This window comes from Dyadobacter koreensis, assembly GCF_900108855.1.
Classification (GTDB): Bacteria; Bacteroidota; Bacteroidia; order Cytophagales; family Spirosomataceae; genus Dyadobacter; species Dyadobacter koreensis.
In genome coordinates, this window is sequence record NZ_FNXY01000004.1 from 173015 (window position 1) to 634387 (window position 461373).

Annotated in this window: 399 protein-coding genes and 1 tRNA gene (2 of these 400 only partly in view); 209 read left to right on the forward strand and 191 right to left on the reverse strand. The window is 41.2% G+C overall.

Going from position 1 to position 461373, the window contains the following annotated elements:
• The 5 genes from BMY70_RS13025 to BMY70_RS13045 form a co-directional block, all read right to left on the reverse strand.
• A protein-coding gene (locus BMY70_RS13025) for a response regulator transcription factor (RefSeq protein WP_090335640.1) crosses the window boundary here: on the reverse strand, window positions 1–355 show its 5' portion. 326 nt of this gene lie to the left of the window's left edge; 355 of the gene's 681 nt are visible here — the first part of the coding sequence; its start codon is at window positions 353–355; its stop codon lies off the left edge, out of view.
• A gap of 18 nt (window positions 356–373) precedes the next feature.
• Window positions 374–1444 (reverse strand): dipeptidase, encoded by a 1071-nt coding sequence (locus tag BMY70_RS13030; protein WP_090335641.1) that lies wholly within the window; start codon window positions 1442–1444, stop codon window positions 374–376.
• Between the two features lie 74 nt (window positions 1445–1518).
• On the reverse strand, window positions 1519–2628 hold the full coding sequence (locus tag BMY70_RS13035) for a D-TA family PLP-dependent enzyme (RefSeq protein WP_090335642.1): 1110 nt from the start codon (window positions 2626–2628) through the stop codon (window positions 1519–1521).
• Between the two features lie 100 nt (window positions 2629–2728).
• Window positions 2729–3199, reverse strand: coding sequence for a RidA family protein (locus BMY70_RS13040; protein WP_090335643.1), 471 nt, complete (start codon window positions 3197–3199; stop codon window positions 2729–2731).
• 69 nt (window positions 3200–3268) lie between these two features.
• A complete protein-coding gene (locus BMY70_RS13045) occupies window positions 3269–4573 on the reverse strand; it encodes a GntT/GntP/DsdX family permease (protein WP_090335644.1) in 1305 nt (434 codons plus the stop codon).
• A gap of 362 nt (window positions 4574–4935) precedes the next feature.
• Between BMY70_RS13045 and gyrA the strand changes: the two genes are divergently transcribed.
• From gyrA to BMY70_RS13090, 9 genes are all read left to right on the forward strand, one after another.
• Complete coding sequence (gene gyrA, locus BMY70_RS13050; RefSeq protein WP_090335645.1) at window positions 4936–7566, forward strand: DNA gyrase subunit A; 2631 nt, start codon at window positions 4936–4938, stop codon at window positions 7564–7566.
• A 70-nt stretch (window positions 7567–7636) separates the two neighbouring features.
• Complete coding sequence (locus tag BMY70_RS13055; protein ID WP_090335646.1) at window positions 7637–9067, forward strand: tetratricopeptide repeat protein; 1431 nt, start codon at window positions 7637–7639, stop codon at window positions 9065–9067.
• Between the two features lie 376 nt (window positions 9068–9443).
• A complete protein-coding gene (locus tag BMY70_RS13060) occupies window positions 9444–10133 on the forward strand; it encodes a response regulator transcription factor (protein ID WP_090335647.1) in 690 nt (229 codons plus the stop codon).
• Between the two features lie 3 nt (window positions 10134–10136).
• A complete protein-coding gene (locus tag BMY70_RS13065; RefSeq protein ID WP_090335648.1) occupies window positions 10137–10877 on the forward strand; it encodes a carbon-nitrogen hydrolase family protein in 741 nt (246 codons plus the stop codon).
• A 3-nt stretch (window positions 10878–10880) separates the two neighbouring features.
• Window positions 10881–12248 (forward strand): HAMP domain-containing sensor histidine kinase, encoded by a 1368-nt coding sequence (locus BMY70_RS13070; protein WP_090335649.1) that lies wholly within the window; start codon window positions 10881–10883, stop codon window positions 12246–12248.
• A gap of 162 nt (window positions 12249–12410) precedes the next feature.
• Window positions 12411–13670, forward strand: a complete 1260-nt coding sequence (locus tag BMY70_RS13075; protein ID WP_090335650.1) for a TolC family protein — start codon at window positions 12411–12413, stop codon at window positions 13668–13670.
• A 4-nt stretch (window positions 13671–13674) separates the two neighbouring features.
• Complete coding sequence (locus BMY70_RS13080) at window positions 13675–14685, forward strand: efflux RND transporter periplasmic adaptor subunit (RefSeq protein ID WP_090336462.1); 1011 nt, start codon at window positions 13675–13677, stop codon at window positions 14683–14685.
• An 18-nt stretch (window positions 14686–14703) separates the two neighbouring features.
• Window positions 14704–15006: a DUF190 domain-containing protein gene (locus BMY70_RS13085; RefSeq protein ID WP_090335651.1), complete on the forward strand. Its 303-nt coding sequence runs from the start codon at window positions 14704–14706 to the stop codon at window positions 15004–15006.
• Window positions 15007–18153 (forward strand): efflux RND transporter permease subunit, encoded by a 3147-nt coding sequence (locus BMY70_RS13090; RefSeq protein ID WP_090335652.1) that lies wholly within the window; start codon window positions 15007–15009, stop codon window positions 18151–18153.
• A 77-nt stretch (window positions 18154–18230) separates the two neighbouring features.
• On the opposite strand, the gene BMY70_RS13095 is transcribed toward BMY70_RS13090, so the two are convergent.
• The 13 genes from BMY70_RS13095 to BMY70_RS13155 all read right to left on the reverse strand — a co-directional run bounded on the left by BMY70_RS13095 (window position 18231) and on the right by BMY70_RS13155 (window position 40328).
• On the reverse strand, window positions 18231–19121 hold the full coding sequence (locus tag BMY70_RS13095; protein WP_090335653.1) for a hydroxypyruvate isomerase family protein: 891 nt from the start codon (window positions 19119–19121) through the stop codon (window positions 18231–18233).
• 20 nt (window positions 19122–19141) lie between these two features.
• Complete coding sequence (locus BMY70_RS13100) at window positions 19142–20038, reverse strand: hydroxypyruvate isomerase family protein (RefSeq protein ID WP_090335654.1); 897 nt, start codon at window positions 20036–20038, stop codon at window positions 19142–19144.
• A gap of 35 nt (window positions 20039–20073) precedes the next feature.
• Window positions 20074–20982, reverse strand: a complete 909-nt coding sequence (locus tag BMY70_RS13105) for a ThuA domain-containing protein (RefSeq protein WP_090335655.1) — start codon at window positions 20980–20982, stop codon at window positions 20074–20076.
• Between the two features lie 134 nt (window positions 20983–21116).
• The gene (locus BMY70_RS13110) at window positions 21117–23810 is read right to left on the reverse strand and encodes a PQQ-dependent sugar dehydrogenase (protein WP_090335656.1); all 2694 of its coding nucleotides are present in this window, start codon (window positions 23808–23810) and stop codon (window positions 21117–21119) included.
• Between the two features lie 385 nt (window positions 23811–24195).
• Entirely contained in the window at window positions 24196–25704 is a 1509-nt protein-coding gene (locus BMY70_RS13115) for a RagB/SusD family nutrient uptake outer membrane protein (RefSeq protein WP_090335657.1), read from the reverse strand.
• A 42-nt stretch (window positions 25705–25746) separates the two neighbouring features.
• Window positions 25747–29193 (reverse strand): TonB-dependent receptor, encoded by a 3447-nt coding sequence (locus BMY70_RS13120; protein ID WP_229209598.1) that lies wholly within the window; start codon window positions 29191–29193, stop codon window positions 25747–25749.
• Window positions 29194–29389: 196 nt separating this feature from the next.
• A complete protein-coding gene (locus tag BMY70_RS13125) occupies window positions 29390–30424 on the reverse strand; it encodes a FecR family protein (protein ID WP_090335658.1) in 1035 nt (344 codons plus the stop codon).
• A gap of 123 nt (window positions 30425–30547) precedes the next feature.
• On the reverse strand, window positions 30548–31129 hold the full coding sequence (locus tag BMY70_RS13130; RefSeq protein ID WP_090335659.1) for an RNA polymerase sigma factor: 582 nt from the start codon (window positions 31127–31129) through the stop codon (window positions 30548–30550).
• 759 nt (window positions 31130–31888) lie between these two features.
• Entirely contained in the window at window positions 31889–32941 is a 1053-nt protein-coding gene (locus BMY70_RS13135) for an alpha/beta fold hydrolase (protein ID WP_090335660.1), read from the reverse strand.
• Between the two features lie 183 nt (window positions 32942–33124).
• On the reverse strand, window positions 33125–34633 hold the full coding sequence (locus BMY70_RS13140; protein WP_090336467.1) for a RagB/SusD family nutrient uptake outer membrane protein: 1509 nt from the start codon (window positions 34631–34633) through the stop codon (window positions 33125–33127).
• An 11-nt stretch (window positions 34634–34644) separates the two neighbouring features.
• Window positions 34645–37878, reverse strand: coding sequence for a SusC/RagA family TonB-linked outer membrane protein (locus BMY70_RS13145; protein ID WP_229209599.1), 3234 nt, complete (start codon window positions 37876–37878; stop codon window positions 34645–34647).
• 903 nt (window positions 37879–38781) lie between these two features.
• Window positions 38782–39216, reverse strand: coding sequence for a helix-turn-helix transcriptional regulator (locus BMY70_RS13150; protein ID WP_090335662.1), 435 nt, complete (start codon window positions 39214–39216; stop codon window positions 38782–38784).
• A gap of 296 nt (window positions 39217–39512) precedes the next feature.
• On the reverse strand, window positions 39513–40328 hold the full coding sequence (locus BMY70_RS13155) for a 2,3,4,5-tetrahydropyridine-2,6-dicarboxylate N-succinyltransferase (protein WP_090335663.1): 816 nt from the start codon (window positions 40326–40328) through the stop codon (window positions 39513–39515).
• 471 nt (window positions 40329–40799) lie between these two features.
• Between BMY70_RS13155 and gap the strand changes: the two genes are divergently transcribed.
• Window positions 40800–41813, forward strand: a complete 1014-nt coding sequence (gene gap, locus BMY70_RS13160) for a type I glyceraldehyde-3-phosphate dehydrogenase (RefSeq protein WP_090335664.1) — start codon at window positions 40800–40802, stop codon at window positions 41811–41813.
• A gap of 57 nt (window positions 41814–41870) precedes the next feature.
• On the opposite strand, the gene trmB is transcribed toward gap, so the two are convergent.
• The 7 genes from trmB to BMY70_RS13195 all read right to left on the reverse strand — a co-directional run bounded on the left by trmB (window position 41871) and on the right by BMY70_RS13195 (window position 51162).
• Window positions 41871–42533 (reverse strand): tRNA (guanosine(46)-N7)-methyltransferase TrmB, encoded by a 663-nt coding sequence (gene trmB / locus BMY70_RS13165; RefSeq protein WP_090335665.1) that lies wholly within the window; start codon window positions 42531–42533, stop codon window positions 41871–41873.
• 20 nt (window positions 42534–42553) lie between these two features.
• Window positions 42554–43855: a bifunctional folylpolyglutamate synthase/dihydrofolate synthase gene (locus BMY70_RS13170; RefSeq protein ID WP_090335666.1), complete on the reverse strand. Its 1302-nt coding sequence runs from the start codon at window positions 43853–43855 to the stop codon at window positions 42554–42556.
• 6 nt (window positions 43856–43861) lie between these two features.
• Window positions 43862–44788 carry a hypothetical protein gene (locus tag BMY70_RS13175; protein WP_090335667.1) on the reverse strand — a complete coding sequence of 309 codons (927 nt, stop codon included), beginning with the start codon at window positions 44786–44788 and terminating at the stop codon, window positions 43862–43864.
• A 112-nt stretch (window positions 44789–44900) separates the two neighbouring features.
• Window positions 44901–45986, reverse strand: coding sequence for an HU domain-containing protein (locus tag BMY70_RS13180; protein WP_090335668.1), 1086 nt, complete (start codon window positions 45984–45986; stop codon window positions 44901–44903).
• Window positions 45987–46016: 30 nt separating this feature from the next.
• Entirely contained in the window at window positions 46017–47687 is a 1671-nt protein-coding gene (locus tag BMY70_RS13185; RefSeq protein ID WP_090336471.1) for a TonB-dependent receptor, read from the reverse strand.
• 38 nt (window positions 47688–47725) lie between these two features.
• On the reverse strand, window positions 47726–50743 hold the full coding sequence (locus tag BMY70_RS13190; protein WP_090335669.1) for a tetratricopeptide repeat protein: 3018 nt from the start codon (window positions 50741–50743) through the stop codon (window positions 47726–47728).
• A gap of 167 nt (window positions 50744–50910) precedes the next feature.
• Window positions 50911–51162 (reverse strand): hypothetical protein, encoded by a 252-nt coding sequence (locus BMY70_RS13195; RefSeq protein ID WP_090335670.1) that lies wholly within the window; start codon window positions 51160–51162, stop codon window positions 50911–50913.
• Window positions 51163–51205: 43 nt separating this feature from the next.
• Between BMY70_RS13195 and BMY70_RS13200 the strand changes: the two genes are divergently transcribed.
• Window positions 51206–52237 (forward strand): tetratricopeptide repeat protein, encoded by a 1032-nt coding sequence (locus BMY70_RS13200; protein ID WP_090335671.1) that lies wholly within the window; start codon window positions 51206–51208, stop codon window positions 52235–52237.
• Between the two features lies 1 nt (window position 52238).
• Here the strand turns inward: BMY70_RS13200 and menD are convergent, their stop codons facing one another.
• From menD to BMY70_RS13230, 6 genes are all read right to left on the reverse strand, one after another.
• Window positions 52239–53969 (reverse strand): 2-succinyl-5-enolpyruvyl-6-hydroxy-3-cyclohexene-1-carboxylic-acid synthase, encoded by a 1731-nt coding sequence (gene menD, locus BMY70_RS13205; protein ID WP_090335672.1) that lies wholly within the window; start codon window positions 53967–53969, stop codon window positions 52239–52241.
• Between the two features lie 100 nt (window positions 53970–54069).
• On the reverse strand, window positions 54070–54933 hold the full coding sequence (locus BMY70_RS13210) for a sigma-70 family RNA polymerase sigma factor (protein ID WP_015810559.1): 864 nt from the start codon (window positions 54931–54933) through the stop codon (window positions 54070–54072).
• A 68-nt stretch (window positions 54934–55001) separates the two neighbouring features.
• Window positions 55002–57137, reverse strand: coding sequence for a polyribonucleotide nucleotidyltransferase (pnp, locus tag BMY70_RS13215; RefSeq protein WP_090335673.1), 2136 nt, complete (start codon window positions 57135–57137; stop codon window positions 55002–55004).
• Window positions 57138–57255: 118 nt separating this feature from the next.
• Window positions 57256–57531, reverse strand: coding sequence for a 30S ribosomal protein S15 (gene rpsO, locus BMY70_RS13220; protein WP_090335674.1), 276 nt, complete (start codon window positions 57529–57531; stop codon window positions 57256–57258).
• 103 nt (window positions 57532–57634) lie between these two features.
• The gene (locus BMY70_RS13225) at window positions 57635–59137 is read right to left on the reverse strand and encodes an LptF/LptG family permease (RefSeq protein WP_090335675.1); all 1503 of its coding nucleotides are present in this window, start codon (window positions 59135–59137) and stop codon (window positions 57635–57637) included.
• The gene (locus BMY70_RS13230) at window positions 59137–59529 is read right to left on the reverse strand and encodes an START-like domain-containing protein (RefSeq protein ID WP_090335676.1); all 393 of its coding nucleotides are present in this window, start codon (window positions 59527–59529) and stop codon (window positions 59137–59139) included. Before BMY70_RS13230 ends, BMY70_RS13225 begins: the two co-directional genes overlap by 1 nt.
• A 199-nt stretch (window positions 59530–59728) precedes the next feature.
• Here BMY70_RS13230 and BMY70_RS13235 point away from each other — a divergent pair.
• The 3 genes from BMY70_RS13235 to BMY70_RS13245 all read left to right on the forward strand — a co-directional run bounded on the left by BMY70_RS13235 (window position 59729) and on the right by BMY70_RS13245 (window position 62931).
• Window positions 59729–59802 (forward strand) — tRNA-Met (locus BMY70_RS13235).
• 520 nt (window positions 59803–60322) lie between these two features.
• Window positions 60323–62101, forward strand: coding sequence for an ABC transporter ATP-binding protein (locus tag BMY70_RS13240; RefSeq protein ID WP_090335677.1), 1779 nt, complete (start codon window positions 60323–60325; stop codon window positions 62099–62101).
• Between the two features lie 116 nt (window positions 62102–62217).
• Window positions 62218–62931 (forward strand): 2OG-Fe(II) oxygenase, encoded by a 714-nt coding sequence (locus BMY70_RS13245; RefSeq protein WP_090335678.1) that lies wholly within the window; start codon window positions 62218–62220, stop codon window positions 62929–62931.
• Window positions 62932–62974: 43 nt separating this feature from the next.
• Here the strand turns inward: BMY70_RS13245 and holA are convergent, their stop codons facing one another.
• Together holA and BMY70_RS13255 are read right to left on the reverse strand one after the other, a co-directional pair.
• A complete protein-coding gene (holA, locus tag BMY70_RS13250) occupies window positions 62975–63994 on the reverse strand; it encodes a DNA polymerase III subunit delta (protein ID WP_090335679.1) in 1020 nt (339 codons plus the stop codon).
• 44 nt (window positions 63995–64038) lie between these two features.
• Window positions 64039–64641 carry an acyl carrier protein phosphodiesterase gene (locus BMY70_RS13255; protein ID WP_090336474.1) on the reverse strand — a complete coding sequence of 201 codons (603 nt, stop codon included), beginning with the start codon at window positions 64639–64641 and terminating at the stop codon, window positions 64039–64041.
• A 99-nt stretch (window positions 64642–64740) separates the two neighbouring features.
• On the opposite strand from BMY70_RS13255, the gene BMY70_RS13260 reads away from it, so the two are divergent.
• Window positions 64741–65253, forward strand: a complete 513-nt coding sequence (locus BMY70_RS13260) for an FKBP-type peptidyl-prolyl cis-trans isomerase (protein ID WP_090335680.1) — start codon at window positions 64741–64743, stop codon at window positions 65251–65253.
• 63 nt (window positions 65254–65316) lie between these two features.
• On the opposite strand, the gene BMY70_RS13265 is transcribed toward BMY70_RS13260, so the two are convergent.
• The gene (locus tag BMY70_RS13265; RefSeq protein WP_090335681.1) at window positions 65317–65802 is read right to left on the reverse strand and encodes a deoxycytidylate deaminase; all 486 of its coding nucleotides are present in this window, start codon (window positions 65800–65802) and stop codon (window positions 65317–65319) included.
• A gap of 43 nt (window positions 65803–65845) precedes the next feature.
• On the opposite strand from BMY70_RS13265, the gene BMY70_RS13270 reads away from it, so the two are divergent.
• Window positions 65846–66961 (forward strand): DUF922 domain-containing protein, encoded by a 1116-nt coding sequence (locus BMY70_RS13270; protein ID WP_090335682.1) that lies wholly within the window; start codon window positions 65846–65848, stop codon window positions 66959–66961.
• On the opposite strand, the gene BMY70_RS13275 is transcribed toward BMY70_RS13270, so the two are convergent.
• The 3 genes from BMY70_RS13275 to BMY70_RS13285 are packed head-to-tail and all read right to left on the reverse strand — an operon-like array spanning window position 66950 to window position 71312.
• Window positions 66950–69040 (reverse strand): ComEC/Rec2 family competence protein, encoded by a 2091-nt coding sequence (locus BMY70_RS13275; protein WP_090335683.1) that lies wholly within the window; start codon window positions 69038–69040, stop codon window positions 66950–66952. The genes BMY70_RS13270 and BMY70_RS13275 overlap by 12 nt on opposite strands.
• Window positions 69041–69049: 9 nt before the next feature.
• Entirely contained in the window at window positions 69050–70384 is a 1335-nt protein-coding gene (locus BMY70_RS13280) for a M43 family zinc metalloprotease (protein WP_177197019.1), read from the reverse strand.
• The gene (locus BMY70_RS13285; RefSeq protein WP_090335685.1) at window positions 70365–71312 is read right to left on the reverse strand and encodes a PhoH family protein; all 948 of its coding nucleotides are present in this window, start codon (window positions 71310–71312) and stop codon (window positions 70365–70367) included. Before BMY70_RS13285 ends, BMY70_RS13280 begins: the two co-directional genes overlap by 20 nt.
• A gap of 235 nt (window positions 71313–71547) precedes the next feature.
• On the opposite strand from BMY70_RS13285, the gene dnaB reads away from it, so the two are divergent.
• Window positions 71548–73176 (forward strand): replicative DNA helicase, encoded by a 1629-nt coding sequence (gene dnaB / locus BMY70_RS13290; RefSeq protein WP_090335686.1) that lies wholly within the window; start codon window positions 71548–71550, stop codon window positions 73174–73176.
• Window positions 73177–73327: 151 nt separating this feature from the next.
• On the opposite strand, the gene rlmD is transcribed toward dnaB, so the two are convergent.
• The gene (gene rlmD / locus BMY70_RS13295; protein WP_090335687.1) at window positions 73328–74731 is read right to left on the reverse strand and encodes a 23S rRNA (uracil(1939)-C(5))-methyltransferase RlmD; all 1404 of its coding nucleotides are present in this window, start codon (window positions 74729–74731) and stop codon (window positions 73328–73330) included.
• Window positions 74732–74824: 93 nt separating this feature from the next.
• Here rlmD and BMY70_RS13300 point away from each other — a divergent pair, with 93 nt between their 5' ends.
• From BMY70_RS13300 to BMY70_RS13330, 7 genes are all read left to right on the forward strand, one after another.
• Window positions 74825–76999, forward strand: a complete 2175-nt coding sequence (locus tag BMY70_RS13300) for a T9SS type B sorting domain-containing protein (RefSeq protein ID WP_229209600.1) — start codon at window positions 74825–74827, stop codon at window positions 76997–76999.
• A 705-nt stretch (window positions 77000–77704) separates the two neighbouring features.
• Window positions 77705–78130 carry a DoxX family membrane protein gene (locus tag BMY70_RS13305; RefSeq protein ID WP_090335689.1) on the forward strand — a complete coding sequence of 142 codons (426 nt, stop codon included), beginning with the start codon at window positions 77705–77707 and terminating at the stop codon, window positions 78128–78130.
• Window positions 78131–78381: 251 nt separating this feature from the next.
• The gene (locus BMY70_RS13310) at window positions 78382–78792 is read left to right on the forward strand and encodes an Rrf2 family transcriptional regulator (RefSeq protein WP_090335690.1); all 411 of its coding nucleotides are present in this window, start codon (window positions 78382–78384) and stop codon (window positions 78790–78792) included.
• A gap of 69 nt (window positions 78793–78861) precedes the next feature.
• Window positions 78862–79515, forward strand: coding sequence for an NAD(P)-dependent oxidoreductase (locus tag BMY70_RS13315; RefSeq protein ID WP_090335691.1), 654 nt, complete (start codon window positions 78862–78864; stop codon window positions 79513–79515).
• 339 nt (window positions 79516–79854) lie between these two features.
• A complete protein-coding gene (locus BMY70_RS13320) occupies window positions 79855–80541 on the forward strand; it encodes a helix-turn-helix transcriptional regulator (RefSeq protein WP_090336478.1) in 687 nt (228 codons plus the stop codon).
• Window positions 80542–80614: 73 nt separating this feature from the next.
• Window positions 80615–81052, forward strand: coding sequence for an SRPBCC family protein (locus tag BMY70_RS13325; protein ID WP_090335692.1), 438 nt, complete (start codon window positions 80615–80617; stop codon window positions 81050–81052).
• 606 nt (window positions 81053–81658) lie between these two features.
• Window positions 81659–82981 (forward strand): putative porin, encoded by a 1323-nt coding sequence (locus BMY70_RS13330; protein ID WP_229209601.1) that lies wholly within the window; start codon window positions 81659–81661, stop codon window positions 82979–82981.
• A 57-nt stretch (window positions 82982–83038) separates the two neighbouring features.
• On the opposite strand, the gene BMY70_RS13335 is transcribed toward BMY70_RS13330, so the two are convergent.
• Both BMY70_RS13335 and BMY70_RS13340 read right to left on the reverse strand, forming a co-directional pair.
• A complete protein-coding gene (locus tag BMY70_RS13335; protein ID WP_090335694.1) occupies window positions 83039–83497 on the reverse strand; it encodes an SRPBCC family protein in 459 nt (152 codons plus the stop codon).
• A 79-nt stretch (window positions 83498–83576) separates the two neighbouring features.
• Complete coding sequence (locus BMY70_RS13340) at window positions 83577–85697, reverse strand: Tex family protein (protein ID WP_090336481.1); 2121 nt, start codon at window positions 85695–85697, stop codon at window positions 83577–83579.
• 139 nt (window positions 85698–85836) lie between these two features.
• Here BMY70_RS13340 and BMY70_RS13345 point away from each other — a divergent pair, with 139 nt between their 5' ends.
• A complete protein-coding gene (locus tag BMY70_RS13345; protein ID WP_090335695.1) occupies window positions 85837–86430 on the forward strand; it encodes a peptidylprolyl isomerase in 594 nt (197 codons plus the stop codon).
• 56 nt (window positions 86431–86486) lie between these two features.
• On the opposite strand, the gene BMY70_RS13350 is transcribed toward BMY70_RS13345, so the two are convergent.
• Entirely contained in the window at window positions 86487–86717 is a 231-nt protein-coding gene (locus BMY70_RS13350; protein ID WP_143072093.1) for a hypothetical protein, read from the reverse strand.
• A 103-nt stretch (window positions 86718–86820) separates the two neighbouring features.
• On the opposite strand from BMY70_RS13350, the gene BMY70_RS13355 reads away from it, so the two are divergent.
• The 4 genes from BMY70_RS13355 (at window position 86821) to BMY70_RS13370 (ending at window position 89020) form a co-directional block, all read left to right on the forward strand.
• Window positions 86821–87414, forward strand: coding sequence for a Crp/Fnr family transcriptional regulator (locus BMY70_RS13355; RefSeq protein WP_090335697.1), 594 nt, complete (start codon window positions 86821–86823; stop codon window positions 87412–87414).
• 61 nt (window positions 87415–87475) lie between these two features.
• Window positions 87476–87931, forward strand: coding sequence for a DoxX family protein (locus tag BMY70_RS13360; RefSeq protein WP_090335698.1), 456 nt, complete (start codon window positions 87476–87478; stop codon window positions 87929–87931).
• Between the two features lie 17 nt (window positions 87932–87948).
• Window positions 87949–88383 carry a DUF2141 domain-containing protein gene (locus BMY70_RS13365; protein WP_218148626.1) on the forward strand — a complete coding sequence of 145 codons (435 nt, stop codon included), beginning with the start codon at window positions 87949–87951 and terminating at the stop codon, window positions 88381–88383.
• Window positions 88384–88741: 358 nt separating this feature from the next.
• The gene (locus BMY70_RS13370; protein ID WP_090335700.1) at window positions 88742–89020 is read left to right on the forward strand and encodes a hypothetical protein; all 279 of its coding nucleotides are present in this window, start codon (window positions 88742–88744) and stop codon (window positions 89018–89020) included.
• 27 nt (window positions 89021–89047) lie between these two features.
• Here BMY70_RS13370 and BMY70_RS13375 read toward each other — a convergent pair whose 3' ends face one another.
• The 3 genes from BMY70_RS13375 to BMY70_RS13385 are packed head-to-tail and all read right to left on the reverse strand — an operon-like array spanning window position 89048 to window position 93416.
• Complete coding sequence (locus BMY70_RS13375; protein ID WP_090335701.1) at window positions 89048–90568, reverse strand: DUF1501 domain-containing protein; 1521 nt, start codon at window positions 90566–90568, stop codon at window positions 89048–89050.
• 10 nt (window positions 90569–90578) lie between these two features.
• Window positions 90579–92213, reverse strand: a complete 1635-nt coding sequence (locus BMY70_RS13380; protein ID WP_090335702.1) for a DUF1800 domain-containing protein — start codon at window positions 92211–92213, stop codon at window positions 90579–90581.
• Between the two features lie 15 nt (window positions 92214–92228).
• On the reverse strand, window positions 92229–93416 hold the full coding sequence (locus BMY70_RS13385; RefSeq protein WP_090335703.1) for a T9SS type A sorting domain-containing protein: 1188 nt from the start codon (window positions 93414–93416) through the stop codon (window positions 92229–92231).
• A gap of 497 nt (window positions 93417–93913) precedes the next feature.
• Here BMY70_RS13385 and BMY70_RS13390 point away from each other — a divergent pair, with 497 nt between their 5' ends.
• The 6 genes from BMY70_RS13390 to BMY70_RS13410 all read left to right on the forward strand — a co-directional run bounded on the left by BMY70_RS13390 (window position 93914) and on the right by BMY70_RS13410 (window position 98192).
• Window positions 93914–94927 (forward strand): LLM class flavin-dependent oxidoreductase, encoded by a 1014-nt coding sequence (locus BMY70_RS13390; protein ID WP_090335704.1) that lies wholly within the window; start codon window positions 93914–93916, stop codon window positions 94925–94927.
• A gap of 15 nt (window positions 94928–94942) precedes the next feature.
• Window positions 94943–95893 carry a helix-turn-helix transcriptional regulator gene (locus BMY70_RS13395; protein WP_090335705.1) on the forward strand — a complete coding sequence of 317 codons (951 nt, stop codon included), beginning with the start codon at window positions 94943–94945 and terminating at the stop codon, window positions 95891–95893.
• A 67-nt stretch (window positions 95894–95960) separates the two neighbouring features.
• Window positions 95961–96179 (forward strand): hypothetical protein, encoded by a 219-nt coding sequence (locus BMY70_RS30670; protein WP_143072095.1) that lies wholly within the window; start codon window positions 95961–95963, stop codon window positions 96177–96179.
• Between the two features lie 138 nt (window positions 96180–96317).
• Entirely contained in the window at window positions 96318–96611 is a 294-nt protein-coding gene (locus tag BMY70_RS13400; protein WP_090335706.1) for a DUF3861 domain-containing protein, read from the forward strand.
• Window positions 96612–96667: 56 nt separating this feature from the next.
• On the forward strand, window positions 96668–97633 hold the full coding sequence (locus BMY70_RS13405) for a hypothetical protein (RefSeq protein WP_143072096.1): 966 nt from the start codon (window positions 96668–96670) through the stop codon (window positions 97631–97633).
• 13 nt (window positions 97634–97646) lie between these two features.
• Window positions 97647–98192: an NADPH-dependent FMN reductase gene (locus tag BMY70_RS13410; RefSeq protein ID WP_090335708.1), complete on the forward strand. Its 546-nt coding sequence runs from the start codon at window positions 97647–97649 to the stop codon at window positions 98190–98192.
• A gap of 61 nt (window positions 98193–98253) precedes the next feature.
• Here BMY70_RS13410 and BMY70_RS13415 read toward each other — a convergent pair whose 3' ends face one another.
• The 3 genes from BMY70_RS13415 to BMY70_RS30895 all read right to left on the reverse strand — a co-directional run bounded on the left by BMY70_RS13415 (window position 98254) and on the right by BMY70_RS30895 (window position 102714).
• Window positions 98254–99639 carry a Dyp-type peroxidase gene (locus BMY70_RS13415; RefSeq protein WP_090335709.1) on the reverse strand — a complete coding sequence of 462 codons (1386 nt, stop codon included), beginning with the start codon at window positions 99637–99639 and terminating at the stop codon, window positions 98254–98256.
• A gap of 223 nt (window positions 99640–99862) precedes the next feature.
• Complete coding sequence (locus BMY70_RS13420; protein WP_090336485.1) at window positions 99863–101878, reverse strand: S9 family peptidase; 2016 nt, start codon at window positions 101876–101878, stop codon at window positions 99863–99865.
• Window positions 101879–102096: 218 nt separating this feature from the next.
• Entirely contained in the window at window positions 102097–102714 is a 618-nt protein-coding gene (locus BMY70_RS30895) for a collagen-like triple helix repeat-containing protein (protein WP_090335710.1), read from the reverse strand.
• 89 nt (window positions 102715–102803) lie between these two features.
• Here BMY70_RS30895 and polA point away from each other — a divergent pair, with 89 nt between their 5' ends.
• Window positions 102804–105680 (forward strand): DNA polymerase I, encoded by a 2877-nt coding sequence (gene polA, locus BMY70_RS13430; protein WP_090335711.1) that lies wholly within the window; start codon window positions 102804–102806, stop codon window positions 105678–105680.
• 96 nt (window positions 105681–105776) lie between these two features.
• Here polA and BMY70_RS13435 read toward each other — a convergent pair whose 3' ends face one another.
• Together BMY70_RS13435 and BMY70_RS13440 are read right to left on the reverse strand one after the other, a co-directional pair.
• Window positions 105777–106970 carry a threonine synthase gene (locus BMY70_RS13435; protein ID WP_090335712.1) on the reverse strand — a complete coding sequence of 398 codons (1194 nt, stop codon included), beginning with the start codon at window positions 106968–106970 and terminating at the stop codon, window positions 105777–105779.
• 71 nt (window positions 106971–107041) lie between these two features.
• Window positions 107042–107950, reverse strand: coding sequence for a LysR family transcriptional regulator (locus tag BMY70_RS13440; RefSeq protein ID WP_090336487.1), 909 nt, complete (start codon window positions 107948–107950; stop codon window positions 107042–107044).
• Window positions 107951–108074: 124 nt separating this feature from the next.
• Between BMY70_RS13440 and BMY70_RS13445 the strand changes: the two genes are divergently transcribed.
• The 13 genes from BMY70_RS13445 to BMY70_RS13505 all read left to right on the forward strand — a co-directional run bounded on the left by BMY70_RS13445 (window position 108075) and on the right by BMY70_RS13505 (window position 128177).
• Window positions 108075–108458 (forward strand): hypothetical protein, encoded by a 384-nt coding sequence (locus BMY70_RS13445; RefSeq protein ID WP_090335713.1) that lies wholly within the window; start codon window positions 108075–108077, stop codon window positions 108456–108458.
• 81 nt (window positions 108459–108539) lie between these two features.
• Window positions 108540–111245, forward strand: a complete 2706-nt coding sequence (locus BMY70_RS13450) for a hybrid sensor histidine kinase/response regulator transcription factor (protein ID WP_229209602.1) — start codon at window positions 108540–108542, stop codon at window positions 111243–111245.
• Window positions 111246–111511: 266 nt separating this feature from the next.
• Window positions 111512–112834, forward strand: a complete 1323-nt coding sequence (locus tag BMY70_RS13455; RefSeq protein WP_090335714.1) for a sugar porter family MFS transporter — start codon at window positions 111512–111514, stop codon at window positions 112832–112834.
• Between the two features lie 14 nt (window positions 112835–112848).
• Window positions 112849–113730 (forward strand): carbohydrate kinase family protein, encoded by an 882-nt coding sequence (locus tag BMY70_RS13460; RefSeq protein ID WP_090335715.1) that lies wholly within the window; start codon window positions 112849–112851, stop codon window positions 113728–113730.
• A gap of 254 nt (window positions 113731–113984) precedes the next feature.
• Window positions 113985–114386: a hypothetical protein gene (locus tag BMY70_RS13465; RefSeq protein ID WP_090335716.1), complete on the forward strand. Its 402-nt coding sequence runs from the start codon at window positions 113985–113987 to the stop codon at window positions 114384–114386.
• Window positions 114387–114561: 175 nt separating this feature from the next.
• Window positions 114562–116286 (forward strand): 3-keto-alpha-glucoside-1,2-lyase-like domain-containing protein, encoded by a 1725-nt coding sequence (locus tag BMY70_RS13470; protein ID WP_090335717.1) that lies wholly within the window; start codon window positions 114562–114564, stop codon window positions 116284–116286.
• 38 nt (window positions 116287–116324) lie between these two features.
• Entirely contained in the window at window positions 116325–118319 is a 1995-nt protein-coding gene (locus tag BMY70_RS13475; RefSeq protein WP_090335718.1) for a plastocyanin/azurin family copper-binding protein, read from the forward strand.
• Window positions 118320–118489: 170 nt separating this feature from the next.
• Window positions 118490–119104 carry an RNA polymerase sigma factor gene (locus BMY70_RS13480; protein ID WP_090335719.1) on the forward strand — a complete coding sequence of 205 codons (615 nt, stop codon included), beginning with the start codon at window positions 118490–118492 and terminating at the stop codon, window positions 119102–119104.
• Between the two features lie 181 nt (window positions 119105–119285).
• Window positions 119286–120368, forward strand: a complete 1083-nt coding sequence (locus tag BMY70_RS13485; protein ID WP_090335720.1) for a FecR family protein — start codon at window positions 119286–119288, stop codon at window positions 120366–120368.
• A 224-nt stretch (window positions 120369–120592) separates the two neighbouring features.
• Window positions 120593–124045: a SusC/RagA family TonB-linked outer membrane protein gene (locus BMY70_RS13490; protein WP_229209603.1), complete on the forward strand. Its 3453-nt coding sequence runs from the start codon at window positions 120593–120595 to the stop codon at window positions 124043–124045.
• A gap of 19 nt (window positions 124046–124064) precedes the next feature.
• Window positions 124065–125609: a SusD/RagB family nutrient-binding outer membrane lipoprotein gene (locus BMY70_RS13495; protein ID WP_090335721.1), complete on the forward strand. Its 1545-nt coding sequence runs from the start codon at window positions 124065–124067 to the stop codon at window positions 125607–125609.
• 86 nt (window positions 125610–125695) lie between these two features.
• Window positions 125696–126628, forward strand: coding sequence for an RraA family protein (locus tag BMY70_RS13500; RefSeq protein WP_090335722.1), 933 nt, complete (start codon window positions 125696–125698; stop codon window positions 126626–126628).
• 64 nt (window positions 126629–126692) lie between these two features.
• On the forward strand, window positions 126693–128177 hold the full coding sequence (locus tag BMY70_RS13505) for a mandelate racemase/muconate lactonizing enzyme family protein (RefSeq protein ID WP_090335723.1): 1485 nt from the start codon (window positions 126693–126695) through the stop codon (window positions 128175–128177).
• A gap of 92 nt (window positions 128178–128269) precedes the next feature.
• Here BMY70_RS13505 and BMY70_RS13510 read toward each other — a convergent pair whose 3' ends face one another.
• Window positions 128270–128638 carry a VOC family protein gene (locus BMY70_RS13510; RefSeq protein WP_090336497.1) on the reverse strand — a complete coding sequence of 123 codons (369 nt, stop codon included), beginning with the start codon at window positions 128636–128638 and terminating at the stop codon, window positions 128270–128272.
• 136 nt (window positions 128639–128774) lie between these two features.
• On the opposite strand from BMY70_RS13510, the gene BMY70_RS13515 reads away from it, so the two are divergent.
• Complete coding sequence (locus tag BMY70_RS13515; protein WP_177197020.1) at window positions 128775–131999, forward strand: cyclic nucleotide-binding domain-containing protein; 3225 nt, start codon at window positions 128775–128777, stop codon at window positions 131997–131999.
• Here the strand turns inward: BMY70_RS13515 and BMY70_RS13520 are convergent.
• Genes BMY70_RS13520 through BMY70_RS13535 form a run of 4 tightly spaced genes read right to left on the reverse strand, consistent with a single transcriptional unit; the run spans window position 131996 to window position 135409 of the window.
• Window positions 131996–132574: an HD domain-containing protein gene (locus tag BMY70_RS13520; protein ID WP_090335725.1), complete on the reverse strand. Its 579-nt coding sequence runs from the start codon at window positions 132572–132574 to the stop codon at window positions 131996–131998. The genes BMY70_RS13515 and BMY70_RS13520 overlap by 4 nt on opposite strands.
• A 25-nt stretch (window positions 132575–132599) precedes the next feature.
• Window positions 132600–133646: an adenylate/guanylate cyclase domain-containing protein gene (locus BMY70_RS13525; RefSeq protein ID WP_090335726.1), complete on the reverse strand. Its 1047-nt coding sequence runs from the start codon at window positions 133644–133646 to the stop codon at window positions 132600–132602.
• A complete protein-coding gene (locus BMY70_RS13530) occupies window positions 133636–134016 on the reverse strand; it encodes a response regulator (protein WP_090335727.1) in 381 nt (126 codons plus the stop codon). Before BMY70_RS13530 ends, BMY70_RS13525 begins: the two co-directional genes overlap by 11 nt.
• Window positions 134017–134035: 19 nt before the next feature.
• Entirely contained in the window at window positions 134036–135409 is a 1374-nt protein-coding gene (locus BMY70_RS13535; protein WP_090335728.1) for a sensor histidine kinase, read from the reverse strand.
• A 266-nt stretch (window positions 135410–135675) separates the two neighbouring features.
• Here BMY70_RS13535 and mgrA point away from each other — a divergent pair, with 266 nt between their 5' ends.
• The 8 genes from mgrA (at window position 135676) to BMY70_RS13575 (ending at window position 142127) form a co-directional block, all read left to right on the forward strand.
• Entirely contained in the window at window positions 135676–136662 is a 987-nt protein-coding gene (gene mgrA, locus BMY70_RS13540) for an L-glyceraldehyde 3-phosphate reductase (RefSeq protein WP_090335729.1), read from the forward strand.
• A gap of 67 nt (window positions 136663–136729) precedes the next feature.
• Complete coding sequence (locus BMY70_RS13545) at window positions 136730–137080, forward strand: hypothetical protein (RefSeq protein WP_090335730.1); 351 nt, start codon at window positions 136730–136732, stop codon at window positions 137078–137080.
• Window positions 137081–137128: 48 nt separating this feature from the next.
• A complete protein-coding gene (locus BMY70_RS13550) occupies window positions 137129–137710 on the forward strand; it encodes a TetR/AcrR family transcriptional regulator (protein WP_090335731.1) in 582 nt (193 codons plus the stop codon).
• A 50-nt stretch (window positions 137711–137760) separates the two neighbouring features.
• Window positions 137761–138657 (forward strand): NmrA family NAD(P)-binding protein, encoded by an 897-nt coding sequence (locus BMY70_RS13555; protein ID WP_090335732.1) that lies wholly within the window; start codon window positions 137761–137763, stop codon window positions 138655–138657.
• Window positions 138658–139041: 384 nt separating this feature from the next.
• Window positions 139042–139584: an RNA polymerase sigma factor gene (locus tag BMY70_RS13560; protein WP_090336500.1), complete on the forward strand. Its 543-nt coding sequence runs from the start codon at window positions 139042–139044 to the stop codon at window positions 139582–139584.
• On the forward strand, window positions 139553–140395 hold the full coding sequence (locus BMY70_RS13565; RefSeq protein WP_090335733.1) for a HEAT repeat domain-containing protein: 843 nt from the start codon (window positions 139553–139555) through the stop codon (window positions 140393–140395). The genes BMY70_RS13560 and BMY70_RS13565 overlap by 32 nt, the downstream gene beginning before the upstream one ends.
• Before the next feature lie 21 nt (window positions 140396–140416).
• On the forward strand, window positions 140417–141283 hold the full coding sequence (locus BMY70_RS13570) for a DUF4097 family beta strand repeat-containing protein (RefSeq protein WP_090335734.1): 867 nt from the start codon (window positions 140417–140419) through the stop codon (window positions 141281–141283).
• Between the two features lie 22 nt (window positions 141284–141305).
• Window positions 141306–142127, forward strand: a complete 822-nt coding sequence (locus tag BMY70_RS13575; RefSeq protein WP_229209604.1) for a DUF4097 family beta strand repeat-containing protein — start codon at window positions 141306–141308, stop codon at window positions 142125–142127.
• 66 nt (window positions 142128–142193) lie between these two features.
• Here the strand turns inward: BMY70_RS13575 and BMY70_RS13580 are convergent, their stop codons facing one another.
• Complete coding sequence (locus BMY70_RS13580; protein ID WP_090335736.1) at window positions 142194–144041, reverse strand: chloride channel protein; 1848 nt, start codon at window positions 144039–144041, stop codon at window positions 142194–142196.
• A gap of 171 nt (window positions 144042–144212) precedes the next feature.
• Between BMY70_RS13580 and BMY70_RS13585 the strand changes: the two genes are divergently transcribed.
• The 7 genes from BMY70_RS13585 to BMY70_RS13615 all read left to right on the forward strand — a co-directional run bounded on the left by BMY70_RS13585 (window position 144213) and on the right by BMY70_RS13615 (window position 150980).
• Window positions 144213–144548 (forward strand): DUF1475 family protein, encoded by a 336-nt coding sequence (locus BMY70_RS13585; RefSeq protein WP_090335737.1) that lies wholly within the window; start codon window positions 144213–144215, stop codon window positions 144546–144548.
• The gene (locus tag BMY70_RS13590; protein WP_090335738.1) at window positions 144541–145353 is read left to right on the forward strand and encodes a DUF1295 domain-containing protein; all 813 of its coding nucleotides are present in this window, start codon (window positions 144541–144543) and stop codon (window positions 145351–145353) included. The genes BMY70_RS13585 and BMY70_RS13590 overlap by 8 nt, the downstream gene beginning before the upstream one ends.
• 72 nt (window positions 145354–145425) lie before the next feature.
• Window positions 145426–146463, forward strand: coding sequence for an SAM-dependent methyltransferase (locus BMY70_RS13595; protein WP_090335739.1), 1038 nt, complete (start codon window positions 145426–145428; stop codon window positions 146461–146463).
• Complete coding sequence (locus tag BMY70_RS13600) at window positions 146460–147584, forward strand: alpha/beta hydrolase (protein WP_090335740.1); 1125 nt, start codon at window positions 146460–146462, stop codon at window positions 147582–147584. The genes BMY70_RS13595 and BMY70_RS13600 overlap by 4 nt, the downstream gene beginning before the upstream one ends.
• Window positions 147581–148858 (forward strand): NAD(P)/FAD-dependent oxidoreductase, encoded by a 1278-nt coding sequence (locus BMY70_RS13605; RefSeq protein WP_090335741.1) that lies wholly within the window; start codon window positions 147581–147583, stop codon window positions 148856–148858. The genes BMY70_RS13600 and BMY70_RS13605 overlap by 4 nt, the downstream gene beginning before the upstream one ends.
• Window positions 148859–148881: 23 nt before the next feature.
• The gene (locus BMY70_RS13610) at window positions 148882–149694 is read left to right on the forward strand and encodes a DUF1365 domain-containing protein (protein WP_090335742.1); all 813 of its coding nucleotides are present in this window, start codon (window positions 148882–148884) and stop codon (window positions 149692–149694) included.
• 23 nt (window positions 149695–149717) lie between these two features.
• Window positions 149718–150980, forward strand: a complete 1263-nt coding sequence (locus tag BMY70_RS13615) for an SAM-dependent methyltransferase (RefSeq protein WP_090335743.1) — start codon at window positions 149718–149720, stop codon at window positions 150978–150980.
• A 58-nt stretch (window positions 150981–151038) separates the two neighbouring features.
• Here BMY70_RS13615 and BMY70_RS13620 read toward each other — a convergent pair whose 3' ends face one another.
• The 5 genes from BMY70_RS13620 to BMY70_RS13640 form a co-directional block, all read right to left on the reverse strand.
• Window positions 151039–151809 carry a hypothetical protein gene (locus BMY70_RS13620; RefSeq protein ID WP_090335744.1) on the reverse strand — a complete coding sequence of 257 codons (771 nt, stop codon included), beginning with the start codon at window positions 151807–151809 and terminating at the stop codon, window positions 151039–151041.
• Window positions 151810–151964: 155 nt separating this feature from the next.
• Window positions 151965–153884: a response regulator gene (locus BMY70_RS13625; protein WP_090335745.1), complete on the reverse strand. Its 1920-nt coding sequence runs from the start codon at window positions 153882–153884 to the stop codon at window positions 151965–151967.
• Window positions 153885–153886: 2 nt separating this feature from the next.
• Window positions 153887–154477 carry a chemotaxis protein CheB gene (locus tag BMY70_RS13630; RefSeq protein WP_090335746.1) on the reverse strand — a complete coding sequence of 197 codons (591 nt, stop codon included), beginning with the start codon at window positions 154475–154477 and terminating at the stop codon, window positions 153887–153889.
• The gene (locus tag BMY70_RS13635) at window positions 154474–155295 is read right to left on the reverse strand and encodes a CheR family methyltransferase (RefSeq protein ID WP_229209605.1); all 822 of its coding nucleotides are present in this window, start codon (window positions 155293–155295) and stop codon (window positions 154474–154476) included. Before BMY70_RS13635 ends, BMY70_RS13630 begins: the two co-directional genes overlap by 4 nt.
• Complete coding sequence (locus BMY70_RS13640) at window positions 155292–158723, reverse strand: response regulator (RefSeq protein WP_090335747.1); 3432 nt, start codon at window positions 158721–158723, stop codon at window positions 155292–155294. Before BMY70_RS13640 ends, BMY70_RS13635 begins: the two co-directional genes overlap by 4 nt.
• A gap of 297 nt (window positions 158724–159020) precedes the next feature.
• On the opposite strand from BMY70_RS13640, the gene BMY70_RS13645 reads away from it, so the two are divergent.
• Window positions 159021–159422, forward strand: coding sequence for a DUF3224 domain-containing protein (locus BMY70_RS13645; RefSeq protein ID WP_090335748.1), 402 nt, complete (start codon window positions 159021–159023; stop codon window positions 159420–159422).
• Between the two features lie 4 nt (window positions 159423–159426).
• Here BMY70_RS13645 and BMY70_RS13650 read toward each other — a convergent pair whose 3' ends face one another.
• From BMY70_RS13650 to hisS, 9 genes are all read right to left on the reverse strand, one after another.
• Window positions 159427–159909, reverse strand: coding sequence for a GNAT family N-acetyltransferase (locus BMY70_RS13650; RefSeq protein ID WP_090335749.1), 483 nt, complete (start codon window positions 159907–159909; stop codon window positions 159427–159429).
• 14 nt (window positions 159910–159923) lie between these two features.
• On the reverse strand, window positions 159924–163253 hold the full coding sequence (locus BMY70_RS13655; protein ID WP_090335750.1) for a UvrD-helicase domain-containing protein: 3330 nt from the start codon (window positions 163251–163253) through the stop codon (window positions 159924–159926).
• Between the two features lie 117 nt (window positions 163254–163370).
• Window positions 163371–163901, reverse strand: coding sequence for a hypothetical protein (locus BMY70_RS13660; RefSeq protein ID WP_090335751.1), 531 nt, complete (start codon window positions 163899–163901; stop codon window positions 163371–163373).
• 54 nt (window positions 163902–163955) lie between these two features.
• On the reverse strand, window positions 163956–165029 hold the full coding sequence (hisC, locus tag BMY70_RS13665) for a histidinol-phosphate transaminase (protein WP_090335752.1): 1074 nt from the start codon (window positions 165027–165029) through the stop codon (window positions 163956–163958).
• 57 nt (window positions 165030–165086) lie between these two features.
• Window positions 165087–165530, reverse strand: coding sequence for an RES family NAD+ phosphorylase (locus BMY70_RS13670; RefSeq protein WP_090335753.1), 444 nt, complete (start codon window positions 165528–165530; stop codon window positions 165087–165089).
• On the reverse strand, window positions 165531–165959 hold the full coding sequence (locus tag BMY70_RS13675) for an Xre family toxin-antitoxin system antitoxin (protein ID WP_090335754.1): 429 nt from the start codon (window positions 165957–165959) through the stop codon (window positions 165531–165533).
• An 83-nt stretch (window positions 165960–166042) separates the two neighbouring features.
• A complete protein-coding gene (hisD, locus tag BMY70_RS13680) occupies window positions 166043–167311 on the reverse strand; it encodes a histidinol dehydrogenase (protein ID WP_090335755.1) in 1269 nt (422 codons plus the stop codon).
• 55 nt (window positions 167312–167366) lie between these two features.
• Window positions 167367–168227 (reverse strand): ATP phosphoribosyltransferase, encoded by an 861-nt coding sequence (gene hisG, locus BMY70_RS13685; protein ID WP_090335756.1) that lies wholly within the window; start codon window positions 168225–168227, stop codon window positions 167367–167369.
• Between the two features lie 63 nt (window positions 168228–168290).
• The gene (hisS, locus tag BMY70_RS13690) at window positions 168291–169649 is read right to left on the reverse strand and encodes a histidine--tRNA ligase (protein ID WP_090335757.1); all 1359 of its coding nucleotides are present in this window, start codon (window positions 169647–169649) and stop codon (window positions 168291–168293) included.
• A 165-nt stretch (window positions 169650–169814) separates the two neighbouring features.
• On the opposite strand from hisS, the gene BMY70_RS13695 reads away from it, so the two are divergent.
• Complete coding sequence (locus BMY70_RS13695) at window positions 169815–170039, forward strand: hypothetical protein (protein WP_090335758.1); 225 nt, start codon at window positions 169815–169817, stop codon at window positions 170037–170039.
• Between the two features lie 40 nt (window positions 170040–170079).
• On the opposite strand, the gene BMY70_RS13700 is transcribed toward BMY70_RS13695, so the two are convergent.
• Window positions 170080–170418 carry a hypothetical protein gene (locus tag BMY70_RS13700; protein ID WP_229209606.1) on the reverse strand — a complete coding sequence of 113 codons (339 nt, stop codon included), beginning with the start codon at window positions 170416–170418 and terminating at the stop codon, window positions 170080–170082.
• A 110-nt stretch (window positions 170419–170528) separates the two neighbouring features.
• On the opposite strand from BMY70_RS13700, the gene BMY70_RS13705 reads away from it, so the two are divergent.
• Complete coding sequence (locus BMY70_RS13705; RefSeq protein WP_090335760.1) at window positions 170529–171305, forward strand: class I SAM-dependent methyltransferase; 777 nt, start codon at window positions 170529–170531, stop codon at window positions 171303–171305.
• Between the two features lie 43 nt (window positions 171306–171348).
• Here the strand turns inward: BMY70_RS13705 and BMY70_RS13710 are convergent, their stop codons facing one another.
• From BMY70_RS13710 to pyrG, 5 genes are all read right to left on the reverse strand, one after another.
• Complete coding sequence (locus BMY70_RS13710; RefSeq protein ID WP_090335761.1) at window positions 171349–172359, reverse strand: glycosyltransferase family 2 protein; 1011 nt, start codon at window positions 172357–172359, stop codon at window positions 171349–171351.
• Window positions 172360–172362: 3 nt separating this feature from the next.
• A complete protein-coding gene (hemL, locus tag BMY70_RS13715) occupies window positions 172363–173655 on the reverse strand; it encodes a glutamate-1-semialdehyde 2,1-aminomutase (protein WP_090335762.1) in 1293 nt (430 codons plus the stop codon).
• Between the two features lie 7 nt (window positions 173656–173662).
• Window positions 173663–175372 (reverse strand): ABC transporter substrate-binding protein, encoded by a 1710-nt coding sequence (locus tag BMY70_RS13720; protein WP_090335763.1) that lies wholly within the window; start codon window positions 175370–175372, stop codon window positions 173663–173665.
• Window positions 175373–175493: 121 nt separating this feature from the next.
• Window positions 175494–177314, reverse strand: a complete 1821-nt coding sequence (yidC, locus tag BMY70_RS13725) for a membrane protein insertase YidC (RefSeq protein ID WP_090335764.1) — start codon at window positions 177312–177314, stop codon at window positions 175494–175496.
• 96 nt (window positions 177315–177410) lie between these two features.
• The gene (gene pyrG, locus BMY70_RS13730; RefSeq protein WP_090335765.1) at window positions 177411–179057 is read right to left on the reverse strand and encodes a CTP synthase; all 1647 of its coding nucleotides are present in this window, start codon (window positions 179055–179057) and stop codon (window positions 177411–177413) included.
• Window positions 179058–179349: 292 nt separating this feature from the next.
• Between pyrG and BMY70_RS13735 the strand changes: the two genes are divergently transcribed.
• Window positions 179350–180243, forward strand: a complete 894-nt coding sequence (locus BMY70_RS13735; RefSeq protein ID WP_090335766.1) for a PIG-L deacetylase family protein — start codon at window positions 179350–179352, stop codon at window positions 180241–180243.
• A 46-nt stretch (window positions 180244–180289) separates the two neighbouring features.
• On the opposite strand, the gene nspC is transcribed toward BMY70_RS13735, so the two are convergent.
• Window positions 180290–181447: a carboxynorspermidine decarboxylase gene (nspC, locus tag BMY70_RS13740; protein WP_090336505.1), complete on the reverse strand. Its 1158-nt coding sequence runs from the start codon at window positions 181445–181447 to the stop codon at window positions 180290–180292.
• Between the two features lie 132 nt (window positions 181448–181579).
• On the opposite strand from nspC, the gene BMY70_RS13745 reads away from it, so the two are divergent.
• The 6 genes from BMY70_RS13745 to BMY70_RS13770 all read left to right on the forward strand — a co-directional run bounded on the left by BMY70_RS13745 (window position 181580) and on the right by BMY70_RS13770 (window position 188284).
• On the forward strand, window positions 181580–182167 hold the full coding sequence (locus tag BMY70_RS13745) for a 3'-5' exonuclease (RefSeq protein ID WP_090335767.1): 588 nt from the start codon (window positions 181580–181582) through the stop codon (window positions 182165–182167).
• Window positions 182164–183045 (forward strand): bestrophin family protein, encoded by an 882-nt coding sequence (locus BMY70_RS13750; RefSeq protein WP_090335768.1) that lies wholly within the window; start codon window positions 182164–182166, stop codon window positions 183043–183045. Before BMY70_RS13745 ends, BMY70_RS13750 begins: the two co-directional genes overlap by 4 nt.
• 325 nt (window positions 183046–183370) lie before the next feature.
• Window positions 183371–183787 carry a hypothetical protein gene (locus tag BMY70_RS13755; RefSeq protein ID WP_090335769.1) on the forward strand — a complete coding sequence of 139 codons (417 nt, stop codon included), beginning with the start codon at window positions 183371–183373 and terminating at the stop codon, window positions 183785–183787.
• 331 nt (window positions 183788–184118) lie between these two features.
• The gene (locus tag BMY70_RS13760; protein WP_090335770.1) at window positions 184119–185282 is read left to right on the forward strand and encodes an MFS transporter; all 1164 of its coding nucleotides are present in this window, start codon (window positions 184119–184121) and stop codon (window positions 185280–185282) included.
• Between the two features lie 93 nt (window positions 185283–185375).
• Window positions 185376–186377: an alpha/beta fold hydrolase gene (locus tag BMY70_RS13765; protein ID WP_090335771.1), complete on the forward strand. Its 1002-nt coding sequence runs from the start codon at window positions 185376–185378 to the stop codon at window positions 186375–186377.
• Between the two features lie 458 nt (window positions 186378–186835).
• Window positions 186836–188284: a hypothetical protein gene (locus BMY70_RS13770; RefSeq protein WP_143072097.1), complete on the forward strand. Its 1449-nt coding sequence runs from the start codon at window positions 186836–186838 to the stop codon at window positions 188282–188284.
• A gap of 57 nt (window positions 188285–188341) precedes the next feature.
• Here the strand turns inward: BMY70_RS13770 and BMY70_RS13775 are convergent, their stop codons facing one another.
• Window positions 188342–189262, reverse strand: a complete 921-nt coding sequence (locus BMY70_RS13775; protein ID WP_090335773.1) for a sugar phosphate isomerase/epimerase family protein — start codon at window positions 189260–189262, stop codon at window positions 188342–188344.
• A 180-nt stretch (window positions 189263–189442) separates the two neighbouring features.
• Between BMY70_RS13775 and BMY70_RS13780 the strand changes: the two genes are divergently transcribed.
• From BMY70_RS13780 to BMY70_RS13845, 14 genes are all read left to right on the forward strand, one after another.
• The gene (locus BMY70_RS13780; protein ID WP_090335774.1) at window positions 189443–190480 is read left to right on the forward strand and encodes a sensor histidine kinase; all 1038 of its coding nucleotides are present in this window, start codon (window positions 189443–189445) and stop codon (window positions 190478–190480) included.
• On the forward strand, window positions 190477–191163 hold the full coding sequence (locus BMY70_RS13785; RefSeq protein WP_090335775.1) for a LytR/AlgR family response regulator transcription factor: 687 nt from the start codon (window positions 190477–190479) through the stop codon (window positions 191161–191163). Before BMY70_RS13780 ends, BMY70_RS13785 begins: the two co-directional genes overlap by 4 nt.
• 248 nt (window positions 191164–191411) lie before the next feature.
• Window positions 191412–192089, forward strand: coding sequence for a hypothetical protein (locus BMY70_RS13790; RefSeq protein WP_090335776.1), 678 nt, complete (start codon window positions 191412–191414; stop codon window positions 192087–192089).
• A 10-nt stretch (window positions 192090–192099) separates the two neighbouring features.
• Entirely contained in the window at window positions 192100–193113 is a 1014-nt protein-coding gene (locus tag BMY70_RS13795) for a hypothetical protein (RefSeq protein WP_090335777.1), read from the forward strand.
• A gap of 44 nt (window positions 193114–193157) precedes the next feature.
• Window positions 193158–194174, forward strand: a complete 1017-nt coding sequence (locus BMY70_RS13800; protein WP_090335778.1) for a hypothetical protein — start codon at window positions 193158–193160, stop codon at window positions 194172–194174.
• A 79-nt stretch (window positions 194175–194253) separates the two neighbouring features.
• Window positions 194254–194754 (forward strand): hypothetical protein, encoded by a 501-nt coding sequence (locus BMY70_RS13805; protein ID WP_090335779.1) that lies wholly within the window; start codon window positions 194254–194256, stop codon window positions 194752–194754.
• Window positions 194751–195401 (forward strand): hypothetical protein, encoded by a 651-nt coding sequence (locus BMY70_RS13810; protein WP_229209607.1) that lies wholly within the window; start codon window positions 194751–194753, stop codon window positions 195399–195401. Before BMY70_RS13805 ends, BMY70_RS13810 begins: the two co-directional genes overlap by 4 nt.
• A 490-nt stretch (window positions 195402–195891) precedes the next feature.
• Window positions 195892–197370: an Eco57I restriction-modification methylase domain-containing protein gene (locus BMY70_RS13815; protein ID WP_090335781.1), complete on the forward strand. Its 1479-nt coding sequence runs from the start codon at window positions 195892–195894 to the stop codon at window positions 197368–197370.
• Complete coding sequence (locus tag BMY70_RS13820) at window positions 197370–197819, forward strand: DinB family protein (RefSeq protein ID WP_090335782.1); 450 nt, start codon at window positions 197370–197372, stop codon at window positions 197817–197819. Before BMY70_RS13815 ends, BMY70_RS13820 begins: the two co-directional genes overlap by 1 nt.
• A 97-nt stretch (window positions 197820–197916) precedes the next feature.
• Window positions 197917–198504, forward strand: a complete 588-nt coding sequence (locus BMY70_RS13825; protein ID WP_177197021.1) for a TetR/AcrR family transcriptional regulator — start codon at window positions 197917–197919, stop codon at window positions 198502–198504.
• Window positions 198505–198583: 79 nt separating this feature from the next.
• On the forward strand, window positions 198584–198820 hold the full coding sequence (locus BMY70_RS13830; RefSeq protein WP_090335783.1) for a hypothetical protein: 237 nt from the start codon (window positions 198584–198586) through the stop codon (window positions 198818–198820).
• 12 nt (window positions 198821–198832) lie between these two features.
• Window positions 198833–200071 (forward strand): MFS transporter, encoded by a 1239-nt coding sequence (locus BMY70_RS13835; protein WP_090335784.1) that lies wholly within the window; start codon window positions 198833–198835, stop codon window positions 200069–200071.
• A 334-nt stretch (window positions 200072–200405) separates the two neighbouring features.
• On the forward strand, window positions 200406–201170 hold the full coding sequence (locus tag BMY70_RS13840) for a ParA family protein (RefSeq protein ID WP_090335785.1): 765 nt from the start codon (window positions 200406–200408) through the stop codon (window positions 201168–201170).
• A 3-nt stretch (window positions 201171–201173) separates the two neighbouring features.
• On the forward strand, window positions 201174–201476 hold the full coding sequence (locus tag BMY70_RS13845) for a hypothetical protein (protein ID WP_090335786.1): 303 nt from the start codon (window positions 201174–201176) through the stop codon (window positions 201474–201476).
• Window positions 201477–201500: 24 nt separating this feature from the next.
• Here the strand turns inward: BMY70_RS13845 and BMY70_RS13850 are convergent, their stop codons facing one another.
• The 5 genes from BMY70_RS13850 to BMY70_RS13870 form a co-directional block, all read right to left on the reverse strand.
• A complete protein-coding gene (locus BMY70_RS13850) occupies window positions 201501–203318 on the reverse strand; it encodes a M64 family metallopeptidase (protein ID WP_090335787.1) in 1818 nt (605 codons plus the stop codon).
• The gene (locus tag BMY70_RS13855) at window positions 203315–203809 is read right to left on the reverse strand and encodes a hypothetical protein (protein ID WP_090335788.1); all 495 of its coding nucleotides are present in this window, start codon (window positions 203807–203809) and stop codon (window positions 203315–203317) included. The genes BMY70_RS13850 and BMY70_RS13855 overlap by 4 nt, the downstream gene beginning before the upstream one ends.
• Before the next feature lie 95 nt (window positions 203810–203904).
• Window positions 203905–205296: a pyridoxal phosphate-dependent decarboxylase family protein gene (locus tag BMY70_RS13860; protein WP_090335789.1), complete on the reverse strand. Its 1392-nt coding sequence runs from the start codon at window positions 205294–205296 to the stop codon at window positions 203905–203907.
• A gap of 79 nt (window positions 205297–205375) precedes the next feature.
• Window positions 205376–205843 (reverse strand): DUF1572 family protein, encoded by a 468-nt coding sequence (locus tag BMY70_RS13865; protein WP_090335790.1) that lies wholly within the window; start codon window positions 205841–205843, stop codon window positions 205376–205378.
• 11 nt (window positions 205844–205854) lie between these two features.
• Entirely contained in the window at window positions 205855–206757 is a 903-nt protein-coding gene (locus BMY70_RS13870; protein ID WP_090335791.1) for a DMT family transporter, read from the reverse strand.
• 132 nt (window positions 206758–206889) lie between these two features.
• Between BMY70_RS13870 and BMY70_RS13875 the strand changes: the two genes are divergently transcribed.
• From BMY70_RS13875 to BMY70_RS13900, 6 genes are all read left to right on the forward strand, one after another.
• Window positions 206890–208326, forward strand: coding sequence for an aminotransferase-like domain-containing protein (locus tag BMY70_RS13875; RefSeq protein WP_090335792.1), 1437 nt, complete (start codon window positions 206890–206892; stop codon window positions 208324–208326).
• Window positions 208327–208585: 259 nt separating this feature from the next.
• On the forward strand, window positions 208586–210592 hold the full coding sequence (locus BMY70_RS13880) for a heavy metal translocating P-type ATPase (protein ID WP_090335793.1): 2007 nt from the start codon (window positions 208586–208588) through the stop codon (window positions 210590–210592).
• Window positions 210593–210851: 259 nt separating this feature from the next.
• Window positions 210852–211475, forward strand: a complete 624-nt coding sequence (locus BMY70_RS13885) for a DUF6134 family protein (protein ID WP_143072098.1) — start codon at window positions 210852–210854, stop codon at window positions 211473–211475.
• A gap of 184 nt (window positions 211476–211659) precedes the next feature.
• Window positions 211660–212067 (forward strand): hypothetical protein, encoded by a 408-nt coding sequence (locus tag BMY70_RS13890; RefSeq protein WP_143072099.1) that lies wholly within the window; start codon window positions 211660–211662, stop codon window positions 212065–212067.
• Window positions 212068–212148: 81 nt separating this feature from the next.
• The gene (locus tag BMY70_RS13895; RefSeq protein WP_090335796.1) at window positions 212149–213720 is read left to right on the forward strand and encodes a serine hydrolase domain-containing protein; all 1572 of its coding nucleotides are present in this window, start codon (window positions 212149–212151) and stop codon (window positions 213718–213720) included.
• Window positions 213721–214089 (forward strand): DUF1801 domain-containing protein, encoded by a 369-nt coding sequence (locus BMY70_RS13900; RefSeq protein WP_090335797.1) that lies wholly within the window; start codon window positions 213721–213723, stop codon window positions 214087–214089. It begins immediately after the preceding gene.
• Here the strand turns inward: BMY70_RS13900 and BMY70_RS13905 are convergent, their stop codons facing one another.
• From BMY70_RS13905 to BMY70_RS13915, 3 genes are all read right to left on the reverse strand, one after another.
• Complete coding sequence (locus BMY70_RS13905) at window positions 214090–215907, reverse strand: M61 family metallopeptidase (RefSeq protein ID WP_090335798.1); 1818 nt, start codon at window positions 215905–215907, stop codon at window positions 214090–214092.
• A 135-nt stretch (window positions 215908–216042) separates the two neighbouring features.
• Window positions 216043–216768, reverse strand: coding sequence for an esterase family protein (locus BMY70_RS13910; RefSeq protein ID WP_090335799.1), 726 nt, complete (start codon window positions 216766–216768; stop codon window positions 216043–216045).
• 32 nt (window positions 216769–216800) lie between these two features.
• Complete coding sequence (locus tag BMY70_RS13915; RefSeq protein ID WP_090335800.1) at window positions 216801–217391, reverse strand: GDSL-type esterase/lipase family protein; 591 nt, start codon at window positions 217389–217391, stop codon at window positions 216801–216803.
• Between the two features lie 126 nt (window positions 217392–217517).
• Here BMY70_RS13915 and BMY70_RS13920 point away from each other — a divergent pair, with 126 nt between their 5' ends.
• The 7 genes from BMY70_RS13920 to lspA are packed head-to-tail and all read left to right on the forward strand — an operon-like array spanning window position 217518 to window position 223894.
• Window positions 217518–218009, forward strand: a complete 492-nt coding sequence (locus tag BMY70_RS13920) for a GNAT family N-acetyltransferase (RefSeq protein WP_090335801.1) — start codon at window positions 217518–217520, stop codon at window positions 218007–218009.
• Between the two features lie 42 nt (window positions 218010–218051).
• Window positions 218052–219563: a glycosyltransferase family 39 protein gene (locus BMY70_RS13925; protein WP_218148627.1), complete on the forward strand. Its 1512-nt coding sequence runs from the start codon at window positions 218052–218054 to the stop codon at window positions 219561–219563.
• A 24-nt stretch (window positions 219564–219587) separates the two neighbouring features.
• Window positions 219588–220280 (forward strand): 3-keto-disaccharide hydrolase, encoded by a 693-nt coding sequence (locus tag BMY70_RS13930; protein WP_090335803.1) that lies wholly within the window; start codon window positions 219588–219590, stop codon window positions 220278–220280.
• A 28-nt stretch (window positions 220281–220308) separates the two neighbouring features.
• Window positions 220309–221391: a winged helix DNA-binding domain-containing protein gene (locus BMY70_RS13935; RefSeq protein ID WP_090335804.1), complete on the forward strand. Its 1083-nt coding sequence runs from the start codon at window positions 220309–220311 to the stop codon at window positions 221389–221391.
• A 36-nt stretch (window positions 221392–221427) separates the two neighbouring features.
• Window positions 221428–222438 (forward strand): phosphotransferase, encoded by a 1011-nt coding sequence (locus BMY70_RS13940; RefSeq protein WP_090335805.1) that lies wholly within the window; start codon window positions 221428–221430, stop codon window positions 222436–222438.
• A 31-nt stretch (window positions 222439–222469) separates the two neighbouring features.
• Window positions 222470–223372, forward strand: coding sequence for an alpha/beta hydrolase (locus BMY70_RS13945; protein ID WP_090335806.1), 903 nt, complete (start codon window positions 222470–222472; stop codon window positions 223370–223372).
• Window positions 223373–223393: 21 nt separating this feature from the next.
• Window positions 223394–223894, forward strand: a complete 501-nt coding sequence (lspA, locus tag BMY70_RS13950) for a signal peptidase II (RefSeq protein WP_090335807.1) — start codon at window positions 223394–223396, stop codon at window positions 223892–223894.
• A 10-nt stretch (window positions 223895–223904) separates the two neighbouring features.
• Here the strand turns inward: lspA and BMY70_RS13955 are convergent, their stop codons facing one another.
• Together BMY70_RS13955 and rluF are read right to left on the reverse strand one after the other, a co-directional pair.
• Window positions 223905–225170, reverse strand: coding sequence for a serine hydrolase (locus tag BMY70_RS13955; protein WP_090335808.1), 1266 nt, complete (start codon window positions 225168–225170; stop codon window positions 223905–223907).
• A 310-nt stretch (window positions 225171–225480) separates the two neighbouring features.
• A complete protein-coding gene (rluF, locus tag BMY70_RS13960; protein WP_090335809.1) occupies window positions 225481–226218 on the reverse strand; it encodes a 23S rRNA pseudouridine(2604) synthase RluF in 738 nt (245 codons plus the stop codon).
• 136 nt (window positions 226219–226354) lie between these two features.
• Between rluF and BMY70_RS13965 the strand changes: the two genes are divergently transcribed.
• Entirely contained in the window at window positions 226355–227683 is a 1329-nt protein-coding gene (locus BMY70_RS13965; RefSeq protein WP_090336513.1) for an acetylxylan esterase, read from the forward strand.
• Window positions 227684–227746: 63 nt separating this feature from the next.
• Complete coding sequence (locus BMY70_RS13970; protein WP_090335810.1) at window positions 227747–229051, forward strand: Gfo/Idh/MocA family protein; 1305 nt, start codon at window positions 227747–227749, stop codon at window positions 229049–229051.
• Between the two features lie 66 nt (window positions 229052–229117).
• Here BMY70_RS13970 and BMY70_RS13975 read toward each other — a convergent pair whose 3' ends face one another.
• Together BMY70_RS13975 and BMY70_RS13980 are read right to left on the reverse strand one after the other, a co-directional pair.
• Window positions 229118–229474, reverse strand: coding sequence for a hypothetical protein (locus tag BMY70_RS13975; protein WP_090335811.1), 357 nt, complete (start codon window positions 229472–229474; stop codon window positions 229118–229120).
• A gap of 184 nt (window positions 229475–229658) precedes the next feature.
• A complete protein-coding gene (locus BMY70_RS13980) occupies window positions 229659–229985 on the reverse strand; it encodes an enzyme of heme biosynthesis (RefSeq protein WP_090335812.1) in 327 nt (108 codons plus the stop codon).
• A gap of 169 nt (window positions 229986–230154) precedes the next feature.
• Here BMY70_RS13980 and BMY70_RS13985 point away from each other — a divergent pair, with 169 nt between their 5' ends.
• The 10 genes from BMY70_RS13985 (at window position 230155) to BMY70_RS14030 (ending at window position 238552) form a co-directional block, all read left to right on the forward strand.
• Window positions 230155–230892, forward strand: coding sequence for an electron transfer flavoprotein subunit beta/FixA family protein (locus BMY70_RS13985; protein ID WP_090335813.1), 738 nt, complete (start codon window positions 230155–230157; stop codon window positions 230890–230892).
• Window positions 230893–230949: 57 nt separating this feature from the next.
• Complete coding sequence (locus tag BMY70_RS13990; protein WP_090335814.1) at window positions 230950–231915, forward strand: electron transfer flavoprotein subunit alpha/FixB family protein; 966 nt, start codon at window positions 230950–230952, stop codon at window positions 231913–231915.
• A gap of 274 nt (window positions 231916–232189) precedes the next feature.
• Window positions 232190–232789: a bifunctional nuclease family protein gene (locus BMY70_RS13995; RefSeq protein WP_090335815.1), complete on the forward strand. Its 600-nt coding sequence runs from the start codon at window positions 232190–232192 to the stop codon at window positions 232787–232789.
• 136 nt (window positions 232790–232925) lie between these two features.
• Complete coding sequence (locus BMY70_RS14000) at window positions 232926–233807, forward strand: cell division protein FtsX (RefSeq protein WP_090335816.1); 882 nt, start codon at window positions 232926–232928, stop codon at window positions 233805–233807.
• 38 nt (window positions 233808–233845) lie between these two features.
• Entirely contained in the window at window positions 233846–234061 is a 216-nt protein-coding gene (locus BMY70_RS14005; RefSeq protein WP_090335817.1) for a DUF3098 domain-containing protein, read from the forward strand.
• Window positions 234058–234837 (forward strand): undecaprenyl-diphosphate phosphatase, encoded by a 780-nt coding sequence (locus tag BMY70_RS14010; protein WP_090335818.1) that lies wholly within the window; start codon window positions 234058–234060, stop codon window positions 234835–234837. The genes BMY70_RS14005 and BMY70_RS14010 overlap by 4 nt, the downstream gene beginning before the upstream one ends.
• 44 nt (window positions 234838–234881) lie before the next feature.
• The gene (gene truB, locus BMY70_RS14015; protein ID WP_229209608.1) at window positions 234882–235583 is read left to right on the forward strand and encodes a tRNA pseudouridine(55) synthase TruB; all 702 of its coding nucleotides are present in this window, start codon (window positions 234882–234884) and stop codon (window positions 235581–235583) included.
• The gene (locus tag BMY70_RS14020) at window positions 235580–236518 is read left to right on the forward strand and encodes a bifunctional riboflavin kinase/FAD synthetase (RefSeq protein WP_090335819.1); all 939 of its coding nucleotides are present in this window, start codon (window positions 235580–235582) and stop codon (window positions 236516–236518) included. Before truB ends, BMY70_RS14020 begins: the two co-directional genes overlap by 4 nt.
• Window positions 236519–236672: 154 nt before the next feature.
• Window positions 236673–238013 carry an amidohydrolase family protein gene (locus BMY70_RS14025; RefSeq protein WP_090335820.1) on the forward strand — a complete coding sequence of 447 codons (1341 nt, stop codon included), beginning with the start codon at window positions 236673–236675 and terminating at the stop codon, window positions 238011–238013.
• Between the two features lie 23 nt (window positions 238014–238036).
• A complete protein-coding gene (locus BMY70_RS14030; RefSeq protein ID WP_090335821.1) occupies window positions 238037–238552 on the forward strand; it encodes a cupin domain-containing protein in 516 nt (171 codons plus the stop codon).
• 100 nt (window positions 238553–238652) lie between these two features.
• On the opposite strand, the gene BMY70_RS14035 is transcribed toward BMY70_RS14030, so the two are convergent.
• From BMY70_RS14035 to BMY70_RS14045, 3 genes are all read right to left on the reverse strand, one after another.
• Window positions 238653–240347 (reverse strand): RagB/SusD family nutrient uptake outer membrane protein, encoded by a 1695-nt coding sequence (locus BMY70_RS14035; protein ID WP_090335822.1) that lies wholly within the window; start codon window positions 240345–240347, stop codon window positions 238653–238655.
• A 10-nt stretch (window positions 240348–240357) separates the two neighbouring features.
• Window positions 240358–243426 (reverse strand): SusC/RagA family TonB-linked outer membrane protein, encoded by a 3069-nt coding sequence (locus BMY70_RS14040; RefSeq protein WP_374754706.1) that lies wholly within the window; start codon window positions 243424–243426, stop codon window positions 240358–240360.
• A gap of 426 nt (window positions 243427–243852) precedes the next feature.
• Entirely contained in the window at window positions 243853–245556 is a 1704-nt protein-coding gene (locus BMY70_RS14045; protein ID WP_090335823.1) for a hypothetical protein, read from the reverse strand.
• Between the two features lie 83 nt (window positions 245557–245639).
• Between BMY70_RS14045 and BMY70_RS14050 the strand changes: the two genes are divergently transcribed.
• From BMY70_RS14050 to BMY70_RS14080, 7 genes are all read left to right on the forward strand, one after another.
• On the forward strand, window positions 245640–246683 hold the full coding sequence (locus tag BMY70_RS14050; RefSeq protein WP_090335824.1) for a hypothetical protein: 1044 nt from the start codon (window positions 245640–245642) through the stop codon (window positions 246681–246683).
• Window positions 246683–247840, forward strand: a complete 1158-nt coding sequence (locus BMY70_RS14055; RefSeq protein WP_090335825.1) for a glycosyltransferase family 4 protein — start codon at window positions 246683–246685, stop codon at window positions 247838–247840. The genes BMY70_RS14050 and BMY70_RS14055 overlap by 1 nt, the downstream gene beginning before the upstream one ends.
• A 37-nt stretch (window positions 247841–247877) precedes the next feature.
• Window positions 247878–249026, forward strand: coding sequence for a glycosyltransferase (locus tag BMY70_RS14060; protein WP_090335826.1), 1149 nt, complete (start codon window positions 247878–247880; stop codon window positions 249024–249026).
• A 61-nt stretch (window positions 249027–249087) separates the two neighbouring features.
• Window positions 249088–250014: a glycosyltransferase family 2 protein gene (locus BMY70_RS14065; RefSeq protein WP_090335827.1), complete on the forward strand. Its 927-nt coding sequence runs from the start codon at window positions 249088–249090 to the stop codon at window positions 250012–250014.
• Complete coding sequence (locus tag BMY70_RS14070) at window positions 249971–250537, forward strand: WcaF family extracellular polysaccharide biosynthesis acetyltransferase (protein WP_090335828.1); 567 nt, start codon at window positions 249971–249973, stop codon at window positions 250535–250537. Before BMY70_RS14065 ends, BMY70_RS14070 begins: the two co-directional genes overlap by 44 nt.
• On the forward strand, window positions 250534–251277 hold the full coding sequence (locus tag BMY70_RS14075; protein WP_090335829.1) for a glycosyltransferase family 2 protein: 744 nt from the start codon (window positions 250534–250536) through the stop codon (window positions 251275–251277). Before BMY70_RS14070 ends, BMY70_RS14075 begins: the two co-directional genes overlap by 4 nt.
• Window positions 251278–251453: 176 nt before the next feature.
• On the forward strand, window positions 251454–252662 hold the full coding sequence (locus tag BMY70_RS14080) for an MraY family glycosyltransferase (RefSeq protein WP_090336524.1): 1209 nt from the start codon (window positions 251454–251456) through the stop codon (window positions 252660–252662).
• A 78-nt stretch (window positions 252663–252740) separates the two neighbouring features.
• On the opposite strand, the gene BMY70_RS14085 is transcribed toward BMY70_RS14080, so the two are convergent.
• Together BMY70_RS14085 and BMY70_RS14090 are read right to left on the reverse strand one after the other, a co-directional pair.
• Entirely contained in the window at window positions 252741–253241 is a 501-nt protein-coding gene (locus BMY70_RS14085; RefSeq protein WP_090335830.1) for a hypothetical protein, read from the reverse strand.
• Between the two features lie 240 nt (window positions 253242–253481).
• A complete protein-coding gene (locus BMY70_RS14090; RefSeq protein ID WP_090335831.1) occupies window positions 253482–255335 on the reverse strand; it encodes a sugar-binding domain-containing protein in 1854 nt (617 codons plus the stop codon).
• A 263-nt stretch (window positions 255336–255598) separates the two neighbouring features.
• On the opposite strand from BMY70_RS14090, the gene BMY70_RS14095 reads away from it, so the two are divergent.
• The 3 genes from BMY70_RS14095 to BMY70_RS14105 all read left to right on the forward strand — a co-directional run bounded on the left by BMY70_RS14095 (window position 255599) and on the right by BMY70_RS14105 (window position 259970).
• Window positions 255599–256711 (forward strand): T9SS type A sorting domain-containing protein, encoded by a 1113-nt coding sequence (locus BMY70_RS14095; RefSeq protein WP_090335832.1) that lies wholly within the window; start codon window positions 255599–255601, stop codon window positions 256709–256711.
• A gap of 103 nt (window positions 256712–256814) precedes the next feature.
• Complete coding sequence (locus BMY70_RS14100) at window positions 256815–257336, forward strand: hypothetical protein (protein ID WP_143072100.1); 522 nt, start codon at window positions 256815–256817, stop codon at window positions 257334–257336.
• A 159-nt stretch (window positions 257337–257495) separates the two neighbouring features.
• Window positions 257496–259970, forward strand: coding sequence for a TonB-dependent receptor (locus BMY70_RS14105; RefSeq protein ID WP_090336527.1), 2475 nt, complete (start codon window positions 257496–257498; stop codon window positions 259968–259970).
• A 174-nt stretch (window positions 259971–260144) separates the two neighbouring features.
• Here BMY70_RS14105 and BMY70_RS14110 read toward each other — a convergent pair whose 3' ends face one another.
• The gene (locus BMY70_RS14110; protein WP_090335837.1) at window positions 260145–262760 is read right to left on the reverse strand and encodes a phosphatidylglycerol lysyltransferase domain-containing protein; all 2616 of its coding nucleotides are present in this window, start codon (window positions 262758–262760) and stop codon (window positions 260145–260147) included.
• An 82-nt stretch (window positions 262761–262842) separates the two neighbouring features.
• Entirely contained in the window at window positions 262843–263751 is a 909-nt protein-coding gene (locus tag BMY70_RS14115) for an alpha/beta fold hydrolase (RefSeq protein ID WP_090335840.1), read from the reverse strand.
• A gap of 205 nt (window positions 263752–263956) precedes the next feature.
• On the opposite strand from BMY70_RS14115, the gene epsC reads away from it, so the two are divergent.
• Window positions 263957–264790 (forward strand): serine O-acetyltransferase EpsC, encoded by an 834-nt coding sequence (gene epsC, locus BMY70_RS14120; protein ID WP_090335843.1) that lies wholly within the window; start codon window positions 263957–263959, stop codon window positions 264788–264790.
• Here the strand turns inward: epsC and BMY70_RS14125 are convergent.
• The 4 genes from BMY70_RS14125 to BMY70_RS14140 all read right to left on the reverse strand — a co-directional run bounded on the left by BMY70_RS14125 (window position 264783) and on the right by BMY70_RS14140 (window position 269796).
• Entirely contained in the window at window positions 264783–265376 is a 594-nt protein-coding gene (locus tag BMY70_RS14125; protein WP_090335846.1) for a TetR/AcrR family transcriptional regulator, read from the reverse strand. The two genes, epsC and BMY70_RS14125, sit on opposite strands and share 8 nt — an antisense overlap.
• Before the next feature lie 213 nt (window positions 265377–265589).
• Window positions 265590–267689 carry a polyphosphate kinase 1 gene (ppk1, locus tag BMY70_RS14130; protein WP_090335849.1) on the reverse strand — a complete coding sequence of 700 codons (2100 nt, stop codon included), beginning with the start codon at window positions 267687–267689 and terminating at the stop codon, window positions 265590–265592.
• A 117-nt stretch (window positions 267690–267806) separates the two neighbouring features.
• Window positions 267807–268448 (reverse strand): orotate phosphoribosyltransferase, encoded by a 642-nt coding sequence (gene pyrE / locus BMY70_RS14135; protein ID WP_090335850.1) that lies wholly within the window; start codon window positions 268446–268448, stop codon window positions 267807–267809.
• Between the two features lies 1 nt (window position 268449).
• A complete protein-coding gene (locus tag BMY70_RS14140) occupies window positions 268450–269796 on the reverse strand; it encodes a hemolysin family protein (protein WP_445438682.1) in 1347 nt (448 codons plus the stop codon).
• Between the two features lie 56 nt (window positions 269797–269852).
• Here BMY70_RS14140 and BMY70_RS14145 point away from each other — a divergent pair, with 56 nt between their 5' ends.
• Both BMY70_RS14145 and BMY70_RS14150 read left to right on the forward strand, forming a co-directional pair.
• Window positions 269853–270542: an NUDIX hydrolase gene (locus BMY70_RS14145; RefSeq protein WP_090335853.1), complete on the forward strand. Its 690-nt coding sequence runs from the start codon at window positions 269853–269855 to the stop codon at window positions 270540–270542.
• Window positions 270543–270608: 66 nt separating this feature from the next.
• Entirely contained in the window at window positions 270609–270995 is a 387-nt protein-coding gene (locus tag BMY70_RS14150; protein WP_090335855.1) for a DUF983 domain-containing protein, read from the forward strand.
• A 64-nt stretch (window positions 270996–271059) separates the two neighbouring features.
• On the opposite strand, the gene coaD is transcribed toward BMY70_RS14150, so the two are convergent.
• From coaD to BMY70_RS14170, 4 genes are all read right to left on the reverse strand, one after another.
• Complete coding sequence (gene coaD / locus BMY70_RS14155) at window positions 271060–271554, reverse strand: pantetheine-phosphate adenylyltransferase (RefSeq protein WP_090335858.1); 495 nt, start codon at window positions 271552–271554, stop codon at window positions 271060–271062.
• A 120-nt stretch (window positions 271555–271674) separates the two neighbouring features.
• Complete coding sequence (locus tag BMY70_RS14160) at window positions 271675–272580, reverse strand: DUF3822 family protein (protein WP_090335861.1); 906 nt, start codon at window positions 272578–272580, stop codon at window positions 271675–271677.
• A gap of 49 nt (window positions 272581–272629) precedes the next feature.
• Window positions 272630–273118 carry an NUDIX domain-containing protein gene (locus BMY70_RS14165; RefSeq protein WP_090336534.1) on the reverse strand — a complete coding sequence of 163 codons (489 nt, stop codon included), beginning with the start codon at window positions 273116–273118 and terminating at the stop codon, window positions 272630–272632.
• Window positions 273119–273243: 125 nt separating this feature from the next.
• Window positions 273244–273684 carry a CBS domain-containing protein gene (locus tag BMY70_RS14170; protein WP_090335863.1) on the reverse strand — a complete coding sequence of 147 codons (441 nt, stop codon included), beginning with the start codon at window positions 273682–273684 and terminating at the stop codon, window positions 273244–273246.
• Window positions 273685–273825: 141 nt separating this feature from the next.
• Between BMY70_RS14170 and BMY70_RS14175 the strand changes: the two genes are divergently transcribed.
• Window positions 273826–275256: an ATP-dependent DNA helicase gene (locus BMY70_RS14175; protein ID WP_090335865.1), complete on the forward strand. Its 1431-nt coding sequence runs from the start codon at window positions 273826–273828 to the stop codon at window positions 275254–275256.
• 7 nt (window positions 275257–275263) lie between these two features.
• Here BMY70_RS14175 and BMY70_RS14180 read toward each other — a convergent pair whose 3' ends face one another.
• Window positions 275264–276220, reverse strand: a complete 957-nt coding sequence (locus tag BMY70_RS14180; RefSeq protein WP_090335867.1) for an L-threonylcarbamoyladenylate synthase — start codon at window positions 276218–276220, stop codon at window positions 275264–275266.
• A gap of 290 nt (window positions 276221–276510) precedes the next feature.
• Here BMY70_RS14180 and BMY70_RS14185 point away from each other — a divergent pair, with 290 nt between their 5' ends.
• A complete protein-coding gene (locus BMY70_RS14185; protein ID WP_090335870.1) occupies window positions 276511–278250 on the forward strand; it encodes a GMC family oxidoreductase in 1740 nt (579 codons plus the stop codon).
• Window positions 278251–278282: 32 nt separating this feature from the next.
• Window positions 278283–278918, forward strand: a complete 636-nt coding sequence (locus BMY70_RS14190) for a gluconate 2-dehydrogenase subunit 3 family protein (RefSeq protein WP_090335872.1) — start codon at window positions 278283–278285, stop codon at window positions 278916–278918.
• 66 nt (window positions 278919–278984) lie between these two features.
• Here BMY70_RS14190 and BMY70_RS14195 read toward each other — a convergent pair whose 3' ends face one another.
• The 5 genes from BMY70_RS14195 to folP form a co-directional block, all read right to left on the reverse strand.
• A complete protein-coding gene (locus tag BMY70_RS14195; RefSeq protein ID WP_090335875.1) occupies window positions 278985–280598 on the reverse strand; it encodes an ABC-F family ATP-binding cassette domain-containing protein in 1614 nt (537 codons plus the stop codon).
• A 155-nt stretch (window positions 280599–280753) separates the two neighbouring features.
• Window positions 280754–282025, reverse strand: coding sequence for a lactonase family protein (locus BMY70_RS14200; protein ID WP_090335879.1), 1272 nt, complete (start codon window positions 282023–282025; stop codon window positions 280754–280756).
• Between the two features lie 309 nt (window positions 282026–282334).
• Window positions 282335–282598 (reverse strand): 30S ribosomal protein S20, encoded by a 264-nt coding sequence (rpsT, locus tag BMY70_RS14205; protein ID WP_090335882.1) that lies wholly within the window; start codon window positions 282596–282598, stop codon window positions 282335–282337.
• A gap of 107 nt (window positions 282599–282705) precedes the next feature.
• Window positions 282706–283509, reverse strand: a complete 804-nt coding sequence (gene cdaA / locus BMY70_RS14210; RefSeq protein ID WP_090335885.1) for a diadenylate cyclase CdaA — start codon at window positions 283507–283509, stop codon at window positions 282706–282708.
• A 24-nt stretch (window positions 283510–283533) separates the two neighbouring features.
• On the reverse strand, window positions 283534–284397 hold the full coding sequence (gene folP / locus BMY70_RS14215; protein ID WP_090335888.1) for a dihydropteroate synthase: 864 nt from the start codon (window positions 284395–284397) through the stop codon (window positions 283534–283536).
• A gap of 172 nt (window positions 284398–284569) precedes the next feature.
• On the opposite strand from folP, the gene BMY70_RS14220 reads away from it, so the two are divergent.
• From BMY70_RS14220 to ppsA, 5 genes are all read left to right on the forward strand, one after another.
• The gene (locus tag BMY70_RS14220; RefSeq protein WP_090335890.1) at window positions 284570–285115 is read left to right on the forward strand and encodes a DUF1599 domain-containing protein; all 546 of its coding nucleotides are present in this window, start codon (window positions 284570–284572) and stop codon (window positions 285113–285115) included.
• 30 nt (window positions 285116–285145) lie between these two features.
• Window positions 285146–286240, forward strand: coding sequence for a BT_3928 family protein (locus BMY70_RS14225; protein ID WP_090335893.1), 1095 nt, complete (start codon window positions 285146–285148; stop codon window positions 286238–286240).
• A gap of 29 nt (window positions 286241–286269) precedes the next feature.
• Window positions 286270–286773 (forward strand): shikimate kinase, encoded by a 504-nt coding sequence (locus BMY70_RS14230; protein ID WP_090335897.1) that lies wholly within the window; start codon window positions 286270–286272, stop codon window positions 286771–286773.
• A 263-nt stretch (window positions 286774–287036) separates the two neighbouring features.
• The gene (locus BMY70_RS14235; RefSeq protein ID WP_090335900.1) at window positions 287037–287495 is read left to right on the forward strand and encodes a MarR family winged helix-turn-helix transcriptional regulator; all 459 of its coding nucleotides are present in this window, start codon (window positions 287037–287039) and stop codon (window positions 287493–287495) included.
• A 25-nt stretch (window positions 287496–287520) separates the two neighbouring features.
• Entirely contained in the window at window positions 287521–290127 is a 2607-nt protein-coding gene (gene ppsA / locus BMY70_RS14240) for a phosphoenolpyruvate synthase (RefSeq protein WP_090335902.1), read from the forward strand.
• A 102-nt stretch (window positions 290128–290229) separates the two neighbouring features.
• On the opposite strand, the gene BMY70_RS14245 is transcribed toward ppsA, so the two are convergent.
• Both BMY70_RS14245 and BMY70_RS14250 read right to left on the reverse strand, forming a co-directional pair.
• On the reverse strand, window positions 290230–291789 hold the full coding sequence (locus BMY70_RS14245) for a hypothetical protein (RefSeq protein ID WP_090335905.1): 1560 nt from the start codon (window positions 291787–291789) through the stop codon (window positions 290230–290232).
• A 115-nt stretch (window positions 291790–291904) separates the two neighbouring features.
• The gene (locus BMY70_RS14250; RefSeq protein WP_177197022.1) at window positions 291905–293179 is read right to left on the reverse strand and encodes a hypothetical protein; all 1275 of its coding nucleotides are present in this window, start codon (window positions 293177–293179) and stop codon (window positions 291905–291907) included.
• Window positions 293180–293368: 189 nt separating this feature from the next.
• Between BMY70_RS14250 and proS the strand changes: the two genes are divergently transcribed.
• Together proS and BMY70_RS14260 are read left to right on the forward strand one after the other, a co-directional pair.
• The gene (proS, locus tag BMY70_RS14255) at window positions 293369–294844 is read left to right on the forward strand and encodes a proline--tRNA ligase (protein WP_090335911.1); all 1476 of its coding nucleotides are present in this window, start codon (window positions 293369–293371) and stop codon (window positions 294842–294844) included.
• A 56-nt stretch (window positions 294845–294900) separates the two neighbouring features.
• A complete protein-coding gene (locus BMY70_RS14260; RefSeq protein ID WP_090335914.1) occupies window positions 294901–295332 on the forward strand; it encodes an FKBP-type peptidyl-prolyl cis-trans isomerase in 432 nt (143 codons plus the stop codon).
• Between the two features lie 72 nt (window positions 295333–295404).
• On the opposite strand, the gene BMY70_RS14265 is transcribed toward BMY70_RS14260, so the two are convergent.
• Both BMY70_RS14265 and dprA read right to left on the reverse strand, forming a co-directional pair.
• Window positions 295405–296034, reverse strand: coding sequence for an AlbA family DNA-binding domain-containing protein (locus tag BMY70_RS14265; protein WP_090335915.1), 630 nt, complete (start codon window positions 296032–296034; stop codon window positions 295405–295407).
• Between the two features lie 4 nt (window positions 296035–296038).
• Window positions 296039–297178, reverse strand: a complete 1140-nt coding sequence (gene dprA / locus BMY70_RS14270) for a DNA-processing protein DprA (protein WP_090335917.1) — start codon at window positions 297176–297178, stop codon at window positions 296039–296041.
• A 137-nt stretch (window positions 297179–297315) separates the two neighbouring features.
• Here dprA and BMY70_RS14275 point away from each other — a divergent pair, with 137 nt between their 5' ends.
• Window positions 297316–299139, forward strand: a complete 1824-nt coding sequence (locus tag BMY70_RS14275; protein WP_090335919.1) for an alpha-amylase family glycosyl hydrolase — start codon at window positions 297316–297318, stop codon at window positions 299137–299139.
• Between the two features lie 63 nt (window positions 299140–299202).
• Here BMY70_RS14275 and lepB (BMY70_RS14280) read toward each other — a convergent pair whose 3' ends face one another.
• From lepB (BMY70_RS14280) to BMY70_RS14315, 8 genes are all read right to left on the reverse strand, one after another.
• Complete coding sequence (lepB, locus tag BMY70_RS14280) at window positions 299203–300390, reverse strand: signal peptidase I (protein ID WP_177197023.1); 1188 nt, start codon at window positions 300388–300390, stop codon at window positions 299203–299205.
• 160 nt (window positions 300391–300550) lie between these two features.
• The gene (lepB, locus tag BMY70_RS14285) at window positions 300551–301681 is read right to left on the reverse strand and encodes a signal peptidase I (protein WP_090335922.1); all 1131 of its coding nucleotides are present in this window, start codon (window positions 301679–301681) and stop codon (window positions 300551–300553) included.
• Window positions 301682–301711: 30 nt separating this feature from the next.
• The gene (dapB, locus tag BMY70_RS14290) at window positions 301712–302425 is read right to left on the reverse strand and encodes a 4-hydroxy-tetrahydrodipicolinate reductase (protein ID WP_090335924.1); all 714 of its coding nucleotides are present in this window, start codon (window positions 302423–302425) and stop codon (window positions 301712–301714) included.
• 42 nt (window positions 302426–302467) lie between these two features.
• Window positions 302468–303172 carry a DUF5683 domain-containing protein gene (locus BMY70_RS14295; RefSeq protein WP_090335927.1) on the reverse strand — a complete coding sequence of 235 codons (705 nt, stop codon included), beginning with the start codon at window positions 303170–303172 and terminating at the stop codon, window positions 302468–302470.
• Window positions 303169–304098: a ParB/RepB/Spo0J family partition protein gene (locus BMY70_RS14300; protein ID WP_090335929.1), complete on the reverse strand. Its 930-nt coding sequence runs from the start codon at window positions 304096–304098 to the stop codon at window positions 303169–303171. The genes BMY70_RS14295 and BMY70_RS14300 overlap by 4 nt, the downstream gene beginning before the upstream one ends.
• A 31-nt stretch (window positions 304099–304129) precedes the next feature.
• Window positions 304130–304927: a ParA family protein gene (locus BMY70_RS14305; protein WP_090335931.1), complete on the reverse strand. Its 798-nt coding sequence runs from the start codon at window positions 304925–304927 to the stop codon at window positions 304130–304132.
• Between the two features lie 163 nt (window positions 304928–305090).
• Window positions 305091–306113 (reverse strand): SPASM domain-containing protein, encoded by a 1023-nt coding sequence (locus BMY70_RS14310; RefSeq protein WP_090335934.1) that lies wholly within the window; start codon window positions 306111–306113, stop codon window positions 305091–305093.
• Window positions 306114–306213: 100 nt separating this feature from the next.
• Window positions 306214–306675 (reverse strand): Lrp/AsnC family transcriptional regulator, encoded by a 462-nt coding sequence (locus tag BMY70_RS14315; protein ID WP_090335936.1) that lies wholly within the window; start codon window positions 306673–306675, stop codon window positions 306214–306216.
• 183 nt (window positions 306676–306858) lie between these two features.
• On the opposite strand from BMY70_RS14315, the gene ald reads away from it, so the two are divergent.
• Window positions 306859–307971, forward strand: a complete 1113-nt coding sequence (gene ald, locus BMY70_RS14320; RefSeq protein WP_090335938.1) for an alanine dehydrogenase — start codon at window positions 306859–306861, stop codon at window positions 307969–307971.
• Between the two features lie 54 nt (window positions 307972–308025).
• On the opposite strand, the gene BMY70_RS14325 is transcribed toward ald, so the two are convergent.
• A complete protein-coding gene (locus BMY70_RS14325; RefSeq protein WP_090335941.1) occupies window positions 308026–308571 on the reverse strand; it encodes an outer membrane beta-barrel protein in 546 nt (181 codons plus the stop codon).
• Window positions 308572–309175: 604 nt separating this feature from the next.
• Between BMY70_RS14325 and BMY70_RS14330 the strand changes: the two genes are divergently transcribed.
• From BMY70_RS14330 to BMY70_RS14345, 4 genes are all read left to right on the forward strand, one after another.
• Entirely contained in the window at window positions 309176–310981 is a 1806-nt protein-coding gene (locus BMY70_RS14330) for a DEAD/DEAH box helicase (protein WP_090335943.1), read from the forward strand.
• 81 nt (window positions 310982–311062) lie between these two features.
• Window positions 311063–311593, forward strand: a complete 531-nt coding sequence (locus BMY70_RS14335) for a DinB family protein (protein WP_090335945.1) — start codon at window positions 311063–311065, stop codon at window positions 311591–311593.
• Between the two features lie 88 nt (window positions 311594–311681).
• Window positions 311682–312527, forward strand: coding sequence for a sugar phosphate isomerase/epimerase family protein (locus BMY70_RS14340; protein ID WP_090335947.1), 846 nt, complete (start codon window positions 311682–311684; stop codon window positions 312525–312527).
• A gap of 68 nt (window positions 312528–312595) precedes the next feature.
• Window positions 312596–313504 carry a sugar phosphate isomerase/epimerase family protein gene (locus BMY70_RS14345; RefSeq protein ID WP_090335948.1) on the forward strand — a complete coding sequence of 303 codons (909 nt, stop codon included), beginning with the start codon at window positions 312596–312598 and terminating at the stop codon, window positions 313502–313504.
• Between the two features lie 2 nt (window positions 313505–313506).
• Here the strand turns inward: BMY70_RS14345 and BMY70_RS14350 are convergent, their stop codons facing one another.
• A complete protein-coding gene (locus BMY70_RS14350) occupies window positions 313507–314541 on the reverse strand; it encodes a zinc dependent phospholipase C family protein (protein WP_177197024.1) in 1035 nt (344 codons plus the stop codon).
• Between the two features lie 398 nt (window positions 314542–314939).
• On the opposite strand from BMY70_RS14350, the gene BMY70_RS14355 reads away from it, so the two are divergent.
• Window positions 314940–315284: a Dabb family protein gene (locus BMY70_RS14355; protein ID WP_090336540.1), complete on the forward strand. Its 345-nt coding sequence runs from the start codon at window positions 314940–314942 to the stop codon at window positions 315282–315284.
• A 73-nt stretch (window positions 315285–315357) separates the two neighbouring features.
• On the opposite strand, the gene ung is transcribed toward BMY70_RS14355, so the two are convergent.
• Complete coding sequence (ung, locus tag BMY70_RS14360) at window positions 315358–316023, reverse strand: uracil-DNA glycosylase (RefSeq protein WP_090336543.1); 666 nt, start codon at window positions 316021–316023, stop codon at window positions 315358–315360.
• Between the two features lie 151 nt (window positions 316024–316174).
• Between ung and apaG the strand changes: the two genes are divergently transcribed.
• Together apaG and BMY70_RS14370 are read left to right on the forward strand one after the other, a co-directional pair.
• Complete coding sequence (gene apaG, locus BMY70_RS14365; protein ID WP_090335951.1) at window positions 316175–316561, forward strand: Co2+/Mg2+ efflux facilitator ApaG/CorD; 387 nt, start codon at window positions 316175–316177, stop codon at window positions 316559–316561.
• Between the two features lie 12 nt (window positions 316562–316573).
• Window positions 316574–317350, forward strand: a complete 777-nt coding sequence (locus BMY70_RS14370) for an O-methyltransferase (protein WP_090335954.1) — start codon at window positions 316574–316576, stop codon at window positions 317348–317350.
• Here the strand turns inward: BMY70_RS14370 and BMY70_RS14375 are convergent.
• A complete protein-coding gene (locus BMY70_RS14375; protein WP_090335956.1) occupies window positions 317339–318436 on the reverse strand; it encodes a zinc-binding metallopeptidase family protein in 1098 nt (365 codons plus the stop codon). The two genes, BMY70_RS14370 and BMY70_RS14375, sit on opposite strands and share 12 nt — an antisense overlap.
• Window positions 318437–318529: 93 nt before the next feature.
• On the opposite strand from BMY70_RS14375, the gene BMY70_RS14380 reads away from it, so the two are divergent.
• The 7 genes from BMY70_RS14380 to BMY70_RS14410 all read left to right on the forward strand — a co-directional run bounded on the left by BMY70_RS14380 (window position 318530) and on the right by BMY70_RS14410 (window position 325343).
• Window positions 318530–319498 (forward strand): DUF2157 domain-containing protein, encoded by a 969-nt coding sequence (locus tag BMY70_RS14380; protein ID WP_090335958.1) that lies wholly within the window; start codon window positions 318530–318532, stop codon window positions 319496–319498.
• Window positions 319495–320637 (forward strand): hypothetical protein, encoded by a 1143-nt coding sequence (locus BMY70_RS14385; protein WP_090335961.1) that lies wholly within the window; start codon window positions 319495–319497, stop codon window positions 320635–320637. Before BMY70_RS14380 ends, BMY70_RS14385 begins: the two co-directional genes overlap by 4 nt.
• 68 nt (window positions 320638–320705) lie before the next feature.
• Entirely contained in the window at window positions 320706–321698 is a 993-nt protein-coding gene (locus BMY70_RS14390; protein WP_090335963.1) for a glycoside hydrolase family 43 protein, read from the forward strand.
• A gap of 463 nt (window positions 321699–322161) precedes the next feature.
• A complete protein-coding gene (locus tag BMY70_RS14395; protein WP_090335965.1) occupies window positions 322162–322950 on the forward strand; it encodes an MlaE family ABC transporter permease in 789 nt (262 codons plus the stop codon).
• 6 nt (window positions 322951–322956) lie between these two features.
• Window positions 322957–323721, forward strand: coding sequence for an ABC transporter ATP-binding protein (locus tag BMY70_RS14400; RefSeq protein ID WP_090335968.1), 765 nt, complete (start codon window positions 322957–322959; stop codon window positions 323719–323721).
• A 2-nt stretch (window positions 323722–323723) separates the two neighbouring features.
• Window positions 323724–324749, forward strand: a complete 1026-nt coding sequence (locus BMY70_RS14405; RefSeq protein WP_090335971.1) for an MlaD family protein — start codon at window positions 323724–323726, stop codon at window positions 324747–324749.
• Between the two features lie 219 nt (window positions 324750–324968).
• Window positions 324969–325343, forward strand: coding sequence for an Hpt domain-containing protein (locus BMY70_RS14410; RefSeq protein ID WP_090335973.1), 375 nt, complete (start codon window positions 324969–324971; stop codon window positions 325341–325343).
• Between the two features lie 43 nt (window positions 325344–325386).
• Here BMY70_RS14410 and BMY70_RS14415 read toward each other — a convergent pair whose 3' ends face one another.
• Window positions 325387–326577 (reverse strand): glycosyltransferase family 2 protein, encoded by a 1191-nt coding sequence (locus tag BMY70_RS14415; protein WP_090335976.1) that lies wholly within the window; start codon window positions 326575–326577, stop codon window positions 325387–325389.
• Between the two features lie 3 nt (window positions 326578–326580).
• Entirely contained in the window at window positions 326581–327498 is a 918-nt protein-coding gene (locus BMY70_RS14420; RefSeq protein WP_090335978.1) for a glycosyltransferase family 2 protein, read from the reverse strand.
• Between the two features lie 189 nt (window positions 327499–327687).
• Here BMY70_RS14420 and BMY70_RS14425 point away from each other — a divergent pair, with 189 nt between their 5' ends.
• Genes BMY70_RS14425 through BMY70_RS14440 form a run of 4 tightly spaced genes read left to right on the forward strand, consistent with a single transcriptional unit; the run spans window position 327688 to window position 330302 of the window.
• The gene (locus BMY70_RS14425; RefSeq protein ID WP_177197025.1) at window positions 327688–328230 is read left to right on the forward strand and encodes a hypothetical protein; all 543 of its coding nucleotides are present in this window, start codon (window positions 327688–327690) and stop codon (window positions 328228–328230) included.
• Window positions 328227–329384: a response regulator gene (locus tag BMY70_RS14430; protein ID WP_090335980.1), complete on the forward strand. Its 1158-nt coding sequence runs from the start codon at window positions 328227–328229 to the stop codon at window positions 329382–329384. Before BMY70_RS14425 ends, BMY70_RS14430 begins: the two co-directional genes overlap by 4 nt.
• A gap of 6 nt (window positions 329385–329390) precedes the next feature.
• A complete protein-coding gene (locus tag BMY70_RS14435; protein WP_090335982.1) occupies window positions 329391–329726 on the forward strand; it encodes an STAS domain-containing protein in 336 nt (111 codons plus the stop codon).
• A 6-nt stretch (window positions 329727–329732) separates the two neighbouring features.
• Window positions 329733–330302 carry a hypothetical protein gene (locus BMY70_RS14440; RefSeq protein ID WP_090335984.1) on the forward strand — a complete coding sequence of 190 codons (570 nt, stop codon included), beginning with the start codon at window positions 329733–329735 and terminating at the stop codon, window positions 330300–330302.
• 29 nt (window positions 330303–330331) lie between these two features.
• On the opposite strand, the gene BMY70_RS14445 is transcribed toward BMY70_RS14440, so the two are convergent.
• Complete coding sequence (locus BMY70_RS14445) at window positions 330332–331537, reverse strand: glycosyltransferase (RefSeq protein WP_090335986.1); 1206 nt, start codon at window positions 331535–331537, stop codon at window positions 330332–330334.
• A 342-nt stretch (window positions 331538–331879) separates the two neighbouring features.
• Here BMY70_RS14445 and BMY70_RS14450 point away from each other — a divergent pair, with 342 nt between their 5' ends.
• The 3 genes from BMY70_RS14450 (at window position 331880) to BMY70_RS14460 (ending at window position 335348) form a co-directional block, all read left to right on the forward strand.
• Window positions 331880–333190, forward strand: a complete 1311-nt coding sequence (locus tag BMY70_RS14450) for an MBOAT family O-acyltransferase (RefSeq protein WP_310590639.1) — start codon at window positions 331880–331882, stop codon at window positions 333188–333190.
• 2 nt (window positions 333191–333192) lie between these two features.
• On the forward strand, window positions 333193–334161 hold the full coding sequence (locus BMY70_RS14455; protein ID WP_090335990.1) for a hypothetical protein: 969 nt from the start codon (window positions 333193–333195) through the stop codon (window positions 334159–334161).
• Window positions 334162–334253: 92 nt separating this feature from the next.
• Window positions 334254–335348: a glycosyltransferase family 4 protein gene (locus tag BMY70_RS14460; RefSeq protein WP_090335992.1), complete on the forward strand. Its 1095-nt coding sequence runs from the start codon at window positions 334254–334256 to the stop codon at window positions 335346–335348.
• A 6-nt stretch (window positions 335349–335354) separates the two neighbouring features.
• Here the strand turns inward: BMY70_RS14460 and BMY70_RS14465 are convergent, their stop codons facing one another.
• Genes BMY70_RS14465 through BMY70_RS14475 form a run of 3 tightly spaced genes read right to left on the reverse strand, consistent with a single transcriptional unit; the run spans window position 335355 to window position 338499 of the window.
• Window positions 335355–336170 (reverse strand): alpha-1,2-fucosyltransferase, encoded by an 816-nt coding sequence (locus tag BMY70_RS14465; protein ID WP_090335994.1) that lies wholly within the window; start codon window positions 336168–336170, stop codon window positions 335355–335357.
• A 5-nt stretch (window positions 336171–336175) separates the two neighbouring features.
• Complete coding sequence (locus BMY70_RS14470) at window positions 336176–337546, reverse strand: flippase (RefSeq protein ID WP_090335996.1); 1371 nt, start codon at window positions 337544–337546, stop codon at window positions 336176–336178.
• Window positions 337547–337560: 14 nt separating this feature from the next.
• Window positions 337561–338499 carry a hypothetical protein gene (locus BMY70_RS14475; RefSeq protein ID WP_090335999.1) on the reverse strand — a complete coding sequence of 313 codons (939 nt, stop codon included), beginning with the start codon at window positions 338497–338499 and terminating at the stop codon, window positions 337561–337563.
• A gap of 503 nt (window positions 338500–339002) precedes the next feature.
• Between BMY70_RS14475 and BMY70_RS14480 the strand changes: the two genes are divergently transcribed.
• From BMY70_RS14480 to BMY70_RS14490, 3 genes are read left to right on the forward strand one after another with little or no spacing between them, the layout of a single operon-like run.
• Window positions 339003–339887: a glycosyltransferase family 2 protein gene (locus BMY70_RS14480; protein ID WP_090336002.1), complete on the forward strand. Its 885-nt coding sequence runs from the start codon at window positions 339003–339005 to the stop codon at window positions 339885–339887.
• 31 nt (window positions 339888–339918) lie between these two features.
• Window positions 339919–340704, forward strand: coding sequence for a glycosyltransferase (locus BMY70_RS14485; protein ID WP_090336004.1), 786 nt, complete (start codon window positions 339919–339921; stop codon window positions 340702–340704).
• Between the two features lie 22 nt (window positions 340705–340726).
• Complete coding sequence (locus tag BMY70_RS14490) at window positions 340727–341497, forward strand: glycosyltransferase (protein WP_090336006.1); 771 nt, start codon at window positions 340727–340729, stop codon at window positions 341495–341497.
• On the opposite strand, the gene BMY70_RS14495 is transcribed toward BMY70_RS14490, so the two are convergent.
• From BMY70_RS14495 to BMY70_RS14530, 8 genes are all read right to left on the reverse strand, one after another.
• A complete protein-coding gene (locus BMY70_RS14495; protein ID WP_229209610.1) occupies window positions 341482–342996 on the reverse strand; it encodes an O-antigen ligase family protein in 1515 nt (504 codons plus the stop codon). The genes BMY70_RS14490 and BMY70_RS14495 overlap by 16 nt on opposite strands.
• Window positions 342997–343157: 161 nt before the next feature.
• Window positions 343158–344339 carry a glycosyltransferase gene (locus BMY70_RS14500; RefSeq protein WP_090336011.1) on the reverse strand — a complete coding sequence of 394 codons (1182 nt, stop codon included), beginning with the start codon at window positions 344337–344339 and terminating at the stop codon, window positions 343158–343160.
• Window positions 344336–346522, reverse strand: a complete 2187-nt coding sequence (locus tag BMY70_RS14505; protein ID WP_090336013.1) for an exopolysaccharide transport family protein — start codon at window positions 346520–346522, stop codon at window positions 344336–344338. The genes BMY70_RS14500 and BMY70_RS14505 overlap by 4 nt, the downstream gene beginning before the upstream one ends.
• On the reverse strand, window positions 346519–347187 hold the full coding sequence (locus tag BMY70_RS14510; RefSeq protein WP_090336016.1) for a TolC family protein: 669 nt from the start codon (window positions 347185–347187) through the stop codon (window positions 346519–346521). Before BMY70_RS14510 ends, BMY70_RS14505 begins: the two co-directional genes overlap by 4 nt.
• Window positions 347188–347287: 100 nt before the next feature.
• On the reverse strand, window positions 347288–348508 hold the full coding sequence (locus BMY70_RS14515; protein ID WP_090336018.1) for a sugar transferase: 1221 nt from the start codon (window positions 348506–348508) through the stop codon (window positions 347288–347290).
• A 20-nt stretch (window positions 348509–348528) separates the two neighbouring features.
• Window positions 348529–348918, reverse strand: a complete 390-nt coding sequence (locus tag BMY70_RS14520; protein ID WP_090336020.1) for a response regulator transcription factor — start codon at window positions 348916–348918, stop codon at window positions 348529–348531.
• Between the two features lie 509 nt (window positions 348919–349427).
• On the reverse strand, window positions 349428–350015 hold the full coding sequence (locus BMY70_RS14525) for a DUF4202 domain-containing protein (RefSeq protein WP_090336023.1): 588 nt from the start codon (window positions 350013–350015) through the stop codon (window positions 349428–349430).
• A gap of 156 nt (window positions 350016–350171) precedes the next feature.
• Entirely contained in the window at window positions 350172–350807 is a 636-nt protein-coding gene (locus BMY70_RS14530; RefSeq protein WP_090336025.1) for a pyridoxamine 5'-phosphate oxidase family protein, read from the reverse strand.
• 32 nt (window positions 350808–350839) lie between these two features.
• Here BMY70_RS14530 and BMY70_RS14535 point away from each other — a divergent pair, with 32 nt between their 5' ends.
• On the forward strand, window positions 350840–352363 hold the full coding sequence (locus BMY70_RS14535) for an aminotransferase-like domain-containing protein (RefSeq protein ID WP_310590640.1): 1524 nt from the start codon (window positions 350840–350842) through the stop codon (window positions 352361–352363).
• A 16-nt stretch (window positions 352364–352379) separates the two neighbouring features.
• Here the strand turns inward: BMY70_RS14535 and BMY70_RS14540 are convergent, their stop codons facing one another.
• From BMY70_RS14540 to BMY70_RS14570, 7 genes are all read right to left on the reverse strand, one after another.
• Window positions 352380–353519: a glycoside hydrolase family 5 protein gene (locus BMY70_RS14540; protein ID WP_090336546.1), complete on the reverse strand. Its 1140-nt coding sequence runs from the start codon at window positions 353517–353519 to the stop codon at window positions 352380–352382.
• A 118-nt stretch (window positions 353520–353637) separates the two neighbouring features.
• Window positions 353638–355647 carry a M56 family metallopeptidase gene (locus BMY70_RS14545; protein ID WP_090336029.1) on the reverse strand — a complete coding sequence of 670 codons (2010 nt, stop codon included), beginning with the start codon at window positions 355645–355647 and terminating at the stop codon, window positions 353638–353640.
• 25 nt (window positions 355648–355672) lie between these two features.
• The gene (locus BMY70_RS14550) at window positions 355673–356035 is read right to left on the reverse strand and encodes a BlaI/MecI/CopY family transcriptional regulator (protein ID WP_090336031.1); all 363 of its coding nucleotides are present in this window, start codon (window positions 356033–356035) and stop codon (window positions 355673–355675) included.
• A gap of 127 nt (window positions 356036–356162) precedes the next feature.
• Complete coding sequence (locus tag BMY70_RS14555; RefSeq protein ID WP_229209611.1) at window positions 356163–357218, reverse strand: redoxin domain-containing protein; 1056 nt, start codon at window positions 357216–357218, stop codon at window positions 356163–356165.
• Between the two features lie 167 nt (window positions 357219–357385).
• Window positions 357386–357622 carry a hypothetical protein gene (locus tag BMY70_RS14560; protein ID WP_229209612.1) on the reverse strand — a complete coding sequence of 79 codons (237 nt, stop codon included), beginning with the start codon at window positions 357620–357622 and terminating at the stop codon, window positions 357386–357388.
• A 595-nt stretch (window positions 357623–358217) separates the two neighbouring features.
• Window positions 358218–359480: a beta-ketoacyl-ACP synthase II gene (gene fabF, locus BMY70_RS14565; protein WP_090336035.1), complete on the reverse strand. Its 1263-nt coding sequence runs from the start codon at window positions 359478–359480 to the stop codon at window positions 358218–358220.
• A 162-nt stretch (window positions 359481–359642) separates the two neighbouring features.
• Entirely contained in the window at window positions 359643–360209 is a 567-nt protein-coding gene (locus BMY70_RS14570) for a TetR/AcrR family transcriptional regulator (protein WP_090336038.1), read from the reverse strand.
• 108 nt (window positions 360210–360317) lie between these two features.
• Between BMY70_RS14570 and BMY70_RS14575 the strand changes: the two genes are divergently transcribed.
• Together BMY70_RS14575 and BMY70_RS14580 are read left to right on the forward strand one after the other, a co-directional pair.
• A complete protein-coding gene (locus BMY70_RS14575) occupies window positions 360318–361175 on the forward strand; it encodes a helix-turn-helix domain-containing protein (protein ID WP_090336040.1) in 858 nt (285 codons plus the stop codon).
• Window positions 361176–361321: 146 nt separating this feature from the next.
• Window positions 361322–362365 (forward strand): alpha/beta hydrolase, encoded by a 1044-nt coding sequence (locus tag BMY70_RS14580; RefSeq protein WP_090336043.1) that lies wholly within the window; start codon window positions 361322–361324, stop codon window positions 362363–362365.
• Window positions 362366–362439: 74 nt separating this feature from the next.
• Here the strand turns inward: BMY70_RS14580 and BMY70_RS14585 are convergent, their stop codons facing one another.
• From BMY70_RS14585 to BMY70_RS30900, 3 genes are all read right to left on the reverse strand, one after another.
• Window positions 362440–363678, reverse strand: a complete 1239-nt coding sequence (locus BMY70_RS14585) for an alkaline phosphatase family protein (RefSeq protein ID WP_090336046.1) — start codon at window positions 363676–363678, stop codon at window positions 362440–362442.
• 173 nt (window positions 363679–363851) lie between these two features.
• Window positions 363852–364235, reverse strand: coding sequence for a hypothetical protein (locus BMY70_RS14590; protein WP_090336049.1), 384 nt, complete (start codon window positions 364233–364235; stop codon window positions 363852–363854).
• 421 nt (window positions 364236–364656) lie between these two features.
• Window positions 364657–364833, reverse strand: a complete 177-nt coding sequence (locus tag BMY70_RS30900) for a hypothetical protein (protein ID WP_177197026.1) — start codon at window positions 364831–364833, stop codon at window positions 364657–364659.
• Between the two features lie 258 nt (window positions 364834–365091).
• On the opposite strand from BMY70_RS30900, the gene BMY70_RS14600 reads away from it, so the two are divergent.
• The 3 genes from BMY70_RS14600 (at window position 365092) to BMY70_RS14610 (ending at window position 365981) form a co-directional block, all read left to right on the forward strand.
• Window positions 365092–365364, forward strand: a complete 273-nt coding sequence (locus tag BMY70_RS14600; RefSeq protein WP_090336053.1) for a hypothetical protein — start codon at window positions 365092–365094, stop codon at window positions 365362–365364.
• Window positions 365365–365438: 74 nt separating this feature from the next.
• The gene (locus BMY70_RS14605; protein ID WP_090336056.1) at window positions 365439–365732 is read left to right on the forward strand and encodes a hypothetical protein; all 294 of its coding nucleotides are present in this window, start codon (window positions 365439–365441) and stop codon (window positions 365730–365732) included.
• Between the two features lie 45 nt (window positions 365733–365777).
• Window positions 365778–365981: a hypothetical protein gene (locus BMY70_RS14610; RefSeq protein WP_090336058.1), complete on the forward strand. Its 204-nt coding sequence runs from the start codon at window positions 365778–365780 to the stop codon at window positions 365979–365981.
• A 46-nt stretch (window positions 365982–366027) separates the two neighbouring features.
• Here the strand turns inward: BMY70_RS14610 and BMY70_RS14615 are convergent, their stop codons facing one another.
• Window positions 366028–366330, reverse strand: coding sequence for a hypothetical protein (locus tag BMY70_RS14615; protein ID WP_143072101.1), 303 nt, complete (start codon window positions 366328–366330; stop codon window positions 366028–366030).
• A gap of 304 nt (window positions 366331–366634) precedes the next feature.
• Here BMY70_RS14615 and ku point away from each other — a divergent pair, with 304 nt between their 5' ends.
• On the forward strand, window positions 366635–367408 hold the full coding sequence (ku, locus tag BMY70_RS14620) for a non-homologous end joining protein Ku (protein WP_090336063.1): 774 nt from the start codon (window positions 366635–366637) through the stop codon (window positions 367406–367408).
• Entirely contained in the window at window positions 367408–368955 is a 1548-nt protein-coding gene (gene ligD, locus BMY70_RS14625) for a non-homologous end-joining DNA ligase (RefSeq protein ID WP_090336065.1), read from the forward strand. The genes ku and ligD overlap by 1 nt, the downstream gene beginning before the upstream one ends.
• Window positions 368956–368977: 22 nt before the next feature.
• Here ligD and BMY70_RS14630 read toward each other — a convergent pair whose 3' ends face one another.
• Entirely contained in the window at window positions 368978–369460 is a 483-nt protein-coding gene (locus BMY70_RS14630; RefSeq protein ID WP_090336553.1) for a DinB family protein, read from the reverse strand.
• A gap of 163 nt (window positions 369461–369623) precedes the next feature.
• Here BMY70_RS14630 and BMY70_RS14635 point away from each other — a divergent pair, with 163 nt between their 5' ends.
• From BMY70_RS14635 to BMY70_RS14645, 3 genes are all read left to right on the forward strand, one after another.
• Window positions 369624–371000, forward strand: coding sequence for a Gfo/Idh/MocA family protein (locus BMY70_RS14635; protein WP_090336067.1), 1377 nt, complete (start codon window positions 369624–369626; stop codon window positions 370998–371000).
• Between the two features lie 141 nt (window positions 371001–371141).
• Window positions 371142–371615, forward strand: coding sequence for a Dps family protein (locus BMY70_RS14640; RefSeq protein ID WP_090336069.1), 474 nt, complete (start codon window positions 371142–371144; stop codon window positions 371613–371615).
• A gap of 71 nt (window positions 371616–371686) precedes the next feature.
• A complete protein-coding gene (locus tag BMY70_RS14645; protein WP_090336071.1) occupies window positions 371687–371875 on the forward strand; it encodes a hypothetical protein in 189 nt (62 codons plus the stop codon).
• On the opposite strand, the gene BMY70_RS14650 is transcribed toward BMY70_RS14645, so the two are convergent.
• Complete coding sequence (locus tag BMY70_RS14650) at window positions 371863–372237, reverse strand: DUF488 domain-containing protein (RefSeq protein ID WP_090336073.1); 375 nt, start codon at window positions 372235–372237, stop codon at window positions 371863–371865. The genes BMY70_RS14645 and BMY70_RS14650 overlap by 13 nt on opposite strands.
• 476 nt (window positions 372238–372713) lie before the next feature.
• Between BMY70_RS14650 and BMY70_RS14655 the strand changes: the two genes are divergently transcribed.
• Window positions 372714–373148 (forward strand): DoxX family protein, encoded by a 435-nt coding sequence (locus tag BMY70_RS14655; protein ID WP_262485745.1) that lies wholly within the window; start codon window positions 372714–372716, stop codon window positions 373146–373148.
• Between the two features lie 4 nt (window positions 373149–373152).
• Here BMY70_RS14655 and BMY70_RS14660 read toward each other — a convergent pair whose 3' ends face one another.
• The 3 genes from BMY70_RS14660 to BMY70_RS14670 form a co-directional block, all read right to left on the reverse strand.
• Window positions 373153–373533 carry a hypothetical protein gene (locus tag BMY70_RS14660; protein ID WP_090336077.1) on the reverse strand — a complete coding sequence of 127 codons (381 nt, stop codon included), beginning with the start codon at window positions 373531–373533 and terminating at the stop codon, window positions 373153–373155.
• A 110-nt stretch (window positions 373534–373643) separates the two neighbouring features.
• Window positions 373644–374279: an outer membrane beta-barrel protein gene (locus BMY70_RS14665; protein ID WP_090336079.1), complete on the reverse strand. Its 636-nt coding sequence runs from the start codon at window positions 374277–374279 to the stop codon at window positions 373644–373646.
• Between the two features lie 179 nt (window positions 374280–374458).
• On the reverse strand, window positions 374459–379840 hold the full coding sequence (locus BMY70_RS14670) for a S8 family serine peptidase (RefSeq protein WP_090336081.1): 5382 nt from the start codon (window positions 379838–379840) through the stop codon (window positions 374459–374461).
• A 262-nt stretch (window positions 379841–380102) separates the two neighbouring features.
• Here BMY70_RS14670 and BMY70_RS14675 point away from each other — a divergent pair, with 262 nt between their 5' ends.
• Window positions 380103–380408, forward strand: a complete 306-nt coding sequence (locus tag BMY70_RS14675) for a hypothetical protein (RefSeq protein ID WP_090336084.1) — start codon at window positions 380103–380105, stop codon at window positions 380406–380408.
• Window positions 380409–380684: 276 nt separating this feature from the next.
• Complete coding sequence (locus tag BMY70_RS14680; protein ID WP_229209613.1) at window positions 380685–382373, forward strand: PQQ-dependent sugar dehydrogenase; 1689 nt, start codon at window positions 380685–380687, stop codon at window positions 382371–382373.
• 76 nt (window positions 382374–382449) lie between these two features.
• On the opposite strand, the gene BMY70_RS14685 is transcribed toward BMY70_RS14680, so the two are convergent.
• Both BMY70_RS14685 and BMY70_RS14690 read right to left on the reverse strand, forming a co-directional pair.
• Entirely contained in the window at window positions 382450–383712 is a 1263-nt protein-coding gene (locus tag BMY70_RS14685) for an Hsp70 family protein (RefSeq protein WP_090336086.1), read from the reverse strand.
• A gap of 107 nt (window positions 383713–383819) precedes the next feature.
• Window positions 383820–386606, reverse strand: a complete 2787-nt coding sequence (locus BMY70_RS14690) for a PAS domain-containing sensor histidine kinase (RefSeq protein ID WP_090336088.1) — start codon at window positions 386604–386606, stop codon at window positions 383820–383822.
• 326 nt (window positions 386607–386932) lie between these two features.
• Here BMY70_RS14690 and BMY70_RS14695 point away from each other — a divergent pair, with 326 nt between their 5' ends.
• Complete coding sequence (locus tag BMY70_RS14695; RefSeq protein WP_090336090.1) at window positions 386933–388108, forward strand: Gfo/Idh/MocA family protein; 1176 nt, start codon at window positions 386933–386935, stop codon at window positions 388106–388108.
• A 66-nt stretch (window positions 388109–388174) separates the two neighbouring features.
• Here BMY70_RS14695 and BMY70_RS14700 read toward each other — a convergent pair whose 3' ends face one another.
• Window positions 388175–388765 carry a TetR/AcrR family transcriptional regulator gene (locus BMY70_RS14700; RefSeq protein WP_090336092.1) on the reverse strand — a complete coding sequence of 197 codons (591 nt, stop codon included), beginning with the start codon at window positions 388763–388765 and terminating at the stop codon, window positions 388175–388177.
• Between the two features lie 238 nt (window positions 388766–389003).
• Between BMY70_RS14700 and BMY70_RS14705 the strand changes: the two genes are divergently transcribed.
• Together BMY70_RS14705 and BMY70_RS14710 are read left to right on the forward strand one after the other, a co-directional pair.
• Entirely contained in the window at window positions 389004–390431 is a 1428-nt protein-coding gene (locus tag BMY70_RS14705) for a sigma-54-dependent transcriptional regulator (protein ID WP_090336093.1), read from the forward strand.
• Between the two features lie 174 nt (window positions 390432–390605).
• The gene (locus BMY70_RS14710; protein WP_090336095.1) at window positions 390606–391454 is read left to right on the forward strand and encodes an aldo/keto reductase; all 849 of its coding nucleotides are present in this window, start codon (window positions 390606–390608) and stop codon (window positions 391452–391454) included.
• Between the two features lie 80 nt (window positions 391455–391534).
• Here BMY70_RS14710 and BMY70_RS14715 read toward each other — a convergent pair whose 3' ends face one another.
• A complete protein-coding gene (locus tag BMY70_RS14715; protein ID WP_090336097.1) occupies window positions 391535–391969 on the reverse strand; it encodes a response regulator in 435 nt (144 codons plus the stop codon).
• Between the two features lie 474 nt (window positions 391970–392443).
• Here BMY70_RS14715 and tkt point away from each other — a divergent pair, with 474 nt between their 5' ends.
• The 5 genes from tkt (at window position 392444) to zwf (ending at window position 399277) form a co-directional block, all read left to right on the forward strand.
• Window positions 392444–394456, forward strand: coding sequence for a transketolase (gene tkt / locus BMY70_RS14720; protein ID WP_090336099.1), 2013 nt, complete (start codon window positions 392444–392446; stop codon window positions 394454–394456).
• Window positions 394457–394564: 108 nt separating this feature from the next.
• Window positions 394565–395665 carry a transaldolase gene (tal, locus tag BMY70_RS14725; protein WP_090336101.1) on the forward strand — a complete coding sequence of 367 codons (1101 nt, stop codon included), beginning with the start codon at window positions 394565–394567 and terminating at the stop codon, window positions 395663–395665.
• A gap of 8 nt (window positions 395666–395673) precedes the next feature.
• The gene (locus tag BMY70_RS14730; protein WP_090336102.1) at window positions 395674–396303 is read left to right on the forward strand and encodes an HAD family hydrolase; all 630 of its coding nucleotides are present in this window, start codon (window positions 395674–395676) and stop codon (window positions 396301–396303) included.
• A complete protein-coding gene (gene gnd, locus BMY70_RS14735) occupies window positions 396300–397736 on the forward strand; it encodes an NADP-dependent phosphogluconate dehydrogenase (protein ID WP_090336105.1) in 1437 nt (478 codons plus the stop codon). Before BMY70_RS14730 ends, gnd begins: the two co-directional genes overlap by 4 nt.
• 26 nt (window positions 397737–397762) lie before the next feature.
• Window positions 397763–399277, forward strand: coding sequence for a glucose-6-phosphate dehydrogenase (gene zwf, locus BMY70_RS14740; protein ID WP_090336107.1), 1515 nt, complete (start codon window positions 397763–397765; stop codon window positions 399275–399277).
• A 77-nt stretch (window positions 399278–399354) separates the two neighbouring features.
• Here zwf and BMY70_RS14745 read toward each other — a convergent pair whose 3' ends face one another.
• From BMY70_RS14745 to BMY70_RS14765, 5 genes are all read right to left on the reverse strand, one after another.
• Window positions 399355–400002, reverse strand: coding sequence for an HD domain-containing protein (locus tag BMY70_RS14745; protein ID WP_090336110.1), 648 nt, complete (start codon window positions 400000–400002; stop codon window positions 399355–399357).
• Between the two features lie 265 nt (window positions 400003–400267).
• Window positions 400268–400708 (reverse strand): PepSY-like domain-containing protein, encoded by a 441-nt coding sequence (locus BMY70_RS14750; protein WP_090336112.1) that lies wholly within the window; start codon window positions 400706–400708, stop codon window positions 400268–400270.
• 60 nt (window positions 400709–400768) lie between these two features.
• Window positions 400769–401596, reverse strand: coding sequence for an HAEPLYID family protein (locus tag BMY70_RS14755; RefSeq protein WP_143072102.1), 828 nt, complete (start codon window positions 401594–401596; stop codon window positions 400769–400771).
• Window positions 401597–401670: 74 nt separating this feature from the next.
• The gene (gene porY, locus BMY70_RS14760) at window positions 401671–402936 is read right to left on the reverse strand and encodes a PorY family sensor histidine kinase (protein ID WP_090336116.1); all 1266 of its coding nucleotides are present in this window, start codon (window positions 402934–402936) and stop codon (window positions 401671–401673) included.
• Window positions 402933–403610 (reverse strand): response regulator transcription factor, encoded by a 678-nt coding sequence (locus tag BMY70_RS14765; protein WP_090336118.1) that lies wholly within the window; start codon window positions 403608–403610, stop codon window positions 402933–402935. Before BMY70_RS14765 ends, porY begins: the two co-directional genes overlap by 4 nt.
• Window positions 403611–404189: 579 nt before the next feature.
• Here BMY70_RS14765 and BMY70_RS30680 point away from each other — a divergent pair.
• A complete protein-coding gene (locus BMY70_RS30680; RefSeq protein ID WP_143072103.1) occupies window positions 404190–404588 on the forward strand; it encodes a hypothetical protein in 399 nt (132 codons plus the stop codon).
• A gap of 101 nt (window positions 404589–404689) precedes the next feature.
• On the opposite strand, the gene BMY70_RS14775 is transcribed toward BMY70_RS30680, so the two are convergent.
• The 8 genes from BMY70_RS14775 to BMY70_RS14810 all read right to left on the reverse strand — a co-directional run bounded on the left by BMY70_RS14775 (window position 404690) and on the right by BMY70_RS14810 (window position 413534).
• Window positions 404690–406114: a hypothetical protein gene (locus BMY70_RS14775; protein ID WP_090336123.1), complete on the reverse strand. Its 1425-nt coding sequence runs from the start codon at window positions 406112–406114 to the stop codon at window positions 404690–404692.
• Between the two features lie 191 nt (window positions 406115–406305).
• Window positions 406306–406866, reverse strand: a complete 561-nt coding sequence (locus BMY70_RS14780) for a DUF4136 domain-containing protein (RefSeq protein WP_177197027.1) — start codon at window positions 406864–406866, stop codon at window positions 406306–406308.
• An 84-nt stretch (window positions 406867–406950) separates the two neighbouring features.
• A complete protein-coding gene (locus tag BMY70_RS14785) occupies window positions 406951–408465 on the reverse strand; it encodes a Do family serine endopeptidase (protein ID WP_090336127.1) in 1515 nt (504 codons plus the stop codon).
• A 258-nt stretch (window positions 408466–408723) separates the two neighbouring features.
• The gene (locus BMY70_RS14790) at window positions 408724–409977 is read right to left on the reverse strand and encodes a sensor histidine kinase (RefSeq protein WP_090336129.1); all 1254 of its coding nucleotides are present in this window, start codon (window positions 409975–409977) and stop codon (window positions 408724–408726) included.
• Window positions 409974–410651 carry a response regulator transcription factor gene (locus BMY70_RS14795; protein WP_090336131.1) on the reverse strand — a complete coding sequence of 226 codons (678 nt, stop codon included), beginning with the start codon at window positions 410649–410651 and terminating at the stop codon, window positions 409974–409976. The genes BMY70_RS14790 and BMY70_RS14795 overlap by 4 nt, the downstream gene beginning before the upstream one ends.
• A gap of 63 nt (window positions 410652–410714) precedes the next feature.
• Window positions 410715–411560 carry a ThuA domain-containing protein gene (locus tag BMY70_RS14800; protein WP_090336133.1) on the reverse strand — a complete coding sequence of 282 codons (846 nt, stop codon included), beginning with the start codon at window positions 411558–411560 and terminating at the stop codon, window positions 410715–410717.
• 183 nt (window positions 411561–411743) lie between these two features.
• The gene (locus tag BMY70_RS14805; protein ID WP_090336135.1) at window positions 411744–412649 is read right to left on the reverse strand and encodes a magnesium transporter CorA family protein; all 906 of its coding nucleotides are present in this window, start codon (window positions 412647–412649) and stop codon (window positions 411744–411746) included.
• A gap of 96 nt (window positions 412650–412745) precedes the next feature.
• Entirely contained in the window at window positions 412746–413534 is a 789-nt protein-coding gene (locus tag BMY70_RS14810) for an Ig-like domain-containing protein (protein ID WP_090336138.1), read from the reverse strand.
• A gap of 386 nt (window positions 413535–413920) precedes the next feature.
• Here BMY70_RS14810 and adhP point away from each other — a divergent pair, with 386 nt between their 5' ends.
• The 5 genes from adhP to BMY70_RS14835 all read left to right on the forward strand — a co-directional run bounded on the left by adhP (window position 413921) and on the right by BMY70_RS14835 (window position 417787).
• The gene (gene adhP / locus BMY70_RS14815; RefSeq protein WP_229209614.1) at window positions 413921–414940 is read left to right on the forward strand and encodes an alcohol dehydrogenase AdhP; all 1020 of its coding nucleotides are present in this window, start codon (window positions 413921–413923) and stop codon (window positions 414938–414940) included.
• Between the two features lie 103 nt (window positions 414941–415043).
• Window positions 415044–415658, forward strand: a complete 615-nt coding sequence (locus BMY70_RS14820) for a 2,3-bisphosphoglycerate-dependent phosphoglycerate mutase (RefSeq protein WP_090336143.1) — start codon at window positions 415044–415046, stop codon at window positions 415656–415658.
• 48 nt (window positions 415659–415706) lie between these two features.
• Window positions 415707–416546, forward strand: coding sequence for a universal stress protein (locus BMY70_RS14825; protein WP_090336145.1), 840 nt, complete (start codon window positions 415707–415709; stop codon window positions 416544–416546).
• Window positions 416547–416662: 116 nt separating this feature from the next.
• Window positions 416663–416908: a hypothetical protein gene (locus BMY70_RS14830; RefSeq protein WP_090336147.1), complete on the forward strand. Its 246-nt coding sequence runs from the start codon at window positions 416663–416665 to the stop codon at window positions 416906–416908.
• 78 nt (window positions 416909–416986) lie between these two features.
• Window positions 416987–417787, forward strand: a complete 801-nt coding sequence (locus tag BMY70_RS14835; protein ID WP_090336149.1) for a TspO-related membrane protein — start codon at window positions 416987–416989, stop codon at window positions 417785–417787.
• 41 nt (window positions 417788–417828) lie between these two features.
• On the opposite strand, the gene BMY70_RS14840 is transcribed toward BMY70_RS14835, so the two are convergent.
• Window positions 417829–419757: an AAA domain-containing protein gene (locus tag BMY70_RS14840; RefSeq protein ID WP_090336151.1), complete on the reverse strand. Its 1929-nt coding sequence runs from the start codon at window positions 419755–419757 to the stop codon at window positions 417829–417831.
• Between the two features lie 193 nt (window positions 419758–419950).
• On the opposite strand from BMY70_RS14840, the gene BMY70_RS14845 reads away from it, so the two are divergent.
• The 4 genes from BMY70_RS14845 (at window position 419951) to BMY70_RS14860 (ending at window position 424272) form a co-directional block, all read left to right on the forward strand.
• Window positions 419951–421816, forward strand: a complete 1866-nt coding sequence (locus BMY70_RS14845) for a monovalent cation:proton antiporter-2 (CPA2) family protein (protein WP_090336153.1) — start codon at window positions 419951–419953, stop codon at window positions 421814–421816.
• A gap of 1 nt (window position 421817) precedes the next feature.
• A complete protein-coding gene (locus BMY70_RS14850) occupies window positions 421818–422729 on the forward strand; it encodes a helix-turn-helix domain-containing protein (RefSeq protein ID WP_090336156.1) in 912 nt (303 codons plus the stop codon).
• Window positions 422730–423131: 402 nt separating this feature from the next.
• Window positions 423132–423980, forward strand: a complete 849-nt coding sequence (locus BMY70_RS14855; protein ID WP_090336157.1) for an SDR family oxidoreductase — start codon at window positions 423132–423134, stop codon at window positions 423978–423980.
• A 52-nt stretch (window positions 423981–424032) separates the two neighbouring features.
• Window positions 424033–424272, forward strand: coding sequence for an Atu4866 domain-containing protein (locus BMY70_RS14860; protein WP_090336159.1), 240 nt, complete (start codon window positions 424033–424035; stop codon window positions 424270–424272).
• Between the two features lie 78 nt (window positions 424273–424350).
• On the opposite strand, the gene BMY70_RS14865 is transcribed toward BMY70_RS14860, so the two are convergent.
• Together BMY70_RS14865 and cysC are read right to left on the reverse strand one after the other, a co-directional pair.
• Window positions 424351–425205 (reverse strand): sulfotransferase family protein, encoded by an 855-nt coding sequence (locus BMY70_RS14865; RefSeq protein ID WP_090336162.1) that lies wholly within the window; start codon window positions 425203–425205, stop codon window positions 424351–424353.
• A gap of 26 nt (window positions 425206–425231) precedes the next feature.
• The gene (gene cysC, locus BMY70_RS14870; protein WP_090336164.1) at window positions 425232–425783 is read right to left on the reverse strand and encodes an adenylyl-sulfate kinase; all 552 of its coding nucleotides are present in this window, start codon (window positions 425781–425783) and stop codon (window positions 425232–425234) included.
• A 434-nt stretch (window positions 425784–426217) separates the two neighbouring features.
• Between cysC and BMY70_RS14875 the strand changes: the two genes are divergently transcribed.
• Entirely contained in the window at window positions 426218–427546 is a 1329-nt protein-coding gene (locus BMY70_RS14875; protein WP_090336166.1) for an acetyl-CoA hydrolase/transferase family protein, read from the forward strand.
• Between the two features lie 148 nt (window positions 427547–427694).
• Here the strand turns inward: BMY70_RS14875 and BMY70_RS14880 are convergent, their stop codons facing one another.
• Window positions 427695–428213: a DUF4199 domain-containing protein gene (locus BMY70_RS14880; protein WP_090336168.1), complete on the reverse strand. Its 519-nt coding sequence runs from the start codon at window positions 428211–428213 to the stop codon at window positions 427695–427697.
• A 123-nt stretch (window positions 428214–428336) separates the two neighbouring features.
• Window positions 428337–428804 (reverse strand): response regulator transcription factor, encoded by a 468-nt coding sequence (locus BMY70_RS14885; RefSeq protein ID WP_090336170.1) that lies wholly within the window; start codon window positions 428802–428804, stop codon window positions 428337–428339.
• A 194-nt stretch (window positions 428805–428998) separates the two neighbouring features.
• On the opposite strand from BMY70_RS14885, the gene BMY70_RS14890 reads away from it, so the two are divergent.
• Complete coding sequence (locus BMY70_RS14890; RefSeq protein ID WP_090336173.1) at window positions 428999–430189, forward strand: esterase; 1191 nt, start codon at window positions 428999–429001, stop codon at window positions 430187–430189.
• Window positions 430190–430198: 9 nt separating this feature from the next.
• A complete protein-coding gene (locus BMY70_RS14895; protein ID WP_090336175.1) occupies window positions 430199–430981 on the forward strand; it encodes a hypothetical protein in 783 nt (260 codons plus the stop codon).
• 202 nt (window positions 430982–431183) lie between these two features.
• Here BMY70_RS14895 and BMY70_RS14900 read toward each other — a convergent pair whose 3' ends face one another.
• From BMY70_RS14900 to BMY70_RS14915, 4 genes are all read right to left on the reverse strand, one after another.
• Window positions 431184–431648 (reverse strand): hypothetical protein, encoded by a 465-nt coding sequence (locus BMY70_RS14900; RefSeq protein WP_090336179.1) that lies wholly within the window; start codon window positions 431646–431648, stop codon window positions 431184–431186.
• A 70-nt stretch (window positions 431649–431718) separates the two neighbouring features.
• Entirely contained in the window at window positions 431719–432420 is a 702-nt protein-coding gene (locus tag BMY70_RS14905) for a helix-turn-helix domain-containing protein (protein WP_090336181.1), read from the reverse strand.
• Window positions 432417–432632 carry a hypothetical protein gene (locus BMY70_RS14910; protein ID WP_090336183.1) on the reverse strand — a complete coding sequence of 72 codons (216 nt, stop codon included), beginning with the start codon at window positions 432630–432632 and terminating at the stop codon, window positions 432417–432419. The genes BMY70_RS14905 and BMY70_RS14910 overlap by 4 nt, the downstream gene beginning before the upstream one ends.
• A gap of 29 nt (window positions 432633–432661) precedes the next feature.
• The gene (locus BMY70_RS14915) at window positions 432662–433327 is read right to left on the reverse strand and encodes a class I SAM-dependent methyltransferase (protein WP_218148628.1); all 666 of its coding nucleotides are present in this window, start codon (window positions 433325–433327) and stop codon (window positions 432662–432664) included.
• A 60-nt stretch (window positions 433328–433387) separates the two neighbouring features.
• On the opposite strand from BMY70_RS14915, the gene BMY70_RS14920 reads away from it, so the two are divergent.
• The 3 genes from BMY70_RS14920 (at window position 433388) to BMY70_RS14930 (ending at window position 436028) form a co-directional block, all read left to right on the forward strand.
• Window positions 433388–434713, forward strand: coding sequence for a cytochrome P450 (locus BMY70_RS14920; RefSeq protein ID WP_090336559.1), 1326 nt, complete (start codon window positions 433388–433390; stop codon window positions 434711–434713).
• A gap of 21 nt (window positions 434714–434734) precedes the next feature.
• Window positions 434735–435367: a YiiX/YebB-like N1pC/P60 family cysteine hydrolase gene (locus BMY70_RS14925; RefSeq protein ID WP_090336186.1), complete on the forward strand. Its 633-nt coding sequence runs from the start codon at window positions 434735–434737 to the stop codon at window positions 435365–435367.
• A gap of 223 nt (window positions 435368–435590) precedes the next feature.
• Window positions 435591–436028: an SRPBCC family protein gene (locus BMY70_RS14930; RefSeq protein ID WP_229209616.1), complete on the forward strand. Its 438-nt coding sequence runs from the start codon at window positions 435591–435593 to the stop codon at window positions 436026–436028.
• A 55-nt stretch (window positions 436029–436083) separates the two neighbouring features.
• Here BMY70_RS14930 and BMY70_RS14935 read toward each other — a convergent pair whose 3' ends face one another.
• Window positions 436084–439062 (reverse strand): glycosyltransferase family 117 protein, encoded by a 2979-nt coding sequence (locus BMY70_RS14935; RefSeq protein WP_090336191.1) that lies wholly within the window; start codon window positions 439060–439062, stop codon window positions 436084–436086.
• A gap of 290 nt (window positions 439063–439352) precedes the next feature.
• On the opposite strand from BMY70_RS14935, the gene BMY70_RS14940 reads away from it, so the two are divergent.
• The 3 genes from BMY70_RS14940 (at window position 439353) to BMY70_RS14950 (ending at window position 441845) form a co-directional block, all read left to right on the forward strand.
• The gene (locus BMY70_RS14940; protein ID WP_090336193.1) at window positions 439353–440222 is read left to right on the forward strand and encodes a tetratricopeptide repeat protein; all 870 of its coding nucleotides are present in this window, start codon (window positions 439353–439355) and stop codon (window positions 440220–440222) included.
• A 12-nt stretch (window positions 440223–440234) separates the two neighbouring features.
• Window positions 440235–441104 (forward strand): helix-turn-helix domain-containing protein, encoded by an 870-nt coding sequence (locus tag BMY70_RS14945; RefSeq protein WP_090336195.1) that lies wholly within the window; start codon window positions 440235–440237, stop codon window positions 441102–441104.
• Between the two features lie 90 nt (window positions 441105–441194).
• The gene (locus BMY70_RS14950) at window positions 441195–441845 is read left to right on the forward strand and encodes an HD domain-containing protein (RefSeq protein WP_090336197.1); all 651 of its coding nucleotides are present in this window, start codon (window positions 441195–441197) and stop codon (window positions 441843–441845) included.
• 143 nt (window positions 441846–441988) lie between these two features.
• On the opposite strand, the gene BMY70_RS14955 is transcribed toward BMY70_RS14950, so the two are convergent.
• A complete protein-coding gene (locus BMY70_RS14955; protein WP_090336200.1) occupies window positions 441989–442864 on the reverse strand; it encodes an AraC family transcriptional regulator in 876 nt (291 codons plus the stop codon).
• A gap of 154 nt (window positions 442865–443018) precedes the next feature.
• On the opposite strand from BMY70_RS14955, the gene fucP reads away from it, so the two are divergent.
• The 3 genes from fucP to BMY70_RS14970 are packed head-to-tail and all read left to right on the forward strand — an operon-like array spanning window position 443019 to window position 446163.
• Window positions 443019–444272 (forward strand): L-fucose:H+ symporter permease, encoded by a 1254-nt coding sequence (gene fucP / locus BMY70_RS14960; protein ID WP_090336203.1) that lies wholly within the window; start codon window positions 443019–443021, stop codon window positions 444270–444272.
• A gap of 42 nt (window positions 444273–444314) precedes the next feature.
• Window positions 444315–445103 carry an SDR family oxidoreductase gene (locus BMY70_RS14965; RefSeq protein ID WP_090336205.1) on the forward strand — a complete coding sequence of 263 codons (789 nt, stop codon included), beginning with the start codon at window positions 444315–444317 and terminating at the stop codon, window positions 445101–445103.
• 43 nt (window positions 445104–445146) lie between these two features.
• The gene (locus BMY70_RS14970; RefSeq protein WP_090336207.1) at window positions 445147–446163 is read left to right on the forward strand and encodes a zinc-binding alcohol dehydrogenase family protein; all 1017 of its coding nucleotides are present in this window, start codon (window positions 445147–445149) and stop codon (window positions 446161–446163) included.
• 37 nt (window positions 446164–446200) lie between these two features.
• Here the strand turns inward: BMY70_RS14970 and BMY70_RS14975 are convergent, their stop codons facing one another.
• Entirely contained in the window at window positions 446201–450433 is a 4233-nt protein-coding gene (locus BMY70_RS14975; RefSeq protein ID WP_090336209.1) for a hybrid sensor histidine kinase/response regulator transcription factor, read from the reverse strand.
• 524 nt (window positions 450434–450957) lie between these two features.
• Between BMY70_RS14975 and BMY70_RS14980 the strand changes: the two genes are divergently transcribed.
• Both BMY70_RS14980 and BMY70_RS14985 read left to right on the forward strand, forming a co-directional pair.
• Window positions 450958–454182, forward strand: a complete 3225-nt coding sequence (locus tag BMY70_RS14980) for a SusC/RagA family TonB-linked outer membrane protein (RefSeq protein ID WP_090336211.1) — start codon at window positions 450958–450960, stop codon at window positions 454180–454182.
• 11 nt (window positions 454183–454193) lie between these two features.
• Window positions 454194–456185 (forward strand): RagB/SusD family nutrient uptake outer membrane protein, encoded by a 1992-nt coding sequence (locus tag BMY70_RS14985; protein ID WP_090336213.1) that lies wholly within the window; start codon window positions 454194–454196, stop codon window positions 456183–456185.
• Between the two features lie 52 nt (window positions 456186–456237).
• On the opposite strand, the gene BMY70_RS14990 is transcribed toward BMY70_RS14985, so the two are convergent.
• The 6 genes from BMY70_RS14990 to BMY70_RS15015 all read right to left on the reverse strand — a co-directional run.
• The gene (locus BMY70_RS14990) at window positions 456238–457116 is read right to left on the reverse strand and encodes a helix-turn-helix domain-containing protein (RefSeq protein ID WP_090336215.1); all 879 of its coding nucleotides are present in this window, start codon (window positions 457114–457116) and stop codon (window positions 456238–456240) included.
• 97 nt (window positions 457117–457213) lie between these two features.
• Window positions 457214–457684, reverse strand: a complete 471-nt coding sequence (locus BMY70_RS31535) for a Fur family transcriptional regulator (protein WP_090336217.1) — start codon at window positions 457682–457684, stop codon at window positions 457214–457216.
• Window positions 457593–458879, reverse strand: a complete 1287-nt coding sequence (locus tag BMY70_RS15000) for a PepSY-associated TM helix domain-containing protein (RefSeq protein WP_090336219.1) — start codon at window positions 458877–458879, stop codon at window positions 457593–457595. The genes BMY70_RS31535 and BMY70_RS15000 overlap by 92 nt, the downstream gene beginning before the upstream one ends.
• A gap of 191 nt (window positions 458880–459070) precedes the next feature.
• Window positions 459071–459286, reverse strand: a complete 216-nt coding sequence (locus BMY70_RS15005; RefSeq protein ID WP_143072104.1) for a hypothetical protein — start codon at window positions 459284–459286, stop codon at window positions 459071–459073.
• A 153-nt stretch (window positions 459287–459439) separates the two neighbouring features.
• Window positions 459440–460675, reverse strand: coding sequence for a DUF4374 domain-containing protein (locus tag BMY70_RS15010; protein WP_090336222.1), 1236 nt, complete (start codon window positions 460673–460675; stop codon window positions 459440–459442).
• Between the two features lie 38 nt (window positions 460676–460713).
• A protein-coding gene (locus BMY70_RS15015) for a TonB-dependent receptor (RefSeq protein ID WP_090336224.1) crosses the window boundary here: on the reverse strand, window positions 460714–461373 show its final stretch. The gene runs 1716 nt beyond the window's last position; the window shows 660 of its 2376 coding nt (coding positions 1717–2376); its start codon lies beyond the right edge, outside the window; the stop codon is at window positions 460714–460716.

The following is a 461373-nucleotide window of genomic DNA, read 5'->3' on the forward strand; positions in this document are numbered from 1 at the left end:
ATCTTCTTCGGAGGGCTTTAATCCGGGAAATAAGCTCAGGGAAATGGATTGGTTTTACGAGGTAGTCGTCTGCCCCGATGTCCAGTGCTTTGATTTTGTCTTCTGCCTCTCCAAGCGCACTGAGCATCAGGACCGGCGTATCAATTTTTTTATAACGAATTAATTGCGCGAGTTGAAGCCCGTCGATATCCGGAAGCATAACGTCCAGAATGAATAGATCCCATGAATCAGCACTGATCATATCGCGGGCCTCATATCCATCACTGGCCAGATATACAGAATATCCGGCTTCCTCCAGACCTTTCTGAAGGAAGCTGCTGATACGGGAATCATCTTCAACAAGTAATATTTTCATGCAGAATTTTCGGTGAACTCAGGCCCAGGATCTGTCTAAAAAATCAACCCAGTTCTTCCACATAATTTGTTCGATATCCTGTTCCGAATAACCTCTGCGGCTAAGAATACCTGTGATGGATTGAAGGTCAGCAATAGAATCCATATCTCCAGGAGCTTGTTCTTTGCCGAACGCGCCATCAAGATCGGAGCCGATACCGACGTATGAAGCACTGCCAGCCAGCTGGCATATGTGGTCAATATGTTCTGCGATATGCTCAATCACCAGACCGGTATTTTGTGGTGTTGATTTGCCGCGAACCCAACCCGGAATCATCATCCAGGCATCGAAGGCCATGCCGATTACAGCTTTTCTGCCGATTAATTCCAAAATCATTTCGTCTGAATACTGCCGGTTATGCGGAGTGACCTTACGGGTAAGATTATGGCTTGCCCAAACTGGGCCCTGATATATTTTCATCGCGTCCCAAAATGCGCTGTCGCACAAATGAGTAGCATCAAGGATCATATTGTACCGATCCATTTCTGCCAGCAAATCTTTTCCTTTTTGTGATAATGGTTGGTCTGAATCTGTTCCGTATGCGTAAACACCCGGGCCGTAATGAGCGGGGCCGATTGCGCGGAGACCATAATTGTAAGCAATTTCCAGATTCTTTAAACTAATAAAAGAGTCAGCTCCTTCAAGGCTCAGGATATAACCAATCGGTAAATTCTCTGTTGATTCGGCATTTCTCCAAAGTGTTAAGTGTTGATGCAGGGCAGTCAAATTCGTGATTTGTACCATTTCTCCTGCTTCTTCCATTGCTTTATACCAGGCGATCTGCGCTTGCGTCTGCGCCCAGGCCTGTGCCTGAGAATGCCAGCCTGGAATTTTACTATCTGGTTTTACAAAACGTGCAATCTGTGTGGCCACACACATTCCTATATTTCCCTTCCGCATTTCAGGAAAACTCACAACGCCCAGACCGCGATCCGGTTTATCGGTCAGATTTTTTTCGCGGTCACGAATTGCATTAAGATCCTGGGTAAGGTCACGGTTCCATTCCACAGCATTCATGGAAAGGTCCAGATGGGCATCAAAAAGAAACATGCTACTTTTAATGATTGAATGAGTGAATTTTGAATGAGTCATGCTGGCTCATTCAAGGTTTAGGATTTTTACATTTAAATAGTAATCCGGCGATTTCTTGCAACAATTTTCCATTCGTCGATCACTTCGCCAGTTTCAATTACTGAGGCATAATCATGCAAGGCGACCGAAGGACAAATGTGATAAGGCAGGGCATAGTAGACGTCGCCGATTTGAATCGACTCCCAGGTGTCTTCCCCGATTTGCAGAACGCCATGTTCTTCACTTTGACCAGTCACTGTATATCCGTTAAGGTTTAACAGGCGGAAGCGTTTGTCAATCGGGTTTTCAGCCGATACTGCTTTGTGTCCCAGATCAATGGTTACGACACCTGCCGAAGGTTTTGAAACGACACGTGTTAAAATTAGTGCCGCATGTAAAAAAGGCTGCTCATCAAACTGATCTCCGTAACCCCAATCCCAAAGTACGTTTGTACCGGGACTTAGTAGCACATCAGGGCGAAGCGCGTGGACTGTAAAGGTTGGGGAGCCTCCTGCGATGACAACTGGTTCGGCTCCGATATCTTCTCGGATCAAGTCCAGCAGGGGAAATACCTTTTCAAAATCTGCATCACTATGCGCTTTTCTTTCTGAAAATTCAGGATTTCTGATATGACCGTCGTAAACATGAACTCCGGATACCGAAACATTTGAAAGTCCGGAAAGGAAGCGATAAAGGGAAAGCAGCAGACCATTGGTAGGGTGCCCCGAGCGGTTCATTCCATTGTTGACATCTATAAATATAGTCGATACAAAGTTTTCTGCTGCTGAAATTTCTTCCAGCGCCTGTGCAGATTGCTCGTTATCGATTAATGATGAAAATGTCGTTTCTGGATATTTTTTTCTAAGCGCAAACAAACGCTGGATATTAATTCCGGTCAATTGATAGGCGATCAAAACCCATTTTGCACCTGCTTCTGCCAGCATTTCTGCTTCTGCGATCGTGGCGCATTTAAATTTTGATACACCAGCGTTCAGTTGAATTTTTACTATCTCACCGGTCTTGTGCGTCTTTACATGTGGAACCAGACGGTCTGCATCACCGGCCATATGCACCATACTACGAATATTATTTTCGATTCTATCTTTATAAAAAAGAAGAGAAGGGGAAATTACTTCTTCTGGCTTGTTGAGCAGATACCACATTGTCTTTGGGGTTATGATTGGTAAAAATTGAAAAATTGCTGATCCGAATAGTTTTGATTAACAATCAGTTACTAATTCAAATCAGCAATCAGGAAAGATCTTAGTTTTCTTCCAGTTCGAACATTGCTTCAATTTCAACAGGAATATTATCTGGTAAGGTTCCCATACCGACGGCGCTTCTTACGCCAATACCATTTTCTTCCCCCCAAACCTTTGCAAATAATTCGCTGCATCCATTGATCACGTAGGGATGGCGTTCGAAATCACTTGTTGCATTGACCATGCCTAAAATCTTAATCACACGCTTGATGCGGTTGAGACTTCCCAGATTGGACTTTAAAGTAGATAAGATCGTCAGACCAACCTGGCGAGCTGCCAGTTTGCCTTCTTCAACGTCAAGATCAGCTCCGATGCGGCCAATGATCAGACTGCCATCATCCTGAACGGTCCCATGTCCTGAAACATAAACCCAACGATTGTCGACGATAAGATATGGTTTATAAACGCCAAGCGGTTTTGGAGCTGGCGGCAAATTAAGTCCTAGTGCTTCGAAATTGGATTCAGGAGTCATCTAATAATTTGATATTAATGATTTAAAGTATCGTTTTTGGAAAGATGCAAATGCAGGCCTGCTTTACTCTTATACGAACAAATTTAATACTAAAACCCCCAACAAACCCATTATTGAGACAATTGTTTCCATAACTGACCAGGTCAGAAGCGTATCTTTGATGCTCAGATTGAAGTATTCTTTGAACAACCAGAACCCCCCGTCGTTTAGGTGCGAGAACATCAAACTTCCTGATCCGATGGATAATACAATCAGTTCGGGCGGCACAGGAGAATGGATTAACAGGGGTGAGAGAATTCCGACAGTAGTTAATCCGGCAACGGTAGCTGAACCCACACAAACGCGGATAACAGCTGCAATTCCCCAGCTTAAAATAATTGGCGAAATATCAATTCCTACGAGACTTTCAGCGATGTAAGTACTCACGCCGCTGGCTGTCATTATTTCCTTAAAAACTCCGGCACCTGCGATGATCAGCAGGATTACTGAAACCCCTTTGAAAGCTTCTTCCATAGATTTTCCAACGGCTTTCATATTCAGTCCACGTTGTATCCCGAGCGCATATGCTGCAAAAAGCACTGAGATAAGCATCCCGAAATAGGGCTCTGCAAGTAGTGCTATTAATTGATTATCAGGATAAAGGCCCTTCACACCAGACATGCTCGTCAGAAGAAAAACCGGCAGCAAAGCTGTGACGACGCTAATTCCAAGACCCGGCAATTCGGCTGTCGGGCGTGGCTTGACGTTGAATAAATCTTCGTCAGGTTTTGGCGTGAATCTTTTTAGAGTACTCCCGAATATTGGGCCGGCGATGGCGATGGCAGGAATTGAAACAATCAGTCCGTAAAATAAAGTTTTCCCCAGATCCGCGCTCAACTGACTGGCGATAGCGGCCGGCGATGGATGCGGGGGTAAATAACCGTGTGCTACCGAAAGCGCCGAAAGCATCGGTATTCCAATGTATAGTAAAGGAAGACGAGCTGTGGCGCTTATCATGAATATCAAAGGAATAACGATGACGAAACCAGCGTTGTAAAAAAGCGGAATTCCGATAACGAAACCTGCAAGGGCCATTCCCCACTGAATATATTTTTGTCCGAAAACACCGATCAGTGCATCCGTTATTCGCTGCGCGGCTCCACTGTCGGCTACGAGTTTTCCGAGCATGGCTCCAAACCCAACGATAAGGACCAGATCACCCAGTGTACCACCAACTCCTTTTTGTATTGCTTTACTGACTGTCTCAACATCGAGTCCGCTGGCAAGTCCCAGGCCAATTGAAACAAGAAGAAAAGAAATGAACGTATCAATTTTGAGCCAGGCAATCAGTAAAATCAGGCACAGAATGGAAAGGAAAGTTAGTACTAATGGCATAGAAAGGAATTTAGGTAATGAGGTTTATCGATTATAAGGAGGCGGATAAGCAAATTTAACGATAGAACCGGATTTGTTTCAAAATTTATTCTTCTCACCTCCCGAAAATGATTTAAAATAGCCCTTTAATAAGTACCAAAATGATTAAATGAGAATGGTAATTCAGGTGCCCGTGTAATTCTAAATTCCGCAGTATCACGGTGATAGAAAGTCTTGCTGTAATAAGGCTCCAAGAAGTTTGTTAGAATGCCTAAAAATAGCGAAATTTGACTTTTTGGTAGTTACGGCATTGTAATAATCCAGTGAGTATTTGTATAAAATCAATCTCTCATTTTAAATTTTTGATTCTTTTCTAATTCTTTATGGCAGAATCTTCAGGTGAAAACATTATCCCCATTAATATTGAGGATGAAATGCGAGGAGCATACATCGATTACTCGATGTCAGTTATTATTTCCCGCGCTTTACCCGACGTTCGCGATGGTTTGAAACCGGTGCACAGACGCGTGTTGTATGGTATGTCTGATTTGGGTGTTAACTATAATAAATCCCATAAAAAATCAGCTCGTATAGTAGGGGAGGTTTTAGGTAAGTATCACCCGCACGGTGATGCTTCGGTATATAACACAATGGTTCGTATGGCTCAGCCATGGTCTTTGCGTTATATGCTGGTGGACGGACAAGGAAACTTTGGATCGGTTGATGGTGATTCACCAGCAGCGATGCGTTATACAGAAGCGAGACTTAAACGTCTGGCCGATGAGTTGTTAAATGATCTGGGTAAGGACACAGTTGACTTTCAGCCTAACTTTGATGATTCGCTCGAGGAACCGACAGTTCTTCCTGCTAAATTCCCAAACTTACTTGTAAACGGTTCCTCAGGTATTGCCGTTGGTATGGCCACCAATATGGCGCCGCACAACTTGTCCGAAGTTGTGGATGGCGTAATGGCGTATATCGATAATAATGATATTACGATTCCAGAATTGATGCAACACGTTAAAGCGCCGGATTTTCCGACAGGTGGTATCATCTACGGTTATCAGGGTGTTCGTGCGGCAATGGAAACTGGCCGCGGACGAATTATTGTTCGCGCGAAAGCATCTTTTGATGTTACAAAAACAGGACGTGAACAAATAATTGTGACCGAAATTCCTTACATGACTAATAAAGCGGCCATGATTGAAGGAATTGCAGGTTTGATCAATAATAAAAAACTGGATGGTATTTCGGATATCCGTGATGAGTCAGATAGAGACGGGATGCGTATCGTTTTTGATCTGAAAAAAGATGCGATTCCAAATATCGTTCTTAATCACTTATATAAATATACTCCGCTTCAATCTTCATTCAGTGTAAACAACGTGGCGCTCGTTAAAGGCCGTCCGGTGATGTTGAACCTGAAAGATCTGATCAAGCATTTTATCGATCACCGTATCATCGTTATCACACGACGTACGGAATACGAATTACGCGAAGCAGAAAAAAGAGCGCATATTTTACAAGGTTTGATTATCGCTCTTGATAACCTTGATGCAGTAATTGCGTTGATCCGCAGTGCACGTGATCCTGAGATTGCGAAAAATGGTTTGATGGAGAACTTTGCGCTGAGCGAGATTCAGGCAAAAGCGATTCTTGAACTTCGTCTGCAAAGGTTGACAGGTCTTGAAAGAGACAAAATTGTTAAGGAATATGATGAGATCATGCTTGTGATCGCTGACTTAAAAGATATTCTTGCAAACGAATACCGCAAGTATGATATAATTAAGACTGAGCTTGGAGATATCAAAGACCGTTACGGTGACGAGCGTCGTACGCAGATTGAATTTGCCGCAGAAGAATTCAGCGACGAGGATATGATTCCTGATGAAGAAATGCTTATTACCATTTCTCATGAAGGTTATATTAAACGTACCCCGTTGGCTGAGTATCGCACGCAGACAAGGGGTGGGGTAGGTTCGCGCGGAGTGAAAACCAAGGACACCGACTTTACTGAGCATTTGTTCTCAGCGACGATGCTTAATTATCTGCTCATCTTTACCGAATATGGTAAGTTGTTCTGGATGAAAGTATATGAAGTGCCGGAAGGAAGCAAAACTTCGAAGGGACGGCCGATCCAGAATTTAATCAGTCTCGAAAACGGTGATTCGATCCGTTCCGTAATAAACGTTCGCACTTTGACAAATGAGGATTATATCAACAATAATTACCTCATTATGTGTACCGAGCAAGGAACGATCAAGAAAACTTTGCTGGAAGCATACTCTCGTCCACGTACGAACGGTATCATTGCGATCTCGATTAATGAAGGTGACCGTCTGTTAGATGTTGCTTTGACAAATGGAGACAACGATATAGTCATAGCTTCAAGTGCAGGACGCGCGGTTCGCTTCAACGAGAAAGGAGTGAGGCCAATGGGAAGAACGGCTGCCGGTGTTCGCGGTATAAATCTTAACGATCCGGCAAACAAAGTGATCGGTATGGTTTGTATTAACCGTGAAGATGCTCAACTGCTGGTAGTTTCTGAAAATGGATTTGGTAAACGTTCATTAATTGATAGTTACCGTGTGACAAATCGTGGAGGAAAAGGGGTTTCTACGATGAATGCGACGGATAAAGTCGGAAAACTTGTTGCCATTCGTGAAGTGACGGAGCAGGATGATTTAATGATCATCACCAGAAACGGCATCGCTATTCGTATGAGCGTTCTGGATATTCGCCAGGCCGGTCGTAACACACAAGGTGTTAAACTGATCCGCTTGAACAATTCTGATGAAATTACTTCGGTAACCCGAATCCTGAAAGATCCGGATGAAAAAGCAGAAGAATTTGACGAAGACGGAAACGTGATCATCAACGAAGCAACTGACTCGCTGATCATTAAAGGCGATGACGCAGAAGTCATAGAAGATGAAATTGCTGATGCAATCGAAAGTGAGGATGATGAAGACGAAGATGTTGAAAACGACGATTCTGACGCGCCAGAGGCATGATTTTTGTAATAATCAGCGTAATTATTAATATTTGTATTTAGTAATGTTCATTCACAACCAATCGAGATCTATGAAAAAAATGTTTTTTGTTTCTGCACTTGGCCTTATTAGCTTTTCTGCTTTTTCGCAGGATGCTGTTAACAAGGCTATGGTAGATCAACTCCGTAAGGATAAAGAAAAAAGCGATAAAGGGGTATCGGATCCCAAAGCGAGTGCAAAAGCAAGTTTTTGGATGGATCGGGCAACCACATATTCTTCCATAGCGTCACAAAGTTCTGAATTGGATTCAAGTGCTGCCAAGACTGCTTTTGAATCATATAAAAAAGCTGCTGAACTTGATCCTAAGAAAGCAAAAGATGCTCAGAAGTTTTTAACCGGCGAAGATCCTTCTTTGTTTAACGCTTTTGTAAGACAGGGAGCAGAAAAATATCAAAACAAAAATCTTGCAGGTGCTTTGGAAATGTTCCAGATGGCGCAGCAGGTTAACGCGAAAGATACATTGGCAAGTTTGTATGGCGGTATTGCTGCTCAGCAGATTGACAAAAAAGAAGAAGCGAAAACACAGTTCGAAAAATATGCTGAAAACGGCGGAAAAGATCCTAGCGTATTCTACGGACTCGCTCAGCTATACCGTGCAGAAAACAATTTTGATAAAGCTGTAGCAACTTTGAATAAAGGTCTGGAGCGTTCTCCAAATAACAAAGACCTTAAATCTGAGGTTGTTAATATTTTATTAGCTTCTGGTAAAGAAGATCAGGCGATTGCTGAATTAACTAACCTTACGAAATCTGATCCTACAAACGTTCAGAATATCGTAAACCTTGGTATTCTTTATGATAACATGAACACCAAATTGGGTACAAAGATTAAAGAAATTCAGGGTAAAATCGGTGGTGGAGCTAGCAAGACAGCTGATTTGACTAAAAAGCTTGAAGCAGAAAAAGGAAAGATTGAAATTTACGACGGAGAAATCAAACGTATCAGCGGCTTGATCAAAAAAGCGCCGAAACCTGATTTGAAACGTCAGTTGGCTGATGTAACTGCTAAGAAAAAAGAATCAACTGATGCAATCGTTGCAATTCAGGGTGAGATCAAAGCAGCGGAAGAAGCTTCCAAAGGAAACGACAATGCGGCTCTTGAAAAAGAACTTGCTGATTTGAAAGCAAAAAAGACAACTGCTAACAACGAAGCGATTACCGCATATAAGAAAGTTTTGGAAATCGATGCAGCAAACTACGATGCGTTGTATAATCTTGGCGTTTTTTACTTCAACGAAGCTGTTGAGCTGAAACGTGAAGTGGACAACATGAGCATGACTGACTACCAGGCAAAAGGCAAAGAAGTTGAAGGCCGTGTTTGCGGACGTTTCAAAAAAGCGAAACCATATTTCGAAAAAGCAATCCAGGTAAAAGACGAAGCTGAAGCAAAGGAAAACCTTGCAACAGTTAATAACGTTCTTGAACAATTTGCTGGAAAACAGGTTGCTTGTACAGAAGAATAAAAAGTAATACCAATAAGGAAAAGAAGATACTATTTAAATAGTATCTTCTTTTTTGTCAGATAATCTATTTAACATAATATAAATTATACAACAATTATCTGTCTAAAATTATGCGGACATTGGCTTCGACATTTGTCTGAACCGATCAGTAGTTCAGCATACATTATTCATCAAAACCTAAGCGCTATTGAAAACGGTAATATAATGTGTAATATGTTGGAAATGAAATATTTGAAAGTGATTTCAGAGGTGATATTTTTTGAGGTTTGAAATCAAATATTGAACGAAAAGTTTCTCAACGCGTGAATTTGGAGGGTTAAGCTGCTTTTTAAGAAGAAATGATTGTAATTTAGCGGAAAGTTATCAAGTGCTTCGAATGAATATCCTGGTTATTGAAGATGAAGAAAGACTTGCAGTTCTGGTTAAACAAGGATTGGAAGAAAATGGCTACGCAACTACCCTTGCCTTCGATGGTTTAACTGGTAAGTACCTTGCTTTGCAAAATGATTATGATCTGATTATCATGGACATAATTCTTCCAAATATTAATGGTATTGATTTGTGCAAAGAAGTTCGCGCTGTTAAACCTGATATACCCATTCTTATGTTAACTGCACTTGGAACGACGAATGACAAAGTTGAAGCGTTTGACGCAGGTGCCGATGACTATCTCGTTAAGCCATTTGACTTTCGGGAACTCCATGTTAGACTACGCGCATTGACGAAACGTAGCGCTGTTAATTCCAAACGTCAGGATTATATTTTGAAATATGCAGACCTTGAACTGAATGATCAGACAAAAATTGTAAAACGTTCGGGCATTGAGATTGTTCTGACTCCTAAGGAATTCAAGTTGTTGGAATACATGATGCAGAATAGTGAGCGCGTATTGTCAAGAACGGAAATTGCCGATAAGGTTTGGGATACTCATTTTGATACGGGAACCAATTTTATCGATGTCTATATAAATTATCTCAGAAAAAAAGTTGACAAGAATTTTGAACAAAAATTGATCCACACCAAAGCCGGTATGGGCTTCATACTTAGACACGGAGAACTTAATTGAACCATGATTATTGCTGCTGCACAAACCATTCCGGCAAAACAAAACATTTCTCAAAATCTGGCCGATCATTATAGGTTAGTAAATCTTGCAGCGGATCATGGAGCTCAACTGGTTGTGTTCCCGGAGATGTCTTTGACTGGGTACGAGCGCGAGCTGGCCGCTGATCTTGCCTTTTTGGAGAACGATAAAAGATTAGATCAACTTCGAAAATTGGCGAATGAAAGGAACATCGTTATTTTGGCGGGAGCTCCTATCCTTCTCAAATCAGGTTTGCATATTGGAATGTTCATTCTTGAACCAAACAAGACAGAAACAATATATACCAAACAGTATCTTCATGATGGAGAAGAAATAGCGTTCGTTCCGGGAGAAGTAAATGATCTGGTTGTCGAGGTGGGGACCGAAATAGTTTCAACTGCAATCTGTGCCGACATAACAAATCCGGCTCATCCTGCGAGAGCTGCTTTGGCTCACAGCACACTTTACATTGCCAGTATTTTTTACACGCCAAATGGAATTGCTCAGGGATTAACTGATCTGGCGAAATATGCTAAAACATTCTCTATGAATGTGTTAATGTCTAATTTTGGAGGGGATTCGTATGGTTTTGCGTCGGGTGGAAAAAGTTCTTTCTGGCAAAGAAATGGTGATTTAATCTGCAGTTTGGATGGCACTGGCGAGGGATTGCTGATTGTAGAGCGGGAGGATTCTCAATGGAAATCCAAAGTATTACACACGAATTAGAAGATGAAAATAAGGAATAAATTAAGTATACTATTTACCATTTTAACTGCAACTATTCTTTTAGTTTTTGCAGGTTTGGTATACTATTCTGCCTATCAGAGCCGTGAAGATGAGTTCTTCAAGCGACTTCACCAGGAGACGGTTACGAAGGCTAATTTGTTTTTTGAGGCAAAGGTAGACGCCAGAACCTTACAGACGATTTATAAAAATAACAGCGAAACAATTAATGAAGTACAGGTCGCGATTTATGATACATCATTCAACTTACTGTATCACGATGCGGTTGACATTGACGAGGTAAAAGAAACAAAGCAGATGATCTCCCTTATAAATACGAAGAAATTTATTCGTTTTTATCAGGGAGACTGGCAGGTAGTTGGTCTTTTATTTCCTTACGAAGGCAGGCAGTATGTGCTTACTGCTTCGGCTTATGATCAATACGGATATAGTAAATTGCGACATCTGAGCCAGACCATCTGGAGTGTTTTTATCTGTTCAATCGTTTTAATTTATGCCGCCGGAAGATTTTTCTCGAAGCGGGCGTTGCTGCCGATGACAGAAATTGTGAACAAGGTGAAAAGTATCACGGCATCTAATCTTGATCTGCGATTGAAACAAGCCGAGGGCAAAGATGAAGTTTCCGAACTGGCCGACACCTTTAACCGGATGCTGGACCGTTTGGAAAACTCTTTTGACGCGCAAAAGCAGTTCGTTTCAAACATTTCTCATGAGGTAAGAACGCCTTTGGCTGTGCTGATTACTGAGTTGGAGCTATCGACGTATAAGGATCGGAGTGTAGAAGAATATAAAAAAGTCATCCGTAATACATTGATTGACGCTCGCCGTTTATCTAAACTTTCTGACAGTCTGCTGGATTTTGCAAAGGCAAGTTACGACCCGCAGGAAATAGGATTTAAGGAGGTTAGGATAGATGAGGTCTTACTTGATGCCAGGCAAAAAGTACAAAAGGAAAACCCTAACTATCTGATTGACATACACTACGAAAATGAGTTTGACATGGATAATGAAATTTCCGTAGTGGGGAATGAGTACTTATTAAATGTGGCATTTGCAAATTTGCTGGAGAACGGAGGGAAGTTCTCGGAAGAACCGAGGATGTTTGTTAGAATTAATTTTAAAAATGATAAAATTAATTTACTATTTTCTGATAACGGAATTGGTATATCAAAAAATGATTTAAAATTAATTTTTACTCCATTTTTTCGCGGAGATAATAAAAAATTTGCTGATGGCAATGGCGTTGGCCTCTCCCTCACGCAAAAGATTATCTCTCTTCACCAAGGCACTATTGATGTAAAATCAGATATTGGAAAAGGCACCACTTTTACCATTACTCTCCCCCACCTTTGATCTAAGTATAACGCTGATCAGCTTTCTCTCACTACTCTCCTACGCTGCTGGCGCCCTTTTCGGGTCTCTAATTTTTTTCTAATTTTTTTCTATGAGTTCTCTAACGATACTTCTTATATACTAAGTGCACCTTTGCTATCATCTTAGATTAATAAGAAGGCAATGCATTTTAAAATAATAATAATCACCGCCATCGTTACGACGTTTTGCATTTTTGGAAAGGCTTCCGCCCAGACAAAGTATAGTTTGCAGCAGGCGCTGCAAGCGGCAAAAACAAATAACCCGATTTTAAAAAGGGAACAGTTTAATGTAAATGTTGCTGAAACAGATATAGTTACGGCCTCTTTACGCCCTAATCCTGTTCTGAATAATCAGTCATTGCAGCTGATTAAAGCAACCAAATTCCCGGAGAATTCGAACTGGTCCAATCACTTGAACCGCCAGGTCTGGTGGCAGGTTACGAAGCCTTTTCAGATGCCTGAGTTGCGGAAAAACAAGATTGACTACGCAAATCAAAATGTAATTCTCAATCAAAAAGCTTACACAGAAACTGAACGGAATTTATTTCAGGATGTCGCAAGTAAATGGCTGGATGTCTGGTTTGCACGTAAACAGCTTGATATATTGAACATCGCCAAAAGTAACATTGATACCTTGGTGAATATCAATAAACTCCGTTTGAAAAATCAGGTGATCACGACTACGGATCTGGCAAGGACCGAGCTTCTGGCAAATCAGTACAGTGTTCAGATGAAATCGGCCGATCAAAACTATAAGAATGAAATCACTAATTTGAAATATTTGATCGGTGTTCAGGATGATGTTGCTGTCGATACGACTGATAATTTTCAGTTTGCATTTCCCGCAAATGCAGATGATTTGCTCCAACAAGCTTTACAATCAAGAAGTGATATCCAAACATTGAAGTCTACAATTGACGTGGCGAATGCTAATATCAAACTTCAAAAATCACTTGCGCTTCCTGTTCCCGAGCTTGGTGCCATTCTTAACCCGCAAAATGGCGTGCCTTATATGGGCGTTTACGGAACCATTGCGATTCCTGTTTTCTCAAGAAATCAGGGCGAAATTAAGAAATCACATGTCTTGAAACAGCAGGCTGAGCAGGATTTAGTTGCAACGCAATCATTGATTCAAAGTGAAATTTCAACGGCTTACAGCAGTTATGTCACGCAAAAACAGAACCTTCAAAATTTCAACGGCCTACTTGCTCAGTCACAAACGATTTTGAATAATGTCAAATATTCATATCTGCGTGGTGGGACTACGATTATTGATTTTTTAGAAGCTCAGAGAAGCTGGCTTGATACCCAACAACAGTACTACGAAACCTTGCAACTATACCGCCAGAGCTACATCAAACTCCTGTATGCGTCCGGAATCATTAATCAAATCGCCCAATAAGATCATGAAGAATTTAATTAAGTATGGCTGGCTTTTAGGAGTACTGCTTATCTCGTGTGAGAAAAAAGAAGAGAAAACGACCAAGGTTGAAAATAATGAACCAAAAATTTCAGAAAACGGTGCGAAAATTGATTTTCCGGAAGCAGGAAGTGCCAGGTTTTTTGAAACAGAAACTATTGGCAGCAGCGCTCTGACTGCCGATATATCCGCTCCCGCAACAGTTTCAGCGACAGTCGTAAAGTCAAATGAGGGCGCATCACAAAATATTGTTTTATTTCAAAATCCTGATCTGGCCGGTAGTTATACCCAGTTGATTCAACATCTGATTACAATTAATCAGATTCAGAATGTCAACATCAAACAACGGAAAATAGAACTTAGCCGGGTGCAGGATTTACAGCAGCACGGAGCCGCAACAGGTAAGGATCTTATGGACGCGCAGACAGCAATGTCAATGGAGCAAACCAATCTTTCGAATGAACGCGCAGCATTAATAGAACATGAAACCAAGCTTAAAGAAGGTGGATTTCAGGCAGAAATGCTTCGGAAGGCAAAGGCCGGAACGGCTTATATCACCTGTGACATTCCTGAAAACGATATCAGTAAAATAAAAAACGGCAGCCAGTGCACCGTACAGTTTACAGCCTTCCCCAACGAAAAGTTTATCGGGAAAATTGATGATGTCGCTGATATGGTAGACCCAACGACAAGAATGGTAAAACTTCGGGTCAGCATCAATAATACAGATGGAAAATTGAAAGCCGGAATGTTCGGGACTGTTGGCTTCGGTGTCAGCGAAGGACAAAACATAAGCGTTGACAAGGATGCCTTGATCACGATACAAGGTAAGAATTATGTATTTGTGAAAAATGGAGCGAAGGTTTTTCAACGTAAAGATGTGAACATCGGCAACCAGGTTGGAGATAGGATAATCGTTTTTTCAGGTCTGAATAACGGAGATTCTGTTGCAATTAAAGGCGTAATGCAGTTGAAAGGACTCTCGTTCGGCTATTAGTACCCTACCCCCGAAATTATGTTACAAGCACAAATATTTATCGGAAAAGATCAGTTTTTCCGCGAACAGCCGCTCTACGAATACATCATGCAACTGCTCATGAAACAAAAAATCAGAGGTGCGACTGTATTCATTGGAAGGCTGGGATATGATGAAAGCAAACATCTGAACCGGCCTTATGACTTATTCAGTTTCGATGAAACACCGATCCTTATTACGTTCATTGATGAAGAAGAACATGTCAAGTCAGCTTTAACGGTCCTGCGTAAGGAAGTCAAAAGCGGATTTATTATTACACATCAAGTAGACAAGTGGAATTAGATGATTAAGAACTTGCTTTTTTTTAGTTTGCGAAACAGATGGGTGGTTATTTCCATCAGTTTTGTATTGATGGGCATCGGATACTGGTGTTTTACCCAGCTCAAAATAGAAGCCTATCCGGATATTGCTGATACTAACGTCATCGTGATTGCCCAATATCCAGGCCGTGCAGCGGAGGAAGTTGAGCAACAAGTTACTGTACCCATTGAACGGGCACTGCAAAATACGCCAAACGTTTTGGACCGCAGAAGCCGTACGATTTTTGGACTTTCGGTAGTCCAGCTTACTTTCAAAGATGGAACGGACGATTATTTTGCAAGACAACAGGTTTTGGAAAGAGTGGCGGCTGCCGAATTGCCTGCGGGTGTCGCGCCGGAATTGGCCCCCCTATCCACTGCTGTCGGTGAAATCCTTCGTTATGTTGTTGAGGCACCACCAACTTTCAGCCCAACCCAATTACGTGATTTACAGGATTGGGTAATAAAACCCGCTCTTTTGCAAGTGCCTGGTATCGCTGATGTTACAACCTTTGGAGGTCCTTTGAAACAATTCCATATTCTCACCTCTCCTCAAAAGTTGGTGAAATATGGGTTGTCATTGCAGAATGTCATGGATGCTGTCAATGCCAATAACCAGAATACAGGGGGCAATATAATTTCCCGTGGCGGACAAGGTTTTGCAGTTCGTGGATTAGGAGCAATCAAAACAGAAACTGATATTCAGAATATTGTCTTGAAGTCCCAAAACGGCGTTCCTGTATTTCTTCGTGACGTTGCCACCGTTGAAATCACGCCGCCGCCTCCAAGCGGAGTAATGGGCTATACCATTACAAAAGATAGTGTCGATGTCTGCGGTGGTGTTGAAGGAATTATCTTGCTTCGTCGGTATGAAAACCCAAGCGAAGTACTGAAAGTTTTGAAACAACGCATGGCTGATTTACAAGGCAGCGAATTGCCGGAAGGAGTCAGATTACGCCCGCTCTACGATAGAAGTTTCCTTATTGATCATTCTCTTGAAACGGTTGCACATACGCTTTTTGAAGGAATTTCAATTGTAATCATTCTCTTGATTTTCTTTCTGGGAAGTGTGAGAAGTGCACTTGTGGTCGCACTTACCATACCATTTTCTTTATTGTTTGCTTTCATTTTAATGCGGCTGACAGGTATTCCGGCGAACCTTCTTTCTCTTGGAGCGATTGATTTCGGTATCATAGTCGATGGCGCCTGCGTGATGGCGGAACATCTGATACGGAAATACCGAACGGCAACAGTTGAGGAGAAACAGCAAGGCATTGTCAAGATCACACTGCTTGCTGCTCAGGAAGTTGGACGTGAGATTTTTTTCTCAGTTACCATCATCATTTTAGCTTACATGCCAATTTTGCTGATGACCCGCGTTGAAGGAAAATTATTCTCACCCATGGCTTTGACGCTTGCTTTTGCTGTAATTGGCTCCATGTTATCGGCGTTAACTTTTATACCGGTGTTAATTTCTTTCGCTTACAGGAAACAAATAGCCAATCCAGACAAGCCAATGAAGGAACACAAGAATTTTATTCTTGATGGCCTTACCAGATTGTACGCAAAAACAGTCACTAGATTTTTGATACATTACAAATCGACAGTTGTCGCCGGTTTTGCAGTAGTAATGGTTCTGGTTTTATGCGGAGCCAAACTAGGCTCAGAATTTTTGCCAACACTTGATGAGGGATCTATCTTTTTAAGGGGGAATTTTCCGGCCGGTATTACTATTCAGGAAAATGCGAGTTATGCGCCAAAGATCAGAAGTATCATTGCAAAATATCCCCAGATATCATTTGTAATTACACAGTCTGGCAGGAACGATGATGGGACGGATCCATTTCCTGCAAACAGAAATGAAATTCTGATTGGGTTGAAGGATTACGATCTATGGGCAAAGACGATCACTAAGAAAGAGCTGGTTGATAAGATCAAAAAAGATTTGCAGGCGCAATTGCCATCTGTGGCATTTTCATCCGGACAGCCGATTATTGACCAGGTTATGGAAATTGTCACGGGAAGCGCCGCCGACCTGGCTATATCCATTGTTGGCGATGACCTCACAATGATGCGCCAAAAAGCGGATAGCATCGCTGCGATCGTGAAACAGACATCTGGTGCAGAAAACGTAAATATCGAACAGGAAGGTCCGCAAGATCAGCTGGCAATTAATATTAATCGTCAAAATGCTGCACGGTTCGGGATCAACGTGGCCGATATTCAGAATATGATTGAGGCGGCAATTGGAGGGAAAACCATTTCAACGCTGTATGACGGAACGAAACGCTACGATATTGTTGTCCGTTTCCTCCCCGAATACCGAAACTCAATCGATGCGATAAAGAACCTGCAAATTCCTTCGTTAACGGGAGCTCTTATACCGATGAACCAATTGGCGGATATTCACTTTATAGAAGGTCAGACTAATATTTACCGTTACGGCAGCAAACGAATGGTTACGGTCAGAACAAATATCCGTGGCCGGGATCAGGGTGGATTTGTGGCTGAACTGCAGAAGAAACTGGATGCAAAGGTGCACGTGCCGAAAGGTTATAGTATAATTTACGGAGGTCAGTATGAAAATCTTGAACGTGCCGGAAAACAGTTGGCATTCACCATTCCACTGACCATTGTGATGGTATTTCTGTTCCTTTTCATGCTTTTCAAAAATTTATCACATACTATGGTAACTATGAGCTGTATACTTTTCGCACTCGGCGGGGGTATTGTTGCCTTGCTCATGCGTGGATACTACTTTAATGTTTCTGCCGGCGTTGGATTTGTGAGTATTTTTGGAATTTCTGTGATGGCCGGCGTTCTCCTGGTTTCAGCTTTAAACCGTGCCATTTTAAACACAGCAAATGACCTAAGAACTAACGTTTTGTCTGCGGCAACTGAGCAGCTGAGAGCATTGTTATCAATTCTTGTAGTAGCGATTATTGGTTTGGTGCCGGCCGCAATTTCATCGGGAATTGGATCAGATGTGCAACGGCCGTTATCGACCGTAATTATCGGAGGATTGACAAGTACTTTAATTTTTGCTCCAATATTATTGCCGCCACTATATCTATGGGCAGAAAAACGCAGAAAAATAAAACCTGTAACGGAGGAAGATAATCTGGATTAATGGATGTAAGTTGAAAAGAAGAGCCCCGTCTGTCGCGATTGCGCCATGACGGGGTTCAATATTTTATTGCCTGACTGTTATGCTATGTCGCAAATAGTTACACCTTGTCTTAAGGAAGCAATGTCATCTTTACGGCTCGGAATAAATTCCTGTGCAACGAAGCCTTTATAGCCCGTTTCAACAATTGCTTTCATAATCGCAGGATAATATAACTCCTGTGTTTCATCAATTTCATTCCGGCCGGGCACGCCGCCGGTATGGTAGTGTCCGATATACTTGTGATATTTTCTGATCGTCGCGATTACGTCACCTTCCATGATTTGCATATGGTAAATGTCGTAAAGTAATTTAAATTTTTCGGAACCGATCATTTCACAAAGTCCGGCACCCCACTCCGTCCGGTCACACATGTAATCCTTGTGATTAACTTTGCTGTTTAACAATTCCATGATCATCGTCACATTGTGTTTTTCGGCAGACGGCATAAGTCTTCTTAATCCTTCAGCGCAATTACGCATACCATCCACATCCGACATTCCGCGACGATTTCCTGAAAAACATATGACTGTTGTGTAACCGGCAGCTTGAAGTTTTGGAAAAATTTCTTCGTAGCTTTTTACTAATGCGTCATGATTTGCGGGATCGTTGAACCCTTTTTCAATACCCATTCCAGCGCCATTGGGTAAGGCACAAGTCAGACCATATTTTTTCAAGATCGGCCACTCCTCCGGTCCGAGCAGCTCAATTGATTTCAATCCAATTTTTTGACACTCCTGTGCAAACGTTTCAAGAGGGATTTTGGAATAACACCACTTACAAACGGAATGGTTTATTTTCCCCTTGAGTTCTGCTCCAAGTGCATTATCGGAAGCTGCAAAAACCTGGCTTACCGTAAGTGGCAACGTGGAAAGGCCTGCCCCTGCAACCAGTTTTTTCAGTGCTGAACGTCTGTTCGTAGTTGATTTCATAGATAATGTAAGGTAGTCGGTTATGCAATATCACAAATAGTCACACCTTGTTTAAGCGATGCGATATCATCTTTTCGGCTCGGCACAAATTCCTGTCCTACAAAACCTTTATAACCTGTCTCTGCAATAGCTTTCATAATAGCCGGATAATACAGCTCCTGTGTTTCGTCGATCTCATTCCTTCCCGGAACGCCCCCTGTATGGTAGTGGGCGATGTACTTGTGATATTTTTTTATAGTCGCAATAACATCTCCCTCCATGATCTGCATGTGGTAGATATCATAAAGCAATTTGAATTTTTCAGAACCCACCATCTCACATAATCCTGCTCCCCATGCTGTATGATCACACATATAGTCTTTGTGGTTCACCTTGCTGTTAAGCAATTCCATCACCAGCGTCACGTTGTGTTTTTCTGCAAGAGGCATCAGTTTACGTAACCCGATGGCGCAATTCATCATTCCATCCACGTCGCTCATTCCGCGTCTGTTTCCTGAAAAACAGATTATTTTATCATAACCGGCAGCCTGCACTCTCGGTATGATATCAGTAAACCCTTTGATCAGTTCCTCATGATTTTTTGGATCATTAAAACCTTTATCCAGACTCCGCGTCAGTCCTTCACCCCAGGGAAGTGCACAGGTAAGTCCGTGTTGCTTCAAAACAGGCCATTCTTCCGGACCGCAAAGCTCAATGGAAGTCAATCCGATTTTTTTAGCTTCCACAGCAAGCGTCTCCAATGGGATTTTGCTGTAACACCACCGACAAACCGAATGGTTGATTTTTCCATTCAATTTTGTCCCTAATGCTTTTTCGGAAGCGGCCATGACATTGGTTATGGACAATGGCAGGCTCAAAGCTCCTGCCCCGGCCACGATATTTTTAAGTGCGGTACGTCTGTTGGAGGTACGTTTCATTTAAATGGTATAATTGTGATTAATTATTCTCAAAATCAAGGCCTTGCGCTTCCTTTGGTTGCGGTTGGAAAATCTTTCGGTACTGGCTGCGTAACTTTCCCGGAAGCCACCCACTCAGTGCCGCGCTGCAATGTGGTAATGAAACCTACACATTTCTGCGAATAGTTTTCATGACCAAGTGTTGTGTGAAAAATTCTGCCCTTTCCATATTGTAAAGTCATCAGCATTGGTTCAATTCTTCCGGAACCTCGTTGTTCAACCGGACTGTAAGCCGTTGCCAAGACGGTGACGTTTTCTGCCGGTCCTCTCAATCGGTCATATAGTTCGTCTTTCTGGTGTAACCATTCAGCCGGTAAGCCTTTCATGATCGGATGGCTTGCGTCTCTTGTTGTGACGACAAATTCATGTTGGTGACCATGACTGCCACCAATACCTTTTGTCGTATCTTTTACCATTTTTCCTTTCGACTGGTCAAAATACAGATACGGACCAGATTTTTCATTTCTGCCTTCCCAGCCACCGATGCCGATCATTTTATTATATGCAAGCCATTTAGGAAAAGAATTATCAGCAGCATGTACAACGACAAGTCCGCCACCGTTTTTTACAAATTTTTCAAAAGCGATGTTAGTAGCTTCCGGCCATGAGTCGCCGTTATAATTTGACAGGACAACATCGTATTTAGTAAAGTCCGGTTTGAAACTTTCCATATTTTCACCTTTTTTAGGAGTTGTAGCGACATCGGCTATGAACATGCCGGTCTCTTCGAGAAATTTCTTCATCATCGAAGTTCCATCAGCCATATTTCTATGGTTGTTTTGTCCGTCGATAATCAGCACTTTATAAACCTTCCTTGGCACTACACCTGCCTGACCGGCAATCGATACTAAACACAGAGCAAGTGTGTAAGTTAAAAGAGAAAACAGATATTTTGTGATCTTCATGAAATAAAAAAAATAAGCCTGAATTGCATAAAACTCGGGCGGTGTACAATTCTACTATACAATCCCAAATTTTAATGCAATTCCGGCTATATGATTATTACTTTTTGTTTAAATAATACATTTGAAATGTATTATTATTTTCCACCTTTTTGTGTGGTTCCTTCTTTGTAAATTGGACTATTCTTGCTGCCGCCTGATTCCAGATATGCAATCAGATCTCTTAGTTCTTTTGGATTCAAACCATTTATCAATCCTGGCAGCATAATTGACACAGGTGAAATTTTCGTTGAAGCAACCTCCTTTTTGGCCACCTTACGAATTGTCTTCTGATCAAACGGATTTTGTGCAATGTAATAGAAATTCGCATCCTGATTCATTTCTCTTCCAAGCACAGATTCACCGCTTTTCAGCGTGTAAATTGTCGATGCATACTGATCAGAAATCGCTTTGTCCGGAGTAATGATAGCTTCAAGAACATCGCGGGTAGTAAACCTGTTTCCCAGCTGAGTCAGATCGGGTCCGATGTCGCTTCCCTCGCCCTGCATCGTGTGACATCTGCTGCAAAGTACTGCGGAGAATATTTTTTTTCCGGTTTCGAAATCAGCCCCGGCCAAACTATCCTGAACAAGGCTTACAGCATTATCAACTTTCCAGCTACGTCCGGGACCCTTGGGCGTGTAGTCGATTGCCAGATCGTTACCGTTTAACGTAAGTTTTTCAGCCCCGGATAACTTATTGTAATATGCCAGTTTATCTTTTGGAACATTTGCCAGCGCAAACTGTCTCGCTTTTTCAATAAACCCAATATAACTTCTTCCTCCCTGATAACTGAATGCTTTGTCATACCATTTGAAATAAGTGTCCCGCAGCTGCGGAGTCCATCCCGTTTTTGCAGTACTCAAAACGAATGCATAAAAGGTCTGCTGTTTTGGCGGCATTTTTTCAAGCATCCCTGCAATGTCAAGACCATATTGAGGATTACGAAGAATCAGATCCGAAGAAGCCGTGGCAGTTTCATTATCCTTGTCGTCGAAAAACTCGTTTTTTGTAAGTAATGTCAAGGTTCTTTCAACTGCTCCGGGAGCTTCAAGGAAAACAAGCAGCTTACTGTAAAGACGGTTGCTCAACGCAGAAGTTGACGGATAATGTGGGCTGAGATAGTTGGTCACCTGAGTTTTTATTGGCCCTTCAAGTACACCATAACGGAAAAACGTAACTTCAAACGTACGGAGCAAATCCCGCTGTCTGGATTCCGAAAGTTTTTTTAAGTCTATCGAAGTAAGTGCTTTCAGCAAAGGCTCTTTGATACTCTTGTCGCCCTGACGTGCCAATGCCAGAAGTGCATAAATTTTCGTATCAGGATTTTTTTCATTAAGCGCTTTGTCTTTCCATTCAGCAACGGGCTGATGCTCTACAGCCAAACGTGCTGCGTAGCTTACAGACCTGTCAGCATGGGCAAGATTAGGCCATGCTGCATTTACAGCCTTCGGGTTTACGCCAAGGTGGTATTGTTCCAAATCCGTCCGAAGTTTATGTTCTGGTGTTAAGGTTACCGAGGCTACATTGGATCCCGCTTTAAGACTTTTGTAGTCTTTGTAGTACACACGGTAAAGATCTGATTCAAGACGGCGGCCGCCTGTAAGGAAATAGAGCGCTCCGTCAGGTCCGATCACCCCGTCGGTCAAAGGTAGCGGTGAGCCGGAAAGAAACTCTTCATGATCCGCCGTGTAGGTAGCACCGGATGGTTTCAGGTGAAGTCCGTGCATAATACCAAAACTCCAGTCGAAAGCTAAAAGAGTATTTTTATATTTTTCTGGAAAAAGAGCATCCTTAAGATAGATAAGATTTGTTGGAGATCCCTGGCCGATATTCATTACCGGAGCAACGTTATCAGGAAATGAAGGTGCCCACTTCGCGTCCCCAGTTCTCCATCCAAACTCACTCGCGCTGGTGGCGTGGCATACGCGTGTAGGTCTGTACCATGGTGTTCCAAAATCCCACTCCATGTCAGAGTCGTATGTGAACATGTCGCCTGCTTCATTAAATGCGATGTCGAACGGATTCCTGAAACCGGCACTGACCAGCTCCCAGTTTTTTCCTTCCGGATCTGTATGCGCTATCCATCCGCCTGGTGCCATCCGGTCATTCGCGTGACCTCTGGGATCCTTGATAAAAGGAAAAAGATTATCATTTGTCCAGTTTTTTGGAAGGCGGTAAGAGTCCATCTCAGGCAGATCCGTATGATTTCCCGCTACAACATAAAGAGATTTTTTATCCGGCGAAAGCTGGACGCTGTGCGGCCCATGCTCTCCTTCTCCTTTCATTGCTTTCAGCAGCGTGATTTTGTCATACTGATCATTGTTGTTTGTATCCTGCAACCGGTAAAGTCCGCTCGCTTTTTGGAATTTAGCGTTTTCACGATTGTTTATCACCACATACAAACTATTGAACGCATACAACAATCCATGTGCAAAGCCCATTGCTATCTTTGAAGTATCACCTTCTATTTTGAGAGCTTCGATTTTCGGCTTTTCGGTAGAGCCGATCGGAGGCAAAGCAACGCGGAACAAGCTGCCGTATTGATCGGATGCAATGAGTCTGCCTTTATCGTCAAAGGCCATCGAGACCCAGGAGCCGTTCTGTTCTTCCGAAGGGCTAAACAAATGTTCCGCAACAAAGCCATCAGCCAGTTTTAATTTGTCGACTTTGGATCCCGGCGGTCTGGATTTAGCAGATCGATTACTTACCAGAACTCCGCAAAAAACAGCCACGGCGATGAGTACCGCAAGCGTCATTGGAAGTCTGGACCATTGTTTTTTTGTGTACATTTTACAGCTCAGAGTTTAAGTAATTGTAAATTTTAAAATATGATGAATAAGAATTGGCTCAGAATTAGGACTTAAATAAAGCAAATTAAAACTTAGAAAAATCTGATTTTGCAATTATAAAAGGAATCTCTGATCTCACCATCCTGTTCTGTCGGGTAATGTTAAAATTTAAGCAAATTCTAACTGCTTATTGACAGTACGGTATTTTTTATTTGAATGATAAGGTGTATAAATTTATATAGTTTTATAAATATAAAAAGTATAAAAAGTTAAAATAGTATAGAGTTTTTTATAGATATAACTAATATAAAAAGTGTAGTAAGAAAGTACTTACTACACTTTTTATATTAGTTAATATTTAAGATAATTTTTCGCGTCTAATGATCTAGAAATGAGGCGTAAGTGCAGCTTCGTCGGCTGGTAAACCATAATAGTCATCAAGAATCGTGAACGCATTACTCGGAGCCGCAGAACCTTTCGGAAAATAGTAAGCTGCCGGATTTGCCTTAATACGTGCTCCATAAGGTTCAATGATCTCCTTCACCCGACCTGTACGGGTCAAATCGAACCATCGTTTATTTTCAAACGCAAGTTCAACCCGCCTTTCTTTAAAAATGGCTTCTCGCATTGTTGCCTGAGACGAGGCTGTTGTTGCCGACAAACCAGCACGCGCCCGAACCTGATTCAGATAAGTCGCGGCTTCGGCTGGTTTATTTTGCTCATTGAGAGATTCTGCCAGAAAAAGCAAAACTTCTGCATAACGATAGACAGGCCAGTTTTGCCCGGTATTACCATGCTGCGTATGTATCCTGGCATATTTTTTAATGTAAGGATACGTTTTATTTTCCGCCAGACTTCCACTTAATGTCACGTAACCGATGTTCACATCTTTCCGTTTATCCCCTGTTTCGAAAGCAGCAATGATATCCGGAGTCGGAATGTTGTTACTTTCCTGAGACGTAGGCTGCGTGTTGGTGGTCCCTGTAATCGGTTTTAATTCTTCAATGGTAATGGGTGAAGGAATAAAGCTGTAAATCACACCTCCGTTATACCCGTCTGAACCTTCTCTGTATTGAACCTCGAAAACGGACTCTGCGTTATTTTTGTTCGTCGCCGTGAATGAAAACGCATTATCATAATCCGGCATCAAACTATATCCGTCGTTTTTCACTACATCCTCCATTAAGGCCTGAACCTGCGCCCATTTCTTTTGCGTTAAATAAAGGTTTGCCAGTAACGTTTTTGCCGCACCTGAAGTAGCGCGTCCCGGTTCTTGTTTTGCTTTATTTAAAAGCAGCTTACTTGCTTCCAGCGCGTCTTTTTCTATCTGAGCATATAGTTGCTCTGTTGTTGATAAAGGCAAGGCTGCATCCTCTCTGCCCTTTACGGGTTCTAAATGCAGGGGCACTTTTCCGAAAAGTCGTACCAGATCAAAATACGCAAGAGCTCTTAAAAACAAAGCCTGCCCTTTCAGGTTATTCTTTGAATCTGCGGAAAATTCGACTGCGTCGATTGAAGAAAGTACTTGATTGGCACGAGCAATGATCTGGTAATTCAAACGGTACTGATTCAAGACGTTACCGTTGGCTGTTACTCCATTCGCCGTTGGCACGGCAAAGTTGGCAACGTTTTCAGTAGCATCAACGGCGCCGTATAACGTATTACGTGCATAGTAAGAGTTGTCTGAATGCATCTCTTCCAAGACCCAGGCAGGACCATTATAGATGCTGCGAAGAGGCACGTAAGCTCCGTTCACAGCTTGTTGGAAATCGGACTCAGTTACAAAGAAGGTTGCCGAACTAAGTTGGGTTTCCGGAACCACAGTAAGGAAATTTTCCTGGCAGCCGGTAAGGCTCATTGCCAGAAGCCAGGCCGTTATATATTTTGCTTTCATGTCTTATTTTACTTTAAGATAGAATTTGAATGCTAATGCAGGTTAAAAGTTTAGGTTTACCCCCAATGTCCAGGTACGCGGTACCGGATAGTTGGAAAAGTCTACTCCCTGACTTAGGTTCCCGCCATCGCCATCACCAGCCCCGTTGCCGCTCGTTTCCGGATTAGGTCCGCCCCAGTATTTAGTGAAAATGTAGACGTTCTGAACAGAACCATAAATTCTGGCAGATTTGAATACTTTACCAACTTTTCCGATTTCATAGCCAAGGGTTACATTTTTGACAGAGAAGAAGGATGCATCTGCCAGGAAGTGTGAACTGTTCCAGTCACGTTCAATACCGGTATAGGTACCTCCGTTGTTTGTTGCTCCAAACATACCTTTGCCAGGCGTAATAACTGTTTCGGCATAGCTCTGGTTTGTTGCAGGATCAATAGGGCCATTTTTAACACGGAAACGATCTTTAACGCCAGCCACCATATTGAATACTCCATCAAGATTGGCAGTACTGTAAAGATGTCTCACCCAAAGCTGATTGCCATAAGAGCCTGAACCAGATATCGATAAATCCCAGTTTTTGTAACTGAATTCGTTAGTCAGACCGTAAGTGAATTTCGGGAATGGGTTACCAATAATGGTCCGGTCGTCCTGATCACCACCATAAGTGATTTTACCGTCTCCGTTTACGTCTTTATATTTGATTGTTCCAATTGCAGACTGCCCCGGAGCGACTGGCGAAGTCGCCAATTCTTCTTTGCTCATGTAGAAACCTTCTTTCACCAAACCATAAAACTGACCGAATGGCTGACCAACTTGTGTAATGTGGAAGGAGCCATATACCCGGTCAATGCCCGGTGCCAGTTCCATAACCTTATTGCGGTTAAAAGAAATATTTGCGTTGGTTTTCCACTTCAACTGTCCATCCAGATTACGCGTTGTAAGTGAGACTTCATGTCCCCATAATTTGATTTCTCCAATGTTATCGAAGAAACTTCCGAAGCCGGCTTCCTGCGGAATTTGTACGGCATACAGAAGGTTTGTAGTACGCTTGTTATAATAATCGTAAACAAACTGGATGCGGTCATTGAACAATCCAAGATCAAGTCCAATGTCAAACTGTTTGGTCGTTTCCCAGCTTAGATTTCTGTTTGCAAGTGAAGTCACAGCTGCGCCGGTTGCTACGTTAGAGCCAAACACCGCGTTAGTCGTATTGTTAACCAAGGCGTACTGCGTGTAATTACCAATGTTGTTATTACCGATGAGTCCGTAACTTGCACGGATTTTAGCAAAGGAAATTTGCCGTACAGGTTCAAGAAATGACTCGTCCGAAAGAACCCATCCTGCTGAAACAGCCGGGAAAGTACCCCAGAGATTATCAGAGCCAAAACGTGACGAACCATCAGCTCTGATGGAAGCGGTAAACAGGTATTTCCCTTTAAAGTTATACGACAGACGGGAAAGGTAAGAAGTAAGCGACCACTCATTTATGGCATTAAATGTCCCGCCACGGTCGATGTTAAGTGCGCCCTGGATGGTTGGCAGGCGGTCATCCGCATAAGTATTTGCCTGGATTCTTTCATATTCCTGGCGATAACGTTGTTGGGTAAAACCTGCTAACAATTCAAAATTATGTTCTCCAAAGCTCCTTGTATAGGTCGCAAGGTTTTCGTTCAGCCAGCCGCTGTTTATCAAACTCTGACGCGTTGTAGCTGCGGTCGTAGGAATCGGAACGTTAATCTGGCTGGTTGCCGTGGATGGATTGAAGTAGAAAAATTTATTGTTTTCGTACTCAATATTAAGTGTAGTTTTGAGCGTAAGTCCTTTGACCGGATTAACTACTAAATATGTGTTACCCAATAATTTCGTATTTCTGTTTTCATTGGTAAGTTCATTGGCAGCACGTACCCAGTTTGGATAGTCAAAGATGTTACCGGTGCTTCCAGGGAAGTTATTAAACTTCGTCAATTCACCATTGGCGTCGCGAATTGGCATTACGGGCCAGGTATGCAGCGCATTGAAAAGAATTCCGGTTCCTCTGTCTCCATCGGTTCTCGGTGTATTATCATAGACATATTGCGGAGCGATATTGAAACCAAGTTTTACATATTTGTTAACATCATACTCCGTATTCATCCGAAGGGAATAACGCTTATAATTGTTATTGATAACAACACCGTCCTGATTTAGAATACCGGCAACCAACGAAGTTTTAAGGTTCTCCTTGTTTGAGCTAAGAGTAAGGTTATAACTTTGGATCGGAGCAGTTCTTAACAGCGCATCGTACCAATCGTTATTCTTGCCGGCGTAATCAGATGGATTTCTGAATTCCGCTGGAACCGTTTGATTCATATCCTCATAATACTCTTTTTTAAATTGGGCGAATTCTTCTGCGTTAAGCATCTTTACACGTCCGCGTTGAGGAACCTTTTGGAAGCCGTAGTAGGCGTTAAGGCTTACACTCGTTTCGCCTGGTTTTCCTTTTTTAGTCGTGATCAAAACAACGCCATTTGCAGCGCGGGACCCGTAGAGAGAAGTTGAGGCTGCATCTTTAAGGATGGTAATCTCGTCGATTTCATCCGGGTTTAAAGCACCGATATTTCCGGTGATAGGAAATCCGTCAATCACATACAACGGATCGCTACCCGCCGAAACAGATACCTGTCCACGGATACGGACGGACATGCCCTGGCCAGGTTTACCAGTTGCCTGATTTATCTGCACACCTGCAAGACGTCCCTGTAATTTTTGAGTAACCTGAGTAACAGGTAAATCTTTAATATCAGCGGATCCCACTGTCTGTACAGATCCTGTTACCTCCTTTTTTAACTGGCTGCCGTAACCAACGACTACAACTTCCGAAAGAGATTTTGAATCAACTTCAAGTTTAACATCCACAGCAGTACGGGTACCCACTGCAACTTCCTGAGAAATATATCCCAAAAAGGAAAAGATAAGCGTCCCACCTCCGTCAGGCGTACTGATTGTATAATCGCCCGTCTCATTGGACACGGTACCTGTTGAAGTACCTTTCAAAACGACGCTTACACCAGGAAGGCCCTGGCCCGTTTCGTCTGTTATTTTTCCTTTTACAGTTTTGTCGAGTGTCGAACTGATCGTTTTTCCATTTTCATTTTGTAACAAAATTCTTCCGGATACAACCCGGTACGAGATATTAAGCGGCTTAAAAAGAGCATCGAGTGTACCCGATAAATGTTGATTGGTTGCAGATACCGAAACAGGTCTGTTTGCCTGAATAGATTCCTTGCTATAAACAAACTTGACCTTCGCTAACTCTTCAATTTTATTTAAAGCGTTTTTAAGGTCGACATTTTCTATTTGAATGGTAATATTTTTGTTGAGCAGCTCCTGTGCACTGATATCATGCGCAAATGATACCGTCGCAAAGACAATGGCCAGGAGTAATTGCGCCAGAGATATCTTCATAATACTGTACAGCGATGCGTACAATTGTAATTGTCGCGGTTGATTCATAAATTTGAATGGTTTTATTAGATGGAAAAAATAAAACATAGGGCTCCCACCGACATCTGGAGACAGATGAGCTATCGAGGCTGGTGAGGCGTTTTTAAGGTCCGGAAGTGGTGGCTCACTTCCGGACATTTTTAAAATTGGGTAGTTAACTTAGTTCATAGTGATTGGTTTAGAAAGATGAAAAAAGGTTTTGGGTTTAAAGATTGTCGTTACAGCCTGGGCCTGTCAGTATTACGCTGGTTCCCTGGATGTTATACTGACTGTTAACGGATTGGCATATCAGGTCAAATTTCTCCTGAAAGGTCATTAATGTCAGGTCGCCAGTGAAGGAGCAATTTTTTAATTTCTCGTTCATGACTAATATCTCGACATTATAGCCTTGACCTAATTCCTGCAAGACCTTCACCAACGGAGTATCTTCGTATATAAATTTTAGGCTGGCCACTTCCGCGGTTTCAAGTACAGCCGGTTCAGCTACAAGTGTTTTCTTTAATTTTCTATCGTTTTCGAAAAATACAACACGTTGATTTGGAGTGAGAAATAATTCTCCTTTAGGGGAATCTTTATCCATTTTTGAAATCTCACCTGGCCCGACCATCACAGATACCTTTCCGGTTTTGACACCTATTTCTACGGATTTTGACTTATCGTTTGAGCTAATCCAAAAGCTGGTTCCAAGAACTTTGGTAATCGTCCCGTTACAAAAAACGTAAAAGGGGCGATCCGGATTTTTGCTTACCTGAAAATATCCCGAACCTTTCAATGTAACTACCCTGCGTAGTTTTTCGAAATGCTTCCCATAGGTAATGCTGCTTCCAGACTGCAGGTGAACTTTTGTGCCATCTTCAAGAATAATCACTTCGCATGCGTTCCTGACGATGGGCTTCGTAATTTTATTGACAGTTTTATTCTCAAATCCTAAGTTTTCAAATTGTATCCAGTTATTTCTCAAAAGGAAAATTGTCAAAATCAGCGAGGCGGCTATGCTTCCGTAAACCGCCACCGTGTTTAACCTTATTTTAAACGTTTTAGCCTTTTTATTTTTATCAATTTTATCGTCAATTCCGGATAGTAAAATTTCTTCCAGTTGTGCTTTTTGTTCATCAGATAGTTCATATCCATAATCAGTTTCAATCTGGTCGAACCAAATCTTAATCTTCCATTTTTCTTCTTCTGTGCATTCGCCTTGTAAATAACGCCGGAGCAATTTTTCGAATTCTGACTTAGTCATAGAAGGAGAAATTTGAACTACACCAACAAGTCGTTTTAAAATCTTAAATCCCTAATCATATTATAAATAATCTTTAAATATTTACATTTTAATATTCTTTTTTGATTAAAGTTCTCTGAATATTTATAATAGGAAGAAAAAGCAGGCAATCGCGACAAATTCTCTGAGGTATGTTCTCAGCATCTTCAGCGACTTTGTGATATGGTACTCCACTCCTTTTTCTGACAATTGAAGGTGAGTAGCAATCCTGGTTACCGGCCAGTTCTCTATGCGACTTAGACGGAAAACTTCCTGAGATTTTTCTGGTAGGGTTTTGAGGCCAGCTTCCATAGAAGCGGCTAAATCATTTGCTGCAACAGTATCATCGGTTTGAGATGCCTCCTGCTCTACAAAATCTCTGTAATGATGAATGTAATTATTCTTTACTATCTCCTTTCGGACGTAGTCAATAACCGAATATCGAACGGCTCTGACAAGATAATTTTCAAGGGAGGTTATCTGAAGTGCCTCGCGCCTTTCCCAAAGTTGAACAAAGATCTCCTGTATAAGCTCCTCGGACGCAGCTTTATCGTTTAAGCGACGATTCGCGATAAGGTATAATTTATACCAATATTTCTTGTAAAGAATTGTAAAAGAACTTCTGTCTCCTTGAATAAAATTTTCAATGAGTTGCATTTCAGACACAGCCAGGACAGACGAGCTCATAAGATACTATTTTTGTGAATACCTGCACATTTTCATGCACTTTGTGGTCATTGTATTCTCTTATCGTTTAGGATAAATAGTTATACTAAATCGATAATTTATACAATAGTAGCATTCGCCAAAACCGCAACTATCCTGCTGTGTCTGGTAATATTAAAATTTTTACTTTGTCTTGTTATACTATCTTTTCTCCTTAATCTCTGGTACTTCTGTTTCATCATGTTTAATTTTCTTCTCTCAAACCCAGAATTGACCGGTTAGAAGACTTGAAAATCTATCGCTAGATAAATCAAAACACATATCAGAATCACGTTAAGCGAATAGGATTAAGATGAAGTATACACTACATTTTTCCCATAACGAAAGTATTGATAGTAGAATAAATTTATTACTATTAAATATATTTATTCTTTTAATACATATGTTACAATTAATATATTTAAATAGTATTTTTTTTATAATATGATAAAAAGTATAATATTATAATTAGTATCTTACATTTATTAATTATAATACAATTAATTAGTTCATAACATATAATTATTACGTTACAATTAAATTGGTTGGTAAATATAATTTGTAATAATGCAATTATTTGATAGTCTGAACTTTAACTTTCATTGCGGATTAGTTATCCTGACGTATTCCTCACGATTGTGATATAATTCCAGTCATTAATATTTCCTCGAAGTGCCCATCCAGCGACTTATCGCTTAACGCTGCGTTTAATGATTTATCGTCGTCCGAGAACTTATAACACTATTTTTGAATACGTTTCAAAGACTGAAGAAAAAGCAACACTGCCGAAGTAAATTGTTCGGGACGCTGAGCGTGAATATTGTGGGTTGTGTCAGAGAATATTATATGGGTTATCAGGCATGGATGTTTATTTTTTAGAGCGGCATTTTCTGATTCGAAAGGAAACAAATCTTCTTTATCAGTAGGATCTAAGATCAACATTGGTACGTGTAGATTACGATATATTATTTTTGGCTCCATCACAGCCATCGACTCTGCGAAAAGCGGACTGCGTGTGGGACGAAATATATTATCCATCGATTCTTCATAGGTGCTCATGTTAAACAATTTCCAAAGGCCCGGTGCTACTACCCAAGCTCCCTTTTCGTTTTGCCTTATCCAGGTCAGAAGCTCAAATTGATCATCATTCTGATTTGTGTCGTAAAATGCCTCGTAGGCTTCAAGTTCCGTCGCATAAGAAGTATCGGCAAATACCTGAGAAGAGAAACTTTTGACTCTTTCGATTAGCTCTGTAGAATCCATTTTGTGATAGTAAGTATTCGTGGCCACTGAGCCGCCGTCTTCCAGTATAAGACCTGAGACCTTTTCGGGATAAGCATCATAAAACGCACTTGCGATAAAACCACCTCGTGACCATCCGCCGATGACTGCTTTTTTAATTTTAAGGTGTCTCATCAAATCATTCACATCGTCAGCTACGTGATATAATGATAGGTCCAGCTTCGGAACGGGTGTCTGACCGTGGCCGTAATAATCCGGTGCAATGATAAAGTAACCTTCTTGAACAAGTCGATCGGCCAACGGGAGCATTTCATAACCGGTGCTCAGACTTCCATGAAGCCAGATCAAAGGAGTGTCTTTGGGATTGCCCCAGGTAAGATAATGCATTTTGATATTTCGCGTCTCGAAGAAATGTCCATGTGTTTTCTCAAACGAAAGGAACTTTGCTTTTGCGGCCCTGAAATTTTTTTCCGAGTCCGACTTTGCCGTCCCGGTCATAAACTGGGCAAGTGCCGGAAAGGATGCAAGGAGAAAAAAGATGGCAAGTTTCATTTACCAGCAAATCATAAGGTCGTTAATTAATAACTTGAATTTTCATTTCAAAGGTAGCCAAAAGAGCAATTACACAGGCAGTTGATTATAAGATGCACGTGAAAGTTGCACAAAACAAAAATGGACTTTCGGCAATATTTGCCAAAAGTCCATTTTTGTTTTTACTAAATCTTATTTGTTCAATTAATAACCAGGGTTCTGAGTCAATTTAGGATTGATCAGAATCTGCGGCGCAGGAATTGGCAAAACATATTCATTTGCAGTAAACACATAATCCGTTGAATTGAACGGAACATTTCCACGGTCAACCGTTGGTTTTGCTCTTTCCGCGGCGCCGTGAGCATTCATAAATGTCGCCCATTCAGCGGCGGTCTTTGTGCGTTTCAGATCAATCCATCTCTGATTTTCGAAAGCCAGCTCCAGACGTCTTTCTTTAAGTACAGCCGTTTGAAAACTGGTTTTATCAAGCCCGCTTAACTCAGCAAGACCTGCACGTTTCCTGATTTGGTTAAGATACCCCAAAGCTTCCGCAGTCGGTCCGCTTTGTTCGTTGATCGCTTCCGCAAGCATCAGTAATACATCTGCATATCGGATAATCGGCCAGTTGGTGTTTGTACGGTTTACGATCGTATGCGGGTAATTGTATTTGCTCACAAAAGGAACCGAATAGACTTTCCCTTCCAAAGTGAAGTTTGGTTTTAACGAAAGATCTTTTCTCAAATCTCCCGTTTCGTAAGAGGCCATGATATCATTTGTAGGAACGTTTCTACCTCCATTCGATCCATTGGCATAACCTGTAACGGCACCTTTCGATACTCTTGGAGCGAAAACATATTGGAAATTACTCCATTCTCCAAGGTCATTGTCTCCCTGATACTGGATTTCGAAAATGGACTCAGCCCCATTCTTTTTTGCAGGTGATGGATCAAAATTGTCTGCGTAATTGGCTGTAAGCGCATAACCTAACGATGTTACTTGTTTTAACGTTGTTATTGTTTCAGCATATTTCTTATTAATCAGCTGACTTTTCCCTAACAGACTAAGCGCTGCTCCTTTCGTCGCTCTGCCCTTGTCGGCCGCAGCCGCGTATGTTGCCGGTAATAACAAGATAGCTTCATTCAAATCTTTTTCGATCTGTGTCCAGACTTCTGCCTGAGGAGATCTCACCAGGTCGAATGCCGGATCCGGGGTTGCCAGAGTCGAAGTCACAATCACAACATCTCCAAAGTACTGGACTAAGTTGAAATACATGTATGCGCGTAAAAACTTCAATTGACCCTCTATTTCCTTCCGCGAAGCGTCGGGAAGTTCGGCGGTCACCATCTTTTCAAGCGTGAGGTTATTGTTGTATAGAGCAGCATAATAGCCATTCCACAAGTTAGCGATCTCTCCATTTCCTGAATTCACAGTAGAAAATTCAAAGGCTTCCCAACCACCTGCACCGCCCCGGTCAGAAGGGTTCAGGTCAACTGTTGTATTATCTGTCTGAAATTCTCCGAAAAGATAAGCTGTATTATTTAATGCCTGTACCTGGCTGTAAACCCCGTTAAGAGCTTGTTTTACCTGTGCTTCATTTTTATAGAAAACGTCCACTCCTACCTTTGTAGGGTCAGTCTGATCCAGAAAATCTTCACTGCATGAGGACTGAAAAAGACCCAGTAATATGATACCAATGATGGCTGTATTTTTCATTTTCATCAATTTTAGAAGTTTACTTTTAGACCGGCGGAAAATGTTCTGGGAACAGGATATGACTCATCGTCGTTGTTCAGTTCCGTGCCACCTCTGACACCAGCGTCCGGGTTGTTTCCGGGATATTTTGTCACAAGCCGTAAATTTGCAGCGTTTACAAAAATGCGCGCATCAGACAAAATGCCTTTAACTTTCGGGAGTGTGTAACCAATCGTCACGTTTTTGATCCACATGTGCGTACCGTCATATACATAACGCTCACTACTTTCACGCGACCATTTGAAGTAATCAGTACCACCCTGTGAATTTTTATTATTCGGATCAGGACCGGGATTTTCAGGAGACCTCCATCTGTCTTTGGCTTTTTCAAGTACGTTGAAAACTCCGTCCATATTCATTGTAGATGCTTCAATATTCCGGTAAACATCAAACTTATAAGCGCCCATAAGCAGCACGCTTACATCGAATCTTTTGTAGTCTGCGCCAACATTCCAGGCCCAATTGAATTTGGGATTTGGATTCCCGATTTCAGTCATATCCTTTGTGTCATAGGATACGATTCCGTCTGGCCCACCGTCAGGCGCTCCGTGTAAGTCAGCAAATTTCATCGCTCCCGGAACCGCGCCTTCTTGTTGTGGTGCAGCGGCGATTTCTTCTTTTGTATTGAAAATACCTAATTTACGATATCCGAAAATCATTCCGATCGGACGTCCTACTTGCTGGATATTGTATCCGCCGTATTGGCTTCCCTGCAAAATAAAGTCATTCTGCCCGCGAATCGCCAGCACCTTATTACGGTTGAACGTAATATTTCCGTTTGTTCTAAGATTGACTTGTCCTACTTTAAGGCGATAGTTTACAGCAATTTCAATCCCTTTATTCTGGACCTTACCAAGATTTTTAAGCGTTGATGTAAAGCCCGAAACAGCCGGAATATTATACCCCAGCAGCATGTCGTCCGTGATCTTTTTATAATATTCTACGGTGAAAACCAGTTTATTGTTGAAAGTTGCGAGATCAAAGCCAATGTCCAGCTGGTCTGATTTTTCCCAGGTGAGTTCAGAGTTGGCGAAGCGTGTAACTGTTTTTCCGGAAGCCAGGGTGTTGTTGAACACATAATTATTAAGTCCTAAGAAGGCCAGACTTGCATAATTTCCGTCGTCACCAACATTTTGACCAACACCAAAGTTGTTAAGCGCGCTTACGTTATAACTGTTGTTTCCTGTTTTACCCCAGCTAGCCCTTAATTTCAAATCAGTGAGCCAGGCTGCTTTGGGGATAAACGCTTCCTCTGAAATTCTCCAACCCACAGAAGCTGCCGGGAATGTGCCATATTTGTGCCCCTCGCTAAACCTCGAACTACCTTCGCGGCGCATCGTTGCAGACAATAAATATTTATCCTTGAAAGCATAATTCAAACGTGCAAAATAGGCGATCATCCTCCATTTTCTTTCGATTGAATTTGATGAGCGGATTGTTGCATTTCCTAAAAACGGCGAAAGGTCATCAGGAAATGTATTACCTGAACCATACAAGCCCTTGGTCGTTTCCTGCTGCGCGCTATACCCAAGCATTGCGTCAAGATGGTGGTTCTCACCAAAGTTTGTGACGTAACTAAGGAGCTGATCAGCAGCGTAGTTTCTTAATTCTTCTGAGTCATCACGTTCAGTTGCAAGTCTCGGCGGTGCGCCAGCGCTTCCCGTTGCGATCGCCAGACCAATCGTTGAAGGAACAAATTCCTTGTAAGTGTTATAGTTGATTTTAGCGTTGACTGAAGATCTGAATTTTAGCCCTTTTGCGATGTTAAGTTCAACGTGGCCGTTAGCAAGAACATCAGCTATATTACGGTTCCGTTTGATATTTTTCAGCATATAAAGCGGATTCGGAAATCCAAAAATATCACCGACTCCATTATAATATGGGATAAGCTCGCCCTTCTCATCATAAGCGGGATAACGGGGATCGCTGATTAGAGTCAGACCTACCAAGTTACTTCTGCCGTCTGTGTTTGCCAGGCTGGATTTCGAATAGCTGCCGGCAAGATTCACTCCCATACTTATGAACTTATTGACGTCGCCGCTCAAATTTGTGCGCACCGAAGCACGGTCATAACCCGTGTATTGAAGAGAACCATCTTCTTTGTAATAGCCTGCGGAAACTACTGATTTAATGGCACCTTTGCCGGAAGATAAAGTCACATTGATGTCTTTGTACGGCGCGTTATTATTTAGAATGAGATCGAACCAATTAGTGGAATATTTAGTGTTTTCAGGATTCCGGAAATCTATCGGGATGTCCTCGGTTCCGGGCTGTCTTCCATTGGCAAGGACGTAACGACCAATAAAAACTTCTTTTTTGAACTGTGCGAAATCCTGGCCGTTCAGAACGTGTGTTTTTCTGCTGTTTGGAATGTTCTGAATCCCATAGTCAATTGAGACATTCAGGTTGGTTTTGCCTTCCTTCGCTGACTTTGTAGTTATCAAAACAACACCATTTGAACCTCTTGCTCCATAAATTGCAGTAGAGGCAGCATCTTTCAAAATCGTTATTGTTTCAATATCGTTCGGGTTCAGGTTTTGTCCTACTGATATGCCCACCGGAAAACCATCAATTACATAAAGCGGATCACTACCTGCTCCTAATGAGCTTATACCCCGAACTTTAACTTCAAATTGCTGTCCGGGCGTGCCGCTTTTTTGCTTGATGATAACGCCGGGGGCCTGCCCCTGCAACATTTTTGTTACATTGGATTTTGGTACTTCTCCAATATCTTCCATACTGATTACCGACACCGCTGAGGTGATATCGCGTTTGCGTTGCGTACCATAACCTACTACAACCACTTCTTCAAGTGCTTTCGAGTCAACAATTAATTGTACATCGTAAGAAGTCTGGTTACCAACGGCGACTTCCTTAGAGATATATCCGACGAAGGAGAAAACAAGTACGGGATTTCCACCTTCCGGAACACTCAGCGAAAATGCGCCATCGCTGTTAGAAACTGTACCGGTGCTACTTCCCTTGACGACAACGCTGACACCAGGAAGTGGTTGTCCGCCATCGTCTGTCACTTTTCCTTTTATATCACGGTCGATAGTGATATGCGGTAAGTTGTCAAAAGACGTCGCCTGACTGGTAGTTAGCGTACCAAGAGAAATAACGACGCTTAGTAATGTCTGGCTTAGTGCTGATCTGAGTGGCTTGCTCAACCTGGCACTAGACATGTTTGGTCGAATTGTATTCATAAATGAAAAGTTTTGAGAGATGGAAGAATAAAACTGTACGCTTTGACTAAAAGGCGGTATCGTGAGTTGTGGCTCACACACGATAAGTTTTTTTCATTTTTTTTTATTTCATAGAAGGTGGTTAAGGTGAACAAATGATTTAGTATAAATGCGAGTTTAGGGCGAAGAGAATTTGAGTTTTTTGTAAGTGACGGGTGCTGATGCCAAGGAATTTAGTATTTCATATTAAGTGGAAACGAGAGCTGATCAGTAACTTGATCGCTGATTCAGTTTCATGTAGTGCGGACTTATTCGCCATCTGTCCAGGTTGTAACCGTATTTCCTCATTTTTTTACTTTGATTTTGATATATGTAATGATTGTAAAATTTTGATCTACAAGTCTTTTTGACACTGAAGTCCTGGGAGAAACCGATATTACCCGCTTTTACATAAGCCCATTGTCTCAATTAAGACAGATCCGGGAGGTCTGGGTAATTGAAATATTGCCGAAGAAGAATTTTTTTTTGTGTAGATTTCAATCATTGACTGCTGATTTGTACATGGCTTAAACCGGAGATTCTGTAACAGTTAGACGGAGTAACACACACTACGCAGGACAACAATCTCATGCTCATGATATATTTATAATACTGTTTAATAATTATATAGTACAACAAATGAAGGTTATTATACTATCATAAAACATATTTTTTTTGATAAAAAATATGCATTTTTTGATAAAGGAAGAATCCACAGGTTGTTGGCTGCTTGAACTTCGTTAGTATACGCAATATTTGATGGAAGCATTCTGCATAAAAAAAGAAAAATGAGCGCTCGTTGATGAGATCTCATTCGTCTTCTTTTGGAATTTTAGGTAGCAGGCAGGAAAGAATAACTGAATTTTCAAGCAGTCAATTATGAACTTACTTGAACTCCTGGAATGTGCCGTCGGAGTAAAAAATTAAAATACGTTCTACCTTTTTTTCTTCCACGGCAGGAGTAATTTTTTCAGATCTGAGATTTTCGTGTGCTGTAGTTTGATTCGGCAAATTATTTCTGCGAGATTCTGAGAGGCTGGCGATACCACTCTTTTGTCCATTAAACATGGTATAATTATCTGCCTTGAACGGTTTTATTTCACTGATGGATTCCGGTAAATCTTCATCTTCTAAAATCCAGTTTATTCCCAGATCAGGAAAGCGTTTAATGATTTTTTGAACGATATCTAAACTAGGCTTATTTCTGCCAGCAATGATGTGGGAAATACTTGAGCGTTGGATACCGATCTCGTCGGCGAAGTGAGACGGCGAGATATTTTTGTCGACCAATATCTGTTTAATTTTCTCATTCAAATCCATAAAATACAATGTTAAACCGGTGCCACAAATGTGAATCGAGATTACAAAGGTAAATAAATTTACTATTGTAAACAATACAAAAGTAAATTATAGAATTTAGAAATGTAAACATCGATAACAATTGTCAATTTTGCGAGAGTTTACATTTGTAACATATCCATTTAGAGGGAATAGGTCGATTTAATTTCGTATTTAATAGTTTAAACACAAAAAAAGTGCGGTTTCTGATATGAAACCGCACTTTAAGAAGTTAAACAGAGTTTGCTACAACTTTTTTTTGATATTGGTGTAAGATATTAAACTGTTACATTATTCTCGCGTAGTGCTTCGTTAAGCGATGTCTTTAAATCTGTGCTCGCTTTCCTTTTTCCAATGATTAATGCACACGGTACATGGTACGTTCCCGCAGCAAATTCCTTCGGCAGCGTACCAGGAATAACAACTGAATCTGCTGGTACGAATCCTTTATATTCGACAGGCTCAGGCCCGGTAACATCAATGATTTTTGAGCTTCCGGTAATGGTCACACCTGCTCCGAGAACCGCTCTTTTTCCTATATGTGCACCTTCTACGACGATACAGCGGGAACCAATGAAAGCACCGTCTTCAACGATTACCGGGGCCGCCTGTACAGGCTCTAAAACTCCTCCAATTCCTACTCCGCCACTTAGGTGGACATTCTTACCAATCTGTGCGCAACTCCCAACTGTTGCCCAGGTATCAACCATCGTTCCTTCGTCGATGTATGCTCCGATATTAACATAGGAAGGCATCAAAACAACACCTTTAGAAATGTATGCACCATATCGTGCAACAGCTGGCGGTACTACCCGAACGCCAAGCTTGTCATAACCGGTTTTGAGTTTCATTTTATCGTGATACTCAAAAATCCCAACTTCACTAACTTCCATTTGTTGAATTGGGAAGTATAGGATGATCGCTTTTTTTAATGCCTCATTTACTAACCAGCTTCCATCCTCTTGTGGTTCGGCCACTCTAAGTCTGCCTTTGTCAACTTCTTCAATAATGTTCTTAATGATTTGAATGTTCTCCGGATCTTTCAATAATTCACGATTTGACCAGAGTTCTTCAATTTGAGTGTTAAGGCTCATGTTAAAGTTTTTAATTAATGTAATGTATTTAACTTATTGTTTTACAGTGTTTTAAGATCTAATTAAAGTAATAAAATATGGCTTTAAAAATTATTTCATTAAAGACCTGCCCTATTATTTAACTAGCTTATTTCTGCCAGACAATACGTACAAATATAATTTATTTAATCGATACTTAGTGGTTCGTTTTCATCGTAAAATCCAAATACAGCAGAAGTGCTGTATAAACGATGAACTAAATGAGAACAAACATATGGTGATGAGATATACTATCATAATTAGTAAAAACAGAAAAACTAACTTGGGTAGTTTAGTAAATTACTAAAAATACTATTATTTTACTGCATTAATGCTAATTTATTTATCTAACTTTATAATGTCGATTAGATGATCATTTATTCTCGAAAATCCTTTAAAACGGCGCCCATTTTGCTTAATATTGCCCTGTAATAACATAATCCTTATAAGCACATGTCAAAAGTTAAAGTTGCAATCAATGGTTTTGGACGTATTGGCCGTCTTGTATATCGCCAAATCTATAATATGGAAGGCATTGATATCGTAGCCATCAATGATCTAACAAGTCCTAAGGTATTAGCTCACTTACTTAAATACGATACAGCACAAGGAAGATTTAACGCAGAAGTTACTTCTACAGAGAATTCAATCGTTGTAAACGGTGAAAACGTAGTTATATATGCTCAAAAAGACCCTACCCTAATTCCTTGGGGGTCTCATGACGTTGACGTAGTGTTGGAATGTACTGGATTCTTCACTAGCAAAGAGTCTGCAGAAGGACACATCAAAGCCGGCGCGAAAAAAGTTGTTATCTCAGCTCCTGCTACTGGTGATCTTAAAACAATCGTATTTAATGTTAATCACGACATTCTGGACGGTTCTGAAACAATAATCAGCGCAGCGTCTTGTACTACCAACTGTCTTGCTCCAATGGCTCAGGTATTGGAAGAGAAATTTGGCATCGTAAATGGATTGATGACTACAATTCATGCCTATACAAATGATCAGAACACACAAGATTCTCCACACCCAAAAGGTGATTTGAGAAGAGCTCGTGCTGCTGCTCAGAACATTGTACCAAACAGCACTGGTGCGGCAAAAGCAATCGGCCTGGTACTACCTGCATTGAAAGGTAAACTGGACGGTTCTGCCCAACGTGTACCAACACTTACCGGTTCTTTAACCGAGTTGACAGTAATTCTTGGAAAAGAAACAAGTGTTGAAGAAATCAATGCTGCAATGAAGGCTGCCGCTAACGAAAGCTACGGATATACTGAAGATGAAATCGTGAGCAGCGACATCATCGGTATAAGCTATGGTTCATTGTTTGATGCTACTCAGACAAAAGTTCAGAAAATTGGAGATACTCAATTGGTAAGAACTGTAAGCTGGTATGATAATGAAATGTCTTACGTTTCACAGCTTGTTCGTACAGTTAACTACTTTGCTACTCTTTTGAGTAAGTAATTAGGAATACTAAATACTAAAAAATCCCCGGTCAGGTAAATCCTGATCGGGGATTTTTTATGAAATCACTATTGACTTGATAAACTTTATTGTATATCCTTTCGAAACAAATATTTTTTCATAGTGAGTCCTGACACCATGATGTTCGGATAGTAAAGGTGAGCAATAGAGATCATCAGTGTGTTCCAGAATTTTGTATTGAGCCGAATTTCCTATTGTTTCAAGACTGTATTCATACAAAAAAGTGCTATCTGTTTTCAGACAAAACAACCCATCCTTTTTAAGGTATTTGGAGTAACTACTTAAAAACTCAGGATTAGTCAATCGTTTTGGCTCGTCCCTGTCCCTTACCTGAGGATCCGGATGTATCAGCCAAATTTCATCTAATTCATTTTCGTCAAAAAACTCAGCTGAGTATTGTATTCCGGCCCGAAGAAAGGCGACATTATTTAAACCTGACTCAGTCGCCGCCAGACTACCACGGGCGATTCGGTCACCTTTAATATCCATTCCAATAAAATTCTTCTCAGGAAATACTTTTCCCAGACCTACCGTGTATTCGCCTTTCCCACAAGCGAGTTCCAGAACGATCGGGTTATTATTTCGAAAATAAAGTTCATTCCATTTCCCCTTCACCGTATCATACAGCGGTTTACCCTTTTCAATTACATTGGGAGCTTCTGCGCTAAACTTGTAATGGTCTAATTTTCTTCTTGACATTGTAAAAATAATTCTGAACACTATAACTGATCCAGATCGGCCACCACGAAGGTACTTCCTCCTACATAAATGGTGTCACCTGGATTTGATTCGTAAATCGCCCGTTTTAAAGCTTTATTGACGTCCGGATAAACATTTCCCTTTAAACCAATTTCTGACGCTTTCTGCTGCAATTCTGTGGCATTTAACGCCCTGAGATTACCCGGTTGGCAGAAATAATATTCTCCTTCTGCCGGAAACAGATCCAGTACAGCGGAAATATCTTTATCCGCAACAAAACCGATAACAAATCTCTGTTGAGTGCTAGGCAGACTGTTAAACTGTTGCATTGTATAAGTTACACCAGCATAATTGTGAGCAGTATCACAAAAAACCAAAGGTCTTTCATTGAGTTTTTGCCAACGCCCGTTCAAACCGGTATTCGAGACTACTTTCGATAATCCGCTGTAAAGGGCTACACGGGATATACGCAAATTTAACGCTCTTAGTTGGGCAAGCGCAGTCAGCACACCACAAATATTTTTCAATTGATAAATACCCGCCAGATCCAGAATTAAATGATCGTAAGCAACCTCACCGGTCATTCGTGCCACGACATCTACAACCAGATTTCCTTCTGAGTGCCGCGCATTTGTTATTTCATAGACGTCAGAACCATAAGAAATTTCCGCGTGCCTTTCCGAGGCTGTGGAATCGAAAACATCCGTAACGTCAGGCTCCTGCCTTTCGCTTATGACTACCGGCACATCGTCTTTAATAATTCCAGCCTTTTCAAAAGCAATTTTGTCGAGCGTATCACCTAAAAACTGAACGTGATCATAACTCACATTTGTGATGACAGAGAGAAGCGGCGTAATAATATTTGTCGAATCCAGTCTTCCTCCCATACCCACCTCAATAACCGCGATGTCAACTTCGCACTTTTCAAAATATGAAAAAGCCATTGCAACTGTAACTTCAAAGAAGGAAGGGCTCAGGCTTTCGATGTAATCTTTGTTAACACTGGTAAATTCGCAGATAAAATCTTCATCCACACTGACTCCGTTAACCCTTATACGTTCTGTAAAAGATTTTAAATGCGGAGAGGTGTACAGCCCCACTTTATATCCAGCTTCCTGTAAAACAGAGGCCAACATATGAGAAGTGCTGCCTTTTCCGTTGGTACCGCCCACGTGAATCTTCCGGTATTTTTCCTGAGGATTCCCAAGGTGCGCACAGAGTTGGAGGATAGTATGAAGGCCCGGCTTGAAAGCACGGGCCCCGATATTCTGAAAGACTGGTAAACGACTGTACAGATAGTCGATTGTTTCCTGATAATTCATTATTTGTTACTGCGAACTGATTTTAAAAGTGATTGTCCCCGTTGATTCTTCCGGAACATTCGACGATTGTGATATGAAAGTAAGTTCACGAACAGCACTACGATATTGATTAACAACAGCGTAATCCGTAACTGTCGTGCTCTGCGTAATTATATTTTTTACCCTTCCGTTTTTGTCAACTGTAATTTTAAATGTGATTGTGCCAGTAGCGTCAGACTTGTCATTGACAACCGGCCTTCTTGACCACTTCCAACCCGATAAACTCAGGCCTACGGCCGTTCCGCCGCCGCCACCTTCACCTTTGTATGTCTTTGCAAATAAACTGCCCGTTTTCGCGCCCTTATCGCCCAGCCCTTCCGCATCATCTCCATTGTTATTCCCGCCGACACCGCTTTTTGTTCCATTCGTACCATTGCTTCCAGATTTGCTGCCAGAGGATTTACTGAATAATGCATCTTTATTCACAGCTTTTTCAGGAGCTGGTTTTGAAACGGGTGCAGATGAAGAAACACTTCCTGTCGACTTTTTAACTTCTGTTTTTTCAGGAGCCTCAACAGGGCTTTCAACCTTTGAGGTGATCGCAGGCTTTTCAGCAACGGTTTTCGTTGGCTTTACAGATTCAATTTTGGGAGGCGTCGGTGGCGTAGGTTTTGGTGTTGCCACAGACTTTCTTTCTTTTGTTTCCTCCGCTTCCGCACGCATGTTTTCCCTAACCTTGGAATTGCTTGGTTTGTTATAAGTCTGGATATCTCCCTTACCAACTTTGCTCGTTCCGTAATTTACTTCTACAAAAAGCTCCATTGGCTCCACTTTCGGAACGTTGCTGTTGAGATGTATAAAGAAAAAGACACCTAACATAGCAATCGTAATGCCAAAAGAGATGGCCCAGGATATCGCTATTCGCTGACGGTCTTCTGCTTGTAATTCAAACATTGATTTTTATTCGTTTGTGATTTTCTGTTGAACGTAAAAATATGTGATTTTCGTATAATAACAAAAGAAGGAGCCTTTTCGGGGCTCCTTCTTTTGTTATTCATTTCTTATTTCATCTCTTTTTATAAACCCATCCTTCTCCCCCGATTACTTTTTTCAGCTTGGCATTAGCACGGTATGCCTCGCTTTCATTTGCAAAACCTTCCACAGCAACCTTATATTTTTTACTGTATCTGTCAGCATCGATAACCAGGGCTTCTGTGTAACCTTTTCTTTTTAGATCCTCCAACAGGACATTTGCCTGCTTACTACCTTTGAAAGTCCCGGCAATCAGATAAAACTGTTTCGAAGCTTTCGCATCAACAGGGACTGGCTTCACCGCCGTCTCTACTTTAACAGCAACAGTTGGTTCAACTTCTTTTACCAAAGCCGGTTCTTCTTTAACAGGCTCTTCCAGCGTCACTGGTACAACAGATTCTTTTTTGGTAGTATAAACAACTTTACGTTCCGCAACCGGCATAGCTTTCGCTGCGGTCTTCTCCGGAACAGTATAGCTCATTTTTTCGAATAAGCTCGTAAAAGGATTCAAGGTACTTTTATTTTCCCCATTTCCTGAAACAAAGAACAAACTGAAATAACACATTATTCCTGCAATCATTGCCGCAGACGCCCATCCTATCCAGTTTACTTTAAACGTTTTAACGTCTGTTTCTTCCAGCACTTCAACGTGATCTTCATGCAGATCTACAACAGGCATCGCAATAACAGAAGCTTTTTTCTCTACCGTTTTCGCAGGAGTGCTTCTGAAACCATACCATTCATTTTTGAAGTACTTGTCAGTCTTAGGCTCAAAAACAAGTTTGCCCTCGCCGTTTGTACTGAATTCACCCACTCCATCAATAATTGCATGCTCACTCATTTTTAGAGAACTACGCAGTTTTTCTGTATAATTCCTAACATGAGCTACCGCATCCGTGTGAGGGACCTGCTCGTGTCGGGAGATATAATTAGCAAGTAACCCATCATCCAGTTTCAGGAACTCATTAAATGCCAACCTCTTATTTGGAGGAGAAAAGACACCTGTCTCAGCATTGAATGACGCCTGAGCCTGGTGTGACAGAAGCGCCCCAAAGCCTGGAATGATTACGAATTCGTAGTCACTTACCAATTTTCTAATAACAGTTTCAACAGCTATCATGAAGTGTTTTTTGTGATGAACGAAGCGAAGTTAAAAAGAAAAAGATAATCCTCCAACAAAGTTCAACCCCTGCTGTGGGTAATATTGATAACGCTGATACTCTTTACCCAGGAGGTTGTTGATCGCAACAAAAGCAGAGAAGTTCCTGGTTAACAGATAGTCAATCTTCAAATTCAGGTCTGCAATTGCAGGTAATTTTTTAACTTCTCCCGTTTGAAAATCTTTTGCTTTTATTCCCTTTAACAGATAAAAATCCGCAGTCACGAACAATTTCTTACTAATTGTCAGCGCGTTAAACCAATTTAACGTAAGATCAGGGCGGTGCCATGCTTCCTCAACAGAACCCATTGAATAGTCATAGAAGTTTGCCTTTAATGAACTTTTAAATACATCATTAAGCGTATAACCTGCTTGTCCTGATATATTTAAAACTTTCGTTTTCAACGGATCGTAAATAATCGAGAATCTCGAAACATCGACCAGCGAGTTGTTAAAGTTGTAGAAATTACGGTACTGAGTATAAGAAACTTTACCCTCATAATTAAATCCACCTGCAACTTCACCTTTAACGCCCGCAAAGATGTCGGATGTCTTTTCAGTATTCACAATCAACACATTAGACCCTAGCCATTGATTTTCCCCCAACATACTCTTTAACGTGTTACGAACGATATCACCATTCCATCCTGCGAATACGTGAACACCACTTATCGGGTTCACGTCAATGTTCAATACCGGATAGGCTTTGGTTTTGTTAATATTTAACTGATTATCGGTCTGGTTAACCGCGTTCACACCGGCAGTGATAGAGAAAATATCCGAAGTATACTTAAACGTAGGTTTAACACGATATAAATTCCGGTTATATGTCAACGCATCAACACGCTGCGATATAAAAGCTGCTGCTTCCAGCTGAGCAAAGAAAGATTCCGAAATGGGAACCGAAGCTTTCAGCGTTGTTCCCCAATCCAGTTCAGAGGCATCGTAGCGGTCTGATAATGTATTTAAACTCGTTTTGACCGAGTAATCAACCGCAACAGATGGATCCGTATTTTCAAACCCAAGGTTAAAACCAAATTGATTGACGGTTTGCCTGATACTATCTCTGTTCACGACGAACCCCTCTGGCTGTGGCCGGTATCCATAGAAATAATAATTCTTACGGTCATACTCCAATGAACCATCCACTTTATAGGTGCTCATAATATATTTTCCTCCGACCTGGATATTTGTTGCGGCATTGCCTGAATTTTTTCCATCCACCGGACCATTTCCTGCTGACAAATGTTTTACCTGTCCTGTAAAAACCAGATCATCTCCGCGACGTCCGCTTACAAATCCTTCGCCAAGAAACCGGCCATAGTTACCGGCTCCCAGTTTAATGTAATTGTTTAATACATCAGGCTGGTCCTGGCGCGCTTTCTCGTCAGAAGAAGCAGCTACGGTCGGCGTTAATTTGGGAGAAGCTATGTTAATATTTGGGTCGATAATCTGGTAATTGACCTTTTTTTCGTTCGTCGTACCCGGCACAGGCTGCACCTTATCAAAAAGTCTGTTTGCAGGTGCAAATTCGATACTCTTTTCCTTTACGATTTCATAAGTCTGACTCTCTATCTCTCCTCGCTGGGCAAAGGCCATGTTGGAAGAAAAACCTAGTGTCAATAAAAATATGGATGTTCGAATTGTTCTTGAATGCGTCATAAGAAATATTTTTTGCTGTTTGCTTCGACAGGAGATTATCATTTTTGTTTTTCAAACTGAGCCAGTTTCGCTTTTGCAAGTGTTACTGCTTCCTGATCATCTGAATTTTCGATAATGGAAGTGAGCGTAGCTTTCGCCTGTCCAACTTCTTTCAGGCCCATATACACATCGGCGAGCAGAATGAAGGAACGAACGCGCCAGTAGTCAAACCCTTCAAAGGTTTTGCTCATATCCAGAATCGCCGTTTCGGCCTCTTTGTATTTCTTATTTTTAAACAAAATCATAGCGACCATGTAATTCGCTTCCGCCCCGTATTCGTCTTTCGAAGTGCTCGCAAGTTTTTTAAATTCTTCCGATGCTTTTGTCAGATCACCTTTTTCATATGGCACTTTACCCAAATAAAGCTGCGCCTTGCCTAAACCTCCCGGAACAACATTTCCGGCATTTACAACTTCTTTTGCATAATAAAGCGTCGAGTCGTAGCTTTTCAAATTATAATAAGTATCCATCAAACCAATCCAGGCTTGCGTCTGCTCTTTTTTATTTTCAGAATTACGTAAAAGAACCCGGAAATTAGTGACAGCATTGTTGAAGTTGCCACGCCCGATTTCAAGTTCTGCAGAACGCTGGGCAGCGGCAGCTACATAAGTTGAACGATTTTCCTGGACAACTTTTCCATAATACTGCAAAGCTTCTGCAACGTTACCCGTCTTATCAAAAGAAGCTGCCACGAAATATCTTGCGTCATACTGATGCTTGCTTGAAGGATAGCTTTTCAGGAATTCAAGTAATGCCTGTTTCGCATTTTCGTATTTCTCGGCGTAATAAAGATTCCGGACGTTATCGAACTCCACTTCTTCCAGCTTGTCGTTTCCTGGGTTGTTTTTTCTCACAACACCTAGCACCTGAGTAAATTCTTCAGGACGGCCAACCGCCGTGTAACTTTCCTGGATACCTTCCAAGGCACTGCTCGCCGATGGAGAATCAGAATACTCAGAAAGGATTTTGCGGAAATCCACGATTGCCTGTTCGTAAACCTGCAAGTTATAGTAAGACTGTGCACGGCGTAACAGTGCTGCAGGAATCAGATAACTTTTGGGTTTCTCGTTAATCATGCGTGTAAATCCTTTTACTGCGGCGGAATAACTACCATTTTTGAAATCTATATCCGCCATCTGGAAGTAAGCATCATCCAGATAACGTGATCCCGGATATTGACTGATCAGCTGTTCAAACTGGCGGCGGGCGTCTTGCTCCTTATTAATGTACACATAAGCACGTGCCTTCTGGAATAAGGCATAATCCTTATCAATTTTTCCTTTGGCCGACACTTTGTCATAGACACTTATCGCTTCGTTATAATTTTTCGCAGCCAGGTAACAATCTGCGAGACGAACATGTGCGTCCTCAATGATGCTCGCTTCGATACCTTCCGTGTTGCTCACGAAATCTTTGAAGTAACCTAATGCCTGGCTATATTTCTTTTGATTATAATAAACGTAACCCAAGGCATACAAACTTTTTCGCGCATAAATACCTGCCTTAGGATTTTTTGATAACTGCGTGTAGATAGCGACCGCGTCGTCCATTTTTTTCAAGCCCGAGTTGGATTCTGCTTTGTAAAAAGTCGCAGCAATGAAAATATTTTCGTCAACCGGGAACTTGATAGACTTATTAAACAAAGCGAGTGCCTGTTCAAAGCGCTCCTGATTAAATTCCACGACACCCTGATTAAATGTTAATCGCTGGTAAGTCGTATTAATCTTAGAGTTTCGTTTTGGTAAACCTTCGATGTATGTAATCGCGCCTAAATTATTACTCGCACCGGAGTATCCTTCTGCAACCAATTCCGAAGCTTCTTCCTGATGTTTACTATTAGGATATTTAGCAACGAATGCATTCAGCTCTTTGACTGCGTCATTATTGTTGCCGAGATCCAATTGTACTTTTGCATGATTGTAGGCCGCTTCTTCTTTAACAACAGGATTAAAGTCCAACCGTGCTGCATTGTCAAGTGCTGTTAAAGCATAACTTAAATTATTTGTCTTTAAGTAACTGATTCCTAGCAGATATGAAGCGTACTGCGATACAGAATCTTTCCCCGGTGCAACTCCCTTAAGTGTGGAAATTGTTCCCTCAAAGTTGTTTGTACGAAATAAAGAGTGGCCATAATGTAGAGCAACCGACGGAGGTACCGCACCGGACTTCATTTTGTTATACCGCTCATAGGCCTTTACAGCCGCAGCATAGTCTCCTTTTTCATAGTGAACTTCTGCTACATATAATGCAACTTCGGCAATTTTCGTTCCACCTCTCTTCTGTGTAAGAATTTTCTCACCGTAAGCAAGCAGTTTGTCATACTGTTTCAACTGATACAGAGACGATATGATCCAGTTTGGCGCTTCTTCTTTATAGTAAGGATGATTCTCTACCTGCAGGAAATCCTGGTATGCTGCTTCGAAGTTATTCTTCTGATAATTAATTACTCCCGCATAAAATGCTGCATCTCCCGAATTTGCGAAAGACGGATCCTGTTTCACCTGATTGAATAGCGGTAAAGCGGCGTCCAGTTGCTTCGTGTTGTAATAGGCCATAGCGAGCTGGTAAGTACTTTCCATCTTCTTGGAGCCATTTCCAGGAAGCTTTACGGCCTTTTCCAAGTAAGTTATCGCTTTGTCGTATTGCCCTGCTTCATAATAGTAACGCCCAAGATCTCCATAAATCTGCTGTGCCTTCGGGTGTTCCGCATGATTACGAACAAAACGGTCCACCTGTACTTCTGCCTCCGGATAATTGAGATACAAACCTGTGACTGCTACATAATATTCTGCTGTAACCTTATTGTAATCACTTGTACTAAGAAGTTTGTCATTAGCATTTAAATATTCTCCAAATTCCTGTCTGGCGGCGACAAAGTTGGATTTTTCGTAATATTCAAGACCATTGCGAAAATGCGCTTCGGGCTCCGTGTAACTCAATGTACTCTGAGCGTTAACCGAAAACGATCCCACGCATAAGCCTAAACCGAGCGCATAAGTGCTATGTTTTAAAAGCATAGGGGTTAGTTTTGTGGATTTCTGAGGTGACTTAATCTGTTTAATCATAAATAATGTAAAGACAATACTTCGTGGCTGTTACCTGCTGATATATTTGGTAGTTAACGTTTATGGTTATAAAACCGTATAACTGGTGTTTAAATGATGATATACTTTCGATGTAATGTCTAGAAAATGACATCATTACGTTTTAAAGTCTTATCAAAATCTTCATGCATAGCTTCAAATCTCGCTGATACTTTTATGAGAAAAGGTTCATCTATACATTTTTCGATTTCTTCCAGGTTTGTAATCTCGTATTCATCGATTTTGTAAGTTTGCTCGAACATACCTGCTTCAATCTTTATAATGTACTTATTATTCCATTGGTAAATGCTAATCTTGAATTGTTGATGGGGAATATCTTTTATATATCTCATAGGTAAAAAAAATTTCTGCAAAAGTAATCAATTGAAAATTGGGATGAATTCATTACTAAAACTTAGTTTACTAATTTATATAGTGCTAATATTTTTATCCTGCAATAGTCAGGATAAAAAGGATGCTGCTGATTTTTTTCTAAAAGCGAATGTAGCATTAAAACAAAATAATTATACCGAGGCAATCCGACTTTATGACGAAGCGATTGATAAAAATCCTGAATTTCCTGATGCATTTTTAAACAAAGGTATTGCCTTAATGAAAACAGGTAAAATAAGCGATGCTCGTGAGGTTTTAACAGAAGCGATCAGGCTTGACCCAGCACTTGTACAGGCAAATCTCGTAAGAGCCGAATCAGCCCTTCGTTTGGGTGACTTCAACGCCGCGGCAGAAGACCTTAATAAAATAAGCAAAGAGTATGCTGATTCCTCTAAGTATTTTCTGGCTCATGGAAATCTTATGGAAGCTACCAGCAGAACTTCGGAGGCTTTGGCTGATTTTGATAAAGCTATCCTTCTCGATACAAAAAATGTTGAAGCTTATGTGAACCGGGGAGCGGTTTACTACAAGCTCCACTCCTTTCCTCTGGCAAAAAAAGATTTTGAGTCTGCCATAAAACTAAACCCGGCACAGCCGGAAGCACTGAACAATCTGGGATTGATCGCCACAAATAATAAAGCCTGGAACGAGGCAATTTTTTACTTCGACCGAATCTTAAATTCCAACCCTGCCGATCCGCTGGCGCTAAATAATAAAGGATATGTCCTTATTCAGACAAACGCACTGCAGGAGGCGAAAAAGCTCATAGAACGCGCCCTTGATGCCCAACCTGACAACGGTTATGCCTTGCGCAATCTCGGGTTATATTTTCAAAAAAACAATGAGCCGGATAAGGCCTTGAACGAGATGAATAAAGCCATAGAGCTTGCCGAACCTGTCGAATTGCTCTATGGCTATACCGGGCGCCTTTATCTGATTAAAAATAACAAGGCTAAGGCCTGCGAAACATGGAAAAAAGGCGTTGTACTGAAAGATTCAATAGCAATCGAAGAGTTGGCAAAAAATTGCAGGTAATTTACCGATTTTGCCATTGACCTGCTATGTCCTTTTTAAAGTCTTTCCAGGCCTTGGCATTCTCAACCGGATCGGTGAATATCTCTAAAATACCAATCGTACTGTTCGTCATAAATCCTTTCATAACTATTTTTAATGAGTTAAAATCACTGGCTTCGAAATATGTAATTTTCGAATCTGCGGCCGTCCTTTTAGCTGTGAAGGAATGTCGTGTTTCAAAATAATTTTCCAGCTCAGGAAGAGCAGCCGGCCCGTCAATCATTCTAAAAATATTACCACCGGCATTGTTCAATACGATAATCCGCAAATTGGCCGGGAGCGGCTCTATAAGCAAACCGTTTCGATCGTAAAGGAAAGCAACATCACCTACGAGAAGATAAACCGGTTTGGAGGTAATAAGGGCCGCACCAATAGCCGTACTCACACAACCATCAATACCACTTGTACCGCGATTTGCAAAAATTTCAAGGTGTTTTGAAGAATCCCCCAAGGCGTTCACATAACGGATCGGCATGCTGTTTGCTATGTGGAGCTGCGCTCCATCCGGAAGTTCATTAAGCAGGAAATTAACAGCCGTTAAATCATTTAACATCGATAGATTATTCAGTTCTTCGATGACTATCGCTTTCGCTTTTCTGTTTGCATCTATCCAATCTTGATTAAAGGCTGCAATATTATCAGAATCATCGCCCTGTACAAAGTGCTGATAATCAATTTTTTCAAAAACTTGTTCAAAGAAATACTCTGCGGACACCGGAATTTGGCGTGTTAATGAAAAAAAGGTATCAACCAAAAAGCCATCCTCACTAATGTGCCAATGCTCGATCGCAGCATTTTTTTGCAAAAATTGCTTTAAAGACTTTGAGATGAAGGACAATCCATAGGTAATCAGTAATTCCGGCCTTAACTTATCACTGTTAGAATTCGGTAAAAACACATCATGATAAGTTATAAAGTTGTCAGATCCGGCTTGATTCGAAATTGTATCACCCAAAACGGCCACACCAAGTTCGTCAGAGATTCTGACAAGCGAAACATTAAGTTTTTCACTCCGTTTATGCTGTCCACCTGCTATTAAAATCTTGTCGAAACCATCCCACTCATTCAGGAGCTCGTTCCAGGTTTCTGTTGATAGTATTGCATTTGATTCTATCTTTTTTACAATTCTTATGTTCTGAGAAATTGTAAAATTTTCTTCTGGTGACGGATAAAAAGGCTCCCGAATCGGGACGTTGATATGCACGGGCCCGCAAGGTTTGGACAGCGTGAAAATAACCGCTTCATTGACCGTTCTGTTGATCATCCAGAGAGAGTCCTTATGCGTGTAATCTGAGGGAATAGTGAAAGACTTCTTGACATGTTTCCCATAGATTTCCGACTGATAAATTGTTTGCCCATCCAGTTGATGAATCCATTCCGGTGGTCGGTCTGCGGTTAATATCAGTAAAGGAATTTGCTGAAAAAACGCTTCGGTAATCGCTGGTGCGTAATTATAGGCCGCACTGCCGGAAGTGCAAATAAGAACTACCGGAACTTGAAGTTGCTGAGCCATTCCAAGGGCAACAAATCCAGCTGACCTCTCATCCATAGCCACAAGCGTTTTAAAGCCGTCATGGCGTGAAAAAGCGAGTGTTAATGCCGCACTTCGCGATCCGGGAGAAATTACTACGTGCCGTATGCCATGGGCAAAGCATATTTCGGCTAAATCAATTAAGGGCTGTAATAATGCCATATTGTTTGTATACAAAAATAGCCTCAAAAGAGGCCATTTTAATTTTGATAGAACCAGGACTTTCCGTAATGATTATCCTTTTCAATATATTATTGAAAACTTAACCTAGGTATGTTTTCAAAGCTTTGCTTCTTGATACATGACGTAACCTGCGAATAGCCTTTTCTTTGATCTGACGCACGCGTTCACGTGTAAGGTTAAACTTCTCACCTATCTCTTCCAAAGTCATCGCATGCTCGCCGTTAAGGCCGAAATAAAGAGCGATTACATCTGCCTCTCTCTGCGTCAATGTGCAAAGTGCACGCTGCACCTCCTTACGCAATGATTCGTTTACCAAACCAGAATCCGGCTTGTCTTCCAAATCGTTTTCAAGTACATCAAGAAGACTGTTTTCTTCTCCCTGAACGAAAGGCGCATCCATGGATACGTGACGTCCTGAGATTTTCATGGTGTCCACAACTTCCGAAGAAGAAATTTCCAACACTTCTGCAAGTTCTTCCGGAGATGGCTCACGCTCAAAACGTTGTTCCAGCTCAGAAAAAGTCTTTGATATTTTATTTAAAGAACCAACGCGGTTTAATGGAAGACGTACAATACGTGACTGCTCAGCAAGCGCCTGCAGAATTGACTGGCGAATCCACCATACTGCATAGGATATAAATTTAAACCCACGTGTTTCATCGAAACGTTGCGCAGCTTTAATAAGACCCAGATTTCCTTCGTTGATCAAGTCACCCAAAGAAAGTCCCTGATTTTGATACTGTTTCGCAACCGAAACAACAAAACGCAAGTTCGCCTTTGTCAGCCTTTCCAACGCAAGTTGGTCACCGTCCCGTATTTTTTGAGCTAACGTCACTTCCTCATCCGGCGTTAACAAATCTACCTTCCCGATTTCCTGCAAGTATTTATCTAACGACTGACTTTCACGGTTGGTGATCTGCTTACTGATCTTTAGCTGTCTCATCTAAATTCAAATATTAATATGTATAAATAACGACATTTACAAATGCCCTTGTTGATGAAAACACAATTTTATGCGTTTTTGTTCTCTGGTTTTGGAAGCAACACTTTGCGAGACAGGCGATACTTACCTGTTTTCTTGTCAACCTCAACCAATTTCACCTGCACTTCTTCTCCAACCTCGAGAACACCATCCATATTTTCGATACGCTCCCATTTAATTTCCGAAATGTGAAGCAATCCGTCTTTTCCAGGTAAAAACTCAACGAACGCGCCAAACGGCATGATAGATTTCACTTTTCCTGAATATATCTCACCAATTTCCGGTACAAGAATGATTCCTTTGATACGAGAAACAGCTTTATCCATGGAAGTCTTATCTGCCGAGAATATACTTACATAACCTGCACCATCTTTTTCTTCAATAGAAACCGTAGCACCAGATTCTTTCTGAATATCCTGAACAACCTTACCACCAGGCCCGATTACTGCTCCAATCATCTCACGGTCAATTTTTATTATGACGGCACGAGGCGTGTGAGGTTTCAGATCAGGACGATGTTCTTTAATCGTTTTATTCATTTCACCCAAAATATGCAGACGGCCAGCCTTTGCTTGCAAAAGCGCTTCTGACAATACTTCGAAAGAAAGTCCATTTACCTTAATATCCATCTGGCAAGCCGTGATACCTTTTTCAGTACCTGTTACCTTGAAATCCATATCACCCAGGTGATCTTCGTCTCCAAGAATATCAGAAAGTACTGCGTACTGGCCTGTTTTTTCATCTGAGATCAACCCCATTGCAATTCCTGACACAGGAGCTTTGATTTTTAAACCAGAGTCCATAAGTGCCAACGAACCAGCGCAAACAGTTGCCATAGATGACGAACCATTAGATTCCAAAATATCAGAAACGATACGGATCGTGTATGGATTGTCTTCTGGTGCAGGAAGAACTTTTTTCAATGCACGCAAAGCAAGGTTACCATGCCCAACTTCACGACGTCCTGGCCCACGGTTAGGTTTCACTTCACCCGTTGAGAAACCCGGGAAGTTATAATGAAGCAAGAATTTACTGTAACCATATTTCAATGGCGTATCAATAATCTGTTCATCATTTTTTGTACCCAACGTTACTGTTGTAAGTGACTGAGTTTCACCACGTGTAAACAAAGCAGAACCGTGTGCATTCGGCAGAAAATCAATTTCAGAAGCGATAGGACGAACTTCATCCAATGCACGTCCGTCGAGACGTTTTCTTTCATCAAGAACAAGACGGCGGGAAGCATCATATTCAAGGTCGTGGAAGTAACGTTTCACAAGCGAAAGATTAACTTCCTCATCTTCACCGATTGTTTCCAAAAATTCAGCAAGAACAGCCTTTGCGCCTTCCTTACGTACATTTTTATTTTTAGAGCCTAACTGAGCAACTGCATATACCTTATCGTAGCAGAAAGAACGAACGCGAGCTTCAAGCTCTTCATCCTGAACATCTCCTACGTATTCACGTTTTACAATATTTCCGACAGCAGCTTCGAATTCTTTAACTGCAAGACACTGTTGTTTAATAACTTCGTGAGCAAATTTCAAAGCCTCGATAACTTCTTCTTCCGAAACTTCGTCCATCTCACCTTCTACCATCGTAATATCCTGGTAAGTAGCACCTACCAACAGATCCAAAGTAGCATTTTCTAAAACCGAAGCACCCGGATTGATAACCAGCTGTCCGTCAATTTTAGCAACGCGTACTTCCGAAACAGGTCCTCCGAAAGGAATATCAGATGCAGCGATTGCGGCCGAAGCAGCAAGAGCAGCCAATGCGTCCGGCAAAGCTTCTGCATCCGCCGAGATCAACATGATATTGACCTGAATTTCGGCATGGTAATCATCCGGAAAAAGAGGACGAAGAACGCGGTCAACCAAGCGGCTTACTAAAACTTCATGGTCCGAAAGTTTTCCTTCACGACGCATAAAGCTTCCCGGAATTCTACCTGCGGACGCAAATTTTTCCTGGTAATCAACAGAAAGAGGCAAGAAATCAATTCCCTCTCTAATATCTTTATTGGCAACAACAGTAGCTAATAGCATGGTATTACCCATACGTACCACGACCGATCCATCTGCCTGTTTTGCTAACTTTCCTGTTTCAATTGTAATTTCTCTACCATCAGGCAATGGTATCGTTTTGGTCACTATGTTAAATAGCATAGAATATGTAATGTTTGGTAGCTGTGAAAACGTCACCAGAACGTTTCCTGTAAAATTCTGTCAAATTCCGCAAAAAATCAGGGAACTTACGATGCTGCAAGTTCCCTGATCTAATAAATTACTTACGGATGTTCAATTCCGCGATGATCGCACGGTAACGAGTAATGTCGTTTTTGTAAAGATAATCCAATAATCTTCTACGCTTTCCTACCATTTTAAGTAGTCCAAGACGAGTATCGTTATCTTTTTTGTGCGTCTTTAAGTGCTCGTTCAAATAGTTGATACGGTACGTAAATAAAGCAATTTGTGATTCGGCCGATCCAGTGTCTCCGCCTTCTTTTTTAAAACCTTTGGTTTCGAAGATCTCTCTCTTCTTTTCCGTAGTTAAATACATGATTGTAACAACAGATTAAATATGTGAATGGATTTACAGCACTTTGCTGTAAACAAGGTCGCAAAAGTACAAATTCTTTTAATATAAAGAAAATATAATTTTACTATGAATTGATAAGCCTTGATTTCCCAAATCTACTTACGAAGAATGATTTAATTCTTTTAATACGCATTTGGTACACATCCTTATCAAAAAGCCGTGAGTCACTTCGTGCACGATCAATGAAGTAGGCTCCTGCTATAAACAATACCGTATTGGCAAGCCACGCTCCGACAGGAACACTCAGTAAACCTTCCTTAACCCATTTATCACCTTGGTTAATGAGCACGTAAAGCAGGATAAAAAACAAAACAGAGACCAGAACCGGCACTCCAAATCCTCCTTTTTTGATAATAGCTCCAAGTGGCGCACCGATCAGAAACATTACAAGACAGGATATTGCATTGGTATATTTATGGTGTTTTTCTAATTCATACTTGCTTGCGTCCTTCAACTTGGCCAGCAGATAATCTGCGTTAGACTTGACGTAACTCTGCATACTTGACGCAGAACTTTTTGCATTGGTCAGGATTTCTGTCTTCAAGCTATCCTTGACAGGTTTAGCTAATAGCGAATCAATCCATTTTCCTGACTTCAAGGTTTTATCGGTACCTTGTTTGTAATTGTATGAAAAATACTGCTGACTATTCGGGAGAAGATTCTTCTTAGTTTCATCATACGAAGTTTTAATGGAGTCTGCGGTATGGTTCAAATCATCAATATTCTTCATGAACTCGTGGTACTTGAATTGCCCTTCATCCGTGCGTTTCATACCGAAAGAAGACAAGCTTTCCACAAGTTTATAATGGTCAAAAACATTTCTTGTGAATTTGGAACTGGGTGGCGGCGCTCCGGCGCTTCCCGTAGCTATAGGCGAAATATAAGCTCTACCATTTCCTTCTGTTTCCTCATTATACATCGTGCCGTTATACAATTCGATAACTAAATTTGAGTTCTCGTTAATTGTATACATTTTGCCTGAATCGGCTAAAATTATCTGTGTGTTACCGCGCTCATATGACCGGTTATCATGTTTGTAGATGACCATTCCTTTCATGGACTGCGCATCGGCCATTTTCTTATCAACCTTGATACTGTAACCTGGAAGATCATTGTAAAAAATCCCTTCCTTAATCTTTAAAGTAGCCTTGGTTGTCTTAATATCGTAGAGAAGACTATACCCTTTTAAATTCGCCCACGGAGAAACCCTGTCGTTGAAATAGAAGGAAAATATACTGATCCCGACGGCTACAATAAATAAAGGAGCCATCGCTCTGACAACTGAAATACCAGCGCTTTTGATCGCAGTGAGCTCAAAGAACTCTCCCAGGTTGCCAAAAGCCATCAAAGACGACAAAAGCATAGCTAACGGAAGTGCTGTTGGAACAGTAATCAGACTGAAGAAAAAGAATAACCGTCCGTAATCCCAAAGCCCAAGATCTTTCGACACAAAATCGTCAATATAAAAAATCATGATTTTCATTAAAAATATGAAAACCACCACTGACATTGTAACTATAAATGGCCCCCAAAAGGACATAAGTATAAGCTTATCCAGCTTTTTCATCAACTCCCTACAATTTCTTTAAGATTATCCATAAACCCATTCCACAGCGATATTAGTTCAGCTTCATCCTTATTTGCCGAATAATCTGTCACCCTCAAAAAGGTCGTTTGCGTAAGTTCACTAACTTCCAGCTTCATTTCCAGATGGTTATTATCCAGGTCATCATCGCTGGTATTTTCAAATTCAAATTTAACTGCTTTATTTATTCTCAACCCTGTCTGTCTGGCAATATGACTATCTCCATCCCATTGAAAATCGAACCTTTGATTTGGCAATACAATTACCTTTTCTGCAAACCACTGCTCAAGGCCCGAAGGCGTAGAAATATATGGAAATAAAACTTTTGGGGAGGAGCGTAATTCAAATTCAGTCGTAAACTTAAATTTTTCCATCGGGACTGGGTTTATTGGTTCTTCCATTCTGATAAGGTTAACCTGCTGATCTTAAAAGTTGTAATATAATATAAAACGTTAATAAAAACAGATAACGTACATTTTTGTTTTTTTACAATTTAGTTTTTTTCAATCAATTTACCAAAAACAGTTGCATTGTAAAAATCTTTGACATACTTTTGCACCACAATAACGGTACGGCGGGGTAGCTCAGATGGTTAGAGCGTAGGATTCATAACCCTAAGGTCGGCAGTTCGATTCTGCTCCCCGCTACGAAAAAAGGCATCCTTCCGGATGCTTTTTTTGATTTACGAAAGTCTAGAAATTAAAATCTTCGATTAGATCTGCGTCGGATTTTTATGTTTTAAACAGCCCCCAATCGTCGAGCTTCCGGCAGATATTTCAATTTACATCAGAATTCTTAGTGATATGTTGCCTTCACTGACGGACCAGAGTGTACAGCAGCAAACTCCGGAAAACTGATCAAAAAATCACGGGAATATCTTTCTGTAAACAAATTACTTTTCGCCGGGACGGCATATCAGCTGGGTTATGAATATCATTAATCGTTCAACAGGCATTCTGAGGCGAGAATGAACATTTCCCCTCTGGAATTCCGGCAACGGTTTGATTAAACGCCATGATTGCCAGCAAATAACTAAAATCCATCCGTCGGGTCTTCACGGATGGATTTTAGTTTCTGACAATTTCCACGGCATCATCAGAATTAAATTTCCTATCTTTAAGTTAATAGTATGATCAGCTCAAAGTACTCCCGTCATTACACCATGATATGAAATTATTACTAAAATATCTTAGCCGATATAAAGGCCTTATTTTCCTCGCATTAATACTAGCCGCAATCAACCAGATTTTTTCACTGCTTAACCCGTACATTCTGGGAAATGTTTTGATAGATCCGTTTGCGAACAAAGCCAAATACTTCCGTGACAACGATTTAGGAAACGAATTCTTCAAAGGCATTACGATTGGCTTGCTGATGATTATAGGTGCAGCGATGGTTTCACGTATTGCCAAAGCATTCCAGGACTATGTCGTCAATGTGGTTATTCAAAAATTTGGAGCCGATCTTTACACTGATGGACTGAGACATGCCTTACGTTTACCCTATCAGGATTTTGAAGATCAGCGCAGTGGCGAGACACTCTCCGTTTTACAGAAAGTCCGCGCTGATTGTGAGAAATTCATTACCAATTTTGTCAATGTGCTCTTCGCAACTTTGGTCGGAATTGTTTTTGTAACAATCGTGGCTTTTAAACTAAGCCCAATGCTGCCGGTTATATATCTGATCGGTTCAATCGTGCTCGCTTTACTGACAAGTATTTTGAGCCGTAAGATTAAAGAAGTCCAAAAAAATATCGTCAAAGAAACAACGGCGCTTGCAGGTTCGACAACCGAATCTTTAAGAAATATTGAACTGGTCAAAAGCTTAGGGTTAACGCAACAGGAGATTCGCCGGCTTAATTTAACAACATTCAGGATACTGAAACTGGAATTAAAAAAGGTAAAAAGTATCCGCTCGATCAGTTTTATACAGGGAACCTTCGTGAATTTTTTGCAGCAATGCATTATGTTCTCACTACTGTTTTTTGTATTTCACGACCAGATAACGGTCGGACAGATGATGATGATGCAGTTTTATTCATTTTTCATTTTTACTCCTTTACAAGAGCTTGGAAACGTAATTTTGTCATACCGGGAAGCGGAAGCATCATTAATAAATCTGGAAAAACTTCTTAGCCGGCCTATTGAAAGAAAACCGGCTCATCCGGAAAGAATTGACGCAGTGGAGACGCTGCGCTTCGAGAAAGTACATTTCCAGCATCAAAGCGCAAAACGACCTGCGCTGGATGAAATTTCTTTTAATGTAAAACGTGGTGAAACCATTGCTTTTGTGGGCCCGTCGGGATCCGGAAAAACTACGCTGGTTAAATTGCTGGTCGGATTATATCATCCCAACACCGGAAGTATATACTATAACGATCACAGTGACAGCAGTATCGATTTTGATGAGCTTAGGCACCAGATCGGTTTTGTGACGCAGGATACGCAACTTTTTTCGGGCACCATTAAAGAAAATCTATTGTTCGTGAACCCTGCGGCGACGGACGAAATGATTACCGAAGTATTAAAAAAAGCGGCCTGTTATAATCTGCTCCTACGTGCCGAAAACGGAATTGATACAGTAATTGGAGAAGGCGGGCTGAAATTATCGGGAGGCGAACGCCAGCGGTTATCCATCGCGCGGGCACTTCTCCGCAATCCCCACTTAATGATATTTGATGAGGCAACTTCTGCACTGGATTCTTTAACGGAAGAAGAAATCAGCAATACAATCCGCAACATTACGAGCCAGCGGCAGCACATTACCGTAATGATTGCCCATAGACTTTCTACGATCATGTATGCCGACCGGATATATGTTCTGGAAAAGGGAAACATTATCGAAACCGGAAGCCACAGCGCCCTGCTTGAAGAAAAAGGCCTGTATTATGCCATGTGGAGGCAACAGATCGGCGAACGAAAAGACGTTCACGCATTGGAATCCTAAGAAGTAAAAATCCATTTTGAGACCTGAATTTTGCTGATAACAACTCAGCAAGATTCAGGTTTTTTCAGTTGCAGGGAAGAAATAATTTTACTGTTACAAACAGTAATTCAAAAGCAATGAATACAATCTCCGAAATTATCGAATCTGCTGACTGGGAAAAAATCTCTGAAAATATGAATGGCAGCGGTTATGCTATTTTGCCAAAAATCATCACCCCCGAACAATGCGATCAACTCGTTGCACAGTATGAAAGTCCTGATCTTTACCGAAAAAGAATCGTGATGGAGCGATACCGCTTCGGTCTGGGAGAATATAAATATTTTCAATATCCACTGCCCGAGCTGATCCAACAGATAAGAAAGTGTGTTTACCCCAAGCTTGTTCCGATAGCAAACAGTTGGATGAAGGCGCTGAACATCAATAGAATTTTCCCAAAAACGCTTGAAGAACTTCACAAGTTATGTAGGGAGCATGATCAGACTGAGCCTACTGTATTAATCCTGATGTATGGAAAAGGAGGATACAATACGTTACATCAGGATCTGTACGGAGAAATCTTCTTTCCAATGCAGCTTGTGATCTTTCTGAATGACCCGGAAAAAGATTATCAGGGAGGTGAATTCGTTCTGATCCAGCAAACACCGCGTGCACAGTCCAAAGCAATTATTTTAAGACCAAAAAAGGGCGATATATTATTGTTTACGACCAATTTCAGACCTGCAAAGGGGACAAAGGGATATTATCGCACGAATATGAAACACGGAGTAAGCGAAGTTCTTGCTGGACGGAGATGCACACTGGGTATCATTTTTCATGACGCTCAAAGTTAAATCACCGCAGAAGCATTGAGGGTTTCAATGCCTCCTGACAAAGTTAATGGACAATTTTAAAGACCAGCTCTTTCAGAAGTTCTCCTTCCGGCGTACTCACGCCATCCAAGCCCTTTAAGCGGCTGTCCGCTTCGCGCAAATAATGGATCACGTGCGCAACCTTGGGAAGCGGATAGTTCCTGGCTGCAAGAGAATAGTCTTTAACAAAAAAAGGATTGACCCCTAACGCCGACGCCAGGCCCTTTTCTGATTTATCCTGACTGGCATGAACAAGCAATACCTTTGAGAAAAACCCAAACAGAATGATCAGGATCGGAGCAAGCGGGTTGTCTTTTGAATTAGCAGAGAAATGCGTTGCGATCTTATTAGCTTTGATCACATCACGCATCAACAGCGCTTTCTGAAATTCAAAGACATTATACTCCTTGCTGATGCCAACGAAACGTTCAACAACCTCTGCGTCGATTCCCTGATCAACCCGCAGGTTGACCATGATTTTTCTTATCTCATTGGTCAATCTTTTCAAGTCGTTGCCAATATTGTCAACCATCATCTGTATCGCTTTCGGACTTATCTTTACACCTTCCGACTGACAATAAGACGCTACCCAATCCGGCAGTTTATTGTCATACATCTTTTTTGATTGTACAACATGACCATGGGTATTGAAAGCTTTGATAAATGTCTTGCGTTCGTCGGCATTTGCGTGAAAACAAAAAACCAGTACTGTGCTGTGCAACGGATTTGAGACATAATCCTCCAGACGTGCCTGCTGTTCTTTTTGATCAATACCACCTAATTTATTTGCATCTTTCACGATAACAAGCTGTCGCTCTGCCATAAACGGATAACGGCGCGCGTAACTCAGCACGCCCGCCACGTCTGTGTCTTTTCCGTAAAGGACAAACTGATTAAATCCTTTTTCCGATTCTGACACTACACGTTCTTCGAGGGCATCGGCAATAATATCGATATAAAAAGGTTCATCGCCGTGCAGAAAATATACCGGTTTAAACTTTTTACTTTTAATTTCTTTAAGAGCAGCGTCAGGCGTTTGAGCCATGTTTTAATCTAAATTTTAATATGCACAAAATAAAACAGATCCAGCTACTGCCGGTTTTCTGTAATAAAACGAGCCGCTTCTTTTTGCAGCAGTGGAAAAAACAGATTGAATTTTTCATGGTAAAAATCTTCATTTTTCTCCAAATCTTCCTCAGCCAGATTTAACACGTCCAAAAACTCGGCTCTTCTTGATAACCGGCCAAAAGTCAGTTTAATTCCTTCCAGCGTCCTATAGGTATTTAGCCAATCCTGTTTGATCATCGTCCGGACCATGGATTTCATGTGGACTGGGATAAGCGGATCATTTCTTCGAATCACTTCATAAATTCTGGCACTGTAACCGTCCAGCGTTTCGCTGCAAAATTGGTTAAAATATTTGGCTAAAAAATAGTCGAAGTAAATATCGATGGCGATTCCTGCCGTTTTACCCAGCACATCCGCGGCCTTATGCTTTGCGTCCCTGACAATTGGATGTTCGTCTGTGTACATGTCAATATGACGATGCAATTTCACACCCAGCAAAAACTCTTCACTCCACCCTATAATTTTATCTCCGGTCAATCGTCCTTTTATGAAATCCCCGACATAATTTCCTATTATAACCTCCTCATCGTCCCCGGAAAGCAATAAATGTGCTAAAAAATTCATAAAAAAAGACATTTTGGCAAAATTCCCGTACGTTTGTTTTTCCAAATTCACCGTGGAACAATTATTTTACAACAACCAATATTTTAACCAAACAAGCAAATGAAAGTCGAAAAGAATAATGTAGTAGCACTCATATATAGCCTGAGAATACCTGATAATGACGGTGAAATGGATATCGTAGAAGTAGTAACGGAAGAAGATCCGATGTATTTTATTCAAGGCATCAGCGGACTTCCGGAAGGATTCGAAGATAAGATCGAGGGCCTTGCTGCGGGAGACACTTTCGACTTCGTCGTTGCACCGGAAGAAGGTTACGGAGAATTTGATCCTGAGGCAATTGTTGAATTACCGAAGGCAGTTTTCCAAATGGAAGGCGTTGATCAGGAAGAGCTTTTAGAAATTGGAAATATTGTTCCGATGACAAACGAAGACGGCGAGCGCATGCACGGACAAGTTGTTGAAGTAAAGGATGACGTTGTTGTCATGAACTTCAATCACCCTTTGGCAGGAAAAGAAATGCATTTTGAAGGTTCGATTCTTTCAATTCGTCCTGCAACTGATGAAGAAATAAGTCACGGACACGTACATGGTGAGGGCGGCCATCATCATTGATATTTTTTAGTCAATAATTGAGAGTTGAAACGATTGCATTCAGGTCGAATCAACTCTCAACTATTATCCTTCACTATTTTCGATATACTGCTCAACCTCAACACCAAAAGTTCTTAAAAACTCAACACCTTCTTCCCTGCCGATTCCTTTGTAAGCTGCGTACGAATGCAGAAAAATTACTTTACTTATTTTCATCGTGTAAATTACACGGGCACATGCAATACAGGGAGCCAATGTCACAAAAAGTGTAGCTCCTTCAATATTTGAACCATTTTTGACAGCAAACAATATTGCATTTTGTTCTGCATGCAATGCGAGGGAACAACTTCCTTTTGCATCACGAGGACAGCCCACCTCCGGAAATTCCTCGTCACAGTTATGCGTTCCTGCCGGAGGCCCGTTATAGCCAATAGAGATGATCCGGGTATCTTTTGTCAATACCGCGCCGACCTGCGCCTTGATGCAATGGGAGCGTTTTGCAAGATTTATTGCAAGCTCCATAAAAATATCATCAAATTCCGGACGGTTTTTCGTTGTTAGTGAACTCATTCGATTCTTTAAAACTTAAATTACCTGCAAACTTAGATAAAGCATGAATTGGATTCAATATAGATTAACAAATAAGCACAGGACAACGGCCCTGTTTTGCTTATTTATTTTTCTGAACCTGGTTTCTTTTGCTCAAATTACTCCTGAGATCATTAGTCTCACGCGTGAACCAGCGTCTGTAATCCGCACCAACAAATTTTTCATCCAGGATGTGGAAGATAAACGAAAAGTTAAAGGTGCTGCTTTCGGGAAAATCATTTTTCTTGGAAAAGAAAAACCGGCATCACTTGCTGCCCCAGTTGAAAAGGAACTTACCTCCTACTGGTCTTATGCAGCACCAAAAAAAAATGCTGATCTTCTGCCACTTTATATTTCGGTTAAAGATTTTCAAATTAATGAGAGGCGCCTGGGTCCAAACCGCGTTGCCGGAGATATCAAATTGGATGTAACATTCCGGTGGTATCGAAATATGGTGCCTGTTGAATTGACCAATTATCAGACTTCTGCCACTTACACACGTCCGGAAAAAGAGTATGATCACCAAAAACTCATCAGGCAAATGCTGGATCAGGCCCTGATTCATTTTCAAAAATGGATGGCTGCCAATACCGGTAAAAACCCTGCGCTGGCCAGAAACCTGAAAATCGTTTTTAAAGAAGTAACCGGACAAGATAAGGCTGATACGGTTTTTTACAGTGTTAAGCGCCCGTTGGTATGGGCTGATTTTCAGGGACAAAAGAGCAGACCGGGAAGCCGGTATGCGGCCGCCGTGTTTACGAGCTTCGCCTATGAAGGCCATTCCTATCCAAAAGACGATGATCTGATTCTTCAAATTGATCTGAAAATTTTCATGGTAAAATCCATGTCATGGGGATTGCCGGAAGCTAAGAATGCCGGAACGCTCCGACACGAACAACTTCATTTTGATATCACAAGGATGGTTGTTGAGCGCTTCAAAAAAAAGCTGGAATCAGGCGATCTTACCATCGAAGATTATGATAGCGAAATCCAATACCAATTCATCGAATCTTTCCGGGAAATGAATCGGGAGCAGGAGGCTTACGACGGCGCAACCGGTCATGGGCTTAATGCCTCGGCACAGGCGGAATGGGACCGAAAAATCACCAGGGAAATCGCTGAAATTTATTCAAGGCAGTAACAGGGCACCGTCTGTTTGCAAATCGTAAAGCTGGGCGCCACTGGCTTTCAGCATAGCGCCCCATTGTTTGGTTGCGCGCTTCGTTACTTCACCACTGGTCAGAAATATGGTTCCCGGACTGGCTTTGAATTTTAACGATCCAGGGTATTTAGGTGACGTGATAAAAAAATAATTTATTGCGGCGGTAGTTTCAACAAAGCCGCCCTGATACAATGTTTTTCCTTTCCAGGTAAATAATTTATTATGCCCAATGCTTTTGATTCCAACATTTCCGGGAATTGATTTATTTGTTTCCTGCATAAATATTGTTTCCAAAACGCCTTCCCTGATCCCGTAGTTTTTGACATGAAATTCATAGGCATTCGTATCTTTTAAAAACGCTTCGTCAGAATAAATAAACAGCTTGTCCCCTTCTTTAAAGCTGATAACCGAATGTTTTGGAATGGAATGAATCATCCCCATTTTGCCAGTATACTTTTCAAAACTTTGCAAAGTCGAGTAAAAAACAAATAAAACAAGAACACCGGCAACATATTTCAGCCATTGAAATTCACGGGATTCGTAGCAATACCACACAAAAAACATAAGAAGATATAGCAATGTAATTTCTGCATTATCGAAATACAGGTTCTCAATCAGATGACCGGGAAGGAATCTGGGAATAGCTACCGAAATATTAGTTAAAAACGCCAGAAAATAAACAACCCAGCCCAGGGCAGATTTTAACCACATGATCGGCCCCAAACAAACAAAAAGCAGTATTAATGCGGCTGGCAATAATGCATTCGTGAAGGTAATAACGAAAGGGTTGATCAACCAAAAATAAAAAGGAAACTGGTGAAAGTAGTACAAGCTTAAAGGGAATGTTGCGATCTGGGCGGCGAAGGACAGTGCGCTTATCTGCCAAATGTATTTCCAGATCCATTTACCCGGCATCCACAGGGATTCAACAGGTTTATAAAACAGAAAAATTCCGGCCATCGCCAAATATGAAAGCTGAAACCCTACATCAAACAAAGCCTGCGGGTCAAATAACAAAATGATCAGGGCAGATAAGGCGAGGATATTCATTGTATTGTGTTTCCGCACAAAAACCTCCGCAACTACAAAGACAATGCACATCAACGTTGCCCTTTGAACTGATGGCGGCAAACCGGTTACCAATGCGTAAAAGCCCAGAAAAAGCATTATTGCCGTCAAATAAAGATATTTGCCACCTTTCAACCGCTTGATCCAGCCCAGTAAAAAACTCAGTACCAAAAAGATAATTGCGACATGCATACCAGAAACCGAAAGAATATGAACTGTCCCCGACATGGTATAATCGTCGACCTGTTCCGTCCTCAGATCATCCCTTCTTCCCAGAAGCATTGCTTTTACCAATCCATATGCCCTATCATCCTTCAAATTTTCCCTAAACTGCCGGTCTGACCACACCGAAACGTTTTGGCTCCAGGCGTGAACACTTCCAGTTTCAGCCGATTTTAGAATTTGGTAAGAATTTTCCTGAAGATAGTCAGTCCACGCAATCCCCTTATTCCATAAATAGCGCCGGTAGTCAAACTCTTCCGGATTCATTGGAGATTTTGGTCTTTCCAGATTGCCGTTGACAATTATCCGATCACCTGCGGATGGAATCACAGCTGCGTCCTGAGGTATGCTCAGATAGGCTTTAACATCCGCTCCGATCCATCTTCCCCGAACACGAATTCTTTTGATCTCAGCTTCCACACGGATTGACTTCGCCCTTTTCTCAGGAATATTACGCACTACGGCCTCATAACTATCATAAGGAGCAGCGTTAATTAATTCAACACAGGAGCGCAAATTTTCGACACGAATAGTTAACGACAAGACGCCGGACAGAAATAAAAATAAGCTTAACACAATTCCTGACGCGGTATACCGACCGGCTTTATAAAACAAAAGACAAACGGCCGCGATCATCAGGATCACAGCCGTTTGCGTGGTAGTGTTGAAATAATGACTAACGGACGGATATTGAAAAATCCAGTCGCCGAAAATAATGCCGGTTGAGAAAGTCAGAACTAATCCAACAAAAGGTACTCGTGAGAGCATACTTTTTTGTTATTTAATTACAAACCTCCTTGTGACGGTTTCTTTATCGGTGGTCACTTTGAAAAAGTATAATCCAGTATTAAATTTATTTATATCGAGCGTCACACGCCTGCTCCAGACATCGTTATACTCCTGAGTTTCCAGGCGATTTCCTCTTTGATCATAAATGGATAATGAGAAATTCTGAAAATCTGCAAATCGAATATTGGCATTGACCTCTTCGCTGGCAGGATTAGGAAAAACTTCAACGACTAAATTTTCGGAAGGGTCCAGTCTGCCCTCTTTTGCGGATTCAACCAGTTTTTTTCGTCGCGGACTCAATTCCAAAACCGCCCGGATACGTCCAAGCTGGTCTCCTGTGAAGATATTCATGCAGGAATCTGGCGAATAGTCCATATAATTTTCAATCATATTCCTCGTCCTGAATCCAGAACAGTTTGAATATTTATCTGTACATACGCTGGTCTGATTGGAGCCTTCTGCCGGGGGAGTATCATCACAAAAATCGTTACCGCATACGGCATCACCCCAGATATGAATCAGGCCTAGCCAATGTCCGATTTCGTGCGTTGTGGTCCTGCCAAGATTATAAATTTGACTGGAATTTGCTGCTGCATTCCTACCGAAATACCGAAAATCGATAATTGCTCCGTCGGTCCGCTCGTAGTTTTCATTCCTGGTATTTAAACCATCAATTCCCTCAACAGATGGAAATTGGGCAATACCAAGATAGGTGCCGGTGAGCCTGCATACCCAGATGTTCAAATATTTGTCCGATGGCCAGTATACAAGGCTCGAAAGGAGTTGATCATCCGTGATGGGATTGAAACCATCTTTTGTTAAATACTGCGTTCTGGTAATGCCAGTTGTACTTTTACCATTTTCATCAAACTCTGCAAGAAAAAATTCAATGCCAGTATCCACACCTACCGGGTCAGAATTAAAACCCCGGGTATTGGCTTTTCTTCGATAATCTTCGTTGAGCACAGCGATCTGGCTTCTGATTTGCTCGTTGGTGATATTCGGATTGTCGAGTCCTCCAATCAGGCCATCTCTACGGTTATGCACCACATGAACAACGACAGGAATTCTTATGACCTCATTCAAGGCACCTATCCGGAGCTGAGAACGATTATTTTTCAGAAATTCCTGAATAGCATTCTCCGTATTTATCCGGTCGCGTTGCAAACCAGGACTGTGTTTCTCTTTATAAAGTTCTCTTTCATGCGTTACGCAACGTATCAGGAGCGAATCCGCTATTTGCGCAAAAGCGCTCCCGGGAATAAAAATTCCCAGAAGCGCCACGATTATAAAAACTTTCCGGTTACTGTTCTGATTTTTCATAAGCAGCCAGAATATCCCTGACCAAACGGTGGCGTACAACGTCCGAACCATCCAACTCCACAAAACTAATACCCTTGATGCCTTTTAAAACGGCAAGCGAGTCTATCAAACCTGATTTCAGGTTTTTCGGAAGATCTATCTGAGATTTATCACCTGTGATGATCGCCTTTGAGCTCGGCCCCATACGGGTAAGAAACATTTTCATTTGCATCGGCGTCGTGTTTTGCGCCTCATCCAGCAAAATAAACGCATTATTAAGCGTTCTACCACGCATATAGGCAAGCGGAGCTATTTCAATGACACGTGTTTCCAGATAAAGTTTCAACTTTTCCGGCGCGATCATATCATCCAGCGCGTCATATATCGGCCGTAAATAAGGATCTATTTTTTCTTTCAGATCACCTGGCAAGAACCCAAGGTTTTCTCCTGCCTCAACAGCCGGACGTGTGATAATAATCTTACGTACCTCTTTGTTTTTCAGTGCCCTGACAGCGATGGCCACGGCCGTGTATGTTTTCCCAGTCCCCGCAGGCCCAACCGCATACACCAGATCAAATTTTGCTGCCGCCTCAACCAATAGCTTCTGATTCGCTGTTTTTGCTTTTACAACCAAGCCTTTGTTTCCATAGATGATCACATCCGCATCATCCTCAGCATTCTGGACAGCTGGCTTGGAAATTCCGTTTAAATAAACTTTAACATTTTCGTTCGTAACTTTTCCGTACTTCTGATAATGCGCGACCAAGGATTCAAGAATATCGGTGATTCGCATAATTTCAGGCGCAGTGCCCTGAATCCGGATCTCATTCCCGCGAGAAATAATTTTGCTTTTTGGAAAAGCCGCGGATACTTCTTTAATATTCGAATTATGAATGCCCAAAAAATCGACCATTGAGACGTCTTCGAGCGTGATAATTTTTTCTAGCAAATGAATGATCGTTTAGTGTTTAAGGAATTGCTCTAAAATTTAGTAATAATAACCAAGATTTAATCTATTACGATGCACAAATTAAAAATTCCGTACCAAAGTTAACATCGTAAAATAAATATATTTTGATCAACTCTTTCATACTCAGCATGACAGACAACTTTCCGGTAATTAAAAAAAATACTTGTCGTCAGTTTCTTTTCTCACAGCCCTGTTATGATTAATTTTGTCATACATGGAAAATGACAAATCGACAAATCAATTCAGCAAGACAGGTACTAAATCAGGTATTTCTAACAGGAAACCAGCTGCTTCCCGTGCGCAAAGTTTTGAGCAGAATTACGGCAAACTTCCTCCCCAGGCTATCGATCTGGAAGAGGCAGTACTTGGTGCTTTAATGATCGAGAAAGACGCACTTACGGCCGTTGTAGATATATTAAGACCACAAAGTTTTTATAAAGACGTTCACCAGAGAATCTATTCGGCTATCCTTACGCTTTTTGCAGATTCTGAACCAATTGATATGCTGACCGTGATTTCAAAGTTACGGAGCACTGGTGAAATTGAACTCGTAGGCGGGTCGTCTTATATCGTAGGCCTTACCTCGAAAGTCAACTCGGCGGCGAACATTGAGTACCACGCCAGGATTATCACCCAGGCATCTATCCGACGCGAACTGATCACGATTTCCTCTGAAATTCAGCGGGAAGCATTTGAAGACACAACGGATGTTTTTAAACTTCTTGACAAAACCGAGCAAGCTCTGTTTGAAATTTCAGAGTCAAATATTAAGAAGAATTATTCTGATATGGGTTCTCTGATGCGCCAGGCATTGGAAGAACTTGACCAGAAAAAAAATAACAAGGACGGATTAACAGGTGTTCCATCCGGTTTCAGCGCACTTGACCGCGTTACATCAGGCTGGCAGAAGACGGAACTGGTAATCCTTGCGGCTCGTCCGGGTATGGGAAAAACGGCCTTTGTCGTTTCCTCGCTTCGAAACGCTGCGGTGGATTTCAATATGGCCGTGGCGATCTTCTCCCTGGAAATGTCCTCAGTTCAGCTGGTAAATCGTCTGATTTCCGCCGAAGCGGAAATCGATAGTGAGAAAATTCGTAAGGGAAGTCTGGCTCCGCATGAGTGGGAACAGCTTCACCATCGTATTCACCGACTTACAAACGCTCCCATTTATATTGACGACACTCCTGCCCTTTCTATATTGGAATTACGGGCAAAATGTCGCCGTTTGAAGGCACAGCACGATATCCAGATGGTCGTAATCGACTACTTGCAGCTGATGACAGGCGATACGGGTGGAAAGGGTGCTGGTAACCGTGAACAGGAAATTGCAATGATTTCACGTTCGTTGAAAAACCTAGCAAAGGAACTCGATGTGCCGGTAATTGCACTTTCCCAGTTAAGTCGTGCTGTTGAAACCCGTGGCGGTGAAAAAAGACCTCAGCTTTCCGATTTAAGGGAATCGGGATCGATCGAGCAGGATGCCGACATGGTAATATTCCTGTATCGACCTGAATACTACGGAATTACCGAAGACGAGACAGGTAATTCTGTTGCGGGTGTCGGTGAGGTAATTCTTGCAAAAAACAGGGCTGGTTCTTTGGAAACAATTCAATTGAGATTTATTGGTAAGTATACCAAGTTCGCGGATCTGGATTCGCAATTTGCTCCGGCTCCGTTTGTAACAGACCGTCCCATCAATAATCCTAATCCAATTTCTTCGTTTGAAAGCCAAAGCAGAACTTCAAACGCGGCACCAAATTCTGGTGGAGGAACGTTGAGAAGTCGTGCTAATGATCTAAGTAATTTTGATTACAAAGGCCCCGACAGCGAGCCTCCTTTTTAATCCCAAAATAGAATAAACAATAAATATAAAAGTCGCCTGAATCCTGATTCCGGCGACTTTTATATTTATTAATTAAATCCAATCAATTTGAATAAAAAACCGAATTTTTTTAAGGGAACTATTAAAATAATACTATTCCCAAAACAGAAATTTACCGATCTTTTCTAATTAGAAGAGCCACGTTTTCTACGTGATGCGTATTGGGGAACATATCAACCGGCTGCACTTTTGTAACTTCATAATCTTCTGACATCAGCGCCAAATCCCGTGCTTGTGTCGCCGTATTGCAGCTTACGTAAACAACTCGATCCGGAGCAGCTGACAAAATCGTTTCCACAACCGGTTGGTCCATACCTGCACGAGGCGGATCTGTGATGATCACGTCAGGTCTTCCGTGTTTTGCAAGAAAGCCTTCATTCATTATTCTGCGCATATCCCCGGCAAAAAATTCTGTGTTTGTGATACCGTTCAATGCAGAATTAATTCTGGCATCCTGAACCGCGGCTTCCACATACTCGACACCTACAACTTTCTTTGCTCGACGTGCCACGAAATTTGCAATCGTTCCGGTTCCGGTATATAAGTCATAAACAGATTCATTACCCGTCAGCCCGGCATAATCCCTTGTAACTTTGAAAAGATTATAAGCTTGTTCCGAGTTGGTTTGATAGAATGACTTAGGACCAACCAAGAACGTCAGGTCTTCCATCGTTTCTCTGATCGTCGCTTCACCTGCAAAATTGATCACTTCCTGATCCTGGTAAGAATCATTTCCTTTCAGATTCACGATGTAATTAAGCGAAGTAATTTCAGGATGATTATCTTTCATAAAATTCATCACCTTTTCAATAGCCTCATCATTCTGTTCACCAAACTGGACGATTACCATGATATCACCCGTATTTGCCGTGCGAACAACCAGATTTCTCAGCGTCCCTACATTGTACTTTACATCGTAGTAGGGAATCTGCTGCTCCTCGCCAAACCTGTGCAGTGAGTTTCGCAAGGCATTCGACGGATCCGGCTGTAAATGGCAGGTATCCACTGTAAAGATTTTATCAAAACGTTTTGGAACGTGAAAACCCAATGCGTTCCTTGAAAATTTCTCTCCTGTATCGAGCTGCTCTTTTGTTACCCAGCGATAATTCGAGAAAGTAAATTCCAGTTTGTTCCGGTAATATTCAGTTTTAGGGCCAGCCAAAATTGGGTTGATCTCGACATTTTTGATCTTTCCAATTCTTTGAAAATGATCAACGACTTGTTGTCTCTTAAATCGTAATTGGTGTTCATAATCGATGTGCTGCCATTTGCATCCTCCACAAACCGTATAGTGCTGGCAATACGGCTGCGTGCGTAACGAAGAATAAGAATGTACTTTCGTGACAACCGCCTCTTTCAATTTCTTTTTGGTTCGCACAACTTCGAGATCCACAATATCTCCCGGCGCAACATTTCCTTCTATAAAAACTACTCCGTCTTCCGATTTATAAATACACTTACCTTCTGCCGCGAAATCAGTAATTTCAACGTATTCATACCTGGTACCCTTTGACATTTTCTTTTATTTTATTTCTAAATCTAATACTATCGCATAACTTTTATCGCAACGCCCGTCATGAAAAACCGATTGATTTTATCCTTCGTACTTATGCTGTGCATAATCGAAGCGAGGGCCACACATATTGTGGGTGGGCAATTATTTATAAGCGAGAACAAAAATAGTTATTATAACTATAACATTGGGCTTACCATGTATTTCGATGCCCTTAACGGCAATCCCGGCGCGGAGGACAATCAGGTCGCTGTGTATGTCTTTCGAAAGCGCGATAACGCTGCCATGGGTTTTGTTCGGCTCCCAAAAATAGAACGAAAATCGGTCTCTTACACAAATCCACTTTGCGGAATCGCCTCAACAGAAACAATTCAGATAACTTACGCAACCGATATAAGGCTCGAAAATGTAGATTTTAGTGATTCCGGTGGATATTATATGGTCTGGGACAGATGTTGCAGAAACGGAACGATTACCAATATCAAATCCCCAGGAGACGCCGGAAGTTTATTTTATCTCGAATTTCCCCCAATCGTCAAGAACGGCGTAACCTTTCATAATTCTTCTCCAAAATTTTCCGTCATTCAAGGAGATTACGCCTGCGTCAACTCACCTTTCTTTTTTAATTTTGGAGGAACAGACGCAGATGGCGATAGTTTATCCTATCGGCTGATAACCCCTATGCAAGGCTTTTCAACGAAAGATCAGCCAAGCGTTCAGGCGATTGGTTCATCGAATTACCCAACGCTGAACTGGATCGACGGAGTAACCAACGAAAATATCATCCCAGGCCCGAAACCTTTGACTATCGACGTTAGAACGGGCATGCTTTCAGTTACCCCCGGAAATCTTGGTTTGTATGTTTTCGCCGTTCAGGTCGATGAATACAGAAATGGTGTAAAAATCGGAACACTCACGCGCGACTTTCAGCTACGGGTTGTTGACTGTCCCAAAATGGATGAGCCGAAATTGCTTTTTAAAGAAAAAGGTAAAAGTAATTTTTACAATGGTAACGAAATTGTCACCATAAAAAAAGAAGACCCAAATTGCTTTGAAGTGATGGTGACCGATCCGACTGTCAACGACTTTTTGAAGGTTACCGGACGTGCCATTGATCACAGCCAGAACTATTTTTCGATACTTCCGGCACAGTATCGCACGACCGTCGCGAACGACACCATGCGTTTTGAAGTGTGCCTTGACGAATGTTTTGCTACCTACGACAACCGCCCCATCCGCATCGAATTGATCGCCGAGGATGAAAGTTGTCCGGTCCCGCTTACAGATACACTTGTTATCTACATCCGCCGTGAAGGCCCAGAAAATAATCAGCCGGTTGTGACCACATCTCTACCAGGCGATTTTGTACATGCAACGGCCGGTGTTCCGGTGTCGTTCACAGTCTTTGGAAAAGATCCCGACGCGGATAGCCTCACATTAGCTGGCGCCGGGCAGAATTTTTCACTCGCCTCCATGGCTATGATCTTTAATACGATTGGAGGTAAGGCATCTGTTCAGCAGACATTCAGCTGGCTTCCTCCCTGCAACGCACATAAGGGCGATACGCTGAAAGTCGATTTCACTGCAAATGACTTGCGCTGTGCGGGAAATCCGTTGCCCGGCTCAAAGACCATATATTTCATCATCGACGAATCCCCCAACTCCGCTCCATCCGTTTCGACATCGCTAAATATGCCGACAGTATCATACGCTCTCCCGTCTTCCGACGGAATCACTTTTGACGTCACCGCCATAGATTCTGATACGAACACAATTATACTAACAGCACAGGGCCGAGGTTTTAATCTCACTGATGCCGGTATGTCTTTTGGAAATAAATCCGGGGTGCAACAAATTTCTTCTCAATTCTCCTGGTCTCCTGATTGCAGGATAATGAATGGCGACTCCAATAAAACTTTTACGGTCGATTTTATTACACAGGACAAGAGTTGTATGGCAGCGACCGACACCACTTCCGTCACGATACAATTAAGTGACTATACCGCAAAAATGACCATTGATTTGCCCAATGTGATTACACCGAACGGTGATGGGAAAAATGACTGTTTAATTTTTAACGAAATTCCCGAGGGCTCCTGTAATGACCAGTTCACGGATATCACCATTTTTAACCGCTGGGGAAAACAGGTATACTATTCAAAAAACAAAGATCAGAACTGGTGCCCAAACACTATCTCCGCTGGATATTATTTCTACGTTGTTCAATATACCCAGAAATCTTTCAAAGGCGGGTTAACTGTCTTAAAATGATTTCCAATGCTTAACCTCAAAAAAGCTCTTCAATAAATAGTTATATTCTGAACAATTGTAAATCTTAACTGCCAATATGAAAACGTGTCGCCGAACTTAGCAAAGTATCTGCATTTAAAAACTATAAACTCATTATAACGAGATAACCAGGCTCGAATAATACAATTAAACTATATCATGATTGAGGTCTAAATTAATTTGTGTCGATTTTGTTAAACCTATATCCATATATCTATCAAGAGCTACTATTCACACTTAAACTTCTAAAAATCAATAATTTAGCTATATTAACTTTTAATACTATTAAATTGTATTAAACATTTATATTAATTAATACTTTTAGTACTAATAATTTTTATTTATTTTTTAAATATATTAAAACTTATAATACTAATAGTACATATTGATAATATTCCAAGTATATTTAGAACAAGATAGATGCTGTCATACAGATTTTCAGATAATGAAAAACAGAATGCCAGGCTATTTGATTAATCCAAAAATGTCCTCACAACATATTTAGGAATACAGAATCTAATTAAAGGCATTTTTGGAGAATTTTGTATTCAAGGACAACTCAATAGCAACATAGAGAGAAAGGAAACTAAGGCGTCAAGCGTTAAAACTTCCAGTCGGCATGAAGTTTTACAACCTGATTTCAAGCATAAAATTAAATAAATTACCAAATCATAATTCTTTTAATCTATGATATCTTCTCGCCAATTATCTTTTGTTACAGCGCGCCTTGCGGTCGGTATGAGCATGTTTGGACACGGGTTAGTCAGACTCCCGAAGCTTTCTGGCTTCAGCAATTGGATGGCAGGACAATTTCAAAAATCCATGTTGCCGGATTTCATCATAACGCCATTTAGTTATATGTTGCCGGTTGCTGAATTCATCGTTGGCACATTATTGCTTCTCGGGTTATTTACCAGACAAGCACTAACCGCCGGTGCATTGGTCATGATCTCGCTTATCTTTGGCTCCACGATGATTGAATCGTGGGACGCCTTACCCTCACAACTTATTCACACCGCTTTTTTTTCGATTCTGCTCTCATTCGAAAAACAGTACAATGCAATCGCTGTTGACAAGATTCTGGAAAGAAACAGGTTACAGATTAATAAATAGTTTAAAAAGTATATTACACAACGGATTTATAATAAGTATAAAAAGCATTAATATAATTATAAAAACTTTAAATATAGTTAGTACAATACTTTTTGTATTTCATATAATTTTTATCCATATGTAACTCACTAAATATACTGTTAATAGAAATTACAATACCCTTATAATAAGTCATTTAGATTTGTGCGGAAGACTATTTTTATAGTCAAATAATTCTATTATCTTTGTACTGTAATAAATAAAGTTACAGTATGAACAACGGACGATTTGCCATTTCGGTGCATATATTAACGCTACTTGAAGCTGTCAAGGACGACTGGTGCTCTTCTGAATATCTTGCAGGGAGTATTAACATTAATCCGGTACTGGTCAGGAAAGAGCTTATTAATCTCCGTAAGCACGGTCTTATTATTAGCAAGGAGGGTAAGTCTGGCGGCAGCAAACTGGCAAAACTTGCCACGTCCATTTTCATGTCTGACGTCTATGACGCAGTCAGGCCAGAGCACTTTCTGGGTAAAGGAATAAATAAACCCAACCCTAATTGCCCCGTTGGCCAACAGATCAATCAGCACCTCGACGAACTTTATAAAGAATCGGAACGAGCATTAGTTGTTAGTTTAGGTAAATCGACGCTGGCAGAATTTTGCAAAAATTTTGACTAATTTTTGATTAAAACTGTAACATTTTTTATTTCAGTAATAAAACATATTCAAACAAAAACATCTATATATATGAATGTAGCACTGATCGGAGCAACAGGATTTGTTGGCTCTCACCTATTGACAGAACTGATAAATCGCGGTCATAAAGTAACTGCCATTGTACGCGATCCGGCGAAAATCACCACAACAGACTCATCCTTGGTTGCAGTAAAAGGCGATGTGTTTGATACTGAAAAGTTGGCTGCTCAGTTTAAGGGTCATGATGCAGTGATCAGCGCATATAATCCGGGGTGGACAAATCCTGAAATTTACACTGAGTTTTTGCAGGGATCTAAGTCGATTCAGGCAGCGTCCAAGTCCGCTGGCGTCAAACGGTATATCACAGTGGGTGGTGCAGGAAGTCTGGAAATTGCCCCTGGTCTGCAACTGATCGATACCCCTAACTTTCCTGAATCCTTCAAGCCAGGAGCCAGTGCCGCACGCGACTATCTGAATATTCTCCGAACCGAAACTGATTTGGATTGGACATTTGTAAGTCCCGCGATCGAAATGCACCAGGGAACTGCGGGAGTTCGTAAAGGGACATACCGTACATCGCTCGAAAATCCTGTTTTTGACGAACATAAACGCAGTGTTATTTCTGTAGAAGATTTGGCGGTTGCAATTGTCGATGAACTCGAACAAGGTAATTTTATAAAAAAACGTTTTACAGCTGCCTATTAAACTATTTTGATTATCATTCTCAGACATTCGTTTAATTTTAGAAGAAGTTTTGTAAAAATAAAAAGTGTGTAACTCGTCAAAACGGTGTCATTGCTACGGTTTAAATCGATAAGATACGCCATTCCAACACCGGAATATTATTAACCGTTATTACAGCCGCCTGGTTTAACAAGTCAAAAAAATCAGGCGGCAGTTATCAACCATTTCGCCGTACTAGCCTCTTTGACAACAAGTTATATCAAGATCGGCTTACTACATAAAAAGTTGGGTTAGAAAAAACTTTCAGATTGATTAATTTTGGTTTTTTTACAGGCTTACAAATACCTAAACTTTCTTACAGTGAACCGAGTAGACCGACTATTGGGAATCCTGACGATACTGCAGTCGAAAAAGTTCGTCACCGCAGAGCAGCTCGCTTCCCGTTTTGAAATTAGTGTTCGCACTGTATACCGTGACATACGGGCGCTGGATGAAATTGGTATTCCTATCAGTTTTGAAAACAACAAGGGATACTGTATTGTACAGGGATACTTTTTACCGCCGGTTACTTTTACTACCGAAGAGGCTAATGCTTTGGCACTTATGAGTGCGATTGCTTACCGTTTTACAGATAATTCTATTCAAAAACACTACGAAACGGCACTTCAAAAAGTGGCATCCGTACTAAAAACATCACAAAAAAACTCTCTTAACGATTTTTCCGAGCAGATCAAAACTTTCAAGCCTGATACTTTACAAAACGATTTCGCCTATTTGTCAGAACTGCAAAATGCGATTTCCAACAAAAAAATCGTCCGGTTAGATTATCAAAATTATATCAATGAGTTAAGTATCCGGGAAGTCGAACCCATTGGATTGCTGTTCTATGCTATGAACTGGCATGTGATCGCCTGGTGTTGGAAGCGCCAGGAGTACCGGGATTTTCGCGCGTCCAGAATTATTACCCTGCATTCAACCAATATACATTTCAGGAAATCCGACCATATCAGCCTGAATGATTATCTCGCTCAGATGTCAATGATTTAACACGATTACAACCGTATATGGCATGATTTTTCTTTGTATTTTGTAGAAGAATATAAACTAAAAACAAGAAATCATGAACCGAGAACTCATAGCCACAACCTCCATTTCTATTTTTGCCAGCCCTTCCGAAGTTTGGAAAGCGCTGATCGATCCGGAAATTATCAAACAATATATGTATGGAACAGAAACAGAAACAACGTGGAAACTTCACGATCCAATTATTTTCCGCGGTGAATGGGAAGGAGTTCCTTATGTAGACAAGGGCGTGATTCTGGATATTATTCCTGAGAGAGTTCTTAGTTATTCTTATTGGAGTTCGATTTCCGGAACTGATGATTTTGAAGATAACTATGCTCATATAACCTTCCACATTTCTCCTTATGACGACGAAACAACCGTGACCGTTACACAAGACAATATTGAGGATGAAGAGAAAGTAATTAAGACTGAAGAGAGCTGGATGGCAACACTGACTCAGTTGAAAAAAATTCTGGAATTAAAAACTCATTAACAATCAAAGGGACTTACGGAGTTAGCTGCTTCGTAAGTCCTTTTTCTGTAATCTCAGCCTGGTATCAAAAATTGGCTACTCAAAAACGAGATCTCTTATCCTTTTTTCATAGAATTTGCCTAGCCTCCGATGCTGATAAATTGACTTTTCTGAAAGCAAGTGAAGGATACCTGCCAGTGGGTCAATACCGCTAAATACGAAACATCCGTTGCAAAATTTTACAGACAAACCATTACTCTGACAGGAAAAACAAGAAATGAGCGATCCGGGTGATCTTAAAACAGCCTAAAAACCTCTTCGACCCTTCTTCTAATATCCAGAAAAAAGAAATGTTTATTTAATATTGACTTAACATATAATTCACATTAAATACAGTTCTTTGTGACTTTTATATCTGACGCCAAGCTAAAATAAACAACTTTTAATATGATCTACACTTATTTGTATTACAGAAAGTATAATACTTTGTTAACTTAATATAGTTTAATTTAATTCTATACTTTTTATATTACTGATACTTATATTTTTTCAGTATGTTGATTTTCAATTACTTGTAAAAAATATAAGACCATAATGACACCACCCATATAAGATAATTTGTTGCTGATGAAAAGATGGATAATTTCAATCCTGTTTTTGTTTATATTTTTAAAACCAGATCATAGTATTGCCCAACGCTTTTTGATGGACCTTGTGGACACCACAAACCAAATGGGAAAAGGAATGTTATCAATCTACGAGCGTTACAACCGGGTCAGAATCAGTGGATACATTCAACCGCAATTTCAATACATCGGAGAAAAAGGAGCTGAAAGTTTTGCCGGTGGCAATTTTTCAGAATTCTCTAACAACCGTTTCATGCTTCGCCGTGGCAGGTTACGTGTTGATTACGCTCACCTGAATGAAAAAGGGGAACCTACCTCCTATTTCGTCTTTCAATTTGACGGCACAGAAAGAGGCGTTGTAATCCGGGATTTTTGGGGTAGATTCTACGAGAATAAATTCAAGCTTTTTGCGCTGACAACGGGTATGTTTGCGAGACCTTTTGGATACGAAGTGAACCTTTCTTCTGCCAATCGTGAGACTCCGGAACGTGGGAGAATGTCTCAGATTTTAATGAAAACGGAGCGTGATATCGGCGTTATGCTGACGCTAAGCAAGCGCCATCAAAATGGTAAAAGTTCTGATTTCAAATTTGATATCGGTATTTTTAACGGACAGGGAATGTCGGGGCCGGTGGATTATGACAGTCACAAAGATGTAATCGCGAAATTTAGTATGAAGCCAATACGGATTAGTAACTATTCACGCGCTTTATTTTCTGCTGCCGTTTCAGGATATGCCGGTGGGATAACAAGCCAGTCGGAAGTAATTTACAAAGTAACCAAGATCAAGGATCAGAATGTGATGGTGAAAGATTCGGCGCGAACAAATTTTGGAAAAGCGGCTCCGCGAAACTATGCAGGTGCAGATGCACAATTGATCATTCCCAACAAACGCGGACAGACCGAATTTCGCGCAGAATATATAAAAGGAAAGCAGACGGCCACAGCACTGAGTAGTGAAACACCGGGAACGTATCCCACAATCAATGGTTCGAAGGCTCCACTTTATGTCAGAAGTTTTGATGGCGCATACTTTTATTTTCTTCAAAATCTGAACAGCGAGGATCACCAATTTGTGGTAAAATATGACTGGTATGACCCTAATAAAAAAGTAGCCGGGCAGGAAGTAAGTCCTGCCAACGGTTTCAGCAAGGCCGATCTGCGATACAATACCTTGGGATTTGGTTACGTTTATCGCGCAAATGAATCCCTAAAATTTACTTTTTATTATGAAAATGTAAAAAACGAAAAATCACAAATTCCAGGATTTATTGAGGATGCTCAGGACGATGTTTTTACTTGCCGAGTTCAATATAATTTTTAACACCTGTCTAAACTTAAATGGCTGCAAAATAAATTTGCAGCCATTTTTTATAATCAATTATAAAGATCCAAATCTTTCCGTCAAGATTTTTTTCCGGTACTCGAAAATCCCCCTCACTTCGTTGTTTATAAAAACAGCATCAACGATGTTTCCTAAAAATCCAAGAGGGACTTTGTAGTTTAAAATATCACGCATCAATACGCCGCCGTCCACCTCGATGAAATGATGCTGATGATGCCAAAATGCGTACGGCCCAAAACGCTGCTCATCAATAAAATATTTTCTGTCGACAACATGCGTTATTTCCGTACACCATTTTAAAGGGATGCCTAATACTGGCTTCACAATATATCGAATAATTTGGCCTGGATACATTTTTTCACCGTGGTATTTAGAGGTGACAACAAAGCCCATATGCGACGGAGTAATTTCCTTCAGATTAGCCGGATTCGAAAAAAACAACCATGCTTCGTCCAGTGAAATCGGCAGGTGCTGCGTAAATTGTAATTCTTGCATGAATGGACAAAAATTTAAATTTTGATTTTTTGTAAATTGTTCAACAATTATGCCGCCGGATCGCTCTGAAAGGCTGGCTCTACAATCCCTTCATACTAAGCGCTATTCTTTTTCTGCCAAGATCAACTTCGCTAACCTTCACCGTCACGATTTGCTGGAGCTTGACAATTTCGTTGGGATCTTTTACATAGCGGTCAGCCATTTGAGAAAGGTGTACCAGCCCGTCCTGTTTTACGCCAACATCTACGAAAGCGCCGAATGCAGTAATATTCGTAACAATCCCCTGGAGGACCATGCCAACGCGTAAGTCCTCAGGTTTGCGTACAGCACTATCAAATTCAAATTTTTTCACTGGCGTCCTTGGATCGCGCGATGGTTTTTCAAGTTCCTGTAAAATATCCTTCAGCGTGGGAAGTCCAACAGTTTCAGTTACATAGAGCAACGGATTAAGTTGCTTTCTTAATTCCGGCTTTTGGACAAGGTCTTTTACCGTAGCGCCTAAGTCCTTTGCCATTCTTTCAATAATTGGATAACTTTCAGGATGTACCGCGCTGTTATCCAGTGGATTAGATCCATTTTCAATACGAAGAAATCCGGCAGCCTGCTCAAAAGCCTTAGCACCGAGGCGAGGCACTTTTAACAATTGTTGCCGCGATTTAAAATTGCCGTTTTTCGCGCGAAAATCCACGATATTCTGCGCCAGAGCGGGTCCCAGGCCCGAAACGTAACGCAATAAGTGCTTACTGGCCGTGTTGAGATTTACGCCTACGGAATTTACGCAACTTTCTACGGCTACATCCAAAGCATTCTTCAATGCATTTTGATCAACATCGTGTTGATATTGCCCCACACCAATAGATTTTGGATCAATTTTAACAAGTTCAGCCAGCGGATCCATCAGACGGCGGCCGATTGATACCGAGCCACGAACGGTGACATCTTTATCTGGAAATTCTTCTCGGGCAACGTCTGAAGCCGAATAGATCGACGCACCTTGTTCGCTGACCATAAAAAGACCGATCTCGTTTTCCTTGCCAGCCGATGACAAAAGTTTTTTCACAAAGTCTTCGGTTTCGCGTCCGGCTGTTCCGTTGCCGACAGCGATGGCTTCAATTTTATATTTCTGAATCAGATCTGATAAGGTCGTGTTGGCGTCATTAGATTTATCGAACGGATAAATCACTTTGTCTGCCAGGAGATTTCCCTGACTGTCGAGCACAACAACTTTGCAACCTGTACGGTAACCCGGATCGATTGCCAGAACATTTTTTTGTCCCAGCGGCGAAGCCAATAGTAATTGCCTTAAATTCTCTGTAAAAATCTGAATAGCATATTGATCCGCCCTTTCTTTGGACAGATTTGAAAATTCCGTCTCGATTCCTGGCTTTAGCAATCTTTTGTAGCTATCCGTAATGGCCAGTTCAAGTTGATCTTTACTTCCGGGAGTGCCTTTCAAAAAAATCCGGTCAAGGTTTTCTATTGCCTGATCTTCGTCCGGTGAAAGGTCTACGCTTAGAAAACCTTCCTCTTCACCCCGTCGTAACGCCAACAGCCTGTGAGAGGGTATTTTAGAAAGTGGTTCGGAGAAATCAAAGTAATCCCTATACTTCACTCCTTCTTCTTCTTTTTTCTTTTTGACCTTTGAAGTAATTACTGCCCCTCTTTGAAAAACCGAGCGAACCCTTCCTCGTGCATCCTGATTTTCGCTGATCCATTCGGCGATAATATCCCGGGCACCTTGTAATGCGTCTTCCACTTTCTCGACCTGACTATTTAAATAAGTCAGCGCCTGACGCTCAGGATCAGGTGTTTTACCTGAAAAAATCAGTTGCGCCAATGGTTCCAAGCCTTTTTCCACGGCCATTGATGCGCGGGTTTTTCTCTTTTGTTTGTAGGGTAAATAAATATCTTCAAGCTCAACAAGAGAATAAACGCCACTGATTTGTTTGCGAAGTTCAGGTGTTAATTTCCCCTGATCCTCAATGCTTTTCAAAATCGCCTCTCTCCGTTTCTCGACTTCCTGCTGTCTTGTATACGCATCTTTTATAGCACCAATCTGTACCTCATCAAGTCCACCCGTAGCTTCTTTCCGGTAACGAGAGATGAAAGGAAGCGTTGCACCTTCATCAAATAATTGTATTGTATTACGTACTTGTTTTTCTGAAATACTAGTCTGTTGGGCAATCAGGGGGTAATTCATAATTCGTTTTAACTGGTGATAATCCGGATCGTAAATGTAGTCAGTGATTTCAAAACAAACCCACAATTTTGAATTAAACAAAGAGATTTTAATTAATATAATGCACAAATTGCAGAATAGAAAACCTTAACCACAATTTATGAAATTCATTTATAGAAGCGTGATCGTTGCTTCACTTTGTGCAACGACCATTTTCACAGCCTCAAATGCGCAAAAAGTTTTAATGGAAACTGATAAAGGCAATATACAGATTGAACTGGATCCTGAAAACGCGCCGATCACATGTGAAAATTTCATGAGGTATGTGGACCAGAAAAAATATGACGGAGCAATTTTTTACCGTGTTGTACGACTCGATAATCAACCAGATAACAAAGTAAAAATTGAAGTAATTCAGGGAGGAGTTAAGGATGATACTACGAAAAACCTGCCTCCGATTTTTCACGAAACAACAAAAATTACAGGCTTAAAACATTTAAAAGGGACACTATCAATGGCCAGAACCGCGCCCGGAACTGCCGATTCAGAATTCTTTATATGTGTTACGGATCAGCAGGAACTTGATTTCGGGGGCAAAAGAAATGCTGATGGACAAGGATTTGCAGCTTTCGGAAAAGTAATTTCCGGGATGGAAACTGTTAACAAAATTCAATCCGGACAGACTGGATCGTCTGAAGCCGCACAAACCTTGAAAGAGCCTGTTAAAATTATCCGTATGGAAAGAATAAAGTAAACGATATCTATTTTTCATATAAATATCGTTTAAAAAGATTTATTGCAAGTTAAAAATCAGGAAGGTTCGCCATCTTTCGCAGGTACGTCATCCTCATTTTCCGTCTGGGGTCTAATATTTGTTCCCGGCACTACTTCTGGTGCATCCGTCCCTGGGATATCCGGAGTTGGATTCATGGGTGGCATAATCGTAGGATTTTGAGTATTCGGATAACTATCCGGCATCTGTTTATCCGGTATGTCGTTCATGATTGAACCGAACAAATCATTGTATTGAAATTCTAACATAATGTTTTTTAGTTTGTTGATGTTACAGGCTGTATATAAAAAACTATGCCGAATTTCGTCCCAGTAATCAGTCATCAACCCAAAAAGATAAAGTTTCAATTCAATGGAGCCCGGCATACACGCATTGAAAAAAGTGGAAGAAAAATTGAGAACTCTTGCCCCAATTTCAGACAACGAACTCGACGTTTTTTGTAAAAATCTGGTATTTAAGAGTTTTGAGAAAGGTGAATTTTTATGTCTGGAGGGGCAGGTGGAAAACTACATATTTTTTATCCTCCGAGGTGCTACGCGTAACTATTTCTCAAAAGATGGCAAAGAGTTTACAGTGGGATTTCATTTTGAGAACGAGTTTGTTTCGGCATATTATTCCCTTATTACCAGAGAACCATCTCCGTTTTCGATCGAGGTAATCGATCCTGTGCAAGCATTTGTTGTACCTCAAAAATTTCTTATCAGTTTTTATGATCAATATAAATCAGGAGAGCGAATAGGACGTTTGATTGCAGAAAAACAATATATCCAGCGAATAAGACGGGAGATGGATTTACTTTCGCTCACTGCCGAACAGCGTTATACTAACCTGTTAAAACAAAATCCGACATTGGTACAGTCAATTTCTGTAAAGCATTTATCTTCTTTTCTGGGAATTCAACCTGAAAGTTTAAGTCGTATAAGAAAGCAATACAGTCGAAACTAACATATGTTATTGTCTCTTAAATCTGATTTGGTCAAGTTTGTATAAACTAAAGAACCGTGTCATGATTGTTTTAATTGTACTATTTGCTGCTTTTACCACAAGTCTTGCCATCCAGAGAATAATTTCCGGTGATTGGCAAATGATAGAAAGTGGAAATATCGCAATGTTTGTTATGCTGCTATTCACTGCATTTGGACATTTCAAATTTTCGAAAGGAATGGAGAAAATGCTGCCGAAGTTTTCGCCGATGAAAAAAGAAATCATTTTCATAACTGGAATCTTCGAAATTCTGTGTGGTATTGCACTGCTGTTTCCTGATCGAAGATATACAAGCGGTATCCTTTTGATTCTGTTTTTTATCCTTATATTACCAGCAAATATTAAAGCCGCCATTGATCGTCTTGATTATCAAAAAGGTACATATGATGGAAATAGTACAAATTATTTATGGTTCCGTGTACCCATGCAGATCTTCCTGATTCTTTGGGTATGGTATTTTTCTGTAAGAGGTTATTAATGATTAAATCAAACTTCATGAATCTTCTCCGAATTGCCTTTTTTACAACATTTTCCATTCTCGTTTTCCAAAAAGGATTTGGTCAGGCAAGTAGCCATACCATAAGTATTAGTAATATTAAGGCTAAAAGGGGGAATTTGATGATTGGCTGGTATAACAGCGAGGCCAGTTACAATGAGAGAAATAATCCCATTTTCAAAAAGCTCGTTACCGTGAATCAGCAAAAAGAAGTAACCGTTGTGTTTGAGAAAATACCGGCAGGCAAATATGCGATTTCCATGTTTCTCGACGAAAACGGCAACAAAGAAATGGATACAAACTTTTTGGGAATCCCGAAAGAACAATATGGTTTTTCAAATAATGTCCTCCCGGCAACCCGGGCTGCAAATTTTGACGAAGCTTCCTTTGAAGTCAAAGATAATCCTTCCACAATTTCAATCCGTTTGAAATAGGTATTTAGCACAGTTATCTTAACTAGTCATGAAAATTATCTGATCGTGACCATGAAGAAAGAATGCAGCATAAAATAGTTGGACCTTTTGACACAGAAATTAAAATGCTCAATCTACAACAAGTAGATTGAGATGGAAACTAATTAGATCATAGGTTATATGCAGGTCAGGCGAGTCAGAGAACTGAGCAGGTTATAAGTATTGGTTTACGATCGATAAGTATTTATTTCCATAAAATAAATTACGCAACCATTGAATAAGCCAATTTTGAAATGACACTATACGGGTACTAACTTTCCCCAATAACATTATCAACGTTTTCATTTAGCGAAGAAACGTACCTAAACCTCCTGCAACTATGTTCTTCTTCTGGCTATTTTTCAGCATCGACGCGATTTTCGCATTGATAGTCTTTTACTTCCTGGGAGAAGGTCTCGTAGACCAAACAGTTTCAAGCAATAATTTAGGATCCTGGTTACTACTTGCGATGACACCTGTTATAGTTCTGGCAACGGGCCTCAGTCTTAAACACAAAAATAAGCTGTTGTGGGCAAAACTGGTTGTCTCACTTTTAGCTATTCCGGGTATAATTCTGAGCCTTTTTGCCTTATATCTGGGCAATCAAAACTGGCATTAATTTTTAAAACATTTCAGGGACAGACAGTTATCCAGTAATATTTACAATAAAGTCCCCAAGAAATTTGAGTTCTCCATTGACTTCCAAGCTCTTTGCATTGATATTTTGCCCAACGTCAATAATGTGTCCGGCATTCACAACTATTTTTTCACTAACGGTCGGCACTCTACCATTTGACCAGATTTCCGGATTAGCCCAGGCGCCCGAAGCGATTGTTTGTATGGTATCAGAAAATAACGAGGTAGTCTTGAAGTTTCTAAACAGAAGCTGATCCGTTTTCGATGGAACTGTTCCAAACCAATCATTAAGAATGTCCGAATAAACCCGGCGAAAATCAATTTGCATTTTGATATCTCTATTGGTTTCCCAGGATTGTGGATTAACAGGTAACAAGCCATTAACAAGATCCGGATTGGTGCCAATCACCTGTCTCTTTACACCTGTTCCAAAAACGAACATCGGTGCTCCGACACCATGGTCAGTACCCTTGGAGGCATTAGAAGTTGCTCTTCGTCCAAAATCTGAGAAAGTCATCCCAATAACCTTATCCTCCGTACCCTGCAACTTTAAATCATTCTGAAACGCAGCAATTCCATCAGAAAGTTTTTTTAATAATTGTGCATGCAAGCCTTCGGTATTATTTGTTCCTACCTGACCGGCGTGCGTATCAAAACCTCCGAGTTCCACATAATATATTTTAGATTTTAACCCGCCATGTATAAGTCTGGCAACGATTTTTAACTGCTCAGCCAACTCATTTGCGGCGGACGCTGCCGGATATGTTGCCAGATTTCTTCCGGCATTAGCCGCATTACGTATTTCTGATGCGTATCCAACCGCCAGGAGCTGCTGCTCTCTAACGTATGAAATAAGTTCGCCGGCATCGCAGCACGGCAGATCTGATTGGTTTGGTGTCTGAGTACCTATGAGCTGATAAAAACTGTCTGGATTACTTAACGTAATCCCCATAGACTGATTATCTCCAAGCAAAGTTGTAGTTCCCACATATCCAATCTGGACAGCCAGAGGATCTTCCATTTCTGCGTTTGGATAATTTTGAGGATAACCGGCGAAACGGTCATTCAAATATCTCCCGGCCCACCCGGCGGAAGAAAATTGATTTGCGTCCACACCGGTCATCCAGATATCCGAAGATCTTACATGTGATTGATTCGGACTTGGATAAGAAACTGAATGAACGATGGCAAGTTTCCCCTCATTGTATAACGCCTGCATTCCTGTCATTGATGGATGAAAACCAGTACCAGCATTCCCTGAAAGCCCAAGAACTCTATTTTCCGGAATAGCTATATTGCTACGCAAACCCATGTACTGCGAATAGTATTCTAGCGGAATTACTGTATTCAAACCATCATTTCCTCCACTCAAATAGATAATCACCAGAATTCTGTCTGAATTCAGGGCTTTCGTTTTCATTAAGGATTGAACTAATGCCGAATTTTTAGCTAATGACTTAACACCAAACCCATCAACCATGATCGGTAAAAGCATTGACGACGCTGCGGTAAGAAACTGTCTTCTTTTCATCAGATTAACATTAAAAAACTTGATATTCAGCCATTCTCAACATATACTTCATAAGCGATTGACAACGCCACAAAACTGGATTTTGCGCATCTCCATTATTCGGCGAAGTTCTGAAAGCGTTCAATTCAAATTTCCAAGAGGCCCTTGGAATATTGCGCATCATTATCGTATCGATAAGAAAGTTTTTTTGGCTTTGTGATAGCTCAATTGCAAATAAATTTCTGGAAAGTTCCTCAAATACAATCTCACAAGAAACGGCTTCGGTGCCGGCCACGTCACTAAAATTTGGCTGTATTTGTTTAATCCATTTTAAAAAATCCAGTCCAAGCATGTATCCTGGTTTTATCTCAAGCCAAGGATAAACCATCGCATCAGAATGTTGCCCACGAAGACCAAGCGTTGTTCCATTAATCCAGTTTTTCGAAAACCCTGTTTGATAATAGGGTACTGAGCCAAAAACCAATGGTTGATCTAAAAATCTCAATTGCATTTTTGACATAGCCCATTCCTGGAACTCCATCATCTTTCTGAACGCTGTATATTCTGTGGTGATATCTGGAACCGGCAAGTTGAAATGTCTTAACATACCGATCATAAATTCTGCCGGAGATTTTACGATTGCTCCAAAATTCTTTGATTCAAAGAAGATATCGCTTGTCAGCAATCGCTTAAGCACAGGTACTATCTGATAATTATTTCCAGAGCTCGCAAAAAAATTGGCCAGCGGAATAACCACATTATCTTCGATCTCTTGTGTTACATTAGGGTTTATATACCAGCGGTATAATTTCCTGCAAATAAACCTCGGTGTTTGAGGATGATTAAGAAGCATCGTGGTTAAATCTGTAAGTTCGGCATCGCCTGCTGTCGAGCCACTTCTTCCTGCTATGGTTACGTTATTATATTTGGCCGAGAAAGATTTATTTTCCGTGTCGTGTCGTGCAGGCGTAAAAACCGATCCGAATGTAGTAGATCCCTCCACCCACAGGTTGTTGACTTGCCAGCCAGTCAACACGCGTGCAGCAGCCTTTACATCATCTTCTGTATAGTTTGCATTTCCTGCGAAATCCTTCTGCCCAACCGTAAAAAGTTCTTGCAATTCCCGGCCATAATTTTCATTCGGGCTTTCTTTGCTGTTTTCATTTCCATTTTGAAAAACCAGCATTCCAGGATCCTTGGTGATACCAATGACAAGTGTTCGAAAATTACTCATAGCGTTGTCTCTGACAAACCGCAAGTAACGGTCTGTGAAGCGATAATCACCAGTAGAAGAATGCGTTACAACAAAGTGATTTTGCCAAAAAGCGCTCAGCTTTTCCAGAACGGACGGATGACCATTCTGTTCGGTCATTAATCCAATCCACCAATATCTAATAAAGAGAAAATAATCGTATGTCCGATCTCCATAAAAGGGCTTCGTTAAAAACTCTTGTCCAGCATCCGCCCTCGTTTCATCCATTTCTACGGGAGGTGGCGGCGAAGCGCGGTATGTGGCATTACTAATGAGCAGATCAACTGCCTCTGTTGCAGTCTTACCTGTAAAGTCCACTATTTCCTGATTTGTAGGACCGAATGTTGCACGCCGAAGCAAATGAGCCGCGGTACTTGCCGTTAACGGAGTGGTATATGTATTCAAATAGGCCATAATATTCCAGGCTTGTTACTTTGTTACTAAGATCTTTTGGGTGCTGTATGTACCGTTTTCCAATATAACCTGGACGAGATAAAGTCCTGATGTTAAACCTTTAACATCTATGCCACCAGCGGGAATTGAGGATGCGGAGAATACACTGTTACCCAGGGAATTTCTGAGTGTTATACCTTTAACAGCGGATTTATCTGAGAGCTTCAAAAATAGCTTATCAGAAACAGGATTGGGATAAAATATAGCAGCAATGCCTTCCAGGTTAACACTTTCGATTCTACTGTAAGCGAAAGTTCCATCCCGGTCTACCATTTTTAAACGGTACAAATTTTCTCCGGTAACCGGAGTTACATCAAAATAACTGTATTCGATACTGGTAGAACTTTGGCCCGCAGCGTCAATACGCCCCTTTTCAATCCAGGTTTTACCGTCAACACTATGTTGAATTTCAAATCGTTGGCTGTTTTCTTCCGATGTTGTCCGCCAATCAAGCCGTACTTTTGAAGCATCATCAAGCGAAACCTTAAAGCTGATTAGCGTTACGGGTAATGGTGTGGACGTTCCCGCAGCGAGGGTGTAAATACTGTACGTATTTGGTACGATACTAGCACTCGACGTTATAGAACCAGATGTTAGTGTGCTGCTTCCTCCCAGTAAAGATGATTGATCAACGACCGAGTTTATTTTTTCCCAGCGTCCGTTCCCTGAATTCCAGCCTACGATCGTCAAAACATCAAGAACGCTTCCTGTAAGCAAACCTACGTTACTGGCTGCATTCCAGGTAAGCGTAATTCGCGTGGGGTTGGTGCCATCTATGTCCCAAAACTCTCTCGGGCTCACCGAGGCGACCGAATTTTCTTTAAGGGAGATATTAAAAGGTCCACCCGATGGTACGGCAGCTCCATTCGGATTTTCAAGAAAATAAGCACCCGTCGTCCCATCAGCTGCTGCCGCAAACGGACGATAAATGTTGTTATCACCAACCGGAAAAATAAAATTGGTAGAGCCAAATTTCTTAACGTAACCGTCTATATGTTTGGCGTCACTTATCCCGCTGACGACCGACGAAGTTGAAAAACTGACCACTCCGATCGGAGCCGTTCTCTTTGTAACCACAATTCCACTTTGTGCTAATGCGGCTTGTGTAGTAAACAATAAGGCACATCCTGCCAAAACCTTAATCTGCTTGTAAATCCTTTCCATTACGTTGAGATGCACGCTTTTGTTATTAATGGGTTAGCTGCGCCTGGAATAGTTAGAAATACTTCTACAAAAAGTATACCAAAACTACGATTAAGCAATTTTAATCCTTAAATAATATTCTACAAATTTTAAAAAAATATTTACACAAATATATGTAATAATATTTCTACAAGTCAATACAATTAATTACAAACATTGTGCAAAGACACAACAAAGAGCCAAACGGTGTAAAAGCTTTACACAGACCTTTGCTCAACATCGACTTGTTGATTTTTTAGAACGGACAGATTGGATGGGATTACAATACCATGCGAAACTAGGAAGAAAATCGGAGCAAAAAATTTTTATTATTTAAAAATTTTTAAAATTCGCACGGATTGCAATATGATTTTACAAAATTAGATTATTCTTAGCAGGAAAGTAAAAGAAAACAATTTTCAGAGGTACTGGAATACAAGTTCTACATATCGTGTTGTATTAAAAACATACAAGTAGTCATGAAAAATTTAAAAATTGGAATTCTGGATCAGTCTGTCGTAAGAAATCAGGACGATGTACGAGGCGCTATTTTGGAAACTGTTGAGACTGCGAAACTTGCGGAAGAACTTGGATATAGTCGCTTTTGGGTTTCTGAACATCATAATTCCACGTTTATTGCAGGTTCAGCTCCCGAAATGCTGATGGTTAAGCTTGCTGATTCTACAAAACATATTAGAATCGGATCCGGCGGTATCATGCTCCCCAACCATAGTGCTTTAAAAGTGGCCGAGAACTTCAGGATGCTTGAAACGCTTTTCCCTGGAAGAATTGACCTGGGTATGGGAAGAGCGCCTGGAACAGACCGAATTACTTCGTCCCTTCTAAATCCCTCGAATGATTTTAGTGAACCCGCCTATATCAGGCAGCTCGAACACCTGCAACACTTTTTTCAGGATACGGCAGGAACAGAACGTGGTTTTATCTATGCCACTCCGCAATCTGCAACAATTCCAATGCAATGGATACTAAGTTCGAGTGGCGGGAGCAGTAAAATTGCTGCCAGATTTGGACTCGGACTCGCGGTTGCTAAATTTATAAACGGATTTGCAAACCCAGAAGTCGTTGACACTTACAGGAAACACTTCCGGCCATCACATCAATATGAGCAGCCTCATGCGATGCTTTCGATATTTCTGATTTGCGGTGAGACTGAGCAAGAGGCAAGGTTAATGAGGAAAATGATGGATTATATTTTGATTGAATTCGAAAAAGGAAAGTTCGGACCTTTCCCAAATAGTAATGTGGTGAAAAATTACAATTTCACATCAGGAGAGCTTGAACGTGTAAAGTACAATAGCGGAAGGATCATTTCAGGTACGAAGGATGACGTGAAAGAGCAGCTTACGAAACTTGCCAATGATTTTGATGTTGATGAAATTATCATTTCGACGATGACAGATAGCTTTGAAAGCAGAAAACGTTCATTTGAATTAGTAGCCGAAGTATTTAATTTGAATAAATTTGCCAATTGAAATAATCAATTTGCCATGAACCGCTTCGACCGAATAACCGCCATACTCATCCAACTTCAATCCAGAAAAATTGTTAAAGCCCAGGATCTCGCCGAAAGATTTGAGATCAGTTTGCGGACAGTCTATCGCGATATGAATACACTTGCAGAAGCCGGCGTACCCATAATTGGTGAAGCGGGTGTTGGCTATTCGATCATGGAAGGTTATCGTCTCCCTCCCGTCATGTTTACGAAGGAGGAAGCCAGAACTTTCATCACAGCGGAAAAACTGATGGAAAAATTTACAGATTCATCTACCAGGTCTCACCATCAGTCAGCGATGTTTAAGATAAAATCCGTACTTAAAAGTGCGGAAAAAAACCTGTTGGAAGATATGGAGCAACATATCGAAGTAAGGCACCAACGTGAAGCATTTAATCCTACCCTCAACAATACTCTTGAAATTCTTTTAAAAGGAATTTCTGAAAAAAAAGTGATACGACTACAGTATTCAGCATTTAATACGGATGACATAACCAGTCGGGAAATCGAACCAATAGGAATTTACCATGAGCATAATTACTGGTATGTTGTTGCATTCTGTTTATTAAGAGACAATTATAGAAACTTCAGATGTGATCGAATGTCGAAAATTGAGCTGACAGATTCGATTTTCAGCAGACAACATGCTTCGCTGAAAGATCATCTTGCTAGTATACCGAAACTTGAAAACCTTCAGCTGATCATTCTTAGAGTAAAAAAACAAATCCTCCGGTATATCCAGGAACAAAAACACTACTACGGATTTGTTTCCGAAAAGAAAGTTGGTGACGATTACGAAATCACTTTTCTAAGTGCCTCTCTTGATGGATTCGCCAGATGGTTTGTGATGTTTGCCGAATTCGCCGTCATTGTACAGCCTTCCGGTCTTTCAGACCATATAAAAAAAAGACTGACGTTTCTTATCAATAATCTCAAAGATTGCTGAGACACTGCTGACATACTGTTGTCATGGCGCTTCGCTTACTTTGTCATGCATTAAAACAGAAACGATCATGTCAAGGGAATCAGCACAACTATCACTGGAAAGTAGCCTCACTTATTTGACATCAAACTTTGCCTCATACAATTATCGGGCTAATAAAACAATTGTGGAATGGCTAAAAAACAGGCCTGCCGAACTTATCGGGAAAGAAATATCGTCAAACTTCACTTCGTTGAAACAATCACTTACATCTATACAGGAACAAAGACCGAACGATATTCAATCATAAGAGGCAGGTTCCCATGTTACAGGCAATCACCGTGATACGGCTAATCCTGCGCGTTCCCAAACCAAAACACCAATAGGGATATTTTGAACTAAAATCTCCCGAATTACTTTTCTATCTGAAAGTAAATGTAACAATCAGATGGAAAAACGTACCAATAGATACCGTTTTCAGCTAGAATATCTGTCAAGTTCAAAGGAGGAAACTGCGCTTCCGGAAGCATTGGACCTGGAATTCGAAAATCATGATAACATCTTTCAGATTGTTGAAATTTTGAAAGAAAAAAATCCTTTTGGAGACGAGAAACAAGCTGTGGAATTTGCAATAGGCTTAAAAATGTTCAGTGAAATCATGATTAAAAATAAAAGTAACCCCCTGTTTGAAGAAATGCTTCCTGCTTTCAGGATTTTTATGAGAAAGCTGAAATCGTTGTAGTTTTTAAATAAAACTGGTTTGTTCTATCTTCAAGGCGGCCAATTTTATTCCTACCTATGCACAAAGTCTCTTCAAAATTTCTTTTCACAATTTTTACGTTATTCGCGGTGCCGTCGTGCCGTAACGCGAATGTTGTTAATCATTTGAAGCTCAATATTTCCAGCCAGTATTGTTCCCCTACCGCTCCCCACACATACAATCCAGATTTCCTTCCACTTACAAACACAGACTCTATTTTGGTCAACAGCCATGGGCTGGCTAAGACGATGTCGGACCATGATATTTTGATGGCTAATGCAACAGGAACGCTTGGCTTGGCCAACCAGATTCTGGAAGCCAAGAAAGATTCATCTGTAACGGGACGGCTAAAACTGTTGGAAATCAGCAGCCGTATTCAGAATCATCTGCTATTACTAACCACCGAAATTTCCGGAATATCTGCAGAACTGGACTGTGAAGGTGAGCGTGCAGATCTTTTTGCTAATTATCTGGATAATATGAATGATAAGAGAACTGCAAGGCTGACGGGAGCTTCCATCGTTATTGGGGCACTGGCGACAGTAGCGGCAGTGGCGGTCAGTAAAAATTCTGCGCAAAACGTTATAAGTATAAGCGGCGGGCTTGTTTCAGCCGGACTTGGAATTCTCACCATTAAACCGGCGGGTAAAAAAATCAAATATATCCACGACCGCAATGTTTTGGAAGATATATGGTTTGAACCAGAAAAGTCATCAGTCTATTCGCCTTTCCTTTGGTATATTTTAAGGGATAAGCATTTCAGTAACAGCCAAAAGGAACCACTTGTTCAAACCACAAAAGCAAGATGGAAAAAATTCGAGCTAGACAATGATACGGATGACAAAACTGTGCAGCTTTTATTTAAAAAGGGCGGAGTATACGATGCAGACAAATTGCATACGCGCGCTACCATGCTGAATCAACTACAATCCACGATCCGATCGGTCGATCAGGACATGCAGAGCCTGATTTCGTCATTGAACCGGATTCAATACGAAAGGTAAAACATTACCAAATATGAAAGCTCTACAAATAATGGCTATTTCCGGAAGCTTGCGAAACAATTCTTCCAACACCAATATCTTAAAAGCCATAGCCGGGCTCGCACCGGAAAATGTGGTCATCCATCTTTATGAAGGACTTGATAAACTTCCTCATTTCAATCCGGACGTCGATGAAAAAAACGGCTATGTAGCTGATTTTCGCAATAAAATCGACTCAGCGGATGGAGTAATTATCTCCACGCCCGAGTATGCATTTGGTATTCCCGGAGTTTTGAAGAATGCTTTGGACTGGATTGTTTCAACTGGCGAATTAAATGAAAAACCCGCGGCTGCTATAAGCGCGTCGCCATTAAACACAGGTGGTGAAAATGCGCTGACCTCTCTCCTTTTAACGCTCACTGCACTCGGTACCATAAGAAATAAATTTTCTTCATTAGCCATCCCGAATATTAAAAGTAAACTAGACGCATCTGGTACCATTATCGATAATCAGCTGGCAGAATCTTTAAACAAACTCCTTGAAAATCTTCTTGATCTGATTGAAGTAAAACAGTCATAATAAAAGTGCCTGGTGTGATAACTTTGAGTTACCGCCAGGCACATTTTAAATTATAAAAATATTACAAATTTTCCAGGAAAGGGATACTTGGTGCAAAAAAGTATTCGCCACCTTTCATGGTAACAAATTGCTCTACAGTCAAAGGTGTCCTTGTGTCAGCGCCGTAGTCCGAAGGGAAATTGTAGTTTCTCGGTGGAGGATTCGTTACGTGCGGATGCCCAATAATAATGTCCACGCCTGTATCATCGGGTTTCGGAATTGGTGGGAAAGATGCATTATTCGACCATGCATTTTGAATAAATTCAAACTGATTTTCAATACTCCGCTGGTAACTCATAAAAAGCAGACCGACACCGCCAGTCGGCATTTGAGCATGAATTGGATCGAGGGCTGTATTGACATTTCGGTGCCCAAACGGAATCCCCCGACGTGCCATAATGTGACTTTTATGATCGTCACCGTTAAAAAAATCATGTCGCGGATTCGTCTTTCTTACATGTGCAAAATGAGGACATTTTCCACCGCTCGGGTCCGAAGAGTAATCAAAATTATTGTAACCTCCACTATTTATCATTCCTTCCTCATCGGTCAAAACCACCGGCGAACCATCCTCAAATCTTCCCACGATGTAAGCTCCGCCTAAATCGCCCAATCCGAGATTTTTCTCAGCCTCTTTAAATTCCTTTACGTTTTGTTCCAATTTTCTGAACACGAAAAAACTTCCAAAAGAATTATTTCCGGCCTCATAAGGATCTTCAATCAATACCAGATCCGTATCGGCTGTCGGGTCAAAATGTGCTGTCCCCAAGTCTGTTATACCATGATCCGCAACGTAATCGTCTACTTCATCTTTAAGAAATAGTGGCTGACTTATCCCGTCTACATAACCAAAATGTTCCAAACCATCGCCATTCGCATTTCTGATGGCACTCCCATATTCGACCGTATTTATTTCTGCAAAAAATTCCAGCTTAACCAGAAGTTCTTTCGCTAGCTTACCCATTTTTAAAGCGTCATCATCAGCAATGAGCAGCATGGCATGAATATCGCCGGCAAGCCCCTCCTCCCATTGCTGCGGATCCGGGTCCTGATTTATATCCAGTCTGTTTTTCATTCCCGCATTAAATGCAGCATCTTCGAACCGGTCTTCTACGTCGCCGAAACCAAGATATTTGTATCCACCGGGAGTCAGATAAAATGAGCAAAATACATTTCCGGGAGTCTTATGCTTTTTAAAAAGATCACGCTCCTTCAGCTGTTGTCTAAAACTGGTTAGGTTTTCTGCCGCAAGAGTTTTGATCCAGTCTCTCGCATCCTGCTCATAACCTACTCTAAAATGCATAAAAACATGCGTGGTGTGATCTCTGCCATGACCTTTTAAAATATTACCCTGTAACTTTTTTAAAAAATCGTTCTGCGCAAAATCTCTTTGATCGATCAATCTCATTGGGATTAAAGTTTATGGTGATAATTATGAAGAATGCCCGGCCAACAGGATTTCCGCCCGAAAACTTTAATCCTGCCAGCTTGATTCTTTAGTCGTGATGAAGAACCTCCGGGCAAACAAAATTTTCACACATAAGCAATTAATTACCAATTATTTAAGTAACTATCAAACACAAAAAAAGGTGACTAAAATCTCAGTCACCCTCTTCGTTCTATAAAAAATACTACTCAGTTATACCTTCCAAGGCGAACATAAAGGCATATTGTAAGGCAATCTCTTTCAGATATTCAAAACGACCTGACGCGCCACCGTGTCCGGCTTCCATATTCGTTTTTAAAAGAAGAACATTCTGATCAGTCTTGTGTGTGCGAAGCCTGGCGACCCATTTCGCCGGCTCGAAATACTGAACCTGGCTATCGTGCAAGCCAGTCGTAACGAGCATATTGGGATAATCCTTTCTCTCAACATTATCATACGGCGAATACGATTTCATATATTCGTAAGAATCCTGGTTTTTAGGATTTCCCCACTCGTCAAACTCATTCGTCGTCAATGGAATATTTTCGTCTAGCATTGTTGTTACAACATCTACAAAAGGAACATCTGCTAAAACTCCGCGCCATAAGTCGGGACGTAAATTTGTGATAGCTCCCATAAGCAGCCCTCCCGCACTTCCGCCTTCTGCAAACAGATGCTGAGGTGTCGTATATTTTTCAGCAATCAAAAATTCAGCACAGCTGATAAAATCAGTGAAGGTATTTTTCTTCTTGAACAATTTCCCGTCTTCATACCACTGACGGCCCATTTCCTGTCCACCGCGAACATGGGCGATTGCAAAAATAAATCCACGATCCAGCAGGCTGAGGCGGTTTGTACTAAAACCTGCATCCATACTGTTTCCATACGATCCGTAAGCATACAACAACAAAGGAGCATTTCCGTCCAAGGAAATTCCCTTTTTATAAACCAGCGAAATCGGGATCTTTAAATCGTCGTGAGAAGTTGCATACAACCTTTCAGTCAAATACAGCTCCGGATTGTATCCACCGACAACCTCCTGTCTTTTCAACAACGCTTTCTCTTTCGAAATCATATGATAGTCATACGTAGAACCCGGCGTAGTCAGCGAGGTATAATAGTAGCGCAGCGTCTCACTGGTATATTCCGGATTTGAGCCAATGTAGGCGGCATATGCAGGCTCACCAAAATCTACATAATATTCTGTGTTTGCTTCAATACTACGTATGCGCAATTGCAGCAATCCATTTTTCCTTTCAGTTACAACAAGATACTTTTCAAACACTTCGATACCTTCGATTAAAACATCGGCACTCGCAGGTATCACTTCCTTCCAGTTTTCAGCCCCGGTTTTTTCAAGCGGCGTTTCCATCAGTTTGAAGTTAAGTGCATCCTGATTTGTAACGATTAAAAACTTATCATTCTGGTGATCGACGTCATAAATAACATCTTTTATCCGGGGTTGGAAAACTTCAAAATTGCCCTCAGGAAAATCGGCATTCAAAATAAAATATTCAGATGAAACTGTCGCCGAAGAAGCAATCATGATATACTTCCCTGATTTGGTTTTTCCTACTCCGATATAGTTGCTGTTATCTTGCTCCTTATATACAACGGTATCATTTTCAGACGATTGCCCAAGCGTATGCCGCTTAATCTCTTCACTTAGCAGTGTTTTAGGATTTGTCGCAGTATAGAAAAGCGTACGGTTGTCATTTCCCCAAACAGAGCCTCCGCTCGTTGGAAAGATCGAATCAGGAAATATTTCCCCCGTTTCTAAATTTTTAATGTAGATCGTGTATTGTCTTCTGGAAACAGTATCTACACCATATGCAAGCAATTTATTATCGGGGCTGATATTGAAACCCGTTGCAGAATAATATGGATAATCTTTTGCGAGCGCATCGACATCTAAAAGAATCTCTTCGTCGGAATCCAGGCTTCCTTTCTTTCTGCAATATTTATAATACTGCTGTCCCTCCTCGCTTCTGGTATAATAAAAATATCCATTTTTGAACACTGGAACCGACTCGTCTTTTTCCTTAATTCGACCCTTCATTTCAGCAAACAAATCAACTTGAAACTGGCTTGTGCCTTCCATCATCTTTTGGGTATAGGCGTTTTCCTCATTGAGATATTCAACGACTTTTTCACGATCAGGACCCTCGCTAAAAAAATCTGCCATCCAGTAATATTCGTCGATACGCACGTCACCATGCATTCCGGTATCGTAAGGTTTTTGCACTGCCACAGGAGACTTCGCGACAGGCCAGTTGTATGTTTTACTCACTGAAATAAAGTTTATATCAAAAATAGATAACGACGAAAATGATTAAAAAAATTCGGGTTTTTTAATTTTTACTGCCCCGCCTGACAAGAAAACTGCCGGCTCCTGGAAGGAACCGGCAGTTTTTTAAAATTATTTGTTGGTTTCCAACATTAATCTTTGATATTGAACAGGACCTTTGCTTCCTCGTAAGTCAGGCCTTCATAATTCATACGAATGGCTTGTCCACCCGGAACTACAATATAGCGGAACTGATAAGCCGTAGAAGGTTCTACCGTTGCAGCAATCGGTGTCGACCAGATTCTTAAAGTATTAATTTGGAGCGTGTAATCAATATATTCCTCTGTAAACTGAGATTTCAACGTCACCGGAAGCTGGCGGACATAGTTGTCAGACGTGTTCACTTTTGCGTAAACCAGAACAAGTCCTTTATCCAAAACATCCTGTGTAATTCTTGGGGCCGCAATGTCGATATACGAACGTAAAAGGCTGTTGTATGTCGTTTTACTCCAAGTACCGGCTGCTGCCCAGCTAGAATAAAATACATTTGCACTTCCTGCCGGCCCAGTCGGCCCTGCGGGTCCGGTTGCTCCTGGCGTCCCCTCTCCCGCAGGCCCCGCGGGACCTTCCGGACCTTTACAACCCTGCATAAATACTAAACCGATTAACAAGATGGCTAGGGTAAATTGTTTTTTCATTGCGTTCATTTCTCTTTTTACTGACGTTTTTCCATTGAAAAATAAGGCGAAGATGCTGATTTGAACGGTCATAAGCAAAAAATGACTTTGAATTAGGCAGAAGTTAGCCAGAAAATAAGCCGGGTTACATTATCTTTGGTTTTCGTTTACAAAAAAATCTTATGGAGAAACCCACCCAAAAGCTATTTTTACTCGACGCCATGGCGTTGATTTACCGTGCTCATTTTGCTTTTATCAAAGCCCCCAGGATTACCTCGAAAGGGCTGAATACCAGTGCTGTATTTGGCTTCACAAACACACTTCTGGAAGTTTTACAAAAGGAAAAACCGACGCACATTGGTGTAGCTTTTGATACTTCCGCTCCCACATTCCGACATATTGAGTATCCGGCCTACAAGGCCCAGCGTGAAGCGCAGCCCGAGGACATCACTGTTGCGATTCCCTATGTAAAAAAATTGCTTGAAGCCATGTGTATTCCCATCCTGATCATGGACGGTTTTGAGGCTGATGATATTATAGGAACGATCGCTAAGGAAGCTTCAAAAGCAGGGTTCGAGGTTTTCATGATGACACCGGATAAGGATTTTGGTCAGCTTGTTGAGGAGCACGTACATATATACAAACCCGCATTCATGGGTAAGGGTGCAGAGAAATTAGGGATTAATGAGGTACTAGACCGCTGGCAGATCAAACGTATTGATCAGGTAATTGATATGCTTGGTTTGATGGGAGATGCTGTCGATAATATTCCGGGGATTCCGGGTGTTGGGGAAAAAACAGCACAAAAGCTTATCGCTGAATACGATACAATTGAAAACCTTATCCTTCACGCTGATGAAATCAAAGGAAAACTTGGTGAAAAAGTTCGGGAATTTTCCTCCCAGGCGATTCTGAGCAAGCAGCTGGCCACAATCGATATAAAAGTTCCGGTACCGTTTGACGCCGAAGATCTGACAATTTGCGGGGCAAACCGGGACAAGGTCAATGCTCTTTTTGATGAGCTTGAATTTAAAACACTTCGTCAAAGAATTTTAGGAAGTGATGCGCCTGCCACAACCCCAACGGCTCCGCAGCTTAAAGTTGTCGATAAAAAAGGCCAATACGACTTATTTGGCAACCCAGCTGCTGCCGAAATTGCCGTTCCTACCCAACAAGACCGGGATATTTCCAATTTCGAAGCGTCTGGTGAAGATGGGGAAGAATTAGAAATAACCAGCACTCCAAGGAAAACAATAGACAATACTTTTCACCGATATCACACCATTGATACGCCGGAGACCATGACTAGTCTTGCTCAATACCTGAGCTTGCAAACGGCTTTTTGTTTCGATACTGAAACCACCGCGCTGGAAACTATTGATGCGGATCTTGTCGGGCTTTCGTTTTCATACGTTCCAGGTGAAGCATTTTACGTCCCCATTCCTGCCGACAAAGGGCAGGCACAGGAAATTGTAGAATATTTCAGAGAAGTATTTGAAAATGAAGCCATTGAAAAGATAGCTCAGAATATCAAGTATGATATTCTTGTTCTTAAAAATTACGATATCGAAGTAAAAGGAAAACTTCATGATACAATGCTGGCCCATTATCTGCTCGAACCGGATAAGCGTCATGGTATGGACATTCTGGCCGAAACCTATCTGAATTATGAACCCGTTTCGATTACTTCACTCATTGGTAAAAAAGGAATAAAACAGGGCAACATGCGCGATGTTTCTATTCCGGAGGCAACGCAGTATGCAGGGGAAGACGCAGATATCACATTGCAGCTTCACAAAATTTTCGCAAAAGAACTGCCAAAATACAATGCGCAAAAACTGTTTGAAAAAGTAGAAATGCCTCTGGTTCAGGTACTCGCTTCGATGGAAAACACAGGCGTAAGACTTGACTCCAACGCTCTGGCCGAAATGTCGCTGGTTTTGGAAAATGATTTGCGGAAAACAGAATCGGAGATTTTCGAGATTGCGGGACAATCTTTCAACATCGGCTCTCCGAAGCAGTTAGGCGAGGTACTTTTCGATAAAATGAAATTGATCGATAAGCCTAAAAAAACGAAAACAGGCCAGTACGCGACGGGAGAAGAGATATTGTCTGAATTAGAAGGTCAATTCGAAATTGCCCGCAAAATTCTTGATTATCGTGAATTACAAAAGTTAAAATCAACTTATGTCGATGCCCTGCCTACACTGGTTAGTCCTCGGACGGGGCGTATACATACCTCTTATAACCAAGCAGTTGCAGCGACAGGCCGTTTGAGTTCAACGAATCCGAACCTTCAAAATATTCCGATCCGTACGCCGCGCGGAAGAGAGATCAGAAAAGCATTTATCCCTGATAATGAGGATTTTCAGATTTTGTCTGCAGATTACTCTCAAATAGAATTGCGCATCATGGCGGCCTTCAGCGAAGATGCAAGTATGATTGAAGCTTTTAACCAGGGGCGCGACATTCACGCTACGACCGCGAGTAAAGTTTTCAAAGTTGAACTTCCCGACGTTACTTCGGATATGCGTAGAAAAGCAAAAATGGTCAATTTTGGTATCATTTATGGTATTTCCGCGTTTGGACTAGGACAACGTTTGTCCATCCCGCGTGGTGAAGCAAGCGAAATTATTAAGGCATATTTTGAAGAATTCCCTGCTGTAAAACGTTACATGGACAAAGTGGTTTTTGACGCCCGCGACCAGCATTACGTCGAAACGATCCTAGGACGCAGAAGATACCTGCCCGATATTAATTCAAGAAATCAGACCAATCGGGGTTTTGCAGAACGAAACGCAATTAATGCTCCCATTCAGGGCTCAGCCGCAGATATGATCAAGGTCGCGATGATTAACATCCACGATTTTATCAAACAGGAAAAACTGCGCTCGCGAATGATCCTGCAAGTGCATGATGAACTGGTATTTGATGTGCATCGTGACGAAATAAGTCTGATCAAAGAAAAAGTAGACGAACTTATGCGTACTGCGATTCCATTGCAGGTTAAAATGGAAACGGGAATTGGTATCGGTGCAAACTGGCTTGAAGCGCATTAACAGGAAAAAAGAATACAAACCAATGAAATGTCCGGCCAGTTTGCCGGACATTTTTTGTAACAATAAGAAGGGTTCAGGAAAAGAGCCAGCTGTTTCTTACCAGATCAAATTTTCCGCATATTTGTAGGCGCTACCGGTATTCAGCAACAAGATGGTATCATCCGGGCTGATCCATTTATTCGCAATTGCCTTTCTCATCGCAGGCAACAGCGCACCTCCCTCTGGTGCTACGAACAAACCTTCTTTTCTGGCGAGTATTTTGACACCATCAAGCAATTCCTCTTCCGAAACGGAAACGGCGAAACCCTTTGATTCCGAAAGGACTTCCAGAATTTGTTTTTCCGCGAAGGGAGACGGAACGGCAAGTCCGTTCGCCATAGAGGGTTTGGCGCGGTAAGCAGAGGCATTCTCATGCTTACCTTCGAATGACCAAACCATAGGCTGGCAGTTCTCAGTCTGAACTGCAATAAGCTTTGGGAATTTGCCGGTAATCCATCCGGCCGATTTCATTTCATGAAATGCTTTCCACAAACCAATTAGGCCAGTACCTCCCCCGGTTGGGTAGAAAATAACATCGGGTAAGGTCCAGTTCATCTGCTCAGCGATCTCAAAACCCATCGTTTTCTTTCCTTCCAGGCGATACGGTTCCTTCATCGTGGAAACATCAAAATATCCTTTTTCTGCCTTGATTTGGGCAACCAGTTTGCCGCAATCATTAATAAGACCGTCTACCAAAATTAGCTCAGCACCAAAATACCGGCACTCCTGCTTGAATATTTCTGGCGTATGGCGCGGCATGACGACAGTCACTTCAATATTTGCCTTTGCACAGTAGGCTGCGAGAGCTCCACCTGCATTTCCGGCTGTTGGAACAATACATTTTGTTATTCCTAATTCCTTCATTTTAGACACTGCAACAGCCTGTCCGCGTGCCTTAAAAGAGCCGGTTGGGTTTAGGGATTCGTCTTTTAATAATAATTTACTGGTACCGGTAAATTTTGCAAGATTGTCAAGAGACAACAGAGGCGTCATTCCCTCTCCTAGCGTGATGACATTTGCAGGATCAAGGACGGGCAGAAATTCAAAATAACGCCACAAAGAAGCTGGGCGCTCTTTTAAAAGATTTTTATCAACGAAGTCGGAAAAATCATATTTTGCATAGAGCGGAGCTTTCCATCCTTCTTTTTCGTTATCGCAAAATGTCTGTATCTGTTTATGATCAAATTTTTCTTTACTGACTGCGCATTCAAGATGTGCTATATGGGAGTTTAAACTGACCGTGGTTTTCATGACTTCTGGCGTTACTTTTCTCCAAAAGTATGCTTTGAATCATATCAAAACCAATGCTTTTTTACTATACGCTATAACATTTCATTATGACCCTGTAAAGCGAAACGTACAAAAGCCTGGGCAAAAGGATCGCTTTCCGAACCATGGCGCTGGATGAAGAAAAATTGTCTCCGAATATTTAAATTATCAATAAAAACCTGTTTTAACGTCCCTGCGCTCAATTCCTTCTGAACAGACCGCAAAGGCAGAAAACCCAGGCAATTATCTACCAGAAGAAAGTTCTTCAAAGCTTCTGTCCCACCGAGGGAAATATTATTCCGAAGATCTGAAAGTTTCATATGTACCTCTTCCAGTGCAGCTTTAACAGAATCCAGCGTACCGGAACCCCGCTCGCGTAAGGCCACAGGATAGTGTTTCAATTCTTCCAGCGAGATTGAATCCCGGTAACAAAGTTCGCTTTTTGGGGAACAAACAGCGACAACTTCGTCCGAAAGAAAGTATCGGTAACTGACTGCCGTTGTCTTGGTCTGACCTTCTATAATCCCGAGATCTATTTCATTGTTTCCCAGCGCTTTCAAAACATTTTCTGAATTGCGGTTAAGCAAGGTAATTCTGACATTCGGGTGCCGTTGGCGGAAAGCTGACAAAATTTCAGGAATAATATAAAGTGCAACTGTTGTGCTGGCTCCCAGGCGGAGCTCTCCCTTGGCATTGTACTCGTCCAGCTGGGTACTTAAAGCATAATCCAGCCTTATCTGAACTTCCTTTGCCTGTCGCAAATGATCGAGCAGCAAATTTCCCGGAACTGTCAGCTTAACACTATTGCCTACCCGTTCAAATAAACTGGTACGATACAGTTCCTCCAATGCCTTGATATGTCTGCTTATAGCAGGTTGACTAAGATTTAAAACCTGACTCGCCCGCGTAAAACTGAGGTGATTAGCCACTTCAAAAAAAACTTCGTGCCGGAAAGATATCATAGGTGATGCAGATGAAACGTTCAAATATATTTCTTTTGGTTTATTATTCCTGAAACCCTGATGTTTTCCAACCAATTAAGATGGCAGACTGTCCTGTTTTTATTATGAATAAAAAACTGATGTTATGAAAACGATTTTTCTTTTCCTGTCTCTGACTGTGTTGACCGCAGGGTGCGAATCTGAAAAAGATATATCTCCATCTGAAATCTGGTCGGCGGGCTGCGCGACTTTTGCCCCGTACGAAAAAGAATATCGTCTCTCCGGGATGTGTTGTAAGTATTTGGTCGTTCCCAAAATTAAAATCAAAAAAGATAATACATTTTCTGCCGCTGCAAAACTCTACACCTACAACGGTTCCGGCTTTGAGGACTTTTCCGTAACGCTGAATGGAAGGTTATCAGAAGATAGAAAATCTTTGGACCTGAATTACAGAATCAATGGAACGACTGAATCATTTGCTTTAAAAGCAGGCGGCGCGACGGCCTCATGTTATTGCGGATGCGACTAATTTATGATACTTTTGAACAATCTGTTGTTCTTCTAAATTATTAAAAATTTGAAATCTGCCGCGCTAACAATCTGTCTGCTTTTGATTTTATTAACCGCCTGTTCGCGCGAACAGCCTAAGCAATTAACAATCGGATTTTCACAATGCACGGGTGCCGACAACTGGCGAAAAACAATGCAGGATAATATGCATCGGGAATTGTCTTTTCATCCTGAAATTGATTTTTTGATAATGGATGCCAAAGGACAAAGTTCAGAGCAAATTAAACAGATAGACGAGCTGATTGCAAAAAAGGTTGATTTACTGATTGTTTCCCCAAATGAGGCTAAACGAATAACTCCAATAGTTGAAAAGGCTTATCAAACTGGAATTCCGGTAATCATACTGGACAGACGAACAATGTCCGACGGTTATACCGCTTACGTTGGTGCAGAAAATATTGAGGTTGGGCATACCGCAGGGCTTTATGCTAATACTGTCCTAAAAGGTAAAGGAAATATAGTTGAAATAAGCGAATTGCCTGGTTCATCAGCAGATATAGACAGACATAAAGGTTTTATTGAAATCATATCTGGTTTCCCAGGTCTCCATTTAATTGCCAAACTTGACGGCGACTGGGACAAATTCTCTTTTGAAAACCAATTGACAACACTTCTGAAGGGAGACAAAAAAGTTGATTTTATCTATTGTCAAAATGATCGGCGTGCGCTCAGCGCGTTTGAAATCTGTAAAAAATTAGGTTTAGAAAAACGAATAAAGATACTCGGCGTTGACGGCCTGAATGGAAAAAATGAGGGTATAGACCTCGTTTCGAGAGGTATTCTGAACGCTACGATTATTTATCCCACCGGCGGCGAGGAATCTATCCGCACTGCCATTAATATCCTGTATAAACAACCATTTAAGCGGGAAAACCGCTTGCAAAGCACATTGATTGATTCGTCGAATGTCAGGATTATGAAGTTACAAAATGAAAAAGTGATCGCTCAGCAGCAAGACATTGAAAGACGTCAGGCTAAAATCGAAGAGCAGAGAAGTATCTCCGAAAACCAAACCACAATCATTTACGCGATTTCACTGACACTTGCTCTCGCCTTGATTTTTGGAGCACTGTCTTTTTATTCGTTGCGTGAAAACAGAAAAATTAATAAGAAACTGGAAAAGCAGAACCATGAAATTTCCGATCAGAAAGACCAGATTTCGCAACTGGCAGAGAACGCTAAAATCGAAAATGAAGCGAAACTGAAATTTTTCACAAACATATCGCATGAGTTCAGGACCCCTCTGACACTCATCCTGGCCCCTGTTGAAGATTTACTGGATAACGGTAAAATTAAAGACAACCTGATTAAACAGGAAATGGGGATGATCCGAAAGAATACAATCCGTCTGCTTCGCCTGGTTAACCAGCTCATGGATTTCAGAAAGATCGAAGGTCATAAAATGGAAATTCGCGCCAGTGAACAAGACCTGGTGGCATTTTTAACCGATATCATGGCTGCATTTGAGAAAATGGCAGCCCGGAGAAAAATCGACTTTCGACTGATCACTTCCGACCCGCAGCTCAAAGTCTGGTTTGATGTGAATATGCTGGATAAAGTAATTTTCAACTTGCTTTCCAACGCATTCAAGTTTACCAAAGATAAGGGACGTATATACATTTACGTAAAATCAACGGGGCAAGAAAAAGTTGAAATTAGAATTGAAGACAATGGCATCGGGATGACAAAGTCAGAAGTTCAGCATGCCTTTGAAATATTCTATCAAGGTGAGGGAAGTTATAAAACGCTCGGAACGGGGCTTGGTCTGGCACTTTCAAAAGAGCTGATCAATATACATCATGGTACTATTTCAGTAGAAAGCGATCCTGGAAAGCAAACAAAATTTTTGATAGAGCTTCCATTAGGAAAAGATCACTTGAAAGAAAATGAAGTATATACTGATCCTGTTGATGATATTTTGCTGTTGAGAAACAAAGAAATTCCTGATGAAATGTATCCTGAAACTTTCGACACAGCACCTGTTAAACATCATGAAAAAACAGTTTTATTGATCGAAGATAATGTAGATCTCAGTCGCCTGGTGGAGCAAAAACTTGCAGAAAATTATTTCGTTATAAAGGCTGCTGATGGTGATAACGGGCTGAAACTTGCCTTCGAGCAGATACCGGATCTTATTCTCTGTGACATTATGTTACCGGGAAAAGAGGGTCTGGAAATTGCATCGACACTCAAATCCGACTTCCGCACATCGCATATTCCTATTATTATGCTGACGGCGAAGAACACAACCGAGCAACAAATAGAAGGAATTAAAGCGGGTGTGGATGCCTATATTACCAAGCCTTTTAATTTGAAATATGTAGATGAAACCATTAGGACACTTCTAAAAAACCGTGCTATTTTAAGAGAGCACTATACAAGTGAGCTTCCTGTTGAGACAAACACCGGCGCAAACCCGAATAAACTTGACAAAAAGTTTGTAACAGAATTCACCGCTTACATCGAGCAGCACTACGGAAACTCGACGCTAAATGTGGAGGACATCGCAAAGGATATGGGTATGTCACGTGTCCAGCTCTACCGAAAAGTAAAGGCGCTTTTAGGATTTAGTGTTAACGAATATATCCAGCAGGTCAGATTGAATAAAGCGAAATTTCTCTTGCGCCGTAATGATCTTACAGTCGCCGATATCGCTTACAGCGTAGGCTTTTCCTCTCCCACTTATTTTTCAACTGCATTCAAAGCGAAGTATAATCAGACCCCGATGGAGTACAAGAACGCGTAAATCCTTCCGGTTTTGTTTCATATCTTAACCGCATAGTCTGAATTTCGAAAACGTTACATCGCTCTATGTATCATTTTTAAAACAGGCTGTTACAAAATTGAAATTCCTGCCTGACAATTTTTCCTTGAATTTATTATAAATCGTTGATTTTGACGAAAATGAGAAATTAAACTACATTGTATCAAAGTTTAATTTTTTTGAGATAATATTTAGTTATTCACAGTGAATGTTTCGAGTACTTTTGAAAAAATAATCAGAATTACCAGATGAAAAACAGTAAGGTATTGGTTTGGTCTATCGTTGTGGCGCTTGGAGGCTTTCTTTTTGGCTTTGATACTGCGGTCATATCAGGCGCGGAAAAAGCAATTCAGATATTATGGAAATTAACAGCCGTTGAGCACGGGTTCACTGTTTCTATTGCCTTAATCGGAACAGTTATCGGTGCTATGCTGGGCGGTATTCCGGCAGACAGGCTAGGGAGAAAACAAACGCTTTTCTGGATCGCCATTCTTTATCTGATCTCTTCGCTGGGCTCAGCACTTGTCAATGACTGGTATCTTTTCCTGATCTTTCGTTTTATGGGGGGTCTTGGCGTTGGCGCATCTTCCGTTGCCGCTCCGATGTATATTTCGGAAATTTCTCCTGCAAAATCAAGAGGAAAAATGGTGGGATTGTTTCAATTCAATGTAGTTTTCGGGATACTAATTGCGTATTTTTCCAATTACTTTATGCAGGATCTTGGCGAAAATGCATGGCGCTGGATGCTCGGTATCCAGGCTGTCCCTTCGCTGGTATTCCTTCTTGCCATACTTTATGTTCCCGAAAGCCCGCGCTGGCTTGTCATGAAGAAGGGGAAATATGACGAAGCACGTGAAATACTGGAGTTGATCGATCCTGAAACAAGCGAAGAAACACTTTCTGATATTTTAACGAGTACCGAAGACGCCCAGGGACACCCCAAAGCCAGGCTGTTTTCTGCAAAATACAAATCTCCGGTTGGCCTGGCCGTTATGTTCGCAATATTCAACCAGGTATCCGGAATTAACGCCATTATTTATTACAGTCCCCGTATTTTTGAAATGACCGGACTGGGTACCAAATCGGCATTTTTGTCGTCTGCCGGGATTGGTTTCGTCAATTTTGCTTTTACTCTTCTGGCCATCAATTTCATAGACCGTTTTGGAAGACGAACACTAATGTTGATTGGTTCAGTCGGGCTGATAATAACGCTCAGCTTAGTGGCCCGGGCATTTTTCATTCAGGATTTTACCGGTGTTCCTATTTTTCTGTTTGTTTATATCGCCTTTTTCGCGTTTTCACAAGGCGCAGTTATCTGGGTTTTTATTTCGGAGATTTTCCCAAATGAGGTACGTGCAAACGGACAAGCACTCGGAAGTTTTACGCATTGGTTTATGGCCGCCGTTGTTGCTTTCTCATTTCCGATTATTGCGGAATTCCTCGGAGGTGGGATTACATTTTCATTCTTTGCGGTGATGATGGTTCTGCAACTGATTTTCGTATGGCGTGTAATGCCGGAGACAAAAGGAACATCTCTGGAAAGACTTGAAAAAACAATGGTTATACATTAAAACTGAACCCCATTATGACACCGTCAATTGTAATTTTTGGAGAAATGTTGTGGGATATGCTGCCTTCCGGCAAACAGCCCGGTGGAGCTCCTATGAATGTAGCGATACATTTAAAAAACTTCGGTCTGAACCCAACCTTTATCAGTCGCGTTGGCACGGATGATCTGGGGGTCGAACTTACAGATTATTTAAGCAGCCAGGGCTTATCAACCGATTTTATTCAAATTGGAGAAACCCATCTTACAGGAATTGTAAAGGTAAATCTTACTGATAAGACAGAAGTAGCCTATAAAATAGTCCAGCCCGTTGCGTGGGACTACATTCAGCCTGACCCGCGTATGGATGAAATTGTCGCAAATTCAGACGTATTTTTATATGGAAGTCTCGCAGTCAGAAACCAGCAAACCAAAGATACTCTTTATCAATTACTGGAAGAAGCACCTCTGAAAGTTTTTGATGTTAATCTGCGTCCCCCTCATTATGACCGGCCTACCATCGAATACTTGCTTTCAAAAGCTGATATTGTGAAAGTAAATGAACACGAACTCGCCATCGTTGCGGGCTGGTTCGGAATTTTGCCAGATCAGAAAACACAAATGAAATATCTGGCTGACCGGTTCAATCTTCGGATGATCTGCCTGACACTTGGCGCAAACGGTGCTATGGTTCTTGATGCCGGCGGATTTACAACACAGGAAGGATATCCTGTTGAAGTCCAGGACACAATAGGTAGCGGAGATTCCTTTCTTGCCATGTTCCTGAAACACATGCTGGCCGGATCACCCGTTTCGACTGCGCTGAAAAACGCTTGCGCCGTGGGTGCTTTGGTAGCAACTTATCAGGGAGCGACGCCCGCAATTTCCGAAAGTGAACTCGAACATTTTTTGAATAATTAACCTATGACTAAATAAAAGACAGCCGGAAAGCTCACAAAGCTTTTCAGGCTGTCTGCTTAAACTTGTTACAGTTAGATACCTTCACTGATATTTCCGGAAAAATGCTTGTTTCCCTGAGTTTTATAAGCTTGGGGAAACTTTGTTAGTAGCCTTCATAACGGTTTAAATAAATTATTTCCAAAATATTTTATTCGACACTTAAAACTTAGGCTTCAATTCTGTATTTTCGGGGACAAATACTCAACGTCCTCCTCATGAAAAGTTTCTGCGTGTTAATAATCACGGTATTACTGTGCACGAGCTCCTGCAAATCAGACACAGATTTCTCACTTCCTAAATTCTGGTACAACGGATGCGCAAACTTTGTGGAAGACGATTATGGATATAAACATGAGGGCAGATGCTGCGAATGGATTTCATTTCCGAAATTCGATCTGCAAAGAAATCAGTCATTTTCCATCGAAGGAAAGTATAACCGATACACGGAATCTTCCGGAAAAAATATCACTGACAGAGCCATCATAATTTCAGGCTCTTTGTCGGCAGACGGAAAAAATCTTCTGTTAGATTATGAAATTGATGGCGAACCTTTACATTACGAGATGACGACAGGCGAATCGCTGATCATGTGTAGCTGTCAGTGTTACTTTAAATAATGTCTTATTTGAATTGTCATTGTAGTGCCCGCTTAACGCTTTCTGATTTATCCGATTTTAAAGTAATCATGGAAAAATCCTGACCTGAAAAAAATTAATAATAAATCATAACACAATAGTAGAAAAAAACCCGTACTTCGCTTTTTAAATGTGAACATTACACTTAATATTTAAAATGCGTTCGATCATTCAAAAACTCAGTCTCTTTTTACTGGCTTTTCCGCTTGCGGTGAATGCCCAGACTGGAAAAGGAAATTATTCCCCGGTACCTTTAAAAGACCTTACTTCCTTCAAAAACAGCAGTTCGAATTGGGCTGTCAAGGGAAACGTTTCTATTCATCCAACAAAAAACGAAGCTGCCAAAACGCAAAATGGCGAGGGTGTGCTTATAGGTACAGCAGGTGCTGCCTTACAGACGAAAGTAAAAGCACAGGATCTTCGTATGTATGCAGAATTTATGCTTTCTCCGGGAGCAGAAGGAAGCATCATCCTTCCCGGTGGCAAACGCATTCGTCTGGCTGATAATAGACAAAAGGAACCAAGCGCTTCGACATCCGGTTTCATTGGTCAGTTTCCAACACAAAATGCAGCGAAAGCGCCCGGACTTTGGCAGAGCGTTGAACTGGCTTATGATGCCTCGGTAGCTACGGTTAAAAATTCTGCCCGTTTAAATTCTTTGAAACTGAATGACGTTATCATTTTGGAAAGTGTTTATTTGCCACTTTCCAAGTCTATCACAGAGGCTCAGTCACTTGGTCTGGAAGTTACGAAAGGAACAATCGCTTTTCGTAATATCGGATATCAGCTGTTGAACGATCGTAAACCTCTGACGCTCGCCAATCTGACCTACAAGCTCTATTCAGATAAATGGGATGCGAAGGAATATTCGAAACTTGAAAAAGAAGATAAAACGGCAGCCCTTACGCAGGAAGTTACGAATGGCATGCGCGAATTCCATTTGGTATACGAAGGAGAGATGAATGCAGAGGAAGATGGTGATTACGTTTTCACGACTATTTATTCCGGTCCGATTTTCACACTGGATATCGATGGAAAAACAGTTGTAACAAGTGGAGAAAGCACTTCTCAGGAATCTCATTCAGGTTCCGTGAATCTGACAAAAGGAACGCACCGTTTCAAAATACATTATTCACGTTTCCCATGGCGTCAGCCTGCATTGGGGCTTCGTGTTCAGAAACCGGGAATTCGCCAGTATGATCTTCATATTCTTTCGTCCTTGCCTGAGCCTGAGCCAAAACCTTATATCGGTGTAACGCCTGAATTGCGTCCTGAAATGGTTCGCTCTTTCATTCTTTTGCCGGGCGAAAAATACAAACGCACGCATTGTCTTTCCGTCGGAAGCCCGACAGGATGGAGCTACACAATGGATTTGAACCGCGGAGCATTGCTTCAGGCTTGGAGAGGACAGTTCGCCAACGTCACAGAAATGTGGTACGAACGCGGTGAGCCCCAGTTGCTTGAACCAGCCGGTTTAAAAGTTCCGGTTTCCGGGAAAAGCAGTATCGCAGTGTTGGAAAATGAAAAGTCTGTATGGCCGGACTCAGCCAACGTAAAGTATCAGGGATACTCACTTGATCCGCAAGGTTTCCCGTCCATTCGTTACGCTGTCGCATCCGCAACCGTGAGTGACCACATTACTTCCTCAACAGACGCAATCAACCGTACTATCGAGGTAAAAGGAAATCCGTCAGGATCACTTTACTCCTTGCTTGCTTCCGGCAAAAATATTCAGCTGGTAGAAAAAGGATTGTATCAGGTAGATAACCGGTATTATATTCAGATTGATAAAAAGGCAAAAGTTGTACTTAGAACTTCCGGAGATAATCAGGAATTGCTCCTGCCTGTTTCCGGTTCAGCGAGTTATTCAATGTTCTGGTAAACTTTGATCTTTTTTATAAAAATTTATATTATAAGTAAATGAAAAATATAGTAATAACCAGTTTGCTTTCTCTTGGCTGTCTGGCTGCCCAGGCGCAAAACAAGGCAAAAACAGAAGATGATTATTATCGTATCATCACCATGCCGATTCCCAAAACGATCCAGATGGAAGTGGGCGGAATGGCGGTTTTACCCGATGGCCGACTTGCGACTTCAACCCGCCGTGGAGAGGTCTGGATGATAGGCAATCCTTATATGAAAGGTGACGGCCAACCAACTTTCCACCGTTTTGCATCAGGTCTTCACGAACCGCTTGGGTTATTTTACCGAGGAAAAGACATTTTGCTTTCACAACGCGGAGAGGTTACGCGCCTGGTTGATACCGATAATGATGGTGTGGCAGACGTATATGATTCATTCGCACAGTGGCCCTTATCCGGAAACTATCATCAGTACTCTTACGGGCCTATACCCATGCCGAATGGCGAAATGCTTGTAACGCTTAACCTTGACTGGGTTGGACGCGGGGCAAGTCAATCGAAATGGAGAGGCTGGATGTTAAAATTGGGTGAAGACGGATCGTTAACACCCTATGCAACGGGCCTTCGCTCGCCTGCCGGATTTGGCTCATATAAAGGAGACATTTTTTATACTGAAAATCAGGGAGACTGGGTCGGTTCCGGTCGTATGACACATTTGGAAAAAGGTGACTTTGCAGGAAACGTTGCAGGACTTCGCTGGAGCAGCGAGCCTGGTTCTCCCGTAAAATTAAAACCGGAAGATATACCTGATACTGGTGAACCGCTTTATGATGTGGCCAAAAAAGTACCGGGAATAAAGCCGCCGGCAGTGTGGTTTCCTCATACTTTGATGGGTATTTCTACTTCAGACTTTAAAGAAGATACAACAGCCGGAGCTTTTGGCCCTTTCCAGGGGCAGCTTTTCGTCGGCGACCAGGGTCATAGTAAGATTATGCGTGTGGATATGGAAAAAGTAAATGGTGTCTATCAGGGCGCGTGTTTTCCATTCCGTGAAGGTTTTGAGTCGGGTATTATCCGTATGGTATGGGGCCTTGACGGCTCTATGTTTGTTGGACAAACCAGCCGTGGATGGTCTGCAACGGGAAAAGAGGATTTCGGGATTCAGCGATTAGTCTGGACGGGGCAAACGCCTTTCGAAATGAAAACCATCCACTCAATGCCAGACGGATTTGAAGTAACATTTACCTCACCGGTTGACAAGGCCACAGCTTCGAAATCTGATTCTTATAAGGTTAACAGTTTCACATACAAGTACCACCACATTTACGGGAGCCCGATCATCAACGCGAATGAGCTGGTAATAAAAGGAATTTCAGTATCAGAAGATGGATTGCGCGCACGTATCGTTCTTGATCCTGCTACGTTGAGAAAAGGTTATATACACGAAGTAAAGGCGGAAGGCGTTCAGTCAAAAGAGGGTTTATCCCTTTTGCATAACTATGGATATTACACCCTGAATGAAATTGCAGGCGGCTCGGCTTTGACCGCATCTCAATACACAGCCAGCACGAAGCCAGCGATGGATCACAGCACCCATGCAGCAGTTGCATCAGATTCAAAGGCAACTGAGACAAACTCGGCAAAACGCGTAACTGAAATGCCGGCGTCATGGACAAGCGGACCGGATCAGGTGATCAACATCGGAACAGTTCCGGGTTTAAAATTTGACATTTCAGAAATCCAGGTAAAAGCAGGAAGCCGTATCCGAATTAACCTGAACAACAACGATGACATGCTTCATAACCTTGTGATAACGAAACCTGGAACTGCAAACGCAGTCGGAGAAGCAGGTTTAAATCTGGGATTGAAGGGAACAGAAATGAACTACGTACCAAAATCAGACGCAGTCCTATTCCATACCAACATTGTTGAGCCTGAAAAATCTGAATCAATTTATTTTATTGCTCCAAAAACACCTGGTACCTACCAGTACCTGTGTACATTTCCAGGACATTATACCTTAATGCAGGGAAAATTAAAAGTTGTAAGGTAATATCAGAACAGCCCGTAAATAGATTACGGGCTGTTTTAATATGCTTGCTATCTTCCAGACTCATTTCAAATAATAATTTTAAATAGTAAAAAAATAAAGGAGATAAAGAAGCACCCACTCTTTAATATGATAATTTACTGATTTATTTAAACAATATATATCTTTTAAAATTGAATAATGCAGTAGACATATCCTCCAATTCATCTGATATCAACGTCGGTTTATGGCTTAAATTTAAGTCTGGTGACGCCGCGGCTTTCGGAGAGTTATCGCAAATGCACTATCGTGCTTTGTATAACTATGCTACAAAATTCTCCTCGGACCCGGAATTTATTCGTGACTGCATCCAGGAATTATACCTCGAATTATGGGAACGACGGACATTTTTATCGGAAACTGCCTTCGTCAAATCTTATCTTCTTAAAGCCTTACGTCATAAGCTTATCAAAGAAAGCGTACGTCTGAAGCGCTTTAAAGAACCGAAGGAGTTGTTCTTCGATGCTGATGAGAGCGACCTTTCGGTCGAGTCACTCATTATTCAAAATGAGCACCTGAAACACCAGATCAAACGATTAAACACAATCGTTTCCCACCTTTCCAAACGCCAGCAGGAGATCATTTATCTACGTTTTTACCAAAATCTTGAAAACGAGGATATCTCCCAGATTATGAACCTTGGCCGCCAGAGTGTTGCCAACCTTCTCTATCGTACCATCAAGGAAATCAAAGAAATATGGATGCCTGCTGAATTTTTTTGGGGCCTTCTTCTGATCGTACTTTGCTGATTACCAACACCAATTCTATTTTATAGTATTATTTCAAAAAATATTTTCATTTTTTTGGTTATCCCAGACCAAAACTGTGACATACTATACAAGACCATGAAAAATGGTGAAATGTAAATTTTCTATTGTATTATTTACACAACAAAATCCTAAACCTGAAAAATATTTATTGTAAAATTTTATGATTGACTACCGTAAGTACACCGTTGAGGAGTTTGCCAGGGACGAGAAGTTTCGTCAGTGGGTTCTTGAACCTTCTGATGAAACGGTTTTGTTCTGGGATAACTGGTTGCATCAGAACCAGGACAAACTTAGCGTGATCAGTCAGGCAACCGAATTGTTGTTAACCGTTCATCAACGTTACAAAGATGATTTATCAGACGCGTATGTATCGCAGGAAATAAACACACTGGTTGAAATGGCAGAAGCCAGCAAGAATATAAAACGAATTTCTGTATTTCGCAACCCGATCTGGCGGGCGGCGGCAGTCTTGCTACTGGCTTCCGGTTTTAGCTTGTACTATTACTCAAATCGTATTACCGAAAAAACTGTCGCGGTTGTGGATTCAAAATTGATCACCAAGACAAACAGCTCCGGCAAAGAGATGACAGTGCTTTTAAGTGACGGAAGTGTGGCGACATTGCTGAAAGGAGGAAGTATAACCTTTCCGAAAAAGTTTGAAGGAGATACTCGTCAGGTCTATCTGAAAGGTGAAGCATTTTTTGACGTCACGAAAAATCCAACAAAACCTTTTTTGGTTTTCGCGAATGAAACAGTAACGAAAGTACTGGGTACCAGCTTTTTGGTTAAGGCTATGGACGGAGAGAATACGGTTATGGTCGTTGTTAAAACCGGCAAAGTTTCCGTTTATCCGGAGAAGGATTACGAAACGTTATCAAGCAAGGATGACCGCGAGGTAGCCGGCGTTATTCTTAGCCCAAACCAGCAGGTTGTGTTTAACAGAAAAGATAACCGACTCGAAAAAGGTATCGTTGAAAATCCTGATATGTTGACACTTTCAACGACGAGCCAGGAATTAATCTTTGACGATCAGCCGGTTACCGAAGTGCTTCGGACGTTAGGAGAAATGTACGGAATCGAGATTGTTTTTGATAAAGAAACGCTGAGTGGCTGTCCGGTCAGTACCATTTTTAAGGAAGAAAACCTGAAACAACGGATGAATGCAATTTGCCAGGCTATCGGTGCCACCTATGAAGTTGTGGATGGCCAGATTATCATCAATAGTAAAGGATGTTTGCGCTGAATTCAACCAGACTTTTATAATCAAAACCCAGTACCAGGATCAATCAACCTCCAAAAATGCCTATGAATTAAATTTCGACTATCCTATTTTATTCAAGAGTCAGTGATGATTGCGCCACCACTGACTCCCTGCTTCCCCGAGGCTTTTCAGCATCATCTTTAAAAGATGTAAGGGGATTTTTTGTCCTATTTTTTTCACGAATACTGAACAAAACAATCAAAACTATGAAAAAAAACCGACACTTGCTTCGGCTTATGTATAGTCTCATGAAAATATCAATCTACCAATTATTGCTGGCATATATCTTTTCAACCATCGCTTCCGCAACAGTTGTCGATGCTCAGGAAATATTGAACCAGAAAGTAACGATTGAAGTAAATAACCAGGATATGAAAAGTGTCCTGACCAAGTTGAACAAGCTGACTCAGATCCGTTTTACCTACAGCTCTGCCGTCATCAATACGCAAAGAAAAGTTACAATCAAGGCTATTGAAAAACCTCTTTCTGACGTTCTGGATGAACTTTTACGACCGATGAACCTGGGTTACAAGTTGGAAGGCAAGCAGGTAATACTTGTAAAAGGTGTCAACATGCCAAGCAGTTTGAGTACCGAATCAGCAGGAACTTCGACCATCGAAAGAACGATTACTGGTAAGGTTTCAGATGAAAAAGGTGAACCTTTGCCGGGTGTCAGCGTAGTTTTGAAAGGTTCGAAAACAGGAACTGCCACAAATACTGAAGGTACGTATCAGCTAAGCGTTCCCGACGACAATGCAATCCTGATTTTTTCTTATGTTGGCTACATACCGGAAGAAATCCCTGTTGGCAACCGCTCGACAGTAGATATTGCCCTGAAACCGGACGTAAGAAATCTGGAGGTGGTTGTGGTTACCGCATTGGGTATCAAACGCGATGCTAAAAAATTAGGATATTCGACAGCCACGGTAAACACAGAAGAAATTACCAACAACCGCACAACAAACCTTGGAAACAGTTTACAAGGAAAAGTGGCCGGGCTTAACGTATCACCTCCGGCTAGCGGTCCTGGTGGATCTACAAAAATCCGTATCCGCGGTCAGTCTTCATTTGGTGGGAACAACTCCCCTCTTATCATTGTAAACGGAGTTCCTATCAATAATACAAGTGTATCGGCAGGGGGCTCTTCCGGAAACTCAACTGGTAACCCAACGGGAGGATCTTCGGATGCAGGTGATGGTCTGCAAAGTATTAATCAGGACGACATCGAATCGATGACCGTCTTGAAAGGCGCAGCCGCTGCGGCCCTATACGGTTTTCGTGCAAAAGATGGTGCGATTATAATTACCACAAAAACAGGTAGTAAAAGCGCAGGAATTGGTGTTGAGATCAATTCAAATTTCCAGGGGCAGCAGGCACTTGACTACACAGATTTTCAATACGAATATGGCCAGGGGGAATTTGGAAAAAGACAAACAACGGTTGCCGAGGCACAAAGCTCTGGTGTATTTGCATTTGGAGAGAAAATGGACGGAGCCATGGCACCACAGTTTGACGGATCCATGCAACCCTACTCTCCAAACAAAAACCGCATCCGGGATTTTTACCGCACCGGAACAAGTTTTACAAATTCGGTTGCGCTTTCAGGAGGAAATGAAAAAGGAAATTTCCGTTTGTCGTTTGCCAATACAGATGCCAATGCCATCATACCAAATTCTGACTATCATAAGAAGATTTTCAACCTCGGTTTGAATTATAAATTTACCGATAAGCTGTCCGTTCAGTTAAACGCAAACTATTCAAACGAATACAACAAGAATCCTCCCCAGATCGGGATTCAGGATATGAACGCCAATACAACTATCTACACGTTAGCTACAAGTATTAACGCAAACTGGCTGAAAAACCGAAAGGATGTGAACGGAAATGAAATGCCGTTGTCTCGTTTTACTAACAGAAATAATCCGTACTGGGTTGCATACGACCGTTTTGAAAATGTAAGACGTGACCGTATTTTTGGAAACACTTCCGTGCGTTACGAATTCACAAAATGGCTTTACATTCAGGGACGTATCGGGCAGGATTATTACACCCGTCCTTATAACTACAACCGTCCAACGGGAACACGTTCGATCGGCGCAGTAACAACTGGCTTCAATGGTTACTACTATCAGGATATCTCTACTTTCCGGGAGCGGAACATGGACATCCTGATCGGAGCAAACAAAACTTTCGGTGATTTTGGAATCGATGTGACGCTTGGTGGGAATCAGTTGCTTCAGGTAAGCGACAATGTCTCAACTGCTGTTACTAACTTCTATGTTCGTGACTTGTATACCATAGGAAACGGTCAGGTAAAAAGCCCGAATTACAGTTACAGCAAAAAGAAAGTAAACTCGATTTATGGTTCTGCTGAATTATCCTTCAAAAACTTCTTGTATTTGAACGTAACTGGGAGAAACGACTGGTTTTCAACACTTAATCCGGAATCTAACAGTTACCTATACCCTTCTGTCAGCGGTAGTTTTGTATTCAGTCAGGCGTTCGCACAACTGCCAACCTGGTTAAACTACGGCAAGCTTCGTGCTGCTTATGCGGAAGTTGGAGGTGATACAGATCCTTACTCAAACAATCTTTACTACGCAATCAACGCGAACCCGTTTAACGGCGTAGCGCTTGGAAATATTTCCAGCAATATCAGTCCTAATGCCAATCTTCGTCCATTGAAAGTGAAGGAGATCGAGATGGGTCTTGAATTCAGAACATTTGATAGCAGACTTAACCTGGATATGTCGGTTTACCGCAAAAACACAGTTGACGAAATTCTCAACGTAAGTGTTTCAAATACATCAGGATTTTCCGGCACGAAGGTCAACATTGGTAAACTACAAAATAAAGGGATTGAATTTCTTTTAACTGTCGTTCCGGTAAGGGCTGATAACATCTCATGGGAAACCAGTTTTAACGCAAGTTATAACATCAGTAAAGTAATTGAACTAGCTCAGGAACAACCGCGTTTCGATGTGGGCCAGGGTGAATTTTTTGGTATCGTTTCTCACGAAGTTGGTAAGCCCCTGGCTTCTCTTCGCGGTTTTGACTACAAACGGGATGATCAGGGAAGAATTATTACCGCTGGCGGTTTGCCACAGCAAGGTAACCTGACAACCTTCGGAAGCGCAATTCCAAAATGGGTTGGTGCATGGATGAACACCATCAACGTTAAGGGTTTCCGTATATCTACACAGGTTGATTTCAAGGCCGGCTACAAAATCATGTCAAACTCAAATCTTAACTTTTTACGTGAGGGCCTATCCAAACCATCGCTTGTTGGACGTGAAGGCGGAGTTTTGTTAGACGCCGTAAATGCTGACGGAAGTCCTAACGACAAAAGAGTTGAAGCACAGCAGTTTTATACCGCTTACCGCAGTACCAACATCGCGACACCATTTATCTATAACGGAAACTTCATCCGTTGGAGAACCCTTTCCGTTGGTTATGATTTGTCCCGTTTTGTGAACAAATCCTTTATCAAAGGCCTGAACATTTCTGCGATGGTTAACAATGTATGGCTGATCAAGAAACACATCGACAACCTGGATCCGGAGGCTCAGGTTTCTTCTTCTGATAATCTGCAAGGAATCGAGACGCATACGCTTCCAACCACAAGAAGTTATGGAATCAACCTGAATATCAAGCTATAACTTTTTAATAAAGATAGATATGAAAAAAATACATATATACCTGACAGTTATAGGCCTTTTCCTGGGAGCGACTTCCTGCGATAACGGCTTCGAGGATGTGAACAAAAATCCGGTTTTGGCAACTACAAGCGATCCGGCCTACCTATTTTCTAATGCACAATTCAGTTCAGCGCTGGCGACTTTTCACTACCAGAGCGAAATTGTACAACAGATCAATACACCTTATACGGGAGTACTGGAAGGCGGAAACCACAATATCGTTTTTGACCCGAACTCAAATGCGAATTTTAACGCCTTGTACCTTGGAACGGGAACGGGAAATGGGCCGGTAAACTTGCTTGGAACGGTTTTGAGATTAACGAAGGACAACCCTTTAAGAGCAAATATTTACCAGATGGCGCGTATCTGGAGGGCTTATGTCTTTATGGTTTTGGTGGATACCTACGGCGATGTTCCTTATTTCGACGCAGGTAAAGGTTATTCAGACGGAATAAACCTTCCAAAATACGATGATCAGAAAATGATTTATGACGATATTTTGAAAGAGCTCGATGAAGCAACCAGGGCTTTGGATGCAACTAAAAGTATAGAGAGCGGTGACCTGTTTTATAAAGGGAATATCGCGCAGTGGAAAAAACTGGGCAACTCACTTTTATTGAGAGCTGCCATGCGTTTTACTAAAATTGACGAGGCAAAAGCGAAAACCTACGTACTCAAAGCCGTTGACGCTGCGAACGGTGGTGTAATGACCGCTAACACCGACAATGCGCTGATTGCTTTTAACAGTACATTTAACAGCCCGAATGCTAATTTTTTCCAAGGAACTGAGCGCGGAAACGTTTATTTGGGAAAACCTTTTGTAGATTATCTTAAAACGACGAATGATCCTCGCAGCCGGGTTATTGTGGTAAAATACGAATTTCCAGCCAATCCGATCGCAACTGCCGGAAAAGAGGACACCGATCCTGCAAACCAGCAAGGTGCGCCTTATGGATACAACGAATCCAGTATTCTTACCGAACCGAACTATCCGGGCAAAAGCGGAGCTGCTTTTAAATATTCACAAATTAACCGCCGCACGTTAGGAAAAATTGATGCACCTGAATTTTTCGTGACCTTCTCCCAGACTCAACTTCTTCTTGCAGAAGCGACGCAAAGAGGATATATCACCGGGGATGTGAAGGCCCTTTACGAGTCGGGTGTAAAAGCGCATATGAACCAGATGGCTCAGTATGATGCTTTGGCTACTATTCCGGCAGCAAGCCAGGATGCGTATCTTGCGGCAAATCCATTTTCAGCTGCTACTGCGCTGAACCAGATCAATACACAATACTGGATTTCATCTTTTCTGAATGGTTCGGAAGCCTGGGCTAATTTCCGCAGAAGCGGTTTCCCGACTTTAACCAAAAATCCTTATCCCGGAGCCGATCCTTCGGTAAAAGATTTTATCCGCCGCCTGGTTTATCCTGTTTTGGAAAAATCAGTGAACACGGCAAATTACAACGCCGCTGTTGCCCGTCAAGGCCCTGACGAGTTGGGGACACATATTTTCTGGGATAAATAATTTCCGACCCAAAGCTACACTGCAAGCGATCCGATCAATCGCTTGCAGTATTCTGATCAATCTGTTTTTTCTAAACCACTTTACTTATGTTCAAAAAAACAAAATTGCTTCCCGCGTTTTTGCTTCTCTCCTTTTTGTCCAATGCCCAACCGATTGCCCCAACTTCTGACCAGATAAAAGCTATGACCTCTGCCTGGAAAGGCGAGCGTTCGGCAGATGGCAGGCCGAAGGTCTCAGACGCAATTCTTTCAAGGTTAAAAAATATTTCGATCGAAGAAGCCTGGGGAGTCTTACGCAACAAGGGATACCAAAATCAATTCGAAGGAGACTGGATTTTAATTCATCCTGACAGCGCCATGACAGGCCGGGTGGTGACTGCGCAGTACATGCCGCTACGTCCCGATTTACAGGATCTGATTAAAGAAACCGGCAAAAAAGAGGGAAGAAATACGGCGGGTGGTACTAATTCCTGGCCAATAGACGTATTAACGAACGGTGACGTGTACGTAGCCGACGGTTACGGAAAAATCGCAGACGGTACTTTAATCGGCGATAATCTCGGAAATTCAATTTATGCTAAATCTAAAAGGGGGACAATCTTTTATGGTTCAGTCCGTGATGTAGAAGGACTTAGCGAAATAAAAGGTTACAATGCCTGGATGAAGGGGTCTGATCCCTCTTACATTCAGCAGATGATGCTGACCAGTATAAACCATCCCATCCGCATCGGAAGGGCCATCGTTTTGCCTGGGGACGTTGTTTTGGCGAAAAAGTACGGAACAATTTTCATCCCGGCCCACCTGGTAGAAGATCTTGTTTTAACATCAGAAGTTACTGCACTGCGCGACGAGTTCGGCCATCAGCGACTAAGAGAAGGGAAATACACTCCGGGAGAAATCGATACGAAATGGACTGACGCTATTTCAAAAGATTTCCTCAAATGGATCAATGCATATCCCGGGCGCCTGCCAATGACAAAAAAAGAGCTGGATGATTATCTGAAAGAACGCAATTATTAATTAGCTGTCAGCTTTTAGCGCTTTGCTGCTGGCCATTTACAATAAATCCTAAATATCTTATATCATGAAGAGTATCTTAAACCAAATTATTGCCTCAAACAAAGAAGTTGAAAGAGCTGAAAAGCTGGCTGTACAAGCAGAAATTAATAATCCGGCTACAAAGGACAGCCGCCGTAATTTTTTAAGAAAATCAGCCGTGGGTGGAATTGCACTGGGTAGTTTCCTATCCATGTCGATTGAAGATACCGTGGCTCAGGCCACATCTAAAGTTAACCGCGCTTCGAAACCTTCGGAGTTGAAAATAACGGATATCAGATATTGCGTACTCCAGAATGTGGGTCGCACGCCTATTATCCGTATTGACACAAATCAGGGAATTTATGGTTTGGGCGAAGTTCGCGATGGAGCTGACGAACGTTATGCACTGATGCTGAAAAGCAGACTTTTAGGTGAAAATCCATGCAATGTAGAAATGCTTTTCAAGACCATCAAACAATTTGGTATGCATGGCCGCCAGGCAGGTGGTGTCTGTGGAATTGAAATGGCACTCTGGGACCTTTGTGGAAAGGCTTATAACGTTCCTTGCTGGCAGTTGCTTGGTGGTCGTTATCGTGATAAGGTTAGATTATACGCGGACACCCCGGAATCAGACAACCTGGATGAATTTAAGGAGAAGATAAAATTCCGTACAGACACACAGGGGTATACCTGGCTGAAAATGGATATTTCAATCGGTATGCTGAAAAATAAACCGGGTGGAGTTGTCAATAATAAAGTTTGGGGCGGAGGATTTTCTCAATGGTCTGGTGATTTCCATTCTTATGCCAATACGAAACATCCCTTTACAGCCATTCAGATTACGCCTCAGGGATTAGATCAAATGGCAAAAGTTGTGGAAGACGTCCGTGGAATTGTTGGTTATGAGATACCGATTTCTTCTGATCACTATGGCCACTTTGATTTGAATAATGCAATTCGTCTGGGAAAAGCGCTTGACAAATACAGACTGGCTTGGCTGGAAGATATGGTGCCCTGGGAATATACGGATCAGTGGAAACAGATCTCTGAAGCTTTGGAGACCCCAACGTTGACCGGAGAAGATATTTACCTCAAAGAAGGTTTCAAAGCATTGATTGAAGGCCGTGCTGTTGACATTATTCATCCCGACCTGGCTTCTTCGGGAGGACTGTTAGAAACAAAACGTATCGGAGATTATGCTGAGGATCATGGTATTGCAATGGCTATGCACTTTGCCGGTTCGCCCGTTAGTTTTATGGCTAACGTACATTGCGCCGCCGCGACGCAAAATTTCCTTGCTTTGGAACACCACTCGGTAGATGTGCCGTGGTGGGAAAGTATCGTCAAAACAACTGACGGCAGAAAGTTGATCGATAAAGGATATGCAAATGTGCCTTTGGAGGCGCCAGGTCTGGGCATTGAACTGGTTGACGAGGAATTAAAAAAACACCTTTCTCCAAAAGACAAAAGTTATTTCGCACCAACGGATCAGTGGAACGACAAGCGTTCTCATGATCGCCTTTGGAGCTGATCAACGAAAAGCAAAACGCCGTTTGATTCTGGTCAAACGGCGTTTTTGTATAAGGGAAAATCGAATTAAAAAATGTCGCTAAAAGCTGATAGCTAATTATGGTATTGAAGCAACTCGATTCTATTTTCAAAAGGATCTCTGAATGAAAACCGGGTCCTGCCGATAATCGGTGTAAGATTTTTGACCGAGATACCATGGCTTTCTAATAATTGACGACACTCTTCAAGATTTGTCACTTCAAAGGCCGGATGACGTTCCGAAGCGTTACTGCCCTGATCTGTCATTAAATGAAGCTGGATATTTCCCATCTGATACCAGATCGCCCCCCGCAAATGCGGCCTTTCAGGATCGATAATTTCTTCCAAACCAAGAACCTCTTCATAAAATCCCCGCGCTTCTTTTTCTTTCCCTTCGGGAAAGCACAGCATCACGTGGTCAATGCGCTTAAAATCAATCTTCATATCGGGTAAATTAAAATTCAAATTGGGCTTGTATTGCCAAATTTCTGCAAATTTCATGATATCCTGAACAGTTTCTGTTTTTAAAAGGAAGAATTAGTGCTTATTTTACATGAGTGACGCTAGCTTTTCGATAAATATGATATCAGCCATTACAAAAAGTAGATTAAATAGTACAATTAACCCACAGACACTTCTCTTTTTCTTTCATAACTTTTTTATCAATGTCGGAACAACACTGGTTTATGTGTCCGCCAATATCTTATTGCTGGAAAATCATCCGGAATATTCTTTACCTATTGCTTACATAGTTGCTGCATTTGCCGTCATGACGGCCGGGCAGATTTATGAACATTATGAACATCATCTTGCGCTCGAAAAATTGAGCCTCGGAACTATGTTATCATCACTCTTTCTGGTACTCGTCGTGATGATTTTGCTTTGGGCAGGTCATGGGGTAGCAACAGCCATTGCTATTATGGTCGGATACCGGATAATTTATCTTTTGATCAATCTCGAATTCTGGGGATTGTCCGCTATCGTTTTTGATGTAAGACAAAGTAAAAGGATGTTCAGCGTCATCGGATCAGGCGATATGCCGGCCAAGGCACTGGGTGCGGTACTTGCCGTTTTGATCCACTCTCCTTCGGTTTTGATGATTTTGCTCACAGTCTCGCTGTTATGCTTTGCGCTGGCATTTTATTCCCAAAAACTGACTTTCAAATATACGGCTATCCCGAATCCGCATCATGCAAGGCCCCGGCAATCCGGATTTTCGGATTCAAAATTTGTTCAGAAATATTTCGGTGGGAACAGGCTTCTTACGGCGCTTTGCCTGGGAACAGTAGCTATCGCCGCGGCGGCAACCTGGATTGAGTACCACTTTTTTGTCAATGTAAAATACAAGTTTCACAGTCAGCACGACACAATTATCTTCGTTGGTTCACTTCTTACTGCCACTTATATCATCTCAACGTTTGTGAAGATGTTGTTTTCTGGAAAAATCGTTGAGCGGTTTGGAGTTAAAATCACACTCTATCTCTTGCCGCTTACGACAGTACTGATCTCACTTGGACTTATCATTTCCTCTTATTTCAGGACTGACGAACCTTCGCTGCTAATTTATTATTGCGTTGCGTATCTGCTTTTTGAATTAATCAGAAGAACACTTTTCGATCCGGTTTTTCTCGTTTTTTTTCAACCACTTTCTACAAAAAATCGTTTGAAGGGCCATACGCTGGCGAAAGGCCTGTATGAGCCGCTGGGTATGCTGATCGCCGGGATTTTGCTTTGGATTGTCTATACCATGGAGTGGTCTAATATCAGCCTGACTTTCGATCTTTCTTTGCTATTTTCACTCGCCGCACTTATAATTTTTAGAAAAGCTTACAAAGAGTATGTACTTGAACTGAAAAGTGCGATCAGCAAAAGATTTCTAAAAAGTGGTGAAATGGCCTCTCCGGGTGAAGCGCTGCCCATTATCAAAGAAAATCTTAAAAGTGATAAGAAAGAGGAAGTAATCAATGCGATAGCCTGGCTTGTAAAAAATAAGCCTGCTACTTTTTATAAAAATGTTGATGTTTTGCTAAAAAACCAGTCCGAGCTTGTTCGTCTCAAAACGCTCGAGGCACTCGTCGAAACTGGGAATTATAAACCTTCTGAATCATTTTACCAGTACATCGAAAATGAACCGGACACGCCGTGTCAGACCCTTGCTGTACAGATTGCTTCCGCATCAGAAAGTATGACAAATGAAAAACTTGTCCACTATCTGGCGCATTCGGATCTGGATATCGTTCGGGGTGCTGTTCTTGGTGCGAGACAAGCAGGAAAGTCTTCAACAGCAGTCCGACAGACGATCCGGGACTTGTTTGCTTCCGGAGATACTGATTCTCAGCTTGCTGCACTGGATTGTGTTGAGGCAATGGATGTGGATACATTTAAGTCACAAATCATTAATTCACTAAAAAGCAGTAACGAAAAAGTTCAGCAGCGTGCCATTGAAGTAATCGGCACGGGAAACAGTAAGGACCTGATCCAGAAACTGCCTGATTTTCTATCAGGAAAACTGTCTAAGACCACGAGTCTCTCACTGATAAAATCAGGTCAGGCCGGCTCGGAAATTTTGCAAAACTGGCTGACTGAATCAACTTCTGAAAAGGACATTTATTCATTTTTAAAGTCGGCGGAGAAACAGTCCAATAATGAAATAATTTCTGTCCTTTTTGAATTTATCACCAAAGTATATCTGTCAAAAGGTGAGAATCATGGCCCGTCTTTGAGACTTCATAACGCCGGGCTACGAGCGCTGACGCATTATGAATTGAATACTGATCAGAAAAGTAGCGCCAGAAATTTTGTTGATATCGAGCTCCTTCATGCTTATCAGATTTTGAATGCAACAGACACGGAAGATAAAAATTCAACCTGGAATTCTTCTTTAAATTACGAGCTTCTCCAAGTTAATCAGCGTCTGTTTTATCTGTTCATGGTGTTATATGATAAAGACACGGTTCAGAATGCCTGGAAGGGAATTAAACATGCTTCGCAGGAAAAAAGAGCAAACTCTTTGGAAATGATTGAAAGTCTTCTTCCAAGGGAATTATACCCTTGTTTGCGGGCGCTGTTTGAAGAAATTCCGTTGCAAAGAAAGTTGGAAGCCCTGCGCCAGTACTTGAATATTCAGCAGAACCCGCAGCCCTTTCTAACATATGTATTAACACAGAAAGAGCAATACTTTACGGCCTGGACCATCGCCCTTACAATCGAACGCTGGACTCCGGACTCTGAAATCAAAAATCTGGATATTTTTGCAAACCATCCGGTAATATTACTGAGAGATGCGGTAAATACAGCCTGTTTGAAATTCCCAGCGTTGAAATATAGTAGTCAAGACGAAAAAAATATGAAAAATACCACTGAATCTTCTCAGCAAATCTCTGAAATGGAACGTGTTATCGTACTGAAAAACACGAAATTATTTTCGCAAACACCTGAAAATGTACTGAGTTCTATCGCTCCGATTATGAAAGAAGTGCTTTACCAGGAAGGGCAGGAAGTTTTTGCAAAAGGTGATACAGGTGATAGTATGTTCATCATTTATTCAGGAGAGATCGGAATTTATGATGGGCCTAAACAGCTTGCATTGTTTGACAAAGGAGAAATATTCGGAGAGCTCGCGCTACTGGATACCGAGCCGAGATCAGCATCAACGGTGGCAGAAACTGACGTTCTTTTGTTTCGTGTGGATCAGGAGGATTTCTTTGAACTGATGGAAGAACGTGATGAAATCTTACGAAACGTCCTTCGCATTTTATGCCAGCGAATCCGGGTTCAAAATGAAAAAATGAGAGCTATGGCTTAGATCAACTTTCTCAGTTCAATGAGGCGTTTCTGCTTTTGAACTTCTCTTTTGTTGATTGCTGACTTCGTATGATACCGATGTGATTCCAGGAATTTAACCTGGATGACGTTCCAGGTCGTTTCATTTTCAACGAGTTTTCTGGCTTTCAATTCCTCGAATAAACTTGCAGCAATCGGTTCAAAATCATCGCGACCAAGATAATCCAGATCTGCATCACAAAGAATTTGTTCAAGTATGGTTGTAGGAGTTTGCGGTATCTTCGTCGCCATAATCATACCGCATATTTTTTTAATTTCCCCCTGACTATAACCAAATAATGAAAGATGGACATTTGCAATCCGGCAACCTTCCTCTTCATGATTCTTGTAAGTATTTACAAATCCGCTGTCATGAAATAGTGCTGCGGTCTTTAACAATTTGAGGTCACTCCTGTCCTCAACCCCCTCTTCATCTGCCAGGATCATCGCGGCATTCAAGACATCCAGTGTGTGGTGAAGACCGTGATAATATAATGTCTCGGAAAGTTGTGTGTCCAGTAAGTCAACGATGAATTTTTCAGCCTTTTCGATGTCCATTTTTCAAAAATTTAAAGACAAAATACTATTCCAAAACTTCATAAATCTGCATGGCTTGCTGCTTATTTTTCAGATTCACCTCTCCAATCACCCGGCATTGAAACGCCTCTTTAATTTTTTCGTATGCCGATTCTGGTACTACGATTTGTCCGGGACCAGCGACAGACTGTAATCTTTGCGCGACATTTACCGCGTCTCCTATCACCGTGTAATCCAAGCGGCGCAAAGTTGCCGACCCGATATTTCCGCTTACCATTTCCCCGGAATTAATACCGATCGCGACATTGGGAAAATATTCAGTCTGGTTATGGAGCTGTTCTTTGAAACCATTAATCTGATTTCTTACGGCCAGCGACGCTTCTATCGCACGATCCAGATGATAGTCACCCTTAAAAACTGCCATAACCGCATCTCCCATAAACTTGTCGACAAGGCCGCCATGTGCCAGGATTTCCTTCACCATGACATCAAAATATTTGTTGATCATCTTTACCACATGGTCCGCAGGTTCACGTTCCGAAATTGACGTAAAGCCGCACATATCCATAAAGACAACCGAAGCCTCGATATTTTCGCTGGAAGTCAACGAACTCTCAAAAGCGCCGCGTGTCATGAATTGCAGCACCGACGAATCTACATACATCCGTAGAATATCGTTTTCCCGAACTGCTTTCAGCGTTTCTTTCAATTGTTCGACATATTTCAACGTCTTTTCCATCGTTACTTCAAGATCCTGAAAATCAATCGGTTTACATAGAAAGTCAAACGCTCCCCTATTCATCGCAGTCCGAATATTTTCCATATCACCGTATGCCGAAACAATCACCGATTTAAGGAGCGGACTCAACTCACTCAGCTTCATCAACAACGTCAAGCCGTCCATTTCCGGCATGTTGATATCGCTCAAAACCATGTCCACGTCAGGATGCTCCGCCAGCATTCTCAAAGCAACTTCTCCATTCTCAGCAAAAATGAAATCATACTGCTGCTCCCGGATCTGCCTGCGAAACTTTTGTTTTATAAGTAACTGCAAATCAGGTTCATCGTCAACCACAAGGATTTTAGCCTTCATATCGTTCTTGTAATTTTTGTTTCAGTTCTACGAAATTTACCGGTTTCGTCAAAAAATCATCTGCACCAAATTTCATAGCCTGTTCATAATTATCTGTATCACCATATGCCGTGATCATCATCACAATTGGCGGAGCCATCGGATGGTCTTTCCGGATTGTCTTCAAAAGTTCTATTCCACTCATTCCCGGCATATTAATATCCGAAAGGATCATCACAATTTCCGAAGCATGGCCTTCAAGATAGTCTAAAGCATCCTCTCCTGAAAAAGCAAAAGAAAACTCAAATTCGCCGTTACGGATTTCTCTTCTGAAACGCTGTTCAAAAAGTGCCTTCACATCCGGCTCATCGTCAACAACTAATATTTTCATATAACAAAGTATCGTATGACTAAGTATTTAAGGAGACAGGCAGCGTAATTTTAAATTCGGTCCCTTCGCCAGGTGTCGAAGTTACATCCAGAATTCCTTCGTGCGCCTTGGTGATTATATCGTAACTCATCGAAAGTCCGAGACCCGTTCCCTGCCCGGTAGGTTTTGTTGTGAAAAACGGTTGGAAAATTTTCGCTTTTACATGTTCAGGCATACCCGTTCCGTTATCCGTGACGCGGATATATAACTTGCCGCCAAATAATTTTGTGATGATCTTCACTTCCGGCTTGTAGTTCGCAAAAGCAGGATTATCTTTATTCAATCGCTTCTTTTCTGCGACCGCATAAAATGCATTGGTAAACAGATTTAAAAAAACTCTTCCCAAATCCTGCGGCATTACCGCTACTTTTCCTATTGTCGGATCAAAGTCTGTGGTAAGCGTTGCATTGAATTCTTTATCCTTTGCACGCAAACCGTGATAAGCCAAACGCATGTATTCATCCGCCAAAGCATTCACATCCGTCGGCTCTTTCGTCCCGGATGAAGCACGCGAATGCTGCAGCATACCTTTAACGATCGAATCAGCGCGTTTTCCGTGATGTGTAATTTTCTGTTGGTTCTGGCTTAAATCGCTGATTATACCTGCGATATACTCCTTATCAGCATCTGGAATTTCCGTTTTATTAATCTCCTCCTCCAGCTCCTGACACAGCTCTACCGAGACCTCTGAGAAGTTGTTCACAAAATTTAAAGGATTCTGAATTTCATGAGCGATCCCTGCTGTCAACTCTCCGAGCGAAGCCATTTTTTCACTTTGAATAAGTTGATTTTGAGTTGCCTTTAATTCATCCAGCGCCCGTTGGAGCTCGATAGTCTGGATCGTCAATTCCTGCGTACGTTCCGCGACCAGATATTCGAGTGAAGTTTTTTTAGCTTCATTCTCCTCGTCCTTGCGTTTTTGTTCCTCTCTTTCTTTTTCCAGAACCTTCTGCTGCTTCCGAAAGTTAAACCAAAGAGCAAGCATCCATAAAAAAGAAAAACCCTTGGCCAGTTCGAAATAATTCCGATAACTTTTGTACTGCGTTGCTGCTACAAGCTCAAAACAATCTCCAAGAAAACTTACTATAACGTACGGATATAAAGATTGTACGGTGCTCCGTATGGATTCAAAATCCTTTTCTTTGTGAATGACATAAAGAATATAAGCTACTAACGGGTAGGATAGCCACTGTACAAGCTGAGATTTATTAAAAATCCAAAATGCCACAATCAAGCCGATGGCGATAGATCGGGCAAGCAGCAGCTTTTTGTCCCACTCTTTATAAACCAGCGCAGTGTTGAGTCGTTGACGGATAAACTGTATTAGAAAAAAAACTACTAAAAATAAATCCATATCTGGAAGGTAATTGAAATAATGGCTAATTGCGTGTTATCAGAACGGCTTTGAACGGTCGTTTTTACAAAAATCTGATTCAATTGTGAATCTATAAAGAATGTACGGATTTTTTAATAGAATCCCCGAAATGGTTGTTAAAACAAGCCTTTTTAAAGCATGTTCGACCATAATCATAGACTTTGCCGAAAGTTAATTTCACGGGATAAAATAAAACGGCTATCTTTTCGGTCTGATTTAAATCTTTAATTTTTTCTTAAAAACTAATGACTTATTTAGCTGACCCGGATCGCTACGAGCAGATGACTTACCGTCGGTGTGGCAAAAGCGGACTGAAACTTCCTGCCATTTCATTAGGGTTATGGCATAATTTCGGTGGTGTTGATGTTTACGAAAACTACCGATCCATATTGACAACCGCCTTTGATCATGGCGTTACACACTTTGATCTCGCCAATAATTACGGTCCGCCGCCGGGATCTGCGGAAGAAAATTTCGGCCTGATCATGAAAAAGGACCTTGCGGCTTACCGGGACGAATTGATCATTTCTTCCAAAGCAGGGTATCTGATGTGGCCCGGTCCATATGGAGAATGGGGTTCAAAAAAATATCTGGTTGCGAGTCTGGATCAGAGTCTGAAACGTATGGGACTCGATTATGTCGATATATTTTATCACCATCGCCCGGACCCTGATACGCCACTGGAAGAAACGATGGGAGCACTGGATTTGATTGTTCGTCAGGGAAAAGCGCTTTATGTTGGATTATCAAATTACCAGGCCGGCGAAGCAGATCGAGCAATTGCCATTTTAAAAGACCTTGGGACGCCATGTCTGATTCATCAGCCGAAGTATTCCATGTTCGAACGTTGGGTAGAAGGCGGATTACTCGATGTATTGGAACGCGAGGGTGTTGGGTGCATTCCATTTTCTCCTCTGGCACAGGGACTTTTGACCGACAAATATTTAAAAGGTATTCCTGCCGATTCGCGAGCCGCCAAACCGGAAGGTTTTTTGCAGGAAAATCAGGTAACTCCGGAGTTGATTGAAAAAATCAGAAAACTGAACGATATCGCTCTGGAAAGAGGGCAAACACTGGCACAGATGTCGCTTGCCTGGTTATTAAAGGATCCGAGAATAACCTCCGTACTTATTGGGGCCAGCCGGGTGTCCCAGCTACTTGACTCATTGGCTTGCCTTAATAACAAGGACTTCACAAATGATGAACTTGAAAGAATATTAACAATCCTGTAAATTTTCATACAGCCGGCATTTTAAAAAATGACGGCTTATTTTTTTTCTGATAACTTATCATTGGCACATGAAAACTTTAATTTTTTCAATCTTACTTTTTACTACTCTACCCTCTTTTTCTCAAATTGTTGTTTCCGGTGTCGATATCAATTCAATCGATAGCATAAAAGTATGTACAGTAAAAATAGAAAATATCGACCAGATCTTTGGAGATAAAGATATTTCGGTTGACTACGGGCAAGTTGAACGAAAGGCAACTAAAAGATTTACAGAAAAACTAACCGGAAAAAGATTGAATTTTAACTCTGTAACCCATGTCATAAATTATATGGAAAATAATGGCTGGCTTCATTATAACTCACAAATTCTTGCCACAAAAACAGAAACGATCCACTATTTTCATTTTAGGAAAAAATAAAATTGACAAAAACTTGCAAACATACCAACAAGTATGTAGGTTTGCATCATGGACACCCGAGGCGAAATCTTACAGAAAAATTTTGAGGCGATGCGCTTGCATGGTTTTCAGGGATTGCGCACGGACAAGGTAATTGCGCAAATGGGTATTACCAAAGGTGCATTTTACCATTATTTTAAAGATAAGCTAAACGTTGGTTACGCCATTGTTGATGAGCTGATTGCACCGGGCTATAAGCAGGCATGGATAAATCTTGTTCGCGATGACATGCATATTATCGACGCAATCGCTGAAACGCTGAACATGATTGCAGGATATTCAACTCAGGAAACGATTCATTTAGGATGTCCGTTAAACAATCTCATTCAGGAAATGTCTCCGCTGGATGAGGGTTTTAATAAACGTCTTTCGGCAATTCTTGACGATGAGCGGAAATTAATCAAAGCAGCTCTAAAAGCCGGGTTAGAAAATAAAACGATTAAGTCAGAGGTTGATCCGGACGCGCTCGCTTATTTTATATTAGCCTCTCTGGAAGGAAGTTATACGATCGGAAAATCGTTTAACAGCTATACAAAGTTTAAAAGCTGTATTGCTCAGTTAATTCAAATTTTAAATTCTTACAAACAATAATTTTTTTACCAAAACACATACCAACCAGTATGTATGTAAACTTAAAAACTATGAAATATGTAATCACAGGTGCCAGCGGGCACACAGGAAAAATAGTGGCGGAAAGGTTATTAGGCGCCGGACATGAGGTAATTACTATCGCCCGGAAAACTAAAAACATCCAGCACTTGGTTGAAAAAGGAGCAATAGCAGCAATTGGCGATCTGTCAGACGAAACTTTTCTGACAAAAACATTCCATGGTGCGGATGCGGTTTATGCACTTATTCCTCCTATCTGGGTCATCGATGAGTCATGGAGAGCATTTCAACGTAGAATTGGTACCAATATCACAAATGCCTTAGAAAACGCAGCCATAAAAAATGTCGTGATCCTGAGCTCGATGGGTTCGCAGCTCGCCCCTTTCGGGGCTGGTCCGGTTAGTGGTCTTGGCGAGTGGGAACAACAGCTCCAAAATGTCAGGAATTTGAACGTTCTTGCTCTACGCCCAGGTTATTTTATTGAAAATCTTTACGCATATATTCCTCAGATCAAGGGGCTCGGGTCATTTGGAGATGCATTACTGAAAGATCTGAAAATTCCATTAACGCATACGCGTGATATTGCCGAAGTAGCAGCCAAGCGTCTGTTGGAATTAAATTTCGAAGGATTTTCAAGAGAATTTATTGGTGGCGCACAAGATTATACCATGGAAGAAGTAGCGTCAATACTCGGAGAAGCGATCGGCCTGCCAGAACTTCAGTACGTCCAGTATCCGGCAGAGGATGCTAAAAAAGGTATGATTGGAGCAGGTGTTCCTCCACAGATTGCGGAGGGCTATATCCAGCTTTTCGATGGTCTGAATTCCGGATCATATCTGGCTGACTTTGTACGGACTGCTGATAATACAACCAAAACCACTTTGCAGGATTTTGCCGTGGAATTTGCTTTTGCTTATCAAAACAGTTAGAAAAGCGTAATCAGTCAAAAAAAGTACGCAAAACTGACAATGGTCATTATTTAATAAAGATAACTTTTTGACTTTTGTTACATGTCAAATACCTATCGTATTTGAGGTGAGAAAATATTTATGAAAAATCCCTGGCAATTTGCCGGGGATTTTTGTTTGCAGCCTTCTAAAAATTCAATCTTCCCTGCTGATTATATTGACGATAAAAAATAATAAATATAATTCCATATTTTTCTATTGATTATCAGAGAATTACAAATTTAATTGAAAAATAAAAGTAAATTCTGACGGAAGCTTTGTAACCTTTTCAAAGGTTCGCAGTTTCCACTTTAAGATCACAAAAAATAAGATAATTGATTGAGCGCACTAACGGATAATTCGCTGATGCTCCGTGTAAAGTCCGGAGACCTTGACAAGATGGGATTGCTCTTCGAGCGGTACCATCGTCCGTTGTTTTCATTCCTTTATCACATGACAGGAACTGCCGAAACCAGCGAAGATATTGTTCAAAATGTATTTTACCGGATGCTGAAATACCGTCATACTTTCACGGGTGAGGGCGAATTCAGAACATGGATGTATCACCTGGCAAGAAATGTTTTAAACGATTCAATCAAACAGAATAAGTCGAAAAATCATGAGGATGTGCACGTTATGGCCGATCGGATTGCAGGCGGAAACCCGGCAGACGAGGAATTTGAAAAAAGGCAGGATGCCGAATCTCTGCATAGAGCTATGGCGCAACTAAGCGAAGATCATCGGGAAATATTGGTATTAAGCAGGTTTCAGGAATTAAAATACGAGGAAATTGCAGGTATCCTTAACATCACCGAAGGGACGGTGAAGGTCAGGGTACACCGGGCTTTGGGAGAATTGAAAAAGGTATTTTTAAGTAATGAAAATCAAAGGAAAGCACATGACTTGTGACCATACAAAAGCAAAGTTCACGGATTGGTTAAATAAACCGTCGACGGACCCCGAAAAGATCAGAATCGAAAAACATCTTGCAGGATGTCCTGACTGTCAGCAGGAATTTAACGAGCACAAGCTGCTTTGGGATATGATGGGAGAAGCTAAGGTGAAGGCTCCGAGCGAATCCATGCGTGCCAATTTCAACAGCATGCTTGGTGAATATAAAGGTAGCATTAAACAAAAAGACAGGTACTCGTTCGAAAATCTGGTTCAGGCAGTCCGGCAATTTATCATACCACAGTGGACCGTTCAATTGACTTTCAGCCTCTTACTTGTTGGTCTGGGCTGGCTTATCGGTTTCAGAATGAACCGTAACGAAAAAGCATCCACGGCGTATACAGAGCAGATTGACACACTTGCAAATCAGATTCAGGAAATGCGTCAGGTGATGATGCTGACTTTAATAGAGAATCCGTCAGCTACCGAACGGCTGCGTGCCGTTAGTTATACAAATGAAATCACTCATGCGGATGAAAAAGTTATCGAAGCGCTTTTTTCCACGCTCAATAATGACCCGAATGTGAACGTGCGGCTGGTAACCCTGGAAGCCATCACCCAGTTTGCCAATGATCCTCTGGTGAGAGAACAACTGGTTCATTCACTGACTAAACAAGACTCTCCCATGGTACAGGTTGCGCTTGCCGACGTCATGGTGAAATTGCAGGAAAAACGTTCCATCAAAGCTTTTAAACAGATGCTTCGCCAGGAGGACCTCAATGAACTGGTGAAGAATAAAATCGAACAGACGATCAAAGATCTTACTTAACCAAAAATCAATTTATCAGCCATGAAAAAAATAATGATCCCGTTTCTGGTGGGACTGGTACTTTCTTGTACCCAAGCACCAGCACAAAAGACCGTTTTCAAAGAACATATCAGCAAGGATTTTCCCATCTCAAATGCGTCAGGACACAATGTTTTAGCTATTTACAATATCAATGGATTTATCACAGTGAAGGGCTACGACGGCGACAAGGTCCTCGTGGAAGTGGACAAGACACTTTCTGCCGGAAATGAAGAATTGCTTGAAGCAGCCAAGCAGGAATTTAAAGTAAATCTGGAACAAAAAGATGATAGCGTACTTGCTTACATCACTGAACCTTTCGATAGCAGACCCAATCGCAACAATAAAAACTGGGGCAACCGGGACAAAAACAGATACGATTTTCGGCTAGAATTTACAGTTACAGTCCCTTATTCAATGAACCTGCTGGTTTCTACGGTGAATGGTGGTGATGTCACGGTTGAAGATGTGACCGGCTCTTTGAAAGTTTCGAACGTAAACGGCGCTATTAAACTAGCCAATGCGAAAGGTACTTCCGATATAAAAACCATCAATGGAAATGTCGAGGCCAATTATCTGATTGTTCCACCGGGTGAATCGCAATTTAAAACGCTCAACGGTGATGTGATTGTAACTTATCCTCGGACCCTCTCAGCAGATTGCCAGTTCAAAAGTTTCAACGGAGAATTTTTTACGGATTTTCCTGATGTAGCAACTTTACCCGTAACGGTAGTTAAAAACCAGGAGAACAGCCCGGGAAAAACAATTTACAAACTCAATACCGAGACCTCAATACGAATTGGCAATGGAGGTAAAACATTCAGATTTGAGACGTTCAACGGAAATATTTATTTAAAAAAACAATCCTGATCATATGAAAACCCACAAATTAATGGCGATAATTTTATTTGTCACCACAAGCATGAATACCATCAACGTCGTCGCTCAGAACGATTTAAAAGAGCAAATTTCAGTCGCGCTGACTGACTCGTCAAAACCTGGGTCGCTGGAAGTAAAAATAATACGTGGCTCAATTCATATTGTAGGATATGCCGGAAAAGAAGTTATTGTCGATGCTGTCTCCAAAGAGGGACGTGAGAAAAATGAGGTTTCAAAGGACGAAGCTGCGAAAGGATTAAAGCGGATTTCCTCAGGCCGAAATGGGCTTGATCTAACAATCGAGGAAGAAAAAAATAACGTGAGTATCAAAGTTGCAATCCCCAAAAACCCGGTCAATCTAACGATCAAAGTTCCAATGAATTTTGATCTGCGCGTTGGAACGGTCAACGAAGGCGATGTAAAAATTGAAAATGTCAGTGGTGAAATGGAAATCTCAAATGTTAACGGAGCAATTCAGCTTACTAATGTTTCTGGGTCCGTAGTGGCAAATACTGTGAATGGAAATCTGAAAGGAAATTTTAAAGCAATTAACCAGACAGCACCTATGGCGTTTTCGACACTCAACGGCGCAGTCGATATAACCTTTCCCGCGTCTTCAAAATTCGATGTAAAACTAAAATCCGATCGTGGCGAAATATATAGTGATTTTGATATAGACGTTGATAAAACCGTCCCGAAAACAGTCCGGACGTCAAATGAAGGTATGCAAAAAGTAAGTATTTCCGACTGGGTTCAGGGCAAAGTCAATGGTGGTGGAAAAGAGGTGATGATGAAAAATATGAATGGCAATATTTATGTAAGGAAAGCTAAATAACTGAAAAAGAACATACAACTTGATTCCTGTTAAAGAAAAATGAATCACTTTAACAGGAATTTATTTTTATCCGGAATGCGCCTGCAGAAGTTGCCTATAACCATTCAGTACACTTGACTTTGAAATAAAACCTGCGAACTCGCCTGACACCTTAACAACCGGCAAATGCCATAGACCTGTTTCATCGAACTTGCTGGCAACCGTCACAACTGAATCATTTTCCATAATAACTGCTTTTGGCTGCTGCATCAGGCTACCGGCGGTCAATGAACTGTCAAGATCACGGCTGAAAAGAATTGGCCTTAAATCATCCAGCGTTATTATTCCTACCAGTGTTAAATTATCGTTTAAAACAGCTACTAGGTTCCTTTTGCCGTTTTTCAAAACTTCACGAAGTTCTTCAAAGGAAGATTTATCATTGATAACCTGCGCATCTTTATCTAATAGGTCAAGGGTATGCAAAAGTGACAATAAATTTCGATCGTGCTGTCTCGTAAAGATTTTTCCCTGACTTGCCATTTTTGCCAGGTCCGGAGAGATGGGCGAAAACCATTTGGCCATTAAAAAAGAAATTACGGAAACCATCATTAGTGGAATAAAAAGATCATATCCTGAGCTCGATTCTGCGATAAGAAAAATAGCGGTTAACGGGGCATACAAAACCCCACTCATCACTCCGGCCATACCAACGAGAATCAGGTTAGTGACCGGAACTCCTTCAATACCCGCCTGGCTACACAGTAGTGCAAAAACATAACCCAAAGATCCACCGGCGAATAGTGAAGGAGCGAAATTCCCTCCATTCCCTCCTGCCTGAATTGTGATCGAAGAAGCAAATGCTTTCAGCAAACAGACAACAGCTACAAAAACGATAATTACCCATTCGCGGTATCCGATAAAACTGAAAAAACTGTTTTCAATTACCTCTTTTATCTCTCCATTTGTAAAAGATTTTATCGTCTCATAACCTTCGCCAAACAAGGGCGGATATAACACACACAAAAAGGACAGTATAGCTCCTCCAACCATCGCCTTTCGAACCTTTGTAAGTTTCAGCGAGTGAAAAAAGTCCTCGATGTAGCTGGTTATGACAAGAAAATATCGTGCGTAAAAACCGCATAATAAACCTAATATCAAATAAAACGGAAGGTTGTGGTAATCGAAAGCGCCGCGGGTGTGAAACTGGAAGAGAACTTCTTCTTTTAATAAAATTCTTGAAATCAAACTTCCGCATACAGCTGCAACTACGAGAGGTATAAAATCTGAAAATACGACGCCCGTCAGCAAAATTTCAAAAGCAAACATCATCCCCGCAATCGGAGCGTTAAACGCTGAGGCGATACCAGCCGTGGCTCCGGCGGCCAATAGCAACGTACGTTCACGGTAATCGAGTTTATACGTTTGTGCGAAATTCGACCCGATCGCTGCTCCTGTTACCGCAATCGGACTTTCCAGTCCGGCAGAGCCTCCCAAACCTACTGTGATAGCACTCTGAACAATTTGGGAATACATTTTAACGGGAGAAACATTACTGGCATTTTGTGCGATCTCAGCCAGTATGACTGGAATTCCTTTTTTATCGAGGCCTTTGAAAAACAATTTCACGACGATTGCTGTAATCACAATACCCAAAAAAGGAAAAATAAGATAGAACCAGACCTGTTCCTCAAAATGAACTTTGTAGGTAATGATGTAGTGTATGTAATGGACGAGTGACTTTAAAACTACACCGGCAAACCCAGCCGTACATCCGACCATAATACCTGAAAGTATCAAAAACTGGCTTCGGCTCAATATGCTTTTAAGCCAAAACATCACCAGTTCGTAACTCTTCACCTTATCGATACTGAATCGTGTAAAGTCGCGTTTGAACTTTAAGAAGCTGTAATATTTTTTTATGTGTTTACTCTTCACCCCAAATCTTTTATCTTCAAATTAACATCTTTTTTAGGGAATACCTCCCCTTTTCAATCTGAATTCTTCAAAAAATCGTACTAATAGTGTTGGGGACAGCTTTTGTAAAGAAAAAAGTGCAAAAATCTCCATCGTACGCAGTTTAGCACAACCTTTCTAACATTTGAACGTATGATTACAGCCCTAAAAATCATTTTTTCGATAATTCTGATGTGGATATGTTACGTTGTAGTCACGACCAGTCTTACAAGCAATCTATTTGAAGAGTGGGATTTTCTCGGATCAATCCCCTGGATGCGGGCTACATTATGGGACTTTTATGCCAACGCGTTCATCATTTATCTGTGGATTTTCTATAAAGAGCCTGATATGCTCCCTAAAATTGTCTGGTTCTTTATGATGTTTTTCCTGGGCAGCATTGCCAGTTGTGCCTATATTTTAATTGAATTATTCCGTTTAGAGCCGGAAGAAGGCGTTTTCGATCTTATTACTAAACGACATGAGTGATTCCGTTCTGCTGCCTGTTATTATATCGCTTATTACTTGCTGTGTCATCATGAGCTTCGTCTGGCTTTGGGCTAAAAAAGTCAAAAACGCCGGAATAGTAGATATTTTCTGGTCTTTTAATTTTCCTGTGATTGCGGTGATCGTATATTTTTTTTCTGATGGATTTCAGACGAGAAAAATTATACTCTCTGCGATGGTACTAATTTGGGGTGTAAGACTTGGCACACATCTGGGCAAACGTGTACTAAGCCATTTGCATGAGGAAGAAGGCCGTTATGCGCAGCTTCGAAAAGATTGGGCTCCCATCGCAGATAAAAAGTTTTTCTGGTTTTTTCAGGCTCAGGCATTTTCCAATGTCTTGCTTGCAGCTCCGTTTTTCATTGTCACCCAGAACAAAGTTCAGGAATTATCAATATTTGAGTATATCGGTTTTTCGATCTGGATATTTGCAATAATTGGCGAGGCGACTGCCGACTGGCAGCTTGATCTGTTCAAAGAAGATCCCGACAATAAAGGAAAGGTCTGCGAAACTGGTTTGTGGTATTATTCCCGTCATCCCAATTACTTTTTTGAATGGCTGATCTGGGTTTCTTATTTTGTTTTCTCACTTGGCTCACCGTATGGTTTGATTTCAGTGACTAGCCCTGCGATCATTTTATACCTGCTGTTCAACGTGACCGGAATCCCAGCCACAGAACAACAATCTTTACGATCGAAAGGCGCACTGTATTCTGCTTATCAAAAGTCCACCAGTGCGTTTTTCCCGTGGTTCAAGAAGAAAAATCAGATACCCCAGAAAATTTAGCTACTGACAAATCTATTTAAAAATTCATAGCGTATATCGCTTAAACAACATTTTAACCCGCCTTATAAAACTATGTGGTATGACAAGCTGCTGGAACAAAACCAGATTCCTGATTTTCTAATCCGGATGGGTATTCGGAAATATTTGAAACAACGTTTGAAGGAGGAAGATAAGGGAAGCCAGGAAGCACAGCGCCAGCATCTTTTGAATTTTGTTGACATGCTGAAATCATCGCCAATAGCTGTGAATACCGCAGAAGCTAACGAGCAGCACTACGAGGTTCCCACCGAGTTTTATAAATATTGTCTGGGCAAAAATCTTAAATACTCGTGCGGTTTTTGGGAACCCGGTGTTACTGATATCGACACGTCTGAAAGAGATATGCTGGAAATAACCTGTCATAGGGCTGAACTGGAAAACGGACAGAACGTTCTCGAACTTGGCTGCGGCTGGGGTTCTTTATCCTTACACATGGCCGCCAAATATCCGAGTAGCTTATTTACGGCTGTTTCAAATTCTAAAACTCAAAAACAGCACATTGACCAGCAGGCTGCATTACTTAATATTACTAACCTGAAAGTGATCACTGCCGATATCAATGTTTTTGAAACTGATGAAAAATTTGACCGGGTAGTTTCAGTTGAGATGTTTGAACACATGCGTAATTACCAGCTGCTGATGAAAAAAGTGGCATCCTTCCTTGACGATAACGGAAAATTGTTTGTACATATATTTACGCATAAAGAATACGCATATCTTTTTGAGGTAAAGGATGAAACCGATTGGATGAGCAAATACTTTTTCACGGGGGGCGTTATGCCAAGCAATGACCTTCTGCTTTATTTTAACGAAGATTTGCACGTGGAGAACCAGTGGCTTATAAATGGCACACACTATGCAAAAACTTCCGAAGCCTGGCTTTCAAATATGGATAAACACCAGGCGAAAATCATGCCTCTGTTTGAACAAACCTATGGAAAAGAGCAGGCTTTGAAATGGTGGGTATACTGGCGGATCTTTTACATGTCCTGCGCCGAATTATGGAATTTTGAGGATGGAAATGAGTGGATGGTAAGCCATTATCTTTTCTTTAAAGTGCCTGCGATATGATCAATATCGTCTCAACTGTTATACTTTTTTTAGTCTCTCTGCTGGCTGTTCTGCCTGCTCCGGCTTTTTATCTCTGGCTGTTGGCAATTGCGGTTGACGAATATCCTTGGATCTTTGTACTGCTGACGCTTGCTATCATAGTAGTTAATCTAAAATCCAAAACATTTCCTTTAGCAACAGCTGCAATTTCGCTGATTTCGGTGCTGCTTTTTTTATCAACCAACGTGCGCGCCTATTTCATTGGTCGTGACCTGGAATCAGAGCTGACGGCAGCCTTCGGGGCTTTTGATCCGGATATTGATAGCCCTTATGCACCAACTAGGCAGCTAGCCGGGAATATCCGAGTTCCGTATAACCCTATGGGTTATAAAAAAAACGGGGCAAAAACATTGATTCTAAACTTTTACCCCGCTCAGAAAAAAGGAGACAGACCGTGCGTAGTGGTGATTCACGGAGGTTCGTGGAAAAGCGGAGATAATCAGCAGCTTCCGGAACTGAATGAATATCTGGCGCTGAAAGGATACCATGTGGCGGCGATAAATTACCGTTTGGCTCCTGATTTTCAAAGTCCCGCGCCCGTTGAGGACGTTGCGGATGCATTGTTTTTTTTGAAAAATAAAGCAACTGAACTAAATATAGATACAACAAATTTTATCATTCTTGGCCGTTCTGCCGGCGCCCAGATTGCATTACTATCAGCATACACATTGCATGATCCCGCTATAAAGGGTGTCATTGATTTTTACGGACCAGCGGATATGGTTTGGGGGTACTCGTTGCCGTCGAATCCCCTGATTATGGATTCACGGAAAGTGATGGAAGATTATCTGGGAGGTACCTATCAGGCACATCCTGAAAATTATAAAAGAAGCTCCCCTCTTTTGTTTGTCTCCGATCATTCGCCTCCAACTTTATTGATCCATGGGAAAAACGATGTCCTGGTTGCATATGAACATAGCCAGAGATTAAATATTAAACTTGAAGAACATAAAATTAAGCACTATCTGCTCACAATTCCGTGGGCCACACACGCATTTGATTATAATTTAAACGGTCCTGGCGGGCAGCTCTCGACCTACGCCGTGATGTACTTTCTCAAATCAGTAACACAACATTCATGAAAAAAACAGCAATAATCGGCACCGGAATTGCAGGAATGGGATGTGGCCATTTTCTGCATAAAACAGATGACATAACGCTTTTCGAGCAAAATGACTATATCGGCGGGCATACAAACACCGTGACCGTAGATGAAGATGGAAAGTCTGTTTTTGTTGATACCGGTTTCATGGTTTTTAATTACGAAACCTATCCAAACCTGACTAAACTTTTTAACGAAATAAATGCGCCGGTCAAAACAACGGATATGTCGTTCAGCGTCCAGCATAAGCCTTCTGGTCTGGAATACAGCGGTTCCAGCCTTAATCATTTATTTGCACAACGGAAAAACATTTTCAGTCTGAAATACTTGAAAATGCTCGCAGAGATTTCCAGGTTCAACACGGAAAGTATACGAATTCTCGACGATCCGCATTATCAGAATTATTCGGTCGGCGATTACATCCGGGAGCTCAGATTCAGTGATGATATGTTATGGAAATATCTGGTTCCGATGAGCTCCGCCGTCTGGTCGACACCAATGAAAGAAATGTTGGATTTCCCGGCGGTGACGTTAATTCGTTTTTTCAAAAACCACGGTTTCCTTGGATTAAACACACAACACCAGTGGTATACGCTCGACAAAGGCAGCCAGTCATACCGTGAAATACTGATTCGGCCTTTTAAGGAAAAAATTCATACGAATCGCCGCGCAGTTAAAATAAGACGTGAAAATGGGAAAGTAAACGTGCTGGCATCTGACGGAACCAGTGAGGTTTTCGACCGGGTTATTATCGCCAGTCATGCCGACCAGGCCCTGGCAATGCTTGAAAATCCGACAAATCTCGAAACGAGTGTTCTTGCGAAATTCAAGTACCAATATAATAAAGCCGTTCTTCACACAGATGAATTTGTCATGCCAGATGCCCGACTTGCGTGGAGCAGCTGGAATTACCGCATTGCTCCTAACAACCGTTATGAGAACGTCCCAAGCACCGTTTACTGGATGAATTTGCTGCAGAATGTATCGAAAAAGCGAAATTATTTTGTTTCAATTAATCCGCAGGACGACCTGAACGAAAAGAAGATTATTAAAGAAATAGATTACCATCATCCGTTATTCGACGTTCCCGCAATTCATGCACAAAGCAGTTTGAAATTTCTGAACGAAACGGGCCCTGTTTATTTCTGTGGCAGTTATTTCAAATATGGCTTCCACGAAGACGCCTTCAAAAGCGCCGTCGATCTGTGTAAAAACCTGAAAGAGTCAAAAAGTTTAATTGAACCAATCTATTAAAATCATTTCGTCGTATATGGGTCATGAACCTTGAAACAATACATTCCTGCTTGTATAAAGCGCGTGTGACACATCACAGGCTTCATCCAAAAAAACATAAATTTCACTACAATATTTTTATGTTTTATCTGGATCTTGATGAGCTTGATTTTATTGCCCAAAAGTTAAGGTGGCTAAGCCGAAATCGCTTTAATCTTTTCAATTTCCGCGATGCTGATCATCTTGAATTACCAAGAGAAAAGCCCGATAAGTCAAAAAAGATAAGAGAACATATCACAACGTACCTGGCGGAACACGGAGTGAATATTGGCCACGGACGTATTATGTTGCTTACCAATTTATGTACGCTTGGATATCAGTTCAATCCGGTTTCATTTTACGTCTGTTATGATGAGCATGAAAATCCAGTCTGTTCCATTGCTGAGGTTTGTAACACGTTCAAGGAAATGAAAGCTTATTTTCTTGGAAATGAAACACTTATAGCTGATAAATTTCATTTAAATACGTTCAAGAATTTCTATGTTTCGCCCTTTATCGATCTGGATTGTTATTTCGATTTTAATATAAAAATACCTGACAAACAGTTGAATATTGCAGTAAATGACTACAATGAAAACGGCGAGCTGTTTTTTTTAAGTAACCTTAAAGGAAGACGCGAAGCACTGACGGATAAAAATATGATCCGCTATTTTTTCAGTATCCCGATGATTACCATGCAGATAACATGGCTGATTCACTGGCAGGCTTTCAAGATTTGGACAAAAAAAATAGCATTTCGAAAAAAAGCAGATAACCCGGAACTACAAACTGATGTTTTCCGGTCGTACAGTTCCTAATTGCCAAGACACCCATTTTTACGATGCTAAAAACCCGCTCAGAACTCAACCAAACATCACAGGCGGCTGAAAAACCAGGTTTATATCAGCAACTGGTATTCAGGCAGCTTAGGCAAATGCATTTTGGCAGGCTGAAATTAACATTGCCTGACGGACAGACATATTCTTTTGGTGATGGAATAAACCCTGTTTATGCTTCCGTCAGCATTACTCATAAAGATTTTTTTAAAAAACTGATATTGTTCGGAGATATCGGATTCGGAGAGGCTTATGTGGAAGGTCTTTGGGAAACGGATAACATTACGCTCGTAATTTCGTGGGTACTTTTAAATATTGAAAATGCGCCAAATGTTTCGGGAAGCAAATCTCAAACATTTGCATTGAACATTTTGCGCGTCTGGAACAGAGTGACGCATCATTTACGATCCAATACGCTGGCCGGTTCGAGGAAAAACATATCGGAGCATTACGATTTGAACAACGAATTTTTCGCCACATTTCTTGATAAAACGATGACGTATTCGAGTGGTTACTTCAAGCGTGAAGATATGAAACTCGAAGAAGCACAGTTTGAAAAATATGATCGTCTTTGCCAAAAATTAAATTTGCGGCCTTCGGATCATGTACTGGAAATCGGGAGCGGCTGGGGTGGAAATGCTATTTTTATGGCAAAAAATTATGGATGCAAAGTGACTTCTCTTACACTTTCAGTTGAACAACAAAAATTAGCAGAAGAACGTATAGCGCAGGCCGGGTTGACGGAACGGATACAAATTTTGCTTATGGATTATCGTCATATTGGAGGTTCATTTGATAAAATAGTCTCGATAGAAATGCTGGAAGCAGTTGGCCATCAATACCTTGATTCCTATTTCCAGAAATGTAATTCTTTGTTAAAAAAAGACGGGATACTTGCAATACAGGTAATCACATGTCCGGATTCACGTTATACGAGTTTGAGGAAAAACGTCGACTGGATACAGAAATATATTTTCCCGGGCTCTTTATTACCTTCGGTTTCGGCTATTAACCAGTCCGTTAACCGGACTGGCGACATGAGCCTTATGGATTTGAAAGAATTTGGTTTGCACTATGCATACACTTTAAAAGCTTGGCTCGACAAATTCAATGATAGTCTGCCTGAAATTAAAAGTCTAGGCTATGACGATCAGTTTATTCGGAAATGGACTTACTATTTGTGCTATTGTGAAGCTGCATTTGCCATGCGGAACATCAGCGTTATGCAGCTCGTTTACAGCCGACCAAATAACACCAATTTTTTATAAAAAAACGCCCGCTGATCTTTATAGCGGGCGTTGGAGTCAAAAGACTGTAAACAAAAAATCAACCATTTCCGCGTGCAAGCTGAACCAGAAGTCTGATATCTACGCCACGATCATTTGAACCATAGCGGGAACCATATCCGCTGCCGGTACCAATGCCCACTCCCATTCCTCCGCCCATGCCAATTCCACCTCCCAGACCGATTCCGATCCTTGGAGAAAAGCCAGACTGCGAGGATGCTCCGTCTATTTTAATGCTGATCCCAAGATTTGAGGATTCTTTTGGGTTCATGGCAATAAGACTGAAAGGGATAGCAATCTGTTCGGTAAGTTCACCATTTTTATCCATGCTGATATGCGATTTTATGCTTCCGTCAGCCTCCACAAGATTGATAAAACGCTGTCCTTGTTTATCTTTCCAAACGGCCTCCTTATTATACGAATCCATCAACAGGTTCAGTCCAAGGCTGTTCGGCAAATCGGTATCAAGTCTTTTTAAAGCTTTTCTGTCTTCTTTCATTACAACGGGAAACAGCAGTGAATAAGCCTCCTTCTTCTGGCCTTCGGGGCTGAACGAGACTTTCAAACCGCTACTCAAAATTTTCTGAATTGTAGACGGGTCACGCGTCGTCATGGTCAGATATAAATAATGCTCGTCGTTAATTATGCCATATGCCAGTCTTGACTCCTGATCTTTCTGGTCTGGTTTAATTTCATCGACATACGAAAAAGGTGCATTCCACTTTGATTCATAAGGAATAGTCTTTGATGAACTACACCCCGCAAGTACCGCCAGGGCAAGGAGGAACAAGCCATTTTTTTTACTTCTCATCTTGCTATTTATAAACACTGAATTTCAATTATAATTAAACGAAATCACTTTCAAATCATTACGAATAATTACGAAAATTCGTTGCATCTAATACTATTCTAATGAAAATTCATCGTCCCGCCTCTCAATTGCACATTCGCGATTTACGTAAATCACTATACGGAAATCGACAATAATTTTCCGATCTTCTCGTGTAATTTTACCGGCTCAAATGGCTTGGACAACGTGTCGTTCATGCCTGATTCTATTGCCTGCCGGAGATCTTCTTCCAGCACAGTAGCCGAAAGTGATAAAATCGGAGTAGAAACTTTCAGTTCTTTGCGTAGAAAACTGGCAGCCTGAAACCCATCCATTTCCGGCATACGGGTATCCATAATGATTAAATCAAATTCTTCATTTTGCACAGCATCAACAGCCTCTTTCCCATTGACAACCAGCGTGGTATCAATCAGCCAGGTCGTTAAATACTTATTAATAAGCAATGAGTTTATATGATTATCTTCGGCAACCAAAACCTTTTTACCAAAGTAAGGAGTTAGACTTTTGAAGGAAACAATCGACTTTTTCTCCTGTTTTTGATTTGCATCCTTCAACATCACCGTGAAATAAAATTCACTCCCTTTCTGAAACTGACTGGCAACTTTCAGTTCGCTATCCATAAGTAAAACCAGTTTTTGCGAAATTGTCAGCCCCAATCCGGTTCCGCCATAATTATGCGATGTTTCCAAAGTTGCCTGGCCATAGGCCGAGAAAATTGCAGAAATCCTATCCTCAGAAATTCCTATACCCGAATCTTCAACAGAGAATCTTACTTCATGTAAGTCTCCCGAAACGCCCATATGCTGAATTTTCAATTTCACATAACCGGCATGGGTGAATTTTAATGCATTACCTACCAGATTCATGAGAATCTGATTGAGCCGCATCCCGTCAATCAGCATGCTGTCAGGTATTTCTTTGTCTACAGAAAGAGACAGCTGAAGTCTTTTTTCATCTGCTTTAAATCGCATAAGATCAACTATTCCTTTTCCTACAACGCTCAAATTCGTTGGTGTCGGAAGTATCGAGAACTTTCCTTCATCGATCTTTGAAATATCCAGGATATCGTTAAGAATATTAAGTAAAGAGCCTGATGAATGTAAAAGCATTTCGAGCAATTCGCGTTGCTGGCTATCGAGATCAGTTGCTTCCAAAAGATTTCCTATTCCGATGATCCCGTTTAACGGAGTTCTGATTTCGTGGCTCATATTTGCCAGAAAAGCTTCTTTGACTTTCCTTGACTTATCGGCGAGACTTCTGGCTTCAACCAACGCAAGCTCGTGAGCTTTGCGTTTTTCTATATCGTGGAGATTAATAAAGAGCAGCCTGTTTTTATACATAATCCGAAGCTCCAGCCAAACCGGCTGCCGGAATTTTCCGAAAAATTGATCTTCAACCACAATGGTATCTCCGCTCAGATAGGTCTGGTTGATCAAAACACTTTGCAAACCAGAACGCATTGGCTCGACCAGCAAATCGAGCATCGAAATATTGATCAGTTTTTCAGGATCAAGATTGAGAATTGTTTTTACGGAGGGATTTATGGATAAAATACGTCCTGAGTCTGCCTGAACCGTACAAATGATATCCGGAGAATTGGTTACAATGGTAGCATAATTTTCCAGCAATCTGTTTTTCTCTCTGATTTCCCTCTGACTTCTCGCAAGACGTATCAGAGAATCTACCTTCGCATTTGTGATGTAGGGGTCCAGAGGTTTGTATAAATAATCGATCGCACCTGTTTTTAATCCACGAACCGCAAATGTCGTTTCCTTGGAAATAGCCGTCACGAACACGATTAATATCTCTCTCGTTTTAGGATTCGAAGCCAGCGTTTCTGCGAATTCAAAACCATCCATGCCGGGCATTTGAACATCAACCAGCGCAACAGCTATTTCGTTCTCCCAGACAATCCGAAGCGCTTCGTTCGGTGAAGTGGTAGCAAAAATCGTTATATCATCACGATTCAAAATCGCCTTCAGAGAAATCAAATTTTCCTCTCTGTCGTCCAGCAACAGAATTTTAGTATTTTCCATATCTACGTTGAGTAACTGTAAAGTATACTTCTGATTTCTTCAAAAACATTTTCGGTCAAAATATGATGTTTGCCATGCGTTCTGATCGCTGCTGCCGGCATCCTTTCAACTTCTGCAATCGTTGGATTTTGCACATAGGTTTTAAAACCCCGCTCGGCAATTATTTTCATTCCTAAGGCTCCATCTTCGCTTGCACCTGAAAAAATCATCGCTGCTTTTATATAAATCCCGGATTGCGCAGCGGAAATAAATGTGGCATCAAGAGAAGGACGCGAAAAAAAATCCTTCTCAGTTCCGTCCAGATAAAACCTCTCGTCCGGCCCGACCAGCAAGTGATAATCCGGAACTGCAAAATATATACAGTTTTTCATAATCGGATCAAGGTGTTGCGGCTCTTCCATTCGAACCTGAGTCTTAGAGCGAAATAGTTTCGGTAACTCAAATAAACTGGATTTTCCACGATGCAGCACAAATAAGATCGCGCAGGACAACGGCCGGTCCAACAACTTCAAAATCTCTTCGAAAATGACAAAACTCCCCGACGAACCTCCGATCAAAACTAATTCCAAAGGCAGGTCCTTGTTTTCCATCATCTTATTTTTTGATAGATGTTCAAATGTGAATCGATGATCCTGAAATTTTCCTCAAAACCCGAGTAACGTAATGTTTCCCTTTTCCCAAGACATAGAAAACCGAACATTGCCAGGCTTTCGTATAAAAGTCTGAAAACTTCTTGCCTTTGTTCCAGATTAAAGTAAATCATCACATTTCGGCAGCTAACCATTTGAAACTCATTAAAAACACCGTCGCCGGTTAGGTCATGCAATGAGAAAACAATATTTTTTCTCAAATCAGGAACCATAACAGCCTGACTGTACGCTACATGATAGTAATCCGACAAAGAATTTTTACATCCTGAAAGCATATAGTTTTCCGAAAATGTCCGCATGTGCCCCAAACCAAAAACCCCTTCACGGGCAGAAGCCAGCACACGCTCACTTAGATCCGTCGCATAGATCAACGCTCTGTTATACATACCCGTCTCTTTCAACAGGATTGCAAGCGAATAAGCTTCTTCACCCGATGCGCAGCCTGCCACCCAAATCCTGACCGCAGGATAGGATTCCAGATAGCTGAAAACTTCCGAGCGGAGTTTGATAAAAAAATCGGGATCCCTGAACATCTCCGAATAGTTTACTGTTAACTCCTGGATAAAATCGTAAACTGCCTTCCCTCCCTGCTCGATATGCGTCATCAAGTCGGACAGGCTCATCGTATGCCTGTTGAGAAATCTAGACGCGCGGCGGAGCAAAGACGGACGCGCATACCCGGAAAAATCAAACCCCGAAATTTCCCTCACTTTCACAATCAAAGCTTCCAGCTCTTCATATTCCAACATTGTCATATTCATACGGAATGCAGCCAAACTTTGATCAATGACAATAATTTATCAACATCCACGGGTTTGGAAATATAGTCGTTAGCACCCGCAGCCAGACATAATTCACGATCTCCCTGCATAGCCTTCGCAGTAACGGCGATGATTGGAAGGTTGTTCCATTTTGCCTGCTTCCGAATAAATTTTGTGGCTTCAATACCGTCCATTTCGGGCATCATTACGTCCATCAGAACTAAATCCACATCTTTTTCTTCCCCAAGCTTTTCCAATGCTTCACGCCCGTTTGTTGCAATCGTAATTGTAAAGCCGGCCTCTTCCAAAACGGCACTCAGCGCGAAAATATTCCGCATATCGTCATCAGCCAGCAATACTTTCTTTCCAACAAAAACACGTTCGGAATGAACCACAGGATTGCTGAATGAATAATTATTCTGAATTGAAGGAGCCGTTTTTGGCTGAATTTTTTTCAGGAACAGATTAACCTCATCCAGTAAACGATCGTTCGATTTCCGCGTTTTCATCACCACAGGATGGGAATATTTCATAACGCGGGTTAGGTCTTCCTGAGAAAGATCTTCGGCAGTGTTTACTACAACTGGTAAGGAAGCCCATTTCGGAACTGCTTTAATCTGATCAAGTAAATCCAGCCCGTTGACATCGGACAAGCGGATATCAAGAATGATACCATCTACTATTTCCCGTGAAAGCAGTGACAACGCCTCTTCACCGGAATAAGCGTACAATACAAAAAGATTATTGGCTTCCAGAAAATCACCAAAATGTTTACTTTGGAAAGCGTCGTCTTCGATCAGAAGAATCCTTTTCTTTTCGGGAGTTGATCCTTCCAGTTTTAGCAAGTCAAAAATAACTTCCGCCGATCTTTTGTCGACTGGCTTTTGCATAAAACCAATCGCACCTTCCTCCATCACTTTTGCTATACTTTCATCTCCGGCTGAAACCGTGTGAACAGGAATCATCCGTGTAAGCGGATCTGATTTTAGTTCTTTTAAAACTTCGTCTCCCGAAAGGTCAGGAAGATGCATATCCAGTATGATGGCCGTAGGTTTGAACGTTGCCACAAAACGTAACGCCTTGTATCCGGTATCAGCAATTAAAACTTCAAAACCACTTTCACGTGCTTTATTTGCCATGTCTTCAGCAAAAATCGGATCGTCTTCGATTAATAACAAACGATTTTCACGCTCGTTCACCGCATCTGCAGACGGCTTGACAATCTCCGTTTTTACTTCCTTTACAGGTTCAGAAATTACCGGTTCTTGTCTATTCTTTTCAGGATTGACTTCCAGGGGAATAGTCAGCATGAAAGTTGAACCTTTTCCAACTTCGCTCTTTAATGAAATAGCCCCCCCGAAAAGATTTGCAAGTTCCCGGCTGATCGATAACCCTAATCCTGTGCCGCCATATTTTCTGCTCGTGGAACCATCTGCCTGCTGGAAAGCCTCAAAAATCGCATTCTGCTTATTGGCAGGAATTCCGATACCTGTGTCCGAAACCTCAAAATTCAGTTTCCCGTCAGTTTGAGAAATAATCAATGAAACCTTTCCGGGAGCAGATGTGAATTTAATCGCGTTTGAAAGAAGGTTCCTCAGGATCTGGACTAGCCTCACCTGATCGATAAACAGTTTTTCCGGACAGTTTTCACCTTTCAAAAGCGCCAGGTGCAATCCTTTATTCTCAGCAATTTTCTGGAAAGTATTTTTGATTTCGGCAAGAAGAAAATCTGTATTGACTTCTTCCGAATGCAATTCTATTTTACCGGATTCTACTTTTGCAAGATCAAGAATATCGTTAATCAGCGTCAGAAGATCATTCCCGGAATTGTTTATGACCGAAGCAAATTTCTGTTCTTCATCGTTTAAACGCGCTCCTTTATTTTCAGATAATATTCTTGAAAGAATCAGGATACTGTTAAGCGGCGTACGAAGTTCATGGCTCATATTGGCCAGGAATTCACTTTTAAATCTTCCCGTAGTTTCGAGTTCATCTGCCTTGCGCTGAATCTGATCACGCGCTTCTTCGATCGTATTTTTCTGTTCTTCCAAAAGAAATGCCTTTTCTTCCAGTTCGGTATTGATCTGCCTTAGCTCTTCCTGCTGTACCCGAAGTTCTTCCTCTGAAACCTGTAAGAGTGACGTTTGCCGCGTCAATTCTTCGTTCGTGACCCTTAATTCTTCCTGCTGGCTTTCCAACTCTTCTGCCTGAAGCTGGGTTTTATCGAGCAATTCTTTCGTCAATTGCCGCTCTCTTGCCGCCGTTAACGAAATAGCAACGCCATCAGAAATCCTGTCAAGCAATTTTGATACATTATCATCCGGTTTTTCAAGATAACCGAGTTCAAGCACCGCGACTACCTTGCCTCCCTGCATCAACGTTTTTATCAGTACCGTGCCCGGAGCACTTTCCCCGAGACCGGACTTGATCTTTAAATATCCGGGAGGTACTTCGAGTTGCTTAAAAACTGATTTTTCCTGAATAACCTGGCCGAGAACCCCGCTTTGTTTGTTAATCGAGTCGGGCAAATCATTTTTGCGATCAACAGCATAAGTGGCTGCCAGATCCCAGACATCACCAATTCGACTGATTACATATAGCACTCCCGTGGTGGCCTGCGTGACCTCAGCGACACGTGTAAGAAAATTTCTCGCCAGTTCATCCTCCTTTGGTTCTCCGCGAATCACAACACTGACTTCGACAGCGGCCGACAATATCCAGTTTTTACGCTGATCTTCAATTGCCAGAACTGCGAGTTCCTGGTTGGCTTTCAATGTTTCCTTTTCCGAGTTTAGCTGCGCGAGATAAGTTCTACGAATGACATAAAACAAGACAAAAATGACCAGCATAAAAATAGCCGTTCCCGCCAGAATAACTTGTTTGGCCCTGGCTGAGCTAACGGCCGCCTGATTTTCGCGAATTTCAAGCAATCCATTCTCTACGTTTTCAATCTTATCAAAATATAATTTTAACTGTGCCGACAATTTTTGACCGCCGAGAACCATCGTACGAAGTGAATCGGCAGAATAATTTTCATTTTTCAGCATTTCAAGCTGTCTGGCCATCAAATCCAACCGACTTCTTAAAACAGGAGATAAAGTGTCAAGGCGTGCCGCCTGAATAGGATTATCTGTAACAAGTTTTTGAAGAAAAAGGAATTGCTCCCAAGTCTTTTCGCTTGCCAGCTGATGTGTGCGCTCAAAATTTCTGTTTTTTAAAAGAGCAAAACCTCTGAGATTTGTTTCAGCAGTCAATAACTGATTTCGCACATCCGACGATGATTTGATTACCTCACGGGTATGATCCACCCAACCAGTATTTTCCTGCTGTAAAATAATTGCATTAAATGAAGTGTAGCCTACGATAATTACAAGAAAAATTGAAATAATAATGCCTGTAAAGACCTGCTGCTGAAAAGAAAGACGCATACACTGAATGAAGTAACGAAGAGTTATAAAATTTTGATCTTTGGAAAATCACGTGAATATCATTAAAAAAAAGTCATTGAGCTAGTGTTTGTCTCATTTTCGCTACACAATTCATCAAGATTCTTCTACATTAAGGCATACATCTCGTTAACATTTATTTCCTGATGTTTAATATTAAAAATGTTTAATTTTCATATTTGATACTTTAATTGAAAAAATCGGATTGTTAAAGAAATATTAACAACTCTATGTGATTTCTCCTACATTTGAGAAACACTAAAAACTTCCTTTAATAAGATGAATTTAACCGCGTCCGCAGTCTTCCATATCACCGATGGATACGAAGAATCTTTCAGTAAAATTGAAAATGGACAAAAATTGACTACCGGCAAGTTTTTTATTTTCTACGAAGGTGAGCTATCCGGCGAAAGCGTAGTTATGGAACTAAAAAATTATCTAAACGATAAGAAAGCAACGGTGTATGGACTGGAAAGATTTACAGGAGAGGTTGCCGGAAAAAACGGAAGTTTCGTGCTTGAACATTCTGGCAGTTTTGAAAATGGTGTAATTACTTCTACAAGAAAAGTAGTAGCCGGGAGCGGCACTAACGAGCTCGCAGGTATTCGTGGTGAGGCTGTATTCAAGTCAGGCGAGTCAAAAGAATTTCACCTGACTTTGAATTACTCCTTCATAGAATAAATATTTAAATTTCTTTTGACATCCAAAGTTCACAAGAGTGATGTCCGCTGTTTCCTAATGGCTTGTCCAGTAGCTCAAATCCCAGTCTTTCGTAAGCCTTAACGGCTTTATCGAGTTCAGACATGGTTTCCAGGTATATTCTTTTGTAGCCTCTGCCTTTTGCTTCCTGCAAACACTTTTCAATCAGTGTTCTACCCAGACCTATCCCTCTGGCTTCTGGTAATAAATACATTTTCACCAGTTCCAGCGTATCATCAGGCAGACCTTCTGTAGGAAAAATGCCTGCACCGCCTAAAAGTTTTTCACCCTTTTTTGCAACGAAATAGCAGCTGTCTTTGACGGTAAAAAGATCGCTCAAATGATCTGTACTCTCGTCGTAATATACTGTTCCCGGTTTGTCTGCTTTAAATTCCTTTAAAGTATCCCGGATAAGTGATGCCAGCTCAAAATTATCGTCCTGGCATATTTCTCTTATTTCAATATTCATTTTTAGATAATATTTTACAGGATCCACTCTATGCCATCATTTTCCAAGGTCAGTAATACAGCCGCCGCTCGTTTTCCTTCACCTGAATAAACTTTAACGAGCCTTTTCAAGTGCTGCCGGGACTGATCATTCCCTGTACCTGCCACAAAACTCATGAATACATAACTTTCGTCCGGCAATTGCACAATGCGGTCCACGTGAAGCATTTTTCCACCAGGCAGCAGCAGCTCCTTATTTACCTGAACCTTTACCTTTCCAGTATACAGATCTTTCAACGACTCATTTTTAAATAAGTCCGTCAGTTGAAAATAGAGTTTTTTCGCCTCTTCGCGTGTCACCAAACCGTCACGCACAAGTCGTCCGGCAGCATCCCCCAGGTCTTCGGCGCCATTCATGGTAACCAGCAGATGGCGCATTTTTTGAAGATGATCTTTTTTGCGTTCAAAGGTTTCCACATCAAAAATCCTTTCCGCCATTCTCCGAAGCCGCAGGGAATCAGTACGGTCATTACTTATTATGTCATCGATGATAAAACTTTGTGCGTTATTTTTTGAATGTGCGTGAAAACGGTTTTCGTTTCCCTGAGATAGAATATATTTACTTTCGACGTCATTATAGGCTGGATTAAAATTTTCCTGTGTGATATAGTCATGCATCCAGCTATTTACCTGCGAAGATTGATTCCAGTTTTTTTCGCGTTTTGCCAGGACATACAGACGCTGTACAGGCCGGGTGAAGGCCACGTAAAGAAGATTAAGATTTTCAACTAAAGTCCTGGTTTTCTCGTCTGCGTACTGCTTGGAAACTAGCGTATTTTCCAGATCCTTTACCACTGAGACAAGCGAGCTTTTAAGTTTTTTGTTGGTAGAGATCTCTCCTGAATTTTCTAAAAGGCTTAATTCATCATATGAAATATCTTCCAGATCAATCCAAATCCTGTCCAGTTTCGCATTTGGAGTTACTTTCCAATTTGCATAAGGAACAATTACAACCGGATATTCAAGTCCTTTGGATTTATGTATGGTCGTGATTCTAAGCGCGTCAGTATCGGATGGTATGGTAATCGAAAGTTTATTTTTCGCCGTTTCCCAATGTTGCAGAAAATCGCCCAGGTGATTGCTTCGTCTGGTACCAAATTCAAGAACAACGTCGAGAAATCTGAATAAATATTCGTTTTCAGTCTTGTTTCCGAATAGACCGAAAGTTTGCATTAGTAACTCACTAAGTTCGAAAACAGTCAGCTGCCTCATCCGAAACGCTGTTAATTCAATTCCGTATTTGGCAAAATAGGCGAGAAAACTATCCAGGCCTTTGAAAATGCAAAGTTCCCGCAACGCTTCGTGTTCTTCTGCCGTCGGATTTTCTTTTCTGATAATCCGATGAAACAGATATGCTGCCTCATATCTTTTTAAACGCTGGTCTGTATGCAGAACCTCCATGAAAGAGATCACAAAATGAACAGACCGGGAATAACCCAGAGATAAAGCATCATCAGAAATAAGCGGGTAACCGATCTCTTTCAGTGCATTGGCGAGCGAAGTTGCCTCTTTCTTTTTCCTGCATAGAATCGCAATATCTCTCCATTGGTAACCGGAATCACGCAGTTCAGTAATCAGTTCTAAACTTCTTTTGACAATCGCATCATTTTTGGTTTCGGTTTCAGAGAACTCGTCGTTGAATTCCTGCATATCCAAAAATTCCAATTGTACATGCCCGCCATCATTCACTCCCTCCGGAATTTCTTGTTTGAAATTTTCATCATAAACTGATTTGATCAGAGGAAAATCCTGACCTACTGTTTCTGAAATAAATCCAAAAAACTGATTATTAAAGTTTGTGATTTCACGGTAACTTCTGCGGTTTGTCTTAAGATGATCAATTTCCAGTTGACTATCTACACTCCACAATCGTTCTTCATTATAAACATTGTCTCCTAAAATAGGTACGAGTTGCATTACCTGATTTTGGGCCAGGTGCAGGATCAAATCCATATCTCCCCCCCTGAATCGGTAGATCGATTGCTTTGCGTCACCTACGATCAGATTGAAATATCCGTCGGCCAGAGCATTTTCAATTAATGGAAGTAAATTTGCAAACTGCAATTTAGAAGTATCCTGAAACTCATCTACGAGAATATGGTTATACTTTTCTCCGAGCCTCTCAAAGATAAACGGAATAGGCTCTTTCGCGACAATTTCAAGAATGCGTCTGTTAAAATCTGAAATGTGCACCTGGTTGTTTTGCCGTAAGAGCGCATCAAATTCTTTTCTGATTTCCCCAAGTAAGGATAAATTATAGAGGTGCCTTTCGAGTTGCTGGTATAATGTGATTTTTTGTGATTCACCAGTTCTTATATTTTCAATCTCGTAGTACAGCCGCTCCAATTCTGTTCGAATGGATTCAATTTTATCCTTGATCGGAGCGGCGGTCTTGGCACCATACCAGTTTTGATCAGCGATGGTTTTTCCACTAACGTAAGAATTTGGCGGTATCCATGTATTTTTTCCTGCACCCCTGTCCTTAAAATAACCATATATTCCACGGGCTCCCTGATAGAAATCCTTATCGATCAAAAATTCATTCGTGATAAGTTCAAAACCACTTAAAGCCAGACGTTTTACAGTTTCTTCCTTTCCTTTTACAAATGCACGCATCTGATTACGGATTGCAACCCAATCGCCCATTTGCAAGTCCGCAACCCGTTGCATCTGCAAATAACTTTGCTCGCTTAGCAAAGTCCCCGCCGTTTCCCGGATCTGGGCCGGTAAGGATGACCAGCTCTTTCCTTCCTCAGCTTTTTCCCGGTAATACTTTTCAACGATATCAGACAGAACCTCTTCGCCTTCCTGCCCTATTCTGGCAAGTAACCGATCCACTGCTTCATCCAGCAAAGTGCCGTCGAGTTGAGTTTCAAACACAAACGGTATTCCAAGCTCGTCGGTAAAACTGCTGATCAGACGCTGTGTAAATTTATCAATTGTCATCACCGAAAAATCGGAATAACGATGAAGGATTTGCCTGAAAACGAGTTGTGCCCTGCCTGAAATTAATTCCTTGGCGCCTGCATATAACTCTGGATCTGCTAAGGTGACCGGATACAGGTCAGTTACTACATCACGAAGCATTGGATGTTCGGCTGCATCTGCAGACATTGCATCCGAAAAGATCCTGAGCATGAGCAATATACGCTCTTTCATTTCATTGGCCGCTGCATTTGTAAATGTAACAGCCAGAATTTGCCTGAAATAGGTATCGGAATTCGAATGTAGAGCAAGTTTTAAATATTCCTTCGTAAGCGTGTAGGTCTTACCAGAACCAGCCGATGAGCTATATACTTTAAACACGATGAAATGGACTTATTTGAAAAGTAAATGTAGTGTTTTGAAATGCTTTGAGCAATGTACAAAAAAAGCAGGCTATTGCCTGCTCGTTATGTTTTTCTGTAAGCTGCTTTAATTCAACTACAAATTGAAGCGTATACCTGCCGATAAATTCGGGCTCAAATAAAATGGTCTTGGCAATAATTCTATGTAAGTCCCCCCTTCCAGGAATACCGAAATCCGGTTATCAGGAATAAAATATTCTAAACCACCAATGGCTGAGCCACCCAAAGAAATCGTTTTTTCACGGTCGCCGGGAGCAGCAATAAGCCTTTTGTTGTCCGGATAATAATTTCTGCTGTTTACCTGTCCGCCCAGTCCGTAATAGACACGGACAGCTTCTGAGTTAAAAAGAGGCGTTGTCCATAAATAATGGACCTGAATGGCCAACCCTGTTGTTTTGTATCTTCCGCTTCTATAATCGCGGTCGTTGGAAAATACACCGCCGTAAGTACCTATACTTACATCAATCGCATGGATGTTATTGAAATATTTCCGGATATTGACGCCGGTAGGTTCTCCTAATTTAAAGCCGACAGCCCAGTTGTCGTCTTGTGCCTGCGCAAATCCAAAGCAAAGAGTTAAAGTTAAAACAAGTGCTAATTTCTTCATAATTAAATAGTTGGTGCGGGATAAAGTTGGTAAATAGTGTGGATTAACTGTGTTTTATGCAATTACGATATTTTGTTGATATTTTTTCAAAGATTCCACTAAAACCTCGTTTTCCTCTTGCGTTCCTACTGTGATACGCAGGCAGCCCTCACAAAGATGTACACGTGATCTGTCACGGACAATGATTGCTTCATCGATCAAAAAGGCCATCACAGATTTTGCGTCATCAAAGTGAACAAGGAGAAAATTCGCATCGGATGGAAATACTTTATTCACCAACGATAAATTTTCCAGCATCGTACGTAAGGAAGCTCTTTCTTTCAGAATTTCTTTAACCATTTCATTTTTCTTATCCTCCGCCTCCAGACCTTCAAGCAAAGCTTTCTGCGCTGGCAAACTGATATTGTAAGGTGATTTGATTTTATTCAAAATCTTGATCAGCTCAGCTGATGCAAAACACATTCCGCCACGAAGGCCAGCAAGTCCCCATGCTTTGGAGAATGTTTGTAAAACGACAAGGTTTGGAAATTGATCCAAGCGCCCGATCCATGAGGGAGCATCTGTAAAATCTACATATGCCTCATCCACTACCACCAGGCCATTGAAATTATTTAAAAGCGTTTCGATCGCGTCGTCCTGCATCACATTCCCGGTAGGATTGTTGGGCGTACAAACCCAGATAATTTTGGTATCCGGTGTAATTGCTTTCAAAACAGCTTCCACATCGATATGGTAGTCAGCAGTAAGGGAAACTTTGTCAATCTGCACGTTATGTATCGAAGCACTTACTTCATACATTCCATAAGTTGGCGGCAGAATGATCACATGATCTTTTTCTGGTGTACAAGTCGCACGGATCAGCAGATCGATAGGTTCATCGCTACCGTTTCCAAGAAAAATCCGTTCTGTATTTATATTTTTGATCGGACCTAATTTCGCCTTGATTTCCGCCTGATAAGGATCTGGATAGCGGTTATAATGTTCTGCTGTTACCGATCCGTAAGGATTTTCATTGGCATCCAGAAATACACCGGCACGGCCCGTATACTCATCTCTTGCAGAGGAATAAGGGGCCAGCGTTAAAATGTGGGGACGAATGACCGATTTCAGGTCGAAAGAATTATTCATTATTACTACTATTTGAGAGCATCATACCGGCAGGTTCGGCTTCATCTCCATTATTAATTAAAACAATCTTTTGTCAAACTGAAACGGTTCCAAATGAATAACTTTCATCAAACTTGCCTCAGGATGTGTAGGATTAATCAGGTAATTTCTTTCAGCAGGCACAATCGCAGAAGGTACGCTCATCAGCAGGGATTCGTTACTTTGAAGCCATAAATCCCCGACTTCTTTACTCCATTGCTGGTCCTCATACCAATCAGGAACCGGATAGGAAAGATTTTTAACGGAAACCGAATCCGGTACAAACAGCACTACCACAACATAACCTTTCGGAGGAATGGGTTGCTGCCAGTGAACAATTATTTCCAGCATAGCCAATGACCTCCTCGAAGATGTGTAAAGCATCGCATTCTGTGGAGTGTTCCAGCGTCCGCCATGATAATACGCTCCGATTCCACTTAAATCATTCTGATATTCCGCTCTGGTTATCCTGAATAATTCCATTTAAGCAAAAATCCCGTGTTCAATACGCCCCAGTTCTGTTTTCACCAATTCGATCCCTGCGTGTGTACGAAGGAATTGAATCGGTTTTTCATTACCAAGAACTAAAATCTCTCGATTCAGCCAATCCAGAAAATATTCTCTACCTAAAACGCGGGAACCTACTGAAAAAAGATCTGCCAAAGCAATAAGATGATCAGAAACCACATTGCTCAACAGATCCGTATCGTTATAGCGCTGCAAATTCCTCGGAGTTACGGGAAGAAGTAAAATAATATCCTTCATTTCCAGACCAACAGAATCAGCAAGATGCTGAATTGCAGCCTTGGGAATACCATTCTCCGCAAGATATGCAAGATCGAAATCGTTTTTTACTGAATGTTTGAGGACGGTATAGCCACCTAAACGCTCATTAACCATAAATGCTGTCATCTTTTCAAGTATTTAAAAGACCAGAAATTAGTCCTTCAAATATACGACATTTTTCCGGGTATTATAAATTCTGATTTTTTAAATTATAACAGCGACTTCAGGCGGATACTTACAGCCCTTTTATGCGCGTCCAGAGATTCAGCCTCGGCCATAGCTTCAACAGTCGGGCCGATATTTCTAATTCCAATTTCAGTGATATGCTGTACTGTTATTTTCTTAACAAAACTATCGACAGAAACTCCGCTGAATGCTCGTGCATAACCGTTGGTCGGAAGCGTATGATTCGTCCCCGATGCATAGTCCCCGCAAGATTCAGGCGTATAATTTCCCAGGAAAATTGATCCTGCATTAAAAATTTTCTCTGCAACAAGTTCTGCATCCTCAACACTCAGAATCAAATGTTCGGCAGCGTAGTCGTTCAAAATGTCAATTGCTTCATAAGCCGAATTAACCAGAATTGCTTTGCTGTTTGTTATCGACTGGAACGCAAGATCACGGCGAGGCAGTTGTTCCAGCTGCAACGTGAGTTCGTCATTCACCTCAGCAAGAAATTTCTCACTCGTCGAAACCAAAAGAACCTGACTATCAGCACCATGCTCAGCCTGTGATAACAAATCAGCCGCCACAAAAGAAGCAACCGCAGTATCATCCGCATAAACCGCAACCTCCGAAGGTCCTGCCGGCATATCAATCGCAATTCCTTCTTTGCTGATCAACATTTTTGCCGTGGTAACATATTGATTTCCAGGACCAAAAATTTTATACACTTTTGGCACACTTTCTGTTCCGTAAGCCATAGCAGCAATTGCCTGTGCGCCGCCAATCCTGAAAGCAGAAGTGACACCAACCAGTTTTGCAGCAAATAAAATCGCAGGATGATTTGAAGGAGTACATAAAACAACTTCCTTGCAACCAGCCAGTTGAGCAGGAATACCGAGCATTAGAACGGTACTGAATAATGGTGCCGTTCCACCCGGAATATAAATTCCGACCTTTTCAATTCCAACACTGCGACGCCAGCAGGTAACGCCCGGCATCGTCTCAATTTTTTCTACCGATTGAAGCTGTGCCTTATGAAAGGTGTGAATATTCTGATAAGCCTGACGGATTGCTGCCTTCAACGTTTCATCCAGCTGGTCTTCGGCCGTATCAAATTCTTCCTGCGAAAAAGCGAATTCATTTAAATCGATGCCATCAAATTTTTTCGCCAACTCTCGCAATCCTTCGTCGCCTTTGGTTTTTACCAAATCCAGAATTGGCAAAACCTTCGCCTCAATCGCAGAAGAATCCTGAACAGGCCTGGTAAGCAATTCGGGCCATTCGCTTCTTTCAGGATAAGAAATTATATTCATAATTAATAATATTCATCATGCAGCCGAAAGCCGATTGCTGACAGCCAAAAGCCATTTAAAGAATCATTTTTTCAATTGGAATAACTAAAATTCCCTCCGCACCAGCTAATCTGATTTTTTCGATATTTTCCCAAAAATCATTTTCGTTGATCACCGAATGAATGGAACACCATCCCTCTGTTGCCAAAGGCATTACTGTCGGCGCCTTCATACCCGGAAGATATTTCGTGATTTCGTCCACAGCATTAGTCGGGCAATTCAACAGAATATATTTATTGTTCTTCGCAACCTGCACCGATTTGATACGGAACAAAAGCTGATCCAGTAATTGCTGTTGCTCAGCTGTCAAATGTTTACTCGCGATCATCACCGCTTCCGATTTGAAGATCGTTTCCACTTCTTTCAAACCATTGCTCAGCAATGTGCTTCCCGAGCTTACAATATCACATACGGCATCTGCCAAACCAATACTAGGTGCAATTTCTACCGAACCGCTGATTTCGTGAATCTGAGCCGTGACATTATTTTCAGAAAGATATTTACCTAAAAGTTTTGGGTAAGATGTTGCGATACTTTTCCCTTCCAGATCCTGAACGCCCGAATAATCATGCTCTCTCAAAACACCGATTGAGAGACGGCACTTCGAAAAACCCAGTTTATGAACTGTGTTAACGTCTCTGTCAGATTCTTCCGAAACATTTTCGCCAACAATTCCCAGATGTGCCACACCGTCTTCCACGTAACCCGGAATATCGTCATCGCGCAGGAAAAGAATTTCAGCGGGAAAATTAGTTGCAGAAGTTTTAAGCTTTCCTGCTCCGTTATCAAAGCGAATACCACATTCCTTGATCAGTTTCAAAGAATCTTCACTTAACCTTCCTGACTTCTGTATTGCAATTCGTAATATGTTGTTCATGATTTTTAAAAAAATGGGCTGGGGCGTTCGGCGATCAGCTTAAAATCTATTGTTTATTTACTTTTAAATAACGGCAGCAATTAATTCTTCAATTGACCCTTTCTGTTGCTCTCCGGTTTTCATGTTCTTTAGAGTCAACTGGCCGGTATTCATTTCATCCGATCCGATCAGGATTACGAACGGAATATTTTTACGGTCCGCATAATCCAGCTGTTTTTTCAATTTTACGGAATCGGGATACATTTCAGCGTTCAAACCTGCTTCACGGAGCTTAGGCAAAACGGACAAGCCATACCTGAATGCTTCCTGATCAAAGTTAGATATCATCACCTTGGTACTGATCGTCTGATTTTCCGGGAAAAGATTTAACTCTTCCATTACATCATAGATCCGGTCCACACCAAAAGATATTCCCACGCCTGAAATGCCGGGCACACCGAATGTTCCCGTCAGATTATCATACCTTCCGCCTCCGCAAATACTTCCAATCTGAACGTTATTTGCCTTGACCTCAAAGATTGCACCAGTGTAATAGGACAATCCTCTGGCCAAAGTCACGTCAAACTGAATCCGTGGATTTTTCAAACCAAGCGATTCAACCATAGTCCAGACCTCCTGCAGTTCATCGATACCTTTCAGACCGATTTCAGAAGAAGCCAGCCAGGTTCTCAGCTCACCAAATGGATTTAATCCACCCGTTAAGGAAAAAACCGGATCGAGCAAGGTTATGCTTTCTTCGGAGAAATTACGTTCCCGAAGTTCGTCAACTACTTTATCCTTCCCGATTTTATCGAGTTTATCAATCGCAACACAAAGCGTTCCCTCCTGTCCATGAGCGCCGATCATATCAGCGATCCCCGTAAGAATTTTTCTGTTATTGATTTTAACGGTAAAATCTTCAATTCCTAACTGCGGCAAAATATCATGTAGCAGCATTACGATCTCAGCCTCGCACAAAAGTGAATCGGTTCCGACCACATCTGCGTCACACTGATAAAATTCGCGGTAACGACCTTTTTGCGGGCGATCTGCACGCCAAACCGGCTGAATCTGATATCTCTTAAAGGGCATTACCAACGTTCCGCGGTTCATCACAACGTAACGCGCAAAGGGAACAGTCAAATCATAGCGCAGGCCTTTTTCAGAGATTTTGTTTGTCAAAGGTTTGGATCCTGCCTGCCAGTCGGCATCAGTGAGTTTTCCGCTAAAATCTCCGGAATTCAAAAGTTTGAAAAGAAGCTGGTCGCCTTCGTCTCCATATTTACCCATCAAAACTGATAGGTTTTCAAAAGCCGGAGTTTCCAATGGCTGAAAACCATAACGTTGAAAAGAGCGACGAATGGTATCAAATATAAAAGTGCGTTTCACCATCTGTTCAGGACCAAAGTCACGGGTGCCGCGGGCAAGGCTTGGTTTACTCATTTAATTCTTAATTCTTTCAAATAGTCAATGGCTGTTGCATCGGTTTAGTTCCTTGTTTTTCAATTTTCACCTGATGAACAGGATTTGTAAATTGAAATCAGGATATAATAATCCGGATACAATCAGCATTTAAAAACGTAAAGTTAGAGAGGTTATGCAATTTTTATGACTATTTACTACTTTATTTACGCAATTTTCATTAATTTTGCGGCTCTTTCACAAAACAATAATTTTAAAATGGGAGTTACGGAATTAAAACGTAAGAGTCGTAGAAATAAAGCTGTGGCAAATAATCGTACAGCAACAATCAAAAACCTTTTGCGTAAGCCAGAAGTAAGAAATGTCGACGTTGAGGCTATCAAAGCACAGTTTGAAGCTAACAAGCAATAATCAAACGCCTCTCCGATACTATGTTATCAACAAGTCCCTGTCAATCTGTTTTGGTAGGGCTTTTTGTTTTTTTGTCGGATTTGCCTTTTCGTGCCGGTACTTTACGAATCGCTTTTGCATTCACCTTGCGTAAAAGCTGACGCATACTACGTCTTGTTTCACGGCGAACATCAAGTAGTATACGAAACCGCAATGCCTCGCCGAAAAAAATAAGTCCGGTGTTAATCAAAGCAAGGCTGTACAATCCAAGCAAAACCCAAACCTGCGTTGGTTCACCGACACGGCGCTGATGCACCGCTTCGTTAAGTATCACAAGGCCGCAGCTGAATAAAACAAGTCCCACCGGAGCCAGGATCAGCCATTTGGTGCGTGTTGACATTCTTTTAATAAGTTGTTTTCCCGGTGGCTTAGGATTAGTTGCTGGAATCATTTTAAGAGATTATTACCTAGTAAGAACATAAAATTATTAATTTTTAATCAATTGGTTTAATGAAAGCCATCATAAGTTTAGTTTTACGTTATATTCCTCGTCCATACCTGCAGTTAGTTGGCCACTGGGTTGCCCGTTTTCTGAGTGTTTTTTACATAGGAAACAAGGTAGAATGCCCTGTCTGCAACAGTCATTACAGGAAGTTTTTACCTTATGGCCGGAACACGTCAAGCCGGGATAATGCCCTGTGTCCGCACTGTTTATCGCTGGAAAGGCACCGTTTGATGGGGCTTTATCTGAAACGTAAAACCAACTTTTTCACGGCTGATCTTAAAGTTTTGCATGTCGCTCCGGAATATTGTTTCATCGACCGTTTCGAGCATATGAAAAATCTTGATTATGTAACGGCTGATATTGAATCGCCACTGGCGAAAGTGAAAATGGACATCCATGACATACCTTTCCCTGACAATACTTTCGACGTAGCGTTTTGCAATCACGTAATGGAACACGTAGATGACTACATCCGGGCAATGAGCGAACTTCACCGTGTTTTGAAACCGGGGGGCTGGGCACTGATCCAATCGCCGCAGGACATGAAATATGAAGTTACGTATGAAGATCCGACTATAACAGATCCCAGAGAGCGCGAAATTCACTTCCTGCAAAATGACCACCTGCGTCTTTTTGGAAGAAATTATGGCCGCGAGCTGGAAAAAGGCGGTTTTACCGTGAAGGAAGATCGTTTTGTAATGGATGAATTAACGCCGGCAGAAGTTAAAAAATACGCATTACCAAGTCAGGAGATCGTTTATTTTTGCCAGAAAACAGCATAAAAATGAAAAGGGACAGGATCAGAAATCCTGTCCCTTTTTAGTATCATGAGGGATATTCAATGGCCGCTCCCGTCTCCCGATGCGATTTCTTCTCCCAGATCCTCGTCCAGCCTTCCTGGATAAAACCGACTCCATAACCGAAAAGCTGAACAAAAGCTGCAATGACACTTAAACCGGCTACTTCCGGACTTTTCGTGGTTTTAACCGCATCGATAAACAGAAGGACTACATAAATGGCTAACCCGGCAAGCCCAAGAAAGAAAATCGGTTTAAAAATAAAAAACCAGAAAGGTATACTGCAAACACCCACAGTAAACAGCAACGGAAAAGTGTGCACCAGTTTCAGCTCATCAGGATAAAAACGGGCTATATTTATTCTCGCGCGGCCGAAGAATTTCAGCTGTCGAAAAAATTGAGCAAACTGAGTTCTGCGTTTGTGGTAGATAAAAGCTTCGGGAATAAGTGTTGATTTAAAACCAAGACGTAGCGCAGCGATACTGAATAAAATATCCTCACCCATCCTGCTCGTCAGAAATCCACCTGTCCGTTCCCAAACAGCACGCGACAGTCCCATATTAAAACTCCTTGGATGGAAAGTGCCGCCCATATTATTTTTTCTACCGCGGATCCCCCCCGTTGTAAAAAACGAAGTCATCGAATAGCTGATTGCTTTTTGTATGGGGGAAAAAGACGGATGGTCGGTGTCAGGTCCGCCGTAGAGGTCGACATATTCCTGATTCAGTTTTGTGTCAACAATGGATAAATAATCAGGTTCGATCAGCGCGTCTGAGTCAAGTAGAATAAAATAATCTCCCGAAGCTTTCTCAAAACCGGTATTTCTTGCAAAACCTTGCCCCCCGTTTTCCTTGTAATAATAATGTATGTCCAGAAGGTTTTTAAAAGCTTCAACAACAGTGTCCGCTTTTATTTTCGAGCCGTCTTCAACTATAATTACCTCAAAATTTTTGTACGACTGCGTACTAAGACAAGCCAATAATTCCTGTAATTCGTCAGGACGGTTGTAGACAGGAATTATGACAGAATATTTACGCATCGCCTATCCGATTACTTCTTTAAGAGAATCTTCGTTTGCCTGAATAATTCTTTCAATATGACTGTCTTCCAGCGCAGTAGACAGGAACATACTTTCAAACTGAGACGGCCCCATATAAATTCCACGGTCAAGCATCGCATGAAAATACTTTCCAAATAACGGAAGATTTGAAGATTTTGCAGATGGAAAATCAGTTACTTGCTGATCCGTAAAAAAAAGCGTGTACATTGATCCGATACTATTGATTGTATAGTCCAAACCGAGCTTTTTCATGGAGTTCTTGAAGCCGTTTACAAGCTTATGCCCCGACAGTTCCAATTGAGAATAAACTTCCGGATGTTCGTTAAGATAACTCAGCATCGTCAATCCGGCAGCCATAGCAATTGGATTTCCTGATAATGTACCAGCCTGATAAACAGGACCTAACGGAGAAACCCAGTTCATAATCTCGGCTTTTCCGCCATAGGCACCAACCGGCATTCCTCCACCAATTATTTTACCCAACGTAGTCAAATCCGGTTTGATACCGAACCTCTCCTGCGCACCGCCTTTTGAAAGACGAAATCCTGTCATTACTTCGTCAAAGATGAAAACGATTCCTTCTTCGTCGCAAATCCTACGAAGTCCTTCCAGAAAACCTTCAGCCGGAAGCACGCAGCCCATATTTCCCACAACGGGTTCAAGAATTAAGGCAGCAATTTGTCCTTTGTTAGCATCGACAAGTTTCTGAACTGCATCAAGGTCATTGTATGGAGCTGTCAGCGTATCGTTAGCCACGCCTTTGGTTACACCGGGACTGTCAGGAGTTCCAAACGTTACAGCACCACTACCCGCGGCTATTAAAAAGCTATCGCCGTGTCCGTGATAACATCCTTCGAATTTGATAATTTTGTCACGGCCTGTGAAACCACGCGCCACGCGAATAGCCGACATGGTAGCTTCTGTTCCCGAGTTTACCATACGAACTTTTTCGATCGAAGGAACCATGGAAGTAATTAATTCAGCGATTTCTACCTCTCTCCTGGTAGGAGCGCCAAACGAAAAAGAGTGCTGGATGGCATCCGAAACTGCTTTTTGGATCAATTCATGGCCATGACCAAGAATCATTGGCCCCCAGGAATTAATTAATTCGATATATTCATTATCATCCTCGTCATACACATAAGGTCCTTTCGCAGATTTGATAAAAACCGGAGAACCTCCTACCGCACGAAATGCACGAACCGGTGAATTAACACCACCGGGAATAAAATTTTGCGCCTTTTCAAATAAGGCCTGACTCGTTGAAATATTCATAATTTAATTATCTAACCGGTACCCATTTTGTACCACTATATTTTAATAACGGTGATATCTGATTTTCACGTGATTTTGTAAAGTCAAAACCGGAAAGAAGATAATCGTCGTCATACTTTCTCATTTCCAAACCTCGTTTCAAACCGTCTTTATATTTCGCCAGCATGCGCCCGAAAAACAATAACTGATCGTAGCCCTGGTAAGAGTAAGATGATGGAAATGTATTGGTCTCTGCCCAATAAGATTTTTGGAATTCACGGACTTTTTCTTTCTCGCGATCCACATAGTCAGTCTCAATCAAAAACAAACGCGACCCGTATTTTCCTAAACGGGATTGCTGCATATTGAAACTAGCAGAATTGGCAAGCACGGGAACAGTTGTCATCGCTCTTGCATTTAAAATTTCCAGGACATTCACTCCTGAACTTCCATCAGAAGCAAATAATGCTACGTGGGATGGTTTGGATGTCGCAAATTGAGACATTTTGTTTTCAAGCCATTCTCTGTCTGAAATAATTTTCAGCATTTCAATGATACGTCCTCCGCGTGTCTTAATTTCATTCGCATATGAGAACGCCATAACAGAATCTTTCGCATTATTTCCGTAATAAATCGCAACAGCAGGCCCCGGTGCAACGGTTTTCATCCATTCGGCAGCTTTCTGGGTCTGGAACTGGATTGAAGGATGCGCCAGATACATATTTTCTCCGCGGTTTAACAAACTGGCATCGGTTGATAAAGGATTCAGCATAAACATATCAGCACTGGAAACATATCCGGCAGCAACATCAAAAGTATTTGGATATAAGGGACCAATCACAAGATCGGACTGTTGAAATTCAGGATTTCCAACAATTCCATTGATAGATTTTGCTTCATTGGTGACATCGTAGGCTACCAAATTAATTTTGATTCCTTCCGTTTCCAATTGTTTCTGCGCCTGAACAAGACCTAAATAATAATCATAGGCAAACTGGTTGGTCCGTCTTTTAGAAGTATTAAATTCGTCGAGCCGGAAAGGCAGCATCACAGAAACATTTAAATATCCCTTATCCCACTGTCCAGCGGTTTTTGGAATGCTTTTCTGAGGTCCATCAGCTATCGTGGAGTTCTTCTCTTTACTGCTGACCTTAAATTGTGAAACCAGCTGCTCCGCTTGCAACGCGTCAGTTTTCGTCGAAGTAGGCGAACGATCAATAAATTGAATCAACTCGATGGCGATATCACGGTCTTCCGGAAACTGTTTTTGAATTTCTTTAAGTTTGGCCAAATCCTTAACTTCTCCAAAATAATGTTGTTTCAGCCCCTGAACATCCTTATTGTAAGAAGAATCTTTAATCCGTTGTAAAAAGCCAAGGCCTTCCTTATATTGTTCTGTCGCCAAATGGTTCGCTCCTAACAAATAATATACATCATTTATCTTGTTCCAGGCAGGATAACGACTGATCAGTTGCAAAAGCATCTGTTTGCTTTCTCTGTACCGTTTCAGATTATAGGCTGCTAATCCATAATAATAATGAGCATATGGAGAATATGGTGTTTGAATGCTGGTGCTTGTTAGCGGTGCCAGTTTTTCAATAGCGATATTATATGCCCCTTTTTTAATATCAGAGACAGCTGCTTTATATTTTGTTTCATTTTGTGCCGGGGTTTGAGCAAAAGAGATATTGTTCAGGCCCGCATAAATGAATAACATCAAAAGAACAAAAATTCTCATTGGCTTTTCAGTCAGGTTAAATTTGGTGGGACAAATTACGAAAACCGTTTAAAGGGAAAAAGAAACGGGCAATGTTTCCATTCCGAAACATTGCCCCTCCTCTTTTGGTAAAATACCTTTATTACTTGCGTTTCGTACGTTTTTCTAATTCAGCTTGTTTCTTTTTAGCTTCATCAGCAGCCTGTAACGACTTTTCAAGATACTTCTGGAACTTCGTTTGTTTTTTCTCTCCAGATGCATTTTTCTTACGATTTTCTTCCAGAATATTTCTGATCTTATCTTCGTTCACAAACTTTTTAATCAACAACTGCTGGCCAATTGTAACCACGTTAGAAACAAAATAGTAGAACGTTAAACCTGCCGGGAACGAGTTCAAAACAAACATGAACATTAACGGCATGATATAACTCAACATTTTCATGTTGACAGGACCTGGCTGGTTCGGCGTGATCTGGTTGTTATAATAAGCGTATCCGATACTTGAAATGGTCATCATGATCGTGAACAAGCTCACGTGATCTCCATAAAAGGGAAGTGCAAAGGGAAGTTTGATAAACGAGTCATAAGTTGACAAATCACTGGCCCAAAGGAAAGATTGCTGTCTAAGCTCAATCAGGTTGGGGAACAAGAAAAAGAGCGAGAAAAGAATTGGCATCGTGGCTAGTACAGGTATACAGCCACTTAGCGGACTTACGCCTACTTCCTGATACAATTTCATCTGATCCTGCTGCTGTTTAGCCATATCGTCCGGATTACGGGCTTTAAGTTCTTCCAGTTCAGGAGCAAGCAATTTCATCTTCGCCATGCTGATGTAAGATTTGTAAGTAAGCGGCGTAAGCAACGTTTTTACAAACAATACAAGGCAAATAATCAAAAGACCATAGTTCGAAATAAACCCTTCCAAAAAGTTAAATAAAGGAACAAGGAAGAATTTATTGATCGGCTTCAGGAATGCATATCCGAGATATACGTTTTGCTCAAAGTTTTCAGCCTGAACTTTTTGAACGATATGATAGTCGTTAGGACCGATATAGAACTGGAAATTTGCTTCATTTTTTTGAACAGCCGACATTGGAATTGAAGCCGCGACATTGGCAGTTTTCACAATTGTCGTGTCATTCACGTTCACATCTGTCTTAACGTCAACATTTGTGAAAGGGTGTTTCTCGGAAATTAACCCTGCAAGAAAATATTTATGCTTAATGGTAAACCACTTAACAGGATCCTCAGCCTTTGCTTCTTCGTTAGACGTAGGGCTTTGCGTTAAACTGTGCAGTCCGTCTGTATAATAATTGACTGTAATCGCCTTACGGTTTTCAGTCATATCATTTTCAAGTTTCAAAAGATCATTTTTCCAGTCTAGCTGAATCGTCTTATCTCCTGCAACAAGGCTGTTCGATTTGATACCATAATCAATTACATAACCAGCACCGTGTACAACATAAGTCTGTTCAACAAACTGATTTTTACCTAAATCTGTACGGTAAGTGATAATCGCCGAATCTTTTTCGGCAAGTGTCTGGCTTGTTGAAGAGGTTGTGAAAAATTGATCAGCCAAATTCACATTCCCAGCTTGCGTCGGGAAGTTAATTTGAAATTTATTGTGATTTTCAACAATCAGATAAAGGGGCTTTTTGTCATAAGTTTTGTATTTTTTCAACATAACTTCTTTCAAAACACCACCCTTATTCGTAAAAACAATACGGGAATCAGTTGTTTCAATAACCAAATCCTGAGGAGCAATTTTCACAACGGCCGTATCACCTGATGCGAGTGCCTGAGCGGTGTCTGCTTTTATGGCTGCTTGTGCTGTGGCAGCCTTGGCAGAGTCCGAATTCACTTGGGCTATCGGAGCGGGTTCCACTGGTTTTGGAACCAGAAACTGATAGCCGACCAGCATTAGCATTATAAGTACTAAGCCGATTACAAAATTTTTATCCATTCTTAACTAAAAATTATTGAGATATTGCCCTCGTCGGGAGGGCAAAGGTAATAAGTTTTTCCTGATTGGCTTTCCTGATTGAAGGAATAGATCAAATCAGGACACAACAGAACGTTTTTCCAACGAATAAGTCAACGCAGCTTTTACGAAATTCACAAAAAGCGGATGGGGATTCATTACAGTACTTTTCAGTTCAGGGTGAAATTGTACGCCAACATAAAACGGGTGTCCGGGAAGTTCAACCATTTCAACAAGATTGTTGTCAGGATTAATACCCGTTGCCATCAGTCCCTTTTCTTCAAACGCTTTTAAATATTTATTATTGAATTCGTAGCGGTGGCGGTGGCGTTCCTTGATATTCAGTTTTCCGTAGATACGGTTGGCAAGAGAATCTTTTTTCAGACGGCAGGGATATGCTCCCAAACGCATCGTTCCACCCATATTTGCCACATCTTTTTGATCTTCCATCAGGTTAATTACAGGATGTTCGGTAGATGCATCCATTTCAACCGAGTGCGCACCTTCCAAGCCAACGACGTTACGGGCATACTCAATAACAGCCATTTGCATACCTAAACAAATACCAAAGAAAGGAATTCCGTTTTCACGAACATACTGGATTGCCTCGATTTTCCCGTCAATTCCACGTTCCCCAAAACCAGGAGCCACCAGAACTCCGTCCAGTCCTGAAAGTTTTTCTATAACGTTTTCAGGCGTAAGACTCTCTGAGTGAATCCATTCGATTGTTACTTTACATTCATTGGCAGAGCCCGCATGGATAAAAGATTCTACAATAGATTTGTAAGCATCGTGCAATTCAACATATTTACCTACCAAACCGATTTTAATAGCATCGATCGGATTTTTCAGTCGTGAAAGGAAAGTTTTCCAAGCATCAAGATCAACATCCTTATCATTATATATGTCAAGCATATACAACGCGCGCTGATCAAGTCTTTCCTTTAACATCAACAACGGCACAGCATAAATCGTATCTGCGTCCATCGCCTCAATAACCGAATTTACCTGAACGTTACAGAACAACGCAATTTTTTTACGAAGATCCGTTGGCAAAGGATGTTCGGTACGACAGACCAGGATATCCGGCTGAATACCTGATTCCTGCAACATTCTTACCGAGTGCTGCGTTGGTTTCGTTTTCAGCTCCCCAGCAGAATTCAAGTACGGAATAAGCGTCAAATGAATAATTAAAGTGTCGTTGTGTTCCAGTTCGAATTTAATCTGACGAACCGCTTCAAGGAAAGGAAGTGATTCGATATCTCCGACACAACCGCCAATTTCTGTAATAACGATGTCATAATCACCGGTTTGACCCAGCAACATCATATTTCTTTTTAATTCGTCAGTAATGTGAGGAACAACCTGAACTGTTTTACCAAGGAAATCACCGCGTCTTTCCGCAGTAATAACGTTGTGATAAATCCGTCCTGTCGTAACATTATTTGCCTGAGAAGTGCTTACGTTTAAAAAACGCTCGTAGTGACCTAAATCCAGATCCGTTTCTGCACCATCATCCGTTACGTAGCATTCTCCATGCTCGTAAGGATTCATAGTTCCCGGATCAATATTTATATATGGATCAAATTTTTGGATTGTAACTGAAAGCCCTCTGGCTTGCAGTAATTTAGCGAGAGATGAAGCTATAATCCCTTTACCTAATGATGATGTAACACCGCCCGTAACGAAAATGTACTTAGCGGTCTTTCGTGCTTTGGAAGCCATAAGACTTTGCTTTTTTTCTATGATTACGGGATACAAAAGTACAGCAAAAAAGGCAGATTTTTATGTCTTGGGCTTGAAATATTTCTATGAAGCTTCGTAAGAGATTGTGAGTCTATGTAATTAACCTCCAAAAAAATATTATTTGAACAATTCCGGGAATACGTTTACGCTTATAAATAACCTCAAAAATACAATTTTTCGTATCTCCGTTACTATTTCCGCCTCTGGTCAGGTTTGATAAATTTGTTTATTTTAGCAAAAACTAAACCTCATCCTAACCACCGGCTGATTAATGAAAAAATATATTTTGCTACTGTGGACATGCTGTTCACTTCCAGTTTTAAAAGCTCAAAGCACAAAACCGGAACCTTCCTCCCCTATACGCGTAATTGTTTTTGGCGCACATCCGGATGACTGCGATCTTGGTGCTGGTGGAGTTGCCACGATCTATTCATCGATGGGTCATAAAGTAAAATTCGTTTCGCTGACCAACGGGGACAAGGGCCATCAAAGCATGAATGAAGGAGAATTATATTATCGCCGCCTCAAAGAGGCGAAAGAAGCGGCGAAACGTTTTGGAATTGAATATGAAGTTTTGAAAAATAATGACGGCGAACTGATGCCGACGCTGGAAAACCGCCTCGAGGTGATCCGCCAGATTAGAAAATGGAATGCAGATATTGTAATCGCTCCGAGAACAAACGATTATCATCCCGACCATCGTAATACTGGTGTAATCGTACAGGATGCGGCTTATCTCGTGATAGTTCCCAACATTGCCAGCAATGTGACGCCATTAAGAAAAAATCCTGTTTTCCTTTATTTTCGTGATCGTTTCCAAAAACCTAACCCATTCCGGCCTGATATCGCCATAGATCTTACCGCTGCGATGCCACAGAAAGTTTATGGACTGGATGCTCACGTCTCGCAGTTTTACGAGTGGCTTCCATGGACCAACCAGGATCTGGAGAATGTGCCGAAAGATGTAAATGAGCGAAAAAAATGGCTTTTGGCAGCGATGGAGAAAAGATCTGCTGTTACTCCGGAAATAAAAGTTTCGCTCGAAAAATGGTATGGAAAGGAAAACGCCGAAAAAGTAAAACAGGCAGAAGTTTTTGAGATCTGTGAATATGGAAAACAGCCAACCGCAGAGGAAATTAAAAAATTGTTCCCCATGCTACCTTAGCAGAACGAGCCTCACAGATAAGTTGATATCTGTAAGGCTCGTCTTACTATGAAAGCCGGTCTTTAAAGCTTTCGTAGCCATAGGAACGAATCAATCTAAAAGACCCGTTTTTTTGCCAAATACCAATGGAAGGAAGATTAACACCGTTAAATGTTGTCGTTTTAACCATCGTGTAGTGAATCATATCTTCAAAAATGATCCGATCTCCGATTTGAAGCGGCTTGTCAAATGAATAGTCTCCGATGAAATCCCCTGCTAGGCAGGTCATCCCTCCCATCCGATATGTTGGCTTTCCGGGCTGTGCTTCATGATAAGCGCCCCGGATCACCGGCTTGTACGGCATTTCCAAAGTATCAGGCATATGTGCTGCAAAAGAAGTATCCAAAATTGCCACATCAATTCCCTGGCTATCCATGACATCCAGGACAGTCGTTACCAGCTCGCCAGTCCTCCACGCTATCGCGGAACCAGGTTCAAGTATCACATCAATGTTATATTTCTCGCGAATTTTCTGAACAAGACCAATCAGCTTATCGATATCGTAACCTTCCCTTGTCATTAAATGTCCGCCACCCATATTGAGCCATTTTGCCTGATGTAATAAATCAGCAAAACGCGATTCCAGAGCTTCCAGTGTTCTTTCCAAAGTTGAGGAATCGTTCTCACAAAGGGAATGAAAGTGAATCCCATCAATGCCATCTGGTAAGGTATCAGGGAGTTTGTCGCGCGTCACACCGAGACGAGAGCCTGGTACGCACGGGTTGTACATATCTGTTTCTACTTCTGAATACTGCGGATTTACACGGATACCACATGACAACGCATGTTCAGGATTAGCCGCTTTAAATTCCTCGACTCGACCTTTGAAACGCTCCCACTGGCTGAATGAATTAAAAGTGATGTGGCTGCTGCGCTCCATGATTTCAGTAAATTCCTGATCCAAATAGGCTGGCATATAAGTATGTGCCGGATATCCCATAAAATCGTTTATCAGTTTCACCTCGTTCAGAGAACTCGCCGTTGCGCCGCTCAGATATTCTTTTACAATCGGAAATGCGCTGTACATTGAGAAACCTTTCAATGCGAGAATAATCTTGCAGCCAGCCGATTTCTGAACATGGTCTATTAAGGTCAGATTTTTGCGAAGCAACTCTTCCTCTAAAACAAAACAGGGAGACGGGATATTTGTGTAATCAATTGGCATTTTTATAGACAAAATGAGCGATGAATCAATGAGGCAAAACCAATGTTTATTTACATTTGCACACAAAAGTAAAAGATTGAATTGCGAAAAACGCATTTTACTGTTTTCATTTCAAATTAATAATATTGAATTATGTCCTTCCTCGTACTTGATATTGAAATGACCGGCCCTGAGCCTGGGTGGAACGAGATCATACAGATCGGAGCCGAATTCTTTGATGATCAGTGGCGTTCCCTGGGAACATACCTTCAAAATGTATACCCCGAAAACGAAGAGGCGTTCACGGCAAAATCGGAGGAAGTACATGGTTTATCTATTGATGATCTGGAAGATGCACCGATGATCTATGAGGTGATTCCTGAATTCGAAAAATGGATTAAGAAACTTAATGCCGGTAAACCAAATTTATCCAACGTCATTATCTGTGGTCAAAGCGTTATTTATGATATCAATTTTCTTCGTTTTGCCTACCGTAAGGAAAAAATGAACTGGCCTTTTTCCAACAAACAGATCGATCTTCATACCGTTTCGTATCTGTTCTTTATGATGTTAGAAAAAAACGGCCGATCTGTCCCGCGTTCGCTCAGTCTGGGTTCAGTGGCAAGTTTCTTTGGTTTTGAACGAGAAGAAGAGACACATAACGCTTTGGAAGATGCACAATTGACAGCCCGCTGTTTCAAAGAATTTTTCAAACTGATCGACAAAGTCAAACTTATATGATTGATTATAATCCGAAGGAATGGTTTAAGTATATCTTTTACTTCCAAAAAGCGGATACAGTCCGTAAACTGACGCCGCTGATCCTGGCCATCGGGGTTTATACAACTGTGGTGGCGTATCTGATCGTAGTCGTCTGGCGGATCGGAGAAAACACGGATTTGAAAAATATCTCATTGATGCATTCTCTGCTGGGTTTCGTCATCTCAATGTTACTTGTTTTCAGAACAAACACAGCATACGACCGGTGGTGGGAAGGCCGTAAACAATGGGGCGCATTAATGAATTGCAGCCGCAACCTGGCCCTAAAAGTGAGCGGATTAATTGGCCCGGAGCGTCAGGAAGAGCGGGAATTTTTCCAAATTATGATTCCAAATTATGCCTTCGCTTTTAAAAATCATTTACGAGGGCGTTTTATAGCAAACGAGTTTACCGAAACTTCTACTTTCAAACAGTCTGATCTTCGCCTCGACGACCATATTCCAAATCAAATCGCTGCCGCACTTTTTCGCAAATCAATTTCTTTGCAGAAAACAGGACTGATACTTCCGGAACATCTTATTCTTTTAAATCACGAACTTGAAGCTTTTACAAATATCTGCGGTGCCTGCGAACGAATTAAGAATACTCCAATTCCCTTGTCATATAGTTCTTTCATTAAAAAGTTCATCTTCATCTACTGCATTACCCTGCCGATTGGTTACGTCTTCAGCCTGCATTTCCTTGTTATCCCTTTTGTGATGTTTGTATTTTACATTCTCGCCAGCCTTGAAGTAATCGCTGAAGAAATTGAAGATCCATTCGGCAACGACGCGAATGACCTGCCGATAGAAAGAATATGCGCAGGCATACAAAGTTCTGCACAGGCATTGTTACGGTAGCAAAAACAGAAGATTTTAGCACAATTCAGCTTCAATTATTAGAAACTTATTAAATTTTTAATAAAAACAAACTTTTTTTCAAGCTCATTTTTTAACGTGATTTTAGCAAATTTTTAAATTTTAAAGCCTTATAACCCTAAACTGAAACCTGTTTTTTGGACTTTTGCAATTTTCCATTATTAATATCATTATTCTGCGATCGATTCTATCTAAACGCACAAAATCTGCGAAATCAGGCCAATTAGGCACTTTTCATAAAAGTTTGTTTATTGCATACGATCCTAATGGGTCATGATTACCAATCACTAGATAAACATCAATAAATATGAATAAGTCAGCCTTCATCATAGCCGTTATATTTGCAGCAGGTATTTCAATCGCTGCGAATGCGCAGTCGAATCGGATAGATCCCGGCGTTTCGACTCACAACTACAAACATCCTAACAAAGCAGCCAAAGCAAGAGCTCAGCGTACGGATGAGATTGTAGTTTCGAATATAAATACAATAGAAACATACAGCAAGCAACAAAACACCCGTTACGTAAGTACAACTCCAAAGTATGCACCGCGTGCTACACCTTTGGTTTTTGAGAGAACGTATCAAAAAGAAGGAGTGGATATTAATCCGCTTATTTCTCCGAGGAACTACAAAACTCCTGCAAACGCAGAAAGAAACCAGAGATCGGAAGTTGCACGGGTAAAATCGAAATCTGACTCTGTTGCATACGTAACAATAGACTAATCAGGTAAAATGTTAAGGTAAAAACCGGGGCCGCGAGGTTCCGGTTTTTTTTGTTGTCCAGCAGTTTTTGTTCCCATAACGGCGTTATTTTTTGTTTGAATTTTCAAATTCTTGTTATAGTACAATAAGTACCTTTTTATATTATTGAAATAATACAAATAAATGAAATTTAATTTGAACCAATGGCGTTTATATATCAACAACAGGAGGATATCAAAACATAACCCTGATTAGATTAACACCATAATAGAAATTTTCATCATCTGCGAAATATTATATTTTTTTACATTATTTAACAGTTAAAATACGGCGCAGAGCAACTTTAATACACATGTCATACACAGTTTTAGCACCCCCTCAATCGAAAAAATATCTGCGACTTGCCGTTGCTGCTTTTTTCTTTGTTCAAGGATTAAGTTTTGCCGCATGGGCTAGCCGTATCCCGGATATTAAAAATATGCTTCACCTGACTGAAGGCGGTTTAGGGACCGTCTTGTTAGCACTTCCACTGGGGCTAATGGCAAGTTTGCCGATATCTGGATGGATGGTTACCAAATATGGGAGTAAAAAAATGGTGCTTTTTGGAGCCATACTTTACGCAGTCACGTTAACCTTTATTGGATTCGCCACAAGAACGGAACATTTGGTTATAGTACTTTTTGCTTTCGGCCTTTGGGGAAACCTTTGTAACATCGCAGTAAATACGCAGGCTGTTGCCGTAGAGCAGGTGTATGGCAAATCGATTATGGCTTCGTTTCACGGACTGTGGAGCCTTGCAGGTTTTGTAAGTGCCATGATCGGAACGTTTTTCATCTCTGTCAATATTCCTCCGCACATTCATTTCATGGTCATCGCGGTTGCCGCATTCGCCATTATCTTCACCGCCTATAAACATACGATGCCGGATAGTGAACGAAATGCAGGTGAAGAGCAACCGATGTTCGTAAAACCTGATCGGGATCTTCTAATGCTTGGTCTGATCGGTTTTTGTGCCATGGTATGTGAAGGTGCGATGTTTGACTGGTCAGGCGTATATTTTATGGAAGTAGTAAAAGTCCCTGCTTCGATGAAAACGATGGGTTATGTTGCCTTTATGGGTACAATGACAGGCGGACGTTTTGCCGGAGACTGGCTGGCGAATAAGATCGGCAGAAAGAAGATGCTTCAGGTGAGCGGCTTATTTATGGCAACAGGTATGGCATTAGCGGTATTTTTCCCTTATATGGCCTCAGCGACGTTTGGATTATTACTCGTTGGATTTGGCGTTTCATCTGTTGTTCCATTGGTATATAGTGCCGCAGGAAAATCAACAACCATGTCGGCCGGCATGGCTTTGGCCGCCGTTTCTTCAATCAGTTTCATCGGATTTCTGATCGGGCCTCCTTTGATTGGTATTGTTGCTCAAATGGCTGATCTTCGTTTCTCATTCGCAGTAGTTGGAGTGCTGGCTTTTTGTACCACACTTCTTTCCTCCAAAGCAAAATTGATTCAATAATTCACGTTTATACGCGATTTAGTATAGACACTGGTATATTTTTAGTAGCCGGAATGATAACATGTTCATTCCGGCTATTTAATTTTTCGCTATATGAAAACCATAATAATCTCATTAATTCTTTGTGTTTCCTTATCACTAAACCTTAAAGCGCAAAATGATTCGTTGCGCAATCTGGACATTAACCTTGAAAATTATCAATACCCTTTTCCTGTTAAATTTATCCCTTTAACGATTCAAGGGGAAAAGCTGAAAATGGCCTATATGGATGTTCAGCCGCAGAAACCGAATGGAAAAAGTATTGTCCTCTTACATGGCAAAAACTTCAATGGCGCTTATTGGGAAAAAACGGCGAAAGCGCTAACCCAATCCGGTTTTCGTGTTATTATTCCTGACCAGATCGGTTTCGGAAAATCTTCAAAGCCAGCACATCTGCAATATACCTTTCATCAGCTGGCCACCAACACAAAGCAGATTCTGGATACTTTGGAAATCCGGAAAGCGATCATCCTGGGCCACTCAATGGGTGGTATGGTTGCTTCACGTCTTACACTGATGTATCCGGAAGTCGTTGAAAAACTGATTCTGGAAAATCCGATCGGGCTGGAAGATTACAAATTAACAGTACCTTATCAGTCGGTCGATAAATGGTATCAAAGCGAATTGAAAAGCAACTTTGAGTCCATAAAAAAATATCAGCTGAATAGCTATTACGATGGTAAATGGAAAGATGAATATACCCGTTGGGTGAATCTTTCCGCAGGATGGACTCTTAATAAAGATTACCCGAAAGTTGCCTGGAACAACGCCTTGACATACGATATGATTATGACACAACCTGTTGTCTATGAATTCCAGCATATAAAGGTGCCTACGCTTTTAATTATCGGCCAGCGTGATCGTAGTGCCGTCGGTAAGAACTATGCTTCACCAGAACATCAGAAATTAATGGGAAATTATCCTGAACTAGGAAAGAAAACTCATAATTCAATAAAAACCAGTCAGTTAATAGAACTTGACAATATTGGACACCTGCCACATATTGAGGATTTTGACAGATTTATTAAACCACTGACGAATTTCTTAAATCAATAGTTTAGACGGACTGGCACTTGGGAAAGTCATAGTCCGTCATTTTATTCCCAACTCACCGATATTACTAAACTACAAGAATACGCTAAATAAGATTTTTTGTTTTCCGCGTCACATTGCGCTATTTTTAGCCATGATAATTCCTGAATGACGCATAAGAATCAATTTACCATTGTACGTAAAAACGTCATTCAGGGAAATTTTATATTTTTATAATAGGTATTAAAGAACTATTCCTATGTAAAGTATAAAATACATAACGCAATAAGAAATCGCTAACACCCCTCATGGTTAATCACCTTTATTTTAAGCTGTTCCTTTATCTGTTCGTTGTGGTTCTTAGTGCTGGTCTTTATTTCTTTTGCACATATACAGCAAAGAATCGATTGGGGGCCTTCGGTGCAGATATATACCTTCCAATTCTACTGACATTCACGTTCCTGCTGAGGCTGCCCTACATTTTGAATATAGAAGTAAACGTTGACACCAGTACCTGGATCAGTTCGCTCATTTCAATTGAGCATTATCCTGACCGACTCTGGACCTTTTTTAATTATACAGACTCGCGTCCCTTAACTGTATTCCCATTAATTTTAATATCCGGTTTAGGAGTTGAGGTAAATTATTACACTTCTGAGTGTCTGGGAATTATTTTTTGGCTCTCCACAGTATTTTTTCTTTTTAAGACCCTCAACCTTTACCTGTTTAAATCTTTCAGTTTAGTTATCTCCTGGGGGCTATGTCTGTTTATCGGCACAATGTTTCTCTCCGATTATACCTCTTATAATTCTGAACAACTCGGAATACTTCTCTTGACTGCCTCTACCTATGGATACCTGCGTTACCTCAATCACAAAACAAAACAAGACTTTTCAATCACTTTTTCCGGTTTAATTCTCGGTAGTCTGCCTTACGTTAAATTTCAAAATGTTCCTATGGGGCTTTTGATTGCGGTTATGCTGATTATCGAAATTATACAAAGAAGAGAATGGAAACGTTTTTGGCAGCTTATCGGGGGAGGACTTCTACCGACGCTAAGCATCAATATCTACTATTTGTCAGAAAATAAACTAATGGTGTTCTGGAATAATTACTTCTGGAATTACTTTTACTATTCATACACAACGCAGTTTTCTAACGTGCCAATCAGCGAGAGATTCAATCCGGTCCGGATCATTAATTTTATTTATTATTCCGCAAATTCAAGGATATACATGTTCTCCGTTACGTTTGTTATTTTCACAGCGCTAATATCTTGTAGGAATACGATCCGGACCTGGGATAATATGCAGAAAAAAACGATTATTTTTTCAGTGCTCTTCACCCTTATCAGCCTTTATTCAATTCTGCAGTCAGGAAATTCTTTTCAGCATTACAGACTATATCTTTTGGTCCCGATCACGCTTTTGCTTGGACTGCTGATCGCTTTCGCGGCACAACAATACCGAAAAAATCTGGCCCTCGCATTCCTTGTCTGCTGTACGGTTATGGCAGGTTTCAATCTTTACACCCGTCCTGAAAAGACTGACACTTCCTTCGAAAATTTAGACTTTGCGGTGCTCAGGCTCATAGAAAAAGAGAGCAAAGCCAATGAACCCATTGTAGTCTGGGGCTGGCGCGATCAGCTATATGTCAGGTCTAAAAGAGCGATGGGATTTCGGGACGCGCACACCTTTCATTTTTCGTTGAAATCTAAACTAATCCCATTCTGGACAAAAGATTTTCTTCAGGACATGGAAACGAACAAGCCGGTTTTATTTATCGACACTACTAAACCCGCAGACTATTCGATATTCAGCAGGATGTTGCTACCTTACGAAAGAGTGCCTGTGATTAATACCTATATAAAAAAACACTACACACTTCTCGCAACGATTGAGGGACTAAGAATTTTTAAAAGAACACGATAAAATCCGGAAATGATGACATAACATCAATCTTCCCGGATTTGTGAAAATATTTACCGCCTAAGCCAGGAACTGTCTCAGGTAATTTCTGCTGGTTAAAATCGCGCTTTGAACGTCGGTGATACTGGATTCATAAGCTTTATCTTCCACTTCGATAACCACTGGCCCCCGATAACGAACATCGGTAAGTGCACCGAAAAACCCGCGCCAGTTGACATCACCCAGTCCGGGTAATTTCGGCGAATGATATTCAAGCGGATTTGCCATGATACCAACTTTATCGAGCTTATCCTTGTACAACTTTACATCCTTCAAATGGATATGGTGAAGTCTGTCTTTGTAATTATAGATCGGTTTTACCTCATCCATCATTTGCCAGATCATATGCGAGGGATCATAGTTTAAACCAAAGATCGGGCTTGGAATAATTTCAAACATTCTGTCCCAGACCGCAGGGCTTATCGCGAGATTTTTTCCGCCCGGCCACTCGTCATCAGTGAAAAACATAGGGCAATTTTCAATACCCACTTTTACATCGTTTTCTTCTGCTACTTTGACAATCGCAGGCCAGACATCTGCAAAAGTTTTGAGGTTTTCTTTGATACTCTTGGACGGATCCCGGCCTATAAAGGTTGTTACGACCGGAATATTCAATTTAGCCGCACCACGGATCACCATTTTAATATGTTCCAGATAAAATTCAGATTTAACAGGATCCGGATCCAGAGGATTAGGATAATAGCCCAAAGCAGAAATACTGATCTGTGCTTCCTTTAAAACGAATTGAATTTCAGAGACACGTTGGTCTGTCAGGTTGTTTACGTCAATATGTGTAACGCCGGCGTACCTTCGGCTATCTGCATTACCGGCAGGCCAGCACATCATCTCAACACATGAAAATCCGTTGTTTCCGGCAAATTTTACAACATGCTCAAAGCCAAAATCAGCCAGGATGGCACTGTTAAAACCTAATTTAAGCATAATGAAAGGGATTAGTAAATAAAGTCATTCTTCTCGAAAAGTCCGGTCTGGTAAAACTTTCTGTGGTGAAATTAACGATATCATTTGAAATCTATGCGAATTACCGACACATTAAGCCCAATTACCGCAAAGGTTTTTTAGTCAACTTCCCGTTTCGTACATTTCAGAAAACAGACCCATATGAAGATCAGGATATTTCAGTTTTTTAGTCATTGTTTTTTCATTTTCGCTTTTCTCGCACTTCCGTACATTTTCGCCCCAACGGGATTTCCCACGGTTGTTGTGTTGGAAAAAAATGCGCATGAAAGAACAAATTTGCTTTCCTATCTGCTGATGCTTTCGTTTTTTTATGTGAATTATTATGTTTTGATACCGAAATTTTATTTTGCTAAAAAGCATATCACTTATATAGGAATTGTCATCGTTTTTTTTGCTGGTATTCTTCTTCTCATGCATCAGCTAGACCGAAAACCAAGGATGCCCGCACCTTTTCCTGATCGCCCACCAAAATCAGAGCGATTTGAGAAACCTCCCGGCGCATTTGAAAACAGTCAGACGATGTTTCTATTTCTGGTAGGACTTGTTGTTTCATTTGCTGTAAAGATCAACGATCGGTTGAAAAGATCTGAACAGGAAAAGCTTCATACAGAATTATCTTATCTGAAGGCTCAGATAAATCCTCATTTCCTTTTTAATACATTGAACAGTATCTATTCACTCGCTATTGAAAAATCGGATCGGACCGCGGATGCGGTGGTCATGCTTTCTTCCCTTATGCGTTACGTAATCCGTGACGCCAGCGAAAACATGGTGCCGCTGAACAAAGAAATCGAGTATATCCAGAATTATGTTTCACTACAAAAATTTCGTCTCGATGATACAGTTGTCATTAATTTTCAAACAGAAGGGGCCGTTGTTAACCAAAAGATAGCGCCATTGATATTGATTTCCTTTATAGAAAACGCTTTCAAATATGGCGTAAATCCGGAACATCCATCTTTAATCGAAATCTCGTTAACCTCTAAAAATGATTCGCTTAATTTATACGTTTCAAACAATAAAGTTAGATTTGGTAGCCAGGAGGCAGATTCTTCTGGCGGCATTGGTTTAAGAAATACCAAGGCCCGGTTGCAGTTGTTATATCCCGCAAGGCACCAATTGAGCATTCAGTATAGCAATGAAAAATTTATCGTTGATCTTAAACTTAATCTCGCATGATCAGAACTATCGCCCTGGATGACGAACCGCCAGCATTGCGGATACTCGTGAATTTCAGCGCTAAGATCGACTTCATTGATTTGCAAAAAACATTCAGCCGGACCGGCGACGCAAGGGAATATCTAAAAAACAATCCTGTCGATCTGATCTTCCTGGATATAAATATGCCCTCTATGTCCGGGCTTGACTTCTATCAGTCTATTCCGCACGAAGCGATGGTAATTTTTGCCACAGCATATGCGGAACATGCTGTCGAAGGATTTAATTTAAATGCCACTGATTATTTACTCAAACCGTTCACATTCGAGCGTTTTCAGCAAGCGGCAAATAAAGCGAAAGAGTACCACCATTTCAAAAATCCGCCTGAAAGTTTGAAATATTTGTTGGTCCGAGCTGATTACAGTCTACATAAAATCGCTTATGCCGATATCTTGTTTATCGAAGGACTGGACGATTACTTAAAAATCCATATTCAAAACGCCAAGCCACTGGTCGTCCGGATGACGATGAAATCCATGCTCCAAAAACTGCCAGAGCAGGAATTTATCCGTGTGCACCGTTCGTTTATTATCCCGTTTGAAAGAATCGAAAACGTCAGAAATAAAATCATCAGTCTGGCTGGCGAAGAAATCCCGATCGGTTCGAGTTATGAAGAATCATTTGCCAGACGGTTCAAGGAATAATTTGAACACCGAAAACCCAGGAAGATGGCTCTCCCGGATCAAACTTTTGGTCCGGATTTTTTTTGCGCTTGAATAATTCATCAAGGAATTATGACCTCCATCAATTCAGGCAGCCATTTGTAACTATACTGCACCAATAAATCACTTGAATTTTAGTAATATTGATACAAGAAAGCAGTAAATCCGCTAAAATACGGCATTATTACTACTCTCGTTACGACTATCAACCAACCTAGATCAACTGAAAAATGGCAGATTCTGAACCTGGTATCGGCAAGAAGATACTGAGCTTTTTTATTAACGAAAGTACAGAACCTACACAAGTTAAACCGGTTTCCGAAACTCCTGCGGAGCAAGCAAAATCAGTTCCTGCGGCTACTGTACCGAACGTTGCCGGAACAGCGAACGTTGACCGGAAATTTGTTGAACATTTTGTGGATTTGCTGGAAAAAGCAAACTTACCCGGTCCGGATTATTTCGAATTTAAACAGGCTCTGCAGAGTATGGACAGCCTTGAGCTTGGAGAGGAAAAGAAATTCCAGGCTGCTTGGGCCAGCTTTAAGGCAATGGGCGGAATCAAGGATAATTCCATTTTAACAACCTCGGCAAATCAGTATCTCTCTATCCTGGGAAAGGACCGGGAATCATTCCTGAAAGATGTAGACCGGGCAATAAAGGAGCGCGTCGGCTCTTTAACGGATGAAGTAAAAAAACTGGAAGAGAACAATACTGCATACGCGCAGGAAATCGCTAATCTCCAAAAGAAAATCGACGATAATAAAAATCGCCTGGGCCAGATTTCCGGTGAAGTGGCAGAACAAAGTTCAAAACTTAACGCGAACCGTCAAAGCTTTGAAATTACATACCAGAGTTTTGTGGAACAGATAAATTCAGACCTTACTAAAATTAATCAATACCTAAAATAAACCTTCGACTATGGCATCACCAGACTTCACACAAATCGGCGGCTCGCAGGATGATCATTCCAAGCGATCCTATTGGAGCAAGCCGGAAGGGATTACCTCACTGCTTTTTCTCGGCGGACTTGGCGCTTTTGGTTTATACTACTGGAACAAACTGGCTGCTTTTTTGATCGATGTGACGCAGAACACATTGTATCTGGGCTTTCTGCTCGCGGTACTTGCTGTACTGGTTTTTCTATTCACAAGCAAGGATGTTCGTACAGCGGTATTTTTCCTGTTCAAAACGCTAATGCGCAAAATAACAGGTTTGATCATCAAACTTGATCCTATCGCGATTATGAAGATTTATATCGACGATCTAAAAGAAAAACGCGAAAAAATGCAGGGACAAATTAACATTCTTGCGGGTCAGCTAGTAAAACTGAACAAAAAAATCACGGAGAATAACGAAGAGATCAAGCAAAAATTTGCAGAAGCGAACAAGGCAAGCCAAATGACGGACCGCCCGGGAATGAAGGAAACGGCTTCATTGGCGACGATCGAAGGCGCTGGTTTACAGGAAATGAATGAGAAGCTGTTCCCGCTGCAACGCAATATGAAAACGATTCTCGAATTCATGGAAAAAGTGAACAAGAGCGCAGATTATATTATTAAGGAAACGGAGATCAAGGTTAAACTAAAAGAGGCGGAATATCGGATTGTCAAAGAAAGTTCGAACGCGCTGCGTACTGCGGTAAGTATTTTTAAAGGCAATCCTGACAAAAAGTTTTATTTCGATGAGTCGATGGAATATATCCAGGACGATATGAGCCTGAAACTCGGAGAAATGAAACGCGCGATGGATCTTTCACTTGACTTTATTAATGGAGTCGATGTTCAGAATGGTATATTGTCGGATAAAGGTCAGGCGATGCTGGAAGCTTATAACAAAGGAGATTTCAAATTGATACAGCTCGATACCCCAAATCCGCCTTCCCGCTCAATTGATCCTCCGAAAAGTTCGAGCTACAAAGGCCTACTGGATTAACCGATTTATTACAACTACATTTTTCAATTTACTTTAAACAAACAATGAAAAGACTAACCGTTGCCGGAAGATTATTAATTACAGCCCTGGTTATAGGAGCCATTTTTGTTGGCTATAAATATTTTGGCGGCCAGCAGGCCCTTGAAAAAGTGGCCCAGGAACAAAAATCAACTGTTGACTCGGTATCGTCGAATTCAGAATCTTCCGAGACCTCCGATGCCACTTCAAACGAGAATCCTGCAGCCGCTCCATCAAAACAAGCTTTTGACTACACAACCCCTGAGCCAGTCAATGGAAAATTGAAAGGCGTTGTAGAACTTGGAGCAAGTGGATTTAACTCTTTTATCATCAAAGTTGACAGTGAAAAACGCTGGAAACTTGAAAAATCAGAATTCGGCAACAGCCTTGTAACCGAAAATATGGCTACGGACGAAGATATCCGTATCGGCCTTAAAAAGTACATCGGAACAATGCTCGATTTCGGAGTTGGTAAAAAAGATATCCATTTCGTAGTAAGTTCAGGTGCTGCAAAAGCGGATGTAACGAAGAAAATTACAGCTGCCTTGAAATCACTTGGATATGTTGTAAACCAGGTAACCGCGGAACAGGAAGGACAGCTTGCATTGAAATCTGTTTTACCGGCCGATTATGCAACAAAATCATTTGTAGTTGACATTGGATCTGGTAATACAAAAATTTCCTGGATCGCAGGAAGTGGGATAAAAGCTATTGAAACTTATGGTGCTAAATATTTCCAGGAAGGTACAGACGATAAAAAAGTATATGACGAAGTAAGTGCGAAAGCAAAACAGGTCCCATCGGAACTGCGCAAAACAGCATTTATTATTGGAGGCGTGCCGTTTGAAATGGCTAAGGAAGTCCGTAAAGACAAAGAACGCTTCACAGTTTTAAGTGCGCCCTCTGATTATTCGAAATTATCAAACGCAAAATCAAAAGCGGGCATCAATATTTATAAAGCCGTGGCTGATGCTACGGGCTGCCAGCAATTTGTTTTCGACTGGGATGCTAACTTTACAATTGGTTTCTTGCTAACTTTATAAAAAATTAAAGATTCTGTGAAGGGAGGAATGGAGAAAGGGTTACCCCCTGCCCCATTTTTCCCTTTTTATATAATAAGAAATGACGCTTAGAGATTTATTTAATCAGGTTTCTTCCAATTATTGGCCACTTGCCAGCTATTTTATTCTTCTGCCGCTTATCGCCTGGATCGTTGGCCAGACTGCGACGGGCAGCCGGGATGTTAAATTTTGGGGAATCATCTATGCAATCATCGTTTATGCTGTCTGCATTCCCGGAATTTTCGCTGTCACGCTCAATATTTATTTATTTTTGTTCGAAAGACAAAGTATCTGGCAGGCCAATATTATCATGCAATTTTTACCCGTTATTTCCATGGTATTAACGTTGATGCTCATTAAGCAGAAAATTCCTTTCTCATTAATTCCCGGATTTGGAAAACTCTCAGGGTTTTTGACGTTGATTACAGCTATGATCGGGATGATGTGGTTTGTAGACAGAATTCATTTGGTCGCTTTTACTTACGTACCATTTGCCTATATTGTAATTGGATTTGTCGGCACGCTATTGCTCATTAGATTCGCGTGGAGCAAACTGTTTTGAGAAATTCCTTTTACATACAAATCTCGGTAAGTGACGAGCAGAAACAATTTGCCCGCCAATTGGTTGAACATTCACTTCGCCATTACAAAATTCCGAATATTTGGGATCATCACGACGACCGGTTTTCCAGAACAAGAATGCTGCGTTACACCGGAACATTAGGTGAAATCATCTTTGCGGATCTTTACCATTTCCACCGCCCTGCCAAATCATTCGGCGCAAGTGATGGTCGGGATTTCGGACAAGATTTCCTGATCATATCAGAGGAGCAAAATTTCTCTGTTGATATCAAATCTATGAAAAGACGTTCGGGAGATTTGTCGTCCAATTTTGTCCTGAATATTCCCGCTCATCAGCTTCATAAGCCTGGATCGAAAACTTCACATTACTTCTGCATATCGTTCCATCAATCCGAATCTCGCGGCACAATCGCGTCACTGATAGGTTTTATTGATAAGGATGCATTAACCACGGGAGAAATTGGCACTTTTTACAAAGCAGGCTCCACCCGTGTTCGTCATGACCATACTTCATTTACGTTCCATGAGAATACATATGAAATATTGTTTGGAGATATCGACTCACCTGTGGTAACTGATTATATCCGCGGTCTGAAAGGATTTCGAATCTGTTATTTGAAAAACTAGAAATATACGTACATTTAAAAAGTATAGCTTAAAACATACATGTAAATGGAAAAAGTTAAAGAGACATAAGTTAAACTAACTTTAACAGTTAAAAAATCGGTAATTCAGGAATCGAAAATCCACGCCTCATGACCTGAAACTTCACTTCCAGCCTTATAAAGGATTGTCTGGTTAAGCTATTCAAAAAAATAATCTATCTAAATCTGAAATAGAAGACTTTCAAAAATCACTTCCACATAAATTAATGGGGTTTGCAAAAGTTTGTCTATTGAGCAAAATGACTGATAAGGAAATTAAAGATGCAGGAATAAAAGACAAATTTGGATTATGGTTCTATCTCTGGATACAAATGTGCTGGTAGACCATGCTTTGATAAGAGCGTATGATAAACAAGGTTTGAAACAGATAGATAAGATCAAGCCAATCACAGTGCTAAATTTTTGTCACCAAAATTCTCGAAAAGAAAAAAGGAATTGATTATTAGAAATTAATGGCTTCACAGACACGCACATACGATAAAAAAAAGTTGCTTGGACAGGTCTATACACCGATCCATATCGTAGAAAAAATTCTTAAAGATTCCGGTTTTTATGAGCTCGATTTCAGATCTCAGACTATTCTTGATCCTGCGTGTGGCGACGGGCGTTTTCTTATCTCTATCGCGCAATATATAATCGAAAATTCCGAAAGGGAAGATTTAAAACAAAATCTTGAAAACATACACGGCTGGGATATTGACGCAGACGCGATCGCTGCATGCCGACATAATCTTGATGCGTTGGTCAAGCCATATGCGCTGAGTATTGACTGGAAACTTAAAAACCTGGATGCACTGCGACAAATAGATCAAAAGGAGAAATTTGATCTAATCGTTGGAAATCCTCCGTATATACGAATCCAAAATCTCGACAGTTTACAGAGACAATTTGTTCAAAAAAAATATTCCTTTTGCCGGGCTGGCTCTACGGACGCCTATATGGCATTTATTCAACTTGCGTGTAACTTGTTAAGAGAAAATGGAACATGCGGGTTTATTACACCCAATTCGTTTTTAAGCTCCGAGACCGCGAGACCACTACGTGAGCATTTTGTAAAAAATCAAAACTTAAAACAGATCACGAATTACCGTTCTGTCAGGATTTTTGGAAATACCGGTACCTATGCGGCGATTACCATTTTCGGAAGGCAGCAACGCGAAACTTTTCGTTATGAATTAAGTGATTATGATTTTCAATACGGAATTAGAAATATTGAGTTTAGTGAACTCGACGGGGATTCACAATGGCATTTAACAACCGAAGAAGGTGTGACTCTATCAGGAACTACATTAGGAGATCTTTGTCAGATATCGGTTGGCATCACCACACTGGCCGATCAATTGTTTCTGTTCAAAATACTTGAAGAAAAAGACGATTTATTGACAGCTGTAAGTAAAAATGGAATTGTTAGCAAGTTTGAAAAATCTATCTTAAAACCAGCAGTAAAAGGGTCAAAGCTGAAAAAGTCATCAGATCCGGTTTCGGAATATATTCTTTTCCCTTACAAAAAAAACGAATTGGGAAAGCATAAAATTATTTCAGAAGATGAATTAAAAATGGATTTCCCTCATGCCTATAAATATTTAAAAAAGATAAAGAGTCAACTTTTGAAACGGGATAATGGTAAGGTGAATCCAGTAGCCTGGTACGCTTTTGGCCGTGCGCAGGGACTTGATTCATCATTTGGAAAAAAAATTATCTTTTCTCCGATGAACCGCTTTCCAAATTTCATTTTGTACGACAATCCCGATTGTACGGTTTACTCTGGCTATTTTATTAAATATGATGGACAGTACGACCACCTGTTATCACAATTGAATTCGCAGCGAATGGCAGATTTTATCGCCATCGCCGGCCGTGATTTTCAAGGTGGCTATAAAGGGTATAACAAAAAAATAGTTGAAAAATTTATCATTACTGACATTCCCTAATGATCGTTGTAACTGAATCTATCGAAAGACTTCGTCGCCTTTGCAAAATTATTCCGCCACTTCTTGAAAAAATAAGCAATTCAGAATTCTTGGTGAAGCCATCTCCCGGGAAATGGAGCAAAAAGGAAATACTTGGGCATTTGGTAGACAGTGCAGCCAATAACCATCACCGTTTTATACGGATACAACATGAACACGGCACTTTAATATCTTACGATCAAAACCAGTGGAATTCACTTAGCCATTATATTGATTTGGATCGCTCCCACCTTATCGCTTTCTGGACACTTTACAACAAACATCTTATTCACATTCTTAAATTTATCCCGGAAGAAAACCTTCGCTTAACTGGCGTGGGGGGAGACGGGAAACCACAGCCATTGCATTTCTATATCACAGACTATGTCGATCATCTGGAACATCACCTCCATCAGATCGTCTCTTACTAATAAAGTCTAAGAACATCTCACAGATAGTTAATCCATGACAAAATAAACTTCAACAAATCACTAAAATTAACGAACGTTCATTTATATTTGCAATAATATGAGAACGAGAGATGTTAACAAGGAAATCCTGATAAGAGAAAAGGCAATTGAAATGATTGTAAATCAGGGATTTGATGGGCTTAGTATGCATAAACTTGCTAAGTCTGCATCTGTTTCTGTTGCAACGATCTATATTTATTTTAAGGACCGGGAGGACTTGATCCAGCAGCTTTACACAGAAGAGTTTGAAAAAATGACAGTAGCAACGCTTGTAAATTTTGATCCCGAAAGTCATTTTGATGAAGGACTGAAAGTTCAATGGATGAATCGATTGAAATATTGTCTGGACAATCCATTGAGTATGACTTTCATGGAACAAATGAAACATTCGCCGCTGATTGACCGCTCCGTGATCGACCGAAGGTTTATTGATGCAATGACCCGGTTTGTACATACGGCAATAGCCAGAAATGAACTTATTCAATTACCGATTGAAATTTATTGGTCCATTGCTTTTGCGCCGCTGTATCAATTGGTCAAATTTCATATTTCCGGAACAAGTATGCCCGGACGACCGCCTTTCATTCTGGATGAAGCACAGATTGATCAGACGCTCTCACTTGTTTTAAAAGCATTGAAGCCTTGAAAATTATTTGTCCTGATTAAAGTATTTCTGTCTACTCAAACGTCGTCTCGATAAATGTCATCACCTAAATTCATTCGTCATGCAAACGCAATTTCAGGAAAATAAACATGTGCTGGTTTTCAAGACAAATCTGCACCATAGAGACATGAAGAAAATAGAGCCAGTCCTGAATGCAGAGACTAAGATTATCAGATGGAACGTGGACCTTACAGACATTGACAATGTTCTTCGCATCGAATCGAACGTACCACACACGGATCACGTCATCCAGATACTGAACAGCGAAGGCTTCATTTGCGAAGAGTTGATCGACTAAAACCATTAATATATGACAGAAAGTCAACCAGACACATTTACAGGTTACCAAAAGTTCATCGTTACTATTCTTGCAATAGTACAATTTACAGTAATACTTGACTTCATGGTTCTCTCTCCGTTGGGAGCCATTTTACTAAAGGAACTTTCCATCACTACAGCACAATTTGCCCTGGTTGTATCGGCTTATGCTTTCAGCGCCGGAGCAGCCGGTTTACTAGCGGCAGGCTTCGCCGACAAGTTTGACAGGAAGAAACTTTTACTGTTTTTTTATGGTGGATTTATTTTTGGAACTCTCCTTTGTGGATTGGCTCCGAACTACCATTTTCTACTGATTGCCAGAATCGTTACAGGAATTTTTGGCGGCGTGATGAGCTCGATCAGCTACGCGATCATTACAGATCTCTTTGCCATTCAGGTTCGCGGGCGCGTTATGGGATTCGTACAGATGGCATTCGCGAGCAGCCAGGTGATTGGTATTCCACTGGGTCTATTTCTGGCAAACATGTTCAACTGGCACGCTCCCTTTCAAATGATCGTAGCATTAAGTATCCTCGTCGCTCTTTCCATTCTGATCTACATGAAACCTATTGATGCGCATTTGAAGTTACAGACCAAAGCCAATGCTTTTCAGCATTTAACGGCCATATTTTCCAATATAAATTACCTCAAAGCCTTCGCAGCGACCACACTTCTGGCCACGGGTGGCTTTATGCTAATGCCATTCGGGAGTGCATTTGGCGTCCATAATTTGGGAATCAGTATCACGCAGCTTCCCTACCTGTATATGGTCACAGGCGTGTGTATGCTTTTCGCCAGCCCTATGATCGGGAAACTGAGCGACAATATCGGCAAATATAAAATGTTCCTTATAGGATCGGTTATTACATCAATAATCACCTTAATTTACTGCAATCTCGGCGTCACGCCGCTATGGATAATCATCGTTCTCAATGTCCTTTTGTTTGTCGGAATCACTGCCAGGATGATTTCCGCGAGTGCGTTAATGACTGCTGTGCCAGTACAGCAGGACCGTGGTGCTTTCATGGGTGTCAACGCTTCGATTCAACAAATCGCAGGCGGCATTGCTTCCATCATCGCCGGTATGATCGTGAAAGAAACGCCATCCGGGTATCTGGATAACTACGGTATACTTGGAAATGTCGTTGTTATCGCGGTCTTCTTTACCGTATTTTTAATGTATAATCTTCATCGATACACATCTGGCATACAGACCCGTAATCACGCCTAGTTGGATAAGAAGCTGCAAAATCTCGTATAAACATAAATATATCTTGGTATTCCAACGATCGTATTAATTGAAAAAGCCTTTCCTCGAAAGGCTTTTTTAACATACTCATGCTTTTCAGATATACCATAAAAATATATAAATATCTGTTAAGAGGCTATTTAACGAATTTTAAATATAGAACATATTATACTTTTTATTAATACTATACTTATCAATAAAATTAAAACTTTAAAATCTTTTTAGTTTATATTATTAGTTCTATCAATATTTTACCTTTATTTACAAACCAAACGAATTGTAAATTCTTAACTTTTAATACATATAATACTTTTAAATGAAGATCATCAGTATTGTTAACAACAAAGGTGGTGTTGGAAAGACTACTTCCGCACAGAGTATCGCAGCGGGTCTTGCTAAGTTTGCTAATGCACGAGTGCTGGTAATAGACCTGGACGCTCAGGCCAGTTTGACAAAAAGTTTTGGAATTGTTCACAGCGGTTTGAAAAAAGACAGCGGTTCTTTCATCACGGGAGAATATGAATTTGAAGAAATCGTAAAGCATGTGGGAGATGTGGATATTTTACCTGGTTCAGCAGAAATGAGCCACAAGGAAGACACGATCAAGTCAGCTCCGATTTTCCCTTTTAATCTGAAAATTGCACTTGAAAAAATAAAGGACCGTTATGATTTTGTGATCATCGATTGCCCGCCTGCCCTGAACGGAAATACGAGAATGGCACTAGTTTCCTGCCACCAGTATTATGTGCCATTGCAAGCTGAATTTTTAAGTTATGAAGGTCTTCGCAACTTCCTGGTTTACTCCGCGGAAATCAAAAAGATAAGTCCGACAACAAACCTTGGCGGCGTATTCGCAACACGGTATAATCCAAAAATAAGAAAGAAAATAAGTCACGAACTTATCAGCGCTACTAAGGAGCAACTTGGTGACGTATTTATGAATAGCTATATTCGTGATAATATTGCTTTGTCTGAAGCGCAGGCGGGCGGAACTAATATCTTCGATTATGCCCCAAGCAGTAACGGAGCCGAAGATTATTATAAGCTAACGAAGGAAATTCTGGAACGTATAAACAATTAAAATATGGCAAAGGACAAGAAATTTGATTTCGCACCTCTTCCCATTGTCTCTGACATCAACGACGATTTTGAAGCAAATTCATCAACAAGTGAAAATAATTCTGCTCCCACAAAAGTTACATTTGATTGTGACTACGCTCTTCTTGAAAAAATGAAGGACTACGGATATTGGGAAGGACTCACTCAGAAGGATATTATTCTTGAAGCACTGACACGCTATTTTGACTCAGCGGAGATTCGTCCCCGCCCGGAAAAAATCAGGAATAAAACCAAAGTTGGCCGCAAGCCGAAGTCTTTGGTTAGCTGATAAAAGGATAATTGTTGCTGGGTTTTATTCCAGCAACAATTTCCCGGAAGTCTGATTCTTGCCGTTCGACAGACGGTATACATAGTTACCCGCACTTAATTTTTTTAGGTTGATTTCCGTTGCCTGCAGGAAAGTTTTCTGAAGCATCTTTCTTCCGCTCAAATCATAAAGTGTGAACTCCGATAATCCTGCAAGCCCGACTTTGATGTACACCAGCTCTTTTGCCGGATTTGGAAAGACCTGTACTGCATTTCTGAGATCAGCATCAACGGCTGGAAGTGGGTCAATAATAACTCTTGTCTGCGATCTTGCTGAACATCCCTTTTTGGTTTTTACCTCAACCTCATATAAACCGGCGTCAGAAAGTCTTGCATTGGTAAATGTGGGATTTTGCAGATTTGATGTAAAATCATTTGGGCCTGTCCAATTGTAGCTGTCATTCTCGGAGGCCTTCAAACGAACCGTCGCACCTTCGAAATACGGACCGTCATTGGAAGATGTGACATCCGGATTTGGATTCACATTTACTTTCATGAATGCTTCATATGAAACCGCGGACGCATCCCGACACGTAGCACTGTAAGAAGTTGAGCCGGCTGGACGTACGGAAATAATCTCCGTCCTTTCACCTGTTGACCACACAATGGAACCCGGGCAGCCAAGTGCAGTAAGAATCGAAGCCTCTCCGGCACAAATAGAATCTTTCGACGCCAAAATCCGAAACCGTAAAGGAGCGTCCTTCCGCTCGATTTTCCAGCTAATTATTTTTGAGCGTTTAAATTGGCGCTCGTCTTGCTTACTGATAGCAGTTGAGTCAAAAATGGTAGCAGTCAGCGTTGTGATACGGCTTCTTAGGACATGATACGGAACCGTCAACTTCTCGGTTCTCGTTCTTAGTACGCGCCCATCCAGGCTCCACTCAACGGAGAGTGAATTGGGATTCGGCTTTAATAATTCCAGAATAAAAGATTGCCCCTGCTGGTTGACGACAACGGGCTCATTATTGGCTGGAGTAAATTTCTCGACAGGATCAACCAAATCCAGAATTCGCTCCACGGTTGCCTCGCGACATACGTTACAAAACTCTTTATTCAAAACCTCCATCAGGCAATTCATGGAAGTTGGCTTGAACCAGTGAGAGGCTTCGCCCTCGCCGTGCCGGAAAACCCCGACATTATTTGCGTGAAGCCAATTTTTCCATTTGATTGACCCAGGGTCGCTGTTTCCTGTCATATTTGGTGCCTCCCAGCCATAACCTGAGCCGGCCCAGTATTCGTCATTCAGGCGTGTCAAGGTATGGCCAATCTCATGCACACCGATTTTGTTGGCCTGACTATCCAGCGTATGAACAGCAAAAGAACCTCCTGACCCTCCGTACCAGGGAGAATTTGCCAGAATGACGATTAAATCATATGAGGGAAAGTTCTTCGCCAGCAGATCAGACAAAGCAGAATAACCAGAAATGGTAACAAGACGGTGAATACTCTGACCAAAAGATGACGCAAAATAGGTATCCTTTTTCTCGACCGGTTGGTTGGGATAAGCATCAATGGCAGAACCCGGGTTTGTAATACCGCTGTCTTTTGAGGGCGTTCCAATCGAAAAAATATTAAAATAATTTCGATACCGATCGTAGGGAGAATAACTCAGAAAAAAGTCAGCAAACTTTTTCGCTTCTGATGCAAATTTCGGCATTTCTTCCTGTGTGAAACCATCCCCCAGAATTACAATATTCACACGATTGTCGATCGGGCCGGCCTTGTAGATGGTATCTACAGGAAATTTCTGAGCGCTTGAACACAAAACAGCCAGACAAGCGAGTATGGTAAAAAATAGTCTCATTTCTTTACCAGAAGACTGTATATTTTCAACTCTCCTTCTGGAGTTACGCTATATAGGTCAATTTTCTCCCGTGCAGGATCGTCCTGAACACGTATGGAAAGGATGCCTTTCCGAGCTACCTGAGCGTCTTGGCTCAAAGTTCCATCCTTACTGAAAACCTCAACCGAACGGAATAAGGGATGTTCGTAGAAAATCTCAACTGGCTGTCTTTTATCAGTAAAAAAATGAACCGCTTTGATTTGATTTTGCTGAATTCTTGCGGAACCAAGATCTTTCATCCTGCCGTTACCAGCAATTGAATTTACCAATTTTGCCTTAACAGCTGCATTTTTACCTTCCTGAGTGAGCAAAAAATCCAGAAATAAGATATGATCCGCCGCCTGTCTGTCATAGTTTGGAAGCTCACTCGCGCTTACAAACGACTTTGCCTGTTTGCAATTAATCAGTTGCAAACTAAGAATGAAGAGAAATAGTACAGAACGTTTCAGCATGTGTATTACTTTTTGGGAGGTCTAAAAATATAGACACTAAAATACACAAAAGCGTTGCTACGTACAGCATTATTTTACCAAAATCTAATTAACGGTTACAGAACTCTTACAATCTTTTTCATTTCCTCAAAAACAAAATCAACGTCTTCCCTCGTAGTCAGGTAATTAACAAAAGCTGCACGAAGGCAGAACTCACCATTTAAAACTGTCGGCGTCATAAATACTTTTCCTGTTTTATTCAACGTGTCCGAAAAAACTGGGGTTTTCTCTGCTTCTTTCAGTTTAAAACAAACAACATTTAATCTGACAGGGGCCGTCAATTCAAAAGACTCATCTGCTTCCAGGTAGTCACCGAATGCCTTCGCACAGTTCACGCTATTTGCAACGATCGATCTAAAACCCTCTTTCCCATACGCAACCAGACTGAACCAGGCTGTTAACGCCCTGAACCGCCGTGAATTCTCCGGTAGAAAATTCATATAAGAAAAATTTTCCAGCGGATCACCCAGATATGGGGCGTTGGAATTTTGAAAAGTCTGTACCTGTAATTTCGAATGTTCTTTTCTCGTAAAGAAAACTGCACTATCATAAGGCACGTTCATCCATTTATGGCAGTCGATGGTGATACTATCTGCATATTCCCAACCCTTCACCAGGTATTGATAGTCTGCTGAACACGCAGCAAAACCGCCAAAGGCGGCGTCCACGTGCATCCAGAAATTATACTTTTCTTTAAGTTTCGCGATAGCAGCTAAATCATCAAAATCAACGGTATTGACCGTTCCTGCACTGCAACTAATGATTACCGGTTTCCCCTGCAATTGGAATAATTTCCTTTCCAGAACAGTCAAATCCATGGCTTCACGATTGGGAAGCGTACCGATTTTGATAATCTTACTGCTGCCAAAACCAAGCATGGATAACGACTTTATCACGGACGAGTGTGGCGTCGCTGCCAAAACCACGATTTCGTCACTCATTCCATCGCGAGCGATATCTTTTCCAATTTGTAACCCGGCCCATTGCCGTCCAACCGCCAGACCGGTGAAGTTTGACATCGTGGCGCCAGAGACAAATCCACCGTTGAATACATCAGGGAGCTCAAATAATTCAGCGATCAGTCGAATGGTTTGCTTCTCCAAAATTGCAGAAATATCCCCGCTTCCATGAGTAGTCTGCGTGTTTTGATCAAAAACAGATGTTAGCCAGTCCCCGGCCAAAGCAGCCGGCGTTACCCCTCCTACAACATATCCCCAGTAGCGGGGGCCGGCACTTGAAACGATTATCTTACGGAAATTCTCGTTAAAATAATCCAGTGTCCTCGACGTACCTAAACCGGTGTCCCCGAGCGGCTCTAGATTTACGTCTTGATCCGTATGCGAAGTTCGTGCATCATGAAGCGAAGCCAGATAATCGGCACTATATTTTTTTATTTCATCTAAAATCAGCGAAATATCTTCCTGATCAGTTTTTAGTACTTTGTTCATTCTAATAATATAAAACTCTCAAAAAATCATTACCTGGCACAGCGTGACTGCTGGCTATTTATATTTAACTCAAAATCTTTTAAACCTTGCTCTGATTACTATCGGCAATTCTCCGGTGATAATTAATTTGTCCTGTATGCCAGGCCAGATGCTGATACAGATGGGTCAAGATGAATGCATAACTCTGGTGACTATGTATCTCAACAACTTCTTGCGGATATTCTTCGGTCAGCAGATCTTCATTCATTTTAAGAATCGCCCCGGGGATTATTTCCAGCAAAAAATCAACCTCTTCAATCAATTGTTCTTTTGTGAAGATCCGTAAATTAAATTCTGCATCCCGATCTCTGACATATGCGAACCTGCCGATATGTAATCCGATATAACTCCGGAGATTTCCGATAAGATGCTGGCAGATATTTCCGCCGGAATTGATCGTACCGGGAATTTTCACCCAGAGCGATTCTTCTGTATGGTAAGCCGAAATTTCCTTTTTCAAACGGTGTAGGTCACGTCGATACAGGAAGACAAATTCATGTAGTTTCATATGGTGATGGTTTATACTTTACGCTGTTGCAGGCCGTAGCCGGACTTTACGAGAAACACACCGGTCATGGTCACAGAAAATGCGATAATTGTATACCAGGTCAACTTCTCATTTAAAATAATGAATCCCAGTAAAATCGCGACAAGCGGGTTAACGTAGGCATATACAGAAACGAGACCTGCCGGAAGTTTAGACATCGCATATAAATAGGCCCCAAATGCCAAAATTGACCCGAAACAGATCAGATAGAGTAAAGCGAGCAGGGAAGTATTGTTCATCGCAGGTATGTGATTCCAGTCCTCGTTGAAAATACTTAAAGCAAACAATCCAATACCACCGGTTAACATTTGAACTCCGGCATTAAAAAAAGCACTGGAATTTGATTTGTAAGCCTGGGTATATAACCCGCCGAAACACCAGGAAATACAGGAAAAAAGTGCGACAAGAATTCCTTTCAGTCCGTCTTTGTCATGCACAAATTCCAGGTTATCGCTAAAAGTCAGCACAACCCCGGAAAATCCAAGCAGCATACCTGCCATAATCTGCCAGTTCACTTTTTCATTTTTCCTCAGCATAAGGTTGAGAATGATGGTAAAGATCGGAATAAGTGAACAGATCAGCGCAGCCAGACTGCTTGGAATATATCTGACGGCCCAGCCGACAATACCTGTTCCAAAAGTAATCAAACACAATCCGGGAATAATCTGTAGGCGCGCGTCTCGCCAATCCCAGTTTTTTTCATTCCCGCTGATAAATAGGAAAGCCAGTAAAAGGGTTCCGGCGATCGTATTTCGGATCCCCATAAACATGAATGCCGGAAAACCTGCCACTCCAATTCGGGCGACGAGATAAGTCGTTCCCCAGAAAAAACAAACAAGAATTAATGCTGCATAAGCTCTAAAATTCGGATTCATGACAGAAAGATCAATAGGTATGATTAATGGTTCTGCAAAAATTCATCATTTAATTCTAAAAAAACAGATTCACTTTTTTAAATTAGCAGCATAACAGATATTTCAATCTGTTGTATAAAATGAAAAACCGATATGCAGGAAACACTTAGTAAAGACGACTTCCTTTACATGGCTGTGGCGGAGCGTTTTGAAAATCAGATAGAAAAGAATATACTGAAAACAGGTGATAAGTTGATTTCGCTCCGTGCGCTGAGCAAAGAACAGGGAATCAGTATCAGCACAGCATACAAGGCCTACATCGAGCTGGAAAATAAGGGATTTATTGAAGCGCGTCCAAAATCAGGTTATTTTGTTCGATTTAGTCCTTCGCAATATCTCAAAACCCCAGATTCACCAAAACCTTCTTCTGGGTTGGTCAAGGTTGATGTCGAAGAAATGCTGAGGATTGTATACAAGACACTGAGTCAGGAAGGGGTTGTCAAGCTGGCCACTGCAACGCCCTCGCGGGAGCTGATACCTGAGGCAAAACTAAACAAAGCGATGATGGAGGCTATTCGCCGGAGTCCGAACAGCTGTACCGCTTATGAAGACGTGCAGGGAAATCTGACACTCCGGAAACAGATCGCAAAATATGCGTTTAATTGGAATGGAAATATTACATCGGATGACGTCGTGACTTCACAGGGATGCATGGAAGCACTTGGCTTCTGCCTTAAGGCCGTAACGCAACCGGGCGATACCGTTGCCATGGAAAGCCCGACATACTTCGGAATTTTTAACGTAATGACAAGTCTCGGCTTAAAGGTCCTTGAAATTCCAACAGACGCAGAAACGGGCGTCGATATTGAATATCTTGAAAATGCTCTGCACACAAATCCAGTCAAAGCGTGTCTTTTTGTGCCTAATTTCGGAAATCCGTCGGGAGGTTTAATGCCTGATCACCGAAAGAAACAGCTCGTTGAACTTTTAGCAAAGCATCAGATTCCATTAATCGAGGATGATATTTATGGCGAAATGTATTTTGGAAAAACCCGCCCGAAAACCTGCAAAAGTTATGATAAAGAAGGATTAGTGATGCTTTGCTCATCTATTTCCAAAACACTGGCACCAGGCTATCGCGTGGGTTGGTGCATTCCGGGTAAGTTTATGGACAAAATAATCAGCATAAAACTCAACAGCACGGTATCTTCCGCCACGCCAACGCAGGCAGCGGTCGGACTGTTTTTCGAAACCGGGCGTTACGACCTGCATATGCGAAAAATGCGAAAAGCGTTGCATACACAATGCCTGCGTTACATTCAGGCAATATCAGATTATTTCCCAAAAGACACCAAGGTAAGTCGTCCGCAGGGAGGTTATGTTTTGTGGATTGAAATGAATAAAAATGTTAATGCCTTTGAATTATTTGAAAAAGCTTTACAGGAAAAAGTAAGTATCGCTCCGGGACAGATTTTCAGCACGGACGCCAGATTTACCAATTATATCAGGATCAGTTTTGGCGCGCCTTACAGTGAATTCATTGATAAAAGTCTGAAAAAACTCGGCAAAATCGTAGAATCTCTGCGTTGAAGCAGCGTCTTTTTAAAAACTGCTTGAATTATTTTGAGGTTTGTATTTGGCACTCGTTCTGATAAATGCCTCTGAATTAATTTTTTACGTGAAAAACCTTTGTTATATAAAATTGCAACAACAGTGCAACTACCTGATTTACAGCACATGTAACCCTGTTGCACGCTATATCTGTCTATCTTTGTTCTGAGTTCGATCGAAATGTTGTTTTAGTATTAAACCAACTGGACACCCGCTAATTCAGTTTTAATTCAGTTTCATGAAAGAGGAAATCAGCATAAAACATATACATACGGAAGAACACTGCTGCGGTCCAGAAAACGGACCAAAGCATAGTCATGAGAAGCATCATCACGACCACGACCACGATCACGACGACCACGATCATGACCATGATCATGGAGGAGATGAAAATAACAGTTTATTGATGAGCAGATGGACATTGTGGCTTAGCCTGTTTATTCTTGCTGCTTTTCTGATCACCACGTTTTTATTGAGAATTGAAGTAAACCGATATGCCGAAATTGCTTTGATGCTTTCTGCGTATTTGCTGGCCGGATACAAAACAGTGATCCGGGCTTTCCAAAAGGTAGGACGTGGGGACTTATTTAATGAATTTTCTTTAATGACGATCGCTACCTTCGGAGCCTTTTACATCGGAGAATTCAGTGAGGGGGTGGCAGTAATGATTTTTTATGAAATTGGAGAATTGATTCAGGATCTTGCAGTTAGCCGGTCCAGACGTTCCATTAAAGCATTGCTTGATATCCGTCCTGACACTGTTACAGTTTTAAGAAATGATCAAAATGTCATTATTTCTCCATATGAAGTACAGCCGGGCGAAAAAATCCTGGTCAAAGCAGGTGAAAAAGTAGCACTTGACGGTGTGCTCATCTCAGACTCCGGAATATTCAACACGGCGGCTTTGACAGGAGAGTCGAAACCGAACCTAAAAAGGAAAAATGAAAGTATTTTGGCCGGAATGATCAATACCGAAAAATCCGTCGAGATTGAAGTTAGCGCTTTGTTTAAAGATTCCAAGTTATCGCGTATACTGGAAATGGTTCAGGATGCAACTGCAAGAAAAGCACCTACCCAATTACTAGTCAGCAGATTAGCAAAAATTTACACGCCAATCGTTTTCGGTCTGGCGCTACTAATTATCCTGATTCCGTATTTTTTTGTCCAAGACTATGACTTCCAGCAGTGGCTTTACCGCGGGATGGTTTTTTTGGTCATTGCATGTCCTTGTGCGTTAACAATATCTATCCCGCTGGGTTATTTTGGTGGAATCGGATTAGCATCCAGAAATGGTATCCTTGTTAAAGGTTCAAACTTTTTGGACGTCGTGACAAACATTGATACGCTTGTTTCCGACAAAACCGGGACTTTGACTAAAGGCGTCTTCAACGTTCAGCATGTTGAAACAAAGATCGAGCGTGAACAATTTCTGAATTATTCTGCGTCACTTGAACAATATTCGACACATCCGGTGGCAAAAGCCGTAGTCCAATATGCTGGCACTCCCGGTTTAGCAAAAGCAGAAGACGTTGAAGAGTTCTCCGGGCTCGGGTTAAAAGGCCGGATCGTAAATAATATTGTGCTTTGCGGAAACACAAAATTAATGCAGAAATTCTCAGTGAATTATCCTGCTGAACTGGACAAAATTGTAGAAACAATCGTCGTTGTTGCTGTTGACAATTCCTATGCGGGGTATCTGACAATTTCCGATGAAATTAAGGAGGATTCTGCCCAGACCATACGCGAGCTAAAAGCACTTGGAATTGAAACAATTATGCTTTCCGGAGATAAAAAAGCAGTTACTTCTTCAATTGCGAAGGAATTAGCCATAGATAAAAGTTATGGAGATCTGCTGCCGGAAGATAAGGTCAGGATTGTTCAGGAGCTAAAAGACAATGGTAAAAGGATTGCCTTTGTTGGCGACGGTGTGAATGACGCACCAGTAATTGCTTTGGCAGATGTAGGAATCGCTATGGGTGGTTTGGGATCAGATGCTGCAATTGAAACTGCTGATATCGTTATTCAGAATGACCAGCCTTCGAAAATTGTTTCGGCGATCAAAGTTGGAAAAATCACCAAATCGATCGTCTACCAAAATATCGCGCTTGCCATGGGTATTAAAATTCTCGTGATGGCGCTTGGTGCCGGTGGAATAGCAACACTCTGGGAAGCTGTATTTGCAGATGTGGGCGTTGCTTTGCTTGCAATTCTGAACGCTTTCAGAATTCAGGGCAAAAGACTATAAGTAACAAATACTCTCGAATTATTTGAAAAGAGAAGTGTGGTTTTTAGAACCATACTTCTCTTTTTAGTTTAAATTATCTTGTCCGGATATCTCATCTTACCTTCCCGTTTGCTCAATTTTTCACTAGATTAGTAAGGAGATTTTTAATATTGCCAAATAATAGGACTTTGCATTTCCACGGTTGGCATACTAATTGCAACTGCAATATTTAATAATCACTCGACGTAATAGTCTAACATCAGCACCAATTATCAGCGGTATGCAGGAAAGAAATAAAAGGTCATATATTTCATCAGTAATCAGGCAAGTTTTCATCGTCATAATTTGCTTGGTCGCGATAGAAAGTTATGGCCAGCAACATAGAAATTATACTGTGATGTGGCGAGGAAAAGAAGTGGGATCATTGAAGGCGACATCCCAAACTCAGCCAAATGGTCAGCTGTATTCTACCGACAGTGAAATGAAAATTCAGATGCTTCTGTCGTTTCATATCCAATCCAACATCACCAATGTCTTTTCAAATTCCCAGCTGAAGGACGCTCAGGTTCATCGCTTTGTAAATAAAAAGAAAAAATTGACGAGTACAACACACTTCAATGAAAACCACTATGAATTAAAAAAAGATAAAGACCAGGTTGTCAAGATGAAAAGTAATATCCCTGCAACGGTAACCTGGCTATACTTCAACGAGCCGGTTGAAAAAACTGAAATATTTTCCGAAACGTTTCTTACTTTTTTAAAATTCAAACAGATAGCAGCTTCCGTGTATAAAACCACGCTTCCGGATGGGGATGTGATGACCTACACCTATCGCTCAGGCGTATTACAACGTGTAGAAATTGAGTCTGGTTATGGTGAATTTGTCTTTAAACTGAAAATATAACGTGTTTTAAACCAAAGTGTTAGAAAAAAATACCTAAACGTTAATTTGATAAACTACAATAAGAAAAAACAAAAAAGTGATTTAAGACGTTATTAAAAAGATAATGACACCACAAAAAAATCCTTTTTTACCTGTATTAATCAGGTACGATTTTTTTGAATGAACTGTAAACCAACCGATCGTTATGAAGAAACTACTATTATGCATGGTTGCCATCATGGCATTGCTAAATTTCAGTTGTTCAAGAGATAAGGCCATGGACAGCGACGTTGAAGCGAAAAACGAAGTGCAGATCAGAATTAAAAACGCGAGTTTGTTACCCTACCAAAACATTGAGGTCAACACCAGCGGAGGCGTAAATAATTTTGGAAACCTTCCTGACAATCAAGTATCTGAGTATAAAACTTTCAACTTCGCTTATCCCTACAGCTTTGTAAAATTGCAGATAAACGGAGAACCTTATATTATCGAACCCACTGATTACGCTGGTTTGAACCGGTTGGAAAACGGAAAATATACCTATGAGATAAGCCTGGATCCGGAAGGAAACCAGATTTTCATGTCTCTTTTGAAGGATGATGTGATGAATTGAGTAAATTTCGTGAGGTAATGGGCAGCACAAATTGTGGATTCTGTTACCTTCACGAAGAAATTTATACTCAATTACTACTTCATGAAAAGATTTATTCTTCCTTTATCCCTTCTTATTTATTCTGCTGCGCACTCTCAATCAGAACTGCAAAAAGCACAGGCTTCCACGAGCAGTTATGCTCAAACATATCAGCCCCCGGTTTTTTCTGACAAGGATCGTCTTGCCCGGATTAAGGAAGCGATACCGGTCGTTGAAAAACTTTACAAGGAATATGCCGAAAAAAATAATTTCCCAGGAATGGCTTTTGGTCTGGTTGTCGACGACCAGGTCATTTATTCAGATGGATATGGTTATACGGATGTTATGAAAAAAACCAAAGCATCCGGAAAATCCCTCTTCCGGATAGCTTCCATGAGCAAAAGTGTCACAACGATGGCGATCCTTAAGCTGCGGGATGAAGGTAAACTGCGTCTGGATGACCCTGCTTACCTCTATATTCCTGAGCTGAAATCGATGCCACTGCTCACAGCTGATTCGCCAGCGATTACAATCAGAAACCTTATGACGCACACTGCAGGTTTCCCGGAAGATAATCCGTGGGGAGACCGGCAGCTGGATACAAAGGATGACGAGTTAATTCAATTGATAAAAAAGGGTTTGTCAAATTCGAATGTCCCCGGAGTTCAGTATGAGTATAGTAATCTGGCATTTGCTATGCTGGGGAAGATAATCGGAAAAGTTAGCGGCACCTCTTATCAGCAGTATATTACGGATAGTATTTTTAAACCTCTGGGAATGAACAGCACCCTTTGGGAATATACAAAGGCACCGGCCGATCTGCTTGCTCATGGGTATAGATGGGAAGATGGAAAGTGGAAAGAAGAAGAACTACTACATGACGGAACATACGGTGCAATGGGAGGAATTTTGACATCTATCGAAGATTTCGGAAAATACATGGCGTTTCACCTTTCAGCATGGCCACCGAAAAATGATAAGGAAACCGGGCCGGTAAAACGTAGCTCGGTCCGTGAAATGCAGCAGCCCTGGACATTCAATAATTTAAACACGAGATTCAAATATCCTGACGGGCGGACTTGTGCACTCGTAAGCAGTTACGGTTATGGTCTCAGAATCAGCCGGGATTGTGACAACCGGTTATTTGCCGGGCATACTGGCGGTTTACCGGGATTTGGGAGCCAATGGTGGATCATGCCCGAATACGGTATCGGAGTGATCGCTAACGGAAATCTTACCTATGCCGGAATGAATACCGTCAATTTTGCCGTAATGGACACTCTGATTTCCATAGCAGGTTTACAGCCAAGGACACTGCCGGTCTCTCCCATTTTAAAACAACGAAAAAAAGAGCTTGCACAACTTTTACCAGACTGGTCGAATGCGGAAAGGTCGAAGATCTTTGCAGTTAATTTTTTCCCCGACAAGTCTGTCGAAATAAGACGAAAAAACAGCCAGCAATTATTCGCCAAAATCGGGAAGATCAGTGCTGTAAAGGATCTCGTTGCGGAAAATCAGTTGCGTGGAAAATTTGTAGTTGAAGGAGAAAAGGGGGCGCTGGAAATATTTTTCACATTAACACCAGAAAATCCTGCGCTTGTTCAACAATTGGATGTAAAAGAAATCTCAAAATAAATGAAGGAAACCGACATGTTTTACCTCCAGAAAGAAGAGCCTGTTAAAGGCTGTCTTTCTGCGTTGCGCCAGATCATTCTCGGTCGAGACAGCGATATTACCGAAGCGTGGAAGTATCGGATGCCATTCTTTTGTTATAAGGGAAAGATGTTTTGCTATTTATGGATAGATAAGAAAACCAATTTCCCTTATCTGGGAATCGTGGAAGGAGGAAAAATCGATTATCCCGGACTAGTCCGGGATGATCGTTCAAGAATGAAAGTAATAAAGTTTGATCCGTCTCAGGATCTGCCGCTGCCAACGATTCTGGTTATTTTGGATGCTGCGCTGAGTCTTTACATCAGCGGAACAATTAAAACAAAAAGGTGACTATTTAACCTTGCTATCCAGCCATTTCTTACGAAAAGCATGCATTTCTTCGGTAACCGGCAAGTTTAATTTCTCGTTTGTGAGCACGATCAACTTAGGATTCTCGGCCAGATTTACGACGCTCATGTTCGTTGTACCACGGTGAACAAATTCTATCTCTAATTTATCACCAGGTTTATGAGAATCTAAAATCGCCTTAATCTCATTTTCCGACTTTACAGCCTTCCCGTCCAGTTTCGTAATCTGGTCGTCGATATCTACTCCCGCGTTATACAACGGCGTATCAACAGTTGTGTTAGCAGCGATGATCAACTCCGACTTCTCCACGTAGCGGATATTACCAATCCATGCCTGCCCTGCAAATTCTTTTGTCAACTTCATTCCCGCTTTTTCGAACAAAGGTGCGTAATCAAATGACTCATGACCATTCACGTATTTCTTAAAAAAATCCGCAGCGAAAACTTTATCGCCGGTTACGGACTCTAGGACGGATTGCAGATCTGCGATCACATAAGGCTTTTCTGTCTTTCCGAATTTCAGCCATACTGCTTTCATGTACTGATCCAGGGATAATTTCCGGCTCATCAGTTCCAGGTCAAGAGCCATCGCGATAGACGCGCCGTATGGATAATACGAAGTATACGTGTTGGGGTAATTTGTTTTATCCACAGCCACACCTGCATCCACAAAAACGGCCATACAACTTGCCTCTGCCGGGGATAGCTTTTTTGCCCCCGGCGTATTTTCCTTGGTATTGGCCAGGGCGCTAAACGTTCCGGTTATGTCGTTCAAATCTCTGAAACCAGCCCTCTTTAAAAGTAATTCTCCATAATATTGAGTGAAACCCTCGGCGAACCAAAGTTCATGGCTCATGTTACTTTTCTCATAATTAAAAGGTTCGAGGCTTTTTGGACGAATGCGCTCCACATTCCACGCATGAAAAAACTCGTGGGCAAAAACACCGAGCAAATTATTCGAACCGTTGAATTTTATCGGCAGCGCAATCATCGTACTGTTTCTATGTTCCATTCCATCACCCTTTACGTATGGATTTATACTGGCCAGGAAAGTATATTGTCCATAATCAAAAGAAGGAAACTCTCCGAAAACTGCTCCGCTCTCTTCGGTTATCTTTTTAATTTTATCCGCAAAAATTGAAGCTCCGGCATCATCAGAATCAATTTCCAGCGCTAGTCTGAAATCAAGATTTTTATTATCAGAATTTATCAAAGACCAGTTTTTTATGATCAGTTTCCCGATTTTTACGGGAGAGTCCATAAAATATTGAAGATCCGGTGCCGTAAAAACGTTAGGCTTGTCGGTAGGTTTCAACTGCGTCGCGATCGTCCATCCTTTCAAATCAGGTAGGTTAAAATTAACTTCAACCGGCGCCTTTTCCAGCTCCTTCACCCACATGAAAGCCGCAGGATTATTTAGCTGAATGCTGCTCTGATCGATACCCGCATAGGTCCCGTCCGGATGATTGGCGTACAAAGTATAACGAACCTTTACTGATCCATTGGCGGTAGGAACCTGATAGACATCACCATCCAGACGTTTTATTTCCAAGGTTTTTCCTGAGATATCCAGAGCAGCTACGTCGTATACATTTTTTCCAAATTCATGTGTTGCGTAACGTCCGGGGGAAGACCTGCTCATCCGGAACGTCAATTGTTTTTGAGTCGCACCTGTCACCGCTACCTCGATTACCGCTTCGTGATGGACGATGTTCGGGAATGAGACAGTATAACTGATTTTCTGCGCAGACGCAGAGAAGATTGTAAAAATTAGGAAAACGGAACTTAAACACCGGATCATTTCAGCCTGGTTATATGGTAAGAATAACCCGAAGATCGAAAAAAAGACGCTTGAAACAAGAGCTTGTAAAGATGGAAAACGAAGAGGCCGGCTAAAAATGTTTTTAGTTCAGTAAAATAATGGATTTGTTTAAAATCATAAGTATATCTGGACCATTTGTCGCCAGTAGCGCGGCCGGTGCGCTTCTTCATTCCATTCATAAAACTGGTGTGGAATTTTGAGATTTTTCAAGGCATTGCTCAACTCCCGATTATTTTCCAGGAAATGGTCTTCAAGACCGATCACCAGAATAATTTCCATCTTTTTTATTTGCCTGACAATCCGCTTATCTGATAACATCGCAATAAAACGCGTTGGCATATTATAATAAATGGTATCATTAAAATAGCCGTCAAATAGATCATCAAAGAAAGGAAGCGAGATCGTAAGGTCATAACGCGCACTCATACCAACCACTTTCGTAAAAAGCGTAGGATGACGGAAAGCTATATTCACCGCATGGTATCCGCCAAGACTACACCCGGCGGATACCAGCCTTTTATCTTTATTCTGTTTTCTTATAAATGGAATTACCTCTTTTAAGATATACTTTTCATACTGTCCATGCCGTAAAATGCGTTGTTCAGGTTCCGCATCGGAGTAAAAACTTTCATTATCGATGCTATCCACGCAATAAATCTGCACTTTTCCAACTTCGATTTTCTCGCGCATGGCCTCGATCACTTTCCAATTCTCAAAATCATAAAATCGTGCTCCCCTCGTTGGAAAAAAGATCACCGGCTCACCCATGTGACCAAAAACCAAAAGCTCCATATCCTTTTCAAGTGTCTTGCTGAACCACTTATGGTATGCTCTTTCCATTACGCCCGCACAATTGTTGGTTGAGTATTAATTTATCTGGCTAATATTTTTTTTATTTCTTCCTTCCAGGCCGCATACCCTTCCTTACTCAAATGAAGTCCGTCCTCTTCAAAAAACGATCTTTTGGGATAACCCTCTTCATTTAAAGTCAAAGGAAAAATATCGATGTACCGCTGAAAAGGATCACTTTCAGTCTCTTTTTTAATCAAACTATTTGCCGATTTGATCTGCTCAATGATCGGCCAGCGCTGCAAACTTGGCTTGATCGAAATAAACGTACAAGGAATGTTTCCAAACTTTTCTCTTATACTGCATATCAGCTGACGATAAAAGAGACATACCTCCTCCGGTTGTCTTCCATCGCCAAGATCATTATCTCCGGCGTAGATCAATATGGATTTTACTGCTGTGACGGGAGTAAAAATACGGTCAAAAAACCAGGCACAAGCTCCAAGTGTCGAACCGCCAAAGCCAAGATTTATTGGCTTGAACTCTTGAAAATCAGTATATAATGTTTCCCATAAAGTAAAAGTTGAGCTGCCATAGAAGACAGTTTCAGGCAAATATTCTAAATTAGACAAAACTTTTTCAACTCTTAAAACTTCCTCTTCGTACCAAATCATAGGTTGCCGGATAATTTTTACTTTCTGTATACCACTCCTACCAAAGATATAGGAATGATGTTAACTCTCGGTTAAGTTTAGGTCATTATTCCAAAATATAAATTAAACTACCGTTTAGCCTGTTCTATGCGCCTTAAAAAGTATACCGTCGAGGATTTTGACTTGCTTCGGAGCTGGGTCACCGATGCTGAACTTTTATTTCAGTTTGCCGGCACGGCCTGGACATTCCCCTTGACACAATCTCAAATTTTCGAGTATCAGAAACAGTATCCTGAACGTCAGTTCTATATGGCTTTTGATAGCGAAGAAAAAGCATTTGCTTTTGGAGAAATCATCGTCAATGATATTAACACGCCACGGCTGGGTAGATTGTTGGTTGGCGAAAAGAACAACCGCGGCAAAGGTCTGGGTGGAAAATTTGTCGATTTACTAATTCAGGAATGCAAACAAAGGTTAAATCCCGACATCATTTATTTGTATGTTTTTGAGGATAATCACCCAGCGATTTCCTGTTACGAAAAATCCGGTTTTGTTTTAGATAAAGAAAATAAAATCATTTTCCCGCACGAGAATACCGAACATGTTGCTCTTATTATGAGATATAATGTTAACTCCTGAGTATCGAAAATCATAATATTACGATCCAAACTCCCGATATCCTTGAAAAAAACACTACTGCTTCTGTTTTTCATTTTATTGAAATTTATACTCCAATACGCCGTCATCGGTTCCGAATACGACTTACACCGCGACGAGTATCTCCATCTCGACCAGGGCAAACACCTTGCTTGGGGCTATCTGTCAGTTCCTCCCTTCACGTCATGGAATTCCTGGCTGATCCTGGCTTTGGGAAATTCGGAGTTTTGGGTGAAATTTTTTCCGGCTTTATACGGATCGTTGACCTTGCTGATTGTCTGGAAGGCAATCGAAATTCTGAAAGGCAATTTATTCGCGTTAATTCTCGGAGCGACAGCCATCACCTTTTCGGTACTACTCAGGATCAACATGTTATACCAGCCAAATTCTGTAGATATTCTTTGCTGGACCTTGCTTTATTATACGATCCTGAGATATGTAGATTCGGAAAACAACATCTGGCTTTATGCTTCGGCGATTGTCCTGGCTTTCGGTTTTCTGAATAAGTACAATATTTTATTCCAGGTTATCGGAATTACTCCTGCTTTATTGATTACAAAGAGGAAAATTTTCCTGAATAAACACCTATACTATGCCTCAGGCATCGCATTTCTCATGGTATTGCCAAACCTGATCTGGCAATACCAGAATGATTTCCCTGTTGTCCATCATATGAAATTACTCTCTAAAACACAACTTGTAAATGTTAAAACCAGTGACTTTTTGAAAGAGCAGATTCTCTATTTTATGGGCTCGATCTTTATTTTGATCGCGGCGTTCATTTCACTGCTCAGGTATCCGCCATTTAAAAAGTTTCAGACATTTATTTGGGCGTTTGCTTTTACAATGGCTTTATTTATTTTCCTGAAAGCGAAAGGATATTACGCGATCGGGCTCTACCCTATCCTGTTTTCTTTTGGCTCTGTATATCTTGAAACGCTGCTTACCAATAATATTAAATGGCTTCGTCCGGTAGCTGTGGCAATTATTTTGCTTTGTTCAATAATTCTTTTCAGAGTTGGTTTCCCAACAAAGAGCCCGAAAGAAATCGCCGAAAATTCTGAACGGTATAAAGATCTTGGCTTGTTACGTTGGGAAGACGGAAAAGATCACACATTACCGCAGGATTTTGCAGATATGCTTGGCTGGAAAGAATTGGCAGAGAAGGTCGATGCAACTTATGAAAAACTGGATGACAAAAAGCATACGCTTATTCTTTGCGATAATTATGGCCAGGCCGGTGCAATTAATTACTACTCCAAATATCATATTCAGGCCGTGACAATGAATGCGGATTATATCAATTGGGTTCCGCTTGACGAAGAAATAAAAAACGTTATCCTGATACAGGATTCTGACGATGACGATAAGGAAAGAAAAAAAGAGCAGCCGCTTTTCGAAAAGATTTCACTGACTGGAAAAATTGAAAATCAATATGCAAGGGAGTATGGAGCAACCATTTACGAACTTGTCGGCGCCAAAGTTTCTATTAATAAAATAATAGAAGGCGATATCGAAGAAAACCGCTGGCATTGATAATAAAAACCGAATTAACATAAAATGAAAAAACATTTCCTGGTCATCAGCTGCTTTTTTCTCGCGGCGCCCTTCGTTTCCGTAGCACAGAAAACCAAAAGTCTTTTTAACGGAAAAAACTTGAACGGATGGCATACCGACGTTCCGGATATGGATAAGGATCCAAATCTTAAAACACCTTTTATTATCAGAAATGGACTTTTAGTAAGTCTGGGAACACCTGGCGGACATTTAATAACGGACGCGCAATACGAGAATTTTCGTCTGACCTTCCAATACCGTTTTGCCGGAAAACCTGGGAATTGCGGTGCATTGGTTTTTGTTTCAACGCCCAGAGCTTTGTATGATATGTTTCCAAAATCAATCGAAGTTCAGATGATGCATCGAAATGCTGGAGATTTCTGGTGCATCCAGGAAGATATAACAACGCCGGATATGGAAAAACGCCGGGGACCAAAAGAAAAATGGGGCGTTAACGGCGATAAACTTCGCCGGATTCCAAATCTCACCGATGACAGCGAAAAACCGCTTGGCGAATGGAATAGTATGACTATTGAATGTGTAAAAAACTCAATCAAGGTTTGGCTGAACGGCGATTTCGTAAACTATGGATACAACGCAACAGCCCGGAAAGGTCAGATCGCATTACAGGCCGAAGGAGCGGAAGTGGAATTTAAAAAAGTTGAATTGACGCCGATCACCGCATTAACAAAATAATGCTGAAAGAATTCATGGCAAGGAAATTATGGATACAGCTGACATTATTCGTTTACGTTTAGTTAACCAGAAAATTACCCATAGCGATTTCACACGACCCGACCATATTGTAAAATACATGGTCGCGATGCAGGCTCAGGAATATGCGATGGCTAAATGGGCGATTGGTTTACGTGTTCCGGGCACAACTGATGAATCCGTTGAAGAGGCCTTTAATGAAGGCCGGATTCTTCGAACGCATCTCATGCGGCCAACCTGGCACTTTGTTGCGCCGGAAGATATCCGCTGGATGATTGCGCTTACAGCGCCGCGGGTTAACGCGATCAATGCATTTATGTATAGAAAATGTGAAATCGATGCTCAAACTTTCAATACTTGCAATGATATTCTGATCAAAGAACTGGAAGGTGGCAAATCCCTAACCCGCAACGCATTAAAAGAAAAACTTGATAAAAAAATTGTCACCGGAGACAGTGTCCGATTGGGTTGCCTGATGATGAAGGCCGAACTTGATAATCTTATCTGCAGCGGACCGAGGGATGGGAAACAATTTACATATGCTTTAATTGATGAGCGCGTACCTGCTGCAAAGCCGCTTACACATGAAGAAGCGGTCATAAAGCTCACCAGCCAGTATTTCACCAGCCGTGGCCCTGCACAATTGCAGGATTTTGTCATGTGGTCAGGACTCACTGTAAAGGACGTGAAAGCAGGAATTGCCGCTCTTTCCAACGATTTTGTGCATGAAAAATTTAAGGACAAAATTTATATCTATTCATCTCCGGTTGAACAAAACAACAGTAAAACCAAGTCAACTTTTCTGATGCCGGATTATGATGAATATGGAATGAGTTACAAAGACCGAAGTGCTATTTTTGTTCCTACGCCTGATATTTTGAAAAATTTCAAATTGAATATTCCGTACAACAGAATGATTGTATCAGATGGCGAAATCGTGGGAAGCTGGAAACGTACGGTCACAAACAAAGGCGTAAATATTGAAACCGAGTACTTTAAAAAGCTGAAGAAAAAGGAGGAAGAAAATATAAATATTGCAATCAAAAAATTCAGTGGATTTATCGGGAAATCCATAGCGGAAAGCGACAGGTAAAAATAAAATTCAAAACACATTAACAATACTTAGCAAATGACTGTTTTTCCTGTTACGAATTCAACACTTTCACCAGATCACCTGGCTGAATTTATTCAAAAAGAATACCAGTTTAACAACGGGGTTTCCTGCAAGTTATTGAAAACCGGGATCAGCCATACCTATCTCATTACGACTGTTAAGGAAAAATATGTTTTCCGCATTTATTCGTTGGACTGGCGCACAAGAAATGAAATTTTGGAAGAACTCCGTCTTATTAATTTGCTGAAAGAAAATAAGCTCCCGGTTTCTTTCCCTATCGCGGATCAGAATGGTGATTACATCAAAGAATTAAATGCCCCGGAAGGTCTCCGTTATGCGGTTTTATTCTCTCATGCTGACGGGTCGAAACTGTTAAATTATTCCGCTGAAATTCATTATAAAGTTGGTCAGGTAATGGCGGGTATCCATCGCGTCACCGAAAACATAACACTGGAACGGGTTAATTATACAGCGGATGTTTTACTTGAGCAATCTTTCGAATGCCTAAAATCATTTATGAGTCCGCAAAATCCGGAATTGGCATACATGAGCGGTTTGAAAGAACTTTTAGAAGAAGAATTTCAAAAAATTGACATGTCGCAAATTAGAAACGGAGCTGTTCATCTGGATATCTGGTTTGATAATATGCACTTTTCCGAAGATCAGGAAGTGATAATTTTTGACTTCGATTTTTGTGGAAACGGTCCGCTAGCCCTGGACATTGGCTATTATGTGATGCAGCTTTTTAATCTTGAAAAGGACGAAGAAGAATACAACGTAAAACTGAATAGTTTTCTTAAAGGATATGAATCGGTTGCACCAATCAGCAATGAAGAAAAACGAAGCATACCTTTTTTAAGCACTGCAATTTATTTTTTCTATCTCGGCGTTCAGTGTCAGCGATTTGATAATTGGTCGAACGTTTTCATAAATGAAATCTATCTCGAACGATTTATTAAGATGATCTTAAAAAGATGGGCTGATTACAATATGATTTCGTCAAATATGCGTAAGTCTGTTTTTTAAAAAAATCGGATCGTTTAAACAAAATTCCATTATGAAAGCATTAAATATTATCGTTTGTATTTTGGTAATCTCCACCTGTGTTAACGCGCAAATTCCTGAAAAAATCAAGCGAATTTTTCCGGAAGGGACAATAATGCACGACAATCTGGCTTACGCCGGAGATACTTTGAAAGGCCATAAACTGGATATTTATCTTCCCCAAAATGTGAAAGGAAATCTCCCGCTGGTAGTCTGGATTCACGGCGGCGCATGGAAACTCAATGATAAATTTGCAGACATGGGCTACATGAGAAACACTGTCAGTTCCTTTATCGAACAGGGCTATGCCCTCGCCAGCATTGATTACCGGTATAGTACCGATGCGATTTTTCCTGCACAAATTCAGGACTGTAACCAGGCGATCAGCTGGTTATATACCAATGCCGAAAAATATCATATTGATAAACACAGAATCGCGCTGGTCGGGTTTTCAGCTGGCGGACATCTTGCATCGCTTCTGGCACTATCAAACAATAATGACGTAAAACAATTCAGTGCAAGAGGTAAAAATGTTCCGTTTAAGATTAAGGCGGTGATTGATTTTTACGGGCCATCAAATTTCCTGGCACTCATACCAAAAGTTGAAATCAATGACCCGACAGACGCAGTTACATCACTTTTAGGCGCAACGATTCTGGAACGGCCTGATCTGGCAACGATGGCGAGCCCAACAACCTATGTAGATCCGAACGATCCTCCTTTTCTGATATTTCATGGAGAGAAAGACGAGTCGGTACCATACACACAGTCTGTGTTATTGAATTCTTACCTTCGTAAAGTGAATGTAAAAAGTGAATTGACTGTTGTTCCAAATGCCCCGCACTATGGCGAGATGTTTGACGTTGAATCTTACAGAACGAAAATTTCTTCGTTTCTGAAAACGCATCTGAAATAGCGGATACAATTAAAATTTAAGATGGACACCAAAAAGTTAATAACCAATATCGCGATCCTTTTTGTGCTCGTCGCCAATATCGGCTGCGATCAGATTTCTAAAAACATTGTGCGCCAGAAAGTTGGTTACTACGAAAATATCAGCCTGATCAGTAATTATTTTACATTGACACGCGTAGAAAATGAAGGTGCTTTTTTAAGCTTAGGAAGTGCCTTGCCTGAAACGCTGAAATTCATTCTCCTTTCCGGGATTCCGATTTTGGCACTGGCTTTCGGAATTGGCTATATGTTTCTACGAAAAAATATTTCACAAATGAGTATGCTGGCTTTGAGCTTTGCGATCGGCGGTGGGATCGGAAATATTTACGACCGGGTGGTTCATGGTTCAGTTACCGATTTCCTTCATATAGACCTGGGCGTTTTTCAAACCGGAATTTTTAACATGGCAGATGTTTCCATCATGGTCGGAATGGGCTTATTTCTCGCCCAGTCTTTCTATAACAGAAATCAATTGTCCCATTAGGCACCCTGTTTCAATTATTTGATCCAGTGTAATCCATTCGAAATTTAGTTAAATCCGGCAGATATCGTTTTTTTCGCGCCAGTTCGAGCTGGTAAATAACCTGCCCGAGGTTTCTCATAAATGGATAACAAACTTCCTCATATTCGTATTTTCCATCATTGTAAATTTCATCCTCATTCGACTGTACAACTGCGGTAAGCAGAAACTCTACCTTGTTTTCGAAGTCAACAAAATAGGCATTATCAATGATAAAACCGTATGAGTCTCCATACTTGTTAAAGATCCGGATATCGGGGTCTGGTTTGCTGTTTTTATTCGATCCGTAAAACAGAAATTTAGCACTGGTTGCCCAGTGCTCTGCTGGATCATACTTCGGAAAATCACTTTCTGTCGGATACTTGCTCATGAAAGTGTAGATAAGCCTGTAATCTTCCGCATTCAATTTGAATCTGTCCTTTACCGGAAAAACTTCCGGAAAAATAAGTCTTTTCATCACTTCCTGTTGATCGGTCATACTAAACGCATTACGGTTCGCCATATTAAAAGGCTTGTAGACCAACTTGTCCGAACTGTCGAGGTAAGCCTTTCCCATAATTAGATTATCGAGTTTTATCGGATAATCCGCAGCATCATATTTCCCCGGTTGCGAATAAATTATTTTCCCCTTGTTGAAGAATTTGATTGGATTTGTATGCCTCGATGTCATTTCTGTATCTTTCACGGCATAACGATTTAAAATTCTACTGGTATTTAATCCATAATGTTTCAAACGCTGGTTTATTTCTGCCCTGCCAACAAATTCGTAAAGTCGATTGTACGCATCGTTATCGCTTACCAAAAGTACTTTTTTGATATAATGTTCGATTGAAGGCAAGCCGTTCTGCGCCGAAGAATCGGTATCTGCTTGTGTCTGTTTCTCGAAATCAGCGCCCGTTATCATGGTACTTCGCCCTGTCAGCTCAGGAATTTTCAGCTCATTGATTTTTTCCAGTGCGAAAATTAAGGTAGGAAGTTTTACGGTGCTTGCGGGGAAAAAGTAGCGATGGTCATCCAGATTGTAGCTAAAAGTCTTAAAGTGAGGAATATTATTCTTATCCCTGTCAATCTGTGTGTAAAGAACCTGTACCTGATTTTTTTGCGGATGGTTTAAGATGCCGGAAAATAATTCCGGTTTACTTTTGAAAAGATTCTCTAAGAATAATGAATCTGTTTTTTGGGCATACAGATCAAAACCAATTAAGCAAGTAACGATTGTCAGTAAATATTTCAGATTCATATTTAATCGGTAACACTTTTATGTATTTGTATATCTTACATCTTAATCCAAATATAATGGTGCTCTGCAAGTTCCGTGAAGCGGCTAATTCTTTCCTTATACTTGTATGACAGAAGTTAGCGCTTTCGAAAATTATAATTTGCATTTTTCGCGAAGCACTTACCGTTAAAAGTAATCGGCTATTCCGGATAACTCAAATTGTCAATCTTCTATCTCTGCCGAACAAGGGGCAGTGCAGATAACCAAAATATTAAAAAAAACGAACAAATGCAATTCAAAGATGCCACGTACCAAAATGTCTTATCAGGACTTACTCTTCATCTTCCAGATACGACCCCTCCTCTGTTTTTGTCGAATTTTGAATTGAATCATTTATCAGGTTTAATTCTTCCTCAGTCAGGTTTCTCCACTTTCCAACTGGCAAATTTTCGAGCGTTACATTCATGATCCGCACTCTCCTCAACCTTGCTACACTATATCCAAGATATTCACACATCCGGCGAATCTGACGGTTCAGTCCCTGTGTCAGAATAATTGTAAAGACATAAGTCCCGTCTTTCCGTACGAAACATTTCTTTGTCACTGTATCAAGAATCGGTACTCCGTTACTCATCCTTTGAACAAAATCCGCCTTGATTGGTTTGTCGACCGTCACCACATATTCCTTCTCATGGTTGTTTCCGGCACGTAATATTTTATTTACAATATCACCGTCACTTGTCAGAAAAATAAGGCCTTCAGAAGGCTTATCTAATCGGCCGATGGGAAATATACGTTCCGGATGTTTTATGTAATCGATAATATTGCCATGGATCTGTCGCTCAGTCGTACAAGTTATCCCAACCGGTTTGTTAAAAGCGATATAAATACCTGCTTTTTTTACCCTAAGCGGTTTTCCGTCAACCTTCACTTCATCGCCGTCGGTTGCTTTATCTCCCAAAACTGCCTGTTTTCCGTTTAGCGTTACACGCCCCTGCTCTACGAGCTTATCTGCCTCTCTGCGTGAACAGAATCCTGTCTCACTGATAAATTTATTTATGCGAATCAACTTATACTGCTATTGAAAATTAATAATGAATTTTTACTGGCAAGTTAAAGATTGCAAAAAAAATCGGATTGAAATCAAAGAAACAGCCACATAGACTCTTTCTATACCAATGGTTAATAATTTTCAAATAATTTTTATGCGAAACACTGTAAAATCTGACATTTCAAACAGTCGCTTCTACCTTCTGATATTTTTTCTCTGGCTGTCTCTGGGACAAAATATTGCACAGCCCATCGAGCGCGCTGTTAAAATCCTGGTCGCGCCGGATCGGGAAGACTGGACTTACAAAACTGGTGACAAGGTAAAATTTACAATATCCGTTTTTCAAAACGGTAATCCTGTAAAAAATGCTCCGGTGCGCTATGAGATCGGTCCGGAAAAAATGGAAGCAACCATCAAAGAAAGCAAAACAGCGGCGAACGGAACCATTACCGTGGACGCAGGTACTCTGAAATCTCCCGGATTTTTGAGGTGTATCGCTTTCACTAACGTCGATGGCGGCGAATATAAGGGGCTCGCAACCGCTGGTTTTGAACCTGAAAAAATTCAGCCAACAGTAACGAATCCAGCTGATTTTGATGCCTTTTGGGATGCCGCAAAAAAAGAACTGGCGAGTGTTCCAATGGATGCCAAAATGACTTTATTGCCTGAGCGCTGTACAGAAAAAGTAAATGTTTACCATGTCAATTTACAAAATTTCAGAACCAATGTCCGTCTGTACGGAATTTTGACAATCCCTAAAAAAGAAGGAAAATATCCGGCATTGCTAAAAGTACCAGGCGCCGGTGTTCGTCCGTATTACGGCGATGTGGCCATGGCTGAAAAGGATATTATCACTTTTGAGATTGGAATCCATGGTATCTCGGTGATCATGGACCCATCTGTTTATACGGATCTGGGGCAAGGAGCATTAAACGGATATCCAGCTTATAATCTGGATGACAAAGATCGCTTTTATTACAAACGTGTATATCTTGGATGTATAAGGGCAAATGATTTTTTGACGAGTTTGCCTCAATTTGACGGTTCCAATCTTGCAGTTACCGGCGGAAGCCAGGGCGGGGCACTATCAATCATTACGGCTGGAATTGACCCGCGTGTGAAGTGGCTTGGTGCATTTTATCCAGCTTTGAGTGATGTTACCGGCTACCTGAACGGCAGAGCCGGAGGATGGCCTCACTTTTTTGACAAAATCAATATGAAATTCAATAATACCAAAGAAAAACTGGCGACAGTCGGATATTATGATGTGGTTAATTTCGCCAGACGTGTTAAAGTTCCGGGCTTTTATATGTGGGGATACAACGACGAAACTTGCCCTCCGACTTCAATGTATTCTGCATACAACGTCACAACTGCACCGAAAGAATTAAAATTATATCTGGAAACAGGTCACTGGACTTATCCCGAAGAGCGCGATATGATGAATAACTGGCTGGTCAGCAAATTAAAACCGGGTAAATAGTTCGTTATTTTGGAGCAGTCCATCATTCTCTCAATCATTCATTCTATCACTCACACCTTCCATATGGACCGTAGAAAATTCATCGAACAATCTGTATTGGCCGGAGCGGCATTTTCCTCACTACCGTTGCTGACCTCCCTAAAAAGAACAACACAGTATAAAACCGCCCTGATCGGTTCCGGGTGGTGGGGAACAAATATTCTGCGCTGCGCAATTCAAGCGGGCGAATCAAAGGTCGTTGCTATGTGCGACGTGGACGAAAATCAGCTAAAAGTTACTTCCGCTGAAATATCCAAACTGACTCCTGATAAACCGAAACTTTACAAGGATTTCAGGGAAATGCTGCAAAAAGAAAAACCTGAGATTGTAATCGTGGCCACACCCGATCACTGGCATGCTTTGTGTTGTATCGCTGCGATCGAATCCGGAGCGCACGTATATGTAGAAAAACCGATTTGTCACACGATACAGGAAGGACGAGCAATGGTTAATGCAACCCGCAAACACGGCCGTATCGTTCAGGTTGGAACTCATCGGAGGGTTTCTCCGCACAACGTATCAGGAATGGAGTTTCTTAAATCCGGAAAAGCCGGAAAGGTTGGTATGGCCCGTGCTTTTGTTCATTACGGTGGTGGGCCGGGACAGAAAACGCCGGATTCAGAAATTCCGAAAGGACTGGATTGGGATATGTATTGCGGGCCGGCACAGCTTGTTCCCTATAACAAGACCATCCATCCAAAGGGATTCAGGAATTATCTAAATTTTGCAAACGGAACCCTTGGCGACTGGGGAATTCACTGGCTGGATCAGGTACTCTGGTGGTCTGAACAAAAATATCCGAAAAAAGTTTATTCAACGGGAGGACGTGCGATTCGACAGGATAATACGGACGCACCCGATCACCAGGTGGCTGTGTATGATTTTGATGGTTTTACGCTGGAATGGGAACACCGGAATTTTGCCGCAAATAATGCTGAAAAAACGCATCCGCAACAGGCGGTCGGTGTTTATTTTTATGGTACCGAGGGGACATTTCATATGGGCTGGCTAGATGGCTGGACGTTTTATCCAAGCAATCCGAATAAACCCATTATTCATCAGGATGCCCAACTGAACAAACCGGATGATCAGAACATTCAACAGCTCTGGGCAAATTTTCTATCATCAATTAAAACAAATACTCCGCCGGTCTGCGAGATTGAAGTTGGGCAGCGCTCCACCAATCTTGCTTTACTTGGTATGCTTTCCTACAAACTTGGCAGAAGTATAATCTGGGACGGAGAAAAAGAGATAATCCCGGGTGACGAAGATGCAAACAAACTATTGAAAAGAGACTACCGGGGCGAGTGGCAGTATCCAACAGTGTAGCATAACAAAAAAGCCGGTCTGGCGTTTCGAAAACGCAAGGCCGGCTTTATAATTTCTTGACGGCAATTAGTCAATCTTGATGACTTCTGCCGGAATGTTATATTGCGTGATGATTTCACGTGTGAAACGGACGTGACCACGTGGCGCCATAAGATACAATTTGGCGCCTTTCATTCCTGCCAATTCGCTCAAAAGCTTCCATTTAGAAACACTTCCCCGAAGTTGGTCTGTTTTCATGGACACTTCCAGATAATGTCTGTTGAACATATTCACACCTGTAACATCCGGCGTGAATTTCTCATTATCAGCAGCTCTTTCGTATGATTTTGGTGTTTCAAAGCCTTCCATATTGGCCTGAATTTCCTTAAAACCATGAGCTTGTGCCCATTTTACAACAATGGGAATAAATGATTCCTTTTCCATAAATAACAATGAATGATTTCCTCCCCGACCGACGGGGAAACTCAACGTAAAATATTAAACTAAAACCTGAGAAGAGTGAAAGCGTCGTAACCTAAAATAGTCGCCAAACAAGCCACATTTCTTACCAATTGGGAAAACTACTACTTTTTCGTCAGACTACAAAATAAAATTCATTACATAGAGACTAATCTTCCAGTTCGTCCAGGAAAAAACGGTAAGCCCTCAACAATTCCTGATGCGTTTTGGTATTCTTCATATTTAACGCCAAATCAATACCTTTCTGATAAATAATCTCGGCTTTTTCATTTTTTTCCAGCCCTGCAAAAAAAGCTCCGGCGTTGTAATACGTTGCCAGATAGTCAGGATGACGTTCAAGAAGTGTATCAAAATACACCTCTGCCTTGCCAAGGTCAGACTTTTGATATTCCAGCGCAAGTGCATAGATATTGAAAGGATCGTCAGGGTCCTCCTCATAAAAAGCGATCAGATTTTCCAGCAGTGAGTTTTTCATTTTAATATTGTTATGCTTGCATACTATTTAAGTTTTTCTGTATATTCGCCACTATAAATTTATTCTAAAAAAAATTATAACGAACGATCGCATGTACTGCTTTGGAGGTTTAGAATTCATTCGAGGCCTAAATTAAAGTTATATACATTCATCAACTTCTAGCCTTATCATGAAAATACTCGTATGTATTACCAATGTGCCGGATACGACGGCTAAAATAACTTTTACCGATAATGACACCAAACTTAACAAAGCTGGTGTACAATTTATAATCGGACCATATGATGATTATGCACTTGCGCGGGCTGTCGAGCTGAAAGAGCAGCTTGGAGGATCGGTAACCGTTCTCCACGTAGGCGAAGCAGAAGCTGATCCCCAAATCCGTAAAGCCCTGGCAATCGGTGCGGATGATGCGATCCGGATTAATGCAGATCCTGTCGATTCATACTTTACCGCTGCTCAGATTGCTCATATTGCTTCTGAAAATAAATATGATCTTATTTTGATGGGACGCGAATCCATTGATTTTAATAGCGGCGTTGTGCATGGATTGGTTGGAGAAATGTTGGGAATACCCTCCTATTCGCCGGTCATGAAACTGGAAATCAGCGGTACGACCGCTACACTTGCGCGTGAAATTGATGGAGGGAAAGAAACTTTAACAGCGGAGTTACCACTTGTTCTTGGGTGTCAGGAGCCTATTTCTGAATGGAAGATTCCCAATATGCGTGGCATCATGACGGCCAGAACAAAACCGCTTGTTGTCGTGGAGCCTGTTTCTGTGGAAGAAATGACGATTCCCGAACAATATTCACTGCCAGCACCAAAAGGCGCCTGCAGGATGATCCCCGCATCGGAGGCCGAAACGCTGATTAAACTTCTGAGAACAGAAGCGAAAGTTATTTAAAAAAATATTGATTGGCCGGAAAGTTAGACTACGGTCAGAATTCTAAAATTGATCAAGATGTCAGTACTCATATTTGTTGAATTAGATAATGGATCGGTTAAAAAAACTTCGCTGGAAGCTGTCGCTTATGGCGCGGAAGTAGCAAAATTAACCGGTACCACAGCGACCGTTTTAGCACTTGGAGCAGCGGAAACTTCTGCCCTGGAACAAACAGGGAATTTCGGAGCAACGAAAGTTTTGCACGTTTCCGATGAAAAATTATCCCATGAAAACAGTCTTGCTTACGCGGATGTTTTGGCTCAGGCTGTTCAACAGGAAAACAGCAAAGTGATCATCATTTCCAAATCCGGATTGGGTGACGCTGTTGCCGCGCGCGCGTCGGCCAAACTGAAAGCCGGAATTGTTTCTGGCGTTACCGAATTGCCTGTCATAGACAATGGGTTCAGTGTGAAAAGAAGCATTTACACCGGCAAAGCATTTTCGACGGTTGAAGTCAAGTCAGATATAAAAATTCTGGTTGTCAAGAAAAACGCGATTGAAGCCTTAGAAGGCACGGGAATCGCTAAAATTGAGTCTTTCACTCCCACATTGCGTGATTCTGATTTCCTGGCATCCGTTGGCCAGATTGAAAAAGCAAGCTCGGAATTATCATTAACCGAAGCTGACATCATTGTTTCAGGAGGACGTGGTATGAAAGGGCCCGATAACTGGCAGCCACTTCTGGATTTCGCTCACGCGCTCGGTGCTGCAACAGGGTGCTCCAAACCGGTGTCCGATCTTGACTGGCGGCCGCATCATGAGCATATCGGACAGACCGGAATTAAAGTTGCCCCCAATCTATACATTGCCTGTGGTATTTCAGGAGCTATCCAGCATTTAGCAGGAGTTAACGGATCTAAATATATTGTGGTAATCAATAAAGACCCCGAAGCTCCCTTTTTCAAAGCCGCAGATTATGGAATTGTCGGCGATATTTTCGACGTTTTACCTAAGCTCACGAAGGCCGTTCAAGACCTCAAATGACGAATTGTTTTCAGTTATACCCTGCCTTGCATTTTTTTATGCAGGGCGGGTTTTTTATTTTTGCGTACTAAAACAATGGCCCGTTGTGGAATGTGTAAAATAAGACGTATTTTTATTGAGATAGCACCTTGATTAACAGTACTATTTCAATAAAACCATACTTAAAATACATAAGACCGGTCTTGTTTCCAAGTTGAAAAAATCTTAGTACCCATTGCGCAAAATCACCAGAACTGTTTGCAAAAACGTTGCGTTAGTCCATTAAAGTCCAAACGTGAAAAAAATTAAGTTAGAAATATTGGGGCTTTCCCCAAGCCAGTCTCAGGCCGGTTCCTTCGCTCTTGTGTTGGGTGAAGAATTAGGAAACCGTCGCCTTCCCATTATCATTGGCGTGTTCGAAGCGCAGGCAATTGCCGTACAAATTGAGAACATCGTCCCTAACCGGCCGATGACTCACGATTTATTTAAATCGTTTGCGGAAGGAATGAATTATACCTTGAAAGAAATCGTCATTTCTGATTTGAAAGAAGGTATTTTTTATGCTAAAATTGTTTGCAAAGACAGTCTGAGAGAGGTTGAAATTGATGCGCGTCCGTCCGATGCGATCGCAATTGGGTTGCGTTTCGATATCCCGATCTATACCTATGAAGCTATTCTTTCTGAGGCAGGAATTATTTCCAGTTCCATTTCTGAAGACGAAGACGAGGATGAAGAAGATGCAATCAAGGAAACTTTGCAGTCGCGGGGAAGTCTTACAGACCAGATGAGAGATCTTTCGTACGATGAACTCCAACGCATGCTGGACGATGCACTTACAAAAGAAGATTACGAAAAAGCGGCAAAAATCCGTGATGAAATGGGCCGCAGAAATTAATTTCGGCAGTTTTCTTTCGTTAAAAATAGTTAAGATTGTTGCTCCTGAGCCAGCAGTCTTATATTAATCATTAATTTTGCCATCAATACTTCATTCGAAAGTCTGAATAAAACCGGTTTGAGAAATATCCCTTTTTATGCCTAAAAAGAAAAAAATTGGCAGTTATCCCAATGCGATGATTGTTATGAGTCTGACGGCCGCATTATTCCTGATTGGATTTTGCGGACTTCTGGTAATTCAGTCTAAAAAACTGGTCTCCATTATACGCCAGAATATAGAAGTCAGAGTATTCATCGACAAAGAAGTAACCAAGGCGGGCCAGGATTCTATTTTGACCGTGCTGAAAACAAAACCTTATGTCTCTGCGGCAATAGAGACTCCAACCCCGATTACTTTCGTTTCAAAAGAAGAGGCTGCCAAAGAATTTATCGAAGGCACAAAGGAAGACTTCACCGCCTTTTTGGGAGAAAATCCATTACGTGACAGCTACCGCGTAAAAATTGGAGAAGACTATTTCGAAGAATCTAAATTACAGCAGATCAAAAAAGATATCGAAACCATCAAAGGTGTTTACGAGGTCGTTTATCAGGAAGATCTTGCTGACAACATCAACCGTAACGTGACAAAAATATATGCAGTCCTTGCAAGTTTTGCACTTATTATGTTGATAATTATTGTCCTTCTTGTAAACAATACGATTAAGCTGGCAATTTATTCTCAGCGTTTTCTGATCAGAAGTATGCAGCTGGTTGGTGCTACTAACGGTTTTATTCAGCGCCCTTATATCCTTCGCGGCGCAATGCAGGGAACAATCGGTGGTGTCCTGGCCGGCGGTCTGCTGATAGGTTTGCAGCAGGTAGCCGTCAGAAATGTCGAAGGTCTGGCAATGTTACAGGAATACGACAAAATCGTTATTCTGGTGGCAGTGGTTCTGGCGCTGGGAATCATGATCGGCATTGCAAGCACCTACCAATCCCTTGCGCGTTATCTTCGCATGGCACTGGATGATTTATATTAATCGAGTTAAAAAGATTATTGACTATCAACAATTAATTTATGAGCAACACAAAAAACAATCTTCCATTTGGAGCATCAAACTACAAAATGATGCTGATTGGATTAGCCGTAATTCTTGGCGGATTTTTAATTATGAGTCTAGATACCGAGGAATTTGGTTTTGGTTTGCTTGGGTTAACCGTTGGGCCTGTGATCGTAATCCTGGGTTTCATCATTGAGTTTTGGGCTATTTTACGTAAACCCGTTAATTCATGACCATCTGGCAGGCAATCATTTTAGCAATTGTTGAAGGAATCACAGAATTCCTACCCGTTTCTTCCACCGGACATATGATCATCGCATCCTCATTTATGGGGATCAGCCATCTGGAATTTACCAAAATGTTTACGGTTAATATTCAATTCGGAGCCATACTTTCGGTTGTTGTATTATACTGGAAACGTTTTTTCCAGTCCACAGACTTTTATTTCAAGCTTTTTGTCGCTTTCCTTCCGGCAGCGGTCCTTGGTTTTCTTCTGAATGACCTGATTGACTCGATGCTTGAAAATGTTATCGTTGTAGCGATTTCGCTTTTAGTAGGCGGTATTATTTTGTTGTTCATCGATCGTATCAACAATGACAATACGCGTGAAAGAGAAATATCCTATTTTGACGCTTTGAAAATTGGTTTTTTTCAATGTATCGCGATGATCCCAGGCGTTTCCCGCTCCGCATCGACAATTATTGGAGGTATGTTGCAGGGCCTTTCACGCAAACAAGCCGCTGAATTTTCTTTTTTTCTGGCGGTTCCAACGATGGCTGCGGCCGGTGGCTACAAACTTTTGAAAACATATGACACCATTCAGGCTTCTGATATCAAAACGTTATTAATCGGAAACTTAGTTGCGTTTGTCGTGGCGATGCTGGCAATAAAGTTTTTCATTAATTTCCTTACAAAATATGGCTTCAAAGTGTTCGGATATTACCGCATCATTTTGGGACTCATTCTTTTGGGACTTTTGGCATCCGGTTATAAACTTGATATTGTGTAAACTTGCGGGGAAGGCCGAGCGTATTTAATTTAGATAAAAATAGTTTGAGTAACGATACTACCATACCAGACGAAGGGGAAGTTCTGTTGATTGATAAACCTCTCAAATGGACGTCATTTGATGTTGTCAATAAAATAAAAAGAGCCTGTAAATATAACAAGATTGGTCATGCCGGGACTTTGGATCCTCTTGCCACCGGTTTGCTGATCTTGTGTACAGGAAAAAAAACCAAGATTATTGACACCTACCAGGCGCAGGAAAAAGAATATACCGGTACATTTGTTTTAGGAAAGACAACACCCTCTGTCGATCTGGAAACAGAGTTTGATGCGGAATATCCTGTCTCCCACATTTCCGCTGACCTCCTGGAATCTGTAAGAAAAACCTTCCTGGGCACCATCGAGCAGACTCCTCCGATTTATTCCGCCGTGAAAGTTGACGGTGAACGTCTTTACAAAAAAGCACGCCGAGGAGAAGTAGCTGAAATTAAAAAAAGAACGGTTGAAATTTCTCTTTTCGAAATTGACGCCACGAATTTTCCATCCATCGATTTTCGTATCATTTGTTCAAAAGGTACATATATTCGTAGTATTGTAAGAGATTTCGGTACGGCAGCAGAAAGCGGAGCGTATTTGAGCGTTCTTTGCCGCACAAGAATTGGCGCCTTTGAATTGAAAGATGCGCACAATCTGACCGAATTCATTTATCAAAAACGTGTTGAATTGAAGTTACCGGTTGACGAATGAATATATACCACAGCCTGGATTCCTTTGAAAGATTGGAATGTGCCGTAGTAACCAGTGGTACTTTTGACGGCCTGCATATTGGTCATAAAAAAATTCTTGCAAGACTAAAAGAAATCAGTAATCTGTCTGGCGGTGAGTCTGTTGTGCTGACTTTCTGGCCTCATCCCCGTATGGTAGTTTCGGAAGATAGCCAGGATTTGCAGCTGCTTTCGACCATTGAAGAAAAAATCGAGCTTTTTGCAGAAATGGGTGTTCAGCATCTTGCAATTATACCTTTCACCCGGGCATTTTCAGAGCTTTCCTCGGATGATTTCATCCGCCAGATTCTCGTTGACAAAATCGGCACCAAGAAACTGGTCATAGGTTATGATCATCGTTTTGGCAGAAACCGTGAAGGAAGTTTTGATTTTTTACAAAAAAATGCTTTCAGTTATGGGTTCGATGTCGAGGAAATACCTCGTCAGGATATAGAAGATCTGGCGATAAGCTCTTCCCGAATCCGACAATCCTTGTTGTCCGGAAATGTGGACGAAGCCATGCACTTATTAGGCCGGCCCTATTCGATCACAGGAGTCGTTGTTAAAGGAAAACAACTTGGAAGAACAATTGGATTTCCGACCGCAAATATACAGCTCAACGAATCCTACAAATTAATTCCTGCAAACGGAGTATATGTCATCAATGCCATTTATGAAGGAATCGCATACAGAGGAATGCTTAATATCGGCGTTCGCCCGACCGTGGATGGTACATTTCGTACAATCGAAGCAAATTTGTTTGATTTTGACAAAGAAATTTATGGTGAAGATCTGACGGTTGAATTGCTACATTACCTGAGAGCTGAACAAAAGTTTAACGGGCTGGATTCGCTGATTGAACAAATAAAAAAAGATAAAGAAAGTACCAATGAATTTTTTGAGCATCTGAATTCGTAGGTAAAAAAATACATATGATTAAAGGCCCCGAAGTAGAATCCATAAGTACTTCGGGGTTTTTCTTTCATCTTCTCTGTTTTAAAATTCATTTTTGATCTTAACCTTTCTTTTTGGTATAATTATAATGCTGAAAAGGAAAACATCAATTTGAATCATGAAGCAAATTTTTCATAAAATTCCATTCGTCATTTCCCTTCTTGCTGCTGTACATTGCCCTGCACAACAGACCAATTCGGTGCTGCTAAAAAATGTAACTTTAATAGATGGAACGGGATCGGAAGCGAGACGAAATATTGATATTCTCGTTCAGGACGGTAAAATCGCTGCTATTCAGACCACGATTAAAGATTCAAAAGCCCGACAGATTGATTTGACAGGAAAAACAATAATTCCTTCTTTAATCAGTGCCCACACACACATTGGTACACTAAAAGGAAAAACGTCGACCGCGGAAAACTACACCCGGCAGAATGTTTTAAGGCAATTAAAAAGATATCAGGATTTCGGAGTAAATACAATTCTGACGATGGGCACTGACCGACCTCTGATATTTAATGGATTTATCGATTCAACTCAGGCAGGTTTTCTTCCGGGTGCGAGATTGTATTCGGCTGGATATGGATTTAATACACCTGAAACATCCCCGGCTTCGTGGATGAATTTGTTACTCCGTCCAACTTCTGCCGATCAGGTGCCAGGATTGATGTCGGATTTAGCGAAAATAAAACCGGCTGTCGTTAAAATGTGGGTAGATGATCATGGAGGGAAGGCTGAAAAGATAAAGCCGGAGATTTACAAAGCTATCATCACAGAAGCCCATAAAAAAGGAATTCCTGTGGCTAGTCACTTGTACAATCTCGAAGATGCGCGCTCGCTGACTGAGTCCGGATTGGATATCATGGCCCATAGTATCCGGGATAAGGAAATTGACGCTGATCTTTTAAAACAAATGAAAGAGAAAGGCGTGGCATATATTCCAACGCTATCACTGGATGAGTTTGCCTACATTTATTCCCGTAAGCCGGAATGGGTAGAGGAACCGTTTTTCAAAGCCGCGCTGGAGCCGGGAGTCTATGACATGATCGTTTCACAGAACTATCAGGATCAGGTAAAAAACTCGCCTGATTTTGAAAGAAATATGAAAGGCTTCAACATCGCGCTGAAAAACGTCAAAAAAATTCATGATGCAGGTATTCTGGTTGCACTTGGAACAGATTCCGGTGCTTTTCCGATCCGTGCACAGGGATTTAGTGAACATTTGGAACTGGAATTATTAGTCCAGGCTGGATTGACTCCGATGCAGGCGATTACGACGGCAACAAAAAATGCAGCGACTGTTTTGAAGATTGACAAACAATATGGTACACTGGAAAAAGGTAAAGCGGCCGATTTTATTATCTTGACAGCAAGTCCTGAAAAAGAAATAAAAAACACCAGAAAAATCGAATCTGTCTGGAAAGATGGAAAAGAGGTAAGCAAAGGCCCTTTAAAATAGTGACCTAGTTAAAATCCTGTATCATGGAAAATAATCCCGAAACATATTTTTTTGAAGATGACGGAGAGATTCCCAATAGCAAATATCCGTTAATTATCTATAAAGCAGCTTTTTCTGAAAGAGGTGAATCTGGTGCAAAATGGCTTGAAAGTCATTTCGAATCTAATAACTGGAAAAATTCCTGGCGGAACGGAGTTTTTCATTACCACCATTACCATAGCATAACGCATGAAGTTTTAGGTGTTTTTGAAGGAACTGCTATGCTCCATTTAGGAGGTGAGGGTGGTGAAAAAATCCAGGTTACCGCAGGTGATATACTTGTGATTCCCGCAGGCGTCGGACATAAAAACCTCGGAGCTTCGAAAGATTTTGCCATTGTTGGCGCCTATCCCGATGCCATGGACTATGATCTGATGAAAGGCAATCCGGAGGAACGCCCAAAAGCCGATAATAATATTGCAAAAGTCCAATTCCCTGATCATGATCCCCTATTGGGCAAACATAACGGGATCATGAAAATCTGGAAAGAAATCAACTGACAAAAGATAAAAGGGGTTTTGCAGTAATAAGTTCTGCAAAACCCCTGAATCAGCATGATGAAATACTAAATTGTTACATCATGCTATCATTCATTAAAAATTAATACCCCGTATTCTGCTGCATGTAACCTGGAAGGTTCGACGCACCATCGATAGCTGTCTGCGGAATTGGGAAAATACGTTTGTGAACGTCATTGTTAGTTTTCTCCGTCCAGGTTCCTTCATATTTTCCAAAACGGATCATGTCTGTGCGGCGAAGCATTTCCCAGTATAATTCAAAACCTCTTTCGCGATATAATAAATCCAGATTCATGGAAGTGAGCGCCGGAGGTGGCGTTGTTGATGTCCTGGCAGCCCGCACTGTGTTCACATCTGCAAGGGCTGTGGCATCTCCTGCACTTTTACGTAATTTCGCTTCGGCGCGCATAAGGTAAACATCTGCCAGACGTAAAATTGAAATATCCGCTTCTCCTTTATTTCTACCAGTATCTGAAACGCGGCTGAATTCATATTTTTCAACACGATATCCTGCACTGTAGCCGCTTCCTGCTGTTGTAAAGTCGATTTTCTCAGTAAAATTAACAGGCAGATCACCACGGTTACGACTTAAATTTGTAAGTCTTCCTACTTTCAGTTTCCCATCCGGGCATCTCAAAAACACGCCGTTCACACGGATCGCGCCATACTGCTGTCCACGCAGAATTCCCCGATTGATTTTGTAATTAGCATCCGCAACGCAGCTGTCCGCAGGATTGCTATACCGTGACAAATTTTCCTGATAGAAACGCGGGTCACGTTTTGGATCTTCTGCTCCGTAAGCCTGAACCCATGTCTGATAAAAATCCGATGTAATTGCAGGACCGTCTGTTCCGTTTGCTGCTGGAAAAGCAGCCAAAGGAAACTGGTCACCTGCAAGCGAAAAATAAGCAAGACGATTGTGACCATTCAAATCAGGACGTTGATCTACTGCAAAAATTAATTCAGTATTGTCGTGATTTGTATTTCCAAAAATCGAGAAATAATCTGCTGATAATTTGTATTCCCCAGAATTAATGATCTTGTCAGTATATTCGATCACCTTATCCATATCAGTACTAGCGAAAGTAAACTGCGGAGCATAAATATTCTTATAGACAGCAGAATTTAAATAAAGTCTGGCCAAAAGACCCCAAACTGCTGCCTTGGTCAAACGTCCTGAGCCAACAGCTGCTCTGTTTTGAAGCATAGGCTCTACTGCGAGAAACTCTTTCTCAATATAAGCAACGGCTTCCGCTCCCCTCACGATCGTAGAAGTCGTTCCTGCATCTTCTTTAATAAATACAATCCCGAACAGATCAAGCATCATCATGGAATAATAGGCGCGCATCCCTCTTGCCTCAGCCAGATATAAAGCGGAATTTGCATCCTTAGCTGTCGATAGCGTAGTTATCGCGGTGATCGATCTGGAAATACTTTGCACGATTTGATCCCAGGTTCCCTTAATATTAGGATCAGTACTGGTAGAATTATGCGCGTGAAGTGCCAGATAAATACCGTTATCTCCCCAGTCTGTACCTCCGCGATAAGGCAAAATAGCTTCGTCCGTAGAGATTTCCTGCAAAGCGAAATAATTGGTATGCTTATGCAATTCTGGCAGAAGCGCGTAAACCGGAGCAATGAGACCATTTGCAGTCTGCTCATCGGTCAGCGTAGAACCGAGATTTTCGTCAAGTACTTGTTCTTTCAAATCGGTACAGGCGCTGTTGAACATCAGCAAGCCAGCAACCGTTAATAGTATAGGGAATTTCTTATTCATTGTCGTAAGATTAAAAACCAATATTTAAACCAAAGATTATCGTTCTAGCTTTCGGATAGCTTAGATAATCGATACCGTAAGATGTGATACCGTTGATCGATCTGTCGTTGTTCACTTCCGGATCGTATCCGTTATATTTCGTGGCTACGAACAAATTCTGGCCTGTTACAGAGATACGGATTGACTGAACCCAGTTATTAATACCCAGTGCGGTTGTATTGACGTTATACCCTAGCGCAAGGTTATTCAAGCGCAGGAATGAACCATTTTTAAGGAAACGCGTGGATACCGGAGCTGAGTTGGTAGTAGATTCTTCCGGTCTCGAAATAGCTTCCGGTGTAACATTGAGCCCCTTCGACAATCTTAATTTGTAAAAATTGGAGTTTGCTGTATTGTCATAAAGCTTGTTTCCGGCGACTCCGTTGAAGTTAGCTGTCAAATCGAAGCCTTTAAAACCAAAGTTTCCGCTGAAATTGTACATTTTTGTCGGAAGTGCCGATCCGGCAGCGATACGGTCTTTATCAGAAATAATTCCATCTCCGTCAACGTCTCTGAACTGGTTTATTCCTTTGTCATCAAACCCGATAAATTCTTTCAGGAAAAAAGTACCAATTGGTTCTCCGCTGATATATCCGTTGATTGTTGCAGAAGTAAGACCTGATCCCTGGGCAGAACCTGACGGAATTACTGAATACGGAGAGTTTTTAACCTTGTTTTTGATAAAGGTTATATTTCCTCCCAAACCGAAACGTATCCCGTTTGCCAGATTTTTACGGTAAGCAAGATCAATTTCCGTCCCTTGGTTGACAATTTTCATATTTTCAACGTTAGTCCAGAACGTACCAGCTGGTTGAACCGGATCGGCAGGAATTACTTCCAGAAGGATTTTTCCTGATGTTTTGCTGAAATAGTCAACAGAACCTGTCAAAGCGCCTTTGAAAAGAGCGAAATCGATTCCTAAATCTGTTTGGGAAGAAGTTTCCCACTGAATATTTGGATTGGCCAATCGGGCATACGTAGTTCCAGGAGGATAAGCACTTCCGTTGATAAGCGGATAACTTGTTTTGTCGGTAATTGTCGATGTAAACAAAGCCTGAGTAATCTTCGATGGAATTTCCTGATTACCCGTCTGTCCCCAACCAGCACGAAGTTTCAAATCTGTAAATGGCGACGACTTCATGAAATTTTCCTCAGAAAGCCTCCAGCCCAGAGAGAAGGATGGAAAAACACCATATTTGTTGTTTGCACCAAATTTAGAAGAGCCGTCAACACGCACGGTCGCTGTTACAAGATATTTATCTTTGAATGCATAGTTTACTCTCGAAAAGAATGACTGAAGTTCGTTCAAAGTTGCTTCCCCTGTTGGTCTGTTATTCACCATCGTAAGGTCCTGCCCTACGCCTGGATTGTATATTGGTTCAATACCTCCAACAGAAAATTTATTAATACTGTAAGCTCTTTTCTGCAATGATATTTTTTGATATGAATGTCCAATCAGTGCAGAAAAATTGTGGCTGTTTTTTTCCAGAGAGTACGTGATGTAGTTTTCAAGAAGTCGGTTGCTGTTTCTTACATCCCTCGTCTCCAAACGGCCATCCTGAAAAGGAACTTTATTTGCAAGAGATTGTAAATCCTGTGTTGAAGTAGAATTGTCAACGCCAAAATTCAATTTATAAACCAAACCTTTAATGATCGTTACAGACGGGGAGATATTTCCAATTACTCTGTTCGTCGTGGTCTGATCTTTCTCCAATGCCAGCGTGATCAATGGATTAGTACCATCCTGATACTGGAACGGAGCTCCGGTTTCATCATATGCCGGGTAGGTTGGATTTGCAGCGAGCGCTGCTCCGATCATCCCCTGGTTAGGTCTTAGATTTTTCGTGTTCGTCGCATTCAAATTTACATCAACGCTTACACGATCATTAAGCAACTTTTGATTTACATTAATTCTTCCGGTATATCTGTTCAAACTACTGTTCTTAATAATACCATCCTGTTTTTGCATCCCAAAAGAAGCATAATAGGTAGACTTCTCAGAACCTCCGCTCAGTGCAACGTTATGGTTTTGAGTAAAGGCAGTTCTTGAAATTTCTTTCTGCCAGTCAGTATCACCTTTTCCGTCGATAAATGTTCCTCCAAGCTTTGAAGCTTCCGTACGAAATTCGTCAGCAGAAAAGACATCCATCGGTCTCGCCATCTTTGAGATACCAAAACTGCCTGAATAATTAACGGTCGCCGCTCCTGATTTTCCACGTTTTGTCGTAATCAAAATTACTCCGTTTGCTCCGCGTGCACCATAAATTGCAGTTGCTGACGCATCCTTCAATACGTCTATGGATTCGATATCCTGAGGATTGATAAAACTTAAAGGGTTCGTTGCTCCTCCGGTACTGCTGTTGTCCAATGCAAGACCATCAACTACAAACAGAGGTGTACTTCCCGTGCGAACTCCACCCGGACCGCGAACGGTTATACTTACAGTTCCTCCAGGCTCACCGGTTGCCGATGTTACGTTTACCCCAGCTACTTTTCCTTGAAAAAGTTGCTCGGGAGAGTTAATGATACCGGTATTAAATTCACCGCTTTTAAGTGATTTTACAGAACCCGTGATATCTTTCTTAGTAGTACTTCCATAACCTACGACTACCACTTCATTTAAATCAGCAGCCGATTCTTTTAAAGTAATGTTAAGAGATCCGCTGTTTGAATCGGTTAAAAGAAATTCTGCAACAGATTGTTTTTCAAAGCCGATATAGCTAAAATCGATTTTATATTTTTTTCCTGCCTCTAAACTGCTGAATGTAAACTCACCATTTTCGTTTGTTGTAGTACCTTGTTTGTTGCTTCCATCAACTCCGGAAATGACAACCGTTACTCCGGGAAGTCCTTCGTTTTTTGCTGTAACAACTTTTCCACGAAGCGGAATGTCTTTCAATGCCTTTACAGACAAATGAGATTTTTGCCGCACCTTCGCAGAGAAGCCAGTCTCCGCGTTTGCATCCAGTCCGAACATGGCCGTGACGGACAAAAAACAACAGCAGATCCCTCTTTTGCTGACTAATAGAGTTTGTCTCATAATGTGGATTATTAGTTTTTAAGATAGTAAATAAATTATTCAGGAAGGAATTGATACTCGTCGAGCAGCGAATTTTTCAAAATTACAAATTGTATTATTGATATAAAAAATATAAAATACCTCACAGCTTCATGCAAACGTTTGAAATTCTCTGCAAACGTTTGAAATAAATTAGGTATACCGAAATAATGCAATCGGAAACAATTGAAATTTTTGGAAGTTTGCAGAAACTCTCGTCGTATAGTTGTCAAAACAATGAGCAATTGATTGAGAAGGCGCAAAATTGCATCATCAATATTACCTTATGATTAACTAAATGTGATTAACTCGTTGTCAATCGGTAATAATGAAAAAGACCGGCCTTCCAAAGCCGGTCTTTTGTATAAAATAAATAATGTATAATATTTTACGAATAGCAGAGGAAGTTTAATTTTTTTGCCGCTGATAAACGTAATAGTGATTTCCCCATTCTTTATTGAAGGTTTTGATAGGACGCCGATCTTCCAGAAATTTCTCTGTCACCAAATATTCATATTTCCCATTCTCAAAATCCTTGAATGCCTGCATAGTCTGCACGCTATGGCTTGCCAGTTCGACAGAATCAAAATAGACATCGTAGTCATATACTTTCGTTTTTTCGGCCGGTGTAAATTTTAGTAAAATCCTATACTGCGCGTCATACTGCTGCTCATCTTCAAAAGCAAATGCGCTTGCAATGATCGGAAGATTTTTTCCTTCGACTTCCATTCCGGCCTTGCTTCCCAACAGATAATTTAATTTCCTGATCATCTTCTGACTGTCCAGGTTCAACGCCTGCTCTCTGAGCAGACAGGCTTCGGATTTTGGTATATAAAACTCAAATTCAGGATTCACCAACATCCGGGTTTCATTCGGCAATGTCGATATCCAGGCGCAGGCATCATGCATGTTCAGTTTTTTGCGGACTCTGCCATGATATTCTACGGACGAAAGAATATGCGAAATAGCAATAATGGCAACGAGCAAACTGGCTATCCGAAAGCCCCAAACAGGAAATTTCTCTGCCACAAATCCCAAACCCAGCCCGACAAGGAACATAGTTACAACCCCGGCTGGCAAGACATGCGTATCATAAATCAGTGACGAGCGGAGTACCAGAAACAGAAATACCGCCAGGTTACCAATCAGCAAATAGTAGACGATTTTCCTTGTACGCAGCATTGAAAACAGTCCCAGCGCGGCTAGTAACAATATTACAACATTTACAGGATTGCTTACATATAAACCGATATAATCCTTATTGAAGAAAGTCCCCATAGGTTTATCGTTGATCTTTGCGATTATGCCACCGACAAAAGATTTCATAACCACCAATGTATCCGTGATTATGAACGGGCAAAAAAGTACGAACGCTACAAAGACCATTAAAACCGCAAAAGCAGCATTTTGAAACTTGTTCCTGTTTGCTAAAAGAAAAACTGCACCAAGATAAAAAGGTACAAAAAATGCAAAAATCAATCGCTCGGCCAATACAAGTCCAAAAATTCCTGAATAAACAGCGATTTCTTTTTGGGTCAGGGAATTACTGAAAATCATCCTTGCTAGCAGTAAGATGAACAAATTTCCGGATAAGGCTTCGGGCCTGAGTACAGGCGAAGTATCTAAAACAAGTGTCGAAGTGATGAAGATAATCGGCAAAAAAAGTCTTACCGGCTCGGTTAAAAGCTCGTGATTTTGCCGGTAAATGGTTAGAGCTGTTCGATACAGAAGAAATCCAACGGCAAGGATTTGAAACGTTCTGCCAATTAATATATAAGGCTCCCTGTCAGCCAGAAATTTATAAGCCTGTAAATCAAAAATATCAAACACTGAGATCAGCCCTGTTACACTTCCAATATTCCGGACCGTAGCAAGCAGGCAGGATACGCCAAAAGTTAGATAATAAAACAACATATGCGGAGCTGCAGGCCAATCGAGTCCTCTGGGTGTGTTGCCATACCAGAGCAAAACACCGGAATCTGCAACGAAATTTTCGTCGGTTGTATAGTAACCGTGAAAAGGTGGAAAAACGACACTGCAAATCAGCAGCGATAATATAACTAAACCCAGTATTGTGTACGTAATGGTTTTTCGATATTTAACGGAAATCATGGCATGAAATTCAATAAAAAATCAAATATGAAAAAGTAATTCTAAATTTGCATCAGCGAACATCGCAAAATTAGAATTACTTTATGCTAAAATTTATTTTCAGGTTTATTATTTTTCTGATAATCGTTGCCGGAGTAGCAGAGCTTGTGCTTCGTTATAAATACGGTTTTTGCAACGCTCCGTTATACATCTCAGACCCTGACTTTGAATACATTTATGCGCCAAATCAAGAAGTGAAAAGATTTGGAAATGTTGTTAAAACTAACAATTTTTCAATGCGCAACGATCCCCTTTCTCCTGCTGATTCCATTATCGTACTTTTAATTGGAGATTCTGTGGTAAATGGCGGCAGCCTGACTGACCAGGATAGCCTGGCTTCCGGTTTTCTTGAAAAAAGACTTTCTGCGAAGTTCAATACACGCGTTCGTGTTCTGAATATTTCGGCTGGTTCCTGGGGGCCGGATAATATTGCTGCTTATTTAAAAAAATTCGGGCTGTTTAAGGCAAAACTTATTTGTCTCGTCACAAGCAGTCATGATGCCCACGATATCATGGGCCATGAATCCATTATTGGCATCGATCCTAATATGCCGGACAAGCAGTATCCGTCCGCGCTGCTGGAAGTTTGGGAGCGTTACAAATATCTTTATCCTTACTATATCGAATATTATTCGGAAAGGATTCCATTTTTTTCAACACAGAAAGAAATTGACCCTGTCGCCCAGAAGCCTAAGACGGATTCTTTGGCAGTAAAAATAGAAGCCAAAAGGGATGAAAAAATAAAGTCAGAACAACCGGAAGATACAGGAATCCGGAAGTCAGGCATTGGATTTAACCCAGGTTATGCCGAGCTGGTAAAAATGGCAAAGGATAACAAAATCCCATTTTTCATCTATTTGCATCCGGAGATATCCGAGGTTGAAGCTGGAAAATTTAATGACCAGGGAGATGAAATAATCGCATTTGCAAAAGAAAATAACGTTCGGCTTGTGAACGAATTTGACTATGGCATTACAACGAAGCTATATCGTAAAATGGACGTTGTACATTTTAATAATTCCGGACAAGTCTTTCTTGCCAATAATTTATATCCGTTATTTCTGGACTATCTTAACAAGAAACAATAATGCGTGTACTGGTTATCCACAATCAATTATGGGCGCATTATAAGTCGAAGCTCTTTTTTGAAGTTAACGAATGTTTAAAAAAAGAGTATCCCGAAAGTACGTTTAAGGTGATACATATTGCCTTACACGAGGCGAGCCGCAGTGTCATGAAAGATGATGAAAATTTTCAATACGACTATCCATACAGCGTATTATTCAATCGAAGCCTTGACTCAGTAAGTTTTAAGGAGCGATTACCTGCACTTGTAAAAGCATTTGAGGATTTCAACCCAACGGTCTTAAACGTTACAGGCTATTTCGATTATGCGCAGGTTTTACTGATGATTTATGCCCGGTTCAAGGGTGTAAAAGTTGTGCTATCGTCCGAATCGTCGACAATGGATCATAACAGATCGGCTTTGAAAGAAAGAATCAAAAGCTGGATCATAAACCGTGCTGACGCTTTTTTTTGTTTTGGAAAGTCGTCAGCCGACTATTTGTTATCGCTTGGTGTGAAGGAATCACAGATTGCTGTGAAGCACGCAGCTGTGGTTGATGAGGATGTAATTAAAACTAAATACGCAGCGGCAAAGTCACGTCTGGTCCCCGATATATCACGGAAAAGAAAATTCATCTATGTCGGCAGGCTTGCAGAAGAAAAAAATCTGGAAATATTGATCGAATCGTTTAAATCGATAAGCGAAAAGCAAACTGCCGAAAACTGGGACTTATTATTTGTGGGTGACGGGCCAGCCCGGCAAAAGCTTGAACTATTATCCGGTACCTTTCTTTCCGACAACCGTATTACATTTGTCGGAGGTTTCCCCTGGTATAAAGTACCCGATTGGCTTGCGGCCTGCGATATTCTGGTACTTCCGAGTAAATCTGAGCCATGGGGGCTTGTTGTGAACGAAGCGATGGTTTGTGGAATGCCGGTAATTGTTTCTGAAAAATGCGGATGTGCCGAAGACCTGGTGATTAACCACCAAAATGGATTTACTTTTGATCCCGACAGTCAGCAAGAGCTCGAAACAGCCATGTTGTTTTTTACTCAGAACCCGGAAAAAATAGCGTCTACAGGACAAGAATCTTTGAAATTAATACAACCATTTTCATCAAAAAACGTAGCCAGAGAAATGGTCGCTTGTTATGAGAGATTAGACAACAATTCTAAATAGTCGTCGCCTTATAAAAGTTACCACACGCCAGAGAATTATGCGAATTTTAAATATTTGTGCCTATACATGGGCAATCGGGGGACCGGCGAGAATCATTTATGACCATACCACCGAGGTATTAAAACAAGGACATCAGGTTGATATCCTGAGTCCGATGACCCCTGGTGAAAAAATGTATCCTGCACCGGAAGGTTCAAGGTTAATTCCTTGTAAACGAACCACGCCAATAAGTAATTTTTACAGGGAATTTTCGATTGAAATGTATGATTTTCTGAAAAAGAATATTCAGAACTATGACATTATACATATGCATGGTATCTGGCATTTCGGTAGTCTCGCTCCTTTTCTGATCCCGCACAACGCTGCCCTGGTAATTACAATTCATGGCTTGTTAGACAAATGGGCTGTCGCTCACAGCAAATGGAAAAAAGACATCGTAACCGCACTTTACCAAAAAAGAATACTCGGAAAAGCTGATCTTATTCAGATCAATAATACCGATGAAGAGGAAGATGTGATCCGTTATCTGGGTTACCGCCCGGCTAATATGGTCATCGTTCCTAACGGAATGAAAGTTTCAGAATACATAAATCTTCCGGAGAAAGGTATTTTCAGAAAAAAGCACGGAATTTCCTCAGAGCAGCAAATGATCCTCTTCATGGGGCGTCTGAATATAAAAAAAGGTCTGGATCTGTTGCTTCCTGCATTTAAAGAAGTCTATGAAAAGCTGCCAAATGCTGTTTTAATCCTCGCCGGACCAGACGATGGATACCAGTCAGAAACCGAAGAATTCATCCGGAAAAATAATTTGGGCGAACGGGTAAAGTTGGTTGGTATGCTTACAGATACCATTAAAAAGGAAGCTCTTTCAGACGCCGATCTCTTTGTACTTCCCTCCTATTCAGAAGGTTTTTCGATTGCCGTTTTGGAAGCAATGACTTCCAGAGTTCCTTCGCTTGTCTCTGATCGTGTGGGCTTTGGCGATTATATCAAAAAATACGACGCCGCTTATCTAACACCTTTAAACAGTAACGGAGTCGCAGCGGGACTTCTTAAAATATTGCAAGATAAAAAGTATGCAGACGAATTAAAAAATCGGGCATTTAAGATGGTGACTGATAATTTCGATATAACCGTCGTGGCAAACCAATTATTGGAAGAGTACAAGAAAATTAAAAAAATGTAATTACCTTTGGCTTAGAAAAAACATACACTAAAAACGATTTTCCACAACTCCGGACCACAATATGGTTGATTTATCCGTCATCATTTTAACGAATAATGAATCAAAACACATCGGGCGCTGCATCAAAAGCCTTTTGTTGATTACGGATAAAATTTTCATAATAGATTCTTTTTCAACCGACGATACCGTTTCAATAGCGGAAGGATTGGGCGCAGTTGTTGTACAAAATCCTTGGGTTTCTTACGCCTTCCAGTTTAACTATGGAATTCAGAATAACCCATTTCAGACACAATGGCTGATGCGCATGGACGCGGATGAATACATCACGCCTGAACTCGCAGACGAGCTTAAAGCCTCTCTTTCTTCTACGCCCGGAAATATTTCCGGATTGTATGTAAAAAGGCGTGTAGTTTTTATGGATCAATGGATCAATCATGGCGGCTACTACCCTATATGGCTGCTTCGGTTCTGGCGTCGCGGACTTGGAGTTTGCGAGGAATTGTGGATGGACGAACATATCAAATTGACCAGCGGAACGACTGCGCAGCTTCAAAATGACATTGTTGACCACAACCTGAACAATCTTACCTGGTGGACTCAGAAGCATAATAATTATGCAATACGCGAGGTCATCGATTTATTGAATATTAAATATAACTTTGGTAATAAAGAGACTGTCACACCGAATTTTTGGGGTAGTCAGGAACAGCGCACACGTTATCTGAAAATAAAATATGCAAACCTGCCTTTGTTCACACGACCGTTCATGTACTTTTTGTTTCGGTTTGTCGTAAAAGGTGGTTTTTTAGATGGGAAAAAGGGTTTAATCTGGCATTTTCTTCAAGGTTTCTGGTACCGCTTTCTGGTGGATGCCAAGATATTTGAGGTATATCAGCGGGCTGGAAGGGATAAAGAAAGTATTGTTTCACATTTTAGGACAGAATATGGAAAAGACCTCCAGAGCCCAAACCAGTCTGTCAAGTTATAATAACAGCTGGTATAAACCTGGTAGTAAATTGAAACAACTGGCCTGGTTTATCATTGGCAGGATTGTTATTAATACATATCTGCCGATACCTGTGTCATTTAAAGTGTTGGTTCTAAGAATTTTTGGCGCGAAAATCGGGAAAAATGTTACGATAAAACCGAAGGTTAATATAAAATATCCGTGGTTTTTGACTGTCGAGAACGACATATGGATTGGTGAAAATGTGTGGATTGACAACCTCACTGACGTTACTTTATGCAACAATTGCTGTCTTAGTCAAGGAGCCATGCTACTGACCGGAAATCATGACTTTACAAAAAGTTCATTCGATCTGGTCACACAGCCTATCCGGATAGAAAGCGGCGCATGGATCGGTGCAAAAGCAACGGTCTGTCCCGGCGTAACGGTTCATTCTCATGCGGTTTTAACAGTTAACTCTGTTGCAACAAAAGATCTGGAAGCTTACGGAATTTATCAGGGAAACCCCTGTACATTTATTAAAACAAGAAATATAACACATTGAAAATAAGTATCATTACAGTTGTCTTCAATGGCGTTTCGACCATAAAACATTGCATCGAATCTGTATTAAATCAGGATTACGATTCAATTGAATACATCATTGTTGATGGAAATTCCAACGATGGCACGAAGGAAGTTATCAAATCTTATGGCAACAAAATCGATATATTTCTGAGTGAACCCGACAAGGGAATTTACGACGCAATGAATAAAGGAATTGAGCTTGCCACGGGCGATATCATAGGTATTTTAAATGCGGATGACTTTTATGCAGATCAAACTGTAATTTCCAGTATCGCAGAAGCCTTTAAAAAAACTGGCGCAGATGGCTGTTACGCTGACTTGAATTACGTTGACGGTCAAGATGAATCCGTTATTAAGCGCAAATGGGTTTCAGGTAACTACGGGCCAAATTCGTTTTTAATGGGCTGGATGCCTCCGCATCCAACTTTCTTCGTTAAAAGGGAATGTTACAAAAAGTTCGGAAAATTTCGCCTTGACATGGGCAGTGCAGCAGATTACGAGCTTATGTTACGAATGATCTTGAAAAATGGAATAAAACTTGCATATGTTCCGAGGGTCACCGTAAAAATGCGGACCGGGGGTGTTAGTAACAGTACATTCAAAAACAGAATTGAAGCAAACAAAAACGACAGAAAAGCCTGGAAAATAAACGAACTGACTCCCTGGTTTTTTACACTCTGGCTAAAACCAGTTCGTAAAATTGTTCAGTTTTTGTAAATCCATTGATTGAAATTACACACTAAACCTTAAAATAATCACATTAGGCCTTTAAATAAGTATTTTGACGCAGATGGGGCTTATAAACTATTATTTCCCAAATTAATTCGTCAAATTTGACGGGAAATCAGATTCAAATACTTATTGTTTTAATCGGATCATTAGCATCTAAGAATATGGAATTACAGCTACCAACATATATAATAAGCGAGGGAGGATTTAATAATATGGTGCATCACGATGTATACCAATGTATCCTTTCTTTCCTGATTGCGTGTTTCCTATCCATAATTTCCATTCCGATCATTATCAATTTGTCAAATTTACTTCATTTGACAGCAAAGCCAGGTTTTAGAAGTTCGCACCAGACAGAAACCCCAACTTTGGGAGGGATAGCAATATTTGCTTCTACACTGATCGCCTACTTTTTATGGCCTCATTCTGAAAATATTGTCGATTCCAACCTGATCAGTTTGTCGATGACCGGTGTTATTATCTTGTTTTTCCTTGGGTTAAAAGATGATATTCTTGCGCTTGACTCTACGAAGAAACTGCTGGTGCAAATTTGCGCTTCGTTGATACTTGTCGCGATGGGCAATTTCAAAGTTGATAATTTTTATGGAATCTTTGGCATACATCAGATACCCTATTTTGTAAGTATTCCCCTTACTGTCTTTATTTTTATCGCAATTATCAATGCAATTAATCTGATCGATGGAATCGACGGGCTTGCAGGAGGCATTAGCCTGATTGCAGGGGTCGGTTTTGGAATCTGGTTTATACTGAACGGACATTTCTCCTTTGGCTGTCTTGCATTCGCTATGTCGGGTTCTTTGCTCGGATTTTTACGATTTAACTTTTCAAAAACCAGTAAAATATTCATGGGCGATACCGGATCATTGATCATAGGCTACCTCCTTTCAATTTTCGCTGTTGAATTTTTGTCTTTGAACGTTGGATATAAAAACGACAGCACTGCTTATTTCAATGCGCCTATTATTGTGATGGTCCTTTTGATCGTACCGATTTTTGATACGTTGAGAGTATTTATCGTTCGTATTGTAAAAGGAGGGTCTCCATTTGTTGCCGATAGGAATCACATGCACCATATTCTTATCGATTCTGGTCTTAATCATTTCTGGGCGTCCTTTACTCTTTGGATGGTTACTATTTTAAATACGGTATTGTTTTTTACTTTCCACGGAGATATTTCAAACACGGCTTCTCTTTATATTTATATTGGAATGTTCGTGGCTTATATGGTTTTAGCCTATTATCTTAAAAGAAGAAGCGTTGAGATCAAAGCACGCAAGAAAATCATCAAACCAACAACCTTTGAAAGTAAGGAAATCCCTGCCGGAAAAAAACTTTTCAAAGACTTGTAATTTCAAAACAATCACAATGAAAAGGCGACCTCAATGAGTGAGGCCGCCTTTCTGCATTTATTTGCCTAAATCAAATAATTACTCTACGCTAAGTTCTTTATCAATTACAGCGATTAACACGTCGATTTCTTTTTGTACTGTTTCCAGCTGCTTGTCAGTCATCGGGCTTTGGATTTCAAGAATATTCGCCTGTAACTGATCACGCTCCTTCGTAAGCTTATCCTGTTTTTCGGTCAAACGTTTTTTCGAATTTCCGTCAGCAGTTCTCAACTTTTCGGTATTTTTTTTAAGTCTTTCGTTCAGCTTGCTTTCTTTTTCTCGTAGAGAGACAAGGTATTTGTTTTGCTTCTCCGATAACTTGTCACTCGCCTGCTGCAAATCTTCCTTGACTTTTTCCATGTCACCGGAGTCAGTTTCCTGAGGGACCATTTTGTTTGCTTCGTCAGCTTTTTCCAATGCTTCCTCTTCCGCATTTGCCAGTTCCTTGCGATCCTTTTCAGTTGAGGAATTACAAGCCGTCAGCAGAAGACCTGTGGCAAGCAATGCATTTGAAAAAAATAAAATTACGTTCCTTTTCATCTCGGTTGTTTGTTTGATTCAACCGGTTTTCCGAAAATATAATACCATCTACGTTATTCGATCGAATCACTCTTTTTTGTAGAAAAGAGTATACTATTTGCGGACAATCATATACTAATTTGGATTTTAAACTGATGGCGGCGTCATTTAGAACCCGGTGCAGAAACAGATCGCTTTTGTTTAAAAGAAAGAGACCGTCCCAATTGTTTTCGGAACGGCCTCGTTAACAGTTGCTTTAAGTTAATTGCCCCAGGCTGAATTATACAATTTGCTGTGTATCTGTTTCAACTTAGCTTCCGGCATCTTGATAACTTTTCTGTCATAGGTCATCAACCCATTTATTTCCACTTCAACATCAGTAGTTTGCGTATAAACAGCCGCTGACAGTCCTTTTTTTATCAGTGGTTCAAAGCGATCAATGAAAGTTTCATATTTATTATACAGCTCGTCTTTTGTTTTAAAACTCTGATATCCCCAGTTATCTTTCTGCTGCCAGGTATGCTGATCTACCGGCAAACCCAGGCCACCAAATTCGCCAAGAACAATGATCTGTTTTTGCCCGAATAATTCAGGACGAGGCATTGCAGGCGCAGGATAATGATGAAGGTCCATGATATCGCCCACAGGGAAAAAATTCCCGCCGCTCGCGCTATTAACCAGACGGCTTGGGTCATACGCTTTTGTCCAATCGCTTATTTCTCCGGTTTTAAATTGCCCCCAGGCCTCATTGAACGGAACCCAAACAACAATACTTGGAAAGTTATGGTTTGCGTCCATAATCGCCTTCCATTCTGTTTTGTAAATAGTTTCAGATTCCGGAGTTCTGTCACGCTCGGTTTCATTTCCGGTAATGCCCGGGTTTGGCTCCCAGTGATTTCCCATGTCCCCACTTGGCATATCCTGCCACACCAGCATTCCGAGCTGATCGCAGTAACGATACCATGTTGCGGGCTCCACCTTCACGTGCTTGCGAATCATATTGAAGCCCATCTCCTTGGTTTTTTCAATATCAAATTTCAGCGCTTCATCCGTAGGAGCAGTGTACAACCCGTCTGGCCACCATCCCTGATCCAAAGGTCCGTATTGAAACACAAACTTATTATTTAAAAGCATTCGTTGAATTCCATTCTGATCGGGTTTCATCGAAATCTTCCGCATTGCAAAATAACTTTTTACTTCGTCGATGACTTTACCCTTACGAATCAGTGCGATTTTCAGATCGTAAAGATCAGGTGCATCGGGCGACCAAAGTTTAGGATTTTTTATTGTTAAAACGGCCTCTTCTTCCGGAGAAACTTCTTTCTCAGCAACAGATGAAGTTCCATCCAAAGCCGTTATTTTCACTATGTCACCAGGCATGGCATTTTTTATTGCCGACTTTATCGTTATCGACTCTTTATCGATATCAGGCGTGTGCTTCGTAGAGGCGATATAGGTTGTCGGAACTGTTTCAAGCCAAACCGTTTGCCAGATCCCTGTGACGGGAGTATACCAGATACCATTCGGGTTTTTGATCTGTTTACCACGGGGCTGTGGGCCGTCGCTACTTGGATCCCAAACACGTACTGCAAGATCCTGATTTGCACCTTTTACCAGAAACGGCGTAATGTCAACTGTAAATCCATCGTAACCGCCTTTGTGCGAACCGGCCTTTTTACCGTTCACGAAAACGTCACATTCCCAGTCAACAGCACCAAAATTCAGAAGGACACTTTGGTTTTTCAGCTTGGAAGACAGCGTGATTGTCCGCTGATACCACAGGACGCTATCTTTGCCAACCGTTTTTCCAACACCGGACAGTGCAGATTCTATGGCAAAGGGAACCAGAATTTTACCCTGAAAACTGGCAGGCTTTGAATCTGATGATGTTTTGGGAACTATCGAATAGTTCCATTGACCATTCAAATTAACCCAATTTCCCCTTATCAATTGCGGGCGGGGGTACTCCGGATGAGGAGCGGCCGGATTAACTTTTTCTGCCCAGGGAGTTGTTATTTTACCCGGAACAATTTTCCAGGCTTCCGACTGCTGGGCACTTACGAAACTACAAGACAAAGCCATATGAATTGCTATGCCGGTAAGTAATTTTTTCATTCAATAATCTCTGGTTTGTAAAAAAGAAGACTTCTAAAATTTAAAGTTTATTTTATCCGAACTCTACTGTGAGACCAAAATTATCCAGCAACAGTAAAAACTTAGATTCAACGCTGTCAGCACATTAAAATTTGCAAAATCTAAAAAGAAAAATTTAGGTTGATATCTAGTTAACAATTCTGCTATATTGCAAATACGAATTGTTTCATTTGTTTCGTTGAAGAGTTAACATATAGACTTCTCGACGAAAAACCCTGTTCTTTATGCAAACTCTTTACAAGGCATTTTTTCTTATACTTATATCAGCTTCAATTTCTTCGGCAACTCATTTGCTGGGGGGAGAGATAAGGGCGACTAATTTATCGGGGCTCACTTATAGAATTTCCGCTCAGATTTATTTCGATGCTGTAGGAGGCAGTTCCGCTTCGGATGCACAAAAATCAATCGAAATATGTTTCGGAGATGGAACTACCGCGGTCGCGAACCGGACAAGTCTGACAACTTTAAGTGGCGAATCCAAAGGTATTTCTGTCGGCGTGTATGAAGTCACACATACATATCCGTCTACGGGACTTTATCAGGTATCCTCTGCTCTCTCAAATCGCTCATTCGGCATTATCAATTATATTGATGATTCAGCTCCGATGTTTCTTTGGACGGTTGTAAACACACAATTTTCAAACAGTACTCCTATTTTACCGATTCCGGTTACAACGGCCGGAGCAAAACAAGTTCTGAAAATTGATCTTAAACCGACGATTTCTGATTCTGACAGTATTTCGGCTCATCTGCAAAAATTAAGTTCCCCTTCTCCCGGAACTTGCGGCGTGCGAATGATTGATGACAAATATATTTTCCCAAATGATGTTGTAAAAAAAGGAACATTTTCGCTTGATCAGGTTGACAAAAAATTGATATGGAATGCGCCGGAAGCACTCGGAAAGTATATTTACGCAGTAGTGATCGACGAATGGCGTGATGGAATTAAAATTTCCGAAACCTATCGCGAAGGTATTATAACCGTGATTGAGAAAGATGGCCCGACCGTGGAAATTCCTGCCTATGTTCCGGCCACTACTTCCGGTATCATCGCCGGAAACGGAGACGGAGATTATTCTGAACTTACGCTTTCCATCGATGCATATCCGGTTCCAACACAGGATTACCTTACCGTAAAAGTGGAAAGCAAATATGCAACTACCTTAAAAATCCAGTTGATTAGTCTTGAAGGAAGGATCGTTCGTGAAATCAATACAACTTCTCAAACAGTGGAATGGAAGGATCAGCTTGATCTTCGTCAGCTGACTAACGGGCTTTATATCATAAAGGTTTCGGACGAAAACGGGAAATTCGTTACGAAAAAGGTCGTACGATAGCATATTTATTAAAATAATTTCAAATTGCCGATTTACAAGTAATTGAATTTAATACGGTTCAAAGTATATTTGTGATCATCATGATTTTATCTGACCCGGCAATTTGAAAAAACTTCTCTCCATATTACTTTTCGGACTACTCATCTTCAATACGTTGGGGTTTTCGTTTTATAGTATATTTGAGAAAGACTCTACAACTTCCAATATTATCGATAACGATGATCTGATCTTAAAAATACCTCTTCATCTACCGTATGTTACAGATTGGGAAAGTACCGAACCTTCAGACGAAGAGATATTAAAAGGCAACGAATATTATAAGATCGTATCGAAGAGAATCGAAAATGATACGCTTTTTGTTCACTGCGAATTCAGCCAGACTTCCAGGGAACGCTTTTGGACACTCGTTTCAACTTTTGATGATCAAGCAAAAGCGGATCGTAACAACCACAAAGGCGACTCTGTTAACCTTCTAAAAAATTTCCTCAAAGAGTATATGACCATAGGTCGCAGACATACTTTTTACTTTTTCGAGTGGGCTGAACCTGCGACTTTTCAGTACGTCGCTATCAATCCGGTCAGTCCCGAAACAGACACCCAATCTCCCCCACCAGACGTCGTCTGAAATTCTGTTATTTTAATTTCCTTTTGTAACGCAGCTATAAGGTGACTCATCGCCCGTAAATCGTTGCTGATTATTAATCAGGTCTATATTGCGCATGCTTTGTTTCAGGACAAGGAAGGATCATTGCGCGTAAGACCTGTAACCCAACTTTATAAAAAAATGAACTATATAAGCTCTACCAATATCAAATATTATATCCTTTTAAATATCGTAAAAAACAGCTTTTTACCCATCCTTATTATTTTGTTAATTCAAACGGCGGCATTTTCACAAATTTCAATCTCCGGAAGAATTATTGGCCACAATGGCACTGGTATCGAAGGCGTTCATATTAGAATTGAAGAAAGCAAAAAGGGTACAGTTACTAACAATGAGGGCTTTTTCACCCTGGAAAATCTGTCATCAAAAGATGAAACGCTTCACATTTCCTCGATCGGTTACTATTCTCAGCAGATAAAAATCAAAGCTTTCGCCGATCAGAAAAATTACCTAACAATTACACTTAGCGAAGATGTCCGAAGCCTGGACGAAGTGGTAATTGAAGAAAAAAAGAATAGTATCCAGGTCGAACGTTTACCCGATGTTCACGACATGTATATGCCGGCTGGCAAGAAAAATGAAGTAATCCAACTTGGCGGTGTGAATGCAAATATTTCAGAAAAAACAGGAAGACAAATTTTCGCAAAAATTCCGGGTGTTTTTGTTTACGATATGGACGGAAGTGGAAACCAAATCAATATTTCCACACGGGGACTTGATCCGCACCGCTCGTGGGAATATAACATTCGCCAGAACGGAATTATCACAAACTCAGATATGTATGGCTACCCAGCCAGCCATTATAGTCCGGCAATGGAATCAATTGAGCGAATTGAGCTTGTCCGCGGATCTGCATCTCTGCAATATGGAGCGCAGTTTGGCGGCATGATCAATTATGTGACCAAACAGCCCGACACAACAAAAGCTTTCTCGTTCGAGACGATCAATACAGGCGGATCATTTGGATTGTTCAGTTCTTATAATGCAATAAGCGGCAAAATCGGCAAGCTGACCTATTCGGCATATTATCAAAAACGCCATTCGGACGGATATAGAAAAAATTCAAAATCGGATGCGCAATCCCAATTTGCAAGTTTGACTTATGAGTTTAGTAAATCTTTCAAAATCAAAGCGGAATTAGGCCGCTCATCTTATGTGTATCAAATCCCGGGACCCTTGACAGATGCTATGTTTGAACAAGATTCCCGTCAGGCGACAAGGTCCAGAAATTATTTCAATCCGGATATTTACATCCCATCGATTATTATTGATTGGAAAATCAGTCCGTCAACCAAACTACGTCTGACGAACTCCGGTGTTTACGGAAACCGGAACAGTGTGATGTTCGACGCATTTGCAAACGTACCCGACACAATTGATCCTGTGACCAACCAGTATAAGCCAAGACAAGTTGATGTAGATAATTTCAAAAGTTTTACTTCTGAACTTCGTCTGGTTCACCAGTATAAAGTTGGTGGTATGAACAGCTTCGTGTCCGGAGGAGTGCAGCTGATGAAAAATAATCTGCGCCGCAGACAACTTGGAAAGGGAACGACAGGCAGCGATTTTGATTTGACATTAACAAACCCTGTTTGGGGAAGGGATTTACATATGAAGACAACGAACATTGCATTCTTCGTCGAAAACCTTTTATACATCACACCCAAATTGACGATTTCACCGGGTTTTCGGGTGGAAGGCGGCACCACTGATATGACCGGTACAATTACTTATTACCAGCCAGAAGCTCTTCCGAACAGTATTAAACATGAATTCCCGCTTTTTGGAATTAGCTCGCAGTACAAACTGGATGCAGACAGCAAGATCTACGCAGGTTTTTCGCAAGCGTACCGACCTGTTGTGTTCAAAGATATTATTCCGGGTTCTGTTTTGGAACAGGTCGATAAAAGTCTGAAAGATGCGAAAGGCTATAATTTGGAAGCAGGAATTAATGGCAATATCAGGCAGGTATTTTCTTACGATATCAGTGTTTTCCAAATGTTGTATAAAAACAGAATGGGCACACTGGCACTAAGTGACGATCAGGGAAAAGCCTACATCCTGCGGACAAATACGGGAAACACAATGACCAAAGGTATGGAGGTTTATGCAGAATATAAGCCGTTCATTATTAACGGTCAGCAAGGCGTAAAAACCGAATTTTCCATTTTTACATCGACATCCTATTTCGATGCGCATTATCTGAAAGGACACTCGGTTGTCAATAATGAAAATACTGATGTCAAAGGAAATAAACTGGAAGGTGTACCCACCTGGATTAGTAGAAATGGTTTACAATTTACTCATAATAAACTGTTTGCAACAATACAATACAGTTATGTGAGCACTTTATTTTCAGATGCGCTAAATACGGTAGAACCTTCCGTTAATGGTGCAAGGGGAAAGGTGCCGTCATATGGAATATGGGACTTTAACGGCACAATGCGTATCGCTAAAAGTTATACTCTGAAATTTGGAATAAATAATTTTTTGGATAAAAAATATTATACGAAACGGCCGACCATGTATCCGGGAGCTGGAATCTGGACTTCCGATGGCCGCAGTTTTATAGTTTCTTTCGGAATTAAAATCTGACACGGAAATATTTCCGTGTCAAAAATTTTTATCATAGGTTAATAATAATTCAGACAAACGGCTGGTCAGTGACTGGTCGTTTTCTTTTATCTGTCAAGGTGCAAAATTATTATATGATTTTATACCCTTTTTTATCGTTGTCATGCAATTCAGAAATATTCAAAACAAAATTGCTTATAAATCTCCCTTCTTTATTTTGACCACTTTATTAAGCGCGGCAGGAATACGGATCAGCGCATAAGCATCGTCGTAGATCAGATATTTACTTTTCCATTCCGGTGAAAATTTACTTTTATAATCCCGCAGTGATTTATAATAGCTAAACTGTCTGACATTCTGGTAAGCAAACTTTATGGCCCTTTCAGTTATGTCCCTTCCCTGTTCAACTCCCGAAAGCGGTACCATCCCGATATTCATATAATGTAAACCCTGAGACTTAAAATAATTAATTAATTCAATCATCATTGCGTCCAAAGTCGTTCCGGGTGCATCCTTTGTTTTACGAATCAGGTCATATGTCCCCTCTCCTTTCTCATAATCAGGAATAACATTGGCAAACGCGATTATCTTCTCTTCAACGTTTTCCAAAGCAATAATCGTCTGATGACGCAGCTCATCCTTGTCAAATATCCCCTGTGAAAAAGCCATTTCTTTGTAACCTGTGGTTTCTATCCACTCGTCACTTACAGCTTTCAACCGCTGCAAAACTCCCTCTTTGACAGGATTATTATAAATCTTAACGAAAAACCCTTTATTTGAAATATTCTTCAGAGCATTCCGCAGTGACTTTTTATCACCCCCTTCAAGAGAAAATGTTGAAACATCTATGATTGCCTCCTGGCCAATGATAATTGAATTCTTCCCTAACTTGTGGAACGCACTCAATGATGATTCGTCACACCGATAATAAGTACATTCAAGATCATTTTCTCTACAAAACTGATCGAATTCCCTTATAAGTACAAGCATATCCTCCTCGTTTCTGGTCACAGGCTTTTCAAGTACGACAGCAAAACCAGCTCCCACACGATAAGCCAGAAAACCGTCAATTTCTTTCCCGAAATAAAGCAGCTTATCCTGATATGTTTTGAAATAATCCAGTGAAGAATTGCCATAATTAGTTACGAGATCCTTTGCTCTTTGCCATCCTTCCTCCTCGACTTCCGGTTTAAAAATAAAAGGCCGGATGGATGTGTAAATCAAAAACGCGGTACTAAACCCTCCAAGCAAATTAAGTGAATAAAGAAAATCCTGTCCGAAAACTGTTCGCGCATGGAGATTATTTCCAATCAGAATGAAATACAAAAGTGTATTTTCAAGGGACGCGGCAAACGAAAAGTCGATACCAAAATGTGCCACATCCAGAAAATAAAAACCGACAATTCCATAAATCAATACTGCGAAAATAGCCACTAAAATGGTGCGGACACCAAAAAGCTGGAACTGTCGGTTTCCCTTCCGGAAGTACTGGCTCCTGGTATACGACAAAACCACAACGACGAAGCCAGCGACACATGATTCCTCATAATCGATTCCCTTGATCAAATGGCCGATCAGAGACAAAACTGATAAGAACAATGAAAGATAATAAGCAGTGCGGTAACCTTTCAACAGAAAAACCGACATAAAGATCAGAACAACCCCGGTGAGCAGCACGAAATAGTTTGAGACGACAATAAGACTCAGCGGAAGAAAATCTTCTAACAAATGAATCCGGGATGTAATGGCGGGTGTCAGCACGGAGACAATGTTGACGATACCTAATATCAAAATTAAAAATGCCGGCAATGTTCGAAGTACCAGATTGTTTTTCTTAAACAGAAACGTCAGCAGTCCGGCAACAAGTGGCACCCAAAACTCAAATAGTCTGTAAATCATTGTGACAGAAATAGCCGCAACACTACTCATTCCATATTGAACCAGAAGTACGCTCAGGGATAATTCGATGGCACCAATTCCCCTCAAAAACGGAGACAATATCAGAAAGATCGTGGCAACCAGATAACCTAAAAAAGCTGCTTCAAAAGAGGCAGAAACATTTAGTGCAAAAAATGCGATATACAGATGAATAACTCCGGCCAGATCAATCAATATTGAAATTAATAAACAATTAATCACGGCTTTTTTCGAGAATCGACCGTCACTGATTTGTTCCAAGACAACATCAAGATCCGGTTGATATTTTAACAAAAAAGAGAAAACTTTACCTTTTTTAACGAAAGAATTAATGGCAAGAAACAACAGGACGACGAGAACAGAAAGACCTCCAAGGGCGTAAGCTTCGTTGCTGGAAACCGTTTGTTGAAAAAGTAACCAAACGATTGCCGGAATGGCGATAACGAAGACGGATACAATGCCGCAAACCGCATAAATTGAAGATGCAAGATGTATTTCGGTTTTGGTAACACCTTTTCTTTCCGTTTGGGTTGTAAAAAAGGCAAGTGAAGAGATCCCGCCTGCGGGCAAGAAAATACTGATAAAATTTCGTTTCAGGAAAAGTTCTGTGAGCGTTATAAAGTCAATACTCTTCCCGAGCGCCAGGAAAGAAAACCGATACATAAAACCTTGCAGGAAAATATAAGCGGCTGTGACCAATAGTCCCAGAAATATGTAGAGAGGAGATGCTTTATGGATTAAAACGTAAACTTTGCGAACTTCTGCTTCTTCATGGCGTACGAACCAAATGGCCATAATGATACACACCACTGCAATAAGTCCCCGGCCAATAATTTTCTTATTTTCAGTAAAAAACTCAATGCTTGAATAGAATAAATTCGACCTTTTCTCCATAGAATTTCATGAAAATAATGGGAGCGAAAGGAGAAAGTTACTAATTATAGGTCAAATATCAGAAACAAAAAGACAACTGGGATCAGTTGTCTTTATCAAGGTCAATAGCGGAAATTTTTTCTTTGAAAAGTTGACTCCTCAACAACATTTCTTTGATCATATCCAGGTGCGTGTAGGTTATCATGTGGCCAGCATTGTAGAGAAAAATGTACTGAGCTTTTTTACTTTTAATGTGTTTCTTGGCGAAGTCAATATTTGTCGGATCAGCGATCCAATCGTTTCCTCCCTGGATTACCGTAGTTGGAACGTTTAAAGTTTGCCAAACTGGCAACAATTTTTTCAGTTCGTCAGAATGACTATACTTTTCTGCTGTCGCTGTATTGAAAGCTCCCGGAAGAAAAAGCTGTATCAGAGCATTTCTTCCCCACTTTGAGAACCAATAGAACTTTTCCTTGTCCGGATCAATTACCGGAGAAACCATGATTAATTCCTTTACTTTTTCAGGAACAAGAGAGACCATTTTTGCAGCAATAGGAGCTCCGTAGGAACGCCCCAGTACGATTACCTTTTGATCCGAATGATTTAAATCAAAAACAGGAAGCAAAGCTTTTGCCTGTGTCGCTATCGAAGTTACATACTTGCGTTTCTTCTTCAGTTTTAAAGATGATTTGCCATAACCGACGCGATCCACCGAAACGATGTGAAAATGTTTTTGAAGGTCTTGGTCGTCCATTAAATTCATATAACCCCATAAAGAACCCGGAGCGCCATGAATCAACAATAGCATAGGTAATGTATCCGCGCCGACACTGGCCACACAAAGTGACAAAGTATCGTTTTTGATAATCTGAATTTCTGGTTTGATATCCTTTGAGGCATAATGCTCTCTTACCTGTTTTTCTGAAATCAGGTAACGGGAAAAGCAAGAAGTTAGGAGAACCGACAGAATTAGAATAATAAAGCTGGATCGGAAAAATTTAACAAGAATCATAAGCTTCCGTAATGTTCCAAAGAATTTATAACTTCACGCATCAGTTAGGTATGCGATAGAAATTAGATAAAAAACATGTTTACAACAAAAAATTCAAAAGAATTAATTAAAATATAATTTTTCCGCAACATTTTTTGTTCCAATGATATCGTACAAAAACAATGCCGTCCTTTCCGAAAAAGAATCAAAAAACAAATAAGGAGTAATGACAGACCACCAGCAAGAACTATTCTTTCAACGATTAGCTGAGCAAAATGTAAATTTTCAATACAAATTACCATCAAGACAGGACGCAGGACTTTTCATTCAGCGGCTGATCAATTTCCTATTTCCGATCAGTCAGGATTGTCAGCAAAATGAACGCACGAAAGACATGCAAGGTGCTTTTCTTGAATTGCGCAAGAGACTTGATTGTATGCTCACTCCGATTATGCCTCAGTTAGAGCGTAATAAGGAGGAGCTAATGGATACCGTTTTTGCAGGAATTCCTGAAATTTATGAAATGCTTTTGAAGGACGCCAAGTCTATCACGGAGAATGACCCTGCTTCCGTAAGCATGGAAGAAGTAATCGCGTTATATCCTGGATTTTCTGCAATTGCGACCTATCGCGTGGCGCATAGTTTCGCTAAATGTGGCATTCCGCTACTTCCGAGAATGTTGACAGAATATGCCCATAGCCAGACTGGTATCGATATTCACCCGAATGCTGTGATCGGTCACTCATTTTTTATTGACCATGGAACTGGTATCGTTATCGGAGAAACGACCCATATTGGAAATAATGTAAAATTATATCAGGGGGTTACGTTGGGCGCGACACATGTTTCTAAGTCACTTGCGTCAAAGAAACGTCATCCGACTATTGAAGATAATGTAGTGGTTTATGCCAATGCAACAATTTTAGGAGGAGATACCGTGATCGGCCACGATTCCGTCATCGGTGGAAATGCCTGGCTGGTTCGCAGCGTACCCCCGCATTCAATGGTTTATCACCAGAGCAAACTGGAAGTACGACCGCAAACAACATCCGCTACATAATGCTTTTTATAAATCTCCTGACACCCTCCATATATATCGGTTCCGCCTGTGCGAATGCGTAAGATGGTTGGGTGGTCATGGTAATGGAAACAAATCCATATGTCAGACACCACCACTCATAATAAGTTTTCGTAACCGCTTCACCGGATTTAGGACGCAACACGGCAATCATTTCCCAAACCGGATTATCACGGATACTCATCGCTTGGGAATAAACGCGCTTTGAGTCACAATAAGCCCCTTCCAGGTTGAACATTACCTGATATATTTCCGGATTTTGTACCGCAAATGCCCAGATAGAGCGAGCTACCTCGGTAAGCTGCTTCTCAGGATTTCTGAAATGACTCTTGATCTTTATGAATTCCGACTGAAGAAAATCGAAGCCTTCCACTCTGATTGCTTCGAGTAATTTGTCCTTACTTTCAAAATATTCATACAAAATTGGTGGGCTATATTCAATAACCTCAGCGATTTTACGAATCGAAACGGCGGTCCACCCATCCTCGCGGGCTATTTCCTTGGCTGTCTTGACGATATCGGAACGAACCTGAGTTCTCAGTCGTTCTCTTCGCTCTACTATTCCCATATTTCGTATTCCTGTTTATTAATTGAGATACAGTTGTATACTTTCAAATATAGTCATAACCTTCTTACATCTCAAGAAGATTTAAGCCCGGCAAGAAGTCAAACATTGATAAATCAGGAGGGAATATTAAAAAAGTATAGCCTCAGTAATTCAAAAACGCCAAGTTGAATATACGTTTTCGATCTAAAATTTTTTCTAAAAATTAAAAAAAACTTATTCGACCTTCCGAACCGATCCGTTTCTTTCAAGTCGCTCGGCCAGACGATAGTTGGCTTCCTGAGCACGGACCTTCGGAGTCGCCGGATCATATGGAATTTTCAAATTATTTTGATACAGATCCAGGCGGACTGCCTTTTGATTGTCATTCACATAATTTTTCAAAACCTGCCTCATCTGACCTTTCAGCACTTCATCAAGGATCGGGAAACATACGTCAATTCTGCGGTGAAGATTACGGTAAGTCCAGTCGCATGAAGACAGATAAATCTCATCATTTCCGCGGTTTCCGAAATGAAAAATCCGTGTATTTTCCATATACCTGTCCACGTGACGGCTCACCGTAATGTTGTCACTAATTGAGGGCAGCCCTGGTATCACGCCGCAACTCTCGCTAATAATCACATGAACCGAAACGCCGGCTTTACTCGCCTGATACAGTTTATCAATTAAAGTATGGTCCTGAATTTGGTTTAACTTAATCGTGATAAACGCTTTAAGGCCAGCATTAGAATTCCTGATTTCCCGATCAATCAGTTCAACCAGTTTTTTCTGAATCGTGAACTGCGTAACCTGTAAAAAGTTAAAAGGAAGATATTTATATTTTTTCGGTTCATCCTGCGTGTATAAATAGCCAAATAGTAATTCAAGTTCATTGGTTAGTTCGCGGTGACTTGTCAGCAATGCGTGATCCACAAATTCTCTGCTCGTTAATCTGTAAAATCCGCCTGTTCCCAAGTAAGCATACCGCTCCCAGCCTTTCTGGACTCGACGTTTTATAAGTGCCATTTTCGCATGAACTTTCAGCCCTGGCACACTGAAAATAATTTTGACACCGGCATCACGCATCTTCCGCGACCATTGCATATTTTCCTGAATATCCAGTTTCGCATTCAGTTCAACATAAGTCACAACACGCTTTCCGTTTCTTGATGCACTGATCAATGAATTTAGAATAAATGAGTTAGAACTGATTTTATAAAGCGAAACATGAATCTCTTTAACATAAGGATCAATGGCTGCCTCATTAAAAAGCCGAACTATCGGGTCATACGAATGATAGGGTAAATGTAAAAGCTGATCGGCGCGCTGAATGGATTCAAAAACGGACTCTCGCTCTTCAAAATCAATATTCAGAATTGGCCTCTGGTAAGGATAATCAAGCTTTCTTGAAAAGGAAGGAAAATTCAGAAAGTCCTGCATAAAAATGTACTGTCCCCGCTCATGGAATTCGTTCATGAGCATTCCTGCCCTGTGAGACAAGTATTCTTTAATATAAAGCGGCATACCCGATTCATAAAAAAACTGCATGGGCTGTACGAAATTTCGCTTTTCCAATTGTTTTAGTATCCTTTGGGCCGTTACCATCGGATACTCATCTTCAATCGTCAGCTCTGTATCTTTTTCAGCCCGTATTGCGTACGAGTCGATGACTTCATAACCTGGAAATAAAACCGGAAGATTTTCGCGAATGATATCTTCTACAAAGGCTACCTGCTTTTTTCCTTCCAGTTCCGGTAATTCCATAAACCGGCCAAATGGCTCTGTTGGGATATTAACGATTGCATACCAGTCGTCATCGGGTTCCTCTTTTCTTACTAGCTGAATGACCAGATAAAGTTCTTTTGATTCGAAAAAAGTCACTTTGGAATTTCTTCTTCCATCCAAAAAAACCGGCTGCAGATATCTGAAAAGCTTGTCGATGAAAAACTTTTTAAGAAACGGCAAGTGTTCCGGCGCAAACGACTCTTTGTAGTACAAATGCACTCCCTGATCATTTAAGGCAGGCAGGATTCTACTGACCAGGATCTCGTTAAATTCTCTTAATTGATTATCGACAGTTTCATAAACGTGTTCTAATAATGATTCAGGATAAACATTTAATTTTGAACGAATATCCTTACTCACCTCTCCCATTGCCAGAAGGTTCGGAATACGTACCCGAAAAAACTCCTCGATCTGATACGAATACTGCCCCATAAATTTCAGTCTCTCGCGAACCGGAACACTGTCGTCGTTCGCTTCAATCAGAAGTCTGAAATTATTGGATAGCCAGCTTAAATTAGTATCAAAATAGGGGTAGGAAACGTCAATCATGCAAAAATTCGAATTTTTTCTACAATATAATAAATGATTAAATGATACAAAGAGAGAATGACAGAATGTTGGAATTTTCCATCATTCTGTCATTCAGTCTGCATTCATATAAACTTTTTATTTCCCCCATTCATCGGGTTGAACGCGCCATTCGCTCAGATTTTCAACCTGTTCGGAAGTAACATATTCGTGCTCAACGGCAGTGCTTATCAGCGCATCGTAGTTGCTCAGTACACTTAGTTTAACATCTTTCTCTTTAAAATTATCTTCCGCAACTTTGAAACCATACGTGAATATTGCCACCATTCCAGCCACCTCTATTCCTGCATTTCTAAGCGCATCAACAACCTTTAACGAGCTTCCGCCGGTAGAAATCAGGTCCTCCACGATAATCACCGACTGGCCTTTTTCCAATCGTCCTTCGATCTGATTTCCCATTCCGTGTTTTTTCGGCTCCGGGCGCACATATGCAAAAGGAAGTTCAAGCACGTCCGCCACCAAAGCTCCCTGTGCGATTCCGCCAGTTGCAACTCCTACCACGGCGTCAACATCCGGATATTCAGATTTTATCAAATCGGCAAGTGCTTTTTTAATAAATGTCCGGGTATCCGGAAAAGATAACGCCACGCGGTTATCGCAATATATAGGTGAAAACCAGCCCGAACTCCATTGAAACGGTTTTTCAGGGCTTAGTTTTATCGCTTTCGCTTCTAAAAGTAATTCGGCAACTCTGCTCGATATGGGTGTTTCCTCTGCCATATTATTCGTTGGTATCGTCTTTCTTATTATTAGTAATCAGTAATTTATCAATTCTGCTTTTATCCATATCGATCACTTCAAAATCGAAATGTTTCCATTTAAATTTCTCACCGGTCTTGGGGATATTTTCAAGTACATGCAGGACGAATCCGCCTAAGGTATTAAATCCTATGAATTCTTTCCGTTCGGACTCCTGCATATTCAAATCAAAATACTGGATAAAATCATCGAAAGGAAGTTGTGCATCAATCAGGAAGGTTCCGTCATCTCTTTTTATGATCTCTGACTCTTCCTCATCCTCTTCCGAAATATTTCCAACCAGGGCATCCATGATATCATGCATCGTCACAACGCCAAGAAGTCCGCCATATTCATCAACTATAATTCCAAAATAAACCTTTTGCTCCTTGAATTTTTCAAGTGCCTGATAGGCGCGGTTGCTTTCGGGAAGATATACAGGCTCACGTAAAATGTCAGTCAAATCAGCAAGTTTTACTTCAAGATCAGTAGCTAAAAGATCTTTTATATAAATTAATCCTACAACATCGTCGACTGTATCGCGGCAAACCGGATAGATCGAATGTCTTGATTCCAGCACTTTCGCCTTGTTTTCTTCAACTGTATCTTCAACGTCCAGCCAGACAATCTCCTGACGGTTTGTCATCAGCGAAGTGATTTTCCGGTCGCCCAGCTGAAAAACATTATGTACAATTTCCTGTTCAATCTCTTCAAAAACACCGCCCGTTGTACCTTCCTGAATCAGGCTTTTTATTTCTTCTTCCGTAACAGAATTTTCACTTTGCTTGATATTCAGCAATCTGATTATTAAATCGCTGGAAAAACTGAGCAAGGAAATGAATGGTGCTGTAGCCACCGAAATCAAATTCATCGGCCGCGCCATAAATTTTGAAATCGCTTCCGGATTGGCCATTCCGATACGTTTTGGCACTAATTCGCCGAGCACGAGAGACAGATACGTAATCGCAACCAGCACCGTCCCCACCGCCAACGTATGTGCATAAGGCATTAAAAGTGGAATACCTGCAATTATTTGTTCAAAGTCAGCGGTGATATTGTCTCCACTGTACATCCCCGTGAGCAGACCTATTAAAGTTATACCGATCTGAACAGTGGAAAGAAATCTATTAGGAGAATTTGCAAGATTTAGAGCTGCCTTTGCACTGGAATCGCCGTTACGCGCCGCCGCTTCGAGCCGGGATTTTCTTGATGATACCAGTGCGATCTCAGACATGGAGAAGATTCCATTGAGAAGCACTAAAAGTAATATGATAAGGAGTTCCAAGAAATTATTATTTATTATTGATGCAAATTTATCAATAATAATCACTGTCTAAACTAAACTCTTTACTTAATTTTGCTCATCGACATCCGTACCAACAACAAATGATTATTTTTTTCGACGACCGTCCCTTCCGAATTGTACGGACAAATCAATTAACTGCCGCTGAAACATCTGATTTTGATCTGATTGTTGATCTCAGACTAGAGAAGCTTCAGAAGAGTATGCTCACAGGCCATGTTCTTTTTCTGAATGCAAATTCGACCACGGCTATCCAGGCAATTGGCTTGCTTGAAAAAGAAATTCCAAAACAGATGCTTTCGATTACGATGGCAACCCGCGAAAAGGCGGATGTGGAAGAGAAAGTAAAAGGTTTGTACAAAGTCATCAAAGCAGCAGGAGGAGTTGTTGTGAAGGGTGATAAATGGCTTTTTATGTTCCGCCGTAAAAAGTGGGATCTGCCGAAAGGTAAACTTGATAAAGGAGAAAACTCTAAGAACGCTGCCATACGCGAGATTGAGGAAGAAACCGGAGTGAAGGCCATTGTTCGTGACAAGATCTGTACGACGTGGCACACGTATACCATGAATAACAGCCGTATACTTAAACGCACCAAGTGGTATTTGTTTGACTGCCTGGACGATTCAAAGATGAGTCCTCAGGAAGAAGAGCAGATCGAAAAGCTTGAATGGTATACGTCAGCAGAAGCAAAATCGATTCTGATTAATTCCTTCAGTTCGATCCGTTATGTGGTCGATAGTTTGAAGAAAAACCAGAATTTAAAAGAGCAGTAAACAAAATTGTGCTGTACAATCCCATTGTGCAGCACAGTTTTTAATTTTCTACCAAGATTTATTACCATGTTTAAGGGCACCAAACTATATAGCATCTTCGCAAACAAATGCCCCAAATGCCAGACGGGCAATTTTTTCAAGACAAATAATCCTTACAATTTCAAAAAATTCGACAAGCTGAATGAAAAATGCGAATATTGTAAGGAGTCATTTACCAGAGAACCTGGTTTCTACATCGGATCCATGTATGTAAGCTACGCGTTATCGGTGGCTTTGATGGTCGTATTTTTTGTAGGTTTTGTGCTGATACTTGATCTTGATATGTATTATGTCCTGACAGGTCTGGTAGCTTCTTATGTTGTTTTGATTCCTGTCATGTTTCGTCTCGCGCGCCTGATCTGGATCAATATTTTCGTGAAATATGATCCTGAAAAACGGCAGCTGGCTAACTAGGAAAAGGAATCGAAATTGTAGATAGATTCTCACTAGCTTAAATCAGGTTAAGCTAGTGAACGCATTACAGCCCTGAGTTTTTCAATTCTCTCAATTTATTTAGTTCCGAAAGAGAATATGGCAAAAAGTCGTCCACTCCCTGCCCATATCGGTGAAGATCGCGAATAATACTTGAACTGATTGGTGCCAGATTTGGCGAAGTAATTAAAAAAACTGTTTCAATTTCTTCATAAACGAAACGATTCACCTGAGCAATACCATTTTCATATTCGAAATCCGTCGTATTTCGCAGTCCTCTCAATAAGAACTTTGCTCCAATTTCTCTCGCAATTCTTGCCGTAAGATCGTTATAAGTAATAACGCGCACATTTTCTTCCTTTTCAAAAGTCTTTTCAATCAATTCTTTCATCACGTCCAAAGGAAAATAACGCTGTTTGCTGGAATTGTTTCCGATACCAACGACCACCTCGTCAAAAAGTCTCAGACCCCGTAAAATGATATCTTCATGCCCTTTCGTAAATGGATCAAAAGAGCCGGGAAACAATGCGATTCGCTTCATAAATTCTAAAAACAGGAGAGCTAAAAATTGGAATGGCAATTATACCTAAATAAACAGAAATGAAGTACAGAAGTACTTCATTCTAATCATATTTTAACTATTCAAATCTTAAAGATATTATTAAGAAGAAACCAGATATGTGTTGAAAAGACCAAAATAACGGTGCCCTGGAATATCTCCGCAATGAGTACTATATCTTAGTGTCGTCGGTCCGCTACCAATTTCAATGTTCGGGAAAAATTTATTCAGTTCCTGGAAAGATTCCGAACTGGGGCTAACTTCTCCATAACACAAAACTTTCATTTCTTCCGGGAGGTAGTTGAGTTCGTTAAGTGCAAAAAGAACGATATAAGCTAATTCCTGGGGTTGAGAATATTTAAATCTGTTGCACAAAATAAGCTGTTGACTCTCGGTGATGATCAGCGTAAAATATCCCTTTTCCAGATAAATAGATACCATCTTTAACTCTTGATGTTCAGCATGACTGACAAGTGCGCCAATAATCAATGGACTTGTCAAATGATAAAATGCTATATCGGACGACTCGAAATGTGTCGCCATCCAGTCGTACCATACTTTTGGGATGCTAAATACATTATTCGCATGCACCAGTGGAATTTCATGGTACAAGACACGTTCTTCTTTATCTACCGGATGCCCCAGCGCAAATTCCAGATAACTTGGCGCCGAATCTTTTTCAAAAATCAAGGTAGGAATTAAACTGAAAGCATGAGAATTAATAGCCACGCGAACATTTTTCCAATGGTTGGATGACCAAAGTAAATGTCCGGTAAATATTTTCTTCAATCTCTCAAAAACCTCATCCTGAGTCAGCACTACATCAAAATTGTAATCTTCAAGCCAGATACACTCCATCTTTTCATCCCGGACGATACAAAAACGTATGCGTCGCTCATCCACTTCAATGCATAACGTACAAAACGGAATAGCATCTGCATCAAATGAATTATCTCCCACTAACAGCGTAGGAATTACTTCAATTGCCTGGTTTTCAATTTGTGCCACAATCTGATTTTAAGTGATTCTTATTAAACTATTATGCTTGTTTCTAATTTTAATCCGTCATATATCCGCGAAGTGAAAGAATATCTTCCAAAGTTTCGCATTTCCGAAACAGCCCGTGTACCTGATTTTGAGGAAGTAATTTTATATCCTCCATTGACATAAAATCAACCTCCTGCAAAATTTGGTTTCCATCTGAAAATTCAGGATCGAAACCTATTGATAAATCTCCGGATATGATCTTTACCTGAAAAAAAATCTCAACTGCATGCAAAGGTGGTAGAATTAATTCATTTACAAAAAGCATTTCCCCAACTTCAACCACCAGCCTCGTCTCTTCTAAAAATTCCCGGGATAAAGCGGAGGCAGCACTTTCACCAAACTCCATACCTCCGCCAGGAGGGCTCCAGAAAATATTTTCGGAGCCGACAGAAGTGTGCCTGACCAATAAAATACGATCATCGACGACGCAAATCCCGCAAACGCGAACCCGTAATTTGTTACCGTAGAGCTTATGTAATTCCTGTTTACCTGCTTCCAACCCAGAATATTTTTGGAAAAGCAAAGATAGTGAACCTGCCAGATTTGACAAGTTTATAATTGGGAAGTCATAACAATCCCTCCCCTGGTGAATTTCACAGGGTAAATTTGCATGTCAGCGCTAAATCAGGCGTATGGTGTACCCGAGATATATCCTTCGAGAGATTTAATGTGGGCTTTTTGTTCGCGGATAATAGCGGATACGATATCGTTGATCGATATAATCCCCACCAATTCGCCTTTTCTGTTGACAGGCAAATGCCGGATATGCTTATCTGACATAATCTGCATACAATCTTCAATTTTCTGATCGGTTTCAACTGTTATCACTTTATCCGTCATGACGTCACCAATGAGTGTGTCACGAGAAGCACGGCCCATTAAGATTACTTTTCGCGCGTAATCACGCTCGGAAAATATACCGATCAGTTCTCCATCTTCCAGAACCAGGACAGCACCGATATTTTTTTCTGCCATGAGCTCCAATGCCTGGAAAACGGTTGTCTCTTTTGTGATCGAGAAAATAGCATCGATGGACTTGCTGGCGAGCACTTGATATACTTGCATAGACGTTCAGGTTATGATGAAAAGATGAACTTGAAAACTAATATAGCTATTTACTATGGAAAAGTCCAATAAATTCAAAGTATATTTTTGTTACTCAATGTCGACTTTGATATTCGCTTTTCATCGTGTAGTTTCGCAAGCATGGAAGCGAATCAAATACTGCCGTCACAGAGACTTGTTAAAAAATTTCCGTTCAGACCAACCAAGGGACAACTTCGTTTCTTTGCGCAGACGGATGATTTTTTGATCGAAGAAAGTGGTCTGGAAAGGTATCGTGATTGCTTTTTACTCAAAGGATATGCAGGAACCGGTAAAACGACAATTGTCAGTACGTTGATTCAAGTGCTCAAAAATTATGGTTTTAAATCCGTACTGCTTGCTCCCACCGGAAGAGCGGCTAAGGTGATGTCTAATTATTCCGAAAAGATTGCACTTACGATCCATAAAAAAATTTATAAACAAACCTCCGACTCCTTCTCAGGAAGCCTGACATTTCAACGGCAAAAGAATTATCACGACAACACACTTTTCATTATAGATGAAGCTTCGATGATCAGTGATGAGGCGGATTATGGAAATCACAGCCTCCTGGCTGATCTTATTGAATTTGTATTTGAAAATCCTGGTAACAAACTGATGCTAATCGGTGATATGGCTCAGCTGCCTCCGGTCGGAAAGGCGTTGAGCCCCGCACTGGACAAGGCTTATCTGGAAAAAAACTTCTACATGTCAGTTTTTGAAGAAGAATTGACGGAAGTTATGCGTCAGGATGAGCAATCAGGGATACTATACAATGCGACCGAACTTCGTGATCAGCTGAAAAACGAAAAGCCGGATATTCATATCACGACTAAAACATACCGGGACACGTTCCGGATGACCGGTGAAAAACTGGAAGAAGGTCTTCGTTATGCTTTTGATAAACATGGTCAGGAAAACACCATTATACTGACTCGTTCCAATAAATCGGCTGTTCAATATAATGAATACATCAGACGTCAAATAAATTTCTCGGAAGAAGAACTGGATGCGGGTGACCGGCTTATGGTTGTCCGTAATAATTACTCGGTACTTGATGAAGATTCACCGGCAGGATTTATCGCAAACGGCGATTTCGTTGAACTCCTTAAAATCAAAAAAACACAGGAAATTCACGGTTTCCGTTTTGCTGATGTGGTTCTGCGACTTACGGATTACGATAAACAGCCGGAATTTGATGCGAAGATTATGCTTGATACACTTCATTCGGCTTCTCCTGCCCTATCTTCGGAAGACAACCGAAAACTTTACGAAAGTGTCCTGGAAGATTATTCCGATATAAAATCAAAAAAAGAACGTTCGGAAGCGCTTAGAAAAGATCCTTACCTAAACGCTTTGCAGGTCAAGTTCGCTTATGCTCTTACTTGTCATAAAGCACAGGGCGGCCAGTGGAGCGCAGTCTTTATTGATCAGGGGTATCTTCCGGAAGAACAGATTAACAGTGAATTTATCCGGTGGTTATATACCGCAATCACGCGGGCAACGGATGAGGTTTTCTTAATGAATTTTCACTCCTACTTCTTCAAAAGCTGATCAGGAATTAATCAATCGCCGCAGCTCTTTTCAACCGGTCATTTATAGCTTTTCCAAGATCTTTATCTGGAACAAATTCAGCAAAAATCCTGTCAATAGGCTGACTGTCCAGCTCTCTCAGATAAGCAAATAAATTGTGAGCTGCTTCTTTCAAATTACCCGACGGACTTAGCAGACGTTGATATTTTTTATCAATGGATTCGATAAAATGATCAAACAGAAGATATGCAGATAATCCGTTTTCCGGTTGAGGCATATTGTTTCGTTCGCTTAAAAAGAAGGGCTTTCTTGGCGCATAGTGACTTTTCAACATACCCGGCGCTTTGGGGTTCGAAGACGAATGAGACATTATAGCTACTTCGCCGATCACATTTTCAATATCTTCAATCGCCAGACCTCCCAACCTGTAAACGGTCGGAATTTGATCAACAAAACCGATAATCGTCGATTCAATACCAATACCACACTCTCCCCCATCCAGAATGTATGGGATCTGATCTCCTAATTGCTGATTGACGTGCTGCGCAGAGGTCGGACTAATATAGCCAAATGGATTGGCACTAGGTGCTGCCAGCGGAAAATCCAATGCTGCAAGAAGTTCAAGTGTCAGTGGATGATTCGGGATTCTTACAGCTACTGTGTCTAGTCCCGAAGTTACAAGATCGGGAATGATCTCCTTTTTAGGAAGCAGCAAAGTTAACGGTCCCGGCCAGAAATTTTCAGCTAATAAATAAGCCTGCTGCTGAATTTCGCTTACGTATTTTTCCAATTTTTGTAGAGAATCCGTATGTACGATCAACGGGTCAAACGATGGCCGGTTCTTTGTTTCAAAAATGGACAAAACTGCTTTTTCATCCAAAGCATTTCCGGCCAATCCATAGACCGTTTCTGTGGGAATTGCAACTAATTGTTTCTTCCGGAGAAACTCCTTCGCCTGATTTATATCCTTACCAATGATAGCCAAAATCTAATTCTCTTATTTTAGACTACAAAGGTACGGAAAACGTTTTTAATAGATATTTGAGCGGTACTTTTTATACAAAATTCAGTATTCAGAATGTCACCTTGATATGCTTTGCCATATGTTTTGCTAAATCGTTTTTTCTCTATTGGTCTAAACGCGACGTCGGACAGAACCTGATCTCATTTAGATTCTTTTTAAATTAGTTTTAAAAGCTTTAAGATCGATTACTGTTATGCTTTACATGTTTATATTTATTGAATAAATAGTATTTTCTAAATCAATCCTTTACTATGTTCCAAATTAAAGAACAACCTGCTGTTTTTGATGTCTGCATTATTGGATCAGGAGCAGGAGGCGGGATGGCTGCTTATCAGCTTGCAAAAGCGGGTGCAAAAGTAGCCCTTCTGGAAGCTGGTGGATATTTTGATCCGGCTGATCCTAAATACATTACCCAATTAAAATGGCCTTGGGAATCTCCTCGCCGCGGTGCAAGCACCACCCGCCCTTTTGGAGACTTTGATGCTGCATGGGGAGGCTGGGAGCTTGAAGGAGAACCATATACACATAAAAATGGCACAAAATTTGACTGGTTCCGCTCACGCATGCTGGGTGGCCGTACCAATCACTGGGGAAGGATTTCTTTGCGTTTCGGGCCAAACGACTTTAAAAGACATAGCATTGATGGGTTGGGCGACGACTGGCCGATTGGTTATGACGATGTGAAACCCTATTACGATCAGGTCGACAAGCTGATAGGGGTTTTCGGAACAGTTGAAAATATTCACAACGAGCCGGACGGAATTTTCCTACCGCCACCTCCACCACGTTTGCATGAGCATTTTTTGAAGAAAGCAGGAAAAGCGGCAAATATTCCGGTTATTCCTTCGCGCCTTTCGATTCTGACGAAGCCAATTAATGATCAACGCGGCGTGTGTTTTTATTGCAGCCAATGCGGTCGTTCCTGCCAGGCATATGCCGATTTCTCGTCCTCTTCTGTATTGGTTATCCCCGCTGTAAAAACCGGAAATGTTACCCTGATCAATAATGCAATGGCGCGCGAGATTTTGACAGATCCAAATTCGGGACTGGCGACTGGCGTTTCCTATGTAGATCGTGAGAAACTTACTGAGCATACTATCAAAGCGAAAGTCGTAGTTTTGGCAGCAAGCGCGGGAGAATCTGCCCGTTTGTTACTGAACTCAAAATCAAGTCGGCATGAAGGCGGTCTTGCGAATTCAAGCGGCGTGGTTGGTAAATATCTTCACGATTCGACTGGCGCATCACGCAGTGCATTTCTTCCGCATTTGATGGACCGTAAGCGCTATAACGAAGACGGTGTCGGCGGTATGCACGTTTATACTCCTTGGTGGCTAGATAACAAAAAACTTGATTTTCCACGTGGTTATCACATCGAATACGGTGGTGGTATGGGGATGCCAAGTTACGGTTTCGGTTCAGGGATTGAAGGATTGAACGGCAAGTATCCAACTGCAAACGGCACAACCAAACAGGCAGGTGGTTATGGTGCTTCCCTCAAAGAAGATTATCGCCGCTTCTATGGCGCATACGTAGGGATGGCCGGACGTGGAGAAGCCGTACCGAACGTTAATAATTATTGCGAAATCGACCCGAATGTAGTTGACAAATATGGTATTCCTGTCTTGCGGTTCAATTACAACTGGACTGACTACGAGATCAAGCAGGCAAAACATATGCATGAGACATTTGAGGAAATGATCCATGCATTGGGTGGAGTTGCCTTGGGAACGAAGCCAGGCGCTGACACTAATTACGGTATCGCTGCACCCGGCCGTATTATCCATGAGGTGGGAACTGTTCGAATGGGTGATGACAAAAAGTCTTCTGCTCTGAACAAATTTTCACAAGCGCATGATGCCAAAAATGTATACGTGGTTGACGGCGGGTCTTTTGTATCCCAGGCAGATAAAAATCCAACCTGGACTATCCTCGCGCTGTCGTGGAGAGCTTCTGACCATATTATTGAACAGATTAAACAAAAGAATTTATAATAATCACTTCCGGTGATTAAAATTATAGAAAAATGAAACGCAGAGATTCATTAAAAGCATTAACACTTAGCTCACTGGGATTCGCGGCGATGAATCCTCAGGAGGCCTTGGCGGAAGCGCGGGAAATTGAAAGCCAGTTACCCCCTGAAACCCCTCTGAAAATTCCAGGAGGACGTCAGAAAGAAGAGGCGATTCGCGATGCAAAATTGATGAAGGAAAAATTCTTCACCGTATCAGAATTGGCGACGATCAAAGTTTTAGCTGATATTATCATACCAGCCGATTCGAAATCCGGAAGTGCATCCGATGCAGGAGTACCCGCATTCATCGAATTCATTGTAAAGGATATGCCTCAGCATCAGATTCCGATGCGTGGAGGTTTGAAATGGCTCGACAGAGAGTCGAGTAAACGTTTCCAAAAGACTTTTACGCTTTTAACCCCGGCTCAAAGAATTCAAATTGTTGACGATATCGCTTACCCCGAAAATGCGAAACCTATTTTCAGCCAGGGCGTTGCGTTTTTTAATCTGATGAGAAATCTTACAGCGTCAGGCTTTTATACGACGCGAATTGGTATTGATGACATCGGTTATGTTGGAAATACACCAAATATGTGGGCGGGTCCACCGGAAGAAGTTTTGAAGCAATACGGATTTACGAAAGACTAATCAATAAAATAAAAAATAGCGGCCGTCAACAATTTGACGGCCGCTATTTTTGTGCGTAATCTAATCTTAATATAAAGCGTTGCGCTGGGCTTTAACGGTTTCATCTTTAAGAAAATCGTCATAAGACATCAGCTTATCCAGAATTCCTTTCGGTCCTATTTCGATAATACGGTTCGCGATGGTATGTACGAACTGGTGATCATGAGAGTAAAACAACAGGCAACCTGAAAAATCAATCAGACCGTTATTTAATGCTGTAATTGATTCAAGGTCAAGGTGGTTGGTCGGGTCATCCATGATCAACGCATTTGAACCTGAAAGCATCGTGCGTGATAACATACAACGAACTTTTTCACCTCCGGAGAGAACCTTCGCTTTTTTAAGTGATTCTTCTCCCGAAAAAAGCATACGACCCAAGAAACCGCGGATAAAACTTTCATCCTTCTCCTCAGAATATTGACGAAGCCAGTCAACTAAATTCAGGTCAACATCAAAGAATGAAGTTGGGTCTTTCGTAAAATAAGATTTTGTAATCGTCACACCCCAATTGAAGGTTCCCTTATCCGCCTTTTGCTCGCCATTTAAAATATCAAAAAATGCACTGATTGCCAAAGTGTTACGACTCACAAAAGCAATTTTATCCCCTTTATTAACGCTGAAACTCATGTTGTTAAACAACTTCAAGCCATCCTCAGTGGTTTTAGACAATCCGTCAACGGTCAAAATCTGATCGCCAACCTCGCGTTCTGATTTAAATGCGATATATGGATATTTACGTGATGAAGGTTTGATATCATCAATCGTAAGCTTTTCCAACAATTTCTGACGTGATGTCGCTTGCTTGGATTTCGAAGCATTCGCACTGAAACGGCGAATAAAATCTTCAAGTTCCTTGCGCTTCTCCTCAGATTTTTTATTCTGATCCTGACGCTGCTTCATAGCAAGCTGACTTGATTCGTACCAGAAAGAATAGTTACCGGAGAACATCTGTACCTTACTGAAATCGATATCGACAATATGCGTACAAACTTCATCCAGGAAGTGTCTGTCGTGGGATACAACAATCACTGTGTTTTTGAAATCGGCAAGGAAATTTTCCAGCCATAGTACCATCTCGACGTCAAGGTTGTTGGTTGGCTCATCCAGAAGAAGAACATCCGGGTTGCCGAACAACGCTTGTGCAAGAAGAACACGAACCTTGATGTTTGTATTCAAATCACCCATTAACGTTCCATGCATGTCCTCACCTATACCCAAACCGCTTAATAATTGTGCGGCTTCGGTTTCAGCTTCCCAGCCATTCAAATCAGCGAATTCAGCTTCAAGATCTGCGGCTTTTTCTCCATCTGCATCCGTGAAATCTTCTTTTTCATAGATTGCTTCACGCTCTTTCATGATTTTATAAAGACGCTCATGCCCTAAAATCACCGTATCCATGGCTGTATATGCGTCGAACTCAAACTGATCCTGTTTAAGGAAAGTCATCCGTTCGCCGGGATTCATGCTTACCAAACCTGTTTGAGGTTCAATTTCGCCTGAAAGGATTTTCAAAAATGTCGATTTACCTGCTCCATTCGCCCCTATTATACCATAACAGTTTCCAGGTACAAACTTTATATTTACTTCGTCAAACAACACCCTTTTGCCGTACCGCAAGGATACGTTCTGAACCGTAATCATCTTAAAACTAATTTTTTATGAATGAAAGTGCAAAATTACAAAAAATAGAGGGATAATCTATGATTGAAGATAATGATATCCTCAGTTTCTATAAACTTCCCAAACAAAAGAGGCCGATTAACACCGGCCTCTTCATTGATATATTTGCTATCAGATCAAGGGATCACGCGCAATGTGTGTGCTCCTTTTCCAACACTCACTTTGGCTCCCTGTTTTTTCAAAGCCGGCGCGTCTCCTTTTGTAACCGTCCAGAATTCTACGCCTCCTGTTCCGTTACCATAATCAAGATATTCGTAAACCGAAACGGCAAGATTCGATCCATCCTTATCAAAAGCGACACTCTGAGGATAAACACCTTCGAACGGATAATCAGAAACTTTGGTCAGAGCGCCGTCTGCTGCAAGTTTGAATAAGCTCAACGACGCACCAGTCGCTGCTCCTGCTTCCGTCCATGGGCTGCCACTTTTTGCAGCGTTCACCGTAACGAGTGAAGCTCCATCCGGACTTATTGCAAATGAGCCAGTGTTCACACCGATAGCAGTTTTGCTTGCGATTTTGTGCTCCACAGCCCCATCCATTGAAAAGTCTACTACAAATAATTCCCCTTCACCGGCACCTTTACCAGCTTCACCCTTTGAATCCACGACAAAATAGTGTTTCCCATCAGGTGAAAATTTCCCGAAACCAGGTTCTGTACCAACTGCAATTGGCTTACCAACCAACTCAACGTTTTTCAATTTTCCTGCTTCACGCAAAACTTTGTACAAACCGACTTCGTGAGTTTTGCCAAGCGTAAATGCGATATAATCGCCTGAAGGATGCCAGGTAACATCGACAATTTTATTAGTTGAATCGATACCAGAAGGTAAATTCAAAAATCTTGCAGGTTTTCCATCCGGAGCAGATTCTATAAAAACAAGATCTTTACCAGCCTGACGTGTAGAAATGATCAATTCATTCTTATTGATATCAATCGCAGTCGGGTATTTACCAACCGGAAAACCAAACTTCGCTTTTGGCGATGCCAGGTTTGCGATATCTACAACAAAAAGTTTTTCGCCAGCAGGAAACTCCAAAGCCGCATCTTTATATTCCGCTACTCCGTCGTCAGGACGCAAGCGACTTTCAAGTACATAAGCCAGCCCTCCAGTTGCAGGAACTGCCATTGTTTTCCCCGATCCGAGCGCTGAGTTTGAAACCAACGCATTGCCTACCGACTTGCTTCTCTCTATCGGGAATTTAATTGATGTTAAAACATCTTTTGCTGTGTTGTCTCTTAATAGCTTCCCATCAACTACCGCAGAGGCTGACATATCAGCATCGGAAACAACCACAAGGCCTCTCGCGTTAAAATTAATAGGCGATTGAGCAACTGCAGGAACCGCTCCCAAAGCTGCCAAACCGGCAAATAATGCGACTTTTTTCATAGAAAAAGAAAGTTTTAGATAATTGATTTTTAATAAAACATAAACAGCTTATTATTAAAAGAAACCTTGCGAACCTGTTTGCAGGCATTACAAGGTTTCGTTTAACAGATCGCAATATAGACTATAAAAGATTTAATCTACAAGATTTACTTGCTGACTACCCCGTTTTTTGAATCAAACCGACGGTTTCCTCTAATTAATCAAAAAATTCTAGAAATATTTTTAGTCTTAACCACAGACTCAAACAGCAGCATAACAGAAAACCCCGACAGTAAACTATCGGGGCAAATATCTTAGTAAAAAAGCTGCTTATGCTGCTACCGCTAACGAATTAACCAATTTAGCTAATTTCGATTTTTGGTTAGATGCTTTTTTCTTATGGATAATGTTTTTCTTTGCCAAACGGTCCAACATAGAAGAAACAGTTTTGTAAACTTCTATCGCAACAGTTTTGTCAGTCGTTTCACGCAATTTTTTCACGTAAGAACGAGTTGTTTTGTGTTGGTAACGATTACGCAAACGTTTCGTTTCGTTGGCACGAATTCTTTTTAATGCTGATTTATGATTTGCCATTGTATAATGATGATATTTTTCAATTCTTAGAATCGGTCTGCAAAAATAGGCATACGATATTAGAAACGCAACTTTAGCAAGAAATATATTTCAATAAACCCTATTTTCTATTTGACTAAACGTTGGACATCAGAGGACAGGTATTCTGCAACGCGCGTTTCAAGTTCTGACACGGGTATATTGCTCAAGAGTTCGCCTTCCACAGCAAGCGAGATTTTACCAGTCTGTTCTGAAATCACAATTACCACAGCGTCAGTCGCTTCACTCATTCCCATCGCAGCGCGGTGACGAAAACCGAGAGAAGAAGGAACGTCGACACCGTCAGCAACGGGCAATACACAACGCGCAGCTTTGAGGCGCCCGTCAACGATCACGACTGCCCCATCATGAAGTTCACTGTATTGATTAAAAAGCGAAACGATCAATGGCTTCGATACTCTCGCATCCAGTAATTCACCCGTTTCGATAAATTTACCGAGATCGTCCCGTTTGTTAACGACAATCAAAGCGCCATTAAAGTTAGAGGCGATGGTCTTGCTGGCGTCAATTATTTCCTTGAGATTTTTGTTTTTGAGATCAAGTACCGTATTTCCCAGGATCTTTTTCAGGAATTCATTATTCGTATAAATCGTCGATTTCCCAATAATAAGAAGAAAGCGTCGAATCTCCTGCTGAAAAATCACGATCAGTGCAACCGCACCGACGCCCATAAAATATTGAAGAATGGCTGTCAATAAACCAAGCCCAAGACCTTTGACAACGAGGTAAAAGACATAAACGAATAAATACCCTAAAAAAACTCTGCTCGCTATGCTGCCCCGGACAAGGAAATAAATCTGATAAAGAAGAATCGATACCAAAAAAACATCCAGAATATCAGTCCAGTTAACATTCAAAAAACCAACACGCATAAGAAACTCAATATTATTTCGCGACTAATTTACTATTTTTTCATTGATACCGCTAGTAGCCATCCACAGTTTTACAGCCTCTACGGCAGGTTTTACATCATGAACACGCAAAATTGAGGCACCTTGCTGTAAGGAAATTGTATTCAAAATTGTTGTTCCGTTCAGAGCATCAGCCGCAGTTATTTTTAAGGTATTGTAAATCATACCTTTTCGCGAAATTCCGACGAGCAACGGACAACCTAATTTGTGAAATTCAGACAAATTTTTCATCAGGGAAAAATTCTGAGGAATTGTTTTAGCAAAACCGAAACCCGGATCAATAATGATATCAGGAACTCCAGCTTCGCGCAAACGAATCAGCTTTTCCTGTAATTCATGTATAATCCTTGGTACTAGCAAATCATAATCCGTCAGCTTGCTCATCGTCTGGGGCGTGCCCCGCATATGCATTAATATATAAGGTGTGCCTAGTTCTGCAACCGTTTCGAACATTTCATCATCTAAAATACCGCCTGAAACGTCATTGATAATATGCGCCCCGTTTAAAACTGACTCTCTTGCCACTTTTGAACGAAAGGTATCAACAGAAATTATAAGTTCGGGAAAATACTTATTCAAGTGCGCAATCACCGGAACCACACGTTCGGTTTCCTCTTCAATCCCAACTTCCTTTGCTCCTGGTCGTGTGGAATAACCGCCGACATCCAACATCGACGCGCCGTCTTCCAGCATTTTTCCTGCCTTATCCGTCACCTCATCCATGGATTCTGTCCGGCTGGCGGAATAGAATGAATCCGGTGTTATATTTAAAATCCCCATCACCTGGGGAACAGAAAGATCCACTAACCGTCCCTGAATTTTGATCGTTTTTTTACTAACTTGCGCCATATAATAGCAATGATATTAGAATAAAAAGCGTGTTTTTCTCAATTAATGACAGACGGCCGAGTCGTTATCTCGAATATCTCCGGCCAGAACTTCAACTTAATTTCAGAGCTGCCATCCAATATTATTACTGTACGTTTTAAGAATTAATTTAAGCCAAACACATTAAGTACGCGTGAAATCGACCGAAGCGGAATATCAGGAAATCATTCAGCATTGCCAAGATCTTTTTACAAAAAAAAATAAAGATTACGGAACTTCATGGCGCATTTTGCGCATTCCTTCGATAACGGACCAGATTTTTATCAAGGCTCAGCGAATCCGGACTATACAGGAAAAAGGTGTCCAGAAAGTGAACGATGATATTGCAGGAGAATTTATTGGGATCATCAACTACTGTGTAATGGCATTGATCCAGATTGAGCTTGGAGCTGATAAAAGTGATATCAATGCAGATGTGCTTACACAGTTTTACAACACGCAGGTGAGCGCCGTCAAGGAACTGCTTTTTGACAAAAATCATGACTACGGCGAAGCATGGAGAGATATGCGTGTGAGTTCAATGACTGATATTATCCTGATGAAGCTGTTACGAATCAAGCAAATTGAAGATAATTCAGGATTTACACTAGTCTCCGAAGGAGTAAAATCGGGCTATCAGGACATTATTAATTATTCCGTGTTTTGTCTGATCAAATCAAACGGTCTTCAAACAAACTAATCGTACAGTTGCCTAACAAAATTGTTTCAAATGAAAATTCTTGCGCACATTTCCCGGGTTATTGTAGGGCTGTTATTTATCTTTTCAGGATTAATAAAACTAAACGATCCTGTTGGTACCCAATATAAACTTGAAGAATATTTTGAGGTTTTCGCAACAGATTTTTCCGCTTTTCAGCATTTTTTCGAGGCTCTTATCCCTTTCGCATTATACTTTTCCGTCTTTCTTTGCGCAGCAGAAGTTGTCTTGGGCATAGCACTACTAGTCGGATATAAGCCAAAAACAATCTCCTGGCTTTTACTGCTAATCATCGTGTTCTTCACGTTCCTCACGTTTTACTCCGCCTATTTCAACAAAGTAACAGACTGTGGTTGTTTTGGTGCAGCAATCAAATTAACTCCGTGGACCTCTTTTGGAAAAGACATATTCTTGTTAATTCTGATATTAATTATTATTTATAAGCGGAAAATTTTCAAATCGCAGCCCACAGGTTTTATCGTTGCACTGTCAACTTTGGCATCTTTAGGGATGGCTGTGTATTCGTTGAGACATCTTCCGATATTTGACCTTCTGGCATACCGCGTCGGAGCAAATATTCCTGCGCAGATGAAGCCTTCTGAACCTTTGCAATACAAGTATATTTTCACAAAAGACGGCAAGGAACTGGAATTTGAACAATATCCGACCGACACCACGATGGTATTTAAGGATATGATCGTGATGAACGAAGACGCAAAACCGACCATTACCGATTTCAGGGTGTGGAATGACGAGGGCGATTTTACGGAAGAAACTTTTAAAGGTAAAAAGCTATTTCTTATCATCAAAAACCTGACAGATATCAATACTGCCGCTTTTCCAGATATTCAAAAACTTGTTAATGCCGTTAAAAAACAAGGAGTTGAGCCGATAGTGCTGACGTCTGCAAGTAGCGAAGAAATCACAAAATTCCTTACACAACACCAGCTTACTTTACCTTTCTATTATGTGGATGCGACGGTTCTGAAAACAATATCGCGTTCCAACCCGGGTTTGTGGTTGTTGAAAGATGGGACGGTCAAAGGAAAATGGCATTACAACGACACCCCGACAGCGGAGGAAGTTTTGGAAGATGTGGCCAAATAATATCAATAGAAGAATTTGTAATACAATTAATGAAAAACATATTTCTAATCGGGCTTCCCTCTTCCGGAAAGTCTACTTTGGGGAAAAAGCTTGCGCGTATTCTTGATTATCGTTTTGTTGATATGGATAAACTGATCGAAAAAGATCAGCATATGACCATTCATGAGATTTTCACTCAAAAGGGTGAACCATATTTCAGAGAGGTCGAAAGCCGTATTTTAAAAAACACAATTGAAAACCGGCGTGTGGTAATTGCGACTGGAGGTGGCGCTCCCTGTTTTTTTGACAATATGGATTTTATAAAAAAAAACGGAATCAGTATTTTCCTGGATGTGCATCACGTTGAACTTGCCAAACGCATTCAGAATCACGGAAAAGATGATCGTCCGTTATTATCCGGTGCTGCTTCTCTTGAAAAAGAATTAGAGCAAAAATACCAGCAACGGCTCCCCTACTACTCGCAGGCGGATTATACAATCTCCGGAGATAGTGAAGCCAGTCAACTGGCGGCTATAGTTAGGCCATTATTATAACATAATTATATATAAGTGGTCGTGAATAAGCAAATTCATGACTGTCCAAATAGTATTCCCAATAAAAGCATTCCTTTAATTTTCGCAGGTAAATGTTAAGTACATCTAACAGCTCCTTAACAATTCTGACTCTGCGATCCCATAATTCTAATTCCATCCGTAGCACTGCCACACAATCTCTCGGTCTTTTAAATTAAAGACGTTAATATTTGGCATTTAACCAACTATCTTTGCTGCTAAGATAATTAGACAGCAAGATATCTATGGATGAAAAATTAACCGACAAGCTCCGAAAGCTTAGCCAACAATATGCCTTTTCGTCTATCCAGATGCATGAAGCCGTTGCCAGAAAAGCCTCACTCTCCGGCACAGACCATAAATATCTTGGCTTTTTGATCGAGAAAGGTCAGATGACAGCCGGCGAACTGTCTGTTTTGACAGGATTAACGACAGGTGCTGTGACTGGTTTGATCGACAGATTTGAAAAAAGGAATCTGGTTAAAAGAAAGTTTGCAAATGAAGATCGACGGAAGGTATTAATTGAGCCGAATACGGAAAATATCATGGCTTTATTGGTACCGCTCTATGCCGAATTTCGGAACAAGACTGAAATTCTTTTGTCGTCGTTTTCAGAGGAAGAAAGAAAGACTCTTGAAACATATTTTCAGTCGGCAATCGAGATTATGAATGATTCAGCGAAAAACATCAACTCCAACTTATAGTATTCCATTTTTAATAGTGATTTAGATGATAAACTATGTAGTAGATTTTCAAAAAATCAGAAAAGAGGATTCAGAAACAGTTGGTGGCAAAGGTGCCAACCTGGGTGAGCTTTCAAGAATAACAGGCATAGCAATTCCGGAAGGATTCTGTATCACAACCAAAGCATATAAAGAAGTTACCGGGAAAAGCCGAAAATTTAATGTATTGCTGGATTATCTATCGAATTTAAATAGCAAGAACAAAAAAGAGATTTTTGAAACGTGTGCAAAAATCAGAAGGGTAATCGAAGAACTCACAATTCCAGCAGCCATTGAACGTGAGATCTTGTTTAATCTTGAACGCTGGGGTGATCAAACTTCATTTGCGATACGGTCCAGTGCAACGGCCGAAGATTTACCGGATGCATCTTTCGCCGGACAACAAGATACATATCTTAATATTTACGGAAAAAAAGAAATACTGAAGCACATAGGCAGATGCTGGGCGTCCTTGTATACAGACCGGGCGGTTATCTACCGTTTACAAAATGGATTTGATAACCGCAACGTCTATTTATCCGTTGTCATTCAAAAAATGATTTTTTCAGAAGTTTCTGGGATCTCATTTACAGCCGACCCGATTGCCGGAAACCGGAAAATACTTTCTATCGACGCAAGTTTTGGACTTGGCGAAGCATTAGTTTCCGGACTCGTGAGTGCAGATAATTATAAAGTTCTTGAAGGCCGGATTATTGATAAAAAAATTGCGAATAAAAAAATTGTCGTTCTTCCGGCAAAAAAAGGTGGTACCGAAGAGCGGGAGATTAAAACCAATCTACAAAATGTTCAGACGCTTACTGACGAAGAAATTATCGAACTGGAACGCCTGGGACGTAAGATTGAGAATCATTTTGGCCAACCCCAGGATATTGAATGGTGTTTGGTGAGTCATGAATTTTATTTTGTTCAAAGTCGGCCGATTTCAACGCTGTTTCCAATTCCGGAAACCGACGACGCTGAAAATCACGTATATGTCTCGGTCGGTCATCAGCAAATGATGACCGATGCAATGAAGCCGTTAGGACTTTCCTTTTTTCTTTTGACAACTCCCGCCCCCATGCGCACGGCCGGAGGTAGGTTATTTGTCGATATAAGCAATATGCTGAGTACTTCCGCTGGCAGGCAAAGACTCTTAGACACATTGGGAAAGTCAGATCCGCTGGTCAGAGATGCACTCAGGACAATTATCAAACGCGAGAATTTTATTCGGTTGTTGGCCGCTGATTCTCATATTAAAAATGATGACATAAAATCTCGACCGAAACTGCCGGAAGTATCCCGGATCAATCCTTCGATTGTTGCCAGCTTAATAAATAAATCCCAAACGTCGATCAAAGAATTAGAACAAAATATAGAAACTAAGTCGGGAACGCTGTTAACCGATTTCATTCTGGAAGATATTCAACGCTTAAAACAAATTCTGTTCGACCCGCAAAGCCATCAGGTAATTATGGCCGCAATCGAAGCATCATCATGGCTAAACGAAAAAATGTATGAATGGCTTGGCGAGAAGAACGCGGCAGATATACTTTCTCAGTCCGTGCATAACAACATTACATCAGAAATGGGACTTGCTCTTTTGGATGTTGCAGACATAATTCGTCCACATCCGGAAGTAATAGAATATCTAAGGTTCACGAAAAATGATTGTTTAACAGACACACTGATACATCTCGAAGGCGGACAGGAAAGCCTTAATGCAATAGAAGATTTTCTGGTGAAATACGGAATGAGATGCGCCGGCGAAATCGATATTACGAGATCGCGTTGGAGTGAAAAACCAACTACAATTTTTGCGACAATCCTTAGTAATATAAAAAACTTTCAAGCGGGTGCCAGTAATCAGAAATTTGAAATTGGACGCCAGGAGGCCTTAAAAAAAGAAAAAGAATTGCTGGATCGGTTGCGCTATTTACCTGATGGGGAGAACAAGGTCCGGGAGACCATCCGACAGATCGGTATTCTTCGTAATTTCATCGGCTATCGGGAATATCCAAAGTATGGATTGATATGTCGCTATTTTGTATACAAACAAGCTTTATTGAGAGAAGCAGAGCATCTGTTTAATACGAATATCATTTACGATAAAGAAGACATATACTACTTGACGTTTCATGAACTCCATGAACTTTTTCTTACAAAAAAAATCGATTATTTGACGGTTAACAAGCGAAAAATTGAATACCAAAGATTTAAGAAACTTTCTCCACCTCGCATGATCACATCAGAAGGCGAAATTATTTCAGGTGAATATGAATTGGAAAATTTACCATCGGGCGCACTTGCGGGTTTCGCTGTCTCTGCTGGTATCATAGAAGGACGTGCCCGTGTTATTTTTAATATTGAAGATGCCGACCTGGCTGATGGCGATATTTTGGTTACCACTTTTACTGATCCGAGTTGGACTCCTTTATTTGTCTCAATTAAAGGTCTTGTTACAGAAGTTGGCGGGTTAATGACTCATGGCGCAGTCATTGCGAGAGAATATGGTTTACCAGCTGTTGTAGGTGTCGAGTTTGCTACCAAATTAATCAGGGACGGTCAGAAAATCCGTGTAAATGGAACGGACGGATTTATTGAAATTCTGCAATAGCAGATATGCGGATCACTTTGTAAATCCTTAGGGAGCTAAAATTTTAAAAACCGTAAAAAAAGCAGAGACCTCAGCTCTGCTTTTTTTCATGCGCGTTTATTTTCAGAAGAATGTGCCAATCGATAATACAACGTTCACAGTATTATTATTGATTTTCGCAGAAGCATAGTCCGCTGCGTTGTTCAAAACATAAGGAGTGTAAATCGTTTTGAAAGCATTGTAGGTTCCGGAAATATCCGCAAAAAAACGACTGTTACGCACACCAGCACCCAATGAAAATAACAACTTATCCCGTTTGATATCGTCAGAATCGAACTTATATGGGTCTGATAAATAGGCCAGACCTAGTCGTCCCCTCCATATTCCGGCTCGATATTCCCCTCCTAACCTTGCATTGACTGCACCTTTGTAGGTATCTTTAATTTCATCTTTATAGTCGTCGCGGAACGCATTGTTATCAGCACTTGAAGAGTAGAATTTTGTCCGGACACGCATTCCTCCGTAACCAATATATTCAAGGGAGCCCGTTAGAAATCCTTTGTTCGAAAGAAAAACTGTCGCCCCTACCGATCCCCGCAATGGACTGGTGATCGAATATTCGAAATCATTTGGAGCTACTGGAATATAATCTTCCAACGGCCCTGCCTCATTTCCATTGTCGTCGCGGATAGATCCTCTGATATAATCCGCCTGCAAACTTTGCGTAAACGTTTCTTTTATTGCTGTAAATGATGGTGAAGTAAGTGCCCCTCCAAACTGCAGCGTTGGCGAAACCTTGTAGATTATACCAAAAGTAGCATTTATCCCATTCCCTGAAACTGACAATTCTTCATTCTGCGTTGCGCTCCTGAACACAGTAGGGTTATTAAAGGTGTCTGTAAACGAGTGCGCGTAATCATATTTGATCCTGGTAAAACCGATCGATCCTCCGACATATAACTTATCGTCGTAGTTCCCGGCATAAGCAACAGTCCATTGTGTATTCCCACCCTTTGAATCGAACACTCCCGACTGGTTGGAAGAACTATTTCGGTCGTCCCTACCATAGGGTGGACCTGCATTGGATGTTGGATAGATATACTGCATGCCATAATATGCCGCTGCCTCGGAGTAAGCCAGGGGCAGTTCAGTAGACGTACCGGGCAAATAATCCTGCTGAAGTGTAGATTGTGCAAGGTTCGCATTGTTGGCGTTGTCTACAACCTTGTCTACATATGCGCTCCTGTTATTTAAGCCCGAATAACTAAATCTATTCTGAAAAGATTGCTGACGTGAATAGGAAATACCCAATGACGATCTTTTCCATTTTCTCTGAAAACTTGGCTGACTGGTTATAACCAAAGATGCCTGAGCAATATTGAAATTAGATTTACTGTCTGAGGTCGAATTGTCAATGTAGGTTGATTTGGTTCCAAAATTAGTAACGGATGGACTAAAACTCACTTCCGATCTGGAGTAAAAGCCAAGGCCGGCCGGATTACCGCTTATCGAGCTGGCGTCTCCGCCGAGAGAAGCGTGGTTCCCACCTATACCCTGAAAGCGAGCACTACCTGTTTGATTAATTTCTGAATATCTGAATGCATCTGACGCATATTGCGCAAAAGCAGGAAGCGAAATCGTTATGCTGCAAAATAATCCAATCCATATTCCGGTTTTCGTCATGGCGCGAGTAGAGTTTTTTAATTATATACTGGTTACTAAACGAAGACCCTGCAAAAATATGACATTTTGCAGGGTCTATTTACATTGTTAATCTATAAAAATCATTCCTGATTTATCAACGTGGACCTCGTGAAGAAGAACGGCCGCCGCCACCTCCGCTGCTAGGAGCGCTGTAACTTGGAGCGCTGTAAGATCTTGCAGGCGCACTGTACGTGTTATTACTTCTCGAAGGCGCACTGTAATCATTGTTGTAACTTCTTGTAGGCGCCTGATATGTTTGCGTACTTCTTGAAGGAGCCGAATAGTTCGACTGACTTCTCGATGGTGCACTGTAAGAGTCGTTGCTGTATGTTCTGGAAGACCGGGGTGTGTAAGTATTCGAATTATTTGAATAATTACTTCCCGAGGATTGACGTGGACGAGAATAATAGGTATTGCCACCATCACTGGAATTACTTCCTCTCGAATAAGTTCTTGCATTAGAATTGCCTGTCGCATCTGTTACTCCACGGCCACTATTTGAATAAGTCCGTGCATTTGTTCTAGGCGCAGTATAGTCACCGGAAGTTCTCGAATTACTACGTCCAACGGAATTTGACGAACGAGGCGTATTAACAAAGCTGGAATTATAGCGGTCAGAAGATCTTACACTATTATCAGACACACGGTTTCCATATGTTCTGGCGTAACCTCTTCTCTCTGTATTGTTGTTTACTATAATAACAGGTGCACTATATGCCCATGGATTATATCCGTAACCATATCCGCCGTATCCGTAGCCACCATACCCAAACGCATCGTATCCATAAAGACCAGATCCGTATCCATACCCGCCGTAAAACGGATCATATCCAAATGGACTATATCCATACATCGAATAAGGAGAGTAACCAAAGCCACCCATTCCGTAACCCATGCCATATCCCATCGCAATGGATGGTCTCATTCTAAACATGCTACCGAAGCCGAAACCAAGACCCAGGCTAAAACCACTTCCTCCAAAATATGGATTAAATGCTGAATATGGACTGAACCCGTAAGCACCGGAAAGCCGGGTTGCCTGATTGAAACCATCAGTGAAACCTGCATTATATCCAACATTATCGTTCAGATTACGCTGAACGCCTCTTGCAGAAAGATACGAATCATCATAGTAATCAGCATTTCCAGCTAACTGCTCTTCATCTGAACCCTGATAATCCGGATTGTTCGAACGAGACAACTCTTCCTGTGCACGTCTGTCTCTAACACGTGAATCTCTTGAAACTACTCCCGAATTCGGATTCCCTCCGTAGAGGTCATCATATCCTCCCTGAGATGCATACTGGTTATTGGTACAAGCACCAACACCAAACAGCAGCATCACTGAAAGATATTTTAAATTATTCATGCTCCCCATGGCTCTTAGTTGTTTATAATGTTGTTTCTAATATATATAAATTTTATACCAGACGCTAATAAAACATCATTGTTATGACATTAATTCCAAAGTTAACATAAAAAACTATCTTTGCAACTTCATTAAAAAGCGAAGTGGCAAACCGTCATACTGCTTTCCATTACATAATATTTACGAAGAATGAGTAAAGCCTTACCAACACGCAGTGAAAATTACTCCGAATGGTACAATGAACTTGTAAAAAGAGCCGATCTGGCTGAAACTTCCGCTGTAAGAGGCTGTATGGTGATTAAACCTTATGGCTATTCGATCTGGGAAAAAATGCAGCGCGCATTGGATGATATGTTCAAAGAAACAGGTCATCAGAATGCGTATTTCCCCCTTTTTATCCCGAAATCATATCTGAGCAAAGAGGCTTCACACGTGGAAGGTTTTGCTAAAGAATGTGCTGTTGTCACACATTATAGATTGAAAAATGACCCTAATGGCGGTGGCGTTATCGTTGACCCCGAAGCGAAACTGGAAGAAGAACTTATCGTTCGTCCAACTTCGGAAACGGTGATATGGAGCACATATAAAAACTGGATCCAGTCATACCGCGACTTACCTTTATTGATTAATCAGTGGGCCAACGTTGTGCGCTGGGAAATGCGTACCCGGTTATTTCTGAGGACTACCGAATTCCTTTGGCAGGAAGGGCATACAGCGCATTCTACTTCTGCCGAAGCTGTGGCAGAAACCAAACAGATGCTTGAAATCTATGCGCAGTTTGCGGAAGAGTGGATGGCACTTCCCGTAGTAAAAGGTGTAAAAACGGCTAATGAGCGCTTTGCAGGCGCTGTCGATACTTATTGTATAGAGGCCCTTATGCAGGATGGAAAGGCATTACAAGCCGGAACTTCCCATTTCCTGGGGCAAAATTTCGCTAATGCTTTTGATGTGAAATTCCAGGATAAAGAAGGTAAGCTTGAATATGTCTGGGGTACTTCATGGGGTGTGAGCACACGACTGATGGGTGCATTAATTATGGCTCATTCCGATGACAGCGGCCTGGTTTTACCTCCGAAGCTTGCGCCGATCCAGGTTGTGATTGTTCCGATTTATAAAAATGAAGAACAACTTACCCAGATTTCGGAAAAAGTAAGCGAGATAACTAAACAACTGAGGAAAAAAGGAATCAGTGTCAAGTTCGATAACAATGACGCGTACAAACCTGGTTACAAATTTGCAGAGTACGAGCTTAAAGGCGTACCGGTAAGGCTAGCCATGGGTGCACGCGATCTTGAAAACAATACAGTTGAAGTTGCCCGCCGGGATACAAAAACAAAAGAGACGGTATCGCTTGATGGAATAGTGGATCAAATCAGCGCTCTTCTTGATAATATTCAGGAATCAATCTACAATAAAGCACTGGCCTTCCGTGAAGAAAACACTTACAAGGTTGACACTTTTGAAGAATTCAATAAAGTGCTCGATACTAAAGGAGGATTTATTCTCGCTCACTGGGATGGAACTTCCGAAACGGAAGAAAAAATCAAGGAAGAAACTAAAGCGACCATTCGCTGTGTTCCTTTAAATTCTGTTGAAGAGGAAGGCGTGTGTATTTATACCGGAAAACCTTCTTCAAGACGCGTTGTTTTCGCAAGAGCCTATTAATTCTGGTTACGAAAACTTCACCATTAAACTATTTTTTTACCAATATATCTAATAAAATGAAACAAGCACAAGCAGGTGATACTGTCCAGGTACACTACACAGGCACTCTTCCAGATGGCCAACTGTTTGATTCCTCGGCAGGACGTGAGCCATTGTCTTTTCAGTTGGGAAGTGGGATGGTGATTAAAGGCTTTGACGACGGTGTTACCGGAATGGCAGTTGGAGATAAAAAAACAATCCATATCCCGAACGAGGAAGCGTACGGCCCGATCAATGAGGATATGATTGTTAATTTCGATCGCAGCCAGATTCCGTCTGACATTCCTTTGGAGGTTGGTATCACTCTGAACATGCACCAGGACGGCAATGGGCAGGTAATTCCTGTTATTGTTAAAGAAGTAGGTGAAGCGCACGTTATTCTTGACGCGAACCATCCATTGGCAGGTCAGGATCTGATTTTCGAACTGGAACTTGTAGGTATCGAATAGCAATGTCATACACAAAAAGAAAGTCCTGAAAACTTAAATTTTCAGGATTTTCTTTTTGTCACCATTGTTATTTTATTCTACCCATTTAAGACTGAATAATTCGGGCTTTCCTTTTTTCAGTTTTAGTAGCACCTGCTTGTCTGCCAGATCATTTAACATACGCTCAGCTCTTTTTTCCGATATATTGATGATTCGGGAGAATACTTTTGCCGTTACCGAGTCGTATTCTTTAAGGTATTGAATTAGTGTTCTGACATGCCGCGAATCAAGCAAGGTTTTGGTATCAAAATCACTTTGGCCTTCAATAAACAGCCGCAAAGTTGGAACGCTCTTATCTTTCACACGAATGTAAATCATTCTCTGTCCCTTCTCATTGATTGCATAATGCGGACGTTCCTGGCTTTCGTCAATTTCAATCCTGAGCAATATGCGGTTATCGAGTTTTTCAGATTTAAATCTGACAGGGATCATTTTATCGATCAGTTCAGTGCAGGCTTTTTCCAGTTTTTCCAACTCTTTCAATTCAGAAGTTATCCCAAGTAATTCCCGGTTGTCGCCTACCCCGACCAGCAAAACCCCGCCGGATGTATTGGCAAAAGATGCTATAGTTTTTGCAATTTTAAACGGACTGTCGATCGTCCTTTTAAACTCTACGTTCAAACCCTCACCCTGCTTGATTAACTGAATTGTACTTTTTACCATTTATTTAAATTAATCCATATTTTTTGCCAGGCAAAGACCTCACCATTCCCTGAAATTCCAGGTTAAGTAATAATGCCGCCAATTTATTCAGATGCATACCACTTTGCCAGGAAAGTTCATCCAGCTGCATAACACCCTGACGTTTAAGCAAAGATAAAACCTGACCCTCATCCTGCGTAAAACCATCAAAGACTTGGTTAGGGTCAATCAAACCTTCCAATTGGGTAACACTTAAATTTCCCTCTTTGTTCTTTAAATTCCAACCAATGGCTTCGGCCATTTCATTGACCGAAGTAAAAATTGCGGCTTTATTTTCCCGGATGAGGTTATTGCAGCCTTCTGACTGTGGATTATTTAAATTTCCTGGAACGGCGAAAACTTCGCGGTGATAATTCTGTGCGAATTCAACTGTAATCAAACTACCGCCCTTTTTCGCGGATTCAACAACGATGGTAATGTCGCTTAAACCAGCAATGATACGGTTACGCGCTGGGAAACGCATAAAATCTGGTTTGGTATACAAAGCATTTTCTGTTACCAAACCGCCATTCTGTTCCATATCCTTCGCGGTTTTTTGATGAGTTGCCGGATAAATAACGCTCAGTCCACTAGCCATAACCCCGATCGTGGCAATATCATTTTTCAGACACGCCCGATGTGCTGTAATGTCGACACCATAAGCGAGTCCGCTTACAACGAGCGGATTAAAAGGAATTAAATCCTTGATTATTGTCTCTGTCACCGACTTACCATATTCACTGATTTGTCTGGTCCCGACGATACCGATTGTACGCTGACTATTGTAATCAAAATTTCCTTTTGAATAAAGTAGAACAGGCGCGTCGTATAGCGATTTAAGTCTGTTAGGATAAGTGCTGTCAGAAAAAAAATGAAGCGTGGCCCCGCTCCTGATACAGTTAGCCCATTCGGTTTCTGCCTGCGGCAAACCCTCTTTTTTGAGAATCATACGCGCTGCCTTATCGCCGATGCCGGGTATTTTGATCAACTTTTTATAATCAGAGCTGAATACTTTTTCTGCACTTCCGCAATAGCTGATGAGCTGCCGAATAGTAACCGCCCCTATTCCCGGCGTATTAACCAAGGCAAGTGTGCAAAGCTTTTCGCTTTCCAGTGATTCCAACATATTATTTAGTGTGTGTTTGACTTGCAAATTATAAAATATTGGTTCGGAATTTTAGTTTTTCCACACATAATAAATGAAATATACGTGGCACGGGATTTGCCATGCTAGATTCAAAATTAACAAGCCAAAATCCCTACATGGAAAACTTAAATACTGAAGACACCGACATTATAGAAAATTTTGAAGGAATGGGTGCTATATGCCACCCCGAAGGCGTTCACTACCGAGTATGGGCTCCCAACGCAGATAGCGTTTCGGTTGTAGGTTCATTTAACGACTGGAATGCAGAAGCGAATCCGATGCATCAGGAAGAAAATGGCAATTGGGGGCTTTTAGTAGAAAATTCCAAAGAGGGCGATGAGTATAAATTTGCATTGAAAACGCCAAACGGAGATTTTCAGCGTAACGATCCTTATGCTTTAAAAGTTACCAATTCTGTGGGAAATAGCGTGGTTTATAATCATGCGAGCTTTGACTGGCAGGACGCCAACTATTCTATGCCTAGCTGGAATGAGCTCGTTATATATGAACTGCATATCGGAACATTCCATGTTAAAGATGAAAACCACATTGGAACATTTTACACTGCCATTGAAAAACTAGGTTACCTGAAAGAACTTGGCATTAATGCGGTTGAATTAATGCCAAGCGCAGAGTTTCCGGGCGATCGCTCATGGGGATATAATCCTTCAAATCCATTTGCGATTGAATCAGATTACGGTGGACCAGAAGGTTTGAAAGCATTTGTCAAAGCCGCGCACGAAGCTGGTATCGCAGTTATTTTAGACGTGGTATATAATCATTTCGGCCCCTCAGACTTGGATCTATGGCGGTTTGACGGCTGGTCAGAAAATGACGGCGGAGGGATTTACTTTTACAATGACTGGAAAGCAGAAACACCATGGGGAGGTACAAGACCTGACTATGGCCGGGGTGAAGTAAGACAATATATTCATGATAACGCCATGATGTGGTTGAGAGACTACCGCATTGATGGTCTCAGAATGGATATGGTTGTTTACATCAGAAACGTAAAAGCTGACGGAAATCCGGGCAATGATTTGAAGGATGGTATCTCTTTAATGCAATGGATCAATAAGGATATAAAGGACAATTTCCCTAATCGAATAACCATTGCCGAAGATATGCACTCGCTTGACATGGTAACTAATTCTGTTGAAAACGATGGAATGGGTTATGGATCTCAATGGGATGCAGAATTTGTCCATTCGGTACGCGATGCAATAATCACAGCAAATGATCAGGACAGAAATATTCCAAGTGTCGTTGACGCGATAACTAGCCGTTACAACTCAGATTCATTCCAAAGAATTATTTACACCGAGTCTCATGACGAAGTAGCTAACGGCCAGGCCAGAGTTGCAGAAGAGATCGCCGATGGTGATGTAAACAACTGGTATTCTAAGAAGAGGGCTGCTTTGGGTGTGGCACTGGTAATGACTTCCCCGGGTATTCCGATGATCTTTCAAGGTCAGCCTTTGCTGGAGGACAAGTGGTTTTCTGACACTGATCCTCTTGATTGGGCAAGACAGGAGCAATTTGCCGGATTTACAAACCTGCACAGGGATTTGATCCATTTGCGCAGAAATTGGTTTGGCGTAACAGAAGGTTTGCAAGGACAGGATGTTCACATCATCCGTGCAGATAATGACAAAAAGGTAATTGTTATGCACCGTTACAAAGACGGCGGGCCGAAAGACAGTGTCGTGGTTGTACTGAATTTTTCAACACAGACATTCGATGACTACAAAGTTGGTTTCCCAAGAGCTGGTTCATGGAAACTTCGTTTCAATAGCGACAACGAAAGCTATGATCAGGATTTCTCGAACCTGGGTATATTCGATGTTACTACAACGGAAGGAGAGTTTGACAATTTATCAAACTATGTATCCCTGCAAATTCCGCCTTATTCTGCCCTTATCTATTCTCAGGAAGAATAAGAGTAAAAATCAAGAGTAAAAACAACTATTACAGAGAAGAGCTTCCAAATGGAAGCTCTTTTTTCAATTTATTACGCTGAACAAGCGGTTCCACCGAATCTTTTCCAGAAAATTAATTGGATCCGGATCAATAGACATCCATACAAATACTGCCTTTCCGACGATATGATTTTTCGGAACAAACCCCCAATAACGCGAATCAGCGGAGTTATGCCGGTTATCGCCCATCATAAAATAATAATCCTGCTTGAAAGTATAGTTCGTAATTTTCTGTCCGGCCTTGATAAGTTCTCCGTTTTTTATAACCACATTTTGGTTTCCTTCAAAAAACTGGATGATCTCCCCAAACAATGCGATATTTCGAGGTATTAATGAAATTGTCATTCCCTCTTTCGGAACAGTAACCGGGCCATAGTTGTCTTTATTCCAATCAAACAATTCAGAATTTGGATAGAGATATGTTTCCTTCATCCCTTTTGGAAGAACAGAGAGTTGGACGCGTTTGATAAAATCGTATGCTTTCAATTTCTCCGCAGTACCGGCTGTTGTTTTGACAATATATCCGGACTCATCATTTGCTGCAAGCGTGTCATTAAACGTTTCGGTGTAAGGTGAATATTCCCTAATACCATTTTTTCTGAACACATTAAGCTCATTGATTAAAGCAGCTGACGACACGAAATAGTCGTTCTGCATTCCCTCTGGATTTGTACTCGCAATGCCATTGACATACACCTGCCCACCTTTCACTTCTAAATTATCTCCGGCCTGGGCCACACATCTTTTGATGTAATTGGTACGCAGGTCGATTGGATGCGGTTTAAGATTTGGCAGCACGTTGCTATATTTTTGATATACGCCCTCATTTTCAGAAGGAATATTGAAGACAACTACGTCCCCTCTTTTTACATCTGAAAAACCAGGCAATCTAAATTCCGGAAGGGAAACCCAATCCAGGTATGAAGGAATCTGTGTTCCCCAGATGGTCTGATGCGTCAGAGGGACCTGCAGCGGTGTTATAGGCGTCCGTGTGCCATAATGTAGTTTGCTGACAAACAGATATTCCCCAACGAGCAGTGTGCTTTCCATCGACGACGAGGGGATAACAAAAGCCTCAAAAAATAGCCAACGGATTAATGTGGCTGCGAATACAGCAAACAGTATTGAGTCCAGCCAGTCGCGAAATGCCGATTCCTTATTTTTCAAATCTTTTTGCAAAGGCTGTATTTTCCTTTTTACAGAGGTTATCATTGTGCAATTATTTTCCGAAATATAATTACATTTTAGTATAATATACAAACAACTATATATAATTTAATTTTATAATGTATTTTATAAACGCAGTAAATGAAAAAGGGAAGAATGGATTGATCCATTCTTCCCTTTTTCATTTATTTTCTATTTATGTCAATTAATTGATCACGCGGAACAATCTGCTCCATCTTATTTTACCGAAGAAGCTTGTTGGCGCCGGATCAATCGACATCCATACAAAGACTGCTTTTCCGACGATGTGATCTTTCGGAACAAATCCCCAGTAACGTGAGTCCGCAGAATTGTGGCGGTTATCTCCCATCATGAAGTAATAATCCTGATCAAAAGTATATGAAGTGATTACTTTACCAGCGATTTTTACACTTGTCTCAGCCAGTTCAACGCCGTCCTTTCCTTCATAATTTTTGATTACCGGCCCATACAATGCGATATTTTCCGGAGTAAGCTGAACAGTCATTCCTTTTGCCGGAATTGTAATTGGTCCATAATTATCTCGGTTCCATTTGAACAGCTGAGAATTTGGATATAACATCGGCTCACTGATTTCTTTCGAAGCCTTTACCACCGTGACATCTTTAACGAAGTCATATGTTTTCAATTTCGCAGCAAGTTCAACGGTCGTATAAACCAGATATCCAGGCTGATCATTGCTTGCAATGGTATCGTTAAAGGTTTCGACATATGAATTGTATTCGGAAATCCCGTTATCCTTGAAAACCTTCGCTTCGTTTACGCTTGTAGTAGTTGCTACAAAATATTCATTCTCCATTCTCGGAGGGTTTTCCACAGCTGTTCCATTAGCAAAAACCTGGAGATCGCGAACTTCAAGTTTATCACCAGGGAGGCCCATGCACCTTTTGATGTAGTTTGTTTTCAAATCAACAGGGTGCTGCAACTCCGGCGGGTAATTAAATACGACAACATCTCCACGTTTTACATCACTGAAACCCGGTAAGCGGAATTGGGGTAACTGAACCGCGTCCGTATAAGATGGAATATTTGTTCCCCAGATAGTCTGATGAGTTAAAGGAACCTGTAACGGTGTTTTAGGCGTACGCGTTCCGTAATGCAACTTGCTTACAAATAAAAAGTCGCCGACCAAAAGACTGTTCTCCATCGAAGGAGTTGGAATTGTAAATGCTTCAAAGAACAACCACCGTATAAGTGTCGCAGCGATTACTGCAAACAAAATGGAGTCAAACCACTCTCTTACTGCCGATTTCTTTTTAGAAGATGAATTAGAGGTTATTCCCTTATTAAAAGCCATATTTTATTTATTGAGCGTTACGAGTTTAGTCTAAATTTTTAACAGATCGTCCATACCAAAAACACCTTGTCTGCCTGGAAGCCATTCCGCAGAGACAACCGCACCCAGCGCAAAACCTGCCCGGTTATGAGCTGTGTGGGAGATTTCAATCGTATCAACATCCGATTCGTAGCGGATGATATGTGTACCCGGAACTTCTCCTTCTCTCTCTGCTTTGATAGTGATAAATCCACCTTCATCTTCGGGTGCAAGTTTCCAACCCTGAACAGCGCTGTTTTCAGCTGCTACACCTTCCGCGAGGGTAATGGCCGTTCCACTCGGTGCATCAAGTTTGTGGATATGGTGAATTTCTGTCATCGAAGCCTGATACCCCTGTCCGTTCATCAGTTTTGCAAGATGGCGATTTAAACGGAAGAACAGGTTCACACCAATGCTGTAATTTGAAGCGTAGAAAAACGATCCTTGTTGATCTGCACACAATTGTTCTATCTCTGCACGATGTTCTAGCCAACCTGTCGTGCCGCATACGATCGGCCAGCCTTTCTTAAGACAATAGGTAATATTCGAATAAGCAGACTCAGGGGAACTGAATTCTATTGCAACATCAACATCCTCTTTACCAAGATTGTCCATTTCGGACCGGTTCTGAAGATCAATTTTCCCAACAATACTATGACCTCTTTCAAGGGCAATCTTCTCGATCGTTTTGCCCATCTTGCCGTAACCCAGCAATAATATTTTCATTTTAAAAACTTAAATTTCAATCAATACTTAACTAATTTATTTCTATCGCTTAAAGTTGAACACCAAACTTACGCCAGGTGTGGGTCTTGTCATGTTTGGCTGCTGTACTTTCGGCGCTACCTGAAATGAGATATCCTCCGATAAGTCAAAAGTTTTCAAATGTGCTGCTACGTTAGCTTCAATTATAGAAAGCGCGTAAAGCGCTACGGTGAAAACTATCGCCGTTTCGCGGAATCGTCTGTAACGGTTCTTTTCTCTTCTCACCTGGTCAACGGTCAGGGCAAGTGAATCTACTCTCTCACCATTTAAAATACCTCCTCGATAAAAAACCGGCAAACGGGTGTCAGACGTAACTCCATCTTTCAGCTGGCCGTATCTGTCACTACCTTCTGTGAGATCATAAAAAGTCTTGTAACCTTTTAAAAAATCTTTATATCGAACATTCCAGTATACGGCTGTCCATGTACCTCCTGCAAAAGCGGCATAAACCAAAGGGATTTTCCAATAATCCCGATTATAAATTTGACCTGATCCGGGTAAAATAGCTGCCAGTTTGGTGGCCTTTTTCGGATTAGGCACCCACTTTTTCTTTGTTTTTAACAAAGACGTATCGCCATTCACAATTGCTGCTGTATCTGAAACTACGATTTTGACAGCTTTTCCTTTCGCACTATCCGGTCTGACAGTCTGAGCACTTCCTCTACCTGAGATAAAAAGAACAATGCCTATTAAAAACCACTTTTTCAAGCCTTACCCTCGAATTTCAATGTTTCCAAAATCTTTTTCAATTCATCCTGCGAACCAAACGGGATCTTGATCTCACCCTTATGGTCATCACTGCTTTTCACAGATACCTTGGCTCCAAAAAAAGAAGACAATTGAAATTGCAACGACTTAATTTCCTGATTAATTGTAACAGGCTTTTTCGTTTCGAAAGACATACTGCTCATCATACCAAGCTTTCGCACCTCCTCCTCCACTTTCCGAACAGACCAGCCTTCTTCGATGATCTTGTTAAAAATCTTTAACTGAATCTGATCACTGTTGATTGTAATGATTGCCCGTGCATGACCCATGCTGATCCGATTATCGCGCAAAGCGGCCTGAATAACCGGCGGCAATTTCAATAGACGAATGTAATTATTAACCGTCGTGCGGTTCTTACCAACCCGAACACCAAGCTCTTCTTGTTTCAAATTACACTCGAGGATCAACCGTTGATAACTCAACGCGATCTCTATAGAGTTAAGGTTTTCTCTCTGAATGTTTTCGATAAGTGCCATTTCCAGCATTTGCTGGTCATTTGCGGTCCTCACATAAGCAGGGATTCTTGGCATGCCGAGAGATCTGGACGCTTGCAAACGCCGCTCTCCGGAGATAAGCTGATACTGGTCAGGACCTAATTGTCTAACCGTAATAGGTTGTATAATTCCCTGAACACGGATCGAATCTGCTAGTTCCTGAAGTGCTTCCTGATCGAATTTTGTTCTGGGCTGATAAGGATTTGCCTCAATCTGATCCAGCTCGATCTCATTCATCGACCCAACTGCATCCAGAGAAGAAGGTCTGGTGCTTGGACGCGGGGTATTATTAACCTTGTCCGAGTCCTGCAACAATGCTCCCAGGCCTCTTCCGAGCCCCGTCATTTTTTTATTTTTATTGCTTGTTTCCATTCTGCGCTGTAATCTCCCCTAGTACAATTGATCAATTAACTCCCTGATGTGCATCCGTAGAAAGCAATCCGTTCTTTGTCAGGATTTCTCTGGCCAGATTCAGATAACTGATAGCACCTTTGCTGTCTGCGTCCTGCGCCAAAACAGGTATACCATAACTTGGCGATTCACTTAAGCGAATATTACGGGGAATGATTGTATTAAATACCAAGGACTCAAAATGACTCGTAACTTCATTAACCACCTGATTTGACAAACGCAAACGAAGGTCATACATCGTCAGAAGGATACCTTCAATTGCAAGATTTGTGTTTAGCCGGGACTGGATGATCGTGATGGTGTTTAAGAGTTTCCCAAGCCCTTCCAATGCAAAATATTCGCATTGAACAGGCACAATCACAGAATCTGCCGCTGTTAAACTATTGATCGTTATTAAACCAAGCGAAGGAGAACAATCGATAATGATGAAATCATAATCGTCCCGTACTTCGGCGATCGCATCTTTCATGCGCTGCTCGCGGTTTTTCAGGTTGATCATTTCGATTTCCGCACCTACAAGATCAATATGCGATGGCAAAAGATTAAGGTTTGGAAAATCAGTTTCTAAAATAACCTCGCTTGTACGAACATCTTCCACCATACATTCGTAGATGCTGTTCTGCATTTCCTGAGGATTAAATCCCAGTCCTGAGGTGGAATTCGCCTGCGGATCTGCGTCAATAATAAGCGTACGGAATTCTAACGCTGCCAGGCTGGCAGCAAGATTAATTGCGGTCGTAGTCTTACCTACTCCGCCTTTTTGGTTTGCAATTGCAATTACTTTGCCCATGAATTGTGTGAGTTACCAGTGCCAAATTTCAATTATTCAGAGCAAACCACCAAAAAATGTTCCACGGACTTTCAATAATAACTCACTAAACCTTGTATATCAATACTTTATATCGCATTAATATTTGTTAATTTTTCAATTAAATAATAAATTGACCAATGTTTCACGCCCAAACCTCCGTTCCTTCTGTACAATTCTTGCACATTTCGATTTCCGAACGGGAGCGGATTAAAGAAGCACGGAAGTCCGTATATTTCTTCCCACGCCACAGTTCGCGAAAAGTCGAACGCTTCATATCACCAAGCTGATATTCGGCATCCTTATCAAAACAGCACGGCACAACGGCTCCATCCCAGGTAATCACACAGGAATGCCACATTTTCCAACAGTGGTCGACAAATTTATTTTTAATCGAAAACCGTCCGGTTTCTTCCTTCTTATACCTTGAGTATTTATCGATGGTTGGAATCAGATCGGATCCGTCTTCGTAATCATATATCTGCGCGGTCTTCAGACCAACTTCGTCCACGCCCATTTCCTCCGCCAGCTTCTTCACATCTTCAATCTGATGTTCATTCGGCTTTACCACCAGAAACTGAAAAATAACGTGAGGCGTGCTGGATTTAAGCTCCTTTTTCCACTTGATAATGTTCCGGGTACCCTCAAGCACCTTTTCAAGGTTTCCGCCAATACGATATTGCTGATATGTTTCCTGTGTCGTCCCGTCAATCGAAATGATCAAACGATCCAGCCCAGACTCAACTGTTTTCCTCGCTTTTTCGTCAGTCAAATAGTGAGCGTTTGTTGATGTAGCTGTATAAATGCCCTTATCATGCGCATACCGTACTAGTTCAAAAAATTTGGGGTGCAGATAAGGTTCTCCCTGAAAATAAAATATCAGATATAAAAGCGTATCAGCCAGTTCATCGATGGTTTTTTTGTAGAGTTTTTCCTCCATCATACCCGTAGGCCGTGTGAAAGAACGAAGCCCGCTCGGGCACTCCGGACAACGCAGATTACAGGATGTTGTCGGTTCGAAAGAAATCGCAATCGGCATCCCCCAATGAACAGGCCTGCCCGTTGATTTTGAGTAAAAATAACTGCTTAATATCTGAATGGCATTCCAAGCGCGCTTGGGAGTTACCTTCGACATCAGGTTCAGACCATCTTTAAAATTTTTATTCATCCTGTTAATTTTTAGCTAGGTTTTAAAGGCCTCTGCAAACCGATACCTGGCTTATAAACAATACTTTGACCATGGCTTCTAATTCAAATCATTTCAGCATTTAACGAACAGAAATTCCGGTTGAATACTTGATTTCCGAAATTACGAAGTAGCTGCTGATGTGTAACACACTTTTTAGTGCAGAAAGTTTATGCTGATAAAATTGATTATATGCTTCGCCATCCTCAACCACTACTTTTAACATGTAATCAAAATTGCCTGAAACAACTGAACATTCCAACACTTCACTCATATTAACGATCGCCTGGTTGAAATCTTCGAAGCTTTCTCTTTTTTGTTTATCAAGGGTAATATTACAGTAAACGATCAGCGATTTGCCTAATTTTCTGCGGTTCAACAGACAGACATACTTATCAATATAGCCTTCCCGCTCCAATTTCCGGATCCGGTCATGCACGGGCGTAACTGAGAGATTTATCCGGCTCGCGATTTCTTTCATCGTGAACTGAGAATTTTCCTGAAGAAGTTCCAGAATTCTGCGATCCGTAGAATCGATTTGCATAAAAGTAATTTTTAATTGTCCAGCTTTATTTTAAGGTAAATGAAAGAATAATTTTCTTTACAAGTACATCCAAACAGTTTTTATTTCTATATTTTTTCAACACAAAAGAATGTTTTTCCCTTGTATGGTAATTTTACAGTCTGACTAGAATTCACTCTTTCCCAACTATTAATATCTATTACTATGATCATCGGCGTTCCGAAAGAAATCAAAAACAATGAAAACCGTGTGGCAGTTACGCCCGCCGGAGTAACTGAGTTTCGCAAACATGGCCATACGGTTTACGTTCAAACGGAAGCTGGAAAAGGAAGTGGTTTTTCAGACGATCAGTACGCCGAAGCTGGTGCAGTGATTCTTCCAACAATCGAGGAAGTTTACGCTATCGCTGAAATGATCGTGAAGGTAAAAGAGCCAATTGCGAGCGAATATGCATTGATCAAAGAGGATCAGCTGCTGTTTACTTATTTTCACTTTGCCTCGTCAGAGCCGCTTACACACGCGATGATCGAACGGAAAGCAGTGTGTCTTGCTTACGAAACGGTTGAAAGAACAGACAGAAGCCTTCCGTTACTTATTCCAATGAGTGAAGTAGCCGGACGCATGGCCGTTCAGGAAGGTGCAAAATATCTTGAAAAACCAATGGGAGGTTTTGGAATTTTGCTTGGCGGGGTTGCCGGGGTAAAACCTGCTAATGTATTGGTTTTAGGCGGTGGGATCGTAGGAACCCAGGCTGCGAAAATGGCCGCAGGTTTAGGTGCGAACGTTACGATTGTTGACATCAGCCTGGCGCGTCTTCGTTATCTTGAAGACATTATGCCGGCGAATGTTGATACCGTTATGTCAAACGAATACAATATTCGTGATCTGGTCAAAAGTACAAACCTAATTATTGGTGGAGTTTTGATCCCGGGGGCCAAAGCACCTTCTTTGATTACACGCGATATGTTGAAACTGATGAAGCCCGGAACCGTAATGGTCGACGTGGCAATTGATCAGGGAGGCTGTTTCGAAACTTCTCATGCTACTACACACGAAGATCCAATTTACGAAGTAGACGGTGTTGTTCACTATTGCGTGGCTAATATGCCAGGTGCAGTACCCTATACCTCGACACTCGCTTTGACAAATGCAACCCTTCCTTATGCGTTGCAATTAGCGAACAAAGGATGGAAAGCGGCATGCGCAACGAATGAGGAATTACGTAAAGGACTTAATGTTGTCAACGGCAAGATCGTTTTCAAAGGCGTTTCCGAGGCATGGAGCCTACCTTATACAGAGGTTAGTGAAGTGCTCTGATTTATATATAGCGTAAAAACAAGGGCTGTATCTGATCGATACAGCCCTTGTTTTTTATAATCCAAAGTTTTTGGATATCCCGAATCCGGCGCCGCTGCCGAAGTTCAATCCAAAACTGCTGCTATTCTTTTCTCCTTTTACTTTTCCGGTTGCAAAGCCAAGGCTTCCAAAATTGAAGTTCAAAGCAAATCCGTTTTTAAGATTTACTCCGATTGCAGGAAAAAGAGTTGACTCAAAACCCGCCATTTTTACTCCTGAGGTTTTGCCAGACAAAAAACTTGTATTCAACTGGCCATAAACAGCAAAGATATCAGACAACGGATAAGCGTAACGTACGAAAGGACCCGCTCCAAAAGAGGTTGTTTTAATCTCCGGAGACCCGGTTTTCCCCGACGTCGTTTGAAAATTCACCCCGCCTGTCCAGTGGTCGTCCCATTGATAACCTACCCCGGGAGAAAAAGAGAAACTGCTCGTTTTAATATCCGAAGCGGTTTTGCTTGAATTTATGCCCAGATTTCCGTAAACCAGAATCGAATTGCGCTGAGCATAACCAGATAACCCGGCCATGGCAAGAATAAAGCTAAACAAGAATTTTTTCATTGTAGTGTGTTTTGTATAAAAGATAAACCTTTTCACCTCGTTCGGTGGTTCGCTCCTTTATACGGTCTTAATACAAAAAAGTAACTACCTGAAAAAAATTTAAAAAAGTTATTTCCTGATAGGAGAATGCAACATTTTTAGACGAACAGAGAAGCCCGGAATTTCTATATTCTAAAAATATTACAATTATTATTTGCCAGTCATTTGCTTGTTAAAAAATTATTTGTACTTTTGTAAAAAATTAGAACGAACATCCGTTCGCTTCTCTGCTTCATACACGGTCCGGCGATTATTTTTAGCGCCACTAACCTTTAAAACGCCTGGTTAGTTTTCACCCGTTTCGTCATGCAGAGCCCCACGGATGTCTTGTGGTGGGCTTAGCGCAATCCCTTAGATTTAAAATTACTGACAGTCATCAGCGTTGTTGTACCAAACCGGTTTTATACGGTTTACCTTAACAATCAGACATGATTTCAAATTGTGCAGGTTTTCAATATTGTGTTTGATATTCGTCATGAAGGATATCGGATCTGATATTGCTGGCAACCTACTGACTTCTAATTCTTAAAAATAATTTTTAAAGAATTTAACAATAACAAGATAGATGACTACTGAAACAATTGAGACAATTGAAGATTTTGAGACCTTCGCTGATTTAGGACTCTCAGAAAACATCCTTAAAGCCTTAACTGAAATGGGGTTCACCAAACCCTCTCCAATACAAGCGCAAGGTATCCCTGCTGTTATGCAAGGATCTGACGTTATTGGTCAGGCTCAAACGGGAACCGGAAAAACTGCTGCATTTGGAATACCTGTACTTGAACGTATTGATACATCTAGCAATGCTGTTCAGGCACTTATACTTTGCCCTACAAGAGAATTAGCTGTACAAGTTTCTGAAGAAATAGGAAGACTTGCTAAATTTCAGCGTGGAATTAAAATTGAAGCTATATATGGTGGTGATTCTATTGATCGCCAGATACGTTCGTTGAAAAAAGGTGTTCATATTGTTGTAGGAACTCCTGGCCGTGTGATGGATCATATGCAACGTCGCACATTGAAGTTTGATGAAGTACGTATGATGGTACTTGATGAAGCCGATGAAATGTTGGATATGGGTTTCCGTGAAGATATTGAAAGCATTTTGGCCGACATGCCGGAAGATCGTCAAACGATTCTTTTCTCTGCGACAATGTCTAAGCCGATCATGTCGATCACAAAACGCTTCCTTAACGATCCTGTATTGATTAAAGTAGTTCGCAATGAACTCACTAACGTTAATATCGAGCAAGTTTGTTTCGAAGTAAAACCACAGGCGAAAGTGGAAGTAATGACTCGTTTGATCGATATGTATCATTTGAAATCATTGCTCGTTTTTTGTAACACAAAACGTAAAGTTGATGAGATTGTTGAAGATCTTCAGCTTCGCGGATATGCCTCAGAAGGTATTCACGGTGATTTGCGCCAGCAACAACGTAGCAATGTAATGAGCAAATTCAAGGCGGGTGTAACTACGATCCTTGTTGCAACTGACGTAGCTGCACGTGGTATCGACGTAAGCGGTCTCGACGGTGTTATCAATTATGACATTCCATTAGACGAAGAATATTACGTACACCGCATTGGCCGTACAGGTCGTGCCGGTATGTCCGGAAAAGCTTTCTCACTGGTTGCACGTGATGAAAAATTCCGTTTAAAATCAATAGAGAATTATACAAAAGTAAAAATCGAAAAAGGCGTTATTCCTTCTTACGAAGATATCGTTGGTGTGCGTAAGGCTCGTTTTGTAGAAAGTATTTCAGCTGCAATTCAGGAGGGCGACACAGATCTTTACCAGGACGTACTAGAAATGCTGCGTCACAGCGGTTTCACAACAGAGCAAATCGTTGCAGCTCTTGCCAAACAAATTATGGGTGTTCAGAAAAATGAATATTCTGACGGAAACCTTGCTTGGGAAGAAAGACGCGGAGAGCGTCGTGAAGGCGGAAATGACCGTTTTGAACGTCGTTCATCAGGTTCAACAGGCGGACGTTTTGAAAGAGGAAGCCGTGATGGCGGAAGAGACGGAGATCGTCGCGGAGGAAGCGACCGTTTCGCAAGCAGAGAACGCAGCGGAGAATCGCGTGCACCTCGTGAGCGTGATGGCGAAGCTAAACGTACGGCTGCACCAGAAGCAGGTATGACTCGTTTGTTCCTAAGTCTTGGACGTAAGGATCATATCATGCCTCGTGATATCGTTGGAGCGATTGCTGGTGAAGCAAACATTCCTGGTAAAACAATCGGTGCGATTGATATCTATGATAAATTCACTTTTGTTGATGTACCAGAACGTGATGCTCGAACAGTATTGCGCGCTATGGACGGAAATACAATTAAAGGTAAAGCAGTACAGATTGATATTGCGAAATAATCAGTTCGTTATTTCTGACACCAAATATAAGATTGAAGAAGGGAGCTTGTAAAATAGCTCCCTTTTTCGTTATTTTTCGGGATGGAAAACGAACAAAAAACAGAGGTGTGGCTGCGCGGCCCGCTACCGAACATACCTACCCTGTTACAGCCTGTTGCTCACGCGCTTTTGCAGGTTCAGGAAGAAATAAACAGGCTTGATAAAAATTTCCCAACAGAACTGCTTTGGAAAAAACCGGCTGATCTGGCCTCGGTTGGCTTTCATATGCAGCACCTCGCCGGAGTGCTAGACCGCCTGCTTACCTATGCACGTGCCGAGTCCCTAACAGAAATACAGCTGAATTATCTTAAACAAGAGGGAACGGAACCATTTCCCGGCTGCAAATTTTCTGACTTGCTGGAAAATCTCAATAAACAATTCTCAATCGCAATCCAACAGCTGGAAAACACAGATCCCTCCACTCTTCCGGAAATTCGTTGTGTCGGAAGAGCGCAAATTCCTTCAACACATCTTGGTCTTCTGGTGCACGCAGCTGAGCATACTACACGACATTTTGGTCAGCTTTTCGTGACCTTCAAATTGCTGATAGCAGGTTTTGATAAAATAAGTTGAAAACGTTCAGACTTCCGGGTAACCTGAATTTTGAGTAGTTCGAAATCCCGTTCATCTTTCTTTTATGTTTCAACTTTAAAACAATCCTATGCAGTTTTCTAAATCTACTATCCTTTGCGCGTTCTTTGCTTTGTGCAGCGTTGTCACATGGGCGCAGAAAAATCCTGAAGATAAAATTGGCTGGAAACTTGGCGCTCAATCGTATACGTTTCGTTTATTTACTTTTGACGAAGCACTTCGAAAAATTGACAGTTGCGGACTCAAATATGTAGAAGCATTTCCAGGACAGAAACTTGGCGGGGGTCTTGGAGGAAGTATGGATTTTAAAATGGATGCTGCAAAACGACAGGAAGTGAAGGCGCTTCTTAAAAAACACGGAATAACCATGACTGCCTTTGGCGTTGTAAACGCGAAGGACGAAGCAGAATGGAAAACATTGTTTGAGTTTGCGAAAGATATGGGAATAGCAAATATCAATTCGGAACCTAAGCCTGAGCAATTTGCATATATCGCCCCACTTGCCGATAAGTATAAAATTAATGTGGCACTTCACAATCATCCAAAACCTTCCCATTACTGGCATCCTGACTCTGTATTGAAATACGCAGCCAAAAGCAAATTCATCGGATCATGTTCTGACATTGGACACTGGGTTCGCTCTGGATTAGATCCTGTTGAATGTTTGAAAAAATTGAATGGTCACGTGCTGGGATCTCACTTCAAAGATGTTGTCAAGGATACACCAGACGGAAAATATCATGACGTCGTTTGGGGAAAAGGTAACAGCAAAGTTGATGATGTCATTGTAGAATTAAAACGCCAGAAATTTAAAGGCCCCATATCCGCTGAGTATGAGTATCATTGGGAGAATAGCAGTGGTGAAGTTGCAGAAAGCGTTAAATATTTCCGGAGCTCTTTTGCAAAATCAAAATAAAACTGCCGAATATTCAGTTTAAATTCTAAGAAATTAATTTTCCTTTTATATTAAACAGTACCTTTTTTATGACTTATAACCGTAGGTTATTTCTAAAATCAGCTGGTGTAGCAGCAGCCGGCTCGCTGATTTTCTCCATTTCGTCATGTGGCGGATCTAACGAAAAATCTTCAGAAGGTGCCGATTCCACCGGCCTGGCAGCAACGGGTGCAGGCACTCCCTCAATTCCCGACTTTGGATTACAATTATATAGCGTTCGCGACATCATTGGTAAGGATCCAAAGGGTGTTTTAAAACAAATTGCGGATCTGGGTTATAAAAAAGTAGAAAGTTATGCAGGCGACAAGGGATTTTTGTGGGGTTTGACACCCAAAGAATTCAAGGCTTACATGGACGAACTTGGCATGACTATCGTAAGCACACATGCTGACACAACAAAAGGACTTGAGAAAGCCGCTGCCGAAGCTGCGGAAGCAGGTATCACCTATTTGCTGCAACCCTATATCGGTCCTCAGAAGACGCTCGACGAATGGAAAAAACGCGCCGAAGAATTTAACAAACGCGGCGAAATTTGCCAAAAAGCAGGTGTAAAATTCGGATATCACAATCACGATTATTCGTTTAAAGATCAGGACGGAAAACTTCCGCAAGAAATTCTACTTGACAATACCGATAAATCTCTTGTTCATTTCGAACTGGATTTGATGTGGATCGTAGCCGCCGGCCAAGATCCTGTGGCTCATTTGAAAAAATACGCAGGCCGTTATGACCTTTGCCACATTAAAGACCTTGTAAGCAAACCAGAACCGCATTCAGTAGATTTGGGAACAGGTGAAATTGACTTTACAAGTCTGTTGAAAGTTGGAGCTGACACCGGTATCACTCAGTTTATTGTTGAACAGGAAGAATATCCGGGAGATGTTCTTACAAGTATCGGAAACGACGCGGCTTATATGAAAAAGCTTGTTTTTAAATAAATTTAATTGTCACTTTCTGACCTGATATGCAAAAGCCGCTGCAGCCAACTTCGTTGTTCAGCGGCTTCTGCTTTTTTCTCTTTCTCATCTGGTATATAATCATTCAATGTGCTCAGATCAGGCTGTCCCGCGTTGATCCAGCAGGTATACCACAGATCACTGACCATGGAAATGGAAGCTTTCATCTGACGCTCCACCTGCCCTTTTAATAAACTGTGGTATTGCAATGAAAAATCCTGCGAATAGGTTCTGGACAGAACATTGTTACGCAGTTCATAACTATATTTTTTGTCAGGCTCAAAAGCTTCACTGAGTTGCTTCTCAAATAGAAATACCGAATCACTAGCCAAATGAGCCCTGTCAACGGAGCTCCATATGGATTCCGTCAGATTCTCTATATAAACAGCCTTTCCAATCCACAGATCATATTCGGCGGCGTAAAGCTCCGGTAACCTGGACTCCCAAAATGCATGAATTCCTTCCTGATGCGTAAGCTGCCCATTATAATTTCTGGTCGTATGCAAGGGCACATTTGAATCAGCGACATAGTGACCCAGGTCGGCTGAAATCCTCAAAATCCTTTTGCTGTCTTTATCTTTAAATGCATCGGTCAGTTGGTATGCCGCCGTCTGGATATACCACGGAACGATACCGTGTTTTCTTAAACTGTCTTCTCCAAGCTTCTTTACAGCAGCCTGCCAGACTTTTGGCAATATCTTCAGTGCACTGTCACCGTACACGTCCAGGTCAATGAAATGACGCTCGGCTTCTCCGACAACTGCATACCTACGGCGGTCAGGATTTACAGCGTTTTCTGTAATATAGTCGATATGTTTTTTGTAAAAATACTGCATTTCTGGGGGAAGACTAAACACAGCTAATCTGTTGATGCGGCGGTGCGCCCAAAAGCCCCATGTACTTCCAAAACTCGTTTCAACGGTAAGAAGTAGAAGAGATACACTCAAAATGAGTACTTTCTTGAAAAAATATTTAAAAAATTTTCTTAAATGTTTGTCATTCAGGAGGCTGCTGTCCATATAAAGTTTGGTGTGAAGATCTGACACTTTATCACCACCTTATACCGATTTTTTAGAAAAAAGTAACATTTTAATTAAAAATGTAACCTGTTTTATTAAAAATAACAATTTTTAAATCCGACGCACATAAATACGAACATCACGATAAAGAAATACCAAAATTTAACAGAAAAGTAAAGGAAAATAAAATACTGGCAAACACAATTTTACCAATTATTATTTCAAAAAACACCTGAAAAACAAAATACATTATATTATTTATTAAAATAGTGCAATGTTAAATATTTGTTTTATTTTTGCTTAACAATAGAATCAAAGGTTAAGCCGACATAGAAATAATGAGAACTAAAAATAAAACTCTAGGATATTTACTGCCAGTATTTTTACTGAGCATTTTCATGCTGATCATTTACGGAGCCTATGTTCCGCATAAACCGGCAGAAACCCAGCGTGTTGTTTGTATCAAATTTAAGCCTGGCACTACGCCTGAGGAAATAGAAAAACACATGCGTGATTTCGCTACGCTTAAAAACAACGTGAATGACGTGGTAGCCTATTCTGCCGGACGCGTACAAAATAATGATGGAACAGCTAACGAATACGATGTTGTTCATTATCTGACGTTCCGTACTAATGAAGCTGCCAAACAATATGCATCAAATGCAGATCGCAATGCTTTTGTTAAAAGCAATGAGTCTCATTGGGATAAGGTACTGGAAATGAATTCCAGTATTGAGAAGTAATTATTAAATAGTAATAGGAGTGAAAATTATTAAAAAGAGTCGGGAATTCCCGACTCTTTTTTTGTCTGTACGATTACCATTCTATTGGCTTTAAACCTCGCTCTTTCAGAAAAGCATTTGCCTGACTGAAATGTTTGCATCCAAACCAGCCTCCATAGTTGGCAGCCATAGGCGAAGGATGTTTGGCTTTTAAAACGTGATGTTTATTTGCATCAATAATTTTGCCTTTATCCTGCGCATATTTTCCCCAAAGCATAAACACAAGATCTTGCTTCTCATTCGACAAACATCTAATTACGGCATCCGTAAAAATTTCCCAGCCTTTGTTCTGATGTGACCCGGCCTTTCCTGCCTCAACGGTAAGTGTTGCATTCAAAAGCAGCACTCCCTGATCCGCCCAACGTTCCAGATTTCCGGTTTTAGGGATTTCCTTACCGAGATCCTCTTTGATTTCTTTGAAGATATTAAGCAGGGATGGAGGCATTCGTACACCATCGTTCACTGAGAAACAAAGGCCGTTTGCCTGGCCAAATCCATGGTATGGATCCTGGCCGAGAATCACCACATTGCAGCGATCAAAAGGGCAATGTTCAAAGGCATTAAAAATTTGTTTTGCTGATGGAAATATTTGTTTTGTTGCATACTCCTGCTTGACGAAGTCGGTTAGCGAAACAAAATATGGTTTTTCAAATTCTGTCGACAATCTTTTTTTCCAGGACTCCTCTATTTTAACATCCATACTGTTGGTTATTGAATTTAAATCCAAATTAATTGATTTTTGATTTGGTTTTATCAGGAAATGATGACTATTTTCGTTTATATTGAAGTTCACAAAAGACATATTACCCTTCTTTGTCAACTGTAATATTTCATCAATATCCTTAATGCATATGGTTTCGAAAGTAACAGACGGCGTTAAAGTCACAGTATTAACAGAATACCAGCCGGATTATTCAAATCCGAGACAGGACCACTTTGTATTTACTTATAAGATTCTCATAGAAAATCATAGCGAGCATACTGTAAAACTGTTGCGCAGACATTGGTTGATTTATGATGCAAACGGAACGGTTCGCGAAGTGGAAGGCGAAGGAATTGTCGGTTTACAACCTGTTCTGGAGCCAGGAGATGTTCATGATTACGTTTCGGGCTGTAACTTGCGTACAGATCTGGGAAAAATGTCGGGTACCTATTTGATGGAAAGAGTTTTGGATGGGCGCCAGTTTCGTGTGATCATCCCGGCATTTTCTCTGGTTGTGCCCTATAGATTAAATTAAATATTACCTCAATTGATTACTTCTTATTTCAAGTACCTTCTGCGTTCCGGTAACGAGCATTCGATCCACTCCCCTTTTTTATTTGAGTTATATACCAACGTTATCAAAGAAAAAGGCGAACAGCATCCCGATTATTCTTCTTTGAAATTGCTTCGTAAAGAACTGCGCTCCTCGAAAGAGCAGATTGAAATTCTTGATCTTGGTGCCGGATCCAGAGTAAATAAATCGAATCTTAGAAAAGTCAGGACAATCGCAAAAAACGCCGAGAAACCTGAGAAATTCGGAAGGCTTTTTCATCGCCTGATCCGCCACTTTCAACCTGAAAGTATCCTGGAACTTGGTACATCTCTCGGTCTGACAACACTTTTTATGGCGAAAGCCAAACCTGAGTCACAAATTCTTTCATTTGAAGGTTGCCCTGAAACAGCCAAAATTGCGAAGCGCAACTTCGATAAATCTAATGTTTCCAATATTGAAGTTATTCTTGGAAACATCGATGAGACGCTTCCGGAAACATTAAAAAAACTTGATAATGGATTGGACTACGCATACTTCGACGCAAATCACAGGTATGAACCTACCGTGCGCTACTTCGAACAATGTCTTCCATATGCTAAAAACGATTCACTTTTTATATTTGATGATATTTACTGGTCAGATGAAATGACCCAGGCCTGGGAACATATCAAGGCTCATCCGCAGGTAACTTTAACGGTGGATTTGTTCTGGATTGGGTTAGTGTTTTTCCGAAAGGAGCAAGTGAAAGAGGATTTTGTGTTACGATTTTAACATTTGTTCTCCCTGCGCTTTGAAGGCGCCTGCTTCTTTCACCACTTCGTGAATGAAACGTAGTTTCTCCTTAATCGTTTTACTGATCACAAAAGGATAAAGGTCGCGCAAACCCATACTTCTGTTAAGACTATTCATTGCAAAAGTAAGAGGAAGCCACATGTCTATAATATTATCGAAATTGCTGACTGTGTAGGGATCAACAAAGGACGTGTTCATTGCGTCGGCCGCTACTTTGGGATGTACGTTCAGACCGAAAGAATCAGCCGTTTCGAGCGTGTCTACAATGTGCATGTAATGCGCCCAGGTCTCTGCCCAGTCTTCCCAAGGGTGCGCACTGGCATATTTACTAATGTACTGCTTTTTCCAGATTTTCGAAGTATTGTTAGAATAGTACTGTTGGAGAGCAACGCCATAATCGACGCGCTCATCACCAAAAAGATCTCTGAATTGATGCAATTTTGATGTTCGGCCAATCAGAATATCCCAGTAATAATGGCCGATCTCGTGGCGAAAATGCCCAAGCAAAGTTCGATATACCTCATTCATCTGATTTCGCGACATCTCGCGGTAAATATCGTCTGCCTCAGCAATGTTGATCGTAATCAGTCCGTTATCGTGGCCGGTCAGGACTCGCTGTCCATCGCTGGTGTTGCGATCAGAAAGAAAATCGAACATAATCCCGCCAAACCATCCCGTATTTTTACTTTTTACTTCAAGTCCGAACCGGAGCAGCGAATGAATAAGTCTTCGTTTTGCCGTTTCGACGCGATACCATTTATCGTAATCGTCCTTTTGTCCTAAAAAAGGAATTGTCCGATTAAGCTCGCAAGCTTTACAAAAAGGAGAATAACTTCCTACCTGAACAAGCCAGTTACAAACATTGTAGCTGTGATTTTGACAATACTTATAACTATTTTGATTCCCAGAACCACTAATAAGTTTGTAAGTTCTGTTATTTTCGGGTTTCAGGGCATACAGGCTTAATTCATGGGTTTCAAACCCCAGAGAAGAATGACAATACTGGCAATAAATATTTTCAAAGTAAACGGCCTGGCCGCAATTACTGCACTTAAATAACTTCATATGCGACTACTTATTTACAGGCAATATACAGATTCCAAGAATCAATTATCTTTATAAATTATTTACTAAGCTTTTCTACACATATCCGTCCTGATGACTACCAAAACAATTCTGGAAGATCTTCTCCAAAAAGAAATACTAACAGAAGAGCAAGCCGGCAAAATTTTTAACTACGAAACCAATAAACTGTTTTCCATTCATTGGGAACTCAGATCTGTGTTATACATCGGAATAAGCCTGTTGACGTCCGGTTTGGGAATACTCATCTACAAAAACATAGACACCATTGGCCATCAGGCCATCATCACCCTTATCGCAAGCCTTGTTGTTTTGTGCTTCTACTATGTATTAAAACACAGACAACAGTTTCTCTGGACCGAGGTCAATCATGCGACAAAATATTCGGAACATGCATTAATTCTCGGCTGCACACTCTTTCTGGTACTGGAAGGGTATCTCCAATTCCAATATAATTTTTTCGGTACTCGATACGGTATAGCAATATTCATTCCAACGGTGATTTTTTTTCTTCTCGCCTATCGGTTTGACCATCGGGGCGTATTGTCCATGGCCATAACCGGCCTTGCTTCCTGGCTCGGGCTTACTATATCCCCGTTTGCAATTTTGGAGAAAAACGACTTTACTTCTCCGGGTTTAATTGCAACAGGTGTCCTTTTAGGAATCATTCTTTGCGTCATTTCCTGGTTGTCCGAAACGAGAAATTTAAAAAAGCATTTCGCTTTCACATACATTCTGTTTGGTGGAAACCTCGCTGCAATCGCTGGTTTGGCAGGTGTATTCAGTGACGACTCAAAACTCATCTACCTTACATCAACGGCTATAATTTGCTTGCTTTTAGTCTATTATGCACGAATTTCGCAATCCTTGCTTTTTTTGCTGATGGGAGTGATTTATGGCTATATCCTTTTTAGTTACACACTCTTCGCATACCTGCCAGACTCGATCCTGGGAGCTCTTAGCATCTATTATTTTATGCTTAGCAGCGTTGGCGTCATTTTCTTTTTGCTCAACGTCAAGAAAATATTAAAGCTTAAAAAATGAAAACAGCATATAACAAATCCTGGGTTAAAAATTTGCAAATTCAGCAGACCGCTCAATTGTGGGTAACAAATAATTTGCTCACATCTTCCCAGTTTGAAAGGATAAAAGCAGCTTTCCCGGAATCATTTTACAGGCCGGGAATATTTGTAAAAATTGGACTATTTCTTTTTACGGTTTTTGGAGGGAGTTTCTTTGCAGGCTTTCTGTCATTATTCTTTATTGACAATGCCGGAAGCAAAACCTTTGCTGTTTTAAGCTTCATCAGTGCCGCATGTTATTATTTCTTCCTGGAATTTTTTATAAAGGACCGCAAATTATTTCATTCCGGAATCGACAATGCGCTTCTCTACATGGGCAATGGAGCTATTATAATAACCTTTGTTGTTCTCTTTGAAGGCATGGAAATCTGGCAGTATTGTTCGTTAGTGCTACTTGTCAACGGGATTACCACAATTCGTTATGCCGATCTTTTTACGGTATTTATTTCCATGGCGTCCATTTTTGTTGGTTTTGCCTCTATTCTCGTTAAGTTTCCAATCGGGAAGGCATTTATGCCATTCGCTACCATGATTCTTTCCGTCTTGTTATACGTCGTAAATAAAAGCGAGCGTGACTATTATTACCGCGAATGTCAGATTCTGATCAAAATATTTGTTATGGTGACGTTTTATTTTGGTGGAAATTATTACGTCGTAAGAGAGGGAAATGCTCTGCTTTCTGAGATCACGACGCCCAACGCTCCTCAAATTCCTTTTGCTATTCTTTTTTATGTCTTTACCACCGTTATACCGATACTGTATTGCTTTTTAGGTCTTAAAAATAGAGACAGGGTCTTTCTGATCGTCGGATTATTTACTGCGGCTTTTTCCTGTTTCACCTATCGCTACTATTTTGATTTCCTGGCGATAGAAATTATTTTAAGTATTGGTGGATTTCTTCTAATCCTAATCAGTGTATTGTCCATAAATTATCTGAAAATTCCTCGATTTGGAGTTACTGACGAAATTATGGAAGGACGAAAGCTGGCAAATCTTGAAGCGATCCTTATTGCAAACCAGTTTGGTCAGACTCCCGAGGAAAATAATTTCAAATTCGGCGGAGGTAATTTCGGCGGCGGCGGCGCAGGAAATGATTACTAAATGAGCATAAAGGAATTTAAAGTTTGAATATCCTGTCTGCGCACTTAACTTGCAACAAAAAAATTGATATGAAAAAACAAATCTTATTAGTCATTCTTTCGATAATTTCCTTCTCCTCCTTCGCCCAAAAAAGCAAAAAAACTTCCGGCAATCCTTTGTTCCCCGGCTGGTATGCAGATCCTGAGGGAATTATATTCAACAATCCAAAAGGCGGCAAAGAATATTGGATCTACCCCACTTTTTCGGCACCCTATAAAGATCAGGTTTTTTTTGACGCTTTTTCTTCGAAAGACCTGGTTACATGGAAGAAACATGAGCGGGTTTTAGATACATTGAATGTGAAATGGGCAAAAAAAGCGGTGTGGGCCCCATCTATCATTGAAAAAGATAAAAAATATTATATGTTCTTTGGTGCCAACGATATCCAGAGCGACAATGAATCTGGTGGAATCGGTGTGGCAGTGGCAGATAAGCCGGAAGGACCTTTCAAGGATTATCTTGGAAAACCGCTGATTGATAAATTTCATAACGGCGCGCAGCCAATAGACCAGTTCGTTTTTAAAGATAAAGATGGCCAGTACTATCTTTATTACGGAGGTTGGAAACATTGTAACGTTGCCAAACTAAAAAACGATTTTACAGGATTTGTGCCTTTTGAAGATGGCAAGATCTTCAGGGAAATCACACCTGCCAGTTATGTCGAAGGTCCATTTATGTTTATCCGCAACGGAAAATACTATTTCATGTGGTCAGAAGGTGGCTGGACAGGCCCAAATTATTCAGTTGCCTATGCGGTCGCGGACTCTCCTTTTGGACCGTTTGAGAGAATTGGAAAAATTTTACAACAGGACCCGAAAGTTGCGACCGGAGCAGGGCACCATTCTGTAATTCAGATTCCCGGAAAAGATCAGTGGTATATCGTTTACCACAGACGGCCTTTGACGGAAACGGACGGAAACCATCGTGAGACCTGTGTAGAAATAATGACGTTCGATGACAAAGGAATGATAAACCCCGTAATAATTACCAAAGAAGGTGTAAAAGCGCAGCCTTTAAAATAATTCTTTCCGGCAGAGGAATAAATTTATTCCTCTGCCGAATCTTACATTAACCTGTTTCCTAGCCTATAAATCCGACTTTGAGCCACCCAACGGATTTAAAAATCTTCATACGTTTCTCTATTATCAATTCCACGAAAGATTCTGAATTTCAGCACAATTAGTTTTCTCTAACTTGAAATTGTTTTGCATTGGCATATTGCAGCTAACTCAATTTTCGATCATCTGGAGTTGAGGTTTCTTGAGCTTAAAAAGCACTACCGCTTATCTTGGATAATATATTTTATTCGGCATATTTAACAAATATTGGATAAAATGAAGTTGATGGAATAATTTTTGCTATCACTTAAACACTAAACGTTGGGGATTCGGGGATGTGTCAGCGCAAGCAGGATCAACAGAAGTAAAACGCGACCAAATCATTTAAGACCGTAATTTAGGTTATCAACTTTTGCATTAATTTTTGATGAGCACGAAGCCAAAAGAACATGTTTTTACAAAAAATTTAGATCACGCCCTTCTATCAGTATACAACGGCTATAAGTTTTTTATCCGCTTTTTCAAAGAGGCCTTCAAAGGCCGGATGGAATTTCAGGAACTTGTCAAGCAATGTTATGCAATCGGATATAAATCCCTGTTGCTTATAGGTATGACCGGTTTCATTACCGGGATGGTATTTACAAAACAATCCAGGCCTTCTCTTGCAGAATTTGGGGCAACATCCTGGCTTCCGTCCCTGGTGTCTATCGCTATTGTGCGAGCCCTGGCAGCCCTGGTGACTGCCTTGATCAGTGCGGGAAAAGTAGGATCAAGCATTGGAGCAGAGCTTGGGTCCATGCGTGTTACTGAGCAGATCGATGCCATGGAAGTCTCGGCGATTAATCCATTTAAATTCCTTGTAGTAACACGCGTGCTGGCGTCAACCATTACCATCCCTTTGCTGATGTTCTATTGTACGCTGGTCGGCTTATTGGGAGCATTTTTAAATGTTTATCTTAACGAGGGTACCAGCGGTGTCGCATTTGTTGAAAAAGCATTTGAACAAATTACTTTTCTTGATCTTGGAACTTCGGTGGCCAAGGCGGTAGCTTATGGTTTCACAATCGGAATGGTGGGCTGTTACCAGGGATATAATGCGACTAAGGGAACAGAAGGTGTGGGAAAAGCTGCAAACACCTCGGTTGTCCTTTCTATGTTCTTGATTTTTATCGAAGAAGTTATCATCGTTCAGGTATCTAATTATTTCAGAGGTTAGAATTTTATGCAAGAAAATACAAATCAGGAAGATCCAATCATTTCAATACGGGACGTGTACAAATCGTTTGGCGATCTGCACGTTTTGAATGGAGTTGACCTGGACGTATACAGAGGAGAAAATGTTGTTGTGCTCGGACGGTCAGGAACCGGAAAATCGGTTTTGATAAAAATTATCGTTGGCTTATTGCAACAGGATAAGGGGTCAGTTAACGTTCTCGGCAATGAGGTTTCAGATTTACAGGGTAAGGAATTGAATGAGCTGAGAAGAAAAATTGGTTTTTCGTTTCAGAACAGTGCGTTGTACGATAGTATGACAGTGCGCGAAAACCTGGAATTTCCATTGGTAAGAAATGTCGCTAACCTTTCAAAAGCTGAGGTAAAAGATCAGGTTGAGTCTGTGCTGGAATCCGTTGGACTTTCTCAGACGATCAATCAGGTGCCTTCCCAGTTGTCCGGAGGGCAGCGGAAACGAATCGGGATTGCCCGCACGTTGATTTTGCAGCCTGAGATCATGCTTTACGATGAACCCACGGCCGGTCTTGATCCGATAACATGTATCGAAATCAATGAACTGATTAATGAAGTAAAAGAGAAATACCATACATCTGCGATTATTATCACCCACGATCTTACCTGCGCGCGCCAGACTGGTGACAGACTTGCGATGCTTTTAGATGGCAAATTTGCCATGACAGGAACATTTGAGGAAGTATTCGCTTCGGATGAAGAAAGAGTTAAAAGTTTTTACGATTATAATTTTATTCAATAGTAATGGAAACAAGCAACAGAAAACGCTCCGTCGTAGTAGGTCTTTTCGTAATCATCGGACTGGTAATCTTACTCGTCGGGATACTTACGATTGGAAGCATGAAAAAAGTTTTTTCTTCCAACATAACCGTAAAAACTATTTTTGATGACGTTAACGGTCTTAAAGCCGGTAACAATATCTGGTATTCAGGGGTAAAAATCGGGACCGTAAAATCGCTCCGCTTTCTTCCTAACTCACAGGTTGAGGTGATGATGAATATTGAGGAAAAATCTCAGGAATTTATCCGTAAAAATGCGCTGGCGAAAGTAAGCACGGACGGTCTGATCGGTAATAAGATCATCGTCATATACGGCGGTACCCAAAAAGTCCCTTCGATCGAAGACGGCGACCAACTTGCTGTAGCGAAAGTAGAAAGTACAGAAGAAATGCTGAGCGTTTTGTCTGAAAACAACAAAAACTTGCTTTCAATAACAGACGCCTTTAAGAAAATAAGCAAGAATATTCTGGAAGGAAGAGGAACGGTTGGAATGCTTTTAAACGATGAAACACTTTATCGCGACGTTGATGCAACTTTGGCTGGTTTGAAAAAAGCATCAGTCAACGCTCAGAACCTGACTGCTGCTCTGTCGACCTATGGCGCAAAATTGAACCAAAAGGGAGGCTTGGCTAATGATCTTGCAACGGATACAATCATTATGCGTGATGTGAGAGCAACAATGGTTCGGTTGAATGAAACTGTTGCCTCTGCGAATACGATGGTTAATAATCTGAAAACAGCAAGTGCTGATATTAATTCAAACACAAAAAGCCCGATGGGTGTTTTGTTACATGACGAGGGGACCGCATCAAATTTGAAAAATACGATTCAGAATCTTGAAACAAGCACTTCAAAACTGGACGAAAACATGCTTGCACTTCGCCAAAATTTCTTGTTCAGAAGATATTTTAAGAAAAAAGATAAGAATGATGCTAAAGCAAAAGAAGAGTTAAAAAAACAGGAAGAGAAGGAAACCGAAGTTAAGCCATAGGATTTGGTTTGGGAACTGGTTGTAGATCAGGACAATTATAATTTCATAACGTAATTTTACGTACTAGTACGAGGGATTTACTGAAGTACTTATAACTTTACATTATAATGTATTCTATAATGTTATTTCGCATAAGGAAAAAAGTTAGGATATTCGTTACAATTGTTCACAGGTTTTGAAATCATTTTAACACCCATATAATTCCAAAATAATATCTGAATGGCTCTATCACTTAACCCCGCACTTGACGTAAACTACCTCACTCAGATTTATGGTGACGACGCGTCCATTGTACAGATAATATTTGAAGCATTCCTGTCAGACTCGCTACCTCGCTGGAAAAGTTTAAAGTCACTTATCGAAGACGAAAATATTGCCGAAGCTGCCAGCGTCGTTCACGGAATTAAACCTTCCTTTACAATGGCTGGATTGACGGGTATCAGACTGAAAGTGGAAGCACTTGAACGGGATATTCATGATGAGGTAGAAACGAAAGAGATCGTTGCACATTATCTTCGGATCAACGAAGACGTAGAAAGGATCATTCCGATATTGGAAGAAGAGGCTGAGAAGCTGGGACATCTTGCTTCCTGAAAAAATAAAAAACATTACGCTGGCCTCTGGAATCTTTCGACTTTCAGAGGTCTTCGCTTTTATAAGCAGTTTTTCTTTTTGATTTTTCCCAGGCTGCACTCTGGCTTCCTTTGAAATATCGATTTATGCCAGCGATAACCGCATAATTCATCACACAGAAATAATACGGCACGAATAACGCTTTGATCTTCACTTTACGTCTTTCCAAGATCCATCCGGCTAATGCGCCTGCGTAAAAAAGAACCTGACCAGCCATAATGATATAGTAGATAAATGGCGGATCTTGAAGACATATGATGCCGTTTATAATAAAAACAAAAATCATCAGAAATGGGGTGATTGTCCACCGAAGCACGCGATGACTGATATACTGGAACCAGAGCAGCGGGAAATTGAAAGGTAAAAATAATTTCTTCAGTCTGAGAATGGACTGAATTCCTCCCGCGGCAATCCTCACTTTCCGTTTGAGTTCTTCTTTGATATTATCCGATGAAAGCTCCGACGCATATGCATCCGGCTCATAAATAATTCTATATCCCTGTTGTGCGATCAGCATGGAAATCATAAAATCATCCAAGATTGTATCCGGCTCGACCTGCTGATACAGCGAACGCCTTACACTGAACAATTCTCCGGCAGCACCTACAACCGAGTACAATTCCGAATCCCATTTTTTTAGTGTCGATTCGTATTTCCAATAAAATCCTTCGCCGGCAGTTGCATCTGAAATTTCCTCCTGTGTTACTCTCTTTTCGCCAGATACGGCTCCCACTTTGGGATCTGCATAATGCCTTGCAATTAACACTAACGCATCCTTATTTAAAAAGGTATTAGCGTCTGTAAACACAACTACTTCGGTATCAACCTCATGCATGGCACGATGAATGGCATGGATTTTCCCATTTCTCGTCGGCGAATGCATGAGCTTGATTTCAGAAAAGCCACTAATTAAATCCGGAGTTTTATCAGATGATCCATCGGTGATAAATAATAGACTAAGCTTTTCTTTTGGATAATTCAGCGTAAGTGTATTCTGAATTTTTTCCAGTATAAGCTCTTCCTCATTGTAGGCAGCGACAATCAATGTTAGCGTCGGGAGATTTTGATTTAAATCAGGAACAACCCGCTTCCCTTTCAACGCTCTCCTGATTTTTATCAGAAAATAGAGAAGAATTCCATATCCAAGAAATGTGTAAAAAACGATAAACAAACCAAGCCAGAAGAGAATTTCCATATATTAAAATTTGACAGGGTATCCGAGATTTTTACTATCGACCGAATTCGAGAAATGCCATGTGATGGCCTTAAAAAAGAAAGGGATAAATTTGGTTTCTCTGTTTTTTATATAGCTGATTAAATTTCGCGGCACCACGAGCAGTAGGAAATAAATACAGAATATTGAAAACTTGGCGAAGGATGTATTTTTCCTGATAAACAAAATCCGGTTTCGATTCATGAAGAACTCTTTTAGCGTTGATTTTTTACCAACCGAAACCGATTCCTTATGGTAAATCAGGGCTTGCATATTGACATGAATTTCATAACCAGCTTTCCGAATTCGTTCGCACCAGTCAAGCTCTTCGTAGTATAAAAAGTAATTTTCTCCCATAAGCCCGGCTTTTCCGACTGCCTCTCTGGAAAGCATCATTGCGGCTCCGTGTGCGTAACCTGTGGGACCTGTAAGCGAATCATACTGGCCATTATCTTCTTCAAACTGACCTATACAAGAATTTCTGGCCGTATAGTAATTCATCTGAGTATACCCGGCATACTGGAGTATCCCAGGTTGATCGAAGTAGTGAATCTTCGGTGAAACGACGCCAATCTCAGGATTTTCATCGAGTGTGCGTACAAGTCTCTCAATAAGGTCAGGCGTTACCTCAGTATCATTATTAATTAGAAAGTAATACTCGCCAGTTGCTTTTTTTAGACCAATATTGTTGCCTCCCGCGAAACCAGTATTTAACTCCGATCTTATGAACTTGACAGCTGGATATCTGATTTGCCACTCCGGGACGAAGTTTTCTTTGCTACCGTTATCTACGACAATAATTTCCAGATCCGGATAAGTATTTACTTCTGTGAGTGACCTGAGTAAATCTTCTGTAATTTTTTGTTGATTAAAATTAACAGTAACAATAGAAACTCTTTTCATCCGGTAGAACTGTATCGACTAATTATGTATTTGATTGAAGAATTAATTTCAATCATTTGTAGAAGTATTTCAAAATTAACAATAAAAACATAGCTTTAAACAAAATTTGACGGGTAGCAAGATTTTTCCGGGCATAATGGAGATCTTCTGCCATAAAAACTTGTGAAAGTGTAATCAATTGTTAGAAAAGTGAAAATAACTCGTTTACCAAGGATCAATAAAATTTCGGATTCAAAGTCTCCTGCTGATGGCGATGCCACTGTGGTGTTGGAGGCTAAATTGAAAGAATTGATTGAAGTAATCGAGAAAACTAACGTTGACAGCAAAAGCTCAAAACTTTACCAGCAACAAATCGCTGATGCATTCCAGCGTTCCCAATTTTCGCCAAAACAGCTCGAGCCCTACACATCGCTCGATAAGGATAATAATTTGTCCAGAGAAGAGCTCCTTGAAGGGTTAGAGAAATTGTTATCAGAAACAAAAATTGATAGTGAAATAAGTAAAAATTATTTACGAAAAAATGCCATACAAAAAGGTGTCATGTTCATTCTCGCCATTCTATTGATCGTAGTTGGGTTTGCAATGATCATCATGCCGGCACCGCCGAGTTTCGAAATTTTTACTGTTTTTTATATTAGTGCCAATGACGGAGTTACGATTATGGATCTGGTTTCGTTATTAATTATTTTCGGCGGAGTCTTACTGTTTGTTTTAAATTTCAACAAGAAATGATCTCCTTTCCAGACCCTCCCTCAAAAGTTAAGACCATTCTTATTGTAGAAGATAATCTACTTTTCAGGAAGATTATAGAGTCTTCTTTAAAAAAAGCAGGCTATACTTGTCTGCTTTCTGATTCTGCGACCGAAGCATTGGTTCTACTGGAAAAGGAAATGCCGGATTTAATATTATCCGACTATGATATGCCTGAAATAAACGGATTTGACTTTCGCCAAACTGTTTTGCTGATCCCGAAAATCCGTGACATTCCATTCGTTTTCCTGACATCCTTCACAGACGACTCAATGATGCTGGAAGGCCTGAATATGAATGCATTGGATTATATCAATAAAGAGACACCAATGCCAGTGATCATTTCAAAATTGAACAATATTATAAAGTCACTTGAAAATGAACACATCCGTTCCATTCGGGAATTAAGAATTGCTGCCGAAACGCTCAACGTAAAATCAGTCCCTGAGACAAGCCCGGAACTGCAAAGTTTTAGAATCCACTTTTGGCATAAGGGTTATCTGGGATATCCCGGAGGTGATTTTATTGACTTTATCAAGGTTGACGAACGTTATTGCTTCGCGCTTCTTGGTGACATCATGGGAAAGAAATGGAAAGCCTGGTTTTTTACTTTTGGTTTTTTGAGTTACATCCGTGCGGCAATCCGGTTTTGTGTACTCGACAATGACTTTACGCTGAAAACGATTGTTCAGAAAATTAATAAGCTGGTTTATCTGGATGAAAGCCTGCAAAATATTCTGTCAAGCCTCTCTTTACTTCTGCTGGACAATCAGACAGGTCAGATTTCATATACCGGAGCCGGCGATCTGCCCCTTATTAGTTTTGATTCGGAGCGGCAAAGCGCTACCACCGTTCTGTCGTCCGGCCTCTTGCTGGGACTTTTGGAAGATGGTTTTTACGATGAGCAGATAATTCAGATGAAATCCGGTGACCAACTTGCTATCTTCACAGATGGGATGATCGACATTCCATCAAATGGCTCAAAAAAAAGCGACTATCCTTTTTTTGTTGAAAAAATCAGGCCTTATCTCGGAAAATCTAAAAGTTTCGATCTTATCAAAACGAACGTTTTGGATCAGATCAATGATAGCAACCAAATGGACGACGCAAGCATAATTTTTATAGAAAAACAATAACCCATCATGATACTTAAAGTTAACCAAATCAACGACGTAGCTCAGGCGACAATTTTAACAGAGGAAGCAAGTCTGGCTAACGCCGATATGTTCAAAGAAGAAATGATAACGCTCATTGTCAACGGGACAAAGCTCATCATTGTAAGTTTTGAAAACGTGAACTACATAGACAGCTCTTTTCTGGGAAGTCTTGTAGTCGCTTTGAAATATGCCATGCCCAGAAAAACGGATATTTATCTCGTTGCCCTTAAACCGGATGTTAAAAATCTGCTCACGCTGATTCGCATGGATAAAGTTTTCAAAATATTTAAAAATTATGAGCAGGCCATGGAGACATTATAATTTCAGATGAGAGATCCAAATCACAAGAAGACATTTATTTTCCGCAATCAGGCAGAAGGTTTAGCTTCCATCGTGCGTAGCTGTGTAGATTATATTGAGGAACAAAATGAGTTTTTGTGTGTACCGGAAGACATTCATCCCAAAATTAAGTGGACTATTACTGAGCTACTTATCAATGGAGCAAAACATTCCGGTTCGGCCGAAAGCGAGCTAGTATTTACATTTGCTCTGGATCATTTGCTGATTGAAAAAGTAGATTCAGGAAATCCGCTTCATTTGGTGGTTAATGGGGAAACCGTGGAACTGAGCTGGCCTCTGATAGAAAATCTTAAAAATCAGCATTTCGAAGTATATCGAAATGGAATGGATTCATTACAGATTTATACAGAAAATAGTGAGATTGCACATTTCCGGGTACATGAACTTGAAGACGAAGAAATGCCGATGCTGCTGGTAAACACGAGCGAGCACTTCGGGTTGATGATTATCGCCAAAGCCTCAGATAAATTTAGTTACGCTTACAGATCCGAGACTGGCCAGAACATTTTCAGCATTGTTTTTAACTATTCCGAATAATTGTCATGGGCTGAAACACACCCATGCAACTACTTAATCGTGATGGTATTAAATATTATTTCAGCCATTTCGTCGACCCTCTTTTCCCAGGTATTTTGCTCGGCTATTGCCAGTCGCTCTAATTTTTTACCGCTATCGTCATTATTAAGAGCTTCGTTTAAAGCTGTTGAAAAAGACTCTGCATTTTCACAAAATAACACGCTTTCGCCGGTAAAATCTCTCAGGTCAAGGTTAAAATCTGTCGCAACCACTGGCTTTCCTGCTCCGAGATATTCGAAAAGTTTTAGGGGGAAAATAGTAGCGCTAACTTCATCTTTCTTAAAGGGAATCAATGCAACATCAAATCTTTTTATGACGGATGGCATCGCTTCATACGGTACCGAACCGGTAAATTTCACATTAGGTAAATTAAAAAAAACATCGGGAATGAACTCTCGGGACACCGGTCCGACAAAAACGAAAGTTTTATCCACATTCATTACTATGACTTTTTGCAAAATATCGTAATCAATTCGCCTCTCAATTGCACCAAAGTACCCGATAACGGGACCAGAAATTCCAGTCAAAGACGGAAAAACCGGCAGCTCAGGATCGAGTGCTTTCCGGCTATGAGAAAGGTCCGCCGCGTTAGGGACGAAATAGGTATTAGGGTTTTGGGTAACCTTTTCTGAGTAAAGCTGTTTGGCACTGCAAAGGACCACATCGCTTTCTTTAACTAAAATCTTTTCCGAAACAACACCATGCCTGCTATCAAAGGGCAGAATTAAGGGATCAAGGCAATGGTAGATTTTAACAATCGGTTTCAAACCGCGCACAACATTGGGGTAATGAAAATTGAATGAATTAATAAAAATGAAATCCTTGATATTATTATCCCGGATAACACTTTTGATTTTCTTTCTTATCAATGACTCATTGAGCAAAAGCAGCTTACGAAAAAGCTTTCCTTCCGGTAAAAAATTTATAGATAAAAGGACGGGTGGGATCACGATTTTGAGGTTTGGAATTCCGGTATCCTTTATGTTGGCGTTAAAGGGCGAGTAGAAACCCTTACGTACCTCATTTTGCTTATGCTTGCGGTACTTGAAATAATCCTTAATCGTAAAAGGGTTCTCAACGTAAAAAACCTTATTATTCCGCGCAAGAAGCTTTGCAGTGGTAAAGTTTGTAGATTCTATTTCCTGATCAAATCTTGGCAGACCAAAGATTATAATTGTGTATCCGTTGAGTTTCATGCTCCAAAAATATCAATAATATATAGCAATCAACTTATGATAAGCCGTAAAAAGGTTGTAATCAAAGATAAAAATTAATTTGATCGATATAACCAAATTAATACTACCGAATATTTTAACTTTGCCAATATACTTCGATAAGAACATATTTCGCTGAAACTGCAAATGGTTTATTTGAATGTTATATATTTGGTAAAACTCAACGTATCATCCTTCATGTAGTGTATGTTATTTAATTCTATCAATTTTGTTCTTTTCTATCTTGTAGTAACATTTCTTTATTTTATCCTTCCCTTTAAGAGTCGTTGGTTCTTGCTTTTGGCGGCCAGCTGTTTCTTTTATATGGCATTTGTGCCCGTCTATATATTAATATTAGGCTTCACAATCGTCATCGACTATTTCGCCGGGATATACATCGAGACTTCCGTAGGGCCAAGGCGAAAGATGCTGCTCATTTGCAGTCTTATAGCCAATATAGGTATTCTGGCTATCTTCAAATATTTCAATTTTCTCAATGAAAACGTTACGCTTGTTGCAGATAGCTTAGGCTGGCACAACCATATTCCGTTTTTAACAATGCTACTTCCCATCGGCCTTTCATTTCACACTTTTCAGGCGATGAGTTATACAATTGAGGTTTACCGCGGAAATCAAAAAGCTGAAAAACATTTTGGAATTTACAGCTTGTATGTGATGTTTTATCCACAGTTAGTCGCCGGGCCTATCGAGCGCCCCCAAAATATCCTTCATCAGTTTCACATTAAACATGAGTTTTCTTACTTCAATCTGGTTTCCGGATTGAAACAAATGGCTTATGGCCTATTCAAGAAACTTGTCGTTGCTGATCGTCTTTCTATTTATGTAAATTCAGTTTACAATAATCCAGAGTTACATAACGGTTCTTCCGTCGTTATTTCATCCATTTTCTTTGCCGTCCAGATTTATTGTGACTTTTCGGGTTATTCTGATATTGCCATTGGCTCAGCCAGAACGATGGGTTTCGAGCTGATGACAAATTTCCGAAGACCCTACTTTTCTAAGACCATTCCTGAATTCTGGAGTAAGTGGCACATTTCACTTTCAACATGGTTTCGCGACTACCTGTACATACCGCTTGGTGGAAACAGAGTTGCAGCTCACCGGAGATATTTCAATTTGTTTATCGTATTCATGATAAGCGGTTTATGGCATGGCGCAAATTACACTTTTATTCTCTGGGGCGCCTTACACGGATTCTATCAGGTTGTCGGCCTCATAACGAAACCTTACGTAAGCAAATTTGAAACAAATGCCGGAATTCAAAATAACATTATCTGGCGTCTGTCAAGAGGACTTTTGACCTTTTCTCTGGTAACGTTTGCCTGGATATTTTTCAGAGCTAATTCCATTCATGATGCCTTCACGCTTATAGGAAACTTACGGTCTTTCGGCGAGGCTCCGTTTTTAGGTAATGGGATAAATCAATTTGCTCATTGTTTACTTGCTCTGACGCTCCTTTTTTCAATTGAATATTGCATGGAGTATTATCCCGAATTCACGCTATTTAACAACAGACGTATTTGGGTGCGCTGGGGCTCCGTGGTAGCTCTGCTATTCATAATTCTTGTGTTTGGAGTATTTAATGGTGGTCAGTTCATTTATTTTCAGTTTTAGAAATGCGCAGTAACGATTTTATTAAGTTTGGAAAAAGCCTAGTCATCTTTATCATAGTAATGGTTACTGTTGATTATGTGATAGGATTTTCGCTCGAAAAATTATATTTCAGTCTGAAAAGAGGTCAGTTCGCTCAAACAACTTTTTCAATTGACAGCACCAATCAGGACGTTATTATTTTCGGCAGCTCCCGGGCACTCCATCACTACAGCTCACCGATCATGGCGGAGAAGCTCGGCACCAACCTTTACAACGCCGGCCGTGATGGTCAGTTTATACCCTACTACTGCGCGCTGCAAGATGCGATCTTAAAAAGAAAAATTCCTAAACTGATCATTCTGGACGTAAATGTCTGGGAAATTGCTCCAAATGACGAAAAGTATGAAAAGCTATCCATGCTACTTCCTTATATTCACAATCACCCTGAGTTTTTGAAGTATATTAAGGAAATAAGCGAATGGGAACATATAAAGTTGTTCAGTAAAACATATCCTTATAACTCGACCGTATTTGTTTCCTTACATGATTTTCTTTTCTCTGAATCACTGCCAAAAGATGATAATGGCTACTTTCCTTTAGACAGAACGATGAGTCTCGGCGATTTTAATAATTATAAGGCCAAGAAAATTATCTATGATGCTAAACGTGAGAAAATGAAGGTTCCTTTTGATACGAAAGCAATTGAATACTACGACTATTTTCTTAAACAAGTTGATTCGCTGCGCATTCCTACGTACGTGGTCATCTCACCGACAATCTTGAAAGAACCTTCGACAAAGGAAAAATTACTGATAGAACGAATGGCAAAAAGCCATAAGTACGTTCGTTTTTTGGACTACTCGTCCGATCCTGAATACAATAATCAGTACCAAAAGTTTGCAGACGAGTTTCACCTTAACACCCAAGGAGCAACGGAATTCTCCTACGAAATTTCAGATTATATAAATAACGACAAAACCAGTTTCAAGTGAGTTCTTGTGTGAATATACAACTCATCAGATCGTTTGAGCGAAGTAGCCGAAAGGGTTAGCCTTATCATCTATTCAGACAGAAATTAACCCTTATGAAAGTTCTTTTCGACCATCAGAAATTCACCACCCAGCGTTATGGCGGTATCAGTCGATATTTTGCAAACATCATCGATCAGATCAGGGTGGCGAAAGATTTTGACTGTGAAGTAGGCTTACTTTATTCTCAAAATCATTACCTCAAACCCAATTTCAATACCTTGGACAAATATCTGGCCCGGCCGTTAAACACAGAAAGGCTGGCTCGAAAATTATATGATATTAACGAGGCTTACTGTAAATATCTGGTTGGCCGGAACGATTTTGATATTTTTCACCCCACCTATTACGACACCTATTTTTTAAGGAATCTGAAAAAACCCCTGGTAACTACTATTCATGACATGACATATGAAAAGTTACCAGAATATTTCTGGGCGCAGGATCCGTTGACCCGGGATAAAAGACTTCATACAGAGAGAGCTGATGCCATCATCGCGATATCCGAAACAACTAAAAGTGACCTGATAAAATATCACGACGTAGATGAAAGCAAAATTTCGGTGATCTATCATGGAATAGATTTAGAAGCTCCCTTGATGGTTGATCCGGTTGCGGATTTACCGGAACATTATCTTTTATACGTTGGAGATCGCAGTGGTTATAAGAACTTCTATCTTTTTATAGATGCGTTTAAAATTCTCTCTGAAAAACACCCCGATCTTAACGTGATTTTGACAGGAGGCGGTAAATTGGGTATAGCTGACCTCGAATTATTACATCGCCTGAAATTAGAAAAAAAGGTAAAGCATGTTCAGGTGAACGACGAACAGTTAAACTATCTATACCAGAATGCGCTATTATTTGTCTATCCGTCTTTGCATGAAGGTTTTGGACTTCCAATTCTTGAGGCTTTTAAAGCTTCATGTCCGATTTTATTGAGCAAGACACCCTGTTTCAAGGAAATTGCTGTGGATGCAGTCGAATACTTTGAACCGCATTCACTGGAAGATCTCTATCAGAAAATTGAAACATTCATTGTCGACTCTTCGAAAAGAAACGGACTTATTGCAAAAGGAAAAGTAAGGCTTCAGGACTTCCCCCTCGATCATTCGATACAAAAGACATTGGGCCTATACCGGTCACTCTAACCTAGCTTAACGCTCCAGTACATCCCGCCATACAAATCTGTTTGTCATAATCCCTTTTGGATGCTCCCGTCCGATCCGAAAGCCGAACCAGTTTTTGGGAGCGATAACAAGATTTTTCTTCGGACATAAGTAAGCTGCCCACCATGCAAATGTGCTGTTGGAGATAATGGCTACATCGGCATTCTGAATGAGCTGGAAATCTATTATTTCAGAGTTACTGGAAAAAATAAAATTAGCTTCCTCAGGAAATTCTCTTTTTACAAATTCCATATCATCGCTCACAAAAAAGACCTTGTAAGATCCCAGATCCTCGATCGAGTATAGTTGCTTTTTAAAGTATTCAATCGGAAGAGAGATATCTCTTTTTCCATAAGACAGATAATCTGTTCTGCGTATATGTACAACTACGGTCTTTTGGGAGGAGAAAATTACGCCGAACTTTTTGTCAAACTCCTGTCTGTACTTAGCTTTTATTGATGGCAACACACTTTTATCCAAGTGGTTTACGTAAAAGTCAGACTGGAAATAGCCATTATAAATCGTGAGATTTTCAGGCGTATGTTCCTTAGGTGCAAAAAAATTATGTACATAGACATCACGAAAACTAAAAATTTTCGGCAATGCCCTGGCAAGAATTGAGTATCCTTTTGATCCAAGTGTCAGATTATGATACCAGCCCAATTCAAAATACTTGGTCAGATAGGCGTGATGAGGGTTTGTGAAAAAATAGGTTTTACCCCCATCTCTGGTTTTGAGATAAAGCAGAAAAAAATATTGAAACAGCTGATTGCCTAACCGGCCGTTGTACTTGACACCAACCATAAAATCTATTTCTGAGAATGATTAATCTGACCAGATAACTTGCCGAACATTGGCTTGATATATTTCTGAAAGAATTCAGGATAAAACTTAAACATATAAACAATCGTGTTCCTAAGACTGACATCAATTTCCCTTTTAAGAATTATCTGTGCGACGCAGAATCCTGCGATGTTGGAAATTAGAGTGGCATAAGCGGCTCCCATAACACCAATTCGGGAAATTAGAACAAAGTTGAGGCCCAGGTTGAGTACTGTTGTGCCGACGACAACCAGAAAGGTGGTTTTGGTTTTGCCTATGGAGTCAAGAATTGTCCCAAATTGTCTTCCATAGGGAATTAACAGACAATATAATAAAGTGACTTGCAATAAAGGGATCGAGTCGACATATTTTTCTCCGGCAATAAAATGAATAACAAAGTCAGAAAAAAAATAAAGAAATAATACACCAGGCAATACGAGGGCAAGCGTCGTACCGACAGATTTTTCATAAAGGTATTTAATCGCACCCTTTCCCTCCTCTTCCATTCTTCGTGAACTTTGAGGAAAAACAACTACTGCAATCGCATTTCCAGGAATATCGATCAGGTTGGTAATACGCACGGCAATGTTAAACGCTCCGGAAGCCGCCGGCGACAAGAGAGCGCCAAGCATCATTTGGTCGACTGTACCGGAAAGCATCGAACTTACAGATGTACCAAAAGCATATTTACCATATCCGAACAGTTTCCCGATCCATTCTGTACTTATGTTTTTGGAAAAAATCAGATTCCGGCGGACGAAAATATATGCTATAGAGGCGCTAAGCAGAGCACTGACAGCCTGCACCCAGACGAGATAGATCAGTTCAAGTTTGAATTTCAGTACATAGCTGATCAATACAAAGCTAAAAAAAGACGCCTGTCTGATAAATCCAGCGATGAATATCCCGTTAAATTTGAAATTGGCCTGTTCTATGGAATTAAACTGTGTGATGATTCCGGAAAAAACATATACCAGAATATAGACATAAAATAATCCGATAAGTTGAGGCGACGCCCAGATTCTGCTCAGGTAAGGCGCAGATATGGCAACGACAATGATACTGAATATCGTCACCATACCGCTTATAAAAAACGAGGAGGAAATGATACTGCCGTGTTCAGACTTTCCCGCCGCTGATAAATATTTCACAAGCGCATTCTGGATCAGACCACTTCTAATGGCTTCGACAATTGTGGTTACAGACATGAATAATGTCCAGATACCAAAATCCTGTTTATTCAATACCCGAACCAATATGTAAAAGCCGGCAAAGCCAAAAAACACTCCGGAGAAATTCTGGAGTATATTCAAGATGCCCGATTTCAGCCAGTAATTATCTTTCGATTTAACTTCCATGCGAAAACCAGAGGTTATATGTAGTGTTTTTCGATGTATGATTTAACCTCCTGATCGGTTTTGGCGTGTAGAATTTTAGCGTTTGAAAATTTAGGATAAAGCTTTTCAAAACATTTAAAATGATGCTCAGGGCCTTTCTTTGATAAAATCAGGTTGGTTCCCCCAAAATAACTTGCCAGCGTAGCGGTCCCTCCGTGTATGGAAATAAAGTGTGTCGCATTCGCATAAACCATTAATTGAAGATGGTTGAAGTTCCTTGCGCCAGCCTCATTTTTAGCCCACAGATCTTCCATCAGAATTACTTGCGGGTACTCCTTCGCCAGCCACTCAAATTCATCCATATCATAGATATCACTATTATCCATAGTAATATTTTGAGGGCGCGGTCTGTTGTAGATGATCGTAAATTTATCTTTCAGCCGATCCAGCATGTAGGTCAGCATTTCAATACTGTAATAACTCACCGGAGGACCATCCCACTCCATGTTGTAACGATTTGCGATAATCAAAATCGGTTTTTCGTAAACATAAACATTGTTCTGATAGGTCTCTTTTAAAGGAACCGGAAGCCATTTTGACATGTCGTAATCCTGACTGTACAGAATTCTGGGCATCTCATAATTGTAATTTCCTTCATTCGTTCTGGTTTCAAATCTCTCCTCGTGGTTCGGCGAGAAAAAATAGAGTTCCTTCGTGTATTTGGAAGAAAAAGTATTTTTTAAAGTGCCGTTTTTGTGATGCCAGTAAGCAAATGGTAAGACAAACTGGAGTTCTGGAGCGAACTCGCCATTAAAAGAAAGTTCTTTATACTTCTTCTTGAAGAAATAATCTTTTAAAATATATTTTAACTGAACAAGTCTGCAGTAATAAGTATCACGATAATAATATTTAAGCTCAGATGGAAGCTCACCGTACCGAATAAGAACATAAAAGCTCAGAATCTTATTTATCATTATCGTTTTTCATGAATTTTCAATTACAAGAACTGATTTTATTGGTTACATCAAGATCAGGTATTGTAATCAATATCTCCGTTGAGTGTACATTTATAATCATTATCCAAATGTAGAATTAATTTGGATAACCTGGAATCATATTGTCATATTTTGTATGATATAAAATGATATTTTATTTTACTTGCATATCAAATTCATTCTGTATGACACTTTGTGCAGAAATGGGGATAATGTTATTGGTCGAACATTCTAAACCTGCTCAGGAGGGTATAATTTGATTTATGAAATTCATTAATCGAAATATGATTGTTTAAAAGTCGGCAACTTATTCTGGTTTTCACTGATAATGGAGTCATTTATATAGAAGTACATCGACAATTGACGCATTTTTTTGCTGAGATTATTTTTTAATTTACCGAAAAATTTTATCTGGGATCAATATATACATAACTTTGAAATGTGATTACCTATCAACGTTATTCCAGCCTTAAGAGTACTATATGAGCACTTTCAGTCTACCGAAATGGATTAAGCCACATTTGTTTTTAAATAAGCGATTTATTGACCTTACGGAAGCCGAAATTGATACCTTGAAAGAGCGGCTTGGTGCTCTCAGAAACGATAATCCGGAAGTAACGGTAGCTATTCCTGCCTGGAACGAAGAAAATAATATATACCGCACACTCTCTTCCCTGGCAGACAGCAAAACCAAATATAAAGTTGAGTTAATCGTAATCAATAACAACTCATCTGACGCCACACAGCAGGTCCTGGATAAGTTGGGGGTTCGTTCTTATTTTCAACAAATTCAGGGAACTCCCTATGCCAGGCAAATGGGTCTGGATAAAGCAATGGGAAAGTTTTATTTATGTGCAGATGCTGACACGTTCTATCCCCCGCAATGGATTGATCTGATGGTCGATCCAATGACTAAAACGGCGGAGGTCACAGGGGTTTACGGAAGATATTCTTTTTTACCTCCCCGTGGAGAAGGCAGACTGGGGCTATGGTTTTATGAACTTTTAACAGGGATTATCATTCGTGTGCGTCAAAACCGTAGAGAACATCTCAACGTTTACGGCTTTAATATGGGTTTTGTTACAGAAATTGGGTTATCAACAGGTGGTTTTAACGTCAGTAGCTCGCGTGTTTATGCTGGCGTAATCGGTAATGATACCACAAATGATGCAGAAGACGGACGAATGGCCAGAAATCTGAAAACCAAAGGTAGACTACACCTGGTAACCGATCCTGGTGCACGAGTATTTACATCACCAAGACGCCTTCTGGACGATGGCAGTATTTGGAATGCATTTCTAAAACGAACGAAACGTCAGCTGATGATACTGCCGGAATACCTCATGGGAAAAAAAGTTGTACACTGATCCGGATCACTAATCTCATTTCACGACGTTTATGCAAAAACGCTACAACTTCCCGGAAGTCACTTTACTCATTACCCATTACGACCGAAGCTCATCGCTCGAAAGACTACTTAATTCGTTTCAGTTTTTGAACTTATCATTTGGTGACATCGTGGTGTCTGACGATGGAAGTAAACCTGAGCACCGGGCAAAACTGACCGAACTCCAAAAGAAATTTGCTTTCAATTTGATTACGACCCCGGTGAACCGGGGATTGGGAAACAATATTAACAAAGGTCAGGATGCTGTTAAAACGCCTTATACACTGTATGTCCAGGAGGATTTCGAGCCGTCAACGATATTCCCGAAACATTTTCAGGATGCCGTCGATTACCTCGAAAAAGACAGTTCCCTTGACATAGCAAGATTTTATGCATATTTCGCATATCCCAATCTCAAACCTTACGGCCAGGGTTTCGCCGAAATGACATATTCATTCTGGGATCCGAATCATTTAAAATTTTATTATTATAGCGATCACCCGCATTTAAGGCGGAGTAGTTTTTTTGAAAAATTCGGTCGTTATCCCGAAGGAATAAAAGGCGACCTCACGGAATATAAAATGGCTCTCAGTTTTATTCACAACAAGGGTAAAGGGCTGTTTTTTGAAGATTACAGCACTTTATTTTATCAGAAAAATTCTGAGGCCGAGCCTAGCAAAATGGACCGGGCTAACTGGCGGGAAGGAAAAAATCCGCTAATAAAGATTTTGAGATCAATTTATCTGCCAATCCGATGGCTAAAAAATACATCTGATCTATACTTTTTTAATAGTTGATTCAAGTTTACTTCCTGCGTTTATGAACGAGCCCTATATCTTTCCAAATATTACATTACTTGTTACACACTACAACCGCAGTTCTTCTCTTGAAAGACTATTAATTTCATTTGAAAAACTCAACTGTAAATTTTCGGAAGTTGTCGTTTCGGACGACGGAAGCCAAAGTTCGCATCTCGACTATCTGAAATCTATCCAGCATAAATACAATTTCTCTTTAATAACAACACCGGTAAACAAGGGCCTGGGAAATAATATTAACAAGGGACAGGATGCAGTTAGCAGTCCGTTCACACTTTATGTTCAGGAAGACTTCGTCCCAAAATCGACATTTCCTGATAGTTTACAAAAAGCCGTTGAAATTCTGGAACAGCGCCCGGAAATAGATATGGCCAGATTTTACGCCTATTTCAAGTATCCTTTTCTTAAACCTTTAAGAGACGGATTTTCAGAAATACTGTTCAGCCTGCTACTTCCCGGCTATCGCAAATTCTATGTATACAGCGATCATCCTCATTTAAGGAAAACTACTTTTCTTGAAAAATTCGGGCGGTATCACGAAGGTGTTAAAGGAGATGTTACGGAATACGACATGATGATGTCATTCCTAAAGAAAAAAGGTAAAGCTATTTTCTACGATGATATCAATGGTTTGTTCGATCAGGTAAATTCCAGCGAAGAACCTAGTACGATGAAGCGAAATTTTCTTCGGGAGAATAATAATTTCCTTATGGTCGCGGCACGGAACATTTACAGACATCTTAAATTCAATTTTGATTACCTGTTCTCCTGAAATACTACTTTTTGAGTATTAGCGTCAGCGAATTTCTTTTGTTCCTCCTGATCAATCAGATATGTCGCCTGAATTAATGCAATGCATAAGTAAAACAGAACATTATTAGGGAACTGAACAAGCGCCTCCTGCGGATAGTTGCCGATATTAAGCGCAAAAATAATTAGCGTCATCGCCATGCAGTACGATTTCAGCTCCGGGTTTTTAATTTTATAAAAATTTTGTATTCCTGTCTTTAAAATGACAAACATCAGACAGCAAAACAAAAACAACCCAATCCATCCCATTTCTACTGCCACACGAACATAACCACTATCAGGCGGAAATGACGCTAGGTAAGAATTAGGAGCAAATCGAACACCCCAAACGCCTGTTGCACCTAAGCCGCCACCCATTGGATGACTCAAAATATACGGCTTGATCTTCTCCTGATTTTGTTTCCGCACATTGAAAGATGCGTCTTCTGACGGGCGGAACGCAGACTGAAAACGATAAATTGTTGGACTGGACGTTGGCATGAATATCATTACAGCAATACCGAATGCAGCGAAACCAGTAAAAATCATAATTCTTTTGCTAAAATTAAGTAATGCAAATAGAATCAACGCTGCCGGAACAAGTACGTAAGCACCACGTGTCCCCGAATAAAGCATCGCCATCAGCATCATGACCGTCATTATGGCCAGAATTATCTTCTTATATTGCTTGACAGGTCCAGATATCAATGAAATACACAGCAGAGCAGTGATGACCATATTATAAGAAAATGCAACGGGGTCCGAAAATATAGAATATTTCCTCCAGACTCCGTTTATAAATAGAAGTGCCACAGTCAGCGGGTCGCTTTCCATTTGCGCCATCTCACGATCCGAGAATCCAATAAATTCCTGTTTGAAACCATACAACGCACCAATGAACGATAGTACCAGCCAAACCTTAAATATGAGACGTATTGCCGAAACCGATCTCAACTGGTAAAGAAACACGAAGTACATAATGGTAATAACTGCTACTGACCTTACCGTGTAAACCCAGGCAAGCCGGGACTCGGCCCACGGATTCGCGACTTCCAAGATGTTGTAGCCAATCCAGATCAGAATGACAGTAGATATCGGATTTTTGAATACTTTCCAGTCTGGTTTGGCTCGTTGTTTTATAAAGAACCCAAGAATCAACAGACCTTGAATACCATCCAATACTGTTCCCAGAGGAAAGTTAACGCCGAATCTCAAAATAAAGAAAAGGGCATAGGCCATCGTCATTAAGACGATCACCCCAAATACCGGATAGGCCACGATAGCATACACGACTGGCAGAGCCACCATTGCGACCAAGATTAACAATCCCGCAACTATGCCCCCCTTTATGGAAACATATCCAATCGTTATTGAAAATAAAAACAGCACAATTAAGGCAGCCGGTTTGTTCAACTGCACAATCAGCGCACCCGGTTTGAGCCTTTCGCTTAAAGTTTTACTGCTTTCGGGAATGAAATTCAAATTTTGACGGCAGGTTAAAGAAATAAAATCTTGAAAAAGAATATAAAAACTCCGATAAACACAACCATCAATGCTAATTTTTGCGTAATCCTTTCTGTTTTTGTCAAATCAGAATCAGAACCCTTTTTCAGCTTTTTAGACGGTAGAACTTTCATATCAAATTATGCCTTGTCGTTCTGGTGATAAGAATGTTTTGTAGCGACTGATATCTGATTCGCACGTTTTGCTTTAATCAGAGAAAGAACCTGATAAAACATAAACGACGGAATACTTTTCAATGAGTCAAAAATCTTTTTGTCGGTTGGGGAATTCAGCAATGCGATAAAAAAGCCTGATACGAAAACCATCAGCCCCGCAAGCCAAATTAACGCTACGGGAATAGAAATTAACAGGTTAGCAGCAAAAAATAATAAAGAGATGATGAGAAATATAAAAAGCGGGGGTCTCAACAGAACCAGCCCAAAAAGAAATTGATTCCAGCTCGCTCGCTTTATCCCGCTGAAAACCAACCCAAACCCAAGCGAAAAATACTTAAACCAAGTGTTAATCCATCTGGCCCTTTGGTTGACGAGCTGGTCGGTTCCTGTGGTTTTCTCGTCGTATACGATTGCATTTTCCGCAAAAGCGATTCGAAGATCGTGTTGCAGAATTGCGTTTTGCAACACTTTGTCAAAACCGGCACCGGTGATGTCCAGATGTCCCAGGCATTTAACATACAGTGAGGTTGTAAAAGCCATTCCAGAACCCGAAAGGGTTGCAGACGATCCCGCTCCAAACAACATTTTCCCATCATAGTAGTGATAGTAAATATCCCTGGCCGCATCGAGACAGGCATAGGTTGTATCAATATTTTTAGCAGCCCTCAATCCCTGAACTGCCTGATAACCAGCATCGAACCACTGATTTAAATGCACTAAAAATCCTGAGTCTGTCAGGTTATCACTGTCGATTATCGCAAGCCTTTCGTGCGGTCTTTTGAAATGATTAATTGCGTAAAAATGGGATCTTGTATTACTTGCAAGAGTTTGCTCCGGACGAAGCAGAATAACTTTATCGCTATCAAAATACAATCCGGAAATATCACACTTGTCGGCGACGACGTAGATCAGATAATTATCATAATTTAATTTCAAGAGAGAATTTATGACATCAGGAAGCTGTTGCGTTTGTTCATAGGCGGTTACAATAATCGCATAATCCGCCTCTCCCCGACTCGCCACTTTGTTTTTAAGATCCGATCTTCGATTCCGGATCTTGTAAAATATTGAAAGAAGAATAGGAAAGACCAAATTATATCCAATAAGTATTTGCAATAAAATCCAGAAAGACTTGATCAGTATCATAAGTCAGCCTGTTTAACTGTTTTTCCTGTCTGCTCTGAGATGTCTTTCGCTCCCGTCAAAACCCAGCCTGCCATCTTCGTATGCAGGTTTTTGAGATAAACCAGCTTGGACTTATCTTCCGTATGAATTGAACGTCCTGCTTCAAAGGCCCCAAGAACGATATCTGCAAACGAAATCCACTCTTTCGCCTTGTTCATGGAAACGAGTGAGCCTGTTTCGATAAGAATTATGTCATATTGAGATTTCAAATAATGGAACTTCTCACTAATCACATTCTGACTTGCAATTTCAGCAAGCGAAATATCAAGACCCTTGTTTCCTAAAAAGCTAATCTGGCCATTGCCTGCCGAAGGACCTGCACTATTTAATTTACCAAAAAAATCTTCCAGATAGACGTTCCCATCATTTAATCTTGTGATTTGGGGATGATTGAAATTGCCATCGATCACCAATACCGTCTTGTTCACTTTCGAAAATGCCCAGGCAAGACTTAGCGCTACCAACGTTTTACCATCACCTTCAACCAGACTTGTAATCGAAATAATTTTCGGATCGGAATGTTCAATATCCACTTCATAACGAACAGACCTGATAAGATTTCTAAATCTTCTCATCGATTTCTCGCTTGCATTTTCGTCCTGAAGCTGACTTAGATTAAGACCTTCATTAACATAGTTCAAATAGCCAAGTACCGGAATTTCCGTTTCGTTCGCCAGCTGGATCGGATACCGAATGGATTTATCAAGATAGAATAAAATAAAGAAAACAAACAGGCAGAAAGATAAGCTGATAATACCAGAAAGAATAAGTAATACCATTTTCTTTGAAGGCTGCACCGAGCCCGGCATTGCTTTTTCAATAAATTTCAACTGCGCCGGAAAACTTGATTCCAGCGTTGCATTATTAAACCTTTGCAGTGCTTCGATGTACTCTTTGCTGGCGATATCAATCCCGGTTTCGTATTCCTGAATTTTCGCCTCGTTCGGTACTAGACCATCAAATTTTGTATTAAGACGTCTTAATTCTTTAAGAATGGAAGAAATACTGTTGGTGGAAAGTTCAAGTGCGATCTCCATGTTCAGCTTCTGCGCCACTAGATTTTCTTTCACAACCAAGGGGCTGTAAATATAACTATCCGTCGCCTCATGTATTTTCAAAGTCAGCTTGTTCTGGATTGAATCCATACTGGCTTTGTATTTCGGCTCAAAGTTGCTCCTGATATAGGCATCATTTAAAGCCTTTAACTGCTGCTTGGATGTCACAATACTCTGATTTATTCCTGAAAGACTGCTTTCAAGATATCGTCTGTCTGCCGGATTAAACTTATTGTCAATATTCTTCACTGCTGCTGCGTATGCGAGTACATCTTTTTCGGCCGCCTCGCGCTTTGTTTCAAAATCAGCAATCTGTCCGTATAAACTCCGCGCCTGCTCATTTAGATTAAGCACCCGATTTTGGATCTTGTAATTTCTCAGCTCATTCATCTTTCCATTTAATGCATCTCTCTTCTGAGTCAAGAACGCTCCCAGAAAGTTGATAGCCTTCAAATTATTATCCGAAAGACGTGATGAATAAAAGCTTATAAATTCATTTCCCAGTGTGTTGATTACAAACGCTGTCAGCTCAGGCTTTTCCGCTTCGTAATCTATATTGATATAATCGCTGCTACGCAGCCGATAGATTGTAATTTTCTCCTGCAAGGAAACATGGTCATACTGCATATCTTCAAGCAGGTCGTGCAGTACTTTCTCTGATTTTTGCTGAAGAAACAGCTCTTCTCTTAATTTTAATTTTCTGGTGAAAATCGCAATTGCATTCTTCTTTTCCGTCTGGCTCATATCTTTTAAAGATGCGGAAGCTTTTCGTAAAGTTCCATCAATAGGAGCCTTAAGATCATGCAATATTAATTGGTATGAAACCTGGTCCAACACTTTTTTAAGTGTCATCATTTGGATCAGGTTATCGAACTTCCGGTTTATCTCGGATTCCTGTTCGCCTTCCCCATCCGGTAAAACCTGCTCCGTCTTATCCACAAGTCCGGTCGCAATGCTGCCATGCGACTTATATTGATCCGGAAGCTCCCTTACAAGAAAAAAACAACACACTAACGTAAGAAGCGGTACAAGAATCAGCGTTATTCTGTTTTTATATAATAAGCGAAAAAATTGTCGAAGCTCTGTCATTTTATAGTTTCAAGTTTTTGTCCCAACAATTCTTCCAAATTACTTTTAGCTATATAAACTTCCGCTTCTGTAGAAATCTTGGTCTGTAACTGGTTTGAGTAGGCCAATAATGCGTTGTTATAATTCTGCAACGTGGCCTCTCCTTTTTCAAATTTGTACCTGGTTTCTTTAAGTAAACTTTCTATATCCAGCAATCCATCCGACTTTATTCTCAACAGCATAACCGATTGAATATAAGTAAAATAACGTTTTTTTACATCTGCTTCCAGATTTAGCTCAAATTCATCTTTTTCGAGTTGCGTTACCTTAACTTCTGCCCTGGCCTGTTTTATAACCGTCGGCTTTTGAATTATAGATCCGATATTTATAAAAAATCCGAATTGATAGCCCTGAAGTAGGCCGGGATTTATCGTGGCTGCGGTCTGGTTCGGACTATACAGATAAGAAAATGAAAGGATATCAAAATAGGACAATTTGGCTTTTTTGACACCCATATTCCCCATTTCAATTCTAGAGTCATACATTTTCATTCGCGGGTAATTCACTTTCGCCGTCTCTACCAATTTTTCAAGAAACGGCAACGATATCTCCTGCGCCAAAGATTCCTGCGCGCTGGCAAAAGTGGGGAATAGAAAAAACAGTATCAAAAAAACGACGTATCGCATTAATTTAATAGTACGTATAATATTGATCAAGATTGCGTATGATTAAAGAGCTGAACAAAATCTCTTCGAGGGAGCTTTTCTGGAAAAGTAGATATGCCATCTAGACATTCTCTGACTGAAACAGCGCCGGGAATGTTTTTAAAATAATTTCCATATCCATTTTGAAGGAAAAATTCTTGGCATAAGTTATATCCAGTTCCGTTCTTTCTTCCTCAGACATATCCGATTTCCCCTTTCCTCTTTTTGTAACTTGCCAAAGCCCGGTCAGGCCAGCCGGGCCTGCGAAACGAAGAATGGCCCTATCCGTGGTTAACTTTTCTGCTTCATAAAGTGGTAGAGGCCGATTTCCAACAAGAGACATATCGCCCTTCAGGATATTGATCAGCTGTGGCAGCTCATCCAGACTTGTATTGCGTAGAAAATTTCCGATCCTTGTAATCCGGGGATCATTTTGGAATTTCATGAAAGCTGCTTTTTGGTCCTTCTGTGTCTGATAGACTTTTTCACAAATTTCTTTACCATCCAGAAATAATCTTCTATTGCAAGATCCGCCGTTCTGACATACTTCACAGAGATTTGAATTTTCTGATTTTACCTCAGCAGCAGTCGTCTTAACATTGTACATATTCAAAGCGGCCATTTTACGGATCATTTGATCAGCATCAGTCCGCATTGTCCTAAATTTGTAAAGGTCAAAAATCTTGTATCCGCTTCCAACGCGTTTTGATTTATAAAACACCGGTCCCTTAGAGTCCAGTCTGATGAGCAATGCTACCAGAATAAACACCGGAGACAATAGTATTACAGCCGTGCCCGTTGACACGATGTCGATCGTTCTTTTCCAAAAAGGAGTTTGATTTTTTTCGGATTCGATTTTTTGAGATGCTTTCCTGGCAACATACCATTTACGTTTTGTAAAATAATGCAGCCTGTTCAGAAGGTCACCCTCCGAAAAATCAGTTGCAAAAATGTCATCAGCTTTCTTCGCTTTGGCATTTTTGATGACAGCCGGATTCAGATTATCTACCAGTACAATAAATGGAATATTCCCAAATCCAGGGTTATTTCTTACGGTGTCCAAAAGTTCCCAAGCTCCGCTCTTGACATGTGCAAGAATTGCGTCTGCGGGAAAATATTCTTGAATCGCCTTTAGCAGACCTTCTTTTTCTTCGAAATATTCTATCTGAAGATACGAGCCATAATTGGCCGAGAACCAAAGATACTGTTCAAAATCTTTTGTAAGATAAGCAATTCGGTACTGTGCAGAAGGGGATACTTTGGTTTCCACAGAAGTACCATCAGACTGGCTTGTCCATTCCATTATGTTGCAGGTTTACAGTATCAGGAGTATCTTTTGCTACGTCTTAAAATGGCATTGATTTTGGCATGGACTTCTACCGGATTAAACGGCTTTACCATGAAATCATCGGCTCCCAAATTAAGACATTGAATCCGTTCACTACTTTCATCTGAGCCAGAAAGTATAATCACGGGGATATCGGCGTAAAGATTACTTGCTCGTGCAGTTTTTAGAAATTCTTTTCCATTCAAATTAGGCATTTGTAAATCAGCTATGATAAGGTCAACCTCATTCCCTTCTTCCAGCCATAACATACCTTCTGCGCCATCACTTTTGACAAACACATTAAAATCCTTCTTCAAAAAATGCTCAAGTATTTTACAAATACTTGGCTCATCATCCATTACCAGTAAGCTTTTTCGTGGGTTCATATATTGAGTAAAATCGGATATACTTTAAAATTTCTCAAATGCGTGTATAGTCCAGATTAGAATTTGTAGAAATAATTCGCCGCGTGTTTTTGTAAAAAAATTTACGCGTTGACAACGAACACATTGCTCTATTCAAAATATGGGAAAAGTGATATAAAATCAAACTTGTGTTTAACAGAAAGCAACAATATTTCGTGGTTAATTTGTAAGACTATATGTATTTTATATGTCGAATAACTTACAAAGTAAAATTACGAACAATGTCTACAATCACCAAAGGGAACCCAATAATATTTTATTCTTGTCCCAGAAATGTTAAGTCTTTTAGAAATTTCGGCATCAGTTCATCACATATAAGGCATGACGGCGCAGAAGATGGAGCCGTCATGCCAATAGTTTAGTAAATGAAACAGAAGTAAGGGAAGTAAAAAAAGCAACTTGAAGAAGTACAACTATCAGAGGATCTTCACATTGACTATTCATTTTTATGGCAAATGATTTTAACGAAGTTACACATCATCATTTAGCGCTTTTGCTATTAAATTAGTGCCTTGTTTGCTGAACTTCATTCCAAGGGCATATTGCCTTCCGGGCTCACTCATTTTCCCCCACGTTTTGCGGAGAATTTCTATCATTTTTTCTTCGCTCAGCTTTTCAATTAAATCGTCAAACTGAAATTCAAGGAATACCAGACATAGTGCATTTTCGATGGTTTGAACATCTGCATCTGCTTTTAACCTTTGCTTTTGAATAATTTCACGCACACGTTTTATAATATCTTCATCATAACCGGCTTCTGCCAACAAAGCTGCTGCCGTTTGCGCATGAAATTTTCCCAGATCACTGCGCCACTTTAAATAACCTACTCTGCCGTCAGGATAAGTTTTCCTGGGTATTTCCCATCGCCCGATATGTTGCGCCCTCGATGCGAGCAGCAAACTTTCAGACGCATCCGGTTCCAGCTTTTTAACCCAGTCATAGAGTTTCAGGGCAAAAAAATATTCGGAAGGATATTCTTCGCCTTCCCAAACAATTTTCTCTGGCGACTTTTTATTATAGGTATCAAAAAGGGTGAAGGCTTTTTCTAATTTATCCATGGTGAAATTTGAAAACATAGTCAACAATGTTGCAAATAAAGGATAAATACAGCACGAATCACATACTTAATGGCCCAGGTTCGGCAAATCAAAAAGGGCTTGCGATCACAACATACACTGTGACCGCAAACCCCGATTCAAAAATTGCCGGACCAGCTATAAATGCTGTAAGTGCGCCGGCAAGGGAATATTTTCGCTTAACTCGTCACTAACAGGAGTTAACCTTTTGTTTGACAAAGGAATAAGTCCCGACCAGATAGGCAGGCCAAGATCTTCCTCTTCATCATTCGGCATGCCCGACCGCGCTTTTAAGGAAGCTTCTTCCAAACTGAAAGCAAGAGCCGTTGTTTTTTTCACTTCGCCAGGTTTAACCGGACGCAGATATTCCCAACTATTGGGTACCACTTTATTTGTCAGCCATTCAAAAGATGCCAGTTTCTGGTCATAATCTTCCACAACCTCCGCCGTTGCAAAAATAACCACTGACCGATAGTTGACAGAGTGACTGAACGCCGACTTGGCTACGACCAGCGAGTCTACAAGCATTACGGTTATACAAACCGGAATTCCAGTCGCTATCTGTCTGATAAAGTGGCTTCCTACCGAGCCGTGTATATAAATTTTGTCCTCATACCTGACGAATGATGTCGGAATAGAAAATGGCTTGTTATCAATTGAGTAACTAATCGTGCAAAAGAGCGCTTCATCCAGGATAGGATAGATAGACTCGGCATCGAAGCGCGCTTTTTTTGCTGAACGGCTCGGAACAAGGTGGGAAAGTGGTGCTGACATAATATTTGTTTTTTTACAAATATGTTTGCTTATTGGATGAGTGTAATAATCCAATTTCAACAAAAGCGATAGTCCAGTTTATGCAGCCGCTTTCTTCTATGCTTCACATTGACAAAACTGACAAGCTTGCAGTATACTTGCAGCTGTCCAACCAATTAACTGATTTAATCAGAAAAGGTGTTATCCAGGGCGGACACCAGTTACTGAGCAGCCGGCAGCTGGCAAAAGCTCTGAATATTCATCGGAAAACGGTTGTCCGGGCATATGACGAACTTTTAGCACAGGGTTGGCTTGAAAGCAAACTTGGCAGCGGGACATTTGTCGCGACTCACTTCCCGGAAATTAAGCCGCAGCCGTTGCAAGACGATAAAAACCAAAACTTTGATTCAAAGAAAGTCGCAGGCTTTTCTTTTGAAGACAAACCTCACTTGCATCGGGCTGTTTTGAAAAACACAGCAGCTTTACATCTTGACGACGGTTTTCCTGACCCCAGATTTGCGCCTCTGGAAGAACTTTCAAGAGCATACCGAACGCAACTGATCACCGGTAACCCATATGTTAAGCTGGGATATGGGGACACTTCCGGAAGTTATTGGTTAAGACAGCAGCTGTCGGTATATTTAAATGAAACCCGAGGTTTGAAAACCAGTCCTGAAAATATTCTTGTCATTCGTGGTACAGTGATGGGCCTTTTTCTCGCTAGCACCGGATTGTTAAAATCAGGGGATAATGTCGCGATAACAGATCTGGGTTGGGCAAGTGCACGAATGAATTTCATTCAGGCAGGAGCAAATATCCTGCAGATTCCAGCCGACGAACATGGAATCGATGTTGATGCACTGGAAAATATCTGTAAAAAACAATCTCTGAGGATGTTGTATGTCACTTCCCACCACCACTATCCTACCACAGTTGCGTTGCGTGCTGATCGCCGGCTTCAGTTATTGGCACTCTCAGAAAAATACGGGTTTATCATTTTTGAAGACGACTATGATTACGATTTTCACTATTTGAGTCGGCCTCTGCTGCCTCTTGCCGGGGCCGATCAGGCAGGGATGGTGCTTTATTGCGGCTCATTTACTAAAACCATTTCGCCCGCTTTCCGCGTAGGCTATCTTGTGGGATCGGAAAATGTGATCAATCATCTTTCCCGGCTTCGTAGGATTATTGACCGTCAGGGCGACAATATGCTTGAAAACGCGATGGCTGAACTTCTTCAAAATGGTATTATTCAACGCCATTTAAGAAAATCTGTGCGTATTTACCGACAGCGAAGAGATATGTTCTGCAGCCTTTTAAAATCAAATTTGAGTAATTATCTGGATTTTAACACACCGGATGGCGGAATGGCTGTCTGGGCCAAATTTGATAAAAGTATAGATTTGAAAAGTTTATCAGAACAAGCCATGGCGAAAAATTTGTATTTTTCTGATGGAGGCGAAAATAATTTGATTCCGGACAAACTGAACGGTACGCGCCTGGGATTTGCATCCTCAACTTCGCAGGAACTTGAACAAAGCGTTGAAATCCTGAAAAATCTGTTGAAAATCAAATAGATTCCGAACAATTTACCTAGTATTTCAGCAGCAAATTCAGAAGTTTCCGGTCGAGTTTATGACCATGGAAATCTTCATACGCCACATCTGTTCTCCTGGAATCCAGGACACCGAAATCGCCGGCAAATTCCCATAAAGAAAATCCAATCCCGTTTGAAGAGAGAATATCCAGAACATCTTCAAACCAAGCAAGAAAAACAGCATGTGGCGTTTTGTTCCAACAACCGCATTCGCCGCAATGAACGCCAACACCCTTATTAACAAGGTCAATCCAGGGCTTGTAATATTTTTCCAGCATTTCTCTGCCAAGATATTGGTTGCCTACCTGTCCAGGCCATTTTGGCAAAGGCAAATTTTCCGGATCCTTATTTGCCCAGGGCGCTTTATAGTGCGAAATAATCCCCGGATGATATCCGCGGCAACTTTGGCCAATATCCAAATCCGTAATTTCAGGTATCACACTTGATCCAACGTCATTCCCATCCGCAATGACCAGATGTTTTGGATTTTCTTTTCGTATCGCCTCGAATGCCGCCAATGCTACTTTTCTATAAACAGCCCCCGGAACTGAACTTCTTTTTGATAACTGATCGTTCATGTCTTCCCGTAAACTTGGCTCATTTAAGAGATCGAAACTGATCAGGTCAGTAGAAGAATTTTTATATTTTTTTGCCCACATGTTCCAGTGAAAACAAAAAGCATCAAGGGCTTCCTGATCTCTCCAAAGAATATACGGTTCGTTAAAACCGGCATTTACGCAATATCCCGGAGCACGATGGAGATTAAGGCTGACGTGCATTTTATACTTGTGCGCAATTGAAACCAGGTTTTCAATTCTTTCTACTGCCTTTTCATCGATCTGATAAACCTCCTGCGGCGTAATATTCCTGCTCCGATCGAATTGGATATAAGCTGGATAAGCCATCGGCAACCGGATAAAATCAAAACCCCAGTCGCTCATCCATTTAATTTGATCCTCATCCGTTTTTTTACGTGCTGATGATGGATCCGGAGAGAAAAAATCCAGCAGATTGAACCCCTTCCATTTTGGAAGTTTATTTTTTACCTTAACATCGGGCATCCCGAAAGTATCCGGTATTGATAAACTCATTCCTGCCAGTATTCCGGTATTTTTGATAAATGTTCTCCTCTGCATACGAATATCCATATAGTAACATCTACAAAAAACAAGGCAAGCGTTGTTTTACTGTTTTGATAAAAAAAAACCACAGAGCATCTTCGCATACCCTGTGGTTTTCCTCTAGTTAAAAAGTCTATTTTTTAATATTTATCCCGGTTCTGCCATTGGTATTATAGATCGTTTCCCACCCCGCTTCTTTCACGTACCTGTGCTTGAATTTTTGGTGAACCGCCGGAGCCTGTTTTACCCCGTTGACAACAAGCTCATCACTATTAAGTTTATAGGAGAGATTATTTTCATCTTTTATCACACCTTCTTTTATCAGATCGTCTATTAACTCTTCCTGCAGCTTTTGAAAAGCGGCCCTGTTTACTTCTGCCTGCTTTCTCGAAACCTCAGCGAGTTTACGATGCTCCTCGGCAAGCTTTCTATGCTCTGCTGCTTGCTCCCGATTTAAATCGGCAATTTTTCTCATGCTTTCAGCGTCCTCGCGATGTTTGCCTGCCTCGATTCTGGCCGTTTCAGCCAAACCTCTCGCTTCTTCCGCATGCTGTCTGCTCACATCCGCTAGCGCTTTTAATCCGGCCGCCTGTTCACGCATTTTTCCAGCGGCTTCCTTCATTTTTTCAGCCTCAATACGCATTCCATCAGCTTGCTTCCTTAATATTTCCGCCTCGCCCCTTGCCTTCTCAGCATCTTTCCGAGCTATTTCTGCATTTTCCCGTTGTTCTTTCACCTCAGAAGAAATCTCATTCAACTCTTTCTGATATATGCCAAATTTATCCTCGGGGATCGCCTCCCCATCTACTTTTAACGATCTTAATTGTCCGTCAACTTCCTGAATTTCGTAGCGTTTATTATTTTTAGTAGTTTCAATATTACTCACACCCGAATTGATCTGAATCCGATCATACTTTCCGGGAAGCGTGTCTATATTGTTATTTATTTCTAAAACAGTAATCTCGGGCTTGCGCGCAGCAAGTTTTCCGCTTTCTTTTTTCCGGGCCAAAAATGCATCTTTGGTGCTTGTTGCAGGGAACAGTTCTGTCTGCTTTTTCGCGTTATCCATTTTCAGGGTTACGTTTGCAGACGGTGAAAAAGCTGCGATTAAAAAAGTAGCGGTAAGTAAGCTGGCTGTTACAAATAATTTTTCCATGGCGTTTAGAGATTTATTATTTTTATAGATAATGCGTTTGACCCGGTCAAGCAGATGATTTCTACGGCCGTTAAAAGCCATGACAGACGAAGCGGAATACATTTTATATTCCTGAAAATAAACCAGCGCTTCGACAAAGGATTGTTGGTTTTGTAGAACAGAAATAGCCAGATCGTCACAACAATGCTCTCTTTCGTCACGGATGAGTGATGAAATCCAAAGCACGGCCGGGTTGAAAAAGTAGATATTCTCACCAAAAGTCTGAATAAGATTTATCAGATAATCACGACGTTTTACATGGGCTAGTTCATGAAGTAAAATCGCTTCGATTTGATCATGGGTAAGGTTAGTGAAAAAGCCAAGAGGCACGAAAACAACGGGTTTCAGAATTCCTGTCACGATCGGTACATCAATCTGCCCAGACTGGAAAAATTGAATTTTTCGTTTTAGACCAAGTTTTTCTGCCAGTATTTCAAGACGATTCTTCCACACCTCTTCCGTCTCGGATTTTCCACTTGTTTTTAATCGATAAATAAAAAACAGTCCACCAGCAGCCCGAACAGATTTGTAACTGAAAACCAGCAGCCAGATAACGACGATCAGCGCAGCATTTTCAGCAATAAAATTATTAAAAAAACTGACCGGCACTTCTGCGGCTGACAGTTCATACCAGTTCCGAAAACCGGCATTGTTACCTAATTTTGAAATTTCACCTATTGATGTAGTGTTACTAAACGAATGGCTACTGCCGCGACGAAATGTGCTGAATTCTAAAAAGAAGGTAAAGGCATTGGCGAAAACAAAAATCAGCAACGCCAGCGACAGAAGATTGTAACGTAGTGCAGGACGCGATTTTTTTGTTGCCATCAATACAACGCCTGCAACGACAGCAAGTAAAAGTCCCTGCCATATCGAATGAAGCAAGGTCTTACAGACGATTTGGGTTAATTCTTGAAAAAATGTTCTGTTAAGAATCTCAATATTCATGGCTAATAAATTATGAAATGAAAAATTAATTCAGCTTTTTCAAAAACTCCTTAATTTCATCCAGGTCATCTTGTGAAGTGGTTTTGTTCCCGAAAAGCTGCATTACCAGGCTTGAGGCCGATCCCTGGTACATCGTGTCCACGAATCGTTTGAGAAGCTGATTCTTTGTCTTGCTTTCTTCCTCAGCCGGACTGTAAATATGCTTCATACTACTCTCGTCGCGTTTGACGATCCCTTTCTCAGCCATTATTTGCATCAATTTCAGCGTCGATGAATATTGAACTGCACGTTTCTCCTCGTTCAATTTATCATTGACAAACCGGACCGTCGAAGGTCCATGCTGCCAAAGCACTTGTAAGATTTCCAGTTCAGATTTTGTAGGCTCCATATCTAATGTTTTAATGACTAACGGATTAAAGGTAGGAAAAATTTCGTACGAAAAAAGATTTAGCTAGAATTTTTTATAAAAAAAACACGACCTGTCGGGTCGTGTTAATTCTGGAATGCCGAACGGATCAATAGAACCTTCCTACATGTTTATTTTCAACAACGGTCTTTTTCATCTTCCGCGGGTCGATTGGTCCTTGCTGTGCGTACACTATTTTACCTCCGGGTTCCACCAGTATAGTATACGGGAGCGCCCCTTGCCAGTTCGGATCAATCGCCTCGATTAATTTGTATTTGTCTTCAATATGAAAAATGAAGTTTTTATTTGAAGCTCTCTTTCCCTGTAAAAATTTTAGCGCCTTGTCTTTTTTATCCGGTGTATCCGCACTGATCGAAATAAATTCAAAGTCACGGTTCCTGTACATATGATGAATTTGCATAAAATCGGGAAACTCGGTCACACACGGACCACACCACGTCGCCCAAACGTTGATTAATCGTAACTTGTCAGTCTTGTTGGCGATCAATTCTTTAATCCCGGCTTCATCAATAGTTTCCAGGCTGACTGGCTCTTTAGCCCACGAGGCTTCCTCGTCCTGTACGCCATGTTCCTTGGTGGCCCATTTCATCGAACATCCAAAGGTTTTTGTCGTTGCAACTGTAACAGGTTTATTGGCAATCAGCTCCTGTATTGCGTTATAAGCGTCTCTGTTCTTCGGAGTACCTGTTGGTTTCTCGACATCGTCGATTCGTCCGGTATAACGCAACTTCCGATCCTTGTCAAAAATAAATATATGCGGAGTTGCAACCGGACCGTAAGCCAGCGCGGTTGCCTGATTATCTCCGTCATATAAATAAGGAAAATTGTAATTTTTGTCTTTTGCTCTGAGCTGCATTTCCTGATACGTGTCGCTCATATCCGTATATCCAAGCTCATCCAGGCGTATTGCCTTCGGATCATTTGACGAAATAGCAACTACCGCTACCTTCTTGTCTTTAAATTCTGAGGTCAAAGCTATGATCCTGTCCTCGTAGGCTTGTGCGGTAGGACAATGGTTACAGGTGAACACGACAGCCAGAACATTTGCATCAGAAAAACTTTTTAAGGAATAACTCTTCCCGTCCACATTTTTTAGATTGAAGTCCGGCGCGACTGAACCGATTGGCAGCGTTGCTGGTGGCATGAACGCTTGTAACCGTATTGACGTTAAGAACATTAGAGTCAAAACCGGAACTAATAACTGTATACGCATACCAATAAGATTTAGTTGTAAAAAACTTTAAGCACCTTAAATGAAAGTATTTAAAGAAATGATTATACTTATTAAATCGAATGGTTTTACGTTGTGGTTCATTTGTTAATTTCTTCCAGCTCGGATTCCAGGAATGGCTCAGATACTACATGATTATTTTCATTTGACCATGTACACCATACCTTACCATTGTATTGCCGATGAGCATGATCGGAAGTCTTTTTTCCAGACAGCATTTCGGCAACAATTTCTGTCTGGTATTCATCAATTTGCATTAGCTGCGAAGTCCCTTTCTTCCTCACCCAATCGTCTTTCATAAATTTTGGCACAAACATACTGTATTGATTTTTAAGGTTTGACATTGTAATGAACCTTGTATACAGCTCTCAAACGTTGAATATTTAATTTTCTTTTATCCTTTATTAAAATCATACCACAATTCCGATAATGTCGGAAAACACAAGACTTAGATTTCAAAATCAATCCATTGCTAACACCGTGAGAATGAATATCTCAAAATAAAACTAACATGGCACCGCGAATTAATATTACCTAATTGTAATATTAATTCTATATTTTCTTTGTTTTTAATATTCCATAGCCTACTTTTATGGCACTTATTTTACAAGTGTAGAGGAGGGTTAAAATGAGCAAAAGGGCCTTGATCATGTCAAGGCTTTTTATTTTATATCCTGATGGTACAAATAGTATCGAGACACAAAAATTTGTTTAACTTAATATTCTACAAGACTTCTACAATTCTTCAATCAAGCGTTAAAAGCAGATCTACTAACAAAAAATGTATTGTCAGCATCCTCAAATATCGCGATGCGTTGGTCTCCTTTTGATTTCAATAGGAAATACAACTAAAAAAAGCTCCAAACCGGCTGATTAGTTTGGAGCTCTTCGAATTTAGTTACTGGCGATACCTTACTCTTCGAACTTTTTAAAGACGCTTGTTGCAATATGTCCGCCAAAACCGAATGTATTACTCATCGCATAATTGACTTTTCTGTTTTGAGCTGTTCCAAGCGTTAAATTAAACTTGCCTTCAAAATCTGCATCAACCTCCGTCGTATTGATAGTCGGGGGAACAATATCGTGCATGGTTGCTTTGATACAGGCGATGGCCTCGATAGCTCCCGCCCCACCTAACAAGTGACCGGTCATGGATTTTGTCGCACTGATGTTAAGCCCTGAATTAAATCCGAAAACACGTTCGACCGATTTTAGCTCACTTGCATCGCCCATAGGCGTTGACGTGGCATGAACATTCAGGTAATCGATTTCACCGGGCTGTAAATTTGCTTCCGCAAGCGCTTCCAGAATCCCAAGATAAGCTCCTTCCCCCTCCGGATGTGTTCCCGTTAGGTGATATGCATCCGCAGCCATCCCCCCGCCGACAATCTCAGCAAGAATGGGCGCTCCCCGTTTTACAGCATGTTCGTAACTTTCCAGCACAAGAGCACCGGCTCCCTCACCCATCACGAATCCATCCCGTTTCACATCAAAAGGACGTGACGCTTTTGAAGGATCTTCATTATAAGTAGACAACGCTTTTGAAGCATTAAATCCGCCGATTGATGTTTCGTTAATCGGAGCTTCCGATCCACCGGTTATTATCATATCTGCTTTCCCCCAACGAATATAATTGAACGCGTCAATGACGGCAGTGTTGGAACTGGCGCATGCGGAAACGGTCGTAAAATTCGGACCACGAAGACCGTATTTAATGGAAATAACGCCAGAGGCAATATCCACAATCATTTTAGGAATAAAATATGGATTGAAACGAGGGGTACCATTTCCCAGAGCAAATTCCATAACCTGCTCCTGAAAAGTTTGAATACCTCCGTTGCCACTTCCCCAGATCACACCGATCCTGTTTTTATTAAGATGATCGAAATTTATGTTTGCGTTCTGCACTGCCTGATCTACCGCGATCAGCGCATATTGCGTGAAAGGGTCATATTTTCTTGCTTCATTTCGCTCGAAGAAATCCTGTGCGTTAATCCCTTTCAGCTCGCACGCAAATTTCGTTTTGAAATGTGTTGTATCAAACTTTGTAATATTCGCAGCACCGCTAACCCCGTTTATTAATGAACTCCAAAAATCATCTACATTGTTTCCGATAGGCGTCAGGGCACCAAGGCCTGTTACTACCACACGGTTTAATTCCTTGTTAATTTTCATTTTTTTGACTTCGATTTTATATTAGCTTTTTTGGTTAGTTGCACATTTTAAAAGGCGAAATTAAAATTTGTTTACACTAAAACCTCTAAAAAAAATGTCTTTACCGTTAGAAAGTACAAATTTACCGAACGATCGGTAAAATAAAAATTATTTGTTGTTTATTTATTCCTGAATGCCAAGAAGTTGGGGGATTGAGGCGATGCTTGATTTGAAAATCTGGTTATTGCCCATTGCGCGAGATAATACCAGAGAACCCTGAATGTTAATTATTGCCTGTATTGATTGCGCTTCTGCCTCACTATCGGTCAACCCGTTTTCCTTTGCTATAAAAGAAAATCCATCCTGCAGAATCTTGAAACAGTTGGCAATTGTATCCTGAAAGTAGGCAGATTCACTGCAAGCAGACAGCATTCTTAAAGAGCAGTTTCGGTTACCGTCTTCAAATAAGTCACTGATTGCATGAATGGCATCTGAGAGACGGGTTTTAAGTTCTCTGTCCTGATCACGGAGCACTTTACCAACATACTCGGCAAACCAGCTTTCCGTTTTTTTCAAAACATGTGCGGCCATATCTTTTTTTCCACCAGGAAAGCGATGATACAAACTTGCTTTCTTCAATCCCGTGGCCTGCGACAGCAACTCCATAGATGCACCGTCGTAGCCATAACGTGTAAAAACTTCGTTCAGCTTGCTGTCTACATCTTCTGGGATAACTTTGATTACGGGCATATCTTTACACTTTACCGACTGTTCGGTAAAATTACAAAAATTTCAAGCGCTTTACTTAAATTCGCCATTCAAAACACGATTTATATCGTCTTATCCTTAACAAAAACAATGGATACCGATCTCTTCAAACAGTTTACATTTAAAAAATTTGGGTATCTGCCCATCGGGAACACGGATTCTCAGGCTTTTAATCAATCCCGCTTCAAGGATTTCATCAAGGTTATTCTTGTAAAGGCCGGAAGCAGGATTACTGTTGATTTTAAGGAATATTCGTTAGAAAGAGATGCTTTATTCTTCATCAATGCCGGACAATGGTACCGGCTTGACAATATAACTTCGGGAGAAATGCTCTATTATAACCGGGATTTCTATTGCATTGAAATTCATGATAAAGAAGTCGCCTGCGACGGGATACTGTTTCATAATGTATATGAAATTCCAGTGGTATATCTTACCAGAGAACAATCTTCGAATATGCAGGCAATTTTCTCAGATATGAAAGAGGAAATTGCCAGTGACGACAGCAGCGCTGAAGAAATGCTTCGGATTTTATTGAAACAAATTATAATTAAATCTACACGGATCTGGAAACAGGAACATCAGCTGACAGACGATAATGCCAGGCAGGAACTGGAGTTTACCAGAAAATTCAGCCAGCTGGTTGAATGGCACTACACATCGAAACATGTCGTTTCGGAATATGCGGACCTTCTCAGTATTACTCCCAAAGCACTGAATAAAAGGATATCAAAATATAGCAGGACCACGCCAAACGATATCATAAAAAACAGGATTATTCTGGAAGCAAAACGCCTGCTTGTTCATACGGATCTGAGTGTCAAAGAAATCGGCTATAAGCTCGGCTACGATGATCCTGCTTATTTTATACGGTTATTTCTAAAACAAACTGAAAATACACCTCAGAATTTCCGGAAACAATACCTTTCTGGTTTAGTTGAAAACTAAAACCGGCAAATTCATAGACAGTCCGCAGCTTTTTTCGGGAAGGGGAAAAAAGTGCAATTGTTGTTACTAAACGTGCATTGAGCGGCCAGAGCGTGCCTGGTAATTTTGTCATATCAAATTAATTATTGAATTAACCGAAAGACAAAATGAAAACTCCATCGATCCTAAAAAGCTCAGCAGCCCTCTTCACTGCATTATTCGTAAGCGGAACTTTATCGGCTCAAATCATTGATCCATCAAAAGATCCTAACATTGACAGCGGAACAAAAACTTTCCTTAATATACTAAATTCTGGTGGCGGTAAACCTATTGAACAATTATCTCCAAAAGAAGCCCGCGCCGTTCTGACCGGGGCACAGGAATCTGTCAAAGTGGACGTTTCGGGTATTGAAGTATCCGAAAAAACAATTCAAAGCGAAGGGCTGAATGTAAGCCTCACCATTGTCCGGCCGGCTGGTGTCAAATCAAAACTTCCCGTATTCATATTTTTCCACGGTGGTGGATGGGTACTAGGCGATTTTCCAACGCATAAAAGACTTGTCAGAGACCTTGTCGTAAATTCAGGTGCTGTGGCAGTTTTCGTAAATTACACACCATCTCCGGAAGCCCATTATCCGGTCGCGGTCAATCAGGCTTATGCAGCTACAAAATGGGTTGCCGAACATGGTCATGAGATCAATGTCGACGGAAAACGTTTGGCCATTGCCGGTAATAGTGTGGGCGGTAATATGACAGCGGTCGTAGCTTTGATGGCGAAAGATAAAAAAGGTCCGGAGATTAAGCTGCAAGTTCTGATGTGGCCCGTTACAGATGCCAATTTTGAGACGGTTTCCTATAATCAATATGCTGACAAACGCTTTTTGACAAAAAATATGATGATCTGGTTTTGGGATAACTATACGACGAGTGCAGCAGCAAGAAATGAAATTTACGCTTCTCCACTTCGCGCTACCAAAGAACAATTGGCGGGACTTCCAAAGGCGTTAATCCAAACAGCAGAAAACGACGTGCTGCGTGATGAAGGTGAATCATATGGCAGAAAATTGGACGAAGCCGGAGTGAAGTTAAGTCTTATCCGCTACAACGGCATGATTCATGACTTTGGATTATTGAATCCGATCAGTAATTTACCAGGCGCGCAATCTGTAGTATTACATGCTGCTGCTGAAATCAAAAACGCATTGAAATAAAATTGAGACCAGTCAAAAACAGAAAGTCATTCCGAAACAATCTTCGGGATGACTTTCTGTTTTAAAACTTTTTGCTATTCGACAATCCAGCGGTTCAGATTATTGTATTTAGCTTCCAGAACAAATTTGTAAAAACCTTGCGGCAGCTTGGAAACATCAACAACTGCTTTTTGCCGCTCCACCGGCACTTCTTCCATGAGAAAGTATACATCTCTTCCACCCTTTGCAAAGTTATTTGTTGCCGTACCCCAAACCTTTACTGTACCTTCATTATTAATAGCCTTCCAGGAAACCTCGACTTTATTTTTTTTCCTTCTGGCCGCCGGATTCAAAATTGAGATTTTCCCAGTCAGAGAAACGCCGTCAATTTCAAAGGATTGATCTTTCGGTATGGTAACACCCATATGCCCGGCAATTGTCGGCATGATGTCAACAATCCCAGGATTTGTTTTGAAATTACTATTAAGATCTTTCGCATTTGTCACTATCCAGGTAGCACGTTCACGGTCTGATTGCCCTCCATGTCCCTGTCCGTTTTTAGAATCCCGGCCATGATCTGTTGTAATTATAATCAGCCAGTCCTCCTCAAATTTTTTTTCACGATATTGAACCGCCTCCCACAATCGCCCTATCTGATTATCCATCATTGTAATAGCGTCATGAAACTGTTTACTGTCACCATATTTATGACCCATATCATCCGTGAATTCCAGATAAACCCAGGACAGATCGGGGCTTTTTTCCTTAATATAAGTAGCAGCCTCATCCACTACCTTCTCATCAATTTTGTGGATATAGTTTTTCAATCCATCGTGCGGAAAATTCACCGTATCGAGCTCAAATCCATCGAAAGCATAATCCGTTTTGATATGATTTGTTTGAGGTAAATTATCGCCAACCAGTTTGGTACGGTTGTCCTGCCATGTCGAAAATATCGCTGTTTTCTTTGCCGGATATTGTTCTTTAAAAAACCTGAATATTGTCCAGTAGCTATAATTCGGCACCTTGATATCATTGTCCCAGACATTGTGTTTATTTACCCAGGTTCCTGTCAGCAAACTATTATAACCTACGGCAGAAATCGTTGGCGTTTGAGAATAGGTACCTTTTTCACCTCCAACGTGCGCACGTGTATAACCACCCACTTCCGAGATCATGTCCAGATTTGGTGTATTCAATTTTTCCAGAACATCATTGGATATTCCATCCACGATCACAAAAATCGCCCTTTTCTTATCATTCTGGGCATTCGCCGGGACAAACTGTAAATTCAAAAATAGTAAAAGGAAGGATACAGTATTTTTAAAACGCATAGGGCAACGAACTTCATTTAACGGTATTTGAAAAGTGCTTGAAATTAGCAATAATTGCAAAGATGAAAAATCCGGCTTTAAGGTACTTAGGCAAAAAAACATAGGGAAAATGGATAACCATCTTCCCTATTCGTATTTCTCAAAGTAAGTGTAAGCGAATGAATGCTGTAAGCTTATACCTCAAAAATCAATTGCTCATCCCGGTCGGAAATCGGTATTTTTCTTATAAAATTATCATATCCCTCTTCATCCTGGTGATCGCTGTAAACACCATATGTGTCCATGCTGTAACCGATCAAGCCGTCCTTGGCCTCGATGATGTATAAGATGGACGAATCGGCGGGATCTGATTCTCCCTCGAAACGATAGGTTTTGATAATTGTTAGATCTTCCGGATCGTAACTTTTCCCCTTTCCGGCATTAAATCCATCTTCCGTCCACCTGAACTCATTGTCCATTTTTTTCAGACGTAATTTTTCCAAAACATGTGATAACGTGGCCATTTCCGTCACCCTTGGCGAGGAATCAGGCTCGTTGGCTGTGGTGTTATTTTCCATAATATAGTTGACAGATATATCGAGTTGATTTATTTCTATAATTAATATGACTCAAATATTGTGCCATAAAAACCTGAAACGGCCGCTAAGAAGCCAATACTCATAAACCGAGCAAAAACGCGCCCAATTTAGAGCTGTTTTATAAAAGAGAGAATGTAAAGGAGAAACACAGTTACCAAAGCCCGGATTTAACGGAAATATTTACCGGTCAGATCTGAGAATAGCTTAACTACTCCCTGCGGAGCCCGCTAGCGGTATTTTAAGCAACGAAATTACCCAACGCGTGAGAAGGAACTATGACATGTCGGGTTATCAACATCCAAAATTGAATTCTTATGGAAGTCTATAAAGCTCGTTTGTAGAAATGTATTAAATCCTCAGCAAAGGACAGCTGATTACAAAATAAAATGGTGCATCAACCTTATTCCCCGGCATACTCTACGTTAGAGAAATTTCTGTCGTCACCGATTTTACGCGGATTAGGCTTTTTAAACGCGAAAGCAACAACCATTACAAGAGTCAACATGGAGATGATAAATATTCTGTCACCGTGCTTTTCGATGTAGTTGTAAAGATCGTTGAATACAGTTTTTTTCATAACTTCTGATTTCAGCTTTATTTGATTTCGCTGCAATATAAATATTTTATTTTCTTCAACAGCAAAAAACCTCATTTTTCTACTTTCTTTATTCCATAAAACAGAATAATAGAAATTGTCGATACCCTTATAACCTCAGTATATGCTTTTATTATCATTATGTGTTGCAGGCGGTGGCATCGAATTTATAGTTATACTTGAAAGTCGAATAAATCGCGGCTGGAATGCTATTCTGCAAAAAACCAAACTTTGAAAAACATGGAGATAAGCTATGAAAAAATTCTTCACCGACCGATGGGAAGCAAAGTAAAAGTAATCGTTACAGCGAATGTGAGCCAGGATGGCTGTGACTGGGATTATCGGGCAGAAACTTACGAGCAGGACGGATGGGTAGACCCTGTGGTCAGGGCAAAAAATCAAGGCAGAGAAGAGAAATATATCGATTATGCGACGCCAGAGGAAGCTTTTGACATACAAAATGAATTCTGGCAACTTTTAAAACCTTCCATAAAAACAGATCAGTCTGTATAGGTACTGTTCGAATATTTGTGAGCGGAAATTAGTTTAATTATCTACCTTTGATCTAAATAACCTGCTCACAAACCATGAATTATTTCGATATTTTCCGCATTGCCTATGACGATCTGACGCTGATTGCGTTGAATCCTCACGCGATAGTAACGTCAGTCAAAAAAACAGATGCGGGATATGTTGGCGAAATCCTGGTTTTAGGTGAATATCCCGAACGTGATAGCGACGTGTTGTTTTTTCATGAAAATGGATTTTCTTCGGAGCAGGAGGCTTATTCAGATCTTGATAAGATTATTGAGACTATCAACGTGGCTTTCAGAAACACGAAGCAGAGTGGAGCGATTGTCAAAAATTATCTGCCTGAATAGATAAATTATCATATGAAAAATTATTGATCCTCCGGCCTTGTAACTATGGAAAAAACGTTCAGCATATTTGTACTGGATCCCGAAAAAGGAATACTCCCGCATCCAATTGATGCTCAAAATGAAGTTGGAAAATGGTTTAGCGAATTTCTTTCCGAGCGTCATGCGGAAAAAGTTATCGAGCGCCTGATGAACGAGTACGACTATAACGGTTCGAAATACATAATCCTTCCGGTTTACACCAAGGAGTAATATTCAATAAAAACGCCCTGGTATGTCAGGGCGTTTTTATTGAATATTACTTAATTTTCTGCACCAAAACCCTGATTTTATTGTCCAGATGTATTGTGTCGCCGGATAATTCTACATTATCACCTACTTTTAAGACCCTGTAATCTTTCTGCATTCGTACGACGCTGATGAGCGCGTCGAATTCATTGTTTTCTTTATCTTTCAGACTGGCGGTATATCCGTCTTTCCCAAACTCAACGGACTGAACGGTTCCCGTCGCAGAATATTCTTTGGTAGCTGCACACGAATCCATCATTATAACTCCCGACAGACTCCCCAAAAATGTCATGACTAAATGCTTACTTTTCATCTTCATTATTTTCGATTTTTATAAATACAGCGTAAATCCAACACTGTTTAGACTGGCGCACGCCGGATTAGTAATTGAATTTTAACAGTGCAAAAACAGTAGATTGACATTTTTCAAGATAAAAATTCATAAAATTTTCTAAGTCAGATGGATCAAATGTATCAAAAGCGGACGATTTGATAAAATATTCAATTTACGCTGTCCAAATTTTTCCCCGATAAAATCCGTAATGATCTGCGCGTCAGCAAACAAGTATCGGCATAGATTTTTCAGGAATACAAATATCAACAAACCATGAAAAGTTATGCGAGCGATATGGACAGGGGCTATTGGATTTGGCCTCGTAAATATTCCGATAAAAATATTCAGTGCTGTTCAAAACAGTGAGCTTGACCTCGATATGCTGGACAAGAAGGATAAGGCCAACATCAAATTTCAACGTGTCAATGCGAATACCGGTAAAGAAGTTGCCTGGGAAAACATCGTCAAAGGCTATAAAATAGACGACCAGTATGTGGTACTGGATGACAACGATTTTGAAAAAGCGAGCCCGGAACAAAGCAAAATTATTGAGATCGCAGAATTCGTGGACGAGAAAGAAATCGACAGTATTTATTACGAAACTCCCTACTACTTACAACCCGAAAAATCAGGAGTCAGAGCATATGCCCTTTTGAGGGAAGCACTCGAGAAAACAGGTATGGTTGGCCTGGGCAGCTATGTTTTAAGAAACCGGGAGAGTCTCGTGATAATCAAGCCAATCGGCGATGTCCTGGTGTTGAACAAAATACGTTTCCATGACGAAATCAGAGAGACTGAGGAACTTAATATCCCGGATGTTAAAGTGAAACCCGCGGAAGTAAAGATGGCAGTGCACCTGATCGAACAATTAACTACCGATTTCGATATCAGCAAATATAAAGATACGTATACTGAAAAGCTTTTGTCGCTGATAAAGGCAAAATCAAAAGGCAAGAAAACAACGGCATCGGCTATGAAGGTGGTTCACTCCCGTAGCCGTGATTTGATGGCACAATTGAAAGAAAGTCTTGAGAACAGTAAAAGAAAAGCATCCTGATGTCACTTACCAAGTATAAGAAAAAACGGAATTTTAAGAATACTCCCGAGCCTGAGGGACAAAACGGAAAAGAAAACCTCTTCCGTTTTGTAGTTCAGCGCCATGATGCAACGCGGCTTCATTATGACTTCCGTCTTGAACTGGACGGTGTCCTGAAAAGTTGGGCAGTACCAAAAGGTCCGTCTATGAACCCGGAAGATAAACGGCTTGCTGTGGAAGTAGAGGATCATCCTGTAAATTACATTGATTTCTTCGGTATCATTCCGGAAGGGAATTATGGCGCTGGTACTGTGGACGTTTGGGACCACGGTGTCTATTTTCCGGTGAACGAAGATCTTGAAAAAATTACGGAGAAAGAAGCGTTGAAAGCACTAAAAAAAGGAGAGTTGAAAATATTCCTTAAAGGTAAAAATCTTGAAGGCGGTTTCGTTTTGGTACGTTTAAAAAATGATGAAAAAAATTGGCTTCTGATTAAACATAAAGACGAATTTTCGGTTGAATCCAGTTTTGATATCTCAAAGATTAAATCACTCAATTCTTTTGATTCGAAAGAAACTGGCGCACCAAAGGCTAAAACCGAAACGACAAAGCCAGAGCCCGACGATAAGGGCGAAGAACATAAGGCCAAAGTTAATAAGGCTACCAAATCGAAAAATAAAGTGGAATTGACGCATCTGGAAAAAATCTACTGGCCGGATGATAAAATTACCAAAGGTGAGCTGATTGAATATTACGAATCTGTTTCCAAATACATCCTTCCTTATTTGAAAAACCGGCCGCTTTCCTTAAAACGAAACCCTAATGGAATCAAGGGACAGTCCTTTTTCCAGAAAGATGCCGGTGATAACGCTCCGGAATGGGTTACTACCGCAGAAATCCATTCGGAATCAAACGATAAAATGATTGACTACCTGGTTTGTAATGACAAAAAAAGTCTTCTTTATATCGCTAATCTTGGCTGTATCGAAATGAACCCATGGAATTCGACTGTGGATAATCTGGACAATCCGGATTATATTGTTATTGACATTGACCCGTCGGATAAAAACTCTTTCGATGATGTCATTGATGTCGCTCTCGCGACGAAAGAGGTTTTGGATCAGGCAGGAGTTAAAGGGTTTTGCAAAACCTCCGGCTCCTCAGGGCTTCACGTATATATTCCTTTTAATAAAAAACATACCTATGATGAAGCCAAGGAATTTGCACACATTATCGCGAGTATGGTCAATGAAAAATTGCCGGATATAACTACTTTGGAGCGGTCACTTTCCAAGAGAAAGAAAAATCAGATCTATGTAGATTATCTTCAAAACCGGATAGGACAAACCCTTGCATCCGCATATAGCGTTCGCCCAAAGCCTGGCGCTACCGTCTCCACACCGCTGGAATGGGGCGAAGTGAAACGCGGACTCGATTTTCATGACTTTACTATAAAGAATACCCTTGAAAGAATCGAAAAAAAGGGAGATCTTTTTAAGGGAGTGCTTGGGAAAGGTATCGATCTGGATAAAGCCATTCAAAAACTCGAAGTTTTACAGCACTCATAACGCGTGGTTATGAGTGCTTTTATTAATCCCAGCTATTAAGCAACCGTCTTAAAACCAGAATTTCCCCCAGGTGATACGACGTGTGATCCGCTATTAACAATGCTTCTCGGAAGATATTCTGACCGTCTCCATATGGAAATGGCTCGTGAAGATCGCTTTCTCCATCTTTCAACAAATCGAAAAAACGATCGCGGTCATTATGTATCTGGTCAATACAATCATCCCAATCTTTGTCTGAAACATTTTCCGGATTTTTCGACCAGTAATCGTCTGGCCATTTTGGTGATTTATGATTCTCGGACAGACAAAATTCCACGATGTCCCACTGTGTAATTCTGATATGATCGAGCAACTGCCAGATACTGTAGGGTAGATTTTCCGGAATGATGCTCCGCAGTTCCGAAGGCAGATTTGCAACTGAATCGTCCAGAGAAACATGTGCATTACCTGTCTTGATCAGTGTGATCAGCTCGTCAACAATTACCTGTCTTTGTCTATCAGCCATAAGATTAACGCTTGTTTTATACCATAAAAACTTACTACCAGCAAAATTGATGCCTGCACTTTTCAATGCGATTCTAGAATAAAAATAATGCGGTACCATACATCCTGTTTTTATTCATTATTTTAGGGAATTAAATATTTTCAATCTTTATAAAGCTAAACCCATGAATTCTAACCGCCGGCATTTTATTAAAAGCGTAACTGCCGCTTCGGCCCTGATCGCGACAGGAAGCGTTGCCAAACCTTTCAACATCATCCGTGATTTAAAAAAAATAAGTCCGAACGACAAGATCCGATTTGCAACGATCGGAATGGGTATTCAGGGAAATCAGGATACCAAAGCTGCCTTACGCGGTGCTCCTGATGCTGAATTTGTTGCCGCAGCCGACCTTTATGACGGCCGTCTGACCCATGTCAAAGAAGCTTACGGAAAGGATATCTTCACTACGCGTGACTATCGCAAGATCTTAGAGCGAAAAGATATCGATGCAGTGTTGGTCGTGACGCCCGATCACTGGCACGATCATATCACAAAAGCATCATTGCTAGCTGGAAAACATGTATATTGTGAGAAGCCAATGGTCCAACATATTGATGAGGGAAAATCGGTTATCGATGCCTGGAAAAAGTCAGGAAAGACGATGCAAATTGGTAGTCAACGTATCAGTTCTGCTTCATTTAAAGAAGCAAAAAGACTTTTCCAAGCTGGTGAAATTGGCGATATCAATTATGTAGAATCAAATAATGACCGCTTCAATTCGCTTGGCGCCTGGAATTATTCAATCCCGACGGACGCATCGCTGACAACGCTGGACTGGGATACATTTTTGGGCGACGCGCCTAAAACTCCTTTCGACGCCAAACGTTTTTTCCGTTGGAGAAACTACAAAGATTATGGCACCGGAGTGGCGGGAGACCTTTTCGTCCACCTCATCACGGGCGTTCATTTTGTTACCAATTCTTTGGGACCTGAGCGCATATTCTCGTCGGGAGAACTGAGTTACTGGAAAGATGGCAGAGACGTTCCGGATGTACTTGTTTCAATTCTTGAATATCCAAAAACAGATCTTCACTCCAATTTCCAGATGGTTTTGCGTGTCAACTTTGCAAATGCGGGTGCAATCGCGAACAATACCAGGATTATCGGGACTGAAGGACAGATTGAATTCACAGAAAACAACCTGATACTTACAAAAAAGAAACTGGCAAAAGCTCCCGGATATGGAGGGTATGATAGTTTTGGTACATTTTCTGCCAGTGAACAAAAAGAGTTTGAGAAGCAATATAATGCGCAATATGCCGCCGATACCCGAAAAGCAGATCCCGTTAAAGAGGTTCGTTTCGAAGCGCCAAAAGAAGATGATGCGCATGCAAACCACTTTCGTGATTTCTTTGAAAATGTAAAAAAAGGAACACTTGGAACCGTTGAAGATCCTGTTTTTGGATTCCGCGCAGCTGCTCCTGTTCTTGCCTGTAATGACAGTTATTTCAAGAAAAAGATCATCAATTGGGACCCGGTTGAGATGAAAATTAAAAAGTAATTAATTAACCGGGAAATGTACATCAAGATAGGCGGTTGGTACAATAATAGTAGTTTTTAGCAATGTAATTTTAGCGGGCCAAACGCCTGAGAGCCAGGCTTGCTATTAAATAACAATTTACTACACTTAAATTACTTTACAATGAAACCAGGAATTGGAATATCTGATGAAAACAGAAAAATTGTAGCCGACCAGCTTGCCATACTCTTGGCAGATGAATTTATACTTTATACGAAAACTCTGAATGCACATTGGAACCTTGTAGGGCCGGATTTTCACTCGGTTCATGTTTACTTTGAAGAATTGTACGGACAATCAGCAGAAATACTGGACAGCGTCGCAGAAAGAATTCGTCAGCTCGGACATTTTGCTCCCGCAAAACTCAAAAACTATTTGCAGATGAGTCATTTAACCGAGCAGTATGAGGGTGGAAATGACAGCCTAAGCCTGATCAGGTATTTGCTTCAAGACCACGAAAGTATTATCGAATTTATTCGTGGGAATATCAACACTTTCGCTGACCAGCATAAGGACGCCGGTACCAGTGATTACGTAACGCAGTTGATGGAGCAACATGAAAAGATCGCTTGGATGTTAAGAGCGCACGTTCAATAGCAGAATAAAAAAACACCGGAATATGTTCCGGTGTTTTTTCTTGGATACCACGAATATTTTATCAGCATACAATGACAAATACCTCGACGTTTAAATTAAAAGACGATGATTCATCGGAAATCACTATCCGCCAATCGGATATTCAGGAAATTGTGCCCGATGCTGATTTCAGATTCAGTCTTATTATCCTAAAAAACGGCGACAAACACTTTGTTTGTGGTACGGATCAGGAAATCAAAGACTCTTTTCAGAAAGTCTGATTTGGCTGAATCAGATTGTTTATGAATTTTTCCAAAACGACCACGTGATTGTATTTTTCGTCGTTGCCGGCATATAGCAACGTCACCGTCTTGTGCTTTTTTATTCTATCGACAAGATCGTGTACCGATGACATGCAATGTCGTAGTTCAAAGGTATAATCCTGTCTGAACTCTTCCCATTTTTCCGGGTCATGATTAAACCATTTTCTTAAATCTGTTGAAGGTGCAACACCTTTCAGCCATTCATCAACATTTGCCTCTTCTCTCTTTAATCCGCGAGGCCATAAACGATCCACAAGAATTCTGAAGCCGTCTGCTTCATTTTTTGGTTCATAAATTCGTTTAATCTGTACGGTACTCATATCATAGTTAGGGCTATATAGTTCTTAGACTAAATAAAAACTAGCTAAATTTAAAAATAGTTTCCATAACAATCAATCTTGCAGAACTTCTTTCCTACAATAAAGTTATCAGTGCGTTTTCTTTGTAACTATTCCAAGATAACGGATACAAATTCGGTATCTAAAATTATAAAAATTCCGGATACCTCCGACAAGAAATTCTTAAAAATTTACTGTAAATCAGCAACATACAAATCTCCTTTGAATCATTCAAAAAATCATTTCCAATCAGACTTCTGGATACCGAATGAAATATATCAAAAGAAAAATTATATTATTATTTCATTAAAATTTCGCTGTAATTGTGAATCAATGGCTTGAATGAAAGTTTATGTTTCTGCTAACTCACACTTTTTGTCAGATAAACATTATCGGAAAGTTTGGCAACTATCCCATAGTATAGCACTATACTATGGGATAGTACTATATTTCAGATAGTGATTCTGTCTACTTTTGAGAAAAAAAAGCATATGAAATATTTACTTCTAGCAGGCCGAATCCTATTTTCCGCCATCTTCCTATTATCAGCTCCTGGGCATTTCTCAGAACCAAGCATCTCCTTTGCAGTAGCGAAAGGGCTTCCCATGGCTAATGTGCTGGTGCCTTTATCCGGCATTGTAGAATTTCTAGGAGCCGTCAGCATTATCACAGGGTATAAATCCCGATATGGGGCATGGCTACTTGTACTTTTCCTGGTTCCCGTCACCTTCGTAATGCATAACTTCTGGACACTGACAGATCCAATGCAGAAGCAAATGGACATGGCAATGTTTATGAAAAATATTGCATTGATCGGCGCTTCCCTCATTATTGCATATCTGGGAACCGGCCCATTAAGCGTAGGGGAAAAAAATATTTCCACTAACAATTAGCAGCTTATAATTCAGCCAGGTTGCTTAACAGCCTTTGTAAGATCAGGTTTGATATCCGGCGATTAACATCCGCTTCGTGAGCAATATAAATCAGCCATTCCTCTTCGGTAAAATGCCCGATGACAATGCCTTTTAAAAGCGAATGAAGTTTGATGTCCTGCCTCAATACGTTGGTAATATATAATTTCTTATCTGCCTCCGTTAGTTGCGACAGTTTCGTTTTACGGTTAAAAGCATATTGCCGGACGACACGAATCAGGGTATCATTTTGAAATTTTAATATCGGGCGAAGTGTCTCGTTCTGAAATTTTTCCGATGGATTAATTGCCGGTTCTGTTTCAATAACGGGACGAAGTGAAAGTAATATTTCGGTGTTTTCGGACATTTGAGTGTGATTTAAGATGCTTGCTCTGCAAGTAACTAAACAAATTTCAAATAAAAACCGGCAGCGCGTCTTTTAACATGCTGCCGGTTTTTTTATCTGAAAATTGAAAATTAAGGCTCCGCAACTGGTTTTACCTTTTTTTCCATTTTGCCAAAAATATAACGGATACCCCCCGTCACCGTGATTGACTGATTACTGTTTTTCACGGAATATAGATCGTTTCCAATTTTGGTTGCATCAACATTTACTGAATTCGCTGAGCCTATCACAAGATCGTAAGAGCCTTCAACCATGAATTGTAAACGTCTGCCCATTGGCAAAACGATCCCAACTTTTGGCGAGATACCCGGTTTAATTGCAGATTTGTCAACAATAATATTATATCCTTCAATTTTCTGGATATTCAGACCGGCTTCAAGACCGACATATGGTTTGATTCCGCGCGTACCGAAATAATATTCTCCCATTAAATTTACCGGAATATTTGTAGCCTTGCCTCGGATCGTTTTTAAAGAAAGTTGACGGTCAATGTTCTCTGTAATGTATTTGGCTGACAAACCAATTGCGATATTAGGTTTCACAAAATATCGGTACTGAGCGCCAAAACCATATGCGCCCTTCGAATCGTCACTCTGATTCGTACTGCCGTATGTTCCAAGCAATGTGAGGGATTTTTGCGCCATGGCTGTTCCGGAAAAGAAGAAACTTAATAATAGCAAAGTAGAGAGGCCAAATAACTTTTTCATAAATTCTAAATTTTATTAACTCTATTGTTTTAACTCCTTACGCGAAGGAATAGCGTTTTGTTGATAAACAGCCGTTATTTTTGGTGTTCTAATATTCTTCTAATCAAAAAAAGGGGATATTTCAGCAGCTGAAATATCCCCTTCCACTATTAAGGTATTGACTGACAAATATTTAAAAATTACAATTTTATAATTCTGAAAACTTTCTTTTGTTCATCAGAAGTAACCTCTACTATGTAAAGACCAGTTGAGAATCGAAGATCAGATAAATCCACTGCATGTTTTTGATTTGATCCATCCGCAATCAGGGACCTTTGATATATTTCATTTCCCTTCAAATCCATCACTCTGAAATGCACCAGAGAACCTATTGCCGCCTGATATATGATCTGAAAATCACCCGTCGTGGGATTGGGATAAGTTTGCCATTCAACCAATGAATCAAAGCTCAGATACCTCGCCATTGAATACTCAAAACTTTCATCCTTGTCAATCATCTTCAACCGATAATAATACTCACCCCATTTCGACTTTTGGTTGTCCACGAAACTGTATTCTCTTAGTTCAGATGAATTGCCGAAAGCTTTGACCTCCCCCAGCCTGTTGAAACGATTTAACATAAACGCTTCATCGCCATCTGCTCTCTGAACCTCAAAACGTCCCGCATTAGTCTCGGATGTTGTCCTCCAATTTACAAGAACCTTATCCTTATTCTCATTACCCGGTATTTTATTAACATTAAAACTAACTAGCTCAACCGGAAGTGGATTTCCATTTGCACCGTTATTCATCCAAAATTCAGAAAAATCTTTTACCTTAATTTCTGCATAATAGCCTTTGTCAAAAGGAACTTTAACTGTGTTGGCCGGCTCGATAAATGACCAGATTCCGGAAGTATTATTGCTGATCTCCCCGTCTTCCTTACTTTTATCGGGGTCTGTATATTTAGATACGCCCAACTGATAGGCAGTCGCGACTTTAGTGCAATTAGGGCAGCCCGTTGCATTGATCAACTTCTCAATTTCCGAGTCCAGAAAATAGATACGTACTGTGGCATCATTAGCAAGGCTGGTCGTTGCCGGTTTGATAGTAACATTCCGGTCAAGATAATATTGATTGCCGTTGTTGCGTACTGCGCCGGAATTAACATACGCCTGAACGCCAGTGCTCCCGAGCTCCTGACCATTTGGATTTATTGACACTACCAGTTTTCCATTTTGCATAAAATCGATCCAGCCTGATGAGCTTACAGGTTGTTGCGTCACAGCGGTTAATGTAGTGCCCGCATCGTAGATACCTGCACTATTATCATAAATATGTACATCATCTATCGCAATCCCCTCACGCGTCGTGCCGGGATCTGCACTCATGACTATTCTAAGGCGAATATTCCCATTTATAACCGGCAAAGGAATCGTACCAACGTGCCACCGCGTGTAGTTTTCAACGCTCCATGCTTCGATGTCCGTCGCCACTTTGTTATACCAGTTTGTACCCTGGCCCTTAGCGCCCAAACGAGCCCAGGTACTTCCATCCAGCGAATATTCTATAAATGCCAGATCACAATCCTCCTGTCCACAAAATTCTATGTCGAGCGCCAGACTTAAACTCAACGTCGGATTGGCCATTCCTGTGATATTGAAACAGGGAGAATACAAATAAGACTTTTCTTGATTTTTATAATTACCGATCAAATTAGTTTTCCAGGCTTTCGAGCCGCTTGCTGCCTTGTTAATCTTGGGTGAACCGGGTGTTCCGTAGGCCCAGGAATTATTGGTGCCGTCGGTATGCCAGTTTCCATTATTCGTCTCAAAGTTTTCAAGATAAGGAAAGGTTGATACGAGCGCATTATTATAAAATGATAAAATTACAGCGTTGTTTTCTAAATAAGTATCAGTCGGTAAGCTCACCGCTGCTCTTATTGTATATTGCCCCTGAGCTGATAAATTCAAGCGTGACGTAAATGTATACTGGATAGTTTGTTTGCCGGCAATTGACGGAATGACTTCGATAATTTCCTGGCCATTTCCAAGTTTGTAAGAGACAGAAACGTTGTTAACGGCATTATCAGAACTGTTGCGTATTGTGACGGTGAGAGGATGTTGATTACCAAGCCCGCAGCTGTTTTCAGTAATACTGTTTAAACTCAGCAGCTGAATGTCGTCTGTTTCTATTTTTAAGGCGATATCATCAAATGAATAACCGGCACCGCTACCAGGATCGGCCGTTATTCTTGTTCCGTGCTGGCCCCACCTGATCTGGGTACTCGCCGAAAAGGATTGATTATTGTCCGACAAAATGTTTCTTAGCTCTATACTTTTCGATAGTTTATATGGCTGGTCGGACCGATTTTGCTCCAAAGCGAGATCGTAGGCAAGAATCCATGGATCGGTATAACTTCCTCTCACCCAAACTTTATTATCCGGATGCACCGCCTGACCGTGGTTTTTATAACGGAAATAAAGACGAATATCGTTCGACAGGTTGTAGTTTGACAAATTAAAAGTACCCGCCAGAAAATTGGTATTTCCCTCCGGGAGGAACCGATCTACATCAAGATTAAATGCCTTACTTCCTGAATATGCCATTCCCGAGTTCACAAAAGTACGCAGCCGGCCGGCACTCGTGCTATTTGAAAAATCGTACCGGTCAGCCCCCTCCAATCCTGACACATTCATCGTCTGGATTTGAGCTGAGGCAGATTCGACATTATCTACGAAAGGCAAGACCACCGCCGGATTTGCCAATTGTTTAAATATTCTGCCGACAGAGTTGTTTGCTGTCACCAGATCTGTCGTTTTGCTTACAGATGCGGAAATTGAATAAGTACCCAGTGCAGAAAAATTTTCCTGATCGGGAAAAGAGTAATCCAGTGTCGCACCGGCATTAATAGTCAGGTTAACCAGATAATTCTTTACAACTCCGTTATTAATAGAATAACTGACAGCGACCTCGCCGGACGATATTTGATCATCTAAATTTTTTATCCTTATAACAATCGGCGTGTTGGCAGAGAACATTGTCGGAGTAAATTGTCTACCTGACGCCGCCGGCGACACGATACTTTCCAGTTTGAGGTCATTGTTGGATATAGTCCCCTGGCATGTGCCTGAATCCGGCTTGCGCGAAAGAGCATTTGCTCTCGGTCCCGGATTACCATTTACTCGCGATCTGACGGAAACCCATTGTGTATTTTCGTTTAATAAACCACTTAAAGTAAAATTCAAATTTGTTGTGGTGCCGGCAGAAACCATTTCATCGCCTTGCAAAATCATCACCTCATAGTCCGTAGCGCCGGCGACCGCGTCCCATTCCAGTGCAATGTAACCTTCACACTGTACACCTGACAACCTGATGGAAGGAGGCCGCATGATTGTAAACGCTTCACTGACAGTTTCTGCTCCAGTCGCCGTAGCTATAATTTTGATCCTGGCCTTTTCCGTTGCTTCATCAGGGACAGTCCAGGCAATCAAAGAATTAGTACTGATCGGATTGCCTGAAATATCGTTCCAGTTAGCTCCGTTATCTTTGGAAAATTGCACCCTGAATTCCCCGGATGCATTGCCAAACACATCCCAGCTAACGTAGACTCCGTCGCCAGGTGCCAAGCGCTCCTTACCGATGGGGTAAGTCAGAGTAGTAGAAGCGGGAATAATGTCGTAAACTACAAAGTATTCCTGCCCGGCACCCTGCGTGACGGCAGTTCCGTTCACACTGATTTTATAATTTCCGGCACCTGGACTATTTATAACCACCTGTTCCATATTATTAGTATGGTCAGCTCCGCTGGTTGCCGGGACGTTTACATTTGCTGGATTAGAATCCAGCACTTTAGGAAGTATCACTATTGAAGAATTTTCAACCGTCAGGTCCAGGTCATTTACCAGTGTCTTAGCCGCCAGAATCGAAGCAGCGGGGTCATTCCAGTATAGCATAACTTTCAACTGAGCTGTATTTGCCGGGATTTCAATTTCAAAGGAATTCTTTGCTGAATTCGCGACAGTTGCAGTTCTGTAACTATTAGTTTCCAGCATTTTAACCGAACGTAACAGGTTCATCCACCCAAATCCAAATTGGTAGTCAGGACCGGCATTTCCTTTGTCAGCACTTCCGTTGCAAAGCAACGCCTTCATTAACCCGTTCCTCGGATTTTGCTGGTTATGCAGGTTACGATACTGCTGGTAAAGCAGTGCAAGTCCGCCAGAAACAGCAGGTGCCGCCATACTGGTTCCAGTAGAATTGATATAATTATTATTAATGGCATATGAAGATACCACCTGCGTTCCCTGAGCAGAAATTTCCGGCTTCACCCTTCCGTCCGTCACCGGCCCCTTGCTGGAACCTGGGGCAATTACACCTTCCATAGTGGTATTCCCAACCGTAATTACGTTCTTGGCGGCCTGATAACCTCCGACCACGTTTCCAAATCCATTCGTGAACGGTGCACAATTAGTATTTCCACTATTCCCCGCAGCGAAGACATGTTGCAGATATGGCATTTGAAAAGCCTGCTGATCAAGGATATTTGAAGTGAGATCATAATCGCCAAATGTCGAGCAATTACTTACATCGTTTCCATACGAATTGTTTGTGATCACCATTCCAAAATCCTGTACGTAGACCGGAGCATAGGCCAGAATATTTGAATACAATTGAGCGATCATTTTTACCTTCGGAGCATAGCCAGCATACTTTTCAGTCACTATCCCGGCACCACCCAAAGTTCCCATCACATGCACCCCGTGTGTGCCGGAGTCTATCGCCATACGGTTTATAACCCGATTTATCATATCAACGTGTTGCAAAGGATCGGCGTTGTCGCCAACGCCAACCACCACGCCTTCCCCATGTAAATTCCTGGCTGCGCCAATAGACGAACCCAGCATATTAGCACGTCCGTTAACAATGCTGTGGTTATTAACGGGTGTGTCCTCCTTTGGTTTAGCCTGAACATATTGTATAAAAGGTAATTCGGCGAGCTCCATCAATCGATTTTCGGGAAGCTTTATTTCCAGTACCTGATAATTCTGATAAACATCGGACGTGATTTCAAAGCCTTGATTTTTCAGCGCAACCGAGACGTCCTCCGGTGAAAAAGCTCGCAAAAAACTTATCCATACATCAATGAAACCATCTGCGCTTTTTATATGACCCGGAATTTTACCATTCGCAAGAGATGTCTGCAGCTTCTGGCTAGCACTGGGTATAACAACCGAGCGAGCTCCCGACTCCTTAAGTGAAACATCGTTTAGAGAACCAGTGATTGCGGCCGTGTAAGCATTGTTTGGTATGTAATCCAGCAATTCAATACCATTCGCCAGTAAATTCTCTCGTTGCGAAGGCGAAGGAATGGCGTCAAACTGAATGATCAAAAAAGATTTCTTCTTGAACGGAACGAGCTTTTTATTAAGCTCCCGAAGACCTTTGGGAGTTATATTATTCGTCGGAAGAAATGTGCCATTTTTCAGTATAAGTTCTTTTTGACCGGATTGCTGCGCCAGTAAGGAAGAAGAAATAAAGGTGAAAATCAGCAGACTGTTGAGTAGTAGCGATATTTTCATAGATGTGTGAAAAAAGTGTGACTTATTATAAAGCTAATTTCAATAAATAAATTCATATTCCTTTCAATGTGCCAAAGATTGTTTTGAAGATATTTTCAACAATATGGGGTATGTAGTAAACAACTGTAAACTTATCAACATACTGTTAAAGTATTGATTTATAAATACTTATAAGATTTGGCATAATCCTATTACAAATTGTTCAAAATGAATAAACGTGCAAAGGCACAGTAATACTGATTTAATTAAATAAACACAGATTATGAAAAAGCTAATAATATCGGCGGTAGCCTTATCTCTTATCTCTTTCGCCTCTGTTCAGGCTACACCCGTTTTGGAAAATAAAATGGCAATAACAGTAAATCAGGACAAAGTTTCGGTTAAACCAGACGAACTTCCTGCTGCTGTGAAGGCAACTATAAATAGCGAAGCATTTGCCGGATGGAAAGTTGTAGAGGCATTTCTGGTAACGGCAGATGATAAAACACAATACTACGACCTGTCAGTCAAAAAAGGCAACGAGAATGCGCGTGTCAAACTTGACAAAAACGGAAGAAACGTAGAATAATACCACTTAGTAATTACTTTACTCAACGTCGATAGATATGGCCGGAGCAAGCTCCGGCCTTTTTTTGTTTTAATCCAGATAAACATTTTAATCCAGATAAACATCAGTACATGTGATCAGGTAAAGCAGCTCACCTCAATATTTTGTATACCAATGCCCCTGAATGAGTAGAGATCATACTATCCGGTTTTTAATTATTAAACATTTTCTCTAAACCCGGATTAGTATTTCTGCTTTATGTTCATTTTTAAAACATCTAAAATTATTTTTTATTGTTTGTTCTTTACTCCTATTGCGGCGGTTTTCAGCCAGAGTTCCATTGCATACCTTACTGATCGCAAAACGCTTCTGGAAGGAAAAGAATTGTTTAATTCTAGCTGCGCCTCCTGCCACGCAATAGAAGAGGAAGGAATTGGCCCCAGACTTGGCGGTATAACCAACCTGCTTTCAAAAAAGCAATTAACTGAATTCATTCAAAACCCTGCAAAAGTTATTGATTCAGGTGATACCAGAGCGGTCAATCTGAGTAAAAAGTTCAAAATGGTGATGCCCCCTTTCGACTTTTTAAAGCCGGGAGAAATAAATGCTATCCTTGCATATATCGACGGGGAAACAAAACTTCATCAGGTAAAGCCACTTGTGGTTGAAGCCGAGAATCTGACTTTAGCATCAGCAACCGGCCGTGTGGGAGTTCCGGTAAAAAGTTCAGTGGTAAGTATTGAGCTTGAAGACTTTGCTCAGATCCCGGCTTCCTCGGACAAACCGCCATTTACAAGAATAGCCAACATGCGGCCACATCCTTCCGCGGACGGAACTTTATATGTCAGCGACCAGCGAGGAATAATTTACAGGATCAGCAAGGGGAAGGTAAATACTTTTCTGGATATCCGGTCAAAGATTGATCATTACATCAATACGCCAGGCTTGGGAACCGGACTTGGAAGTTTTGCTTTTCATCCGGACTTTTTAAACAATGGACTGATCTACATCACGCATACGGAGGAATTTGCCAGAAAAAAAGCCGATTATGAGTTTCCCGACTCAATTAATGTAGCGATGCAGTGGGTGGTTTCCGAGTGGAGAATCAATGACGTGAAAAATACTGGCTTTGAAGGGACAAAACGAGAGATCATCAGGATCAATGTGCCTTCCGGTGTTCATGGAACTCAGGATATCGGCTTCGTCCCCGTTACTGACAAAACGGATCCCGATTATGGAATGTTATATATCGGAACTGGTGACGGCGGGTCAACAATTGGCAAGCATCCCGAATTGACACATCATTTAAAATCGCTCCTTGGAACCATCATCCGGATCAATCCCCTTGGCAATGACGGTCCTAATAAACAATACGGAATTCCCAAAGACAATCCTTTTGTGAACCTTACCGAGCCAGGCATAAGGAAGGAAATCTACGCTTATGGTTTTAGAAATCCCCACCGGATGTCATGGGACTTAAAGCATGGGAAAATCCTTTTTAGTTCGGAAGTGGGTGAAGGCAATTTTGAAGAGGTGAATGTGGTAGTCAAAGGTGGAGATTATGGCTGGAACACACGTGAGGGCAGTTACGGAATTTCTCCCACCGATCTCAAAACAGTCTTTAAAATCCCGACTCAGGAATCAAAAAAATACATCACACCTTATCTGGAATATGATCACAACGACGGAAATGCCATAAGCGGTGGTTCGGTGTATGAGGGAAAATTGGCTGCTCTAAGAGACAAATATATTTTCGGCGATATCGTCAACGGACGTATCTTTTTTGCAAATATTAACAAACAATTAGCAGATTCCACAATCTACGAAATCGTCATCAAAGAGCATTCGAAACCAACAGATCTGCGGACGATTACCAACTCCAAACGTGTTGATTTGCGGGTTGAATATGATGGTTACGCACATGAAATGTATCTAATGACGAAAAGTGACGGAAAGATCAGACGGATTAGAGAGGCGCAGCAATAAATTACTGCTCAACTGTTTCCATCAAAAAATACTTAAAATAAAACGGAGCAGCGAAATGCGCTCCGTTTTTTGTATTTCAAATTCTGCCAAACTTATTCTGACTGTCGTAAGCCAGACCAAGCCCTACACTCGACAGCTTATTTTCATCTGCCAGAGCTGCATTAGGAAAGAGCTTTTTAAATTCGGACTGGATCAAGGGGACCTCGGTTGAACCACCTGTGAGAATTACAAGATCGATATCTTCTTTTTGAACACCTGCATCTGCAAGGCACTGCATCGCAGAATTTGATATTTTCTCAATTTTTTGAAATATCGCCTCGTCAAACTGCTCGCGGGTAACTTTGGTTGTCAACCCGTCTTCAAGGAAATCAAAAGGAGCATCATATTCTGACTGGGAAGTAAGCGCAATTTTTGTTTCCTCTGTTGCTGCTAAAAGTGTATGACCTGTTTCTTGTTCCAGCACTTGCAACAGCCTTTTGTACCGTGTTTTATCGTGGGCCTCAAAAAGAATCTGCTTCGTTTGCGAAATGATTTTTGTTGTATATAAAAAGTTAACCTTGCTCCATTCGGACAAATCAAAATAGTGATACAAAGGCACCTCCAAATTTTTGGCTCCGTAGGTAGTCCGGTAACCCAGCTCGGGCATAATTGCCGCCAGGCTCAAATCTTTGTCAAAATCATTTCCACCTACCCGAATCCCTGTATTGGCAAGAATATCTGAAGCCCGATCCGCTTTGTGAATGTATTTATTCGACAGGCGGATTACAGTGAAGTCAGAGGTACCGCCTCCTAAGTCCACGACAATCGCCAGCTTCTCACCCAACATATTAACCTCATGCGCAAACGCAGCGGCAATAGGCTCAAACTGAAAATCTATGTTTTTAAAGCCCAGCTGTTTTGCGATCTCCTTCAGTTCTGCCTCAGCTCTTACATCCGCGGCACTGTCGTTGTCTACAAAATGGACGGGCCTTCCCATCACTACATTTTCAATTTCCTGCCCGGCCTCGGCATCCGCCTTATCTTTCAAATTCTGTAAAAATGAAATAATTATTTCATTGAAGCGCATCAACTCACCGTTCACCATGGTACCCTGACGCATGACTGGTGTTCCTAAAACACGTTTTAAGCTGCGCATAAAACGACCAGGGTTTCTTTCCAAAAACATATTTACTGCTGCTCTTCCATAAAAAGGCACATTTCCTTTTCTAAGAAAAAACATCGCACTTGGCGTTGTTGTACTTGAACCTTCAACCTGAACGAGATGGACGTTACCCTGATTTGCTATTGCTATACTTGAATTGGAAGTTCCGAAGTCGATTCCGCAGGAAATACTGGTCATTATAATCTGTAAAAATTTGGGGGCGCAATTTCAGATTATTTATCCTTTTTTGCAATTTCCAATAGCACTAATATCGATCGGATCGAATTAATATTTATCAAATTGTATCATTCTTTCATTTCAGGCAGATAAATAATAAATGTTGCACCCTTGCCTTCCTCACTCACAGCCGTCAAATGTCCGTTGTGGTTTTGTACTACTTTTCGGCACAAGGCCAGACCGATACCCGAACCGGAATATTCGCTTCGCCCGTGAAGGCGCTGAAACATTTGAAATATTCTGTCGAGATGTTCCATACTAAAACCGATTCCATTATCCTCTATTTCAATTTTGATATAACCCTGATCTGATGCAAGATCAGTTGAGATTTCTGTATCTTGCTGATAAACTCTTGAACTCCTTATCTGGATTACAGGCTTCTGCTCTTCATTTCTATATTTTACCGAGTTGCTTATAATATTTTGAATAAGTTGGGAGAGTTGGCGGGCGTTTCCCCAAACCGGAATAAGTTCTTCTGTGATAACGCGCGCGCCGGACTCCTGCACGGCGATCTCCAGATCAGATAAAACCTCAGCTACCACTTTATTCATGTTAACGACCGAAAACTCCCCATCACGCGTCGAAAGTCTTGAATAAGCAAGCAGATCGTCAATCATCATTGACATTCTTTTTCCTGCATCCTGCATTCGGTTCAGCATGAATACACCAGAAGTATCCAGAATGTCCTCATATTGTGTTTGAAGGCGCGAACTGAACGATTGGATTTTCCTGAGAGGCTCCTGCATATCATGACTTGCAGCATAAGCAAATTGCTGAAGATTAGTATTTGAAACCGTTAATTCCTGGTTGGCCTTTCGCAACTCGTTGGTCCTCTTCTGGATATGCTGTTCAAGTTCGCTGGCCAACTGCCGGTATTTTTCTTCACTTTTTTCAAGCATAGACCGCGATTCGATCTGCGAGGTCACATCGATCGCCATATCAAGAATAGCGTAAATTTCACCATCCGAATCACGAAGGGGCTGATATGTAAAATCAAAGTAAAAAGTTTTCATTACGCCGTCTATTACCAGATCTGCCCGCGCTGCATCTGAATGATAGGCGATTCCTGTGGTATAAACATCGTCAAGAATTTGCATGAAAGGCTGCGCGCGCAGCTCAGGCAGCACATCCACCAGCTTTTTGCCTGCGACACTGTTACCCTTTCCCCAAATTTTCAGCATAGCATCATTCGGGTTTTCAATAACCAGATCCCTGCCAACAAAAAGTGAAATTGCAATGGGCGCTTCATCGATCAAATTTCTAAGCTTCCTTTCGCTATCTGCGATTTTGAGCTTAGCGCGCACCTGATCTGAAATTTCACTAGCTACGACAATTATTCCGTTTACCCTGTCAGATTCAAATATAGGAGTATAAACAAAATTGAAATAAACCGGCTCCTGCCTCCCATCTCTGAACAGTTCGACCCTGGCCTCAGATCCATAATACGGAACTCCGGATTGGTAGACATTCGCTAACAAAGCCGGATATTCCTGTCCTTTCAGCTCAGGTAAAGCTTCTATAAGCGGCATTCCAAGAACACTGGCATCTTTTCCCCAAACGTGGAGAATGCTGGGATTTGCTGCTTCAATTATCAAATTCTCTCCTTTCAACAGTCCGATGGCAACCGGGGCGCTGTCAATCAACAGCCTGAGGTTTGCCTCACTCTCGGCGAGTTTTTTCTCTGCCTCCACCCTGGCCGTAATGTCGAGTACGATCCCTGACAACGTCACAGCCTGACCATCCGAGTTGATCAAATTTTTACCGATTACCTTGACCCAATGCACGGAGCCGTCCTGCCAGATAAACCTTGCCTCATAACTTAGCTCACCCGTTTTTCGAGTCTCGGCATATGCAGCATCACGAACCGGAAGATCGTCTTTATGAATATGCTCAACAAAAACCTCTCTCCGCTTGGTATTTGACTCAGTGCCGGTAAGAATTTTAACGAAAGTCGGCGAATACAGAATTTCATCTGTTGCAAGATCCAGTGTAAAAGAACCCGCGCCCGAACCTTCAATCGCAACGGAAGCCCGCTGGTCGGCAATTGAAACCCTTTCTTTGATAAGTACCTGATTCGTAATATCTTTCGTAACACCGGAAAAACGATACGGCTTCCCATCCGCGCTGAAATATGCCTGTCCCGTTGTATGGACCCATCGCAAACTATTGTCAAAAGCATCAAAGGTTCTGTATTCTATATCATACTTTCCACCTGATTCTGCTGTAAGCGCACGTTCCACAGCCGCACTAATCCTATCACGATCGTCAGGATGGGCATTTTGTATTACTTCCACGGATGAAATTGACTGTACATTTTTAAATCCGTGAAGCGTCTGAGTTCCCTCGCCCCAATGGACAATCTGATTCTCTATATCAAATTCCCAGGTATACAATTGAGCAGAAGACAGAGCAAAACTAAGACGGGTCTCACTTTCCTCCAATGCTTTTTGATAAGCAATCCGTTCTGAAATATCTTGCATCGAAGCGACTATACGGACGGGTTTGTCTCCTTCCATGATCGTAAATCCTCTGTCGTGAACGTACGCAAAAGATCCATCAGCCTTTCTGAAACGATAATATTGAGACCAGTTTTTCTCCCTTTGCCCGATCAGATTATGAATATTTGTGACCACACGCGTCTGATCATCGGGATGGATATTGTCATACCAAAAATCTTGCCCGGATACAATATCTTGCTTTCTGTAACCAAAAAGAGAATCTATGACATCGCTCCACCATATCGTCTTTTTTTCCAGATCCCAATCACGAATTACATCATGTGTCGCCTTCGCTACCAGATCAAATCTTTCCTTCGCCAGGGTAAGATCATCAGCGATGCTTTTTTCATTATTCATTAGTAACCTTTTATAACTTAATATTCAAAAGAATTTTCTCAAAAAAGCCGTCGTTCAAATATTTTACAGGCGGTGATTATTAAGATAAAGTAAAAACCTCAATAAATTTCACTAAAATCCGGTCAATAAAAATGTGCCACGCAATTGCGCAGTTTCCAACCTACTTTTTGCGGCCGCTGGACTGCGTGATTGCCATTGAATTCAGTACCATAATTTCGAAGAAAATGAACATTTTCGCATTTTTTAAGGGTAGCTAGAGAGGAAATAAGTCTTCCTATTAAATCAGAATCAGTTACCAGAAAAGATATATTCCATTGCATCCTAAAATGAAAAAAACAGAAGACAACCGACGTGAATTTATTCGCAGTACTATGGGAACGGCAGCTGGAATTATAATGATGTCGTCCCTTCCCGGAGAGGCAAAAAATATCTCAAGCTATTCAGTAACGGCAAAGCCTGCAGTGTTGGAGGACGAAATCGTTGAGCCTGGACGGATCAAGTTTGCAGTAATCGGTATGAATCACAACCATATATACGGACAAGTGGAAGCTGTTATTCGAGGTGGAGGGCAACTTGTTGCGTACTATGCAAAAGAAGCTGAACTGACCGCTGCTTTCGGAAAAAAATATCCTGATGCAAAACTGGTAGCAAACGAAAAAGACATCCTGAACGACAAGTCAATTCAACTCGTTTTGAGTTCTGCCATTCCTGACGAGCGTGCCCCGATCGGTATACGGGTTATGCAAAGCGGAAAAGACTATATGGCTGACAAGCCGGGAATTACTTCGCTTGAACAGCTGGCACAAGTACGGAAAGTACAAAAAGAAACAGGCCGCATCTACTCCATTATGTATAGTGAACGTCTTGAAAACCGGGCGACTGTAAAAGCGGGAGAGCTTGTAAAAGCCGGAGCAATCGGAAAGGTTATCCAGACAATAGGACTTGGCCCTCATCGAATTTCTGCAAATTCACGTCCTGAATGGTTTTTTGATGCAAAACGTTATGGCGGCGTGATATGCGATATCGCTTCTCACCAGTTTGACCAATTCTTATTCTTTACCGGATCAACAAAAGCAGAAGTTGTAGCTTCTCAGGTTGGCAATGTGAGCCATCCTCAATATCCTAAATTCGAGGATTTTGGGGACTGCATGATCCGTGGAAATGGCGGAACCGGCTACATACGGGTAGACTGGTTTACTCCGGATGGGCTAAAAAGCTGGGGTGATGGCCGTCTGACAATCTTGGGAACTGAAGGATTTATTGAACTTCGTAAAAATGTGGATATTGCCGGACGTGACGGTGGAAACCATTTGTTTTTAGTTAACGGGAAAGAAACTCAATATATCGATTGCAGCAAAGAACCATTGCCATATGGAAGGCAACTGGTCGACGATGTTTTGAACAGAACTGAAACTGCGATGTCGCAGGAGCACTGTTTTCTTGCAACTGAACTTTCGTTGAAGGCTCAAAAACAGGCTCAGCAAGTTAAACTGACTGTTTAAAAGTACAACAAAAATCGGGCTGCGAGTCGATCACTCCGCAGCCCGATTTTCATTGTGTCCGGATTATTATTTAACAAGATCATTGATGATCTTTTCGACTGACTTCATAATTAGTTTTAAATAATTCATTTTTCCGGATGCCTGTGCAATCATTATTCCTCCCTCAATCGTAGCGATAATCGTCAAAGCAATTTGTTCCGGATTAACAGACGGATCAATTTCCTTTGCAGCAATTCCATGCCCGATAAGTTCGATAATCGTTTGCTTCCAACGCAAAATGCCTGCCAGTGCCTTCTTCTTTAATCCAGGATGTGTATCGTCGGCCTCAATGGCGGTATTTAAAATCGGACAACCTCCGTCGGGGAACGGATGCGAAAGAAAATTGACGTAAACATTCACAAATACCAATAACTTTTCACGGGTCGTATTTTGTTTGGCAAGCTCTGCTTTATAGATTTCATTTATCTTCGACAGATTATAGTCAAACGCCGCGAGCGCTACTTCGTCCTTGTTGGAAAAATTCCCGTAAATACTTCCGCGTGTCAGACCAGTTGCCTCAGTCATATCATTGATGGAAGTTCCCGCATAGCCTTTTCTATTAAAAATAGGCGCAGTCTTCTCGATGATAAACGCTTTCGTTTTCTCTGCTTTTGACATAAAACAGTATTAATATTTAACACAAATATATACCATTCGGTATACTTTATCAAGTTTGTTTTCTTCTTTTCGGACTTGTTAGCCACACTTATTCCTGTCAGAAAAAAGAGATTGACATTTTATCAGCAGACTTGTACATTTCATCGAAAAAATAAAAACCTCAAATTTATATAGCTTACTTGCAGTTCGCAGCATTTACGGCAGACCTGTATCTTTCAGAACCAAACCGCATTATACCATGTGTAAAAAGATCCTGATCGTTGAAGATGAGTATATCGTTGCCGGCGATATTCGTATCACGCTGGAGAACGCCGGATATAAAGTTTGTGGTATCGCATTTTCTGTTGACGAAGCACTCCAGATGATCGCAACGGAGAAGCCGTGCCTGATCGTTCTGGATATTTATCTGCAGGGAGATCGGACAGGAATTGATCTTGCGCTTTTGCTCAATGAGATGAACCTGCCATTTATCTATTTATCTGCAAACTCGAGTGCCCAGGTTTTGCAAGCTGCAAAAGCGACTAATCCCTATGGATTTCTTGTTAAACCGTTTCGCGAGAAGGATTTACTTGTAACGCTTGATATCGCCCAGTATCGCCATCACTATGATCAGCAGCAAAAAGCGAGATCTCTGACAATCTCAGATTTCAAAAGCACCTTCAAAACAACCGGGCTGGAAAAGCCGGACGATGAAGAAATCAAAACAGACTTCGAAGGAATTATTGGAACAAGTCGAGGTATGCAGGAAGTTTTTGAACTGGTCAGACAGGTTGCAGCCAGCACTACTTCCGTTTTGATTCTGGGAGAAAGTGGTACGGGAAAAGAAGGAATTGCATCAATAATCCATAAATTATCCCCACGCAGAAATAGACCTTTTATCAAGGTTAACTGCGCAGCCCTTCCTCCCAATCTCATAGAATCTGAATTTTTTGGTCATGAAAAAGGCTCTTTTACAGGTGCTTATGAAAAGCGGATTGGAAAATTCGAACAAGCCTCAGGCGGCACAATAATGCTGGATGAAATCGGTGAAATGCCTTTGGATTTCCAAGTAAAGTTGCTGCGGGTATTACAAGAAAAGGAAATCGAAAGAATTGGCGGAAGAGGTTCAATCAAGGTGGATGTCCGTATTGTTGCAGCGACCAGCAGAGATTTGGAAAAGGAAATAGCGAGTGGGCGTTTTCGGCTTGATCTCTATTACAGGCTTTTTGTTTTTCCTATAATGCTTCCTCCACTGCGGGAGCGCCCTGAAGACATTCCCTTGTTGGCTCATTATTTCTTTAAACATTACGCAAAACTTGCGGGTAAGCGGCTGGAGTCGATATCTAAATATGCCTTGGATCAATTAACTACATATTCCTGGCCGGGAAACGTCAGGGAATTACAACATTTGATCGAACGAAGTGTGCTGATGGCATCCGGCAACCAAATAGAAGAAATATTGCTGCCGCCTTCCAACGAAGCAAAAGTCGAAAATATAGCAAGACGTACCGATTCTCCTGTAAAAACAATGGAGGAGCTTGAGCGGGATCATATTCTTTCCGTATTGAAAAAATGTAACAACAGGATATCCGGGCCCAATGGAGCTGCAGTTCTGCTGGATCTCCCGGTATCAACCATGGTGAGCAAAATGAAAAAACTCGGGATCGTTAAAAGTAATATAAGTTAGTTAGTAAGAACATTCCCCGCCCAACCGCAAGACGAGTTGATCATGCACTTGATCTTTGGCATAAAAATTGAACGATTTTGTCAAAAACAATGGACTAAAAAGTCAAATCCGGCAATTGTCCATCTTGTAATTTTGAATATTAATCAAACGAAATAAAAGTAAATAAGCTACAAAATGGCAACAGAATCGAGAGCATCTTTAACCTATAGATTAGGTAACGATATAGAAATAAACCGCTTAGGATACGGCGCAATGCAACTTACCGGATTCGGAGTTTTTGGAGAAGTTGAAGACCGGGAGAATGCAAAAAAAGTTTTACAGGAAGCAGTTTCGGCTGGCGTGAATTTCATAGATACAGCAGATGCCTATGGCCCGCACTTCAATGAGTCGCTCATTGCTGATGCCTTGCATCCGTATAAGAAGGGACTGGTTATCGCTACGAAGGGTGGATTCACGCGCCCAGGCCCAAATCAATGGGTACCAAATGGAGATCCGAAATTCATTCAGGAAAACATTGAAGGCAGCCTGAAAAGATTAAAAGTTGATACGATCGATCTCTGGCAGCTCCACCGCTTCGACCCGAAAATACCAGTCGAAGAGACGCTTGCACCTGTGGCAGAAGCAGTTAAAGCCGGAAAGATTAAATACGTCGGTTTATCTGAGGTTGATATCAAACAAATTGAGCAAGCCGAAAAAATCCTTCCAATCGTCTCTGTCCAAAATCTATATAACCTTGGCAACAGACAGTGGGAAGAAATTGTAGATTATACTGCCAAAAAAGGGCAAGCTTTTATACCATGGTTCCCGCTGGCTTCCGGTCCTCAGAAGCTCGCAGAAAAACTTGGAAAAATTGCCGAGGACCATAAAGCAACGACTGCGCAGATTGCCCTTGCGTGGCTTTTAAGAAGGTCGCCAAACATTCTTTTAATCCCCGGTACCAAATCAGTTGACCATTTGCATGAAAATCTGAAAGCGTCTGAAATTGAGCTGACGGATGAAGAATTTGAACAATTGTCCAAATAGTGGTGTATCCATAAATAAATGGCTTCCTGGTGTCCAGGAAGCCATTTATTTTATACGAGAATACGTATCAGCAAATAAATTTAGCTATTAGTAGAAAAATTATTCGGATGAAGGCAGGCTTTCCAATATTCTATGATCAGTTCAATTTGTTTTTTAAAGGCATCAAAACCGCTTGCCTTTTTATAATATCCCTGGATCGTGGATTCATAAGCAACTTCGACTAACCCGGCATTGCCCGAAGTACTTAGAAAAACAAAAGGGATCGACTTCTTTTTAAGGTAATCATTACCATCAATATACTGCCTTAACTCCAGACCATTCATGACCGGCATATTGATATCACACAAAATCAAAAATGGCTGTTCCTTTGTTACTTCCAGATATTTAAGTGCTTCCAGGCCGTTGTCAAAGAAATGAACTGCATTCGGTATTTTCATCTCTTCCAGCACACTCTTCAAAAGGTACTGGTCATCTGCGTCGTCTTCAATTGAAATTATCGGACCTCTCAATGACATATTTCAAAATTAACTGGTTAAAACTTACTACTCAGACCGTAACTTCTTACTATTTACAACGTTTTAAGTTTTTTTCCAAAAGCACCCCTGTTCCTGTGTCAAGATCGTGCTTTGTTTGAACACGAATACTGGTATATATACAACAAAATCCTTCAAACAGCTATTTCGAAAAACATTATTAAACAACAATTTTACCAACTGATATGGCTCTGTTTTATCGAGTTGGGGAGTGGCAGATTCTAATCTATGCCAAATTGGGATACGATATTTGGCATAAAAGTTATATCAAAAGTCTTTGCCGGATAAGATAGGAATTCCGTTTCAAGTCTGGTAACTTGATTTTTAATTGTGCAAATTAAGATCAAGTTTCTACCAAGTGACGATAATTTGTGCTACTTAAACCTGGTTCCGAGTCAGGAAATGGCCGTTTTATCGGTTTAACGAAAATAACTAATCTAAATAGAGTAGCTTAAAATGGGATCAGATACTAAGGAAATTGAACAATTAGGCATCAACACCGCGAGATTGCTCTCCGTTGACGCAGTGCAAAAAGCAAATTCAGGGCATCCGGGCATGCCTATGGGAGCCGCTCCGATGGCTCACGTTTTATGGTCGCACTTCATGCACTATAATCCCAAAAATCCGGATTGGGCTAATCGCGACAGGTTTATTTTATCTGCTGGCCATGGCTGCATGCTTCAATACAGCTACCTGCATTTGACAGGTTATGATCTTTCACTCGACGACCTTAAAAATTTCAGACAACTCGATAGTAAAACAGCTGGCCATCCCGAGTATGGACTGGCACCGGGAATTGATGTTACAACAGGGCCGTTAGGTCAGGGTTTTGCTAATGGAATCGGCTTTGCAATCGCCCAGAAACACCTTGCTGCACGTTACAACAAACCAGGCTATGAAATTTTCGATTATAATATTTACGCCATCTGCAGTGATGGTGATATGATGGAAGGCGTTACTTCGGAAGCCGCCTCGCTGGCCGGGCATTTGGAATTAGGTAACATTATTTATTTATATGATGATAACCATATTTCTATTGAAGGCGCAACTGACATCGCTTTTACCGAAGATGTAGCAAAACGTTTTGAAGCATATGGCTGGCATGTTCAGGTTGTCGATGATGGAAATGATGTTAGCGCTCTGAATATTGCCGTGAGGAATGCACAAGGTGAAAAAAATCGCCCTTCGCTCATCAAAGTTCGCACACAGATCGCATACGGGAGTCCGAATAAAGTAGATACAGCGGGTTCACATGGTTCTCCACTGGGAGCGGATGAAGTGAAATTAGTAAAAGAGTTTTTCGGTTTCGATCCGGAACAGTCCTTTGTCGTTCCCGAAGAAGTTGCAGATTACTACAAAGCGGCCGGAGAAAAGGGAACTGCGCTTGAAAAGAAATGGAATGAGCTGTTCGGTGAATATAAAGAGAAATTCCCCGAGCTTGCTGCCGAATATGAACTGGCAAGCAGCGGTGAATTGCCAAAAGGCTGGCAGGATAATCTTCCGGTTTTTGAAGCTTCCGACAAAAAAATGGCAACGCGCCAGGCGTCAGGAAAAGTTCTGAATGCGATTGCAGCCAGCCTGCCTAATTTAATTGGAGGGGCGGCAGATTTAGCTCCGTCTACCGACACGAATCTTAAAGAATTTGACTCTTTTACTCCTGAAAAAAGAGATGGAAGAAACTTCCATTTTGGTATCAGGGAACATGCCATGGGCTCTGCCTTAAACGGAATGGCGTTAACAAAAGGCGTGATTCCGTTCGGTGCGACCTTCCTGATTTTTTCAGAATATATGCGTCCGCCGATACGCCTGGCTGCGATCATGAAAATAAAACCGATTTTTGTTTACACGCACGACAGTATCGGTCTGGGCGAAGACGGAACGACGCACCAGCCCATTGAGCAATTAATTTCACTGCGTTCGATTCCAAATATTGTTGTGATCCGCCCGGCGGACGCCAATGAAACCGCACAGGCATGGCGCGTGGCACTGGAACATAAAGGCGGTCCGGTAGTAGTCGTTTTTACCCGCCAGGGATTGACAATTTTAGACCAGACAAAATATGGCAAGGCTACACAGTTAGAAAAGGGTGCGTATATACTTTCTGATTCGGAGAAGACACCGGATGTAATTCTGATTGCGACTGGCTCTGAGGTTGAATTGATTATGTCCGCCCAGGCCAGATTAAAAGAAGAAGGCATTGCCGCGCGCGTCGTGAGTATGCCATCCTGGGAGTTATTTGAAAGGCAGGATGCTGCTTATAAGGAAGAAGTTTTCCCCAAGGCGATCAGAAAACGCCTGGCAGTTGAGACAGGCTCTCCCCTTGGATGGCATAAGTACGTGACTGACGAGGGTGACATTATTGCCATGACAACGTTTGGAGAATCGGCTCCGGCTGAGGAATTGTATAAAGTTTTCGGATTTACCGTCGAAAATGTAATTAATAAGGCAAAAGCTTTGTTGGGTAAATAGGGCTAAACCGGCAATAATGCGGCTCAACTAAGGTTAGAACCACATTATTGTCGTCCTAAGTAAGTGATTTATAAAATTATAAATTTTTAATTCAAATTAAAGTTGGTTATGGCAAGTAACAAAGTAAAACAGATCCACGATTTTGGGCAAAGCATCTGGTTGGATTTCATTGACCGTAAGATCATTAACACAGGTGAATTAAAAAAATTAGTTGAAGAAGACGGCGTAAGAGGCGTCACTTCAAATCCCGCTATTTTCGAAAAGGCGATCAGCAGTAGCTCTGACTACGACGCCGATATCAGCGAGTTGTCAAAAGGAGATAAAACAAACGAAGAAATATTTTTTGGTCTGGCGGTAAGTGATATCAAACTCGCGTGTGACCTTTTACGTCCGGTTTACGACGAAGAAGTTGTAGGAGCCGACGGATATGTAAGTCTTGAAGTATCTCCATTTCTTGCGTTGGATACCGAGGGAACGATCAAACAAGCACTTGAACTTTGGAAAGCGGTAGACAAGCCGAATGTAATGATCAAAATTCCGGGAACCGAGCCTGGACTTCCTGCCATTCAAAAGGCTATTTCTGAAGGTTTGAATATCAATGTTACGCTGCTTTTTGGTCTGGATCGTTACGAGGCGGTGACAGAAGCTTATATTTCAGGTTTGGAAGAAAGAGCGGAAAAAGGCTTACCGATTGATAAAATTTCTTCGGTTGCAAGTTTCTTCCTAAGCCGTATCGACGTTTTGGTTGACCCAATGCTTGACGAAAAAGGGCTTGGAGAGCTGAAAGGCGAAGTTGCAATTGCATCTGCCAAGAAAGCCTACGAGATTTATAAAAGAGTATTTAGCACAGACCGCTGGAAGAAACTGGCGGACAAAGGTGCTGTTCCTCAGCGTTTGCTTTGGGCAAGTACTAGCAGCAAAAACCCTGCGTTTAAGGACACGAAATATGTTGAGGCGTTAATCGGGCCAGATACTGTTGATACCATTCCGTTGGAAACGCTGGAAGCATACCGTGACCACGGTGATCCTGCAAGCCGTCTGGAAGATGATCTGGACACGGCAACAGAAATTCTTGAAAAAATCAAGGCTGCCGGTATCGATATCGATGCGGTAACGAAACAATTGGAAGAGGAAGGAATTGATAAATTTAATAAGCCTTTTGAGAAATTACTGCAGGCTATTGAAGACCAAAAATCCAAAGTCAACTAATTCTTGTAATGGAAAGTACTGATCTTAAAATTCTGTTTTTTGATATCGGTGGCGTGCTCCTCAGCAATGGCTGGGGGCACGAATCCCGAAAAATTGCAGCAGAAAAATTTGGTCTGGATTACGACGAGGTGAATGTTCTGCATAATTTCATTTTTAATGTATATGAAATTGGAAGTATTACCCTTGACGAATATCTCGACACCGTTATCTTCAATCACCCCCGCGACTTCGCCAGAGAAGATTTTAAAGCGTTTATTTACGCACAGTCGGTCGAGCTGCCTGATATGCTGAAATGGCTGAAAGAATGGAAAAAAGACTGCGGGTTCCGTGTTATTTCGATTAATAATGAAGGCAAGGAATTAAATGATTATCGTGTTCGGAAATTTAAACTCCACGAATGTTTTGACGCCTTTATTTCCTCTTGTGAAGTAAAAATGCGTAAACCTGATCCCGGACTATTTAATCTTGCGATGGGTATAGCACAAGCTACACCTTCGCAATGCGTCTATTTTGACGATCGGATCATGTTTACGACCACGGCTCAAAAACTTGGAATCCGGGCTTTTCATCATACCAGTTTTGAGTCTACAAAGGAAATTCTTGAAGGTCTAAAAAGAGAAAAATTCCCACAATCATGAGTGAAGAGCAAAAATATAATTTCGGTATGATCGGGCTTGGAACAATGGGCCGGAACTTACTGCTGAATATCGGTGACCATGGCTTTGCAGGAGCCGGTTATGACAAAGATGCTACAAAAGGTGCCTTGCTTGAAGAAGAAGGTAAGGATATAAAAGTTAAAGGGTTTAGTGATATAAAGGAATTCGTTGCGAGCCTGACAACGCCGCGCGCTATTACGATGCTCGTGCCCGCCGGAAAGATTGTCGACAGCGTTATTGAAGAACTCTTGCCTTTGCTTGATAAGGGCGATATTCTTATCGATGGGGGGAATTCTCACTTCGCTGACACAAACCGACGCGTCGAATATCTTGAAGATCTTGGTTATCACTTCTTTGGGATGGGTATTTCGGGTGGAGAAGAAGGTGCTCGCCGCGGACCCAGCATTATGCCGGGAGGTGATAAGAAGGCATATTCGGTAATGAAACCAATCCTGGAAGCCATCGCCGCGAAAGTGGATGATGTTCCTTGCGTCACGTATATCGGGCAAGGTTCGGCCGGTCATTTTGTAAAAATGGTGCATAATGGAATTGAATATGGTCTGATGCAGCTGCTCTCAGAAAGCTATGAAATTCTAAAAAACGGATTAAAACTGGATGGAGATTCTATTCAGAAAATATTTGCAGGCTGGAACGAGGGAAGATTGCAATCATTTCTGGTAGATATAACGGCCGATATTTTCAAATATAGAGTGCCAGGTTCTGACCATTTGCTTTTGGATGATATCAAGGATGAAGCCAGAGCAAAAGGAACTGGAAAGTGGACTTCGCAGGCTGCTATGGATTTGCAATCTCCAATTCCTACCATAGATACGGCAGTTGCCATGCGGGATCTATCAAAATACAAAGCACTTCGTGAACAGGCTGCAACTTTATACAGTACCCAGGAAACGGAGAAACTGGATGTAGACCAGGACAAGTTCCTTGTCGACCTTGAACAAGCGTTTTACTTTAGCATGATCATAACGTATGCACAAGGAATGCAGATGCTTTCCAACGCTTCTACGGAGTATAATTATGGTCTGAATCTTTCTGAAATTGCAAAAATATGGCGCGGCGGGTGTATCATTCGATCGTCCTTTTTGAATGATATTTATAATGCTTACGAGAAAGACGAGGAACTAAAACATTTGTTGCTTTACGAGGATGTTGCAAATTTGGTGAATGAAACAATTCCAGGCATCCGGTCGGTCTTGTCCAAAGCCGTAGCAAATGGAATCGCGATTCCGGCATTTGCTTCTTCATTAAGTTATTTTGACGCCTTTCGAAGCAAAAGAATGCCATCAAATCTGATTCAGGCACAGCGCGATTTTTTTGGCGCTCATACCTATGAACTTATTGGGAAAGAAGGTGTTTTCCATACACAATGGGTTCCGAAAAATGGATCGGAAATTTAGAAATTTGTCTGTAAACCAACGACATCATGTATTCAACAATAAAATCACAGCCAACAATATTTATTATTTTCGGCGGTACCGGTGACCTTAATTCGCGTAAACTGGCGCCGGCATTATATAATCTTTTTTTGGAAGGCTGGCTGCCTGACGAATTTTCTATCATAGGAACAGGCCGCACACCGCTGTCTGACGATGATTTTAAAGTAAAAATTCTTGAAGGGATCAATTCATTTTCAAGAAGCGGGAAAGCGGCTGACGATAAATGGGCTGAATTTTCCAAGCATCTTTACTATCAGGTTTCGGACATCAACGATCACCAGACTTACAAGGAATTCGGTGCGCGAATTGAGAAACATAATTCCGAATGGGGAACAAAGGCCAATGTCATTTACTATTTGGCTGTATCTCCAAATTTCTTCCCGATAATCGCTGAAAATATATCTAAAAGTAATTTGGCCGATGATCCTGAAAAAACAAGAATCGTCATTGAAAAACCTTTCGGCCACGATCTGGATTCTGCGGTTTCGCTGAACAAACTTCTATCAGGTATTTTTGATGAAAAACAGATATATCGTATCGACCATTATCTGGGTAAACAGACGGTACAAAATATCATGGCTTTCCGTTTTGCAAATGCTATTCTGGAACCTATCTGGAACCGGAATTATATTGAGCACGTGCAAATATCTGTTACCGAGCAACTTGGCGTTGAAGAACGCGGCGATTATTACGACGGCTCCGGTGCGATGCGCGATATGATCCAGAATCACTTGTTGCAGCTTCTGTGCCTTGTCGCGATGGAATCTCCGGTAAGTTTTGACGCTGACGAAATCCGTAACCGTAAGGTGGATGTCCTTAAAGCGATGCGAAAATTCACACCGGAAGATGTTCGTTTGTCAGCCGTTCGCGGCCAGTATGGAAGTGGCTGGATGAAGGGACAGGAAGTTCCGGGGTATCGTGAGGAGCCCAAAGTCAATCCGGAATCCAATACCGAGACTTTTGCTGCAATCAAGTTTTTTGTAGATAACTGGCGCTGGCAAGGTGTTCCGTTTTACGTGCGTACCGGAAAACGTCTGCACCAGTCTGCTTCTGTGATCACGATCCAGTTCAAGGATGTACCGCATTTCGTTTTTCCCAAAGAAGCAAATGAAAGCTGGCAGCAAAATCGTCTGATCATCAGCATTCAACCAGAAATGAGCATACGTCTGCAGGTTCAGGCAAAGCGTCCCGGACTTGATATGTATCTGAACTCGGTAGATATGGTTTTTGATTATAAAGGAACCTACACTGAACAGGCACCGGAAGCTTACGAAACTTTGCTTTTGGATACCATGCTCGGAGATCAGACTTTGTTTATGCGCGGCGACCAGGTTGAAACGGCTTGGGAACTGATTATGCCAATCCTAAATGCATGGCAGGGAAGAAAAAGTTTGAATTTCCCGAATTATTCCGCTGATTCGTGGGGACCAGAAATTGCCGAGGCACTTATCGCCCGCGACGGTTTTCACTGGTTTACCTTGCCGATTAAAAGCAAGAAATAATCTATCAGTCTTCATAACAAAACAGGGGAGCAGCCCAAAAGGCGCTCCCCTGTTTTATGTTTTATAATTTGCTGACTTTAAGAGTCTCCTATGCAAGGATTGTGTGAATGAACTTTCGCTACCACCCCTCTTTTTTCTTTACGTTTCAGTCGTTCCAGATTCTTTCTCTTTCCGTATTCCAATAATTCGCGACCGTAGCCCGTCTTGAAAAAATGGGATTCCAGCAAGCAGATTGTCGCTTTACGCCAGTTTCCGTTATCTATTTTGCAACCCGTTTTTCGTTCAATTTCTTCCTGCATCAGCATATCTCTTTTGGAAAACTGCTCGGTACCAAAATGATACAAATCGGCATCGCACATAATCTGCTGCAAGAGATTTTCCGGTTTCTGCGGCATAACAGTTGCCATAATACACTTATGAATTTCAAGGATCAGGTCTTCTTTTACACCAAGGTTTCTTAGAAATCCGGCTGCCATATCTGCTCCTCTTTGCTCATGCCCGTTGGCTTCTCCTGTATAATATCCGGTATCATGAAACCAGGCAGCGGCTACAACAATGAACGTTTCCCTATCTTCAAGTCCATAATGGTCTGCCATCTTTGCAGCGTGAGTTACCACATCTTGTGTATGGGCAAAGTTATGGAATGTCAATGTTGAGTCTTCCTTAGCATCGTAAAAACGCTCCACATACTGCTGAACCACATTAAGGATTTCCGCGTATTTCATATTCTTGAAATAAAAAAATTGACACCTAACGTCATATTCGGCTCATCTAAACGACCACAACTTATACTTACAAAACCTGTACCAATGCATGGTTGCAATCGGATCACAATTTCAATTTATAAATACTGAACGGTATTTTCAAAAAAAAATTTCTCTATTTACAGATTCAAAAGCAAAATTTTGAAAAAAGTCGCTTTTGCGACATATCCAGGGCCAATCTTCTAATCAGATTTTAACTTCTTCGGCAGAAATCAAATTTTTGATACTAATCATCTGCCTTCTTGCTTATCACTTTTCCCGTTTTATCGTAGGTAACATCAAGTTCAGAACCTGTATTTTTCAGCTCTACCTTGTAAGTTACAATGCCGGCATTGTCCGTTTTCTTTGGATCATGAATTTTATATCCTTTATAGTCTTTGGTAATCGCAGCAACTACCTCTTTGGGCAATTGTTCTGATTTAATTTCTTCTTTATGTTTTACAATTTTACCTGTCTTTTCCAGCCAAACCTCATGATCATCTTTTCCTATCTCAAATTCCACTTTGTAGAGTGCGGCTTTCAGCTTCCATTCAACGTCCATTGCTTTTGGAAATTGTTGCTTAAAAGTATTTAATACAACCGAGGGAACGTCCGTTTCTTTAAGATCCTGCCCTACACTTACTGCCGCATAAAACATGCTGCAGGCGACAAAAATTAACTTTTTCATATAATACTAATTTAGTTTTAACAAAATAACCATTCAATTCCGGAAAGAAACGGGAATCATTTATTTTCTTTTTTTCGGCGGTTCAAATATCACGCGGGCTAAAAAACTGATGCCATTATCTTTTAAATTTACAGGGATCCCTGTCACTAACCCTAAGGCCAGATTCGAGGTAATCATTAATTTAACCTGAGGTCTTACCACCGTCTCAGATCTCCATCCCGAATATTCCTGATTGACTTCCACACCGATCAGATTTCCCCCGTTTGTCAGCTCATAATGCATACTTGCGTTCAGTTGATAGTACCGCTCAGACCTTTTCTCTCCTGCGTTAAACTCCCACTCAGGGCCAGTGTAAACCATGGAATGAACTCGCCTGCCCCAACGTTTTGCGGCCACGAAAAACGGACTCATACTATGCCCTTTCAGAGGCGCCGACCCATGACTTAAAGAATAAAACGAGTGTGTCCTGAACTCATGAATATTGCCGATGGCCATAGACATGTTATATTTTGGAGAGACCAGAAAAGTATACTGGGAAGCCAGCTTAATGCCTTCCATTCTGTTTCTGGGGGCTTCCTCATCCTCATCGTGGTCAAACTCCGGTTTGTAAAAAGTAAACGGAACTTCAACTTCCAGGCCTAATCGGTTTACCGGAGAAAATTCGTATTCAAAAAATCCGGTGTTGGCAACATAGCCTTTCAGCTCTTCCATGCCCCACCCCGCATTTAATTCTTTTTCTCCTTTCCGTGCTCCCAGATCACGAATCAGGTCGATGTATAAAGGTTCTGCGTGATGAATTTTTACCGGCCGTTTCGACAGAGAATCTGATTGTCCAAAAGCGGCTGAACAAATAGTAAGGGCTAGAAATATGTGGATGATGTGTTTCATACTTTTAACGTTTGATAATACAATGTTAAAAGTCAAAACAGGAAACATTTGGGAATCCGGATCCTTCCTGTTCTTTATTTGAAATAAACCGTCATCTTATGCCCGTTATCAAAGTAATACGCGACAGACAATCCATACAAATCGGAAATAGCTTTGACTATTGCCAGCCCGAGTCCGGTATTATTCTTCTCGTTTGATTTCTTATGAAAACGCTGAAATATTTTCTGCCCGTCCAGTGGAATATTGCTTCCGGAATTTCTAATAGTAAAGGAAGCCGGATTGATCGTCACATCCACCGAACCATTGTCAACATTATGAACAATTGCATTTTTCAGGAAATTCGTAACGAAAATCTCAGCAAGGTCTTTATTCATATAGGCGTACAATTGATCATTTTCCTGAAATGAAATATGTACATTTTTATAATCGGCAAAATCTGAGAACTCTTCGATCAGATTTTTGAATATTGCATTAATGTCAACCTGTTCGTTATCCTGAAATTGTTTATTTTCTATTTTCGATAATAGAAGCAGGGATTTGTTTAGCCGCTTCAGGCGTTCCAATGTCTGGATTATCTGACCGATCGCGACAAGATTACTCTCCGTCAGATCTTCTCTTTCTGAAAGTAATTCAAGTTTGTTAATACTGATAGCAAGAGGCGTTTGCAGTTCATGGGAGGCATTTTCAATAAACTGCTTCTGTCCCTGATATGTTTCCAGCGTCCGGTTCAGCAATAAAGTCACCGCCTCATTCAGCTCCTTGAATTCCTTCACCTGCGTTTCAGCCGGTTTTATCATCGGATCTTTTCCAATCTTAAACTGTTTCAACTGATCGAGCAAAAGATAAAAAGGCTTCCAGGTCTTTTTAAGCAAAAAATTATTAACGATGAGAATACTGGCAATCATGGCCACATAGAGCCAGATCAGGGAATATAAAAGATCCTCGATCAAATCATCTTCTTCAACCATCGAGGAAATTACCTTTAGTTCATAGTATTTGTTATTTAATGCAAAAGCGGAAGTAAGCATTCTGACCGGCTCATAATCTTCCTCATTCAACATATACATCAGCGTGTCCTGATGAATATCTTTTCTTAGAATCGCCACGGATTCTGGTAGTTCACGAATTTCGTAATTGCTTTCTGCAAATTCTTTTTTATTTAAAATCGTCGAATCCTCCTCTGCTTTTTTAATAATTAAAAGTTTGTAATTGTCCAGTCCGTCATCGAGACTGTCATATACTTCATCCAACATGTTGACATAAAATATTGCCGCCCATATACTGATGATCACCAACAAAGTGATCGACAAATATTTTAAAGTATGGTTAAGCAACTTCATAAAACGATGAGTTTATAACCCAATCCGTACACGGCCTGAATTTCAATGCCAGCCTGGCTTTCTTTAAGTTTCTTGCGAAGATTTTTGATCTGTGAATAAATAAATTCGTAATCATCAGCCTCATCCATATGATCTCCCCAGACATGTTCAGCAAGTGAAGTTTTATTTACAAGCCTGTTTTTATTGACCACCATATAGCTCAGAATATCAAATTCTTTCCGGTTCAACAGCAGCGGCTGATTATTGATGTGTAAGGTCCGGTCATCCAGATCAAGTTTAACATTGCCTAATTCAACCGTATTTTTTCCGCCAAACGATTTTCGGCGCAAAACTGATTTAATCCGTGCATTTAATTCTGCGATATGGAAAGGCTTGGTAAGGTAATCATCCGCTCCAAGTTCAAGGCCGGTTAACTTATCGTCGAGCGAGTCCTTTGCAGAAATAATGATCACATTGTCTGACTTATCCATATTTTTAAGCTCCTGAAGAATATCAAGGCCGCTGCCGCCCGGGAGCATAATATCGAGCAAAATGCAATCGTAATCAAACGAAATAATTTTGTCCAGCGCACTGGCATAATCGCCTGCACTTTCTACAAGAAAACTTTCCTTTTCGAGGGATTGACGAATTACTTCCATCAACTCCGTCTCGTCTTCAATAATCAGTATTTTCATAGGCCGTAAAGTTCAAAAACAAAACTGGAAAGAATCTGTAAAAAAGTATTCTTCGAAAAAATACTGAACAATACTTATTTCAATCCAGACGATAATTCAAAACAATAGCAGTTACAGTAATTAATTCATAACGATTTTATTGTCGCAAGAAAAAACATATATCTAAAAAATGGAACTAAGACAAACGTATTAGTATTTTGCTGATATTTTTTATACTTTTCACATTAATTTAATTGTGCCGGTGAGAAGAGAAACTAATTTATACAGGCTGAGCAAGTATACAGTATGATTGATACCGTTTCCAGTTTTTTTTGCTCAAAAAGTTTAAAAACTATATTCACTTGCGCTCTCTTACTCATTTCATCATGTAAAATATGGGCACAAAACGATACTGCATCCACAGGCAAAGCTGCATTTATCTTTAATCTCGATTCCCGAAACACATATATCAATCATAAACGGATAAATATATGGGGTTTAAGAGCAGGTCTCACTTTTGGAAAAAGATCCCATGGCCTGACACTGGGTTACTACTGGTTGGGATACAACGCATCGCACAATCTGATTCGTTGGAAAAAGATGCTTTCTCCAACGATTAATTTAGCTAACATCAGACAAACCGATGTTCAGTTTTTAAGTCTTGCCTACTGGTATCCGATTTTAAAAACGCCCAAATGGATACTGTCAGCACCGGTTGAAGTTGGGATTGGAAAGCAGTCTTCGCATTATAAAGATTTTTTTGAAGACCTGATCATGCGCAGAAAAGAAAGATATTTTCAGCCGTTTCAGTTGGGTCTTTATGCAGAACATCGCCTGACACCCTGGGCTGGCCTGAACATTCAGGCAGGTTATCGAAATGCAATATCAAAGGGGAATATTCAACACAAATTCGGCGGGGTTTATTATAGTTATGGCCTGACTTTGTACCCTGAAACCATTATGAAAGATATAAAAAAGTGGAAAGCCAAACGCAATTAATATCATCAATTTTCCAAAAATATACTTACTATAAAGAAAAAGAAGCAACCGAAAAGGCTGCTTCATTTTTCTTTCAAACTATACAATCACAAATCAAATCCTTAACGTCGTCCCCCACGGGCTACGCCACCACCGCCTACGGAACCTCCGCCACGGCTGTAACCACCTCCATAAGAGGGACTTCGAAAATTGCCCCCTCCGTTGTTATAACTTCTGGGAGTATTATTATAGGTTCTGGGGGCGCTATTACTTCTGTTGTAAGAACCCTGATTTGGCAAGTAGCGACCTCCTTGTGAATAGCCACGACCAGTATTATTATATGTTCTTGGAGAAGATAACCAGTTTGATCTTGATCCCATTTCAGGATTATAATGTCTTCCGGCAGCACCTATAAAACCATTTCTCGGGGAGACATAACGTCCTCTTGAAATGTAATGATTACGATAATAATTCCCGTATGTGCGGTACAAGTGAGGATAATAACGATAAGCTCCTCCAAAAAACCAGGTTGAAAAACCGAGTGTCGGGAAACCGTATCCATACAGGCCCATTCCGTAATACATACCACCTCCGAAACCAAATGCGCCTGGATACCACATTGGCGAACCATACCAGGATGGATATCCAAACCAGTAAGAATATGGGTTACTGTAATAATTGATCACTTTATCACCTGTTGGTGCTGGGTAGCTATATCCGCCGCTTTGTGCATATTGCTGCGTTGCCCGATCATATTCTTGCTGCGCTTGTGGATCCTGCGCCAATTCTTTTTTATAATTATCCAGATCCTGCTTGTTATCGGCCTCAATCTTGTCATGCGCATCGGCCAGTTTTTGACGCGTGCCATCAGGATCATTTCTAAATTCTTCCCCCAAACGAGCGGTCAAATCGTTGTGATCATTTAAAATCGAAAGGACATCAGGCATTTCCTGTAAATTTTTAAAAGCTTCCTGAGCATCCGAATTCAACGGCTTTATTAAATCCGAGAATGAAGCAACGGCCTGCTGATTAAGATTATCAACCGTTACAAGGTCATTATGATGATTACGATAAAGTTTCCATGCTGCTTCCTGCAACTCTTTCGATGGATTATTTAACAATCCGTTGATTTGTTCTTTGGACTGTTTACGTGGCAAAGTTGCCAGCGTATGCATCAGTTCAGGATAACGCGATACCTCGTAAAACCAATTCTGCTTTTTCTGAGGGTATCCCTGGATCGTAGCCTGGAAACGCTGTGTAGTATATTCGCGGATCCGGGCCACCTTATCCAATACTTCCGGATACTGTGTTGCAATCAGGATATTATTCCTTACTTCTTCTTTATAAGGAGCAACGGTTGGAACAATACTCTGCTCTACCGGTTTGGAAGGACGCTGATCCGCATAATCTGCATCATTTTGGCTATACGCTGTAAGCGAAATGGTTAAAAATGAAAATGCTGTAAAAAATGTTGTTAAAAAACGGAAATTAAAGGTTTTATCTCCCTCTAAAACGGCGCAGGGATCACCTTTTTTATGCGATTTCATGAGCTTTTGCGTTAAATTTTGAATTACTTTGTAACCTTTAACATATTAAAATTACAATTCGATTCTGTTGAAATTTTGTAGTTCTGGCAAGTATTCGAATAATTTAAAATTTATTTTAGAGCCGGTAAAACAGGCACCCGTCAGGGCACCTGCTTATTTGGGTCACTAATACTTTTTAGAAAAAAAAATTGTTATGACTGGTTTACCGGAAAACTTTTCATCAGTTTTTTCACCCCCTTATTGATTCGTTTATCAAGAGTGTTTGGGTTGGTGACGTCACCTGAAACTGCTCTCTGCCAAACGATCTCTCCGGTTTTGGCATCAACAACATCAAGTATCAAAGTACCATCTGTGCTATTGGTTGATGAGGGATATCCACCGTAACCGTAACCTCCATAAGGAATCCCCCAGCCGAATCTTCCCCAACCCATCATCGGGTATCCCATCATCGGATATCCTCCATAATAATTTTTACGGACACGTTGGGTATAAGTATGAAACTGCAATAAAAAGTCCGGATTTCCAGTCTCTCGTATCAGACCTTTCTCATTCAATGCTGCGTCAAACGCTTTCTGTATACGCTGACGTGAATAAGTGCTGTTATACATTGGGTTTTGGTTTGTCTTCATATCCGGCACAATCCAGTTATAGGTCTTGACCGGAGCATTGTCCGATACTTTCGACGGGGAATTTGCGAAAACGACGCCGCTCAATATGCTAAGCAAGCTCAACAGAATCAGATTCTTTTTCATTTTTACGATGATTAAATTTTTAGGATTTAAAAAAATAAACATAGCATTCGTGTAGGGGCGGACACCAGGCCCGCCCTGCCAACATCACAAACCAATCGCATAATATTGTGTTTCCTGACTTCCCGGATAAACTCCCTCAATCATTACCCCACCCTTTTTACCTTCCAATGCTTTCATTGCCTGCTGCACGTTCCCTACCGGTGTTTTATCTATTTTAGTAATAACGAATCCGTCCTGCATATCAGTATTCTGACGGACCTTTCCTGCATTAATTTGGCTCACCTGCACGCCCTGTTCAACATCCCATGCTCTCTTCTGCTGAGCAGTCAGATCTTGTAATTCGATTCCAAGGTTGTCAAAAGTCTGAGCTGATTTTTCAGCCACCAATGTTCCTGCGCTACTTTTTAGTGCAACGGTAACAATTTTGTCAGCACCATCACGGTTCACGTTGACCAAGACCTTATCGCCAGGCTTATGCTGAGCAATTGCTTCCTGCAACTGTGCCACACTTTCTATATCATGGCCATCAATTTTTGTAATCACATCACCCACCTTAATACCAGCCTCACGCGCTGCACTCTGATCGGCAAAATTTTCCACGCGAACACCTTCGTCCACTTTCAAGTCATATGATTTAACTTTTGCGCCGTCTACTTCACTGATACCAACGCCGAGATAACCTCGTTGTACGGAACCAAATTTCGAAATATCTTCCACAACTTTGTGTGCGATACTGGAAGGGACTGCGAATGAATAACCTGCAAACGATCCGGTCTGGCTGGCAATGGCTGTGTTAATCCCGATGAGATTGCCGTTTAAATCAACCAAAGCACCACCTGAGTTTCCCGGATTCACTGCCGCATCAGTCTGAATAAAGGACTCGACGGGAGCCTTTGAATTCTCTCCAAGAATGTTGATGCTGCGACCTTTCGCGCTTACGATCCCCGCCGTTACAGTCGAAGTCAGGTTATATGGATTACCAACCGCCAAAACCCATTGTCCAACTTTGACGTTTTCAGAATTTCCGAACGATAAAGCTGGAAGATTTTTAGCTTCAATCTGGATCAGCGCAATATCCGTATTCGGATCAGAGCCTATCACTTTCGCTTTAAAGGTGCGTTTGTCAGCCAATGTAACTTCCAAAGATTCTGCTCCCTGAATTACGTGATTATTTGTCACAATAAATCCATCCGGATTAATGATTACTCCGGATCCCGAAGCCTGTGGTTTTTCGCCTCTTCCACTACCCTGCGGTGCATCCTGACCAAAAGGACTGCGACCTCCAAAAAAGTCTTTCAACTCTTCCGGCACTTCCATCTGGCTCACATTCCTTTCAGCTTTCATCGTGGATTTAATATGGACAACAGCCGCAGTCGCTTTTTGGGAAGCAAGAGAAAAATCCGCTGGAATCATCGCCACATTTGTACCAGTACTTTTCTCTTCCAGCCTCGTTTTCATCACGGGCATATTGGTCTCTACCCAATTGGAGATCGTATCAGGTTTGCTAAAATGTTCATAGGCTGCGAAAGATGTACCGCCAACGAAAGCGAATGCCAGGGCAACAGGAGCTAATTTCTTGATATTTTGTTTTTCGAACATGACTACAAAAAGATGAAAAGTTGAAAGATGATTAACCGAAGATCAAAGTGCCCGAAAGAAGTCCAGCTGAAACCTTTTCCACCACTCTGCCTCGTATGTTAATTCAAATTTGCAACACGATCCTGTTGTAATCTTGTGGGAATTCTGAAGAGATTCTGAAGTTTTATTTTTTTGAAAAATAAATTATAAATGAAACAAAAAAAGGAAGGTTAAAAACCTCCCCCTTTCCTTTGTTATTAGCCATGAAAAATCTTTATGTCACCAACTCACGGTCAATACGTGCCATTCGTTGTCTATATCATATTTTAAGTTCTGTCCGTTAACCTCGCAAATGGTTTTTACCAAAGCTAATCCAAGACCTAACGAAGCAGATAACGTACTTTCCTTACGAAAACGTTCAAAAAGTTGTTCCGGATTCGCATTCAGTGGTTTTCCTGTATTTCGGACAGATAATATTCTTTCGCGTAAGATAATAATAATCTTTCCTTTTTCAACGTTATGCCTGATCGCGTTTGTCAATAAATTATTTACAAGTATTTCAGCCAGCGCAGGATGTATCACAGGACCAAACGGTTGTAAGTCTGTTTGAATGCTTAATTCGCGCTGGTCAATTAAATCTTCAAGATCCCTCAGTTTACTATTAATGATCGGAACCAGATTAATCGGATCAGTTCCTGCCAGAAACTGCCTGTTTTCAATTTTAGTAAGCAATAATAATGCCTGATTCAAACGCCCCAATCTGTTTGCAGCCTCACTAACGCTCGACAAGGCAACCAGCTGCGATTCCGTTAGTGACTCATCCTGAAAGAGTCCTTCAATTTTCGAAAGTATGACAGCAAGCGGCGTTTGAATCTCGTGGGACGCATTTTCGGTAAATTCTTTCAGATTTTGATACGCCGTCGTTACCCTGCTTGTCAGGTGCGTAACGGACTGGTTCAGCTGATCAAATTCAAGCGTTTTCTGCGGCTCGAATGTCAGCGTCTCGTGCTGCTGAATCTGGTAAGCGTCGAGTTTCCCCAACGTTTTATAGAAAGGTTTCCACAACCGTTTGGAAAGCCAGCTATTTAATACCAGGAGTGAAATAAGCATAACCGTGACAATGAATGTGACCGTCATCACCACTGCCTCCATCAGATGTTGTCTTTGCAGCAGCATTTTACTGATCGTTACGCGATACCACTGCCCCAAAGCCCTTTCATAAAAAACAAGCTGGCGGTATGGCTGAAATTCATTTTCCGCCAGATTCAGCATTGATGTTTCCCGGATAAAAGACCGTCCCGGATACCGGACAGGTTCCAGTTGCAGACTATCTCCAAGCTGCAGGATATAAACCGGCAACGTTTCCAGATGTTTCAATTGCCAGCGCACTTTTACCTGGCTTTGAAATAACTCCTTGTTCGCTTCACGATCAATAAGATACCGAACTGAGACGTAAAACAATCCCGCTCCCAAAAAAAGTACAACCATGGAAGTTACCAGTTGATAGCGAAGGATCTGAGCTAATAATTTCATTGTTCGCTGAACTTATATCCAACACCATAAATCGAACGCAGGTAATCCGGACAACCTTTGTCCATCAATTTTTTCCTTAAATTTTTAATGTGCGTATAAATAAAATCAAAATTGTCCATCAGGTCGGCGTCGTCTCCCCACAAATGTTCAGCAATTGATTCTTTCGTTAAAACTCTGTTTTTATTTGCGATCAGATAAATTAAAAGGTCATATTCCTTCCGGGTCAGGATAATTTCCTGCGTATCAACCGAAACAAAATGCTCCTGCGGTTCAACAATAATTTTACCAAAACGGATCTGCTGATTTCCCTGAAAGTTTCGTCTTCTTATCACAGCCTGAACTCTTGCATTAAGTTCAGACAAATGAAAAGGTTTGGTCAAATAATCGTCAGAACCGAGGTTTAAGCCTTCAATCCGGTCATCAAGCGAGTTTTTTGCAGAAATAATGATGATACCAGTTTCAGGAAACTTCCTTTTTAACTCTCTGACAGCATCCAGCCCATCACCATCGGGAAGCATAATATCGACCAGTACACAGTCGTATTTATAAATATTAATTTTCTCAATGGCAGATTCGTAATCCTGCGCCCACTCGCATATAAAATTCTCACGCTGAAAATAATTCTGGATACTGGTCGCCAGCGCTTTCTCGTCTTCTATGAGTAATAGCTTCATGCCCAAAGGTTTTGTACAAATGAACCTACCAATTTTGGTGCAATTTTGTAGTTGCCTAAAATTTTATTTTTTCCTGCTTCCAAGCCACAAAATGCCATCGACAACAAGTTTATTCTGAACATCATTATCAAAAGTGTAAGACAATGTTTTATTGGTTTTATTTTCATAGTCTATATCGTTATGTCCCATATTCAGATACAGCATTTTGTAATTTTTATTCGTCCAGACCACAGGGAAATATCCACTGTGCCATATTTCGTGTTGCTTAGGTCCGGTACCCAATGGAAAACTGGTTGAATCAATCGATACCAAAATTTTAATGTCCGGATTTTTTCGAAGATCATGTTCCCAGCGATACCATTCGTTTGGCGAAGATTTGAAAATTTCCGGCAGATTTTTCGTTGCCCCAAAGTTTTTGTCTTCGACTCGTAGAATGGCAGACGTAGGTCGCCAGGTATTACTGGCATATTGCCCGGAACCCAGGAATTTTTCGTGATACCAATCCCAGTTCTGATTAAACGCCGACGGTGTCAGCGCGAACGCTGCGAAATGGAAACCCATCCAGGCTCCGCCATTTTCCATATATTTTTGAAAAGCTGTCCGCTGTTCCTGAGTTTCAGGCCTGGTATCTAAAAAAAGAACGACTTGATATCCTGACAAATATTCAGTATTTAATTTACTCCAATCGGATGTGGAATTATAGGTGAAGTTATTATCGGCAGAAATAGTCTGAAAAAAATTATTGGCCTCACGCACAAAACTGATATGCGCCTGGTCATTCTTCCCAGTGTAAAATGCAAGTATTTTAAACTTTGTTTTTTTTTCCGGCTTCGATATGCCAGATATGGTGAACAGCAAAGTCAGCAATAATAACGTGCAGCCAACAGCTCTATTAAAATAAAATTTCATTTAAATATAGGATTTAGGAATAGAAAACAGCCGGGAATGCCCTACCAATATCTGTTTCGCAATTTAAAAGAATATTGTGAATTCAGATACCGAAGCCACATTTCAGCATCACCTTCACGCCGAGATCAGTCAGGTGTGGTTTTGGTTTGAAACAAAATTGCACCCTGACGGGCGGGTTACAACTTACAGCCAGCCTCGTTTTTTAAACCAATAATAAATTCCACCGGTAATGGCCGCCATTAAAAGCATCACGCCGGGATAGCCAAATTTCATTTTAAGCTCTGGCATGAATTCAAAATTCATACCATACACTCCGACAATGAACGTAAGAGGCATAAAAAAAACGGAAAAGATGGTCAGGACCCGGATAATTTCATTCGTTCTTTGAGACGACAATGAAAAATAAATGTTCAACAGGTGACTGGTATTTTCGAATAACGAGTCGTAGATATTGTGAAGTTTAACGTAAAGATCCCTTGTATCGCGGGTATAGGTATTGCCTTCCTCACTATCAATTTTGTCAACAATTTCGAATGTAAGAATAAGGATTCGTCGCGTTACATCGACTTTTCTTTTCAAATAATATAAACCTTCCAACAAAGATAGTTTCCGGTTTTTAAGGAACATATTAGTTTCTGAAAGTTCAATTTCGCGGTTCAGGCGCGCTGCGTGAATATCGTAGGTAGCCAAACCCGTTTTCACGATCTCATTTAAAATATGGCGCGTAGATTTGCAATTTTCAGAGTGCAGATACTCATTCTTTATCTGTTCTACTTGCGGCCATTCTTTTTTATGAATAGTGATAATCCGATCATCTTTCATAAAAATTGAAATTTTGTCAGTAAGCTCTCTCACTGTATCAGCCTGACTATCAACCTCGGATGTATGTAATCGGAAAATTATAAAAACATCACCCTCACTTCCCACAATCTCATATTTTGGTAAATGGTCAGGCTGCAGGCAGTCGTTCACTGACGATTCATGCAGATTATATTTCCGGGCGATTTGATGTAATTCATCCGGTTCCGGATCTGTAACATCCAGCCACTCAAAAGGGTGATTTGATTTTTCTGCTAATATTTGAACCATGAAAATTAAAGATTTGATACAAAAAAATCAGGTAGCCGAAATGCCTGAAACATTCGAGCTACCTGAGTATTGCTGATAAAACTTCTGTTCCAGCGCTTAAAGTCCTTTGTAATTGAGCTTGATTTTTCTCGATTCATTCCTTACCTGCTTGAAGTCTTTTTTGAAAATAGCCTTCGCGTTTTCCATGAACGATGCAGTTGTTCGCAAACCTCCCGCCGGGTAAGGCGCGTAAATAGCTACCAATCCGAGTGTTTGTTCTTCCATATATGCCACGATGACTTTATTGTTTGTAAAGAAATAGATATAGTCCTCTTCACCGAGATATTCATACCGCTCAAACAAAAATGTAGCTGCTTCGTCAAAAACTTCCTGCGTTTCAGTCAGAACAAGAAAAGAGTTTACAAGTGAGTTTTTTGAAAAAGCATAAGCCACGCCTCTTAATTTGGCGTTTTCTCCCTTATATGCAATGGAAGCAGTATCCTCAGCTTGAAGTGCTCTCTTTTCTTTTGCTTTTACAGCTGCCTGCGTGGCTTTGAAATCTACGACGGGTTCCGTACACAAGGTACTGTATGGATCAATTGTAACCCTGGATTCCGTAGTAACTTTTCCATCTGTCGAAACTGCTTTGATCGTAGTTTGTCCAATCCGGCGTCCGGTAAATTTTCCACTTTGATCCACTTTACCCACAACTGTATCGCTGGAAGTCCATTTAAAATTTGTGGCGCTTACAGTTTCCGTCCCCTTCGTTAGCGTATACTGGTGGGTTTCGTCAAAATGCAGCTTCAGGTCGGCATCACTTAAAACAGTGGCTGGTTCAGCATCTTTGTCCTTTGAACAAGAAACAGACAATACTGCCAGAAATAAAAATAAGGACAATTTTCTCATACTGAAAATGTTAGAGGTGAAGAAATGTAATTATATAAATAATTATATCAAAAAACTAACCTGTTACTAATTGATCCGAAATTTGACCTGAAAACAATGCAGAAATATCATGGTTACGCAGTCAGTAAAACCAGCAAATTGAGACTTTCCACACATATCTTTTCCAATTTCAAATAAAAAGTATTGCCGGTATTCTTAGAAAACAAAACTGCAAAACAATCCGTAGCTACTGAGGCCCAATAATTTATACCTGGCCACCCCGTTTTTGAGTATAGTCATGTGATATACTGACCGTGATCATAATTCTGACATCGTGACAAGCCGAACTTTACAACAAGTTCTATAAGCGTTTTAAATCAACAATCACCGTTATGCTTCCTAAAACCATGAAAGCTGCAGTTGTCCGCGAATTCGGAAAACCGCTGCAAATTGAAGAGATGGCCGTAAAAGTGCCAGGTAAAAATCAGATCCTGGTCAAAGTCATTGCCAGTGGCGTTTGTCATACGGATCTTCACGCTACCGAGGGCGACTGGCCGGTCAAGCCCAAGCTTCCACTAATTCCAGGGCATGAAGGAATCGGCTATGTAGTTGCACTTGGTCGGGATGTTGAAGGAGTGAAAGAGGGCGATATTGTCGGCGTGCCATGGCTGTACAGCGCCTGCGGATGTTGCGACTATTGCATAACGGGATGGGAAACCTTGTGTGACACTCAGCAAAATGGCGGTTATAGTGTGGATGGCAGTTATGCTGAATATGTTATTGCCGACGCTCGCTACGTAGCACATTTACCAGCAACTACAAATATGGTTGAAATGGCCCCGATTCTTTGTGCCGGGGTGACAGTTTATAAGGGTTTGAAAGAAACCGAAACCAAGGCCGGAGAATGGGTGGCTATCTCAGGCATTGGTGGCCTGGGTCATCTTGCCGTGCAGTATGCAAAGGCAATGGGTATGCATGTGGCTGCGATAGATATAAGTCAGGAAAAGCTTGATCTTGCCAAAAAACTTGGCGCAGATCTTACCGTCAATGCAATGGAAGCAGATCCGGGAGAATATCTGAAAAAAGAAACAGGCGGAATGCATGGCGTTCTGGTTACGGCAGTATCACCGATTGCTTTTAAACAGGGTATTTCAGCGCTGAGAAAAAAAGGAACGATTGCTTTGAATGGGCTGCCGCCAGGAAGTTTTGATCTGCCGATTTTTGAGACGGTTCTAAACCGCTACACGGTTCGTGGTTCGATTGTCGGGACACGCAAAGATCTGCAGGAATCAATCCAGTTTGCCTTGGAAGGAAAAGTAAAGGCTACGGTCCATACCACATCGCTGGAAAATATCAATTCTGTTTTTGATGAGATGAAAGCTGGAAAGATCGATGGCCGGGTTGTGATGAAAATTGCCGAGAAATAAAATGTTAAATCCCCTGCTCGCGTTAAGAGAATGAGAGCGTTGCCTGAATTTTTCAGGCGCGCTTTTTTAGTACTAATGGATTATCTCACTTACGACCGTTGCTATGCCTGACCTGATCATTGTTCGTCATGGACAATCAGAGTATAACTTAGAAAACCGTTTTACCGGAAGCACAGATATTGAACTAACGCCTGAGGGCGAACTGGAAGCAAAAAAGGCAGGTGCGCTGATTAAAAATTATCCTTTGGATGAAGCGTTCACCTCCGTCTTGAAACGAGCAATTCATACGCTCAACATTATTTTAAAAGAAATTGACAAGACGTCGCTTCCTGTGACCAAAACGCCGGCATTGAATGAACGTAGTTACGGAGATTTGCAAGGACTGGACAAAACGGAGATGATCAAAAAATTTGGCGAAGATCAGGTTCTTGCATGGAGACGAAGTTACGATATTATCCCGCCACATGGAGAAAGCCTAAAAGAAACATATGACCGTGTTGTTCCGTATTATGAAAAGGCTATTATACCTAAATTAAGGCAGGATAAAAATATTCTCATTGTCGCTCATGGCAATAGTTTGAGAGCGCTGATGATGTTTCTGGAAAACATCGGGCATGCTGAAATTTCGGACATCAACCTTGCCACGGGCTCGCCCAGGCTTTACCAGTTTTCTTCTGATATGCAGCTTAAAAATGTTGGGTATCTTGATCAACAATAGCATCATTTTTTTTGTTACAATGAAAAAATAAAGACTCTCAGCCCTGTCATGAAAAGTATTTTAGTGCCCTGTAATTTTTCTAACCATTCGGAGATGGCGTTTAATTTTGCCTTGGAGATCGCCGAGGCCCTGGAAGCTGAAATTGTTATTCTGACCGCTCTAAACGATATCAATAGCACTGAACCCGCTGAACGGGAGATCCAGGATTCTCTCATCGCTGAAAACAAGAGCAAATTTAAAACGTTACTGGAAAAACAAGCCAGGCTGCATGTTCCGGTTCGGCACATTCTTCGGCCAGGCAAGATCACACCACTCGTACTGGATATAATTGAAGAAGAAAAAATCGACGTGGTGATCATGGGAACGCATGGTTCGCGTGGATGGGACGGCTTTTTTATGGGTTCAAATATTGAGAAAATTGTCCGGACTTCCCCTGTTCCGGTGTTCGCCGTAAAGAGCAAAATCGCAGTCAGATCAGTTCATAATATTGTATTCCCTATATCACTGAGTTCGGATCAGAACACAGTTATTGAAAAGGTTAAAAATCTTCAAAAGTTATTCCGGGCAAGGCTTCATCTGGTTCGTATAAACACAGGCGCTGCAAAGAATGAGAAAGAAAATCTGGAAAAACTGACAGAGTTTGGCGAGAAACACCAACTGGCAAATTTCACCGTAAATTCAAGAAACCGGGCTGAAGTCAAAGACGGAATCATTGATTTTGCACGTGAAATCAATGCGGACATGATCGCAATGGCAACCCATGGAAACCGCGGACTTAATCATCTGTATTCGCAGAGTATCGCTGCGGATGTGGTAAACCATGCGAACTTTTTGATATGGACTTCCAGCACCGCGAAAAACCCGGAAAAAAATTTGAAAGCAGTTTAAAAAATTATATTTCTGCGAAGAATCTCGTCAAATCGTGATCCGGATCATGACCTGGAAAAGTTGAAGTTATTATTTTAGAAGGTAATTTATCTTCTAAGCTTCAACCCTACAAAGCCATGACCTATGAACCTGCCACCCAAGAAATTGCCTTCGTTTTGCCTTTATATTTTTTGAAAGCCGAAGTATCTTTTATCCGAAAATCCAGGGAAGATGAGGCATTAAATATACCTATTTCATCTTCACATCTAGCCAGGCATGTTATTTCAACCGCAAATCTCTCAAAGGGATATTGGCGCGTTTTGCTTAACTGGTCGGAAGGAAAAGCAAGATATTGCAGCGAAAAAGTCATTGAAGTATTATAATTTTTTCTTGGCTCTATCTCTTTTCATGGCATAATAATTAAATATTTTGCCAACATTTACACTTCAAATCAGTACCATATGAAAGACAGTAAAACCGGCCGCTACGCTACCGCCGCAATCGTCATTGGTGGGATAATAGGAACCTATTTTTTTAGCCGGCCAAGAAAAAAAACATTGGAAACGCCGCTAGACGAGAAGAGGCAGGAAAGAGTTGACCGAAACCTGGTTACTCCGGCAAATGCCACTTTTGGAGTTGTGTGGTCCACGATATATGCAGGCACGATCGCTTTGGCGATTCACCAGGCAATGCCGTCAGAACTGGCTAACCCAAGATACCGGAAGGCACAACCTTGGCTTCGATTAAATTATATCCTGACAGGCATATTTGGCTATTTGTTTTCCCAATCAGATAAAAAAAGCAGAATCGGTGCAGCAATTACAACCATCAGCATGCTGCCGGCGGCTATTGGGTTGCATCGTGCGCTTGAAATAGGAGAAACAGAAGTAAATGGGCCTGAAAATATTCTGAGAAAATTTGTAAGCCTTTATACGGGCTGGTTAACAGCAGCTTCCGCGGTCAGCGCCACAACGCTGGTACAGGAAGCTGGATTTGCAAGAAAACCGGAAGAGGCTAAGAAATGGGCGTTGGGTGCATTGCCATTAACAACCGGCGCGGGAGCTGCCATCGCAAACCGTCTGAATGATCCCTATTATCTTCTTACGCTGATCACTGCATTAACAGGAATCGCCGTTAAACAGCAAGATAGAAATGCTGAGATCAGTATCCTTGCGGGTACGTTGTCGACATATTTACTGGCTATTTTCCAAAAGAAAATGACAGAGGAAAAGTATTTCATTCAAAAAGAAGAAGTTAATTAAATGTTGTTTCCGCAGGCCATCAATGAACTGCGGAAACTTTTTTACATATCTGCGAACTCCCACGCACTCTGATAGGCGTTCAGATTTTCAGCGTACGTGATAAAATCGGAATAAAATGGTAAACCTGAAAGTGTAGCACTATCACCGATTACAACCAGCTTTTTCCGTGCCCTTGTCATCGCAACATTCATTCTCCGGATATCTGCCAGGAAACCAATCTCTCCGTCCGAGTTGCTTCTGACCATACTGATGTAGACAACATCGCGTTCCTGACCCTGAAAACTGTCTATCGTATTAACCGATATTTTCTCTCCGTATTTGTGAAGCGCAGGTATATGGGTCAGTTGGTCTTTAAGAATATGGATTTGTTGTTTATAAGGAGATATGATGGCAATTGACGGAAAGTTTTCGGTTCCGTTACTGCCAGCATTATCATTTGAGCGACTTTCTACTTCTGATATCAGCATACTTAAATGTTTGAAAAGAAAAGACGCCTCTTCCGGATTTGTAGAGCTTGTCCCTTCCAGTTTTTCATCAAATCCACAACCTGCTGTATCTATAAAAACAAGCGGAGCATCGTTTGCGAACAATAAGTGGTTTGCAACTGAAGTATGTGCTTTTAATTTATCCTCATAAAAAACGCTCGAAGAATAACCCATTATTGCAGCATTCATACGGTACTGCTCCTGAAGCAAAACAACTGATTCAGGATGAAGTGATATGCATTTCTCCAGCAGCGTTGTTGCCAATCCTTTTTTCGCCGCTTCGTTTGATTTAATTGTTGGGGAGAGTTGACAATGATCTCCTGCCAGGACTACCTTCTGAGCTTTCAGAATCGGAATCCAGCAGGCCGGTTCCAAAGCTTGCCCGGCTTCATCGATAACTACCGTATTGAAACTTAAATTCCTTACAGTATAATGGTTTGCTCCAACAAGCGTCGCCGTGATAACCTGGGCCTTAGAAACCAGATCATCAATAATATACTGTTCCGCTTTGCCAACATCTTTCATGATCCGGTGCGCCTCGTCAAAAAGTGCCTTTCGCTGATCACGCTCTGCTTTTCCAAAACTGCGCTTGTATTTATGCGCCATATTTTTGAACTCGTTGGCCTGCTTTTTCAGGTTTTTAATTTCCTTCATACTTGCATGACCAGCCATTTTACTATCCAGCGTAAGCGACATAAGCCGTTCGGAAACGCGGGCAGGATTTCCTACGCGAAGCACATTCAAGCCCTGATCAGATAATTTTTCACTCAAAAGATCCACAGCTGTGTTACTCGGCGCGACGACCAGAATCTGCTTTTTGTCCTGTTTGATCAATGCCTTGATTGCTTCTACAAGGGTTGTCGTTTTTCCTGTTCCGGGAGGACCGTGAACGATAGCCAGCTCGTTAGCAGACAGAATTTTATTTATCGCACTCTGCTGAGACTCGTTTAATTGCGGAGCAATGTAATAAGGCACATCGGTTTTAAAAGTCGGCTCCTTTTCCCCTGTGAGAATTTTCATTAACCGCCCCTCTCCTGTGTTTTCTTCCAGGTAAGATGCATTCTTAAGGGCACTTTGCATTTCGTCATAACTGTTGTCATCGAAGAGCAAATCAATCCCTAATTTTCCGTCACGTGACCATTCCGGCAGTTCATCCGTCCGCAAAGTTATCTTCAACCTGTTGCCGCTTTGATGGGTAATCGTTCCTTCTACCCTATCTTTTTTGGGTTCATGATTTGAAAATAAAACTGCCGGCATTCCAAACCGAAGTTGATGCGACACATCCTGGTGCGTGGTACGTTCCACTTCTACTGTCAAATAATCTCCTCTGCTCATTTCAGACCCGCGGATCGCAATGGGATACCAGGCGATTCCATTCGCACGTCGCTCTGATACCGATGTTGATTCAGTAAGTTTTAAATAAGATTGGCGATCTTCTTCCCGCTCAATTTTCAGCAGTTCAAGCAGCTTTTTAAAATAATCCATGGGACAAAGGTAAGCAATCGAAAAAGTTTTGCATTCAATTCTGGAATAGCTCTCTTGCGTAGTCTTGCAAATTGCTTGAATCTTGCAACCATTGGTTTGTTATTTGCAAGTAAAAAAGGGTTTCACCACCATAATTTTGTATTGCCGGATACCAGCTGATCCGGAGCACTTTTTACCCCTGACAATCTTCATCATGAAAAATGAAATTCTTATTCAGATAATGATCTACCTGACGGCTGCGGTGATCATGGTGCCTTTGGCAAAAAAATTAAAGTCAGGTCCCGTGCTTGGTTATCTTGCCGCAGGAATACTGATCGGCCCATCTGCGTTAAAACTGGTTGACAGCGATATTCACGAAGTGATGCACCATGCAGAATTCGGCGTTGTGATGCTGCTTTTTATCATAGGATTGGAACTGCAACCACGCAGGATATGGAATATGCGAAAAAATATCCTTATTCTCGGCGGTTTGCAGCTCGTGGCGACGGCCACCGCGATTGCAGCCATTGCGGTATTTTTCAATATGGAATGGCGGCAGGCATTGGTACTTGGAATTATTTTCTCAATGTCATCCACAGCGATAGTTATGCAGTATCTTACAGAAAAAGGTCTGTTAAAAATGCCGGTCGGCGAATCCTCTTTTTCTGTTTTGCTATTTCAGGATATTGCGGTCATACCAATTTTTGCAATCCTGCCCTGGTTAAAAACAGATGCTTCTTCCGTCAGTCCCAACATGGCATCAACAGCATTCGGAGAAAATCTTCCTATCGCCGTTCATGGTTTGATCTTCGCAATTTCCGTAGTAATTGTCATTGTGATTGGAAGGTATCTGATTCGACCGATCCTAGGGATGGCCGCCAGAACCGGACTTCGTGAGATGTTCACTGCCGCTTCCCTCCTGCTGGTTATAGCTATTGCTGTTTTAATGAAAAATGTCGGGTTAAGTCCAGCTTTGGGAGCCCTTCTGGCGGGAGTCGTTTTGGCCAATAGTGAATACCGCCACGAGCTGGAAATTGCGATCGACCCTTTTAAGAGTTTATTGCTTGGACTTTTTTTCATGACCGTTGGGGAATCGATTAATTTGGAGTTGATTTTAACAAAACCGCTGCTGATCGCCGGAATTGTTGCCGGATTGATTTTTTGCAAATTAACTGTGTTGCTCCTTCTTGGCAAATTGACGGAACTTACAGCAAAAGACAATATCCTGTTCAGCTTTGCCCTTAGCCAGACGGGTGAATTCGCCTTCGTTCTGCTCAGTTTCTGTGCTGGCTCAGGAATTCTTTCAAACGAAATTACAGATATTTCGATGGCTGCTGTCGCAATAAGTATGGCAATTACTCCGATTTTACTTGTATTGTTTGAGTCATTTATAAATCAATCAGTGGATGACCAGGAACTTGCGAAATTTGAAACAAGCCCTATGGAGGTTGATGAAAACCCAGTAATTATTGCCGGATATGGGCATTTTGGAAATACAGTTGGTCGGTTTTTAAATGCAAATAATATTGGCACAACGGTACTGGACAACAACGGTGATCATGTAGAAATGTTACGCCGGTTTGGTTTGAAAGTACATTACGGGGATGCCACACGACATGACGTTCTAGACATTGCGGGCGCACGCAATGCCAAAATTATTGTGATTGCTTTGGGCGATGCAAGGAAAAGATTGCAGCTGGCCCAGTTAGTAAAAAAACATTTTCCGCATCTTTATATCCTTACAAGATCCACCAATAAATATGACGCTTTTGAGCTGCTGGATATCGGAATCAACCAGATTTACCGGGAAACTTTTGACACGGGCTTACGTCTTGGAACTGATGTTCTAAAAATACTTGGGCATCAGCCAGAAGAAGTTGCCAAATCAGCAGCTCTGTTTTTTCAGTTCGACGAGCAGTCGGTACGCCAAATGGCCAGATTTAAAAAAGAGAAAAAATCCAATAAAGAATACATCGAGTCTGTTAAAGAAACAATTCAAAACCTGAAAGAACTTATGTCTGCCGGAAGGGCATTGCCACCCAAAAATCCCGCGGAGTTAACGATAAACGCACTGAGCTGATATGAAAACGAATACAGAAACAATAGAAGAATTTTATAAACATAAATTCAATCATCTACCAGAAAACCTGCAACAAGAACTCGGACATTTTAATGTTTTTCGACTCGAAGATTGTGTTGGTAAAAACGGAACACCAGTAAAATACAGTCGCCGTGATTTTTTCAAAATAAGTCTTGTACGTGGTAAATACATCTACCACTATGCAGATAAATCAGTTGAAATAGATGGTAGTACGCTGTTATTTTTCAATCCACAAATCCCTTATACCTTTCAGCCGATACCGGGAAGCGAAGATTCAACGGGCTATTTCTGCATTTTTAAAGAGTTCTTTTTTACAGAAAAAATGCGAGGCGGCATTGGCGACCTACCCATGTTTGTTCCGGGAAGCAAGCCATCATATGCCTTATCCCCCACCCAGGACGAACATGTATCTGCCATTTTTCAAAAAATGATCGATGAGTTGAACTCGGATTACCGATTCAAATACGATCTCATCCGAAATTATGTCACCGAACTGGTTCACTATGCCTTAAAAATGGAGCCGACCGAAACCTTGCATCAGCATACGGATGCGAATTCGCGCATTGCCTCGATTTTTTCTGAATTACTTGAACGTCAGTTTCCAATCGAATCACCCTCCCAGCGTTTTACGATGCGGTCTGCGCAGGATTTTGCGGAAAAATTATCTGTCCATGTCAACCATCTGAACCGCGCTCTGAAAGCTACAACAGGAAAAACGACTTCGCACCATATCGCAGAACGCATAACGAACGAAGCTAAGGCGCTCCTGAAACACTCAAATTGGAACATTTCTGAAATCAGTTATTGTCTTGGGTTTGAAGAAGCTGCTCATTTTAATAACTTTTTTAAAAAACAAACAGAGACGACACCTTCGGCTTTTAGAGCCATTTAATACAAGTGTAACTCTAAAAAAAGTGCCAGCTTACGAGTAGTAGCTGGCATTTTTGTTGAAATTGTCACAGGCTAATTCGCCTGGTTAGGACGGAAATAAGTTGAAGAGTATTGTACGTAACGGTTTTGACATTCCAGATCTATTTTTTGAAGTTGTGAAAACCCGGTCTGCAGTCGCACTTAAATATCCTAAGCAGTACAAGATAGCGGCGGGGAATCTTTATGATATATAGAAGACGCTTTGTCCGGGATGAAAAATTCAAATCCCAGGAACCTTTAACTGCAAAATCAAGCCTCCGCAATTTTCCATTGTTTGAATTTCGTAATGATTGGTTTGGATGCCGCAACCTTTGCCCGGACGAGAGGCTATACCTTTGTTTTACAAATTTAAACAAACAAAATTATGGAAAATCAACAAGTATGGTTCGTGACAGGTGCTTCTAAGGGATTAGGTCTTGTACTCGTTCAGCAGTTGCTGAAAGCAGGACATCAGGTCGCAGCCACATCAAGAACAAAACAAGATTTAATTAAGGCAACCGGAAGTGACCAATCTGTTAATTTCCTCCCGCTTGAAGTGAGCCTAACTGATGAGGAAAGTGTTAAAAATGCAGTTTCAGCAACAATTAGCCATTTCTCAAAAATCGATGTTGTAGTCAATAATGCCGGTTATGGACAAGTTGGTACGCTGGAAGAATTGTCTGATTCCGAGGCTCGTCAAAATTTCGACGTGAATGTCTTCGGCTCATTAAATGTCATCCGTTACGTTATGCCCCATCTGAGAACGCAGCATTCAGGTAAGATTTTTAACATTGCTTCTGTGGGAGGATTTTTCGGAAATTTTCCGGGATGGGGAATTTATTGTGCCACGAAATTTGCTGTGGCAGGGTTTACAGAGTCACTTGCAGCCGAATCCAAGTCGTTTGGTATCAGTGCGACGGTCGTTTATCCAGGGTATTTCAGAACTAATTTTTTGTCGAAAGAATCTTTAATTGTTCCAGCTAACCCAATCCCGGAATACGTGGAAGCCAGGGCTGGACAAGAAGCACATGAAAATGAAATCAACGGAACTCAGGCGGGAGACCCGGAAAAAGCTGCCGATGTACTGATCAAAATTGCTTCTGAAAATGAGGTGCCTGTTCACCTCTTCCTAGGGCAGGATGCATATGATATGGCCTCTGTAAAAATTCAGACGATTCAGACAGATCTGGAAAACTGGAAGGATCTGGCAACTTCGACAAACTTTGAAAACTGATTGATTCTTACAATATCAGATTATTTTAAGGTTTATAAGTCACCGCATATTTATGAAAAATAACGAGTTTTATATCGGGATGTGGGTCACAAAAGACGGTTATATACGACACGAACTTCTGCCAGACGGACGTTACGATGAAGCACGTGGCAACCGGAAAAGCGCCTATCAGGGAAGTTATAAAATGACTGGAAACCACATTGATTATAAAGACGATACAGGATTTCTGGCAGATGGCGATTTCAGAGATGGAGTCCTCTATCACGCCGGAATGGTACTTTACAAAGAGTAACCCAGTTAATTAATAAACCCGGGATGTGTACCTTTCGAGAGTTACGCATCCTGGATTTGTTAATTTTACCTCAATATCTCAGGCTGGACTCTGAATTTCAGAAGAATCGAAAACGGATCTCTTTTCCAGCATATTTTGAAGCCTATGCGCCTCTTCGATCAATTCGCGATTAACAAATTTGCTGATATTAAGCTCCTTGCTTAAAAGTCCAGGTTTGTAAATCTCTTTAAAATTGACGTAATCAAGCGCAAACTTCCAATAATTTTTCAGTTGCGTAAAAACCGCTTTGTCTGATTTTAATAGTAAATTGTAATTGATTACAGTGTAATGCTCCTTGGAAACACGCTCGATAGAATCCAGAATCTCTTTGTTGTAGAAGATCCATATGCGCAGAAAAAAAGACGCATGATCAGAACATAATTTTCGTATCCTTTTTTGATAAGCGCGTTTTTTTCGAAACTCAACAAACCACCCCTTCTTTATAATTTCATTTCCGGCATATTCAACCTTATAAGTTCTGCTTATCATTGAACTTACTGTTGATCTCCAATCTCGGAATACGACCAGATAAAAAGCATTCGGGATCAATTCCTGATAATCCCTAAGAAAAAGACAAGTCCGTGGATCCTTCCAACCCCACTCTTCGAACAACGAATTTTTTCTATTAATTATATTCTTTAATGCTTTCTTTTCCTCTGGGTCCAACCTCGGGACACACTCGGCGGTAAACCCTGAATCATGTATATTTTTGTTGGTCAGAAGTTTTCTCTGAAAATCATAAAACACTATATCTTCATAGTGCCCGTCATCATTTCCTATACCCGATCCCAAAAGATTTTCTCCTACATGAAGCCCGCAGCGATACAGCCACTGCGTAATCAACGAAGTTCCGGAACGATGCATTCCGGCAATTATTAAAGTTTTATTCTGCATGTTTAAAGTTTAGGAAAGAATTATTTTTACGGGAATTGTAAAACCTGATTCGTAAATTCCAGCTCTTTAACGATAAATCGGCAAAGTGCCTCCGTACACTCACCGATCGTTTGCAAATCCGTGTTCAGACATAGATCTGCATCGGATGGCACTTCAAAACTATCGTTAACTCCGGTGAGATTATTTATCTTTTCGGGATCGTGATCCGGAAGCTGAGTCCTTTTATACAAACCCTTCGTATCCCGGAGAAACAAAGTTTCGATCGGGCAATCCAGATAAACCGTTTTGACGTTTGGATAAGAGGCTTTAAGTTCTGCTCTTGTATCTTCGTACGGATTGATCACGCTCATGATGGCCACGATTCCATGACTGGAAAAACGACTGGCAATAAATCCCAATCTACGGACATTCTCCTGTCTGTCAGCTTTTGAAAAACCGAGGTCTTTACATAATTGGGTCCTGTATATATCTCCGTCAATAATTTCGACAGAAATTCCTCCTTTACTTAAATGATCTTTGGCCTGCTGGGCCAATGTTGTTTTTCCAACTCCGGACAAGCCACAAAATTGAATAACCATAAGTTTCAATATTTAAATCAAGATAGCGATCTGAACCGGTCATTTAATATAAATATAAACTGCGACTCCAATTCGAAGGCAAGTTCACTTCTTTGAGCTGACGGGTTAAGAAAGGTAAGTCTTATACTAATTGGACGCTTAATAAGCTGTACTGCAAAACGGGTAAAGTTGTTGCAGGTAAACTGACATTTAAGTGTTATTCAAGTGACAAAGCACAGCCATTAGCTAGTCTACTCATAATCAACACAATATAAATGAGGGTTTTATATTTTAAAATCGAAACTATTTAAAAAACTGACGATAGTCAGTTTTTTAGAACTCGCCAGGTCATTCATGTGCAGCACAAAATGAATGACATTTACATTTGAACATCAGCTTCAAACTCCCAGAATTTAGTTCGTTAGCAGATCTCATAAAACATAAAAAATCTTCATATGATACCGATAAAATACCTGACAGCCGAGGAGGCCGTCAAAAATATCAAGCCAGGAAACCGTGTTTTTATTCATGGAAGCGCCGCGACGCCTGCGCATTTAATTGAAGCATTGCAGCGAAGACACTGGGAATTAAAAAATATCGAGTTTATCAGTATCACAACGCTTGGCAATGTGGACTTTAACAATCCTGTCCACCACCAAAGCTTCTTTTTCAACTCGTTATTTGTTTCCGCTAATACCAGGGCAGTCGTTAATAGTGATTATGGGGACTATGTACCCATTTTTCTAAGTCAAATCCCTCAATTGATAAAAAGCGGAAAATTATCTGTAGATGTAGCGATGATCCAGGTCTCCCCACCCGACGCACACGGTTTTTGTTCGCTCGGTACATCGGTGGATATTGCACGTGCGGTGGTTGATAACGCCAAACACATCATTGCCATGGTCAACCCTCTTATGCCTAGAACACACGGCGATGGATTTGTCCATGCCAGCAAAATTAATTCTATGGTATGGCATGAAACTGCGCTTCCGGAGGTAGATTATTCTTTAAATGCTAAAAGTGCTACTGTTGCAATTGGAAAAAATATCGCTTCACTGGTTGAAGACGGTGCTACTCTGCAGGTAGGGATCGGCGCAATTCCGGATCAGGTCCTGAAAAATCTTGGACATCTGAAAAATCTCGGGTTGCATACTGAAATGTTGTCAGACGGAGTGATTCCTTTGATTGAAAACGGCGTAATTAACAACAGTCAAAAAAAGCTGAACCGCGGAAAATCAGTGACTTCTTTCATGGTGGGCACCCGCAAACTTTATGATTTTGTAAATGATAACCCAGCCGTTCGTGTGATGGATATTGGTTATGTAAATGATACAAGCATCATCCGTCAAAACCAAAAAGTCACAGCGATAAATTCAGCGCTGGAATTGGATTTAACCGGCCAGGTCTGTGCGGATTCACTCGGAACTTACCAATATTCGGGTATTGGCGGGCAAATGGATTTTATTCATGGTGCTTCTCTTTCCGAAGGTGGAAAACCGATCATCGCCCTGCCATCTATAACCTCCGGCGGCGCCTCCCGTATCGTTCCATTTCTTAAAGAAGGAGCCGGGGTGGTAACAACCCGGGGACATATTCACTGGGTCGTGACTGAGTTTGGTATTGTCGATTTATTCGGAAAAAGTTTAAAACAACGCGCACGTGCTTTGATCAGTATAGCCCATCCAAATCACCGTGAAAATTTGGAAAAAGCCTTTTGTGAACGGTTTGGAAGTTACAACCGACCTGCGATAACAGGAATATCTGACCGGATTTTTCATCCATGATATATAAAATTTGTGGAGTAAATTGCATAAAAGTCTAATTTCCAATTTACTCCAACACTTATTTGTCGTTTTTTGAAAGACCAAATACGTGATTAGTTGACCACAGCTCTCTGAGTATTCCGGGAGATGTGTCACGGCATATTTAATTTTACGCAAGCTGCTTTTTAAGTATTAAGGCGCTGATCGCAGAAACGATGATCCCGATGGGTAATACTTCCGAATACGTCAGCAACACAACAAATAACGGATTCTTATACATTTCTTTATAGCCAGCCATTTCTTCTGTTTTTGAACTTATCTCCATCACCGTTGCTCCACCCGTTTTCGCCTGATTGATTACATGCGCAGCGTATACATCCATAAAATCCGGGATAAAAAGATAATACTCAAAAAGCCAACCCGCGACATACATAGTCGAAGCGATGAGAGAAATATATATACCAATTTTGAAAGCATTCCCAAACGAAATGCTGCCGCCGTTATACTTATCGCGAAAATTCTTTATGCCTACAATAATCAATGAAAACGCGAGGATCATTACAGCATAACCCACGAGCATATTGCCCTCAAAATCTGCATTTTTGTAACAATACGCCGTAGATACGATCATCATGGCAGTTAAAATTAGTCCGGCAATCAATCCGCAGACGATGATATTCCGTTTCATAAAAATGAATTGTATAGATGGTTTAACATGCTGCAAATGTGAACATCAGCCTATTATCGAGACTCATACTTTTGTGTGATTTTTGACAAAATATTTAACTTTCACCCAAAAGTATTAACAACTTCAAGCGATAATCTGCATTTTCTTTGCCTTATCAATTGCCTGAGTCCTGCTTTTTACATCCATTTTTCCAAAAAGATTCGACGAGTGCGTTTTGACTGTGTTCAAAGAAACAAACAATCTTTCGGCAATTTCCTGATTACTCATACCAGTCGAAATCAATTGCAGAACTTCAAGCTCACGTTTGCTCAGACCAAGTCTTTCCAGTTCATTTTCATTCTGTACGAACGTAGTTTCCGCACTTATATAAACTTCCTTTTCGACAATCAGCGTTTTCGGTTTTGCCAGCCGTAGTGCAAGCCAGATACCCACACCTGTAAAGATTATTGCAATGGCACCGGCATAAATTTCGAACGCGTGGTCCATGATAATAAAACGCAGTTCCAGCCATTGCAACAGAAAAAGAAGTCCCGCTAAGGAAGCACCGTAAAGTATAATCTGTTTGTTTTTTTTCAATAATTCGAAACTCATCAGCAAATAGATTTTTCCATGGCCAAAAATATAACTTTTTGTGAATTACAACCTATATGAAGGTCATTTTCAGACAAATCCTGGTGTTGAAAATTTGTTCATTCGTTTTGAGTATTTAGCAGGACAGGCAGACCTTTTATCAAAGATATGGCTCTGATAAGGTCACTAATTCTTTTCACCTTTCTGTTTTTAAGATGCGACTATACCGTTCTTACGCGCTTCCCGCGATGATTTTTTTGGCAGCTGCCACCTTTTCCCGCGCTCAGCAAGCAAATGTAAACCTGGACTGGAACCCGCAAAAGAATACGGAAAACCTGGTTCCTTATGGAGGAAATATTGTTTCTCCGGATGTTCAGGATAATCATATGATCACTTTTCGCCTGAAAGCACCGGAAGCAAATCAGGTGATGTTATCTGGTGGACCAATTTTACTGGCCTTGCAGTCAAAAGCTCCTGTTCCTTTTAAAAAAGGTGATGATGGAATTTGGACACTTACTGTGGGACCTGTTAAACCCAACATTTATGTATACCGTTTTATTCTCGACGGCGTTTCGATCGTCGATCCTAATAATACGATTACAGGTTCTTCAAATCAGCCTGGATATAGCAGCGTAGTCGTTCACGGAGACGGCCCCGCATTTTTTGACGCAAAAAAAGTGGCGCACGGAAGCGTCACACGCCACATTTACCACTCAGACGTTTTGAATGGAGAGCGGGAAATATTTATCTATACGCCCCCGGGCTACGACTCAAAGAAAAAATATCCGGTTCTATATCTCTTAGGCGGTAGTGGCGAACTTGCGTCCGGATGGACAATCGACGGGCGTGCCAATTTCATTGCAGATAATTTACTTGCAGAAGGAAAAATGGTTCCGATGATTATTGCGATGCCCAACAATCAGGTATTACATAGAAGCGATCCGAAGCATGTTGAAAAAACCTACATGCTTTTTGAAAAAGAGCTTAGAAATCAAATTGTTCCTTTTGTCGACAAAATGTACAGCACAATTCGGACGCCAAAAGGTCGTGCACTTGCCGGGCTGTCCATGGGCGGACGGCACACGCAGATGGTCGGAATGAATGATCTTGATCTTTTCAGCTCATTTGGAATTCTTAGCGCGGGTGATATGGAGACAGAAAAATTGAACGCAGCCTTTTTTGCAGATCCAAAGGTTAAAGAAAAAGTTGATTATCTTCTGGTTGGATTGGGCAGTGGCGAGGTTAACGAAAACGTCGGAAAACGCTCAGCTTCAACGCATGAATCGCTTCAAAAACATGACATTAAGCACGAATATTTTATAGGTGGAGAAGGCGCGCACGATTGGGGAACTTGGAGACTTTTGCTAAATGATAAACTGTTGCCGAACTTGTGGAAGAAAAAATAACCTTCCGAAATGAAAGTGACTTACCTTTTATTATTTCTGATTTGCATAAATCATTCCTTTGGACAAAGTCTGCAAGAGCAGGAACTTGCCTTGCTGAAAAATATCAAAAGAGCGGATTACTGGTTCCAAAAAATCCATGAAAACTCAAAGGTAAACGCATTCGATTCACTGGATAAGGAGAACAATTCATTCAAAAAGAAACTTCTGAAACTGACCCAATCTAACCCTCTATCGATCGACTATCCATTTTCGAAACTGGAAGGCGTGACTATCGTTACTTCTCCTGATAAAAAATTTCGAATTTATTCGTGGGACTTGCAGACCGGCGGCTCGATGCACTTTTACGACAATATTTTTCAATACAAAGACAAAAACAAAGTCTTTGCCGACAGCCCCCGTTACGTCCATGAAGAAGGTGAAACGGGGGCTTGGATTTTTGAAGTATTTGAAGTTAACATCAATGGAAAAAACGCATACATGGCCGTTTATAATATCATAGAATCCGGTCGCATTTCTTATCAGAAAATCAAAGCTTTCAATATTGAAAACCAACAATTAAATCCTAAATTTCAGCTGTTTAAAACAGGTTCAGGTACGCTGAATGAAATTGATTATGAATTTGATTTCATTTCTGTTGCAGACAGGCCCGAGCGTCCCGTAAAGCTGATCCGGTATAGCCCGGCCACTAAAATACTCAAAATACCTGTCGTTTCAGAAACGGGAAAGGTGACCAGAAAATTTATCTATTACCAATTTACCGGCCGTTATTTCGAGTATAAATACACCAAATAAACATTTTATTTCATGCTCTATCCATCCTGCTCAATATTTTATGATCTACATAAAATGTGCCGAATGGAATAAAACAAGCAAGTAATACCTCCCATGTACAGGTATTAAAGCGGAACCGCAATTCCGATATGTACGATTAGCGACAGACCTTCGAGCAGCGATACGAAACATGCTAATTTTTGTTTAAAATTTAATCATAACGCTAAAATGACCGATAATAAGGTCGGTTGGCAAGTGGGGAAAACGGCCATGGAATAGCCATAAGGATGATTAAAAGCGCAACTGCAAAATAAACCGTCATCCTCTTGAATTTCTCCGTATCCGATATCTGACGCCTCGCCAGAGACGAGCCGATGGTTATTACAAAAATCGCAACTGTCATCAAGGCAATGTGGATTAATCCGAAGAATTTCAAATCAAAATGCTTCACGGCTTCGCTGTAATTCGAACGAAAATAAGCGACGATCGGGCTTTCAAAATACAAGACATATCCAATCGAAAGCTGAACGTGCGAAATCGTTGCGGTAACATGACGGATGGTATTATCCGACTTTGAAAATGGACGTTTTCCAAGCCAGCCTATCAGCGCTCGGCTTACTGCATAAAACAAGCTTATCAGGACAAGCCACCTGAAAATTGAGTGGAAAAATAATAAATAAGGGTACATACCGACTAAAATTTTAAGTTACAAATATCCTTTAAAATATCTTGTCGGGTTAGGATAAACAAGGGCAGTTTCAGGACGTTTCAATCATTTTACGAAATTCAGATGGCGTCATATTTTCATATTTCCTGAAAAGTCTGGTAAAACATGATTGATCTTCAAAGCCGACATTTGCAGCTATTTCACTGATGGTAAGTTGAGATTGACATAGTAAAACCTTTGCTTCCGCCAATATCGCTTCGTCAATCCATTTCGTTGGAGACTTCGCTGTTATCGCCTTAACTGTTTTGTTTAAATGATTTGGAGAGATATGCAGCATCGCTGCGTAGTCAGTTACCAAATGTTTACTTTTAATACCAGAAAATATCAATTCCTTAAACCTGTTGGTGATGCTTACTGCGGATACCAGATTGCCGCTCGACAGTGGCTCGTAAACACTTTGCATTTCGCAGAAAAGCACGTGAAGATAGGCTTGATAAATTTCCTGATTTCGAAGACCGTTTTGAGCATATTCTACTAAAAGACGATCGAAAATATTTATAATAAATCCTGCTGTCTGAACGTCAGGTTTTATCCTTGGATTCCCCCACACCCTCAAAAATTCAAAGTCTTTCCAAAGATCTGTTTTTGCGAACCTTCCCAGTAAAAAATCATTATGAAAACCGCAGATATAACCTCTATTGACATCACCTGTCTGAAAAGAAAATACCTGGCCTGCCGGCACCAGCAGCATTTCATTCTTGTGAATTTTGTACTGCTCGCTGCCAATTTTCATGGATGCTTCCCTTCAGTTACAAAAAGGCAGTTGTTGATTGTAGATCGGGAAGCCGGAACATTTCGGGTTACAAGCTTATACATTTCTTCCAGCCTGGTAATAAAAAAATTATCCTTCTCAACGTTCACAATAGCCTTTAAGCCGTCAGAAGGCATAAATTTACTTGTAAATGATTTGGCATTATAAACGCGTATGTTCTCAGAATCAGCCATAATTTCATAACCAGCTTTGCACGAATCCTTTATTTCGTTGCCCGGATAATCACGATCGGGCGCTGCACAGCTTCACCCAGATTATTTTGTGTGATTTCCATTTCTTCGATCGTATCCACGATTTTAAAACCCGCATTTTTTAACAGATCCGCACCCATATCTTTGTCATAAAGCTCGAATCCAAACTTTGCAAACGGCAATTGCTGCATGAAGCATTTATCTGAAAATACCAGACTAAATATTCCGTTCTGTTTTAAAACCCGTAAAACTTCCTTTGCATAAGCAACTGGATTTTGCCAGAAATATACGGTGTTGACTGTAACTATTTTATCGAAGGAATTATCAGAGAACAGCAAAGTATTTCCATCGGAAATCGAAAATGAGATATCGCCTTTTTCAATTAATTTCTGATTTATTTTCTTCGCTTCCCGGATCATCGTTTCTGAAATATCCACTCGGAAATATTTAAAATTTTCTCTTATATCAAGAATCTCAGCAATGTGTGAGCCATTGCCCGGCCCTATTTCCAAAACATATTCGTCATTCTTTATGGCGAGTGATTCAAAACCTTTACGGATCATATTGCCGTTGCTCAGATTCATACGTTCGCCCGTTTTGATTCCTGTTTCTCCATCAGGATTACCTAGCTGCCTGGCAATTTCTTTCAACTCTTCTTCGCTCCATTCTTTTTTCACTTGCAATCACTGTTTTATTCGCCGACAATTTTCATTATTTTACCTGAAATAAAAAATCTGATGTCAGTAATCCCGGAATTTAAAATAGCGCGGTTCGGTATCCAGGCGCCGTTTATCTTTGCAAAAGATCCTCTTAGCGCGATCAGAAAAGGTTTTGATACCTGCGGCGATACATTTCGTCTTAAACTTTTCAGAGAGTTTCTGGTGAGCCGGGATCCTGCTTTTTTCAAGCACATTCTTGTTACCAATAACAAAAATTATAAAAAGGGCAGCTCCTCAAAAATGCTGAATCCTGTACTTGGCAATGGACTCGTGACAAGTGAGGGAGACTTCTGGCTTAGGCAGCGCAGACTTGTTCAGCCCGCTTTTCATCGCGAGCGTTTACAGGAATTATTTGTAACGATGGGGACGATAACGGCAGCTTTTCTGGATGAAATGGAACAATATCGTGGAATGGAGCCGGTTGATATTGACGCTAAAATGATGGGCATAACGGCTGATATAGCATTAAGAACTTTGTTCGGAAATATCTCCAATGAAGACAAAATGCAGATTTATCATCAGGTTAACCGTACCCAGAAATATCTGGTCAGTCGTGTGAGACGGCCTTACCGGATTCCGCTTATGATTGTCAATGGCGAAAAAAGTAGGTTTAAAAGAGATCTTGAATATTTCAATAAACTTGTGTTCGAATTTATCCGTGAGCGGCATAATTCCGGAGAAAGTCGGAATGATTTGCTTCAACTGTTACTGGATAGTCTCGATGAGGAAACCGGGGCGCAAATGAATGATCAGCAGATTCGTGACGAAGCCATTACGATGTTTGCCGCCGGTCACGAAACTTCCGCAACGGGGTTAAGCTGGCTTCTTCTGGAACTTGCCAGACAGCCTTCAATCGTGGCTAAAATGAGAAAAGAATCGGAAATATTTGATATCGTTCCATCTTTTGATCAGCTTATGAAACTGACCTACACTCGTCAGGTGATCGAAGAAGGTATGCGGCTTTATCCGCCGGCCTGGACAATGACCCGGGAGGCACTCGGTGATGATCAGGTAGAGTCGCAGGCATATCCGAAGGGAATTTCTGTTATGATGTCCATTTATGAATTACACCGTAATCCTAATATCTGGAATAATCCGCTTATTTTTGATCCTGAAAATTTCAATACCGAGCATGTTAAAAACCGCGGAAAATTCGATTATCTGCCTTTCGGTGCGGGCCCGCGACTTTGTATCGGCCAGCAATTTGCAATGATGGAGATGCAGCTCATTCTTGCAGCACTGATCAAAAGGTTTGACTTTGAGATCGACCAGAAGCACGCAATAGGAATTTATCCGCAGATAGTCCTAAAATCTACAAACGGCATTAAATTATTCGTCAAATAATTTATTCAAAATAATAGTATTGTGAACAAAATCATTTTAATTCTCTTTATTACCTTACTGAATTTAAATACATTAACTGCTCAAACCCTGCCAAATGTTAAATTAAAAACCGGCGATTTTATTTTTCAGGACCTTGACTGTGGTCCATTGTGTGATGCGATTGAACAGGTGACCAGGAGTTACGGCGGAAGACATTTTTCTCATATCGGACTTGTTTCCGTTCAGCAAGATGGCATTTTTATTATCGAAGCAATTGGTAAGGAAGTACAGCTGACACCGATCGCTGCTTTTATGGCAAGAACGAAAAATCCTATGTTGATTGGGCGTGTCAAGGCGAAATATATGCAAATTGCGGATGATGCGGTGGCATGGGCTCTACAACAGAAAGGCATACCATATGACGATGAGTTTTTGTACGATAACAAGAAATATTACTGTTCCGAATTAATCTATGATGCCTTCAAAAAAGCAAATGGTGGAAAGGATTTTTTTGTTCTGGAACCTATGACCTTTAAGCAGCCAGGCAGCGGTGAATTCTTTCCGGTATGGGTCGAATATTATAAAAAACTGGGAATTGAAATACCTGAGGCCAAGCCCGGCATTAACCCGGGGGGAATTTCGACATCTTCCAGGATCGGAATATTAAATCCCTGACTTCACGTTGATTGATACCGAATACCCTGAAAAAATAATTCCTCTTTTTTTTCCAGTAGTAGACAGATTTTATTGAAAATCGACAGAAAAAACAGACAAGAGCAGATCTGGGAAAGCTCAGACTAGTATCAGACCGGATCCAAAAATGTCAGCAATGCTGGTAAGAAATCTGGATAATCTGGAAGATTTTTAATCATTTCAATATAACATTTTACAAATTCACATGATGGAAACGCAAAAACCAAAATACGAGGCATTTGTAATTGAAAGGGTATATGAGGCACCCGCGGCTGAAGTATGGCAGGCGATTACCGATAACGAAAAAATGAAAAAGTGGTATTTCCAACTGCAAGATTTTAAAGCGGAAATTGGTTTTGCATTTGAATTCACAGCAGAAAATGAAGGAGTGAAATATGTTCATAAATGCGTGGTTACAGATGTCGTGCCACACCGGAAACTTGCATATAGCTGGCGGTATGATGATTATCCGGGAGATTCGCTCGTAACATTTGAACTATTTCCCGAAGGGAATAAAACTAAAATAAGGCTTACGCACGAAGGCTTGGAATCATTTCCTGATCTGCGCGACTTCAAACGTGAAAGTTTTGCTGCCGGATGGAATGAAATTATCGGTAAGCTTTTGAAGGAGTTTGTTGAGTAGTTTTTAATAATTAAAACCATGCAGGTTTAAGCCCCCGGCATGGTTTAATTCACTGTCATTGAGCTTCGCTGCTGTAAAGGTTAAAAGCCAGTAAATGTTTTTTAAAAATCGCTTCATATTCCGTAGCTGCCGTATCCTGTTTTGCCTGACGGCACTCTCTGACTATCGTTTGCAAAATGTAAAGATCTGTGTTGATATCCCGATTTCCGGCGTTATCCGTTTTTTTAACAAATGCAAGATTTTCATCGGCCCGCAGAGCCATTGCTCTGGCAGTATCAAGAGCCCTTTTGTTTTCGCCCAGTTCGAAAAGAGGTCCGATAAAATTTGAAGATATCTGGTCGTAAGGGATGCTGTTGTCGGGCATAACAGCAAGTGCCTTATCAAGAACTTTTCTCGCCTTTTCTTTTTTATTTTCCGCCAACAATTGATTAGTAAGTCGTAGAAATGCGATTCTGGCAGTTGCTACGGGTGAGCCAAGGTAGGTATTATCGTAATAGGTATTTTTATTGTCAACTTCCCGCCAGGCCATTTTATTCATCATGTTATCATACATCAGATCTGAATTGACATAACCGTCGTCTGCGCCCGGCACCCTGACCGGAAGAAGCCGGTAAGCATATCCTTCGAGCTGCATGTATTCTTTCAAACCAAGATTGTTGGAGCTACCCATGGTACTCGAAAAATAAATCGGTCGCTTCCAGTTGTTACTCGCAATAATATCCAGCATCACCAGATCACTTTTATAAAGGTCTTTTCTGCCGATCGTCCAGCTCATAGAATCGGCCATCAAAGAAGTGAAATCTTTTTTGACAATGTTCATTTTCCCAACCTCTTTAAGATCAACAGGAAGGAAAAGCATAGACGAAGGCAGGATTGAAGCCATATCACCGCTCGTTAGTGGTCCCTGAATGGCTTTGTTTTCGTGTTTGATCAGATCCAGATATTCTTTCAGGTTGATACCCGATTTAACACTCGGAATCTCATAAAATGGAACATATTCATTTTTACCAAACGCGTAATTATTTGTATCGAGAGAGAACGGAAGTGCCTCCGATTTATTGGTTTTTCGCATGAGTTGCCTGATATACCAATCTGCGCCCAGAAAAGTTTGGACACATACGCGAACATCTGTCCGGAATCCTTCGACTTCCTGAACATACCATAGTGGAAAAGTATCATTATCACCACCCGTAAACAAAATAGCATTCGGCGCACAGGAACTGAGAATATTCCTTGCAAAATCCACCGAATGATAACGATTGCTTCGGTCGTGATTATCCCAGCCTTTGACGAGCATGATTAAAGGAACAATCAAACTCAACGCACTCGCAAGGGCTGCGGTTTTTGGACTGCTACCCGCTATTTTTTTAATTCCATCGGCGACAGCGACAACACCCAGTCCGATCCAGATGCAGAAAACATAAAAAGAGCCGACATAAATATAATCACGTTCACGAGGCTCCACCGGCGGTGAATTCAGGTATATGACAAGTGCAACGCCAGTAAGCAAAAACAGAAGACCTGTTACCAGCAGATCCTTTTTGTTTTTAAAATACAACACCATCAGCCCGGCCAGACCGAGAAATAATGGTAACATAAAAAAGTTATTATGCGCTCTGTTCTGAGAAATTGAAACTGGGAACGTTTTGGTAATGTCCCATGGAAGCATTGTGCCGGCACCTTCCACATCACTTTCGCGGCCGGCAAAATTCCAAAGAAAATAACGCCAGTACATATGCCCGAGCTGGTGTGAAAACAGGAATGACAAATTGTGAGCCATCGTTGGTTTTTGCCCTTCTGCCAGACCTGTCATTTGCTGATATAACTGTGGATGGCCGGGCTGATTACTGTACAACCGTGGAAAAAGCATGCTGCTTCCCGGTTCATAATTATAGTCGAAACGGTAATCCTGTATAACGTACTTACCATCCTGCTTTTTATAGACAGGCGCTTCCTTCTTCTGGCTTATCGGTTTTGAGGTAAAAGATGGCCCATAAAGTAGTGGCCGACTTGCATACTGTTCTCTTTTTAAATACGAAACAAAACTCAAAATATCGCTTGGGTCATTTTCGTTGATCGGTGTGTTATACTCGGATCGCACCATCACTGTCAGATAAGAAGCGTAACCGATCAACACAAACGCAAAAGAAAGTAAGGCGGTGTTCAATAATGCCTTTCCCTGTATATGAGTATAGCGAACAGACCAAACCAGCAAGCCGAGAAAAATGACAATAAAAATTAACATGCCGGATTTGTAAGGCAATCCAAACGTATTCACGAAAAATATCTCAAATTTTCCTGCAAGTGTGGGTAATCCCGGAATGATACCTGAATTAATGAATCCCAAAATCAGCAGACCGCAACCAAAAGCTTTCAGAGCACCTATAATTGTAGGTTTCTGATATTTCTTATAATAATAAACTAGCGCCAGAGCGGGAATCGTAACAAGGTTTAATAAATGAACACCGATAGAAATTCCTGTTAGATAAGCGATTAATAGCAACCAGCGGTTTCCCTCGCCAGCATCTTCAATTTTTTCCCATTTGAAAACGGCCCAGATAACAATCGCGGTGAAAAAAGAAGACATTGCATAAACTTCCGCCTCGACGGCTGAAAACCAGAAAGAATCTGACCAGGTATATGCCAGAGCGCCAACCATACCGGCACCCACAGTTAGAATTATTTCACTGATATTCAGCTTTTCATCGGGTTTATCAATCAGCTTTCTCACAAGAAGAGTGATTGTCCAGAAAAGAAAAAGAATTGTAAACGCGCTGCACAGGACCGAAACCATATTAACCCAAAATGCTACTTTGAGCACATCACCGAAGGCAAGCATTGAGAAAAGACGTCCGATCAGCAGGAAAAACGGAGCGCCCGGCGGATGCGGAACCTGTAGTTTAAATGCACAGGCTATAAATTCCCCGCAGTCCCAGAAACTTGCGGTTTGCTCGATGGTGAGCCGGTAGGTCAGAAAAGCCACACCAAATACGAGCCATCCAATCAGATTGTTAATTCGGTTAAAAGTAATCATTTTCTCATGCGATGTTTTGGAACCATACTCCCTGCATAAGTTTTACTTATAAATTTATGCTGATAATGAAATGGTTGCGTTAGAAATAAGCTCCCCAAAACTAGATATTCGGAAAATGTCCTCATCTATTTATTGTCTTAAAAAAGGTTAACAGTCGGGACACAGCATCTTGGTTTAACTTTCTTTAACAATGACTTGCATTTACGGGCACTTTTCAGAGATTTTTGGAATTATTAGAATGGACTTGATATTTTATTGAGCATAGCTTTATTTCAATAATTACTGTTATTATGGAGTTTTTAGTGGTCTTAGCTGTTTTTGGCTACATATTTTATCTCAGAAATTACGCTGATCTGAGAACCAGATCCGAAAAAGAGGTTGCTGGCCTGCAAGAAGGAATAAAGCTTTATAAGGATAATCAGATCCAGAATGCTTTCGATTATTTTGATGCGAAAATTAAGGCTAAACCAAAATCCAGCTTCGCGTATCTGTACCGTGGACTTTGTTACAAAGCGCTCGGGGACAGTTCGGCAGCCCGCAAAGACATGATCATGGGGCTGAGTTATGATGGGACATTGGCAGAAATTCATTTGGAAAAGGGCAAACTGGAATTTGAAAGCCGACTATATATTGAAGCGTTGCAATCGTTTGACAATGCTGTTTTGTATGATGGTGATCAAAATCAAGTTCCTTATCACTGGCGCGGGAAAACGCAGCAGGCCCTGGGAAATGATATCGAAGCGCAGAAAGACTTTTTAAAAGAAGCTGATTTTCTGAAACAAAAACTGGCTCAGGGTCCTGGTATCGCGCAACCAAAAGCTCCTCTTGTCGACAAACGCCTTGCCATAAATTCATTATTGATCTTTGTAACGAGTGTAATTTTAATCCTGTCGATAAAAGATGCTGAAAGTATTCACCTGCCCTACCTTCTTGCCGCGGTTTCTGCGATTTCCATCGGTTTTGTTGAACCCGTAAGAGGATGGATTCTGGCTATCTCGCAATGTATTCTTCTATTGGCCGGCTATTTTCTTTTTACAAAAATACCTGAAAGCTCAGGACAGCAGGAACTTGAAAATTTCAGTCTATATGGCAGCTGTATCCTTACTTTCGCCGGAAGTTTTATCGGCGGTTTTTTCAAGAGGGCCTTAAATGCAGGTTGATTTTTTTGATATATGGAAGCTGCCGACACGTTTGACATTGATATTCTGATCGAAAAAGAAATCAAAGACTCCTTCTACATAGGGCAATCGAAAAATCTAACGATCGAAAATTCTGAGATTCTGAGAGCTGATTATAACCGTATTTTTCTGATTAGCGAAGGAAACGGGACTTTGTATGTTGACGACAGAGCTTTGGAGATCTCTGGCAAGGAAATGTTTTTAATCGGCAAGGGCCAGGTTTTCTCTTTTGAAAAGTTTAGCGTCCTGACGGGTTATGAACTAATTTTTGGTGATTGTTTTTGGGAAAAAACGCCAGCGAGTGCCAATAACTGTAAGGCAATATTGTTTAATAACATCTCAGGCAATCAAAATTTAAAAATACCCGCCGAAAAATTTCCTGAATTCTCTTTTCTATTCGAAACTTTGTTCACTGAGTTTTGCGGAGATGATTATATAAACAAACCAGACGCGCTTGCAGCCTATCTGAAAATTATCATGATAAAAACGGGTAATCTGAATAAATTACTGAGCGAAGCCGCTGACGATTTTGATAATAAGCTTTACAACAAGTTTCTTAACCTTGTCGCAAAGAAGTATTACGAAATCCATGGTGTTTCGGAATATGCGCGTCAGTTAAATATTTCTGCAAGAAAGCTCTCCGAAATTTGTAAGCAACATAATGGAAAAGGTCCGAAAGACATTATTAATAATCAACTGATCACGGAAGCAAAAAGAGCTTTGCAGTTTACCAAAAAGCCAGTGAAGGAAATTGCCTTCGACCTGGACTTTGCTACGGCAGAGCAGTTCAGTCACTTTTTCAAAAAATATACCCAGTTATCTCCCCAGCAGTATCGTTCTGGTTTTGTAAAAATTGGCATGTAATCGACCGTATTTGGCATTCTCTCTGCGAAGTGGCTTATCTAATTTTGTGTTTAAAACAACAACACGAATAATATTTAAATTACGTTGATTATGTCAATTACCCGATTAAAATCCATTGCAGGAATTACGATTCCTGATAGCCAGATTGCTAACCAGGCAACGGAGCTTTTACTCGAACACGGAACAGAATTTATTTACAATCACTCGCTCAGGGTATTTCTATTTGCGTCGCTGAACGGCCAAAGAAAAAAGCTGAAATATGACGCGGAACTTCTTTATGTGAGTTCGGTATTTCATGACCTCGGGCTGGTTCCGCATTACAGCAGTACCGATCTGCGGTTTGAAGTTGATGGCGCAAACGCTGCCCGGGAATTTTTGAAAACTCACGGCCTGCCGAAAGAATCACTTCAACTGGTTTGGGACACGATCGCGCTGCATACGACAATTGGCATCGCTGAACATAAGGAACCCGAAGTTGCGCTGATGTACTCAGGTGTCGGGCTGGACGTTATGGGTGAAGGGTATGAGAATCTGAGTGGACCAAACCGGGAAGAAATTATTGCTGCTTTTCCTCGAAATAATTTCAAGAAGAATATTATCCCAACTTTTTTTTCAGGGTTTGAACACAAAACCGAAACTACTTTCGGAAATATCAAGGCAGACGTATGTGCTTATATGATACCAAACTTTCACCGCAAAAACTTCTGTGACTGTATTCTCCATTCTCCTTGGAGTGAATAATTTCCGGATTTTAAAAAAGGCAGCCCGTGTGGTTTAAGATTAAACGGGCTGCCTTGAGATATAGACATTTGACTCAGATTTTGGCTGATTCCCGGGCAAAGGGCTGGGTAGCTCACAAAACAATAAGGCCCAGCTCAGACCAATTACGGATGTTTATGTGTGTAAAGCTGGCGGTAATTCTGAGGACTTAATCCGGTTGCCTCTTTGAATCGCTTGTGGAAGCAACTAAAATTCATAAAGCCGCTTTCAAAGCCAAGCTGCTTGATGCTAACACTGTTATCGATCAGCAACTTACAGCAATGCCCCACCCTGATCTCATTCAAAAACTGTGAATAAGTTTTTCCTGTCCTTGCCTTGAAATACCGGCAAAATGAATTGGGCACCATACCAGCCACAGACGCGATTTCTTCGAGACTTATCTTTTGTTTAAAGTTTGATAACGTATACTCATAAATCGAATTAATTCTGTCGTTTTCAGATTCAGAAAGATCATACTGAAATCCAACGGAAGACAGCGAAATAAATTCTTCCGATTTGGCCATAGAAAGCAGGCTTTGCATCAGCAATATTATCCGATCCGGTCCCTCGGCCAAACGCATTTTGGCCAGTAATCCGGCAACCTGGTTTTTAAGCTCGCCAGTCAGCATTAATCCCCGCTGCGATTTATCCAGGATTATTTTCAACGGCTTATTTTCTGCTAATTCCAAAAATCGCTCGCCCCAGAAATTTTCAGTAAAATGAACGACTGTTGAATACGCCTGCTGCGTTTTGTTATATGAGACATTTTCATCATCGTCGCGCCAGTAATGTGGTACATTCGCGCCGACTAAAACGATATCATCCACAGAAAAACGTTTTATACTGTCACCTACAAACTGCGTTCCGGAGCCTCTGTGAAAATGGATCAACTCAACTTCGGGATGATAATGCCAGCGGTTGTTCAGATTGGGAACGTAATCCTGCCGCACACTAAAGGAGTATGCGGGCGCGGTCGGGACTTTAAGCAGCTGCGGTTTCATAGAGCGATTTATACACCTAATAACACTTCAAAAAGAAAAACATGTTAATATATCTTATTACTTGGATAAATACGATTCCATTCTTTATAATAAAATATAATTCCTTTGCATTGTTTAATTTTAAACTCCTAAAACCACTAACCTATCATAAAGTATGACAGATCGCAAAACCCGTCTGGCTATCATTCTTATCACTTCACTTTTCTTTTTGTGGGGTTTTGCACTGAACCTGAATCCGATTTTAATTCCGCATTTGAAAAAAGCCTGTCAGTTAACAGATGTACAGTCTGCACTGATCGATTCAGCATCCTATATTGCTTATTTTTTAATTGCTTTACCAGCGGGACTTTTCATGAAAAAATTCGGCTACAAAGCCGGGATAACCCTCGGTCTGATACTCTTTGCGTTCGGTACATTTCTATTTTACCCAGCCGCTGAGCTACGACATTTTGGATTTTTTCTGGTCGCATTGTTTATTATTGCCAGTGGCCTGACCCTTTTGGAAACAGCAGCAAATCCATATATTACGGTTCTTGGAGACGCTGAAACATCCACGCAGCGTTTGAATTTTGCACAATCCTTCAATGGCCTTGCTGCATTTCTTGCTCCGCTAATGGGTGGTGCCTTTATTTTGTCTGGAAAAACACTTTCCGAGGCTGAACAGCAGGCAATGTCTTCGCAGCAACTAAATGATTATCTGGCAGAAGAAGCGGGTTCGGTTCAGATCCCCTTCCTTGTGATTGGAATCGTTGTACTGATTGTTGCCGTTTTGATCTGGAAAACCCAGCTTCCGGAAATCATTGACGAACCGGAAAGCGAAGAACAGGCAAAAGGCTCTATTTTTGGAGAGAAAAATCTTATTCTCGGCACGATCGCTCAATTTTTTTATGTAGGCGGTCAGGTCTGTGTGAGTAGTTTTTTCATACGATTTTCAGATAAAGTTGCGGGAATTGATGAGAAAACAGCCGCTTATTTATTGTCTGGGGCTTTACTAAGTTTTATGATCGGACGTTTTATTGGAACATACCTGATGCGCTTTGTTTCACCACCGCGTTTGCTAGCCATTTATAGTGTGCTCAATGTATCCCTTCTGATCGTTGCCGTAGTAACCTCAGGAATGGTTTCTGTATATGCTCTGGTTGGGGTAGAATTCTTTATGTCGATCATGTTCCCTACAATTTTTGCTTTGAGTATTCGCGGATTAGGGCCCAAAACCAAAATCGGTTCTTCACTTGTGATTATGTCTATTGTGGGAGGCGCGGTTTTCCCTGTGATTATGGGTTGGGTTTCTGATAAATCTTCAATTCAGACCGCTTACATCGTTCCTGCTGTCTGCTTCCTGGTTGTCTTGTATTTTGCATTAAAAAATAGTTCAGTAAAAAATGTTACGCTTGGCGTATCACACTAATATTCATTATCATACTTTTAAAATTACCATCAGCTATTCAAAATGGACTTAAAACTTAAAGATAAAATCATCATTGTCACAGGAGGAGCAAAAGGTATCGGAGAAGGTATTGTGCAAGTGCTCGCGTCAGAAGGTGCTGTTCCTGTGATCGTTGGAAGAAATGAAAAAGACAATCAAACAGTGGTAGATAATATCACAGCCAAAGGTCTTCAGGCGTTTCAGGTTTCGGCGGAACTTACCCGGCCAGAGGAATCCGAAAAAGCGGTAAAGCAAATTCTCGCAAAATTCGGCAGGATCGATGGCCTGGTTAACAATGCAGGCGTCAACGACGGCGTTAGTCTGGAAAATGGAAACTACGAGAATTTTATAGCTTCGCTTCATAAAAACCTGGTACACTATTATCTGATGGCTCATTATGCCTTGCCGGCTTTAAAAGAATCCAAAGGTTCTATCGTCAATATTACTTCAAAAACAGCAGACACTGGGCAGGGCGGAACTTCGGCTTACGCTGCGGCAAATGGTGGAAGAAATGCCCTTACAAGGGAATGGGCGGTTGAATTACTGAAATATGGTATCCGCGTCAACGCGATCGTTGTAGCCGAATGCTGGACTCCGTTATATGAGCGCTGGATTGAGACACTTCCAAATCCGGAAGAAAAATTGAAATCAATCGTGGCCAATATTCCTTTGGAAAATCGGATGACTACGGCTGAGGAAATTGCCAACACAACGGCATTTTTGTTATCAGAAAAATCCAGCCATACGACGGGACAACTGCTATATGTGGACGGAGGTTATGTGCACCTGGATAGAGCTCTGGCAAATTCCTGACATGGTAATCCTTAATTTTTTATTCTAATTTATCAATCCAAAAATGGAAACGCTTGTCTGCACGACTCCCGGACATTTTGAATATCAGCAAACTGAAAAACCCGTCTTATCGCCAGGACATACCCTTCTAAAAATCAAAAGAATTGGTATTTGCGGAACAGATTTGCATGCTTTTGAGGGAACTCAACCATTCTTCAGCTACCCTCGAATTCTTGGGCATGAACTGGCGGGAGAAATTGCTGAAATGGATGATGCCCCAGGCTTTGAAATTGGAGAAGCAGTCACCTTCGTTCCCTATTTCAACTGCGGAAAATGTATTGCCTGCCGTGCCGGAAAGCCAAATTGCTGTACCAGCATTAAAGTTTCCGGTGTCCACATTGATGGCGGTATGGCGGAGTATTTGTCCATTCCATCAAATGCACTGGTGCATGGCGACGGACTTAGCTTTGACGAATTAGCTTTGGTTGAACCACTTGCAATAGGTGCACACGGCGTACGGCGTGCGGGCGTTCAGCCAGGAGATGTGGTGCTGGTCGTGGGAGCAGGTCCGATCGGAATAGGAACAATGGAATTTGCCCGAATTGCTGGAGCGACGGTAATTGCCCTGGATATCAATGACTCCAGGCTGCAGTTTTGCCGGGAGAAAATTGGGGTTAATCATACTGTAAATGCAGTAACGGAAAATGTACCGGAAAGACTGAGCGAGCTGACAAACGGCGATATGCCCACTGTAATTATTGACGCAACAGGAAATTTAAGAGCAATCAATACTGCATTTGCCTATCTGGCTCATGGCGGAACTTATGCGCTGATCGGATTGCAAAAAGGAGAAATAAGTTTTAGTCACCCGGAGTTTCATAAGCGGGAAGCTACACTTATGAGCAGCCGGAATGCAACGCGTCAGGATTTTGAACACGTGATCAGCAGTATGAAAAAAGGACTTATAGAGCCGACTAATTACATTACACACAGAGTTCGTTTTGATGAGGTGATGGATGAATTTGAGAGCTGGCTGGATCCGGAAAGTGGTGTGATCAAAGCGATGGTATCGATAAATTGACCAGCAGATGTCCGGCAAATTTGCCGGACATCTGTTGTTAAACCGTATTAATTTCCCCTTTCGCTCTATGATCTTTTGCATATTGCGATGGAGACACGTTGTAAAGTTTTTGAAATGATGTACGAAAATTTTTAGGATCCTCAATGCCGACCATCAGCGCGATCTCCGAAATTCTGGCGTTCGGATTTGTCAGCAGTTGCGCAGCTCTCTTCAGGCGGATATCTTTAATAAATTCGATAACCGACTGCCCGGTAATGTTCTTGATTTTTCTGTAAAAGACAGATTGGCTCATCCCCATTGCGCTCACCAGAACCTGCACATTAAAGTCAGGATTAGTGAGATTTTCCTCCACCACTTTCATCGCAGTTTCAAGAAAACTTCTGTCTTCGTCGGGGATGGTAACATCAGAAGGTTCAAGCAGAATTTGCCTTTGATAATACGTCCTAAGCTTCCGCCGGTTTTGTAACACAGTGTGTACCTTTGCCTGTAAAATTCTGGGGTTAAAAGGTTTGGAAATATAATCGTCTGCACCTGTCTCCAAACCCTCCAATTCCTGAACCGCCGCTGCTCTTGCTGTCAAAAGAAGTACCGGAATATGAAGCGTTTTAGGATTCTCTTTTATTCTTTTACAAAGATCAAGGCCATTCAATCCTGGCATCATCACGTCGCTCAAAACAAGATCGGGCTGAAGCTGGACCACCTTATCCCAGCCTTCCAGCCCTTCGGAGGCCGTCAGAACTTCATAATCAGCCTCAAACAAATCATACAAATACTGCCGAAGGTCCTCGTGATCTTCTACGATCATGATTTTCAGAGACTTGGAAGAGCGTTGTTCTTCCGGCTGAAAAAGTGTTTGCTTCGTATATACGTCCGCAACTTCATATTCAGCGGCTGCCTTTTCTTCAACGATATCCAGTGCGGATAAATGTCCCCTGCCGAGAGGGAGCCGTACAATGAATGATGCCCCCTGTCCATAGATACTTTTCACCTCAATTTCTCCTGAGTGGCTTTGCACCATTTGCCTGACCAGCGCCAGCCCAATCCCGGTACCTTTGCCAGGGATAGCTTCTGCATTCGACGCTTGATAATATGGATCAAAAATTTTCCCGATCTCTTCAGGTTTAATTCCGAGTCCGTTATCCGACACGGATATTTCCAGATAATTGTCGAATAGCTTTCCATCCCGCCAGACTGAATCCTTTTCATTGTGTCCTTTCAATGATGCAGAAAAACGAATTTCTCCTCCCGCAGAAGTATATTTGAATGCATTTGAAAGCAGATTTGTTATCAGGACTTCGAGTTTTTCAGGATCAAAATAGGGCATCACTTCTTCATCCGGCAGATCAAGCGTGTAATGGAGGTTACGTTCATCCGCTTTCATTTTGAATATTAAGAAAATTTCAGTCAGAAAGCTGTTAATCGCTCTTTTGCTGGCTGATAAATGTGCATAACCCGATTCAATTTTTCGAAAGCTCAGCAGTTGATTTACAAGATCCAGGAGTTTTTTCGTCTGCCTGTGCATCATGACCACTTTTTGCTTCAGTGCATCTGACTCATTAATTGAGGTCATAAATTCTTCCATAGGGCCCAGAATAAGTGTCAGAGGAGTACGAAACTCATGGGAAACATTGGTAAAAAAATTAATCTTCAACTCGGCAATTTCTTTCTCCTTTTCTGATTTCAGTTTTTCCAGCGCAATCCTGTTTTTTAATTCCAACTGACTGAATGCGATCCTGCGATACAAAAGAAAGGCAGCCACAAACAGCAGGGAATACCCGATATAAGCCCACCAGGTTTTGTACCATGGCGGCAAAATAGTCAGGCGGAGACTAGCGGGAAGTTTTGACCAGACCCCGTCGCCGTTGTTTGCCCTAACCTTGAAGGTATAATCACCAGCGGGCAAATTAGCAAAACTGACCACGCGCTGCCCTGCTGGCAACTGAATCCATTCGTTGCTGTAACCCTCCAGGAAATAAGCATACTGCTGTTTCAGTGGATTTACATAATTCAGCCCGACAAACTCCAGCGAAAAGTCATTTTCTGATGATTTGATGGTGACGCCCCCCTTGTCAGAGAATGACCTGGTTTGCATGGAACTATGTATCTCTCCGCCATTTTTCGCCTGACCTTTACTCAGCACCCTAAAATTGATAATTCTGACGAGCGGAGGAGATGGATTTGATAAAATGTCCTCCGGTTTGAAATAAGTAATACCCTTCGTACCGCCAAAGTACATCGTGCCATCCGCTGCGTTAAAAGCAGCTCCAACCTTGAACGAATTACTTTGCAGCCCATCGCTTACATCATAATGTAAAACCGCTTTGGAGTCAGGCGAAAATTTGCTCAAACCAGCCCCTCCGATCCAGATATTTCCTGCCTTATCTATCAGGAGACTTTCAATATCATTGTCCGGCACCCAAGTCTGGTAACGTTCAATAATCTCTTTACCATTAACTTTTGACAGTTTATGAAGTCCACCACCGATCGTTCCGATCCAGATATTGCCATTTTTATCCTTTAACAAAGGCCAGGCAAAATTAACTTTGAGGCTATTAACGGTATTATTGTCAAATTTAAACTGATTAAGCACAAGCAGTTTGCCATTTTCCTCCTTCAATTTAAGCACCCCGGCATCCCTGGTACTGGCCCAGACAACTTCTGTTTCTTTGTCGTATAGCAAAAAAGTGAACAAATTAGTTGGAAGCTTACAGTTTCCGGTATTGAATGTCCGCAGATAGTTTCCCTCACTGTCAAACTGTTGAATTCCCCCACCAAACGTTGCAGTCCAGACTGTTTTATTCTCATCCTGGATCATGGACTCTATACTCATTTCATACCAAGATTTCTGGGCTTTCAGATCCGGCAAACGAGACAACTTTTCGGGATTATTCCTGTCCAGGATATATATACCATTATATCGCGTCCCGACCCAAACCATGTTTTCAGTAATCAGAAAAGATGCAATGTCGATACTTGCCACATTACCATCAACCTTTCTTTTAAGGTAATTTTTATACGTTTTTGATTTTAAATCATACCTGGAAAATCCATTCCTTGTGCCTATCCATATTACATTTTGGGCATTGTCTTTATATATCGCGTTCACGTAATCGTTAGGCGACATGATACCTGTGGAAGAATGTGAGCGCAGATTATGGAATAGTTTCGGTTTGAGATGCAATTTGTTCAAACCTCCCGAAGACGCCGCAAGCCATAAATTGTTGAATGAGTCTTCAACGATCTGGTGGACACGTCCGGAATTTATACTGTGCGGATCATTATCAACCGGAACAAATGAGTGAATTTTAAAGGCATCGGGCCTTGCCATAAACCCAACAGCATTATCGAGCATCTGAAGACCAAAATTTGTCGGAACCCACATCCTGTTGTATGTATCCGTATATAGACTCTGGATACCATAAAACCGGTGCGGCATTGCCTGAAAATCAATAGCTATTTTGCCATTTGTCTGAGGTTTTGCCAGGTACACAACATTATCTGACGCAACCCAAAATTTTCCCGCCTTGTCTTCGTAAAGCGCCCTTATATCTGTCTCAGGCAAGTTAGAAATCTTTACAGCTTGTTCGAATTTTCCTGTTTTTTGATTCAAACCGGGTTCGAAAAGCCATAAACCTTCCCCCAGCGTCGCGATCCAGATCCGGTTTGCATTATCTGAAAACACTTGCCAGGCAGTGTAATTCGTTTTTCCGGATTTCCCTAGACTGATTTGTTTAATATTTTTTACAAAATTATTCTGATCAAATTCGAGTGAAAAAACCCCGAAATCGTAGGTGCCCAGCCATAATATCCCTTTTGAATCTGAATGGATGGATTTTACAGTGTTTGAGGTCAGCAGGGCAAGCAGCCGGTCGAATTCAGCCGCACGTACATGTGCCCTTATCCCGGTAAAACAATCCTTTCCCTGATCATATAAATAAAGCCCCGACCCTTCTGCTCCCGCCCACAGCCGCCCCTGAACATCAACGTGCAGTGCCTGAATACGGTTGCTTGATAACCCTTCTGAGTTATCGTTGGGGAGGTCGTACTTTTTCAGCTCATAACCATCGTACCGGTTTATTCCATTATTTGTCCCAACCCAGACAAATCCCTCCTTATCCTGAACAACGGCCATGGCATCGCTATGTGCTAATCCATCGTCTACTGTCAGGTGTTCAAAGCGGAACTTGCCCGTATCCTGCGCCCAACTATTTACCAGGATCGAGACACTAAAAAGTACCGTTAATATTAGTCTTACTACACACGCTCTCATCTAAATCTTCGAATAGCAATTCTTTTAAAATTTATAAAAGATAATATCTCAGTCATTTTAAACACGACTACAAGTTTTCAGGATTCGCACCCAAAATTTATTTCAAAGCATCGAATTCTACCCGCTTATTGACGAAAAATACCCGCTTTGTATAATTCAATCTGCCTAATTTTGAACTATTCACATTATTATTTGACAGATAAAAACAATGCAGTAATTGTACCTTAAAGTAAGTAATTGTTTGTCAAAAAGCCAGAATTCAAAATTTCCTGTGTATCCAGAAAAGCCGTCAATCTTATCTGAAAATCTCGGGGAAATTCATCCGAAACTTGTTCAGCTTTAAATGCGCCAAGGTCACGTTTCGTTTCATTGCCAAAAAGCCATTATTAGAAAAATCCATATTAACCAGGACAAAATTACCATCAATCCAATCGTGTAACTATGACAATAACCACTTCTGCCTGTCAGATTATTCTCCAAGAATTCAGCACCAATTTTTAAAATTTCTAACCCAAGTTATAATTATGAAAAGAAGATTACCCACATTTTTAAGAAAGGCAAGCCTGGCCCTTACCTTTCTCCTTTTAACGATCCATTGCAGTAGTGCGCTGGCACAGTCCATAAAAGTTGAAGGTATAATTAAGGACAATCAAGGACCATTACCGGGCGTGAGCGTCGTTGCAAAAGGAACTTCCACCGGAACAATTTCCGATGGCTCCGGCGCTTATAAATTAGATGTACCACAGAATTCAATTCTTGTTTTTACATTCATTGGTTATACCCCACAAGAAATAAATCTGGCAGAACGCAAACCTGTAAATGGCGTATATTCTTTAGAGGTGACTTTATCCAATCAGGATAACAATCTCGATGAGGTCGTAGTTGTTGGCTTTGGTACACAGAAAAAAGTGAACCTAACGGGAGCCGTCGCAACAATTGATTCGAAGGCAATCGAAAACAGACCTGTAAGGAACGCCAGTCAGGCTTTACAGGGTTTGGTGACGGGCTTAAATATCTCGCAGAACAATGGTTCTCTGGAAAGCAATCCGAGTATCAATATTCGTGGAGCCGGAACTATCGGCAATTCCTCTTCCAGTCCGCTTATTATGGTCGACGGGATGGAAGGTTCCCTGAACTCAATTAACCCACAGGATATTGAAAGTATATCTGTTTTAAAAGACGCGGCAGCCGCTGCGGTGTACGGATCGCGCGCTGCTTTCGGAGTAATTCTTGTAACCACGAAACGAGGAAAATCAGGTAAGCTGCAATTAAATTATAATAACAGTTTCCGATCAACTCAGGCAGTTTTGATGCCAAAAATGATGGATTCCTATACCTTCGCCCTGTATTTTAATGATGCCGGACAGAACGGTGGAAGTGCTCCCCATTTCAATGCAGAACATCTTCAAAGAATCAGAGACTACCAGGCTGGAACAATTACAACGAGCATAATTCCTAACCCAAATAACAAAAACGTCTGGGCCGATGGGTATGCATACGGAAATGCCAATGTAGACTGGTACAAAGAAATGTTCCGTAACCGTACCTTATCTCAGGAACACAATTTCAGTTTAAGTGGCGGCAGCGATAAAACGCAGGTCTACATTTCCGGAAACTACATGGGCCAGCAAGGCCTGATGTCTTTTAATCAGGATAATTTTACCCGTTATGGTTTTACTGCCAAAATTAATTCTAAAATTTCGGACGAAGTTTCTGTGAATTACAGCAGCCGTTTTATCCGTGAAGATTATAAACGTCCATCGCAGCTAACCAACGGGTTTTACGAAAATCTGGGCAGACAAGGCTGGCCTACTTTGCCGCTGTATGATCCAAACGGATTCCTATTCAGCTCGCCTTCTCCTGCATTGGGCATGCGCGATGGTGGCAAGGACAATAGTCAGAAAGACAATTTGTATCAGCAGCTTCAGTTGATTTTCGAGCCGGTAAAGGGATGGAAAAGTTTCGCTGAAATAAACTACCGGACGCGCAATGATTTCCGTCACTATGATACGCAACGGACATATAATTATGACGTGGCAGGAAATCCGTACTTGTATGGCCGTAATTCAGAAGTTTATGAATATGGCTATAAGGAAAACTATTTCAACGCTAACCTGTACTCTGAATATAGCACCACAATCGCTCAAAAGCACTTTTTCAAAGTGATGGGTGGTTTCCAGACCGAACTGACCAAGTACCATGATCTGAGCGCAACCCGAAATGGAATTATCGTTCCCGGACTTCCTACCCTCGCAACAACCAACGGAACGGACGCAAACGGTCTTATCGTAGCACCAGCAGTATCAGGAATTTACCACCGCTGGGCAACAGCTGGATTTTTCGGCCGTATCAACTACGATTATGATGGCAAATATCTCCTCGAAGGAAATTTACGCTACGATGGTTCTTCGCGTTTCCGTGCAGACACGCGCTGGAATTTTTTCCCATCCGTTTCAGCAGGCTGGAATGTGGCAAGGGAGAAATTCTGGGAGGATAATATTTCTTTTATAAATACAATGAAATTCCGTGCATCATACGGACAATTAGGAAATCAGAAACCACAAGAAAACGTCCCGGACTTCTACCCTACTTATGTGACGATGCCTGTCGGAACTGCGGACGGAAGCTGGCTGATCGGCGGCGCAAGACCAAACACGGCGAGCGCTCCTAACCTCGTGAGTTCTACACTTACATGGGAAACGATAAAAAGTTATGACATCGGACTTGACTGGGGAATGTTTAACAACCGTCTGACAGGTTCTTTTGACTGGTTTTTACGCAAAACCCTTAACATGGTCGGCCCTGCCCCGACATTGCCTTCAATTCTTGGAACAGCAGTGCCAAGAACGAATAATACCGACTTAAAAACAAGTGGGTTTGAATTTGAAGTAGCCTGGAACGACAGATTGAAAAATGGTATGGGCTACAATCTTCGCTTCCTTTTGTCAGACAATCAGACAACTATTACGCGTTATCCAAACGAGACTGGCGACCTGGGACTGTCATACAGACAGAACGAAAAAATGGGTACGATCTGGGGATACGAAACAATTGGCATCGCTAAAACTCAGGAAGAAATGAACGCCCACCTGGCTACGCTTACAGGCGGACAAAGCTTCTTTGGTTCGCAATGGGCTGCCGGCGATATCATGTACGCCGACGTTAACGGTGACGGAAAAATTGATCAGGGAAAAAATACGACCTCTGATCCGGGCGACAAAAAAATTATCGGAAACAATACTGCCCGTTATACTGTCGGACTGGACATTAATCTGGATTGGAAAGGATTTGATTTCCGCGGATTTTTACAAGGCGTGATGAAACGAGACTATTGGCAGGGAAGTTACTTTTTCTGGGGAACTACAAGCAACATGTGGTTTTCGACGGGTTTGGTTGAACATGAGGATTACTTCCGAAATGATCCAAATCATCCGCTTGGCGTAAATACAGACTCCTATTATCCTCGTCCAAATTTCACAAGTGGCAAAAATCAGCAGGTTCAGAGCCGGTATCTGCAAGACGCATCGTACATCCGTCTGAAAAATATCCAGTTGGGCTATACCATTCCTGCAATGGTCACAAAGAAAGTCGGAATACAAAAACTTCGCGTTTATTTATCTGGAGAGAATGTGTTTACCAAAACCAAAATGGCGAAAATGTTTGACCCGGAAACAGTTGATGGTGGCTCAGGCGGAAGTGTCTATCCTTTGTCGAAAGTGTATGCCGCTGGTTTAAGTGTTACTTTTTAAAATAGAACAACATGAATTTTTTAAGATATAAAAACAACGTAATACTACTGGTTTTGATGCTGTTTCTGGCAACTTCCTGTAACGACTATCTTGATCAGCAGCCGCTTTCTTCGATCACGCCGGATGATTATCTGCGTGAAGAATCACAGCTTGCTGCTTATGCTGTGGCGCGTTACCCATCCATTTTGCCATCCCACGTAAACTGGACGTTCGGCACTTTTGGCACCGATGAAAATACAGATAACATGGCGGTTCCAGGTCTAAACAACAAGTATATTCCAGGACTTTGGCGCGTGCCGGTAACTGATGGCGATTGGAGCTTTACTAATATTTTCCAATTGAACTACTTTTTGCAAACGGTTTTACCGCGACTTAAAAACGGCGAAATCACCGGAAGTGATGCCAATATCAGACATTACATCGGCGAGATATATTTCCTTCGTGCTTTCGAATATTTCACAAAACTGCAGGCACTGGGCGACTTCCCTATTATCAGAAATACATTTCCGGATAACAAGGAAATATTGACACAAGCCAGTATCCGCAATCCAAGAAATGAGGTAGCAAGATTCATTATTTCTGATCTTGATTCCGCCGCGCTGATGATGCAGCAGACATCTCCTGTCGGTGGTACTAACCGAATCTCTAAATCCGTTGCTCAATTGGTAAAATCCCGCGTTGCACTGTACGAAGGAACCTGGCTGAAATATTTTAAAGGAACTGCCTTTGTTCCAAAAGGTCCCGAATGGCCTGGAAACGGTAAATCTTACAATGCTTCCTATCAGTTTCCTTCCGGAAGTATCGATGGGGAAATCGACTACTTCCTGACTCAGGCTATGACCGCCGCCAAGGAGGTAGCATCGAAAGTTACACTGGTTAACAACACGGGTATTATACTTTCTTCTAATAATGAAAACCCGTATTTTAATATGTTCAGTGCGGAAAACATGTCCGGGTACAGCGAGGTTTTGATGTGGAGACAATATAACCGCACGCTTGTTACACACAATGTTCCGGTTCATGCACAAGCTGGAAATTACGCCGTCGGCCTGACAAGAAGTATGGTTGAAAGTTTCTTAATGGAAAACGGATTACCCATTTATGCTGCCGGAAGCGGATACAAGGGGGATGATTATATCACTGATGTAAGAACCGGAAGAGACGGCCGGCTGAACTTATTTTTGAAAGAACCTGGTCAGAAAAATGTATTGCTGAATCTTGCACAAGGTTCGAATGCCACCGAAATCGAGCCAACTCCTCAGATCTGGGAATCGAGTTTAGAAAAAAAATATTCGACTGGCTACACAATCCGGAAAGGACTTACCTACGACGCAGCACACTGTGGAAACGGGTCGGGTTATACAGGTTCAATTACATTCAGGGCGGTAGAAGCTTATTTAAATTACATCGAAGCATCGTATGAGAAAAACGGTACACTGGATGCAGATGCGAAAACGTACTGGCAGCAAATCAGGACCCGTGCGAAAGTCAGCACGGATATCGAAAAAACGATAGCGGCTACGGAGATGAGCAAAGAGACCAGAGACTGGGGCGCTTACTCGGCGAATCAAATTGTTTCCCCAACCTTATACAACATCCGTCGCGAACGCCGTAATGAGCTAATGGCTGAAGGACTTCGTTTCATGGATTTGAAAAGATGGAGAGCGATGGACCAGATGATCAATACTCCCTACCATGTGGAAGGATTTAAATTATGGGGACCGATGAAATCCTGGTTTACAGCCGCGCAGCTGACTTATGGCGCGGGAAACAACGCAGCTATCGTTTCCGATCCGGCGCTTAGTGATTATCTGAGACCGCATCAGATCCGCAGCAATTCAGATTCTTATAAAGGAAGTCGCTGGGCAATGGCACATTACCTTAACCCGATTGCAGCGCAGCACTTCATCATTACCTCAACAGGTAATGACGTAACAACATCGCCGATTTACCAGAATCCGGGTTGGACCTCAACCGCCGGAACTGCACCGGCAGGTTATTAAAATTTAGCAAAAAAGCGGCTGTAAGTATGTTCTTACGGCCGCTTTTTTGTTTTTAATTATACATCGTTCCCATTTTCCTTCTAAAATCTTCCGGCGTATATCCCGTTTGTTTTCCGAAAAAGCGGGTGAAATACGACGGTTCTGAAAAACCAAGCTCATAGCTAATTTCTTTAATCGGCTTTTCGCAGCAGCTTATCTCACGTTTTGCTTCGAGAATCAATCTTTCGTTTATAATTTGTGTAATTGTTTTGCCGAAAGAATTTTTTGTTAACTCATTGAGCCTCTTCGGACTCAGCGAAAGTTCATGCGCGTAAAATGAAGCTTTGCGTTCTACTTTAAAATTGACCTCTACGGATTCTATCAAGATCCGTAAGCGTGAATCAGGTATACGATCATTTGCCTCCTTTCTTTTCAATTCAATACAATGCAGAAACCAGCTACGGATGTAAGATTCAAGAATCGCCGGACGCTTTCCGGCTTCATGTTCTGTCTGGATCAGATCTTTCAGCGTATGAAACAACTTCAACTGCTCTTCCGGGATTACTACCGTAAAATTAGTCGAATGATAAAACAGTTTAAATATATCACTTGCAATTAGCCGTTCAAAAAAATCCTTGGACAACGCAAATAAAAATCCGGTTTTGCCGCGCTTGTCCATGTTATGAACCTGGTCAGGCAAAAGCAGAAACACCTGATTCTCGGCGATCGGGTACTTAACAAAGTCAATATAATGCGCCTGCTCTGATTTTACATTACTAAACCAAAGAACCTCATAAAAATCATGACGATGGATCCCGTTAAAAAAATGATCTTCACCACCTTCAATCGTTGTCATTGCAAAAAAATCTTCCCCCATGTCATGAAGAGGAAACTCGTTGGTTTTTACTAGACCGTTCTCACCCGCTCTCACCCCGGTACTCTTATATTTCATAGCTATTAATTCCTTCAGAACTGGTAAAACCAGAGCTGAAACATAATTTTCCGCTAAGTTATTTATTTTAATTCTAAATAAAAATAATTTTCACTTTCTACGAAACCATCGGACCCGGCTGAACACAGTATACATTTCTTCGGTTATCACCAGGTATACGCGTCACGAAACCTTGTCTCACCATCCAGTCAAGCATCTGATAAATGGTCGCCGGACTAATTTTTATCCCGTTTTTACGAAACATCATATATAAAGTGTCTGCCTCAGCCTTACCCTCCAATTTCTGTAAATAATCGGCTAACATGAGACGATTGTTGGTACAGCGTAAATTTTTAGAGGTACAATAATTCTTTATTTCGTCTGATAAGATCATTACAAATAAATTTTTAAAGACAACCTTTTTTGTTGAGTAACCGATATAGTATATACGCTGAACCAAGAATGGGGAAGAAACTGGACTTACTGTTTCTAAACTATTAAAGTGATGAAGTACTAGTCGTTGTACGTTCCGCGACCTGCGATTTTTTGATCCCCGGTGTGAATGAAGGCCTGGGTTTTGGCGGCACATTATCGCTGTACGTATTTCCAACAGCTTTGGAAAAAACTTTCGGTGTTTTCTTTTTGTCTTTTTTATTTCTTTTTCCCCACCAAATCAGAAATCCGGTTACAGGCAAACTCGCTCCTTTCAAGCTGGCAAGGAAGGCCAGCACTTTGCCAGGAAATCCAAGAATGCTTCCGACGTGGATGTCGTAATTCATTTTTCTTAACTTGGTACCAAAAGGCGCGCTGTCAAATTCCGCACCGTACACTTTGTTTTTTGGCAGCTCTTTTAACGTATGCTGATCAAAGGTATAACCTTGGTTATTATAGAATTGGCCGCTGTTTGGATAAACAGTTACATATATCGGCGATTTTGCTTTCGCAGTATCCGGGAAACTGTAATAGAAACCTTCCGACTTGGGATGTCTGGTAATTACCGTGGTCCAGGCTTTGTCAATCGCTTGCTGGGGTGTGTAAAGTTTGTTGGCCATCAATGAGTCCGAATTCGCCTCGCGATCCCTTCCTGGTAATGAATCTCCGCCGGATGTTACCCAATATAGTCCTTCGCTATACCATTTGATCCCGTATACCATTCCCGTCATCGCAATAGCCAGGAGGAATAAAAGTGAGTAGAAGCCAAGCACGTTATGCAAATCCAGATTAATACGTTTGAAAGAGCCGCCCCATTTGACCTTGAAACTTTTATCTCTCGTGCTTTTTGTCCATTTCTTAGGATACCACCAGACAAGTCCGGTAACCAAAAGAATCACAAAAACCAACGTTCCGTAATTCACGATCGGGCGGCCGATTTCGAAAGGAAGCCATAGGAAGCGGTGACCATTGAGGATCCAGCGAAAGAAATTTGTCTCTCCTTTTTTATGAACCTCTCTGGAAATGATTTCACCGGTATAAGGGTTAACCTTCAACGTGATATTCGGTCCACGTCGCTCACCCAAACCAAGGTTAATAGCTCTGCCCTGCTGATAATTGGCATAAGAAACTTTTACGTCCGGGTATTCTTCCGCCGCGATCTGCATCAATTTTGAAGGCATAATGACTTGCTTTTCCTGACGTTCTACCTTTGTTTCCGGTTCTAATAAACCAGTGATTTCTTCATTGAAAACCCATATACAGCCTGTAATACAAACTATAAAAACGATGATTCCCGATGCAAGTCCCAGCCATAAATGCAGCCAGTTGTTGATTTTTCTGAAAGTTGACATAATCCATTAATGCTAAAAAAAGTTACGAATAACCTTCTCTCTGTTTTATAATTTGTTAAAACGGTGAACTGATCCGGCACGTGCGGTATTCAGCAATGTGGCTTTGAAATAATCTGTTTGGATATTCCCGCTTTCAAGTTGATACTCGTACCTGGCACCCGTAGCCAGGTTAATTTTCAGGATACCTGTCCTCAATCAAACTGCCATGACTCCCCAGCATCTTTCAGCGAAATTGGAAATACGGCAACGGGCTGATCCAAAGTTGCCTTTCCGCTCCCGGATAATATGACTGCGTAAGGCTCAATTGGCAATACAATCTGATTTGGCACAACACTGATGACCTCTATATTTTTTTCAATTTCGACTTTCCATTTTGTCTGGAAATAACTTTTGGGAGGTGCGTTCACTTCAGTTTTTTTTTGAACACGAAAAAACACAAAATAAAAGCAAGCAAAATGAAGAACGATTTCACAACAGCTGATATTTAGAAGATTATCAAAAACAAACCCCGCCTTCCTTATTTAGGTCGGCAGGGATTGTTCCGTGATATTAACTCTTAGTTATTTCACTTTTACAATCGCCGTGATCGCGCCACCCTCAACTTTCAAGCCTTGTTTTGCAGTCGCCGTCGCGATGTCAATGCCGTAAACCCAGCTTCCTGCGTCTGTATTAATACCAACGAATACTGTTTTTCCATCCGCACTGATCGTATTGTTATTGTAAGAAGCAGATCCGGAAGCGATGCTTTCAGGAGCTCCTGTAACCCAGGTAAATGTCTGGTTGTAAAGGTCAGCTATCGCAAGTCTTTTCGCACCAGTCGCAGTATTCACCGTTCCATACATGTATAGAAGAATTTTACCTTTGCTTAAATACGTCTGGTTTGCGATGTGATATCCACCTGATTTTTCCTGAACATTAAAGAAATAACTCTGATCAAATTCAGTTGTTCCTTTTTTAACCCGGATGATCGCCGAAGGTTTTTTAGATGTGGCAACACCACTGTTGGTTGCAGAAGCAGGTGAGAACGCATACGCATCGCCGTTTTCATCGACTGCCAAACCGTTGTTAAAATATGAACCGATGAAGCTGGTTCTGTTGTCTTTGATTACTTTTTCAAGCTGCATTCCAGGATAAGAAAAAACCGCGATCCAGCTGCTATCAGGATTTGCAGTACCGAATGCGTCCGGTGCTACACCTTTGATGCTCATGTAGGGAGCAAAAACTTTGTCTCCAACCTGCGTAGCCCAGGTAAAGTGAGCACGCTCGCCGTTTCCTGCAAGTTTCACGATATTTACCTGTCCTTCTCCTACGATTTTAGACTGGTCCGCGTTGATTCTGAACCAGGAAGCGCTTTCGTTTCCGGTTCTCGGAACTTTGATCGTCAGAATATCATCTCCGGCAGTCGTAAAGACCTGAACCGTTTCACTTTGAAAATCGGAAGTTTTTACCAATTCTCCTTTTTCGTCGACCGAATAAGTCGTTACAGCGCCCGGGTTTCCCTGACCATACAACAAACTGAAAAATTTGCCTTTATGAGTAACATAATAACGGTAAGAACCATCCTGCTCGATTCCTTTTCCAACGGTACTGATTGTGCCCTGGGACAAATCGCTTGTCGTCAACAGATAATCCGCAACTCCCTGAGATCCCACAGGTGTGGATGCAACAACATATCTTGAAGCCGTAACTTCACCTGGTTCTGTTCCCGGATCAACAGTTTTGTCATCATCGCTGCACGCGCCTAAGAACATTCCCATTCCTAACACAAAAAACCACTGTAAATATGACTTTTTCATTTTTCTGTTAATTATAAATTATTGGATTGATTTTAAGTTTATTTACTGATAAAATATCTTACTTTGATGTAGAAACCGCGGCTTGGTTTTTGAAGGCTGAAATTGTCATAGAGCTTCGCATCCAGCATGTTTTTACATTCGAAAGCCACATTGTATTTTCCGTTCGCCATCGCATAAACGATGTTAACATCATGACTTAACTGCTGTGGAATATCAAGTTTATCACTTCCTAAACTTGGCCAGTACAGGTAATAAGCGTGAACAAAAAGGAGGTTATAGCCAAATGTCAAAGTGTTTCCTTTTTTTCCAAAATCTTTCAGAAAAACGGCCGCATCAGCATTACCAAACATGAAAGGCATGTTGGGAATACGGTCACGGTAAAGCGGACTTTCGGTTGTATAACCGTCTTCGAATTTTGTATTATTCCGAAGTTCCTGGTACGTCAGGTTTACACCGGCTGTTAGCAAATGTTTGAATGAATAACGCACCTCTCCATCTACTCCAAAGTTTGTCACATCTGCCAGGTTATCCATAACCTGCTTGGTCTGGTTTGCATTTAATTTAGGACGAATAAATCCTTGCGCATCGCGGTAAAGCACATTCGCATCAATGCTGAAACGGTGAATTCGGTTGATGCTCGTCTGGTAATTGAAACCCAGATTATAATTATTACTCGTTTCAGGATCGAGATCAATATT

Excerpts from the sequence above, each read along its gene's own strand:
- BMY70_RS13340 (WP_090336481.1), bottom strand. The coding sequence starts at position 85,697 with ATGAATTACCCCCTGATTGCCCAACAGACTAGTATTTCAGAAAAACAA.
- BMY70_RS13535 (WP_090335728.1), bottom strand. The coding sequence starts at position 135,409 with ATGGATTTATTTTTAGTAGTTTTTTTTCTAATACAGTTTATCCGTCAA.
- BMY70_RS13375 (WP_090335701.1), bottom strand. The coding sequence starts at position 90,568 with ATGAAAAGAAGACAGTTTCTTACCGCAGCGTCGTCAATGCTTTTACCG.
- rpsT (WP_090335882.1), bottom strand. The coding sequence starts at position 282,598 with ATGGCAAATCATAAATCAGCATTAAAAAGAATTCGTGCCAACGAAACG.
- BMY70_RS14690 (WP_090336088.1), bottom strand. The coding sequence starts at position 386,606 with ATGAATAATGAAAAAAGCATCGCTGATGATCTTACCCTGGCGAAGGAA.
- BMY70_RS14445 (WP_090335986.1), bottom strand. The coding sequence starts at position 331,537 with ATGAAACTCAACGGATACACAATTATAATCTTTGGTCTGCCAAGATTT.
- BMY70_RS13415 (WP_090335709.1), bottom strand. The coding sequence starts at position 99,639 with ATGAGATTGATCGATCAAAGAGATTTTGCGCAGAACGATTTTTTAAAA.
- BMY70_RS14105 (WP_090336527.1), top strand. The coding sequence starts at position 257,496 with ATGAACTATATAAGCTCTACCAATATCAAATATTATATCCTTTTAAAT.
- coaD (WP_090335858.1), bottom strand. The coding sequence starts at position 271,554 with ATGAAGCGAATCGCATTGTTTCCCGGCTCTTTTGATCCATTTACGAAA.
- BMY70_RS14010 (WP_090335818.1), top strand. The coding sequence starts at position 234,058 with ATGACCATCTGGCAGGCAATCATTTTAGCAATTGTTGAAGGAATCACA.
- BMY70_RS13860 (WP_090335789.1), bottom strand. The coding sequence starts at position 205,296 with ATGAACAAAGTACTAAAAACTGATCAGGAAGATATTTCGCTGATTTTA.
- BMY70_RS14345 (WP_090335948.1), top strand. The coding sequence starts at position 312,596 with ATGACTTATAACCGTAGGTTATTTCTAAAATCAGCTGGTGTAGCAGCA.
- BMY70_RS14750 (WP_090336112.1), bottom strand. The coding sequence starts at position 400,708 with ATGAAAAAGTTAATTTTTGTCGCCTGCAGCATGTTTTATGCGGCAGTA.
- BMY70_RS14730 (WP_090336102.1), top strand. The coding sequence starts at position 395,674 with ATGGAAAGTACTGATCTTAAAATTCTGTTTTTTGATATCGGTGGCGTG.
- BMY70_RS14850 (WP_090336156.1), top strand. The coding sequence starts at position 421,818 with ATGAAAACGAATACAGAAACAATAGAAGAATTTTATAAACATAAATTC.
- BMY70_RS14030 (WP_090335821.1), top strand. The coding sequence starts at position 238,037 with ATGGAAAATAATCCCGAAACATATTTTTTTGAAGATGACGGAGAGATT.
- BMY70_RS13490 (WP_229209603.1), top strand. The coding sequence starts at position 120,593 with ATGAAAAAAAACCGACACTTGCTTCGGCTTATGTATAGTCTCATGAAA.
- BMY70_RS13915 (WP_090335800.1), bottom strand. The coding sequence starts at position 217,391 with ATGATTTGGTACGAAGAGGAAGTTTTAAGAGTTGAAAAAGTTTTGTCT.
- BMY70_RS14810 (WP_090336138.1), bottom strand. The coding sequence starts at position 413,534 with ATGAGAAAATTGTCCTTATTTTTATTTCTGGCAGTATTGTCTGTTTCT.
- gnd (WP_090336105.1), top strand. The coding sequence starts at position 396,300 with ATGAGTGAAGAGCAAAAATATAATTTCGGTATGATCGGGCTTGGAACA.
- BMY70_RS13200 (WP_090335671.1), top strand. The coding sequence starts at position 51,206 with ATGAATTCATTACTAAAACTTAGTTTACTAATTTATATAGTGCTAATA.
- BMY70_RS13115 (WP_090335657.1), bottom strand. The coding sequence starts at position 25,704 with ATGAAAGCAAAATATATAACGGCCTGGCTTCTGGCAATGAGCCTTACC.
- BMY70_RS13600 (WP_090335740.1), top strand. The coding sequence starts at position 146,460 with ATGATCAATATCGTCTCAACTGTTATACTTTTTTTAGTCTCTCTGCTG.
- BMY70_RS13230 (WP_090335676.1), bottom strand. The coding sequence starts at position 59,529 with ATGGAAAAATTTAAGTTTACGACTGAATTTGAATTACGCTCCTCCCCA.
- BMY70_RS13520 (WP_090335725.1), bottom strand. The coding sequence starts at position 132,574 with ATGGACATCGAAAAGGCTGAAAAATTCATCGTTGACTTACTGGACACA.
- BMY70_RS13700 (WP_229209606.1), bottom strand. The coding sequence starts at position 170,418 with ATGTCAACACGCACCAAATGGCTGATCCTGGCTCCGGTGGGACTTGTT.
- BMY70_RS14795 (WP_090336131.1), bottom strand. The coding sequence starts at position 410,651 with ATGAAGCTATTACTCATAGAAGACGAGAAAGCGCTGGCGACCAGTATC.
- BMY70_RS14600 (WP_090336053.1), top strand. The coding sequence starts at position 365,092 with ATGGAGATAAGCTATGAAAAAATTCTTCACCGACCGATGGGAAGCAAA.
- BMY70_RS13185 (WP_090336471.1), bottom strand. The coding sequence starts at position 47,687 with ATGACGCATTCAAGAACAATTCGAACATCCATATTTTTATTGACACTA.
- BMY70_RS13420 (WP_090336485.1), bottom strand. The coding sequence starts at position 101,878 with ATGCATGGTGACGTGCGTATCGACGAATATTACTGGATGGCAGATTTT.
- BMY70_RS13275 (WP_090335683.1), bottom strand. The coding sequence starts at position 69,040 with ATGCTCTCACGAGTACCTTTTGTTGGATTAGTTCTGACTTTCTCAACC.
- BMY70_RS15010 (WP_090336222.1), bottom strand. The coding sequence starts at position 460,675 with ATGAAAAAGTCATATTTACAGTGGTTTTTTGTGTTAGGAATGGGAATG.
- BMY70_RS13910 (WP_090335799.1), bottom strand. The coding sequence starts at position 216,768 with ATGGAAAGAGCATACCATAAGTGGTTCAGCAAGACACTTGAAAAGGAT.
- BMY70_RS14340 (WP_090335947.1), top strand. The coding sequence starts at position 311,682 with ATGCAGTTTTCTAAATCTACTATCCTTTGCGCGTTCTTTGCTTTGTGC.
- BMY70_RS13615 (WP_090335743.1), top strand. The coding sequence starts at position 149,718 with ATGCTAAAAACCCGCTCAGAACTCAACCAAACATCACAGGCGGCTGAA.
- BMY70_RS14145 (WP_090335853.1), top strand. The coding sequence starts at position 269,853 with ATGATTATTTTTTTCGACGACCGTCCCTTCCGAATTGTACGGACAAAT.
- BMY70_RS13255 (WP_090336474.1), bottom strand. The coding sequence starts at position 64,641 with ATGAATTTTTTAGCACATTTATTGCTTTCCGGGGACGATGAGGAGGTT.
- BMY70_RS14545 (WP_090336029.1), bottom strand. The coding sequence starts at position 355,647 with ATGAATATTGAGATTCTTAACAGAACATTTTTTCAAGAATTAACCCAA.
- BMY70_RS15000 (WP_090336219.1), bottom strand. The coding sequence starts at position 458,879 with ATGTCAACTTTCAGAAAAATCAACAACTGGCTGCATTTATGGCTGGGA.
- BMY70_RS13955 (WP_090335808.1), bottom strand. The coding sequence starts at position 225,170 with ATGAATCTGAAATATTTACTGACAATCGTTACTTGCTTAATTGGTTTT.
- BMY70_RS14330 (WP_090335943.1), top strand. The coding sequence starts at position 309,176 with ATGACTACTGAAACAATTGAGACAATTGAAGATTTTGAGACCTTCGCT.
- BMY70_RS14540 (WP_090336546.1), bottom strand. The coding sequence starts at position 353,519 with ATGCAGAGGAGAACATTTATCAAAAATACCGGAATACTGGCAGGAATG.
- BMY70_RS14300 (WP_090335929.1), bottom strand. The coding sequence starts at position 304,098 with ATGGAAACAAGCAATAAAAATAAAAAAATGACGGGGCTCGGAAGAGGC.
- BMY70_RS14570 (WP_090336038.1), bottom strand. The coding sequence starts at position 360,209 with ATGCCCGTAATCAAAGTTATCCCAGAAGATGTAGACAGCAAGCTGAAC.
- tkt (WP_090336099.1), top strand. The coding sequence starts at position 392,444 with ATGGGATCAGATACTAAGGAAATTGAACAATTAGGCATCAACACCGCG.
- BMY70_RS13400 (WP_090335706.1), top strand. The coding sequence starts at position 96,318 with ATGGAAAAACGTACCAATAGATACCGTTTTCAGCTAGAATATCTGTCA.
- BMY70_RS14510 (WP_090336016.1), bottom strand. The coding sequence starts at position 347,187 with ATGCGATACGTCGTTTTTTTGATACTGTTTTTTCTATTCCCCACTTTT.
- BMY70_RS13365 (WP_218148626.1), top strand. The coding sequence starts at position 87,949 with ATGAATCTTCTCCGAATTGCCTTTTTTACAACATTTTCCATTCTCGTT.
- BMY70_RS31535 (WP_090336217.1), bottom strand. The coding sequence starts at position 457,684 with ATGTGCCGCCAAAACCCAGGCCTTCATTCACACCGGGGATCAAAAAAT.
- BMY70_RS13495 (WP_090335721.1), top strand. The coding sequence starts at position 124,065 with ATGAAAAAAATACATATATACCTGACAGTTATAGGCCTTTTCCTGGGA.
- BMY70_RS14980 (WP_090336211.1), top strand. The coding sequence starts at position 450,958 with ATGAAAAGAAGATTACCCACATTTTTAAGAAAGGCAAGCCTGGCCCTT.
- BMY70_RS13705 (WP_090335760.1), top strand. The coding sequence starts at position 170,529 with ATGAAAGCCATCATAAGTTTAGTTTTACGTTATATTCCTCGTCCATAC.
- BMY70_RS14685 (WP_090336086.1), bottom strand. The coding sequence starts at position 383,712 with ATGACCAGTATTTCCTGCGGAATCGACTTCGGAACTTCCAATTCAAGT.
- BMY70_RS14265 (WP_090335915.1), bottom strand. The coding sequence starts at position 296,034 with ATGGTAAAAAGTACAATTCAGTTAATCAAGCAGGGTGAGGGTTTGAAC.
- BMY70_RS13370 (WP_090335700.1), top strand. The coding sequence starts at position 88,742 with ATGTTCTTCTTCTGGCTATTTTTCAGCATCGACGCGATTTTCGCATTG.
- BMY70_RS14865 (WP_090336162.1), bottom strand. The coding sequence starts at position 425,205 with ATGCAGAATAAAACTTTAATAATTGCCGGAATGCATCGTTCCGGAACT.
- BMY70_RS14410 (WP_090335973.1), top strand. The coding sequence starts at position 324,969 with ATGGCTCTATCACTTAACCCCGCACTTGACGTAAACTACCTCACTCAG.
- BMY70_RS14825 (WP_090336145.1), top strand. The coding sequence starts at position 415,707 with ATGAAAAGTATTTTAGTGCCCTGTAATTTTTCTAACCATTCGGAGATG.
- BMY70_RS13530 (WP_090335727.1), bottom strand. The coding sequence starts at position 134,016 with ATGAAAATATTAGTTGTTGACGATGAGCCGGATGTGAAGGCACTTTTT.
- BMY70_RS14235 (WP_090335900.1), top strand. The coding sequence starts at position 287,037 with ATGGATGAAAAATTAACCGACAAGCTCCGAAAGCTTAGCCAACAATAT.
- BMY70_RS14560 (WP_229209612.1), bottom strand. The coding sequence starts at position 357,622 with ATGTTTGTGCCAAAATTTATGAAAGACGATTGGGTGAGGAAGAAAGGG.
- BMY70_RS13035 (WP_090335642.1), bottom strand. The coding sequence starts at position 2,628 with ATGTGGTATCTGCTCAACAAGCCAGAAGAAGTAATTTCCCCTTCTCTT.
- BMY70_RS14460 (WP_090335992.1), top strand. The coding sequence starts at position 334,254 with ATGAAAGTTCTTTTCGACCATCAGAAATTCACCACCCAGCGTTATGGC.
- BMY70_RS14045 (WP_090335823.1), bottom strand. The coding sequence starts at position 245,556 with ATGATTTCCGTTAAATATCGAAAAACCATTACGTACACAATACTGGGT.
- adhP (WP_229209614.1), top strand. The coding sequence starts at position 413,921 with ATGAAAGCTGCAGTTGTCCGCGAATTCGGAAAACCGCTGCAAATTGAA.
- BMY70_RS13795 (WP_090335777.1), top strand. The coding sequence starts at position 192,100 with ATGGCATCACCAGACTTCACACAAATCGGCGGCTCGCAGGATGATCAT.
- tal (WP_090336101.1), top strand. The coding sequence starts at position 394,565 with ATGGCAAGTAACAAAGTAAAACAGATCCACGATTTTGGGCAAAGCATC.
- BMY70_RS14040 (WP_374754706.1), bottom strand. The coding sequence starts at position 243,426 with ATGAGACAAACTCTATTAGTCAGCAAAAGAGGGATCTGCTGTTGTTTT.
- BMY70_RS13040 (WP_090335643.1), bottom strand. The coding sequence starts at position 3,199 with ATGACTCCTGAATCCAATTTCGAAGCACTAGGACTTAATTTGCCGCCA.
- BMY70_RS14640 (WP_090336069.1), top strand. The coding sequence starts at position 371,142 with ATGAAACCAGGAATTGGAATATCTGATGAAAACAGAAAAATTGTAGCC.
- BMY70_RS13975 (WP_090335811.1), bottom strand. The coding sequence starts at position 229,474 with ATGGAAAAGGAATCATTTATTCCCATTGTTGTAAAATGGGCACAAGCT.
- BMY70_RS13475 (WP_090335718.1), top strand. The coding sequence starts at position 116,325 with ATGAAAAATATAGTAATAACCAGTTTGCTTTCTCTTGGCTGTCTGGCT.
- BMY70_RS14765 (WP_090336118.1), bottom strand. The coding sequence starts at position 403,610 with ATGAAAATACTGATTATTGAAGACGAGACGGAGTTGATGGAAGTAATT.
- BMY70_RS14125 (WP_090335846.1), bottom strand. The coding sequence starts at position 265,376 with ATGGGAATAGTAGAGCGAAGAGAACGACTGAGAACTCAGGTTCGTTCC.
- BMY70_RS13650 (WP_090335749.1), bottom strand. The coding sequence starts at position 159,909 with ATGAATATTGAAATAAGAGAAATATGCCAGGACGATAATTTTGAGCTG.
- BMY70_RS13985 (WP_090335813.1), top strand. The coding sequence starts at position 230,155 with ATGAAAATACTCGTATGTATTACCAATGTGCCGGATACGACGGCTAAA.
- BMY70_RS13445 (WP_090335713.1), top strand. The coding sequence starts at position 108,075 with ATGAAAACGATTTTTCTTTTCCTGTCTCTGACTGTGTTGACCGCAGGG.
- BMY70_RS13265 (WP_090335681.1), bottom strand. The coding sequence starts at position 65,802 with ATGAGTTCACTAACAACGAAAAACCGTCCGGAATTTGATGATATTTTT.
- BMY70_RS13100 (WP_090335654.1), bottom strand. The coding sequence starts at position 20,038 with ATGAAACGTACCTCCAACAGACGTACCGCACTTAAAAATATCGTGGCC.
- BMY70_RS13575 (WP_229209604.1), top strand. The coding sequence starts at position 141,306 with ATGGCGATAATTTTATTTGTCACCACAAGCATGAATACCATCAACGTC.
- BMY70_RS14990 (WP_090336215.1), bottom strand. The coding sequence starts at position 457,116 with ATGAAATATAAGAGTACCGGGGTGAGAGCGGGTGAGAACGGTCTAGTA.
- mgrA (WP_090335729.1), top strand. The coding sequence starts at position 135,676 with ATGACTTATTTAGCTGACCCGGATCGCTACGAGCAGATGACTTACCGT.
- BMY70_RS14375 (WP_090335956.1), bottom strand. The coding sequence starts at position 318,436 with ATGAAGTTATTTAAGTGCAGTAATTGCGGCCAGGCCGTTTACTTTGAA.
- BMY70_RS13095 (WP_090335653.1), bottom strand. The coding sequence starts at position 19,121 with ATGAAATCAACTACGAACAGACGTTCAGCACTGAAAAAACTGGTTGCA.
- BMY70_RS14635 (WP_090336067.1), top strand. The coding sequence starts at position 369,624 with ATGAATTCTAACCGCCGGCATTTTATTAAAAGCGTAACTGCCGCTTCG.
- BMY70_RS13240 (WP_090335677.1), top strand. The coding sequence starts at position 60,323 with ATGAAATTATTACTAAAATATCTTAGCCGATATAAAGGCCTTATTTTC.
- BMY70_RS13845 (WP_090335786.1), top strand. The coding sequence starts at position 201,174 with ATGGCAAAGGACAAGAAATTTGATTTCGCACCTCTTCCCATTGTCTCT.
- BMY70_RS13605 (WP_090335741.1), top strand. The coding sequence starts at position 147,581 with ATGAAAAAAACAGCAATAATCGGCACCGGAATTGCAGGAATGGGATGT.
- BMY70_RS13825 (WP_177197021.1), top strand. The coding sequence starts at position 197,917 with ATGAGAACGAGAGATGTTAACAAGGAAATCCTGATAAGAGAAAAGGCA.
- BMY70_RS13865 (WP_090335790.1), bottom strand. The coding sequence starts at position 205,843 with ATGAAACTACATGAATTTGTCTTCCTGTATCGACGTGACCTACACCGT.
- BMY70_RS13980 (WP_090335812.1), bottom strand. The coding sequence starts at position 229,985 with ATGAAAAACTCACTGCTGGAAAATCTGATCGCTTTTTATGAGGAGGAC.
- BMY70_RS13135 (WP_090335660.1), bottom strand. The coding sequence starts at position 32,941 with ATGAAACTTGCCATCTTTTTTCTCCTTGCATCCTTTCCGGCACTTGCC.
- rlmD (WP_090335687.1), bottom strand. The coding sequence starts at position 74,731 with ATGTCAAAGGGTACCAGGTATGAATACGTTGAAATTACTGATTTCGCG.
- ligD (WP_090336065.1), top strand. The coding sequence starts at position 367,408 with ATGTCACTTACCAAGTATAAGAAAAAACGGAATTTTAAGAATACTCCC.
- BMY70_RS14115 (WP_090335840.1), bottom strand. The coding sequence starts at position 263,751 with ATGATTCTTGTTAAATTTTTCCGATCCAGCTTTATTATTCTAATTCTG.
- BMY70_RS14250 (WP_177197022.1), bottom strand. The coding sequence starts at position 293,179 with ATGAATAATTTAAAATATCTTTCAGTGATGCTGCTGTTTGGTGTTGGT.
- BMY70_RS13940 (WP_090335805.1), top strand. The coding sequence starts at position 221,428 with ATGACTGTTTTTCCTGTTACGAATTCAACACTTTCACCAGATCACCTG.
- BMY70_RS30895 (WP_090335710.1), bottom strand. The coding sequence starts at position 102,714 with ATGACCGTTCAAATCAGCATCTTCGCCTTATTTTTCAATGGAAAAACG.
- BMY70_RS14200 (WP_090335879.1), bottom strand. The coding sequence starts at position 282,025 with ATGAAAAAAGTCGCATTATTTGCCGGTTTGGCAGCTTTGGGAGCGGTT.
- menD (WP_090335672.1), bottom strand. The coding sequence starts at position 53,969 with ATGGCATTATTACAGCCCTTAATTGATTTAGCCGAAATATGCTTTGCC.
- BMY70_RS14890 (WP_090336173.1), top strand. The coding sequence starts at position 428,999 with ATGCGACTATACCGTTCTTACGCGCTTCCCGCGATGATTTTTTTGGCA.
- BMY70_RS13030 (WP_090335641.1), bottom strand. The coding sequence starts at position 1,444 with ATGTTTCTTTTTGATGCCCATCTGGACCTTTCCATGAATGCTGTGGAA.
- BMY70_RS13555 (WP_090335732.1), top strand. The coding sequence starts at position 137,761 with ATGAAATATGTAATCACAGGTGCCAGCGGGCACACAGGAAAAATAGTG.
- BMY70_RS13510 (WP_090336497.1), bottom strand. The coding sequence starts at position 128,638 with ATGAAGATTGATTTTAAGCGCATTGACCACGTGATGCTGTGCTTTCCC.
- BMY70_RS14530 (WP_090336025.1), bottom strand. The coding sequence starts at position 350,807 with ATGTCAGCACCACTTTCCCACCTTGTTCCGAGCCGTTCAGCAAAAAAA.
- BMY70_RS14585 (WP_090336046.1), bottom strand. The coding sequence starts at position 363,678 with ATGCGTTTTAAAAATACTGTATCCTTCCTTTTACTATTTTTGAATTTA.
- BMY70_RS13280 (WP_177197019.1), bottom strand. The coding sequence starts at position 70,384 with ATGAAAAATCAGAACAGTAACCGGAAAGTTTTTATAATCGTGGCGCTT.
- BMY70_RS13335 (WP_090335694.1), bottom strand. The coding sequence starts at position 83,497 with ATGCAAGAATTACAATTTACGCAGCACCTGCCGATTTCACTGGACGAA.
- BMY70_RS13330 (WP_229209601.1), top strand. The coding sequence starts at position 81,659 with ATGAAAAGATGGATAATTTCAATCCTGTTTTTGTTTATATTTTTAAAA.
- BMY70_RS13325 (WP_090335692.1), top strand. The coding sequence starts at position 80,615 with ATGAACCGAGAACTCATAGCCACAACCTCCATTTCTATTTTTGCCAGC.
- yidC (WP_090335764.1), bottom strand. The coding sequence starts at position 177,314 with ATGGATAAAAATTTTGTAATCGGCTTAGTACTTATAATGCTAATGCTG.
- BMY70_RS14000 (WP_090335816.1), top strand. The coding sequence starts at position 232,926 with ATGCCTAAAAAGAAAAAAATTGGCAGTTATCCCAATGCGATGATTGTT.
- BMY70_RS14885 (WP_090336170.1), bottom strand. The coding sequence starts at position 428,804 with ATGAGTTTCGAATTATTGAAAAAAAACAAACAGATTATACTTTACGGT.
- BMY70_RS13345 (WP_090335695.1), top strand. The coding sequence starts at position 85,837 with ATGAAATTCATTTATAGAAGCGTGATCGTTGCTTCACTTTGTGCAACG.
- BMY70_RS13140 (WP_090336467.1), bottom strand. The coding sequence starts at position 34,633 with ATGAAAAATACAGCCATCATTGGTATCATATTACTGGGTCTTTTTCAG.
- BMY70_RS14050 (WP_090335824.1), top strand. The coding sequence starts at position 245,640 with ATGCTAAAATTTATTTTCAGGTTTATTATTTTTCTGATAATCGTTGCC.
- BMY70_RS14400 (WP_090335968.1), top strand. The coding sequence starts at position 322,957 with ATGCAAGAAAATACAAATCAGGAAGATCCAATCATTTCAATACGGGAC.
- BMY70_RS14310 (WP_090335934.1), bottom strand. The coding sequence starts at position 306,113 with ATGAATAAAAATTTTAAAGATGGTCTGAACCTGATGTCGAAGGTAACT.
- BMY70_RS14940 (WP_090336193.1), top strand. The coding sequence starts at position 439,353 with ATGGAGTTTTTAGTGGTCTTAGCTGTTTTTGGCTACATATTTTATCTC.
- BMY70_RS14555 (WP_229209611.1), bottom strand. The coding sequence starts at position 357,218 with ATGCCACCAGCAACGCTGCCAATCGGTTCAGTCGCGCCGGACTTCAAT.
- BMY70_RS14150 (WP_090335855.1), top strand. The coding sequence starts at position 270,609 with ATGTTTAAGGGCACCAAACTATATAGCATCTTCGCAAACAAATGCCCC.
- BMY70_RS13385 (WP_090335703.1), bottom strand. The coding sequence starts at position 93,416 with ATGGAAAGGATTTACAAGCAGATTAAGGTTTTGGCAGGATGTGCCTTA.
- BMY70_RS13505 (WP_090335723.1), top strand. The coding sequence starts at position 126,693 with ATGAAGAGTATCTTAAACCAAATTATTGCCTCAAACAAAGAAGTTGAA.
- BMY70_RS13440 (WP_090336487.1), bottom strand. The coding sequence starts at position 107,950 with ATGATATCTTTCCGGCACGAAGTTTTTTTTGAAGTGGCTAATCACCTC.
- BMY70_RS14420 (WP_090335978.1), bottom strand. The coding sequence starts at position 327,498 with ATGAAAAGAGTTTCTATTGTTACTGTTAATTTTAATCAACAAAAAATT.
- BMY70_RS14470 (WP_090335996.1), bottom strand. The coding sequence starts at position 337,546 with ATGGAAGTTAAATCGAAAGATAATTACTGGCTGAAATCGGGCATCTTG.
- BMY70_RS14465 (WP_090335994.1), bottom strand. The coding sequence starts at position 336,170 with ATGGTTGGTGTCAAGTACAACGGCCGGTTAGGCAATCAGCTGTTTCAA.
- BMY70_RS13585 (WP_090335737.1), top strand. The coding sequence starts at position 144,213 with ATGATTACAGCCCTAAAAATCATTTTTTCGATAATTCTGATGTGGATA.
- BMY70_RS13150 (WP_090335662.1), bottom strand. The coding sequence starts at position 39,216 with ATGGATTTGAATGAGAAAATTAAACAGATATTGGTCGACAAAAATATC.
- BMY70_RS14805 (WP_090336135.1), bottom strand. The coding sequence starts at position 412,649 with ATGGTTCAAATATTAGCAGAAAAATCAAATCACCCTTTTGAGTGGCTG.
- BMY70_RS14195 (WP_090335875.1), bottom strand. The coding sequence starts at position 280,598 with ATGATTACGGTTCAGAACGTATCCTTGCGGTACGGCAAAAGGGTGTTG.
- BMY70_RS13890 (WP_143072099.1), top strand. The coding sequence starts at position 211,660 with ATGAAGAAACTACTATTATGCATGGTTGCCATCATGGCATTGCTAAAT.
- BMY70_RS14550 (WP_090336031.1), bottom strand. The coding sequence starts at position 356,035 with ATGGAGCCTACAAAATCTGAACTGGAAATCTTACAAGTGCTTTGGCAG.
- BMY70_RS13110 (WP_090335656.1), bottom strand. The coding sequence starts at position 23,810 with ATGTACACAAAAAAACAATGGTCCAGACTTCCAATGACGCTTGCGGTA.
- ppk1 (WP_090335849.1), bottom strand. The coding sequence starts at position 267,689 with ATGATTGACGTTTCCTACCCCTATTTTGATACTAATTTAAGCTGGCTA.
- trmB (WP_090335665.1), bottom strand. The coding sequence starts at position 42,533 with ATGTCAAGAAGAAAATTAGACCATTACAAGTTTAGCGCAGAAGCTCCC.
- BMY70_RS14830 (WP_090336147.1), top strand. The coding sequence starts at position 416,663 with ATGACCTATGAACCTGCCACCCAAGAAATTGCCTTCGTTTTGCCTTTA.
- BMY70_RS14335 (WP_090335945.1), top strand. The coding sequence starts at position 311,063 with ATGGAAAACGAACAAAAAACAGAGGTGTGGCTGCGCGGCCCGCTACCG.
- BMY70_RS13970 (WP_090335810.1), top strand. The coding sequence starts at position 227,747 with ATGGACCGTAGAAAATTCATCGAACAATCTGTATTGGCCGGAGCGGCA.
- BMY70_RS13775 (WP_090335773.1), bottom strand. The coding sequence starts at position 189,262 with ATGCTTAAATTAGGTTTTAACAGTGCCATCCTGGCTGATTTTGGCTTT.
- BMY70_RS13835 (WP_090335784.1), top strand. The coding sequence starts at position 198,833 with ATGACAGAAAGTCAACCAGACACATTTACAGGTTACCAAAAGTTCATC.
- BMY70_RS13880 (WP_090335793.1), top strand. The coding sequence starts at position 208,586 with ATGAAAGAGGAAATCAGCATAAAACATATACATACGGAAGAACACTGC.
- BMY70_RS14455 (WP_090335990.1), top strand. The coding sequence starts at position 333,193 with ATGCGCAGTAACGATTTTATTAAGTTTGGAAAAAGCCTAGTCATCTTT.
- BMY70_RS14880 (WP_090336168.1), bottom strand. The coding sequence starts at position 428,213 with ATGAAACGGAATATCATCGTCTGCGGATTGATTGCCGGACTAATTTTA.
- ung (WP_090336543.1), bottom strand. The coding sequence starts at position 316,023 with ATGGATGTTAAAATAGAGGAGTCCTGGAAAAAAAGATTGTCGACAGAA.
- nspC (WP_090336505.1), bottom strand. The coding sequence starts at position 181,447 with ATGCCAATTGATTACACAAATATCCCGTCTCCCTGTTTTGTTTTAGAG.
- folP (WP_090335888.1), bottom strand. The coding sequence starts at position 284,397 with ATGGCGCAAGTTAGTAAAAAAACGATCAAAATTCAGGGACGGTTAGTG.
- BMY70_RS14790 (WP_090336129.1), bottom strand. The coding sequence starts at position 409,977 with ATGAAATTATTAGCTCAGATCCTTCGCTATCAACTGGTAACTTCCATG.
- BMY70_RS14085 (WP_090335830.1), bottom strand. The coding sequence starts at position 253,241 with ATGAAAAGGAACGTAATTTTATTTTTTTCAAATGCATTGCTTGCCACA.
- BMY70_RS14675 (WP_090336084.1), top strand. The coding sequence starts at position 380,103 with ATGAAAAAGCTAATAATATCGGCGGTAGCCTTATCTCTTATCTCTTTC.
- BMY70_RS13900 (WP_090335797.1), top strand. The coding sequence starts at position 213,721 with ATGAAGGAAACCGACATGTTTTACCTCCAGAAAGAAGAGCCTGTTAAA.
- BMY70_RS13055 (WP_090335646.1), top strand. The coding sequence starts at position 7,637 with ATGAAAAAAATGTTTTTTGTTTCTGCACTTGGCCTTATTAGCTTTTCT.
- BMY70_RS14860 (WP_090336159.1), top strand. The coding sequence starts at position 424,033 with ATGAAAAATAACGAGTTTTATATCGGGATGTGGGTCACAAAAGACGGT.
- BMY70_RS13755 (WP_090335769.1), top strand. The coding sequence starts at position 183,371 with ATGAATAAGTCAGCCTTCATCATAGCCGTTATATTTGCAGCAGGTATT.
- BMY70_RS13675 (WP_090335754.1), bottom strand. The coding sequence starts at position 165,959 with ATGACAGCATTTATGGTTAATGAGCGTTTAGGTGGCTATACCGTCCTC.
- BMY70_RS14875 (WP_090336166.1), top strand. The coding sequence starts at position 426,218 with ATGATACCGATAAAATACCTGACAGCCGAGGAGGCCGTCAAAAATATC.
- ald (WP_090335938.1), top strand. The coding sequence starts at position 306,859 with ATGATCATCGGCGTTCCGAAAGAAATCAAAAACAATGAAAACCGTGTG.
- BMY70_RS14610 (WP_090336058.1), top strand. The coding sequence starts at position 365,778 with ATGGAAAAAACGTTCAGCATATTTGTACTGGATCCCGAAAAAGGAATA.
- BMY70_RS13965 (WP_090336513.1), top strand. The coding sequence starts at position 226,355 with ATGCGAAACACTGTAAAATCTGACATTTCAAACAGTCGCTTCTACCTT.
- BMY70_RS14485 (WP_090336004.1), top strand. The coding sequence starts at position 339,919 with ATGCAAAAACGCTACAACTTCCCGGAAGTCACTTTACTCATTACCCAT.
- BMY70_RS13570 (WP_090335734.1), top strand. The coding sequence starts at position 140,417 with ATGAAAAAAATAATGATCCCGTTTCTGGTGGGACTGGTACTTTCTTGT.
- BMY70_RS14965 (WP_090336205.1), top strand. The coding sequence starts at position 444,315 with ATGGACTTAAAACTTAAAGATAAAATCATCATTGTCACAGGAGGAGCA.
- lspA (WP_090335807.1), top strand. The coding sequence starts at position 223,394 with ATGGACACCAAAAAGTTAATAACCAATATCGCGATCCTTTTTGTGCTC.
- BMY70_RS13145 (WP_229209599.1), bottom strand. The coding sequence starts at position 37,878 with ATGAATACAATTCGACCAAACATGTCTAGTGCCAGGTTGAGCAAGCCA.
- BMY70_RS13790 (WP_090335776.1), top strand. The coding sequence starts at position 191,412 with ATGGCAGATTCTGAACCTGGTATCGGCAAGAAGATACTGAGCTTTTTT.
- BMY70_RS14245 (WP_090335905.1), bottom strand. The coding sequence starts at position 291,789 with ATGACGAAAACCGGAATATGGATTGGATTATTTTGCAGCATAACGATT.
- BMY70_RS13410 (WP_090335708.1), top strand. The coding sequence starts at position 97,647 with ATGAAAGCTCTACAAATAATGGCTATTTCCGGAAGCTTGCGAAACAAT.
- BMY70_RS13155 (WP_090335663.1), bottom strand. The coding sequence starts at position 40,328 with ATGAGCCTTAACACTCAAATTGAAGAACTCTGGTCAAATCGTGAATTA.
- BMY70_RS13750 (WP_090335768.1), top strand. The coding sequence starts at position 182,164 with ATGATTGATTATAATCCGAAGGAATGGTTTAAGTATATCTTTTACTTC.
- BMY70_RS14650 (WP_090336073.1), bottom strand. The coding sequence starts at position 372,237 with ATGAGTACCGTACAGATTAAACGAATTTATGAACCAAAAAATGAAGCA.
- BMY70_RS13635 (WP_229209605.1), bottom strand. The coding sequence starts at position 155,295 with ATGAATATGACAATGTTGGAATATGAAGAGCTGGAAGCTTTGATTGTG.
- BMY70_RS14415 (WP_090335976.1), bottom strand. The coding sequence starts at position 326,577 with ATGGAAATTCTCTTCTGGCTTGGTTTGTTTATCGTTTTTTACACATTT.
- BMY70_RS14390 (WP_090335963.1), top strand. The coding sequence starts at position 320,706 with ATGAAAAAACAAATCTTATTAGTCATTCTTTCGATAATTTCCTTCTCC.
- BMY70_RS13525 (WP_090335726.1), bottom strand. The coding sequence starts at position 133,646 with ATGAAGGCTAAAATCCTTGTGGTTGACGATGAACCTGATTTGCAGTTA.
- BMY70_RS14950 (WP_090336197.1), top strand. The coding sequence starts at position 441,195 with ATGTCAATTACCCGATTAAAATCCATTGCAGGAATTACGATTCCTGAT.
- dapB (WP_090335924.1), bottom strand. The coding sequence starts at position 302,425 with ATGAAAATATTATTGCTGGGTTACGGCAAGATGGGCAAAACGATCGAG.
- BMY70_RS13170 (WP_090335666.1), bottom strand. The coding sequence starts at position 43,855 with ATGAATTATCAGGAAACAATCGACTATCTGTACAGTCGTTTACCAGTC.
- BMY70_RS13560 (WP_090336500.1), top strand. The coding sequence starts at position 139,042 with ATGCTCCGTGTAAAGTCCGGAGACCTTGACAAGATGGGATTGCTCTTC.
- BMY70_RS14580 (WP_090336043.1), top strand. The coding sequence starts at position 361,322 with ATGAAAACTCCATCGATCCTAAAAAGCTCAGCAGCCCTCTTCACTGCA.
- BMY70_RS14190 (WP_090335872.1), top strand. The coding sequence starts at position 278,283 with ATGAAACGCAGAGATTCATTAAAAGCATTAACACTTAGCTCACTGGGA.
- BMY70_RS14315 (WP_090335936.1), bottom strand. The coding sequence starts at position 306,675 with ATGCAAATCGATTCTACGGATCGCAGAATTCTGGAACTTCTTCAGGAA.
- BMY70_RS13380 (WP_090335702.1), bottom strand. The coding sequence starts at position 92,213 with ATGGCCTATTTGAATACATATACCACTCCGTTAACGGCAAGTACCGCG.
- BMY70_RS14095 (WP_090335832.1), top strand. The coding sequence starts at position 255,599 with ATGCAAACTCTTTACAAGGCATTTTTTCTTATACTTATATCAGCTTCA.
- dprA (WP_090335917.1), bottom strand. The coding sequence starts at position 297,178 with ATGTTGGAATCACTGGAAAGCGAAAAGCTTTGCACACTTGCCTTGGTT.
- BMY70_RS13080 (WP_090336462.1), top strand. The coding sequence starts at position 13,675 with ATGAAGAATTTAATTAAGTATGGCTGGCTTTTAGGAGTACTGCTTATC.
- BMY70_RS14575 (WP_090336040.1), top strand. The coding sequence starts at position 360,318 with ATGGATACCGATCTCTTCAAACAGTTTACATTTAAAAAATTTGGGTAT.
- BMY70_RS14350 (WP_177197024.1), bottom strand. The coding sequence starts at position 314,541 with ATGGACAGCAGCCTCCTGAATGACAAACATTTAAGAAAATTTTTTAAA.
- polA (WP_090335711.1), top strand. The coding sequence starts at position 102,804 with ATGGAGAAACCCACCCAAAAGCTATTTTTACTCGACGCCATGGCGTTG.
- BMY70_RS14055 (WP_090335825.1), top strand. The coding sequence starts at position 246,683 with ATGCGTGTACTGGTTATCCACAATCAATTATGGGCGCATTATAAGTCG.
- BMY70_RS13465 (WP_090335716.1), top strand. The coding sequence starts at position 113,985 with ATGAAAAGTTTCTGCGTGTTAATAATCACGGTATTACTGTGCACGAGC.
- lepB (WP_177197023.1), bottom strand. The coding sequence starts at position 300,390 with ATGATAACCTCTGTAAAAAGGAAAATACAGCCTTTGCAAAAAGATTTG.
- BMY70_RS14355 (WP_090336540.1), top strand. The coding sequence starts at position 314,940 with ATGCTGATCATTTACGGAGCCTATGTTCCGCATAAACCGGCAGAAACC.
- BMY70_RS14615 (WP_143072101.1), bottom strand. The coding sequence starts at position 366,330 with ATGAAAAGTAAGCATTTAGTCATGACATTTTTGGGGAGTCTGTCGGGA.
- lepB (WP_090335922.1), bottom strand. The coding sequence starts at position 301,681 with ATGGCTTTTAATAAGGGAATAACCTCTAATTCATCTTCTAAAAAGAAA.
- BMY70_RS13515 (WP_177197020.1), top strand. The coding sequence starts at position 128,775 with ATGATATCAGCCATTACAAAAAGTAGATTAAATAGTACAATTAACCCA.
- BMY70_RS14935 (WP_090336191.1), bottom strand. The coding sequence starts at position 439,062 with ATGATTACTTTTAACCGAATTAACAATCTGATTGGATGGCTCGTATTT.
- BMY70_RS13945 (WP_090335806.1), top strand. The coding sequence starts at position 222,470 with ATGAAAGCATTAAATATTATCGTTTGTATTTTGGTAATCTCCACCTGT.
- BMY70_RS14845 (WP_090336153.1), top strand. The coding sequence starts at position 419,951 with ATGAAAAATGAAATTCTTATTCAGATAATGATCTACCTGACGGCTGCG.
- BMY70_RS13990 (WP_090335814.1), top strand. The coding sequence starts at position 230,950 with ATGTCAGTACTCATATTTGTTGAATTAGATAATGGATCGGTTAAAAAA.
- porY (WP_090336116.1), bottom strand. The coding sequence starts at position 402,936 with ATGAAGTTGCTTAACCATACTTTAAAATATTTGTCGATCACTTTGTTG.
- BMY70_RS13935 (WP_090335804.1), top strand. The coding sequence starts at position 220,309 with ATGGATACAGCTGACATTATTCGTTTACGTTTAGTTAACCAGAAAATT.
- BMY70_RS14855 (WP_090336157.1), top strand. The coding sequence starts at position 423,132 with ATGGAAAATCAACAAGTATGGTTCGTGACAGGTGCTTCTAAGGGATTA.
- BMY70_RS14110 (WP_090335837.1), bottom strand. The coding sequence starts at position 262,760 with ATGGAGAAAAGGTCGAATTTATTCTATTCAAGCATTGAGTTTTTTACT.
- BMY70_RS14500 (WP_090336011.1), bottom strand. The coding sequence starts at position 344,339 with ATGATACTGATCAAGTCTTTCTGGATTTTATTGCAAATACTTATTGGA.
- BMY70_RS13710 (WP_090335761.1), bottom strand. The coding sequence starts at position 172,359 with ATGCGTAAATATTCTGTCATAATTCCTGTCTACAACCGTCCTGACGAA.
- BMY70_RS14970 (WP_090336207.1), top strand. The coding sequence starts at position 445,147 with ATGGAAACGCTTGTCTGCACGACTCCCGGACATTTTGAATATCAGCAA.
- BMY70_RS30670 (WP_143072095.1), top strand. The coding sequence starts at position 95,961 with ATGTCAAGGGAATCAGCACAACTATCACTGGAAAGTAGCCTCACTTAT.
- BMY70_RS13670 (WP_090335753.1), bottom strand. The coding sequence starts at position 165,530 with ATGGAATTATTCAGGATAACCAGAGCGGAATATCAGAATGATTTAAGT.
- BMY70_RS13090 (WP_090335652.1), top strand. The coding sequence starts at position 15,007 with ATGATTAAGAACTTGCTTTTTTTTAGTTTGCGAAACAGATGGGTGGTT.
- BMY70_RS13105 (WP_090335655.1), bottom strand. The coding sequence starts at position 20,982 with ATGAAGATCACAAAATATCTGTTTTCTCTTTTAACTTACACACTTGCT.
- BMY70_RS13760 (WP_090335770.1), top strand. The coding sequence starts at position 184,119 with ATGTCATACACAGTTTTAGCACCCCCTCAATCGAAAAAATATCTGCGA.
- BMY70_RS14665 (WP_090336079.1), bottom strand. The coding sequence starts at position 374,279 with ATGAAAAAGTTATTTGGCCTCTCTACTTTGCTATTATTAAGTTTCTTC.
- ku (WP_090336063.1), top strand. The coding sequence starts at position 366,635 with ATGCGAGCGATATGGACAGGGGCTATTGGATTTGGCCTCGTAAATATT.
- BMY70_RS13350 (WP_143072093.1), bottom strand. The coding sequence starts at position 86,717 with ATGTTAGAATTTCAATACAATGATTTGTTCGGTTCAATCATGAACGAC.
- BMY70_RS13355 (WP_090335697.1), top strand. The coding sequence starts at position 86,821 with ATGGAGCCCGGCATACACGCATTGAAAAAAGTGGAAGAAAAATTGAGA.
- BMY70_RS13045 (WP_090335644.1), bottom strand. The coding sequence starts at position 4,573 with ATGCCATTAGTACTAACTTTCCTTTCCATTCTGTGCCTGATTTTACTG.
- BMY70_RS14480 (WP_090336002.1), top strand. The coding sequence starts at position 339,003 with ATGAGCACTTTCAGTCTACCGAAATGGATTAAGCCACATTTGTTTTTA.
- BMY70_RS13800 (WP_090335778.1), top strand. The coding sequence starts at position 193,158 with ATGAAAAGACTAACCGTTGCCGGAAGATTATTAATTACAGCCCTGGTT.
- BMY70_RS13695 (WP_090335758.1), top strand. The coding sequence starts at position 169,815 with ATGACTATTTACTACTTTATTTACGCAATTTTCATTAATTTTGCGGCT.
- BMY70_RS14275 (WP_090335919.1), top strand. The coding sequence starts at position 297,316 with ATGGAAAACTTAAATACTGAAGACACCGACATTATAGAAAATTTTGAA.
- BMY70_RS13190 (WP_090335669.1), bottom strand. The coding sequence starts at position 50,743 with ATGCTTTTAAAACATAGCACTTATGCGCTCGGTTTAGGCTTATGCGTG.
- BMY70_RS13130 (WP_090335659.1), bottom strand. The coding sequence starts at position 31,129 with ATGAGCTCGTCTGTCCTGGCTGTGTCTGAAATGCAACTCATTGAAAAT.
- BMY70_RS14835 (WP_090336149.1), top strand. The coding sequence starts at position 416,987 with ATGAAAGACAGTAAAACCGGCCGCTACGCTACCGCCGCAATCGTCATT.
- BMY70_RS14065 (WP_090335827.1), top strand. The coding sequence starts at position 249,088 with ATGGTTGATTTATCCGTCATCATTTTAACGAATAATGAATCAAAACAC.
- BMY70_RS14695 (WP_090336090.1), top strand. The coding sequence starts at position 386,933 with ATGAAAAAAACAGAAGACAACCGACGTGAATTTATTCGCAGTACTATG.
- BMY70_RS14605 (WP_090336056.1), top strand. The coding sequence starts at position 365,439 with ATGAATTATTTCGATATTTTCCGCATTGCCTATGACGATCTGACGCTG.
- BMY70_RS14395 (WP_090335965.1), top strand. The coding sequence starts at position 322,162 with ATGAGCACGAAGCCAAAAGAACATGTTTTTACAAAAAATTTAGATCAC.
- BMY70_RS14905 (WP_090336181.1), bottom strand. The coding sequence starts at position 432,420 with ATGAAAATTGGCAGCGAGCAGTACAAAATTCACAAGAATGAAATGCTG.
- BMY70_RS14405 (WP_090335971.1), top strand. The coding sequence starts at position 323,724 with ATGGAAACAAGCAACAGAAAACGCTCCGTCGTAGTAGGTCTTTTCGTA.
- BMY70_RS14820 (WP_090336143.1), top strand. The coding sequence starts at position 415,044 with ATGCCTGACCTGATCATTGTTCGTCATGGACAATCAGAGTATAACTTA.
- BMY70_RS13780 (WP_090335774.1), top strand. The coding sequence starts at position 189,443 with ATGAAGATCAGGATATTTCAGTTTTTTAGTCATTGTTTTTTCATTTTC.
- BMY70_RS13485 (WP_090335720.1), top strand. The coding sequence starts at position 119,286 with ATGATTGACTACCGTAAGTACACCGTTGAGGAGTTTGCCAGGGACGAG.
- BMY70_RS13460 (WP_090335715.1), top strand. The coding sequence starts at position 112,849 with ATGACACCGTCAATTGTAATTTTTGGAGAAATGTTGTGGGATATGCTG.
- BMY70_RS13435 (WP_090335712.1), bottom strand. The coding sequence starts at position 106,970 with ATGAAAACCACGGTCAGTTTAAACTCCCATATAGCACATCTTGAATGC.
- cdaA (WP_090335885.1), bottom strand. The coding sequence starts at position 283,509 with ATGCGTGTTGGTTTTTTGAATGTTAACTGGACTGATATTCTGGATGTT.
- ppsA (WP_090335902.1), top strand. The coding sequence starts at position 287,521 with ATGATAAACTATGTAGTAGATTTTCAAAAAATCAGAAAAGAGGATTCA.
- BMY70_RS13405 (WP_143072096.1), top strand. The coding sequence starts at position 96,668 with ATGCACAAAGTCTCTTCAAAATTTCTTTTCACAATTTTTACGTTATTC.
- BMY70_RS13300 (WP_229209600.1), top strand. The coding sequence starts at position 74,825 with ATGCTGTGCATAATCGAAGCGAGGGCCACACATATTGTGGGTGGGCAA.
- BMY70_RS13180 (WP_090335668.1), bottom strand. The coding sequence starts at position 45,986 with ATGATAGCTGTTGAAACTGTTATTAGAAAATTGGTAAGTGACTACGAA.
- BMY70_RS14710 (WP_090336095.1), top strand. The coding sequence starts at position 390,606 with ATGGCAACAGAATCGAGAGCATCTTTAACCTATAGATTAGGTAACGAT.
- BMY70_RS13065 (WP_090335648.1), top strand. The coding sequence starts at position 10,137 with ATGATTATTGCTGCTGCACAAACCATTCCGGCAAAACAAAACATTTCT.
- BMY70_RS14440 (WP_090335984.1), top strand. The coding sequence starts at position 329,733 with ATGAGAGATCCAAATCACAAGAAGACATTTATTTTCCGCAATCAGGCA.
- BMY70_RS13930 (WP_090335803.1), top strand. The coding sequence starts at position 219,588 with ATGAAAAAACATTTCCTGGTCATCAGCTGCTTTTTTCTCGCGGCGCCC.
- BMY70_RS14305 (WP_090335931.1), bottom strand. The coding sequence starts at position 304,927 with ATGGGCAAAGTAATTGCAATTGCAAACCAAAAAGGCGGAGTAGGTAAG.
- BMY70_RS13470 (WP_090335717.1), top strand. The coding sequence starts at position 114,562 with ATGCGTTCGATCATTCAAAAACTCAGTCTCTTTTTACTGGCTTTTCCG.
- BMY70_RS14090 (WP_090335831.1), bottom strand. The coding sequence starts at position 255,335 with ATGAAAAAATTACTTACCGGCATAGCAATTCATATGGCTTTGTCTTGT.
- gap (WP_090335664.1), top strand. The coding sequence starts at position 40,800 with ATGTCAAAAGTTAAAGTTGCAATCAATGGTTTTGGACGTATTGGCCGT.
- BMY70_RS13815 (WP_090335781.1), top strand. The coding sequence starts at position 195,892 with ATGGCTTCACAGACACGCACATACGATAAAAAAAAGTTGCTTGGACAG.
- BMY70_RS13395 (WP_090335705.1), top strand. The coding sequence starts at position 94,943 with ATGAACCGCTTCGACCGAATAACCGCCATACTCATCCAACTTCAATCC.
- BMY70_RS13225 (WP_090335675.1), bottom strand. The coding sequence starts at position 59,137 with ATGAAAAAGCTGGATAAGCTTATACTTATGTCCTTTTGGGGGCCATTT.
- BMY70_RS14225 (WP_090335893.1), top strand. The coding sequence starts at position 285,146 with ATGAAAATTCTTGCGCACATTTCCCGGGTTATTGTAGGGCTGTTATTT.
- BMY70_RS14080 (WP_090336524.1), top strand. The coding sequence starts at position 251,454 with ATGGAATTACAGCTACCAACATATATAATAAGCGAGGGAGGATTTAAT.
- dnaB (WP_090335686.1), top strand. The coding sequence starts at position 71,548 with ATGGAAAATGACAAATCGACAAATCAATTCAGCAAGACAGGTACTAAA.
- hisC (WP_090335752.1), bottom strand. The coding sequence starts at position 165,029 with ATGAATAATTCTTTCGACCTGAAATCGGTCATTCGTCCCCACATTTTA.
- BMY70_RS14435 (WP_090335982.1), top strand. The coding sequence starts at position 329,391 with ATGATACTTAAAGTTAACCAAATCAACGACGTAGCTCAGGCGACAATT.
- BMY70_RS14975 (WP_090336209.1), bottom strand. The coding sequence starts at position 450,433 with ATGAGAGCGTGTGTAGTAAGACTAATATTAACGGTACTTTTTAGTGTC.
- rpsO (WP_090335674.1), bottom strand. The coding sequence starts at position 57,531 with ATGTATTTAACTACGGAAAAGAAGAGAGAGATCTTCGAAACCAAAGGT.
- BMY70_RS13060 (WP_090335647.1), top strand. The coding sequence starts at position 9,444 with ATGAATATCCTGGTTATTGAAGATGAAGAAAGACTTGCAGTTCTGGTT.
- BMY70_RS13175 (WP_090335667.1), bottom strand. The coding sequence starts at position 44,788 with ATGTTTGAATTACAAGCAGAAGACCGTCAGCGAATAGCGATATCCTGG.
- BMY70_RS14715 (WP_090336097.1), bottom strand. The coding sequence starts at position 391,969 with ATGTCATTGAGAGGTCCGATAATTTCAATTGAAGACGACGCAGATGAC.
- hemL (WP_090335762.1), bottom strand. The coding sequence starts at position 173,655 with ATGAATATTTCAACGAGTCAGGCCTTATTTGAAAAGGCGCAAAATTTT.
- fabF (WP_090336035.1), bottom strand. The coding sequence starts at position 359,480 with ATGAAAATTAACAAGGAATTAAACCGTGTGGTAGTAACAGGCCTTGGT.
- BMY70_RS14755 (WP_143072102.1), bottom strand. The coding sequence starts at position 401,596 with ATGAAACACATCATCCACATATTTCTAGCCCTTACTATTTGTTCAGCC.
- BMY70_RS14525 (WP_090336023.1), bottom strand. The coding sequence starts at position 350,015 with ATGGATAAATTAGAAAAAGCCTTCACCCTTTTTGATACCTATAATAAA.
- BMY70_RS14785 (WP_090336127.1), bottom strand. The coding sequence starts at position 408,465 with ATGTTCGAAAAACAAAATATCAAGAAATTAGCTCCTGTTGCCCTGGCA.
- BMY70_RS14025 (WP_090335820.1), top strand. The coding sequence starts at position 236,673 with ATGAAGCAAATTTTTCATAAAATTCCATTCGTCATTTCCCTTCTTGCT.
- BMY70_RS14520 (WP_090336020.1), bottom strand. The coding sequence starts at position 348,918 with ATGAACCCACGAAAAAGCTTACTGGTAATGGATGATGAGCCAAGTATT.
- BMY70_RS14185 (WP_090335870.1), top strand. The coding sequence starts at position 276,511 with ATGTTCCAAATTAAAGAACAACCTGCTGTTTTTGATGTCTGCATTATT.
- BMY70_RS13315 (WP_090335691.1), top strand. The coding sequence starts at position 78,862 with ATGAATGTAGCACTGATCGGAGCAACAGGATTTGTTGGCTCTCACCTA.
- epsC (WP_090335843.1), top strand. The coding sequence starts at position 263,957 with ATGACAGACCACCAGCAAGAACTATTCTTTCAACGATTAGCTGAGCAA.
- BMY70_RS14660 (WP_090336077.1), bottom strand. The coding sequence starts at position 373,533 with ATGTCCGAAAACACCGAAATATTACTTTCACTTCGTCCCGTTATTGAA.
- pyrG (WP_090335765.1), bottom strand. The coding sequence starts at position 179,057 with ATGGCTTCCAAAGCACGAAAGACCGCTAAGTACATTTTCGTTACGGGC.
- BMY70_RS13905 (WP_090335798.1), bottom strand. The coding sequence starts at position 215,907 with ATGATCCGGTGTTTAAGTTCCGTTTTCCTAATTTTTACAATCTTCTCT.
- BMY70_RS14430 (WP_090335980.1), top strand. The coding sequence starts at position 328,227 with ATGATCTCCTTTCCAGACCCTCCCTCAAAAGTTAAGACCATTCTTATT.
- BMY70_RS14175 (WP_090335865.1), top strand. The coding sequence starts at position 273,826 with ATGGAAGCGAATCAAATACTGCCGTCACAGAGACTTGTTAAAAAATTT.
- BMY70_RS14490 (WP_090336006.1), top strand. The coding sequence starts at position 340,727 with ATGAACGAGCCCTATATCTTTCCAAATATTACATTACTTGTTACACAC.
- BMY70_RS13390 (WP_090335704.1), top strand. The coding sequence starts at position 93,914 with ATGAAAAATTTAAAAATTGGAATTCTGGATCAGTCTGTCGTAAGAAAT.
- BMY70_RS13305 (WP_090335689.1), top strand. The coding sequence starts at position 77,705 with ATGATATCTTCTCGCCAATTATCTTTTGTTACAGCGCGCCTTGCGGTC.
- BMY70_RS14930 (WP_229209616.1), top strand. The coding sequence starts at position 435,591 with ATGATGGAAACGCAAAAACCAAAATACGAGGCATTTGTAATTGAAAGG.
- BMY70_RS14505 (WP_090336013.1), bottom strand. The coding sequence starts at position 346,522 with ATGACAGAGCTTCGACAATTTTTTCGCTTATTATATAAAAACAGAATA.
- BMY70_RS13820 (WP_090335782.1), top strand. The coding sequence starts at position 197,370 with ATGATCGTTGTAACTGAATCTATCGAAAGACTTCGTCGCCTTTGCAAA.
- BMY70_RS13885 (WP_143072098.1), top strand. The coding sequence starts at position 210,852 with ATGCAGGAAAGAAATAAAAGGTCATATATTTCATCAGTAATCAGGCAA.
- BMY70_RS13870 (WP_090335791.1), bottom strand. The coding sequence starts at position 206,757 with ATGAATCCGAATTTTAGAGCTTATGCAGCATTAATTCTTGTTTGTTTT.
- BMY70_RS14005 (WP_090335817.1), top strand. The coding sequence starts at position 233,846 with ATGAGCAACACAAAAAACAATCTTCCATTTGGAGCATCAAACTACAAA.
- BMY70_RS13630 (WP_090335746.1), bottom strand. The coding sequence starts at position 154,477 with ATGATGGAAAACAAGGACCTGCCTTTGGAATTAGTTTTGATCGGAGGT.
- BMY70_RS13120 (WP_229209598.1), bottom strand. The coding sequence starts at position 29,193 with ATGAATCAACCGCGACAATTACAATTGTACGCATCGCTGTACAGTATT.
- pnp (WP_090335673.1), bottom strand. The coding sequence starts at position 57,137 with ATGCTATTTAACATAGTGACCAAAACGATACCATTGCCTGATGGTAGA.
- BMY70_RS13640 (WP_090335747.1), bottom strand. The coding sequence starts at position 158,723 with ATGCGTCTTTCTTTTCAGCAGCAGGTCTTTACAGGCATTATTATTTCA.
- BMY70_RS14910 (WP_090336183.1), bottom strand. The coding sequence starts at position 432,632 with ATGGCTGATTCTGAGAACATACGCGTTTATAATGCCAAATCATTTACA.
- hisS (WP_090335757.1), bottom strand. The coding sequence starts at position 169,649 with ATGAGTAAACCAAGCCTTGCCCGCGGCACCCGTGACTTTGGTCCTGAA.
- BMY70_RS13595 (WP_090335739.1), top strand. The coding sequence starts at position 145,426 with ATGTGGTATGACAAGCTGCTGGAACAAAACCAGATTCCTGATTTTCTA.
- BMY70_RS13875 (WP_090335792.1), top strand. The coding sequence starts at position 206,890 with ATGCAGGAAACACTTAGTAAAGACGACTTCCTTTACATGGCTGTGGCG.
- BMY70_RS13245 (WP_090335678.1), top strand. The coding sequence starts at position 62,218 with ATGAATACAATCTCCGAAATTATCGAATCTGCTGACTGGGAAAAAATC.
- BMY70_RS14645 (WP_090336071.1), top strand. The coding sequence starts at position 371,687 with ATGACAAATACCTCGACGTTTAAATTAAAAGACGATGATTCATCGGAA.
- BMY70_RS13805 (WP_090335779.1), top strand. The coding sequence starts at position 194,254 with ATGACGCTTAGAGATTTATTTAATCAGGTTTCTTCCAATTATTGGCCA.
- BMY70_RS13745 (WP_090335767.1), top strand. The coding sequence starts at position 181,580 with ATGTCCTTCCTCGTACTTGATATTGAAATGACCGGCCCTGAGCCTGGG.
- BMY70_RS13660 (WP_090335751.1), bottom strand. The coding sequence starts at position 163,901 with ATGAAGAAATTAGCACTTGTTTTAACTTTAACTCTTTGCTTTGGATTT.
- BMY70_RS30680 (WP_143072103.1), top strand. The coding sequence starts at position 404,190 with ATGCTTTCTCCAACGATTAATTTAGCTAACATCAGACAAACCGATGTT.
- BMY70_RS14945 (WP_090336195.1), top strand. The coding sequence starts at position 440,235 with ATGGAAGCTGCCGACACGTTTGACATTGATATTCTGATCGAAAAAGAA.
- BMY70_RS13735 (WP_090335766.1), top strand. The coding sequence starts at position 179,350 with ATGAAAAAATATATTTTGCTACTGTGGACATGCTGTTCACTTCCAGTT.
- BMY70_RS13125 (WP_090335658.1), bottom strand. The coding sequence starts at position 30,424 with ATGACTAAGTCAGAATTCGAAAAATTGCTCCGGCGTTATTTACAAGGC.
- BMY70_RS14775 (WP_090336123.1), bottom strand. The coding sequence starts at position 406,114 with ATGAAATCGCATAAAAAAGGTGATCCCTGCGCCGTTTTAGAGGGAGAT.
- BMY70_RS13565 (WP_090335733.1), top strand. The coding sequence starts at position 139,553 with ATGAAAATCAAAGGAAAGCACATGACTTGTGACCATACAAAAGCAAAG.
- zwf (WP_090336107.1), top strand. The coding sequence starts at position 397,763 with ATGTATTCAACAATAAAATCACAGCCAACAATATTTATTATTTTCGGC.
- BMY70_RS13195 (WP_090335670.1), bottom strand. The coding sequence starts at position 51,162 with ATGAGATATATAAAAGATATTCCCCATCAACAATTCAAGATTAGCATT.
- gyrA (WP_090335645.1), top strand. The coding sequence starts at position 4,936 with ATGGCAGAATCTTCAGGTGAAAACATTATCCCCATTAATATTGAGGAT.
- BMY70_RS14380 (WP_090335958.1), top strand. The coding sequence starts at position 318,530 with ATGACTACCAAAACAATTCTGGAAGATCTTCTCCAAAAAGAAATACTA.
- BMY70_RS13455 (WP_090335714.1), top strand. The coding sequence starts at position 111,512 with ATGAAAAACAGTAAGGTATTGGTTTGGTCTATCGTTGTGGCGCTTGGA.
- BMY70_RS14170 (WP_090335863.1), bottom strand. The coding sequence starts at position 273,684 with ATGCAAGTATATCAAGTGCTCGCCAGCAAGTCCATCGATGCTATTTTC.
- BMY70_RS13085 (WP_090335651.1), top strand. The coding sequence starts at position 14,704 with ATGTTACAAGCACAAATATTTATCGGAAAAGATCAGTTTTTCCGCGAA.
- BMY70_RS14840 (WP_090336151.1), bottom strand. The coding sequence starts at position 419,757 with ATGGATTATTTTAAAAAGCTGCTTGAACTGCTGAAAATTGAGCGGGAA.
- BMY70_RS30900 (WP_177197026.1), bottom strand. The coding sequence starts at position 364,833 with ATGAAAAAAACTGTATTCAACGATCTTTACAACTACATCGAAAAGCAC.
- apaG (WP_090335951.1), top strand. The coding sequence starts at position 316,175 with ATGGTTTCGAAAGTAACAGACGGCGTTAAAGTCACAGTATTAACAGAA.
- BMY70_RS14895 (WP_090336175.1), top strand. The coding sequence starts at position 430,199 with ATGAAAGTGACTTACCTTTTATTATTTCTGATTTGCATAAATCATTCC.
- BMY70_RS13210 (WP_015810559.1), bottom strand. The coding sequence starts at position 54,933 with ATGAGACAGCTAAAGATCAGTAAGCAGATCACCAACCGTGAAAGTCAG.
- BMY70_RS13895 (WP_090335796.1), top strand. The coding sequence starts at position 212,149 with ATGAAAAGATTTATTCTTCCTTTATCCCTTCTTATTTATTCTGCTGCG.
- holA (WP_090335679.1), bottom strand. The coding sequence starts at position 63,994 with ATGGCTCAAACGCCTGACGCTGCTCTTAAAGAAATTAAAAGTAAAAAG.
- BMY70_RS13075 (WP_090335650.1), top strand. The coding sequence starts at position 12,411 with ATGCATTTTAAAATAATAATAATCACCGCCATCGTTACGACGTTTTGC.
- BMY70_RS14325 (WP_090335941.1), bottom strand. The coding sequence starts at position 308,571 with ATGAAAAAATTCTTGTTTAGCTTTATTCTTGCCATGGCCGGGTTATCT.
- BMY70_RS13590 (WP_090335738.1), top strand. The coding sequence starts at position 144,541 with ATGAGTGATTCCGTTCTGCTGCCTGTTATTATATCGCTTATTACTTGC.
- BMY70_RS14630 (WP_090336553.1), bottom strand. The coding sequence starts at position 369,460 with ATGGCTGATAGACAAAGACAGGTAATTGTTGACGAGCTGATCACACTG.
- BMY70_RS13645 (WP_090335748.1), top strand. The coding sequence starts at position 159,021 with ATGAATTTAACCGCGTCCGCAGTCTTCCATATCACCGATGGATACGAA.
- BMY70_RS13545 (WP_090335730.1), top strand. The coding sequence starts at position 136,730 with ATGAAAACTTTAATTTTTTCAATCTTACTTTTTACTACTCTACCCTCT.
- BMY70_RS13850 (WP_090335787.1), bottom strand. The coding sequence starts at position 203,318 with ATGAGACTATTTTTTACCATACTCGCTTGTCTGGCTGTTTTGTGTTCA.
- BMY70_RS13920 (WP_090335801.1), top strand. The coding sequence starts at position 217,518 with ATGCGCCTTAAAAAGTATACCGTCGAGGATTTTGACTTGCTTCGGAGC.
- BMY70_RS14670 (WP_090336081.1), bottom strand. The coding sequence starts at position 379,840 with ATGAAAATATCGCTACTACTCAACAGTCTGCTGATTTTCACCTTTATT.
- BMY70_RS13610 (WP_090335742.1), top strand. The coding sequence starts at position 148,882 with ATGAACCTTGAAACAATACATTCCTGCTTGTATAAAGCGCGTGTGACA.
- hisG (WP_090335756.1), bottom strand. The coding sequence starts at position 168,227 with ATGAACAACATATTACGAATTGCAATACAGAAGTCAGGAAGGTTAAGT.
- BMY70_RS13785 (WP_090335775.1), top strand. The coding sequence starts at position 190,477 with ATGATCAGAACTATCGCCCTGGATGACGAACCGCCAGCATTGCGGATA.
- BMY70_RS13620 (WP_090335744.1), bottom strand. The coding sequence starts at position 151,809 with ATGAGAAGTAAAAAAAATGGCTTGTTCCTCCTTGCCCTGGCGGTACTT.
- BMY70_RS13840 (WP_090335785.1), top strand. The coding sequence starts at position 200,406 with ATGAAGATCATCAGTATTGTTAACAACAAAGGTGGTGTTGGAAAGACT.
- cysC (WP_090336164.1), bottom strand. The coding sequence starts at position 425,783 with ATGGTTATTCAATTTTGTGGCTTGTCCGGAGTTGGAAAAACAACATTG.
- BMY70_RS14920 (WP_090336559.1), top strand. The coding sequence starts at position 433,388 with ATGTCAGTAATCCCGGAATTTAAAATAGCGCGGTTCGGTATCCAGGCG.
- BMY70_RS14035 (WP_090335822.1), bottom strand. The coding sequence starts at position 240,347 with ATGAATAAGAAATTCCCTATACTATTAACGGTTGCTGGCTTGCTGATG.
- BMY70_RS14800 (WP_090336133.1), bottom strand. The coding sequence starts at position 411,560 with ATGAAATTTTATTTTAATAGAGCTGTTGGCTGCACGTTATTATTGCTG.
- BMY70_RS14070 (WP_090335828.1), top strand. The coding sequence starts at position 249,971 with ATGGAAAAGACCTCCAGAGCCCAAACCAGTCTGTCAAGTTATAATAAC.
- BMY70_RS14020 (WP_090335819.1), top strand. The coding sequence starts at position 235,580 with ATGAATATATACCACAGCCTGGATTCCTTTGAAAGATTGGAATGTGCC.
- BMY70_RS13550 (WP_090335731.1), top strand. The coding sequence starts at position 137,129 with ATGGACACCCGAGGCGAAATCTTACAGAAAAATTTTGAGGCGATGCGC.
- BMY70_RS14515 (WP_090336018.1), bottom strand. The coding sequence starts at position 348,508 with ATGGAATGGACAAGCCAGTCTGATGGTACTTCTGTGGAAACCAAAGTA.
- BMY70_RS13270 (WP_090335682.1), top strand. The coding sequence starts at position 65,846 with ATGAATTGGATTCAATATAGATTAACAAATAAGCACAGGACAACGGCC.
- BMY70_RS13310 (WP_090335690.1), top strand. The coding sequence starts at position 78,382 with ATGAACAACGGACGATTTGCCATTTCGGTGCATATATTAACGCTACTT.
- BMY70_RS14700 (WP_090336092.1), bottom strand. The coding sequence starts at position 388,765 with ATGTCAAAAGCAGAGAAAACGAAAGCGTTTATCATCGAGAAGACTGCG.
- BMY70_RS14590 (WP_090336049.1), bottom strand. The coding sequence starts at position 364,235 with ATGGAAAATAACACCACAGCCAACGAGCCTGATTCCTCGCCAAGGGTG.
- BMY70_RS13360 (WP_090335698.1), top strand. The coding sequence starts at position 87,476 with ATGATTGTTTTAATTGTACTATTTGCTGCTTTTACCACAAGTCTTGCC.
- BMY70_RS14780 (WP_177197027.1), bottom strand. The coding sequence starts at position 406,866 with ATGAAAAAGAATCTGATTCTGTTGAGCTTGCTTAGCATATTGAGCGGC.
- BMY70_RS13855 (WP_090335788.1), bottom strand. The coding sequence starts at position 203,809 with ATGCTGAAACGTTCTGTACTATTTCTCTTCATTCTTAGTTTGCAACTG.
- pyrE (WP_090335850.1), bottom strand. The coding sequence starts at position 268,448 with ATGGCAGAGGAAACACCCATATCGAGCAGAGTTGCCGAATTACTTTTA.
- BMY70_RS14900 (WP_090336179.1), bottom strand. The coding sequence starts at position 431,648 with ATGTACCCTTATTTATTATTTTTCCACTCAATTTTCAGGTGGCTTGTC.
- BMY70_RS14985 (WP_090336213.1), top strand. The coding sequence starts at position 454,194 with ATGAATTTTTTAAGATATAAAAACAACGTAATACTACTGGTTTTGATG.
- proS (WP_090335911.1), top strand. The coding sequence starts at position 293,369 with ATGAGTAAAGCCTTACCAACACGCAGTGAAAATTACTCCGAATGGTAC.
- BMY70_RS14260 (WP_090335914.1), top strand. The coding sequence starts at position 294,901 with ATGAAACAAGCACAAGCAGGTGATACTGTCCAGGTACACTACACAGGC.
- BMY70_RS14475 (WP_090335999.1), bottom strand. The coding sequence starts at position 338,499 with ATGATAAATAAGATTCTGAGCTTTTATGTTCTTATTCGGTACGGTGAG.
- BMY70_RS13500 (WP_090335722.1), top strand. The coding sequence starts at position 125,696 with ATGTTCAAAAAAACAAAATTGCTTCCCGCGTTTTTGCTTCTCTCCTTT.
- BMY70_RS13260 (WP_090335680.1), top strand. The coding sequence starts at position 64,741 with ATGAAAGTCGAAAAGAATAATGTAGTAGCACTCATATATAGCCTGAGA.
- BMY70_RS14955 (WP_090336200.1), bottom strand. The coding sequence starts at position 442,864 with ATGAAACCGCAGCTGCTTAAAGTCCCGACCGCGCCCGCATACTCCTTT.
- BMY70_RS14745 (WP_090336110.1), bottom strand. The coding sequence starts at position 400,002 with ATGAAATACGCGGAAATCCTTAATGTGGTTCAGCAGTATGTGGAGCGT.
- BMY70_RS13830 (WP_090335783.1), top strand. The coding sequence starts at position 198,584 with ATGCAAACGCAATTTCAGGAAAATAAACATGTGCTGGTTTTCAAGACA.
- BMY70_RS14705 (WP_090336093.1), top strand. The coding sequence starts at position 389,004 with ATGTGTAAAAAGATCCTGATCGTTGAAGATGAGTATATCGTTGCCGGC.
- BMY70_RS13720 (WP_090335763.1), bottom strand. The coding sequence starts at position 175,372 with ATGAGAATTTTTGTTCTTTTGATGTTATTCATTTATGCGGGCCTGAAC.
- fucP (WP_090336203.1), top strand. The coding sequence starts at position 443,019 with ATGACAGATCGCAAAACCCGTCTGGCTATCATTCTTATCACTTCACTT.
- BMY70_RS14060 (WP_090335826.1), top strand. The coding sequence starts at position 247,878 with ATGCGAATTTTAAATATTTGTGCCTATACATGGGCAATCGGGGGACCG.
- BMY70_RS13765 (WP_090335771.1), top strand. The coding sequence starts at position 185,376 with ATGAAAACCATAATAATCTCATTAATTCTTTGTGTTTCCTTATCACTA.
- BMY70_RS14385 (WP_090335961.1), top strand. The coding sequence starts at position 319,495 with ATGAAAACAGCATATAACAAATCCTGGGTTAAAAATTTGCAAATTCAG.
- BMY70_RS14450 (WP_310590639.1), top strand. The coding sequence starts at position 331,880 with ATGGCATTTGTGCCCGTCTATATATTAATATTAGGCTTCACAATCGTC.
- BMY70_RS14230 (WP_090335897.1), top strand. The coding sequence starts at position 286,270 with ATGAAAAACATATTTCTAATCGGGCTTCCCTCTTCCGGAAAGTCTACT.
- hisD (WP_090335755.1), bottom strand. The coding sequence starts at position 167,311 with ATGAATATAATTTCTTATCCTGAAAGAAGCGAATGGCCCGAATTGCTT.
- BMY70_RS13070 (WP_090335649.1), top strand. The coding sequence starts at position 10,881 with ATGAAAATAAGGAATAAATTAAGTATACTATTTACCATTTTAACTGCA.
- BMY70_RS13625 (WP_090335745.1), bottom strand. The coding sequence starts at position 153,884 with ATGGAAAATACTAAAATTCTGTTGCTGGACGACAGAGAGGAAAATTTG.